Here is a 461373-nt window from a genome sequence, read left to right as displayed (position 1 = left end):
GTTGCTCGGATTGACATAGAGCTTAAATTTGTAATCGCCCTCTGAAGGAACTTTAACTTTATAAGTAAGCTTTGGATAATCCTTTTTGTCTTTTCCAAAAATAACATCCTGCGGATATGCCTTAACCGCATCAAGGCCTCTGCTGTAATCTTCTATAACTTCAAAACTTCCGCTTACTGAATCGGTTTTATTTGCATAGTCTACAGCATCGATTGAGATATAATTCATCAGCTCAAGCTTACCGGGCCATGTTCTCTTATGAAGCGGTGCATCTATCATCTTCTCGTTCATGTCGAGTGTTTTTCCAAGCCAGTAGAACGTGCCGTCGGCTTTTTCACCGCATCCGATATCGGACAAAGTATTTACCGGAAGCTTAATCACTACATTGCCGTCAGAGCAGCGAATACATATTTCAGGTGTAACATCGCCCTTTTTATACTTTTCCCTGTCAAGTCTGATCTTTAAGATCTTGATCGTATTAGGCGCAACAACTCCCTTTTCCTCTGATATAGCAAAGAACTCATTGGGATTTTCAATTTCGTAGCTGCAATCAACTCTTCCCGCAGTTGAAAGTATAAGTTCCGCCTCATCCTTTGAAGGATCGAGGAACGCATCTACAGCACCCACATGTCCCGTCCAGAACTTTCCTTCCGTATAGAAGTCGGAGCCCTTTACCGAGACTATAAGTCTTTCTTTGTTTGCAGGTTCAAAAGTATGGATCACAGGGTACTTGCATCCTTCTTCGCACCAGTCATTAAATCCTATGTGCTCTGAAAGTCCCATTCCGTACCACTTTCCGTCTTCGATCGTATGAAGTTCATCTACAATCTTTCTGTCATATGCGATGCAATCATCTATTTTCTTTGCAAGAGTCATTGCATAAGTACTTCCCTGCTCCGCAAAAGCATGGTTCAAAGTTGTAAGAAGCCACATCTTCTGAACATTGAGATTTGCGGTAAGCGGAAGCCATATAAGTTCATAGAAAACAAATCTTGTATTGCCTTCAAGGTTATTTAAAAGCTCATCGGCATCCGCCATGAGATTCTCAATTTTTTCAAGCGTATCAAATGTCTCGTTATAAGCAAAAGGCGCATAGACTTTATCATTCATAGCCTCAGTTCTTCTGCTTGAAGTTATCCTTGTATAGCCTTCAAGAAGCTCTGCGCACTTATCCATGTCAGCCGCAGAAAGCTTGCCATCGAAATTCTGCTTAACTATAAGCTTTGTATATTCTTTTGCACTCTTTGGATTAGAAGTTCCATAGCGGTCAAAATCATATGCCAAATCCAGGAAGTATCCCAGAGGATATTCGTTACTGAAGACATCACCGACATTGACAATCCAAAGATCCCTTATACCAAAGTCATAGGCTGTCGTCATCTGCTCCCAGACCTTGGAAAGATGCGATGTATTAAACCATTCAAATGACACCGGAAGACCATGATAATCAAAATGATAGTACATTCCGTATCCGCCCTTGTGGCTTCTCATTTCTTCTGTGGGCACGGTCCTTAGATTTCCGTGATTATCATCACAGAGCATAAGTGTTACGCCATCCAATTCAGGATCGCCCATGAGACCTTCCGTATTCTCATCGCCGTAGAAATAGGGTTCTACCTCCTTATAAAGCGCAAGCATTCTCGGAACTTCGTCGAGGTTCTCATTTACATTTTCCCTTATCAGTCTGTTCTGCGTTGAAAGAACTTTCCTTAAAAGATCGATATTATCCTTTAAAGTAGCCTCCGCTCCCATGATAGCGGTATCAGCTTCGCCTCTCATACCGACGGTAATCACATTCTCAAACTTACCGCTTCTCTTAAGACCGTCTTCCCAGAAACGTGTTATACCTTTCTCGTTGGTAAGGAAATTCCATGCATCACCATATATAGAATCCTTGCCCCTAAGGTACTTATACTCTTCTCCCTGCCTTAAGCACGGTTCATGATGGCTCATTCCCATTACCACTCCGAGTTCATCGGCAAGAATCACATTCTCAAGTCCCGGACCGTCGTCAGGGAATATAGCTGTCCACATGGCAGGCCACAGATAATTACCCTTAAGTCTTAACAACAGTTCAAAAACATGTTCATATACTTTGGCATTAAAACCGCCGAATCTCTTATTACAGAAATTTCCGAAAGCCGGCCACTCATCATTAATAAAAAAATCCTCTAAACTTAACTGATGGCTCTTTTGAAATCATGCAGTAATCAGAAGGAATTTTGAATTCATCTGTTTTAACGGGCTTTACGTCAAGCCAATCGATAAAAGGAGATACACCGAGCATCTCGGAGAGCTTGAACATTCCGTAGATTGCTCCACGCTTATCGCTTCCAACAATAACAAGAGCATCACCTACAACTGTAATCTTATAGACTTCTCTTTTTCCCTCAATATCAGATGTATCAACGCCAAGCCCTGCTATAAGCGCATCTCCGACTGTTCCTACATATATAGGACTTTCTGAAGCCTTTTCCTCATGTACTTGGGGCGCACTTCCAAAAACCGCCTCCATATCGCCGGAAATCTTCGCAGCAATCTTCTTAATGCCGCTCAATGCATCTTTATCATAAATGATCGCATTTCCACCATTTTCAATCTTAGCCTTTGAAATAATAAAATCCATAAATAGTCCATCCTTTTTAGTTGCCTTACTATTCTTTTCCATAGGAGGCCGTACTTATTAGCTTATTTTCAAAAACAGCCCCTTATGCAACATAATTATCTGCATCTTATCACGTAGTCCGGCTATATACAATAAGCAAGTTAGCGTCTCTAAAACGGATATCTTGTCTCGTCCCCTTTTGCTTTCCTGCTATATCCATAAACCACAAACATCTTTTCACTCTCGTTATACTCATAACTTATAGAATGCTCGTGTAAAATACTCTCTATCTGCTCCCTTACACTGTATTCATTTTCTTTTGGAGGCAAAAGACGTCCTACAATTTCCGACTTTTTTATAGTATCCTTGATAGCAAACCATTCTATTTCAGCCCTATTCATGTGGAAAAAATGCTCATCACCGCGGATAGTCCAGAAGAACTCGGGAGCTTTTTCTTCAAAGAGCGTTTTATAATTTATCAAAAGATCCGGTATTTCATCTATATCATGAAAAAGCTCATTCCACTTAGTCTTATTCATATATGACGTAAGCTGCCTTTTTTCCACAACATCCAGAATCTTATCGCTTAGCGTCTTCTTGCCGTTATACTTACCACTCTCAATCTCATCTATCAGATTTTGCATAATTCCCGGAACTTTATCATCGATTATTTTGTAATGAAACAGCGCTGACACTCTCTCACCATTCCGTTCAACATAATACCAGCCAAAATCCTCCCATCCCTCAACAACAAACGCTATATTTCCCTCCCATTGAATTTTGTACTTAACAGAAGATACCTTTTCATCCGACTCAACATAAGGCTGTACCACACCACTACGCAATTCAAACAGTTCTTTTAATTTATCGTATATTTTTTTCGGCAACTACTTATCCTCCAAAAATTCCCTATCATAGAAAAGTGTTATTTGCTTTTACAAAACAGAGTCTTTATATTGCGCTATAATCCGCCTTTTCTTGAATTATGCCCATATCTGTTTCTCATGTTTTCAACTAATTTGTCGGCTTCAGCTTCTGATATCTTATCATAATCAGTATCCCCTCCAACAAATTTCCCTAAAATCTATTGCCAAATTACACTTTTCTATTCGGCTAAACCTTGATATATCCATATATTTCTCCCATTCAGGTTGTTTGTTTTATCATAAAAATATTTCATTAAAAAAAATGTTAATCATATATAATATTAGTCTTCAAACGAAAAAGCAATACTCCCACAAAAGCCCCGTTTATTGTATATTTGAAACGCACAAGATTTCATGATAGCTGCATCAACCAAGCCAATTTAATTGCCCGCACCAATGAGCTTGGTTTACTCTTGACTTATTCCTCGTGAACCCCGCAGCAAATACAGCTCTCAGTAACTGCGATTATTCTTCGTTTTTTCTCAGAATTCCCCCAAAAAAACAGATAAAAAATCATAGTTGACAGGTATTATCTGTGTTTTTGAGATGCATAATGTAGATAAACGCTCTAAAAACCAGATAAACAATGGTATTTATGCTGTTTCAATCTGTGTTTCTACTGCTAATTTTGCGGAATATATCATAAAACCACAGATAATTAAGGCCCTGTGTACTTCTTTTATCTGGTTTTTCTTATATTTTCCTCCGAAACTCGCCATATTTTCACAGACCAAAAGCACTACATATTCATTTTTATCTGTAGGACATTATGTCATGGCCTTCATAACACTTTAAGAAGCTTAGTTTTGACCGTAATTCCACTTTTCCTCATTATGAGTCACTCAGCAAGCCTTTCTTCATTGACCTTAATTCCGCATCTCATCAACATGAGTCAACCAGCAAGGCCCTTAAATCGCCCAATAATATTTGAAACGCGCAGCTCTCGTGCAATCAGCATGGAGGCTTATCTATAACCGATACAGACCTGTACGGCCATATGGCGTAGCCTACCGAGCGGTATCAGTTTGGAAATGCGAAGATTCGGACGAGCAAGATGATTTTCAAATTGAATAAAACCCGAAAATGCCGACTTCTCTGAGCAACGTCGAAAGGAGGCATTTTCGGGTTTTATGAAATTATGAAAATCACTGCGCAGACGAACACAAGCATTTCCAAACTGATACCGCCGGTCGGCTACACCAAATGGCCATACAGGTCGTACGCTATAAAAAGCCCCCGCGGTTTAAATCTCCGCGAGGGCTCCACACAATACAATTATCTGCTGTTCCTGTTTTTGAAGTAAGCGAACAGACTCTGCAAAATTATGAAGAAGCACAAAAGCGCTGCCGTCATAATGTTACTCCAGCTTGATAAAAGCTTTCCGTTGGTTGTTACAAGCGTCGAGATCGTTCCGTTTATGAGAACACCAAAGAGCGATCCGATAACGTTGCCGACACCGCCTGTAAGAAGCGTTCCACCGATAACCGCTGATGCAATCGCATTCATCTCGAAACCGAGCGCCTGCTGAACAGAACCTGACATAGTGTTGAGGCAGTAACAGATTCCTCCGATAGAGCAAAGGAATGAGGAAAGCATGTAAGCCTTCATCTTTGTAGCCTTAACATTAAGTCCCATCATTGTAGCCGACTGCTGGTTTCCGCCAACCGCATACAGACTTCTTCCAAACTTTGTATATTTAAGTATGAAGAAAATAAGTGCCACAACCAAAAGTGCTATAACTACCGTAGGTCTGATAAAAGGAACTACCGTCTTGCCTTTTTTATTTACATATCCGAGAAACTTTGGAAGATTGATCTTGGCATTTGCCCATTTGTAAAACGTAGGATTCATCTGCTGTGTGATTGAAATCTGATCGGTACAGATAACCGCCGTCATGCCTCTTGCAAAGAACATTCCCGCCATGGTAATGATAAACGGCTGAATCTTGAGGTAACCAATCAAAAATCCCTGTACAGCACCGAATACAAGTCCAATAACAAGTATTAGTATAATAAGCGGAATACAGGGCCACCCCTTAACGCCCATTCCGTAAGCAAGTATCATACAATCCATAGCTACAAGCGATCCTACAGAAATATCAATTCCGCCGGTGAGCATTACACATGTCATTCCGCATGCAACGCAGATAAGTCCCGCGTTTGTAATAAGTAGATTCAAAAAAGTCTGTACATGCGTAAATCCTTTAGCCGAGTAAACAACACATCCTGCCGCATACATCACAACAAAAAGGACTATGGTGATCAAAAGGAGCAGCGTGTTTCCGCTGAATTTTTTTAAACTCTTCATGCCTCCTGACCTCCTTCCGTCTTAAGTGCTTTTCTTTTTGCCTCAGTGTTTGCGATCCACTCTTTAAATGTAGGTGCCTGAACAACTACGATGATCACAACTATGATAGCCTTAACAACAGGCGCCTGGTCAGTCGAAACACCCATAGCAAGAAGGGTTGTCGTGATAGCCTGAATTGTATATGCTCCAATTACCGAACCGGCAAGATTGAATTTACCTCCGCCAAGTGAATTACCACCGAGCGCTACCGCAAGAATGGCATCAAGCTCGTAGTTAAGTCCTATGTTGTTTGAATCTGCGGAATAGATACGGCTACTTGCGACCATTCCGGCAATTCCTGCACAAAGACCGCAGATCACATAGCAGACAAAGCATATCATCGCTGAATTTATACCGGAGATTCTGGCAGCTCTGCTGTTAATACCTGCTGACTGAACGTACAATCCAAGTGCAGTCTTTTTTAGCAGTAACATCACAACCGCTATAACAACGATCGTAACGAAGATAGCCGTCGGAATAGGACAGCCCGGTATGAAATTACCAAGGTACTTATAAGGCTCGTATCTGATGTATGTGATCTGGTTGTTACACATAAGAAGGCCGATGGCTCTCGCCGCTGTGAAAAGAATAAGTGTAGCGACCATAGGCTGAATCTTTAATTTAGCAACAAGTGCACCGTTCATGGCGCCGCACAAACCGCCGAGGAAAATTCCAAAAAGGATTCCCACTCCCATCGGAACTGCAAGTTCTGTGGTTGAGTTAACACCGTAGCCTGCAAGCATCATACAAGTTCCGCAAGCCGATAAACTCATAACAGAACCTACAGAGATATCAGTTCCTGCCGACACCGCAACTACAAGTGTCTGCCCCACTGCAAGAATCGCTATCTCACTTCCTCTGTTCAATATATCTATAAGTCTTCCATACAACACTCCATGTTGAATACCGATACTAAAAAAAGCCGGATTCTTTATCAAATTTATAAGAAGAACCAAAAGAAGGCAGAAGAAGGGCAAAAATAACTGCTGCTTCGTTAGTTTCTTTATTTTATCCATTACTTCTCACCTCCCGCGATCGCACTCATTACACTCTCCTGCGTCATCTCTCCGTCGATTTCCCCAACCTTTTCGCCGTCTCTCATAACGCACATTCTGGTGCAGGTACGAAGCATCTCTTCTATCTCAGAAGAAATGAATACTACGCTCATTCCCTCTTGAGCAAATTGCAAAATAAGCTTCTGGAACTCTGTCTTTGTTCCGATGTCGATACCTCTTGTCGGCTCATCGAGGATAAGGAAATCAGGATGAGTGCACAGCCATCTTGCAAGAATAACCTTCTGCTGATTTCCGCCCGAAAGCTGTGAAAGAGGTGTTTCTCTACTCGCAGTCTTGATCTGAAGCATATCTATAAACTTGTCCGCGATCTCAATCTGTTTTGCTCTTGATACTTTCTTAAACATTCCGTTTCTTGCCTGAAGTGCAAGAATTATGTTATCTCTTACCGAAAGATCACCGATACATCCGTCGGCTTTTCTGTCATCGGGAAGATATGCCATACCTTCCTTTATTGCGTCGATAGGTGCCTTTATATTGATCTCTTTTCCCTTCATGTACTCTTTACCGGTCTGAGCCTTGTCTGCACCGTAGATGCAGCGCACCATCTCGCTTCGACCGCTTCCCAAAAGACCTGTAACTCCGACTACTTCGCCCTTATGAATCTCAAAGTCAAAAGGCTTTACTGTTCCCTTATGGCTGAGTCCTTCGGCTTTAAGCATGATCTCGGGATTTATCTCAACATTACCCTCGGGTTTGATAGCCGCAAGATCGTCAAAATCCTTACCGAGCATGGCAGCTACCAGCTTAACTCTCGGAAGTTCGCTTATAGAATAATCTCCTACAAAGCTTCCGTTTCTCATAACCGTGATCCTGTCGCAGACTGCATAAACCTGCTCTAGGAAATGGGTAACGAATATGATTCCTACTCCTTTTGCCTTAAGATCTCTCATTACGTCAAAGAGCTTTTCAACCTCGTTGTCATCAAGAGACGATGTCGGCTCATCGAGAATGAGTACCTTACATTCCATATCCACTGCTCTTGCAATAGCAATCATCTGCTGGATCGCAAGTGAGTAATTCTCCAAAGCCAGTGTCACATCGATAGATATGCCAAGGCTGTCCATTATTTCTTTTGCCCGCTTATTCATTGAACGCCAATCTACGGTACCGAACTTGGTAACAGGTTCGCGTCCGATGAAAAGATTTTCTGCAACAGAGAGGTTCGGACAAAGATTGACCTCCTGATAAACCGTTGCAATTCCTACTTTCTGTGCATCCTCTGTAGAGTGGTTAAAAACATTTCCTTCCACACCCTGCACGTAAACCTCGCCGGCATCACGCTCGTACACGCCCGTGAGACATTTTATGATGGTAGACTTTCCTGCGCCGTTTTCGCCCATCAGTGCGTGAATCTCGCCTTTATGAAGTGTAAGCTGTGCGTGATTGAGTGCTATGACACCGGGAAAGGCTTTCACTATGTCACGCATAACAATAAGTTCATTCTGCTCCATAAAATAATACCCTTCTCTTATTGAATAATTAGGGTAGTTCTCGCGAACTACCCTATAAGTTTTTCTATGATCAAATCTCTATAATCAGTACGCTTCATCAACAGTTGCTTTATCAACTACGATAAGGGGTTCTGTTACATCCTTGCCTGAATTGTTCTTGTAAGAAATGTCCTTAAGAACATCCTCTGATACGAACCAAGGCTCTTCCATGAATGTCTGCTTCTCAACTGTCTGTCCGCCCTGAAGAGCCTGTATTATCTTAAGGCAATCAGGTCCCTGAAGAGGATTGCACTGGAAGTCTGCGTTGATCTCTTTGTCGAGAACCTTCTGAAGACCTGCGGTACAAGCATCGAATGAGATAACGATTACATCGCCGTCAACACCGTATGAAACGCCTGCTGCCTTCATTGCATCGATAGCACCGAATGCTTCGTTATCGTTCTGGCAGATAACAACGTTGAACTTGCCTGCATATGACTTGCAGTAAGACTCCATAACCTTCTGTCCGCCTTCCTGTGTGAAGTCACCTGTCTGTGAATCAAGAAGCTTCCATCCTTCTGAATCTACGAACTGATGGAATCCCTTTGTACGTCCGATCTCAGCTGAAGAACCTGTTGTTCCTGTGATCTCAAGGATATTAAGTTCTTTTATGCCCTTTGCCTCTGCGTAAGCCTTAAGCCATGCACCTGCTGCAAGACCTTCGTTTGTGAACTCAGAACCTACCCATGAAACATATTTATCTGAATCATCGATCGTACGGTCAATTACTATAACAGGAATGCCTGCATCATCAGCCTCTGTAAGTACTGTATCCCAACCTGTTGATACGATGGGGTCAATAACGATGTAATCAACGTCCTGCTCGATAAAGTTACGAACTGCCTCAAGCTGTGCTGCCGAATCGTTATCACAATCTACAAACTGAAGATCGATGCCATTCTCACTGGAAAGAGCTGCCTTAACTGAATTTGTTGAAGCTGTACGCCAATCCGACTCGTGACCAACCTGTGCAAATCCAACCGTTATTGCTTCTCCGTCTGCTGCCGGTGCTTCTCCCGCGTCTGCAGATGTATCTGCCGGTGCTTCTGTTGCATCTGTAGCATCGGTAGCTGCCGTTGTATCCGCTGCGCCTGATCCGCCGCATCCTACAAGCATCGAAACTGACATTGCTGTAGCCATAATAGTTGCCAATACTTTCTTCTTCATACTTTGTACCCTCCATTTACAATATATATAATGGTTTCATATACACATTGTACCTATAACAGGGCTTTCTTCATAGAATTAGGATGCAACATGCACAACTTTCTATATTTTGACAATACAAATTTAGATGTTATACTTTTATAAAAAATACAAATTCACGGCAAATTACTATATCGAAATATTTTGGTTGAATTTCTTTGTATTTAGATGGATTTTTTTGGCAGAACGCTTAAATTTAATCTTAGAATTATCTGATAATTTTGATAAGCAAGTAGAATTTTATGTTGAATATTTTTCATATTCACAAGAAGACAAATTTTTTTACCCGAATTTATTAAATATTTAGAGGAAAAAAATGACTAAGGCAGAAAATATTACTCAAAAAATAAAAGCAGAAATATCCGAACTATTAGTATCGGGAAACATGTCCCTTCCGACGGAAAAAGAGCTCTGCACTAAATACTCATGCAGCAGACAGACCATACGCAAGGTAATGGCTGAGCTAAAGGAAGAAAAGCTAATAACCTCACGTCAGGGAAGCGGATACCGCCTTACAGGACTAAATCCAAATCCTAGAAGAAATCAGATCTGCCTTCTTCTTACGCGTCCCGACGATTACATATACCCCACGCTTATCTACGACATAGAAAGAAATCTTTCATCAGCAGCTGATATCCCCGTGTCTGTCTCTGTATTTGAAACACGTGCCGACTTCTACAAGGAAAGCGTTATTTTAAAAGATCTTCTAAAAAACCCACCGCTTGCGATTCTCTCCGAGTGCTTCTCACTTATGGCCAATCCAAACTCAGGCCTTTACAAGATGCTTGAAGAAAAGGGCTGCGCCGTCATCTTCCTCTACGGCACTTACAGAAATATGGAAATCTTCCCTTCCGTCACGGAAGGAACATACGACGCCGCATACAGCCTGGTCTCACACCTTCACTCAACCGGATCCGTTAAAATCTCCGGCATATTTCGAAACGGCAATCCTCAGGAATCTTCCATGCTCTACGGATTCATATCCGCACTCAGAGATTTAGGTTTACCTTTTGACAAGAGCAGATATATCATTGACGGCGAGCCGCACTCCGATATCGTAAAGCTTTGCGAATCCGGCGATGCCCTGATATTTGGAAGCGATGAATATGCTTATCCGTATGTAAAACAGCTGAGAAATATGAACCTGATAAATAACGGCGATAAAAAAATATACAGTTTTGATAACAGCTATCTTTCACAAGTAAACTCTTTTCGCATAAAAAGCTTTGGGCACCCCAGAAGTCCACTCGCGTCCGCAATAGCAGAAAAGATCGTATCAATAATAAAAGGACAACCAAAAATTTCGATTGTCCTTCCTTATCAGCTGTTCTGATTTCTGTACTCCTTGGGAGACATTCCGTACGTCTTCCTGAATACAAAGCTGAAATAATGTGAATCCTTATATCCCACAGCAGCCGCAACATCGGCCGTATGCATTCTCTTTTTCACAAGAAGTTCCCTTGCTTTATCAAGACGCTTTGCGGTAAGGAACTTCACAAACGTCGTATCCATCTCCTTACTGAATATCGCGCTGAGATAACTGCTGTTTACAGAAAGTGCCTCCGCGACATCACTTAGCGAGCAACTCTCATTCATATAATTTTCATCTATATATGCTATCGCATCGCTTATAAGCTTATTTCCCCGCTTATCCGTCGGTTCATCTTCAATCCCGACAGGAGCATCCTTTATCAATGACTCATATTTTGCAGCTATCTCTTCCGTAAGGATATGCGTATCCTGAACAAAAAATCTGCAGGCAAATGCATGGTTTACAGCGTTAAAACACTTTTCAAGTGCGCTGAATCTCTCAACGGGCTCACCCGCCGAGGCGTACCATTCTATCTTGTCATCTTTGTCCCCGCAGATCTCCGTGATCTTGGAAATACCTTTGTCAACGTAATCTGCGACGATATCTTTTTCACCCTTAACAACAACGATGTATGTATTAAGCGACCATCTCGACAATATATACGCAGGAAACCTGATGAAATAACTCATAAGCTCCTCAAGCGCTTTGCAATACTCGACAGAGCCAATCTCTTCAATAGGCTTCTCTTTGTCTTTTATGGAAAAAAGAATCAGACTGAATGCGGAAGCCGTGATATCAAGCGATAGTTTCCCAGCTTCAACATAGATATCTTTTACCGGCATTCTTCCCGTAAGAACCTTCTCAAAAAATTCCCTTCTCTGAAGCTGCTCATACTCCTGCGTCTCCATCTGATACTGCAGAAGATACCCTTGCTGAATGCGCTCTTTTTCTATCTTCTCTTTTACGCTGTCAAGAACCTCTTTCATTCCCGACTTCGTTATCGGCTTTGAGATATACTGATCGACGCCCTCTTTGATAGCTCTTTTTGCATACTCAAAATCATCGTATCCGCTCATGATGATAATGCGCATCGATGGGAACTCTTTTTTCACGATATGACTGAGTGACAATCCGTCCATAAACGGCATCTTGATATCCGTGATAAGAACATCCGGCGCCGTTTTCCTTATAAGTGGCAACGCCATCTCTCCATCACCTGCTTCCCCGACAAAGTTAAACCCGTACTCCTTCCATGGAATGTTGTTTCTAAGGCTCTCCCTAACAACACTTTCATCCTCCACAAGAAAAACCTTCAGCATAGTAACCCCTTCCCATTATTAGATACTGCTAAAAAAATGCCGCTCCGGACAGCATTTCCTAATAATTCCTGTCTTCGATGTACTCATCGACGTTTTCTTTTGTAAATACCTTTTCTTCCATGTAATAGGTCTTTTTTATTTCTTTTCCAGATTCAAGACCATTTATAATCTGCGCAAGAAGCTCTCCCGAATTGGGATTGCACTCTACATCGACATTTATAACACCTTCTTTGACAAGCTCCAGCGCTTTCCTTGTTCCGTCAAAAGATATAAGGATAGGATCTCCTGCGCCGCCTGTCTTAACCCCTGCTTCATTCAAAGCTTCAATGGCTCCGAAAGCCATATCATCATTTTGACATACTATCACGTCTATGTCATCAAACTCTCTAAGGAGCCTTGCCATGGTCTCCTTTCCCTTGGTCTGAGTAAATTCTCCTTTTGCGGATGCGATCATTTTCCAGTTCATGTTTCTGGCCGCAATGGCACCAAAACCTCTGGCTCTGCCTTCCTGCGCGGAAGATCCGCTTGTACCCTCAATTACAACGATATTGATGTCATCCTCGCTTTTACCCTGTTTCTCAAGATGCTCTTCCAGCCATTTCCCTGCCGATGCCCCTTCAGCGTACATATCCTCCCCAATAAAAGACGTGTACATTGATTCATCATTTACGGAAATATTTCTGTCGAGCAGGATAACAGGTATCCCCGCGTCCCTTGCTTCTGTAAGAACAACATCCCATCCCTCCTGGATCACGGGACATATAACTATATAGTCAACTCTTTGAGATATAAAACTTCTGACCGCTTTAAACTGCTTCTCCTGTTTCTGCCTTGCATTGTCGTAGATAAGAAAGAATCCGTTATTCGTAGAAAGCGCCGACTTAACCGATTCGGTATTCGCACTTCTCCATGTCGATTCGCTTCCAAGTTGCGAAAAGCCTACACTTATAAGCGCATCATCAGACATCGTCTCAATACCGCTGTCTCCCGACGTGACATCATATACAGAAAATCCGGTAAACGGCCCGCACCCCGTTATCGCTACCGCTACTGCCGTCAAAAGAGCTGCGATCTTATATTTCTTTATCAGCATTTGTATCCTCTTCATGATTGAACAAAATTGCCGGAAGCACCACCGATACAGTGGTTCCTTTTCCAAGTTCCGATTCTATTGAAATTCCATACCTGTCACCGAAATTCATCTTGATTCTTTCGTTGACGTTTGCCATGCCAAATCCCGTGTCGGTATCTTTGGCAGGTTTATTCAGTTCTTTTCTGATATGGTCTAGTGTCTCTTCGTCCATTCCGACTCCGTCATCACTAACTTCAAATCTGATGAGTTCGTCCTCTATTCTGCCGGTTATCCTTATAAGCCCCGACCCTCTCTTGTTCTTGATGCCATGGTACAATGCGTTCTCAACAAGAGGCTGAAGCGTCATCTTCAGGATCTTATAATTGTTTAAACTGTCATCAATATCTATATAATAACACAGTATGTCGGAATACCTCACGCTCTGAATCTCAAGATAACTTCGTATGTGCTGGGCTTCTTCCCTTATGGTTATCCACTCTTTTCCGTGACTTAAAGATATCCTGAAAAACTTGGACAGAGAAACAACCATGTCTTCGGCTTCCTGACTTTTTCCGTCTTCAATAAGCCAGACTATAGTATCAAGCGTGTTATATAAAAAGTGAGGATTGATCTGCTCCTGAAGAAGCCTTGCCTCCGCCATTCGCATTTTCTTTTCATCCTCTCTTATCTGTTCCATCTGTATCTCGAGATGCGCCGCCATATCATCTACGCTCTCGGAAAGAAGTGTGATCTCATCCTCGAGATTAAATGATGTTCTTACAGAGAAGTTTCCTTCCGCAATCTCCTTTGTCGCAGAACTAAGCGCATCGATAGGCTGAACGATGCTTCTTGCGATCTTATCCGTTGTAAGGACGGTGCACAGTATTCCAAGGAGAAGAAGGACTCCCAGAAGGACAAGAAGATCTTCCATCTCTTTTAACAGGCCTTTGTTTATGACTTCAATAGTCTTGGTCTGATAATAGATGTAGTACTGGATATTGTCCTGAATAAGCTCTGTCAGTGAATATATGTTGGAATCAAGCATCTCGACGTCTTCATCGTAATTGCCGCCCGCTTCTACACTTTTCCTGATATCACCGAGCCTGTTCTCCAAAGTATCAACGTTTCTTAAAAGAGTCTCAAGCCATGTTCTGCTGTTTACCTCGGTTGTTATTGTCTTAAGCTCTGTAAAGTCCTTACGGATATTTGCAACAAGCACATAAGGATCCGTCTCATCTCCGCTTCCAAATGCGTCTCTTCCGACGATTATCCTGTACACACTCTCATCCATCTGCTCCTTGAAAGTCAGATTGTAACTGTTCGCAACAGTCAGATTGCTTACGATGGTATTGTATGCATCGGAGTAATTTATCAGCGAGAATATCATGTACAAAATAATCAGCACGAACGGCACGGTTATCATCGCCGCCAATATGATCAGCCTTCTTTTGAGAGGCTTCTTAACTCGTGGTTTGTTGTTATCGGGCTTATTTTTCATACTAAATTCAGTATACTTGTCGGGAATGGGGCGGTCAATGATTTAGACTTTGCCTTTGGACGCCTTGCCTTTGAGGACGTTCAGACGCAGGACCATATGGGCGGATATGCGTGTGTACGTCTTCGGTGTGATTTTCTAAAATTCATGAATCGGCAGATGCCTCATTTCGCGTTGCTCAAGACAATCGGCATCTGCCGACTCATGAATTTTGAAAATCAATCACCTCGTACGAATACACGCCTATCTGCCCCTATGGTCCTGCGTCTGAACTGAGCACTAAATGGCGAGGGGTGTTCATAAGACATAAGCATAGATAAGACAGAGGACGATTACTTGCAGGATCTGTACTGATAGAAACGCGGTATTTAGTACTGCATCGACAAAATAAAAATAGGGATTATCACCGGCGTAAAATATATTAAAATCAATATAGGATTACTTTCGTATGTTTTTGCATAGATTAATGGGATAGAATAGTTTTTTCTGGGATGTTAATATTCATTGCTTGTAGCAACGGCAGCTTTCATAGTACTGTTGCTACGAAAGGAGATTTTCGCTCATGTTAAACGAAAACATAAAAAAGATTAGGCAATCAAAAAGTCTTTCACAGGAGGAACTTGCTATCAAATTGAATGTTGTGAGACAAACCGTTTCGAAATGGGAACGTGGTCTGTCAGTTCCGGATTCGGAGATGCTTGTTTCTATTTCTGACATACTGGATACTCCCATCAGTACTCTTCTTGGTGAAACAATATCAGAAAATTCTCAGAAAGATTTGAAGGTAATATCCGAAAAGCTTGAAGTCATCACGCTTGAGCTTGCAAGGCAAAAGGCAATGAGGCACAATATTCTTCATTGGATTTTTTTAGTACTGAGTATGGTTATTGTAGCTATATTTATTATAATTCTAATGGCAGGAAGTCCTTATCTTAATTGGGATTACAGTGATCCCGAGACCGCTGTTGCAGGGACTATTTTGCATGGCTTTGAGTTTGTATTTGTCAGAATTGCGCCCTTTGCTTTTTGCGGCTTTGTATGTGGGGCTGTCATGACACTTAAGAGGAGGAAATGATTATAAACGGAGGATACTCCGCAGAATACTATCGAGCGTGATGATGGATGGAGAGGCTTTAGAATTCAGGGAGTGCTTGATTTTTCATTGATCGGTATTCTCTCAAAGCTGTCCGGCATACTCGCGGAGCACAAAATCGGCATCTTCGCCGTATCGACATACAACACGGATTATATTCTTGTAAAAGAAGAAAATTTGGAGCGAGCGCTTAGCGTATTAGCTTCTGAAGGGTATACGGTAATTTAAAGCAAAGCAGCCTGAATAAGAGTTATATCAACGCACTCGCTTCCAAAACCATGTCAGCTTTAACTGTTTTCTCAAGACAAAGTCTGACATTGGCCATATCACTGTAATCAACAAATCTTGTAGCAGACTCAATATCATTGCCGCTTTTCATCTTGCGGTCGATGAGTCTTTTCCGCAGCATGGCTTCATTTGCTGTGATGCTGATAGTGTAATCCGCCATAGCCCTTAGCCTGTTCCATCCGTCCATATCAAGTAAGAGGTAGTTCCCCTCCAGAAGAACTATATCTTCTGTGATATGAATCGCATCCTCCACAGGATTATGCAGATGCCTGTCATATATAGGCCAAAAGGTATCTTCCCCGGAGCTCACCTTTTTTATCGCAGCAGTCAGTTTCTCTAGGTCGAAAGTAACCGGCGCTCCCTTTATCTCCACCATCTTCACTTCTTTACCATCTCGTAACGTTGTATGTGATAACAGATACTTCTGCCTTCTGTGAAATCCATCCATTCCGATAGCTTGCAGGTCCGTAATGTCATCATTTTCCCTTGAGAGCTTTTCAAGAAAGCTTACAAGCGTGCTCTTCCCCGCTCCCGGAGGTGCTGCGAGCATCACAAGAATTCTCCTTCCCTTTTCTTTTTGCAAAGCAGAAAGCTCCTTAAGCAGCGGCAAAAAGAGCCGCTCAACAACCTCGTCACTATATGTGGCATCCACGTGTATGCCGTTTATCTCTACAGAATAATTTGCCATTTTACATCGGTGTCCCCACTTCTATTAAATTGCCGTCCGGATCATAAAAGCGTATGACTTTCTGGATTTTTCGATATCTTTAACAACTATCAGGAAGTTTTTAAGTCTCATGGGGGTCCTTTCTTCATTATTGTCTATAAAAATTGGATGCATACCATACTACTTCAACAAGCTTGAACCTAGTTCCTTACCCCAATTGCTTCAGTCATGGATTCGGTCACAAAATAAGTATCAAACGCCACCGCCATCACATCATCTCGGCAATCATGTATGTTTCCAGCGCTGATAAGCATTCTTGAAGCAGTTCATTCTCCATCCACATACGTCTCTGAGCTTTTATTCGTGCCTGTTCTTTTAAGCTCTCTAACTTTTGTTTTTGAAAATTATCCATATCTATTATCCTTATACAGCATCATACAGCGGGATTTTTAAAGTTGCATCTCTTGCTGTCATAATCAAGGCAAATACTTGCTTTTCAACAGCAAGATTCATAAAGCTGTTTATTCCGCTGTCATTACCAAGGCATAAACTGTTTTTTTCAACAGCGCCTTTTATAAAACTGCATTTTCCGCTGTTATGCTGCAAATACAAACTTTATTTTTGACACCGAAAATCATAGATTCTTGTGAAGATTCCTCACCGGAATCCACAGAAGCATTCACATCAGCAGTTTCATTTTCGTTCTCTATGTCTACGTTATCAGTAACAGTGCTATCTTTTCCGTCACAAGCACATAGCATAAATGTATAAACGATCAATGTTAGTAAAAACCTTTTTCTCACTCAGACAGTACCCCCAACTTCATTTAATATCATCCCAAACTTTCATATGTTATTATATTAAACAGAAATATTGGTCAGTATCTCTACAAAGAGATTTTAACACAAGCAAAAAGTATGACATCTTAAATGAAATTACAGGAACCATGGACTACGATGCCATCCTGGAAAAACTGAAATAATTTCAGAACAAAAAAGCTCAATGCAGTGCCATCTCTGCATTGAGCCTTAAAATCACATCCGATTAATTTTCGCCATTTTTTTTCATTATATTCCTGAATAGTTGAATAAACATCAATACGAGCCTTCATATCTTCGGGCATTCCAACAAACATCGAACCATAGTGGAATGTATCTCCGTTCTTCGATGCTCTTACGATCTGAATGAATACGTGAAGGACTTCTTTTGTCCATATTGTAAGGTTAGCTTCGTAGTTAGCACCGATTGTAAGCTGCTTGTTTGTTGAGAATCCAACGCCGTCTCTTGATGCATCGGTAATTGTAATCTCAACTGTTTCGAAGCTCTCACCGCCAATTTCCTTAAGAAGTATTTCGCCTGCCAAATCCAGTCTCTTGGTTCTTCTTCTATTATCCATTATAAAACCCCCGATAAAAAGTGTTACTAATATAATACCTTATTCGGAAAAAATAGCAACTACTTTACACTATTTCGGCCATTATTACTGCTCAAGTTCCGCAAACGAAACAGTAAATTCTTCCAGATCGTCGAGGCGTAACATAATTCCGCCCTTTAGTTCTTTCTCATCAGGCTCGGCGCATCCGCCGTCAATGTCGATAACGTTCTCTTCCCGATACGACGAAAGTGGGCGAGCACATTTATCATCTCCGAGATAAAAAGCCGGCACGTGACCGATGACAAATACCCACGGTTTGCATGCGGCATAGTCATCAATGCTCTTATATATATCCTCCCTAAACGGCGAATACCAAACAATGTAACGCGCAACATCGGGATCGATATCTTTATAAGGTGTATCGATAATTTCTTTTACAAAAGCGGTATGTGTGAGGAAAAATGTAGTTCCGTTCACTTCAACTTTTGTTGAAACAGGACAGGAATTAAGCCATTTAAGAAGCTCTTTTCTCTCCTTCTTTCTAAGAAGCCTGTATCTGTGATAAGTTATGGCGCCGCCGTTCTGAAAAAGCCAGTTGATTTCTCTTCTTCCTTGGAACTTATTGAGATTGGGAGTGACACTTCCGTCTGAAGCGGCCACATGCAACATCATAGTCTCATGATTTCCCAAAAGGAAATGCATGTTATGAGCATTCATTACATGTCTTAATATCTTTATGCCGTCAGGTCCGCGGTCAATCGCATCTCCAAGCATATATAGTTTGTCAGCGCCCGAAAATTTTACTTTTTCGAGCAGTTTTAAAAATAATCTGTATTGACCGTGAAGATCTGATATTACGTAAGTTGCCACGCTGTCTTACTCCATCCTGTCAGTTATAAAGCATGCATCACCGAAGGAAAAGAATCTGTATCTTTCCTTTATTGCTTCTTCGTATGCCGCCAGAATATTCTTTCTTCCCGCAAGCGCTGCAACAAGCATTACAAGCGTAGACTCCGGAAGATGGAAATTGGTTATAAGGCAGTCAAGAACCTTGAACTTGTAGCCCGGATAAATAAATATCGATGTATCTCCGCTACACTCGGATAGTCTGCCGTTTTCATCAGCTGCGCTCTCTATAGTCCTGCAGCTCGTAGTTCCGACACAGATAACTCTGTGCCCGCTTTCTTTTGCCCTGTTTATCTTCTCTGCTGCCTCTGCGGTAACCTGGTACCACTCGGTGTGCATGTGATGTTCCTTGACATTGGTCACCTTAACGGGTCTGAATGTTCCAAGTCCCACATGAAGAGTTACAAAGGCCATATCTATGCCCTTGTCGGAGATCTTTTTAAGAAGCTCATCCGTAAAATGAAGGCCCGCTGTCGGTGCTGCCGCGGAGCCTTCGTATTTGGCATAGATTGTCTGATACATGTTCTTATCTTTGAGTTTATGTGTGATATAAGGAGGAAGAGGCATCTCGCCGAGTCTGTCGAGAACTTCTTCCCAGATTCCCTCATAGTAGAACTTAACGAGTCTGTTACCGTCCTCTACTATATCAAGGATCTCTGCGGTAAGTATTCCTCCGCCAAAAGAAACTCTTGCACCGGGACGAAGTTTCTTTCCCGGTTTAACCAAGGTTTCCCAAACATCATTCTCTTTTCTCTTAAGAAGAAGGATCTCAACCGCTGCGCCTGTGCCTTCCTTTTCGCCAAGGAGCCTTGCGGGTATGACCTTGGTGTTATTAAGAACAAGGCAGTCGCCGGGATCAAGATAATCAATGATATCGCTGAATATCTTGTGCTGCGTCTTTCCTGTCTCTTTGTCTATCACAAGGAGCCTGCACTCATCTCTTTTTTCAAGAGGGTCCTGAGCTATGAGCTCCTGTGGCAGATCAAAGAAGTAATCTGCGGTTGATAATCCAATCTGTGTTGTTTCTGACATAATATCTTACTTTCTAAAAAGAACGTTTTTATTCATTGCAAAAATCCATGTTCTCAAGGAATGCGATATATCCTCTTAGAGACTCATAGAGATCTGCCTTACTGATCACTTCGCACGGTGAGTGCATGTTAAGAACTGCTACTCCCGAATCAACAACATTCATGCCGTATTCTGCAAGAATATATGCGATTGTTCCGCCGCCACCTGCATCTACCTTGCCAAGCTCTGCAGTCTGGAACAATACGCCTGCATCGTCATATACCTTTCTTACTGCTGCAATGTACTCTGCATTTGCATCGTTTGAAGCATATTTTCCTCTTGATCCTGTATACTTGTTAAACACAGGGCCAAAGCCAAGATATGCAGTATTCTTCTTCTCAAAAACAGAAGCATAGCAAGGATCAAATGCTGCACTTACATCAGATGAAAGCATACTTGAATTTGCAAGGCATCTTCTGAATACAAGTTCATCATAATTTCCGTTTACAAGAGCAACTATCTCTGCAACGGCATTTTCAAAGAATCTTGACTTCATGCCCGTAGCACCGGCGCTGCCTATCTCTTCTTTATCAACAAGGATGCAGCATCCCGTTCTCTTAAGGTCTCCTGCTTCAAGAAGAGCTACTGCAGAAGGATATGCACATACTCTGTCATCGTGCCCGTAACCAAGCACCATGGATCTGTCAAAACCTGCATCTCTGCTCTTTCCTGCAGGAACTATCTCAAGTTCTGCAGATATGAAATCTTCTTCCTCGATTCCGTACAGATCGTATAAAAGTGCTACGACTCCTCTTCTTACAGCGCCTGAAAGCTTTCCGGCCTCAGCTTTTTCTTCTTTTTCAGCCTTAACTGCGTACTGCTCACCCTCTGTAAGCTTAGAATCATCTTTTTTATCTTCAGACTTCTCTTTTCCCTCAATAACAAAGGGTCTGTTTCCTATAACGAGATCAAGGGCTTCACCTTCAATTACGTTTGAAGCCTTCTTGCCCATCTGCTCGCTTGCAAGATGAACGAGAATATCTGAAATGAAGAATACCGGATCGTCCTCATCTTCACCGACATTTAAGATAACTGTCGTACCGTCTTTTTTAGCCACAACTCCGTGAAGAGCAAGGGGGATAGTCACGAACTGATACTTCTTGATACCGCCGTAATAATGGGTATCAAGATATGCAAGTCCGTTATCCTCATACAAAGGATTCTGCTTAACATCGAGTCTCGGAGAATCAATATGTGCTCCGAGGATGTTAAGTCCTTTTTCCAAAGGCTCAGAACCTATCTTAAACATAACGATGGATTTATTCATCCACACGGAATAAACCTTATCACCCTTTTTAAGCTTGGTATTTTCCTTTACAAGCTTGTTAAGCTCTCTATAGCCCTCAGCCTCGATCTCATTTACGATCGTGTCGATTGCCTCGCGTTCAGTCTTGGAATTATCAAGGAACTTTTTGTACTTCTCTGCAAACTTATCACATTCCTTGAGCTGAGTACGGTTATAAGTTGTCCATACATTCTTCTTATTCATATTGTGTACCTCTTAAATAAATCTTATCTTATGAACGAAGTTCTATGCCAAGATCCTGTAAGCCCTTAAGTATTTTCTTCATTGCTGAATTGATCTCATCATCTTCCATTGTCTTTTCTTTATCTCTAAACAAAAGAGAATAAGCCATAGACTTGAATCCCTCTTTGATCTGTGAACCTTCGTAAATGTCAAAGAGTGTTAATTCTTCAAGTTTCTTGCCGCCACGCTGACGGATCATCTTCTCGATATCACCCGCAAGAACGTTCTTTGGCACTACCATTGAGATGTCTCTTGTAACTGCAGGGAACTTGGCAATTCCTGTATATATTGTATCAAATTTAGCGTACTTAACAACCTCAGGCATATCGATCACGGCAACATAAACTCTTGTATCGATGTCATAGTTATCGCATACGGCAGGGTGAACTTCACCGAGATAACCGATAACTTCGCCGTCGTAAATGACATTTGCCTGTCTTCCGGGATGAAGGAATGACTTGCCTGCATTAGGGTCGTATTCAACCTTATCAAGCATGTTTACGCTGTCGAGAAGCTCTTCGATAACGCCCTTCATGCTGTAGAAATCGCCATCTCCGTAAAATCCGAGTGTGAGCTGCATTCTCTCATCGGGAAGCTCTGTAAGAGGAAGGCTCTTTGCGACATAGATGTTACCCATCTCATAGAGGCGAACGTCCTTATTTCTGCGGTTGTAGTTGGTTGCAAGGCTTGTAAGCATTCCGTTTAAGGAAATTGTTCTCATTATTGAGAAATCTTCTCCTAAAGGATTTGAAATCTTGATAGCCTTTCTTTCAACTGCGTCCTCGGGTAAAAGAAGCTTATCAAATACCTTGGGACTCTCGAATGAATATGTATATCCCTGTGAGAATCCGCAGAACTGTGCTACTTCTCTTGCCTTCTTCTCAACTCTCATCTTGAATGAGATACCGCCTGTTGTAGCGCTTGTCTTGGGAAGAGTTGTTGGAATCTTGTCATATCCCGAGAATCTGGCGATTTCTTCTGCAATATCGCACATCTGGTTGAGGTCCTGACGGAAAGAAGGGATGATAACTTCATCGGTCTTCTTGTCATACTCAACTTCTTCTCTCTTAAGTATCTCTATCATCTCATCCTTGGAAATATCTGTTCCGAGGAGGTTGTTGATCTTATCGGCTTCAAGCGCAAATCTCTTTAAAGGCTTGATGGGAAGTCCTACCTGAACTACGCCGGGAACAACCTTACCACATCCAAGCTCGTTGATAAGCTGGCAAGCACGGTTGATAGCATCAAGTGCATTTGCGGGATCAAGACCCTTTTCAAAGAATCCTGAAGCGTCTGTACGAAGTCCGACTCTCTTTGCAGACTTTCTGATATTAGGTCCGTTAAATGTAGCAGCCTCAAAAAGAACTGTCTTAACATCGTCAGTGATCATTGAATTCTCACCGCCCATGATACCTGCAAGTCCTACTTCCTTCTCAGCATCACAGATCATAAGAACTTCGCTGTCGAGCTTTCTCTCCTGTCCGTCAAGAGTTACAAAAGTCTCGCCGTCCTTAGCTCTTTTAACAACAATCTTGTTTCCTGCGATTGTTGAAAGGTCGTAAGCATGCATAGGCTGACCGTATTCCATCATTACATAGTTTGTGATATCTACGAGGTTGTTGATAGGTCTGATTCCTACGCTTGAAAGTCTTCTCTGCATCCATTCGGGTGAAGGAGCGATCTTTATATCTGTAGCAACCCTTGCGCAGTAATTTGTGCAAAGATCTGTATCCTTAATCTCAACGTCGATGAAATCTTTGACGTTTCCTTTTCCGTCTTCCTTAACCTTAACTACGGGAGCTTTGAAAGGAAGCTTGTATGTAGCTGCAGCTTCTCTTGCAAGACCAAGAATGCTGTAGCAGTCTACACGGTTAGATGTAACTTCAAATTCAAATACTGTGTCGTGGAGCCCCAATACCTCAACGGCATCAGCGCCAACCTCTGTATCTTCAGGGAAGATATAAAGTCCGTCTTCGGGAGCCTCGGGATAAAAATCCTTTGTTGAGCCAAGTTCCTCGATTGAGCACATCATACCTGCACTCGGAACACCACGGAGCTTGCCTGCCTTGATCTTGATTCCCTCTGCGGGATTCGGGCTTCCGTCATGACCTCCGGCAACACGTCCGCCGTCAAGAACAACGGGAACCTTATCGCCTTCCTTCATATTCTTTGCACCTGTAACGATCTGAATTGTCTCTGTTCCGATATCAACCTGGCAGATAACGAGCTTATCTGCATCGGGGTGCTGTTCGATTGTCTTGATCTGACCTACTACGATCTTTTCAAGATTCTTATCAAGTGCTGTATATGTTTCAGTCTTTGTACCTGAAAGTGTCATATCATCGAAGAATTCCTGATCGGTGCATGAAAGATCCGGCACATATGCTTTAATCCATGATTTTGATGAATTCATATTTTTTTCTCCTATTTATATAAAAAGATAATCGATATATTTGTTGCTCCGCTAGGGTTTTAGCGATATACGGATTGCTCCGCTTCGCTCTCGCAATCCTGCGGAAATCACTCTGTGGGAATAGTACTAAACTCGTTCCTCGTTAAGTACTACTAGCCTCGGAAATCGATATGCTCATTTCATTCGCATATCTTTTTTCCTCATTTCCGTTCGGTCTTCATATACATTCAATGCTTTGTGCAAGCACAGCATTGAATGTACATGAATCCCTATATCGCTAAAACTGATTAAGAAATCTAATATCATTCTCATAGAGAAGGCGCATATCATCGATCTCGTATTTAAGAAGTGCGATTCTCTCAAGTCCTACACCGAATGCAAAACCTGTGTACTCGTTAGGGTCGATTCCGCTCATTTCAAGAACGTGAGGATGTACCATTCCGCATCCGAGGATCTCGATCCAGCCCTCGCCCTTACAGAAACGGCATCCCTTTCCGCCGCACTTAAAGCAGCTTACGTCCATCTCGGCAGAAGGCTCTGTGAACGGGAAGTGATGAGGTCTGAACTTTGTCTTTGTCTCAGGTCCAAAGAGCTGTTTTGCAAACTCTGCAAGAGTTCCCTTAAGATCTGCAAATGTAACGTTCTTGTCGATAACAAGACCTTCAACCTGGTGGAATGAAGGTGAGTGTGTAGCATCAACTTCATCTGCACGGAATACTCTTCCGGGAGCGATCATCTTAATAGGGAGCTTGCCCTTTTCCATCTCATGCACCTGTGTTGAAGATGTCTGAGTTCTAAGGAGAAGGTCTCCGTTAATATAGAAAGTATCCTGCTCGTCCTTTGCGGGATGATCTGCGGGAATGTTAAGAGCTTCGAAGTTGTAATAATCTTTCTCAACTTCAGGTCCTTCAACCACTTCATATCCCATTCCGGTAAAGATTCTCTCTACCTCTTCAAGAGCAATTGTATTTGGATGACAGTGTCCAACTTTGTTCTTCTTTGCGGGAAGTGTTACGTCGATGACTTCAGCTTTGAGCTTGGCATCTCTTGCAGCAGCTTCCATTTTGTTCTTGGTCTCTTCAAGAACTTTCTCAATCGCCTCTCTTGTCTCGTTTACAAGCTGACCAACTTTTGGTCTGTCCTCGGGAGCAACGTCCTTCATGCTCTTTAAGATGCTTGTAAGTTCACCCTTTTTACCAAGGAAGTTGACTCTAATCTCATTTAATTTCTCGAGTCCGTCAGATCCTTTAATCTGCTTCAGGGCTTCTTCACGGATTTTGTCCAGCTGTTCACTAATCATTTTTTTCCTCCTAAAAAATTAAAGTCCCATGTGTCAAAAACACATGGGACGAAATTATCGCGGTACCACCCAAGTTCCCGTCATATATAATTATGTACGGACACTCATTATATCTGTAACGTAGACAACACGGTCCAACCTACAAGCATACTAAACAGATAGCCTTCAGAAGGACTGCTCCGGTGCGAATATTCCGTATATACCCGTAGTAGGAAGCTTACAGCCGATGACTTCCATTCTCTGAACCATGTAGCATAACATCTTGGGCGTAGCCCACACCTTCATAGCATTTATTCTTTATTCAACACCTTATTGTATTTGGCGATGGCGTATTTGTCAAGACTTGCTCATTTTAGCAATAAGTTCCATCTTCTTCTCGCGCCTTAGCTGCTTAATATGCCACTCTCTGCTCATGGCTTCTTCCTTGGTGTCAAACTCCTCGAAATACACGAGTTTAACAGGAAGCCTTGTCTTGGTATACTTGGCGCCCTTTCCGGCGTTATGATCTTTTATTCTCTTATCAAGATCATTTGTCCAACCACAATATAAAGAACCATCGGCGCATTCAACAATATATGTATAATTCATCTATTTTTTCCCAAATAACTTCATCCAAAGAATATCTCAAGCCCTATTCCTATAAGAATAAGTCCACCGATAATCTTCGCATTTCCCGCAAGCTTCGTTCCGAATTTAATTCCGAGCTTAAGCCCCGCGTAGCATACGATCCAGGTAACCGCGCCAATTATCGCAACGCATACAAGAACCATAAGAACACCGTACTGTGAGATTGTAAATCCAACTGAAAGCGCATCAATTGATGTAGCTATGCCCTGGATCATAAGAGTTTTATTGGATAATGTCTTGGAAAAAGAACCGTTTTCTTTATTAAGGCACTCGGTTTCTTTACATGTATCGCAATTTTTGCCGCTGTAGCACTTTCTTTCGCGGCATCCCTCGATCAGCATCTTTCCGCCTATGAACGCAAGTAAAAAGAGTGCCATCCACGGTATAAGCGCATTTAAGCCGTTAAATATATTGGCGGCATTGTGCACCAGAAACCATCCTATAAACGGCATAATAAACTGAAAAATCGCATATACACCGGATATTTCCAGTCTCCTTCTTCTGTTCATTTTGGTGTCGGCAAATCCGTTTGCCAATGACACAGAAAAAGCGTCCATGGCGAGCCCTAGTCCCAACATAACGCTGTTTACAAAAAATAATATTGTATTTGCCATAATTATCTCCAACAGAATAGTATTCCTATATAATATCAAACCTAATTCGTTGTAGCAATAATATAGGCAACGCTCTAGAGATAATGTTTCCTAAAAACAAAAAAAATAGAAGGCAAGCATCCATTAAACTAATGAACACTCGCCCTCATGTCTGGTTTTCCAATGGTCTGTCCTCTCTTTTTAATTTATTTATATTAAATCACTTACTGCAACGGCACCTCGACATCCCTCGGCGTATGTGAAGCCTCGCCACCCTAGCTGTAGATGTCAGCCGTTCCGATAACCATCCGTTCTCCTTTGGTGAAGCTTAAGCCACCTCAGATACTTAGGTTTTATCTCTTAAGTGATTGTAACTATAATATACCATCCCTCTATAGTTTTGTCAATCATCTTTTTATAATTATTTTTATATTCAGACAATTCAAACAATTCCCATGAATTCGCATAAACAATTTACTCCTTAATTAATTTGATACAAAAAGGTTATTATTGTATGATATTAGGGTATTAAACACAGCAAAAAAGGGGATAATATGAGCGAATTTATTATTAGCACATGCTCCACCGCGGATCTTTCGCGTGAGCATTTTGATAAAAGAGACATTAAATATGTTTACTTTCACTTTGAAATAGACGGAAAAGATTATCCGGACGATCTTGGAGATTCCATTCCTTTCAAGAAATTCTATGAAATGATGGCTAATGGCGCCATGACAAGAACTTCTCAGGTAAGTATCGGAGAATATGTTGATTTCTTCGAGCCTTTCCTTAAAGAAGAAAAGGACATTATTCATCTCGCACTCAGCTCGGGAATTTCCGGAACTTTTAATTCCGCTTCTATTGCAAGCGAGCAGTTAAAAGAAAAATATCCGAACCGTAAGATTTATATAATCGATACTTACGCTGCTTCAGCAGGACTTGGTTTATTGGCAGACAAGCTCGCAGACCTTCGTGATGAGGGAAAAAATATCGATGAGCTCTATAACTGGGCTGAAGAACACAAATATGATATTCAGAGCTGGTTCTTTGTTTCAGATCTCAAGTACCTCGTAAGAAACGGACGTGTTTCAAAAACAGCCGGAGCAATCGGAAATGTACTTAATATCTGCCCACTTCTTAATATCGACAGAGAAGGACATCTTGCTGTAAAAGCAAAGGTAAGAGGAAAAAATGCAGTTATGAAAGCTCAGGTAAAGAAAATGTTTGAGCTTTGCGAGAATAGAACAGATTATGACAACAGCTGCTTCATCTCTCACTCAGATTGCTATGATGATGCGAGAGCCGTAGCCGATATGCTCGAAGCTCAGCTTCCAAAGCTCAAGGGCAAGATTAAGATATTCGATATCGGAACAACAATCGGAAGCCACACCGGCCCCGGCACAGTCGCTCTCTTCTTCTGGGGAGACACACGTACTGAGTAAACTCAAAAGCGGAATGTAATGAAATAATACGCAGCAATATGCATTTGTCGCTCGTTGGTATAACACCAAAAATCGCTCCAAATGCATATTGCTGCTTTTTTATTTTGCTATATTCCACCTTTACACTTATTTACTCAGCGTTCATAAATGAATTGTGTACACTAAGCTTTTCTATCTTTATCTTTTCTTTTTTATCTTCAATATCTATTTTTATTCTATCTACTAAGAATAATATTTCTTCTCTAATCTCTTCTCGAAGTCGGGTTTGGGCATGGGGTTGTCGTAGAGGAAGCCCTGAACGATGTGGCAACCGACTTCTTTTAGGAGGGCGACCTGGTCTTCTCTTTCGACGCCTTCGGTTACAACGCCGATTCCAAGTTCATTAGCCATGGCGATTATGTTCTTCAGGACGATCTCATCGTTTTTATTGAGGTTATCGCTGCTTATAAAGGATCTGTCTATCTTTATTACCTTTACAGGGAAATCTCTAAGTGTTGAAAGAGACGAATAGCCTGTTCCGAAATCATCTATGGCAGTGTTTATGCCCGCATCTTTTAGCTTGGACAAAAAGCCCGTCATAAGAGATCTTTCATCTTCACTCACGGTCTCTGTAACTTCAACTTCGATAAACTTCCTGTCAATTCCGCAAGCATCTATCGCTTCAACAATCTCATCTACAATACGCTTATAACTGAGATCACGCCTTGAGAAATTGACCGAAATGGGAACAACAGGTATTCCGCGGCTCTGCCAGTCTTTAATGAATTCACAGGCTTTTTTGAGCACATAAATATCAAGCGAAGCAACCATTCCCTCCTGTTCAAGGATCGGAACAAACTCGGTAGGATACAGTACAATACCGTTGCAGAACCACCTTGATAAAGCCTCCGCTCCGACAATCTCTCCTGTTATCGTATCGACCTTTGGCTGTAAATATATCCTGAATTCATCGCTTGCAAGCGCTTCTTCATATCTGTCTTCTATCTGCTTCTGCCTGTAAATCCGCGTACTCATAGCCTTGTTTACAAACACATACGGCTTACTTGCCACATTTTTGGCATAGTTGAGAGCCATCGCAGACCTTGATAAAAGCTGTCCTGGATCTTTAAGCGAATCATCGACGGCATATACACCACACACTGCCGCAATCTTTATCGGCTCCTCTTTGCCGTTTCTGACACCGTATACATCAACACCCGAAAGGAACTCCAGGAATTCTTTTGTCCTCTCCTTCTTAACGAGCGCAGCATAGTTGTCGCCTCCAAGATGAGCCACTATCTCGTCCTTTTGGAAAAAAGCTTTGAGCTTACGCGCATATCTTTTCATGATCTCATCGCCCTCGGCAATCCCGTAGCGTCTGCTGTAAAGGCCAAAACTCTTTAAATTAAAATAAAAGGAATCATAAAGCATTATATCTCCGCTATCGCAGAGTTTATTAGCGAACACGAAAAATCCTCCCGAATTGGGAAGACCTGTCAGATATTGCTTAAGCGAGCTATCTTTGACAACTGTATTAAGAAGAAATCTCTCCATATGGAAAGAAAGAATATCTATAAGAACCGAAAAACTCTTGTACTCCTCATCATCCCAGTGTTTATCACCATAGAGATAAATGTTATAGGTGACAATCTTTTGCCCAGCCATCTTATTCTGAAAGTAGTATGCCGGTGGCTCACCCTCAGGAACAGGGCCAAAAAGAGGAATAACGGTGTCAGGCTCACCTTCATGATCTGAGCCCTTCGCATAAGAAACTATAGAAACAATAGAACGTAAAGAATATTCCTTGGCCAGATCCGCAATAGCACTTGGCGATATTTCCGGGGTTATGGCTTCTTCCGAAAGTATCTGAACAAAGTTTTCAAAACTCTTTTCAAAATTCATATATACCCGTCCTCATTGGTTTTCTTCAGTTTTGTATAATACAATTTTAATAAAAAATTTATGTTTTTTCAACACAAATAGAGGCATAAAAAAGTGCCTATGGCACTTCAACTCCCCTGCCCCTCACTCATGAGGGGTTGGGGTTGTTTTTTGCCTCAATTCATTCATAATGATTTTTATGAAACGAAACATACTGCAAGATCTGTTCCGAGATCATTATGAAGAAATTCAATATACTCTCCATCCCCGCAAAACGGAAATGGAAAACATCGATAAGATGCTCAATTGTGGCGATCCTGCCTATGGTGGCGCCATGTATGGCTGCCACGATTGTGGTAATCTCAAGTTCATTCCCTTTCGTTGTCATTCAAGATTCTGTCCTACCTGTGGTTCCATGTATTCGCAAAAACGTGCTCTGGCCATGTCTTTCAAACTCATAAACTGCCAGCACCGACACTGCGTTTTTACTATATCAAAAGAATTACGCCATTACTTTCTCGAAGACCGTAATCTTCTCAACTGTCTTTTTGACGCCGCCAGCAGCGTTATTCGTCGGATGTTCTACAAAACCAACAAAAGTCAGAACTTCACTCCCGGTTACATTCTGGTTCTTCACACATTTGGACGTCCATTGGAATGGAATCCTCATATCCACTGCCTTATATCTGAAGGTGGTGTAGGTGACACCGGATTTTGGCGTAAAGTCAATTACTTCAGTTTTCAATACATGCGCCATGCTTTTCAAACCGCTCTTCTTAATCTTATGGAAGCTCTTATTACTGACTCCGCGAAAAAAGCATTGTTCAAAAAAGAAAAAGCTCTCTCATACAAAAATCAAAAAGATGGATTCTATATATATGCAAAACCCACTCTCGCTGACAAGAACAAAGTGGCTAAATATATAGGTCGATACCTTGGGCGCCCTGCAATCGGCCTATCAAGAATTGATTCCTATGATAAAGCGCATGATACTATTACTTTCCACTACAACAGGCATGAGGACGAAGTCCTTGTCACCGAAACACTTCCTGCAATAGACTTCATCAAACGCCTTATCCAGCACATACCTGAAAAAGACTTTAAGATGATACGCTACTACGGCGTGTATGGTCGACATCGAGAATCAGATAAAAAGCTCTACCGTCTTATTCCCCCCACCAAACAGCCATTCTTCAAATCTTTCTTACAATGGCGCTCAAGTATTCTTTCAGCATTTGGCTATGATCCAATCAAATGTTCAAAGTGCAGTAGTACCATGAAATTCCTTGATTTGTACTTTAATCATAAACATATTTCTCTTGAAGACTTATACAAAGAGGCAAAGGGAAAATGCCGTCCCAAAAGCAGAGCTCCATCTTCAAAACCAAACAGTGTTTCCCCATGTTTCTGCACATGATAAAATCATGCAAGGAGGAACAGTTATGGTCGATAAAGAACTAATTGCAAAGCTTAGAGAGAAATACATCCAAAATCCGCCGGAAGGCATGTCGGCGAACGAAATCCGCGAGATGGATGATGAAGACCTTCTCGACATGGATTACTTTATGCATGAAGATGATGAATTTTTTGATGAGGTAGATTGGTAATTATACCAACTTACCTCTACTTTGCGTGGCCCGGTCTTGCCGGGCCTTTTAATTCAAGATTTCGCCGTCAAGGCGAAATTTCCTATTAATGAACAAAGAGTCGCTTGCGACTCTTCGCGCCCGAGCGGTATTGCAAAGCAATAATTTTCATCTCCGCGAGGTGCGCATCCATAGCGGAGCGTTTTTTATAGCATAGGAAAGCAAATTCCTATGCTATAAAAAAAGACTGCACCCTACGGCACAGCCTTTTTATAGCTTAAAATTACTTCTTGTTTACAAGATCCTTAAGAGCCTTACCAGCTTTGAACTTAGGTGCTATAGATGCAGGAATCTTGATAGCTTCGCCAGTCTGAGGATTCTTACCTGTTCTAGCAGCTCTCTTTGTTGTCTCGAATGTTCCGAAACCAACAAGCTGAACCTTTCCTTTTTTCTTGAGCTCCTTAGTAACTGTCTCTGTGAAAGCGTTGAGTGCTGCGGCAGCATCCTTCTTTGAAAGTCCTGCTTCCTTAGCGATTGCATCGATAAGTTCTGTCTTGTTCATGTAATTTCCCTCCAAAAAGAAATTTATTTTACTACATTGCCCATTTTACCACCATTTCAAGCGCATAACAACCAAAAAAAGCGGAAAAATGCGGAAAAATCAAGATTTTTCACAAAAAAAATGCTTAATTTTAGCCGTTTTTATCATAATATATCCTGAAATCCCGGTCTGTATAGATGTCTCGGAATACCGTCAACCATGATAGGGCCTACATCTCCCTGGATCAGGGGTCTTACATATGTAATAAACTCGTTCGTTACATAAGTTCCGTCCTTGCTTATCCATTCTCTGGGTACAAGCCTCTCATCGTTTGCAATCTTATGAACGTCTTTTACCTCAGTTCCTGCCTGGTAGGGATCGTCGGAAAGTCTCTCGATAACCACCATCTTACCGCTGTCGCCTTCATCGGCGGATTTCATTGCGGCGCCACCGACTTCATATGCTTCAAGAATATCTACTCTGGATGCACAATGGCTTGCGGCTCTCTGAAGCGTTGAAAGCTCGATTGCACGTGTCTTGCATCCGCACTCGGTAGAAACAACATTGCAAAGATATCTCGCAGTACCCGTAAGCTGCTTGTGTCCGAATGCGTCAACGTACTCAACGGAGTTGTCGAGATCGCTGACATACTTGCCATCCTTGGTCCTGATACCCTCAGAAACGGCAACAACTATAGACGCTTTGGTCTTCAAAAGAGATTTGATTTTCTTAATGAAGGCATCCATCTCAAAAGGAATCTCAGGCATATAGATGGCGTCGGGGCCGTCACAATCTTCGCCCTTGGCAAGCGCTGTTGCACCTGTAAGCCAGCCTGCGTTTCTTCCCATTACTTCAACAATAATAACCTGTCCGTGACTTGTCTCAAGAGACCAGCTGTCTCTTATTATCTCTTTTACGGATGTTCCGATGTACTTAGCTGCCGATCCGTAACCCGGTGTGTGATCGGTGAGCGCCAAATCGTTGTCGATTGTCTTGGGACATCCGACAAATCTGATATCAGAGCCTGTAATAATGGCATAATCGGATAACTTCTTTATCGTATCCATGGAATCATTTCCGCCGATGTAGATAAAACAATCAATCTCAAGCTTTACAAGAATCTCAAAAATCTTCTCGTATATCTCTTTACTCTCAAAAATCTCCGGAAGCTTGTATCTGCAAGAACCAAGATATGCCGAGGGAGTTCTTTTCAAAAGCTCGATATCGAGCCCGGATTGAATGTGATCCGAAAGATCTACATAACGACCTTCCATGAGACCCTGTACGCCATGGATCATACCGTAAACTTTCTTGTATCCACGGTCCATTGCGGTCCTGTACACACCGGCAAGTGAAGAATTAATTGCCGCGGTAGGTCCACCTGATTGCCCAACAATTACGTTTCTTTTCTTTTTCTGCACCATAACTCCTGTCCCCTTTCGAAAGTATATTTCCATTATATTCGAAAAAGCGATAAGTGTCATCTACAAGCTTCACTATACTCGAAAAAACCTCGCTAAGAGCTCTACTAAAAAAGAGCTTGGTTAACGTTTCCTCGTTCACCAAGCTCTTTCGAGCAATCTAAATAAATGTAACGCGCATAAAGAGCGCATTCCTTATAAGTACAACGCAATATCAGATAAATCTTCCTCTGCGGCTCTTACCCAAACTATATGCAATAGACGCCACAACAACAAAACTGACCACTACGATGGCACACACCGTGTAAAGTCTCTTCTTGTCCTCGTCAAGTCCGTTCCAGAACTTGATAGCTTTATCAAGCTTCTTCTTTCCAAAATCCATAGCGTTTTGTACAAACTCTATCATTACATTACCCCCAAATAGAAACAATTTAAATCATTTATCTACTATATATTGTACCTCTGTGAATGTTTTTCCTCAAGTTTTTTTATCACATAGTCTTTCCAGATAAAATCAATTATCGCTGCGAAAGGAATCGCCAGAACGATTCCGATAACGCCGAACTTCCTTCCTCCGAGGACAATTGCCACAAGTATCATAAGAGGTGATACTCCAAGGCTCTCTCCAAAGAGTCTGGGCTTTAAGATATATCCGTCAACAGTCTGAAGAATGATGGTAAAGACAATGAACCAAAGCGCATACCACGGATTCTCCAAAACAAGGATAAACGCACCTATCGCTCCTCCGACTATAGGTCCGAATGTCGGTGCAAGATTGGTCACTCCGACAATAACGGAGATCAGCACAGAATACGGCTGTCCCGCTATAAGCATATAGATAAGGTTTACAAAGCCGACTATAATTCCGTCTATAATATCGAAACTGATATATCTGATAAGGATTGTATTACATCTGTCCGTGACATCACAGGTTCTTTTATATGTCTTTTCATTCATTGCAAGGCTTAAGAACTTTGAAAATCCCCTGATAAGTCTTCTGTTATCCAAAAGAAAGTATATTGCGAAAATAAATGCAAGAACCAGATCAAACATTCCTCTTCCCGCATTAAGGGATCCGTTCACAAAACTCACCATATTCTCAGAGAAATACTCGCCGATAATACCGAGGATATTTTTCTCAAAGCTCTCCAAAGCCGTAAGATCTATACCAATAAGCTGCACTATTTTATTATTCTCAAGATCTTTCAAGAAATTATTTGAAGGATCGACATATTCTCCGATACTGGAAATTAACTTCGATACACTGTCGATAAGCTGCGGAACAAGTGCCACAAACAAAAGCACTACCGCAAGAACAATAAAAAATATGGTAAAAGCAACAGAAAGTTTCCATCTCCTGCTCTCTTTTTTTATTTTCTTAAACAGGCCTCTTTCAAACATGAGCGCCACAGGATTAAATATATATGCTATTACTATGCCCAGGATTACAGGTCTGAGGAAACTGAAAAAAGAATTTATCCCTTTGACTATGGAAGGGAAATTGGACAATATCATGTACAAGACAACAGCTGAACACGTAGCAATCGTGTAAGAAACCCACTTCTTTTTAACCCACTTGTTATCTAACTTCATTTCATTCTCCCATCAAATAAAGTTCTGTTAAACGTCATGGAAAAAGCAGTCATAGCTGATATGACTGCTTTTATTCCCAATTTAGTCCCAAAATGCCGGTTCCTGTTATTTGACTCCTAGCTGACGCCAGGTGGGTTACCGCAACTGCTATGCCTGTCTTCCTCTCCCGTAGCTGGTCTGCGCATGCGCAGGGCCGAAGGCGTGACATTTATAACAGTGATGTAGGAGTCCCGTTTAAAGTAATGTAGGTTCAAATTACACAGGAATTGTCGGACATCCCAGGAGAACTACCTACGTAGTTCTTTGTAGTTCTAATATAATTATATCCATACATGCGCATTTTTCAAGGGTTTACGCGTGATTTAAGAGTAATTTCACAGATACCTAATATTTATAAAACGTGAATTTACCGTATAAAAATACGATGCCAAAAAATTCCCCGTCAATACGTCAGATTTCCCTTGTAGCTTCCTTAAGCCAATTCTTAATCTTCTCATCCCCGATAAGCGGTGAAACCCTGTCGTACACTGCTTTATGGTACTTATTGAGAAGCAGGACCGCATCAGGTTTCATGTACTTCTTATCGATTGCTTCAAGATCGATAGGCACATATGTAAGGTGGTCGAATCCGTAGAATTTACCATACTCGGTTTCAGAACGGTTTACAACTTCAACAATGTTCTCTATACGGATTCCGTGGCTTCCCTCGATATAAACTCCGGGTTCATCAGATACTATCATTCCGGGCTTAAGCTCTGCTTTGTTAGCGCCCTCCGAGCTCCTCCATCTGATATTGTGAGGGCCTTCATGCACATTAAGCATATATCCAATGCCGTGTCCCGTTCCGTGGTTATAATCAATTCCGATATCCCAAAGTGCCCTTCTCGCATATATATCAACGTTTCTTCCCGTGCATCCGTCCTTAAATATTGCATTTGCAAGTTCAAGCATACCGGATACAGTCGCTGTGTAGTGCTTCTTTATCTCATCGGAAATCTCTCCGACTACGATAGTTCTCGTAACATCGGTTGTTCCACCCATGTATGTTCCGCCCGAATCAACAAGAAGCATTCCCTGTGCCTTTACTTCAGCAGCGTTATCTTCAGTAGCCTCATAGTGTGCCATTGCAGCATTTGCATTATATGCACTGATAGTAGGGAAAGAAAGCTCAATAAATCCCGGAAGCTCCGCTCTCATACCGTCAAGCTTCATCGCAGCGGAGTACTCAGTCATATGGATCTTTCCTACATTTTCTTTTACCCAGTAGATAAACTCTGTGAGCTTAGCACTGTCTCTTAAATAAACCTCACGGATATTCTTAAGCTCAGTCTCGTTCTTTATAGCTTTCATTATCTCTGTGGGATTTTCCCTGTCTTCAATGACATATCCCGCTTCACCCGCCTTATCAGCAATAAGCCTATATGTAAGATAATTGGTATTTCTCTTATCGATAAGGATATTTCCTGTAAGAACAAGCTCTGACATGTACTCTGCATATTCAGCATAATCTTTAAGAACAATATCGTTACTCTCGCAATATGCGCGAACCTCATCCGTAACTTCATCTTTCTGCACAAAAAGAATAAACATATCGCTTGTTATCATTGCATAAGAAAGCGCTACAGGATTGCATTCAACGTCATTTCCGCGAAGATTTGTAAGCCACATAATATCATCAAGCTTTGACAAAAGATGCATCGATGTTCCGTACTCTTTCATCTTTGCTCTGACATCCGCAAGCTTTTGCTTAAAAGACTTACCACAAAGTTCATCGGATAAAACATACATGTCATGGCATGGAAGCGCCGGTCTGTCTGTCCAGACTTCTTCCGCAAGATCCTTACCAATCTTTAAATCCGCATTTTTAAGCTTAAACATAGACTCAAGCACTTCACCGTCTTCAGCCGGAACAACTCTTCCGTCAAAGCCAAGTGCCTCACCTTTTTTTACATTATCGGAAAGATATTTCTCGATAGTGGGAACGCCTTCCTCTCCCATCTTGTAAAGAGTAACTCCCGTTCCCGCAAGCTGGTTCTCAGCCTGTATAAAGTATCTTCCGTCAGTCCAGAGTCCTGCCTCGTTGTCACTTACGACAAGTGTTCCGTTCGATCCGTCAAAGCCGCAAAAATACTCTCTTGTCTTGAAAAAATCTGCCGCATACTCTGAATTATGAAAATCTGAAGTAGGAATCATATAATAGTCGATCCCATTCTCTTTCATAGCTTTTCTGAGCTGCGCCAGTCTGTTTTTAATTGTTTTGTTTTCTGTTCCCATATTGATTTCTTCCTCTAAAATATTACTACTCACAATCCATGGTACACCAAATGCACCGGAACTGTGAGTAGTAGTTGAATTTTTTTCTCAAATATTAAAGCCCGTACTTCTTAACTACAAGAGGAACAACCTTAGATGATCCGATTCTGCTGCATCCTGCCTCAGCATATGCCACAGCATCTTCTATCGTGCGGATTCCGCCTGCTGCCTTGATCTTAACATCAGGGCCGATGTTCTTCTTAAAGAGCTCGATATCCTCAAGAGTTGCACCTGCGCTGCCAAATCCTGTTGAAGTCTTGATGTAATCAGCCTTTACCTCGGTAACGATCTTGCAAAGCTCTTTTTTCTCATCTTCTGTAAGATAACAGGTCTCGATGATAACTTTAAGGAGCTTATATCCGCAAGCCTTTCTGATCTCTTCAAGTTCTTTCTTTACTTCATCATATCTGTGATTCTTTACATCACTAACGTTAACAACGGTATCGATTTCCTCTGCTCCGTCCTTGATCGCTTCTTTTGCCTCTACAACCTTAGCCGCTGTGCAGCTGTAGCCGAGAGGGAATCCGATAACAGTGCAGAGTTTGAGGTTATCGCCGTACTTATCATGCGTTCTTTTTAAATATGTTGGCGGTATGCAGACCGTCGCTGTTTTATACTTTACTGCCTCGTCACAAAGACTTACGATGTCTTCCCATGTTGCATCTGCCTGAAGCTGAGTGTGGTCAATAAGTTTTATTATTTCTTTCTCGTCCATATTGAACCCCTTTCTTAATCCCTGTCCTTCATATCCATATAACCCTTCCTGGGCTCGATTGCCATATATGCAGGACGTATGATTTTGCCGTTATTGGCAAGTTCTTCCATTCGGTGAGCACTCCATCCGACGATTCTCGCCATAGCAAAAATTGTAGGATAAAGCTCCTCAGGAAGCCCAAGCATACGATACACAAATCCTGAATAGAAGTCAACATTCGCACTTACACCTTTATACATAGTGCGCTGTCCGCTGATAATCTGCGGCGCAAGCTTCTCAACAAGCTCATACAATTTGAGCTCATCCTCACGGCCTTTTTCTATCGCAAGCTTCTCAACAAAGCCCTTTAATACCATAGCTCTCGGGTCTGACTTGGAATAAATGGCATGTCCGATACCGTAAATAAGTCCGGCCTTATCAAAAGCCTCCTTATTAAGGATCTTCTTAAGGTATGCGGCAACCTCTTCCTCGTCTTCCCAGTTCTTTACATTGGCTTCAATATCATCAAACATGTGCACAACCTTGATGTTGGCACCACCGTGTCTGGGTCCCTTAAGCGAGCCAATGGCAGCTGCTATAACCGAATATGTATCGGTCATACTTGAGCTAACTACGTGTGTTGTAAAAGATGAATTGTTACCGCCGCCGTGTTCCATATGAAGCACAAGGCAAATATCAAGCAATTTTGCCTCGAGCTCTGTATACTTACAATCAGGTCTTAATAAGTATAAGATTGTCTCCGCTGTAGACAGTTCCTCAAGAGGAGGATGAATAAAGAGTGTGTTCCCCTCGTGATAATGATTGTAAGCCTGATACCCGTATATTGATAAAAGCGGGAACAAACTTATAAGCTGAAGGCTCTGCCTCAGTACATTCGGAAGCGATGTATCATCCGCAAGATCATCGTAAGAATAAAGTGTAAGGACACTTCTTGCAAGTGTATTCATCATATCCCTGCTCGGCGCCTTCATGATTATATCTCTTACAAAGCTTGTGGGAAGACTTCTGTAAAATCCAAGAAGTCTGTTAAAGTCATCAAGTTCCGGTTTAGTCGGAAGTTTATCAAAAAGAAGCAGGTAAGCACATTCCTCAAAAGCAAATCTGTTGTCATCCGATGCTGCCTTTATGAGTTGTTTTACATCATATCCTCTAAAGTACAGTTCACCGTCCTTGGGAATGCTCTGTCCGTCTCTTTCTTCCTTTGCAACAATTTCTGAAATACGTGTAAGGCCTGTAAGTACGCCTTTTCCGTTTAAATCTCTAAGTCCTCTTTTTACGTCATACTTGACAAAAAGCTCATTTTCTATCTGATCAGCAGCTTCTGACAGTTTGGCAAGCTCAACTATCTCAGGTGTGTTTTCAGAGTAAATATTCTTTCCGTTTTCCATCCGCACCTCCGTTTAAGCATTTTTATATAAAATGTTTGAATCAAAGACCGAGGAATTCTTTTACGGCACCTTCCATCTCAGTCTTATCCACAACTTTCTTGTGTCTTATCTCAGCGGTTCTGATTGAAGATACCGCCTCGGGGATCTTAACTTTTGAAACCTCGGAAAGTTCGTCTGCAAGTTCGAAATCTCCCTTGGAATCATCCCCTTTGCCAAGAGCGTTCATTACGCTTCTTGTGAATTTGAAGGGACTTGCGGTTGATGCTATTACTGTAGGTGTCTTATCGCCCGTCTCTTCTATATATTTGCTGTATACCGCACTGGCTACAGCTGTATGTGTATCCATAAGATAACCTGTCTTGTCGAATATCTTTCTGATAGTGTCAAAAGTCTCCTGCTCTGACGCATATCCGCCAAAGAAATCAACAAGCTTTGATCTCATATCATCTGTTATCTCATATTTTCCGTCCTTAGAGAGCTTGCCCATGTACTCAGCATCAGCTGCGGCATTATCGCCGGAGATATGATAAATGAGTCTCTCAAGGTTTGAAGAAATAAGAATATCCATTGAAGGTGAAGCTGTAAGTACAAATTCACGATTTCTGTCATATTCTCCCGTCTTAAAAAAGTCGAAAAGCACCTTGTTAGAATTTGATGCACAGATAAGCTTTCCGATGGGCACACCCATGTTCTTAGCGTAGTATGCGGCAAGAATATTACCGAAATTACCTGTCGGAACAACTACGTTAATGGGATCGCCGTCTGCAATTCTTCCCTCTTTCAAAAGCTTTGCGTAAGAGTATACGTAATATACGATCTGGGGAACCAAACGTCCAATATTGATGGAGTTTGCAGATGAGAACTGGAATCCCTTCTCATCCATTTCTTTTGCAAGCTTTTCGTCTGTAAAGAGCTTCTTTACTCCTGTCTGAGCATCGTCGAAGTTTCCTTCGATACCGATAACACATGTGTTGTCACCCTTCTGTGTTACCATCTGCTGTTCCTGAATGGGGCTGACGCCGTGCTTGGGATAAAAAACTATGATCCTTGTGCCCGGAACATCTGCAAATCCTGCAAGAGCAGCCTTTCCCGTATCTCCGCTCGTAGCTGTAAGAATAACGATCTCGTTCTTTGCATTATTCTTCTTTGCAGCCGTTGTCATGAGATATGGGAGAATTGAAAGTGCCATATCCTTAAAAGCAATAGTTGCGCCGTGGTACAGTTCAAGATAAAAAGCACCGTCTGCCTCTGAAATCGGAGCTATCTCTTTTGTGTCGAACTTTGAATCATATGCATGTGAAATGCAGTATTTAAGCTCTTCCTCTGTATAATCGGTAAGAAGAAGTCTCATTACCTCATATGCAGTACCCTGGTAATCGAGCTGCGCGATCTCTCTTAAAGTCTTTTCAAGATGCGGTATATGATCAGGGACATACAAACCTCCGTCCGGTGCAAGTCCTCTGAGAATTGCTTCTGAAGCCTTAATATTACCCTGTGCTCCTCTGGTGCTACTGTACAAAACTTCCTTTGCCATTGCTTTTACTCCTCTTTTGTTGATACAATATTTAAAAATAAATGATTTAAGGACAAAAAAACAGAGCCCTTAAGTTAAAATTATAACATACAAACCGGGGGATTGTGTGAAAAAAAATAATTCAATAGGTGTTTACGAGACAACTTTAAAAGACGGAACCCCATCCTTCAGGGCTTCCATAACATATTGCGGAAAACACATCGCACTTGGCTCTTTCCCAAGCAGGAAGGACGCTTCCAAAGTTTACAGAGAGGCAAAAAGAGTGTTAAATCGTTTATCTATAGATATTGATTCGTACACTTCATCAATGACGCTTCCCTTCGAAAAATTTGTTTCGCTAATAAATTACCGCGATAAAGGGATGTATATCGCCAATCCGATCTATTTGGAAAAAAAAATATTTCACTTATTACCTTTCAAAAGATGAAAAATTAAAATTCGACATAGACGATCTCTTCTACTATTCATCTCATAAAATAATGAGAAGAGGCTCGCATCTGTTTGTTGCAGACTACGGAAGTCAGCTCTCCGTCCTTCAAAGATACGGAATCAACAGCTATTCGGTAAGAGGACGTGACTACCGCTTTGCCAATGACGATCCGACAGACCTTAGGTATGAAAACATAATCATTCTCAACAGATATCGAGGCGTAAGACAGTTTGCCGAAAAGGGCTTTGTCCGCTACAAAGCCGTGATCCATGTAAAAAGCAACTATGTCATCGGCAAATACAACAGCGAAGCGGAAGCTGCGATCGCATACAACAAAGCCGCCGATATACTTATAAAAAATGGCATAAAGAAGAACTTCTCGGTAAATTATGTAGAAGACCTCACGCCGTCTCAATATGCCGATATTTATCACAAAACTAAGATTTCCGAAAAAATATACGGGCTGAAGGTTTAAATTAACCTCCAGCCCGTTATGGTGAATTGTGAAATTGATGGTAATCTTATACGTAATTCATCTCATCGAATACGATAAGTCTCTTCTTCTCATATTCTTTTATCATTCTGTTTTTTTCAATCTGCTCAGCTTTAGCTTCGCCTCTGGCTATAGCATTATTCTCAACAACAAAGTCAAGGAACTTGTGATACTTCTCTTTATCCTTGATTATCTCCTGCATGTTGTTGATAGTATAGATGCAGTTCTCTCCGCGGCTCTTAAACTGGAATGTACAGTCAAAGATAACGTCGTCAAAGAGCTTTATCATCATCTTCTTGGGTCCCTTTGCAATAGCCAGGTTGACGCAAGCATAGTTGAAGTTCTTTACACGAACCTTGCTCTCACCTTCTCCGAGTACAGTTGCATCATAGTTAAGAAGCACTCTCGGATAGATTCTCTTCTGGAATGTAGGAGGATCGAGTCTCTTCTTGGTATTGAGCAGGATATCGTCGTAACTTCCGCTGTCTTTGATGATCTCAGACGGAAGAGGCGGGATTCTGTTAAATACAAGATTAAGCCAATCGTTATAGCTCTCCTTGTAATCTATAATCTCCATTGCGTAACGCCATGTATTCTTGTTTCTCTTTACATAAACAAGCTTTGTAAGAACATTGGTATCGCAATTCTCCCAATTAAGACTTACAGGAACCATAGCTTCTTCGTTGATATAATATGGCTTGTCGAACTGAACCGAAAGACCTTCTTCTGAAATATCAACTGTAGTACCCTGGATTTCTTCACCGTCAACAGTAAATGTACAAGGAACTTCCAAAGGAATTCTCTCTGTTCTTCTGTACGCAACACGTCCGTCAATAAACAGAACAGCCATGACCATATAGTACAGGTTCATGATCATCCAGAATAAAACTACTCCCGGACCAAACGATGAACTGTCGAAAATTACAGCTACACATCTGAATATACCAAACAACGAAAGTGCTATAAGAAGCAGGAACGGGATCATATAGAGCTCGTAGTGCTGCTTACCGCTGAGCTGACTCTTCGCCGTAACCTTAAACTTCTTAAGAGTAATTCCGAAAGTCTCTAAAACTATGGGAAGAAGCATATAAGGGAACATGATAGTCTCATATATGCCCGTCCACTTATTAGAGCGGACGTTCCCTGAGAGCTGGCTCAAAGCCAGATTTGAAGTCAGGTACATCGGAAGCCAGAATGCCAATACCTGCGGCAGGGTACATTTGAATATTGTAAATCCGAAAACAGCGTACAAGATAGGTGATATCATGTATACAAGTCTTTTAACCGGTGAATACCAATACCAAATTGATGCCCAGTAATTCATTTTTTGAGAAAGAGAAAGATCTTTTGCAGTGTATATGTGCATCTTTCTTCCTGTTGCAATAACACCTCGTCCCCAGCGGATACGCTGCTGGATAAGGTTAGGAATATCTGTGGGCGAAAGACCTGAAGCCAAAGGATCGCTTGTTCCAAGGCAGACAAAGCCTGCTCTCTGAATCAGGATACCTGTAGCAAAGTCCTCTGTAATAGCCTCTGTATAAAAACCTCCAATGCTCTCAAGAGCTTCCCTAGCAATAATAGTATTTGAGCCACCATAAATAACACTGTTACTCTTAGTTCTGGCAGCCTGAATATCCTTATAGAAATAATCCTGTTCGTTAGGAATTCTGTTTTCTGAGAAAAGATTAAACTGGAACAGGTCAGGATTGTAAAAGTTCTGAGGAGACTGGATAAAGCCGATCTTTACCTTGTCCTCCTCTTTCTTTCCTTCATTCTTCATCTCAGCATCAACAAGATACGGCACGAGCTGCATCAAAAACCTCTTCTGAGGAATCATGTCCGCATCAAAAGTAACAACGTAAGGAGATGTGGAGTTTGCAAGAGCGTGGTTAAGGTTACCCGCCTTCGCACCAATATTATTGGCACGCTTTAGATAGTTTACGCCCATCTTCTTGGCAAGCTCTTCCATCTCGGGTCTTCTGTTATCATCGCACAGATAGATATGCACCTTACTCTTATCGGGATAATCCATGTTTTTGCAGCCATTAATGGTCTTGTATAAAAGCTCCGGTTCCTCACTGTATGTAGAGATATAAACATCTATGTGAGGAAATCTGTCCTTCGGCACATCGGGAACTTTATAATCATGCGATGTATGCATGTTCATAAAGTGAATGAGAGCCTCTACCATACCAAGCACTTCAAAAACAAGGAGAATAACGCCGCATACTACCGACAACGCACCTGCTCTGAACGGAATTGTAAAAAAATATTCTCCAGACCAGATACAGCACAGAAAAAAATGTGTTTATCCAAAAGCAAATCTTAATTTTCATATTAGTTATCTCCGCGGAAGAATTTGAAAGCTTCTTCGTCGATGTTATGAGGATAGTATTCGACTATAAGATAATCGTATCTTTCCCCACTCTCATACTGTTTCTTAATGTACTCACCTACATTCATGTCGTCCATCTTTTCCAAAGCCCATATAGCATCAAGTTTGCTACACATAGGTGCCATGAAAGGAATTACAGGTCCAAAATATGAATCTCTTATCATGAGTACACTTGGTCCGTCAGGATTATCAAAATTCTCAATATTTTCAAGGTTTGTAACCTGATCAAGATAAAGTGAATACTGTGAATCCTCATAATAATCAATATCCGGCTCAAGAACATCCATATCCAAAAGAGTCTCCGAATATGTACCTTCCAAAGTCTCCTCATCATCCATTATGTAAGTTCTCTTATAATGACCGTCAAAATTAGGAAGAAGAGCTGTAAAATCTTCAAGTCCGGAATATGCTATTCCGGTATCTCTTCCCATTGATCCAAGCATATGACCTTCATATTTCTTTACAGTATATGCCTTGTCTGACAAATAAAATCCTGTAGGATCAAAATTTGCACCATATCTGTCATTGAGCTCATCGATCATTACCTTTGTAGCCTCGAATGCTGCCGGAACGGTCCAATGGTGATCGGTCTTAAAGAATGCCTGCTCATAAGGAATATCCTTACTTGGAATAACCTCTCCGAGATTGATACTCGGAACACCGAGTCTGTTGAGATATATCATCATCTCATATGTATCCTCAGTGGGATTATTTACCGGCAACCCCATTTCAAAGTCAGAGTACTTTCTGTTGTACTTCGAAGGAGTCATAACAAAGAGCACCTTTGTTCCGTACTTCTCCACATAATTCTGAAGCCTCTTTACTCTGAGCGCGCACTCAAAAATTTTCTTTTCATCATCACGATAAAATGCTGCGTAATGAAGAAATCCATTATTGTCTTTGACAAATTCAAAAGAATTAAATTCTTTTTTACCCAAAGTCTTCTGTGTAAGACCATAGGCTTCAACAAAATGTCTCTTACCGACAATCTCATCCTGCATGACCTCTTCAAACTCAGAGGGCAATTTGTCGGGTTCATTCAAATGTTTGTTTGCTTCTTTGATAAAAGCATCTTTATTCAAGTAAATATTTACGGCACTAAACGAAAACATTGCCAGCAGGAAAACTACCGCAAATATTCTTTTTTTAACAAAATATTTCATAACGGCGCCTTCCCTTAAAAGTTAAAGTAAATAAACGGATTGTAGTTTCCGATAACAAGATAACTCACGCAAATTATAATCATCCCAAGCATAAGAACCGGATATGCTATCGAGTATACCTTGTGCCAAACTGAACCCTCATGTTCATGGAACCACTTGTTCATCATAGGTATAACCGGTATTGAGAAAATAATTCCTAAAATGAATACCGGCAAATACTCCTTAAACATCATAAACGCTGTTGCACTCAATATACCATTGTTATTGGCTCCGAACATATTAAGGTAAAAACGTCCTGCCTGATAAATATCATCAGCTCTGAAGATTACCCACTGGAAATTAACTATAAGCAAAGTATATGCATGCTTTAAAAATGTGTTATGAACACGGTTGTCAAAATCCAAAAGTCTCTCAAGAAGCTGTAATACAAAGAAGAACATTCCCCAAATAATAAATGTCCAGTTCGCACCGTGCCAGATACCTGTAAGGAGCCATACAATTGCAAGGTTTCTTACCATAGTATCTCTGTTTGCAACTCTGTTTCCTCCGAGAGGAATATATACATACTCTCTGAACCAGTCAGTCAAAGAGATATGCCAGCGCTTCCAGAACTCTGAAACAGATCCGGCAATATATGGATAATTGAAGTTCTCTTTAAACTTAAATCCAAAGCAAAGTCCAAGTCCTATCGCCATATCTGAATATGCAGAGAAGTCGTAATAGAGCTGCAATGAGTATGCGATTGATCCAAGCCAAGCAAGTGTAGCAGGAACAGGAAGCTTATCGGTACCGATACGGGACCAGTTAAATACATTGTCTGCGATCGTACCGAAACTGTTGGCAATTATGATTTTCTTTCCTACTCCGACTGCAAAACGTGAAAGTCCAAGCGCAATCTTATCTATACTGCTCTTTCTGTCTCTGATCTGCTCTGCAATAGTATTGTACTGTACAATAGGTCCAGCAATGAGCTGAGGAAAAAATGCAATATAAAGTCCTACATAAAAAGGATTCTCTGCCTTTGTCACACCCCTGTACACGTCAACGACATATGACAATGCCTGGAATGTGAAAAATGAGATTCCGATAGGAAGTGCAATCTTCAAATCAGGCAACAGTCCCTTGAAACCACTGTTAATTATTCCAAATACAAATCCAAGGTATTTGAAGAAAAAGAGCACCGCAATATTTCCAACTATCGAAGTGATGAGCAATCCCTTCTTAACCTTGCTATCTTCAACTTTCTCAATAATGATCGCAATTATACTGTTGAACAGTATGGATCCGATCATAAGAAATACGTAAACAGGCTCTCCCCATGCATAGAACAAAAGACTGGCTAATAATAGCCATATATTCTGTGCCATCCTAGAAAAAGAGAGCAAATAATATCCCAGAAACACAATTGGGAAGAAATATACCAAAAATGGTATGCTGGAAAATAACATTCTTTACCCCTTTCTCTGAATCAGATATGACGGAATTATAAGTAACAACAAAGCTGCAATAAGCAAGAGTTCTCTAATACCCTCAACCGATGTGTCATATTCGGCACTATCAAGAATATATCCGAGGTCAACCTGTATTACCTTGCCGTGCTTCTGTATGAAATTCTTGATGACATATATCTCATCCATATAGTCATCCGTAAATCTCGATAATGTCACACCGTCTTTTTCATATGATGCAAGATGATAATTACCTGAATTATCATCTGTAGGATCTAGATAATCATCGGCCCATCTGTACCACTCTCTCACCTGTGCAGACTTGAGGTACGCGGTTGTCTCATCTATAACATCAAATAAGTGTTCCTCAGAAAGGTGATACTGGCGAAGATATGCAAATCGACTCTTCAACTGCTTCATGAACTTCTTATCATTACATATCTGTGTATAAATATCTCGTGTATGGAACGCAAGATCTTCAAGATCCATCTCAACAGTAGGGTTATTATTCATCGCCTGGTCATAGTCCCATACAGGTCCGATCTTAAGCTTTTCACCCGAGTTCTTATACATGTATGTTGAATGTTTACCGGCGTCATAGTTTCCAAAAAACTCATTTATCAGGAAATAATCCGCAAATGACTGTGTATCAATATATTGATCGTATGTTCTGAATATTGAATAATCATCCGAATATATGACTTTTTCCATTTTTGAAAAATCTTTTTCAATGTACTCTTTGGTCGCATCAGTAAGCTTAGACTGAGACGGATACTTAAGACCGATCCAGTTATCAAATTGCTTATTAGTGCCTTCAACTTTTCCTGAAAGTCTGCCATATGTATCAAGCATTACATCCGAAGATGTTTTTCTGTCTCTTCTTACGATATAGCTTGAATACACGTTTTTGGGCTTATACTTGTCAAGTTTAACTCTTTCATCTCCTCTTGAGATTGTCTCCATAAAAAGATATACGCCCTGATACGTATAAACACCGTTCTTTTCCATAAGGACTTCACAGAATCTGCTGTCGGGAGCCATGCTGTTGCCATCAATCTCAGATGCAATCCTGTAAGCAAGATAGTTTCTTATCATGCTCTTATCAGCCATACTTCCGTTGAGAACCCACTCAGATCCCTTACCCATTCCAAGGATATCTGAATTATTCTCTTCTCCGCCTGCCAAAACGGTCTTTATCTTATACTGTTTTTTATCGTATCCGATTGAAGAATGTCCCTTCATCTTGATACGTATCTGACTGTTAAATGAAACGGGGGTTGAGAGATTATTGTCTCCTGTTCCGCCGTCAATTACCTTGATGTTTCCCGTTACATAGGGATCATCACCCGAAAGGATCTCCTGGCCATCTCTGTATTTCTTATACTGAGGCATTTCTTTATCAACTGAAATTACGACTATCGGAAGGTTTGTATGGAAACCAGCTTTTACTTTATATTCGTTGTTAACATAAAGAAGCGGATCTTCAGTTGATGAATCGGGAGTAAGCTCTGCATATGTTCCGGAATTTCTTTCCTTCAAGCTTTCATCCGAACTAAAAATGCTCAAAACTCCCATAACCACAATTACAAGAAGAAAAAGGGCAATAAGAACCTTTCTTTCACTAAAATGAATTTTCTTACGCATTTAGTAGCCCCATTCACTCTTTATAATTACTGGTTAATCTCTTCGTCCTGTCTTACAAGACTAACTGACTTGATTCCTACTTTTGCAGAGAAATTAGGAACAAATGAACCGTTAGCCTTCTCACGCTTCTTAAGGATTGTCTCTGAAATTTCATAGATAAGCTCTGCTACATTCTTATCTTTGTTGACATTCTGAAGCTTCATGACAGCTTTTCCGGCAAAGAAAGATGCAATTTCCTTGTCAAGATCGTCTACCTTGTCAGCCTCTGCCTTCATAACGATCATAATTCTCTCGTTGTCTCTTACAACACCAAAAAGTACAAGGAATACGAAAATGATGAATGTTCCGATTCCTGCCATGATATAGTCTGATACACCACAAGTAATACCAATTGCTATTGCCCAGAAAATATAAGCTGTGTCTCTGGGATCCTTGATGGCTGTTCTGAAACGAACGATTGATAACGCACCAACCATACCAAGTGACAAAGCAATGTTATTGCCGATTACATTCATAACAAGTGTTGTTACAAGTGCAAGCATAACAAGGGATACATTGAATTTACGACTGTAAACTGCTCCTGAATGAGATACTCTGTATGAGATGTATATCATAAGACTCAAAATACATGCTGCTACAAAGTTAAGAATTACATTCTGAATTGATAAACTTCCTGCTTTGTCCAATAGTCCTGTGTAAAGATACTCTTTCATTTTTTTACTCTCTCTTTCTCTTTCTCGTTTTTCCTTTTATTTTGCAAATGATCTTGAACGACCATATTTACTGTTTGATACTCTGGGCTTGTCTACAATATCAAGTGTTTGCTTAATATATGAGAATAGGAACCCATTGTATTTAACTTCCATTGTTGTTTCCGAAGGATCGGCAACTCTGTATGACTCAATGTCATCTTTGAAGAACTGTGAAGGATCTTCCAACGCTCTAAGATTCATATCGAACGTTATTCTTATATCATTGAATTCGTTCATAAAAGCCATTCTGTCATATTCAACGATACACTTAGGAACATATCCCTTCGTATTCATAAAAGTATAAAGTCCGTGAGCTAAATGCTCAGGTCTCTCCAATAAGAAAGTATAGTCCCCATCTATCATACTCTCCGCCTCTTCGAGACTTAGACTAAGCGATCTTTTTCTCTGGAAATCGCCCTCTTTAGCTTTAAGCTCAAGCTTAATTATATTGGTCTGGCCGTCGTAGATCCTCATTCTGATCTTCTGTCTCTTATCGAGTCCGTCCAGCTTCTCCATATAATCGTTATCATGGAATGTGTCAAAGTAAAGTGATCTTATTGTATAACCACCGCCGTCCCTATTATGCGGATCGGCGTCCATGATCTTCTCAAGCTTGCTCTTATAAATGTATATCTCATCTGTTCCAATGATATACTTTAGTTCTTTTCTACTTACATCAAGCATATTCACCTCCCGTAATATATATCATCATAGGTGCGGAACTGAATATCCTCGCCCTTTGAGCACATCTGGATAATGTAGCCCAATACTGCAAATACTGCAGCGATGCAAGCATCCACGATTATGTCGCTGTATACACCCGTGTATATAACGCCAAACATAACTCCTGCTCCTACAATTGGTGCAATCGCGCGGATAATCCGCTTCATTCCTGTTTTGTCCTCGCCCTTTTCGCGTCTCTTCTTTTCAATAAGAGATAACAAGCCCAAGAAAATGCTCATTACGATAAAGACGAAAAAAACAAGCAAGAACATTTTAAGTGTCGGACTTGGAACAAGCGGTTCCAATACGATCATTCCTCCGGCCATAAGTCCGGTCGCAATAAGAATAGAAGCAATCACCTTAAAACAACGGTGTCCCCAAAGACACATACATATCGAAAACAGTATCGATACGATGATTGCCAGGAAGAGGATCGAATCTTTAGTAAAATAAAGATCATAGTCCACTTTTGGTAATTCAAAAATCAGTTTTTCTTTCGTAAACATTAACAAATACCACCGTTTTCACAATTTAAACACATTCTTACCACACAACGTTCACAAGTATACATCATTTTTATCCGTTTTGGTAGACTTTTTTTGAAAAAAATTAATTTTTTTATAATTTCTTATTAAGTCAGCCTTTACATCACACCCTTCCTTTCAGGATATATGCGGAACCAATAATAATTAAAAAAAAAAATTTAATTACTTTGTTGACACCCATAATCAATTATGTTATAACTGTACTAACATTACTAGTACACGATTATTTCGGAGGTTTAAATATATGAATAAAAAATTTTTTGCAATTTTGGTTGCAGCAACATTAGCTTTTTCGCTTATGGCATGTCAGTCGTCGGAAGAATCATCCGAGTCAGGCACAAATATAGAGAATACCGCGTCCCCTTCGGATGCCACCCCTTCACTAGATACGGGTTCTTCATTCTCTGTTGGCGATGATTTATCATCACTTTCAGATGCCGCATCTACAGGGTCCTCTCTTTCTTCATCATGTGGCATCATTACTGACGCAAAAACGGGGAACATTGGTATTTCAGCTATCCTATCTACCGGCACTGACATTGCCATAACTTACTAAACAGACGTCTCACTCTAGGGGTGATCAAACGACTCTGTATATATACTTTTAACCACCCATCTTGAGATTATCCCGATCAGGTTACCTCCTTCTGCTGATACGATAATCCCAAGATGGGATATAACCCAAACACATTTCTACGCACTGCGTATTACATATATATTTAGGACAGAACTATGGAGATTATGGAAAACAAGAACTATCTAAATGAACTAACATCCAATACAGACATTGATCCGGAATCTCTCGACATTCTTAAAATAGTGATCGTATACGGAACACTCTTCTGTGTTGGTGCTTACAATATAATCAATGCAATCTCAAATATATTTTTATCACTTCCTTTCGATTTCAGCGTAAAGCCCGGCAATGCAGCAATGACCAAATGGGCTGTTTTTGATATAGTTGAGATTCTACTGCACCTTTTAGTCGCAGCTCTATGCTTAATTGCCTTCAAAGCAGTTACGAAAAATGCAAAAAATCTCGAAACACTGGTCACTGCACCATTTGCTTTTGAATTTTTTCGGGTACACGATTAAATCCGTTATGTACAGAGAATTTTTTTTGCACAATGTATAAAATGCGTTGGCAGAACATATTATTTATCATAACAACCCTCGCAATGATCTCTGCCAACCTCATTTATCTAAAGAGAGAAAGCATATATGAAATGATAAAAAAAACTTAATTGAAAAGTAATAAAAAAAGAAACAGCCCGGATTATTTTCAGTCCGAGCTGTTTCTTTTATGTATGCATAATCTTGCCTTGTTTAGCCGGATGCTACCATGTTATCAGCATTCTGTATAGCCTGAAGACGCACTTCAATAGGAACCGTTCCTTCACCTTCCAAAACTTCTCCTGTCTGAATCGTATTTATCGCCTCTGCGGTACGCTCAATTTCCCTGCTTTCCGCCTCATCTTCAATTATTTCACGAGTGTTTTCTTTGGCACTTTCAAGCCTTGCTTCCCTTGCCGCGTCTCTCGCTTCAATCTCGGAATTATACTCAATCTGGGATACATCTCCTCTTAAGTACATCTGCTGAAGCTGAGCATCTGTGTAGCCGGCATAGGCACTTGAGCCCGCCTGTGCAATCTTTTCCTGATTCTTTCTGTCAACAAGGCCGGGATTGGTCTCTTCAATAGTCTGCCTCTTGGCATTTTCGGCAGCTTCCTTTGCAAGTTTTTCCCTCTCACCTTTATCGGAAAGGTCTATCTTGCTTCTCTTCTGCTCCTGTTTGGGAGCTTCCTCTGCTTTTACCTCAGGCTTAGGAATTATCGCTTCTTCCCGCTCCGGTTTAAGCGCTTCCTCAGCTTTTTGTTTAAGCTCCTCAGCACGCGTTGTTTCCTTATCCTGTTTTTTCTCAGGAAGATCGATGTTAGGAACAACTTCTTTTTCCCGCCTGTCATTTACTGCCTTATTTGCATCGTAAATGGCTGCGGAATTTTCTTTGTCATCCGCTTTAAGGTCTGACTTATCATTCTTTACACGAACTGTATCACCATCACCGGATTTCGCTATTATAGGTCCATACTCCGATGTTTTAACCTCTTCAGCCTTAGCAAGCGCTTCTTTCGCTATACCTTGCGCCTTCTCATCGGGATTCCTATTCTGAGTATCAATGCTCTTTGCATCTGCCGTTTTCTGGAGTTCAATACCACGTGTATTTACGGATGAATTCTGCGAATTAGATATCTGACTATTAATACTTAAATCTGCCATAGTACCTCCTTCACTTTGCACCGGTACATCACCTCAAATAACCGTGCAAAGATTTCATCCTGTTTTGCAACCTCATTGTACTTCACTCTGACGAAAATAGAAAGATATATTCACGATATTTAATAGCCTTTTTATAAAATTTTTGATTGCATCCATAGCGGAGCGTTTTTTTATTTGATAGGAATTTCCTCGTATCAAATAAAAAAAGACCGTAACACTATATTTAGTGCTACAGCCTTTGATTGGTCCACATTACTGGGCATCATCTTTTTTATCCATGATCATATCAACTCGGCCCGCATACTTGACCTTATAGATCCTTCTAAGTGACTCGTTGATCCTGTCTTCAGATATAGTTCCGGCCTCGACAGCCTTCTTAACGCCTTCATATGCCTTTTTAAAATCTTCGGGAAGATAAATCATATCGGCACCTGCTTTAATTGCCGCAACTGCCGCTTCATCTGCAGAATAGAACTTTGTTATCGCAGATGTATTAAGTGCATCCGTTAGTATGATACCGTCAAATCCAAGGTGATTACGAAGCTGGTCTGTAACCATCTTCTCAGAAAGGCATGCAGGTGTATCATCTCCGTCTACGTTAGGATAAGATGCTCCCGTAACCATGATCGCATTTACAGAATCGTTCTTTACAGCTTCCTCAAATACCTTATACTCAGAAGATTCAAGATCGCTCACACTCTTCTCCACTTCAGTTTTTCCACGTGACGTATCAGCCTTAGCAGGGAACGCGTTAAGGCATGAAGTCATTCCTGCGTCTTTAAGCCCCGATGAAAAAGATACTGCGATATCCTTAACCTTATTAAAGTCCTTTTCTTCTTTATCGCTGCTTGATGAATCAAGCACAGGAGAAATATTAAAGTTAAATCCATACTTATACATGGCACTTCCGATTGCTTTCGCATTATCGCGTGCAGAATCGGAATCAGTAACATCTGTTACGCCATCAATTCCGAGATTTGAAGAGATTGCTCCGTTCTTACTTCCGTCTTCAGCAACCAAAGTAAACACAGGATACTTACTCATAGAAGAAGTTGTATCCAGCATTTCTGTTATCTGCTCTTCATTTTTGATATTTTTTGAAAAATAAGCCATTCCGCCAACGGCATAATTCATAAGAGCTTCCTGTGTTCCGCTCCCTGCCTTGACGGCTGTAGACACTCCCGTTAGCTGTTCGGGAGTAACGATAAAGAGTCCCGCAACCCTATCTTCCAAACTCATCCCCTCGATAATCGTATCAATACTGTCATCAAGAAGATCGTCATACGACATCTCCTGCGTCTGCGCCGTGTCTCCTCCAAATGCCTCAGGGCTTTCGATAACCACTCCCTCCGAGCTCATTTCGGCAGCCGCAACAAGATCTCCTCCTCCGTTTGGTTTAACAAACTTAAATACTCTATTTAGGGAATATACCGTTATGAAAACCAGGGCAGTTGTAACTGCCATTACTCCTGCCAAAATTAAATAAGCAATCCTCTGGTTTCGCCTTCTTCTCTGTCTCCTCTCAAGTCTTCTTTGATCTAAAACTTGCTCATCCATTTCACTCATATCCCCATTATTCATTTATTCTTCCCCATTATTTTAACACATAAATATGCATAATCAAAGGGCAGAAGCTTCATCTTTTACATGCTTCTGCCCTATACCGAGTACCCTTCTGAACTAAAATTCTCCATGTCCAATGGACCGTCCTCCAATTTCCCAGCTACAATCTTTCCATTCATTTTCGCATTCAGATGCTGTGGTTGCAAGATATTGATATTGTCATAACCACTAATCATGTACCGGAAGAGCTGAACTTAAAATAAATCCTAAACAATACCTAATTACTTAGTTCAAAATATTTTGGTGGTCTGTACCATCCTTTCCCTGAATATTTTAATTACCTATCCCTTTGGACCGTACCTCCTATTCTTTCTCCCTGCTCTTTCCATCTAAAGAACTCTCAGGAGAAGTATTCTTTATATTAATTCCCTTTTCTTTATCTGCCTTTATTATATTTATAAGCCTTTAATTTGTCAAGACATTTTATATTTTTTCTTTATTTATTTTGATATTTTATTTATAATTGTAAAATATTCTGTGTATATTCTAAATTGTATGTACATTACAAACAATTATGCATATTCATTTCCGGACAAAAAAGTCCCAGTAACAAAGCTGATTATAAAAGAAAAAATTGTCACACATTTAAAATGCGGACAATTTTTCCATAAAATAATTTACGATATTTTATTTTGTTTTTTGACAATATGGCCAAAAACTCTACTGTTCTTCCCAGAACGGGATTTTGAGTCTGACAATAGAATTGTCTTTTAAGTAGAAGCCGTCGCCGAGTTCTGTCTTCTTCCTGAACGGCTTACCCTGCACCATAGTAATCTCTAAAGCCTTTGAGTTCGCAAGATCGTCAAAGAAAAGCATATGGCGTGTTTCTTTAACCCTCTTGAGCATATCAGGTGCGCTGTAAGGAATTGCCTCGTTTTCTATGCCTCCGATTATGATACCGACACGCATATTTTTATATTTACCTATCATGTTTCTGTAAGCTGCCATTACAGTAGGATTTGATTGAAGCTCTTCAACAATGGAAGTCTGATTAATTATGATAAGAATCAGCTTGCTTTTTGCAATGATGTCTTCATTTCCGGCCGCAAGCTCATCATACCTTCTCTTAAGTTCCTCTTCTGCTTCTTTAAATGTTTCTACTGCAACTTCAGAACTTAAGCTGTAATGCGAAACGTTCGGCAGATTTTCAAGGCACGCAAGGCGCTTATCAATTCCGTCAAAGATATGAACCTCAGACCTGTCGCGGTACATGACGTTCAGCATACGGACAACATATTTGATAAAGCTGTGTCTGCCTCTTCCTTCCTTACCACTGATACCAAGAACACCGATATTTGCAAGATTAATGATAAACGGATCAACCGTAGCATAATCAAGACCGATGATAATATCAAATGTTCTGCGCACAGTTTTCGCATAATCACGCACAACCTCTTTTGCAGTAAGAAGCGAAGGAATTACAGGAATCTTCTTGGCTGCGTTATTATCTCTGCCGTTTATCTCTTCGATATAAGCCCTTATTGCCATAACTCTGTCGATTTCCTTCTCACCTTCAAATGCAAGATAAGTCTGGCAATCCATGTATTTCTTGTTGACTTCGATAAGACATCTTCCCTTGATGTCCTCGATACGCTCCCTGCAATGTTCAAACAACGAACTGTATTCATTAGTATCATTACAGAACATCGCTATTCTACATGAGAAGTTACTGAGATACTTATATCCCATGCCCTGAGTCTGCGTATTTGCAATAACAACGCTTATACCTACGGCAAGGCCTTCACGACAAAGCCCCAGAAGTTCATCATTGTCATTAAAATACATCTCACGTAAAGCGGTAAGATTATCTACCATCAGTATAATCTGCGGCAAATCCGTCTTTCCGGCTTCTCTGTATGCTGAAAAAGAACTTACACCGACAGAAAGGAGTTTCTCTTTTCTTGCATCAAGCTCTGCATACAGGAGTTTAAGAAGATTTTTAAGCTTCTCATCCTCTGAAGATGTTACGACACCTCCTACATGCTTTAAGCCTTCGAAGTTTCTAAGTACCATTGAAGCAAAGTCTATGATAAAGATGTTTACTTCATCCGAAGTATACTTCGTTGTAACGTTTCTTATAAGAGTCTGCAAAAGATTAGTCTTTCCAACCTGAGTAGAACCGATAATCATAAGATTCTCTTTTGTAAGATTAACGGAGTGAACTCCCTGATACTGATTATCGGGATCATCAAAGATACCGATTTCGCAAATTATATCGGTATCTTTATTCTGATGAAAGCCGATCTCAGACGGGAAGTTAATAACTTCAGCCAAAGGCGGCAGGCAAATATCCTGAAGTTTTGCGATATTTTTTTTCCTCGCAATAATTCTTAACTCTGGCAACTATTGCCTCAAGCTGGTTTTGCTCACCTTTTGACTTCTCACCCTTCTGACTGTATAAAACAGCTCTCCTTCCCGAAAGGTCAACGCTGCTTATTTCAAATTTACGTCTGTTCTCCGTACTACTTACAACAGCAGGATCTCCGCTGTATGCCGACTGGAACAGCTCGAATATCTCGTTATTTCCGACCTGCAGATATGCTCTACCCGGCTCTCTGATCTCAGCAGCAAGAGGTGACTTAATTACCTCGTTACTATCCTGCTTGTCCTGAACCTTAAGACAAAGCTTGAACTTTGAGTTTGACCAGATCTGATCGTTTACGACACCTGCCGGCTTCTGCGTTGCAAGAATAAGGTGCACACCGAGGCTTCGGCCGATTCTGGCTGCACTTATCAACTCTTTCATAAATTCAGGCTGCTCGCTCTTAAGTTCCGCAAACTCATCAACAATAAGAATCAGATGAGGAAGCGGCACTTTAGCCGTCCCCTTCTTAAAGAGACTGATATAATCATCAATTTTGTTTACATTCATCTCAGCAAACAAGGTCTGTCTCCTTAAAAGTTCAGCCTTAATTGAACGAAGCGACCTATCGATCTGCTTTCCGTCGATATTTGTGATTGCTCCGTTAAGGTGAGGAAGTTCTTTAAACTGGTTAGCCATACCACCACCCTTAAAGTCGATGATGATAAATCCAACCTCATACGGATGAAATAATGTAGCCATTGACAAAATATATGTCTGTATAATTTCTGATTTACCCGAGCCTGTAGTACCTGCGACAAGTCCGTGCGGACCGTGATATTTCTCGTGAATATCAAGATAAACCGTTTCACCGTCACTACGAACACCAAGCGGCGCAGCCATGCTCTTATAAATCTGCGAGCTGTTCCATCTCTCCTCAAGATCAAGGTCATATGCGTTCATTATTCCCAGCAGCTTGTACAGCGAAATATGCTTGGTAAGTGTCTCCTCAAGACTCATCTCATCGATATACACGCATGAAAGTCTAAGCGCAAGATTCTGCACATCCGCCCTGTTTGTGTGCGGATATTCAAACGCCTGAATCTTCTTACCGTCTTCAACATCCTGAATATATCCTTTGTGCTCTCCGCTTTCAAGGAATACAATCTGCGAACAGTTCATATCAAGAAGCTCTGTCTGCTCTTCCCAGAAAAGGAAAACAAATCCAAGCTTAGACGCATTCTCGACATAATCCATTACGGGATGCTTACGGATTTTTTCCGAACGGTATACAAAAATGACATAAAAGGGAAGTTGCCCTATAACCTCATCACTTAACTGCTCTCTTGCCGACAATTCATTGTACAAAAATTCGAGCGCACGCTTAGCACTGTCATCATCATACATGAAGTATCTCATGCCACCGTTATTCGAGGACATATTTTTAAACCATCTTGCCCAGGAAAAATCAGGTACATCGTGCTCGCCTATGATAAGGAACATCTTTACTTCCTTAAAGAAATACTCGCCAGCTATAGTAACCATCATGTTTTTCATGAGCTGGTAAAGTTTTGTTCTCTCAGCGACAAAACCAACCGCGTTAGCTTCGCGCAGATGAAGCACAACAGGCATGCCGTCAATATATTCATACTTGTCATGCACTTTTTCGGGAATATCCATCATATCATCGTCAATATCGATGTATTCCTGCTTCTTGAACTCAACCTGCTGTCTCGATGCAACAGAACCCGTTCCGATCCAGACATCAAGAAAGTCCTCTTCTTCCCTGCTGTGTGAAAAAAGATTTCCGTCGAACTGCCTGATTGAATTCATGGTATCGTCAACAGAACGATTCATCTTGAGCATGATCGTCTTTTCATCCGCACGCTCCTTCTGAATATCCTTCTCTTTTCTCGCTATATAATCCTTGTAGTATTTGATTCTGTCTTCTGCGTTCTTGGCATTCTTTTTCTTTTCATAAAAATAATTGATAACCGCAGTTACGCCTGTTACAAGTCCCATCGCAGCAAACATAAGTACGTAGGACATATTACTCTTCATCACAAGAGCACGCACCCCGACCATAACACTGAGCATCAATATGGTAGGAAGCAGAACAAGCCAGATGCTCTTTTTATCAGGATTCGGCTTAGACTTCGGAGGTAAAACCTCAATTGCCTTATCCGGAATCTTGTAGTGCTGACGCACACTACGCGTATATTGTGGATAGTGGAAATGAATATTGTTTGATTCAATCATCTGCGCCTGAAGTCTCGTATCGATTCCAAGCGAATCAGATGTATAAAGAAGGTCATCACATAGATAAAAGATATGACCGTATATTCCAATAAAATCCTTATTTTTAACAGGAATATTCAAGCCTTTTTGAAGAACGCCGTTTATGGTTACACCATATAAAAGACCGCTTCCGTCTACTATAAAACCGTCTCCGGTCCTTGTGAGCGTTACCTTGCCGTCCTTAATCTCTCTGTCAAAAAAACGTATGATACAATCAGGTGCACCGCCGATTGTGATCATCGACTGTTCCCTTAAATTAATTACGAAATTATAGTTGTCCTGAACAACTCCAAAATCAGCATCAAATTCAATGTTAAGAAGTTCTTTGCCGCCATTTGCATCAAATGTGTAAAGAACATTACCAATCTCAAGATATCCGACATCCGACATTGCCTGTCCGAAAGCAACTGTACCATCTGATGTTATCTCAAGTTTCCCCTCATTGTTTCTGACTGAAATAATAAAATCCCGTCCAAAATCATCTGACAAAAGCTGCACCTGACAGTTACGCCCCGTTCCAATTGTCAGACCTGTAAATTTATCTTCAACAACAATTTCCTTATAGATTCTGCTGTTGAATATCGTAATTTTATAGTTCATGTACTTTTATCCCTCAAAAATGACCACTGAGCCGTCTCGCAGGCCCAAATCTGACAGGACTACCTCCCCTTTAATAAGTGCTATCGGATTCTCCGCTCTCATATAACACTTAGCCTGATCATCCATATCAATGTTCAGCTTAAAACTGTTTTTCAACCCGTATATAAGCTCATTTGCAGTAATATCATCCGGTACTTCGATATCAAACTCCTGTCGCTGCTTTACATTCTTAAATCTAATAATTAATTTATTTTCCATAATCTGCCCTTTTATCTCTTATAAATAAATTCTTCATTAGAAAGCTTCAAACAGTCACCGTCTCTAAGTTCCTGCCTCTGGCCTGAAATAAGCTTAATATCATTTAAGAATGTTCCGTTCTTGGAATGATTGTCTTCAATATAAACTCTTCCGGCAGAAATCGATATGATCGCATGCTGGCGGCTGATCGTATTGTTGTCCCTTATGCAGAAATCGCAGTGAAGATCATCCTTACCGATGCTGAAGTTTGCCTTCGAAATCGCAATGCTCTCTCCGTTCTTCTTTCTCTCAAGATGTCCGCCATCAAGTCTCTGTGAAGGCGTAGCCATATTCATGCCGGTCATTGAATTGTCAAATCCGCCACCTGCTCCCAAAACAGTCGTATCTCCGGAAGTATTTCCAAAGAGATCCTGCTGAGGTGTTGTAGCCTGAACCACAACCTGCGGATTGGCTCCCGCAATCGAAATATCCCCGTTCCGGCTCTCCTTCTTATTCTTAGAATTCTTTATAATGTAGATTACAACTACAGCTATAAGTGCAACTATTACTACACCCAAAACAATTATCACAGGGATTATCCAGCCGGGAAGCGCCGGAGCAATATCTTCTTCCGGGTCTACGCTCGTTACCGCTACTGTTGAAGCAGAATTATTATTGTCATTTTCTTTTTCTTTTGCTTCCGCATCTGCCTTCAGTTTTTCAATACTTATACTGTCAAACTTTATTCCCATTCCGCTGAGCACTTTAACGATTGAATTAGAACTTACGGAATAGCAATAATTCCCCTCGCTTCTAAGGGTATTCATGCCGACTAGATAACCTTCTTTACTTACAAGAGGTCCACCGACACTGTTACGTCCTATCTGAACAGTATGCTCAATAAGCTGAACATCATTATTGTCTTTAACTATATTAACTACCTGACCGTTTGTTTTATTTACTCTCTCATTTGAGTAATATGCTTCGTTTTTCTGAAATACTATCTCGTCAGGGAAACCAAGAACGAATGCGTTTGTAAGATCTACAGTGCCATCGTTGTATGCTTCCTTATCGTTTTGTTCGGAATAAAGGAAAAACATAGGTGTTCTGTTATATAAGGTCTGCGAGAGTTTGAATACAGCCATATCAAGATTTCCGCTGCTGTTTACCAAAGTAACGGGCTCAGTCACATCATTTTCAATTACAACATCATATGAAAACTTAGACCTTTCTCTTTCCATGTCATCCTTAGAAACTTTGAATGTAGCAAGTATTTTGTCTTTTTCCGCATCAGTCATGGTCATCTGGGTAAGACTTGTTATAACATACTCGCCCTTCTCCGCATCACCTATAAGGATTCCGGGGCCTCCCTTAACAATGTGATGTGCATTGTCATCGCTTACATATACATAGTTAATCTGAACAACGCCGTTTACGGCTCTTTCCATTCCCTCCTGCTGTGAAAGATCATCTATGGGATTGTCATCTTCCGAATCCTCGGCCGTTGCATCATCAGTCACTGAAATACCTGTAGCTGCTCCGTCTTCAAAAGTGGCATCGGTTAAAGCCGAATCTGAAGGAATCTCAGCTAAAGAAGCTTCCTCCACTGCTTCATCATTCTCTTTTGCCATTACAAACGTATTTGACTGTGCAACCATAGTCATTATCATCAAAGAAGTAACAGCTCCCTTAAGTATTCTCTTATTCATCGACATAATAGGTGTCCTCCCAATTTTACTGAGTATTTTATATTTTCTGTCTATCAACGTTATAATCTTTAACATTGTCTATATACCTATTACGATTCCTGAAATATTATCAGATTCGCCTCTAGCCTTAACTAATTCTGTCATTTTCTTAATTCCGTCCTTTTTTGAGACATATTCCTTGATCTCATCGTTTAAAAGAAGCCTCCAAAGCCCGTCAGAACAAAGAAGAAAGCTTGTCCTCTTCTCAAGTGGCCCTTTATAAAATTCCGGATATACATTATCAGATGCGCCGATACATTGCAATAGAATATTTTTCTGCGAGCTTACTGCTGCCTCCTGCGGTGTCATCCTTCCCATGTCTATCTGTTGCTGTACATAGCTGTGATCATGCGATATCTGTATGATTCCCTTCCTATTGATCTTATATATTCTGGAATCACCAACGCTCATAGCAAAAAATTCATCACCGAGAAAAATTATTGCTGCAGCGGTTGTTCCAAGTTGAAAGCCCCTTTCTCTTCCGTACTGTTTAAGTCCCTCATTCATCTGACGTGAAATCATTTCCCACTCGTTCTGAATAAGCCCGTAAATGTAATTTTTGCTATTTCTATAGGCTGCAAGTTCTTCTGTCTCTGCATTAATTGACACCTCAGCCTCTCTTGACAGTATAGACGGAAATTCGTTTTGAAACCACTGTCCCATTCTGTTTATGAATGCTGCGCTTGCAACTTCTCCCTGAGACAAGCCACCCATTCCGTCACATAAACACGCAAAGCATACCTTTCCCATTTTTTCGGTCCGGGCATGCTTCACCAGCAGAGCATCCTGATTAACTTTCTTCCTGTTTCCAATATCTGAATTTACATCAACCGAATACTTCAATTCATTCCCCTCATCTTGTTACTACTGCTCAACAGCAACCCCACCGAGGTACTTAAGCATATTTCTTTCTATCAAAAAAGATCTTAATTCGCTGTAATTCTTACACTTATTTGAAACTGTGATCTTAGAATCACCTATCTGAATGATAATCGGAGCATTTGGGTTGCTTCCGTCCGAATTGATATAGATTCTATCAGTCTCACTCCAATTAATAAATGCTTTCTTCGTAAATGCCTTATAAAGAATACCCGATTCATCAACCTCAATTCTGGTAAAACATAGTCTTATTGCATTAAAGAAGTTGACAACTGCAGTAATAAACAGCATCTTGGCAAATGTTCTCGTAGATCCTATATGAATATCAAAAACAGCGCTTGCAACTAATACTGCTATAGCTACAACTGCTACTAATGCACTTTCCCTAACTGAATACTTTATTTTTATCTTCTCGTTCATAGTAACCTCACCATATTATACTGCCAATCCCCTTTGTATCAGGCATTATTCTCCGTAGAACTCAGACAGCTTCTTAATAAACTCCGTTCTGCTCTCATCTTCAAATCCACGGAACAACACCCTTTCAATGTCCTTATGCATGAACATAAACTGTGATTCTCCACCGAGATTTCCTTCCGGATAAAGAACTCCTATGTAATCATATTCCTGCTTAGTCTCAAGGTTCTGCTGCTTCACTCCAAAAATCATAAGCGGATGCTTTGAATCCCTGAGCCATATTACACTTCCGATTGGAAGCAATTCTTTTACTTTAACGTCCATTTTTTCCACTCTCCATATAATAATTTAAAAAAGACAACTAAATCCAAATATAATTACTATGACAGAGAAAACAAGCATTATCTTTGCCATGAGCCCCTCAGTGCCTTTAACTATGCCAAATAACGCAGATCCAAAAAGAATCCAAGTTAAGCTTTCTACCAATTTCGAAACATATGCAAACTTTTTCGAAATATCAATCATCAATAATGCAAAATATATTGCAGCAAGAACCAAAAAAATAATCTTTTTCACTTTTGAAAAGTTTATTGTTTTATCTGCATCTATTAACGGCTCAAACGAAACGCATTCATATATCCCATCCTTTACCATTCTACAGTTAAACTTACAGTCTATTTCTTTATTCGGCATACTTCCGGTAAAAGCCATCACACCTCTGTCAAACTCACAGTAAGCCTTTACATTTGGCGAATAAAAATAGTCTCCCATTACAAAATCAAATTTCTTTACTATTTTATATTCTTCCGCTCTCAATAAAAAAGTCTCTATTTTATTCCTACTAATTTTTTTTTCAGAATATAAACGAACTAATGATAAAAAAAGACTCACAAAGAAAAACAGCAGCATAAGTTTTACCCATTTTTCATTCCAACCGGTCCCAATAAAAAACACCCGAATCATAGTTGGTTCTTATGTAAAAAAGAGTAAAGAGTCCAAGTATAATTGAACTAGATGACAAAATAATTTGTAATTTAGCTATATTTTTAAAATAATTCTTTAATGGAATAACCTGCATTGCAAAAGCGTATAACAATATTATAATCCACCATGCTATTATCATTAATATCGTTACTATAAGCATATCCGTTACCACATTGACATTACTTTTTTATCAATGCCCTTTGTTCCAAATATTACTCTCCGTAGAACTCAGAAAGTTTCTTAATAAACTCCGTTCTGCTCTCATCTTCAAACCCACGGAACAGCACTCTTTCGATGTCCTTATGCATGAACATAAACTGTGATTCTCCTCCGAGATTTCCTTCCGGATAAAGAACTCCTATATAATCATATTCCTGCTTAGTCTCAAGGTTCTGCTGCTTCACTCCAAAAATCATAAGCGGATGCTTTGAATCCCTGAGCCATATTACACTACCGATCGGCAGTAATTCTTTTACTTTAACGTCCATTTTAACCCCTAATTATTTAAAAAGAATAGCAATTCCTAAAATAATCACCATAATTGAAAATCCAAACATAAGCTTTGCCAATATGCCTTTTGCGCCTTTATACAAATTAAATGACGCTACACCAAAAAGGGAAACACTTAATCCCTTTACCCATTTTGAAATAACATCTAAATATAACTGAGATATCCAAAGCATTACAAGCGCCAAGTCTATTGCAACCAAAACACAAAAAAACAATCTTAAAAATACGTGAAAAATCAATTTTTCTATTTGCATCAGATGAAATCTCATATGAAAGACATTCATATATCCCGTCTTTTACCTTTCTGCATGTAAATGCACAATCAGCTTCATGCACAGGTACATTTGCTGAAAACATAATTTTTCCACCACTAAACTCGCAATAAGATTTTACATTTGGCATATACACATAATCGCCCATCATCAAGTCGAAATCTTTCACTATTTTGTATTCTTCAGCTCTTAAAAAGAAAGTCTCTTCTTTAGGTAATACATGGCTTTTTCTATAAATATTTCCAAACAACGCTACTGCAAAAAATAAAAACGGAATAATCATAACAATTTTAATGCCAGACTCATCCCACTTACTTGCATTAAAAATACCCGAACTATAATGTGTTTTCAAATAAAATAAAGCAACTAATCCGGCTATAACTGAACATGATGATAAAAGCAATGTTATTTTAGGTGCGTTTTCCGATTGGTTTTTTAATGGAATAACGCGATATATATACGCAAACATAATCACCATTAGCTCCCATGCTATTATCATTAATATCGTTACTATAAGCATATCCGTCACCACATTGAAATTACTTTTTTATTCAATGCCCTTTGTTCCAAATATTATTCTCCGTAAAACTCAGACAGTTTCTTAATAAACTCCGTTCTGCTCTCGTCTTCAAATCCGCGGAACAACACTCTTTCAATATCCTTATGCATGAACATAAACTGTGATTCTCCTCCGAGATTTCCTTCCGGATAAAGAACTCCTATGTAATCATATTCCTGCTTAGTCTCAAGGTTCTGCTGCTTCACTCCAAAAATCATAAGCGGATGCTTTGAATCCCTGAGCCATATTACACTTCCGATTGGAAGCAATTCTTTTACTTTAACGTCCATTTTTCCCCCTGATCACTTAAAAAAACTACTAATTCCTACAATAATCAATAAAATTGAAAATCCCAACATAGCCTTTGCCAATATGCCTTTTGCGCCTTTATACAAATTAAATAGCGCTGCGCCAAAAAGGGAAACACTTAATCCCTGTACCCATTTTGAAATAACATCTAAATATAGCTGAGATATCCAAATCATTGCAAGTGCTAGGTCTATTGCAACCAAAACGCAAAAAGAGATCTTAAAAATTCGTGAAAAATCAATTTTTCTATTTGCATCAGATGACATCTCATATGAAAGACATTCATATATCCCGTCTTTTATCATTCTACACGTAAATTCACCATCCGCCTCACGATTCGGCATATTTCCCGTAAAAAACAATTTTCCCACCACTAAACTCACAATAGGATTTCACGTTTGGCATATAAATATAATCGCCCAATGTTAGATCAAACTCTTTCACTATTCTGTACTCTCCAGCCTTTAACTCAAACGTTTCTATCTTATTGTTTTTAACTTTTCCTTCAAAGAAAAAACGCAATAATGATGCAACGAGACACAAACAAAATAAAAACAGCATAAGTGCCACGCCTTCTTCATCCCATTTACTCTCGCCAAAAATTCCCGAACTATAATTTGTTTTTATATAAAAATATGCAAACACACCTAATATAACTGAGCATGACGATAAAACAATTTGCAATTTAGAAATATTCTCCGAATAATTTTTCAACGGAATGATTCTTGTTGCAAAAGCAAAAAAAGCCACTATTAGCCACCATGCTATTATCATTAATATCGTTACTATAAGCATATCCGTCACCACATTGAAATTACTTTTTTATCAATGCCCTTTGTTCCAAATATTATTCTCCGTAGAACTCAGACAGCTTCTCAATAAATTCTGTCCTACTCTCGTCTTCAAATCCGCGGAACAACACTCTTTCAATATCCTTATGCATGAACATAAACTGTGATTCTCCTCCGAGATTTCCTTCCGGATAAAGAACTCCTATGTAATCATATTCCTGCTTAGTCTCAAGGTTCTGCTGCTTAACTCCAAAAATCATAAGCGGATGCTTTGAATCCCTGAGCCATATTACACTGCCGATTGGCAGTAGATCTTTTACTTTAACGTCCATTTTAAATCCCTCTCGTAATTATTTAAAAAAGTTAGCTATTCCTGCAATAATCAATATGATTGAAAATCCAAGCATAAACTTTGCCATTATGCCTTTTGCGCCTTTATACAACTTTAATCCAGCAATTCCGAATAAGCTTATACTCAAGGAAGAAGTTAACCTCCCAATAAGATCAATGTTAAGTTCTGGTGCCTGAGATATCCAAATCATTACCAAAGCTAAATTCACAGCAATTAGTATGAAGAAAACAACATTCATTATTTGTGCAGCCCTAGCTCGTATATCTTTATTTACAATTTCATATGACAAACATTCATATATTCCGTCTTTAACCATTCTGCATGCAAATGCACAATCAACTTCATGCTCAGGTACGCTTATCGAAAATAAAATCTTTCCACCGCTGAACTCGCAATAAGATTTCACATTTGGCATATACATATAATCACCCATCATCAAATCGAAATCTTTCACTATTTGATATTCATCTGCTTTTAAAAAGATTGTTTCTTCTTTAGGTAATGCATGGCTCTTTCTATAAAAATTCCCAAACAACGTTACAACAAAACATAAAAACGGAATCCCCAAAATAATTGTAACGCTAGACTCATCCCATTTACTTGCATCAAAAATACCTGAACTATAATTTGTTTTCACATAAAATAAAGCAAATAATCCGGCTATAACTGAACATGCTGATAGAAGCAACATAATTTTTGGTATATTTTCCGAGTAGTTTTTTAATGGAATAATGTGGTATATATACGCAAACATAATCACTATTAATTCCCATGCTATTATCATTGATGCAGTTACTATAAACATATTAGCCCTCTATCTTTCCTTAATATATTTTTTTACAAAAAGCTCATTATACGAAATATATTAAAAGTTACTCTTTACTTTCAAAACAGTTATATGAGTATAAGCCTCATATTCGCTCTCTAATACCTAGGATATAAAATCTGCAACTGCTTCAGCACAGTCACACAAAATATCTGCAACATTCTCTCCAACATTTTTTCCTGTTAACATCTTACTTCCTTCATTAACTATCCAAACTACTCCTACACTAAGCGCTCCAACTGCAATAACAGGCGCTGATGTTCCAACTATTGCTGTAAGAATCGCTCCAGAAGCTGCTGTTGCTGCAGATGATAAAAGTGTAGACGTTGCTGTTTCAAGTACTGTCTCAGCAACAACTCTTTCGTTTGACATCTCTATGCCGGACTGGCGTGCAAGCTCCTGTTCTGCAACATTATCCACAGCGCTAAACGCAAGATCAGCTGCCACTCCAAGCCATTTCACTCCGGTCTTGAAATTCTTTACCTTTGCAGCTGCCTCCGCTTCATTTGCTAACGCTTCCATTGCATCATCAGGTAAATCATTTTGTATTGCAGAAATAACCGCTTTTTGGCGAGCTTTTTCAGCACTTTTAAAAAAATACGAGTTAAAATCAGACTTTAATGATCTTTTTGCTACTTCAGCAGCACTTACATTTACTAAATCATCACCTTCTTGTGAAATTGATTTTATAAAACTTCCCTTCTCAAAGCTTGAATAAAGCGTTTTTTTCGCATCGAAAAATATATCATCTTTATTCTTTTCAAGTTCAGCAGTAAATGCTAATGTTCCAGTCCAATTTGCAGCTCCAGTTGTAAAGTCTTTCATAAACTTATAGCCTGCTTTTGTTCTGGCTTTCATATCATCGCCGGAAATGACCATATTAACTATATCATTAAACGTCTTTCCAATCGTTCCGATTGATCCAATGGTCCCCTGAACAAGCCCTTTGATGTCAAGCTTTCCATTAACTACTTTTCCAACAAGTTGCTTTTGAGCATCAGGATGCAGTTCTTCAAGAACCTCTGCAAAAGCCTCCGCTTCAGTTGCAGTTATTTCGGTGGCTTGAGTGTTCAATACTTCTTTCAAAGCCTCAAGATTATATGCGCCGTTTTCATCTTTCCATTTTTCTTTGCACTTATCTTTAATAGAAACTGGGTCGCATAATTTCTCAATTCCGTCCTTCCATGAATCATTAAGCTCAAAAGTGCCTGTTTTCTTAACAAAATTTGTAGATAAATACTCTATTCCTTTATTGGCAGCATCTCTGTACGACTTACTATTCTCAAACAAGTTTGCTGTTGCATTGTTTATCTCATCAAACAGCCTTTCACGAGATTCCCAAAACTCCTTCTCTCTGCGATAGCTATCGGCTGCTTGTTTATGGCAACGATATTCATGTCTCCAATAATGCTTTTCTTCCGGAGAAACTCCATGTGATCTACTTTCACACTCATCAGCTGCTTCACGCTCTCTACGCTCGTTTTCTGCTGCCCGCCTTTTACTTGGCAGGATTACTCTTCCGTCCAAAACAAGCCCTTCTGTAAGGAAGGATTTAAGAGTTTTATTATCCATAATATCGCAATCATTTGCTGTTATTATTGCACCAATAAGTGTTACAATCGCTTCACACTGTTTTAAAAAATTACTAGCTGCCCTTCCCATAAATATAACCGAATTGGCTGCTTTATATACATCTCTTATACCATTTAATCTTACATTGCTCTCTGATAACACGCTTATTGATTCATCACACTGAATATTCAATTGATTCATATCCAAGAAATCGCTCTCTACCATTTTTCACTCCTCTGTTCCACTATTATTTACTATGCGCCGCACGTTAGACCATAACCTGTTTATGGCGTAGTTCCATTCGCAGAGCTCGACGATACATTATAACTAAAAGTATTTTGATACTGCTGTATAGCCACGCCTTCAGTATCTTTAAAGCTCCTCACAACAATTGCAATGTTTGTACTTTCTGAGCTTGTCATACGCTGTTTTGCAATTCGAATATCCTTTTCTCTATCAATCGCTTCATGAGCTTTTCCATTAGCAGCTATCGTACTTTTAACGTCTTTCTTTCCTTCGTTAAAATCTCTGCCCAAAATACTTCCATTAGCAACAACTGCTTTTCTAAATTCCTCGATATTATCATAATCAAGTTTTATTTCCGTTGAATTACCTGCCATTTTCTCATTCTCCTTACATTTTAATTTTTATTTTCATTATCCTTGTTCATCTCAACTTTGATATCCCGTTCTTTGTCACTCAGCTTCTGTAATGTTCCTCTTTCTTGCTGCTCCAGAACATCATAATACTCTTCCTGCTCATATTTATGTTTTCTAAACACAGAAAGACGTTCTTCGTAAATTCTTACAAGTTCTTTCTCTCGATTTATATTAGGGTCATCCAATTCTCTGGATTCTTTCTCTAACCTGTAAACCAGTTCCTCGTTTCTATCTTCAAGTTCCCTTCTTATCCCGGCATATCTGCTTTGCACTTCTTCTTTCTCAATCTGAATTGCTTTAAGCTCCTTCTGATAATCACGCTTTTCTTTTTCCATGCCCGTCCCTCTCATCTTCTATATTTAGCCATTGTATTAATCAGCTCATTTATATAATCTTTGAAAAAAATCACATAAATCAACTCACTATAATTTTTGTTATATCATAGGAGAGCAATTTCCTATGATATAACAAAATCAGGTTACAACAGAAAAAATCCGTTGTAACCCGAATTGAGATCCCCATGTTATCCACGGAACTGAGAAGCAATATCGTTATCTGTCTCTTCTACGATTGTAGCTGTAGAATCAAGTGCAGATGCGATCTCTCTGATAAGCTCTTCAGCCTTAATAAATCCGGGCTTAAGCTCCTCATAACGTGCTGCGTATGACTCGCTTGCAGCACCTTCCCACTCAGACTGAAGCTGTCCAAGTAAGCTGTCCATCTTTGAGATGACTCCGTTTACTGTATCAGCCTCTGTGCGGTACTGGCCTGCTCTCTCTCTCATCTGGGCAGGTGTAATTCTAATCTGGTTTGCCATAATTTTATCCTCCTTGTGGCATAAATAGAATAAATATGCTAACTCGTTTCCAAGTAGCTAACTGAATTTATAGGACTCTTTCCTTTTCGAGTACAAATAATCTGCATTCAAATCCTATGTTTTATATGTTGTGAATATGTTGTTTACGCGTTTGCTTTTTATTCACATTTAAAATATCCAGGCTTTATTATTACATGAGTTTTTGCCGTTGTAAAGGGGTTTTTTTTTACGAAATTTTACAAATATTTGTTAAACAATGTGTTAACTTAATATATTTTTCAAGACGCATTAACTTAATCTGACTACATTTTTTGTTAAGCTATAAATTAAGTTTACATTTTTGAGTCAGCCTTAATATCATAAAAGAAAATCGAAAAAACAAACCCATGCTGCCCCCAAAAGACTGCATGGGTTTCAAATATTATTTCAAAGTATTAGTCAAGCGGATACTTATCTGTGAGCTTCTTGATGATAGCGCGTGCTTCATCATTCTTCTCACCCTTGTTCTTGATAACAACGGCGATGGCTTCAGCGATCTGATCCATATCTTCTGTGTTCATTCCTCTTGTTGTTACGGCAGGAGTTCCGAGACGGATTCCGCTTGTAACAAAAGGAGACTGCTGCTCGTTAGGGATAGTGTTCTTGTTGGCTGTGATATGAGCATCGTCAAGCCATGCCTCAACTTCCTTACCTGTAAGGCCGAAGTTTGTAAGGTCAACAAGCATAAGGTGGTTGTCTGTACCGCCTGATACGATCTTAACGCCTCTCTTCATGAGACCATCGCAGAGAGCCTTTGCGTTCTCAACAACGTTCTTTGCATACTCTGTAAATTCAGGAGAAAGAGCTTCCTTAAAGCAAACAGCCTTGGCAGCGATAACATGCTCAAGAGGGCCACCTTGGATTCCGGGGAATACAGCCTTGTTAATCTTGAACTTGTCCTGAGCGGACTGATTCCAAAGGATAAGTCCTCCTCTGGGTCCTCTGAGTGTCTTATGCGTTGTTGTTGTAACAACATCCGCATAAGGGAAAGGACTGGGATGAACACCTGCAGCAACAAGACCTGCAATGTGTGCCATATCAACCATGAGGATTGCTCCGCATGCGTCAGCAGCTTCTCTGAACTTCTTGAAATCTATTGTTCTGCAGTATGCAGATGCACCTGCAATAATAAGCTTGGGCTTGTGCTCTACGGCGAGTTTGTACATCTCTTCGTAGTCAAGCACTCCGTTATCATCAACTCCGTAAGGAACTACCTTGAAATATGTTCCTGAAATGTTAGCCGGGCTTCCGTGAGTAAGATGTCCGCCCTGGCTGAGATTCATACCCATGATGGTATCACCGGGCTGCAAAAGTGCAAACTGAACAGCCAGATTAGCCTGTGCACCTGAATGAGGCTGAACATTTGCATAATCGCAATGGAAGAGCTCTTTTGCTCTCTCGATGGCGATCTTCTCAACTTCATCAACTACGTGACATCCGCCGTAATATCTTTTTCCCGGCAATCCTTCAGCATATTTATTTGTAAGCGGGCTTCCCATTGCAGACATAACAGCCTTGCTGGTCCAGTTCTCCGATGCGATAAGCTCGATATGATTATTCTGGCGCTCGACTTCCGCCTCAATCAATGAAGCGATCTCAGGGTCAATCTTTCTGACTTCATCCAATGAATACATTTCAACTCCTCCGAAATAATTGGTTAAATTCGACAATTTAATGTGTTAAAGCAACATCTTGCATATCGTACCATATATATGAAAAAAATGCTATAATGTTGGGGATTAATTATTTTTTTAACAGAGGACGCATATGTATTACTGTATAATCAACCCATCAGCAAGATCCGGAAAGGGAAAAGACATTTGGACCGGCCTTGAATATAAATTTATTTCTGCGGGAATCGAATACACTCCTGTCTTCACGGAAGGTCCCGGACACGCATCGAAACTGATGTCACAGTTCATCACATCTGCAAGCGAAGAAGACTATCCAATAAAAGTTATCGTCCTTGGAGGCGACGGAACGCTCAACGAAGCAATAAACGGAATAACCGATTTTGAAAAAGTAATTGTCGGCTACGTGCCTCTCGGTTCAAGTAATGATTTCTCAAGGGATCTTAGCTATCCGAAAGAATACGACGATCTTCTTGAGCGCATAATAGACGGCAAAGTCATAAGAACCCTCGATATAGGAAAACTCACCTACGGTTCAATGACAAAACCGATATCCAGATTATGTAAGACAACACCTGACAAGGTCAGATATTTCGGCGTAAGCTCGGGAATAGGATTTGACGCAGCGGTATGCGAAGAAGCCCTCTCATCGGGAACAAAGAATTTCCTTAATAAAATGGGACTCGGAAAGCTGACCTACGGAATAATCGCAATAAAACAGCTGATAAAAGCAGATAAGATACCGTGCGATATTGAATTTGAAAACGGCAAACAGATACATTTGTCACACTTCTTATTTATCGCATCAATGATACACCGCTACGAAGGCGGCGGATTTAATTTTGCCCCGAAGGCAAGTCTGACCGACGGCAAATTTGACCTATGCATTGTGGGCGATATGAAGAGGGCAAAAATGATGCTTGCTCTTCCGTTCTCATTCTTTGGTCTTCACTACTACTTTAAAGGCGTTTACAAATACAGAACATCCAGAATAAGAATCAAGACCATGCTTCCCATGTGGGTACATACCGACGGCGAAGTTTCGGTGAAATCAGATGACATCACATTGGAATGTTTAAAACAAAAGCTCCGTCTCATGACCTGAGACAGAGCTTTTTATCATTATAATTGTGCTATCTTATTCAATTGTATCTGAAAGCAAGCTTCTCTTCTTTTCTTCTGCAGAAATTCTCCATTGCCGATGTACGGTAATAGAAAATATAGAAGATAACAGCCATCAAGATCGCGGTCGCAACATCATAAACCGAATGCTGCTTCACGAACATGGTTGAAAGAATAATAAGTGTTCCTAAAATGTCACTTGAAATCTTTAATCTCTTATTAAATTTCTTACTTTTTCGGACAGCAATCATGGTTCCGATTGAGTTATATACATGAATACTCGGCCAAAGGTTTGCCGACGTATCTTTGCTGTATATGATCTGCACAAGCGCGGTAAAAATATTATCCCTTGGCATAACAGCCGGCCTTAAGTGCTGTACATTCGGAAAAAGAGTCGATATTACAAGGAACAATGTCATTCCCGTAGTCAGGAAAAAGAAGTTCTTGTAATAATCCTCCACTTCCAACGTCAGTATAAAGAAAACCAGCGTAAGTGATACGTAAAAGAACCATAAATAATACGGAACAATAAACGCTTCTATAAATGGAATCCTGTCATCAAGCGCCGTATGTATAACGGCATAGTGTGAAAATCTGTGTTTCTCTATTATTGAGAACCAGGTAATATACAAAGCACCATACATAAGAAGCGGCATTGCCATTCCGAATACATTCTTTAAATAGCCCTTGTCAGGCTTTTTTCCAACAAGTCTTTCGAATATATCTTTCATAATTTCCTCATAGGTGTATTTGCTACTTCTGTATCTCAAACTACTTTATCACTTTATCGTTATTAATTAAAGTGAAAAATTTTCTGTAATAATTTATATCCGGCCAAAGTTATCTTTCTGCCGCCTTTTCCGGGCAAATAAATATATGTGCCTTCAATACTGTATCTGATTCTTACATATAACCAGTAATTCTTGTCCTTGATGTAGTTTAAAAGATCTTTTCTCTTGGCAAGATTTTCCGTTGTATCTTCCGTAATAAGAAGCACCGAAGAAATAGCTGTAATAATCTCCAGATAATTAAACATATATCTGTATCTCTCAGGCTGCGACTTGATCATTCCGATATTCTCAACGTAATAATCAATCATGAGCTTATTTACCCTGATCTGCTGATCGATACGTGAAAGCATGATCTTCTGGTTAACCGACTGGTCCTCACGCCCGATGTAATAATAATAGAAATTAACATCGAGGTAGTACATCGTCTTTACAAAAGGAAGCGGATTGAACACATAAATATTATCTACATAGAATGTGTGCTCAGGGAGCTTTAATCCGCACTGCTTTAAAAGCTTCGTCCTGAATATTACAGAATGCATGAGAAGATAATGTCCCTTGGGAGTTCTCTTTATGTCTTTCCATGAAAAGAGCTCTTCAACAGGAAACATCGTGTTGTAGCGCATAACCTTATGTCTCTTCTCGCCCACTTTGTTATATACAAAATTGCTGATCAAAAGATCAAGCTGAGTATCTCCGCCCGCAAGATCTGCAAGTGTCGACAATATTTTTCTGTAGGCAATCTCTTTTACCCAGTCATCCGAATCAACTACCTTGAAGAAAAGACCTGTAGCATTCTCAAGTCCGGCATTTACGGCACTGCCGTGTCCGCCGTTGGGCTTATGGATTGCTTTTACGATCGTGGGATATTTTGCCGCATATTCATCGGCTATCTCCGCTGTTCTATCCTTTGATCCGTCATCAACGACTAAAATTTCTACATCCTCACCGCCAACAAGCAGCGACTCTATGCATTTAGCCATGTACCCTTCTGAATTGTAGCAGGGAATCGCAACTGAAAGTAATTTCATACTATATTTAACTCCTTAATCTGGTACTTTCATATTTTTCCATCGTTGTCAGGCAGTTTCTAAGATCGTTGTATCTGCCGTCTACATCCCCCTCGTTAATGACAACGCCAACCGACATCGCCATTATATCAATCATATCGTTAGTAATTATCGGATGAAGCTTACACAAAATATCATTCTTTTCGGAAGCAAGGTCTGCGTCCAAAAATTTTATCACAAGCGGATCAAGGTTAAGATCGCGCGCCTCATCATCAATGCTCTTCTCCATAACTTCAGAGCGTTCGTAAGAAGTATCTACTTTAAACTTCGGTGCTGAAGTTACTTTTTTCTCATCACTCATCTTTCCTGCCTCACTAATCTCGTTATCTACTTCATTTTCGGTTTTTGTGGTTTTTGTGACTTCTACAAAATCGTCCGTATCAGCTTTTTCAGCTTTTTCAGCTCTATCAACCTTTTCAAAGCGAAATCTCTGTTCAACATCCGGATATTTCTCCCTGTCGACTTCCGACATGAACATTGAAAGAGGTCTGCAATAAACCGAATAGTCCCCATATAATGCCTGATAGACCACCATTTCTTCCCTTGTCTCGGAATGAATTGCAATAGTGACTATCTGATACATTTTCCCCTTAAAATGTCTGTATAACTCCTGTGGTTTTGGTACCGGTCTTTCCAAAAAAATCTACCTCCCTATAAGCGTAAACAATGTTTAGTATAAGCCCAAAATCGTTCTTTTTCAAATATCATTTAACTTTTTGATCGCGGGTGCAACCTATTATGACCATCTCAACACTGATAATATAATCAAGCTTTCCGGTCTTAACAGCTTCATCATTTGAAGCACACAGTTCAAGCGCATCTCTCAGCTCTTCAATTGTGTAATTGCCTGCCCATCCCACGTATTTACCGACAAGGAACGGTGCCAACCCCACGGCACTTGCAATCTGCGCTTTGTCCTTGTGATTTTGGGTCATCTCTTTTATCTGGAGCATTAAATTAAACTGCCTTGTTATTAGAGCAAGTATCTTTGCGGGTGGTTCCTTAAGCGCAAGAAGATCGTAGTAAAGATTTATCGCCACAGTCCTCTTTCTCTCTACGATTGCATCCGTCATTGCAAAGATACGGCCTGTAAGCCAGTTCGCACATACAGTCTCCACATCTTCATCCGTGATCTCATTTCTGTCTATGCAGTAGCAGACAAGCTTTTCTATCTCGGTACTTATATTTGACATATCTGTTCCGACGCGTCCCAAAAACAGTGCAAGGGCACGTGGAGAGATTGTTTTTCCCTCAGCTTTGAGTTTACCTGCGATCCACCTTCTCAAGGTATCTTCGCTCTGCTCATCGCAGCTGATATCAAGTCCAAGCTTAGATGCAGCTTTATAAATGTCTTTTCTCTTGTCTACTTCCTTCTCAACAAAAATAAAGTAGGTTGTCTCCGACGGTTTCTTAAGATAATCCGCAAGTTCAGGACAACCGTTCTTGAAAAATCCGCTGTTCTCGATAAGTATCACTCTCTTATCGGATAAAAAGGGCATTGTCTCAGCCATATCGATTATCTCAGCCGGATTGCAGCCATCACCCTCGTATCTGGTGAAATTCATTGAAGAAGCGTCTACCCCCATGGCCTTAACAAGTTTATCCTTGTTCTGGAGCCTCAGATAAGCCTCATCGCCGTACAAAAGATAGCAAGGCTTAAAATTCCCGCTTGCTATATCTTCATTTATCTGTCTCTGCTTCACCGGAAAATCTGATGTCTTAACTGCCATAAATAATCACACTCCATTCAATATGTTACCACAAATGCGCCAAAAACTCACCCGAATATATCATTTCAGATGCTCTATTTTTCATTCAGAAATTTCTTTGTTTCCAACACACCGTCTCTTACGTTTATAATGACAGCCCCCGATTCGTCAGTCCGGTATACTTCCGCACCGATATTCTCAAGCCTCTCAAGCGTCTCCTTATGCGGATGACCGTAGGTATTGTTTTCCCCGCAGCTTATGACGGCTATCTTCGGATTTATAAGCTCAAGAAATTCCGCATCAGTCGTATATTTAGACCCGTGATGAGCAACTTTCAGTAAAGTTACATTCTTAAAAATCTGTGGATTGTTTCTTATGGTCTCCTTGATATTCTCCTGCCCTTCCTCCTCCACATCTCCGGTAAAAAGAGCTTTAAACTCCCCTCTGCTCATCAAAAGAACTGTAGAATACGCATTCGCGCCATCCGTAGTCATTCCTTTATCGGGATTTATGCACAAAAACTTTGATTTTCCCACGGTAATCTCCTCTCCTGTCGAAATATAAGAAACAGGAATGCCAAGCCCCACTGCTCTCTTCTCAAGTTCTCTGTAATTATCACCTCTCGATTTTTCCGAAACATCGGGAAGAATCAGTCTCTTTATCCTTATCCCGCCTTTTTCCATATCATCCATTATTTCAAAAAGGCCCGAAATATGGTCGTTATCTTCATGCGTAACAATCGCCGCGTCAAGACTTCCTATCGCTCTGTATTTAAGATAAGGGATTATCGAGTACCTTCCGACTTCCTTTTCCGAAGTACTTCCGCCGTCTATAAGTATGCGCTCACTTCCGTCTTCTATCACAATCCCGTCGCCCTGCCCGACATAAAGTGTAGATATCATCAGCTCAGGTTTGGGGCTGTATATCAAAACAGCGACAGCTATTGCTATCAAAGCCCGCCTTATGTTTTTTTCCATATTCGATGATATATGAATGTTTCTAATTCTGCCTTTTTGGAAAAAGAGCGCCAGTCCTACAATCATACAATAACATGCGATTTTAATTTCGCCCGCATGACCTATGTATAGAGTATTCCCCGGAAAATTAATCTGAACTCCGCATACGCCTTTGTAAAAAAGAAGTATCAAGTGCGCAATGATTCCAGGAACCGTTCCCGGAACACCTGCTGTAAAAAGGCAGAAAATCCCCATGACCATCAGCACACTTACAAGCGGGATTATTATCATATTTGATATTAAAGAAAACAGTGGATATGTGAAATAATACGACATATATATCGGTAAAGTGGAAATCATGATAGAAAAACCAAGAATAAGCCCTGAACAGATTGCCTGATTCATTTTGTAAAAGACATTATCATCATCGCCTGAAAACTTAAGCTTTCCGCTCTCTCTTTTCTCAAAAAGCTTTTCAAGCGCCGGTCTTACGACCGTAACGCCTATGACAGCACAAAAAGAAAATAAAAATCCGCTGTTATATAAATAGAGCGGACAATCAAGAACCAGCAGAATCTCGGCTATAGCAAGTCCAGATAAAATATCATATGTTCTCCCAAGGAACGGAGCCAGCAGCCTTATTGTAAACATACATATCGCCCTGAAAGAAGACGATCCGACACCGCACATCTCCCCATACAGATACATTACAGCTATCGGAATCACCGTATAAAATACCGGCTTAATCTTGCACTTTCGAAGCGCTTTATAAAGTCCCATTCCGATTATGGATATATGAAGTCCGCTAACGGCAAGAATATGCATTATCCCACTGTTTTTATACATATCCTTTATATCATCATCCATAAAGGCCTTATCGCCCAGGATCATAGCCTTTAACACGGCCGAATCGTCATCACTGAGCACAGGATTCCGGTCAAGATTCTTTTCCAAAAGCATCTTAAGATCATAAAGTCTCTCCCGAAGAACATCCTCTCTTCCGTCCGTCTCCGTAATTTCAGCATTATATAATTTAAAAGCAATCTTCAAGGTCGCATAGTACAAGCGACTGTCAAATCCTCCGGGATTTCTTACTTTCTTAAACGACGTAAATTTCCCTCGTATCTTAACGTGCTCGCCGACAGAAGGGACATAAACATCTCCCTCTTTTAAACTGCACATTACATATTTCATTTTTCCGATTGAGATATTCTGTGGAACCACATAAATAACATAAAGACTTTCACCTGACTGATCGGGACGGGCTTCTTTCCTTGCCACAACGCCGGTAACCAAGCCCGTTTCCCCATCTTGACGATCAGGTAATTCATATAAATAATTCGTAAAAGAAATTCTAAGATAAATAAAGACAATCGCCGTAATGACCAGTGCAACCGGACACAACGGTCTTTTCACTTATATAAAACTCCTTATTTTGAAATAATATCGGTATTCTTTTCGTATGCACCGGAAATATTATAATCCATAAAGGTAAACGAAGAATCTCCGTCAACCGAAATAACCACTCTGTCTACATCCGGAAGCTCAGTTGCAGTATTTACTATAGAATAAAGCGCAACCTGCACCGTGACATTATTGGACTGAGTAAGGAAGGATGAATCAAAATCAATAAAGCAAACCTTGTCCTTGATATTAACACTGTTGATCTTGGTATCCTTATTGATCGTAGGAAAGGCATCATTTGTGTTAGGACCGTTTATAAGCTGTTCAATCCTTAATTTTTCCTCGGAAATATTGCTGTTATATACAACATATCTGTATACACGCTTAAGTTTATCTCCTGCCTTGTTTGCAAAATACAGCGTGATTTCCTTTTTCTTATTTTTATTAATTTCGCTGTCAACATTGTAGATAAAATCCTCACCTTTCATAGGACCTATAGCATTTCCCGAATGGTCTTTTAAAGGTGCGGGCTCATATGGATCGTCTGTTGCCGAATCGGCATCGCCTTCGGAATTCATACGAACAGCCTCTTTTTTACCCACACAAAAATATACATAATCTATACCTTCAAGCTGTGTAAATGTACGTACTATCGCAGCTCTGGTAAGAACCTCTTTGGTTATTCCAAGCTTGTCGTACTGAGCACCGAACTCAAGCTTAAGAACATTATTTACGTAAGTGTATCTATTAAGCCAGGCATCTCCGACCACATCACCATTTTTTTCGTTGGGCTTCTCTCCGGATTCATCGCCGGATATGGGAGCCTCATACAGGCTCTTTCCCGGACTCTCCTCAAGCTTCTGGACAAGCTCTGTTATCGCACCGTACATATCCTTTGTGGGATCTGTCTTAAGTTCGTACTCAACCGGCACAATACTTGTCTCATCCGTTTTCACGTAGTAAACATTTATCTTGTTGTCTGCTTCGATCTTTTTTTTCGCCACATGAAACCAGAAAAACGGATGTAAGTATGCTTGCTGCACAAAACAATATTCTATTTTTCATAAAGCAGCTGGTTCTCATAACATATCTCTCTTACTTCTGATTTGTGTAAATAAGCGGTATCTTAACGGTAAAGGTTGTTCCCTTATCCACTTCACTGTCTACATCGATAGTTCCTCTATGCATAAGGATCGCATTTCGTACGATTGCAAGTCCAAGTCCCGTACCGCCGATCTGTCTCGATCTTGACTTCTCAACTCGGTAAAATCTCTCATAAATATGATCGAGCGATTCCTTCGGAATACCCATACCGGTATCCATAACCTTTACAACAAAGAACTGCTGGTCGGCATCAACTTCAACCTTAACCTGACCTTTATCCTTGTTGTATTTTATCGCATTTTCAACAAGATTCATAACAACAAGCGATATTTTTACTTCATCTATCTCTGCCGTTACTGCACGCTTACTCTCAAGTGTAAGCTCAATGTTATGTTTAACAGCAATAGGTCTTAATCTCTTGCAGACTATCTCAACAAGCTCGACAACATCAACGCTTGTGATATTAAGGTCCGCTGCTGTTTTATCCATCTTAACAAGAGAAAGAAGATCGTTGATTATCTTATCCTCTCTGTCTATCTCACTTACAATATCCACCATGAAATCTTTATAGACTTCATTCGGAACATTGTCCTGTGCCAAAAGAGAATCCGCCAAAACCTTCATTGAAGTGATAGGCGTCTTAAGCTCATGCGACACGTTGGAAACAAACTCCTGACGCGAATCGTCAAGAACCTTCATTCGCTTAAGCAACGCATTGAAAGCTTTGATAATCTGCTCCGTTTCAAGGAAGTTAGGTCCGATAATAGGCTCATCGGTATATCCAGCCTTAACGTCATCAATCGCAGCCGTAATTCTGTCAAATGGCTGTAACAACGCTGCAGATACAACCGCAGCATAGACGAATATAACCAGAATAATGATGACCTCAATGGTTGTAGCTCTTCTGCTAAGAACCTCAAGAGTCGCCTCAATGGAGTCTGTCGATACACTTGTAAGGATAACTCCTCTAACAACCTCCGTAGGCTCATTCTTATCCGATATATCACCTTCCTGAATAATAGGCGCCTGAATAATAGGGGTAACTACCTCGATAAAACCATCATCATGGTTATATCTGGAAACCGCCCCTTTTGAGCCCTTTTTAAGACAGTTTACAACTTCTTCGGAGATAATAGTTTTACCTTCGTTGATATTGTAAGTGTCCTTAATAACTTTAAGCTCATTATTAATAACCATCACACGTCCGTCGTAAATGGTAGTCAGCATATCCAGCTCCGCATTTACGACTTCCGATGATGTATTTGTAAAGTACTCATTCGTAATAAGGTGATTAGCCAAAATTCTCAGCTGTGTCTGAACGCCTTTTGAATTGACATTGACAGCACGATCTTCATAACTTTGAAGGATCAGAATATGCATTATAACGCATGAAAATAATCCTGTCAGAAATACAATTATGAAAAATCGTGCTCTTAGACTTTTTAATAGGTTACTGATCTTTATTTGTTTAAAAAAACTTAAAATCACACCAATATAACGTTTCATATTTTTAGCTGTGGATTATGCCTGGAAATAATATCCACTTCCCCACTTTGTTCTGATGTACTGTGGCTCGCTCGGATTAGCCTCAAGCTTCTCACGAAGTCTTCTGATATGTACATCTACAGTTCTTGCATCGCCCTTGAAATCCCAATCCTTATTCCAAACAACATCCATAAGCATGTCTCTTGTATAAGGCTTTCCGGCATGTACCGCAAGATATTCCAAAAGCTCATACTCACGAACTGTTACATCGATTTCTTTATCGTTAATAAAAACTCTTCTGTACTCCTGATAAATCTTAAGATCGCCGAACTGAAGGCACTTATCATCAAGAGTAGCCTTTGCTGATCTTCTGATTATTGCCTTGATCCTGGCCTTAACTTCCAAAATATTGAATGGCTTTGTGATATAATCGTCCGCGCCGTTTTCAAGACCAAGAATCTTGTCCATGTCATCGCCCTTAGCTGTAAGCATTATGATCGGAACATTTGAAAATTCCCTGATCTGCTGACAAGCATCAAGACCCGACATAACAGGTAACATAAGATCAAGAAGAATGATGTCGTATTTATGGTGTTTAGCCATATCAACGGCTTCTTCGCCATCGTAAGCACAGTCAACCACGAAATCATCCTGCTCCAAGCTGAACTTAATTCCTTTTACAATTGTCTTTTCGTCATCAACAACCAAAACTTTTTTACTCATAATCCACCCATTCCTATAATTTTGTTATACAGTGATGTATTCTTTTATATTGGAAAAAAGCTTGTCTTTAATACCGGATATTTCCATTATATCTTCTATGGAATTGAATTTTCCATTCTGTTGACGGTACTTAACAATTCTCGCCGCTATGCTATCGCCTATCCCCGGGAGAGTCTTAAGTTCCTCTTCGGTAGCTGAATTAATATTAATCAATTCACAGTTAACCGATTTTACATCAACATCATGTCCGGTTTTGTCAAAAGAATTAAAATCTTCCGACAAGACATTGCCCTTTCCCTTAATCTCTTCCGTCTCTTCGAGAGTTGGAATTCTTAATTTAGCACCATCGGATATTTCGGCTGCAAGATTGACATAAGTAGTATCAGCCTCGTCACTAAATCCTCCGGCAGCAATAACAGCGTCATTTATCCTACTTCCAAAAGAAAGCTCATATACTCCGGGTTCGGATACTGCACCACATACATATACGACAAGCACTTGGGAACTGATTTCTTCCGAACTTCCGATGCTTTCCTCACCGGTACTGTCATCCGAATAAGACTCTGCCCCTTCGTCACTTATCATCTTGTTCATAACAGGCTCTGTTTCAGCCTTTGTCGAAGTGCATCCGGTCAGTATGCATACTATACCGAACAACACTAAAAAGATTTTTTGCATGTATCCTCCATTACAGAGGTCCCCGCCATGCAATCTTTATTCTAGTATATATTAAGTAATTTATCAAGCTAATTTAACATTCGTTAATCGCCTTCTTCGGAAAGTCCGGCTGTAATAGGTTGATCAATCGGATCCTGGATAACCTGATCATGATATTCCTGCCCCATTACCTGAGTTTTGATACTCTCGGACAATTCTTTAAGTATGGCGTTACAATCCGCATCCTCATCATCCCAGATCTTCGCAAAAGCAATCTCAAGCTCCATCCAGAAATTACTTGTCTGAATAGTCTTGGGCATGGAAACCGAATCGGCATAAATATCTACGAACTTATTGATTCCGTCGTGTCCGTAATCAATTCCGTAATGCGCTGCAAGTTTATGTGACATTTTGTAAATATCATCTTTTTCATCCATGCAGATCATTCTTGCAAAGTCTTCCGCAACATCCGGATGCTCCGAATATCCGTTAACAACAAGACAGTTCGTAACAGACATGGTTCTTGTCTTAAGTCCGTTGGGAAGCTCCGGTACAGCGGGAGCTACGGCAAACTCATAAAGTTCACCACCATCGGCAGTAATTGACAACGGATCTTCAACCTTAATTTCGTCATACTTTTTGAAAATATCGGTTGTGGCAATGGTGAACAGGATCTCTCCCTTAAGGAATCTTGTCGCCATATCATCATAAGAAATTTCTTTCGCATCAATAGCGAAGAACTGCTTAAGCTGCTGATAAACCTTCATACAGCTGATAGTGTTACCGTTATAGATTGCTATATCCTGATCGATATTTTCTACGTTAATATTGTCTCCGGCGTCACCACCGAGATTCATATATGCGCCCACGAAGAAATAGTTATAAAAGATATCATTGACATCCCACTCCAAGATGGATTTGATCTTATCCGGAGCTTCGTATTTACGTGAGAAATTGATGATATCCTGAATCGATTTGAAATCTGAAGAAAGAATATCATTGATTTCTTCGTTAACCGCTTCTGTGGAGAAATCGTCATCTTCCGGAACCTCTTCAGCTTCGGCGTCTTCACCCTCTAAATCCTCTCCTTCTTCACCTTCGCCGCTGTTTTCCTCTCCGGCTTCATCCGAAGGCTCTTCACTTGAAGCTTCACTCGACTCTTCGTTTGCCTTTTCGGTATCCTCGGCATTTTCGGAAGAATCACCCTCACCGGCATTCTCATTGCTTTCTTCAAGCGCAGGTTCCTGCTCTACGGATTCTTCTTCCTGCTTTTTCTTTTCCATCTGCTCTTTTGCATAATTCTCAAGATATGTCTTGTTATATACAAGAGCACTGGTCTCAAAGTAGAAAGGATAAGCTACATATTTACCTTTGTATGTTACGGAATCAAGCGCCGCTTTCGGGAAAAGAACCTTGTTAAAAAAGCCTTCTGAATTATCGGCTTCAAGCGCAAGGCCGGCACAATAAACTTTCTCAAGAGTATCGTTTGTGGTAACAAAAATATCGGGAAAGTTCTTGTCTTCAACAGATGCCTTGTTTATTTCTTCGAGATATTCCATTCCCGAAACAAGCTTAGGCTCAACACGAACATTCCTGTTTTTCTCGGAAAACTTGATCGCCATACTCTGAAGGTATGGAGTGATCGCATCATCCGTGTACCACAGTCTCAGAGTTGTCTTATTTGAAAAAAAAGAAAATTCTTCAAATATGCTTTCATCTGAACGGGCATTAACAAAAACGCCCGCCAGCATGCATAATATTAGAACTATAGAAATAATTTTGGTTTCAAATTTCATATCTTCCCCAAACATGAGTCCAAAATGTCGATCATCTCGTCAACATTTTCTTTGGTTATGACAAGAGAAGGAACAAATCTGATGATCTCGGCTCCGGCATTTATCAAGATAAGTCCGTTTTCAAGAGCCATATTGATCACATCCGCAACAGGTCTGTTAAATACAAGACCCTGCATAAAACCTGAACCTCTTCTGTCCACTATGAAATCGTAGCGATCCTTTAGCTCATCAAGTCTCTTTTCGAGATAAGGTGCCACTTTATTCACATTTTCTATTATATTGTCATTGTTAAATAAATCAAGAACTTTATTAACAGCTGCGCAAGCAAGCGGGTTACCGCCATAAGTTGTTCCATGATCTCCGGCAACAAGAGAATTTGCCCCAACTTTTTCGGTCATAAGGAATGCACCGACCGGAACTCCGCATCCCAAAGCCTTTGCTGTTGTCATGATATCAGGCTTTACTCCGAATTTCTGCCATGCGAACATTGAGCCTGTTCTTCCCATTCCGCACTGAATCTCATCGAGAATAAGAAGTATATCTTTTTCATCGCAAAGTGCCCTTACTTTGGTAAGGAATTCTTCGGTTGCAGGATATATACCGCCCTCTCCCTGAACAGTCTCCATGATGATCGCACATGTCTTGTCCGTCACGCATGAAAGAACACTTTCAAAATCATTGAAATCGGCAAACTTAATATTTCCGATCATAGGCTCAAACGCCTCACGATAATGAGGATTGCCCGTAACGGAAAGTGCTCCGAATGTCCTTCCGTGGAATGAGTGATTCATGGCAATGATCTCATGATCCGTCTTGCCGTCCTTAAGAAACGCATATTTTCTTGCAGCCTTAAGAGCTCCTTCAACAGCTTCCGCTCCGCTGTTTGTAAAAAATACCCTGTCCATGCCCGAAGCTTTCTTTATCTTCTTTGCAGCTTCGATGGCAGGCACATTGTAATAATAATTTGACGTATGAAGAATCTTGTCTATCTGCGCCTTAAGTGTGTCATTGTAGTCCTTGTAGTTGTAACCAAGGGCAAATACAGCGATTCCCGATACAAAATCAAGATATTTTTTCCCGTCTATATCATAAAGATATACGCCCTCTCCTCTGTCGAGGACGATCTGATAACGGTTATATGTATGAAGCAGTGCCTTCTCGGCCTCTTCTATGTAATTTTTCATTGTCTCACTCATTTTCGCTTCTCCCTGCTAATTAAGCCATTTTTTGTAAATACCGGTAATATCCGCTTTTTGTAGATCAACTATTTTGCGTGAGTGCGTCATCGTCAGCCATGAACATGGTTCCTACACCCTTTTTGGTAAAGATCTCAAGCAGGATGCAATGAGGAATCCTTCCATCAAGGATATGTACGTTATTAACACCTTTTCTGATGGCATCGGTACAGTTGTTGAGTTTGGGAAGCATTCCGCCGCCGATATTTCCGGAAGCGATAAGTTCATCCGCCTCAGAACATGTAAGTCTTGAAATAAAGGATGAAGGATCCTTGATATCCTTGTAAACGCCTTCGATATCTGTAAGGAATGCAAGCTTATTGGCACCTACAGCCTTAGCGATCGCGCAAGCCGCATCATCCGCATTTATATTATATGTATCAAAATTATCATCAAGTCCTATGGGCGCAATGATAGGAAGATAGTCATTATCAAGAAGGTCGAAAAGAATCTTGGGATCTACAGAATCAACTTCTCCGACATATCCGATGTCTTTTCCGTCCGAAAGCTTCTTTTTCACATGAAGAAGTCCCGAATCCTTGCCGCTTATTCCGATAGCCTTAACACCAAGTTCCTGAACCATTGTAACAAGCTGCTTGTTAACTCTTCCAAGAACCATCTCTGCAATTTCCATTGTCTCTGCATCGGTAACTCTGAGTCCGTTTACAAACTCAGCTTCTTTTCCAACCTTGGAAACCCATGAGCTGATAGCCTTTCCGCCGCCGTGAACGATGATAGGCTTAAATCCTACAAGTTTAAGAAGCGTAACATCTGTTATCACATTCTTCTGGAGTTCTTCGTTGCTCATGGCACTTCCGCCATACTTAACAACTATGATCTTTCTGTTGAATTTCTGAATATATGGAAGCGCCTCAACAAGTACTTCCGCTCTTTTCAATACATCCTGCATATCCTTATCCATTTTCTCAGCTCCTGTAATCTGCATTTATCTTGACATAATCGTATGTAAGGTCACATCCCCACGCGGTTGCCTGCGCATCCCCCTCGTGCATATCCACAAATACCGTGACTGTTTCTTCTTTCATGATCTTAAGTGCTTCATCCTCGTCGAAATCAAGCGGAGTTCCCTTATGGAACACTTCAATTCTTCCGGCCTTGCTCTCAAAGAAGAGCTCAACATCGTTCTGATCAAACTGCGCTCCCGAATATCCCATAGCGCATAAAAATCTTCCGAAATTCGCATCGCAGCCAAAGATTGCTGCTTTTGAAAGGTTGGATCCTACAATCGCTCTTGAAAGAGTTCTCGCATCTTCCTTAGTCTTTGCATTTACAACTTTTGCTTCAAAGAGCTTGCTCGCGCCCTCTCCGTCTGCCGCCATCTTCCTGGCAAGGAACTCGCAGACATAGAAAAGAGCATTCTTAAAGGTCTCATAGTCATCATTCTTATCTTTTATAACGTCATTTCCGGCCTTGCCGTTAGCCATGCAAAGAAGCGTATCGTTCGTAGATGTATCGCCGTCAACCGTAATCATATTGAACGTATCTGAAACAACTTCGCTGACCGCGTCCTGCAAAAGACTCTTTTCAATAACAACGTCCGTAGTAAGAAATGCGAGCATCGTGCACATGTTTGGATGGATCATTCCGGAGCCCTTGCTCATTCCGCCGAGAGTCACTTTTTTACCCGCAATTTCAAAAGAAACCGCTACTTCCTTATTTACGGTATCGGTTGTCATTATTGCCTTTGACGCATCGGTTCCGGCTTCTATGCTTCCGTCCAGAGTCTTGCTCATTTTCTCAACTCCGGCAACAAGCTTATCTACAGGAAGCTGCATTCCGATAACTCCGGTAGATGCAACGGCAACTGTTTCGTAGTCCACGCCGAGGCTCTTTTCTACAGCTTTTGCCGTAGCTTCGCAGGCATCAAAGCCCTCTTTTCCCGTACATGCATTGGCTATTCCCGAATTAATGACAACAGCCTGCATGGGCTTTCCCGAATCAACTATCTGCTTGTCCCACTGAACACATGCGGCCTTTACAACATTACTTGTAAAAGTTCCCGCACACACGCAAGGTGCTTCCGAATAAACAAAAGCCATATCCGTTCTGTCTTTGTACTTGATGTTTGCTTCGCAGCTTGCAGCCTTAAAACCTTCTGCAGCCGTAACTCCGCCTTTAATAACTTCCATATCTCTTCTCCATTATCATTTGTTAAAGATTGTAAGATTTTCTTCGTTTAAAGCATGGTCGTAATAGTTCATGTCATCTCTAAGTGTCCAGCCCATCTTCTGCCAGAACTTGTTTCCGACCGTATTTGTCACAAAAGCATTTAAGCACACCTTGTTGATCTTTTCTTTCTTAAGTGCCTCGTAGCAAAAAAGAACCATCTTTTTACCGATTCCGTGCATTCTGTACTCTTCGCTCACGCAAACATGATAAAAACAAGCTCTTCTGCCGTCATGTCCGCAGAGGATCGCGCCGACTATCTTGTTATCTTCTATGTCAACTGCGCTGAGTCCCGGATTTCTTTTTATAAATCTCTCTATTCCCTCTCTGGAATCATCTATCGATCTTATTCCAAAGCCGTGGATTGACATCCACAGAGCATAGACTTCATCATAATCATCCATTGTCATTGCACGAACCATTCATATCACCTGTTATCTTTCTGTATTCTATTACGGGAAGCTGGGTGCAAACTCAAGTCCCGTAGTTTCTTTTAGTCCAAAGAGAATGTTCATATTCTGAACAGCCTGTCCTGCGGCTCCCTTAACCATATTGTCAAGCGCACCCATCATGATCACTCTTCCCGTGCGCTCATCAATCTTAAATCCGATATCGACGAAATTTGCGTTTTCGACCCATCTTGTCTCAGGACAAACGCCGTCTCCGAGAAGTCTTATAAAGAACTCATCCTTATAATACTTTTCATATGCTGCCCTGATATCTTCAGCTGTCGGAAGCTTACCGTTCTTTTCCTTAAGAGAAGCATATTCCGTAGCAAGGATTCCTCTGTTCATCGGAACAAGGTGAGGTGTGAAATTTATCACTATATCTTTTCCCGCTGCGTAGCTAAGCTGCTCCTCGATCTCGGGTGTATGTCTGTGACTTGTGACACCGTAAGGCTTGCAGCTCTCATTTACTTCGCAGTAGAGATTTGCAACCTTTGCGCCTCTTCCTGCGCCCGAAACCCCGCTGAGTGCATCAACTATAAGAGTTGACGGATCGATAAGTCCTTCTTTTACAAGAGGATATGCCGTAAGTATCGAGCATGTCGTATAACATCCCGGATTTGCGATAAGTCTCGCTCCCTTTATCTTATCCCTGTTTATCTCGCAAAGTCCGTAAACCGCTTCGTCAATGAACTGTGGCGCTTTATGCTCTATTTTATACCATTTTTCGTATACTGAAACATCTTTTAATCTAAAATCAGCGGAAAGATCGATGACCTTAACCTTATTTAATATGTCTTCATTAACAAGTGATGCGCAAAGTCCCTGGGGAGTTGCTGTAAAGATGACATCAACTTGATTTGCAAGTTCTTCCATATTGTCATCCATACATTTTGCATCTACTAAATCAAAGAAGTTTCCATATATACTGCTGTACTTCTCATCCACATAACTTCTGGAGCCGTACCATACAACTTCAGCTTCGGGATGTCCCTGTATGAGTCTTACGATTTCTGCCCCTGCATATCCGGTGGCACCGATTATTCCGACTTTAATCATTTTTATTCAACCTCGCAGTTTTTACATTAAATGAACTTTCATTATAAATATTTAGGCATATAAACTTTTTTCAGTATACACCCTCCAAAAAATTATGCAACCCATTTTTAATATTTATGCAGTTTTTGTTGAATTATTTAATATTTATTCATTTTAGTGTTGCATTTTATTTTTTCCGAGAGTATATTATGGTAAGTGGAATTAAGAAATTCGAATAAATAAAGTTACCATTTTACGTGGAAGAAAGGGAATAACATGGCAAAAGAAAAGGTTATTTTGGCTTATTCAGGCGGACTTGATACAACTGCTATCATTCCGTGGCTTAAAGAGAATTTTGATTACGAAGTAGTATGCGTTTGTATCGACTGCGGTCAGGAAGAAGAACTTGACGGACTTGAAGAAAGAGCTGTAAGCTGCGGTGCAAGCAAGCTCTACATCCTTGATGTTGTTGATGAGTTCTGCGATGAATACGTAGTTCCTTGCGTTCAGGCTCATGCCGTATACGAGAACAAGTACCTTCTCGGAACTTCTATGGCTCGTCCTCTTATCGCTAAGAAGCTCGTTGAAGTTGCAAGAAAAGAAGGCGCTGTTGCTATCTGCCACGGTGCTACAGGAAAAGGAAACGACCAGATTCGTTTTGAGCTCGGTATCAAGGCTCTTGCTCCCGACATCAAGATCATTGCAGCTTGGAGAAACGACAAGTGGACAATGGATTCTCGTGAGTCAGAGATTGAATACTGCAGACAGCACGGAATTAACCTTCCTTTCTCAGCTGATTCAAGCTACAGCCGTGACAGAAACCTTTGGCATATATCACACGAGGGACTTGAGCTCGAAGATCCCGCTCTTGAGCCCAATTACAAGCATCTTCTTGTGCTCGGCAAAACTCCCGAAGATGCTCCCGATGTTCCTACAACAGTTACAATGACATTCGAGGCAGGTGTGCCCAAGTCAGTTAACGGCAAGGAAATGAAGGTTTCAGACATCATCCGCACACTCAACAAACTTGGCGGCGAAAACGGTATCGGTATCGTTGACATCGTCGAGAACCGTGTAGTAGGCATGAAGTCACGTGGTGTATACGAGACACCCGGCGGAACAATCCTTTACGAAGCACATCAGCAGCTCGAAGAGTTGATTTTAGACCGTGATACCTATACAATGAAGAAAGACATGGGCAACAAGTTTGCCGACATAGTATATGAAGGGAAATGGTTTACTCCTCTTCGTGAAGCCGAGCAGGCATTTATCGAGTCAACTCAGAAGTATGTAACCGGTGAAGTTACATTCAAGCTCTACAAGGGCAACATCATCAAGGCAGGTACCAAGTCACCCTACTCTCTCTACAACGAGAGCATCGCATCATTCAAGACAGGTGACCTTTACGACCACCACGATGCTGAGGGATTCATCAACCTCTTCGGTCTCTCTTCAAAGGTTCGCGCCATGAAGATGCAGGAAGTAGCCAACAACAAATAATTTATGGATTCACTTTCTTTATTGACCGTTTATATCATAGCAGTAAACATTATAGGGTTTGCCTTAATGGGAAATGACAAGCGAAGGGCGCGTAAAAACGCCTTTCGCATTCCTGAGGCAACCCTTTTTGCATTTTCAATAATAGGCGGAAGTATCGGAACACTTATCGGAATGTATACTTTCAGGCATAAGACCAAACACATGACATTCAAGATCGGCATACCGGTTATTATCTTTGTGCAGATTCTTTTTATTGTTCTTTTACGTTTATCTCCATTACATTTTAGTTTTATATGATAATATGGAAAAAATATTTTTTGTAAAAGACGAAAGGTTTTGTAATTATGTATTTTGCAATATGTGATGATAACATCGCTGACAGAAAACAGTCGGAAAGGCTGCTTAAAAGGCAGGCCGAAAGGGTTCTAAAAGAATCCGGCGAACAGGTCTACATAGATTCTTTCGGAAACAAAGAAGCTTTTATGATCAGACCTCAGATGTATCAAGCTCTTTTCATAGATATGACTTTAGATGAGACAAACGGTTTTGTGATTGCCAAAACACTACTTGACATCGGCATCACCAAGCCTATTATTTTGTGCTGCTCTTCTATTGATTATCGTAAGCTCGCCCAGGATGAAAATCTCCAAGCAGACAATCTATATTTTCTCGACAAACCTATCAAAGTTGACGAACTCACAACTCTCGTCGATAAGATCGTAGCTGAAAGAATTGCACCGCCTTCAACACTGGAGCTTCGCTATCACGAGGAAACCATCTACGCATCAGGCGATGATATCGTATGTGCCAAAAGAAAAGGTGAAAACCTCCTTGTATATCTCGCAGACGGTCGCACTATCACTTTCGTTAGTTCAGTCTTCAATTTCTACGACCAATGCTCCATATTTCCTCAGATTTGTCCCGTCTCCAACGACGGCATCATAAACATCAACCACGTAAAAAAGAGCTCTCCCCTCCACATCACAATGGACAACGGAGTATCTTTTTTCGTAGCCTTCTACTACTCCAAAATGGTTAAGCAGGCCATAGCCGATTCCCAAAAGCACAGCTGACCGGCGACCGGCCGCAGGCTCTGTGTGGCCCCCCGGAGTAGCCTCTGCCCGCCGCCCTCCGCAGATGTATATTCGCGCATTGTGAGGGAGCTTAGATTTCACAGGCTTCGGTTTCGGGTCTGAAATTCTGCTTTGAGGCTCACTGTTTGACATTCGGTTCTCAGGAAATAGGGGGCCTGTCAGTTTATGTTTTTGAGCAATCACTCCATCTCACATTTTCATGCGGTTCCTACCGCTTTTATTTTAATGCGCATTCATCGGCTAAACTCGCTGTCCGTTGCCTTTATCAGAATTGACATACGCTGCTTTGCAGCTATAAAAATAGCCAAAACCACTCTCGCAAACTATTTAGCTTGCAGAGATGGTTTTGGCTATTTTTATATGCCCGCGTATGCGGGCTATGTCAATTCTGATAAAGGCAACGGGCAGCTCAAACAACGCCTCCGCATGCGCGTTAAAAACGGTCGGAACCGCATGAAAATGTGGCCTCCGTGATAATCGCTCAAAAACATAAACTGACAGGCCCCCTATTTCCTGAGAACCGAGTGGAGTTTTGAGCCGATAGAATTTCAGGCCTGAAACCGAAGCCCGTGAAATCAAGCGGAGGAACAGCGCGAATATACATCTGCGGAGGGCGGCGGGCAGAGGCTACTCCGGGTGGTCCACGCAGAGGCTGCGGCCTGCATATGCCAAAGTGAGCTTTACTGAGAATTTTATACGTGGTATGATACAGTATGTAGTATCAAAAACTACGTTTATTAACGCTTTTGGAGGATTTATGAGTTATAAAATAGTTGTAGACAGCGGATGTGATCTTCCTATTGAGTATAGAAAGGACTCTCGTTTTGAGTTCGTTCCTCTCATTATGCAGGTTGATGGTCACGTGATCGTTGATGATGATACATTTAACCAGAAAGAGTATTTGGAGCTTGTGGCAGCTTCTGAGGATTGTCCTAAAACAGCATGCCCTTCGCCCGATCTTTATATGAATGCGTACAAAACAGACGCTGATGATGTATATGTTGTAACACTTACATCCAAGCTCAGCGGAAGTTATAACAGTGCTCTTCTTGGAAAGAACCTGTATCACGAAGAAGTTGGAGAAAAGAATATTCATATATTCGATTCAATGTCCGCAAGTTGCGGAGAAGGCAATATCGCTCTTAAGATTATAGAGCTTGCCGAAGCAGGACTTCCTTTTAACGAAGTCGTAGAAAAAGTTGAAGCATATCGTGATGAGATGCTCACATATTTCGTTCTTGATTCACTTGAGACACTTAGAAAAAACGGCAGACTCACAGGAATGAAGGCTCTTGTAGCTTCAACGCTTAATATTAAACCTGTGTGCCACGGTGTTAAGGGCGAGATACTTCAAAAGAGCCAGGGAATCGGCATGAAAAAAGCTCTTGTCAAAATGACTGAGCTCATCGCTGCCGAGGTAAAAAATCCCGAGACCAAGACCCTTATGATATCAAACGTAAACTGCTTTGAAAGAGCAGCTGTTGTTAAGGATATGATCCTTAAAAAAGTACCGTTTAAAGATGCACATATAGTTGATACGGCAGGGCTTTCTTCCACATATGCGGCAGACGGCGGTATAATCGTTACTTGCTGATCTCTTTTTCAAAAATCAGCATTATGCCTAAGAAAAATGACCATCGATTCAAACGAACCGATGGTCTTATTTTTTCAAATATCATTATGCATTTAAGTCTTTTACACTATCTCCGAGAACCATATGTCCTTCAAGGATCATGACGCCCTGTCTGTAACGTTCTCCTCCGATCTTACGGATAAGATTGTAGATTGCGTTTCTTCCCATTTCGTAAGTATCAACCTCAAATGTTGTGAGCTTGATATCACAAAGTCCGGGGAAGATGTAGTTGTCATATCCGGCTACGGAAATATCATCCGGAACTTTATATCCCTTTTCATTAAGGCGCTTAATAAGCATACTTGCAGATACATCGCAATTACAGAAGAAAGCTGAAGGCATTTCCTCCGGAAGCTTGAAAAATCTGTTATAATCCATCTCACCTGTGCTGAGATCCCTGTCGGGAATTACCCAGTCTTTTCTGACAGGATGACTGTGCTCAAGTAATGACTTAACATAGCCAAGATATCTGTCTGTAATATTTCCCTCTGCCATTATGGTTCCCACAAACGCGATAGATGTGTGTCCCATATCAAAGAGATGATTTGTAAGAAGATATGCACCGTGGAAGCTGTCGGCCACTACAGCATCCTCATCTCCTGTGTGGTTGCAGAAATCAAGATATATCATTGGAATGGAGAAGTTCTCTCTGATAGAAGTAAGATACTCTCCGCTTAATCTTCCGATAACAATGATACCGTCAACCTTCTTGTCCGCAATGATACGCGGGAAATTCTTTTTCTTCTCGCTCTGCTCAGATACCACCTCGAGCATGGTAAAACATCCCATCTCCATAGCGATCTGAGAAACTTTCTGGTGCATCTTTGTATAGTAAGAACTGTATTCAGTCATATTATCTTCAGAAATAAGAAGACCGATAGTATAACTCTTACTAAAGATGTCTACCTTACGAGAAATAGACGGGATATATCCCATCTCATTTGCAAGAGCATGAATTTTCTCTCTGAGTTCGTCGCTCATGCCCTTCTGTCCTGATAATGCTTTTGATACTGTGACAGTGCTAACCCCAATCTTTTCAGCAATGTCCTTAAGTCTAACTGTCTTTGCCATATTGTCCCTCTTTTTAGACATTTTTTTATAGTATAACGTATATCTTCACAAAAATATACAACAAATTTAAATTATCCTAATTAATCTTCATTTAAGTAGTTGCCATGCCCATAAAATCCGCATTATTTAATTCATAAAAAAAATCCACACAAATAGCTATATTTATCATATAATTTTTTCTGTGATGAATTAATATTAAGGAGAAACTATGATAGCTCTCAAGATAAACAATATAAAAATATTCATGGAAAAGCTCCTCACAACTGAGGTTTTCGACAATTTCGATGTCGAAGAAGTCACGATTGAGACTTTCAATACTTTTTCAATCGACGGACATATAAATAAAGAATTTTATGCGGGCGTACAAGACGAAACCGTTAATAATAACAACCGTTCTTTTTCCCTTTGGTCGGAACTTCGTCCCATCTGCCTGAATCTCATAAAGGGTAAAAGAACTCCGATCAGCTTTAAATTTATTCTCCATGCGGATAGCTTCACAAAAGAAACCGTTATAAGCAAATCTGAGAGCGATTTAGACCCTTCCATGCTAAATCTGGGGATAAATATCAAATTCGCAAATAACGAGCTTATATTGACCACAGGAACCGCATACAGCACATTCACCCTTGATAAGAGCGCAGAAAAAGCCTGGGACAATTACTTCCCAAGCTTTCTTGAATCATGTGGAATAGATAATCAATTATTATGATGCGCAGCTGCTTTGATATTTCCTGAGTATCCCTATCAGATCGTCGTATTTAAGTTTTATATGGTCGTAATACGGCTCATATCCTTCCATAGATCCCGCTCTTAGAATCTCCGTAAGATTATAAACCTGAGAATAAAAACCTTTAAGCCCAAGGTTTGCACTTACTCCTTTAAGTGCATGAACCGCCTTAAACGCTTCGGAAACATTCTCCTCTCCCAAATACTTGGAAAGGCTGGCCATACTCGGATCGCCAAGAAATCTGATCATAAACTTAGCAATAAGATCCTCGTTGCCCATAAACCGATTGTGGACATCTTCCCAATCAACCCCCCAGCCAATCAGTTCTTCTTTAAAAGCAGCATCCATTTATAATACCTCACAAAAATTAACGTTCTACAGTGTAATTTTACACTATAAAATCTTTAACAGCAAGGCTATCCATCAGCACTGCGGATTAGCTTCAATTCTCCATTGTAGAAAGCTTTTCCGCCTGATCTGCGGCTATAAGTGAATCGATAAGTTCATCGATATCTCCGTCCATTATCTGATCGATCTTATAAAGAGTTAAATTTATTCTGTGGTCCGTCACTCGTCCCTGATGGAAGTTGTAAGTCCTTATCTTCTCAGACCTGTCTCCGCTTCCCACCTGGCTTCTTCTAAGTTCAGCCGCATCTTCGTGCTGCTTTGCCTGTTCCATCTCATAGAGCTTTGCCCTAAGGACCTTTAAAGCCTTAGCCTTGTTCTGCTGCTGGCTCTTTTCATCCTGACATGAAATAACTATACCCGTAGGGAAATGTGTAAGTCTTACGGCTGAATCCGTAGTATTTACGCACTGTCCGCCGTTACCAGATGCTCTGAAAACATCGAATTTGCAGTCATTCATATCAATCTCAACTTCAACGTCCTCAACTTCAGGCATGATCGCAACTGTAATAGCCGATGTATGTATTCTTCCGCCCGACTCTGTAGCAGGAATTCTCTGAACTCTGTGAACGCCGCTCTCGAACTTAAGCCTCGAATAAGCGCCGGCGCCCTTGATCATAAAGCTTACCGCCTTAATACCACCTATTCCTATATCTTCCACGCTCATTGTCTCAACCCGCCAGTTCTGTCTCTCGGCATAACGTGTGTAAACCCTGTACATATCTGCCGCAAAAAGTGCCGCCTCGTCGCCTCCCACACCCGCACGTATCTCTACGATAACGTTCTTGTCATCATTAGGATCCTTGGGCAAAAGAAGTATCTTAAGTTTCTCCTCGTATGAAGGAATCATACTCTTTGCATCAGCAAGCTCTTCCTTAAGCATTTCCTTCATCTCCGGATCGGACTCCTCTTCAAGAAGAGAAAGACTCTCCTCTATGGTCTCCTTGCACTTTTTATACTCGCGATAGCACTCAACCAGGGCATCGAGGCTCTTTTGCTCTTTCATAAGAGCTCTGAACCTGTTCTGATCCGAAATAACATCCGGATTATTAAGTTCCATCGTAATATCTTCGTATCTTCTTAAAATATCTTCCAATCTGTCAAACATAATCTACCTGCTTTTTCTGTCAATGCTATGTAAAAAACGACACTCCCCGCATCTTCCGGCAACTTAGTAGTAACACGCACGAACTACTCTGTCGTTTCCGCTATAGTCCTTTATAACCTCAATATCATGATACTTGCCCTGCTTTTCAAGGAGCTCTTTTACCTCATCTCCCTGGTCGTATCCTATCTCAAGAAAAAACATAGGCTCCCGAGTACAGGTATTCTCCTGCTTCTTCAGCAATTCTCCTGTAAAAGACAAGCCCGTCCTCCGAACCGTCAAGAGCAAGCCTTGGCTCATAATCCCTTACTTCCGGAGCAAGACTTTCTATAACGTCAGTCCTTATATAAGGCGGATTTGAAACCAATATATCAAATTTACCCACTTCTTTTCCGGGGAAAAGATCTGTCAAAACAATCTCTGCCCTATCGGAAAGCCCGAGTTTCTCAGCATTTTTCTTTGCTACAGAAATCGCCTTCTCCGAAATATCGGTGCAAAGAGCCTTTGTCTCATTTGTATAATTCAAAATGCTAAGCGCTATGCATCCCGATCCCGTGCAAAGATCAAGAACTCTCATCTTGTCTTCGCAAAACCTGAGCGTCTCTTCAACAAGAATCTCAGTATCCTGCTCAGGTATAAGGACATCTCTCGACACATCAAAAGAAAGCCCCATAAATCCCATATTCCCAAGAATATAGGCAACTGGCTCTCTCTTTACCCTTCTTGCAATAAACTCATCATAGAGTTTCTCTTCGCCATCTGTCACAGCCCTGTCCGGATGTGCAAAAAGAGTGCTGTGATCCGTTTTACATACATATTCTAAAAGGAGCCGGGCATCAAGCTTAGCTTCTGTGATTCCGGCTCTTTCAAGATTCTCTGTTCCTTTTTCCAAACAATCTTTATAATTCATATACTTTTTAATGTCTTTTTATCATCAATCGTCGTATTCGTCGCGTTTTCTTGAGCGTTCACGAACCTTCATCTCTCTGGTAAGTTCTTTGGTTTCTTCTCTCTTACGCTCGTAAAGCTCTCTTGTAGCTTCTCTCTTACTCTGTTTCTTTGCGGGAGCCTCAACTTCATTGTATTCTCCGCCGTCAACATCGTAGCCAAAAGAGTCCATAAGGAACTGTTTCCAGTCAAATACAGCCTCTACAGACTTGATCGCAACCTCAATCATTGCATCGTTCGGCTCCTTGGTCGTAAGTCTCTGAAGCCAGAACCCGGGCGCTGAGATTATTCTGATAAGAATAAAGTTGCTTCTGCCCGCAAGCCTGATTATCTCATACGAAATACCTGAAATAACAGGAATAAGCAATATTCTGAGTAAAACCTTAAATATAACGGAATCAACTCTGATAAAGAAAAATACAACAATACTTACGAACATAACAAAGAGAATAAAACTACTTCCGCATCTTTTGTGAAGTCTTGAACTCTTTTTTACGTTCTCGGGAGTGAGGGGCTTACCTTTTTCAATGCAGTTGATGCACTTATGCTCTGCACCGTGGTACCTGAAAAGCCTCTTGATATCCTTCATTCCCGATATTATCAATATATAAATGATAAAGATCAGAATTCTCAAAACACCTTCGATAATGGCTGTAAGAGACGCATTTCTGATATATCTTCCGATAAAAAGCTCCGAAAGCACATAAGGAAGCACCATGAAAAGAGCAATAGCAAGGACAAAAGAAGCCACTGTAGTCAAAATCATAAGCACACTGTCTTCATGTCCGCTCGACACCTTGTCAAGCTCCTCGTCAAATTTGGATGGCTTCTGGGGCAATTCCTCATAAAAAGATGATGAATAAGTCAACACCTTAATGCCCAACATAAGTGAATCTATAAACACAAACACTCCTCTGATAAAAGGAATATTCAGAAGCTTACTACCATAAGCCACTCCGTGAAACTCGTCTATCTCAACAGCTATATCTCCGTCAGGCTTTCTGACTGCAACAGCGTACATATCCTTATTACGCATCATAACGCCTTCAAGAACCGCCTGTCCGCCAATTCCGGAATAGTGATCTATCTTGTGTTTCTTCATCTTTCACCTCACTATTTAAAAAAGGTTGAGGCCATAGCCTCAACCTCTCTTTTTTACTTCTGCAAATTACTTATTGTCCATGCCGTATTTCTTATTGAACTTATCAATACGTCCACGAGCAGCTGTAGCCTTCTGCTGGCCTGTGTAGAATGGATGGCACTTTGAGCAGATTTCAACGTGAATGTCGCTCTTAGTTGATCCAACTGTAAATGTGTTACCGCAGTTGCAAGTAACAGTGGCCTGATGGAATTCTGGCTGAATGTCCTGTCTCATCTCTTTCTCACCTCTCTATATACAAAGAATCTTCTCATATCACAAAATTAATCGCCGTTTACAACAGCTATATAAATATAACATAGACAGTTTTTTTATGCAAGCTTTTTTTCTTTAAAAAAATTCAACCTTACAAAACCGTGTTATTGGGGATATAGCCTGTTTTCACGTATTCTTTGTACGATTTACGAAATTTATTTGTAGCAATAACCGCAAATATTCCGGCTATAATATATCCAAATCCGGCCGGAAATCCCATCTCAATAATATATATTATAGTATTTAGAATACCATATCCCAGAAGTACACATCCCGCAACAAAACTTCCCCTAAGCTGAATGACAACCGCCAGAATAATAAGAAGGATATAATCCAGTATTCCCCAGTAATTTCCTTGAGAAAAACTAATCACGGCAGAAACGGCGATCAATACATATATTGAAATTGCCGCGCCGGTCATTTTCTTTTTATCCCCCGCCATGGCAGGAAGCTTCAAATAATCAGACGGCTTCATCCTGTTTGAAGGAACGTTGTTCGCTCCCAGAAGCGAATCAAGGTCATCCACACCATTCTGCGCATAGTAATTTCCCTGAACGCCGTATCCGTTCTGCAGATATCCTCCATTGTTTGGATACATGTTGTTTTGGGGATATGAGCCATTCTGAGGATATTGGCCGTTTTGAGGATATGTACCGTTCCGCGAATACATATTGTTCTGCGGAAATGCAGCATTCTGAGAATACACTCCTCCCTGTCCGTTCATTACATTCTGCCCATTCATGCTATTCTGAGAATATGCATTATTCTGAGGATTTGTTCTCCCCTGACCATCACTGCCGTTCTGGGGATAGGCACTGCTAAGCTCTTCCGTTTTATTACTGTCAAAACTTTCCTGTACATAAAAGCTGTTCTGCGTATTATATTTATTTTCTACAGTCGTTCCATACGAATCTGTCTTTAAAGGCGCACCGCAATTTGCACAATATAAAGATGCATCTTCATTATTGCACCCGCATGTTTCACATACCATTATTGCACTCTCCTACTATATTTGTTATACCTTTGTTGCGTTGATTATAGCACAGTAGATGTGAATAAAAAAGTAAATTCCTTTACATATTCAAAACATTTTTATGAATAAACTTCATACTGCATAACCGCTCACAGATAAAAACTTTTTTTTTTTAAAATCAATATCTGTAATTTTTTCATATTTCTATAAAAATCAGCACTAAAAATGCAATCAATAAGCCCTATGAAAGCAGTTTTATTCCACCTTCATAGGGCACCATTATTCTAGCAAAACACTTTGCAAAACTTATAAATCAACACTATACATTTTAAAATACTATTATTGGAATATTATGGTTGTAATGTAAAATCAACAAACCAGCCGTCATTAGGATTACGATCAACACTAGCAACATGTACACTATTTCCCGAAATCGTTACTGTTATAGGTACAGTATCTAAATGACAATTTTGCATACCACCATGCGGTGTCCATCCGCGCACAATTGTAACCAAATTGGTAGAATATGACTTTGTTGCATTTATACCATAATTGTATCCCTGGTCAATCCAAGCCTGGCTATTTTCATTAATAGCTTGCTGTTTACCAACTTCAACACCTTGTTTATGACCATCTGCCAATCCTCTGGAATATCCAGCTTTATCACCATCAGCTTTTCCATCTTTAAGCCCCTCATTATAACCTTCTTCTTTTCCAGCCTTAAATCCTTCCTGGCGTGCAGCTTCAACAATAGCAGAAACATCAATAGTTCCGCCATCATAATAACCTCTCTCAAGTGTATATGTGCCGTCGCCATCTAATGTAATGTTCAGAGTCCCTTTATAATCTATATCATTGATTTTAGCAATGATATCTTCATAGGATGCATTTTCAGATATATTATCCTGTACATATATTTTAGAGTTCAATCCACTTATAATATCTTTTTTATGCTGATTAACTTTTGAACGAAGCTTAGTAAAATCATTTGCAATAGCAGAAAACAAATCGTCAAGATTATCAATTCCATCAGCTATAGATGAAATTTCCTCTGTAACTCCTGAATCCGAGCACTTTTCGCTCAAATCATCAACCTTATTATCAAGAGTACTAATCTCTTCTGAAGCTGTCGAAATGTCTTCTGAATTAACCAAATCTTCCAGCTCCTCGGCATGTACATTAACCGAAAGCAACAAAGATGCTGCAAATATTGCACCAACAAGTTTTATAAAACCAACATTTCCTTTTTTCATACGCCTTATAACCCATCCTGTCTTTGTTTTTTATTCAGAAAAAGCAATATACCATGTATAGAAAAAACAGCTTTTATCCCTCCTCTCTGCTTTTATAGAACACTCTTTAAATTGTTAATATATTTCTGTTTTTCTGAACTATATCGAATTATAAAACATTTGCTATCGAATTGTATATACTTTTTATATAATATTGAATATTTTTAGCAAAAAGTGCTCAAAGAATATATAAAACCATTCTTTAAGCACTTTCTTTTTTAGTTCACAATGCATATTGACCACCAAAAAACATTAGATAATATGCATTTTTCGCATTTATGACATTATTGTTTAATGCACTCTCGTCAAAACATCCGGATTATTTATTTATGGAAACACCGATTGCAGTCAGCATTTCTTCAGCTCTCAAAAAGAAAGCAGCCAAATCTTCTTTCTCCTACTCCCCAATTCATTCTCCTGCTTTCTCCTTACCTCCGCCTATTTCTTCAAATACTTCCTAAGCTTAGTCTTTATCCTCTGCATCGCATTATCCGTGGATTTCTCATCTCTGCCAAGAACGGCGGATACTTCTTTTATTGACATTCCCGTGATATACAGATCGAGGACCTGGCGCTCGAGGTCGCTGAGGTCGCGCTCGATGGCGTTCTCAAGAGCTTCTAGGTTTTCGCGCTCTATGATCTGCTCCTCGGGAATGGAACTTGAATCAGATTCGAGAACATCTTCAAGAGCCACTTCACTGTCGGTGGCGCTGTCGCTGTTCTCGGCATATAAAGAAATATAACTGTTTAAAGGCGCATGTTTTTTGCGCGCAGATGCCTTGATTGCCGAATACATCTGCCTTGAGATGCACAGGTCGGCAAACGTGGCAAAGCTTGCATCTCTTCCTATGTCATAGTCCCGTATTGCTTTAAAAAGACCTATCATCCCTTCCTGGATGAGGTCATCCCTGTCAGCGCCGAGAATAAACATAGATGCAGCTTTTTTGCGGACAAGATTCTTATATTTGTCCATAATAAAATCCATGATGCCGGATTCTTTATCTCCCGCATCATGGAACTTCACTATAAGCTGTTCATCGCTTTGTCCGTCATAATTTGTTTTCATAGGTTAACCAAGCCTCTGTCTTACAACTTCAAATGCAAGTACGCCGGCAGCCACCGAAGCATTAAGCGAATCGATGTCGCCCTTCATGGGAATAGATGCTATCATGTCGCAGTTTTCTTTAACAAGTCTTGAAACACCGCTTCCCTCGTTTCCTATAACAATTCCGATAGGTCCTTTTAGATTGAGCTTGTACATCTCGGTTCCGCCCATATCCGCACAGGCAAACCAAAGCCCTTTATCCTTAAGCTCCTCAATGGTCTTTACTATATTTGTAACTTTGGCAACAGGTGTATAGTTAAGTGCACCTGCAGAAGCCTTTGCAACAGTCGCCGTAAGTCCCACAGCTCTGTGCTTTGGAATAATAACGCCGTGCGCTCCCGCAAGATTTGCTGTTCTGATGATCGCGCCAAGATTGTGCGGATCCTCGATACCGTCAAGAATTATCACAAAAGGATCTTCGTTCTTTGCAGCAGCCTTTGCGAGAATGTCTTCAACTTCCGCATATTCGTAAGAAGCCGCATAAGCAATGACTCCCTGATGCTTTCCTGTCTCCGAGAGCTGATCGAGTCTCTCTTTTTTCACAAAGCTCACAACCGTGTCCTTGTGCTTCTTTGCTTCACGCATTATTGTCTGAACGGGGCCGTCCTTGCATCCGTCCAGGACAAAGAGCCTGTCTATCGTCTTTCCTGCACGAAACGCCTCAAGAACCGCATTTCTACCCTCTATTATTCTGCTTTCAAAATTCTCTTCCATCATAATTCCTCAAAATATATCAATTCTTTTTCACCGACAATGCTCTTTATAAATCGCTTCTCACTCAAGAATATCCAGCCCAAGCCTCTCTATTCCAAGCTGCACAAGCTCGCATATCCTGTCCATATTATCTGTAAGATAAAGATATCCGACAACAGCCTCAAATCCTGTTGCATCGAGGTAGTCCATTGTCGTGGCGTTCTTTGCCTTGGTGTGTGGCTTCGAATTGCGGCCTCTTCTGTAAATGTCAGCCTCTTCTTCAGTCAGATCGTCCATAAGAGCCTTTATAAAAGCAGACTGTGTGCCCGCTTTTACAATATCACTCGCTCTTTTATGGAGTTTATTGACTGCAGTGTTGCCCTTATTTACAAGTATCGACCTTACCACAACATCAAAGATCGCATCGCCTATATAAGCAAGCGTAAGAGGGGAATAAGTCCTAATGTCCTTCCCCTCAATGCCGAATTTATCATTTAGATATTTATTCAAATGAGCTGCCATTTAACTCCCTCACGAGTATCCTTGATCTCAACTCCCTTTTTAAGAAGCTCGTCGCGGATTGCATCAGCTGTTGCGAAATCCTTTGCCTTCTTAGCTGCCGCTCTTCTCTCGATCGCGTCAAGAACATATGCCTCAAGCTCGGGATCCACTGCCTTTTCTTCCTTTGAAGCAGCCGCATGTCCGATAAGGTCAAGTGAAAGAACCTTATCAAAGCTCTTTACAAGTGCAAGCTTTGTAGCGCCGTTTGCGTCAGCCTTGAGCACATCGTAAAGAAGTGTGATTGCCATTGATGTGTTGAGGTCGTCCGAGATTGCATCCCTGAACTTGCCCTCGAATTCTTTTACAACAGCCTCATCAACACTGCCCTCTTCCTTGAGCTCTGCGATTTTCTTTATAAGTTTATTAAATGCGCCGGTCACATTATCAAGTGCCTCAAAAGAGAACTCAAGAGGCTTGCGATAGTGTGACTGCAAGCAGAAAAATCTGTAAACAAGCGGATCGTATCCCTTTTCCTTAAGAAGTGAAACCGTAAGGATCGCGCCCTTAGACTTTGACATCTTTCCCGACTTGTCATTTAAGTGATTGCTGTGGAACCAGTATTTGCACCACTCGTGGCCGAGATAACTCTCAGACTGCGCGATCTCATTTGTATGATGAGGGAAAATATTGTCAACACCGCCGCAGTGGATATCGATATATTCACCGAGATGCTTCATTGAAATGCATGAGCACTCAATATGCCATCCGGGATATCCAACGCCCCAAGGGCTGTCCCACTTAAGCGCCTGCTCCTCAAACTTTGACTTTGTAAACCAAAGAACAAAGTCTGTCTTGTTCTTTTTATTTGTATCCTCTTCAACATCGTCACGAACGCCGACCTGAAGCTGTTCTTTCTCGATATCTGATGAAAAAACATAGTAATCATCGAGCTTACTTGTATCAAAATATACATTTCCGCCGGCAACATACGCATAGCCCTTCTCAAGAAGAACCTCTACCATATGGATAAACTCAGGTATGCAGTTTGTGGCAGGCTCAACAATATCGGGTCGCTTGTTTCCGACAGCGTCAAAATCCGTAAAGAAAGCATCAGTATAGTACTTTGCAATCTCCATAACGCTCTTGTGCTCTCTTTTTGCCCCTGCGAGCATCTTATCTTCGCCTGTATCAGCGTCCGATGAAAGGTGTCCGACATCAGTGATGTTCATAACGCGCTTAACATCATATCCTGCGTACATAAGCGCCTTGATAAGCACGTCCTGCATGATGTATGTGCGGATGTTACCGATATGTGCGTAGTGATAGACGGTAGGTCCGCAAGTATACATGGTCACCTTTCCGTCTTCTCTGGGCACAAAATCCTGAATTGTTCTTGTAAGTGTATTGTAAAACTTAAAATTTGCCATCTGTTTAGTATCTCCTTGGGAAAAAAGTATTATTTAGCGCAACATTTTGTCTTTTTTATTTCTCACTACAACCGCCGCAACAGCTTTTTGGCTCTTCTCCCGTATTAAATGTAACATTGGTCGAGTGCAGTTCAATAGGACTGGTCAAAAGACATATCGCCTGCGAAGATATTCCCTCTCCGCTTCCCGTAAATCCGAGGCCTTCCTCTGTCGTTGCCTTTACATTTACCTGGCTTATCTCAATCTCAAGCGCATCCGCGATATTCTGCCTCATCTCGTCGATATAAGGCCTCATCTTTGGAGCCTGAGCAATTATCGTAGCATCAATATTCTCGATAAGAAAGCGGTTTTCAACAAGCATTTTTCCAACTTCTCTCATAAGTGCAAGAGAATCAGCTCCCTTGTACTTGGGATCAGTATCGGGAAAGTGCTTACCGATATCCCCAAGAGCCGCAGCGCCCAAAAGCGCATCCATTATCGCATGAAGCAGTACATCTGCATCAGAATGTCCCAAAAGACCTTTTTCATACGGAATCTTTACGCCACCTATAATAAGGTCCCTGTCAGAAACCAGGCGGTGTACATCATATCCCATTCCTATGTGCATCTTAATCCTCCGATTCTAAAAAAACAACCAATCGCACAGAGGCGATCGCATAAATCATATAAAAAGTTCTACTATAAAAGCCGTCGCGCAGGCAAGTCCCGCAACTGTCAAAAGGCTCTTTTTGTTAAAAGCAAGTATCAGTGCCACGCCAAAACCTGCAAGCGCCGAAATCTGATTGTCGGTCGCATTCAAAATAGCCGGAAAAGTCATCGCCGCCAAGGTTGCATATGGCACATAATAAAGAAACGATCTTATAAATGTACTCTTTATCTCTTTTCTGATAAGAGTAAGCGGCAGCGCCCTAATCGCATAGGTCACAACTGCCATAAGAAGAATGTATGCATAAACGTTATTCATCTTTTTCCTCCCTGACAGGTGCGATCACCGCTGCACAGGCAGCTACAAGCACTGTAATTATTATAATTCTAAATCCCGAAGATATACAGTTAAGAAACGGCGCAAACGCAAAGATCGTGCTAAATATCATCGCAGCAACGACTACCGCGCGCACATTTTTATCTTCTCTCGTATCGGGAATGATTATTGCAATAAACATACCATAAATGGCAAGCCCCAAACAACTTATAAGTCTCTGCGGCATGATCTGTCCCGCAATAGCGCCGAGAACGGTTCCAAGCACCCAGCCCGATACGGAAAGCGTTATAAGTCCGTATGAATACATGGGATAAAGACCGCCTTTCTTAAGTACGCTGACTCCGAAGATCTCATCAGTAACGCCGTAAGAAATCCCAAGTCTGTGCAACGTGCTTGTCTTTGGGTCAAGTCTCTGTGACAGAGCCGCCGACATAAGCATATATCTTAAATTGATTATAAACTGTAATACGGCAAGTTCAAGAAAACTTCCGTTTTTTTCGATTATTTCAAGCGCCGAAAACTGTCCTGCGCTTGTGACATTAAGAAGAGATGTCATCGCCGATTGAAATACAGTCATTCCGATCTTCGAACTCTCTATTCCGAATGCAAAAGAAACTGCTATATATCCCAGAAAAATAGGAACCGCATCCCTGACTCCGTCTCTGAAATCACTGAATTTGCCAACATTCATACCAAACTTTTTTCACCCTCAAATATCATAGATTATTGCAGCAATCCGCCAATTCTTCGCTGTTTACGCCCGATATGCTGCCCTGAACCATCTTTTCGCTTCCGCCGCCTTTTGCTCCAAACTTCTCTCTAAGAAGTGCGGAAACAGTGCGTGCATCGCCTTCAGCCTTTCCGGAAGCCACTATATATCTGTATCCTGCTTCGGGATTCCCCGCAAACACTCCGCAGAATCCCTCGTGATCTGCCGCAAGCAGATTGACAGTTTTTCTCATTAGGTTCGCATCCGCATCTGCGCCCTTAAAAAGAAATACATTCTTAAGCCCCTTGTCTATCTCAGCCAGTTCATACTCAAGAAGCTTTTCCCTGTCCGCATAAAGATTTGCTTTAAGAGCTGCATTTTCATCTTTTAACCGCGCAACGGATGAAGGTACATTGTCAAAAGAAGTAGTAAAGTCAGCCGCAAGATCCGACAAAATATCATGTTCAGTCGAAAGGAACTCAAGAGCTCTTTTACCGCATAAAATATTAACCCTGACTCCGCCCTTGTAACCTCGCACTCCCACAACCTTCAAAAGCCCTATCTCACCGGTTCTCTCAACGTGAGGCGCACAACATGCGCAGGAATCGTAACCTTCAATATTCACAATGCGGATCGCACCCGTAAGCTCTTTTTTACTGCGATACGGAATGTCTTTAAGCTCATCTTCCGAAGGAAAACTTGCGACAACGCTTATATTCTTCCAGATAGCTTCATTTACGCATTTCTCGATTTCTTTTATGTCTTCGGCGCTCAGAACGCCGTTATAATCCATGGTAACTTCGGTATCGCTCAGATGAAAACCAACATTGTCATAGCCATACTTTGAATTAACTATGCCGGAAAAGATATGTTCACCCGTGTGCTGCTGCATATTGCTGAATCTGTGTTCCCAGTCAATCCTGCCATGAACACTTGCTCCCGCTTCAATGCTCTTATCAAGCACATGATAGATCTCATCTTCGTCCAAATCCGTCTTCCTGATTCCTGTGTAAAGGACTTCAAATTCCGTTCCGTCAGCGGCCTCAAGCTTTCCAACATCGGGAGTCTGGCCTCCCTGTTCAGGAAAAAAAGCCGTCTTATCAAGAACAGCTTCAAACTTACCGTCTTCACGCCCGCTGCAATATAGAACGCTTGCGTCAAACTCGGTTATATATGCACTTTCATAATAAAGTTCAACTGTTTTACCCATAGGTTGTATTTTAGCAGAATAAAGAGTTGCTTTGCAACTTTTTAGCCTCTATATAAAAAGATAGAGACTGCATCAAACAGTCTCTAAATACAAACTCGATAACACCTCTTTTACCCTTTCCTTAATGGCGTCTTTCTCGGTCTTAAGCGAGAATGCCATCTCGGTGTAAAGAAGTTTCTCAGCCATATTCAAGTATTTCTCGTTGAGCGAAGCAAATTTCTTGCCTTCAGCTTCGCGTGTTGCCTTGATCTTATGAAGCGATTTCACAAGGCTCATCATCTCATCGGCAAGATTTCTCTTTATAATGCCGGCGATCTCAGGTTCAGCCTTCTTTCCATCGGGAAGTTCGAGTTCATCCACTTCTTCAATGTCACAAATAAGCTCTTCGGCATCGTCCGCACTCATAACATCGCGAACCTTATCCTCAGCTCCTTCGACAGGAACATAGATAACACTGCCTGCGTCTACAGCGGAAACCATCATGTAATATTGCTTTTCTTTTCCCTTCTCAAGAAATGCCGGAACGAGAATATCCCGAACCTTGCACAATCCATGGCTACCGTAAATTACGCATTCACCTACATTCAACATTCCGATCCTCCTTCAATAATTCTCAAAAAAAGCCAACACATCTTTCATGTAAGCGCTTTCAGCAAACAAGAAAAAAATATATGATTCCACGTCCGGAATCCGCGAGCCTTAATAAGTATATCACAATAAAATATTTTTTGTAATAGTATATCGTTCAAAAAACTTTACAAAATTTTTATAGATTCGAACCAAATTTTCTACTCCACTCCTCAGAAGTCAGTACATTCACGTACTCCACTCTCATCTCGTCAAGAAGTACCACTCTGGTCATGTGGTTGATATGATGAAGTTTGAACCCGCACTTATCCTGCACCTTTTTTGACCGCTCATTCCCCTCAAAATACGCACAAAAAACACGGCTAAGATTCAGATCCTCAAAGCCATGTCTAAGTAGCTCCATTGACGCTTCCGTTGCGATTCCTTTATCCCAGAAAGGGTAGCCTATCCAGTAGCCAAGTTCAGCCTCGTTTGTTCCAATGGGGCGCTCGGGGCTTCCGTCCAGCGTAAGCCCTATGCTACCGATAACTTCTCTCCCACGCTCTTTAATGCAGATAGCATACACCTCTTCCCTTGCAAAAACAGTCCTAATTATCGCCCTGCTGTATGCTTCATCCTTATGGGGCGGCCATCCGGCCGGAGGTCCCACCCTTTCGTCACTGGCATATTTATATAAATCCGCCGCGTCGCTACTTTCCCATTTTCTTAATAACAACCTATCTGTCTGCAGTACCATCCACTTTATGAACCAGTCCTTTTTGTGAATTCAAAAATTCTATATAGTCGTTTTCAGGAACGGGTCTCGAATAATAAAAGCCCTGAAGATATTCTACACCGTTATCGATAAGAATTCTTGCCTGTTCCAGGGTCTCAACACCCTCCGCAAGCACATGAAGTCCGTTTTTCTTCATAAACTCTATCGTATGTTTAAGCACGTTGAGCTTCTCGGGATTCTCAGAATCAAAGCAGTTCCATATAAACTCCTTGTCCATCTTAATAAGCACATAGTCAAGCTTAAGAAGTTCCAGAAGATCGGAATCTCCCGCACCGAAATCATCCATGGAGAAAGTAAATCCCTGCTCACGCATTTTTTTTGAAATTCTCTTTAAACGTCGCATCGCCTGTTATATGGGCCGTATCTGTAATCTCAAAATTGATGTAGTTAGGCGGAATGTGGTATTTTTCCATCTTTCTGAAAAGTCTCTCATGTGTATGCGCATCAACCGCCTCATTTCCCGACATATTAACCTCGATTGTCTTAATCCCGTAGCTAGAAAGATTTTCTTTTGCAATAAAAGAGCAGACTTTTTCAAATACAAGATCGTCAATTTCCTGAACAAGCCCGCACCTCTCAGCAATCGGGATAAAATCTTCGGGTGAGATATATTTTTCGCCGTCGCGTCTGCGAAGCCTTACAAGAGCTTCCGCAGAGGAAAAAGATCCTTCTTTGACGCTGAGGATTGGCTGATAATAAACATCAAAACTCTTCTCCTTCACAGCCTGTCTTACAACATCCTCTATCGTGTTTCTGTAAACCATCTTATCGACTATGTTTTCATCTATCACAATGTTGGGTGAAGACTGTGCATAGGCGTATTCTCCGGACACATATGTAAGAATCTGCATGGCCTTATCAAGCTCTTTTACAATACGCGGAGCCTCAACAACCGAGAATGTAAACCTGTAGCTTCCCGCGCCGATGCCCTTATACAGATTGATTGCCGACATGAAACGCTCAACAATATCCGCTCTTCTCGTTATAAAACTAAGCGTATTCCAGCTCGACATGTACGCATTCAGCTGATAGTCGGAACGTGCAAACTCTGCAACCTTCCTCTGCTCCTCTTCAAGCGCTTTTCTCGCTGAGTCGGTGAAAAGAATATTCTTCTCAATAAAAATAACCGACATTATAAAAAATGATCTCGGCTGGGCGAAACGCTCGGCAAGCATAGCTATGAATGCGTCTTTGTTCCTGACACCCGGAATACTCTTTTCGTAATAATCTTTGGGATTTTCAATAAATATGTAGATGATTATTGCAGAAAGAATGATCGCAGCAGACGAAATCTGCGTGCCCTTCCTGACAATCTGATAAACGAACATGGCACACCATAGAAAATGTGAGACCAAAATAGCGGCAAAAACTTCCTTTTTGGCTCGTCCGTTATAATTTATGCCAAGGCTTATTGCCGAAACCGAATAAAGCATGCCCAAAACATAGCATATTGTCAAAAGTACCGGACTTGAAGTTCCTCCGAACAAAGCTTTCGATGTTATAACGAGCAAAACACCAATACCCGCCGGTGCTGCCGATAAACAGGCATATTTTGTCGAAATGCCCCTCTTAATTGTAAACCTTGAATATGTGTACAGACAAAGTGCAAATATAACTGCGAGAAGTGTGATCAGATACAGGCCTCTGGAAAGCCCCTGCACCCACAAGAACGATGCATCGGGATATACAAATGCACCGTATTCCACCATCTCAATAATTATATTTAAAACAGACAACACTAAGAAAAGACAGAACATACGCGTCGTGGAAAGCTGTAGTATGCTCTTTCTCATATAGATAAGCATCAAAATTCCAAGAACTAAAATTGCAATGATTAGTGTACGTATTTCCATATTTTAATTATAATCTTTCTTTTGGGTGTTGTATATAAAATACTCTTGTTCATTTTTTACTAATGTGATATTCCCCATCACAAAATGGCACAATTCACTTCTCAAGCTTGATCAGATAGGATGTGTACGGCGGTATATCAAGACCTCCGCCAAAATCAATGTCTTCATCCGTGATAAGGTCCACGCCACAGCCCGCACCCGCGTTGAAATCAGCATGGAAAGGCGCTTCATCTGCATTTATCACAGTTAGAACACGCTCTCCTTCGCATGCACGCCGGAAAATGCACTGTCTGTTAGTAAGAAGAAGCGATGAAAAATCTCCGTAGTTAAGCGCCTGTGATTCTGCTTTAGCCTTGCACAACTTTGCAATATGATCGGTTAGTTCGTTCCACTTTGGCTCATCAAAGCATGGTCTGAGCGCAGGATCTCCCATTGATTTGTCAGCTTTTTCTCCCCATTCGCTTCCGTAATAGATCGTGGGAATCCCCGGCATTCCGAACATAAGCGTATAAATCAGCTTCAGATGCTCGGGACGAGTGAGTATACTTGCAATCCTGCTGACATCATGATTATCAACGAATGACAAAAGATGTCTTCCCCTGTACAAAGTCCAGTTCTCAGGACCGAACTGGCGAAGCAGGGAATGAACTATCTCAAAAAGATTCATACTGTTAAGCGCAGAAAACATACCTTTGTAGCACTCGTAGTTAGTGGCGCTGTGACAAAGGTCATCGCCCATGATCCTGTTATAATCGCCACCTATCATTTCACCCGTCAGGTAAAAATCCGGCTTCATCGCAGTCGTCTCTCTTCTGAGAGTACGTATGAAGTCCTGATCGAGACAATAAGCAACATCGAGTCTAAGTCCATCTATATCAAACTCTTTTACCCACATGCGGATGCTCTCAAGGAGGTAGTCTGTGACCTGCGGGTTCTTAAGATTAAACTTCACAAGATCGTAGTTACCTTCCCAGCCTTCGTACCACAGGCCGTCGTTGTAATTGCTGTTTCCGTCGAAGTTAATGTTGAACCAGTCTTTATACTGTGAATCCCATTTCTTTTCGCATACATCAACAAAGCCAAAAAAGCCTCTTCCCGCGTGGTTGAACACTCCGTCCAGTATCACTTTTATGCCTTCTTTATGAAGCGCGTCGCAAACTTTGGCAAAATCCTCGTTAGTGCCAAGTCTTACATCTATCTTCTTGTAGTCCCTGGTGTTGTATCCGTGAGTGTCCGACTCAAAAACAGGATTAAACAAAACCGCTCCCACGCCAAGTTTTTTGAAATGCGGAATCCATTCAATGACTTTAAGGATCCTGTGCTCAAGCTTCCCATCATTTTCATAAGGCGCACCGCAGAATCCCAAAGGATATATCTGATAAAAAGAAGTTTCATATGCCCACATAAAAAGCCTCCTTGTTTACAATATTGAAATCATAATTATATTATATACCGATTTGTCTCAATTTTTTATTCAAATTTGAAAAATACGTGTTGACAACAAGCATACCACGATGTATATTATCTAAGTCGGCTGTTTCAAACAGCTCTGACAAATAGATGGCGAGATAGCTCAGTTGGCTAGAGCACGCGGTTCATACCCGCGGTGTCGAGGGTTCGAATCCCCCTCTCGCTACTGCCCTTAACCTTACGGTTAAGGGCTTTTTATTTTTCCATGTCATATTTTATGTCATACATTTAAAGAGTGACTTGTTCGTTAGCCTATAAAGAGCTCTTTGAGCATTCCTTTTATCCCCTTGATATCTAAAGGATTATCACTCGTTTCATATGTAAATATAAGGTTCTTTCCCGGAAATATACCGCTTTTCCTGTATTCATCAAGTTTATTCAGACACCCTCTTCTATATTCTTCATCATCCAAAAGCCCCAAATGCTCCAAGTATATCTCTTCCCTATTCTTGGTATTCAGTATTGTAAAATCAGGATATCTCACCACTCCTCTTCCTATAACCAAAGGCTTTTCATAATGATATGGTATCCCCAGATTATAAAGCATATCCGCCAATATGGCTTCTGACTTTGATCTTACTTTTTCACCTCTTATAGTGTCATATTTTTTATTTTCAGGCATATATGGATTTGATTGAAAGCTCTGTGACTGCCATTTCATGGCATATAGATCATCAGTGATGATGTACGGCGTAACAAGTTTTTGGCGTTCGGATGAAAGATTTGTGAAGATTGATTCAGCGGTCCCCTTCCTTGCATACGTTAATAGTTCTTCGATTTTGCTCAGTTCCTTCTTTGCACGCTTCAGAAACAGCTCGTTATACATTTTTTGCGCCAAATTCCTAACATATTTCATGTTATTCATTGATATATATTTTCCCTTTGAAGGAGTATCGTCCGTCACTTCAAAATATCGCATTTGCTTACGTGATTTACTTATTCTAAGCCTTCCTTCCGGAAGTGTTCTTTTATCTTTTTCCGCAAACTTTATTGCTCTCTGCAGAGTAACTATACGTTGTTCCATAAGTTGAATCAGTTTATCCATTTTTCTTTTCCTTTCTTACAATACAATAATGCTTCCCCCTCTTACCGATGAATAATACGCCCCTTATGTTCTTTGATTATAGATTTCTTTACTTCAATACTCATTTATACCAATTTCAAGCATACGTATGGTCCTATCTTTATCTACCACTCCATAGGGCCATGGTCTTATTTGCAAAAAATACTTCTATATGCTCATTTTCAACGCATCACATGGTCCTATCTGCTCTTTCCGAGTCACAGGGCCATAGTTTATCTTGAAAAAATTGATTTCACATGCTCATTTTTAGCACAACACATGGTCCTATCTGCTCTCATTACACCGTAGGGTCATATTTCTCCTTTGCAGACCTGATATTCTGTGCTTATTTCCGGCACATAGCATGGTCCTATTTGTACTCACAACACTATAGGGTCATATCACCTCCATGCCAGCCACAATTATCCATGCTTCTTCATGCTCAGCACATAGTCCTGCATGCAATTATTTCGCAAGTAGTTTACCAAATTATCATCGTGCCAGTACACTAGTGTGATGTCTTGCTGACTTTTGATCAATTGCGAAGTGAAATGATTTATGTACAAGGCAGAGGATTAAGTCGATGCGGGCATCGACGATTGACGACAACGCAGTACATGGATTATTTCACAAGTATTTTATCAAATTGTCAACAAGACATCACACTAGCCCTGTTCAAACAAAAGTTCCCAAATAAAACTCATCTGCAAAGCATTCTCAAATACATCCCAAATACACTGCTAAATTCTCAGTGAAAATCCTTATCCGAACGGATAACTCAAGATACAGGCGCCGGAACCGGCGCCCGAATAATATACATAACAACATAAAAGCAGAAATTATTCTATCACAAAGCAAACTCTGCCACAAGTCCGCCTCACTTCTTTGCGTAAATCAGGTGCACAGCTCCGCGCCAACACGCTATTTTACACATCTGATGCTTTCTCACTACAGCATTCTGCAAATCCGCACCCGGCGCTTTCTCATTACAACATTCTGCGAATCCGCATCCGACGTTTTCTCACAACAGTATTCTACGAATCCGCATCCGGTGTTTTCTCACAACAGCATTCTGCGAGTCCGCACCCAACTTACTCCACCACTTTATGAATCCACTTCTTGCTCGCAAACCTTATCGTGAATATGATTGCTCTTATTCCCCAATCACAGAACATACCGATCCAAACACCCATAGCGCCGATATGTGCAACGCGAATGAGATAAGTTGCAAGTGAAACTCTGCAAAGCCACATGGTAAGTGTTGATACGATCATCGAAAATCTAACATCTCCTGCAGCACGCATACCATAAGCAGTCACAAATGAAGGGGCCCAAAAAAGAGGCTTAATGATCGTAATCCAGCCCATCATATAGATACACTGTCTCGCACTCTCAGAAGGCATTCCTGCGAGCACTGTTACCGGCCTCGCAATCGCATATGCAATGAGGCAACTCGTAAGCACCGCTATATATCCCCATTTGATCATCTTCTTGGTATAAAAAACAGCTTCATCCTTCTTGCCTGCGCCAAGGCACTGCCCAACAATAGTCATAAGGCCGATTCCGACTCCGACACCTGCCACGCCGTTTACATTCTCCAAAATAACAGTCATAGACTGCGCCGCAATGGTTATTGTCCCGAGCGTTGAAACAGACGACTGAATCGCAAGTCTTCCGAACTGGAACATGGAATTCTCGATTCCGTTCGGCACACCCATAGCAAGAATCTTCTTAATGCTATGCTTATGCGGACGAATCTTCATATAATCTCTCACAGATATCTCGTTCTTCTTGCTTCTGAGAAGCACCAGCAGCACAACAGCGTTAAACATCCTTGAAACAAGCGTAGATGTCGCCGCACCCGCAACGCCCATCCTGAAAACATAGATGAGCACGGCGTTTCCAACAACATTAAGCATATTTGAAATAATAGCAATCTTCATGGGAAGTCCCGTATTTGCCTGCGCCCTGAAAATCGCGCTGGCCGCCGCTGCAAGCGATACGAACGGGTATGATATTATGGTCAAAAGAAAATAAATCTGCGAAGCTCTCATTACATCAGCATCAACTTCACCAAATATAAGGCTTAAAAGGCTTGTCCTGAAAATCAGTCCCAGAATTGTCATAAAAAGAGAAATCGAAAGAGAAACCAAAAGTACCTGTCTTGCAGAGTCATTGGCCTTCTTGAGATTTTTCTGACCTATATAGTTTGAGCATATGATAACTCCGCCTGTTGCCATGGCATTGAATGCCTGAACAACAAGGAGATTTACAGCATCAACAAGCGACACTCCCGAAAGAGCCGCAGGCCCGACGGTACTTACCATCATGGAATCTGCCATGCCCATAAGGGAAGTGAGAAATTGTTCAGCTATAATAGGAATCAGCAACAGAAAGAGTTTCCTGTTGCTGAACATATGATTTGTCTCATTTATTTGTTTACTCATATCAATTTCCCATAAAAAACAGCGATATAACCACAGTATTTTTCATGCAAGCATGGAAAAACTGTGCTTACTCATTCCATATATCGCTCACATCCTCTCGGGCGCTGAGAATCCCAATAAATCAATTCCTGTCTCAAGAACCTTAAGTGTTATCGCAAGAAGAGCGATATAGCTCTCTTTCTTGTACTCATCTGTCTCTGCAAGGATTCTTGTTCCGTGGTAGAAACTGTTGAATGCATTGCTGAGGTCGTAAATATATGCACAGATTCTGTTAGGAGCAAGATCTTTGGCTGCGCTCTCAACCGAATCGGCAAATCTTGTAAGAAGAAGCATGAGGCTCTTCATAGCATCGCTGTCGGGATTGCCAAGCTTTGCATCCTTTACGTTTCCGCCTGCTTCCTCGAACTTCTTGAGGATAGACTTGATACGTACCATTGTATAAAGGATGTACGGACCTGTATCTCCCTCGAAAGAAGTGAATTTATCAATATCAAATATATAATCTTTTGAAGGCTGGTTTGAGAGGTCTCCGTACTTAATGGCAGATACGGCAACCTTGTGCGCTGTATCTTTTGCCTCCTCGTCAGAAATCTCAGGATTACCTTCCTTGATTCTTGCAAACATCTTCTCATCGATCTCAGAAATGAGATTCTCAAGACGCATTACGCCGCCCTCTCTTGTCTTGAAAGGCTTGCCGTCAGCGCCGTTCATTGTTCCGAAACCTACAAAATGAAGCTCTGTCTCAGGCATAACGAGCTTTGTCTTTCTTGCACAACGGAATACCTGTGTGAAATAAAGCTCCTGCCTCTTGTCAACAACATAAATGATTCCCTGAGGATGAACCTCGTCCATACGCTGTCTGATAGTCGCAAGATCTGTTGTGTTGTACAAAGAAGCTCCGTCAGACTTAAGAATCATGCAAGGCGGAATCTCTTTTGTATCAGTCTCCTCTGCAACGTCAACTACTAGCGCACCCTGGCTCTCATGCGCATATCCCTTGCTCTTCATATACTCAACCATGTCAGGGATTGCTACATGCGCGTCAGACTCGCCCTTCCAGAGGTCAAAAGATACTCCGAGCTTGTTATAGTTCTTCTTAAGATCTTCTACAGACACATTCAAAATGTGATGCCAAAGAGCTCTGTAAGGCTTGTATCCGTCCTGCAAAAGCTTGGTTGCTTCCATAGCCTCAGCCTTAAATGCCTCGTCCTCCTTGGACTTCTTGCTTGCTGCGGGATAGATCTCCTCAAGCTCTGATACGGTAAAAGGTGCCTCCTTGGGATAAGAACCTGTATAATCGGGATCAAAGTAGCAAAGATCAGGCTTTCTCTCCTTGAGACCCGTGATAACAAGTCCCATCTGAAGCCCCCAGTCGCCGAGATGAACGTCACCGATAATCTTGTTTCCTGTGTATCTCAAGATTCTCTTGATACTCTCTCCGATAACGGCAGAACGAAGGTGTCCTACGTGAAGAGGCTTCGCAACGTTAGGTCCGCCGTAATCAATGATATATGTAGGCTCATGACCCGGCATTGTGACGCCCATGTGCTTCTCGTGAAGCATCTTTACGATGTAACCTCTTGCAAAATCACCGCTCACGATGATATTAAGAAATCCGGGTTTAACAGACTCAACCTTTTCAAACATCTCATTTCCCGCAAGATTTGCAGCAACATCGTCAGCGATCATAAACGGCGCCTTGCCATACTTCTTGGCACCTGCCATGGCACCGTTACACTGATACTCGCACAGATCGGGTCTGTTCGAAATGGTAACCCTTCCGAGTTCCCTGTCATATCCCGCCTTCTCAAACGCGTCTCCGACTTCCTTTGAAATAATCTCTAATACTTTATCCAAATCAAAACCTTCTTTCTAAAAGCTTTTTATTTCCGTAAAAAGAAACACCGATTCGGTATTTCTTTAGATTACCAACTACACGATTTTATCAAAATCTACTATCTATGGCAACGTCAAATGCCACGCGCCGCTATGCCGCACATTATCAAGATCAGCCACAAACCACTCATTCCGCCGCTTTATTCCGATCGGCCCAAAGCCATCAATCAGCCGCCTCGGTCTTCTGCCTTTCTCTTTCCGCCTTTGAAAACCCGCATCCGCAGTAGTCCTGCCTGTACAGCCCGAATTTCTGCGACAACTCTATAGACCTCTTATAGCCTTCCTTCTTCTTGAAATCAGATGGCAAAAAAAACTACCTTCCCGCCGTTCCAAACTGCTCTGTCGCCACGAGTTTCGCCGCCGGAATCCAAAGACTCCATCTCTCCGGCTACGATTTTCTCATTTACATACTCCGCAGCCTGCACCCCGACTTCATTCAAGACATCCGCATTCTTCAAAGGACTGATTGTAAGCGTAGTCGTAAAATACTCAAATCCCTCTTTTGCCGCCATCTCAGCAGTCTTTCCAAGCCGCAGCTCAAAGCACTTTCTGCATCTTTCTCCGCCCTCGGGAACATCCTCAAGCCCGCGCACGGCATCAAGATACTCCTTCACGTCATACTCACCCTCGATGATACCTATCTTCCTCGCGCGCTCATCCGAGTGCATCCCGGCAAAATCCTGCGCATCAACCTGCCTGTTGTACTCCTCTATCAGTCTTTTTTCCTCGGCAACCCTCTTGTAATATTCCTCGCTCTCCGTGATATTCGGGTTATAAAAAAATACCGTCACATCAAAGAATTCCCGAAGATACTCAAGACAGTGCGAAGAACAGGGTGCACAGCACGCATGCAAAAGAAGCTTTGGCACCTCGCCGTTTTTCTGAAACTCCTGTATTCTCTTTTCCAGTTCCTTAGAATAGTTAACCTTGTTCACTTCTATATTTCTTTCTAAAAAGTGCTTTTTATTATATTCCTTTTAATCCGCAAAGCCTATCGCAGAAATAATCTCATCCGCAACTTCCGCAGGTGTCTTTCCATCCGTATCAACAATGATATCCGCCGCCTCTTCGTAGATCTTTCCACGCTTATCCTGGAGCTCTTTTATCCTTGCAAGAGGATCTTCGCTCTTTAATAAAGGCCTTGTGTCGTCGCCCTTAAGCCTATCATACACAGTCTCGGGCGCCGTCCTTAAATACACGACCTTGCCAACCTTCTTAAGAAGCTCCCTGTTCTTTTCTCTGACAGGAAGCCCGCCGCCAAGCGAAATAACAGTTTCTCTCATATGATCCGAAACCATCATTTCCACAAGTCCGGTCTCCATATCCCTGAAAGCTTCCTCGCCGTCCTGCTCAAAAATATCGGAAATCTTCCTGCCCTCAGCCTCTTCAATTGCTTCATCGGTATCTATCAGTTCAAGATCAAGCTTATCGGAAAGAATCTCAGAAACCGTGCTCTTCCCGCTTCCCATAAAGCCCTCAAGGATTATGTTGGTCGCGCCCAGAACCTCCATCATAAGCGACTTATATATGATGTCAGCCTCTTCTTTACTTATCTTAACGCCCTCTTCCTCAAACCACAGCTCAAATGCATCGATTCCCTGATACAGAAGCATCTTAAGTCCGGAAAAGACCTTTCCACCGGCATCCTTAACCATCTTCATAAACTTAGTCTCAAGCGGCTTGTACACTACATCTATCGCCGCGTACACATGCTTATAGAACTCTGCGTCCTCGATCGGCGCACTGTTCACATCGGGGAAAAGACCTACTGACGTGCACTGGACAACAAAGAATCTCTTTTCTTTCTCCAAAAGCTCTTTATAATCTTCAAGCGGCATGGGAATTATTTTTTCACCAAGGCTCTCATCAAGCGCGCTGTTAACTTCTTTTGCCACAGCTTCAGCCTTTTCATATGTTCTGTTAAGAACGTACACCTTCTCTGCACCTTTGCTTGCACAAAGATATGCAACAGGCCTTGCAACTCCGCCGGCGCCGAGTATAACAACACATTCCCCGTCAAGCACTATGCCCTCATCCTGCATGGCATGGTAAAGCCCCGACATATCGGTGTTGTAGCCTTTAAATCCACCTTCCGTTCTCACAAGCGTATTAACCGCACCGATTCCCTCCGCAAGCGGATCAACCTCAACAAGATTGTCGATAACATCACTCTTATACGGAACCGTAACGTTAAGTCCCTTTATTCCGAGAGCATTTGCACCCCTGACAGCGTTCTTCACACCGCCCTTCGGCACCTCAAACGGAACATAAACAAGGTTAATTCCCTTCATTGCTGCGATTGAATTATGAATAAGAGGAGACAATGTATGTCTCACGGGATTCCCTATCAGTCCGCATGTCAATGTATTTCCATCAGTATGATTCATATTCTGTCACCTCTTCTGTTCATTTATATTCACGGTCATTTTTGTCTTATGCTAAATTGTACCTTCTATTCTCTAATAAAGCAATTCTCTGAGCCCATGGCAAATCGCTTTTTATCATGTAAAAAAATTTTGCTTCAAGCATAAAGAAAAAGAGACGCGATCACAGCGTCCCTTTCGCACTTTTCTATATTTGACTTTCCCAAAGTTTAATTCTTCCTTATTACAAGTCCATCCTCGGTACTGGCAATGATACTGCTCTTATTTCCCGAAAGATCGTCTCCCACAAAATACTGATACTCACGAAGAATCTGATCTTTCTGCATTCCGGAAATAGCCTGCATCATGTCATTTGATATAAGGCCATCCATTCCCAAAAGATTTCCCGAAGCATCGTCATAGATTCCAAAAGAAATCGCAACATTATCAATAGAAGCATTTCCCCTCTGCACATGGTCGCTTGAAAGCTCCTCTTCTGCATTACCCTGTGCACCGGTCTCAGCTTTATCAAGGAACTCGGTATTATCTTTTGCGTCATTACCCACAGTTGTCGGATATTTGTAAGCACTGCTTCCACCATACCAGCTAACTCTGCTAATCGCCATAACACCAAGCCTCCTTTCCTTGCCACATCTGCTACTGTGAAAAACGTAATCGTTTAAGGTAACACACTGTCGCCCTTTTAAAATATATATCGGAAGAAAAGCCCATAAATTAAGCGTTAATTATAAAAAAATTATGAAATCTCGCATAAAATATTACTTTCATAAAGTTACCCTAAGTCAAAAATGCTTTTTGCCTCACTTTCTGATGCCCGCCGCCTTCAATAGCCGCTCGGTATACTCAGCCTGAGGATGCCTGTACACCTCATCCGTCTTCCCATGCTCAATTATCCTGCCGTCCTTCATGATCATCACGTGATCACTGATCTGGTAGACCACCCTAAGGTCATGAGATATGAAAATTATGGATATCCCGAGCTTTTTGTGAAGCGACCTGAGCAGTTCCATAATCTGCGACTGAATCGTCACATCAAGTGCAGAAACAGGCTCATCAGCGATAAGCAGTTTCGGATATCTCATAAGTGCAATACCTATGCACACTCTCTGCCTCTGTCCTCCGGAAAGCTGTGAAGGATATCTGTCCAGCATCTCAACAGGAAGCTCAACATCCTTCATCACCTCTTTTACCCGCTCAAGGCGCTCTTCCTTCGTCCACTTCCGCTTCTTGTCGACCTTAAGCGGCTCCTCCATAAGCCAGCCAACTTTCTTGGAAGGATTCAGCGAACTGTACGGATCCTGGAACACCATCTGCGGCCCCTCGTACTTCTGCATAAGCTCGCCCGTGTAGTCCTTATTGATCCCGACTATCGTCCTTGCAAGCGTCGACTTTCCGCATCCGGACTCGCCCGCGATCGCAAGCACTTCACCCTCTTCCATCTCGAAAGTCACATCGTGAAGAATCTGTATTTTTTTATTTTTGGAAAAGAGCTTTCTCTTTCTGTTCTTATAAAAAACATTAAGATTAGCGGCTCTTAAAACCTTATCCTCGCTCATAATCAGTTTCCTATGTCAATCTTTGGAATAGCCGCGATCAGCTTTTTGGTATAAAGATCCTGCGGAGCTCCAAACACCCTCGCAGTATCGCCGCTCTCAACAATATTTCCCTTCTGCATCACGATAACCCTCTCGCAGAGCTGACTTACAAGGCTAAGATCATGGGAAATAAAGATGATCGACGTTCCGCGCTCCTTGTTAATCTTTTTAAGAAGCTCGACTATCTGTGCCTGAACAGTCACATCAAGTGCCGTCGTTGGCTCATCAGCGATAAGTATCTTGGGATTTCCTATCATCGCGGCCGCAATCATAACTCTCTGCCTCATTCCGCCCGAAAGTTCATGCGGATACATGTGATAAATATTCTCCGCATCACTTAAGCCAACAGCCTTCAGCATCTCTATCGCCATTTCTTTGCGATTCTTTTTATCAATATCGGGATGATGGATGAAAAGAGACTCCTCAACCTGCCACCCGATTCTTTTAACCGGATTAAGACTCGTCATCGGCTCCTGGAAGATCATCGAGATCTCATCTCCCTGATACGACCTCAAAGTCTTTCTGTCGCAGGTAAGAAGATCGTCCCCGTTAAACATGATTCTTCCCGTCTTGGTGATCGAATGCCTGCTTAAGAGCCCCGCTATCGCAAGCGCGCTCATGCTCTTTCCCGAGCCGGACTCTCCGACAATACCGACAATCTCGCCCTCTTCAAGCATCAGATCAAAATCTTCCACCGCGACCTCGGGAAACCCGTGATCGTGAAACTCTATATGAAGATCAGTTACGTCAAGTATCACTCCCATCTTCTGATTCCCTCACCCAAAAACGAAAAGCCCAAAACCATCAAAACAATCACAAGTCCGGGACAAAGACAATAACTCGGAGTCGTAAACATGTACTGCTGCGCATCCGAAAGCATCTTTCCAAGGCTTGCATACGGTGGCTGGGAACCGACGCCCAGATAGCTAAGTCCCGCTTCCGCCAGCACCGCGTTGTTAAATCCGATAAGTATCGACGAAGCCAGAACTCCCTTTATATTGGGCAAAATATGTACGAATATCATCCTGACATCAGATACACCCTGGAGTTTGGCACTTTCCACATAATCCGTATTGCGGCAACGAAGCACTTCTCCCCTTACGATCCTTGCAAAGCTCGGAATAAATGCTATTCCGAGTGAAAGAAGAAGCTGCATCCATCCCGTTCCGAAAACACTGACAATCACAAGAGCCAGCAAAATGCTCGGAAACGCAAACATCGCATCAATAACTCTCATCGTGATCTCATCAAAGAGCCCGCCGAAGTAACCCGTAAGCGCTCCGATGAGTGTTCCCGCAAACGCACCGATAAACACGGTTCCAAGAGCGATCAGAAACGTAACCCTGCTTCCGTACATAACTCTGCTGAACACATCTCTTCCCATGTTATCGGTTCCCATAATATGTTTAAAAGAAATCCCCTGAAGCTTTTCTGCCGCACTCATCTTGGTCGGTTCATACGGCATCCAGAAAAGTCCCACTACTATCATCAAAAGGATAATTCCGGTAATAATGACACCCGCGCACATATAGGGATCTTTTTTTATTTTCTTAAAAACTTCCGTAAATTTATCTCTCATTCTTCAATCCCTATTCTCGGGTCAACAATTCTATAAATAATGTCCACCAAAAGATTGGTGACAATAACTATCATCGCAATTCCCATGATTATTGCTTCAACCACGGGGTAATCCCTGTTGCTTATGCTCGTAAGAAGGATTCTACTTATTCCCGGAATTCCAAAAACCTGCTCGATTACAATACTTCCCGCAACCATATCGGCAAGGAGCATTCCAAGGAAGGTTATGACAGGAATAAGCGCATTCTTAAGAACATGTCTGTAAAGAACGCCATTCGTGTTATTTCCTCTACTGTAAGCGGTTCTCGTGTAATCTTTTTTCGCCTCGTCAATGACGCTTCCCCTGAGCATCTTGACCGTCATAGCGATCTTAGGAAGAGCAACAGCGATTGAAGGAAAGATCAGATATCCCACAAATCCCGCAAAATTATCCGTGTACGAAACAAATCCGCCCGGAGTAAAGAGTTTAAATACCATTCCAAAAATAAAAGTTATAAGTATTCCCGAAAAGAAAGGCGGAACGGCCATGATTATCTGATTTATAACCGTAACTACGCGGTCCAGCACTCCCCCTTCGTGTTTGGCCGTGATGATTCCCATCGGAATCGAAACCACAATTGTAAGTAAAAAGGACATGATTGCCATAGTCAGCGTGATCGGTATCTTATTTAAGATCATTCCCGCAACAGGAACGCTGTAGTTGTAGCTTTTCCCCATATCACCGTGTAAAAAAGCTGCAAACCACCTGAAGTACCTGACTATAACAGGATCGTTTAATCCCATCTGCTCTCTTGTCTGAGCGATGAGTTCGGGAGAAGCCTCCGTTCCCAGCTTTTTGAGCGCGGGATCTCCCGGAATTATACTAAAAGCGAGGAATACACACAGTGAAACAACCACTAAAGTAATTATCATAGAAATGACTTTTTTAATGATATATTTCATGTGCATATTCCTCGCAAGCTCTTAAAAATGACTTATTCAGCCGGTCTTATCTTTGCAATGTCCTGCAAATAAATAGGATAAAAGACATATCCCGTAAATTTCTTATTGAGCGCTACATACTCAGGAAGATCCTGAATGTAGACATTCGCTGCATCTTTTGACAAGATACGCTCACACTCTTTGTAATACTCGGTCTTCTGTGCATCATCGGCTGTTTCTGTAGCCTTGTGAAGCGCCTCGTCGAATTCCTTGTTGCTGTAATTAAATGTATTCTTGCTTGAAGTCGACTCATATCTTGCAAGAAGCGCTCCCGCCGATACTGTGGAAGCATCAAATCCTACAACCGTCGACTCATATTTTTTGTCCGTATAAACATCGCTGAGCCATGTATTCCACTCAACTTCCTGAATATTCGCCGTAACTCCGACAGCCTTAAACTCCTCAACAAGAACCTGCGCCGTATCAACGTGCTGCTTGTAATTGGAGGGAACGGTTATCGTAAACTCAAATCCGTTCGGATATCCCGCTTCAGCCAAAAGAGCCTTAGCTTTCTCAGGATCATGGTTGTAAGTATCATTGAGCTCAGGCAAAAAATATTTCGTAAATGCAGGGTACATCGCACTTCCAATCTCAGTACCCGCTCCGTCGGAAACAAAATCCATTATCTCCTGAGGATCGATCGCATAGCAAAGCGCCTGACGAACTCTCACATCATCAAACGGCTTAACTGCGTTATTAAGATAGAGAGCCTGAACCAGATTCATGGTTCCTTCGTAGATCTCGAACTTGTCGGAGAGCTGAGCTACCTGTGCTGAAGGGATTCTTGCGTACATATCTATCGAACCGCCCTCAAGGTCAAGCACGATCGCATCTGAATTTGCCTCGATCTTAAAAACTACATCCTTAATAAAAGCTTTTTCGCCCCAGTAACCATCAAATCTTGTAACAACAAGACTCTCCTGTGGCGCGTTTGAAACGTACTTATAAGGTCCCGTACCTATAGGGTTTGTCTCGGGATTTGCATTGGCTTTAGGGATTATCGCCACAGTAAACTGCGGAAGAAGCTCCGAATCAGCCTTATTAAGTACTACCTCAACATGCTTGTCATCAACAATATTTACACTTTCAATTTCTGAAAAAGAAGAAATAAGCGGTTCGCTACCGTCAACTCCCGCGTTACGTTCCAAAGAATACTTGACATCCTCCGCTGTAACATCGGTTCCGTCGTGGAACTTTACTCCGTCTCTGAGTGTAAAGGTGTAAACCTTGTTGTCCTCTGATATTGTGTACTCACTTGCTACAGCAGGGTTAAGATTACCGTTCTCATCGGGCTTAACGAGTCCTTCAAACACGTTAAACATTACCTCTTTCGTACCTGCCCCTGTCATGTGGTGGGGGTCAAGACTGTCTATGTCCTGAGGTATTCCTACGATAAGTTTGGAAGTATCTCCCGCATTTGCCTGCTCAGAAGCTGCAGATGAACCTGCGCCTGAGTTCTTTGCGGAATCCCCTGCCTTGTCGCTTGAGCAACCGCTCAATGCAACAGTCAGTGTCGTTAACACAACAGTCAGAAGTGAGCAGATTCTCTTTCTGCCATGTCTTCTTGTGATCATGTTAAATCATCCTTCCTGAATTTATTTTCCTAAAATACATTATAGCCTTGACAAAAAAATGTCAAGGCTATAGTTTACTCTTTTTTAAGGAGCGGTGTGCTCTTATCGGTTGAGTCGGTTATAATACCGTCAGCTTCTTTCTTAAGAACTGACTTAAGCTCATCCATAAAAGTATTAACATCTTTAAATTCACGGTATACAGAGGCGAATCTTACATAAGCTACGGGATCGAGATTTTTCATCTTGTCCATAACTATCTCTCCAATAGCTCTGCTAGGTATTTCCTTCTGCTCCATATTAAAAACTTCCGTCTCAACGGCGTCAACCATCTTGGTTATCTGTTCTGCGCTTACAGGTCTCTTATGGCAAGCTCTGAAAACACCAGCTTCAATCTTCGCTCTGTCATAAGGCTCCCTGATGTCACCCTTTTTAATGACGATAAGAGGAATCGTCTCGACCTTTTCATAGGTCGTAAATCGCTTACCACACGAATCACAGACACGTCTCCTTCTAATCGAAGTATTTTCATCGGCGGGTCTTGAATCAATTACCCTCGTATCATCTTTTCCGCAGAATGGGCACTTCATAAAGAATCCTCCATTATGTCCACAATATATTGACTATACATAATCCATTTCCACAAATTATTGTATCATCATTTTTCGTATTTTTCCACACAATTTATAATTAACTCTGTGACGCGAGGTAAAATGCGGCATTGCGGACAACATAGAGTCTCAGACCCCGATATAAAGCGGCCTCACAGCCGGTACACTATATACAGCTGTGCGACGAAACAAAGAGTAACCGAAACCAGCGAAAACAGTGACTTTCTCGATGGTTCTATAAAGACTTCACCGTCAATTTCCTTCGTTCCAGACACTCCCGTAAGAAGAATCAGCAAAGGGAAAATAAACGGAAAGAAATATCTTCCGTGAACTCCGTTTACGCTTGAAGCTCCCGGATCCGTCCACTGAACATACTCAGCCGTAAATATCAGAACCGTTGTAATGGCGAGCGCCGCTGCCATAAATACCTTCAAAGCAGCGTCTTTTCGCACCTTGACAGCAATCTCCGCTTCATTATGCCTGTTCATATAAATGTTTCTGCTTATATACGCCGCAACAAGCATTATAAATATGAGTACCACTGCCTCATTTGTGCCGTCTTTAAATACAAGCGCACTTCCAAAGAACTGCATGATATAGTCATATCCCTTTATCCTGAATGTATTGAGAAGAATCGGGATATATTTAACGGGATTCATCGCGATCACTCTGTTTGTCGCATTTATGTCTGAGTATCCAAGGCTTAATATATGCGATGAAATCTTAAACCACGCAAGCGCAGGCACGACTGTCAGCAATCCGATTGCCGTCGCATGGGTAAAATAGCTCTTTTTACTCTCAAACTTATCCATCGGAATAAGGAAAAGAAGCAGGCAGAAAGCGACATACACAATCTTAAACTGCCCCAGCAAAAACGGAATTATATATAATGCCACAAGATATCCCTTCTTTGCATACGCTTTCTCATCATATCTAAGTCTTAAAACCAGCGCAGTAAGGAGATACACAAGCGCGGCAGTCATAAGATCGGGAGATATTGATGTATACTGCTTCATCATAAAAGGATGAACCGCCATCCAGAGGAAATATTCTTTTCCAAAGGGCGAGATTTTGATTCCAAGATACAAAAGAGCTCCTATCGCAATAAAATTCGCAATCTTAGCGACCATCTCGATTACGATCATGCTATGCGTAAACAGCCTTGTCATTGCCATAAAAAGAGCCGGAACCGCGTGACATACAGGCGAATACAGCGCAATATTCGTATATGTTATGTACTGCATATTTGAGGCATCTTTTACATCAAAGCCCATTCTGTTACGTGCTTCATACCAGGAAACAGAGACTCCGTCTCCTGTTCCCCACGTCAAAGGCCACGCAAACGACCTTCCTATCGCATTATTTTCATCAAGCTCAGGAAACACGTCGCCTTCAGAAATTGCATATGCCCTCCTGTAATGATTACCCGAATCCGGCTCCGCAAAAGGCGTAAATACCATAAACGCAAGCATCCCCATTACGATATACAACGCCAAGAACAGCCTCTCATAGGAAATGCTCCTCTTCTTCAAAACCACAAATCCCGCAAGAACTATCAATATCCATACAGTAGAAAAAAGATATGCCTTCACCTTGGGAAAAGAAGCCGCCCTAACCTGCATATTAAGTCCCAAAGCCGCATTCCCACTGTCATCCAAGACATCTTCCTGCGAATATCCAATAAGCTTAAGCCCGTTCACACTTATATTCTTAAAGACCAGCTTCAGATTACCCGCCGAAACATGTCGGTCCACATCAATCCAAGTCACATCCTCATCATCCGCTTCAAGCCCCGAAGTATTGTACGTTCTTGCAAACTCTCCGCCTTTGGAGTCCTTTATCAGCAGCTCAAACTCACCGTCGCCTTCATTCGACATCCTAAGCCCTAACTGCCCGATATCCCATGCCTTATAATCAACACTAAATTCCTGTCCGTTCCCATCTATAGGAACCTCTCCCCACGAAATAGTAGAATAATCCACTCCCTCCGCCGGAAAGCTAAACTCCAAACTTCCACCTACAGACCCTTTGATAGTCAAAAAAGAAAAAATCAATACAATGAACGATACAACAATATACCCTAAGTTGTCTTTCAAACTGCTCACAATCTTCATACTGCTCTCCACCCTTACGCATTCTTTTTCTCAACAATCACTATAATACCATCTCCCTATACGCTTTTCCACACAAGATACCTCGCCGCCCCGCCCCTCTCTCACTATAAGTTTCCTCTCGCACCTTAAGGAAAAGAGCTCCCGCAATCAAGTATATACCTAAAGCCTTTCAAAGACAGCCCTGACCGGCAAGGTATATGTTCAGAAATACGCAGTTCTCGGACGAGGATGATGATTTTCTTGAATGAATAAAGCAGCCAATGCCGATTTCTCTGAGCAACGTCGAAATGAGGCATTGGCTGCTTTATTCATTTTAGAAAATCACACCGCAGACGAAAACAAGTATTTCTGAACATATACCTTGCCGGTCAGGGCGTAATTAAAGGGCTATAGCACATACTTGTGCGACAGCCCTTAGTCTTACTTTCTCTGCAGGAAATCCGGAATCTTGAGTGATTTGGGTTCCACTGTTGCCTTAATCTCGCTTGGTCTGTTAATTGAAAGTCCCGGCCTTGGTGATGGATTTGCGGCGGGAGCATCAGTCACAGCGGAGATAGGTGAAATTATCGGCTGTACCGGAGGTACAGTTGCGATAGGTGTTATAGGTGTTGAAACGACCGGTGTTGGTACAGGTGTAGGCTGAGATGCGGCAAATACGCGGTTTGTTGCACTCTGTGCAGCAGCTGCCTTAGTCTGTGTACTGGTCTGAACCTTCTCTTCAATACCTGTTGCGATAACAGTTATTGTACAATTATCTGTCTTGCTTTCATCATACATTGCACCGAAGATGATGTTTACATCATTTCCTGCAAGCTGACGAACATATTCGGAAGCATCGGATGCATCCTGAAGTGTGATATCACCGGAAATATTGATGATAACACTTGAAGCTCCATTAATCTTAGTCTCAAGAAGAGGACTTTCAACCGCCATCTTGACAGCGTCAATAGCCTTCTCGTCTCCCTTACCGTTACCGATACCGATATGAGCAATGCCCTTGTCCTTCATAACAGTCTGAACATCGGCAAAGTCAAGGTTGATAACAGCAGGAACATTGATAAGATCTGTGATTCCCTGAACGGCCTGCTGGAGGACCTCATCAGCTTTCTTGAGCGCATCAGGCATAGTTGTACGTCTGTCTACGATCTGAAGAAGCTTATCATTAGGGATCACAATAAGTGTATCTACATTAGACTTGATATTCTGGATACCAAGCATAGCATTTTGCATACGCACACGTGCTTCAAAGCTGAAAGGCTTTGTAACAACGCCTACGGTTAGAATCCCCATCTCTCTGGCAAGCTTAGCAACAACGGGAGCTGCACCGGTTCCGGTTCCACCGCCCATTCCGCAAGTAACGAAGACCATATCTGCACCCTTAAGTGCTGCAGAAATCTCCTCCGCACTCTCTTCTGCCGCTTTCTCACCAATCTCAGGCTTAGCACCTGCTCCGAGACCCTTTGTAAGCTTTTCACCAATCTGTAAAAGCTTGGGTGCCTTACAAAGCTGAAGCGCCTGCTTATCTGTATTAATACCGACAAACTCTACGCCGGTAATATTTTCGTCTACCATTCTATTAACAGCATTATTACCTGCACCGCCAACCCCTACGACGATGATTTTGCAAGTAGTTTCAGCATCGTTTGACTTTATTTCAAGCAAGTTTTCTCCTCCTTCATAACTTGGACTCCTTATTAGCTATGATACGATTTTTTTACTCAATTATCAACCCGTTTTTTAAGTAGAATTTTGTTTAAATTTCACTTTACTCAGACACAATTCTTTAATTTTTCGGGGTAAATGTAAATAGTTTAGTGTCTTCATTTAAATCTTTCAGATTAAGAATTCCAGTCTGTCCTTCAAGTTTTGGCAATTGATATCGAAGTTGTTGAATTTTTTCGTCAATATAATCATTTTTACCTATACTGACTTCAACTCCGCCAAAATAAAGATAAACATTAAAATCACTGTCGAAAAAAATCTTATCCGCATGAAGCTGATATTTATTTAAAAGCTGCGTAATATCAAGGATCTCACCAAAAATCACCTGATGAGCATCATCGATAGGGAGCTTTTCATGCATAGTAATGTAATCAAAATTAAGTCCCATAACCTGAGGGACATCTTCGGTCGTTTCGGAAGAGCATTCCACAACAATGCCCTCTCTGTCAAAGTATATATATTTTCCCAGATATGCTATATATCCTGCGACAGCTTTTTCAAATACATTGATCTTGACCGTATCGCGCGAAACTATGTCCACGTCGATCTTCTCAATAAAAGGAACATCTTCAATGCTCTTGTTCATATATTTCATGGACAAAAACATTGAATTATGGCACAGCTTATCGGTTATAACCATATCCGCGATCTCTTCTTGGGTATAATGAGTGTTTCCGTCAACCACGATATTCTTTACGGTGTAATTGTCCGCAATGTAAAAGACTATCGCTATGACGACCAGAGCAGACGCAGTGATTATACCTGAAATAACATAAAGACTCCGTTTATATCTAAAGGAGTCTCTCAGTTTCTCAAAAGGATGAAAAGCCGGTCTGGCAGTATATGAACGTTTTTTTCTCTTTTTACGCTTCTTCTTTGCCATATCAAAACTATCTTCCTATGTTTCTTCCCACATTAAGCGCTATTCCGAGCTCCGCGAGCTGGAAAACAACCGCGGTACCACCGTAGCTTATAAACGGAAGTGTAATTCCCGTATTGGGAATTGTATTGGTAACAACCGCTATATTAAGAATAACCTGAATAGCAATATGTGCCATAACGCCGATAACAAGCAGTGCCCCAAACATATCAGGTGCATTGTTTGCAATGATCATAAGTCTCCAGATAAGAAGAAGGAACATGAGCATTACGGCAATGGCTCCAAAAAGTCCGAGCTCTTCGCATATAACGGAAAAGATCATATCATTCTGTGCCTCGGGAATAAATCCCATCTTCTGCATGCTCTCGCCGAGACCTTTTCCGAATGTTCCGCCGGAGCCGATCGCATAAAGAGACTGAAGTGTCTGGAATCCCTTGTCTGTCGCATGCCCCTGAGGATCGAGCCACGCAAGAACTCGCTCGGATCTGAAACTTCCTTTTGCTCCCGCGTTTGCAATTATAAGAACCGTAACAGCCGCAAAAGCACCTACAGACATAGCTGCCATTACATATCTCTTATAACCGGGAGTTGCAACAAAAAGCATGGTAACGGCAATTCCCATTACGATAATAGCTGAGCTCAGGTTCTTGGTACACAGACGAATCATTATCGCAAGAAATGCCGGAAATCCTATTGCCACTCCATATCCTCTGGGAGTTAAAAGAAGCTTTTGAAGCCTTAAGATGAAAGCCGCAACAAAAATGATAACAGAAACCTTTGCTATCTCAGCCGGCTGAATAGATCCGATTAAAGGAACCTGAATCCATCTTTTCGCACCGTTGATCTCTTTTCCTATGATAGGAGTCAGGATAAGCAGGACCACTGACGTTGCATACAACGGAAAAGCAAACTTTCTCAAGAACCCATAAGGGAAATAGGACATAAATATCATTGCAATAATTCCACCAAATACTGCTCCGAACTGATGCTTGAAGTAATATGACGAGTCACCGTTCATCTTAAGATTAGCCCAATATGTACTTGTCGAATATATCATTACAAGCCCAAACGCAAGCAAAAAAAGTATTACAAATATCAAACTGTAGTCAACATATGTTTCTTCTCTTTCTCTTTGCCTTCTTAAAACGTTTACTCCGGTTCTTGCCATATCAGATCATCCCCTCATATTTTTTGTCATATTCTCAAAGTCTGTTTACATACTCCTTGAATTTCTTACCCCTTGTTTCGTAGTTCGGGAACATGTCCCAACTTGCACATGCAGGTGAAAGAAGCACCGCTTCCCCTTCTTTTGCGTTAGAACTGCAATATTCAAGCGCCTCTTCAAAAGTATCCTTAAATACAAACTTATTAAAACCGTGCTTCTGCGCACACTCTGCAATCTTTTCCTTAGTCTGTCCGATAAGAACGAGCATCTTTACGGTATCGCCAAAGTTCTCGATCCACTCGTCATACTCACTACCCTTGTCGTAGCCGCCACCGATAAGTATTGTCGGCTTTGACATAGCCTTGATTCCCTGAATTGCAGCATCGGGATTGGTTCCCTTGGAATCATTGTAATAATCTACGCCATTCTTGGTCGCAACAAACTCGATTCTGTGTTCAACCGCCTTGAATTCGCGAACGACTCTGAGAATTGTTGAAAAAGGAACTCCCATAGCCACAGCCATCGCAATAGCAGCCATAGCATTCTCGACATTACACATTCCGACAAGATTCATATCGTGAATATTCATTACCTTAACCGCTTCGCCGGCGATACTCATGAATATCTCTTCACCATCAAGGTAGAATCCGTCTTTAAGCTTTTCACTTGTTGAAAAGAAAACCACCTTAGCGGGACATTTTTCTCCAAACTCTCTTGTATATGGATTATCGTAGTTAAGTACGCATGTATCTTCCTTAGTCTGGTTGTTTGTGATGTTCTGCTTCATCTCGGCATAGCACTCCATAGTGTGATGCCTGTTTAAGTGATCGGGTGTTATGTTTAAGATAGCCGAAACCTGTGCATGGAAATTATCAACTGCCTCAAGCTGGAAAGAACTTATCTCTCCGACAGTTACGGTGTCTTCCTTCATTTCAAGTGCGCTCTCAGCATATGAAACACCGATATTTCCAACAACATAGCTGCTCTTAAAGTGAGCTTTCATTATCTCTCCTACAAGAGTTGTTGTTGTAGTCTTTCCGTTTGTTCCGGTGATTGCAACAAGCTTTCCTTTTGCAAAGTTATAAGCAAGCTCTATCTCACTCCAGATAGGGATATTTTTTTCCTTAATACGAAGTACCGTAGGTGCATCAAGAGGAACCGCAGGGCTTGGAACCACAAGTGCAAGCTCGTCGAGAACCTCATCGGAGATCTCACCTATGATAATCTCAGTGTTCTCTTTATCCTCTTCATTAAGTTTTTTTACTATATCTTCTCTTGTGACCTTTGTATTTTCTTCAAGCATTACGGGAACGGCGCCAACCTGATGAAGGAGTCTTACCGATCCTACTCCCGATAATCCCGTTCCGATCACAAGTACTTTTTTTCCTGTTATCTCACTAGCTTTCATTTCTCTCAACCTCTGTTATAATCCTGCATATGCTATAAGGCACATGATAATTGTTACTGTTGTAAATACATTAACTACCTTTGTTTCTGACCAGCCGCCCTTTTCAAAATGATGATGGATCGGAGCCATTCTGAAGATTCTTTTTCCGTTTGTCATTTTGAAATAAGTAACCTGCATGATAACGGAAATAACTTCGATAAGGTAGATGAATCCAACGATTACGATGAAAAGAGGCATATTCATAACATATGATATCCCCGCAACGAAACCTCCGATTGCAAGTGATCCCGTATCTCCCATCATTACTTTTCCGGGATAAACGTTGTATACGAGATATCCGAGGAGTCCGCCCATCATAGCCGCAGCCATTACTTCAGCTCCGGTAGATCCGTAGCGCATAGCTGCCAATACAAAAAATCCTGCAACAACAGCCGTTACCGATGCACAAAGTCCGTCAACTCCGTCAGTAAAATTCGTTCCGTTAGCGGTACCAAGTGATATGAAACACAAAAGCGGGATGTTAAATATTCCAAAGTCTATCTCGCTTCCTATAAAAGGAATCTTCATTGCAAGTGTCATATCCGTGCAATTCTCTACATATAATGAAAAGATAATTGCCACAAGGAGCTGTCCCAAAAACTTCTGCCAGGCTCTAAGCCCCAGGTTATGCTTCTTTACAACTTTGATGTAATCATCGATAAATCCGATCACACCAAAACCGAAAGTCAGTATAAGAATAGGAATTACTTCCTTATGAAATGCAGCGTAGGAAACACCTATAATAAAGAAGGGAAGCAAAAAGATAATCCCTCCCATGGTAGGCGTTCCGGTCTTTTTCTGATGAGACTCAAGCCCCTCTTCTCTCTCAGTCTGTCCCGCTTTGAGCTTTCTAAGAATCGCTATGATCTTAGGCCCCGCAAGTACTGCAATAAGGCATGATGCACATACCGGTATCAAAGTTCTTACAATATAATCATTCACGTAAATACCCCCAATGAATTTTAATTATTTGCAGTTTCTTTAGGCGCGTCATCTGAAAGCTCATCCTCAAATGCACTGCTACCCAATTCATATCCGCTATCAGGATCAACTAAATTTCCTGTGTTCGGGTTAATATAATACCCCGTCTCAGGGTCAACGTCAAATGATTTCCAGATAGGCTCCTTATTTTCTTCTGTCTCTTCTTTTTGTTCTTCAGAAGAATTTCCCTCAGCAGCTTCGTCTTCCTGATTTTCCTCTACTTTGGGAGGTGCGGAAGTAATACCGTATTTTTCTCTGAACTCATTAAGTTCCTGCTGCTGTTTCTCTGTAACTTCCTCTGTCATCGGATATCCGAGATAAGGAAGTGCTTCTGTAAGAATATTATGTACAATTGTTGTAGCAAATCTAGCATTATCCTGCTTGATCGTATTGGGTCTGTCCACAACAACATATATCGAGATCTCCGGATTATCTGCAGGCGCATATCCCATAAAAGAAACTACGTAGTTTATCTTATCACGCCTACCATTGATACTCATCTCGGCAGTTCCGGTCTTGCCGCCAATCTTATATCCGACAGGTACGGCTGTTGTTCCTGTACCGCCTTCCTGAGTAACAGTGTTGCAGTACTCAACTATCTTCTCTGAAGTGCTATCGGAAACAGTCTGTTTAAGGAGTCTCGGCTCGATATTCTTTATTGTGCTTCCGCTGCTTGAAAGAATCTTTTTTACAACATGAGGCTGATAAAACTTACCGCCATTAATTAAGGAATTAAAAGCAGTTATCATTTCTATCATGGTACAGTTGTAACCCTGACCGAATGAGTATGTCGCAAGATCGGACGGAACCATTACGACATCCCCGTTCTTACTGTTCTCACCGTTTTCTCTGTGTATCATCACATCGGTATCCATGAAAGGTTCACCCGGAAGATCAATATTGGTCTTAAGTCCAAGTCCAAGGTTTTTCTGATATTTTGAAAAAATATGTATTCCCGTCGCCTGAGCAACATGCATCATTGCAACGTTACATGATTTCTGAATACCCTGCTGAACAGAAATAATTCCGTCACCGCCTGTGTTATGGCAGTGAATTTTATGTCCGCCGACTTCAAGATATCCTCCGCAATTATATGTCTCATTACCCGTGATCTTTCCGCTGTCAAGGCCTATGGCAACAGTAATAGGTTTAGAGACAGATCCGGGCTCATAGGTATCAGATATGCAGAAGTTCTTCCACATCGCTTGCAGATTTGTAACTTTCTGCTCGTAAGTTTCGGCATCATCAGAATTATTTAACTGCTCTGCTCTTTCCGCTGTAATATAGACAGGGTTTTTAGTATCATCATCTACGACCTGCTCTACATCTCCTTTTTGGATTTTAATATTACCTTCTTCATCCAACACATCTTCTGTGTATTTATGAAGCTCGGGCATTCCGACAAGTTTGGAAGCATCCCACGGATTGTTAAGGTCAAAGTTGGGGTAGCTTGCCATTGCAAGAATCTCGCCGGTATTGATGTTCGTCATAATGCATCCGACGTTCATTGCACCGTTTCCCGGACGAACTTTTCCTTTGTTCTCTTCATTAAATACATTGAGATATTTCTCAACAACCGCCTGAAGATGGCTGTCTATAGTAGTAACTATGCTATTACCGTCTATTGCAGGAATTGTTGTTCTTTCAAGTTTTAAGTCATCATCAAGATAACCATACTCTCTTCCTTCAACTCCTCCCAGAATATCGTTGTACTGTTTTTCAAGTCCCCACTGTCCGACATCATCGGCAGAAGTAAATCCGATAACATCACTTGCCAAAGTATTCTCGGGATATTTTCTTATATATTTGGCTTCAAAATATACACCTTTAAGATTTTCTTTTGACGCATAATCCTGAAAATCTTTTATCTCGTCGTAGCTCAGTTTTTTTGCCAGAATGTAATACTTCTTATCCGAATTTTTTTCCAGATAATCCTGTATCCATTTAAGGTCGATCCCGTTTGCACTCATCTGTGCGGAAAAATACTTATTTAGCGCATTAAGCGTAAGCTGGATTTTATCTTTATCCTTATCTTTATTTTTATCTTTATCACTGAGAAGTACGTTTGCATTAAGGATCAGATTATATACCTTCTCACTCCACGCGAGCGTGCTTTCGTTACAATCAAGGATCGAACCCCTTTTATAAGGAATGGTTGTCGAATCATATCGCTGCTGGGAAAGAACTTTTTTCTCATATTCCTTGCCGTTATTGGTAGTGATACTGATAAGTCTCGCTCCTAATCCAGCAAAAGCCAGTAATACCAACATAAAAAGTACTACCAGCTTTTTCTTCATTCCTATTGTAAATTTCTGCACATTTTTAGTTTTAACAGTTTTCATGGCAAAAGATATTTCCTTATTACTTATTTGACGCCTGCGGTATAGGTGCGAGCTGTCTTACATAATCGTCGCCGCCATCGTCAGTGTATTTTACGATCTGGCCGTCATCAGCATAAGTCATACCGAAGCCAATAGCCGCCTCTTTTATCTCATCAAGGCTCATCCTGCCGTTGGCTCTGTTATAGTTCTCGTCATTATCCTGTTTTAAACTGTTCAGCTGTTTCTCAAGCTGGGCTATATTTTTCATACTGGCAGTAACTCTTGACTGAAGCGAAATATAAAAAGCCAAAGTTCCTACCATTACAACCATTGCAAAAGACAAGAACAATAAGTATCCAAAACTCATATGATGGCGTTTTTTATGTCTTCTTAAAGGCTCCTGAACATGGACTCTTCTACGCACATGATCAGGTTCATATACTCGTCTGACTGTGTTGCCATAGATGTATGCGTTAGCCATATTCATTCTCCTTTCTGTTTTAGTGTGTGATCGGACCGTCACAGCGCTCTCTCAAAAACTCTGAGCTTTGCACTCTGCGATCTCTTGTTTTCAGAAAGCTCTTTTTCACTTGGAAGAATAGGCTTTCTTGTTATTACTTTGCCCTTTGAAACTTTACCGCAAACACAGACCGGGAAATCCGGCGGGCATGTGCATGGCTTTTCATTGGTCCTGAAATTATTCTTCGTTATCCTGTCTTCCAATGAATGGAAAGTGATAACGCAGAGTCTTCCACCGGGATTTAAAAAGTCAATAAATCCGTCAAGCGAACCTGACAAAACGTCAAGCTCTCTATTCAAAGCAATTCGTATTGCCTGATAAGTCCTCTTTGAAGGATGTCCGCCCTTCTCTCTCATCTTTGCAGGTATCGCAGCCTTGATGATCTCGTTGAGTCTGAAGGTCGTCTCTATGGGGCTCTTCTCACGCTCTATGCAAATGTGCTTTGCTATATTCTTAGCGAATTTATCTTCGCCAAAGTCTCTTATAATATGAAAGATCTCTGTCTCTGAATAGTCGTTGACTATATCTCTCGCTGTAAGCTGCTGTCTTTGGTCCATTCTCATATCAAGAGGCACATCCTCTTTGTAAGTAAAGCCTCTCTCGGCGTTGTCAAGCTGGTATGATGACACTCCAAGATCAAGCAAGATTCCGTCAACTCCCGTAACCCCAAGCTCTCTTAGTCTCTTGACAGCATTCTCGTAATTGTCTCTGATGACAGTAACTCTGTCCTTAAACGGCTCAAGTCTTTTGGTTGCGGCTGCGATAGCGTCCGCATCCTGATCCGTTCCGTACAGGTGTCCTCCGGCCGTAAGTCTCTCCGCAATGTGAAAAGAGTGTCCGGCCCCTCCGAGAGTTCCGTCCAGATATAATCCATCCGGTTTAATATTCAAATTATCAAGCACTTCCTCAAGAAGTACAGAATAGTGATTGAATTCCATGTGTTTACCTTAGATACTTAAGCCGTATTCGCTCATCTTGGCAGCAATTGAATTGATATCATCAAATGTGCTTGCCTTCTCCCATTCAGCCTTGCTCCAGATTTCAGCTCTGTTGCCGACTCCGGCAATTATAGCCTCCTTCTCGATCTTGGCATGTTGCAAAAGATTCGCGGGAAGAAGTATTCTTCCTTGCTTGTCAATCTCCGCATCAATAGCACCGGCGATAAAGAAACGCCCTAACATTCTGGCTTCGGGTTTATCCATAGGAAGTGATTGTAGTTTTGCTTCAAACTGTTCCCAGCCTTCTTCGGCGAATACGAAAAGACAGCCGTCAAACCCCTTAGTAACCACAAATTGTTCACCAAGAAGTTCACGGAATTTAGCAGGAATTATGAGCCTTCCTTTAGCATCGATGGAATGGCTGTATTCACCTTTAAATGCTGTTCCCACTTATCTCCCACTTTCAACCACTTTTTAACACTTTTTACCACCTGAAGTCATTATAAAACAAAATTAATCATTAAACAACCTTAAAAACATAAAATTTTAGTAAAGTAATTAGCTTAGATATTGTCGTAATTAGCACATTTTTAGCATAAAAAAGGAGCCTCTTTCGAGACTCCTCTTAATCGATTTTAAGCTAAAGTAATTTCTGCTATTGTGTTTCCGTTATCTTTTTATTCTTTATTTTCTGATTCAATTTCGTTATTCATTTCTTTCTGAGCTTTTTCACCCTCAATTGCTTCGGATTCAGGCTCAGATTCTTTATCCGCTTCTTTTTCCTGCTCTACCACGGCTTCTGTGCCACCAACTGCAACCTTTGAAAGTCTTACTCTCGTGACTACCTCAGCAACAGCCGCAAATACAAAGCAGCACAATCCTATCATCATGGAAATCGGTATCTTGGTATTGGCAAAAAAGAGCCTATCCGTTCTCACATGCTCTATCCATGCTCTTCCGATTCCGTATCCGCCAAGATACATGAGTGTGATCTCACCATCGAACTTCTTGTGCTTTGTATAAAGAAGAACTATTATAAGAAGTCCGAGATTCCATAAGCTTTCATAAAGAAATGTCGGAGAAACCTGAATGTAGTTTGCTCCGTTCATGTGCTCTATCATGAGATCCGAAACATCGCTGCTTCTGACCATTTCAATAGGAAGTCTCATGGCAAGAAGTCCGTCCGTATACTCACCGAAAACTTCTCTGTTGGTAAAATTCCCCCATCTTCCCATTACCTGCCCGAGAAGAAGTCCCGGCATAACGGTATCGGTAAGCTTTAAGAACTTGCATTTTTTCACTCTTGAAAAAATGTATATCGTCGCAAATCCCGCAATAACACCGCCATATATCGCAAGTCCGCCGTTTCTTATCGCAAGGATTCCAAGAAGATCATCCTTGTAACTGTCCCACGAAAAGATGACGTAATACAATCTCGCTCCTATTATGGAAAAGATAATTACATATACCGCAAGGTCCCAGTAAATATCGGGGTCTTGGTCTGTCTTTTTCGCAACATTCGCTATAAGAAAAAGAGCAAACAAAAAGCCGAATCCGATTATCACTCCGTAAAGTGCAATGGTAAATCCGAACACTTCAAAGCTTTTAGGGACATTGTGCAGATATATGTGCAGATTAGGAAAATCTATGTCCATTCTCCCCATATCACCGGCTGTCATAGTATTCCTCCCGTATTAAACATTGAATCTGAACAGAATAACATCTCCGTCCTGAACCACGTACTCTTTTCCTTCCATACGTACGAGTCCCTTCTCTTTTGCTGCCGCAATAGAGCCTTCGCGAAGAAGATCCTGATAATTGATAACTTCCGCCTTGATAAAGCCTCTCTCAAAGTCAGTGTGAATCTTACCTGCTGCCTGAGGTGCCTTTGTTCCGATCTTGATAGTCCAGGCTCTTGTCTCATCTTCTCCCGATGTAAGGAAGCTCATAAGTCCGAGAGTCTTGTAACTTGCGGCAATGAGCTTATCAAGTCCCGACTCTGTAAGACCAAGGCTTTCAAGGAACTCAGCCTTCTCGTCTTCATCAAGTTCTGAGATCTCAGCCTCAATCTGCGCACTGATAACGAATACTTCGCTTCCTGTCTTGGATGCAAGTTCTTTAACGGCAGCAACATATTTGTTTGATGCACCGTCATCCGCAAGATCTTCGTCCTTAACATTAGCCGCATAAATTACGGGTTTCCATGTAAGAAGATCAAGACTGTTTACAAATGCCTTCTCCTCCGGATCTTCAAACTCAAGTTCTCTTGCCATCTTATCAGCTTCAAGAACTTCTTTTATCCTATTTAATATATCAAGCTCTTTTGCTGCAGTCTTATCCATTCTTGCAGTCTTGGCAGTCTTGGCGATTCGGCGCTCAAGAACTTCAAGATCGGCAAATACAAGCTCAAGGTTGATTGTCTCTATATCACGCACGGGATCAACACTTCCGTCAACGTGAATAACGTTTGTGTCATCAAAGCATCTAACCACATGCACGATTGCATCAGTCTCACGAATATTTGCAAGAAACTGGTTTCCAAGTCCCTCACCCTTAGATGCTCCCTTAACAAGTCCCGCGATATCGACAAACTCTATAGTAGCAGGTGTCACCTTCTTGGAATGATAAAGGTCCCCAAGCTGCTTAAGTCTGTTATCCGGAACAGCAACAACGCCCACGTTAGGGTCAATCGTAGCAAACGGATAGTTCGCAGCAAGCGCTCCTGCATTTGTAAGTGAATTAAAAAGAGTTGATTTGCCAACGTTGGGTAAACCTACGATTCCTAGTTTCATTTTTATTCCTCCATGCCCGTAAATACGGGTTTTTTTGTTTCACCATGTCTGATTTTCGCAATTTTTACGCCAGAAATGATAAGTTTTTATTATTTTTTTACTCCCCAAAATTTTGGTGTAAAAAAACAAGGCAACTGAAACTGCATCATCGCAACCTGTAATGAATCGTCTGTAACATGTACATAAGTATCCATTGTGGTTGACAACTGTGCATGTCCTAAAATCTTCTGTAAAGACTTAGGATTAACTCCTCTTTCGACGCATCTGGTTGCGAAAGTATGTCTCAACGCATGCATGCTGAATGGCTTAATATCAGCCTTTCTGCAAAGCTTCTCCAGATTGGTATCATACGTTGAATTCTTGGTTGGCTCGCCGGTACGGCAGTTGATAAAAATCAAATCCTGCATGCACACTTCGCGTACCAAACCGGTTCTGGGATCTCTGAATGTAAGTACCTGAGACAGTACCGGCGATTCCTTTCTGGTCTCCCTTTTAATATATAACTCGAAAAGAATATCATACGCTTCATTGGTAAGAGGAATGGTTCTAAATGCTGACATCGTCTTAGGCGGGCCGACTCTCCAGGCTCCGCTCTCATAACGATATTCCATCGTCTTATCAACTGTAAGCGTTCTCTTTACTCTGTCAAAGTTATCCCAGGTAAGACCTACCAGTTCACCCGTTCTTAATCCCGTTTGCAATACTAAGCGAAAAGCCTTGGCATTGCTGTTCTTGTCGGCATACGCAAGGAAAATGTTCTGTTCCTCTAAATCCAAGAATCGAATCGGCTTCTTCATCTTGTTACATTTGAAATCAACACCATCCAGCGGATGCCTCGTAATCAAGTCGTTCTTCAATGCTGATTTAAACATAGAGCCTATACAGATGTATGTCTGATAGATGGTGGATTTCGCGTAATATGGTTCCATATTATTTAAAATCTGCTGGCAATGCATTGCCTTCACATCTACTAAGAGCATATCACCGATCGCATTCTTTACATCGCTGTAATAACGATCTGTATAGTTACGAATGGTATTGGGTGACAGGTTGCTCTTGAAAGTCTTCAACCAGTAATGAAACCATTGGTCTACCGTCATGGTATACTCTATGGATTCTTCACCTTCCTGCTCATCCTGAAGCTTGTTTCTCATATACCACTTTCTTGCATCAGCAACAGTATCGAAACACTTCTCTACTCTACGTCCTCTTCTGCTTGTAAATCGTGCCGAGTAGCGACCATCTTTGCGTTGCATGATGCCTTCGCCCATCTCCCGGCCTCTTAAATCTTTTCCCATAAAACGCTCCTTTTCATATTAAAAAGAGCATCCTCATGCGTATAACAAAATAACACAGAAACGCGATATTTTCAAGCATAGCACAACTACATCAAGCTGATGCCACGCAAATACTCATCGAATGCTTCTCTCTTGATCAAAACCTTTTTTCCCACCTTAAACGAAAACTTTGTCATGGGATCTTTGCACAATTCCCTGATGCGATTGACACCTATATTGGAATATTCTGCAGCTTCCTCAACGGTTAGGGAAACCTTGTACCATATCGGTACGCCAATTCCGCTACTTTTTTCACTCCCCAAGCCGAAAGAATCCAGTATTTCTGCGGCTTTGCCCCTGGCGTAATTTACGCCACTTGCTGGCGTAAAAAGCCCCAATTGTATCTGCAATGTCTTATCTATATGGGAAATCATGAATTTATCAGTTAAATGTCCTATATACCGTGCCAACTTGCTGCGGCTAATTGTAGTTATCTGTTCAGCCATGGATGCCGATTCCTCATCTAATCCTCCCATATGATCCAGGATGGCATGCGTCGGGAATCCTTTGCTCCTATGAATTTTGGTTGTAATTGGTATCACGGTGATTGTTGGTGAATATCTGTTACCTTTATTATTCTGAACGACGATTACAGGCCGTTCTCCTCGCTGTACAGACCCTATATTATCTCCCAAGTCTGCCAAATATATATCACCACGTTTTATCTCTTTCATATGTGTATTCTCTCCTATAATTATGAAGTAAAAAGAAGGCACCCACTGCCAGTACACAGCGGAATACCTTCTTAAAATCAAACAGTTATATGTTCCCCTATTTGCCCACGGCGCCCCAGAGAACGGGAAATCACTAAGCGGCTGCAGCACAGCTCCATAGGCTCAACCCTTCCTGCGGTTCTCGCAAGACCGCTCCCATTACGATGAGTTGTGGCTGAGCGGAAGTATCATTATACCCGCAGCTGTCATCGCCAGTGCCGGTGCTACCTACATTCCAGTGAGGCTATATCGCGCAAGGCGTACCTTTGGGGCTACATACTACAGGAACGTACTTAGTGAATGTATATTCTCTTGTCAAAGTACAGACAAGGGAAAATCCCTTCACTAATAACTACAGAAATAAGGGGAATAATAAGTCTATTAAAAAAAATAAAAACAGCTTTCACCTATACTATAAGTGAAAGCCGCAAAAACTTAATCATCAAAAATCATTTTAAACACCGCTAATTCAGCTGTGTCATATATTATTCTTCAGAATAGATATTATATTTTTCCATAAGAGCTTCAATGACATCGTCTTCAGCAGTCAGGGCAAGCGTAAAATCATCAGACTCTTTTGGAATAGCCCTAAGAAGTAGCTGATATTCTTTTCGTCCTTCTTTTTTCTTTTCATTATCTCTCATCAGAAGTGTCATGTACTCCACCTCCCATTTCTCATTGCGTTTAACAACATTAACTTCGTTTTGTAGATTATCTGTAAATTCATCCATCGGCTCACCGGTACGAACAAACCTCAGGAAATTTCCAAGCTCTGTGTCATGGAGTTCAGTACAAGCTGCGTTAAGAATAACCTTGTATGAATCATCTCCAAACGGAAGCTCATACTCTCTGCAGTAATTCTCAAATCTGTAAACCGGTTTATCTAATTCGTAAATATCCTCAGTACAGATAAAAATGACGTAACTCTTTGCCAGTTTATGATAATCTTCGCCTTTTTCTATCAAATTAAGATCTATCATCCCCTGGTAATAACGCGCACGCCTCGGAATATTACCCGGATTTGTTGTCTGCATCTCAATGTTATAAACTGTGCCTTTTTCATCATCCACATACACATCAAGCCTTACACTCTTGCTATCATATGAAGGATTGATAGTTTTTTGTTCTTCCGGATAGCTTAATTTCTTGATTTTCACCTCAAGAATAATCTCAAGCAGCTGCTTGCACAACTTTTCATTAAGCATTACTTTTGCAAACATAAAATCATCCGCAAAAGTTAGGTCTTTAAATTCTTTATGTCTCATGAATTAGCTCCCTTTCATCATGTACTCTTTGTTATGCAGAACAGAAGATAACCCATTCATAAAACAAATTATACTCACTTACATTATAGCAAATCCGCTAAAGTACGCAACTTTCTAAAGAAAAAATGAAATTTATAACCCGATTCCTCAAAACAGAAAAACCGAAACAGCGGACATAGAGGGATTTGAACCCACAGCCCTCCGGTTAACAGCCGGATGCTCTGCCGATTGAGCTATATGTCCGAAACTACGGTAACAGGAATCGAACCTGTAACATCTTGAATCAGAATCAAGCGCTCTACCATTTGAGCTATACCGCATCAATGCTGCTGGTGGGTGTCGAACCCACGACCTTCAGATTAAGAGTCTGCTGCTCTTCCAACTGAGCTACAACAGCTTAATGCCGCCTATGGGGCTTGAACCCATGACCTACGGTTTAAAAGACCGTTGCTCTTCCAACTGAGCTAAGACAGCTAAATACTCCCCATGGGGGCGCAGGCATCCGGGGAATGCCAAGCTTGCGACTCCGAGTTCCGCGAGGGAACCCGCATCTCTCGGCTTAAAAGGCCGGTGCATATCCGCTCTGCCAAGGAAGCGTAATGGATTCGGGCGGTATCGAACCGCCTACGCGGAGATCTTCAATCTCCCGCTCTACCATTTGAGCTACGAATCCATATAGAGGCATAGGTGAGATTCGAACTCACGATCCCGGAGTTGCAATCCGGAGCCTTTCCATCTTGGCTACTACGCCTAAACTACGGTACTTGGAATCGAACCAAGATTACCGGAACCAAAATCCTGTGGGCTACCATTACCCCATACCGCATAGTGCAGCCTCACTCGACTGCTATTATTCTTTCTATAGGGACTTCAAGATACACAGAAAGAGCCACAATCCTGTCAATGCTTGGAAGAACCTCTCCTCTTAAGTATCTGTATACAAGAGAAGTACTTGTCCCAAGGTATTCAGAAACTTCTGTAACTGTATAACCGCTTTCCCTTATCAAATCTCTTATATGTATTCCTGTTCCTTCAATATCTATTATTGGATAATCCATTTTGGGTATTCAAAGTTTTTGAGGGTCTAGTTTGAGGGTCTATCGTGAGGGGCTACTTTGAGGGTTTGGTTTGAGGGTCTACAGTAATAATAAATAGAACCGGGATTAATCAGTTATTGAAACTGACTAATCCCGGTTTTTTTATGCAAGAATCATTTCCTGCACTTCCTCCGTCTCTTATGATGTTTCTTGGACTAAATATCAAAGGAGGAGGATACATGAATAGTATCACAGATTTACTGGACCTTGAAGATAACGATGTAATCACCAAAAGCATTGATATCCAAGGTCAGACAAAAGTTCTTACTCTCGAAACACACCCCACTGCCCATTTCTGTCCTATCTGCGGATTTAGGATGTATTCACGAGGCATCAAGAAAAGAACCATCAATCATCCGATCTTACAAGATAATTACTCTCTTGTTCTTATCCTTAAGCAGCGAAGATGGCGCTGCATCAACCCTGACTGCCACTACAGCACTAACGAATCATTTAAATTCGTTAACAAGAGCCGCAGGATGTCTAACGCTACTGAAATGCTTATAGTTAGCTCCTCGTATTAAATAAAAAAAGACTGTGCCCTCTTTTTTAGAAGGCACAGTCTTCAGACTGTAATCGAGTAGGAGGGAGTGATTGGCTCCCGTCCTCTCACAGCACCGTACGTACCGTTCGGTATACGGCGCTTTCAATAGTTGACGTGCACAGACTGATAGGCTGTGGCTAAATCATAAAAGCCACTGTTTATCAGTCTTTCTTTTGATAAGGCACGGTTAACCGCACCCATACCAGACACAAACCAATAGCCTCTACGGCTGTTGGCTGTGATATGTGCATAGTATTCGGGTATCCCCAGTTTAATAAGATTCCTCTTCTTTGTCTTGGGAAGTTTCCACTGTTTCCATATGCACATGCGTATTCTGTGATAGAGCCACTTATTAATGTCATCTATGTTGTTCTTCATGCTGGCTATTCCATAGTAGTTAAGCCATCCTCTAGCATACACCTTGATTTTCTCTAGGCTTGGCTTGATGGACTGTACAGACTTACGGGAAGATATGTCTTTCAGCTTGGACTTAAACTTCTTCCATGACTTTGGATGGACTCTGACATAAATGCCACTTCCGTTCCTTCCCAATGCAAAGCCAAGGAATTTAAAATTTCGGATTGCAAACACACTTACAGTACGGCTTTTCTCTCTGTTTACTGTTAACTTCAGTTTCTCTTCGAGGTATTTTGTACTGCTTTCCAATAGCCTCTCTGATGCCCTTTTGCTTCTTGCAAGAAGAACTATGTCATCTGCGTATCTTATGCAAGGTACGCCCCTTTTCAGAAACTCTTGGTCAAACTCATTGAGGTAGATATTCGCAAGAAGCGGAGATAGATTTCCACCTTGCGGTGAACCTTCCTCTGTATCAATGACCACTCCGTTTTCCATTACCCCACTTTTCAGATAACGCTTTATTAGTTGAACTACACGTTCATCCTTCACATTCTTTCTGAGGAGAGTGATGAGGATTTCATGATTCAAGGTGTCGAAATACTTTGATAAGTCCAAGACTACTGCAAAAGTGTACCCTTGTTCTGCGTATTCCTTTACCTTCTGTATAGCATCCTTTGCGCTTCTGTTTGGACGATAGCCGTAGCTTCCATCCGCGAACAATGGTTCATAGATTGGCACTAACTGTTGGGTTATTGCCTGTTGGAGTGTTCGGTCTATTACGGTGGGTATGCCAAGCTTGCGCACACCACCATCTGGTTTTGGAATCTCAACTCGCCTGACAGGCGATGGGGTATACTTGCCGCGGTATATGCGGTCAGTTAACTCCTGTTGATGTTCCTTAAGGTACGGAAGTGCCTCTTCGATAGTCATTCCGTCAATACCTGGCGCTCCCTTGTTTGCCTTAACTCTTTTATACGCTCTGTTAAAGTTATCCTTATACAGTATTGCTTCCAAGAGCTTCGGCTGTGCACTGTCTCTTTCTTTCCATATCCGATTGAATGACCTAAGCGCTTTCGCATACCCTTTGTGTTCCGCACTATCTCTTTGCGAACAGCCATTATTATCTATGTTTTCTGCCATTAACGGTCATTCCTCCTTTCTCGGTCATACTTAAGACTCCTACTGATTCGGTCCTTCGGTTAGCATGTCCATGTTTCCATGTCCATATCCCTACTATGACCTCTGCTGACTTCTGCATGTTCAGCACCGCCTCGTTTCCTTGTACGGTGGTTACTCCTTTCAGAGCATTTCACGCAGACCTCCCTAGGTACCACACGTTTCTTCCTCTCCATCCATCTGTCTCATTTATTACACATGATTCCGTGTAGTTATCGGGCTTCAACTTGTGTCGCAGTCTTACCCTCATGCGTAACCTCATATGAGATTTCTGTTCGTCAGACCAGAGATTTGCCCGTGGGTTAGTATGTTCCCCACATCCAGCTTCCTTTAGATTCCGCCTCGCGACGGACACCCTTGCTTTCGGCTATATCCTTCCCACTACCGGGCGGATTCGGGACTTTAACCCGTTAGAAACGTGCGCCGCTAGACGCACGACAAAGTGGTCTTGAGAGCATAGCTCTCAAGGCCATTTTGTCTTCCTAAGCCGGATTTTCATAATAAAAATGGTCAGAAACAGCCCTTATCAGGCCATTTCTAACCGCCATTCATTCTTGATTCTTGCAAGCTTTTTTTAGATTCATACACGCAAAGGTAAGCGCGACCTTCATTTCCATCCGCGCCTTTCCATACATCTGTGTATATCTAAATCCATGATTCTCTTTGGCTGTCCCAAAGATTCTCTCTATTGTCTCCTTCCTGTGAGAATAGAGATCTTTCATCCCCTCGGTGTATCTTATGTCATCACATTCATCCATGTAATCTTCCCAGATATGACGGGTTACCAGTTTTACATGATTCTTGCTAAGTGTACATTGTTCAAGGTAAGGACAGTTTTCGCAGACCTTTCCGCAACTCTTGTATTCTCTGTATCCATCGCGATTTGTGGTCGAATACTCCAGCACCTGATCGTTTGGACATATATAGCAGTCATTGTATTCATCATAAGCAAACTCAGATTTTCTGAAGAATCCTTTCTTCGTCATTGGCCTCTTGTAGGGAAGAAGAGGTTTGATGCCATCATCTATGAGTAGTTTTTGCTATAGCTGGAGTTTTGTATCCTGCATCTGCAACGATTGTTTCCACGCCGATATCCCTGATCTTATCGTAAAGTCCTTTGAATGTACGGCTGTCATGCTCATTGCCTGGGTTGACAGTGAAATCTAAAATCCATCCGTTCTTGTCACAGGCTGTTTCAATTCCATACGCGAATACATTCTTATGTTCACCTTTCCTGAACCATCCACTTTCAGGATCGGTAGTGCTGCACCTTACTTTCTTGGTATCTTTAGGAACGTCGTCTGTGAAATCACTGAAATCATCATGTCCACCAGCACCTTTATCGTCATCATCATCCTTATCTTTAAGTGGCTTTTTGCCATGCTCAGCTCGGTCTTCGTTTATTTCCTTTTTGAACATTTCTTCGTAGAACAATGCTTCCTGCTTTGCAAGTTTATGCTGCATCTTTCTGTTGTTTGCTCTCGCCTTTACATGAGTAGCATCTACAAATACAGCAGTAGGGTCTACCAGCTTGAAGCGATAGCAGTCTTCAAGAATGCGCTGGAATATCTGCTCAAAAAGGTCTGTATCCTTAAAGCGTCTTGTATAGTTCTTTCCAAAAGTTGAAAAGTGTGGGACAGGCTCGTTAAGCTCTAAGCCCAGGAACCATCTGTATGCAACGTTGACTTCTATTTCCTTGATAGTTTGTCGCATGCTGCGAATTCCGTATAGATACTGAATGAAAGGGATTTTAATGAGTGTGACAGGATCCATGCTGGGCCTGCCCATATCTGATGAATACTTATCTTCAACAAGGTCATATATGAATGACCAGTCAATTGCTTTATCAATAAGCCTGAGCATGTGATCCTGAGGTACCAGATCATCCATGCTCACAAACTGCATTTGTTCACGCTTTCTTTCGGTATTAGAAGTCATCATAAAGGCAATCCTCATCCCCAACTTTGATACTTCTATTATACCAGAAAAAGTACCTCAAGCCCAGATAAATACTGGGCTCGAGGCACTTTTATAAAGAAAAATCCACGGCAGATGCCGTGGACTTTGTCTACAGTCTGAAGACTGTGCCCTCTTTTTTAGAAGGCACAGTCTTTTGACACTCACATCTTTTTAATTATTTAGAAGACGATTAATCTCATCAACCATGTCATTGATTGCACTAGCCTGCTGTGCAACATGCTCAGTATTTGTAGCATTATTTCCAGCCATGGTACTGATAGCCACAAACTGCTCGTTCTCACTTCTGATACTCTCTGCGATATTCTGGTTAATCTCAACCTGTCCTGTAATCTCTTCTACGTTCTTCTGAACTCTTTCAATTATTGCACCAACGTCCTTAAGTGAGCTCTGCGTGTTTTCTGCAAGCTTACCAACTTCAGTTGCTACAACAGCAAATCCCTTTCCATCATCACCCGCTCTTGTGCTATTGCTCCTACCTTCGCTATCAGAACCACCTTCTCCAGAATTTTCTGACGTTCCATCATCTTCACCAGGATTCTCAGCATTGCCACCTTCTCCGGGTTCGGGCTTATCTCCATTTTCCTCATCATCTGAGTTCTTGTCAGCATCTTTGATAACTACAGAAAGTCTTCCGCCATCGTAGCTGTCGTTTCCGTCAGGATCCACAGCAAACATTACGATGTCACCTTCGTGAACAATATACTCTTCATCGAATGTTATCTCTTTTTCAGAATCAAAGTTGCCCTGGGTAATTCCACCAAACCACTTCTTTTCTTCGCCGTTTACGAAAATTCTCATGCAAATGCCGTTGGCATCAGGGTCTTCATTATTGGCAAACTTGGTGTAGCTTCCGCAAACCTTTATTTTTCCTGTATTAACTGCTTCCCATCTGTATGCAGCGTTTCTGCCATTTCCGGGCTCTACAAAATCCCTTTTCAGCTCAGGTTTTCCGTTATTATAGTATCTTTCATTATCAGGATCATAGGAAAGCTCTTCAAAGTTCTTTCCATCCCAGTCGCACATTCCATAGGTCCAGCCATCTGTGCCCTGCTCACCAAATGATTCAAAGAGATTAGTGTTGTTAGTCCGCAGTTCCTCACCTTCAGCCTTCTCTTTTGCCGCATAAACCCTCGCAGACAATCTACCTGCGTCATAGGCTATATTATTCTTTCCGTCAATAACAAATGAAAGCTTATCACCTCTCCTGACGTCAAGCTGAGTAAACATGAAGTCTGCCTTGTTATCATTGCCATCTCCCTGCAAAACCGCTATATCTTTTTCCTCAAGAAGCTCTTCATTTAAGAACACCTTAAGTCCCACACCATCCGGATAATCAGGATTTGCGTCAGTCTGCCCGAATTTGGTATAGTCGCCAAGCACATCGATTTTTTCCATCTTCGTACACTACCCATTGATATATTGCTGCCTTCTTCTCTCCGGGATGAACAAAGTCTTTCTTCATTTCGAGATTCTTATTGGAAGGAGAAATAAAAGCAGTCTTATCCTCATTAGCATATACAAGGACTTTTGCACTGTTTAAGTCTTTTCCTTCAAGGAACCACCATCCGTCCTTACCCTGCTCGAATGATTCAAGATTACCGAGTACAGTGTTGTTGGTCCTGACTTCATCGCCTACTGAAACCTTGATTCCTTCAGAATCAGCAATATCAATTTCAAGTCTTCCTCCGTCCCAGGCATTATTCCTGTTGCAGCCTATGTCAAAAGTAAGGATGTCTCCCTTCTTAACCTGCAGTTTCTCGATGTTTACAGCTCTTGCATTATCGTTTCCTTCACCTTTCGAGCAGTTGCAAACAGTGTTATACAGTCTGGAGTTATTCTTGAAGATCTCGATAGTTACGCCGTCAGGCCAGTCTGCATTTGGATCTTCATGGCCAAACTTCACATACTGACCGGTTATATCTATTTCTCCGTCAACTGCCACAACCCATTTGTACATTGCATCGGCATTGAGCCTTGGCTGCACAAAGTCCTTCTTCACTTCGAGGCCGCTAAATTTTCTTGAAATAAACCCTGTTCCATCAGCAGTCTTCTTTGACAAGACCTCTGCTTTGTCTATTCTTCTGCCTTCAAGATAGTACCAACCGTTACTGCCCTGCTCCCCAAAATCATAAGAAAGATTTGCATAATTCTTCCCGCTGTTATTGACCATCTTCATGGTCCTAAGCTCTGCATCTTCGATCACAAAAGTGAAGTTTCCGCCGTCATAAGCGGTATTTGCCTTTCCATCTACCAAAAGAGTAATGCAATCTCCGGCACGTACCTCAACATCCTCTACTGACAGATCCTTCGTGATCTTCTCATCGGTAAGTGGCGCGAAATCCTCTTTTTTCAAGACTTCTCTGTTCTTGAAAAGATACACTGTCACGCCGTCCGGCCAATCCGGATTTTTATCTTCATTAAGAAGTTTTGTATAGGATGCCATTATGTCGATCTTGCCGTTTTCAGCTGCGACCCACTTCACATTTGCAGATCTTCCCTTGTTAGCAGGCATGATGAAATCACGTTTTATCTCTATTCCGTCAAGAGTCGTGTATTTCTCGCCATTTTCTTCAAGTCGCTCAACGTTCACAGCAAAGTATGGATCCTGATAGTATCCTGACTGGAAGCACCAGCCGTTTTCTCCATGCTTTCCGAAATCATCCTGGAGTGATGCGTTGTTTGAACGGCCTTTATCCCAATTTATAACGTCTCTCTCTGTCTGTCCCGTAAGCGCAGACAATCCCTTTATGGAAAACTCATAAAGACCTGCATCATAGGCATTGTTTTCCTTACAATTGATGACCATTGATATATAGTCATCCTTGGCAACATCAAGTCCTGCAACATCAAGTCTTTTGGTAACTTCATTGAGTTCAGCATCAAAATCCTGCTGAACTAAAACTGTGCCATTATGATACAGTGTCACCCTTGTTCCATCCGGCCAATCCGGATTTTTATCCTCGTTCTTAAGCTTTGTATATGAAGCATCAATCCTGATCGTTCCGTTCTGGGCTACTTTCCACTTGATAACTGCGGACTTGCCCTTTCCGGGATTCACAAAATCTCTCTTTATCTCCAGATCGCGTGAATCAATGTATCGCTCTTCTTCAGGACTGTATTTTCGCATATTGTAGGCGACGAACGGAGCATCTCCTATGCTTTCCTGGTAGAACCAGCCATTTTTTCCCTGCTCACCAAAATCATATTTAACATCAGCAAAGTTCTGCCTTGTCTCGCATTCGTTGATCGATATATCATTTTCTGTGGTAACATCGGTGAGGTCAAAAACGGAAAACTCGTATTTTCCCGCGTCATAGGCGTTGTTTTCCTTACAATTGATGACCATGGAAATATAGTCGTCCTTATTTACTTTTAAGGACTCAACATCCATGCGCTTAGATATTTCCTGCTTGGTGTCTGGCGCAAATTCCTCCTGTGTAAGAACCGTATTATTATGATAAAGAGTAACCCTGGTTCCGTCGGGCCAGCTTGGATTCTTATCCTCATTCTTAAACTTGGTATAGGAAGTATTAAGCCTGATTGTTCCTGTTTTTGCGACCTTCCATTTGATCACAGCAGATTTTCCTTTTCCGGGACTTACAAAATCGCTCTTTATCTCCAGGTAGCTGCTGTCAAAATATCTGTACTCCTTTTCGTCAAAGATGCGCATATTGCATACATCATTTGGGTCATCTCCATAACCTTCCTGATAGAACCAGCCGTTTTCTCCCTGTTTGCCAAAGTCATATTTAACGTCTGCGTAGTTTTCTCTTGTATCATCTCCGGCAATAACAACGTCTTTTTCGGTTGTGGCGCCGGTCCTGTCAAGGATTGCAATATCGAATGCGCCGCCATCGTAAGACGCATTTCCTCCTGCATCAACCACAAAGTATAATCTGTCTGACGTGCTTACGCTTACATTCTTTTCCCTGAAAGAAATCTCATTCTTGCCCTTCTTTGGTGCTGCAACTTTTTGGGAAAAGAGCTTTTCTCTGTTCCTGTAGACAGACACAGTTACACCATCCGGCCAGTCAGGATTTCCGTCGTTTTGCTCAAACTTGGTGTAAGTTCCTCTTATTTCAACGGCACCATCGACCGCAGGCTGCCAGCACAGCATCGCCTCATCATTTATTGATGGATGAATAAAGAACTGGCTGATTGAAAGATTTGGAGATGTAGAATTCATGTACTCTCCGTCCTTTTCTGTTGATACAAGTTTTGCATCAGCGATGCTTTTTCCGCACATATAAGTCCAGCCATTATTTCCCTGGTGGCCGAAATCATCAATGGAATAAGCATTATTATCAATTCTGTCTGTATCCTTTTTCGCTGTAGGACCGCCGGCATTTACATCGGAAATGGCAACATATAATGAACCACCGTCGTAAGCGTTGTTCATGTTCGGATCCACAACAAAGTACAGGCTTTCCAGCTCATCGACATGTATATCTTTTAAGGACTCTTCTACAACTTCTTCCTTGTCTGTCTTTGCATCGACCTTGTATCTTCCGATAGGTTCATCCCCCTTGTAAACGTACAGTGTTACGCCATCAGGATACATGGGATTTTTATCATTATTTACGTTTTTGACATATGCAAGGTCAATATTTATATCTCCGCCCTTTGCAGCTCGCCACTCCAGTATTGATGCGACTTCCTCCGCGGTATGAATAAAATTGGACTTTATCTCTAATCCCTTTTGTCCGGGCTGAAAGTATCTCTCTCCATCATAAGATTCAAGTCTCTTAGACCTTGCCGGGTCCTGTGATGATCCATATCTGTAAAACCATCCGTTATTTCCCTGCTCTCCAAAATCTGCAACGTTAAAAGCATTATTGGTGCGGTTTTCATCATCAACATATTCCGGTTCGATATAGTCATGCGAAAAAAAAGATGAAGGCCATGAACTCGCAAGCGCAACAATCTCATCCTCGATTGACTGCTGAAGCGCTTCTTTAGTTCCGCATACCGCAATTCCTGTGCAGGTTGCAACGATCGCGAGCATTCCCCCGAGTGCAACTTTATATTTTGATGCAACTGCCACTACTTTTTTTTAAATCTAACCCCATAGCATTCCACCTCTATAAACGATATCTGCTTCCTAAGCCTTCTCCCAAAAGACAACTATCCTATCCTTACTTAAATGCCTTCAAATCTTCAAAACTTGCCTTTGATTCAACACTAAACACCCCAAAATCAGAGCCCTGTGACATGTACATCCTTGTTGTGAAAGCAATCTCATCGTTGACATACATGCACACAACGCCGTCTGCAACAAGCAGTGAAACATTCAGCTCATTCTTATCTGCTAAATTGAAATCAACATATGACTGAGCTGTTCTTTCCATAATATTGCTGCCGTTGTAGAACTCAATCCTGTTGTTGGCGCCGTTAAACACAATGTTCAGGCTTCCGACACTTTCTTCGTTTGTATCAAAGCAGAACCCAAACATACCGTCTTTATCAAAATCCCTGATCGTGGTCTTAATAAGATAACTGCCAAGAAGCTCCTTAAATCCCACCATCTCATATTTTTCACCGGCAAAAGATATAACGCCCTCCGAAAGAGAAGCTGAATCAGTCATCTTGACTGGTGTAAGCGAAAGCTCATTAGATAAAAGCTTTTCAAGCTCAGGGTTTAAAACAGGTGTGAGGCTTCCATCTCCATGCTGCACAAGCTTATGAGTGACCATATTTCCGCCCCAGTCGTAGTCCTCATTGTCTGTATGCTTTTTCTTCGTTCCGTTCCATCCGACAACATATAAGTTCTCTCCGTCTGTCTCCATTCTTCCTGCATAGAAGCCGTTGCAGTCAAAGATGTCCTGTGAAGAGATCTCAAACGGGCCCTCAAAATTGTCTGCTATCCTGTAATGAACAAGCCTGTGAGGCCACTGATCAGAGAATGACAAGTACCACTTTCCTTTATAAGAAAGGAGTGTCGGGCATTCCAGATTTGAATCGGTTCCCATATCATTTTCAAAGAAAACACCGGCATCTTCCCAGCTCTTTAAGTCCTCTGAAGTGTATCTTGCAATGACTCCGATGTTGTTCTGTCTTGTTGCAACAAGCATTGAATAGCACTTTTCTGATTCAACATAGAAAACAAACGGATCCCTGAAGTCGTTCTGTGCATAATTCTCGTTTGCATAAAGTGTATCTTCGGGAATCTTTTCCCAATTTATAAGATCGCTGCTGACAGCATGCATCACTGCTTCTTTTGGCTCAAACATATCGTTATGTCCAGTATAAAAAGCATGGTACTTACCGTCATTTCCCTTTATTACACTTCCGGTTCCAAGAGCTATGTCCTGGTCTTCTACAGCGTCTCCATAATTCAAAACAACTCCCTTGTCATCATATGAGGCAAAGTCTGTAGTCTGGATCAGCCCCCAAGGGTGATATCCCTGCTTACCGTCTCTCTGGTCTGCCAGGTAAAAGACATTGTACTTTCCCTCGTCGTAAAACGGCATTGTATCGCCCACAAGTCCCTCCACTGATGACGGAAAAACGATATGATCTTCAATGTTCTCTCCCAGATACTTTTCATCCGCTGACTGCACGTTTTCCTCTGTTGTTTCATCTAAAGTAGTATCCGGTTCTGCGGCTTTGTATGAGCATCCAACACTGGCGATGGTCATAATGCCAATCAAAAGCAATGTTTTTATTCTATGCATAATTCCTCCCTTGGTGATTTTGCACTATCACTTGACAGAAACAATATAGCATTTTGTGTCATTTGTATCAATCTAAAAGTGCATATGACACAGTTTTTCGTGAAATTCAGTGTTTTTATGGGTTTCTTTTTTGTGAATTATGCACAATTATCATACAGAAATTAGTGCATTTGACACATTACTATTGCAGCGTTATGATATTTACCGAATATAAAAAACTCAGAAAGTATTTAGGGGACATCCATTATGGGAAAAAGAGTAACATTACAGGAAATTGCAGACGCACTTGGAATGTCAAGAAATACTGTTTCCAGAGCACTTAACAACTCAGGAAGCGTATCTTCGGAAACCAGGAGTAAGATCTGTCAGATGGCTACAGCCATGGGCTACAAGCAGTTTAGTTTAGTTGATACCGCTGATACAGCATCAAGTACGCTCTTAGCATTAAAGGACGGCAAGACAGAAATAGCCCTGTTCACTCATTCTTTTCCCGGTGCATCCCATTCAGGAACCAAGCTTCTTGAGGCATTTCAGAACAGAATAGATTCACTGGGCTACAAGCTTTCAATCAACATTATTAAAGATAATGATATTGAATCCTTAAGCCTCCCAACTAATTTTTCCATGGACAATATAGCAGGAATTCTCTGTATAGAGCTCTTTTCCGAAAAATACAGCAAATTCCTCTGCAGCCTGAATATTCCCATTCTCTTTGTAGATACCCCTGTTCTTCAGAAATTCGGATTGGCAGCTGATACTCTCTACATGGAGAATGTTACAAGCGTCTACCGCCTGATCAGTTCATTTATCCAAAGCGGAAAGAGAAACATCTCATTTGTTGGTGACAGATTCCATTGCCAGTCCTTCAATGAGAGGTGGCAGGCCTACGTTTCAGCCATGACAGATAGCGGGATTGGCATCGACACCGGATCCTGTATTCTTGATGACGACACGAGTCCGTACAAAGATACAGATTATCTCGCTGCAAGGATCAGCGAGCTTGGGAAAATGCCTGAAGTTTTCTTTTGTGCCAACGATTACCTTGCAATCTGCACCATAAAGGCCCTTAGGCAGCTTGGTAAAAAAGTTCCGAAGGACGTTGCGGTCTGCGGATTTGATAATGCGCCCGAAGCCACCATCATCGAGCCAAGTCTTACCACGGTGAAGATCCATTCAAGCTCCATGGGCTTTATTGCTGCGGATATTCTGCTTTCCAGGATTGCAAATCCAAATACTCCTTACAAAAAAACATATGTAGAAACAGATATCATAATAAGAGAATCAACCGGAAATACGATTAAATAAACTACACTTTTTAAAATATTGTTCAGCAAAGTGCGAGAAGCCCTTGCCCTGGTATTTGAACGCCATAGAAAAATAAATGAAAAGACCAAGACTTCTATATCCCCAGCAGATGAGGAATTACAAAAAGTCTTGGTCTATATATCAATGATCAATTTCTGAAAATGATCTTACCTGTTGCAGGATCCATTCCATCAACTATTGCAAGCCTTGGTATGCGCCGATTGAATGTTGACAATTACGTTGTTCTATACATTGTAGATGAAACCAATGAGCGCGTTGAAATTGTCCGTAAACCTTATGACGCAATGGATCTTGATAAATTCTTTGAAAAAATGACCTAATATTTCAAAAAGCACAAATAACTATCAAACTTTTGCTCCCTAATCACTGTATTTATCGGTTTAAAAAATTGCACGAAAAAACGTGTAACCATGCAGCTTTATCGGGTTATAGTCGGATAAAAAAGTTTCCCTTGTATCTACCTCATAAGGGCAAAAACAAGGGAAAACCGCAATCCAATCACTATATAAAGGTTCACAATCCTTGTAAATAAGGGAAAGTTACCTTGTTATATCTTTGAGAAAATAGCCGTTTCCTCATCAAGTTCGCCTGCAATACGGCTATTCTCATCCATACGTCTTGAAATATTGTCCATATCGGATACAAGTACCTGAGTGCTTTCAGCTGCTGAAGAAACACCGCGGACGCCGTCTTCTATGGATGTTGTGATATTGTTGATAGACTCTGCTATATCACTGAAAGTTGACTTAAACCCTTCTGTCTTATTGCTGAAGTCGTTCATGACGCTTTCGATGTAATTGGCATTCTCTTTATATTTTTCGCCGTCTTCAACAAACTTTTCAAACTGAGGCAAGATTGAATTCTGCAAATAATCAACAAGTTCATTTGCGCTGCTTGAAAGATTATGAGCCGCCTCAACAACAACAGAGTTGATTTCCTGAATGTTTCCGGCAGTTCTCTTACTGTTTTCGGCAAGAGATCCAATCTCACTCGCAACAACCGCAAAGCCTTTTCCGGCTGCTCCCGCTCTTGCAGCTTCGATAGAAGCGTTAAGAGAAAGAAGGTTTGTCTGTGTCGCAATACTCATGATCTCAGCTGTAAGTGAATTAACCTGATCAACACTCCGGCTGTCTTCAATAGCCTGATTAAGAGATGTAAGAATATCCTCAACCTTAGCATTTGTTTCAGCCATAGTTGTTCTTGCAGACTGTTCCATCGCATCCGCATGCTCTTTCATAATCTTTGAATATTCATTTATCTCGTGACTCTTATCAGCCATCTCATCAACTTCAGCTCTTACAGCTTCCGTATTTTTATTAATAGTACCTGCACTGTCCGCAACCTCCTCCATAGTAGCGGTAAGTTCCTCCGTAAGCGCAGAAAGATCTGCGGCACTGCTGTTTGATGTCTTTACACTTCCCAAAACATCGCTTACAACCTTATCCATTGCAGATGAATTGTTTGTGATGGTCAAAAAGATATTCTGAAGATGTTCAATAAATGAGTTGATACCCTTACCAAGAGCTCCGATCTCATCATTGGATTCAATCGTGATACGCTTTGTAAGATCCCCCTCACGTCTGTTGATACCTTCAATAATTTCATTAAGCTCCGCCTCAGCCTTGATCACAGGGCTTATTACATGTCTAAGTACAATGTAAAGCGCAATTACCACAGCAAGAATACTTATAAAAATCACCGCAAATCCCGAAATTCTTGCAACCATATAGCTGGAGCCGAGATCCTGTCTTGCTGTATCGGAACTATCACGAAATACACCAATAATATCGTTGATGTCTGCATTCAACTGCTTTGAGCTCTCAGCAACAAGGCCATTTGCAGTCGCATATGCATCCTTGGTTTTCTGAGCTGCGCTCTGTGCCAAAAGAACCTTAACCGCATCTCTGAAACCATGATAATCAGCAATCATCTTATCATAGCTTGCCGTGCTATCCTTGGTGACATACTTTTTGTAATCAGCCATTGTCTGATCCATAACTGCCTCTTCCGCTTCAATTTCGGTAATTACATAAGTCATCGTCTCAAAATCTGTGGCTACAATATGTGACAGAGCCAAAGTATGGATGCTTTTGGATGTCTGTCCGATAGTATCAAGTTCATTTATGGCAGACATATAGTCATCCGCAATTGTTGACGCTGTCTTATTTACTTTTCTAAGGTTTGTTAATGACATTACATTTGAAAAAATGGAAACAAATCCCAATAGAAGGACCGGAACCATAATCATTACACGAATACTTGATTTTCTCTTCATCGATCCAACCTCCTATTACTCACTTACCTCAGAACTTGCTTCTGCGCCGGCATCACTATCCGAGCTATCACCCTCTTCCGCAGTTTCTTCCGCAGAATCTTCTGCTGCCTCTTCTGTATCTGTTTCCTCTCCCGAAGTCTCAGCACCTTCCGCATCTCCTGTTGATTCTATACCTGTAATGTCGGTAACCATCTCATTTAAAAGTGTCTGCAAATTTTTGCCCTTAGTATTACCCTCGCTTATAATTGTTCCAAAATTTGTTGCAGGATCCCAGAATGTTCCACCGACTCTCTGAAGACTTGCAAACTCAGCCTGCTTCTGAAGTGCCTGAAGTCCCTTTGACTGAGCAACTTCACCTGAAGATGAAGCTGCTGTATTTGAAGGTCCCTGACCTCTCATCGAGAATCTGAGACTCTGATTCTGTTCATTTGTCATCCAATCGGCAAACTTATTTGCCCAAGCAGTATTTTCAGAATACGAATTGACACCTACAAGCTTATATCCCGCATAGCTTGACATCTGAAGCTGCTGCCCGGCAACAGTATATGTGGGAAGCTTTGTTGCAGCATAATCATTGCCCCATGCTTCCTTAATCTCGTTTTCATCCCATGTTCCGCTAATTCCCGCAATAATAGTTCCATTTGCAGCCCCAACGCCAAAGTCATCATTAACCGCACTCAAAAATCCCGGATTGCGAGCGATATCTAACATAGCCTGTGCAACATCCACACCCTTTATCTTGGTATTTTTTGCATTCCAGTTACAGAAAGTAGATATTCCGTCGTCATCAAGACCGATTTCCATATCTGTATTACCGAAAAATGAATAAATATACCAACCTGAAGTCAGTTCCATGAATAACTTTTTTCCCTCCCGTTCAGCAACAGCAAGGATTCCGTCCATAGTCTGCACATCTTCATCAGTCAAATACTTTTTATCATAAAAAAGAAAATATCCATTATCCGCTGTCAAAGGATAAGCATACAGATTTCCGTTAAAAGAAGCAGCCTCACTTGAAGCCGCAAGATTTCTTCCTGATATTTCCGAAGCATTGGGAACTTCTTTAAGAACACCCGACGCAATCAGCGCAAGCAACTGGTCATCCGCAAAAGTAAAAACATCAGGTGCATTGAGAACATCACCGAGAATATCATCCTTGGCAGAAGACTCGCTATGAGCTTCAAATGTAATATTGAATTTTGCCTGTGAGGAATATTCAGCTTCAAAACTTGATATGATCTGATTAATAAGATCTGTATCTTCTTCAGATCCCCATACTCTGAGATTAATATCTCCTGAAGGAAGCTCATTCTCATTAACAGCTTCTGCCTCAGAAATTCCTTCCTCACCGCCACTTGCACCACAACCTGCAAGTGAGCACAAAGAAATCACTGCAGACAGTAAAATTGTTAACACTTTTTTGAACATATTACGCCTCCTATTTCATTCTGAGGAAATAACCTATCATAATATTTTATACAATTCAATCAGTGCTGTAAATACTTTATAAATTATTTATAATCGCTTTATCGTTTTTTAATATTTTCCCGAAATTTCATTTTAAATTCTTTACAGCCCCCTTCATCAATTCTTGTCCCAATAATCATTAATCATTTTAAGCGCTTCTTTATCGATAAATGCCATCTTTGCAAGCTGCTTTGAAAAAAAACGCACCTATTCCCAAAGTCGCATTTTCACCGATGCTATCAATCATGTAATACTGCTTCTTGTCCGAATGATAGAACTTAAGCTGCTTCGCCATGTCATTTGAACTTTTTTCATCAAAGCACGCTGCAAGTTTTTTTCCCTCGGAAATACTCTTTTTCATTCCTTTAAAGTCTCCCATGCAAACGTAAAGATATGCCTTTATCGCATGGTAAAAAGCCTTATATTTGTAAAAGCATCCGACTTCGTCTTTTGCAAAAAAAATCGATTACTTTGATCATCGTATCCGCGATGCAGACCGCCTCACCGATATTCGTCTTTCCACCTTTTCCGGAAAGAGCCAGAATCATGTATGCCGTAGAACCTATCAGTTCGCCAAGGTGGTTTATTATGCCCGATGTACTATAATTTAGTGCCTGATTTATTTCTCCGTTCTGAAGATACACAAACGCCAGGATTGTGTCGTTTATCCCACCGAAGTTGATTTCCTTAAACATTTCAAGGGCGGCCTTTTCATCTATGATCATGTAATTGTACGCGATCTGCGTTCTTATCACGAAATCATTTATGTCAGGATCTGTGTTTTGCGATATATAATCCATAGATCTTGTCAAAAGCCCCATTGCCTTACGCGCATCTTCCTTATCCATATTCTCAAGCGCCTTCACACAATAAAGTTTGGCAGATGCGTAGATGACAGAAAAATCATGAGGGTACCTTGAAATGGCATCTTTTGAAAGATTTTCCGCTTCATCGAATCTGTGCTCACATACAAGTGAATCTATACTTTCAACCAGTTTCGCGGCTTTCTTAGATGCCATGTCATATCCCAAAAGGACATCGATCGACACATCAAAAAAGCTTGCTATCGTTGCCAGCATCACTATATCCGGTGTATTGTTTCCATTCTCCCACTTAGACACCGCGCCGACAGTTACTCCCAATATCTCTGCAAGTTTTTCCTGCGTCAGATTTCTCTCTCTTCTTAATCTTTTTATATTTTCATGCAACTTAAGTTTCATCCGTTGTTCCTTTCTATAGTAAATAATCGCTTATGGAATAATTCTATTTGACTCTTTGGAAAAAAATAATACATCAAATGCACAAATAAGATAAAATATTTTTTCCAATTTGGAAACTTGCTCTCCAATAAAAAGAAACAGCTATCAACGTGACAGCTGCTCCTTTAATTAATCTTTATTCAATATCAAGTTTCGCGTAAAGCTTATTCTTAGCGTCATCCCCTGAAGCTAACGGTCCGGGGATAATGCCCACACCTCGGTGGTTTCCGAGATAATCCACATCAAAAGTAATCGGGGTTCCGTCGGGATTTTCAAACTTCTGCTGAGGTTCAAAAGCTTCGCCGAGAGTCTCGGTCGAAATCATACCGGCCTTAAAATCGCCAAGCACCTCGTAGATATTGGTATCAAGGAAGTATTCACCATCCTTTTCAACTATATCAACGTGTACCTTTCCCGAATCATCGAAAAATGCATTCTCCTCTTTTTTCCAGGGCAGTGCACCCTCAAAGTATGCATTTCCGTCAATCCATACGGGAAGATGGCTAAAGTGCGCATCTTCATGCTTCCTCATGTTTGGATATTCCGTCTCCATATCGAATTGCGGGATCCACTCATCATAAGTAGGATATTCGTCAAAGCAATATGTTCCGACTTTCCTGTTCTCCGTATACTTCTCATCCGGGTCAGAATCATTTAAAAGCTCAAGATCTTCGGCCGGCCACTTCTGTATGAAGATATTATTGAAGAACCTGTCATCTCCGTGCAGAATCGTCATAAAGCCCATAACCTCGGTTCTGTGCTGCATATGGTACGGCGTATATCTCCAGGTCGTTCCGTCTCCGACGTAGGTAAAAGAGCCCGCGCACAGATTGTGAACCATCGCAACGCCCTGAGTCGCGATCCTGAGCGAAACATCCGACAATAAAATGTTGTTATCGATAAGCGTAGGTCCGTGGCTTACTTCAACAAACAGATCCTGACAAGTCATACCGCCCTGCAACTGCTTTGCAAAAGAAGGCCGCTGATTATCATGCAAAAGATTCTGTGTGATCCTGGTTCCCTGCGCCTCCCAGTCGCACCAGATTCCCATTGTGCAGTGGTGAATATGATTTCGTCTCATTACAACATCGATCGCGGCATGCATCTTTATTCCCGCAATCTCGGCTCCTCCAAGCTCCATCATATTGTTGATGTGATGAATATGATTGTCCTCGATAACGCTGAACACTCCGCCCATGCGGCCTATGATGCCTCCCTGCTCGCAGTGGTGAATATTATTTCTTCGGATTATATGTCCGCCGATCTTTTCTTTTAACCATCCATAATACTGGCCGCGGCACACAGAATCTCTCTCCATCTGAGTAGGACTCTTAACATGCTTTGTCGTATAAAAATTGCTGTTCTCGGGATCGTAATAGCGCCCGACGCAGATGCCCGCGCACTTACTGCCCCAGATCTCGCAATCCTCTATTATCCAGCCTTTACTCCAATGCGGACTTATCATTCCGTCCTGATAAGCAGCGGGAGGCGCCCATGTCGTTGCAGCTTTGTTTATATTAAAGCCACTTACGGTTATATAGCCAACGCCCTCTTTTTCAGGCATGAAGCACTCGCGCCTTACGGTAATCTCGACGTTTTCTTTATTCGGATCCGCTCCGCCGAAATTTGCATAAAAAACTGTCTCGTCATTTTCATTATCCTGCTCTGCGTACCATTTTCTCTTGGAATTCTCAGGATCCCACGAGCATTCGTAAACTTTACCTTCAAGGCACTCATCAATACTTAACGCTTCGTACAGAGCTTCGTCATTAATCCAAACGCAGCCTGTGTGCTTATTTGGCGTCGCAAAATACCAGTCGCCGTAAACAAGCGTCGTGTAAGGATTGTAACTGCCAAAGATACTGTTTTTTTACCCTTGCCGTCCACACACCGCCCTTAAACTCAGACCATTCCGCAACCTTCTCTGCACCTGTTATAACAGCGCCAAGCGGTTTTTCACTTCTGTAAGTTATGCGACTTTCTGCAGTTCCGGGATTGACCGGATTGACATATTCCCTGTAAGTTCCGGGCGCAACAACAACCTCATCTCCCGGCATCGCAACTTTCGCCGCTTCGTTTATTCTTTTAAAAGGTAAATTCCTGCTTCCGTTTCCGTCGTGCTCAGCACTTGCATCTACGTAAATTATCATAGGCCCCTTCCTTTACATTAAAAAAGTTTTTATTCCCGTAAGTTCTGTTTATATCGCCGTTTTCAGCCTTTAACCGCGCCTGCCATCATTCCTTTTACAAGTTTATCCTGAAAAACGATAAAAAGAGTTATCATGGGAAGTACCGAAAGAGTCAGTACCGCCAGGATGATCGGAATATCAAGCGAATGTTCGCCCTTAAACTGTCCAAGCGCAAGAGGTAATGTCTTTTTCTCGGGAGTAATGAGCAAGGTGTTGGCAAAAGCAAATTCATTCCACATCGAAACGCCGTTATATATAGCAAGCGTCGAAAGTCCCGATTTGGAAAGAGGAAGTATCATCTTAAAGAAATTCTGATAGCGGTTGCATCCGTCAATTTCCGCAGACTCTTCCACTTCCTTCGGAATCGTTTTCATAAATGCCGTCAAAATAAACACCGACATCGGAAGCGCAAATGCAACATAAGGTCCTATCAGCGATCCGAGCGAATCGTAGAGTCCCACCGATGTTGTGAGCTTAAAGATAGGTATCAAAGTAACGTGCATCGGAACCGACATCATAGCTACGATAAGCGCATAAATGAACGGATTTAATTTAAAGCTCATTCTTGCAAGCGGATATGCCGCAAATGCCGAAATGGCAAGCATAAGCACAAGCGATATCGCAACCACGATCACACTTCTTAAGAAATATCCGAAAAATCCATGCGAAACAACATTTACATAATTATCAAAGAACCACGGATCGGGCAGATGGAAAACTCCCTGTTGCAGCATATCAAACTGTTTTCTGAACGAATTTATTATCATAAAGAAGAACGGTGTAAGCGTAAGTACCAGCCAGATGCATGCGAAAAATATCGCTACTCCCCACGCAATCCTTGATTTTATCTTGGACTTACGATAATCCGCTTCAGTCATATTTGGATTGACCATACTCAATATTCCTCCTTAACCTTGAAAACTTTGTTAAATATCAACGCGATAGCCGTTATAAGAAGGAACATTCCTGCTGCCACTGCCGAACCATAACCCATATTGAACTGCTGGAACGAGAGCTTGTACATGTATGTAGCCATAAGTTCCGTCGAACCTGCAGGCCCTCCCTGAGTCATGTTCCAGATCATATCAAAGTACTTAAGCGAACCTATAAGAGACATCGTGCATGCGGTCTTGAAAATAGGTCCCAAAAGAGGAATCGCAATATGCTTTATATACTGCCATCTTGTTGCGCCGTCGATGATAGCCGCCTCGTATATCGATGTATCGATGTTTCCGTATCCGGCGATGAAATAGACCATGTAAAAAGGTGTAAACTGCCACGCCATAACGCCTATTACGGTATAAAGCGCATTGGGCGCGGTTCCCAAAAGATCTATCGTAGTTTTCTTACCCATAATAAGCGTAGCGAGTGATGAAACAATTCCTCCGTTTGTTGCAAGTGCATATACAAAAAGGAAAGCTATCGCAACAGAACTCATTAGATATGGCAGAAACCAGATGATTTTAAATATGTTGAATTTTTTTCCGCCCGCATCCAGGAATGTCGCAAGAAGCATACCCATGGGTATCTGCAAAAGAATCGAGAATACCATGACGATCAGATTATGTTTAAAAGATTTCCAAAACATCTCATCTTTAAAGAGTGATACCCAGTTCTCTGTTCCTATAAAAATCCTGTCGGATGAAATACCGTTCCACTTATATCCGCTTATCACGAAAGTATCAATGACCGGATAGATTATATATATCGTTATAAGCAAAAGAGCCGGTATAAGAAAGATCGTTGCCGCTTTTGCCGTGCTTTTGGCTCTGGCCTGTGCAAGCCCTATATTATTTTCATTTTTCACATAAACTCCTTCCTGCCGCATTTTCACTTTTTTATAACAGTCGCTGCCCGCAGGAAAAACTCCCCGCAGGCAGCGATCTATGCGCATTGCTTTTTATTTTCACTGTTCGGCAATAGCTTTCTTCATAGCATCATCATGCTCTTTTCCAATCTCTTCCGGTGTCTTTTCAAGACCAAACAGCTCAGTCATGCAGTTCTTGTGTACTTCCGTTACTGATGCGGGAAGATACTGATCATACCAAAGCTGTACATTTGAAGCATTAAAGAATACATCAGCTATAACCTTCATGTTAGGATCGTCGATATTTTCTTCCATACCTTTAATGGAAGGCTGTGTTCCGCTTGAAAGCTGGTCATTGTTATATGTGTCATCATTGTAATACTGTGTTGCAAGCACATAGCATGCGTCAAGTTTTTCCTGATCCACAGTTTTATCATCTTTGAAGCAGTTAAATGACATTCCCATACCGATTGCTGTACCGATCTCTACATCCTGAGGAACGCCCTTTGCCTTTGCTTCCGAATCTTCAGGGAAACGGAATACGCCGACATTTTCGTTGTACCACTCTTCGCTGTCCGCTTTTATTCCCGATACCTGCCATGCACCGTGAAGCATCATTGCTGCCGAACCGTCATAGAGAAGTGCTCTGTCCTGATTATCATCAGCTGAAAGTGAATTAACGCCATCAGGGAAATATCCTTTTTTAACCCAATCCTGAATCTTGGAGCCTGCATAAACAAATGCGTCGCTTGTGAATGTTCCGCCGTTTTCCTGTGTATAAGCCGCGTCAAACTCAGCATTTCCGGAATGACGTGCAACAAGATACATGTAATACATTGAGCCTGTCCACTTTGATGCATTTGCAAGTGAGAACGGAATGATATTGTTTGCTTTCAGTTTCTCGCAAACAGCCTCAAGTTCATCAATCGTTTTGGGAACCTCAAGACCAAGATCTTTGAAGATTGTCTTATTATAGAAAATATCACAGCCCGAAAGTCCGCCGAAAGGAATAGCAAGCATCTTTCCGTCATATGTCGACTGCGCAACCGCAGCATCTATAAATTCGGGATGATCGTATTTTGCATACATTTCGGTAAGATCGTTGGCAAAACCTGATTTGTAATACTCCGCCATAGGACCACCGCCCCAGTGAACATAGATGTCAGGCGCCTGTCCCGAACTCATCGCAACAACAAGCTGCTGTTTATAATTGTCATTCTGCTGATGTACCTGATTAACCTTGATATTCGGATAATCCTTCATAAATCTCTGCACAGCACCTTCCTGCGTGGTTTTTGCCGGATCCTCCGTAGCTATGTCCCAAAGAGTTATTTCAAGTGGCTCAGTTGTAAGTGTCGGTAGATTCTTTCCGTCCGTCTGTTTTCCCGCAGAAGAATTTGCCTGCGCCGTCGCATCAGCTCCGGAGCCACCTGCCGACGGTGTCGTAGTGGCAGAACTTCCACCACATCCAACAAGCGTAGTAGTTGCCAAGACCGTTGCAAAAAAAGTAGCCAATACCTTTTTGTTCATATCTTACCCTCCTATCATATAAATACCTTTGTTACTTTTCAGATTCTCTGAAAATCTCTCCTTCATGAAACAATAAACTGTTTCATTCCTTTACATAATTCTATAATAATTTACTTTTTTACGCGTGTGGAAAATTGCCATCTACCATACCAAAATTGCTCTATTGTTTGTGCATTTTTTCACAGTTTACATTATTTATCTACATAAATTATGACATAATGCTGAGCTGTTAGACATTTTTACCATCAATTCATGCTATAATGTTGTATCATAAAACAAAAATTGCCTTTTATGATTTTGCGCCGTTTTTTATTATTTCAGGAGTTCTTTTTGTAGTATGAAATATTGTTATTCAAGCACCAAAGAAAATGTCAGACACAAGATCAACACCAGTTTGCGGATGTTCATAAACCGTCTGCACGCCGATTTTCCGCCGCACTGGCACACAGATATCGAGATTATCTGGCCAAAAGAAGCACCCTACAAGGTAATCTGTGCCAATCAGACTTATCATGTCGAAATAGATGACATTCTATTAATCTGCCCCACCATTATTCATGAGATTTTTTCTCCGACACCGGGAACCAGAGTGTACATTCAAGCCGACTTTTCCGGAATAATCAATTTAAAAGAAATGGATCGGGCATTCCGTCTTATGTCCCCTGCTCTGCACATTAAGAAAAAGACATGTCCGCCTGATATATATAATTATCTGTGTGGCCTTATCGATACGATAATGAAGTTATATTTCGGTTCCGCACCGCGGGTTCATATGCACGAAGAAGAGATGGACGACGAAGTTATATCTTTTTCAGAACTCGCACCTTACGATGAACTTGAGATTTATTCAATTCTTATGCAATTTATTGCTTTCTGCGGAAAAAACATTAATCTTTTCCGTGAGCCCGAGTCTGCCTCAGCTTCGACTAATTTTAAAAAACAATGCCTCTCTGAGCAATGTATGCAGCTACCTCTCAGAGCACTTTACGGAAGATCTGACTCTTGAAAGCGTCGCTGCTCATGCAGGTTTCAGCAAATATTACTTCGAGAGGATTTTTTCCGAATACACCGGAATGACCTTATATCAATATCTTCAGCAGATGCGAATAAGCTATGCCAAAACGCTTCTTTCAAATCCCGAACTGACCGTCACAGATATTTCCTATCAGGCCGGCTTTACAAGTTGTACAGCTTTCACACGTGCATTTAAGAAAGCCACCGGCTATCCGCCTTCACAATTCAGGATACTTAACGAGGAGCAACATCCGCTCTCCGCAAATCCGCATTTTGCAAAAATAAGGCCGTAATAAGCAATATCGCTTCACCAAAGTCCAAAGAAAAAGGGTTGTGAAAAGTTTTTGCTTTCCACAACCCTTATATTGATTGCTTTTTAGTATTCTCTTTTATCCCTGTGTATATTTCTGAAGTTCCTCAATCTTCGCAATAATACCGTCCATAGACTTCTTGAACTGTGCAACGAGTTCAACGTTTCTTGAACTTGCCTTGGAAGCCTCGGTCGAACTTGCACTTATCTCTTCACTCGTAGCTGACAACGTGCTGGCGCTGTCTACAATCTCGTTATTTGCACTGCTAAGTGATGAAATGAAATTAGCAATATCATTGATAGCCTGACTAAGTTCCGCAAGTTTCTCACTGATAAACTCAAACTTCTTGGATGCGCTCTGTGTATATTCAGTCTCGCGGATTGCAGACTGTGAGCTTATTGTAGCGCAGTCAGCGACTGTATCGGCATTCGCTGTAAGAATCTCAATAATACGTGTAATATTCTCTGTCTCATTTCTTGTCTGCTCGGCAAGATTTCTGATCTCATCGGCAACTACCGCAAATCCCTTACCCACTTCGCCCGCTCTTGCAGCCTCTATGCTGGCATTGAGTGCAAGAAGGTTGGTCTGTGATGAAATTGAAAGGATAATGCTTGTGATTCCGCTTACATCCTCAGTGTTGGAACGAAGTTCATCCGCAGCTGTCTGAAGATTTTCTCCTGCTTTTCTGGCTTTTTCAACCTCTTCAAACAAGGATTCCATGACACCCATGCCTTCTTTGAGGGCATCTGCAGCTTCGTTGTTTATGTTCTCAACTATGTCCGCACTCTTCTTGGTATCATCGATAATATCCTGAATATCATGCGTCTGGGTTGTCTGATGAGTAATTGCCTCAGCGGTATTCTGCGTTCCAACCATGATGTTTTCCATAGTCTCATCAAGAAGCTCTACAGATTCACCGATAGTTTTAAGCGCTTCGCTTACGGAAGAAACGTCTTCCACTACACTGTCGGCAACTTCCGTGATTTTTTCGGTGATAGTCTTATTTTTATCCGAAACCGATGTAACTTCATCAAGTGATTCCTCAAAGAATCTTGAAAGAAGCCCATAACCCTTAAGGATCGTAACAACCGTAAGGATTGAAATGATCGCCTCTATCATGATAACTTCGATATCATTCTGAATATTCGCTGAAGTAGTAATAGTAAGTATTACTCTTATAAGATTGGAAACGGCAAATCCGATAACTCCGACTTTTACACTTAAGCTATCAAGTGTAAGAAGAAATACGATCAAAAATGGGATCATATATGGATATGTCGTACCCGTGTTCCCGCTGTTAAGCATTGCACAATAAACTATAGAATATGTGATCGCAAGTATTCTTATATATGTAACTCCACCCTTACTGATGAAAAGATACACCGAATCTGCGATAAATACCAATATAACCATTATCAAAGGGATAATTCCTCTGATCGGAGCAAGATCTGACATTGTGATCTGCGACATTAGACCGACAATTGAAAAAAAAGTCGTAATTACGTGAATTAGAAATACTAGTTTACAAGTGCGTTTTAAATGATTTTCCTGCATAGCGCCCTTCCTCCGTTCTTTTACTATATTATAGATTATACCACCCTATTACGCATTTACGTAAATCTTGACAATCTTTACGGATTTTTAGCGAATTTTACAACTTTTTTATAAATATCACGTATATTTAAATCAATAAAAAAGCATTTCGCTCGCGAAATGCTAGCGCGCGAGCGGATTGCGTAAGCAATATATTCCTTACCGCGAGCTGCGCATCCCTGCGGAGCGTTTTTATTGAATAGGGAATTTCAGAGAAATTTCCTATTCAATAAAAAACTGCAACTGCCTATTTTCTGACAGTTGCAGACTCTTATATATATCACGGCAAAGGGGTTACCGCCTTATACGTTGAACTTATCTGTTGTATCCTGAAGATTTATGATGCTATCCATTACATCCTTGGTCTCACCCGAAACATTCGCACTGTATTCTGTGATACTCTGCATATTGTTCGAGATATCGCGAACCGCTTCGCCAAGCTCTTTCTGCACGGAATTTATTCTTTCCAGTACATTGTTGATATCGGCTACGGATGTGCTTACTTCCTTGGCACCGCTGCCAAGCCCCTTACTTATGTCGCTGTAATAATTTGCATCATCCATGTAATTCTTCGCAAGAGTCTCAAGATTATCATAATCTTTAAGCACTCTGTCGGTAAGAAATGTGATGATCTGATTACTTACTCTCGAAAGCTCATTTACATTGGCTGTAACTTCGTTTGTAAGTGCATTTACCTTATCAATCTCATTTCCTGTTGTAGTACTTAAGCTGTTGATCTCACTTGCGACAACCGCAAAACCTTTGCCCGCTTCTCCCGCTCTTGCCGCTTCTATGCTGGCATTGAGTGCAAGAAGATTTGTCTGGCTTGCGATATCCTGAATTGCACTTGCCACATTCACGATCTGCTCAATTACCTGAATTCCCTTAAGAGCTTCTTCAAGCTCCTCTTTTGCCCTGTTCGTCATCTCAACCGCATGATTCTTGTTTGCAAGGATCTCGGGAACCATCTCTTTAACTCTTCCGATCACTTCATTGGTTCTGTCGCTCATACTCTTGGTATCAGCCGCAAAGCTCTCCGTTGCAGTCATAACATTATCACATATCTTGTCAATGTTCTGGATGCTGGCCGTCTGGGTCTCTATGCCTCCCTCCGTGCGTTGCATCGCTTCATTTATCTCGGAAATACTGTCTTTGATATCGGTAATCTTATCGGACGCACTCGTCATCTTGTCTTTTATAAGCTGCGATTCGTCTTTAGTCTTATGTATCGTATCAATGACGCGGTCTTCGAGCTCTGTCAAAAGATATCTTATTTCTTCCGTCTCTGAGCGGGTCTGCTTGATATTTTCATTGCCTATGACTTTCTCTTTTACAAAAGACTTCATTTCTTCCATAGGCGCAAGCTGCACACCTATAAGCTTTGTCATAATAACAATTACAGCAGCTATTGCTATCAACGTAATAATTATGGCAGTTACGATAAGTTGTGTTATGGTACCGCTGACGTTTTTCCTTGGCATAACAAGACCAAGCGCCCAGTTACAGCCTTCTATAGTGGATGTTGCGATGTAATTCTTTTCGGAATCGTAGTCCTTCGTAAGAACCACTTCGCTACCCGGCGTCGTAATTATCGAAGATATGCCCGGCATAACGTTAAGCACAGCCGTTGCCGTCTCTTCCCCCGGAAGGAACGCATCATTTTCATGCATTATGTAATTGCCGCTTGCATCAACAAGGAAGCCGTACTCGCCTTTGCTGTACGGAATGCTGTTGACAACATTTGCGATATAATCAAGGGTAAAATCTGCTCCGAGAACGCCCGCAAGCTGGCCGTTCCTGTAAACAGGCGTTGCGATTGTGATACACATACCACCAATCAAAACGTCCATATAAGGATCTGTCACTATGGTCGTTCCTGCTGCCTCTGCTGCCTTGTACCATCCCCTCTGTGTGGGATCGTAGCCCTCAGGCGGCTTTGCATTTGGATCCATCTGCAGATGTGTCTTATCTGCCATACCATAATAAAGATTAAGAAACTCAGAATGTCCGGCAGCCTGCGTCGTGACCATCTGCTGAGCATGTTCAACATTATAGGATTTGTCGGGAAGTGCAGCCAATGCCGCAGCACCTGCACTGTTAAGACCTTTTTCCATCTCAATCCAGGCATTAATCGAATTTGCATACTTATCAGCGTTTATCTGAAGCTGATTTGTAAGCTGTCCGGTAAGCTTGCCACCCGACGTTCCGACAATAACTGCCGAGGAAATGACCATTGCCGCGACGACAATGAGAATTACAACTAACGTAAGCTTTTCTTTGATAGTACCTTTCATATAAAACAGTTCCTCCTGCCTTTTACAAACCGGATCAAGCATCCCTTAAACGCCATTCCCCGGAAATTTTCAGTACACTCTGTTATTACTACGTTGATGCGTTATTGATTCATTTTAACATATTTTTACGATATACAGTATATTTTTCTGCGATTCAGGCGACAGAAGGAATTGAACACCTTTACTTTCTGTTTACCACATATATTCCCAGACTGACAAGCAAAAGAGCCGTCATATACCTAAGACTCAGCTTATCCCACTCAGCAAGGAAGAATGCGGACAAAAGAGCTCCGAAGATTGGATTCGAGAAACCGTAGATTGTAACCGTCGATACAGGATTGTGCTTGAGCAAAATCCCCCATATCGAGTACGCAACCGACGATATCAATGCCATGTATATGATAAGCAGAATGCCGATCGGTCTTGTCAGGTGAATCCTTCCACCTGCCGCAAATCCTACAACCATCATGACAAAGCCACCAATAAGGAACTGATATCCGCTGAGCGTCACCGGATTCTCTTTTACGGAGTACTCCTTTATAAGCACCGATGAAATTGCATACGAAACCGCAGCGATCAGGATAAAGCCTTCGCCGTTAAGCGCAAATCCCGCACCGATACTTCCGCCTGACAAGCTGACAATGATAACTCCCGCAGTTCCGAGAAGACAGCCGATTATCTTTTCCGAAGACAGGTGCTCCTGCTTCCTTACAAGGCATGCCAAAAGAATCGCAAAAAACGTTGTCATCCCATTGATTATCGACGACTTCACTCCCGATGCATGCGCAAGTCCTATATAAAAGAAAAAATACTGCAGCATCGTCTGAAAAACACTGAGAGTGCAGACCATCTTCCACGATGTTTTCTTAGGAAAAAGAACTTTTCTCTGAAGGAGGCTTCCGAAAATGATCGTCAGCACTCCCGCCAGCAAGAATCTTATTCCCGCAAAAAGAATCTGCGACACGCTGTCCTGCGCGCCGATCTCAAACATCTCATATCCCGCCTTGATACTCGGGAACGCACTCCCCCACAAGAGGCAACAGAATACCGCCAACAGACATACTACAAATTTGTTCTGCAGCAAAGTGCTTTTGGTCCCGGGGGACGGGGTTTGTGGTCCATTTTGTTTCATGAATAATTACCTTCCAAAGCTTTTATTTAGTAATAGTTCTCTCTGCCGGATCATGTCACAGCTCTTTTTCATAGCATAAAAAATCCTGATCGTACAAATGACACTCGCCCACTTCATTAAATCCAAATACCGCATATGAGCGGATTGCCTTGGTATTGTACTTACCGACAAGTATGTGAATTCCGTTACATCCGCGTCTCTTAAGCTCCTCCATGCCATGCTTAAGCATTATCCTTGCAAGTCCCTTATTCTGCTCCGCAGGAAGGACTGCAAGCCTAGCAAGCTCTCCCTCAGGTTCGAGATTCTTATCCCAACAGGGAAGCCTGTTAACTTCCTCATCTTCATCAATCGAAATCGCAGCTTTTATTATCCCGTCTTCCTTTAATACAAACAGTCCGTCACGCGCAAAATCCGCATCGATTGTCTCATTCGACGGATAATACTCATCCCACGGGCAAAGTTCCCTTCCGATCTGCGCTTTATACAGCGCCAATATCTCCTCACGGTCTTCCTCCGTGGCTGTTATGATCTTGTATTCTTTTTCCAAGTCTATAGTCCTTTCCATTGTTGTCATTTATTCATTCCGTCCACAACCTCCGCAGGCTTCACCGTTACTTCAACCCACGAGGGCACAAATCCGCTTCTTATCGCATTTCTTGCCGACCTTACATTCGACCACGCACAGCAATAAAACGGAACCTTGCCGCGTTTAAGTATCTCTTTTGCCAGCATATTAGTAAGAGCTGACGCTATTCCATTCCGCCTATACTCGGGAAGAACGTCCACTCCTATCTGCCACATATCGTCGCAGTCCGCAGAAGCCCCTGCAAATCCCACAAGCTTATCGCCATCGTACGCGCCCATTCCAAGAACATCGAGTTCCTTGCGGGCACTGCAAAGTGCATTGCTCCACTGCGGAAGATACAACGCCTTGAAATCCTCAGCTCCCAGAATCCTTGTAGCATATGGACACTCAAGCACCGGCATCTTTTCAATATCGGGCAAAAAGAACTCTGCCATGAAACACACCTTATGCCCAAGTTTTTCAATCCTCTCAATGAGCCAATTCATATTTGGCGTCTCAAAGCAGTGATAAAACTCAAACTTTCCGACGTACTCTTTTACAATATCCGCAACTTCATCCGATGTAGCCGCAACCACGTTATTACCGTACGTAATGAAATTGCACGTTATCGGCTCCTTATAGTACTTGCGCGCCTTCTCACCTAGCCTGAACGGAACAACAACATTTTTATCCGACAAAAAATCCTCCGCACGGCAACCGTTGTCTTCCGCCGACTGCCGAAGCGCTATTTCCAGTATTTCTTTGTTAGTCATTTTTAATCCTCTATGGTCCATGGGGACGGGGTTTGTGGTCCATTTTTCAAAGTACTTCTTTCAAAAACTCCACCACACCGATATCCTGCCTGTCTACGTAATTCTCAAGTTCATCCTTGTTTTCTTTTCCAAAAGCAACAAGATTGTCTATCTCGTTATTATGCGTACTGTCCTTGAATCTGCCAAGCGCCGCGGTTAACTCATCCGCACTCATAGATGACTGAAGCACCGTGCCTATACCATATTTTCTGCCGTTAGTTATAAGATAGGTTTCTCCGACATTTTTGATACTATTCCTAATCTCTTTTCCGGCTTCTTCCTCAAGTTCTCTCATCGCGGTAATAAGCGGATCAAGTTTTCCCGTCACATCATCCTTATCTTCAGGATCCATCGCGCCTCCAATAAACTGTATCTTGCCTGTAAATTCAGAACCCGCACCATTTAGAGCAACAATATATTTTCCTTCACAAGATTTTAAAAGACATCCCGCGTAAAGATTCCTGCACGCAAATTCTCCCAAATCATGTATTTCACTGTACTTGTAATTCGCATAATCGGAAAGTGCGCACTCCAAGGTAATCTCGCCGTTGTTGTTCTCCATATCAAGCACCGAATACACCGGCCCGTTAAACATTCCGGGATGCTGCCTTTTTTGCTCATTCCAATATATTGAAACCTGTTCTTTTAGATTCTCCGGTAATTCCAGTATGTTCTCTTCGCCTTTTATGATCAGTTCTTTTGCCTTGATAATTGTAGTCATGTTCACCTCTCATCTATTTGCTATAGTCTACATGGGACGAGGTTTATGGTTCATTACAAAAAGTCGCATATATCCTATTTCTAAATTTATCTTTCACCCGTCTTAATGAATCGTATCAATTCCTCAACATCATCAAAATCGTCATAGTCTCCAATAATACCTTTCCTGTGATAGACTATGCCGTTTCGCTCATTCCTTTCTAGACAGTTAAGCAGTTCTTCCTCTCCGTATCTCTTTACAAAAAGTGTGAATCCATACGGCTTTATCTTGCCAAACATGCCTTTCTTGCAGTCGCTGTCGCAATCGTAGCAATGCCCATAGTCTTTCTCTTTGGAGCACTTCCTGTTCTCGCACCAAGCATCTCCCGGGCACTCACCAGAGTCACAACCTCCGCAATGATCGTTCTCACTGCAAAGGCAGCACGCCAATCCGCACCTTGCTATACCAAGTTCTCTTTTCATATTTTGCCATCTCCTACACAAATAATTCACTCACAGAGTACAACACCGCCTTGCCTATAATCACCACTCTATCCGCCTGAATTCTGCATTCAAGCTTGCCTCCTCGTTCAGATGCCTGATACGCGTGAATTTCTTTTTTTCCAAGTTGCTCTGCCCAATACGGCGCAATCATGCAGTGAGCGGAACCGGTAACAGGATCTTCATTTATCTTATCTTTCGAGGTAAAAAATCTTGAAACACAATCATACTCTTTTCCCGGAGCCGTTACACCAACTCCACCGCCATCAAGTTGAATCATCTCATCAAAATCAGGCGACATCTCGCGAATTATCTGTTCATCTTCATAAACAAGCATAAGATCACGATCAATAAACGCTCTGACAGGCGTATGCCCCGTTGCCTTGGTCATCTGTTCAGTGACAGGTGTTTCATTAAGCCGATATGCCGGAAAGTCCATGACAATCTCATCCTGCTGCCTATGAATAAACAGATCACCGCTCATGGTATGAAAGGTAATGTTATCCGCGTTCTTCTCATAATAGTTAAAAAGAACAAACGCCGTCGCCAACGTCGCATGTCCGCACAAATTGATTTCTCCCCCAGGTGTAAACCAGCGGAGATCATATCCGTCATTGGATTTCACGGCAAATGCCGTCTCCGAAAAATTATTCTCCCTGGTAATATTCATCATAAGTTCTTCAGGCAACCACTTATCCAAAACACAAACTGCCGCCTGATTTCCATGAAAAAGCTTGTCTGTAAATGCATCTACAATATACTGTCTCATCTCTTGTCCTTATCCTTGTCTTTATCTTTTGCCATAAGAGTCTCAAGTGCCTTAGCCAGTTGCTCCGCAGAAACCGCTGATATCTTATCCGCATACTTATTCTGCTTGAGCTCGATTTCTTTCAGTTTCTTATCCTGGTTCTTTTTATCCATGCTTATCACCCTTTAACAAGCGCCGCAAGCCTCTTGCCGCAGATTACGCCGACAATACAGCACGCAAAACTAAGCGCCACATACACTCCGCCTGCGCCATACTGCTTCTTTTCAAAAAGATTAACCGCCTCAAGCGAAAACGTAGAAAACGTTGTAAAGCCTCCGCACACTCCCGTTTTCCAGAAAAGAACAGTATTTCCCGATATACCCTCATGGTTATCGGCAAGCCCTACGATAAATCCGATCAAAACTGCACCTAAAATATTTGTAACAAGCGTCAGTATCGGAAATCCGGATTTAACCGGAATAAGACTTATCGCATATCTTAGCACCGCTCCCAAAGCTCCTCCGAGAGCAACAAACAAAAAATTCATACACACCTCTCCACCATATCAATCTCATAATCCATCAGCTCATAAATCCAATCACCAAGCTCCGAAAGCTCAAATCCCAGCGCCCGCGCTTTCTGCGTATCAAGGCTCATGTCATTTTCAAGTCCATTATAAGGAGCCATGTCACCATCTTTGCTGTAAACCGCAGCCTTTCCGGTTCTCTTTTCAATATAACCGATAAGCTCAGAAATCTTGACAATTCCCTTAGAGCAGCCATTTATCGGCCCGCACACATCGGCACCTGCAAGAAACGCGATAAACTCGCCTGCTTCTTTTTCATGGATAAAAGAAATTCCATAATCAAGGTCATCCACAAACATCGGCAACTCATTCATGATATGCTCTACATAAAACCGAAGCCTTCCGGTATAGTCATTCTCGCCCAGCACGATGGGATACCTGACAAACACGCATTTTTCCGCATTCATAAACTCATAAGCCGCTCTTTCCGCCTGCCTCTTGGACTCACCATAATCCTGCGTTCTGTCCGCCCAAACCAGCGGATGTGCAGCCGCATCAAACTCTTTTTCCCCGATAAGCAGCGCATCTTTCGCATAAACCGAGCACGTCGACATCTGAATATACCTATCACACTTGATATTGGGCAAAAGAGCTCTCACATCATTTGAACTGTACGCAACCTTGTCAATTACCACTTCAAAACTCCCGTCACCTACAGCTCTTTTGACACTTTCCGTATCAGTCCTGTCCATAACAATATGCCTAACGCTCCCGCAAAAACTAAGCGCATTATTCCCGCGCGTCGCGACCGTCACATCATGCCCCGCATTTATAAGCACATTCACCATAGGAATGCCAAAAAATCTCGTCCCACCAACAACTAAAATCTTCATACTCTGTCACACTCCCGCCGGCCAACCTTCATGTTTCCTTATCCTTGCATAAATAATGTATGAAGCAATGACCGTAAACATATCCGCGACAGCCTGCGTCCACACAATTCCCGTCATTCCAAACAGACGGTTAAACAGGATAAGGATAGGTATGTTAAAGACAATCTGTCTTATCACGGCAAGCCAAAAAGATTCTTTTCCGCGCCCGATTGCCTGTGCAAAATGAACCATCGAAAAGCAAAGGAACATAAGCGGCGTCGCAAAGCACCTCGCACGAAGGAACTGCGTTCCAAAGCGCACCGTGTCGGGATCTCCGATAAATGCCCTCATGATCAAAGGCGCAAATGCATAATACAAGATCACACTCACAACTCCTATCGCAAGCCCCACTACTCTGCCGAATCTGAAAATTCCGTCCATTCTTTTTCTATCGCCCGAAGAATAACTGTACGCGATCAGCGGAACCATGCCCATGCAGATACCGATTCCGATATTAAGCGGCAGACGCTCGGCTTTAAGCACAATTCCGATGGCGGCCAGCTCAACATCGCCATATGACGCTGACAGGCGATTTATCACGATCGTACATAGGTCAAAAAGAAGCACTCCCACAGCCGCAGGAATTCCCACTCCAAATATTGAGTAAAAAGACTCTCTCGAAGGATATTCGCCGTTTGTCCTAAATCTGAGAATAGTTTCTTTTCCCGCCTTATGGTAAGTAACGATAAAATACACCGAAACCACAATATTACTTAGCATAGTTGCAAGCGCAGCACCCATAACCTGCTTTCCGTCAGGCAAAATCACAAACATAAAAATAGGATCAAGCACAGTATTAAGCACGCCTCCCATACTAAGCCCAAACGATGCCTTTGCCGAAAGTCCTATGCTTCTTAGCATTGATGAAACCGTGCTGCTGAAAATAAACGGTACTCCACCGATAACAACCACAAAAAGCATGTACTGCCTGGAAAACTCAAGCACATTTTCGCTTGCCCCAAGAAAAACAAGTATCTTCGCCATCCCTATCAAACTAAGTAATGAGAAAAGGCATCCGACTCCCAGCGCCATCCATATACAGGCCGCTGACACTTTCGATGCTTCTTCATCATTTCCCGCACCGATAAGGCGCGCAATAAGCGTACCTCCGCCGACTCCAAAGATATTTGATATCACAATCGTAAGCATATAAATCGGCATCACCAGAGAACAAGCCGCCACCATGTACGGATTATTCGTCCTTCCGACAAACCAAGTATCCGCAAGATTATATATCAGTGCAATCAGCTGACTCGCAATCGCCGGAAGCGCCATCACTCCCAGCGCATGCGGTATATTATCTTTTTCAAAAAGAAATTTCTTATCTTCCATGGGTTCCTCTTTCGTTGGTATCCGTCCTTTTGGTCCATAGGGACGGGGGTTGTGGTCCATTATTGCACAACATATAATATATACCGTTTTTCACAGATTTTTTGCCATACACACCGCTCCGACCAGATTATCATACGGCGGATAATTCTCGATTTTGCTGTAGCCAAGCTTCTCATAAAGTCCAACAGCATCAGCCATTATCGCTCTTGTTTGAAGAATTGTTCTTTTATATCCAAATTCTCTAGCTCTATCTTCAATCTGCTTCATTAAATCTTTGGCAATGTGCCTGCCTCTGTAATCAGGTTCCACCCAAACACGCTTAATCTCAGCATCATCTTCCGAATATGGCTTAAATCCCGCACATGCAACAGCAACGTCCCCGTGATATGCAATAAGCACATTGGGAATTCCGTCAGAATGATTATATGGCACAAAAGCTCTTCTTTTCTCTATTCCGCCAACAATCTTGCTGTAATACTCCTCTGTCTTTTTATAAAACTCCTGAAAATCCTTATTACTTCCATCTGTCCATTTATAAACTATGTTGTCTGACATAAAGGCGCCCTCTTAAGCACTATTCATGTGCTTTCCCATCAGGCGTGCGTTATCGCCTGAAACATAAACTCATCCTCACCGGTTTCGTCGAAGAACTTTCCTCTTACAAAAAGATGTGTATCTTCCTCGATAACCTCGCTCTTATCATAACCTGTCGAATCGTTCGGTGTAAATGCGAGAATGACTTTCTTAATTTCTTTTCCAAAGGCAGCTATCACGCGGTCAAGCTCGCCACTGCCTATAACTGCATGAAGAATTAACGTATCGCTCTCAATCTCAGCAATCGCATAACTGTCACAATCCGCAATGTAAAAAGTATTTTCCTGCATAAACTGAGACAGATAAAACATATAAAGTCCCGAATTGGAAACCATGTACATCTTGGCATTCTGCTCAGTTTTATTAAGAATTTGCACCATTTTGTCCCAATCTCTCTTTTCCGACATTGGAACAAGCTGCGCAGTCCGCTCTGCATCATTATTAACAGCCTTACTAAACTGAAATTCTCTACTCTTTCGAAAGCCAAACTTAGGATAGAAATCAACGACAGAATCGTTTGCAAAAAGATATATTCCATCAACTTTGTTTTCGTAGTCTTCAACAATCTTCTCCATCAGCATCCTTGCGTATCCCCTCCCCCTGTAATCAGGATCGGTCATTACCGTTCCAATCTGGATAAGCTTAACAATTCTGCCGTCATAATTCATATTGCAAGCATTCACCGAAACATTCGAAACAACTTTTCCATCGATAACGATCGAATACGGAATGTAATTATCTTTCCAAAAGCCGTTTCGGTACCAGTCTTCAAAATTCAGCCCGCCAAACACCTTTCCGGCAAGCTCATTGAAGGAATATCGAAGCGATTCGTTATCTCTGTAATTCTTTTCGATTGTCATATTACAAACCCTTCCTTATAACTTGTCACAGCTCAAGCAACATATATACAACTTCCTGATACCCGCTTACTCTTGAGTTAAAACCTCTGGGATTGCGGCCATACTCCACAAATCCCATCTTCTTGTATAATGCCACCGCTCTTTCATTCTCTGCAACAGCATTTAATTCCAGCTGCGTGTAGCCTGCTTCTTTGGCACATTCTATGCAAGCTTCCATAAGAGCCTTGCCAATCCCAAGCCCCCAATACTCCTTCAAAATAGCAATTCCAAGCTCTGCGCGGTGCTTAAGCTTGTACTTTGATCCAACCGCTTCGATACCAGCTGTTCCGGCGGCAACACCGTCTACCACTGCAACTATCTCAATCTCATTTGGACTCTCCGTTTTCTCCTTAAGGAACTCCGCCTCCTGCTGCGCATCGAAACTATTTTCATCAGGATAGGATAAAAGATAATCCGTCTCCGCATGAGTCTCATTAAAATTCACAAAAACAGCCTCGCCATCAGCATATTCGCCGTTTCGAAGAAGTGCCTCTCTTCCGTTTTTTAAAGTAATAATCTTGTTATATTTCAGAGGCTTCTGGCATGATGGTGGGTACTATGCCAGTCCTCTGATGTATATTTGCAATTGAAAAACCATCTGTGTTTCTGTAATGTATTAGCGTCCAAACTATACTACAGAGATACCAGAGGTACCCACAGATGGTTTCTGCTAATACATTATGTAAAAAATTGCTCAATGTCAATCATGCTATCGTAGAAGATGCAAACTTCTATCTTGATCGGGATGGTGTTACCCACCTCAGAATCCATGCGCGGACGGATAAATGGCATCAGGATGATTGTCCGTTCTGCCACAGACGCTGTCCTCGTTACGACCAGAGGATAGATCAGCCGCGCACTTGGAGAAGCCTTGACTTTGGTGCAACACTCGTAGAGGTTGAGGGGTGGACACATCGTATAGAGTGTCCTGAGCATGGTGTTGTAACAGCCTATGTTCCTTGGGCATATCCAGGAAGCGGATTCACCCGGGACTTTGATCTGACAGTCGGATGGCTTGCAGTTTATCTTCCTCGCAGTGTTGTATCAGAGTATATGCGCATCGACTGGGAAACAGTTGGGCGTTGTGTAAACAGAACTCTGAATGACATTGAACCTGAGCGCTCCAGAAGACTTGATAACCTTATAAACATTGGCATTGATGAGACCAGCTATAAGAAAGGTCACAAGTACATTACGGTTATCGTTAACCACGATACAAATACCGTTGTTTGGGCAGCACAGGGGCATGGTAAAGGTGTGCTGACGAAGTTCTACAAACAGCTTACTCCAGAACAGCTTTCATCCATCAAGGTTGTTACCGGAGATGGAGCAAAGTGGATCACGGAATGCGTTAACGAGTTCACTCCGGATTGTGAGCGCTGTGTTGACCCCTTCCACGTCGTACAATGGGCTATGGAAGCTCTTGACGAGGTTCGCCGTGAAGTATGGCGTGAAGCCTACGCTGAGTTCACACGCTTATCCAAAGAACATCCTCGTAAGAAAGGACGCCCCAAGGCAGATGATCCGGAAGCCGCTATATTGAATGCAGCCAAGGCTAAAGCAGATGAAATCAAAAACTCAGCTTATGCACTCGGCAAGGCTCCCGAAAATCTGACAGAGAACCAACAGAACCGGGTTACCATGATTGCTGAGAATAACAGTCGTCTGTATCGAGCTTACCGAATGAAGGAAACGCTCCGTCTCATCTTAAAAATCAAAGATACTGACGAAGCAGAAGCCGCTCTTAATCGGTGGCTCTGGTGGGCAAGTCACAGTAGGATTGATGCTTTCAAGGAGCTATACCTCAAGATCAAACGTCACAGGGATCACATACTCAATGCAATACGGCTGGGTATGAGCAATGCACGAATTGAGGCTACTAATAACAAAATCAAACTGATCGTCCGCAAGGCATATGGTTTTCGCAATATCCAAAACATGCTCGATATGGTCTACTTAGTATGCTCGGATTTGAGGATTCCACTTCCTAACAGAAAACCTCGAGGCGCATGATCAGCATAAATGCTGGGGATGATGGCATTTTTCACCCACCATTACCCCTGAAGAGCCATATTTCATTTCTATTCTGTCTTCCAAAATTCTGTACGGTCCATTTTACGTCTGCCTGTACCGTACGCATCTTCTGTCGCTCATCTGTGCGGTGCTAATTTACTTCCCTGCACCGTACAGATCTTATCCCGCGCCTGTGTGCGGTGCTTATTCACTTCCCCGCACCGTACATATCTTCCACGACTTTCCTGTACGGTGCATATTAGCTTTTCTGCACCGTATATATCTTATGCCGCTCATCTGTGCGGTGCTAATTTACTTCCCTGCACCGTACACATCTTATGCCGCTCATCTGTGCGGTGCTAATTTACTTCCCCGCACCGCACATATCTTCCACGACTTTCCTGTACGGTGCATATTAGCTTTTCTGCACCGTATATATCTTATGCCGCTCATCTGTGCGGTGCTCTTTCACTTTTCTGCACCGCACGCATCATACGCCGCTCCTCTGTACGGTGCTTATTCACTTCCCTGCACCGTACATATCTTCCACGAATTATATATATGTTTCATCCAATATTCCGTGTTCATTTAGTTTCCTCAAGCCCCTCTCTCGTAAGTAAATACTTCTTCGTGCACACTTCCTCAATATACTTCCTATCATGCGATATGCTGATCACCACACCAGGAAAAGAAGCTATCATCTTCCTGATAACAGGTCCCGAAAGTGGCGAGAAGTTACGCGTTGGCTCATCCAAAACAAGCACATTCGCATCGGAAAGACTCATCTTAAGAAGCAACACTTTCGCCTTCTGCCCGCCCGAAAGCTCCCTGATCGGATGCTCCATCTCATCCGCGGTATATTTAAGCGAACCAAGATAAGTCCTTATGCGCGTGCGAACCTCCTTATCTCCCGTGTCATCCAAAAATTCCACCGGCGTCACATCAAGATCAAGCAAATCCTCGTAGTTCTGCGGCATATACTGTACCCTCAGGTCTTCTCTTGCCAGAAGTTCATCCGCAATCAACCTAAGAAGCGTAGTTTTCCCAACTCCATTTGTTCCAACAATGCATACCTTCTCAGGTCCTCTTACCCTTAGAAAAATATCTTTTGCCAAGACCTTTGAACCATCGGGCGCAACCAGCTCATCAAGAGGAAACTCGATAACCGTCTTACCTGCCGGCATCTTCGAATTTTCTTTTCCCAGTTTAAAAAAGATTGCCTCCTCCTGCTCAGGCCGCTCCGTCATGTTCGCATCCTGCTTCTCAAAGCGCTTTTCCATCGACTTCACCGCGCGCATTTTATCCTTAAGCATCTTTCCGACTCCCGGCTCCTGCCGCGAAACATTCGAAAGTGCCCGCTCAACCTTATCATGAATCCTGTTGTATCTCTCGTCGCGAAGCTTCTTTTCCTTGCGGTCGTTAAGCGCAAGCTGCTCCTGCCTCTCAAAAGCCTCCGCTCTATGCGCGATGTAATGCCTGTAGTTGTCCTTCACGACCACGTAGCGGCTCTTAGTCTTACGCATAATCTGCTCAATATGGATTATCACGTTGGCGGTATTCTCAATAAGTGTCTCGTCATGCGAGATGAAAAGAACTATGTGCTTCCACCCATTTATCAGCCTCTCAAGCAGTTCGAGCGTGCTTATGTCGATATCATTTGACGGTTCATCTAAAAGCAGAACCGTCGGCTCATCAATCAGGATGCGCATCAGTTGCGCCTTTACTTTTTCGCCACCTGAAAGGCTCCCCATCTTTTGATCTGCGTAAAAGAAATCCTTAGAAACCCGGAATTCATTCGCCATCTCCGAGAGTTCTTTCGGTGTCTTGTCAAAAAAGCTCCCGGCTTCCGAAAAGTAATCATAAAGAGTTTTTTCTTTTTCCCATTCAGGAAGTTCCTGCGGCAGATAGCCAAGGACTTCGTCGCCAAGAATTCTCTCGCCTTCGCACTCCGCGTACTCTTCCGCAAGCTCCGGATCGTATATCCATTTCATCAGCGTAGATTTGCCGTTGCCCTCCTCGCCGATTATCACAGCCTTATCGCCGTCGTTTAGAGTCAAATTGAATTTATCAAGAATGACGCGCAGGTCCTTGCGGTGCGTTATTGTTAAGTTTTTTACGTTAAGCATATTGTTCCTCCAAAGGTAAAATGATGAGTACGTAAGGAAGCTCTGCTCTCGCATTCGCTCGCCAAAATGGTCCACTACCCCCGTCCCCTGGGACCATATGGAAAAAGAAAAAGCCTATTCTGCATACGCAAAATAGACTCACACAAATAGACCCACATTACATATAGGCTAAACATGCATGATAATCCAGATTAAGCGTACACAAAACAGCCGCCGTAAGCAGCCTCATCATCACTGATAGTGTTCACCTAAACTAATTATCTTCTGTACATATCCTCACCTAAACGCTACGCGTTCTTTCTTTATATTTTTATACATTCTTGAACATGAAGTTCAAGAATGCATAAACCAAGCCAATTAAAATCGACTTCGTCGATGGGGCTTGGTTGACTCTTGAATCACTTTCTCACGAAATCCGCAGCAAGTGCGGATTTCTGTAATTTCATCTAAGATATCATACTATTACATGCTAACATCGATAAGCCCGCCATGCAAGCGGTTTTTTAAGCCTTCTGCATGAAAGTACGCCGAAGGCTCACAACCTTTTCCAAACTCAAGGATTTCTTAAATATTCTCCGTCAACTTCCCTTTCGCCAAAACAGCCAGATGCTGCGTAGCTCTGGATACAGCCGTATACAGGCAGTGTTTGCCGAGTTCATCGGAAGGATAAGACTCCGCATCTGCATCAGCCAGGATCACGTTATCAAACTCAAGGCCTTTTGCAAGTGCAAGCTCTATCAAAAATGCACCTTTCTTTGGCAAACTGTCGCTTTCAGCAATAAGCTGCGGTGCTTTATCTCCGAGCGCACCGGCAATCTTTTCAAGACTGTAACCGCTTCTGCAAATAACTGCAGTAAGGCCGTCTTTCTTTTCAAACTCATTTATAAGAGAAATAAGTTCCTTATAATACTCGCTATCGGAATCACAGCTCTTTATAACAATCTCTTCTCCCGAGCGCTTTACCGATGAAACCATCATTTTCTTTTCCTGAGGAAGGAGCGAAGCAAACATTTCTGTTATCTCCGGTGAGCTTCGGTAACTTGTCATAAGCGGAAGCTCCACGAATTCTTTTCCTGCTGCTTCTGCCATCTCTTTTATCCGGTCAAAAGAAACCGTGCCCTTTCTGATTGCCTGGAACTCATCTCCAAGCAGCATAAAACGCGCGTTGGGGAAAAATTTACTAAATACCATGAGCTGTGCCTCAGTGTAATCCTGCACTTCGTCGATCATGACATAACGCACATTTCTATCACACTTACCAGTAAGCTCCATCTTAGTATAGATCCACTCCGCAGCAGTGATATAGTCACTTCCAAGGATTCTCTGCGCAACACGCTTAACGTTGATGAAATTACAGCGTCTGATAAAGCTAAGCGCTCCGCCAAAGTCATTTTCAATGCGGTTTTCCTCAGCCGCATCAGATCCTGCCGAATTCTCGGAATCCTCGTTAAAAATATCTTTGGTCCTTAGAATGTTTTTGGCCCTCTCTTCGAGCTCATCCGCAACCGTCTGAATCAGGCGCACTCCCATCGGGAATTTGGAAAATCTTTTTACCACTTCAAACACGTCACCCTTCGACATCACAAGCTTGCCGTTATGGGTAATATTGTAAAAATCATCCTCTTCGGGGCTCAACGTAAGCAAAGCATCATGGATCTTCTGCAAACTTCCGTCACCTGTGCCGTCATATTCGTTATCCGCAAAAGGAACGCCCACTTTCTTAAGAAACTCATGCCACGTCAAAGTCGGCGGATTGGTCTCTCCAAGATCCGGAAGGACATTGTCGATATAATCGCGGAATACCGGATTAAGGGTTAAAAGACATACATGCTCGGGGCGAAGTGTCTTTCTCTTCTGATAAAAAAGATATGCTATCCTCTGCAAAAGAACTGAAGTCTTACCGCTACCTGCGATACCGTTCACCAAAAGAACCTGCACATCGGGATACCTGATAACCGTATTTTGCTCTTTCTGAATTGTTGCCGTAATAGCCTGCATCTTGTCAGATTTGGTCTGCGAAAGAGATTTAAGGAGCATCGGATCCTCAATCGCAATCTGTGTATCAAAAAATGAAACAAGCTTGTCCTTATTTATCTCAAACTGTCTGCGAAGCTTGAGATCAACAGGTATAGTCCTGTCCTCAACCATGTAACTCGTATGTCCGTTCTCCTGATTGTAGTAAACTTCTGCAATCGGAGATCTCCAGTCTACAACCATCTGGTCATAGCCGTTTTCTGAAATTGCAGCTCGTCCGATGTAGTAGCTTTCAGGCACACTCTCGCCTTCGAACACGAGCTCAATCTTTGCAAAATAAGGCGACTCCAGAAGTTTATTGACTGTCTCGAGTCTTTTACCCAAAGAATTACTCTCAACATTGTAGGTATCAATGTAACGGTTCCATACCTCAATCTCAGCGAGAGTCTCCATCGTAGTCTCAACATCTGCGTAATCAAAACGGATGTTGTCACGAATATCATTTTTATCTTCAACCGCTTTCTCATTCAGGGCAGTAATCTGCTCCTCGAGATTCTTCTTAATATCCAGCAGTTTATTATAGGTCTTTGTCAAATGGGCCTGTTCATTTTCAAATATTTCATTTCCCATGTCATTTCTCCATACATGCATCGCATGCACATTTCATCATTCTTTAGTTCTGCATATAAATTGTAAAGAAATACTCCTCAATTGTACAGCGTCAAAAAATATACGCATAAAAAGTAGCACTTTTTTCAAATCCGAAAGTGCTACCTAAAATCAGACGTATTTATTATCATATCACAAGCTTACAAATTTATCTCTCACAAAACTCCAGCACTCTGTCATAAAAATCCTTTGCTTCTTCAAATGCGCCGTGTCCAAGTCCGTCGTAGATGTATTTATCGCTCCCCTTGATGCCGTTGCTAAGCTCTGCTGCCGCATCATTTCCTACCGTTTTATCATCGCTTCCCGCAATGATCAGCGTCGGCGCGGATATCTTTGAGAGTTCATCACGTACATCAAAATCCAAAATCGCATATGCATTCTTATAAAATCTATCGTAACTTGCAGGCTTGGTAAGCTTTGCAACAAGCGGAAATATTTTTCTGTTCTTATCAAGGTACTTTTGCGAGTACATTTTTTCGGCAGTATCAATCATAAGCGTCTTGTGATCATCTCTCCTTGCCATATCGATCCACCCCGTCACCGCATCCTTCAGAACAGAATTGGCATACGGCGCCGTCACAGCAAGAATCAGCTTTTCAACCATCTCAGAATGATTTACGGCAAGACATTGTGCAATCATTCCGCCCTGCGACACGCCAAGAACAGAAGCCTTCTCAATTCCCAAACTCTTCATCGCCAAAGCCAGATCATCCGCCATATCCTTGATGCTGTACCCATCCGGCATGTCTTCCTTCCTGCTAAACATATAAACGGTATAGTCAGCCCAAAATTTCTTGTATGAACCCGCAAGAATCCACGCTTTTCCTTTCACCGTAGCAAGTCCATCCGACAATCCCGGCAAAACAACCAGTTTTTTCGCCCCATCTCCAAAAGCAACATAATGCATCACAGTATTGCCCAAAGTTACGTAACCATTCTTTTTCATGTTTCAAGCCCCATTTCATCCGGTTATTTAGTGTAATTAATGTTCCACTACCCCCGTCCCCCGGGTCCATTCAGCACCCACGAGAACGCCTTCGCAGTCCTTATGTCCGCATCCTTGAAGTGGTTTCCTTCATTCCATTCAAGCATACTCATAACGCCTTGCTTCCGCAACAGGTCAAAAGAAATCTCAATACAATCCGCAACAGTCGCCATTACGGGATTCCTTGTCTTTGCCTCGCGATTTCCAAGACTCAGATACACCCTGTCCGCATTGATCTTGCCTGCTTTCATGTGATCAACAAATCCCGGAAACCATATAGACGGCGAAGCTGCTGCCACTCCGGTAAAAAGATCTGTCTGATAAGCCGCCCACAGCGCAAATAAGCCCGCGAGTGAATATCCGCCGATGAAGTATTTCTTTTTCTCACGTGATATTCCCGTAACTTCTTTGCCAACTGTCAGCGGTGAAAACAATTTATCTTTAGTCTTCTCTGACAGTGCCTCATCATTCGTATACTCAGACAGCACATTACCACTTCTCAAATCCTGTAATAATTCTTTCAGCGTCTCACCTGCACCGCCTCCAAAACCTTCATCTCCGAACACTGCAGGTGCCTGCCACGGCGACAGCTCCATATTCCAATCTTCAACCTTATAGGCAAGCAAAAAGAAATCCTCTCCGACACTATCTCTTATATGCGCAATTTCTTTTTCCATACCCGAAACTTCATGTTCCCCGAGCATCTGTACAAGTACATTTGCAGAATCGGGATTTCCGTATTCGTAACGCTTCATCCGATAAGCCTCCAAGCCAGCATATTAGCAGCATTTGCTCTATTCGGTTTCATCACCGTAAAATCATGATTAGCATTGTTTCCATCATTGGAAATCAAGCTCAGTATCGGTTTCATCACCAAAATCATGATCAACATCGATTTTAACCTATAAATCCGCGTCTTTTCGCCTCATCAATCAGCTTTGGCTGAATCAGCGGATAAGTCAGCTCTTGCGGCACCTCATCAAATAACGCAATTCTCTCGATCTCACTGTGGAGCTCTTTTTCCAGCTCTTTAATCTCAGCATAGAACAGGCCGCCGAAAGTTTCCGCTCCATCGAACTCATCAGGCGCTGTAACCAAATAGATGCAGACCGGTTTGATATCATACTTCACCGCACCAGTCTCCTCATAAAGCTCACGCTTTGCGGCATCCAATATAGATTCGCCATCTTCTCTGTGCCCGCCCGGAATCTCATATGTACTGCGCTCTCTGTGCTTGCAAAATACATACTTTCCATCCATCTTAGCAATAATAACCGCAAATTTAAGATGTGAATCTTCCATCTTGTCGTAAAATTTTATCTGCATGTTTTCACCTTCGTTCTATATTGTTGTGGATTGATTTCATGGCGCCGATTGACTCAACTTGGTGATTTTCTTTTCCGCAGTCATGCGGCTCCCCCGGCAATTGACTCAACTTAGCATTTCCCCCTCTGCAGTAATCCAATTCCGCTCCTGCGAATGACCCTATTCCGCAATTTCCTCTTCCAGAGTCATAGTATCTCGCAAAGATATATGACCTAAATCAGCTTTTTCACCTTCTAGGGTCATAGCACCTCAACAAGCTATATGACCTAAATCAGCCTTTTCACCTTCTAGGGTCATAGCACCTCAACAAGCTATATGACCTAAATCAGCCTTTTCACCTTCTAGGGTCATAGCACCTCAACAAGCCATATGACCTAAATCAGCCTTTTCACCTTCTAGGGTCATAGCAGCTCGCAAAGCCATATGACCCAAATCAGCTTTTTCACCTTCTAGGGTCATAGCATCTCGCAAAGCCATATGACCCAAATCACCCTTTTCACCTTCTAGGGTCATAGCATCTCGCAAAGCCATATGACCTAAATCAGCCTTTTCACCTTCTAGGGTCATAGCAGCTCGCAAAGCCATATGGCTCAGATTGCCATTTCTTCTCCTGCAGTCATCCGATTACGCCCAATCACTCTTCGCCCCTACACCTGTATCAATACCCTCTCGCCTTATCAACCACATGCTTAAGCGGCCTGCCCTCGGCGTAATTGACCATATTCTCGCAGAACATCTCAACATTTTTATCGAGCGTATGATCAAGTGTCAAATTGCCTGCCACATGCGGCGTTATGATCAGGTTCTTAGTATTCCAAAGAGGACTTGCCTCCGAAAGCGGCTCGTTTGCAAATACATCAAGCGCTGCCCCCGCAAGCCTTCCACTCTCAAGATTCTCTATAAGTGCACTTTCATCAATTGCCGATCCGCGTCCGACATTCACAACATATGCGCCCTTAGGCAGAAGTACCATTCTTTCTTTGGATAACACCCCTTCTGTCTCCGCAGTCCCTGGAAGGCACATGACCAGCAGCTCGGTATCACGGAGCACTTCATCAAGCTCATCAATTCTGAATATCTTGTCAAAAGAACTTTCGCTGCATTTTCCACTCCTGCACACGCCTACAATACTCTTAGGTTCAAACGCTTTCGCTCTTTTTGCAAAAGAACTTCCTATATCACCGGTACCAAGCACCGTAATCCTACAGTCCTTAAGCGACTTCTGAGGCAACGGTCTACCCCATTCTCCCAAAATAGACTTTCTGAAAAAGACATGCATTTGCCTCATCATCATAAGACTCACCATGATTATATGTTCCGCAATGCTCACTCCATATGCCCCTGCAGAATTGGTAATGATGCAGTCCTCATTTGCAAATACACCCGGTTTCAAAAGAAAATCAACACCAGCTGAAGGTGCACAGAACCACTTAATATGCCTGCTCTTTCCGATTGTTTTTAATCCTGTTCCATAAAAGACTTCTGCATCCTCAAACCCTTCCGGGATGCTGTCTTCAGAATCTATAAAACAGACTTCAGCACCGACTTTATCTGCCGTTTCTCTTATCATATTCTTGTGCCTCGATTTTAATGCATTGTTATAAACAATTATTTTCATCTAACCCCCATCCTTGTATATCAATTACAAACTTTATATCCGTAAAAGCCATTTCTCTTATTTCTACGTGTACAAAATCTATTTATGGATTCTATGTCCGTATTATTACTCCTAAATCCACTTACCTCTACGTGTACAGATCAATTCTAAGGTTTTAATGTCCGTAAAGTCACTTCTACATTAGCTCATTTCTACGTGTACAGATCCATTTCTCAGATTCTATGCCCGTAAAGCCATTACCACATTCACTCATTTCTGCGTGCATAAATCTTTTTCTCGGATTCTATACCCGTAATACCATTCTCTATTCGATGCAAGAAGTCAGCCTTGCACAATAAAAGACAGCGTCTTTGCAATCTCAGACTCTGTGCAGCCAATCTGCTGTGCCGCATGTTCAACAGTATCTATAGTCTCCGCATGCTCTGTAAGCCTGTCTCCAAAACCTTTTTCTTCAAGAAATTCTTTTACCCTTGTATTTAGCATATCTAAGCTCCTCCGATCACTTTTTTCACTTTGGATTACCTGGGATTTCCTGATGTTTCTCTTCCCTCGTCTTCGGGAGAATATTCACTCCAAATTCCCTTTGAAAACCCAAAACTGTAAATTGAAAATCTTTCAAGTGTAGATCCATTCTTCAGATCATATGCATTTAAATCTTTTTTCAAATAATCCTTTTGAACCGTCTCTGCTTCATCATTCGCTATATTAGGATATGATAATAATACATAAATAATCCGCTTATTATCATTGTCGATAAGTGCATATTCATAAACACTACTATACCCGTCCGATGACACGTATGCTGGAAAATTATATGTTTCTGTATCATATATGATATTTTCTATATGATAATCACTATCCTCACGATTTGTTTCGAACACCGTGCAAGATATCTTTGACAAGCGTTCTATTTCTTTTTGGAACTCATCATCTTCATATGTGGCAGAAAAAAATATATATCCATCCGTATCAAACATTCCTGTTTTAAGAGCCGATTCATATTCTACAGAAACAGCATTTTGGCCATCATTTGGAAAAATAAATAATCCGGTATCAAGATCAGATCCGTATTCTTCAAGCAAATACTCTTTATCATAGTTATCGATTCCCGACTTCTTATCATAGGGCTGGCTAGCCTCAAAAAAAGCAAGTCCGATAACAAGCGCATTTATCACAATAAATTTTACGCTTATCGCGATCAGCAAAATGACTATTACTCGCACAACCGTTGCAAAATGTTTTTTCTCGGCAAGTTTTTCCAATATTCCATTGGCATAAAGCGTTGTTATGGCAAATGCCACCAATCCCAAAAAAGATAATACAACCGCCCCAAACCTGAATATATTAGGCTCATATTCAATGCACTGAAACACTACTGCCAAAGTCAGGAACATTGTTCCTATCAGGCTGATTATCCTTACCCATTTGAAAAGACTGCTTTTCTCCGTTCCTGCGTAATCTGCCATTTTGTCGGCAACTTCTTTTATTTCTTCATTCATCCCGCTTTTCCTTTCGCCATCAATTATTTCTCGCACATCCACATCGTAATAATCAGCAATAGCGGACAAAAGAGAAATATCCGGCATATTAGATCCTGTCTCCCAACGTGAAACGCTCCTTGAAGACACACCAATGAGCTGCGCAAGTTCTTCCTGGGTAATCCCTTTTTCTTTTCTCAAGTCTTTTAAAAATAAGCCTATCTTCTTCTGATCCATGGGATACCTCCTTCCCTTGCATGATAATTTAATCCGAAGCAGCATTAACACGACACAAAGCGGGAATCGCCGTATATACTGCATTAGACAGTAGTGTCTATAGCATTTTTTCCAAATAAATGCTCCCCTAAAACATGATCATCTCACACGCTTTCCGTGTATTTCACAATCAAGAGTGTAAGTGCCATCATCAGAAATCATTACGTTTTTCCAAGTAAAACTGTTATCAGTAATATCAGAAAAAATCCAATAGGTATTCTCTTCATCCAGAACCTTTCCCACAAGTTCATTGCCTTTCTTATCAAAACGAAGTCTCTTCATGCAGTGATCACAAGTATATACAACATCATAGCAATTCTCAAAATGGTTAAACATGCGTAAAGAAGAGCCGTATTCACCATCCGGCTGAGGCGCTTTTTCTTTGGTATCACGCGACGGAAATATAAAAACATCCTGTATTCCCGCACCTTCAAGCACTCTTCTAAAGAGCCATTCGCCTTTCACATATCTTTTTTGACCATTAAATTCATCATAATAATCGCAGTCCCAATCTCCAATAAGCGGTGCAAACCAATCGTATTCATCAGGGATCTTATCAGTTTTGAGAGATAATAATGCATCAACAAAGCTATCCATTTTTATACCTTCCTTTTGGCTTCCTCTAAGTCATCTCATAAAAAACACTCAAGAATATGTAATATCAAAAAAGTACCGCACGGATTATGTTTCGCTTGGTACTTTTATATACTAATAGTATTTCAATTTATCCTTCAAGAATATCAAGTTCATCATCTATTGCCCTTGATACAAACTGATTTATCGTGATTCCCTCATTTGCAGCGTATAAAGCAATTTTTTTATGCTGCTCCGGTTTAATACGCACATTAAAAGATCCTTTAAACTCGCGTTCAGGTTCTTTTCCAACTTGTTTACAGTAATCAAGGTAATTATCTATACAGTCGTGCATTGACTGAGTTAGCTCCTTTACAGACTCTCCATGAAAATTCAAAGAGTCATTGATTCCAAGCACATGACCTATAAAAATCTGGTCCTCACTGTCAAACTCAACTTTTGCATGATACCCATTGTATTCCATCAATGAACTGATCATTCTATCTCACCTACTTCCTTCAAAAAAGCTTTAATCATTTTGATATGGTATCGATATAATTCGTTTCCCGGATGTGGTCCATCAAACTGAAGTATTCGCTTAGTTTCCACATGATAATAACCTATTCCTGAACCTCTTCCACCTTCAAATTTTTCACATCCACACTGCTTCATCAGAGCATCAAGCTCTCGTATGGTAAAGCTTGTTGGTGCCGGTTTTGACAACAGTTTTTCCAATAACTTAGATTTCTTTGGCACAGCAACTCCTTTGCAACTATTTTCCAGTTACACTATAACATTTTGCAACATCCCAGTCAATTTTTTATTACTTACCGGTAGCATATAACGCTCACAGTCTGGTCATACTCCTTACCTTTTTCAAGCTTGAACGGATGCTGTTTTGCCACGCCGCCGAACCAATTGTATGGCAGGTCATTTTCTGTTTCGCCGTTGCATATTTCAACTGCACCTTGCCGCATACACCTAAGCAATGATATGTCGTCAAAGCCTGTCGCATGCCCGTGCAATATCACATCAGCCTCTTTTTCCAAGAACATGATCTTATCAAGCGCCTTTACGTATTCTTGCATCTCCGGGCAGCCGTCCAATTGCATCCATAAATGATGGTTAACGGAATCACCTGTGAAAAGAATCCTCTCCTCCCTTAGAAGCAACAGAATTCCGCCGGGAGTATGCCCCGGAAGTTCATATACTTCAAGTGTCTTTCCTCCAAGATCTATCACATCGCCGTCTTTAATCGGCTTAAGCGGAGGAACAGATAAGCCTTTCTCATTACAAATCTTCACAAATTCAGGCTCATTAAAAAAAGACGATGCCATTTCAAAATCCTTAGGATTCATGTATGCCTCATCAAAGTATACATTCCCAAAGATATGATCCGGATGGCCATGCGTGTTTACAACAACGATCGGCTTGTCAGTAATTTCCCTGACAACCTTGTGAAGGTCATTATAGCCATTCATCGTATCGATCACGCAGACTCTTTCATCGCCTACAACTATGTACCCCGTCGCTTCGTGCGCCTCATCCATAAGATATAGAAAAGGCTTTAATTGCTTAATATACAATTCTTTTTCCATACAAAAGACCTCCCGAAACATCAGCTCACGTTTATACTCCGCTTGGTACTTTTAATCAGTATATCATTATCACAATTACTATAATGAATATGCCACAATGCCCACCACTGCCGACAAACAAATAAGCATGATAGGATTTAACCCTTTTTTCAAAACCTTCCTTGAGCCAAAATATATAAGCGCAATAGCGCAGGTCAGCCCGATTGTGAGAAAATCCGCCTTGGAATGAAATAACAGTCCGCAGTTTTTTACAAGCATAAGTGCACCCGTCACCAGAATAATCCCGATAATACATGGCTTTAATCCACTCAAAACCGCTTTTACATATTGATTTTGGAGGAACTTATTCATAACTACCATGATCAGCAAAATGATGAAAAAAGCCGGCAACACAACCGCTGTAGTGGCAATTGCCGCACCTATAAGTCCTCCTTTTTCACTACCCACATATGTAGCCATGTTTACCATGATCGGTCCGGGAGTACTTTCGCTTATTGCGATCATATATGTCAACATCTCTTCATCAAGCCATCCATGAGCCATAACCACATCCCTGATAAGTGGAATCGCTGCATAGGCGCCACCAAAAGAAAAGAAGCCGACTTCCAAAAAGCCTATGAGCAAATCAAGATATATCATTTCTCTACCCGCTCCTTTTCCGCATTTTTTATCATAAATACCATAAGTCCAATAACTGCAGCCGCGAGCATCAATACCATCGAAGATATATTTAGTGAAAAAAGATTGATCACTACCGTTGAAATCACAGCAAAGCAGACCATTGAAATCTGCAATGGCGCTTTTTTCATCTTTTTTAGCATCTTTAAAGCTGCATCTATGATAAGAATTCCCACCGCTATCTTGATTCCCCTAAAAGCATTTGCTACCCGGGTTATCTCAAGAAAATGATCCAGAAATCTTGATATTAAATAGATAATTATGAAAGAAGGGAGCACCACCCCAAGCGTTGCTGCGATTGCTCCCTGTAATTTACCTTTCTTATATCCGACATAGGTTGCACAGTTAATCGCTATAGGCCCCGGTGTAGACTCCGCGATCACCACAACCGTCATCATTTCATCATGTGTTATCCATTTTTTATTCTCAACGCAAATATTCTCTATCAGAGAGATCATCGCGTAACCTCCGCCAAAGGTAAACAATCCTATTTTGGCAAAGGTAAAAAACAATTCAAATAATACAGGCACTTTAACGTCTCCTTAATTATCACAAAGTCATTCTCATCGAAGCCACACCGTCAGTGCAATCCACTTCTTCAAAACCCATGCGCTTATACAGACCATATCCAACGCTCATCACTTCCGGCTTGGTAGTAAATTTCACTTCTTTAAAACCAAGCTCTCGGCTTCTGTCCAACATCTCATTCATAAGAATTCTTGCATAACCTTTTCCGCGATAATCAGGCTTAATATACAGTCTTCGCGCTTCACAGGTTTCATCATCTACATGTTTAATCGCGATAGTAGCTATAGGATTTTCATTTTCAAATCCAATCAAAAGAGCTCCGCCTTTATAATACGTGCCAAGATCCGCCAATTCTTTATCCAATGATACAAAGCAGCTCTCGGCACCTTTTATTTCAGAGTATTCCCTGATCAGCATTTTCGCTACTTCGTAGTCCTCGCAGTCCTTTATTTCAAACATTTAATTGCCTCTCCTTTTATAATGTATTTTGTCATATATATTTTATATCCGGCTTATCATGTTCATCAAACTCACGCCTTAGCGTAATATTGTGTTGTTTTGCCATTCCATGTATTCGGACGTAATAAGCACCGGCCTGCTGCCATGTTTCCAGTGCCCTAATAACTTGTATGTTCATAGTACCCTTTCCGGACTCAACTTAAATACAGCGGAAATTTATAAAGTTGCATTTCCCGCTGCCATAATCAAGACAAAAGCTTGCTTTTCAACAGCGGATTTTATAAAAACGTTTATTTCGCTGTCATAATTAAAAAAAATGCTTCTTTTTCGGCGGCAAAAATCATACATTCACCGGTTTCCGCCGCTTTATCTCCACTTCTATTTTCCGTAAAGCAAAACTTTAAACGTAAAACTTTAAATTCGCATTTCTTTTTTAATCATGACCTCTTGATTTCGGCGACTTAGCTTACCCACTTCTTACAAATAGTATTTGCTAAAACAATAGTTGCGATAGAATTGCATTTTATACATTCTTGAACATGAAGTTCAAGAATGCATCAACCAAGCTAATTTGAATCGACTTCGTCGATAGGGCTTGGTTGACTCCTGAATCATGTTCTCACGAAATCCGCAGCCAGTGCGGATTTCTGTAATTTCAGTTAAGATATCATACTATTATATACCCTTCAGACGCCAAAACGTCCAACGCTCGCTCAAAGTTTTCTTCTTTCACAAGAATATAATCCGTGTTATATGTCGACACAGCGAAGATTCCGATTTTATGCTCCGCGAGTATGCCGGACAGCTTTGACAAAATGCCGACCAATGAAAAATCAAGAACCCCCTGAATACGAAAGCCTCTCCAGCCATCATCACGCTCGAGCGTGTTTTGTGGCGCATCCTCCGTTCTGCACACCAATGACAACTCTTCATCAGTCTTACCGATAAAGTAGAAAGGGGCATCCATGTTAATATTGGATGCCTCTGCCACTTTGCAAACAGTAAGTTTATGCTCAATTCTCTTCAATTCCATATGTAATCGTTTCCTCCATAAACTTCACCCCCATGCGCTTATACCCCTTTTATACCCCTTATTTCTTCAGCGCATCGTAAATATCCTTCGTATACAGCCTGGTGCCATAAAAATCTTTTCTGGAGCAACCGGCACGGCCACCTCCCGCGCAAGCGCATGCACATGCACAGGCGCAAGCACATCCGCCGCCACCGCCACCGTCATGGACATGGTAATTACTACTTGTGCTCTTATTAAAATCCTGATCTATATAAAACTTTGCACCAAGTCCTCTTTTTTCCGAATATCCATCTTCACGTACCGCCTTACACACACTCATAAGGACAATGCATATAAGCAGTCCGCCTAATGGTATAACCAATAACATAATACTGCATAATTGCTTGTCCTCGTCAGTATATAATTCGCTAATGTCAGCTCTATGTTGGTCATTCGAAGGTTTGTCGCTTACATTTCCCGACATATAGTCATATTGATTTATGTCATAAGAAAGTCGTGCAGTTTCTTTCAGATTATATCCACCGGCATCATTGACCCATACATAATATCCGTTCTCAAGCTTAGGATTACCTCTGACATCCAAAACATCCTCAGCATTCCAACGAACTACCACTTTATCTACCGGCGTATCCGGAAACCATCCCGGAGTAAATTTATAATTGACACAATCTTTTTTCATTTTAAAAAGATTTTTTTGATGAAGCGAAAAATCAAGTACCAGTGTTTCTCCTGCCGTATATCTTTTATCCAGGTTAAGCCTTACGTAATCGCCATCATCAATGTAATGACTTATGGAATCAATATTGTCGGAAATCGCTTTAAATTCATCGGCATATCTATTGGCTAATCCAACCTTTACCCAGGTTAACGGCCCCTCTGATTCACTATCCAATACCTCCCATACGATATGATACGAAATATCACAGGAGCCATCTTTACGCATATCTACCGTCACTTCATAATCATGAATGTGATCTAAAGGTTTTGCCGCCTTTACAACCGGGCAGTATAACAAACTTGCAAAAAAGATTATTGCAACAGCAAAACCAAATATTCTTTTATTCATGTACTACCTCCCCTTCATTCATTTTACGAAGAGGGCATATTCCTTCAGCCTTTGCAGATTCCATTCGAATCTTCTTACATTTTCGCCCATTCCAAATCTTCTTCCAAGAATCCTTGAGCATATCGCCAAGGGTATCATCGGATAGCCAGCTTTGACATGGTATTACCCTACCGTCCGGATTAATTGCCATATTGCTAAGACATGCCCCGCAACTTGGTACGACCATGTGAAGCTGCGCTAATTTTCCACTTTCAATCCATCCCGGAGATGTAAAATCTATTTCCATGTCATGACTGTCGGTATATTCTTTTGCAGCTCGTAATATTTCATATAATTCATCACTTGTAAGCTGGGATTGTCTTGATGCATCCGAAGTAGCATTTCCCGTGACAATCAAACCTGAACAAGTCACGTATTGCACACCTAATTCGTGCAGGAACTCCAGCATACCTACATAATCCTTATTTAGTGAACATAATGGTGTATTAACACTTAAATTCAAACCTGCTGCCAACGCATTTTTTATTCCGTTTATCGTATCATTGAAATGCTTTGAACCAACCAGCTCATTATGCACTTCTTCAATATGCGAATACAAAGTTACCTGAACACTGTCAAGTTCAGCGTCCATCAAATTCTTAGACAACTGCTCTGTCAGAAGTATTCCGTTAGTATTTAATCGCGTCACAAACCATCGCGAATATCGAATCAGCTCAACTAAATCTTTTCGCAAAGTCGGCTCTCCACCGGTAAAAGTAAGCTGAGGTATTCTTGCGCTCTTACAACAATCAATTACCTTCTTCCATTCAGAAGTTGACAATTCTTTAGTTTCCGCATATTTTTGGCCTGCGGCGTAACAATGAAGACAATGCTGATTACATGCCCAGTTGCCGTCTTTTGTCATGGCTGATACCATAAGGTCCATTCTATGCGGCGCTGTCATATGAGGTGCATACTCAGAAAGACTCATTATTCCAATATCAACAGCAGGAAGCTCATTTCTTGCAATGTCATCAAAAGTGCTGACGATTGTTTGCAAATCTTCTTTCAGAAGCTCGTCTGATACAGTTGGATATACTTTTCTTACGCGATGAAAAACCCCCAGCAAAATATCATCAAGAATTTCCCGGCTCATCTGTCCATCGCCAAAACTATTAACCCCACGAACAAACTCGGTTAAAAGAATCGCCCATGCCTCATTGATTGGCAACACATCCTGACCATTTAAAATAACCGTAGAAGGTGCAAAATGAAATAATCTAAATTTGGGCGGAATCATGTGGATTCTGATCACACCGGGTCCGTTTGGATTCCATGTCGTATGTACAACGCCCTTCCACTCTTTTAATTCATATAATTTTTCACGTATCATATTTTTTACCCATATCAATTATTATGCTAAAAAAGTCTTCCAACAAATTACAACCATAAAATAGCGCACTGCATGGCATAGTTTATTCCAAACACCAAAACTACATATATAAATCCCCAGTATGGTCTTAAAATTCCAATGCCATCATCTCGCACCAATCCGGTCTCATCCGGCATTTTTTCTCTGATTTCCATTTCATTTTTATAATTGTAATAAGCACCTTTGGACAAGAAATACAAAACAAATATCTCAATTATTCCGCAAAAAAATGCTGAAGCAACCGCTCCCTTATGTCCACCTGAATCAATCAACATAAGAAATAAGAACATGTTAAAAAACATTACTATCAGTTGATGCTTACGACTCCTGTGGTAAAAACAGCGCTTATCCAGTAAATCGATGTTTTCCTTCGTGAACTTCGGCAGTTTTTCTCTGAGCATTGGATCAACTTCAGCCAAATAATCAACGAACATTTCATATCGTTCTTCCGCTTTTTTTCGCTCACCTAAATGACCCACATTATAAAAGAAAACTATCTTCTCAAATCCCAGCCAAAATTCAATGCCGCGGCTTCCTATGCGATAGTGTCCTGCATTTATAGATTCTGCCCATTCACTATAGCTGTGCTGTTTTGTAATCCCAAACGGCCACTCATATATGATTCCATCCGGATTCATTCTAAGTACACGCTTATTCATTTTTTCCCTAAATGCATTTTTCACAAAAAGCAGATATACTGCCAGTACAAACATTATGACTATGTTTGCATTTGTTCTGGAACTGACGGATTCATCGCTCCACAAAAAAATTAAACCAAATAAAACTGAAAACACAAGTAACCACATGCCCAAAAATTGCCACAGAAAATCATACGCTCCTTCTCCCAGTTCTGCGCGCGGTATATCCTTTAAACTTTTGATTTGCCTATAAGTTCTTTTATTTTCTTTTACAGCTTTCATAAACCCCACTCACTTCTTACAAATAGTATTTGCTAAAACAATAGTTGCGATATAATTGCATTATATACTATTATATACCCTTCAGACGCTAAAACGTTCAACAATGTTCTGTGGCATATCCTCCGTTCTGCACACCAATGACAACTCTTCATCAGTCTTACTGATAAAGTAGAAAGGGGCATCCATGTTAATATTGGATGCCTCTGCCACTTTGCAAACAGTAAGTTTATGCTCAATTCTCTTCAATTCCATATGTAATCGTTTCCTCAATAAACTTAAAATCATAAACTTAAAAATTGCTGTTTTTTACTTCTTCTTGATTGGGATCCACAGCTCGCAGAATATATCCGGCCTGGTTCCGTCATAGTAAAGTTCGTAGTCGGTCTCTTCAGAAGCTTCATAGCCCATCTGCGGCAAAAACTCCTTATAGAACTTTACCCAGGTCTTAGCGATGCAGTCGCCGTCTTCGCCTACACAGTCAAATACCACATACGTACCGGGATTGACGTCCCAGATGCGGAAACCTTTTTTCTCCAGATCATTCCGGTCAAATTCTGCGGTATCCTCATCTATGATTATACCGATGCCATATTCGAAAGTATCTTTCCCTTCTTTCGTAGGACTGCAAAGACCGTATAGGTCTCGCTTTCCGTCCTCTCTCAGCATGTAGATTGGAGAAAGCATCTGCTTACTGTTGCACTCTCCCCAGAAGTCCGCCACATCGTGGTTTGCTTCGTCGTTAATGATACCGTTGCTGAACTCTCTTACCAGTGCTATAAACTTCTTTTCCTTTGTTTGAACAATGCGATAATCCATACTCTTACCACCTTTCACAGATATAGTAATCGTAAGCGGATTAAAAAGCACAAGTTTGCAGTCTTCTTCTCTGGCTGTTTTGGGCGCAACACCATGAAATCTTGTAAACGCTTTGGTAAAACTTTCCGGTGTCTCATATCCATACTTCATCGCCAGATCAGTGATCTTCGCATCGGTCTCCACAACTTCTTTTCCCGCCAAAGACAAGCGGCGGTTTCTTATATACGCGTTGGCCGTTAAGCCCGTCACGAAACTGAAAGCCCTGTGAAACTCGTAGCTCGACGTGTGCACCTGCTTCGCTACATCTTCATAGTTGATTTCCTCGAGAAGATGCTCCTCCATATACGTGATGGCTTTTTGTAATGCTTCGATCCATTCCATGCTTTTGTTCTCCCTCTTACACAGTCCATTATGGACAAGATCCGGATTAGGTACATTTCCTCGTTTGCGAAGATTTGTCAGGTTGATGTCGTGCTTCTTATTTTATATCCCTCAGCGCTCTAATCCACTGAGCCAGATTGTCTCGATTCATCTCTTTTAATGCACGAAAGTATACGTCAAATGCCACCGGATCATTTTCCTTCATAAATCGCAGTGCCTTTTTAGGGCCATGATAATACAAATGCTTTATATCAAAATAGATTTCCTGACTGTCCATAAGAAGCCAGTGCCACCTAAAATAGCCTTCCGCATCTTCTCTGACAGTTCTTGCAAGCATCTTTTCGCACCAATTAATCTCTTGTTCTATTTCATCATCAGATTTCGTCGAAGCTTGGTCTATATGCTCATTTACTTTTCTAATTAGTTTTTCTGCCGCTCCATTCTGATCCTGAATTATAATGCCATCAAACACTTGAAGAAATTTCTCGGGATCATACTCAGAAAAAAACTTTTTCTCAGGATAAATCCAAACATCCAAAACAGCATCCGCAACTACAGACGAATCATGCTTTTCAACATCTCCGGCAATCACAAGCGCATCAAAATCGCTATTTTCATTGGCACTACCATCAGCATATGATCCGTACTTGATAATTGCAGTAGGATTGTATGTCTTTTCCAAATACTCCACTATTTTCTGCTCTCTATATAAAGTCATATCCATAGTCATCACCTTCGTAAAAAATTTATGGCGCCTCATCTGTACCGGTTTTTAGCGCCGATTCTTCAATGTCCCTATATATTGCAGCGAGTTTTCGGCGGAATTTATAAATTTGCATTTCTCGCTGCCATAATTAAAGCCAATACTTGCTTTTCAACAGCGATTATTATAAAAACTGTTTTTTCCCGCTGTCACGATCAAGACACAAGCTTGCTTTTCGACAGCGATTATTATAAAACTGTTTTTTCCCGCTGTCATAATCAAGACACAAGCTTGCTTTTCAACAGCGATTTTTATAAAACTGTTTTTTTCTCGCTGTCATGATCAAGGCGCAAGTACTCTTCTCGACAGCGGATTTTTGTAAAACTATATTTCCCGCTGTCACGATCAAGGCGCAAGTACTCTTCTCGACAGCGAATTTTTGTAAAACTATATTTCCCGCTGTCACGATCAAGGCGCAAGTACTCTTCTCGACAGCGGATTTTTGTAAAACTATATTTCCCGCTGTCATGATCAAGGCGCAAGCCTACTTTTCAACAGCGATTTTTATAAAACTGTTTTTTCCCGCTGTCATGATCAAGCCACAAGTACTCTTCTCGACAGCGGATTTTTGTAAAACTATATTTCCCGCTGTCATGATCAAGCCACAAGTACTCTTCTCGACAGCGGATTTTTGTAAAACTATATTTCCCGCTGTCATGATCAAGACACAAGTACTCTTCTCGACAGCAGGAATTATGTATTTACCTATTTTCGCTGTTTATTCGCCGATTTTCTTTTTAATCGCTAAAATCATGCACCCGGCAATCTTGCGTTAACATCGCCTATAAGCAACCTAAATTTACTTCCTCACCCCAAAATTCAATATTCCATTTATTGTGTGAATTAAAAAGAACGGGCCTGTCGCTCCAACCAATAGATAATTGCTCTTCCACAATCCAAAGAAAAAATAGTACAAAGGAACCGCCGCGAATTGGCTTAATACTATCAACCATCCACGTTGATATCCGCTGTAATAAAATGCCCATCCCACAAAGTTCATCAGTATCATTAGAATGGTTAAGCAGAAAAAGATTTTTTCTCTTGCAGATGCTATCGAAAAAATTTTCACATCATCCCTCACGATCAGCATCAGCAAAATCATGCACAGAAATCCAAATATACCCTGAACCGTTTCAAGCCATTTAATCTCATTTTGCATGTTCATTATCGGATTGGATGCAGGTTTTATCAGCGGCATTATCATATACGGAATCTCCTGTATGACAAATGCCGCAACACCTATAAGCGATATTCCCAGATAGTAATTTTTAAACAAGTGTATGAATTTCAACATGGTCGTCCTCGTAAATGTTTTTATAATTATCAGGGTTCCACAAAAGACTGTATCTCTTTTTCCAAAAGCCGGAACACATTCGCAACCAGATAGCCATCAGCTATAGCATGATTCAATCGAACACTCACAGGCATAACAAGTCTGCCGTTCTCTTCGCGATATTTCCCCCAATTGATAATAGGTGCAAAAAACAAATGCCCATCCGGAAGTTCAATATTAAGCGAATCATATGAAAGCCATGATATGTAAGATGCATCAAACCAGTTTGGATGATTAGCCATATCCAGCATATATTCTCTTGTTTTCTTAGCCTCTTCAACATCCTTCAGAGCATCTGCGTAGAAACTTTCATAGTCCTCATCATATCTTGTATATACAGGAGTACAAGTCTCGGTATCTTCGTGAAAAACATACTGAGTAGGATTGATCACATCGTAGCAGATGAGCTCGTCCGTTTGCCATAGATACCCCATTCTGTAATCGTCTCGCGAATTGAGAACCTTCGAAAGAATATAGAGGAAATTGATATAGAACTTTGTTCCTGCTTTTTTAGAAAAAAGAACCAGATCTGTAACATCAATCCTGGCTGTCATAGAAGTCGAGCATTTGCAATCCTCTGAGAAGTGGCGAAATACACCTTTTCTGTAGTATGTTTCTTTATCTATTATTTTGTAGTTCATATTCTCTCTCCCCAAAATCAAATATTGACTCCAGAACATTCGTTCTTTATAATTATTACTTGGTGCTACCAGTAATTACGGTAGGCGGTTAGTTCTTCAACCGGAGGACTGTGACCTCCGTTAATCATAGAAATCTCTCATGAGAAATCTTTGTTGGAGGAACTTGCTTATGCTCACCATCACTGACCTTATCGCGGTGCTTGCACTGTGTGCGACTTATATTTGATAGTATTCCTATCAAATATAAATCGCTACGCTATAGATGCGACCGATGCGCAGATGAATTATGCAAGCTAAAGCTTGCACGCATCGGCGCGAAAAGAGTCGCAAGCGACTCTTTGTTCTAGTCTTGGTTATATGCATGGAAAGCATGAATCCAAGACACAAAAATAACCGCCCATTGTCCTGGCAGACTTGTATGAGCGGTTATTAACTACTTAAACTTGTTTGGGGCTAACCGTCTATCGGTAGCACCTTTTTCATTTATTATACTACCATTACCGCACATTATCGTCAAATCAATGTTATATATTCAAATTGTTCTAAGCGAGTTCTTTTTCCATCATCTCATACACAAGAATTGCGCCATTTTCAACAGAATATTTGCAATGCTCAATAGTTCTATATCCCCTTTTTTCATATAAATGACAAGCCGGCAAAGATGCATCTAATACTGCCGTAGGAAATTTCTCGGATATATTTTTTTCCAAACAGTCCATGATACATGTGCCATATCCTTTTCCCTGATATTCCGGCTCAACATATACTCTGGTAATATGATTATCCTTGTAGCAGCCGGTACCAACGCATATTCCATCGGCCAAAAGGATACCAACCAAACCACACTCAATATCTTTTAGAATATTTTCCATGCTGTGCAAATTGCTAAAAAACTCAACGACCTCTTTAGGATAATACTTGGGATATGTGGTTTTTATCGAATTCTGAACTATGTTAAACACAGTTTCTATGTCTGCAGTTTTTGCAAGAATATATTCTTTCACCATACTCAATCCTTCCTGCGGGCACTTCCCATTCAAGGCGGCCTACAGTATATCTCCTGTTCTGAATAAGAAGGATGTTATCTTCCTCATCAAAAATAACAATTGCAACAGCCTTCTTGGGATAATGAATCTGATAATAATTTTCTGTTATTTGTCCGCTTGGCTGAGCCACTCTGTCAGAATACAAACATACATGTTCACTTTCATATATAGTTGTTCGTCCCAGGCGCTTTGGCATGAGTTCTTCATTCTTCATTTCTAATCTCCTTTTCGGAAAGATAATGCATTATCTCCATCCTTCGCTTGAAAAACATAAGTCTCTCCCCTTAATCCTTGCTCAAAGCTTATACTGCATAAAATTTTCGTTATGCTTAAATCCATATGAGGTATACAACTTCACTCCCATATCAGAAGCTGTGATTTGAACTGTTCCACAACCATATGCTTTTGCCTCATTTACAACTCTATCAAGCAGTTCTTTAGCAATTCCTTGACGTCTGTATTCTGGATTTGTATACATACTTGATAATAAGCCTATTCTGCCAGATGGACATCCAAAATAAGGAGGTTTCTCAACAAAAGACATACCACTAGTACCAATAATTTTATCTCCATCAAAAGCTAACCAGGAAACAAAGGTTCCATCTGCCATATGTCTGCTATAATAATCCTTAAGAGCCGGAGTTAAATCTATATCCTCTTTAGCCCCTTCTTCTCTCAGTTGATTTATACGCATTTTTATAAAGGTATTCAGGTCAGTTTCAGTAAGTTTTTTTATAAACTATTCCCATTTCGCTCCCCTACAAACTTGAATTTATCTATTAGAAATAATGCTCCATCAAGCGGTCAACCCACTCCGGAACAACTGCATCTTTTTTATCATATACAGGATAGTATGGCTTGATATCCAGGATCGGTGTGCCATCAATCGCATCAAGCCCCTTGACAACGAGTCTGTCTTCCGAAACAGATACAATTTCAACCGAAGTCATGCCAATCCTGTTAGGTCTGTCTTTTCCACGCTGGGAAAAAATACCCACCAGAGGCATATCTTCTCTATTCTGAGGCCTTCTTTGAAGATGTTTTTCTTTTTCATACTTTGCCTTATCAAGATGATATAAAATAATCACATGCGAAAAATCTTCAAGCCCCTTCAAGCCTGAAATATACTCTGCATTCAACACTATAGAAGAAGTATCTTCTCCCCAGGAAACATCTTTTCTGTCCTTAACTTCATTTCTAACATAGCCAATTGGTTCCATTTCAATTTGCATAATTCTCTCCTTAGCAACCTTTTACATCACAATCATTCTCATTGATGCAGCTATACAAGTATGAATTTACTGCAACACAAACCTATATCTCTATCATTTTTCTTATGCCATTAGGGATCACTTCAAATCCAAGTTTCTGATAAAAGCCTTCTTTCCCTTTGGCAGAAACACCACCAATAGTTGTAAATTTCCCTGTAGAAGAATTCTTCACGGCATAGTCTACAAGATGATTAACTATCATGGTTCCTATGCCCATGCCTTGATATGCCGGCAAAACAACTATTTCCTGCCGGCTACTTCAATGACACTCCACGTGTTCTTAATAACGCTCTTGTAGTTATAAACCTATTATCCGTAATACCTTTTTAAATATCAATTACTTAAAAGAAGCATCTTAAAAAGACTTTCTACCTATGAGCGTTCATTTCCGGTGTTTGAGGCATAAAAATCGTCGTCATCTTATACTCATATCAATAACTGTATACCTCAGACCTGTCACCGGTGCCTGAATAGCATGTCGTGAGCGGATGCTCCTGTGAAAAGATAAAGATTCCGCCGTCACATAACAGCCTGTAAATATTCTGCTTCGCCATCTTTTACCTCCCGGTCATTCTCACTGATGCCTAAACTGTCCTGTAAACTTGATTCCACATAAACCACCGGTTACCTGACTGCTTTTAATGTATGAGTCACTTCCCACCGGTTAAGCTCCTCAACCTGCGTAAATCCCGCAGCAAGAAGGGCTTCTTTTTCATGTTCAACTGTCAACGGAGTATCGTAGTGATAGAATATATCATCCGAAAGATCTTGCTCTTTTCTTATCCGAAGAAGCTCCTGCCTATGGAATTCTTCCTGCTCATCCGAATCCGAAAAATAATCTGTAATAATAAAATAGCCTCCGGGTTTAAGAGCTTTTCTTAGTTTGGTATATAGAGGTGTTTTTTCCTCCTTGGTAAAATGATGCAAAGATTCCACAGACACTGCCGCATCAAATAACTCTTCGCCAAAAGAAACATTAAAATACGATCCGCAGATCATAGTAATATCCTTATCCGAAAACTTTGCCCTAAGCGCTTCGAGCATAGCTTCCGTCAGGTCTATCCCCGTAACACTGCCATACGGATTTACAGCAAAAAAACTCTTCTAACTCAAGGCCGGTACCGCAACCAAGATCCAGAACCTTTGCTTTCTTCTCCGTAGGTAAAAGCGAAGCCGTATACTTATAAAACGCCGAAGCACCTACAATATTGCTTTTCATATGCTCGTCATATCCGTTGGCACGGGCAGTAAAAAAATCATCCATTTTTTCAAGCATTTTCAGTCACTCCCCCATTTGAATGAATCCGAATCTCTTTATCGAACTCTTCCAAGCTCATCAAATCTTTTCGAAAGTGCGTGCTCTGTCGGAATCATCGCGCCAACAAGCGGAAGTATTTGTGCAATAATAATACCTGTGCCAACAGTTCCGATCTGATCGTAATCTTTTCCCAACACGAATAACATGGGAATTATCGAAAGAGGAATTGAAACCAGCCCGCAAATATACCATATCTTTCCAAAATAGTTGTGAGCAAAATTCCAAGTATCTTTATTCTGCATGGAACGTTTCGTTCGATAACCAAACACGCCGTTTATATTCTTTGGCGCTTTTCTCATAAACATTTTTCCAAAAAAGATCATAATTCCCGGGCAAAGCAAATCAGTTATTGCCATAAAAAACCAGAATCCCATTTTTCTCCTCCGCATATTTGTTTTTTTCACAATAATAGTGATTTTACTATACCGACATAGCAAGTTCTATTTCGTCTTCGTCCTCATTTCCCGTTGCCACAAATCCTTTATCTTCATACATTTTTCTCGCAACAGGATTGTTTTTATTACAGGTTAAAACAACTCTTTCCGAATCGCCGAACGGCTTTGTCTTAATAAATTCAAGCACATGGTCAAGCGCCTCTTTTCCGTAACCATGCCCCTGACAATCTTTATCGATCATCATGTGCCAGATATCATACTCCGGAATATCATAATCATAAATCACCATGACATATCCGACCATCTTCCCTTCCGCATAGATTCCAAACGGCCGGCATTGATTCCTGTACACATATGCCTGTGCAAGGCTCCGTATCGGATGCGATACAAACTCCTCCTGCCCCGGTGCAAGCTTAAGATTAAATGCATCAATAAAATTTTCTTCTGTTATTTCTTTTAGTTGTACCATAGATTCCCTTACTCCGTCACTCTGCAACTACCGTCTCATACACATCATCATCAATCTTAACGGCTTTCAGCACCATATCGAACCGGTCGACATCCGTGCACATTTCAAAATCCCTCGCAGGAAAAACGTCCTGTAATTCCGGATCAAAAAACTTCATTCCTTCTTTATGGTTTCTGATAGCTTTAATCCCTTCTTCCATATTGATATTCTCACCTGTCAGCATAGCTTTTATATACTCACCGCAAAGCGTATCCTCGGGTGAAGCTTCAACGCCCCTAACTCCCATGCAAATAATAGATACTTCATCCGGATTCTTTTTAATAATGTAATCTGCAACCGGTCTTGCATTAACAAGACTTCCGGTAAGTACCTCATCAGCACCGATTGACGCTGCAACAATTCCCTGAGTTCCGGCACTTGTGGTATGAACAATGGTCTTGTCTTTAATCATGCTAATAACCATCTGTGCAGGCGAATTACCCATATCGAATCCGGGAATTATTCTTCCATGTCTCTCTCCTATCAAAGTGTACTCAGGATGTACATCCTTAAGCTGTCTTGCCGTCTCAACCGCGCCTACGGGAAATATTCTTTCAGCCCCCGAAGCAAAGAGATAACACTCAAGCGAAAAAGCCCTAAACACATCAATTACAACTGCTGTGCCTCTTGCTTTTTTCGCCTCCTCAACGCCTTGTAAAATTCTAATCTTCATGCTCACCCTTCCGTCCCAAGGAGTCCAAAAACTCTGCAATCTCCTTATTTACTTGTTCCGCGTTGTCTCCGTTTGAAAAATGCGACGCATTCTCAATGATATGAAGCGGATAACCTGTATTCTCAGCCCAGGCTTTGCAATACTGCATAACTTTCCCTGTTCTGTCCTTATCTCCAAGCAAAATAAGTACAGGACACTTAAGCTCAATATCTCTGTTTTCCTGCGCAAACTTCCCATACGCAACGTCCATCTGCGCGATAATCTGCGCTTTTGTCATAGGCGCAAGAATTTCCAACATTTTATTATATGAATAATCCGTCAGCGATATCGATCTCGCCATGCTCTTTCGAAGCGCTTTATCAGTGAACAGCCCGGCCATCGGCTTAACCTTCGAAAGGCACCACATATCAAACTTAGAATAATATCTTTTTCCAAAAGGTGTAGTATCAAGTGCTACGAAACATTGCACTTTTTCAGGATACATATGAGCAAACATCTGCGACGGATATCCACCAAGCGACATGCCTACCAGAGCCGCGGATTCCACGGCCTCCTGCTCCAATATGTCATTAAGATCTTTTGCTGTATTTGTAAAAGAGAAATCTCTGTAATCTACGGACAGCCCATGAAGCGGCACATCCCACGTAATCACAGTATATTCCTTATCAAAAAACTCAACCTGCTTCTCAAACATTGTGTGATCCGCAGTAACTCCGTGAGTAAAAACTATAGCTCCCTTAGATGTCTCTTTTGGCCGCGAAATCCAGTAATGTACTACTCCGCCGGCTCCGTTAATTGTCTTATGCTCCATCAGTTCTCCTCAATCGTCCCAATATGGCATTTCAGCCCCTCATCTCACTCCACTCTCCAAAACAGAAAATGTCTTCTTTTCGCAATCAATCTCCGCCCGCGCCCCGTAAGGTAAAATGAACATCGGTGAAGAATGACCAAAGTTAAGTCCATACATTATAGGAATTTGGCAAGAATACTTTCCGGAAACAATCTGCCTTATGACTCGGGCTTGTTTTGTAAAAGAGCTTTGTTCATTTGCCTTTCCGATGATAATACCATTTAGCCTGTTCAGGATTTCTTTTTCTCCCAATTTCTCAAAAAAAGTTCTTATGAATTCTTCGTCAAAAAATTCCGGAATATCCTCAACAAATAGTATCGCGTCTTCATAGTCTTCAATTTCAGGCTCTATCGCCGTACCTTCAAGTTCCATAATGCCCGTGTGCCCGCCAAAAAGTCGTCCTGTAATTCGCCCGCGGCCTTGAATTATTTCATATCCACTACTTGGGTAATAATTTCTGATCTTTTCCGGATGACAATTATCAGACGGCTCAAATGTCCACTCGTCCGCAGGTTCTATGTTTCCAAGAGCTGAACTGTCAAAAAGCGCTTTGATAAACCATTTTTTACTATATTCATGCCACCCTGCCTGATCTGCAATCTGTGTTAAAAGATTATCTCCGTAGAAAGTCGCAAGACCGCATTTATAGCATAGCAAGTGAATGTTCATAACATCGGAGTACCCGATAAATATTTTGGGATTGTCGGAAATCGATTTGGGATCAATAAAGGGAATAAGCTTTATGCTGTCACAACCGCCTACATTGGCAATGATCGCATTCACATCATTATTCTCGAAAGCCCACATAATATCTTCAGCTCGCGCCTGCGGGTTCTTTGCCAGATAATCGGAACCTCTCATCGAATTTGGAGCAGCAATGACATTAAGCCCCAATTCTCTAAGTCTTGAAACACCTAAATCATATTTCCATTTTATGCCTTCATCTCCGGCCCAACCGTTGCAAGGGCTGATCGTTGCTATCGTATCCCCCGGCTTCAATCGGCGCGGCTTTACCAGTTGTCTCATAGTCTCTCCCAAATATAGATTCTCTAAAATGGACTACTAACCCCGTCCCCAAGAGTCCACTTCATTCTCAAGCCACTTCGCCACTCCGTCCTCATTGTTGGAAAGAATGACGCCCGTAGCAACTTTCTTCAAATCCTCATGCGCATTGCTGACCGCATAGCCTTCGTCGGCGGCTTGAAAAAGGCTTATGTCATTTTTGCCGTCGCCAAAAGCCACAACTTTATCGCAGCCGATCATCTCACGCAGCTGCCTGACGGCATTTGCCTTTGACGCAGCCTTGGGCAAAATCTCAAGCCACTGATCGCCGGTATAAATATCTTTTTGAAAAACGCAGTGATAATCCCGCTTGTACGCCTCATACATCGGCGCAAGCTTCTCCGTCTCATCGATGCATGAAATGTAAAAGATATTTCCTTTTTTCAAGTCTCTATAATCATCGATCGGATTAGTCCTAATGTCACCTTCGCGGGAATTTATGAATGTGTTCATGCCCTTCGTACATAACCCGGGGACAAAAGAAAACTTCTCTTTTCCATCAACAATCCCATACACGATCGGATATATATCATGTGAAAAAAGATTCTCCAAAACATCATTCACACTCTCATCAAAGTAATTTGCCCGAAGCACTTCCTCTGTGACGTTATCAATGATAAAAGCACCGTTATAAACAATCAGCGGTATCTTTGCGTTAAGCCCTTTAGTGACTTTTTTGGCCGTTATCAGGGAACGTGCCGTTGCATAGGAAAAGAGCATTCCCTTGCTCACAAGCGTATTTATCGTATTGTTCGTATATTCTGACATCTGCTCATTGCTCTGCAGCAAAGTTCCGTCAAGATCTGAAACGTATAATGTTCTCAATAATTATCCTCCAATCTCACGCCTTATCTGCTCCCAGTCAAAACATCTTGTGTAGTTCTCGCCCGGTAGCTCACACTCGTGATTCCACGGCCTGTCGATGACAAGAACCTTAAGCTCAGGCATATGGTCAAAAAACCTGAATGCCATCGGCGAGTCCTCAATCGCATAGTCAAAGCTCATCTTATAGTAATCCTCAAGCTCCAGATTGAAATTGCTGTTCTTGATAAAAGAGTCCCTGCCGTATTTGTTCAGGCAATAAAGCGTCGCACGCTCCAGACCATGCTCATCAAGCCATCTCCTTGACGCCTCATAGGAACTCGACGGACGCCCCGTTATAACAAAGACCTCATGCCCCTTGTCGATAAGTTCATTAAGCACTTTAGAAGCCCCCGGAGTTTCATCATAGGAAAGAAGCTCCTCCGTGCGATGCCCCTCAAGCATCAGCTTTTCGTACTCATCATCGGTAAGTTCAAAAGACTGTTGCAAGTTAAAAAAAACGTACCTTCTCATACGGAACATCTTTTCCGAAAAACCTTTTTGCAATCACTGTAAACGCCTTTGCCGTCTCGCACAGACAGTCATCAAAATCTACATAAAATTTCATTTTGCAAACCTCATTATCAATTATGCTTTATCACAACATCTATGAAAACAATGATCTAATCGGCGTTTTCCAATCTTTAAACGCATTCAATATATTCACTGTTTCAAATTATCACATGAAAAATATCGCAGTTCGCTTTAATAATTTCGTATCTGCTCACATATCTTCTCTGTCGCTTCATCAATGAAGCTGCTCAACATACTAACCGCAAACATTTCATTCGAAGACACATCGACACTTTCTTCAATATTGAACTGCTTCTCAATAAGATGCCTCTTCATCGCAACCTGATTATCAGCCGTAACGAAATCTTCAAAGTCTGTTTCCTTCGACTCCCGAAGCAGCTCCAAAATCTCTTTTGCCCCATAATAATTCTTAAAGAGCCATTTATCCAAACACTGCGCCTCAGGATAATACTTTTCCTTAAACTCATCTAATGTCATCGGCGGAATCATCTTTCTTTTAAGCGCACTCCAGACCATAAGGTCGTACCAATAGTCAGTCAGATTGTGCACGCACATTCCGGTCAAAAAAGCTCTCGTCTGCGCGTCCTTCTCACTTACAACGTACTTTTTCCAAAAGGCTTCTATGTTCAGGAGCCAGTTATCATAATACTGCGTATCGCCCCATGGTCCGCAGTTTTCAAAACTGTGGGAATGAATTTTTTTTCTCAAGATATGCATCCGAAAACCAGACAGAATCAGGCGCAACGGATCCAAGAATATATTCCGCCCTGTTATCCTCTATTTCCAAAATCTCTGCAACCTTGAAGGCAACCGCTAAGTGAGTCATTTGTAAAGCCATTGAATTTTACCTTTTTATTTACTAAACATTTTGATTACAACTTATACTGCATGAAATTACGCTCGTTCCTACGGCCTTTTTCCGTTAATCTTCTATAGGTAATACTGTTCATGTACACCTCCTTGGCATGTCAGTTAAACGCTTCATTCTCAAAGTCTATTCGTACAAGTGCCTTTCCGTTCGGAAGGCGTTCCTTCATCTTCGCTTTCTCGGAATATCCAACCGCATTCATTGTAACAACAAGCTCATTCTCCTCCATCTGATGATGAACCTCTTCAAGCTTGTCAAAAGAATGAATGTAAGGCGAATCAGAAACCCAGTTGCAGACATCCTCATTGATCTGGATAACGCAAGATACAAAGCGCGGATTCACCGCGGAAACCACCTTTGCAAAAGCATCATAGCCGATGTACTCGATCAACAGATTTGCTATCAAGAGCTCTGCCTGCGGCAACTTCTCAGGTTCAGAAATAAGATCAGCCTTAAGTAGCTTAAGCACTCCCGAATCCGTCATTCCTGCAAATCTTGCCGCCACAGCATCAAGATATTTCTCATTTATGTCAACGCCGTAAACAGTGCTGTACTTGCCACCATCCACATGCTCCAGACCGTTTCCGCCCGCAACGCCAAGAACCATCGCTGTAGTCACGGGATACTCGTCAAACTGCGCCTTCATCATCGAATTAAGCGTCTGAAGCTGCTTTACGGAATCAAGCTTCATATGATTCTCGTAGTCGTCCAGCCCAATCTCTTCCCATGGATTTTTCATCTTCACTCCTTTTGGACCATGGGGACGGGGTTTGTGGACCATTTTCTTTTAGCTTTTCCAAAATGGTCCACTACCCCCGTCCCTGTGGATCATTCTTCTTTGACCCTCTTTCCCGTCATGTGCTCCGGCGTAAATTCAAAGCACTGCACTCGCGGGAAAAAGAACTTGAGCTCTTTTGCAAGAAACTCCTCGTCGTCCGTGAATTTTTTTACCATGGCAATGCAGATTTTCTTCGCCTTCTCTTCATCTTCCACAAAGCTTATCCTTCCGAAAGTGATAACGCTCTTAAAGTTCAGCGCCCACTTGCCCTCTTCGCGGTAGCCTTCATCGTGAACGGTATAGCAAGCCTTGTCACAAGACTTGATTGCATCATTCTTGTGTCCGTCTTTTGCCCCGTGAAAATAAATCTTACCGTCCTCTTCGCAATACCAGTGCACAAGCGGCACTCCGTAAGGATATCCGTCGTCGCCTATAAGCGAAAGCACACCTCTCTTGGTATTCTTGAGAACTTCTATGCATTCTTCATCAGTTATCTGCTGATTAAATCTTCTCATTTTTCTAAACATATGCGTCCCTCCTCTTTTTATGCAATCACATGAAGTGCGTAATAGATCAAACTCATAACAATTCCCATTGCAAAAGAAATACTGTGTATCTTGATATTTGAAAAATCAAAGCACCTCATCTGACCATTGATGATATTACCTATGACTACTGCACCAATCGTCCAATCCGCATAAACCGTACCAAGCTTAAACGGCTCATAGCTCTTGCAGATAATCTGCATCATCAGCATCAAACCAATAATCGCAAAAATAATAACCGAGCCACCAACAGAATATTCAGCATTTTTCGAAGAAAAAGAAAAAATCACATTTGTGGCAGTTCCTGCAATAATCCCCAGCAAAGCTATGGCAACACCGTTCAACTTTCCATCAAGATAGATAGTGATGAAATACAAAATCGCGCTGTTTGCCACCACATGAAACAAGCTTGCATGCAAGAAAGAAGCTGTAAAATAGCGATAATACTGACCGCTTATATTGTTGATACCCTTTCCACACAAGTACTTATCAATATCCGTAAATCTTCTTATTAAGTATAAAAGAATCCACAAACCGATAATAATTTTGACTGCCAAAATGTTGTTTTTCACTTTCGTATCATCCTCGCTATTTGTATATTTACTGATATTTTTCGCAAGTAATATCAAACTGTAATTTCAATCTGGTTCCCTTCAATTCCAACGATGCAACTCTCATAGTAGCCATCACCAGTAGTGCGTGGGCCACTGACAACATCGTAGCCGGCAGCTTTAAGCATTTCAGTCAGCTCATCGACCTTTTCTTTACTACCCACAGAAAAGGCAATGTGAATGAAGCCCGTACGATTAAGCGTTTTTTCCATATCGTACATATCAGGCTTATTCATCAGCTCGATCCTCGCCCCATCATCAAAAGAAATAAAGTACGATCTAAAATCTGTTTTCTCATTATGATAACCGTCGTTGGATGTTCCGCCAAGATATTTCACAAAGAAATCTCTTGCCGCCTCCAGTTCATTAACGTACATCGCTACATGCTCTATCTTCATCTGCTACCTCCTTAACTATGGTCAGCCCATCACATAATCCAAATAGACTCTCTTGTCCTCACCTACGTCACTTATGTTCAATTACAAACTTTATGTCCGTAAAATCTTTCTCACATTCACTTATTCCTACGTGTAAAAATCGATTTTCTAGATTCTATGTCCGTAAAGCCATTCCCTCATTCGCTTACTTCTACGTGTAAAAATCGATTTTCAAGATTCTATGTCCGTAAAACCATTCCTTCATTCGCTTACTTCTACGTGTAAAAATCGATTTTAAGGATTCTATGTCCGTAAAGCCATTCTCTCACCTCATACTTCTACGTGTAGAAGTCGATATCAATCCCTTCACTCAATCGCTCCGCCATGAAATACGCATTCGTAAACACTCTTACCTTTATAGCTTATGATCTCTTTTCCGCTGAACCACTCAAAATCGCCGTCTACGCTGCACTTGTAATTATAGTCACCGTTGCTGTAATCAGCAGGGCCTCTGAAAGGCTTATCCTCGGGAACGTGCAAAAGAGCTTCCTTCAGAAAATCTCCGCTAAAACCATCTCCGATAACTCTTCCTACATAGTTCATGCTCCCGAACGGCTCGCCATCACTCCAAAGTGCCTCCTCGCCTGCAAACTTATTGCCGCCAAGGTACGTATCGTAGTACATATAATTTCCATCTTTATAGATCAGATCATGCGATTTTTCCCTAGACGGTGTAGTCTCCGCACCTTTTCCCGCATAAGTTGCCTGCTTCGCTTTTATCAAAAAATCAATTATTTTCTTGTCCATTTTTCTTATGTCTCCTAATATAAGCTGATGTCAGCTCCGCCTTTCATCAGCTATTCCGGTCCCTTATGTTTTACGCCTTCTTCATCTTGATGATCATATACACCGGATTTTCAACAAAGCTCTCGTATCTGTAAGCCTGCGTTTCCTTCCATTCTTCGGGCGCCATCGGCTCACACACCTTCTCAATGGTCAGTCCCGCACCAACTATGGCATTTACATAGTCCGAAAAAGTATGATGATAACTTTTGCTGAGATGATTCTCGTAGTCATCGTTGTACTCAAGCCACGGCTGGATGTAAGCTCTCATCGCTTTGTCCATGTATCTGACATTCCACTCTTCGTCCTCAGGAAAAGAACCATCTTCATGCTCAACAGGATACATCGCCGAATATACAGGATTGATCGCGGAAAAGATACATTCCCCGCCTTCTTTAAGGCTTTTTGCCACATTCTCAAACAGCTGCTTCAAATTCTCAATGTAATGACTTGTTGTCGATGAAAAAATAAAGTCGACAGGCTCATCTATCACCTCTTTGCAAGTAGCTGCATCATGCTGCACAAATTCAGCCTTTGAACCGTTTGCGCCGGCTTTTTCTCCCGCAATCTTAAGCATTTCTTCCGAAAGGTCGATTCCTACAATCTTCGCCGGCTCACTCTTTTCCAAAAGAAAAGTAAATATCCCGGTACCACAGCCTAAATCCACTACTGTCTTTCCCTTCAAATCAGGAAGTATTTCCTTAATGCACGGCCACTCAATGCAGTAGCTATAAGAATCCTCTGCATTGTTAAACTTCTCATATGCCTTTGCCATGCTGTTCCAATCTATTTTTATCTCGTTCATTTCTAATTTCTCCGTTTCAATTATGTATTTATTTAGTTTCTGTATTAAACTCCTCAATAAACCCTTTGATGTACTCATGACGATGAAGAGCCATTTTCTTTGCTTCTTCGGTATTCATCTCATCCTTTAACAGCAAGAGCTTGTCATAAAAGTGCTGAATTGAATCATCCAAAGATCTTCCGACTTTTCCGCCGTACGCAAATGTTCTTGCAATTCCCACTGCTCCAATCGCATCAAGCCTATCCGCATCTTGCACTATCTGCCCTTCAATGCTCTCCGGCCTTTGGCCCCTGTTCATGCTAAAAGAAACTCCGTTGATAATAGCACAGATCTGCTCAATCTCTTTTTCTTCAAGATCATTACTTGTCAAAAAAGCTCTCGCATTAGCATTGTCCTTCGTATCAAACAACTTATGATCATCAACATCATGTAATAAAGCCGCAAGCGCCACGACCTCGCTATCACACCCAGGATAACGCTCCGCCAGTCTCATAGCATTTGCATAAACCCGCATCGAATGCGCCGCGTCATGTCCATCCGCGTTATTACTGAAAATTTCCTCTATGTAACTTTTTGCATTTTCAATTATTGAAGCATTCATCTTAGTTTCTCTGCTATTTCCTTTAGTTTGCCATAAATAGGCAGTCGCTATCAGGCTATAAAAAGCCACTTTACCTGCACCGGTTCTGCCTAGAACATCATTTAAGATATTTTAGGCAGAGAATTTTGAGCTATTTTTCCACGTGAGCCTTCACTCGGACTGCTCATATCTCATCCTTTAATAATATAGGCAGGCACTCCATTCTGCTTATTTTATCATTTCGCTACATATAAGCAGTGGTTTTCCTGCTTTTTCTATCCATTTCACTTCAAAATGCACTGCCTATTTTCTTACTTCATGAGAAATGAGCAGGCCATCTCACCCATTTCACAATTTTATTCTTGTTTTTTGCACTGCCTCTATCTTCGCTCTTCGAAATATAGGCAGATAAATTGATATACCATTTTTCAACTTTTTCGATTATGAGCAGATAATTGTAGTAAAAATGTGCAAAAATCTCACCGCCATCTTCATCGATACGATAACATATCTGTGATTTTCATCATTCCTTCACCGGCGCAATATCATCTCTGCACTTCTCATCATTCCTTCACCGGCGTAATAACATCTCTGCACTTCCCCTCAATCCTTCACCGGCGCAATATCATCTCTGCACTTCCCCTCAATCCTTAACCGGCGCAATATCATCTCTGCACTTCCCCTCAATTCTTCACCGATGCAATTACATCTCTGCACTTTTCCTCAATCCTTCACCGGCGCAGTCACTTCCACATGATTTCCTTCGGAATCAACGAACTCCGCAACCCAATTATTCTTTATCCGAGTCAAAGGAAAACAAATTTCTTTTCCCACAAGCTTAGCCTTAAGTTCATCCACACTTTCAAAACTTACACTTGGCAAGCAATTGCTACCGAATACATGCTCTTCGTTCATCTTCTGATATGCAAACAAGCCATACCTGAATCCGCCGATGTCGAAAACGCTGTATATCTCGTCGCGTTCAGTGACAGGGCAGGCAAAAAAAAACTTCGTAGAACTTTACGGCCCGCTCCATGTCTTTTACGCAAATATATAATGAAGTAATCTTGCAATTCATGTCATTCTCCGTGAAAAAAATCATATATAGGCACTTGTCTCTTCCAAAATATCTTTTTCAATTATGTCTCAAGCCCTGCTCGCCCATTCCAATATGGCTGCCTTATCGAACCCATTCAGGTTCTCAGGAATCTCCGATTTTTTGAAGAATCTGTGCTCAATAACCTCTTTGGGGTCCCCTTCGATTTCACCCCTGTATTCTTTGGTCAAAAAAATAATTCCCGGGCCAAAAGTCACATCTCCGTTCGGGTACTCAATAATGCAATCTCGTCCTGAGCAAAGCTTAAAGATTTCGAGTTTTCCGAGCGAAAGCCCCGACTCCTCCCTAACTTCTCTTTTTGCAGCTTCTTCAAAAGTCTCGCCCATTTCCATCGCACCGCCTATCAGTGCCCAGCAGCCGTTGTCACGTCTTTTCTGTAAAAGAATCTCTCCTGCAGCATTTTCAATTATCACTCCGCACGAGCATGACATAATCGGTGCATGTCCGACGTACTTGCGCATCTCCATGATGTAGCCGCGCTCCTTGTACAGCTTGATATAGTCAGCGATTGAAAGTTTTCTTTCTGTTTTGGAAAAATTAGCTGTATCTTTTTCATCAATGTATTTCTCAGCTTTATCAATGAATTTAATAATTTTCTTTATATAACGAGCACCTTTGATAATTCCCATAACAATCGCTGCTAAAATAATCAATCTAAGTATCAAATTGACTATATCCCAGAATATAAGAAACCAATTTGTTGTAACCAACTCTGTTGTGGCCATACCTTTCCTCCCTCCGAACGACAAAACTCATTCCTTACAGCCCACACCATCTTCAGTTCTTACTTATACTTATAATCCCCGAGCAATACGACTTTTGCTCGAACTCAAGCTCAGGAAACGCCTTGCGAAGTTCATCTATCACAAAATAGATTTCATCCTCATCCCAGGCACTGCCGGCCTCTTCTTTGCACTTCTCAAGTTCGCTTCTCGTCTCAAACGCCACATCTCCGATTAGGAGCTTTCCGCCCTCATCAAGAAGATCCTGTAATTCTTTGAAGAAAAAGACCTTCTTCTCATCCGTCAAATGGTGCAACGAATATGTTCCCAAGATAAAATCATACTTGCGCGCACTAAGCTCCGTAACAAGCCCCTTTGAAAAATCGCCTTGATACAAATTCGCATCGGGCATTTTTTCTTTTGCAAGCTCGATCATCCTCTGAGAAAAGTCCTGTCCGTACACGTCACACCCATTCTCATAAAGCTTGGTCGTAAGCGTTCCCGTCCCAAATCCAATGTCCAGAACAGCAGCCTTTTCTTTGTGCATAATCTCATCAAAAATGCCACCAAGAACGCTCTTATATCCCGCAAACGGATAGGTATTTGCCTCCTCTGAAATACCTACCGCCTTGTCATAGCCGTCAGCCCATAAGTTAAATCCCTTGTTGTCTAGCATTTGTTTCCTCCTGTCATTCTCTATAATGTCTTTTTAATTAAGTCTCAGTCCAACTCCGCACAGTCTCTGATCGCCTGCACCACCTCTCGCGGCAGGCACGTAGTCTCCTCTTCCACGTTTTCTTTTACATGCAACCATTCATCATCGGGGAGACTAAAGTCGAACGCGGTCAAAAAATCTTCTTTCGGAAGTTTACCTGTAATCACTTTGGTAAGAACTGTAGCAACCAGATAATCACCGACGGCAGATGCATGAGCACCGTCGCGGTAATAAAGGTCTGCCTCGGGTATATCAGAAAGCATATTCAGCACACGCTCCCATACTTCTCCGATTGGCGCCAATGTCACTCCCTGCTGCTCTGCAATTGCCCTATATCTTTTATTCATCTTTGCCTGATTTTCAGACTTTGCCTTCTCCGCCCAGGTTTCAAAAATAATCGGCTCGGTACCTACTTTTTTACACAACTTGATTATCCTGTCCGCGCACTCTACCGTATCCTTCTCGGGAGGCATAGGATGCGCCTGCTCCTGAATAACACAGTAGTCATACCCGCCATGCAAAATATTAAACCGCACAGCAAAGTATTCCTCTTCCAAGTGCCACTTAAGCGGCCTTGCGGAATATGCAAGTGCAAACACTTCGCACGCTTCTCCCGTCGCATCCTCGATCATGCGCCTTGCAAGCTCCGGCATGTCATTCATATATGTGTGGCTGTTTCCGATAAATAAAATCTTCTTCATTGTTCTTTGCTCCATTATTTCAAGCATAATCTTTTACGTAACTTCTTTTCCGATTAAAAAATATACTTTAAGAAACACATTAAATACTGATACTGCACTCTCAACAAATTCTCTACTGTAAATCCTCTTTCGAAACCTCGATAGACGGGTAATGTTCAAGTTCAGTCAGATTAGCATCAAACGGCGTTGTGTATTCCATATAGAACTTATCCGGATTAGACTTTTGCAATTCATCGAGTTTCTCCTTTATCTTAAGCTCATCAGAAGAAACATAGACAACCGAGACAACACCGACCTTCTCTGCATCTGCGTCATCTTTTTCCACAACTTCGCCGCAGAGAATCATATTAACTTTCTCATTCTTTGAACCGACATCTGCCAGAATCCCATACTTATCGGGCCTTCTATACTTATCGCCCATGATGTCATTTCTTCTGTGCGCACGCAGACTATCAAGGTCAAGCTCAGCGACATACACGCCTGATTCGCCAGAAGCCTCGAATACGCACATATCCCTGACTCCGTCTTCATTCCACGGAACTCCGTCAAAGAGCGTCGAGTGTCCGTTACAGTCAGGATGCCCTTCCGGATAGTTGCAGGTCGCCACAGCAACCATGTTCTCGTAAGCTCTTGTCCTAATCGCCGACAATCTGTTGATTTCCATCGGACAGGCGTTCGGCGCCAAAATAAGCTCTGCGCCCTTAATCATCAGAATCCTGGCACTCTCGGGAAACTCCCTGTCAAAGCAGATCATCGAGCCGATCTTCACGGTTCCTCTCCCAAAATCAAGCTCGGCCGTGTAATAGTCATCTCCGCCCGAAAGCACTTTTTCAAGATCAAACGCACAGGTGTGAACCTTGGAATAATGCAGGATTTCTTTTCCATCTTTATCAAAAATAATCACGGAATTAAGAGGCTTTGGATCATTTGCCTCAAGAAAAGTAATTCCTATTGCCATCTGCAGCTCTGCCGCAAGCGCACGGAATTCTTCTAAAAAAAAGCTATTCTTCGAGATTGCAAGCTTCTTGAGCTCCGCCTTGTCCTGAGGCAGGCGATACCCATCACTCCACATCTCGGGAAAAAGAGCTATATCCGCGCCTTTTTCTTTTGCCTCGGCGCACGCCTTTTTCCCAAGCGCAAGGTTTTCTTCGATGTCTGTCCCTGGATGTATTTGCAAAAAACCTATTCTGATATTCATTTCCCCCTCCATCATTTCTAACCAAAGAAACGCTTTTAATCTGTAAAAATCATATATTAATTCAAAAACATTATCGGACACTTCTTTCCATGCAAAAGACAATAATCGCCTGCTGCACTCTGAGCAGGTTCTTTTTGAATTCATACCCCACAAAATACTCAGAATCAATCACATCATACGAAACCTCTTCGCCTCTGTAAAACGGAGGGCAAGGATTCAGCACTGCTCCGGCATTTGCAAGATCCATTATTTCTTTCGTAACCTGATATTTATTATCGCCGTTAAGCATCTCCGAAGGAAAAGAATCCGTACACACAATATCTTTTCCCACGATTGCATCTCTCAAATTATCAATGCAGTCTGTCTCCGGAATCCGGAACTCATCGGGGCAACTCTGCGTCAAAGAAAATCCAAAAGCTTTCGACGCTTCTTTCCACGCGCGTCCGATGTTCCCGTCGGCTCCGACAAACAGATACTTGTCACTGAGATAATCTTTCCTTATCTGCGAAAGCGAATACAAATCCGTCATCATCTCGCACGGGTGGTTATTATCCGTCATCGCGTTGATAACGGGAACGTCAAGATACTCTGCCATTTTTCCAAGCAGATCAATGTCTTTATGCCGCACTATAACTGCGTCTGCCCAGTTTTGCAAATAACCGCAAACGTCCCTTATATCTTCTTTTTTATCCAACGCACTTGGGTCAAAAAGAATCGTATGCCCGCCCAAAAGATGGATTCCCTTTTCAAACGACACTCGCGTCCTGATGCTGTTTGCAGGAAAAAACATGACAACCGTCTTTCCGGTCAAAAAGCCCTCGTAACGATTGATGTTATCGGCTATGTTAAAGATTTCCCGCAATTCTTCTTTTTTATAATCAGTAAGTCTTAAAAAAGATCTCATTTATTCTCCTGCTGCCGATGCTATCGGTTATGCTTAAATCGCCGCCTCTTACGGATTTCTCAGCATCACTCTGCCATCCACAACTTCAAATCCATACTGCGAATAAAGCTTCTGCGCATCCTTTGTGACCAATATACCTCGAAGCCCCTGAAGTTCCGGCGATGAAACTATGTGTGACACAAGCGCCTTTCCAAGCCCTTTGTTCCTATATTTTTCATCGATTATAACATCGCTCAGATAATAGTTTGTCGCATAATCGGTGATAATCCTCGCAAATCCTACGAGATTCTCTGCCTCCTCAAGGTACAAGCCATAGCACTTGGAATTCTGCACAGACTTCTCAATCTTTTCCACAGGGCGCTTATCTGCCCAATACGTCGTCCGAAGAAGTCGCACGATATCATCAAGTTTCATTTCGTTTATATCTTCAACTATTCTGTACTCCATGCGCTGCCCTCCTTGCGAAGATTACTTGAAACCTTTTCTCTCCTGCGCTTTATCTATAAGATCATGCGCTTCTTCAAATGCTCCGAAAAGATAATCTGCATGCCATTCTTTTCCCACTTTTTCCTGCTTCTTTATCTCTGTCCAGGCGGCATGAAGTTCTTCCTCAGTCTCAAACTTTACATCGGTGAAAACATGCGGATGCCTGCGTTCCATCTTATCTGCAACCGTTTTGACCACGTCTTCGAATGTAAAAAGCCCTTCTTCCTCAGCAATCACCGAATGAAACATTACCTGAAGCAAAAGATCTCCAAGCTCTTCCTTGAGGTTCTCCGCATCACCGGTCTCATCAAGTATATTGATTCCACCGATAACCTCCGCAGCCTCTTCTATACAACCTGCTTTAAGACTTGTATGCGTCTGTACCTTGTCCCACGGGCAACCGTTCTCGCTTCGAAGTGTTTCTACTATTTTCTTTAGTCTTTCTATTTGTGATGTATTCTTCATATCCTTAGGATGTTCTCGCTTTCTCTGTTGCCGCCATTATCATGTCTGCTATGATTCCATAATGCTACTATACTGTCATCGCCAGTGCTGTCATGCAATCCTAGTGCTGCTGTCATCAAATAACTCGACTTTTTACGCAGAATAAATTGTTATTTTGTGAGACGAAGGAATGAGTCGTACCGGGCGGTACGACGATTGACGACAACGAAACAAATAACAATTTAGGCAAGTAATAAAGTCGACTTATTTGGTGACAGTAGCACTAGCCGATACTACAATGGCATCATATTCAATGATATTATGCCACTATCATAGCGTGCTATATACATACTCACCATTATAACAGCAATGTGCTGTAGCGCACCTTCATTTTCACAAATTTTCCTCATCACAGATAAGATTTTCATTGTCACCGTACACTTCCATCGCGAACCACCCGTACGGTGCGTTTTTCGTCTTTCGCACCGTACATTTCTTCCACAGCTTTTCTGTGCGGTGCCTATTTGCTTTCCCGCACCGCACACATTCTCCGCAGCTTTTCTGTGCGGTGCCTGTTTGCTTTTCCGCACCGCACACATTCTCCACATCTTTTCTGTGCGGTGCCTGTTCGCATTTTCGCACCACACATATCATCCACAGCTTTTATGTACGGTGCATTTCTCAACTTCCGCACCGTACACTTCCTTCATATATCATCCATACGGTGCCTCTTTTCTTTTCCACACCGTACAATTCCGGAGAAATCTCCTCAAATTCAATTGAAAAAGCATTTCGCTCGCGAAATGCTGCGCGCTAGCGGTATTGCAAAGCAATTATCTACCATTCCGCGAGCTGCGCAACCCTGCGGAGCTTTTATATATCATAGGAAAGCACTTCCTATGATATATAAAAGCTCCTCGCAAAAGATTTCTCTTTCCGAAGAGCCATACACATCCATATTTCATTAACAAAACAAATGGCGTAAGCACTCAACATAGCCGCATAACAGCAAGAACTCTCCTGCTGCCAAATGCAGCCGCACCACAGAAGAACCTTCCCCTTCTACCAGATGCGCTACATCACGGCAGGAACTTCCCTGCTGCCAGATACAGCGCATACCAGTCATGATGAGAAAGCTCAACTTTTGTGGCATCGCACGCATCATTGATGTGATCGACATTCATTGTCCCGATGATTGCCTGCATCTTGGCGGGATGGCGAAGAATCCATGCAATCGCAATTGCTGTTTTGGATACATGCTCGCGATCCGCAATTTCTGCAAGAGCCTTATTAAGCTCGGGATAATCGGGATTGTCGATAAATGTTCCGCCAAACATACCGATCTGAAGCGGTGACCACGCCTGAATCGTAATGTCATTCAATCTGCAATAATCAAGCGCACTTCCGTCTCTGTTTATAGACATATCCGTTGTCTTGTTATTCATGTAAAGCGACTGGTCGATCAGTTGCGACTGCTCAAGTGAAAGCTGCACCTGATTGATGACAAGCGGCTGCTTTACATATTTTTTCAAAAGTTCAATCTGCATAGGCATCAGATTACTTACACCGAAACGGCACACTTTACCTGCTTCCTCAAGCTCATCAAATGCCTCCGCAACTTCTTCAGGGTCAAACAAAAGGTCCGGCCTGTGCAAAAGAAGTGTATCGATATATTCGCATTTAAGTCTGCCAAGAATACCGTCAACGCTCGCTATAATATTCTCTTTTGTCCAGTCAAACTCAGATCTCTCGGGGCAGATGCCGCACTTACTCTGAATGAATATCTTTTCCCTCTTAATTCCTGTGAGCGGAAAAGCCTCTGCAAAGCGCGTTTCAGCCTCTCCCATTCCATAGCATGTCGCATGATCAAAATAATTGATTCCGCGCTCGTGGGCAGTTTTTATAACCTTTGCGGCTTCCTCTTTCGAAAGAGAAGGCATTCTCATGCACCCCTGAATAATAGCAGATGCGTTCTGTGGTCCGTTCATTATGTCAATGTATTTCATCGGTGATCCTTTCTGTCTCTGTGCAGATTTCCTCTATGAATCTTCAAATATCATCACAAAAATCCGCCAAAGCGTTTCACATACAAAAAGCTTTTCCGGATTTTTTTCAAATTTTCTTAGAATGGCGCTGTATCAGGGTCTGTCTCATATCCTACGCAGCCCTTAAGGTCGGCGATGCGCTTAACATCAGCTTCCTCTAGTTCAAAATCAAACACCTTGAAGTTCTCTTCAATTCTTTCGGGTGTAACCGACTTCGGAAGAGGAAGATATCCCATCTGTATGCTAAAGCGAATGCAGATCTGCGCAATGCTCTTTCCGTATTTTTCCGCAAGCTCTTTCATCTCGGGAACATCAAAAATCTTGCCTGTTCCAAGCGGGCTGTACGCTTCAAGAATCATTCCTTTTTCCCTGCAGTATGCGACAAGCTCATCCTGCGTAGCTCCCGGACAAAGCCTGATCTGATTCACCATCGGCTTGATCCTTGCAGTCTTCATGAGCGCATCGATGTGGTGCTGCTTGAAATTACTGATACCGATCGCACGCACTTTTCCCGCTTCATAAAATTTCTCCATCGCTCTCCAGGTCTCGGCATTTGCCTCCTCCCAGCGGTCTCTGAACATAGCCGGATTGGGCCAGTGGATCAAAAGCAGATCGACATAATCAAGCCCCAGCTTTTTTAATGATTCGTCAAAAGAGCTGACGGTAAGCTCATAGCTATGCTTATCGTTCCAGATCTTGGTCGTAACAAAGATATCCTCTCTCTGTAATTTATTGTCGATGATTCCTCTTCTGATGCCCTTGCCGACACCTTCTTCATTTCCATATACCTGCGCCGTATCAATATGACGATACCCCGCATCTATAGCACTTTTCACGCTTTCAACAGCAACATCACCCTCAGGTGTCTGCCAGGTTCCGAATCCTATGCAAGGAATTCCCACGCCGTTTAAAAGCTTGTAAACTTCGTTTTGCTTCTTCATATCTCGCCCTCCGTTAAAAGAATAGCCTTCATTTTCCACATAACTTTTATATTGTAGCATTTCTACGATACCGCCACTTATCATATTCTGCGATATTATCTGTCATTTTTTGATGTAAAAAAAGCAGATATCCAACAGATACCTGCTTCCTTCGCCATCATTTATATTTTTTTCTGACACTCACCTTGCTTTTATTATCTCCTCCGCCATTCCAAACAGCTCATCGGACATTATATTCTCATCAAATGTCATTATGGAATATCGCACATCACCCATTTCAAAAACTACGCTTGATACATAATATGTCTCACGTTTATCGCTGCCAATACTGATAAAAAAGCACAGCCTCAATCCTGAAGCTGTGCTCTTACTTTTTTAGAGCTTAACTGAGTAAGAATTTCCAATATATTATCGGGCTCTTCCGCAAAAATACTTGCTCCTATCTCTTCCAGATAAGCCTTATCTCTAAAGCCCCACAGCACCGATATGCACGGAAGATTCGAATTCTTTGCCGTTGCAAAATCAACCTCAGAATCACCGATGTATACCGCTTCTTCAGCAGAGCTTCCAAGTTCATCCATTGCTTTTACGACCATATCCGGCGCAGGCTTTCTCTTTATCCCGTCCTGCTCTCCGATCGCAACTTCAACCACTTCGGAAAAGAACTTCTGATTCAGCTCTTTTACCGCAGAATCAATCTTGTTGGAAACAATGGCCATCTTGTAACCGCGCTTTTTAAGTTCTCTCATAAGCTCGATTATGCCCGCGTAAGGTCCCGTCTTATCAAGGCAGTGCACATCATAATGCTCCTTAAATACCGGCACCATCTCGTCTATCACATCCTGCGAAGTTCCTTCCGGTACCGTAAGCTCGATTGTCTTCCTTATGCCGTTTCCAAACGCGCGCCTATAATCTTCGAGCGTCCTCTGTGGAAATCCGAATTTCTCCATTGTATAATTTACGGACGTCGTCAGATCATCAAGTGTGTTCAACACCGTTCCGTCCATATCAAAAATTACTGTGTTAATCTTGCTCATAAAACTTGTTCCTTTTTCAGTTGTAAACATTCATCATTCTGTATCTTATGATGTGATTCTGTTTCTTAAATTGCAACCTAGCATTCTTTTTTGTATTGTTGGTTGACTCAATTTGACACTTTCTGCTTTTGCAGTCAATTCATCTTAAAATGTCAGCTTCCGCTTACCTTAAATCAGCACTTTTCCATATATACAAAAGTCAGCTCATCCGTTACTTCTTTTTGCCCGAATATCTTATAACCGCATTTCTCGTATAACCTGATATTATCGACACTTCTGGTAGATGTAAAAAGCTCAAATCTTTTATTCGGATGTAATTCTTCAATTGCCTTCAAAAGAGCTGTTCCATTCCCAAGGCATCTGTACTTAGGATGAACCATGAGCTTGCCAATATATACTGTGCCATTTTCTACATAGGCACGGACTGAACCGATGATGGTACCATCTTCCGCCACCATCTTCAAAATTCCCCCCGTGTTGTATTCATGCTCAACCTCCTCAAGCGTCTGCTTAAGAGGAGGAATATCCTGTGTTTTAAAAAGTTTTGCCTCACTCTGATACGCGAGATACTGAAGTTTTAATATCTCATCCAAGTCTTCTTTAAAAGCTTTACATATTTTCATCCTACCACCTTTTTCCATTCATCACGTGTTATCGCATATGCATATGAGATTTCATTGTGCGGATCGGGGTATTCTTTTATCTTCTTCATACCGTTCGCAAGCGCTGTAGAATATGAGCCGACGTTGGTATACTTCATATAAGAATACAAAATATCATAGTCAGTATTATTAAACGCCCAGTCCCTGCAGGCGCGGGCGGCCTCTTTGGCATACCCTTTGCGCCAGTATTTCTTGTTTATGTGATATCCGATCTCGGGAAGCTGCTCTCCATCTATATTCTGAATAGTTATCCCGCAGTCACCGATAAATTCTCCTGTCTCTTTCAGCTCAATAGCCCATAGGCCAAAACCGTATTTTTCATAGTTATCCAGATTCCATGTGATCCACTTCTTTGTCCACTCTTCATTATACGGCGCAAGATAATGCTGCATAGTCTCAGGATCTGACAAAATCTCATAAAGAGCATCGAAATCCTCCATGGTGTAGTTTCTAAGTCGTAGTCTGTCTGTTTCAATCATCTTGTCAGTCCTTTCCTTTTGGTCCCAAGGGACGGGGTTTGTGGCTCATTATTTCAAAAATGAACCACTCCCCCGTCCCCCAGGTTCATTTCCCAAATAGCATATCTGCTGCCTTCTCAAGTGCTCTTCGCTCCTCAACGTCGTCGTAACCGCTTTCCTTATCATCAATGCCTTTTACAATATCAACGGAATACAGCCCGTCGCGGTTACAGTAGAAAAAAAGCTTCTTAACTCCGCGAATCTTGAATCTCGCTTCAGCCCTGCCTTCCGGATAGAGCTTTAATAGCTGCATGTCATCTGACGATACCGCTGCCGCAAAAGAAATATAATGCTCCTTCGTCATTTCATGGTCAAACCGCACGTAATACTCATCCTCAACTCGTTCGATAAAGACCATATGCTGCTCATCCGAAGTCTCTGCTTCAAGCGGCGTAAGCTGAATCCCATGGCACTGAATCACCGACTCTCCCATACTATGGATCACATTCCCGCAAACGGGGCACACATAAAACTTGGACCTCATCATATTTGCAGAAACATTCTCATTATGAATGGTGTTTCCGGAAATAAGTTCCGTGATTGACACTCCAAATGCATCCGCAATCGGCTCAAGTAACGTGATATCAGGATATCCCTTTCCTGTCTCCCACTTAGAGATTGTCTTGTCGCTAACTCCCAGCTTATCAGAAAGCTGAAGCTGTGTCATTTTATTTTTTTCGCGCAGTTCCTTGATGACTGCACCTGTAACATATTGATTCATTTTCTTTTACCTCCATGTACCGATTGTAAATCTGCACATAAAGCTACCACCACCTACGTATCGTAGAGTTCCGGAAATGCGCCACGAAAACTTATCAATAAATCGTTTAGCCGGTATCTATCGTAATTTCGTATACAACAGAAGCTTTTTCGCTCCTTTTTCAAACTATTATAGCGAAAAGACATCTATCTTCGGAAATAATTTCACCTTCACGAAATAATATTCCCACTGAAATATTATTAATTTTTGCATGGATTATTACCCAAAATTCCTTTGGCAAAATTGTACACATTCTACAAAGTTACATAGTATCGGTACATCTATCTAACCATTTTTCACATGTTTTAGATGCTATTTTTGTGCAATATGCAATACAGCATTGCATACATTGCAAAAATTGCTGTAACATTTTTTCATAATTCGAGTCATAATTAACGATAAAATCGGCAATTTCCACCTATACTATTTCCCCAAAACATGGTATCTTTATATCAATTTGTATGAGGAAAATGAAAATGAGAAAAAGCTATTTATCTATTGTGCTGATTGCTACACTTGCACTCACCGCATGCGGTACAAATGCAAGTAATGCCACGAATGTCACTTCCATATCAGTCGAAGATATGCCGCTTAGTGCAGAGCCAGCAGACGATACAACTTCACAGAATAACACAATAGCTGCAAACACATTTAAATTTAACGAAAATGTTTTCTCAAAAAAAGCCGCTACAATTTATGGCGAAAAAACAAAGGCTTCATTTTTCAATTTATGTAAAGCATTGAAATCCGGGGAAGATACCTTCGAATGCCCTGATGAAGCTACATACATAGAATGTATTGAAGGAGATCTTTTAAGCCACTTCTTCCCGGCTGCGGTATCATGTATTTCAGCCGATCAGACAACCGGATTCGAAGACGGAGTTGGAAAGATTAAATACAATATCACAAAGGATGAATTTCATTCCCGAGAGAAAGCATTTGAAGATAAAGTTATTGATACGTTAAATGCAAACGTTGATCCAAGCTATTCCGAATTTGAAAAAGCTTTGAACTTATATGTGTACATCTCACAGAACTTCGTATATGACTACGAGATGTATGAAGACTACTTAGCCGGAAAAGCTGACAACATTGGAGCTTACAGAGCTTTAATGGATAACAAAGGCATAAGCCAGGAGTTAAGCGACCTTTACTCCTATCTTCTTTTACAGTGTGGCGTCGAAGCCGACGTCATCAGTGGATATAATATTAACGGTGACCATCAGTGGAGTTTTGTTTCCATAGGTGGAAAAGATTATCATGTCGATCCTACACAGGGACTCAGTAGCCCTGATTTATTTGATGATAACACACCTTTGGACTATTTCTTAATGACAGACAATACCCGTGCTGAGAGAGACGGTTTTTCAGATTATTATCTTTGTGGTAGCAATTCTCTCAATGTTCAGGCAACAGACGATAAGTACTCTACCCTTACAGGCGGATACTTCCTTAAGCTTGATTGTAACCGCAACGTTTTAACTTACGGCGGATACGACGGCGGCGGAGTTCAGGAATTCCGTTATGATGACTGACAAAATAACAATGTACTTTAAAAGCTGACAGGTTTTAATTCCTGCCAGCTTTTTTGTTACTTAGAATCAGCCCCAATTATTCTTATCTTTAAAGTTCTTCATCTTCTTTGCCCACTTTGATATTTCTTTTTTCTTAGCGTAATTTCGCACATTCTCTCGTCCCAGATTCCTATACAGTTCCAATCTTTCTTCAGACAGCTCTCCTCTTTCAATCGCTGCCCTCACCGCACATCCGGGCTCAGATTCATGTTTGCAATCGCTGAATTTGCACATGCATGAAAGCTCAAGAATATCTGAAAAAGTATTGTCAATTCCTTCTTCAGTCTTTGCCATTCCAATCTCTCGCATACCCGGAGTGTCGATTATCGAAACTCCGCTTGCAAGCTGAATAAGCTGTCTGTGCGTCGTTGTATGTCTTCCCTTTGAATCGGACTCTCTGATTTTTCCGGTCTTCATCACGTCATCACCAACTAAAGCATTTAGAAGCGTTGATTTTCCCGCTCCCGAGGAACCCAGAAGACATATTGTCTTTCCGGGGATGAGATATTCATTAAGCTCATCCAGCCCTATGTCATAAATCGCAGAAATAGCATGTACTCTGACTTTGTCGGATATGGATTCCACCTCTCGCACATACCTTCCGACATTACCGCACAGATCTGACTTGGTAAGCACTACAACAGGCACCGAGCCACCCTGCAGCACAACGCTGACATATCTCGCTATTCTGTTGTAGCTATAATCGTCATTTAACGATGTCACAATAAACGAATAATCTGCATTTGCAACCATATACTGCATAACACCTGTCTTTGCCTGATCGGGTCTTTGCAAAAAACTCGTTCTCTCACAGACAGATGTGATCACGGAATCACCTATCGGGTTGTAATTAAATGTGACATAATCTCCGACTACAGGGAGCTTTTCAGGATCCTCCCCGCGCAAATTACCTTTAAGCCTTGCAGTAACATCTTTTCCTTCAAAAATTATCGTATAATTGCTTCTTTCAACTTCCGAAATTCTTCCAGTAAATATATTATTATTCAATGTTTTGGTCTCCTTAATTCTTCTGACTTATATTTTTTAAAAAGCCTGCACCTCCGTCCTAAAACGGCAGGCTCCTAACTTTCACACCTCCGTTCCCAGAGACTGTGTTCGTTACAGATATGAAGACCTTGTGCAAATTGAATATGCGCCTTGAATCAGGCAAATAGATAGTATTTAGGAATAAAAAGGCCGTGACTCAAACAAGCCACGGTCGTAAACTCAAATATAAAAGATTCAATAAAAATCAAAAAGCACATACCGAGGTCATCATACTGTATTTAATTACAATCTCTGTTTTCATAACACGCATCAAATGTACCTCGCTTTCTTTAAGATTTTTTATTTCAATACAAAGTGTAGCAAAATACCTCTTTAAATGCAACGATATTTTTGCAAACCACCATTCTCATACAAAACGGATTGTAAAGCATTTTATTTTATCTTCAATATTCAATCTCTTTAAGCACCATATCCATCAGCTTTGCGTTAGAAATCGAGAACTCCGGCGTTATAAATGGTACCGCCTCTCCGGCAACGCATTTGCTCATCTGCTGGATTTCCAGGAAATAGTTCTGCGGAATGCTGACTTTCCTCTCAATCTCTTTTCCCTGCGTAAATATCTTGTAGCTCACATCACCCTGCTGATTGTATTCAACATCAGAGATTATATGACCGTTGCTTCCGTGAATATACAATCTGTCGAGTCTTGCAGGCTTTTCTTTTCCCAGGATCATTCCCACGTTAAAAGAAGCTCTTGCTCCGTTGGCAAATCGAACTATCGCCGATGTCGAGATGTCCGCGCCATGCTCGTTATATTCCGCAACCGCTTTGACATATTCCGGATTTGAATCAATAAGCGAAAGGATCATAGTCGTACAGTAACATCCAAGGTCATACATCGCACCGCCGCCCATCTCCTTGTAGATTCTTATGTCATCTTCATAACCTTGTGTCAAAAAAGCTGTCTCGATATAATCAACATCGCCTATGACGCCGCTGAAGACATCTTTTTTAAGACTCTGAATATAAGGGCTGTGAAGATATGCATACGCTTCCATGAGATGCACGCCGTTTTCATTGGCGGTTTCAAACATCTCTTTTTCCTGCTCCTCATCGAGAGCAAGCGGTTTCTCGCAAAGAACATGCTTCCCGGCCTTCAGCGCCTTGATAACCCATTCACGATGTAGATGGTTTGGCAAAGGAACGTATACCGCCTGCACATCCTTATCGGCAAGCAGCTCCTCATAACTTCCGTAAGCCTTCCGGAAACCAAATTTTTCCATGAATGACTCAGCCTTTTCTTTATCCCTTCCCGCAATCGCGTAAAGCTCACAGCTGTCTGCAAGCTGCATTCCGGGAATCGTGCATCCCCTTGCTATATTCGCAGTTCCAAGTACACCCCATTTGATATTTGCCATACAGATACCTCATCTTACTGTGCGTTTCGGATTTTTTCCACAAAATCCTCAGTAAATGCGGGATTCTGCGTTTTTTCCAAAAGAACTTTTTCCTGTTTACATGTGACGATCACACATATTATTTTAGCATATAAGAAGCACGTTTCCACGAAATATCATTGCATCGCTATAGACTTATCGAGATAGGCGGTCATTCTTTTTCACTTATCAAAATGTCAGCCTCATCTGATTCCAAACTGCACCGCCGTGCGTAGACTTTTCACTTACTCCCTCGTCTTCAAAGCCAAATTTTGCGTAGTAATGCACAAGTCTGTCTTTACATGTAAGAACAAGCCCCTTCCTGCCCTGCTTTTTTGCATCTTCGATAGCTCTTTTTATAAGTTCTCCGGCGTATCCGTTTTTCCTATACTCAGGAATGGTATTAACTCCGAATATCATCTGCCAATCACCGTTTTCATCATGCAACGCGGCATTTTCATACATATCATCCGTAAGATCTTTTTGATTTGTGACAAATCCGTCCACAAAAGCTATAAGCAAATCCCCGTTAAACATAAGCCAGAAATGATCCGCGTAATGTTCAAGCCTTTCTTTAAACTCTGCTGAAGTCGCAGCTTCTGCCGGTGGAAAACACTCCGCTTCCACCTGAGCGATTGCATCAAGATCTTCTATTGTTGCTGTTCTTATGTACATGTTATGTTTTTTCTCCTTAGTATTTTTTGAACCATATGGTCTCTTGGGGATGAGGTTTGTGGTCCATTTTTTACCCAAAAAGATTAGTTGACAGATATCGCAATCCCGTGTCAGGAAAAATAGCAACTATTGTCTTATCTTTATTCTCTTCTCTTTTCGCAACCTGAGTAGCCGCATACAGAATTGCTCCGCTCGAAGCTCCGATCAATATACCGTCAGTCCTTGCTACTTCTCTTGCAGCTTCATAGGCCTGGCTTGTTTCAACAGGAAAACACTCATCATAATATCTATCATCAAGATTTGACGGTACAAATTCAGCAGGAATTCCTACAAAAGGATGTACTCCCGCAATTTCTTCCGGATTGGGATTATCTTTCGAAGGAATAGAATTTTCTCCGGGTTGAACAGCTATTACTTTTATATCAGGTCGCTTTTCTTTAAGATATTTACCAACTCCGGTAACTGTTCCCCCTGTTCCGACAGCAGCAACCACAATATCAACTGTTCCTTCACTGTCTTCCCATATCTCCGGCCCTGTTGTCTTATAGTGTATCTCAGGATTAGCCGGATTTGCATCTTGATTTACAAGAAAAACACTATCATCTTTTCCCCAAAATTTCTCATAAAAAGCTGCATATCCGGCAACATAATCATTATTATTTTCTTTAAGAGCCTTATCAACTTCCGGAATGTCACTCATGTTAGACACCTCGGTTCCGAACGCCCTCATTACCTTAAAACGTTCTTCACTCACTGTATCTTGCACGTAGATGTGCGTTTTATAACCTTTCACTGCCGCAATTGCCGAAAGTCCTATACCGGTATTCCCACTGGTTGCTTCCAATATAGTTCCACCTTTTTTCAAACTGCCGTTTTTCTCAGCTTCCTCTATCATGCTGAGCGCAATCCTGTCTTTTATGCTCTGATTAGGGTTAAAAAACTCTATTTTTCCCAAAATATCCGCATCCAAACCATTCTTTTTTATATATCCGTTTAATCTAAGTAGTGGTGTATGCCCGATAAGTTCTGTTATAGATTCATAAATTTTTCCCATGATGTCCTCCTAAAACTGCACTTGGGATATATACTAAATTCGATATAACCTCGTTAAGTATATCCCCATGGCTCGCACTAAGCTCCAAAATACCTCGCTAAGTGCTCTACACAAAAAGACCGAAGGTTATCCTATACAAATAACCTCCGGTCTTCCGGTCGCGCTAAGGAAATATTGATCAAAGCGTTCGTTCCCCGATGGCACACGGGATACGATATAGGCAAAAGCTTTCTGTAAGAGGATTTCTTTTATGATTTTATACACACAAACCGCCTTGATCAACGTTTCAACATATAACAATTGTTTTGTATGTAAATATGCTATCACAGTATTTCCGGGATGCATAATCAGTATAATTTATCGGTTGGTATAAGCTTTTCTTGTCACAGCTTAAACATAATCTATATTGGGAGTTTTTTACTCTTCAGCTTCAATAAATTTATGAAAACATCTTTTATAAGCTTCTTTAGTAGATTCACTAAGATTGCCGTTTTCATCAAGCTTAACATCTTCATAATGATGAACACCTTTTTTATCCACATAATCTACAAAAGGCTTAGGACCGTCAATCATTTCTCTATAATCATCACCATTTTCAGTAAGTTTAATTCTTATATATTTTTCACCTTTTTCACCCACAACATGTATATAACACGTTCCGTCTGTGAATTTATCGGTGATATCAACTGCCTTGTTCTGGTAATAAATCATAAACCTTCCGTCATCCGTTTTCTCATAAGAAACATTATCACTTTCATACTCTATCAATTCATCTTCTTCCAACGGCGTATTATCCCCATGCCATACAGAGACATCTTCCTGCACTTCTTCGCCATTCTCATTAACATATGTTTTTACATAATTATTCTTTTCTTCATCGAACTCATATGAAACATCAGTCTTATTACCGTGAACCCACATTTGAACCGTCTTCTTGATTCCGCCTAAATCAGCTGCATACGCAGTACCCGAACCTACCAAAACCACAAGCATAGCTACTGCCGCCACCAAAAGATTTCTATGTGTATTTTCTCTCTTAATTCTGTTCATTCTTTTTTCCTCCAAAGTAAAGTCGCAGGAGGACTTAAGTACCGAAAAAGCCTTTTTATAATTTTCTTTATTGCTCATCTTCCCATCCCTCCTTAAGTGAATCTTTTAATTTGGCACGTCCGCGCGATAGCCTTACTTTAACGCTGCTCTCTGTCAGCTTAAGTATCTTTGCTATCTCTTTTATGCTGTAATCCTCATAGTAGAAAAGATGGATCACAACACGATATTTCTCAGGCAATTTCATAACTTCCGCAAAAAGATCTCTACTTTCAGGTGTTTCAAATGTAAGCGTTTCTATATATTCTTCCAACGTGGTTTCATTTTTTCTTCTGAATGAAAGCTGAATATTTTTTGCTTTATTGATTGCCACCCTTAGTAGCCAGTATCGGATGTGCTTTTCGTCATCAAATTCTTTTTTTGTCATGTAATATTGTAAAAATGTATCCTGAACCACATCTTCTGCATCTGCTGCACTCTTGCATATGTTAAACGCCGCGGCGTATATGTTGTCCTTGTACATTTCTACCAATTCCTGTACAGGTATTCTCATTAACTACTCCTTTATAAAGCCTTATATAAATAATACAATCGGGTGGCATAAAAGGTTACAAAAAAACTGCGGAAATTTTTTTAATCCTAAATTTCCGCAGTATATCCGCCAAAACAAGTCCCCGTGGTCTCTTGGTGACGGGGATTGAGGACCATTTTTTGTCTTTTGAGTTTTTCTGTCGTAATCGGCATATGCATTTCAGTCCAATAATCCTCTTGTTTTTCTATTCAGTTGCAATTGGCATATTCATTTTAATCCTATTATCTTCTTAATCTGTTTTTCTGTCGCAATAGGATAGGTTTCGTTCATATATTTCATGATTCTATCTGCAGATTCCTGCGGCGTTTCGCCGTACGCCTTAGTCACATGCTTATATCCCCACAAATGCTCAGGCGTGCAGTATATCGCGATTGGCCAACCATACTCTTCGCCAAGCCTGTTCTTGCGCTGCCTAAAGTCACGAACGCAAAGATAAGTCTGCATCTGAAGTCCTGTCATCGTGCCGTCGAAGTTCTTTTCTCCGCCCTTGCCAAAGCCCGCTTGCGCCTTAAGTTCATTGGAATAATATTCTGCATCTTCATTTTCTTCAGCAAAAAGATTCATAATCTTGCGCTGCTTCGCCGATGCCTTGCCATCTTCCCAAAGCGCATCAAAGTCATAGCCGTCCCTGCGGACATTCACAAAATACGGAAGCCATTTCTCAGAGATAAATCCCGCCTTTTTATCAAAGAACTTCCCATAGGCAACCTTGCCGCTCCGCGCTATAAGCTCTCTCCACTCCCACGGGTCAACTTCCGGATCGCCGCACCACCAATATTTCGGCACAGTCCTTTCCTCAATCGAAAAGCCCGGAATCTCATTTTTAAACAAAGGCAAAAAACCTACCTCATTTATGTAATCAATCGCCTCTTCCACGCTGTGAAGGCACTCAGGATCATTCCATGATACGCCGTACATTATCCATGTTCCGTTTTCGTTTGGCATAGATTGTCCTCCTTTTGCTCCACTATGCTTCGCATATTAGCTAACTTTTCACATAAATTTACAGCTACTTTTGTGTCCACATGTCGAATTCGTTGTTTGAAATCCTGCCAAAATGCTTTTTGGCAGTGTCCACTTCTTAGGGGCCATTTTATTTTTTCACCGCACATCTCCTTCACGGGTTATCCATACGGTGCACTTCTTCATTTTTGCACCACACAGTCCCTTCTCAGGCTATCCGTACGGTGCACTTTTTCATTTTTGCACCGTACAGTTTTTTCATAAACTATCTGTACGGTATGCTCCTTAATTATTGCACCGCACAGTTTTTCCACAAGCTATCTGTACGGTGCACTTTTTCATTTTTGCACCGCACAGTCCCTTCTCAGGTTATCCGTACGGTGCACTTCTTCATTTTTGCACCACACAGTCCCTTCTCAGGTTATCCGTACGGTGCACTTCTTCATTTTTGCACCGCACAGTTCCTTCACAAACTATCTATACTTACTCTGCGCATATATCATGTTACTCTCAGCCCCGTCTCTCATGCAATTCTTACCTGTGATTCCCTCAATCATCCATCGGTCAGCTACTTCATATACGCGCCTCGTCTATCACAATTCCTTAGTATAGTAATATCTCGCTCCCGTTATCGGGTACTCCTTTAACGCAAAGACTTCCTTATATCCATGCTTCACATAAAACGCAGGCGCCTGAAAAGAAAATGTATCAACGAAAGAATACTTGCAGCCGCGCTTCTTAGCCTCTTCCTCAGCAGCCTTAAGCAGCTTGCTCCCGATGCCTTGCCCTCTTAAGCTCTCATCCACAACCAGGTACTTGATACATAGCCAGTTTCCAAAAGTCTCGCCTGTAAGCCCCGCAAGTTTCCTACCGCTCTCATCATCATAGTAAACGCCGACCGGAACCACATCCGAGGTTTCAAGCTTACTTAAATTATACGCCTTAAGCATCTCAAAGACATCCGCAATATCCTGTTCGTTTCCATCATTTGTTATTCTTATCTTCATCTTTATCCCTTCTATTATTATAATAGGTCAAAAAAGACGGAGTCATGATCTATTTTTATCAAAATAGGCCACTAACCCCGTCCCCAAGAGACCACTTCACGCAAGTGCCAACCTTGCAGCCTCGGTTGCATGAATGATTGTCGTATCATATGTCGGAAGAACACTGTCCTCCTCTTTGATCAGCATACCGATCTCGGTGCAGCCAAGGATAACGCCCTCTGCGCCGCGATCCTTCATATATGAAATAATCCTCTGATATTCCTTACGCGAAGAATCAAGCACTTTTCCAAGACAAAGTTCATCAAAAATAACACTGTTTACAAGCTCGATATCTTCTTCATCGGGAATCATTATCTCAAGTCCCGCTTTAACAAGTCTGTCCTTAATAAAATCCTGCGTCATTGTAAACTTAGTTCCAAGAAGCGCAATCTTCTTGTGACCGTCGCGCTTTATCGCATCGGCGGTGGCATCGGAAATATGAAGAATCGGAACATTTATCTTTTCCTCAATCTGCGGAACAAGCTTGTGCATTGTATTGGTAGCGATCACGATAAAATCAGCCCCCGCCTTCTCAAGCCTCACTGCCGCATCGGTAAGAATCTGCGCATTGCCGTCCCAGTTGCCCTTACTCATATTTTCCTCAAGCTCGGCAAAATCAACGTTGTACATCATGATCTTGGAACTGTGGAATCCGCCAAGTTTCGCCACCGTTTCCTTATTAAGAATCTCATAATAAGTAATCGTGCTCTCCCAGCTCATTCCTCCGATAAGTCCGATAGTCTTCATAATTTCTTCCTCCTCCATAACCTTTTTATAATAATCGGCACACCGATGCTAACACCGGGTGCCGTTCAAATCTTAATCCGCTATTCTCTCCTCAACAAACACCCCTGTTAGTCTCGGCACATTGAATCTGCTTGTGAAAAGCTCGCATTTGCACAGGAATGAGAAAAAGATATGTCTCCCCTGTTTACACATTGATTCATAGTTTCCAAGCCCTTTTGCAAGAATGATCTCCGCGCTGTCTATAGCCTTTTTCGCCTCATCCGACAACATATGATAAATTGTTCCCGCCGCAGAATTGCCGTTTGGGATAATCCTGTATTTTTTGCTGAGTCCGACATATTCGGCATCTTCAAGTGTTACGTCGTTAAGCACATCAGCGCCTCTTACCATAACTGACACTTCAAGCTGCGGATACTTTTTTACAAGCTGCTCAAGAAACAGCTTATCCAGCACGATCTCTCCGCAATTATCAGCAACCAAAAGGAACTTCTTTGCAGTCTCACACTGTGCAAAAAGCGACTTGATATCAGCCTCATCCTCACTTCTCATCTTCGGATCATCGAACAAAGCAAGAAATGTATTCTCATCAACATTGTTCATCGCACCAAAGTCTATATAATTTCCGATTCTCGCAAAAACGAGCGCCTTAAAAAGCGGATCTTCCGAGCTCTCTATCTTCTTTCTAAGGTCATCTTCCATGGACATCACAAGGTCGTTGTACTTTCTCTTCACATCCTTATAGGAAGCCTTTTTACCAAAGCGTCCCTCATAAACACTGTTAATTCTATATACAAGATACGGCGCCGTATCATCTTCATCTCTTCCGTCTATTATCGCCTTTATCTCAGCAAGATAATCCTTATCATCTGTAAGATTCTTTTGCTGGTTAAAAAGACATTCCGCACAACTTTCACTTACTCGCATTCAACTCTCCTTTATCGCATGTAAAATAGACCACTACCCCCGTCCCCAAAGGGCCATCGGTAGCCATACCTCTTAGAGCTTCTTATACATTGTTATCTCGTCAACACTCTTGCCGCAATCAAGCCTGAACGCATCGGGAAGGCATCCCCACTCGGTAAAGCCCATCTTCTTATATAAAGAGTGCGCCGGTTCATTGTCAGAAAACACTCCGAGCTCCATGAGCTCATAGCCCGATTCCTTGGCGAAGTCGATCGCACGGTTCACAAGTATATTTCCAAGTCCCATTCCGCGGTACTCTTTTCTGATAGCGATTCCCATGCTGCAACGGTGAGCCACTTTCCTGTGAATCGCTCCGCTACTGTAAACCGCAACATTTCCTATTATCTTCTCCCCGTCAAAAACAGAGATCATAGCCTGACGATCGTCATCCGCAAGTTTTTTAAGTCTGGCTTTCTCAGCCTCCACTCCCGCTTCATCACGCTTAACTTCATCGCCGTACCTGGTCATATAATGTGTATCACTTGAAACCTGATACATTAAATCCAAGTATTCCACTACGTTGTCAGGTCCTATTGATGTCATCTTGTATTCTTTGCCATTCTTGCAAGTAATTTTCTCAGGTTCCATGTACATATTTATACCTCTTTTCTATATGAATCTATTTACGCCCTTTATTTTATAAACGAAAGGCTGTTCATTACCGTCCTGCCGGCTCCGGAAGAAAGTCCCATTCTGGCAAAAGAAAGAGCCGCCAGAAACAGCAGATTATATCCCGTAAACACAAGAATGTACTTATTCTTGTTCGCATCTTTGGTATTGCAATAGAGCTTAAAAGAGATAAGGCTCGCCATTGACGCGATAAGTGTTCCAAGTCCGCCGAAATTCGTTCCTACTATCAGCTTTTCATAGCTTCCCGTAAATCCGGATAAAAGAATCGCCGCAGGGACATTACTTATAACCTGACTGAGCGCAACGGAAAGCACTACTTCATTTCCGTTAACGGCGGATAAAAGAGCATTTGAAAAAGCCGGAATCCTCTTCATATTTCCGATAAAGACAAAAAGAAAAACAAACGTAAATAGCAAGGAATAATCAGGCTTTGAAAGCGTCTTTGCATCAAATATAAGTACAAGTGCAAGTACTGAGGCAAGTGCTATTTCATAAGGAACAACTCTTACGACAACCAGGATCGCAAATACGAAAGTAAGCGCATACAATGCGATCAATCTCTTTTCCTTACCGGTTCTCATATAACTATTTTTCCCGCTCTTCTCTATACCCGACCTGTCAGCCTTAAAATAGATGACCGCAGCAAGGAGTGCAAACGCGAACACCGAATAAGGAAGCATACATCCCAAAAACTCTTTAAGAGACATTCCCGCCTTTGAATAAAGATAGAGATTCTGCGGATTTCCTATAGGTAAGAGCATGCTTCCAAGGTTTGCCGCAATTGTCTCAAGAACTACCGTAATAATAAGCATATCGGTACGTCCCGCGATCTCAAGGGATATTATCGTAAACGGCACGAAAGTTATAAGCGCCACATCATTTGTAATTACCATTGCGGAGAAAAAAGAAAGTGCAACAAGAATCGCTATCATCTCTCTTGTATCCTTCGCCTTGCAGACAAGATACTCTCCCGCCTGCTTGAAAACTCCGAACTTCCGGAGCCCTGCCATCGTAAGCATTAGCATAAGAAGAATACTCAGCGTCCTAAAATCTATATACCCTATATATTCCGCATCGGGACGGATAAAACAACTTGAAACAACCGCCAGTACAAAAGAAATTGTGAGTACAGCTTCTTTTTTTATGAACTTACAAATCTTACTAAACATCTCAGATCTCCAAAAACAAAAAATTTAAAGTACATTATAGGTCAGTGTCCTCTTATATGCAAGATAAAACCTGATTTAACAGGTCATGTATTATTATTTATTTTTCAACGATAAATGCTTGATAAAATAAAATGTTGTGGTAAAATTAAGAAAGAATTAATGTTTTGAGGAGAGAGTTTTTTATGAAGAAAAGAATAATTGGCGTGCTACTTAGCATGTGCATTGGAGTTATGGCAATGGGTTGTTCGCTTGACGATCTTAAAGAGCTCCAGAATTTGGAAGATGTTAACGATCTTGAGATAGAAACAGTTGATGATTCTGAGGTAAAAGCACCAAGTGATATTCAGACAGAGGACGGCGAGTCTGTATCTGTTGCGCAGGAAAGCAACGGAGAAGATCCTTTCAAGAACAGCGATCTTGTAAAGAACGGAAGTGCAACTCCCGTAACCGAGGACGGTTTCTATACCGCTACTCTTCAATCATCGGGTCAGAACCGTGCCGGAAATCCTAACGAAGACGGAAATGTTTCATGTATAGCCTATGATACAGCACTTACAAACAGTGAGTTACTTATTAAAGGTGTATATGGCTACAGCAGTGTTGAGGGCGGCGAGATGGAATCAAACTCAGATGATGATTCATTCTCATTCAAGGTTGATGCTAACACAAAGTTCACTATGCTCGGCGGAGTGGACGGTCCCGAAGAGGTTCCTTTGGATAGTTTCAAACAGGTCCTTTCAAGCTGTGCCGATTCAGAGCTCATACTTATGGTAACTGTTGAAGGTGGCGTTGCTAAGTCAGTTTCAATCAGCTCATAATAATATCGTTTTTCAGAATCCTTATGGACATTTAGTTGTCCATGAGGATTTTTTTTACATATTTTTCCTTAAAAATGTCCTCCCCTTCATCTGTTGATTTTTAAAAAACTAGTGATAAAATTAAGAAAGATTTAATATTTGAGGAGAAATAAGTTATGAAGAGAAAAGTACTGATTATGCTCTTTTGCATGTGCATTGGAGCATTTTCAATGGGCTGTTCGTCAGACGTTTTCGATCAGGTTAGCGAGGAAGTTACAGGACTTATAGATGGATCAAATTCTGATGGCGAGGATGTTGAAGACCTTGATGTAGAGGAAGAAGCTGCGGACACTTCCAAGGAATCTTCTCCAAAAGCCGAAGGAAAGCTTAAGAAGGATGCAGTTGAGACAATTACCGACGGAATTTATTCCTCATATCTCATAGCATCAAAGAAAGATGAGGCCGGTGTTCCTGATGAGACAGGCGCTCAGCAAAAAATAGTTTACGCATCAGAACTTTCAGATGATGCATTCTGTATCGCAGGTAGCTACGGTTACCGCCAAAATGCATCACAGGATGTTATTTCCGTTTCAGAAGACGGTATATTTTCTTTCGCTGTCGATAAAAATACAAACTACGAGCTCCAAGGCGGAGATGGCGGACCGGAAGTACAGACGGCCGATGAATTCAAGAAGCAACTCGCCGATCTTGCAGATTCAGAACTTTACTTAGAGATCACGGTTGAGAACGGCGTTGCAACAAATATAGCAATTAGCATATGACCCTAAAATAAAAATGTACAATTAAAACCCTACAAGTGATCAGCTTGTAGGGTTTAATCTTTATTCAATAGGAAATCCGGAGAAATTTCCTATTAAATAAATTTGTTTTAAATTAGGGTAAGTAAGATAAATCTTTGTCTTCGCTGTATTCGCAAAGACAAATATATACAATTTAGGATTTAACGTACAAATTGTACATATCTGTCCTCACGATTACAGTGCTATCTATGTAATTATGTCATTATTTTTTTATTCTATAAACCGTTATGTCGCTTGTAAGATCTGACGGATCGTAAGGAACAGTTCCGTTTTCATCAAGAAACAGATTATCCTTCGATGTCTCAAAAATTACATTAGTTCCCTTCTTGACTTTATAGTCACATTCCTTCTTTACAGGATTTCCGTTTCCGTATACAAAATGTATATTTCTGGAATCCTCATCCGAAGCTGCGAGATCTTCATCAAGAACATTCTTCAAAGCTGTAAACATTTCCGGCATACCGGTTCCAAGTTTCACTTCATAATAACGAGTATCAATAACTCCTCCCAAAACATTTGCGGAAGTGATCGCAGCTCTTTTTAATACCTTAGTCTCCTCGTCAAAGACCATTCCCCATTTTGTGGTCTTCTCCTTAAGTTCCTTATTATCGAGCGCCTCCTCATTTGAATAATCTATTATTCTCTCTATCTCAAAATACACTTCTCCATTTCCCTTAAGGCAACGCCCGATCGGCATTTCATCATTCTTCGCATAAACATTTTCTGCAACGTTCGCCATTCTGCAATCCGGCGAAGAATAAAGCTCGATCATTATTCCGGTCTCTTCCTTATTATCTGAGTTCATATAGCTCGGACGACTTACCGCCCTGACATTATCTTTGACAATAAAGGAATCTCCCGGCTCATTTTTGTTCGCACTGTACTCCTTTGAATACCAATAATTGTTGGTGTAAAGAGGTTGTGAAGCTCCATCCTCATAGCTGGAGCTCACTATCTCAATACTTTCATACTCCTCAATAAGCTTTGCGACATCATTAGCGCTCCAAAACTCTTCAGCATTATAATCCGCAGGAGTCATCCCCTCGACTCCCAGGAAGCTTTCGGAATCTACCGCGCTTAAAGCATTATCATATGTGCTACTATCATTCCCCTCCTTTGAATAATCGCCTGCACTGCTTACATCAACAATTTTGTTATCTATAGCCTCATCTGTCCCCCCGGGCATATTACCATCTAATGAGCAACCTACAAAAAGTACGGCAGGTATCATTAGTAAAAAAAATAAATTACCGGCTATGGCTTCCGTATTACTAAATTTCATAGAAGTCATCCCTCACTTTTCTCGTTGCAGATAAGTACCGAATCTGCTGCGTTCTGTGTGTCACCACACGCCATCTCGATGCTCTTAACGTCATCCCCAAAAGACAATTTATAATAGTAATCCCCATCAGAATTCTTTTTACAAAAAGAAATAGTACTTTGGGTATAATCAACAACATCTTTATCTGTCATTATGTCGCCACCTGAAATAGCTACCACCCATGATGCTCCCGGTAAAACATAATCTGTTTCATTTGCTCTTTCGATCATGACCGCTGCCCCCCGTCTTGAATCAAATATCCATGAGCCCTCAAATTTCTCAAAAACTGTTTCAAGATCGTCAGCAATCTTATCGCTCTTAATAGCCTTACCGTTTTCATCTACTACTACAGGTTTATCTTCAACTATAGGATTAATTTCAACATCGTTAACGCTTAACTCTTTTTCTGATCCGCATCCCATACACCCTGATGCAACGACCAGACACATTACCATAACTATTAGGCTTTTTCTCATAATTAACTCCTCTTTTTATAAAAACTAGCTTAACATTTTCTTACAAGTATTCAGCCTTGGTAGTTATTATTATAGAGCACTCGCCCTACTTTTGCAACATAAAAGTTAAATTTGTTGTAATTATTTGTTATAAATGAGTTTACATAGCAAAAACTCCTCTACCCATCACCCCCGTCAGAGAGTTGATGGATAAAGGAGTTTTCCCTAATATTCTTTCTTTATAAATTTGTATAGCCCATCAAATATTCGTCCACTTCTTTAGCACAGCTTCGTCCTTCATAGACCGCCCAAACAACGAGCGACTGTCCACGGTGCATATCACCTGCGCAAAAGAGCTTTGTATTCGGTACATGATAGCTGTCAGCCTCTGTAACAACCGTTCCGCGCTGACTCTTCTTAAGCCCGAATTCATCTGCCGAATAGTCTTCACAGCCGATGAATCCTGCAGCTATAAGAAGGATATCACACTTAAGGGTCTTCTCGGATCCCGGAACTTCTGTTAACTTACCGTCCTTGAAAGTAACCTTAACAGTTTCGATCTTCTTGATATTTCCCTTGCTGTCGGTTGTAACATTCTTTACCGTTGTCTCATAGACTCTCGGATCCTCACCGAAAACATGGATTGCTTCCTCGTGACCGTAATCAGTCTTAAGAACCTTGGGCCATTCGGGCCATGGATTGGAAGCAGCTCTGTTAACAGGAGGCTTAGGCATCATCTCAAGAGCGGTAACACTCTTTGCTCCGTGTCTTATAACCGTTCCGATACAGTCGTTACCTGTATCGCCACCACCTACGATAACAACATTCTTGCCCTTTGCATCTATAAATCCGCCGTGCTTTGAAAGAGTCTGTACACTCTTATCAGAGCACTGCATAAGTGCCTTTGTTGTCTGTGTAAGGAAATCAACGGCATTGTAAACACCCTTGATCTTCTCGGGGTCTGCTACATTAAGAGGTCTTGGTTTCTTGGAACCGCAGCAAAGAACCACCGCATCGAATTTCTCATTAAGGCTTGCCGCACTCACATTTTTCCCAACGTCGGAATTTGTATGGAATACAACGCCCTCTTCCTCCATGAGCTTTCTACGTCTCTTTATAACGCTCTTATCAAGCTTCATGTTGGGAATTCCATACATGAGAAGTCCGCCGATCTCATCTTCTCTCTCGAAGACCTCAACATTATGTCCTCTGTTATTGAGCTCATCGGCAACCGCAAGTCCCGAAGGGCCGCTTCCGATTACAGCAACTTTCTTGCCGCTCCTTATTTCAGGAACAACGGGCTTGATATAGCCCTTTTCAAAAGCTGTTTCTATTAAGTACAGCTCATTGTCGTGAACCGTTACGGCATCACCATTCTGGCCGCACATACATGCCTTCTCGCAAAGTGCGGGACAAACTCTTCCCGTAAACTCAGGGAAGTTACTTGTCTTATGAAGTCTTGCAAAAGCATGTCCGTCGTGTCCTCTGTAAATCTCATCATTCCACTCCGGGATGAGGTTGTGAAGAGGACATCCCGTTACCATTCCTCCAAGATTCATTGCCGACTGACAGAAAGGAACTCCGCAGTTCATGCATCTTGCTGCCTGCTCTCTTCTCTCCTTAACATCCAGAGGAGCATGAAACTCCTCGAAGTTAAGAATTCTGTCTTCAGGCAGGATATCTTTATTATTTGTTCTTGTATATTCAAGAAAGCCTGTTTCTTTTCCCATTTTTACATCTCCTATTATATATGAAGTGAAGTAACCCATTAGCTCAAGAGTCACTTGTGACTCTTGTCGCGCCGATGCGCTGTTCATGCCAGTTCTTTAAACGCCTCTAACACAGCATGGTCGTGGTCTATTCCCTGTTCCTCAAACTTGCTTATAGCCGTAAGCATCTTCTGATAATCGTTCGGAACTATCTTCTTAAAGTCGGGAATATAGCTCTTAAAGTTTTTAAGGATTTCTTTTCCGTATTCAGAGCCCGTCTCTTTTACATAATCTTCAAGGATAAGCTTAAGCTCTGCAATATCGTACTTCTCGGTCACTTCATAAAGAGATGCCATATCTTTGTTCATTCTAAGATAAAGAGTATGCTCCTTATCAAGAACGTATGCGATTCCGCCGCTCATGCCGGCTGCGAAGTTCTTACCTGTCATTCCAAGGATAACTGCTTTTCCGCCTGTCATGTATTCAAGACCGTGATCGCCGCAGCCCTCGGAAACAGCTATTGCTCCTGAGTTTCTTACACAGAATCTCTCGCCTGCAACACCGCATACATAGGCTTTTCCTGCTGTTGCACCGTAGAGAGCAACGTTACCTATTATGATATTCTCATGTGCCTTATATGTAGCTTTATCGGAAGGCCTTACGATAACCTTTCCGCCTGAAAGTCCCTTGCCAAATCCGTCGTTGGCATCACCGTAAAGCTTCAAAGTAACGCCCTTAGGAAGGAACGCACCAAATGACTGTCCGCCACCGCCGTATGCTTCAACGAATACGGAATCCTCGGGAAGAGTATTCTTAAAGTCATCGGTAACCCTGCTTCCAAGAAGTGTACCAAAGCTTCTGTCGGTACTTGAGATATCGACTTTCATCTTTACTCTCTCAGATTCGGATGCTCTTCTTTCCTCATCTTCATTTGCCTTTACAGCATAAGCCTTAAGTGCATTCTTTCCTTTTTCATACTCAGGAATAAGAACCTTTGAATCCAAAGTATTAACAAGTCCGAAATCATATACATCCTTGGAATCGAAATGATTCTTCTCAATTCCCGCATACTTGCTGTCAAGGATTCTGCTAAGGTCTGCAGCATCTTTACATCTTGCCTTCGGAACGCTCCTCATCTTAAGGCAATCTGTTCTTCCGACCATATCTGTAAGTTTCTTAAATCCAAGCTCGCTCATGATCTCACGAAGCTGTCTTGCGACAAAGAGCATGAAATTCATAACATACTCAGGCTTACCTGTAAATCTCTTTCTGAGCTCTTCGTTCTGAGTTGCGATTCCGACAGGGCATGTATCTTTTGAACATACACGCATCATCATGCATCCCATACATACAAGGGGAGCTGTCGCAAAACCAAACTCCTCGGCACCGAGAAGTGCTGCGATTGCAACGTCTCTACCTGTCATAAGCTTACCGTCTGCTTCAAGAACTACTCTGCTTCTAAGTCCGTTATCTATAAGGGACTGATGTGCCTCGCTAACACCAAGCTCCCAAGGAAGTCCCGCATGGTGAACCGAAGATGAAGGTGCGGCACCTGTTCCTCCGTCATATCCGGATACAAGGATTACCTGTGCTCCTGCTTTTGCAACACCTGAAGCTATTGTTCCAACGCCTGCTTCAGAAACAAGCTTAACAGAGATTCTTGCTCTGTCGTTTGCATTCTTAAGGTCATAAATAAGCTGCGCAAGATCTTCTATTGAATAGATGTCATGGTGCGGCGGAGGTGAAATGAGTGCAACACCGGGTGTTGAGAAACGTGTGCTTGCAACCCAAGGATATACCTTCTTTCCGGGAAGGTGTCCGCCCTCTCCTGGCTTTGCTCCCTGCGCCATCTTGATCTGAATTTCCTGTGCGCTCTGAAGATATCTGCTTGTAACGCCGAATCTTCCCGATGCAACCTGCTTAACGGCACTGTTTCTCTCAGTTCCGAAACGTGCAACGTCTTCACCGCCCTCACCGGTATTAGACTTTCCGCCGAGTCTGTTCATAGCTATGGCAAGTGTCTCGTGTGCCTCTTTTGAAAGAGAACCGTATGACATAGCACCTGTCTGGAAGCGCTTAACAATCTCTTCTTCGCTCTCAACCTCTTCGATCGGAACAGGCTTTTTAGCAGGTACGAAGGACAAAAGTGCTCTCAATGTATGAGGTCTGTCCTCGTCATCAACCATCTGTGTGTATTCCTTGAATCTCTCATAGTCCCCCTCTCTTACCGCTCTCTGCAAAGTAACGATAGTCTTAGGGTTATACATATGGTCTTCCTTGTCATCGCCGCTTCTGAGCGCATGGAAGCCGATAGAATCAAGTGTTGAATCGGTTGAAAGTCCGAGAGGATCGAATGCCTTATCGTGACGAAGCTCAATATCCTCACCGATCTCCTCTATGCCGATTCCGCCAACTCTGCTGGTTGTTCCTGTAAAGTATTTATCAACAAGCTCTTTTGACAGACCAATAGCCTCGAATATTCTCGCAGACTGATAGGACTGCAAAGTAGAGATACCCATCTTTGCAGCGATCTTTACTACACCGCCCAGAAGTGCCTTGTTGTAGTCCGCAATAGCGGTATGATAATCTTTGTCCAAAATTCCTATATCTATGAGCTCGGCAATGCACTCCTGAGCAAGATAAGGATGAATCGCTCTTGCACCAAAACCAAGAAGTGTAGCGATCTGGTGAACATCTCTTGGCTCGCCGCTCTCAAGGATGAGTGATACGGCTGTGCGTCTCTTTGTCCTTACAAGATGCTGCTCAACAGATGAAACCGCAAGCAATGAAGGAATCGGCATGTGGTTCTCGTCAACTCCTCTGTCTGAAAGGATAATGATGTTAACTCCGTCTGCAACGGCTCTGTCTACAGATATGTTAAGCTGCTCCAAAGCTCTCTCGACGGGGGTATTCTTGTAATACAAAAGTGAGATTTTTCTCACCGAAAAGCCCTGCTGATCGAGAGCTTCTATCTTCATCAGGTCAACGCCTGTAAGTATCGGATTATTAACTTCCAAAACTCTGCAGTTGTCGCTCTTTTCTTTTAACAGATTTCCGTCGGAACCGATATAAACGGTTGTATCTGTAACGACTTTCTCACGAAGAGAGTCGATCGGCGGGTTTGTAACCTGCGCAAAGAGCTGCTTGAAATAGCAAAAAAGCGGCTGGTGATGAGTTGAAAGCATAGCAAGAGGTACATCTGTACCCATGGAAACTGTAGGTTCTATGCCGTTCATCGCCATTGGAAGAATCTGCTGTTTAACATCTTCATATGAATATCCGAACACCTTGTAGAGCTTATCCCTCATCTCCTGTGTATGTGTAGGAATCTTCTTGTTGGGAATGCTGAGCTTATTAAGGTGTAAAAGATATCTGTCAAGCCACTCACCGTAAGGCTTAGCCTGTGAGTACTTGTTCTTACACTCTTCATCAGAGATTATGCGTCCCTCTTTTGTATCAACAAGGAGCATATGTCCCGGTGAAAGACGTGATTTCTTTACGATATTCTCTTCAGGAATATCAAGGACACCGACTTCCGATGAAAGGATAAGTCTTCCGTCCTTTGTAACATAATATCTGGACGGTCTGAGACCGTTTCTGTCAAGTGTTGCGCCAAATACTTCGCCGTCTGTGAAAAGAACTGCCGCAGGGCCGTCCCATGGCTCCATCATTGTCGCATAGTAGTGATAGAAATCTTTTCTGTCCTTATCCATGAAGTCGTTGTGCTTCCAAGGCTCGGGAATTGCGAGCATCATTGCAAGCGGAAGATCCATTCCGTTCATGTAAAGGAACTCAAGTGTATTGTCGAGCATTGCGGAATCAGAACCCGAAGATGAGATAACGGGATAAACCTTTGAAAGATCGTCACCGAAAACGTCCGAAGACATAGTCTCTTCTCTGGCAAGCATTCTGTCGCTGTTTCCGCGAATAGTATTGATCTCTCCGTTGTGGGCGATCATCCTGTACGGATGAGCTCGCTGCCACGAAGGAGTTGTGTTAGTTGAAAAGCGGCTGTGCACAAGCGCAATCGCTGTTCTGTAATCAGGAGAAAGGAGGTCCTCGTAGAACTTACGCAGCTGTCCTACAAGGAACATTCCCTTATAAACAATGGTTCTGGATGAAAATGAACAGATGTAAGTATCTTCAGAAGATTTCTCATACTCTCTTCTAAGGCAGTAAAGACGTCTGTCAAATTCAATTCCTCTTGCCGCATCCGAAGGTCTCTCAATAAAGCACTGAGAAATATGAGGCATACAGTTTCTTGCAACCTCTCCCAGAATTTCGGGATGAGTCTCAACATCTCTCCAACCGAGTACCTTAAGGTTTTCTTTTTCTGCAATGACTTCAAGCATGCGCTTTGCAAACATACGCTTCATAGGGTCCTGAGGAAAAAAGAACATCCCTATTCCGTAATCGCCTGCTTCTTTAAGAGAAATACCGATTTTTCTTGCTTCAAGAGAAAAGAATCTGTGAGAAATCTGTACAAGTATTCCTACACCGTCACCGACTTTTCCTGTTGCATCTTTTCCTGCTCTGTGCTCAAGTTTTTCTACTACCTTGAGCGCATCATCAAGAACTTTGTTGTCTGCACTTCCGTCTATATTGATGACTGCACCTATACCGCAGGCATCATGTTCATTCATCCAAGTTTCCATTTTTATCCTTCCTTTTTCCTTTTTATCTTAATGAGAAAAGCATCTGTCCGTATGTCGGATATCCGAGATAGCTGTCAGGAACAAGCGCTTCTGCAGCATCTGCATACTTTCTCACTTCATCCATGTCTGCAAGAATTGTCTTCTGGTAGTAAGAAGCCTGTTCGAGAACTTCAGTCTTACCCTCAGCAACTGTTGTATCAGCTGCAAGTTTCTTAAGAGCTTCGCTCATCTTACCCTGAGCTTCGTCAATTGCTTTGAGTGTCTCAATCTCGAATGTTGCACTCTTTTCTCCAAGAAGGCTCTTCTTTCCTGCTGCCTCTTCAAGAAGATCGCTCTGATATGCGATAAGTCCTTCCATGAGGTCTTTCTTAGCCATTTCCTGCAATGTCAAAGACTCGATGTGGATTGACTTTGAGTAGTTCTCAAGGAGAATCTCATATCTTGAATCAATCTCTTCCTTAGTGAAGATGCCGTGCTTTGTGAAGAGGTCAACTGACTCTTTTTCCTTGAAGTAAGGAAGTGCATCGGGAAGTGACTTAAGGTTGGGAAGTCCTCTCTTTGCAGCCTCTTCTACCCACTCGTCTGTATATCCGTTTCCGTTAAAGAGAACTCTCTTATGAGCTACAAGTGTCTCTTTAAGTACTTCTGCGATCTTTTCATTAAGCTTATCTTTCTCAACGCCCTCAAGCTTTGCATAGATCTTTGTGATTTCTTCTGCAACAGCTGTGTTAAGAACGATGTTTGCGTTTGCTACAGAAACTGCAGAACCGGGCATACGGAACTCGAACTTGTTACCTGTAAATGCGAAAGGTGATGTTCTGTTTCTGTCTGTGTTGTCCTTTGTGAAGTGAGGAAGAACTTCTGCTCCCATACCCATCTGTACTTTGCCCTTGCTGTGGTATGCGTTTCCTTCTTCAACACCTTTAAGTACTTCGCTAAGCTCGTCACCAACGAAAATTGAAATGATTGCCGGAGGTGCCTCGTTTCCGCCAAGTCTGTGATCGTTTCCTGCAGATGCAACGGAAAGTCTAAGAAGTGGTGCATACTCATCAACAGCTGCGATAACTGCCATAAGGAATACAAGGAAAGGAGTGTTCTCACCGGGGTTCTTACCGGGATCTAAGAGGTTCATTCCCGTATCTGTGCAAACAGACCAGTTGTTGTGCTTACCTGAACCGTTGATTCCCTCGAATGGCTTCTCATGTAAGAGGCATGCGAAGTTGTGCTTGTCAGCAACTTTCTTCATAACTTCCATTGTGAGCTGGTTGTGATCTACAGCGATGTTTGCTGTCTCAAATACAGGTGCAAGCTCGTGCTGTGAAGGAGCAACCTCGTTGTGCTTTGTCTTTGCGGGAATTCCGAGTTTCCAGAGTTCCTCGTCAAGATCGTGCATATATGCTGAAACCTTAGGCTTAATTACACCGAAGTAGTGATCTTCCATCTCCTGACCTTTTGTTGCAGGCGCACCAAGAAGTGTTCTACCTGTGAAAAGAAGGTCTTTTCTGAGTTTGTAATCTTCTTTATCGATAAGAAAATATTCCTGCTCTGAACCGATTGTTGTGCTTACTCTGTTAACGTCCTCATATCCAAGGAGCTTGAGCATCTTAACAGCTTCTCTTGAAAGAGCCTCCATTGATCTTAAGAGAGGTGTCTTTTTATCAAGAGCTTCTCCGCCGTATGAGCAGAATGCTGTAGGAATGTAAAGAGATCCGTCTTTAATAAATGCCGGTGATGAAGGATCCCAAGCTGTATATCCTCTTGCTTCGAATGTTGCACGAAGTCCTCCTGAAGGGAAACTTGAAGCATCAGGCTCACCCTTTACGAGTTCTTTTCCTGAGAACTCCATGATAACCTTGCCGTCTTCTGTAGGTGAAATGAAGCTGTCATGCTTCTCGGCTGTAAGACCTGTCATAGGCTGGAACCAGTGTGTAAAGTGTGTTGCACCGTTCTCTACTGCCCACTCTTTCATTACTGCAGCAACGCAATTTGCTACATCAAGCTCAAGATGTGTTCCTTTCTCAATTGTCTTGTGAACTGCTTTGTATATGTCCTTAGGAAGCCTGTCTTTCATAACCTTGTCATTAAAAACAAGACATCCAAATTCTTCTGTTAATTTCTCTGCATCGATCATTTTAATTTCCTCCGTTTTTTATATTTATTTTCCTGATGCTCCGTAGTTTGAAAGAACTCTTGCGGAAGGATCGTCAACATTGCATCCTTCCCAGCTTTTATTGGGCATCCAAAAATCTACTACCATATCTGACTGACCGGGATAGTACTTCTCAAACAGTTCTCTGTACAGGAGAGACTCCCTTGTAAATGGAGTTGCATGAGTGTACTTCTTTTTCATTGTTTCAAGATCTGCAAAAGAGTATTTCCCTTCAGCATATTCAATAAGGTCGTCCCTGAGCGAATGTCCTACGGCATCTGAGAAAGCTGCCTTTTCTCTCATAAGGATCGATCTTGGAATAACTTCATCTTTTTCAAAAGCCTTTCTTAATAAGAACTTTCCGATTCCGTATGTATTGAGCTTCTTTTCGGGATCTATGCTCATTACATAACTTGCAAAATCAAGATCTCCGAAAGGAACTCTTGCTTCGAGTGAGTTTACGCTGATACATCTGTCTGCCCTGAGGACATCGTACATGTGAAGCTCTCTCACTCTCTTTTTTGCCTCTTCCTGGAAGGCTTCGGCGCTCGGAGCAAAGTCCGTATATTTATAACCAAAGAGCTCATCTGAGATCTCACCTGTAAGAACTACTTTGATATCGGTGTTTTCATGTATCCATTTGCACAAAAGATACATTCCGATGGAAGCTCTTATTGTTGTGATGTCGTAAGTTCCAAGTGCCTCAACAACAGGCTCGAGTGCGTTAAGCACATCTTCTTTGGTGATTATGACTTCGTGGTGATTGCTGTGAATGTACTCCGCAACTTCCCTTGCATATTTAAGGTCGATCGCATCGATATCCATTCCAATCGCAAATGTCTCAATCGGCTTGTCCGAAAGTCTTGCGGCAACACCGCAAACAAGTGATGAATCAAGTCCTCCGGAAAGAAGGAATCCTACGGGCGCATCAGCGTCGAGTCTTTTTTCTATTCCGTTTACGAGCTTGTCGTGTATCTTTGTTGTTATGACTTCAAGGCTGTCTGTCGAAATTTCTTTTACGTCAGTCATATCCTTATAACATACAAATTCCCCGTCCTCGTAGTAATGTCCGGGCGGGAAAGGCATAACTTTCCGACATGTACCTATGATATTCTTTGGTTCCGATGAAAAAAGGATGTGTCCTTCATCGTCGTATCCGTAATAAAGAGGTCTGATACCGATCGGATCTCTTGCGGCTATGAACTTTCTCTTTGCCGCGTCATAGATCACACATGCAAATTCGGCATCCAAAAATCCAAACATCTTGGTTCCGAGCCTCTCATAAAGAGGAAGCAGTATCTCGCAATCACTTTTGCTCTTAAAGCTGTAGCCCAGGGAAATGAGATATTTTTTGATATTCTCAAATCCGTATAATTCTCCGTTACATATAACTACGTTTCCATTTAATGAAAAGGGCTGCATTCCCGCTTCATTTAATCCCATGATGGAGAGTCTGTTAAATCCCATCCATCCTTCGTCGACCTTCAGAGTTCTCGACATGTCGGGGCCTCTGGAATGAGTCTTATATAACATTTCTTCAAAAAATTCCTGAGCAACATCTGCTCTAGCGTATGTAAGAATTGCGCACATACTTTATCCTTCCTCCCGGTGTTTCATTTATTCAAACGGTCTGTGTAATAGCCTGGGCGGCAATATATACAATATTTTGCTCCGATTGTGCCAAACACTACGATGAGCCTGTCAGTCTCATCGTAGTGGCACAAAATCGCAAACTATTGTATATATTGCCTTAATGGCTATTGCGCAAACGCCTTTGTTGCATGAATTTATTTACCTTTATACCTTTAAATAAGGAACTTACCTCTCGCTTCGCTCGACGTAAGACGTTCGAACTAAGCTCGGTAAAACCTCGCTAAGTTCTCACAGCCTACTCAACATCAGCCAACGCCGCTGCTCCTTCTTCGCCGGTACGAATCTTTACGACGTTTTCAAGGCTGTAAACGAAGATCTTTCCATCTCCGATGTGGCCGGTATAAAGAGTCTTTTTAGCAGCTTCAATTACATCTTCAACAGGAATCTTGCTGATAACCACTTCCAACTTGATCTTAGGAAGGAGGGTTGCGTCCATCTCAACTCCGCGATACATATCGCCTGAGCCTTTCTGGATGCCGCAACCCATGACTTGAGTAACAGTCATCCCGGTTACGCCGAGTTCGTTCATCGCACGTCTCAGTTTGTCATAGCGGGACAACTTAGCGATAATAACAACTTTATGAATTCCTGATTCTGTATGTACAGGTGCTGTAACAACAGGCACCGAAGCTTTCTTCTGTATTTCTGAAGCCTCTTCGTAAGAACTTACTCCGAGGTCTGTATTTTCGTTAACTGACATATTCAAGGTGTTTGAAACATCCATGATGGCAAATCCTGAATATGCTGATGCAAGTCCATGCTCTGTGGAGTCAAGTCCGAGGATTTCTTCTTCCTCTGTAACTCTGAGTCCCATAATCTTCTTAATAGCAAGGAAAGTAATTGTAATAGTTACTGCTGTCCAAACTGCTGTGCAGATCATACCGATGAACTGTAATCCAAGGAGCTTGAATCCGCCGCCGTAGAAAAGACCTACAAGCTCATTTCCTGCTGAGTCGGCGATTGAATAACCGGGTGCTGTATTTGTTGCAAAAAGACCTACAGCAAGTGTTCCCCAGATACCGTTTAAGCAATGTACTGCAACTGCTCCGACGGGATCGTCTACGTGAAGCTTATAATCAAGGAACCAAACACCGAAGCAAACAAGAAGTCCGGCAACGATTCCGATGATGATCGAACCAAAAGCATCTGTTACATCACAAGGAGCTGTAATAGCTACAAGACCTGCAAGTGATGCGTTGAGACACATTGAAACATCAGGCTTGCCATATTTTACCCATGTGAAGATCATGCATGTTACTGTTGCAAGTGCAGGTGCGATTGTTGTTGTTACAAATACCGATCCGAGCTGATCGATTGAAGTACAAGCTGCTCCGTTGAATCCGTACCATCCAAGCCAAAGGATGAATACACCAAGTGATGCAGCTACAAGGTTGTGACCGGGGAAAGCATTTACTTTTGTAACTTTTCCGCTCTTGTCTTTTTCAAACTTACCGATTCGGGGTCCAAGGATTGCTGCACCGATAAGTGCTGAAATACCACCTACCATGTGAATGCAGTTGGAACCTGCGAAATCGTGGAAGCCCATCTGTGAAAGGAAGCCGCCGCCCCATGTCCAGTGTGCTTCAATAGGATAGATAACTGCAGAAATGACTGCCGAGTACACACAATATGATAAGAACTTAGTTCTCTCAGCCATCGATCCTGAAACGATTGTTGCTGTAGTAGCACAAAAAACAAGGTTAAATACAAAGTTGGACCAATCAAAGTTTGCATAGTTTGTAAAAATGTCAAATCCGGGTTTTCCGATGATTCCGACCATATCCTCACCGAGGAAAAGTCCAAATCCGATTAAGATGAAAACTACGGTTCCTATACAAAAGTCCATAAGGTTCTTCATTATGATGTTTCCGGTATTCTTGGCTCTTGTAAAACCGGCCTCGCACATTGCAAATCCGGCCTGCATCCAGAATACTAATGCTGCTCCAATGAGGAACCAGACACCGAAGACACTACTGTCTATTGCACTTAAGATTTCTTCACTCATACAATTTCTCCTCTCCCTTTTTGTTCAATATCTATTTCGTTTTTGAACAAAAAACAACAGGACATCAGCCATCTACTAATACCGTAGAAGGTTGATGCCCCATTGCATCAGAATTGATATTATTTTTTATTTATAAATCGCTTCTGTGAAAAACCGCCTCATTCCTCGATTTTTCAACGATTCCACAAATATTCTTTAATCCACGAATACTTGTATACAACCGAGATTATAATACTCCGGAAATATTATACCGATTGCATCAGGGCATAAACACACAGTTACAGCCCGAAAAACAGAAAAAGCGCCTTAGAGTTATTCTCTAAGACGCCCTTGTCTTTATGTTTTATGATTCTACTCTCACATATATGAGTTGTCAAGCAAAAATTTTTCTAAATTCGAATGGTCTCTTGGGGACGGGGTTTGTGGACCATTTTGCCACTACTCACAGACAGTTTTAAGAAAAATCTTTTCCTTAAACGCTCCTCTTTTTTCCGCCTTCTCTTTTCGCACAGATTCCAATTGCTCAAGCGTGTAGCCCCTGGCTTCAACGACAGCATAAATTACTTCCATTAAGTCCGCAAGTTCTTCTATGTTCTGATCTTTGTGATATTCATTTAGCTCTTCGTCCAATTTCGCATCAAGCATCGCCAAATAATCATCATCCGACAAAATCTCTGTCTTGCATATTCTGCCGTCATTCTTTATAATCTCGGGAATCTTATCCCTGACAAGTTTATTGTGTGTTACTACAGCCATTGTAAATCCACTCCTGTTAAGTCCATCCGCTTTATAAAAAATCAACTGTCGGAACAAGTTCCAGCATTTATTTTCCCAATGTATTGCTTGTTATAGCTGCTGCCTTTGCCGCAATAGAATTTGTAGCCGCATATAAGGAGCTTGTAGGTGCAACAGGACTCATCAAAACCTTTCCGGTACCTCTATATACATTCACAAGTCCTTCTCCACTGGCTGCAGAGCCAATCAATGTCTTTGTCGTTCTCTCTACAGTAAATTCAAGATTTGAAGACCAGCACACAGCAAGATTTCCATCAATCTTCAATGTGTCATTGTTGAGATCAACTTCGATAAGCTCGTTATATGGAACATTACTTTCAAGCGCAGCAACACCTGAACCAGACAAGCTTAGATTAAAAAGACCTTCTCCTCCAAGCGCAGCCGAAGAAAGATTCTTTCTTGCAACAACACTTGTCTTTACGGTTCCCGAGCATGCGTAGAACATTCCGTCTTCAATAGTCATTCCTGCGCCCCACTGCGCAACATCAACAAGAATAATGTATTTATATGTGGGTTCCAAAACAAGCCAGCCGTTTCCTACATATTCAGGCTTTATTGCTGACTCACCCGTAACAGCACCTTTCACGATTTTACCAAGCAGATCTCCCACTCCCTTAACTCCTGTGGTCGCATTTACATTTCCAGCCATCCACTGCATAGCACCAGCCTGAATAATCGCTGAATGATTATCATCAAGCTCAATCGCAACCTGCCTTCTGTGCACTCCCATCTTACTCATAAAGTACTCAGTCGAAGCATTTGCCGGAGATACGCTACTGTCCATCATATACTCAAGCACATGAAAATTTCCGTTGTTCTCAACAAACTTCCTTGTTTCGTTTTCAAAATTCTTAATGTTCATATTGTGTCCTCCGGTTTATGATTCTGAAATTACTTTATCCCTTAGTTTTTGCTGTTCTTTTGTATTTTCTTCACTCTTATCAGAGAAAAGAAAACGAGGCGAGCCACTACCTTGATTGCACAGCTTATTAGCAAGCTCATCTAAACTCTCTGTTCCAAATAAATTGTACTCCTCTTCGGTTATTTCAAAATACTCGTCATACCATGCAACCCACGTAACAACGCATGCCATAACATATTTGTCGATACTTGGTATATATCCGACACGATATAGCTTTTCATTGCGAATCTTCTCGTTTTCCAGCTTCATAGTGTCCTCATTTTATTATCAATCATTTATAATCCCACACAGCTCTGTAAGCGATTTAATCCTCTTAGCTCCTTCCGGCACAGAAGCATATTGTTTTTTTCTGTCAATTAGTACTACTGCCATCCCTTCTTTCATAGGTCCGATTACATCATCATCCAAGGAATCTCCGACAAAAAGACATTCTTCCGCTTTCCATTTTGTTCTGTGCAAAATCTCCGAATAGAATTTGACATTCGGTTTATAGCACCTTAGTATCTCAGACGTAAATATCGGATTTATGCGTTCCAGTGATGTACCTTCTATATTATGTAGCAAAGGAGCTGTGTCTGTTGTTGAACCTATAGCAATAATGTAATTTTCGCTCAATTTATCAATAACACTCTCAGTTTCCTCAAAGAGCTTTCTATCAACAAGTGAATCAAGCATAGGTTTTATCGCAGTTTTCGGATCACCTGTTATGCCGTACAGTTCAAACATCTTTTCAAGATCTTTAACGAATATCTCTTCCTCCGTTATAAATTCTTCAAGTGAAAAGATATTTTCCCTATGTATCTTTTTCCATTTCTTATAGATTTCATCCGCATCTTCTGCAAGATCGTATTTACTGAAGATTGCTTTGGTCGCATCAACAGAACCGGTGTCTGTTGAAATTAGTGTGCCGTATGCGTCAAATATTATGTTTTTAATCATTGGGAGCCTCTTACCTTAAATATTCACCTACTCAATTCGATAACCAGGTCTTTATATCGCTCAGTCTTATTCTGAATGTCCTCTTCTGACACGCCATAGTATTTATATATATCCTTGTAAACACTATTAAACATCTTCATAAATTTCTTGCTTCCCTGTGCTCCTGCAGCAAGATAATCATTATTCTTCTCAATTATAATATGCATAGAATCATCATTATCTTTCCCTTTTTTTACATACTTATGGAAATCTATATCAAAAACTTCCTGCGGAATTGAATCAGCAATCTCTTTTTCCTTTTTTATCTTCTCATTCAATCGAATAAGCATTTCTTCTGCATCATCTGTTATATCAAAATCCAAATCGATATCCCACCCTTGAGCCAGATCGAATCTATACTTAAAAAGAAATGCCGTACGTGTTTCCTCATATTCAAACTCGAACTCAGTTCGATCTACTTCCACAAAACCATACCTGCTTTTAATATATTCCTCAACTTCATCTAAGCTATGCACACCGGGTCTAATACTTTTTTCAATAAACCACCTTTTTATCCTATATGAAAAAGACATTATTCTCTGCGGTAGTGTCTGTTTCTTTGACTTATCACAAATAAATATAGATGTAGGGCCATCAGCACCGCCTATAATTTCAAAATGCTCATCTTCCATAATTCCTTTCATCTCCTCTTTACCCTGCATGCTTTCAGTGCTTCTTTTCAAATAGTCCTAGGGGACGGGGTTTGTGGACCATTTTATCACTACTCATGAACGTTTCTACCAATCAATTGGAAGCTTGTCCTATTACAATCGCCAAGGCTGTTGACGGAGCATTGAACTTATAGTCGTGCTACCCCATATCAACTATCGTTCCATCACTTTCCAGTTGCTGTCGCAATCTAAAATAAGATTTACCTCTTGTCTCAAATGATGGTACTGTTCCGCCAGATACTCTGGCTCCTTTAAAGACTGTAACTCCACTAGGGCTTATAATTGATTTACCACACATAACAATACTACCTTCCTAATCCCTAAACGCCGAACGCAACTTATCGGCTGAAATATCATAATTCTTCATATAATACTTATATTGTTCTGATTCCAAGAATTCTCTTTTTACCCCCACGCGCGCTATAGGCTCTAAACAGCATCCGTAATTCTTAACGAGTGGCATATAATCGCTAGTGTCCGCGCAAACAATCGTTTGCGAATTCTTGGCACTTCTATTTCCAAGACGTAGTCTTAGTTGTCTCACCGCTAATTTCTTGAAACCTTTTTCAAGAAAAATATAGTTTTCTCCACCCTTGTACGCTCTTGAATCATAAACCAAACAATCTGGTTTCTGCTCCAAAATACATTTCATCATATTCTCTTCACTTAATGTAAGTGATATACCATTATCTATCTTGTCTATCAATTCCTGAACTCCACATTTTCTGCCATCAATAATAATCAACTGCTCATCATTATCAGTAATAGGAATCGTACTGGTTGCATCATCATAAGCCCAAAAAGTTATGATATTGTTACTCGCCCCATGTTTTTTTTATTTCTGCCCGCGAAGTATCTGGTGAATCAGCCCAATATGAAATACGCTGGTTAGGAAAAAGCTTTGAATAGCGTCCTGTACATTCTCTTAAATTTCCTGCGTGAAGATCATAAACAGATTTACCATAAAAACTTTCATTGAATTCCACACATCTATAAAAATCAAACTCATCAGTTACATATACCGGTAAGTTCTTATGCTTATATATAGTTCTCAAATAATTGTTGCTTTTAAAAAATTCACCCATCTTGTGTTACTCAAATCCCCTCTACTTCTCCGTTTTCCATTTTATTAAGTATATCATTTAAGAAAAATCCCTCAAAGTCAAACTGTTGCTTTAGCAAAGAAACAGTCATTAATGTACGTAATATCTGAATCACTAATCGTTCGCTGATGAAGGGATCTATGGTTGATCTTTATTCAATTCTTTAAATGGAGAATATTTGTAGAACTCGCTGTTCTTGATCCACTCAAGGGAGTGGTCAGCGAGGCGATGACATATCAGCTCATTCCATAGCTGTTCAAAGGTATCGTCGTAATCAGCTTTTCTGAAATAATTCTTGTTGGCGATACCATCGTTCTTGTTGGTTATGATAAACTTGCCATCTGCGGAAACAAACTGGATCAGCTTAGATTCATAGTCAAATGTCGCCGACTGATTGAATCTTTCTGAATAGATAAAATGAACTTGTTTAAATTCTCTTTTCTCGTGATTGTTATAATGCTGCTTCATCCTCTCGGAAACATTAGTGGATTCACCAATATAGATCTTTTTCCCATTCTCAAGAATATAGAGCATAGGCCAGTTATTGAGAAAATCATCATTTCCATAATTGTCGCTCGGAAATTTATGATTTGAAATCACATAAAGAATTTCCTGTGTCTGATCTGATGTAGTCATGTAGCCGCTCCGCTTTTTTTGATTATTGTAAAGCTGTGGTGCACACTAAAACAATTTATTCACTGTATAAAAATCAGGTAATATCTTCTTTCTTCAAAAGTTCGACAGCTTTGTGATACTCCTCTACAGTTGCATCGCAACCGTCGCATGCATCTTCAAATGAAAAATGATACTTATCCATCATCTTCTGAACTGCACTTACAAGTCTTTTCGCATCACCATATCGACTTCCTTCTTTTATACCTTCTCTTCTTCCTTCTTCAATTTTCTCTCTATCTCGCATTAGAAGTGTCATATACTCCACCTCCCATCTTTCATTACGCTTAACTGAATTTACTTCGTCAAGTAACTCATCTGTGAACTTATCTGTTGGTTCTCCGGTACGAACAAATCTCAAGAAATTACCGAGTTCAGTATCCTGAAGTTCCGTACAGGATGCATTAAGTATAACTTTATATGTCTCATCTCCCAGTGAAATGCCATAATCCTTACAGTAATTTTCAAATCTGTACGTCGGCTTGTCTATCCCGTATATATCCTCCATGCAAATGAAAATCACATAGCTTTTGGCAAGCTTCGCATAGTCTTCGCCTTTTTCTATCAAGTTAAGGTCTATCATTCCCTGATAATACCTTGCCCGTTTCGGAATGTTGCCGGGATTGGTTGTCTGCATCTCAATGTTATAAACGGTCCCTTTTTCATCATCCACATACACATCAAGTCTTACACTCTTGCTATCGTATGACGGATCAATAACCTTTTGTTCTTCCGGATAAGACAAACTCTTGATTTTTACTTCAAGAATTATTTCAAGCAACTGCTTACAAAGCTTTTCATTAAGCATCACTTTTGCAAACATAAAATCATCCGCAAAAGTCAAATCTTTAAATTCTTTTTGATTCATGGATCATCTTCCTTTCAATGCATATTTTTTTGTTCTTTTAAATCACAGAAGATAACCCATTAGGAAATATTTAAATGATAAAAAAACAAATCATATTCATATACATTATATCAAATCTAGTGCTGCTGTCATCAAATACCTCGACCTTTTTGCGAATCGCATAAATTGTACTATTTTTGCAAGGGATGTATAATCAATCACACGGAAAGAAAGATGAATCAAGATAGGAGCATTTAATGAAAAAAAGAATTACTAACCCAATTTTAATATGCACATTATGTCTTATCGTAGCTACTTCAACAGGCTGCGTAAGCCAAACAGACGAAAACAACGAAAATGCAACGGCAGATTTATCGCACACGGGTTCTGAATTGTTAAATAAAGAAAATCAAGAACAGGTAAATAATTCTGAAAGCACTCAGGCCAATTCTCTTATTAGCAGAAAATATGTAAGAGAAGACAACGATGTAATCTTCGGTGAGGAAGTCAGCTTTGAAACGTCTTACACTTTCTTTGAAGAAAATAATGGCGTTTTTTGCGAAAACTACGATATCGGAGGGGTACGAAGTTTTACCTATGACGAAAAAAAGATCTATTATTGCGATGGAACTTCATATGATTACACTATCGAAGGTGATGTTCTAAATATTGAAGGTGAGGATGGTCTCGTATCCTTTGAAAAAAAGGTTGAAACAGGTCCGATATATGAAGGTGACTTCTCTGAGTTTGAAGGAACATACAAAACGACTTCCAATACCAATGATTCATTTGGCGGTGGAGACATCATACCGGATGTGATTCTCGACTCAGATGGCATTATTACAGGTGGTTATGATACTGATATTCTTGAAATGCACAAAGAAAATAATGTGAATACTTTTGAAAATCAAAAACCTATATACGTGACAAAATGGAATGACGGCAGCTATTACTGTGTAGTCAACTTTTTATCGGATTCCTTCTTAGATGCAGATGGAGAAAACTGCGGAGGCTTTGTTGAATTGGCATATCGCATATATCCAAAAAATTCCAATTCCGAATTTGCCTCCTATTCTGATTATTCTAATGATTACGTCTATATCCAACTATATGAATTTGATGGCGGTGTTTACAATCCTGTATTTTACAAATCCGATACCCCTCAGTAAGCAAGTGCGGATTTCGTGAGAAAGTGATACAAGAGTCAACCAAGCCTCATCGACGAAGTCGATTCTAATTGGCTTGGTTGATGCATTCTTGAACCACAGATTCAAGATGTCATTGTTTTCTGAACGCATTCTTTATTGCCTCTACAATCTGCTTCTTATCAGCTCCATCAGAGATTTCTTCCAAAACTTTTGTAAGTTTTGTAATAAAACTTTTTGCAAATTTAGATTCAATAAACTTTGTAATCCAATCAATATCATCAAGCGTTTTGTTTCCTAAATATATTTGTTCAAAAGCATAGATTGCCCCTTCTCCTATTGCCGCAACAAATCCTCCTGCTATAACTGCATTAACAACGCTTGCAGCAAGGTTTAATCCAGGAATAGCTTTCAAAGCAACTATTGCATTTCTTGCAACTGCACTTACCGTCCCCACTTCAATGATAATTTTAATAAACTTCTTGCTTCTATCATCCTTTTTTATTCCATAAATTGAGGCTATTGCATTTACTTCTGCTATCTCAGTTGGCGATAAAATCATTGCATCAGGAAATGGAATAGGTACTGCTCCGACAACTACTCCCGCAGTAGTCGCTACTCCAACAACAGACTGCGCCATCAATCTCCTGCGCTGTAATTTATATGAATTGACATCATTAATTGCTGCCTTTTTTCCATCAGGTAACAATGCAACTGTCTTCTCTATAAGTTCCGGTATTCCATACGGTGCAGCAAAAGCGTCATCATTAAGCACATATGTTGCTGCAACAACCGGAATAATCTCACGAAGATTTGCTCCTGCTTTTTTCTGTCTATAGAATACTTTTTTTACTAATTCAATATTCTGATCACGTTCCGGCACAGAATACGATTTTGTAATAACAACAATAATCGGAACTGATTTCCAAATACTTGTTGCTCTCATAAGATTTTTGATAGTATCATCAAATAGTTTACTGGAAGTTCCATCAATGCAGAACCAAATCACATTAATATTATGATCCTCATCCGTAACACTCTGCTTAGACCATTTCTGTACTTCCTGAATAACCTTCATTTTCTTGATAAAAGATGGTTCAAATCCCGCTGTATCTACAAGCCTCAAACCAATCTCTTCGTTCAAATATATATGTATATTCTTTGTAGTTCCCTCATACCCAATTCCGGTTTCTGCATCTTCTGTTCCAATAACCGCATTTATCAGTGTCGACTTGCCAACACCTGAATTGCCGATAACAAGAACATTTCCCATCTCCATAAGCGAACCTCCAAATATTACAATCTAAAGATCACAAACTCTCTTATCTAAATATGTAAGTGATAACAAAACTATATCTCCATCTGTACTATATGCCCATATTTCAGCTCATCCTGTAAGAGATCATAAACATATGCTGGACTTTCTCCATATAATCCTGTCTCTATATCCAAAAGTTTCTCGTATACTTCTGAATCATATATTATATGCATTGCTTTATCGTATTCTAGATTCTTGTCCTCGGTCAGCATTTCAACAAGATCTTGAAACATATACTCAATCATCTGTTGTTCTTTTGTCATATAACAAATTCCCGCCTAGTAACACTATTTAGTAATAGTTTGCTCCACATTATATATATATTCAATGGCTTTTTCAAAATAGTCCACTAACCCCGTCACCGTAGCTCAAACTTCTCTCCTTCGTATACACGGATTGGGTTTCCGCGCACAATCTGCGCATGTTTGCTCCAGGCGTCGTTTTTCTGCAAATCCTTGCTTGTTTCATTAAGCTCTCTGAGAACTGCGGACAATTTCTTGAGAGCATCCTGCTTGTTGGCGAACTGTGAGCGTTCTCTTGTTGACGATACTGTAATACCGGTGGGAATATGGATGACTCTGACTCCCGTCTCGACTTTGTTGACGTTCTGACCGCCCGGACCACCGCTGTGAAACTTCTCGATTCTTACGGTATCAGCGGTAAGCTTTTCGCTTATCACTTCAGGCTCGGGAATAACACTTACATCAACAAACCAGTTTTTTCTCTTATGCCCCGGTCTGTACTTGCTCTTGCAGATCCACTGCATTGTTCCTTCAAGCCCTGAAAGATTCTGTACAGATGAAAAGACAATTGATGAAAATGCTCCTTCAATCTCCCCTTTCACTGATGTTATCATCTCAATATCCGAAAATTCTTTTTTCAAAGCTCTATATATTCCTCCGACAGCGACCCTGCATTCAACAGGGCCCTTTCCGGAACTTATCTGTAATATCATTTATGAATTGCCTCCCTTGTAGTTGTAGATTGGTTTTAGTATCTTATCGATCGACACCGTTTCCTCTATAGCTTCTTTAATATAGTCCACTCCTCTGTAAGCAAATGGAGCCTCATCCAGAGTATCTTTTCCGATGCATGTGGAATAAATCCCCTTCATTGATGCCTTAAACTCAGACACAGTGTGCGAACAGGTCACTTCTCCTCTTGATAAGATTCTTCCCGAACCATGTGGTGCAGAATTGTTCCACATGACATTTCCTTTTCCTTTTCCAAGTATCACGCCGTCTTTCATATTGATGGGTATGATAACATTCTCATTTTCCGCAGCGGAGATTGCACCTTTTCTAAGAACAGGTGCATCTCCGGCAAAGTCAACATAGTTATGAATGCATGAAACCTCTTCTATCCCCTTCCATTTCATACCTTTCATGATATCCATAGCAATAATTCTGCGGTTCAAGGCTGCATACTCCTGCACGACCGCAAGGTCATTCAGATAATCTTCCATAAGATTTCCCGAAAGATAGGTCATCTCGTAAGGAACATCTTCTTTTCCCTGTTCCTTTAGAAGCTTCTGTCCTGCTGCCATGTAATACTCAGCCACTTCTCTGCCCAGATTCCTGCTACCGCTATGAATGATCAGATATACTTCCTTTTTTTCATCAATATCCAGCTCAATAAAATGATTTCCACCACCAAGTGTGCCAATACTCAAAAGAGCCTTATCATTTCTGATGTGCTTATAGCAGCGAAGGCTCTCCAAATGAAATACCGCGCCATTATGAACTTTTTTTCTTATGTTTAATCCAACAGGTATGTTATCTCTGATTACCGCATCAAGCTTTTGAAAATCATTTCGAAACTTGCTCAGCTTTACGGCGAGCATTCCACATCCGATGTCAACACCCACAAGTGAAGGAAGAATCCTGTCAGTGACCGTCATGGTAAGCCCGATGGGTCCGACTTTCCCAGGATGAACATCCGGCATAACTCTTATTACCGAGCCTTCCGCCGCTCTGTTATCACAGATCATCTGAATCTGCGAAAGGGCATACTCATATACATTTGAACCATCAAACTCCTGTTTGCACATAATCTGTGCTTCTGCATATTTTCCATTTACAAGTATCAAAATAAAACCTCCGATACATCAGAGGCTACACTTGTCCTGCTCTGTTATTTATCCGTGAATAGTCTGATTGAATAATCAGGAAAAAGACGGCGGACAAACATGCCTCTGTCAATTACGTTATTAGTTCCAAAAATTGTCATGTATCTCATGATTGTCCTCCTTTCTGCTCATTGCGAGCAATTGAAAATTCTTAGTTACAACAAAAAGAAGTATAGCACATCATTTTGAAAAGTAAAACTTTTCAAAATGATCCACTAACCCCGTCCCCAAAAGGACCACATGAAATGTCGCCGACTGATTGAATCTTTCTGAATAGATAAAATGAACTTGTTTGAATTCTCTTTTCTCATGATTGTTATAATGCTGCTTCATCCTTTCGGAAACATTGGTAGATTCACCAATATAGATCTTTTTCCCATTCTCAAGAATATAGAGCATAGGCCAGTTATTGAGAAAATCATCATTTCCGTAATTTTCGCTTGGAAATTTGTGATTCGTGATTACATAAAGAATTTCTTGCGTCTGATCTGCAGTAGTCATGTAGTTGCTCCGCTTTTTTTGATGTTTTTAAAGCTGTGGTGCACTGAAATCTAAAATATAAAATTACTAAATCACTGAAAAAACAAGCTATAACTGCCTTCTATTATATCATATAAAAAGCTTTCCTCTACATATCAATGTAGCAGGAAAGCTTTTTGGTTTTCGCATAAAATTGTTACTCCTAAGATTCCTCTATAGTATATTCAATTCCATGATTCTTTGCGAACTGAACTGCGGCGCTATCTTCAGGTCCTACAATAATGCAATCCTCAATAAGAAAGTTTATATACTCATCATTTTCATTTGCATTAGGTTGAAAGAAAAGCTCATCGGTGTTGTCTTTATAATCTTCAAAAAAAGCCTCAGTATTTGCAAAATATAGCTTTACCTTTCCATTCTTTTTTATCATATCCTTATTGAATTCAAGCAAAAAACGCTTTGTTGTAAAACCTTTTGGAAAATGAATACCGGATACGTCATAATAATCCAGATATCCAAAACATCTATAACTTATAAATCTGATACCTTCCGGTATATATATATCCTTTTCATTTCCTGTGTAACCCAGCAGAAAATTTGAAAAATATGTAAATCCATTCTCCCGCTTCACCGTAAATTCCAGTCCTGAATGAAAGAAAGAGCCAATATCCGCACGCATATTATCCGCACCAACTATCTCTAAAAGCCTTAAGCAACTAGCGAAAGCATACCACTCTAAAGTAATCGGAGCGTTATTTACATTAACCGTTTTAAGATTGGAACAACTTTCAAATGCCCAAGGAAAAACCTGGGTTTTTGAATTGGGGAAGAACTCTAATTCAGTTAATTTTTCGCAGCCTCCGAATGCTCTGTATCTTATTTCATCCAAACAACCGTTAAACTTTATTTTTTCAAGATTGGAACACTGATCAAAGGCATGGTTATCTATAATTCGCATAGTTGATGGAAATTCAACTTCTCTGATATTGAGGTTTCTGCTAAATGCATTATAGAAAATCTCTGTAACAGGTTTTTCTGCTATCTTCTTTGGTATCTTTACTATCTCAGAAGTACCGGTGTACTCTTTTAGCACTGCATGATCTTTTTCAATCTTAAACAGATAATCCCCGTTCAAATACATCTTTCCTACAAGTGAAAGACAAAATAACTTATATCCTAATATGGCTATCAGAACTACAATGATAGAGAATATGATTTTTTTCCTGTTTAATATCGTATTCTTAATCTTTTCCATCAGTTCTTTTCACTTTCGCGTTCCATTAAAATAATCAGTATCCGGTAATTCTTTAATACTATTCTGCTCCTAATTTCTAATATATTCAACGACTACGGTGCATTTATCTACACTCACTTAATGAGAATGATCCACTACCCCCGTCCCCAAGGGACCACATATAAAAAGCTTTCCCATTCGCCGGCATCCCGGCGGTATATTAAATAGTAGGAACCTCACATAATAAAATAACACATGTAATAATATCACATAACCGCCTTGAAAAGGGCACTGAATGTGATTTTTATGTGATGTATGGTCCTAATAATAAAAAACACTCTCTGGGGTCATGCTTTTTCGGGCACAAACCGCTTACATAGCCCGTGATTTTGCATGATACATGGTCCTATCGCCAAATACTTCTCTCTAGGGCCATGCTCTCGGCTCCAAAATTCTCTCATACCCCCTGTGAAATCATGAAACTCATGGTCCTACAGCCACAATACATTCTCTAGGACCATACCCTCAGCCACAAAACTCTCTCATACCCCCTTCAAATTCATGAAACTCATGGTCCTACAGCCCCAATACACTCTCTAAGACCATACAACGTGTTCAAATTCTCCTTCTACGCAACATCTTAACCACAAAATCTTAAGCTTAAATATTTTGATAGCAACATCTTGGCCGTAAAACATCCATTCCTCCCAAAAGCAATTCCTCTCCTACAGCTAAAGCTAAAGCTATAACCGATATGCTCCACCTTCCCACCCCCTCATTCTTTTCCCTGTTTCGCATTTTCTGTAAATAGCGTATAATTATACTGTAAATAGTTAATTTGATGGCAATACCGGCTATGAGGTCTGACTATGTATTGGCAAAAGATAAACTACTACGGATTCGAAAAGCATCGCTATGATGATTGTAAAAAACTCATACATGACACAAATTACACGCACCTGTTAATTATTAACAGCTGGCTTCTTTTGATGACCCTCACATTCATGATTCTGTGTCTTTTGAACGAGTTTGGGCTGACAAGAAGAAATTTCAACATGTATTACTCGTTTATGATCCTGTCTCTGGTTTTTGAGGTCGTTTTTATTGTGCTCAAAAAATTCTGTGCTAGGTACTCAACTTTCTTTGTTCATGCAAGCTCAATTATCCTGATTGTTTTCGGAATATTCTCATCGGTCTCGCAGCCCTATCTTGCCGCAACTATGTATCTTGTCATAGTTGTCCTTCTTTCCGTTACATATATCGATACCATGATAAGATTTACTGTACTTCTTATCTTCTATTGCAGTATCTTTTTATACACTTCGTTCAAGTTCAAACCTCATTCACTCGCAGAACTTGATATGTACAATATAATTGTTTTCCTTGCTCTTTCGCTTATTCTGCATTACTTCTTCCAGCACAATAAAATGACACAGTTCTATACGCTTCAAAAAAATATTCAGATTCAGCGCGACCTCGAGATACGCTCAAGTTTTGATACTTTGACGGATCTTCTTAACAGAGCTCGTTTTTTTTGCGATAGCCGATCAGATCATAAAAGATCCGATAAGGCGCGATGAATTCCTCGCCGTATGTCTGCTGGATCTTGATAAGTTCAAAGAGATAAACGACAAACTCGGACATCAGATGGGCGACAAGGCAATCCAGACGACATCACACACCATAGTGGAAGCCTTGAATATTGATATGTTTGAGAAATGGTCTTTTACAGAAAGAGCCGTGCGCGACAAATTCAGCATCGCAGGAAGACTCGGCGGCGATGAGTATATAATGCTCATACGCGGTCAGAAAAACATGGAAAATGTAATATCTCTTTTGCAATATATTCTTACAAAGCTAAATGCAGTGCAGATTGGCGAACTAAGCGGCATTAACGCTTCTTTGGGTGTTACCGCCGTCACGGGCGATGACAAAGACATGGATGCAATCTATAAGCGTGCCGACGAAGCTCTCTACCAATCCAAAAAACAGGGAAGAAACCGCATCACGGTAGGCTGAAGTTTTTCCTCTTTTCCATAAGGAGTGCAGATATGATCATTGTTGTAAAAGCCCTTATTTTATGTGGAATCATAATAGCGGTCTACACCACTCTGGAGTGTATCTCTTTTTTCACCATTCACAGAGATGTCATTACTACATTTGACGGGAAGAAAAAAGTGATCCTCTATGCTTCCTACTGTCTCTACATAGCCACATGCTTCTTCTTTGTAGCTGCAATGTTCATTAGCCGCGACAATATCCTAAGCGGGATTGTAGTGGTCATTCTGTCCCTGATAATGTTTCTTTTCACCAATTGGATATTCATAGTCATAACAAATGTGAAGTCCAAGACAAAGGAGATCGCAGAGAGCCTGATCGGAATGATCGAAGCGCGCGACACCAACCTCGACGGCCACTCCATCCACGTTATGGAGATTGCCATGCTCATATATGACTACCTTCCGTACAAATATAAAAAGACAATTCAATGTGAGAATCTGCGCTATGCGGCTCTTTTCCTCGATGTCGGAAAACTCGGAATCCCGAGCAAGATCCTGAACAAACCGGGAAAACTTGAAAGCGGCGAATGGGATCTTATAAAAAAGCACACAAACATCGGTGTGCAGGTACTTAAGCAAATTCACTCTTTTGACAATATATCCGACTGGATCTTGTACCATCACGAGCGAATTGACGGAAACGGCTACTACGGACTTAAAGGCAACGAAATTCCTCTCGCATCGAGGATAATAGCAGTTGCCGACACGTATTCCGCGATAGTCATGGTAAGGTCCTACAAGCCCTCGAGATCCTACGACGACGCTATCGGTTCTTTGAAGATTGCTGCAGGTTCGCAGCTTGATAAGGAAATCGTCAAGATATTCTGCTCGATCCCACGCGAAAAAGTCGAGGGTTGCACCAGAAGTGTAAAAGATAAGATGGCTCTTTTCCTCGCAAACGATTTCAGGGAAGACAATCTGTAAGGAGATGATCGTATGAATTTTGGAAAAAAAATTATTATCCCGCTTCTCTTAGCCGGCATGGTAACTTCTTCCGCTTGCGCCGAAACGGCAAGCAATTCGATGACCGGTGCGAATATCTCAAATAAGGACAAGCCTGTTGTCTGGTTTAACAGACAGCCTTCAAACAGCGAGACCGGCGAAATTGATTACGACGCCATAACTTTTAACAATAATACATACTACGTCGGTGTTGATATGGAGCAGGGTGCAACGCTGCAAGGCGAGATGATCATCAAATACATAATGGGCCGCGATGCTTCGCTTGACAGAAACGGTGACGGAATCATCGGCTATGTCCTTGCCATAGGCGATACGGGGCACAATATATCCGCCGCAAGAACGCGCGGAGCAAGAAAAGCTTGCGGAACTGCCGTAAAAAAAGATGATGTGATAATTCCCGATGCCGTCGGACTAAACCTCGATGGAAGTTCTAAGATCGTAACAGACGGAAGCATCACAATAGCGGGAAAAGACTATATCATAAGAGAGCTTGCGTCAAAAGAGATGGCATCTCCTAATGGCGCAACCTGGAATGCGGAAGCTGCGGGCGTTGCCATTGATGAATGGGTAAGCCTGTTTGGCGACAGCATAGATGTTATTATTTCCAACAACGACGGAATGGGACTTAAGATGTTTGATAAATGGGCTCACAGTAACGGTGTTCCCGTATTTGGATATGATGCAAACGGAGACTGCGTAGCTGCCATAAAGGACGGCTTTTGCGGAAGTATCAGCCAAAGAGCCGAAATTCAGGCATACCTTACGCTGCGCATTCTAAGAAATTGTCTTGACGGAGTTGATGTAAACACCGGAATCGGTGTGATAGACGATGCCGGAAACGTTCTTCGCGATGCTGACTATTACTATGCCGACAGGGAGCGCGCCTTCCTGGCACTAAACCTTGCCGTTACAAGTGAAAACTATATATCGCACCTCGATCCGAGAGCGCCGTATGAAGAAGTAACGCACCAGCTTAATGAAGATGAGCATCCAAGAAAAAAGGTGTGGCTAAACATCTACAGTACCGAAGATGATTTCCTTAGCCAGACGTACCAGCCGCTGCTGCAGCTGTACGCCTACTCCCTCAATCTTGATCTTACCATCGTGATTGGCAACGGATATGACGAATCAAGCATTACTTCGCAGCTGGGCGATCCGTCAGAATATGACGCGTTTGCGATCAATATGATAAAGACAGATAATGCACATATTTACATGGATCTGCTCTCCAAGTAAGATATAGCTTTGGCTCTGCCCAGGTCATAGACACGCTGGAGCTGTGCAGGGTCTTTTTCGACAGGACTGATATTTAAAGGCGCGTCGGGACGGATGACTTTAATCTCGCCGGCGAGCTCTTTTTCTCTGATATACTTCTTCTCCTCGTTATACATGATGTAGCGCTCTTCCATCGCTTTGATCATGTTGGGGTATTTGCGGAGCATAAAGCGGACGAGTGGCATATAGGACTGTGGTTTCTTTATATAGTCAACGGGCTGGGTTTCAATGACGAGGTTGTTATCGTAGCCTTGCTCTTCCATAAATTTAAGCGGGATGGAATCTGATATTCCGCCGTCTAAGTATTTGCCACCGGCTATGTCTACAGGTCTTGATACAAGCGGCATTGAAGCGGATGCCTGTATCCAGATTATATCGTCTTTTTCCCCGGTAAGGCACTTATGATATACGGGCTTGCCGGTTGTTATGTCCGTTGCAACGCAGTAGAACTCCATCGGTGAATTCTTAAATGTCTCAATGTCCCATTTATCAAGCTTGTAAGGAAGTTCGTCGTAGCAAAATTTTACGTTATAGATGTCGCCTGTTGTCAAAAGAGATGAGATGCTGTGATATCTTTTGTCCGCGCAGTATTTCTTATTATATCTGAGCGCTCTTCCGTGCTGCTTTGACTTGATATTACAGCCAAACGTAGCTCCCGCGGAAACTCCCACGGCTCCGTCAAATTCAATCCCCTCTTCCAGAAAAACATCAAGCACGCCGCAAGTGAACATGCCTCTCATTGCTCCGCCTTCCAAAACAAGCCCTTTTTTCATCTTATGATAACCTCTCCGCTGCATTCTATTACAGGTGCCTCCGTGATGATCTCACCGACGGCATCTGCTGTTATTTTGCCCGATCTCGGGTTCTTGACTGAATCTATGCTACCTATTATACTCGCTTCTACATCCGAATATTCAAAAGAAAGATCGCAGCCTTCCATCGTACAATCGATAAGCTTAAGGTCCTTGCAGTAGCAAAGCGGCTGCGTTCCTATTATCTTGCAGTTAATAAGTGTAAGCCCTTCCGAATACCATGCAAGGTACTCACCCTTAACGATGCTGTCTCTTACCGTAACGTTCTTAGTGTGCCAAAAAGCATCCTTGGTATCAAAGTTGCAATTTGATATTTCCATGTTTTCAACATATTGAAAAGAGTATTTGCCCTTCATCTCGACATTATCAAGTTTCAGGTTCTTACTGTCAAGGAACAGATACATTGATTCAACTTTCGTATCTTTAAGCGTGATGTTGTCACACTTCCATCCAAACTCCTCAGACACAATATCGCTGTTCTCGATGATTATATCCTTGCACTCTCTAAGAGCCTTAATACCGCCAAGCTTGGAATCCTTTATCTTTCCGTTTTTATCGTACCAGAGAGCTGCCCTCGTAAATTCATTCATAGAAGACTTATCAATCTCAAAGTTCGTCACGTGCCAAAGTGGATACCTTAGGGAAAAACTGCATTCTTCCACCTTTATATCCCTTGCCTCTTTAAGCGCAGACTCGCCGTCTGCAGGTCCTTCGAATCTACAATTCCTAACCTCTGCATCAGTGAGATTATAAAGAGCTCTCTCCTCATCAAACTGCTTGTTCTCTACAATATTCTTCATATAAACCTCATAATCAACCAAAAAATAAAACAACTTCGAATCATATTATATTGTACACAATTTAAAATTAAATGCAAGCAGGTGCAAAAACACTCTAATTTGTGTAAGCGTCGTTTTCCTTATGTGAAAAAGAAAGATAATTTCATAAAATTTTTATATTTTAACGGGTTAAAGTGGCTAAATATCACTATTATTTCTATGATAAATAGTATATAATGTATTCATTGAATGAAATCTTGTATCAAAACCACAATAGGTTGAGGGGCCTATTAATTTACAAGCAAATCATTTAGTAATTTTATTTCTTATGAATTGAATATTTCTTATGAGACGAGGAGGAAAAAAAAATGAGACGTTCAGCTAAGGCCAAGAATAACATCAGCCAAAGTTGCATCGAGATCATGGCAGATGCAATTAAGGCAAAAGAGCAGAACCTTTCCTACGGCAAATTCAAAGCACTCGATATGATGGGAGCCGGAAATGTATCGGATGAAGAATACACTTCAGAGTACACCGTACATACAACGGAGCTTATCCACAGGAAGGAGAACAATACAGAGAAAAAAGCATTAGCGTTCGTTAAAATCAGGTGATTAGTTCAGTTCCAAATAAAGAAAGCATCAATCTTTTTTTCATTATGAAAGGTTGGTGCTTTATTTTTGTACTTTTATTCTCTCATCTCCCGCAAGATAAAATAACAGCGCCTGTCTTGCGTGTTCTTTGTCCGTGGCTTCGACACTTACCGTAAACTGATAAGTGTGCTTTTTGACTTCTTCTGATTGAACCCTGTTTTCAGCCTCCGCGATCGACTTATCCTTAGTATCTTCGCTCGTCATCTCCATAATGTCTTCAATTGCGAATTTCCTGAACATATCGCGATGTCCGGCGTCCGGCATATACTTTTCTATAAGCATCAGCGTATTTCCGAGGTTCAGATAATCACCGTGGAGAAAAGCCTCGATATCAAGCACGTCGTTCTTGGTCTTATCGACATAATCCTCCCAGGTAATCTCCGCTTTCAGTATCTCGCCGTCCTTATCAATGTTTTCCTCCTGCCAGTCAAGGACATACCATTTCCAGATCTGGAGTCTTTTTCTGTCCACTTCTTCATCGCTAAGCTCAGCCATCTTCTGGCAAGCATGCCTCGTCCCCCTGGAAACAAGCGCATCTGTAGTCTTATCTACATCGTAAGTCCTGCTGAAAACTTTCTTTTTCTTTTCCGCATTAACAATAGTAAGCTTAAGTGAATTGTCGGAAACTCTAGTCATAGTAAGGCTGTAGTCTCCGTGACGCGCAATAACCACCGGTCTTTCAATCAGAATGGTATCCCTAAACTTTATGAAAGACTTAAGAACATCATCATTTTGAATATAACGAAAGGTTCTGCTCATCGTAATCCTTTCTCAATTCCGTTATTCACTATACTTCGCCTGTGTCAAAGGTACTCTCTCTTAAACTCCTCTATCCTGCACGGATGCCCGAAATAATATCCCATCATATCAGAAATGGGATATTGCTTGGCAATCTTAAGCGTCTCCTCATCCTCTATGCCTGTGAAACACGTCCTTATATTAAGTCTGTGGGCAAAAGAAGTAACGGCTTCCACCATGTACTTAGTAGTAATGTTATTCTCCATTCCCCCCGTCATTGAAGGAACGAGATTGATAAGGTCTATCGGCAGATGCCTTACAAGATCCATTGCCGCAAAGTCTGACGCATCAAGCCCTATCTTAAGCCCGCATGACTTAAGGAATTCAATCTGGCTCTTTAGATGTTCCATTCCAAGCTGACTGCTGCTGTTTGTAAGTTCAAGGCACAGGCCTGTTGCCGGATATCCCGTTCTTCGCAAGATTTCCAAAAGAACTGTTCTGAACTCGGATCTTTCAAGCTGCATAAATGCAAGGTTTACACTGAGGTAAAAATCTTTTTGACTTCTCTTTATCTCAAGCGCCTCTCCGAGCGCCGTCTCAAGAATCCAGTTTCCAAGCGCATAGAAAACAGGATCCTGCTCAAGCCATGGGATGAACTCCGATGGCGAAACCGAGCCGAAAGGTTCTTTTTCCCATCTTACGAACACTTCCATTCCCACAAGCTGATTGTCGGTAACCGAAAAGATCGGCTGATACTCAAGATAGAAGCCGTGATATCCGTTTATGACGCTGTTTCTTACTTCATTTACAAGAGCCATGTTACTCTTATTGCTTTCCGCCGTATCGTTCTGGAAAACCATAAGATTTCCGTGCTTCTGCGTCTTGGAATAATTAAGCGCATACTTCGCGCTCGTATAAATCGAATGCTCGTCTATATCAAAATCGGTCGCGATTATTATGCCGCCGCCAAGTTCATTGACAACACGCTTTCCTTCGACCATTATACCTTCTCTTGAATAAGTCTTAAGCCTCATAAAGAGTCTTTTAAGCGGCTCAAGATCTATGTTCTCGCTGATGAGCGCAAGGATTGTTCCCTCGCCTCTGTATGCCTTTCCTATCGGTGCACCGTCCGTCGCAAGCTTAGTCGCAAGCGCCCTGAGCACACTGTTACCGGTCATATATCCGTAACGCCTGTTTACATCACCAAAGTCGATGAAATTGATCATAAGAACGGCATAGGTCTTTTTATTATTCTTAAGACTTCTCATGTCATTCAGCATTTCATACTGGTTGGGCAAAAGAGTTATCGGATCGTTGTTGTTTATTATTCCTTTGTTTGTTATTGAACATGCGTAAAAAGAGGGCTTTCCGACATAGTCTTTTATTACGACACCCCTGCATGAGCACGCAACATACTCGCCGTTTTTGTTTCTTGCCCTGTATTCAAAATTGGGATCAAGCTTAACACCGACAAAAACCTGCTTGAGATACTCGTTATACTTTTCTCTGTCATCAGGGTGGATCTTGCTTTCCCATACAGCCGATGCATTATAAATATACTCGCTTGTAAGTCCGAAGTAATCAACTGCGTTAAGTGACCACCTCGAGATATTTTTTGCCATGTCATAGACATATACATATCGGCTTCTCGACGTTACCGCAAAGGTATCGAAAATCCTATTGATTGTATCGTACACTCCTCCTGACATCCCGCATTCTACCTCTTTCCAATAATCTTATGCCAATTGGTGTAATGTTTTTTGGCACATCTATTAACATTATATCATCTAAGAGATTTTTTCGCTTGCATAAAAAAAGAAGCAACAGTTCATTTTGTACCGACCTCCCAAAAGTTAGATTTTTGGTCTAACTTTTGGGGGTCGGTACACCGATCACGATTACTGCTTCTTCTTTATTCTTAATTATTCAGTTACGGAAGTTACTTCGCAACGATATTTACAATTCTTCCCGGAACGTAAATTTCTTTTACTATTGTCTTGCCCTCAAGCTTGTCGGCAATGAGCTCTTTACCCTTTGCGATAACTTCGTCCTTAGGGTCATCCTTGCTGATGTTGAGAGTTGCCTTTACTTTACCGTTGATCTGAACTGCGATCTCAACAGTGTTTGTAACTGTCTTAGCCTCGTCAAATTCAGGCCAGCTCTGCTGATACAAACGACCCTCACCTCCGATTGTCTGCCAGATTTCCTCTGTGATATGAGGTGCAACAGGGTTAAGGAGTGTGATAAGTGTCTTGTACTCGCCCTTTGTAACGGCATTCTTCTTATAGAAGTCATTTATAAGTGCCATCATTGCTGCGATAGCTGTATTGTACTTAAGGTTCTCAAAGTCGAATGAAACCTTCTGGATTGTCTGGTGCATCTTGGTCTCAAGGTCTTTTGAATAACCTTCTTCATCAGTCATGATATCCTGAAGTTTCCATACTCTGTCAAGGAATCTGCGGCACCCCTTAACTCCGTCTTCTGACCAGCTTGCTGCAAGGTCGAATGCTCCGATGAACATTTCATAAGTACGAAGTGTATCTGCGCCGTAATCTCTTACGATATCGTCAGGGTTAACTACGTTTCCTCTTGACTTACTCATCTTCTCGCCGTTCTCACCAAGGATCATACCGTGAGAAGTTCTCTTCTGATAAGGCTCGGGAGTGTTAACAACGCCCTGATCATAGAGGAACTTGTGCCAGAATCTTGAATAAAGAAGGTGAAGTGTTGTATGCTCCATTCCTCCGTTATACCAGTCTACAGGCATCCAGTATTTAAGAGCTTCTTTGCTTGCAAGCTCGTTGTCGTTTGTAGGATCGCAGTATCTTAAGAAGTACCATGAAGATCCTGCCCACTGAGGCATTGTATCTGTCTCTCTCTTAGCGGGGCCGCCGCAGCAAGGACATGTTGTATTTACCCAGTCTGTCATAGCTGCAAGAGGTGACTCACCGTTATCTGTAGGCTCGTAGCTCTCTACTTCGGGAAGAAGAAGAGGAAGCTCAGATTCAGGTATAGATACATATCCGCACTTCTCACAGTGAACTACAGGGATAGGCTCACCCCAATATCTCTGACGTGAAAATACCCAGTCACGAAGCTTATAATTAACCTTGGCATGACCGATCTTCTTTTCCTCAAGGAACTCGATCATCTTAGCCTTGGCATCTGCTACAGAAAGGCCGTTGAGGAATCCTGAATTAACAAGTACTCCTGTTGCAACGTCTGTAAATGCAGCAGCGTTAACATCAACTTCCTCGCCATCCTTTGCAACAACCTGAATGATAGGAAGATCAAATTTCTTTGCAAATTCCCAGTCTCTGTCATCATGTGCAGGAACCGCCATGATAGCACCTGTTCCGTAGCTCATGAGTACGTAATCTGAAACCCAGATAGGAATCTCTTTTCCATTAACAGGATTAATGGCAACGATACCGTCAACCTGCACACCTGTCTTATCCTTGGCAAGCTCAGAACGCTCGAAGTCAGACTTCTTTGCAGCTTCCTCACGGTAAGCAAGGATAGCGTCGAAGTTACTGATCTTGTCCTTATATTTATCAAGATAAGGATGCTCGGGTGAAACTACCATATAAGTAGCTCCGAAGAGTGTATCGCATCTTGTTGTATATACTGTAAGCTTGTCCTCGGTATCTTTTATCGCAAAATCAACCTCGGCACCTGTTGAACGTCCGATCCAGTTCTTCTGTGAAACCTTAACTCTCTCGATATAATCAACAGTATCAAGTCCGTCGATGAGCTTATCTGCATACTCAGTGATCTTGAGCATCCACTCGCTCTTTACCTTACGAACAACGGGTGATCCGCAACGCTCGCAGACACCGTTAACAACTTCCTCGTTTGCAAGACCAACCTTACATGAAGTACACCAGTTGATAGGCATCTCCTTCTTGTAAGCAAGTCCCTCTTCGAAGAGTTTTCTGAAGATCCACTGTGTCCAGTGATAGTACTTAGGATCTGTTGTATTTATCTCTCTATCCCAGTCAAAAGAGTATCCGAGTGAATGAAGCTGCTCTTTGAATCTCTTTACGTTATTCTCTGTAACGATCTTGGGATGAATATGATTCTTAATGGCATAATTCTCTGTAGGAAGTCCGAACGCATCCCAGCCCATAGGATATAGTACGTTATATCCCTGCATTCTGCGCTTTCTTGCTACAATATCAAGCGCTGTATAAGGACGTGGATGTCCTACGTGAAGTCCCTGTCCCGAAGGATAAGGAAATTCTACAAGCGCATAGTACTTAGGCTTTGTGAAGTCATTTGTTGCAGCGAAAGCCTTCTCGTCGTCCCAGACCTGCTGCCACTTCTTTTCAACTACATGATGATTGTATACTTCTGACATGAGATATTACTCCTCCAATATAACTATTCAAACTATGCTCAGCTAATGAATAAAAGCATAGACTATCTACAAAATTTTACCACAAGCAAAACGGATGTCAAATAAACGGGGCAAAAAATCATGTACCGATTGCTGCGGCGTATATATGCAATTTTTGCTCATGTTGTGCCGGACACTCCAATGAGCCCAAAGCAGTAATCGATCGTGCAAAGGCAAGCTTAATTCTCTTCTTTGACAAAGTCCGACCACTCGCCCTCTTCATCTTTAAACTTGAGCGTATTTCCTTCAATCTTATATTCATATTCTATTCCGTCTATTTTGTCACCGACCCCTGCATCGGGATTATTAATCCAACCGGTAACATGGATTTTATTATCGTCATATGTAAATTTGTAATATCCGCCTTCGCCGTTGTATTTCAAATCCAGCTCACCGGTATTGTCATCATAAAATTTAATATATGCCTTATACCGATCCACCCAACAATTCAGCTCAGAATACCTAAAGCCATCACTCATAGTCCGAGTGTACACCGTAGCTTTCTTTGCAGGCTCCGCAGGATCAACAAACTTTGTGAATTCTACAAATTCATTGCATCTCTTATCAATGATCTCATCAATCTTTTCAAAGGAAACCTCGTTTGAACTGTCTTTGTACGGATCTTGTGTCGAATAATAAAATATATCCTCTTCGGTTTCTTTATCAAATTCACATCTGATGCCGTCAACAATATCAAGTTTATCTCCTGCAAATTTGTAAAAGGTTCCGACAACGCATATAGGGAAAGTTACATTTTCTCCTCCCTGTTCTTTGAAGATTTCTCCGTCTGCGGCAAAAAAGTACCTTTCATCTTTATTAGCTTTTAGCACATGAACCAAATTTCCGTCTTTAAGCGTAAATATGTCATAGATGACCGAATCATAGCTTCCAAGCGGAACCTTTGTTCCAGCTATATATGAATTTGCTCCGAGAATGAGCTCTTTTGCACCGTCACCATCCAGATCTTTTGTAAGATAGCCATAAACATCGTTATCTTCATTATCCTTATAATCTTCACTTGTTTCAGGCACATAAGGTAAAACTGTTTTTTTCTGAAAGATCAAGCTCACTCAGCTTTAAATCTCCCTTTTCAAGACCTTCTTTAATCTTGGAGATCAGATCTTCGTACACTCCGTAATCTTCATCACTTGCCGCAGAATTGCTCTGTCCGGCACCGTTTTCATCACTTGTGCCCGCATCGGTAGCAGCCTCTGCAGCATCATCTGCTTCCACAGTCTCTTCTTTATCCAATACATCCCCAATTATCGAGCTTACATCCGCCGGCTGACACCCTGTCAGGACCGCACTTACAAGCAGTAACAATAAACCTCTTTTCTTCATACCTTTTCCTTCTTTCTCCTATATCTCCCTGTTAAATCTTTTCATTATGAATGATAGCATATGAAAATATTCTTATCTGTGAAAAATTTTTGTATAAAAGCGCAAAAAAAAGATGTAGCCGGAACGATGACTACATCCTTCAATATTTCACGATACGTATTTTCCTGCCCAAGCTTTAAGCTCGTCGGCGGGAGTTCCGACGCTTATCTTTTTGCCGCCGTCGAAGCGGATTCGAGTGTATGTATTCTGAAGATCTTTTACGCTCTTTTCTATATCGGTTCCACCCGATGTTGCGAAAAGAACTACATGTTTACCTGCAAAATCATAGGATTCAAGGAAGCTGTTTATGATGTGTGGCGCTGTATACCACCAGATGGGAAATCCGATGAAAATTACATCTGCCGTGTCCACATTTGCAGAATTATCCGCAATCTCGGGACGCGACGCGACATCTTTCATTTCTATACTGCTTCGCGATTTTTCATCCTGCCAATTAAGATCTTCCGATGTATATTTCTCTTTCGGAACAATCTCGTAAATGTCAGCTCCTATAGAAGAAGCAAGCTCTTTTGCAACTTTCGCAGTAACTCCGCTGGCAGAAAAATAAGCCACCAATACTTTTTTATCCATTGTATTCCTCCTCGTTGTCATATCTGCACTATCACCAGCTTTTGTGGTTCAACGTGTCTTGATTCCCCTTTTCTTCCGCGGCAAACAATGCCTTGCTCAATGTTTATAATATCCGCATGGTTCTTAAGCGCGTCCATTATCTGCTTTACAGCGTTCTCATAATCTTTTGCTTCCATCGGGATAACATAGTCATGATTGATATGTTCCGTGGAAATGACCGCCGATTTATACCTGGTGTCATATCTTATTCCGCAGAAGGTACAAACTTCTGTATTTAGTGTCCCGTTGCTGTCACTGCACTGCATCGCAATATACATGTTATTCCCCTCCAGACATTTCAACCGTTCGATAAGGCGCTGCTTACTCTTTCATGCGAATATCAATTCGCATATAAACAATTAATTATTCACAATATTATGATAATATATTTTCTGCAATTCTTAAAGCAAAAAAAAGCATTTCGCTCGCGAAATGCTAGCGCGCGAGCGGATTGCGTAAGCAATATATTCCTTACCGCGAGCTGCGCATCCCTGCGGAGCATTTTTATATCATAGGAAAGCAATTTCATATGATATAAAAAAGCGCCGACATACCATGCCGACGCAAAAAAATCAAAAAAGCCCTATAAAACCTAATTAATCCATTATCCTCATTTGCCCATTGATGCGATCAGAGCATCTATCTCTGCCTGACTGAGCATCTTGCCATTATCCGCAGGTAACGGTGCCGCTCCTCCCGCCGATGCCGGCGTCGAAGGATTAAATCCGCCTCCTCCTGCCTGTGAGGATTTACCCATTATACTGGCCAATAAAGCCTGCTGTTCAGCACTAAGTCCGTTAGTATCCATATCAGACCCTTTTCCCTTCGTATTCTGTAATCCCACATTAAATTAGCACATACTTCCTAGGTTATAGTTATTTTAATCAAAGTGACAAAAAACGTCAAATAACTTTTTTATAAACTACATAATGTACTGTCTTACTTATCTGTTTTCCCTTATCAGTCCGCTTTCATATGCCGCAAGCAGATCTTTAAGATCCTCTATCTGTCTTATCAAAGTTTTCCCGATATCCGTATCTTTTACAAGAATGCGCTTTTTGGTTGTTTCCGTTATCTGAATTGAAGGAGTATTCTCCTGCCCTCTTACAAAAGGCTTATGCGCCGCAAGTGCAAGATGATTAGAGTTGTATATAAGCGTATATCCGGCTATCCCCGTCTGTTCGTGATATGCTTTGGAAAGTCCTCCGTCAATAATATAGAGCTTTCCGTTCGCTTTGACGGGCCTCTCTCCCTTCATGGTCTTAACAGGAACATGACCGTTTATTATGTGCGCCCCCTCGGGATTTAACCCGAATTCCTTAAGGATTTTGTCCGCGTAGAGCTCCTCCGCTGAGAATTTGTAATACGGATTATATTTCTCAACGCACAGTTCATTGTTATCTTTGAGGAAAAGATGTTCAAACGTAGTTATCTTGTCCTTTCCAAAAAGAGGCGAGTTCGGCCCGCACCACAGATACCACATCAGATCGACCGCATCCTGTTTTTTCTCCCTGTCATCTCTTATATCAAGGAAAAAAGCGTCATGGATCTTGGTATTAAGGTAGTCCATAAGCTCCTTGCCGCAAAAGCTTCCGTCGGATGTCGTCATGCAGGCAAAGTTCCCCTCTTCGTCCATCGGAATACAACCGTGATAGAGAAGGTTATTGTTTATCGACCTGTACATCGCGCCGTGAGAATAAAGAAACTGCACATGTTTCCTAAGAAGCTTCGAGTGCATAAAACTAAGTTTCAATGTATGCATCAGCTCCTCTTCTTCGGGCGAAAGCTTGTAAGGTGCCTTTGTGTCAACCGTGGGAAAATTCGTATCGCTCAATTTATATTTTTTTCCCCGAATATCCACTTCTCCGTTTTCAAAATCGATCCTGTCAAGAAGAAGCCTGTCTTCAAGTCCATATTCAGGATGGCGCTTTATAAGACTGCCTTCAAGCTTTAACTGGATGATGCTTATCGCTTTGCACATCTTCGCGGCAAGATCGGGATTCACGGAATCATACTCCGTCTTATCAAGCAGATGCGGCCTAAAATTTTCACACGGATCGTCTCCGTAAACTTCGGCAGCAAACATGGAAAGCGGTCTTAAGTTTATTCCGTAGCCGTCTTCAAGGGCATCAAAAGAGTTATAGCTTGTTCCTATTCGCAAGACATTTGCGATACACGCCGTATTTCCGCATGCAGCGCCCATCCAGTCGATATCATGATTCCCCCACTGAATGTCGACGTCGTGGAAATTCATGATCTCTTCCATTACAAGGTCAGGCCTTGGACCACGGTCAAAAATATCTCCTATTATATGAAGCGAATCGATCGTGAGGTTCTGAATCAGCTCGCAGAGTGCGATGATGAATTCATCCGCCGACTCGATCTCGATTATTCCGTTTATGATCTCGTTGTAGTAGGCCTTTTTATTGAAATCGTTCATATCAAGATGCATCAGCTCATCAATGGCATATGCGTAATCGGGCGGCATCTTTTTTCTCACCTTGGATCTTGTGTATTTGGAGCTTACGACTTTGCATATTGCAACAAGTCTGTTTATCGTAATCTTCTGTCCGTCGTGAAGCTGCTTTATTGTGGCATTTTCATCATGTCTCTTTTTTTCAATTGTTTCATTCGGGTAGTAGATCAGATTTGCAAGCTCAAGCTGATCCTCTTCGGACATCATATTTCCGAAAGTCTCTTCTATCTTGGCTCTTATAATACCTGATGAACTTCGTAAAAGATGCGAGAAACTCTCATACTCCCCATGAATATCCGAAAAGAAATATTCAGTCCCCTTTGGGAGTGCGCAGATTGCCCGCAAATTGATAATCTCAGCACCGGCTTTCCTTGAAGTGGGAAACTCCTTGCTGAGAAGCTTAAGATATTCGATATCTCTCATTCTCTCTCCTTTGGATTCATGTGTATAGCGTTCCAATCCACCAATAATTTATCATATTGTATAAAAAGAGAACTTGAGTAGAATCAAGTTTATACTTCTGTCACGTAAGTGCGCTTCTTTATTAGCGTACTCTTATTTCTTAGAATACTCTTATTTATCAGATTGCCTTTTTTCCCGTTTTGCATATATCTTTCAGGCAACATCTGTCACATTCGGGTCTTCTGGCGATGCAGACTGCTCTGCCGTGAAGTACAAAGCGATGGCAAAGATCGTTGCCTTCTTCGGGTGGAATAATCTTCCAAAGTTCTTTTTCGACTTTGGCGGGTTCTTTTATGTTGTCGACAAGACCGATGAGGTTGGAAAGCCTGATGCAATGTGTGTCTGTGACGATAGCAGGCTGACCGAAAACATCTCCCATTATGAGGTTTGCGCTCTTTCTGCCGACACCGGGAAGCGCCAGGAGTTCTTTCATATTATCGGGAACATTGCCGCCATACTTTTCGTTAATGACTTTCATGCATGCAGAAATGTCTCTTGCTTTGGAATTACCGAGTCCGCACGGTCGGATTATCTTTTCAATCTCCTCCACGGGAGCCTCGGCAAGAGCCTTGACCGTCGGATATTTTTCATATAAAAGAGGCGTGATCATGTCTACTCTTGCATCCGTGCACTGCGCAGCAAGCCTCACACTTATCAGAAGCTGCCAGGCCTTATCGTAGGCAAGAGTACATTTTGCCTCGGGATATTCTTTTTTCAACCTCTCGATTACCTCGAGAGCAAGCTTTTTCTTTGTCATAGTTTACTCATTATCACGCTTTTGACATATTTTTTCAATGTCAAAATTTTACTTTTGACACCCGCATCAAATATATTATATACTACCATATAAGAATAATTTTATTTTTTTACAATTAATATTTTATATTAAAATTAATTAAAGCACTGCTCTTTACATAATGAAAAAATTGATTATCATAGAAATGGTGGCCTTTTAATACAGGTATCCATTCAAATGTTACAGTTCGCTCCCACGCAAAGCACAAGGGCCGAACTTGCTTGGATTTATATAGTTATGAGATTGAATGAATTACTGAAATACAATGATATTGTCATACAGTGTCACGATAATCCGGATGCTGACGCACTTGCATCGGGATACGCTTTATGGTGGTATTTTAAAAATAATGGAAAAAATGCACGACTCATCTACCGCGGCAAAAATGTAATCACGAAGAGTAATATTACCATCATGCTCGACAAACTCAAGATACCGGTAAGCTATGAGCCGGATTTTGCCGACACTCCGGAGCTTTTGATAACTGTCGACTGTCAATACGGACAAAGGAATATTACCAAAACTCCCGCAAAACATATTGCGATAATAGATCATCATCAGGCAATCGATGACCTTCCCGAGTATTCGGAAATAAAGAATGCAGTCGGAAGCGCCTCCACAGTTGTCTGGGATTTACTCAAAAAAGAAGGTGTAGACGTAAACGATAATCCGCTCCTTGCAACAGCTCTTTACTACGGTCTTTACACCGACACATACAAACTCTCCGAAATCTCCCACCCTCTTGATAAGGATATGCAAGACGAGCTTGTTATTAACAGAAGTATAATCGTGGAAATGAGTAATTCAAACATTTCCCTTGATGAGCTCAAGGTTACAGGAAATGCAATACTGAACTACGAGTATTTTGAAAAAAAACAAGTATATGATAATAAAGTCAGAGCCCTGCGATCCGAACATTCTCGGAGTTATGAGTGATTTTGCACTTGAGACCGCAGGCGTAAACGTATGTCTCAGTTACTACATAGGACAGAGTGAAGTAAAATTTTCTGTCAGAAGTTGCATAAAAGAAGTGCATGCCGACGAGCTTGCCGCATTTCTTGCAAAAGGTCTGGGCGGAGGCGGCGGTCATATGTACAAAGCCGGCGGAAAGCTTCGTCCCGAGAAACTTATGCATCTTTTCCCGATGCAAACCGATGAGCAATACGCAGAATTTTCTGCCAAGATTCTTCACGAGCGCATGGAACAATACTTTGATTCCTACGAGATAATATATGCCAAGGAAATGACGCTTAATACGTCTGAAATGAAAAAATATGCAAAAACCACTCAGGAACTTGGTTACGTAAAGCTTGATGACATCTTCCCCGACAATACTGAGATAACAGTCAGAACGTTAAAAGGAGATATGGATGTTATCATAGATACCACCACTTACCTGATGATAGGTCTTTTTGGCGAAGTTTATCCAATATCGGAAAAAAAAGCTCAGAAGTTCCTATAAAACTTTGAATAAGTCATTCAATAAAGTATTTGAATATGATCCCAAGATTAGGAATACCGCCACAGGCAAAAAGAAAACCGTAATGTCATTCGCCAGAACAGCCATTAGTCTAGACGAAGTGAACATCTACGCTAAACCTCTCACCAAAAAAGTAAAGCTTTTCACCGTATCAAACGAGGATCGCTACTACTCCGGCGAGATTGGCGACTACATCGCCTTTAGGGAAGACAACCCTCACGACATCTTCATAATCCGTGCCGACCTCTTCCCGGTCCTCTACCACGAGATCTGAGGCCCGGCCGCTTACAGCTATGGCGCAGCCAGACCCCTTAGGGGCAGCCACGGGCAGTGCGGATATATTTTTTTGAGTTGCTCCATCACTTGGATTCACGGGGCTCCGAGAAAAGCCATGAAATTCTATCGGCTCAAAACTCCATTCGGTCCGCCTTATAGCGGGGAGCCATGGGCTTATGTTTTTGAGCATTTCACGAGAGGCCACATTTTTATAGGGTTCCGACTGTTTTTCCTGCGCATGTGGAGACGTTGTTTGAGCATCCGGACGCATTTATCAGAATTGTAATATACTGCTTTGCAGTTATAAAAATAAAGAAAGCCACTCTCGCAAACTTCTAAGCTTGCAGAGATGGCTTTCTTTATTTTTATACGCCCGCCTTCGCGGGCTATTACAATTCTGATAAATGCGTCCGGATGCGAGTTTAGTCGAGACATGCGCCATAAAAGAAAAACAGTCGGAACCCTATAAAAATGTGAGCCGGAGTGATTGCGAAAAAACATAAGCCCGTGGCCCCCGCTATAAGGCGGACCGAATGTCAAACAGTGAGCCTCAAAGCAGAATTTCATGGCTGTTCTCGGAGCCCCCTGAATCCAACGTTCCCTCGCAAAACTCAAAAAAATATATCCGCACTGCCCGTGGCCGGCCCTAAAGGGGTCTGACTGCGCCATAGCTGTAAGCGGCCGGGCCTGCAATATCACCCGAGGAGCTCGAGGAGTTCTTCCTTGGTGAGGGTCGGATTGCTCATGGTGCCGGTGTTGAGGAGCTTGTCGGCCAGCTCTTTTTTGCGATTCTGAAGGGTGATGATGCGCTCTTCGATGGTATTCTCCATGATCAGGCGATATACGGTGACGACATTCTTTTGGCCGATTCGGTGGGCTCTGTCGGTTGCCTGGTTCTCGACCGCGATGTTCCACCAGTGGTCGAAGTGGATGACGATGTCCGCGCTTGTAAGGTTAAGACCTGTGCCGCCGGCTTTAAGGGATATGCAAAATACCGAAGTGTCATCTTCCTGGAAGGCATCGACTAGCTTTATTCGGTCTTCCTTCTTTGTGGAACCGGTAAGAAGGTAGTGCGATATTCCCGCATTTTCAAGTTCCCTTGTTATTCTGTCGAGCATTGATGTGAACTGCGAGAATAAAAGAATCTTGTGGCCGCTTTCGGAGGCACTCTTTATCATCTCGATAAGAAGATCTGTTTTGGCGCTTCCGCCTGTATAGTTTTCATACACAAGCCCCGGATCGCAGCAAAGCTGGCGAAGCCTTGTAAGCTCCGAAAGGATTACTATCCTGTCTTTTCCAAAAGATTCCTCATCCGTTCCCTCGACCATAAGCTTAACTCTCTGAAGGTGCGCATCATAAAGCTCTCTCTGAGAACTGTTCATAGGCGCATAGATATTCTCTTCAAGCTTGTCGGGAAGATCCTTTAAGACATCACTCTTAAGCCTTCTGATCACAAAAGGCGCTATCATCTTCCTGAGCATCTCGGTCGAAGACTCATCCCCGTCCGAAACAACGGGGACCTCAATATTGTCACGGAACTGCTTATATCCAAAAAGATATCCCGGCATGCAGAAATCAAATATGCTCCAGAGTTCGCTCAGTCTGTTCTCGATGGGCGTTCCCGTAAGAGCCACTTTAAATGCCGCATTTATGCTCTTTACAGCCTTCGCAATAAGCGTACCCGGGTTCTTTATAAACTGCGCTTCATCAATAACGCAGCAATCAAAATTCAAATACTTATACAGCTCGATATCTCTTCTTAAAAGATCATATGACGTGATGATAACATCGGTCTCTTCACTGTCAATCTCCGACGTGATCCTCACTCTGTCAGGCTTTATGCCGACAGCTATCTCGCAGTTAAGAAGCGGTGTGAACTTCCTGATCTCATGTTGCCAGTTGTACACAAGTGACGCCGGACACACAATCAGACTGCACCTGTTCTTTCTTCCCTCTTTTAGCGCACATTCTTTTGCACTGAGAAGATATGCAAGAACCTGAATTGTCTTACCAAGTCCCATGTCATCGGCAAGAATGCCGCCAAATCCGTTATGCGAAAGAGCTTTAAGCCAGAAAAATCCTGTCTTCTGATAATCCCTAAGAACATCCTCAAGACTCTCAGGTACCTTAAAGCGCTCATCCGTAGGCGTTGCAAATCCCGACACAAATTCCTTAAAGTTCTTGCTTCTTCCGATGGAAGAACCGCCCTCTTGAATATTTTTTTCCGCGATATCATTGATAAAAAGAGCTCTGTATCTCGGTACCTCTGCGTGACCTTCGACAATCTGCTTCGCCGTTATTCCAAGTCCGTCCTTAAGCTCAAACAGCATCTTGGCGTCATCACTCACAACGCTCACCACTTCGCCGCTCTTTAATTTATAATACTTTCTCTTTTTGTCGTACTGACTCAGTATCTCACCAAGCTCATCAGGCGTAAGCGTTTCAGGCACCATCGAAAGTTCCAGAAGGTCCGAAACAACAGAGACGCCAAGATTCACCTTGAGCCCCTTCTCGATCCTTACCGCCTTGATCGCATCCGATACGAATACATCGCCTATGGTAGAAAGATATCCCATCTTTTCCGCAAGAAAAACGTAAAGCTTATCATCCGTATATGAATCCGTCGTAAGTACCAGCGCTTTCCTGTCGGAGTCAAGCCTGTCAAAATACGGGCTTATCAGTTTTGCAGTTCTGTTCTCCAGATAACTGTTCCTCTTCACATCGGTCGCCGGCTCATCGCCAAACTTGTCAATGTCCCGGGATTCAAAGATGTCAAAGCTCTCTTTCATACCGTTTCCGGCATCATACGCCGCTTTCACCTTACAGGTTATGCTATTTGCATCCGGCATATCTACGTAGATCTCAAACTTTGGAATATCAGGCGCGTATCTCGAAGCCTCGAAGCCGTCCGTGCTCACATTGAAGAACTCATTGATCACAGGGAAAAGACCTTCCGAAAAAAGAGGCAGATCTTTTTCAGCTATAAAGAGCTCGTTCTCAGTTCTTCTCGCCGCAAGGAACTTGAGCACCGGAATGATCTCCGAGCAGTCGCTTCGGGGAATCATGTGAAGCTTTCTCTTTCTCTCAAAATAAATATTTGAATATCCTTCGAACATGGTAAAAGAGCCGGATTCAAAAACGACTCCGAAATTCTTTTTCTCAATATGAAGGTCAATGTCGGGGAAAACGGGAACTATCTCAAGAAGGCGCTCTTCGCTGTACCTCGCCCTAAAATCGGAATTAAGGAAAAAAGTCTCTTTTACCGATTTAAAAAACTCATCAATCTCATTACCGCAAAGCTCGATGTTTTTGCTACGGCTCTTTGAACGCGAATAGACCTGATAAGGGTCTCCCGCTCTTCTACCTCTGAAATAGTCAAATAAGAAATTTATTATCTTCTGGGAATCCGCAGAAAATGAAGACATATCATGCGTAAACTCAAGATGCTTACCATAGCTTAAGAAGCTGTGCTTTTCTATAGCATCAAGAAGCTCTGCTATATCCTTAAGAACATAGCTGTGGCCGCCCTTTTCAGACTTTATGCAAAAAGATACCACAAGCTTTTCTCTGTTTAATACTGCATGCGGCTCCAGAACGGCAAGTGAAGTATCTTTGTATAAAAGAGGCGCCTCACTCACAGGCGCATACTCTCTAAGGAGCCTTTTTGTCTCAAATGACGTGTAGTGAAACTCTTTGGGCGCATCAGAAACAAACCGCCTTCCCGAGCCGGTTATGTATTCGCCTTTTTTAGTTTCGTTCGCTCCATTATTCATTCATGCCTTATTATTTGAGTGCTGCGACTAAGTCTGTAACGACCTCTTCCATTGTGTTATCTTTTTCATCGATAGTGATATCGGCATATTTCTCATACAGAACGCTTCGCTCATTATAAAGCGCAATCAGGGACTGTCCGGGTCTCATAACAACCCCGCGCTGTTTTACATCCTTAAGTCGCTTTGTCAGAGCTTCCATTCCGACTTTGAGATACACTACTTTACCGATATTTTTATAATGCTCCATAGCTTCTCTGCCGTACACGACACTTCCACCGGTTGCTATGACGGTTCTCTCCGTCTCAATACCTGCATTTACCTTGTTCTCGATTTCAATAAATCCGTCAACACCCTCCTGCTCTATTATCTCAGAAAGTCTTCTTCCTTCTTTTTTCTGGATAACTATATCAGCGTCAACAAAATTATATCCCAATATTTTGGCGAGTATTACTCCTACCGTACTCTTTCCGGATGTAGGCATCCCAACCAAAATAATATTGTCTTTTTTCATAAAAATCCTTTCAGACTTCCGCTATCTTTCTTACTTCCTCAAGCGCATTCAAAAAAGCCTGTGCAACCTTCGGATCGAAGTGAGTACCGGAACTCTCCTTAATAATCTTAATTGCCTCATCAAACGGGAACGCTTTCTTGTAGCTTCTCTCCGAGATGAGCGCATCAAATACATCGGCTACCGCCATTATCCTTGCGGAAAGAGGAATCTCTTCTCCCTTAAGTCCCATCGGATAACCGGTTCCGTCCCATCTCTCGTGATGGTACATGGCAAGATTCTTGGCTTCTTTCAGATAGCCCGCATCCTGCTCGGGAAGATTGCTCATAACCTTATCGATTATCACGGCGCCTTCCTTTGAATGAGTCTTCATGATCGTAAATTCTTCGGGTGTGAGTTTACCCGGCTTATTAAGGAAATTATCGGAAATACTGATCTTTCCGACATCGTGAAGCGGTGCCGAATGATAAACATCCGAAACAAACTGCGGTGTCAAAAGATCTGTATATACGCCCTCTTTTATCATCTCATTCATGATAATCTTGGTGTATTCCGCTGTATTCTTAACATGCTCACCCGTACTCTGATCTCTGCTTTCAACAAGATCGGCAAGAGCATAGATGATTGAATTTTGAAGTGCAGTAATGGTCTCGTTTCTACTCTTAAGTGCCTTAACAGATGCAACGTGTGCCTCTATCATCTTAAGAAGCGCATCGTACATGTTTTCAATCTCATCGCCGGTTCCGATCTTGATCTCTTCAAACATCTTCGCCGTCTTTTCAAGATTCTCCTCGCTTCCGTCAGAAAACCGCGACGACGAGAGCGCCATCGTATTGATCGGAAGTATCAGATGATACTCCGACATATAGATACCTACGCCGAGAATGAATATGTATAATCCGATGAAAAGAGATATCTGTCTGGTAGCGAATTTAAAGACCTCTCTTCCCGTCTCTTCTTCCGAGTACGGTGATATTCCGGAAAGGTCAACGCCCGAATAACTGCCTATTTCCTGCGCAATGTGAACAGTATTTTTCCCCGTCTGAACTATCGCATCTCTGAACAACATCGTACTGATAAAAATAGCACAAAAAGCGACGAGTCCCGTTGCAAGAGTAAGAAGGATAACAACCTTCATTCTAAGTGATATACGACGGCTCTTTCCGCTTCTCATAGTCTGCACGGCTTCAGGCGTAAGAGGCGCCTGCTTCCAGTACTTCACATTCAGTCTGTCGCGAACACCGGCAGGAACTATAAATGTGATCAAAAGAGCTATCAACACACTTATCATCTTATCCGCAACATCGACTACATAATCGGCAATCAGAGCTGCCTGAAATGCCGACATCTTACCGGATTCATAGATTATCTTCAAAAAGTTAAGTGACGCAGTCTCAGAGCCAAAGCCGTAGATAATACCCGTGAGTATTGCTCCCAAAACGCCTCCGACAACGCCGTATATAAGTACTGCCAGGATTATTTTATAGAAATCTTTGAACCACTTTTTTTCATAAAAAACAGTGGTAAGTATAGCGATAAGAACATTTATCATGCTGTAGGAGATCGCCACGGAATCAGTAAAAATACTGTTTAAGAACGAACTGAAAAAACCGACAAATATACCGGGAAGAAATCCTCCCAGCATAGATACGGTCATAGTACCTACAGAATCCAGATATAGCGGAATTTCGAAGTGACCGACAAACTTACTTCCACAAATATTCATCAATATTCCGCCAAATACCATTAATGCAAGATAAACTCCTCTTGCCCCGGAGTTAACTTTGCGATCATCAACTATGTTTACCATATCATCCTCGTATAGGTATAATATTAACTAAAAAACGTTGCTATATATAATTTAACACATATCTTTTAAACTAGGAAGTTCGATAAATTAGTTCATGTCGTGATAATCATCCATATCATCGGTATCAAATCCAATGTTCTGCATGCTTACAGTCTTACGGCGGATTCTTGCTGCCTCGGAAGCGTGAAGAAGGAAATCCTTGATTTCGCGGCCGTGCTTGATATTCTTCATTACGATAGTCTTATCCGTAACATCAGAGGTATAACATATGATTGTTGATAAACCAAAGATTCTCTGCATGAGAGTTCTTGTTATCTCAACATCAGATACTTTGTACATGTAACAGTCGTTTTCGCGCACTGTCAAAAAACCTTTGATGATTGTAAGGTCATTGTCTCTAAGTTCATATTTTGTAAAAGTCCACGGAAGTCCAAAGAACAAAAGTCTCTGTGTCTCTTGATAACGAATTTCGCCTTTGGCGCTCATAGACTCCTGATACTGTTCGGGATTTAAGATTTTTGCCATATTCTCTCTCCTTAAATGAATGAAATGTTACCATTTCAATTTACGCTTTTTTTCATTTAAGGTCAAATATGCAAACATCTTCAAGTATTCACTCAGGTGTTATCCTGCTCTCTTTAAGCGCATCCTCGGCGCTCATTCCGTCATAGAACTTCTTGATAAAGCCGTAGTTGAGCACTCTTACATTCTTGCCGCCAAGATAAGATGCACTCTTTTGTCCGAAATGGCCGCCTATCTTGGCCACGGAGCGTTTTATATTTATTCGCGTGATTTCATGAACAATCCAACCTCATCCAAAGTCGGCATAACAGATAGTGCGCCTCTTCTTGTAGTGATGATCGATGCTGCTGCATTTGCAAATGACAAGCACTCTGACAGACCGGCCTCCGAAAGATCGTTAAGGCCATTCCTACGGATATAATCAATTGCACAGGCACAGAATGTATCACCTGCACCGGTAGTTTCTATCGTATCCGGATTCTTATAGCCTTCTTTTTTTACAACAAAGTCCTTATACAGAGCCATACTTCCCTCTGCCCCGAGTGTTGCAAATACAATTGGTATTTCGAATTCTTTCTGTATTTTCTTCGCACCTGCTTCAATATCAGCCATTCCGGTGAACAGTTCAACTTCATTGTCTGATATTTTTAAAACATCACAATTTTCAAAGCCGTATTTCATTGCCTCAAGAGCATCCTCTACAGATTCCCACAACGGCTCTCTGTAGTTCGGATCAAAAGAGATAACGGCACCGCTTTCCTTTGCAATACTAACAGCCAGTTTTGTTGCTTCTTTTGCCGGCTCATCTGTCATAGACAATGTTCCCAAATGGAAGACTTCGGTATTTTCAAGAAGATTTCTGTTTGCCCTGACATCGTCCGCAGTCAGCATCATATCTGCTCCCGGTTTTCTGTAAAAAGAAAAATCCCTGTCTCCGTTTGCAAGCTTATTCACAAAAGCCAAAGTAGTCGGTACTGTCGCATCCTGTACAAGACCTGAAGCTTCTATTCCCTGCTTTTCAATTCTTTCCCTTAGCATTTTTCCAAAAAAGTCATCTCCGACCTTTCCGATAAATGCAGTGCTGTTTCCAAGATTCTGCAGCATGGAAAGGACATTACACGGTGCACCCCCGGGATTAGCTTCAAATAAAGGATTCCCCTGAGCGCTCATTCCATTATTTGTGAAATCGATCAGTAATTCTCCAAGTGCCACAACATTAAATTTGCTCATTTTTCTTCTCCAATTCATTCATCACAACGTCCATGATTAATTCGCCGTTAGCCCTGAAGCTGATTCCTTCAGCCTTAATATCTGTAAAGATGCCCATTGACATTACCTGTTCTCCGTCATTAATGAACAATTCCATGCTGTATCTGTCAAGTATCACGCGCAGTTTGATCTCTCCGTTATTATCAGCCACCTTGCATCTTCTCTGGTGCACGATTGCCCTTCTGTTTCCGGAATGCTTGCGGTCGATCTTCACTATAGATTCAACAGGATCAAATTCTATGCTTGAATATTCTTTACCGTTATCTGCAAAGCGTATTTCAAACTTACCGTATGAAAGGTATGTGCCAGCCGATCTTACATTAACCTTCATATCGATACATCTGCCTTCTAAGCTTGAAAGTACACAATCATCGGTAACGATGACATTTTGTCTGCTTACTCTTTTACCATAGTAATTCTCTATTTCGCGAATAGGCTTTTGAATCAGCCTTCCGTTCTTTATCGATATTTCCCTGGGAAGGCTCATCTGTCCAAACCACGGAAAATCTTCACGTTTTATTGCCAAAGTATCCCAGTTCTGAAGCCAGCCTATCATAACCTGCCTTCCGTCTTTGGTCCTGATAGTCTGAGGCGCATAAAAATCTATTCCGTAATCTACCGCCTGACAATTCTCCTCGCAGAAATCTCCTTCATCGTTGACACTTCCGATTATGCATAATGTGCCGTTACCGTTGTGAAATTCAAGTCCCTCGGGAAGCATATCCTGCGGACTTGTAAGAAATACACGCTTTCCGTCAAGTTCAAAATAATCCGGGCATTCCCACATGACTCCGAATCTTCTGTTGTTCTTTATAAGTATTTTATCATAATTCCAGTTAAAACCGTCATCGCTTGAATACTGCAAAAGCTGACCGTCGCCGTCTACCGTCTTGTTTCCTACAACAAGATAATATTTTCCGTTTTCTTTCCAGATCTTCGGATCTCTGAAATCTATTTTTCCCGCTCCCTCCGGAAGCTTATCGCCCGTAATTACCGGATTCATCTCATATTTTTCATAGTCTTTTCCGTCTCCTACAGCAACGCACTGAGTCTGGACATCATAGAAGTTGCCATTCTCATCCTGTTTCCTGAGAACGCCGGTATATAGTATCAGATGTTTCCCATCCTCTGTTTCAATCGCACTTCCCGAAAAACATCCGTCCTTATCATAATCTGCTTCCGGTGCCATAACGGCAGGAAGATACTTCCAATCGATAAGGTCTTCACTCTCTACATGGCCCCAATGCATAGGCCCCCAGACAGTCTCATAAGGATTATATTGATAAAAAAGATGATATTTACCCTTATATATGCTAAATCCGTTCGGATCGTTCATCCATCCGCATCTTGGAGTAAGATGGAAAAGAGGACGAAATTCCTCCGCGATTGTCTTTTCCTTTTTGCACTCATATTCTCTTGCTTTTAATAACTTATCGTTCATAGTATTCCTTTCCTGCCATATATCTTTAAATTGTCTATGCTTGCTCCCTGAAGGCGCACTTTCCAATCCGCGCCCACCGCCGAATAAATGCGATTTGACAATGCTTTTTCGCCGTTAACATAAACCACTGTTATATCTTTTTCCACAACTACATCAACTTGATACTTAACTCCCGCCTTAAGGCTCATACTTTGTTCATTGGGATAAGCATCATAGGTGATCTTATCTTCGCCATTGTCGATGGTTATTCTGTATTCCTCATTCTTCTCGGCATTGTTAAATATAATCTCCGACTTGCCTTCGTTTTCCATCTCAAGCTCAAATGTAAGCCGGCAGCTTTCCGGAACATTTCCAAGTTCCGATTCGTCTTTTACACTTTCTGCTTCAAAAATCTGTTTGTCAAAATAATTTATATATTCTTCAGGCATCGCTACGCCAAGCGTTCCATCTTCCAGTTCCTTAAGTTCATATACAAGGAGATTTCCCGCCCAGGTATAAGGAAGCCTGTCACTTTCTCTTTTCTTTCTATCCAAAAAACCTATCAGATATCTTTTTCCTTTATATTCACAGGTTTTTGCCGCATAGAAACCGTTTCCGTCAAATGTATCCGTCTCAGGTTTCTCCCACGGTCCGTTGATGCTGTCCGACATTCTGTAATATACAACATTGTTCCAGCTGAATGTCAGATAATAACGATTGCCCATCTTAAACAGATCCGGACACTCCATAAAATATAAGTCTTTGTTTGTATAAAAGTCGCCTTCAAACTTCCAGTTTTTAAGATCATCGGAACGATAGCATATTATCGCGCTCTCATTCCCGTTTTCTTTTCTCGCTCCCACAAGCATCATATAGCCGTCATCTGTTCGCAGCACCTGCGGATCGCGAAAATCTTCCGTACTGTATCCTTCCGGAGCATGTATAATATTTTCAGTATCCTTGGTATAAGTCTTATTGTCTTTACTTGTTGCATGCATCAGGCACTCTTTATCCAGCCCGTATTCCTCATAATAACCATTATGTCCTGTATAAAAACAATGATATGTTCCGGCATCATCAATAATAAATGATCCTGTTCCCACAGCAAGATCCGGTGCTTCCATTTCCTCTGAATATGCAAGTACCTGTCCCTTGTCTTCAAAGCTTACAAAATTACGGGTGTAGAACTGATGTATCGGATGATACCCCACTCCGTTATTATCCGTTTCATAAAGATAATTGAGGTAAACACCTTTTTCCGTTGAAAGTGCCATGACATCTCCGACGTAACTGTCTTCAGCCCTTGGGAATAAACATTCATTCATTTTTTTACCGGCACATCCTTGTATCATCATTAACGATATAAGTAGCAAACAAATTGTTATTCTTTTCATCTTTTTTAAATGGGGAGGATCATCTCCTCCCCATCTCCAATAAACATTAACCTTCCGATTACTTGTAAAACTCGTCAAAATACTTCTGATAAATTGCAAGATATTCATCGATTCCGTATGCATTAACCTGATTAAGATAAGCCTCCCAATCAGCATCGCTGAGGCCATCCATTACAAACTTACTTCTGCTTGAATTTATATATGTAATAAGATCCTGCTGAATAGATGTAAGCTTTTCTGTATCTTCCGCTGTCATAAATACATTGGGATATACATACTCATTGTGCATATCATTGGTGTAATACTCCTTGATCCAGTCAAGACGATACTGAGCATCATCAGGACATGTAACATATTTGCCGTAATACTCATCAAGGATTGCAAGAGGTCCGCCTACACACTCTGCTTCACGTACTTCTACAGGAGAAGCATCGCCAAGTGCCGCATGCTTAAGCATCTTTTCACCCTGATCATTTGTTGACAACTCAAAGATATCAAACTCATCATCCTCTCCGTATGTTCCCCAGTTATTCTGAGGTGACTGGAACGGATCGTACATCTTATCGAGCCATGCGCATACAAGTGCAGGATTCTCGCACTTTGCAGTTACAACGCATCTTCCGCGATCAAATCCGGAAGTAAAAGAGCTGTTAAGAGGAGTAACATTTTTTGTGTCTGCCTGAAGCGCTGCAAGAGGAACAAAGTCCTGAAGATTATCAATATTTGCAACGTCCCATGTGAAGCAAACGCCATATCTGTGAGACTTACCCTTTGCTACATATGTAGACCAGTCCTGTGTAAAGCACTCAGGATCGATAAGTCCTTCTTCGTAAAGCTTGTGGAGCCACCGGAATCCTGACTTAAATCCTTCCTGTGTTGCTGTGCAGATAACCTTCTTGTCATTTGTCACAGCAATATGCTGTCCGATATCGTTATCTCCGTATCCCTCTCCAAATCCGTTGATAAGAAGACTGGGATCCTGATCGTTCATTATGCATGACATAGGAATGATGTCACCTTCAATACCAAACTCAGCCTGAAGCTCTGAAGCGTGATCCTTAAATGCTTTCAAAACCTGCTCGAATTCATCAACTGTTGTAGGAGTTGAAAGTCCGAGGAAATCCAACCACTTCTTGTTGATATAAGTAAAGTTGTTTCCAACTGTCTGGATAGCAGTCTTATTGGAACCAAGCTGCTCTATCCATGGAAGTGCCCAGATATGTCCCTCCGAGTCGGTACACATCGTGCGGTACTCCGGATACTTATCGAACACGCCTTTTAGATTAGGCATGTTATTGTCGATATAATCTTCTAAAGAAATGATAACCCCCTGGTCAGCATATCTGATAAGATCTGAGTTTCCAAAACTTGCATTGAACACAAAATCAGTAAGAGCATTCTTGTTTGCCATATTCAGCTGGATTTTGTCCCCCCACTGATCGCTTGAAATAGCTGTCCAATCAACATGCACGTTTGTTTCTTCCTCAAGTCTCTTGAAGATTGTCCTATTGTTTGGTTCCGATTCCGTACCGGACGGATAACTTATCGTTCCGGTGATCGTAACCTTTTCCTGAAGCGGAAAGCTCAGATTGTCTGTTGAAACAGATGCAATATCACTTCCCGAAGATGCTTTGCCGCATCCCATAAGTGCGCCTGCAGATACTGTCAAAGCAAGCGCTGCCGCCATAAACTTAGTTTTTTCCTTTCTCATTTGCCCTCTCCTTACTATTAATACTTTATGCCTTCACAAGGATGTTATGCTCTTTTTACCCTCCAAAGTACATTTAAGCTATCCTTGAAAAAACCACTGCAATTCTTCTCATCCCTTTACAGATCCGATCATAATTCCGGAATCAAAGTATTTCTGGAAGAATGGATACATCACTATTAACGGAAGACTCGATACTATTATCGTTGCATATTTCAAAAGTTCGGCCAGCTGCGCCCTCTGTGCGGTACTCTGCATATCTGCGATCATTCCGGGATCGGGCTCGTTCTGTATGAGGATAGCCCTGAGCACCAACTGAAGCGGTTGCTTTTCGGCGGAATTAAGATAGATCATTGCGTCAAAATAACTGTTCCACATTCCGACAAACTGCCAAAGCACCAAAACTGCAATAAGCGGCGTGCACACCGGAAGCAGGATCTTGAAGAAAAATACAAGTTCATTTGCTCCGTCAACATCGGCTGCCTCCCTAAGTTCGTTAGGAACTCCCTTATAATAGGTTCTTGCAATTATCATGTTCCATACACTGAAAGCATTCGGAAGTATTATCGCCCACATGCTGTCAAGAAGTCCCATGTTGCTTATAAGAAGGTATGTAGGGATAAGTCCGCCGCCAAAAAACATGGTTATGATGAAAATTGTGTTGAATATCTTTTTCCCTTTAAAATCATCTCTGGACATAGGATATGCACAAAGAAGAGTTATAAATACCGATATGACGCTGAATAAGACCGAGTAAAGAACTGCATTGCCAAATCCAATCCATATCTGGGAATTGGACATTACTCTCTCATATGCTGTAGTGGTCCACTTGCTGATATCAAAGACAATTCCCTTGTTCTGAAGTGTTATCGGATCCATAAAGGAGGCAATAACGATGTATACTACAGGTCCGATTATTGCTACAACAAATAGTCCCAAAAGTATATATCCGATCAAAAGGAAGATCTTATCTCCCATGGAAGCTCTTGCGAACTCACTTTTCTTAACTGTAAGTGTTTTTTCCATCTCTCTTTCTCCTTATAATCCCTGACCGTCATTGAGCTTTTCAACAACTTTATTGACTGCTATCAGAAGTATTACATTTATGATCGTGTTGAAAAGACCTACCGCCGTAGAATAACTGTAATCACCATTCAAAAGACCTTTCTTATAAACATAAGTTGCAATGATCTCCGATGAAGCGAGATTCATATCCGACTGAAGAGCATAAGCTTTTTCAAATCCGATGCTCATTATATTTCCGGCCTGAAGTATGAACTGTATAACTACCATATCCTTTATGGCAGGCCATTCAACCGCTTTGATCTGCTGCCAGATATTTGCTCCGTCAATCTGTGCCGCCTCTTTTAACTCATTGCTTGCATTTGAAAGTGCCGCAGTGTACATGATGGATGCCCATCCCGCGCCCTGCCAGATACCGCTTATGATGTAAATCGGTCTGAATGCTGCAGGGATGGTAAGGAAGTTTATGTTTGTTCCCAAGAACATATTGAAAGGTCCTGTTACCGAAAGCAAAATCCTTACCATACCGCAAAGAACGATTACTGAAATGAAGTTAGGCATATACAGGACCAACTGAATCTTCTGCTTTATCTTGCTGCTTGTTATTCTGTTGAGAAGAAGTGCCAGGATAATAGGAATCGGGAATCCCCACAACAGTCCGTATACACTTAACTTAAGCGTATTCAGCAAGTACTGCATAAAATCCGGCGAGGATAAAAATTGTTCAAAATATTTAAGTCCTACCCACTCACTTCCAAGTATTCCTCTAAATGGGTTGTACTTCTGAAACGCAATCAGGATTCCTCCCATAGGAATATATTTGAAAATAATGGTGAGTATAAGTGCAGGTCCTAAAAAGAATACATACAACTGCCAGTGCTGCCTGATATATACGAGTGTGTTATGCAGCGTATTATCCTTCGTTTTAGCATTCATATTAGTTCCTCCATTACTTTTACATTTGTAACATTCATTTTGTATATGTAAAAATTATCACATATATGTTTATATGTCAACAGATTAATTTTGTCATTTGCACAATTTTAATTTACATTTGACACTTTCTCTCTGACATCTTATAATCTAGGTATTCTTGGATGAAATTGCAGAAATTCGTATTTGCTGCAAATCTAATATCCAAATGTGCTAAATGTGCAAATGTAACATTTGTGCACAACATTTTTACCAACGGAGAATAATTATGGCTACAAAAGTTACTATTCAGGATATAGCCGATGCACTGGGATTATCCAGAAATACAGTATCCAAAGCAATCAATAATACCGGCGTGCTGGCTGAATCCACCAGGCAGAAGGTTCTTGAGAAAGCACTGGAAATGGGATATAAACAGTTCTCATATGCCAATTCCATTGCGGATATAAAGAATCCTTCTTTTACAAAAAATAAAGTTTCAGGCGAAATAGCTCTTTTCACCGGAAACTTCCTTAATAATTCACATTTTGCATCAACTATGCTTGATAAGTTTCAGCATGAGATTTCTCTTATGGGATATAGTCTCACCATACACAGAGTCGATGCCAACAATATAGAAGACCTTAGTCTCCCACTAACATACAGGCCCGAAAATACTAGAGCAATCGTATGTATAGAAATGTTTAATCAGCAATACTGTGAAATGATCTGCAATCTCGACCTCCCCGTCCTGATGATAGACGCTCCGGTTGCCAGTTACTGGCGTAAATTGAATGCCGACATTTTACTGATGGACAATTTTTCAGATATATACCGCGTAGTAAGCGATATGAACAAAAAAGGCATAACAAAGATTGGCTTTGTCGGACAGGTAACCCACTGCCGCTCTTTTTACGAACGCTTTATAGCATTTAGAGAAGCAATGTATATCAACAATCTTACATTTGAAAATAAATACTGCCTTTCAGAGGTACATCCTCACGGCTCGGATTACAAAGACTACTTATTTAGGGCTCTTGAAAAAATGAAAGAACTTCCCGAAATGTTTATTTGTGCAAATGACTTTGTCGCACTCGATCTATTGTACGGACTTAGAAAAATAGGCGTTGAATGTCCCAAAGATATAAAGTTGTTTGGCTTTGATGATTCACCGGAATCAAAGATAATGACTCCTTCATTATCCACGAGCCATATTCACAGTCAGATAATCGGATATTCCGCAGCAAATCTTGTTATTTCACGAATAGAACAGCCCAATCTGAACTATCGTACCACATACACCGAAACCGACCTTATTTACAGGGATTCAACAAGTTCGAAGAAATTTCCTCAATAAAAACCGCTCCGCCACCGATAGCTTCGGTAACAGAACGATTCTTTTGATCAGTTGTTATCATAAATATCTTCCGTAAATGTAAGGCTTCCTCTGTAACCCGCATAGGTTCTGTTAAAAATAAGCCTTTCATTTATGGGAAATGCGCCGAGGATGAACTGAATCTCTTTTTCAAGCGCAATTTCTCTCTCGTTGCTACTTCCTACAAGAAGTGTTATCTCTTTTTCCTCCTCACGGATTGCCTTGTTGATCTCGTACTGATCCGTCAGGAAAAGAACTTTCGGAGGCTTTGCATATTCAAGGTCCCGGATTTCTTTTTCTATCCTGTCCTTGTCTTCCTGTCTGAAGATTGGCTCGGATACTATCACCAGAACAGGTGTGAAGCTATAATCATTCGCAAGATATCTTGTGTATCCGACAGCACTGTTTGCATCTGCAACAACAGCAAATCTCTTCCAGCTCACAACACCGATTGACTGTCCCAGATAGCTGTAGACGTAGTCCTCTTCCGCCTCGATCACATCCTCTACAAGTTTTTCATCAAGATTAAGTGCTTTCTGCACTGTTCTGATAAAATTAGTGGTATCTGTCGCGCCGACAAAGAGTCCCGGAATCCTGATACTTGGAACACCGAATTTCTCCTCAAACTTCTTGGCAGGCCCGTTGAAGAGCCACGGATTTACAATGATATTGAGCGCCGCACCGGAGCTCTTTTTAATTTCTTCAATTCCCTGATGTTTGGTAAAAAAGGTATTGACCTTAAGTCCGAGCTTCGAAAGAATCCTATCGATCTCTTCAAGCGTGCCGCTCCAGAACGGATCGTGGTAGGGCACAATTCCAAAGATATTCACAAGCTTATCGTCCTTTGGAACATCTTTTTCAATAACCTTGTCTATAAACGTATTCCAGATCACCTCATACCCGAGGTTACTGTCGCCTGCAAATCCGGGCGTATCAATCGCATAGACTTCGTGACCTTCTTCCCTGAATTTACTTGTGACGCTTTCGATATCATCTCCGATAATACCTGCGGTACATCCCGTCAGGACAAAAAAAGCGTCGGCATCCATTATGTCAATCGAGCCCTGTATTGTTGTTCTTAATTTATTAACTCCGCCGAATACTACTTCTTTTTCAAGCATATTGCTTGACGGGATTGACACTCCGCTTACAAAGCATGAGTGTTTATGTCCCGACTGTCCCTGATCTGCTGCCGTTGTCTGCATACAGCATCCGGGGCCTGAATGTAAAATCGGGCAGACTCTGTTTATCGCACCAAGAACGGCGTTGATTCCCGCAAGAACGCATCCGCCCTTAGGATTTTCCATAATATGTGACATTAATCTTCTCTCTATTTTCTTTTGTTGATGTTTAACAAAAAAACTAGTAAATACGGCATTTGTTAAACGGTTTACGAGTTACATATATATCCCAAAGTAGGGTTATCTGGATATGAAGTGGCTTCTATGAGCCCATTTCTGATGATAAATGGTACAAAAAGAAGAACGTCATTGTTTTTTCTTTATGATGGCCTTCTTTTCTCCCTCTTCACCTACAGTAACTAACCTCTCATGTCTACCAGGATCATCGTCCTCTGACGAGTCCTAAATTCCTTCGTTCTGTTTATCCATAGTCGGGTGCTGCTCATGCTCCCACCTCAGGGTCATAGCCCTATAAAAAATGTCAACGCAGCTACTGGCTCTACTCTGTTGTATATACTTTTGCATTCCTGTTTCACAGCACCAATCATGGCGGACGCTTACCTGCTTACAGTACTAGTTGTTACTTAAGCGGCTATAAGCTCGCTATTACGATGGATATCTGACATCATCTTGAACCTGTCATAATCCATACCTTTTGTTAATACCGCATAGAATACACGGATCAACTTGCAGCTCACGGCAATCATTGCCTGTCTACGCTTTAGCGGATTCTTAACTCTGGTAACGTAGTAATCATAGATTCCTCTGAACTCTTTGTTACTGGCAAGTAATGGAATCATTACCTGATACAGTATTCTTCTGAGCTTTCGTCTTCCTCGCTTGCTGATCCTAGATCTTCCTTTATGCTTTCCTGAGCTGTTTTCTACAAGCTCAAGTCCTGCATATTTCTGTATCTGTTTAGGTGACTTAAAACGTCTGATATCACCTACCTCAGCAATGAATCCTGCTATTGTAATTACCCCTACTCCTTTAATGGCGAGTAACTTCTCCACGTGATCCACTTTTAGGACTGTTTGTACAATTGCCTTTTCAACAGCCTCTAACTGTGAAATCCAAAGCCTGTGCTCTTCAAGCAGCATGTATAATTCGCTTCTTGTTCCGGCTCCACCATCAAGTCCGACACTATTGTGCGCAGCTTCTACCAGGGTCTTTGCCCTATCTTCAGTTACACCACGGCCACGCATCTTTTTATCATGCCAGATCTTTCTGATCCCACTTACTCCAAGCGCTATTACATCTTTAGGCAAAGGTGCTTTTTCAAGCACCGCCAGACCACTTGTAGCATCAAACCTTGTGTAAATCCCTAAGTACTCAGGGAAGTGTATTGCAAGCCATCTCTGGATTCTGTTAGCAGATATGTTATGCTGCTTAACTATCCTGTCACGGCTGTATACCAAATCTCTTATCTCAGCATAAATGCCTTCTGGCATGTATGGAATTGAATACCTTCCATCTATTACCAGCTTTGCTATTGTCTTTGGATCCTTAGCATCTGTTTTCTTAGGGCTGTTATCATCCAGTTCTTTGATCTTCTTGACGGAGAAAGGGTTGACCATTACTAATGTCTTATCATGTTCACCTACATACTTCGCAAAAGCAAACCAGTAGTGACCCGTAGGCTCACAGCCTATCATAACTTTGGTCTTATTCTTTTCTGTCTTTATATTTTCAGCCCACTGATTAAATGTGTTGAATCCTTCAATGTCATTCCCGAATGAGAAAACCTTTCTTGTAAGCTCTCGGCCTCTGTTATCAAAAGCTCTGGCATAATGTGTCTGGCTTCCGATATCAATACCGATTACTAATGTTGAATCTGTTACTTGTTCGATTTTTTCATTCTGTGTATAATTCATGTGGAACCTCCGGTGTCTGATTGTTTTGTTACATCCGCCAAGATGCATCTCAATCTTACCTTGAGGTTCTTTTTTATTCAATTGGCGCTATTTATGAATTACAGGAATGCTCCCCCTAAAATATATTTGAACGCATTTTCTTTGTACCATGAATCCTTGTAAGGGAGTTTTACATGCTTTGCAAGTTTCCTGTTAAATCCCGGATTTTCAAGCTGATCCGCAATCTTGTTTCCAAGAAAAAGAAGTCCATCATATCCCATCGTAGGTCTTTTTCCGTCAAGAACGTGTGTAGTCGGAATTCCAAGCTTTGCCGCCCATTCGGGAACTCCTATAAATGCATCGGGTTTAAGTTTGTTCAAAAGATTAACCTGCTCAAAAGGCTGCATGTTGGCAATATCAACCACAAAATTCTTGTGAATGTCGTTAAGGTACTCTATGTCAACCTGCGCATCGGCGTCATAGGTCGGTGTTTCAAGTCCAACAAGTTCCATGCCAAAATCATCTATAAGAGCTGCTGCCGCAAAAGACCTTCCTGTTCCTCCGCATATGAATACTCTTTTTCCCTTAAGTCTTTCCCTAAGTTCCGCCACAAGCGGTTCAATTCTCTTATGTTCGGAAGCGATGATCCGCTCAACTTCCTCTTCCTTGCCGATAACCTTAGCGATGCCTCTGTACCACTTATCGGTATTTCTTATTCCGATAGGCATTACGGTGTGTGAATAAGGTATCTCGTAGTCTTCCCAGAGAGTCTTCATAAACTCATCCGCAAATACTTTACAGATAGATGTCGAAGCCTCCGCTGCAGGGATTCTTTTTATCTTTTCAAGAGAGCTGTAAAAAGGAATATAGTTGACCTTTGCACCCAAAAGATTTATCATTCGCTCCATTTCTTTCTGATCGGCGAAACTGACTGTCGTAGGAGCAAAAAGATTTATGAGTCCTTTTTCTTTTTCAACTTTCTCTTTTTTCAAAATATATTTATTGATCGAAATAAATGCCGCATCAAACCCGGACGCACAAACTTTAGATTTGAAGCCTTCGCAGTGTATCGGAACCATTATAGTGTCAGGATAATCAGTCTGAAGATCCTGTGCTATCGCGTCAATATCGTCTCCAATGATACCTGATGCGCAGGAAGCATATATAAACGCAAGCTTCGGATTGTATCTCTCGACTGCTTTCTGAACAGCCTCTCTAAGCTTCTGCTCACCGCCAAATACTACACTCTTCTGATCTATATTTGTAACAATAAGTCTGGGATTTTTGACAACCTTGATTCCTCTGTGAATCTGTCCGACACGGTACATATCTACCGCCATGATCGCACATCCGACACACCCCTGCGGAGAATGTGAGATAAAGACAGAATCCTCCAAAGACATAAGCGCCGCCATACTGTTTATCTGCTGACACTGCAGTCCCTGTGCAAAGCTCCTGTCTGCCCTTTTAAGACATCCCTTTTTGTAGTTTTCCGCAACTTCTTTTCCGGTTGTACCAAGATCGTTTATTCTTCCCGGGATGCTCTCCCTGACTCCCGAATACTGTATGTTTGGCATTTCTTCACCTCTCCCGAAAGATGCCGACATTTTATAGAAAAACCGGAGGTATATCATAACACCTCCGGCTTTCCGGTCAGCATCGCATTTCTGTGATGCTCAAATCTTATCATAGTATGTCTTTCGTGAGAATTTGAGAAAACTTATCAGTGCCAATCAGCTGAGGTTATCACTTAGTGTGATGTCTCGCCGACTTTTGATCAATATTCGCTGTAATCTTCTGCTCAATCTAAGATGGATTTTCTTGCTACATTGACTAAATCTTTAATTTTACCCTCTCTTAGGCACTTTTCCCTGTAATCTTCTGCTCAATCTAAGACAAATTTCCTTGACGCGTTGACTAAAGCATTGCTTTCCCTATCTCTTAGTCAATTTTCCTGAAATTTGAAGAAATATCTTTAAAGTAAAAAGCGACGCAAAAGATGAAATCATCTTTTGCGTCGCCTCAGACTGTAGACAAAGTCCACGGCATATGCCGTGGATTTTTCTTTGCAAAAGTGTCACAAACCCAGTATTTATCTGGGATTGTGACACTTTTTCTGGTATAATAGAAGTATAAAAAGTTGGGGATGGGGATTGCTTTTATGATGACTTCTAATACTGAAAGAAATCGTGAACAGATGCAGTTTGTGAGCATGGATGACCTAGTTCCACAGGACCACATGCTTCGTCTTATCGATAAAGCCATTGACTGGTCATTTATATATGACCTCGTTGAAGATAAGTATTCATCAGACATGGGCAGGCCCAGCATGGATCCTGTCACTCTCATTAAAATCCCATTCATCCAGTATTTATACGGAATCCGTAGCATGCGACAGACTATCAAAGAAATAGAAGTTAACGTTGCATACAGATGGTTCTTAGGCTTAAAGCTTAACGAACCAGTCCCACATTTCTCAACATTTGGAAAGAACTATACAAGACGATTTAAAGATACAGATCTCTTTGAGCAGATTTTCCAGCGTATTCTTGAAGACTGTTACCGCTTCAAGCTTGTTGATCCTACTGCTGTATTTGTAGATGCTACTCATGTAAAAGCCAGGGCCAATAACAGAAAGATGCAACATAAACTAGCAAAGCAGGAAGCATTGTTCTACGAGGAAATGCTTAAGAAAGAGATAAATGAAGACCGTGCCGAGCATGGTAAGAAGCCTCTAAAAGACAAGGATGATGACAATGATAAAGGTACCGGTGGTCATGATGATTTCAGTGATTACACAGACGATGTGCCTAAGGATACAAAGAAAGTAAGGTGCAGCACTACTGATCCTGATAGTGGATGGTTCAGAAAAGGTGAACACAAGAATGTATTCGCATACGGGATTGAAACGGCCTGCGATAGGAATGGATGGATCCTTGATTATACAGTCAATCCTGGCAACGAGCATGACAGCCGTACATTCAAAGGACTCTACGACAAGATCAAGGATATCGGTGTTGAAACCATCGTTGCAGATGCAGGCTATAAGACACCAGCCATAGCTAAGCTTCTCATAGATGACGGCATCAAACCGCTTCTTCCTTACAAACGTCCAATGACGAAGAAAGGATTTTTTAGAAAATCCGAGTATGCATACGATGAATACAATGACTGTTATGTTTGCCCTAACAATCAGGTTCTGGAGTATGCCACAACAAACCGTGATGGATATAGAGAATACAAGAGCTGCGGAAAGGTATGTGAAAGCTGCCCTTACCTTGAGCAATGTACTCTTAGCAAGAACCATGTAAAGATGATTACTCGTCATATCTGGGAAGACTACATGGAAGTATGCGATGATATCAGATACACAGAGGGAATGAAAGATCTTTATTCACATCGCAAAGAAACAATAGAAAGAATTTTTGGGACCGCCAAAGAAAACCACGGATTCAGATATACACAGATGTATGGCAAGGCGCGGATGGAAATGAAGGTCGCGCTTACTTTTGCGTGTATGAATCTGAAAAAACTTGCAAGAATCAAGCATGAATGGCGGTTAGAAATGGCCTGATAAGGGCCGTTTATGACCATATTTATTATAAAAACGTCATCATAAGATGAAAAATGGCCTTGAGAGCTATGCTCTCAAGACCACTTTGTCTACAGTCTGAAGCGACGCAAAAGATGAAATCATCTTTTGCGTCGCCTATAAATTTTACAATAATGGCAGTTTATTCCGTAAAATTGGATGTTCTGCTCTCGCACCAAAGGTGCTCGCCGGAACAAAGTAGTACATTATGCATTAACAATTTTTCCGAAGTCAGCCTTAAGGCTTGCTCCGCCGATAAGTCCGCCGTCGATGTTGGGCTTTGAAAGAAGCTCAGCAGCGTTTCCTGCATTCATAGATCCGCCGTACTGGATGCGAACCTCATCAGCTGTTGCCTGATCGTAAAGCTTAGCAATAAGCTCACGGATAAGCTTACATACTTCCTCAGCCTGATCTGCTGTAGCTGTCTCGCCTGTTCCGATTGCCCAGATAGGCTCGTAAGCGATAACAAGCTTCTTAACCTGATCAGCTGTTACGCCGTCAAGATCCCATGTGATCTGTCTCTCGATCCACTCTTTGTATGTGTCAGCCTTACGAAGTGCAAGTGACTCACCGCAGCAAAGGATAGGTGTAAGACCTGAAGCAAATGCTTTCTTTACTTTCTGGTTGATAAGGATATCGTTCTCTCCGAAGATATCTCTTCTCTCTGAATGTCCGATAATGATGTACTCTACACCTGCATCCTTAAGCATGGGTGCTGAAATCTCACCTGTGAATGCACCGCTGTCTACGATATAAAAATTCTCTGCACCAACGTGTACGTTTGTGCCCTTAACAGCGTTAACTACGGGTACAATATCGATTGCAGGTACGCAGTAAACTACGTCTACATCATCATTCTTTACAAGATCCTTGAGCTCTTCACAAAGAGCTACTGCCTCGCTTGGAGTCTTGTTCATCTTCCAGTTTCCGGCGATTATTCTTCTACGTGCCATGTTTTCCACCTCTATATTTTGTAATATTTACTTCTTGATTTTCACAAGGAAGTTCTGCTCTCGCACCTATCGGTGCTCGCCAGAACTAAGTTCGAACTACCGACTCGAAAAAACCTCGTCGGAGTCTCACTTATCATCAGCTGCTACTACACCGGGAAGCGCCTTACCCTCAAGGAACTCAAGAGAAGCACCACCACCTGTTGAGATGTGGCTCATCTTGTCAGCGAAGCCAAGCTGATTAACAGCTGCTGCACTGTCACCACCACCGATGATTGTTGTAGCTGTTGTCTCTGCAAGAGCCTTAGCTACTGACTTTGTTCCCTCTGCAAGAACAGGGTTCTCGAATACACCCATAGGTCCGTTCCAAACAACTGTCTTAGCTGACTTAACAGCATCAGCGAAGAGGTCACGTGTCTTAAGACCGATATCAAGACCTTCCTTATCAGCAGGAATCTGATTTGAAGGAACGATTTCTGTCTCGATGCTGGGGTTATCGATAGGATCAGGGAATCCTGCTGAAACTACAGTATCGATGGGAAGAAGAAGCTGCTTGCCGTTAGCCTTAGCCTTCTCAAGCATTTCCTTACAATAATCAAGCTTTGTATCGTCTACAAGAGACTTACCAACCTCATAGCCCTGAGCCTTGAGGAATGTGAATGCCATACCACCACCGATGATAAGTGTATCGCACTTCTCGATGAGGTTATTGATAACGTTGAGCTTATCAGCAACCTTAGCACCACCAAGTATAGCTACGAAAGGTCTTACAGGGTTCTCAACTGCATTTCCGAGGAAATCGATTTCCTTCTGCATGAGGTATCCAACTGCGTTGTTTCCGCCCTTCTCTGTGATGAACTTTGTAACGCCTGCTACAGAAGCGTGTGCTCTGTGAGCTGATCCGAAAGCATCGCATACATAGTCATCAGCAAGCTCTGCGAGCTCTTTTGCAAAAGCATCGCCTGCCTCTTCGGGCTTTGTCTCTTCCTTGCCTCTGAAACGAGTATTCTGAAGAAGAACAACATCTCCCTCGTTCATAGCTTCTACAGCTGCTGTTGCATCAGCGCCTGTTACGTTGTAATCAGAAATGAACTTAACCTCTTTGCCGAGCTTTTCAGAAAGTCTCTTTGCAACAGGTGCAAGTGACTCACCCTCGTTAGGGCCGTTCTTTACTTTTCCAAGGTGTGAGCAAAGAATAACCTTGCCACCATCCTTTATAAGCTTGTTGATTGTAGGAAGAGCTGCTACTACTCTTGTCTCGTCTGTGATCTCACCGTTCTTGAGAGGAACGTTGAAGTCGCAACGAACAAGTACGCGTCTGCCCTTTACGTTAATATCGTCTACTGATTTCTTATTAAGACTCATTTTTGTTCTCCTTTGTAATAAAAATTGATGATAAAGAGTCGCTTGCGACTCTTTCGCGCACGAGCGGATTGCGTAAGCAATAATTTCATTTCCGCGAGTTGCGCATCCATAGCGGAGCGTTTTTATTGAATAGGGAATTTCAAAGAAATTTCCTATTCAATAAAATAGAGGGCCTGGTCCAAACGGACCGGACCCTCTTAATGGTTTCTATTAGGTTCTACTTGCTCCCCGCGAGTTTTCACAAGGAGGTTCGACTCTCGCACCGAAGGTGCTCGATCGAACTAAGTAGTACACTAGACTCGACAAAACCTCGTCAAGTGATTACTTAACGAACTTCTCGAAGTACTTGATTGTACGAACCATCTGTGATGTGTATGAGTTCTCGTTGTCATACCATGAAACAACCTGAACTTCATAGAGATCATCACCAATCTTGTTAACCATTGTCTGTGTTGCATCGAAGAGTGAACCATATGTCATTCCAACGATATCAGATGAAACGATTTCATCCTCGTTGTATCCGAATGTCTCAGGATCAGAAGCCTTCTTCATAGCCTCGTTGATAGCTTCCTTAGTTACCTCTGTGCTTGACTTAACAACTGCGAAAAGAAGAGTTGTTGAACCTGTAGGAACAGGAACTCTCTGAGCAGCTCCGATGAGCTTTCCGTTAAGTTCAGGGATAACAAGGCCGATAGCCTTTGCAGCACCTGTTGAGTTAGGAACGATGTTAACAGCGCCTGCACGTGCTCTTCTAAGGTCACCCTTTCTCTGAGGTCCGTCAAGGATCATCTGATCACCTGTGTAAGCATGGATTGTTGCCATGATACCAGACTGGATAGGTGCGAAATCGTTAAGAGCCTTAGCCATAGGTGCAAGGCAGTTTGTTGTACATGATGCAGCTGAGATGATGTTGTCATCTGCTGTAAGTGTCTCGTGGTTAACATTGTATACGATAGTAGGAAGATCATTTCCTGCAGGAGCAGAAATAACTACCTTCTTAGCACCGGCATCGATATGAGCCTGTGCCTTAGCCTTTGATGTGTAGAAACCTGTACACTCAAGAACAACGTCTACACCAATCTTGCCCCAAGGAAGGTTCTTAGCATCTGCCTCTTTGTAGATTGTGATTTCCTTGCCATTAACTGTGATTGAATTCTCGCTGTAAGAAACCTTATCAGCATACTTGTACTTGCCCTGTGATGAATCATACTTAAGAAGATGAGCAAGCATCTTAGGATCTGTAAGATCGTTGATTGCTACGATCTCTGTTCCTTCATGCTCAAACATCTGTCTGAAAGCAAGACGTCCGATACGACCAAAACCATTGATTGCTACTTTAACTGCCATTTTAAGTTCCTCCTAAAATGAATATAATATTTAATTGCTGCTTAATATCACACTTATTGATAATTTTTTATCAGCAACTCTAATTCTAATAAAAAATGTAGCATAAATCAAGTAAGAATATTATGATATAGGTGTCAAAAAGTCAAAAATGCGTACATGCTTGCATGTTAAGCTTTTTGACCTTTTGACCCTAACAATCATGAGGAATTAGCGATTTGCTTTGCAAATCCGCGGTTTCCGAATGATTGTAGAATTGCGAGAATGACGTCAGTCATGGAGCAATTCGCATATCATATTATAGATACAAAAAGTCAAAAATGCGTACATTCATCATTTAATAAATCACGGAGAACCCCATATGATCTTACCGGCAGACTACCATTTACACACTCACAATTCGGGCGACAGCGAAGCACCCATGGAAGACATGATCAAAAGTGCCATAAACAAAGGCCTTGAAGAAATCTGTTTTACCGACCACATGGACATGGACTATCCGATAACCGAAGACACCCCGAAAGATTATTTTTTATTGGACACTCCTCCTTACAAAAAAGAGCTATATAAGTATAAGGAGATGTACAAAGACAAGATTTCTATAAAATTCGGTGTTGAAGTAGGCATGCAGGATCATATAGCCAAAGAAAACACAGCCTATGTCCGCTCGGAATCTTTTGACTTCGTCATCGCATCCATGCATCTTATTGACGGGCAAGATCCCTACTACCCTGAATTCTGGGAAGGCCTTGATGTAAAAGAAGTTTTCAGGCACTACTTTGAACTTACGCTTGAAAACTTAAAACTCTTTGATGACTACTGCGTCCTCGGGCACCTCGACTATCTCGCCCGCTACGCACCCGAAGGGAGCAATCCGTATTCATATGAAGCTTATTCCGACATAATCGACGCCATCTTGATTCATCTTATAAAAAGCGACAAAGGCCTCGACTTTAACACCAGCCGTCTTTTCAGAACCGGTGGCCCCACCAATCCAAGTCCCAATGTCTTAAAAAGATACAAAGAACTTGGCGGAAAGATAATCACCATCGGCTCCGATGCTCATAATCCCGAAGGCGTTGCCGGCGCATTTGAGAAGGCAAGTATCATTGCAAAAAAATGCGGCTTCGACGAATACTGTACTTTCGAAAGACTGAAACCTACATTCCATAAATTATAAAAAAACTTCTTGCACCGCCTGCAGCTTTGTAGCACTGCGTGGGCGGTGCTTTTTCACGCCAAATGCAACTGATTCCCAAAGTTTCCCCCAATTATACTAAAAAAATCTTGCAAAGCATTCATAGTAGTTTATAAAGTCATTGTTATATCTGTGAAGAGCCCTGTCTAAATACTTAATAAGTGAAAAAGAGACAGGGGTAAACCAAGCAGATTCTCTGTCCAAATATGTACTAAGCCGAAAAGCGACAGGGTAAAACCAAGCGTATTCTCTGTCCAAATATTCAATAAGCCGAAAAGCGACAGGGTAAAACCAAGCGTATTCTCTGTCCAAATATGTACTAAGCCGAAAAGCGACAGGGTAAAGCCAAGCAGATTCTCTGTCCAAATATTCAATAAGCTGAAAAGAGACAGGGTAAAGCCAAGCAGATTCTCTGTCCAAATATTCAATAAGCCGAAAAAAGACAGGGTAAAACCAAGCAGATTCTCTGTCCAAATATTCAATAAGCCGAAAAGAGACAGAGTAAAACCAAGCAGATTCTCTGTCCAAATATTCAATAAGCTGAAAAGAGACAGGGTAAAACCAAGCAGATTCTCTGTCCAAATATTCAATAAGCTTATAGCAAGTGCTTCTGCCTGCCACAAGTGATGTGGAAGTTTTTGTTTATAAGATGAACGAAATATAGTAAAATATACATGATATTGATGTATCGTTTAGAAAGAATGGATATTTTCTCTGTATCGCCAGTGAAGATTACCGATTCCTTTCTTTTCTCGATGCACCCGCGCGAAGCTTTGGAGGCTATATGAGGGAAGAATTCTACACCAGAGGTAAACAAACTAACGTATATAATTTCATATTCATGTACAAGTCTGTTACTCTTTGCTGTTTATGCGTTGTTACTGCGATTCTGGCATTTTATTGTCGAACAGACCTCTTAAAAATGACGTTTTCCAAGGACAAAACTTCGCAAAGGCTCTTGCTATCTGTCTTAATCTTTGTTTTAATGGTATTTATTTCCGTTATAATAGACTTTTATATATTAAAAAAGACTACAAATATCGGCTACAGACTAAACAGACTTGCCTACCTCGACAGGCTCACGGGACTTCCCAACAGATTCAGTTGCGACCTTCTGTTTGAAAGTTTCAATGGTTCGGAACGACTCCCCGGGGTCGGCTTTGTTGTTATGAAAATAAATAATCTTCCGACCGTAAATCAGACAACAAGTCATGATAACGGCAACAACCTAATTACCGAGTTTTGTTTTATTCTTGAGGATGTCGGCGAAAAATATGGTTATGTCGGAAGAAACGGCGGAAATGAATTTATTATTCTGATTGAAAATTGTTCGGACACCGACTGCGATATGTTCCTTTCAGATCTCACAAAAAGAATCCGCGGCTACAACGAGATGGCTGTCGGAACACCTCTTGAGATAGCATACGCATGCGTACTCAACTCTAACGAAAAGAGATCCGTAATGTCCGAACTAATCTCTTTTGCCTATAAGAAACTTAAGGATGCACCACAAATACTCTCATGAAAATTATGATTGAAAAAAGCTTTTTTAAAAATCGTATATTCTCTTTAATCTGTCTTTTCACCTGCTCGGTTTTATTTCTCACATCATGCGGCTCCAAACACGGCGTAACACTCCTTGACAGAGCCGGCCACAAAAAAGATGCGCAGATTGATGAGACCGTAAGGGGAAGTCGCGACAACACGCCTCTTTGCCTTGTCCCTACAGCTCCCGGAACCGATACATTTGAGAACGAATATGCCCGTATCGACTATTCAAACATGTCTGAGGGCTATATTTTCGTGACTTATAAAGGAAGTTCTCCCAAAGTTAAGCTTCAGATCACAGGCCCGGACACGGTTACCTATACTTACGACATCTCAAGCAATTCAAAAGACGGCGAGGTCTTCCCTCTTCAGGCAGGAAACGGGCAGTACATGATAAATGTATATGAGAACATCACAGAGACCAAGTATTCAATGGTGTTCTCGTTCCCGATAGATATAACTCTTTCAAACGGATATAAGCCTTTCTTGTATCCAAATCAGTTCATCAACTTCGCTCCCGACTCTCTGGCTGTCAGAAAAGGTGCGGCACTTGCTTATCCTTGCAATTCAGACATCGAGGTCGTTGCAGAAGTATATAACTTTATGATAGAAAATATCACTTACGACTATGAAGAAGCCGAAACCGTACAAAGTGGCTATCTTCCCGACCTTGACGAGATTCTCATAACCCAGAAAGGAATCTGTCTCGACTACGCTTCGCTTATGGCTGCGATGCTTCGAAGCCAGAACATCCCGACAAAGATGGAAGTCGGCTATGCAGGAACCGCTTATCATGCATGGCTCAGCACTTATATAAAAGATGTAGGCTGGGTAAACGGAATGATCGAATTTGACGGAAAAGACTGGTCACTTCTCGATCCCACTTTTGCATCAAATACGGAAGAGAGAAAGCTCGAAAACTTTATCGGAGACGGATCCAATTACTCTGTTAAATACGTTTATTGATATAGGAAAGCGCTGATTAGACCAGTGTTTTCTTGGGTGAAATCTTTCACCCGTACCATATTATTTTTCTTCGGAGGCACCATGAAAAAAACAGACAAACAAAAAAGTCTCAGCAGTTATGAGATTGCAAGCTTTTGCAGGCAGATGGCTCTTCTTATAAAAGCAGGCATCGCTCCCGCAGACGGAATCGATATTCTGACAGAGGATTCCAAAGACAATTCGGCAAAAAAGATTCTTGGAAGTATCAGCCAAACTTTGCGAAGCGGCGAAAAATTCCACATAGCTCTTGCCATGAGCAATGTTTTTCCCGATTACGTGGTACATATGGTAACGATCGGTGAAACTTCAGGAAACATGGACGTAGTTATGGATTCACTTGCCGATTACTACGAAAGGGAAGACTCCATTCAGGAGAGCGTAAAAAATGCAATCAGCTACCCTCTCATCATGATCTTTATGATGATGGTCATCGTAACTGTCCTTGTTGCCAAAGTTCTCCCGATATTTGAGCAGGTATTTGCACAGCTCGGCACAGGAATGAGTGGTTTCTCACAGTCGCTTTTGAATCTGGGAAATCTTTTGAACAAATACTCTTTTGCCCTTGTAATACTGCTTGTGATAATAGCCATGCTGTTCCTCTACTTCTCTCTTACTCCGAGCGGAAAAAGGAACTTCAAAAAGTTCATGATCAAATTCGCGCCCACAAGAAGACTTATGCAGGAACTTGAAAGCGAGCGTTTCGCAAGCGGAATGGTGCTCACTCTTTCAAGCGGTATCGATACTTTCGAAGCTCTTTTACTTGTAAAAAAACTTGTTGAGAGCAAGGAGATGAAGGATAAGATCGAGGAATGCAGAAATTTCCTTATTGACGGCGACAGCTTCCCCGAAGCACTTGAAAAAGCTTCGATATTCTCTTCTTTTTATGCTCAGATGATATTGGTAGGCTTTAAATCAGGATCGATGGACAAGGCCATGAAACAGGTCGCAGAGAGATACGAAAGAGACACGGGAAGAAGAATCTACTCTCTCATCTCAGTTTTGGAACCGACGCTCGTAATAATCCTTTCAGTTATCGTAGGAATGATTCTAATGTCAGTAATTCTTCCTCTGATGGGAATTATGACAAATATTGGATAAAGTATTATGACAAACAGATTTGAAGCTAAAAACGGCATATTTTCACATATTTCGGATACTTTTTACAGATGGTCTTCGCTTGTGATACTCATCGCAATATGTATCCTTTTTTACATTGCGATCGACGCATCGGGAAGAAACACGATCGAGAAGCAGCAAACTTCACTTGAAAATGCGATCAACAGAGACATTGTTCAGTGTTATTCGATTGAAGGCAGGTATCCCCCCAGTCTTTCATACATCGAAGAACACTACGGTCTTGTTTACGACGAATCTACTTTTTTTGTCGACTACCAGCCAATCGCATCGAACATGTACCCGGATGTAACAGTTATCAAAGTACGATAGAGGAACTATTATGGATTTTGAAGGAACAAGAAGTCACATCATAGACATGGTCTTCGTTATATGTCTGATGTTTCTTTTTATCTTTTCCGCACTCAGCGTTATAACCATAGGTGCGAATATATATCAGAAGAATGTCACTGCTGTTGATGACAATTACCACAAGCGCACTGCCTGTGCGTACATAACGGAAAAGGTCAGACAGTCCGACGTAAATGGCGGAATTTTTATAAAAAAAATATTCGATCAGAATGCTCTTGTTCTGCAGAACGAGGAAGACGGCATTCTTTACAACACCTACATATATGACTACGAAGGCAATCTCATGGAGCTCTTTGCCATGGATGAACTCAAAGACCTTTATCCCCAGACAGGACAAAAGATACTTGAACTGACCAAGTTTGATATCGAATATGTAGGAGATGACACCCTTTCCGTCTACGTTATTTTAAAAGATGGAACGGAAGAATCATTTCTTGTCAAAACAAAAAGTGTCAGTGAGGAATAAACGATGCCTGAAAATAATTCGAGAACAAGCTTGTTCCTGATGGAACTTATAATAGCGGTATTTTTCTTTTCCCTCGCCGCAGCGGTTTCTATAAGACTCTTCGTCGGCGCGCACAAACTTACGGAAAAGTCCACCGCACTCAGCAATGCAACAATCTGGTCCCAGAACCTTGCGGAAGCTTTTTACGAAAGCAACGGCGACGTTTCAAAGATTGCAGAACTATACCCCTACGCATACGTCACTGAAGACGCCGTAATTCTCTTTTTCGACAAAGAATGGAATGTATTGCAGGAAGCTCACTCAGGCGCCTCATATGAGGCTCTGCTGGTGGCTGAAAAGGCAGATGCTTCTTCAGTTTACTCTGATGTCAAAGACTACGGATCCACATATTCCGGAAAAGTGATTAAAGGTAACGTGGCAATACTTAATGTTAAGGAAACCGATGAAGTAATTTCTTCGATTCCAAACGACCAAGATCTCATAATAGTTAGTTATTCGGTTGACACACCGCTCAGCCAAAAGGAGTCCAAGTGAAAAAGAAAGGTAAACACGGCATAAATATCGGAACAGCCTCTATTCTTCTGGTTTTTTCCGTTTTGTGTCTTATCTCATTTGCAACGCTTACGCTCGTAAATGCGAAAGCGGATTACAACTTAAGTAAAAATCTGTCCGACAGACAACTTGCGTACTACGAAGCATGTCATAAAGGCAATGCTTTTGTCACCGCTGTAAATTCGGGCTATCGCAAAGGAATATCAGGTGATATAATGAAGGAAAGCATACCATTAACCGACAAACAATCGCTTGAAATTGCGATAATTGCTAATAGTGCAAAAAAATCCTTCAATTCAAACAATACTTGTAGTATAATTCAGTGGCAGGTCGTTAATCACGATGATACAGAGTATGACTACTCTCTGCCGGTAATGAAATCAAGGTAACAGATAAGTTTAGCCGGTTAGAAAACGAAATTTTATCAAATTTTTATTTTTTAAATAACGTTTTAACTCGCTTTATCATAATCATGTGTTACAATATATTATGTACCGAATTACTTAATTTTGAAAAAAATTGCTTAAATTTTTTTAGCAACTAAAAATACTTTTTGGAGGTTCAATATGGGAAAAAGAATACTCATTACTGATGACGCCGCTTTCATGCGTATGATGCTTAAGGATATCCTTTCCAAGAATGGATATGAAATTGCGGGTGAAGCTGAGAACGGCAAAGTCGCAATCGAGAAATATAATGAGTTGAAACCCGACCTTGTTACTCTGGATATCACAATGCCTGAGCTTGATGGAATTGGCGCACTTAAGGGAATTAAGGCTGCAGATCCTAACGCTGTATGTATCATGTGTTCCGCAATGGGTCAGCAGGCGATGGTTATCGAATCAATTCAGGCGGGTGCTAAGGACTTCATCGTTAAGCCTTTCCAGGCAGACCGTGTTCTTGAAGCCGTTAAAAAAGCTATCGGATAATATTTACATAATGTCAAAGCGTAAAATCAAAGGGGCTGTCGCACTAATTAGTGTGACAGCCTTTCCTTACGCCCAGCCCTAAGGTATCCGTTTGAAAATGCTTGTTTTCGTCTGCGGTGTGATTTTCTAAGATTCATAAATGAAGATAGCTCTCCTCTCAGCGTTGTTCGAAACAGTCGAGCTCTCTTCATTTCTTCATCTTGAAAATCATCATCCTCGTCCGAGAACTGCACATTTTTTGCGCTCATTCTCCTATTCTTTCCTGACATATATGACCTTAAAAAGCAATTCCTGCTTCTAGGGTCATATCTTTTGCTTTAATTCTTCTCTATTTTCCCTGATATGTATGACCCTAGAAGGCATTTTTTGCTCCTAGGGTCATATCTTACGCTATTATTCTTCTCTTTTTTCCTGATGTATATGACCCTAGAAGGCATCTCTTGCTCCTAGGGTCATATCTTACGCTATTATTCTTCTCTTTTTCCTCTGATATGTATGACCCTAGAAGGCATTTTCCGCTCCTAGGGTCATATCTTGTACTCTTATTCTCCTCTTTTTCCTCAGATATGCATGGTCCAAAAAGGCAAAATTTACTCTCAGGGTCATGTACTCAGTTTTAGTCACATATATTCTCAATTATTTGCTTCCCATACTTGCAAGGACATCGTTTCTCATATCGTAATTATCACCTATGATAAAAAACACAAATAGCCAAACCAGTAAGACAATTCCCGCGAAAGCATGGTATATTCCTATACTTTTTCCAAACACCATCAATGTAATTAATGCTGACATACTGACACTCCTCTCGATCATTCAGTGTTTTAATTATTCAAGTCGTTATCTCCTCTCATCTTCAAAATCATATCCATGTAATTTGCAGAATCATCCGCAAGATATTCTTTAAGAATACTATTATTTGATTCCCGTAGTTGCTCATCCCATCTTGCATCACTCTCAGAAGTCAAATTGCCATCCGCTATCTGTTCCCGCCTCGCCAAAACAACGTAATTATCATCAGAAGCAATCATGCCCCAATCCTCTCCGTCACTCTCAAGAACTTTAAGGGCGGCTTCAGGACTTTCGAAAATATTTTTCATATTATATTCATAAGAAGTTGTGTCCTGCTTTGGTTGCTGTTTTTCAAGAAGAATACAATCACCTGCGGCTGCAATTCCATACCACTTCCCATCCACACTCTGTTTTCCAACATTTTCCGCCTGTGCCTGAGAAGCTTTTTCATCTACTTTCGCTTCTTCTGTTCCTCTGCTGGTGGCAAAACATACTCCGACGCCGACACAAACCATAATGGATGCCACTGTAATCCAAAACACCGGCTTTTTGTAATTTGCAACATTTTTTATCCTACTCTTCACGTCTATTCCTCCAAATGCCACCGGGCACGCTGCAATCATACTTCTTGGTATGCTGTATTCCAGCAATACTCTGCAGTATTCTGCCTTCTCTATCTTTTCAATATTCCTTGCCACCTTTTCATCACATGCATATTCAATATCCCTGCAAAGAAGGATATATGCAATCCAACAAAGAGGATTGAACCAGTATACCGATAAAATCACGAATCCAAGAGGTTTCCATACATGATCGCATCTGCTCAGATGCGCAAACTCATGCTTTAATATGTATCCTTTCGCATCTTCCGATAATGTAGATGGCAAATATACTCTCGGAGATATTATTCCGAGAATAAAAGAGTCTGAAATATCATCACACTCATAGACACCTGATGCAGTCTTCACTGATGCGCTCACTCTTTTTCTTGTAAGAATGTAGGTTATTACGGCATACATCAACATCACGCCCATGCCTGCAACCCAAACAATCCAGCCAATATACAGATAAAACATTACCTGTTCTATCTTCGCCAATATGCTGTCATTATCTCGTCAATTGGATTCTGAATTATTAGCATCCTTCTCCGAACCAATGTTTACATAATCACTTTTTATATAGCCTTCGCCGTCTTCGAGTCCAATCTTGTACCAGCCATCAGCATCTTCAATAATCTCAACTTCATCATCCGGAGCTAAAAAGCCGATACATTCAGCATCATCATCGGGAGCTTGGCGAACTCTGAGAACACCTTCGGAAGCTTCAATCACTCCAACCAATTTAGTTCCTTTAGGAATCGCTTCAACAGAAGCAACTGCTACTTGCTGCTCATCTACAGTTTTTGAGCCTTTATTTGTTGCAAAGCACACTCCCACTGCAACGCACACCATAATGGATGCGATTGTAATCCAAAAAGCAGGTTTCTTATAATTTACAACATTCTTTATTCTATCCTTCACGTCTATACCTCCAAATGCCACAGGGCATGCGGCTATCAATTTTCTTGGCATACTGTTTTCAAGCAGTATTCTGCAGTATTCAGCCTTTTTGTCCTTTTCAATGTTTTTAGTTACTTTTTCATCGCAGGCATACTCTATATCCTTACAAAGAAGAATATATGCAATCCAGCACAGCGGATTAAACCAATATACCGACAATATCAAAAAACCAAGCGGTTTCCATAGGTAATCGTACCTACTTAGATGAGCAAATTCATGTTTCAATATATACTCTCTTGCTCCCTCAGGCAGCGATGACGGTATATAAACCTTCGGAGATATTGTTCCAAGAATAAATGAATCCGAAATGTCATCACACTCATAAACCTTTGAATCTATCTTTACCGAAACGCTGACTCTTTTCCTTATAAGCACATATGTTGCAACAGCATAAGTCAGCATTAGTATCACACCTGTAAGCCACACAAGCGCACCTATCCGAAAAAAAATCTGCACCGAATTTACACTGCTACTTATCCCTGAATTTATTTGCGGATTGTTTTCCGTAATGATATTCGTCGGAATAGGCTTTCCCGTAGGTATCAAGCTCATTACACTTTCAAATTGTACAGGAACTGTCAGCTTTACGGCAACTATCATCCAAAGCATACACGTAATCCATTTGGGCATCTTTTTTCCAAGTGCCCTTACCATAATGATCGCAATAATAAGAGCGCTTACAGTGATTGCATTATTTAATACGAACAAAAATACCTGTTCCATAAGCTATTCCCCTTTTATCTCGTCGATCATCTTCTGTATCTCTTCAACATCATCGGCCGAAAGCTTTTTACGTGAAGTAAATGCAGCAATGAATGCAGGAAGTGAACCCTCAAACGTATCCTCAATTATCTTTTCGCTTTGTGCCGCGCCAAATTCCTCTTTGGTGAGAACAGATGATACAACACCGTTTTCATTTTTGAATATGCCACGCTCACACAAGCGCTTCAACATTGTGTAAGTGGTAGACTTTTTCCACTCCAGTTTTTGCTCACAAAGCTTTACAAGCTCACCTGAAGGGATAGGCTCATTTTGCCATATAATATCTGCAAACTGTCTTTCTACAGCACCTAACCTCAGTTCTTCCATCATTACCTCCGTCACTTATCTAAATTTATGACCACTCGAATTTTTGTAATTTATAATTTACAACATTATTAATTCTTTTCTTCATGTCTATCACTCCTAATGCCACCGGACAAGCTGCAATATACAGCTTTCTTGCCCTTCATAATGTTTTTAGTTATTTTTATTTACCTCTGCTTTAATCTGTTCAGCAACTTCATCATTTAATTTTATAATGACTTTTTCATAAGTATCATTATCAACCTGAGGATACTTTTTATATACTTTGAGCACACTAGGCTGCATTGATGCCAAATCAATATGCTTCCACTCCTCTTTTGTAGCCTCATCAGCTATATTATCGTTTACATGCAATTCACCATTTTCATCTGTATATATATAGAACCAACTACATTCCGGAATAGGCTTATCATACTCTTTATACTTAACAGTATTAAACACATAAACAATATTTGTTCCTTCATGAGGTCCGGGCTGGTTATATATATTAAACGAATCATATTTTTCGATATGATCTGCCATTGCTTTTGTCCTAAGCTCACTATATTCACTTAAATCTTTGTGCATGCCTTTAAGTGTTTCTATATCACCGCTTGCTTGGGCTTCATAGAACTTATTGATAAAGTCGATGATTTTAGGATCTGTGGTTTCTTTCAGTTCCAGTTTCGGATCGGCTGCTGTCTCGTCTCCTTCATAAAGCCTAGTATAGACACTTTTTTCACTCTTAGGCGTCTGTTCCTGATTTTCTGCTTGCGCCTGCGCGAGTTTTACTGTTTGCTGCTCACTTGTAGTATTTGTGTTCCTGCTTGTTGCAAAACACACACCCACCACAGCGCACACCATGATAGATGCCAATGTGATCCAAAAAGCCGGTTTCTTATAATTTACAATATTCTTTATTCTGTCTTTCACGTCTGTTCCTCCAAATGCCACCGGGCAAGCCGATATCATATTTCTTTGCATACTGTTTTCAAGTAGTACTCTGCAATATTCAGCTTTCTCGCCCTTCTCAATGTTTTTAGTTACTTTTTCATCGCATGCATACTCTATATCCCTGCAAAGAAGAATATAAGCTATCCAGCATAGCGGGTTAAACCAATATACCGATAGGATCAAGAAGCCAAGCGGTTTCCATAGGTGATCGTACCTGCTTAAATGAGCAAATTCATGCTTTAATATATACACTCTTGCTTCATCAGACAGCGATGAAGGTATATAAACTTTCGGAGATATTGTCCCAAGAATAAATGAATCTGAAATATCATCACACTCATAAACCCTTGAATCAATCTTCACCGATGCGCTGACTTTTTTCCTTATCAGCATATATGTTGTCGCAGCATAGATCAGCATTACTGCCATGCCCACAAGCCACGCAAGTGCACCTGTATGGAAAAAAATCTGCATCGGATTGATACTTACTGCCTTTTCCGGTGTAAAGCTCTGACTGATAACAGGATTCACAATCTCGTCAACACTGCTTATTCCTGAGCTTATCTGCGGTTTTGTTTCCATAGAAATGTTTGTCGGAATCGGTTTTCCTGAAGGTATCAAACTAAGTACACTTTCAAACTGTATGGGAACAACCAATTTTATCGCGACAGTCATCCATAGCATGCATGCAATCCATTTAGGCATCTTTTTCCCAAAAGCTCTGACTACGATGATCGCAATGATAAGCGCACTTACCGTAATAGCATTGTTTAAAACGCCTATGAATAATTGCTCCATCCATTCCCTCCTCTTCTTGGTCTACTAATTGTAAACCTTATAAATGTAGTCTACTATTATTAGACCATATTGTCAATATACTTCTGCTACAAAAAAGGATATGAAAAGCTCAAGCCTTTCATATCCCAATAATTTATTTTTTCGTGATAAGCTCCGGAAGCTCTTTACAGCACTCAGAAATCGCTTTCAAAAATCTATCACCGTACTTCTTAAATTTATTCTCTCCGACACCGGAAACTTCCAGCATTTCTTCCTTTGTTGTCGGAACCTTGGCTGACATGTCTATTAATGTTTTATCATTAAAGACAATATACGGAGGCATATTTTCCTCGCGAGCGATTTCAAGCCTTAGCTCCCTGAGTCTTTCAAACAATTTATATCCTGAGGATGTAAGCGAGCTCTTTTCGGCTACTTTTTTGTTTACTTTGCGCGCTTTTTCAGGACGCTTGTCCTCATCTGTTATCTTAACCATAACTGAGGTAGCTGAATCTTTCAGCCTCCTGATATCTCCCATTTTCAAAACCTGATAATCTCCTACAACAAGGTATTTTTCATAAACAAGCTGATCGATGACTCTCATTAACATACTTCTGTTTATCGAATTAAGCACTCCGTACGATTTATAGTTCGTAGCCCCCACTTCTTTCAACCTTGCCGTTTTTGCTCCAAGGACAGTATCTATGATAATTCCTCTGCCATATCTTCCTTTTGCTTCATAAACGCAATTTATTATCTTTTTTGCTGCATCAGTCATATCAAGTGTTTCAAACTCACGATTGCAGTTGCCGCAATCTTCGCAAGGATTTTCGTGGTTCTCTCCAAAATATTTCAAAATATAATTACGAAGACACCCTGTGGTATAGCAATATCTTTCCATAACCTGCAATCTTTGATTATCCCGTTCCTTGATTGTTTCAAGATCTGCCGGATCAATATCTGCCACTTCTTTGTGCTCTAACAGAAATCTGTTTATAACAATATCTTGCGGTGAAAACAAAAGAATACACTTTGAATCAAGCCCATCTCTTCCTGCACGCCCCGCCTCTTGATAGTAATTTTCCATGCTCTGAGGCATATTATAGTGAATGACAAATCTGACATTCGACTTATCAATCCCCATACCAAATGCGTTGGTAGCTACAACAATACTCTTGTAATCAAAAACAAAATCATCCTGCATCTGCTTTCTTTCAGAAGCGTTCATCCCTGCGTGGTATTTTGCTGCCGCGATTCCTTTATCTGCCAATATCTCATATAAGCTGTCTACATTCTTTCTTGTGGCACAATAAATTATTCCACTTTCATTCGGATGATTAGCGATATAATCCAAAATGTACTGTTCCTTATTCTTCGGTTTGTCAACTTGAAAATAAAGATTCTCCCTGTCAAATCCACCAATCAGAACATACGGATTACCTAGTCCAAGTGTACACACAATATCTTCTCTGACAGTCTCAGTCGCTGTAGCAGTAAACGCACTAATAACAGGCCTCTTGCCCAAAAGTTTCACAAACTCAACAATTTTCATGTAGCTTGGTCTAAAATCCTGCCCCCATTGCGATATACAATGTGCTTCATCAACCGTGATCATTGAAATATTTACAGACTTTGCAAGTTCTATAAACCCTTCCGTCATAAGTCGTTCAGGCGCAACATATAAGATTTTAAATTCACCATTTCCGGTCTTTTTTACCGTTTCAAATAAATCTCTGTCAGAAAGAGAGCTATTAATATATGCAGCCGAAACTCCCGCTTCATTCAAAGAATTAACCTGATCCTGCATCAAAGAGATAAGTGGAGAAACCACTAACGTTATGCCATCCAACATCATTGCAGGTATCTGATAACATAAAGATTTTCCCGCCCCCGTAGGCATAACAGCAAAAACATCTCTTCCATCTAAGATTGCATCAACTATATCTTTCTGCCCCGGTCTGAAAGTGTCGTATCCAAACAGGACTTTCAGTACCTCTTCAGGGGTTTTATATTTTTTATTTATATTCAAATTGTCACTCATACCTTCACCATGTTATTTTTTATTATCATAGAAAAAGCCGGACAGCGCTTGTCTATCCGGCCACATAACATACTAATTAAGCTAATCTAAGATGCCATACTTTTTATAAAGCTTCATCCTCTCTTTACCTGTAGCATTTAACGCTTTGTCAAACTCTATACTACCTGGCACTAAAATCTTAAGGAGTTTTGCAAGCATATCGCCGCCTTCCGAAATTCCTTCTTCCCAGCCTTCCTCGCGGCCTATCTCTCTTTCTGCATCAACCAATTCCTTCCACGCCTTACTAACCATGACTTGCCCTCCTTTCGCATTATCTGTAGAAATTCTGGTACCGGCAAACATATTTATCATCTCGACGGTCTTTACCTTTAATTCATCGCTTCCTGACATTATTATATCATGCAGTTTCTCACTGTCATCTGAAATATGTATTATTTCCATAACCTTGCCAAGTTCTGATGAAAACTTCTTAAAATCCTCTATCTCATCAGGCGTTATTAAATTAAGCCTGTAATCATCAACATATTTGGCAATTCTCGGATCCATATCCCCAAACATATCGAAAAGCGACCTGGGAGCATCCCATTTTTTCTTATCAAAACAAATACAAAGTGTTATAACCGGAAGGATATGATCTTCTCTGGAAAAACCGGATATCCTTTCATCTCCTGATAAATCCTTATTATCTTCATGCTGCTTTCTAATGTTCTCAACCTGAGAAGCATAATTAAGTGCATCATATAAATAATCCCTTACCGGCATAGCATAATGAATATTGGTCTGCCCTTCTATTCCCAAAAGAACCATCGTTGCATATTTACTGCGCTTGATATTGCATATTTTTAAAACATCACGCATCTTCTGGCTGGTAAACACTTTATTCATCTTATCAATTGCCGCTAATTCCGCAGCATCCTGCTCTTTTAGCTCTCCAGGCTTAATTACCTCTTCCCCGTCAAAAAAAATAGTAATTAAATGCATCGGCAAAAACATCATCCTGTGCAAGATATTGTTTAGTCAATATATCTTTCTTCCCCATAATTTAAAACTTCAACACTGTCTCCTCTTCTCATTTGCAACCTTATATGCAATCAGCTTAAGAACATATTCCGGCATAACACGACGTCCAAGTTCCCACTCCTGCATCGTCCTGTACGGAATTTCAAGCCACTCCGAAAATTGCTTTCTGTTCATTCCCGAGAATTCTCTGATTGCCTTAAAAGCATACGCAGTCCTGGTACGCTCTATGTCCTCATCGCTTCTGTCTGCTATCTCAATTTCGACTTCAATACCCTCTATGTTATATTTCTCAGTTCTCATAAATCCTCACAAAAAATGTAGTCACTGCGTGCATCACAAACGAATTGTAATATACGCAATGACTACATGTCAAGAAAATATTTTTATACTAATATACAAAATCTCGGCCTAACTATACTTTACGCAGTCTCCGATTTCATGCCTGTATAGAGCTGGTAATATCTCTGCTTCTTGGCGATGAGTTCGTCGTGCGTACCCTGCTCTACGATGCGTCCCTGCTCAAGGACAATTATGCAATCACTGTTCTTGACGGTTGAAAGCCTGTGTGCAATTACAAAGGTCGTTCTGCCCTTCATAAGCCTGTCCATACCGTCCTGAACAATCTTCTCTGTTCTCGTATCAATCGAAGATGTAGCTTCATCAAGGATAAGTACCGGAGGATCTGCAATAGCTGCTCTTGCAATAGCAAGGAGCTGACGCTGTCCCTGTGACAGATTGGCTCCATCACCTGTAAGCATAGTGTCATAGCCTTCAGGAAGCCTCTTGATAAAGCTGTGTGCATTTGCAAGCTTGGCTGCTGCGATTACTTCCTCATCAGTTGCATTAAGCTTGCCATATCTGATGTTGTCCTTAACCGTACCAGTAAATAAATGCGTATCCTGAAGCACTATTCCGAGCGAGCGGCGAAGGTCCGCTTTTTTTATCTTATTGATATTGATGTTGTCATATCTGATCTTACCGTCCTGAATATCATAGAATCTGTTGATCAGGTTTGTTATCGTGGTTTTTCCTGCTCCCGTAGAACCTACAAAAGCAATCTTCTGTCCGGGTGTTGCATGAAGAACGATATCATGAAGAACCATCTTTTCATCCGTATAACCAAAGTCCACGCCGTTGAAAGTTACATCACCCTCCATCGGCTGGTAAGTTGTCGTATCGGTAGCCTTGTGATAGTGCTTCCAAGCCCAGTGACCCGTATGATGATCGGCCTCTTTTATCTCGCCGTTCTCCTCAATCGCATCGACAAGCATTACGTAGCCGTCATCTGTCTCAGGCTGTGCATCGAGAAGCTTAAAGATACGATCCGCACCGGCAAGAGCCATAACTATCGAATTAAGCTGCATGCTGACTTGGTTTATCGGCATACTGAAATTTCTGTTAAATGTAAGGAAGGATGCAAGCGCACCAACTGTAAAGCCTACGGCAATATTATCAGAAAGAGCTATCGCACCGCCGACCATCGCGCAGATAACGTAGCTTGTATTACCAAGCTGCGCGTTGATGGGGCCAAGCGATCCCGAAAAAGCATTAGCCTTAAATGCACTGCTGCAAAGAGCTTCATTGAGCTCATCAAACTTCACAATACTCTCAGACTCGTGATTAAATACCTTAACCACCTTCTGTCCCGTCATCATCTCTTCAATGTAACCGTTAAGCGCACCGAGGTTCTTTTGCTGCTCCACAAAGTTTTTTCCCGAAGCCTTGGTAGCCATAGCTGAGCAAAAAAGCATAACTCCGACCATAGCAAGAGTCACAAAAGTAAGCGGTATACTAAGAATAAACATTGAAACAAGCACGCTGACAATCGTAATTCCGCTGTTGATAAGCTGGGGAATACTCTGGCTTATCATCTGTCTGAGCGTGTCGATATCGTTTGTATAAATTGACATGATATCGCCGTGCGCATTTGTATCAAAATACTTGATGGGAAGGCTTTCCATATGGGTAAAAAGCTCCTCACGAAGTCTTCTGAGCGTTCCCTGATTGATATATACCATTACTCTTGACTGAACGTATGCCGACAATGCACCGAGAGCATAGAAAATCGCAACTCTTCCTATAGCACCAAGAAGCGGCCCGAAATCATTGCTTCCGCTGTCGAGCATTGGCTGTATATACGAGTCAATAAGACTTTTTGTAAAAAATGTTCCCTGAATATTTGAGGCAACCGTTATAAGTATGCACACCAAAACAGTAACCATGTGCACAGGATAATATCTAAATACATAACCCATGAGCCTTTTAAAAAGAGCTCCGGGATTTTCAATCTTAGGCTTTGGCATGCCGCGTCTGTTACCGCCGCCCGGCCCTACTTTTATCTCTTTTGCTTCTTCTGCCATAATGAATCCTCCTTAAGCCTGCTTATCAAAGTCCGCATTTGCACCACCGGTCTGCGATTCGTATACTTCTCTGTAAATAGTGTTATTCTCAAGAAGCTCTTTGTGTGTTCCAAAACCGCTGATCTGACCGTCATCCATGACGATTATCCTGTCGCATTCCTGAACGGACGCGATTCTCTGTGCAATGATAAGCTTGGTAGTTCCGGGTATTTCCTCTGCGAACGCCTTTCTGATCTTGGCATCCGTAGCGGTATCAACCGCACTTGTTGAATCGTCGAGAATAAGTATCTTGGGCTTTTTAAGAAGCGCTCTTGCAATACAAAGTCTCTGTCTCTGACCACCTGATACATTGGCACCGCCCTGCTCTATATATGTGTCATATCCATCGGGCATTCTCTCAATAAATTCATCTGCACAAGCCATCTTGCAGGCTCTTATGCAATCCTCTTTTGTCGCGTTCTTATCGCCCCATCTGAGGTTTTCTATTATAGTTCCGGAGAAAAGAACATTCTTTTGAAGCACCACGGAAACCTGATCCCTGAGTGTCTCCATATCATAATCTCTTACATCGATTCCACCTACCTTAACGGCACCTTCAGTTACATCATAAAGTCTGCTGATAAGGTTAACCAAAGAAGACTTGGCAGATCCTGTTCCACCGATAATTCCGATTGTTTCACCTGACTTGATATCAATATTGATGTCTTTTAAAACAGGCTCTTCCGAAGTCGTATTGTATGCAAAAATTACATGCTCAAAACTGATGCTTCCATCGGGAACTGCTGTGATCGCGTTTGGCTTATTTGTGATATCGGGTGTCTCTTCCAAAACTTCTGCGATACGCTTTCCGCTTGCCTGTGCCATAGTGAGCATAACAAAGATAATTGCAAGGAACATCATACTCATAAGGATATTCATGCAATAAGCCAAAAGTCCCATGAGTTCACCTGTTGTAAGGCTTCCCGCAACGATCATGTGCGCGCCGACCCAGCTTATCAGAAGGATGCACACATAAACGGTAGCCGTCATCATAGGTCCCATCTTAATAACGTTCATCTCAGCTCTTACAAACATGTTGTAAATGTTTCCGGCAGCTTTTTTGAACTTATCATTCTCATAGTCCTCACGAACATAAGCCTTTACCACTCTGATCGCGGAAACATTCTCCTGAACACTCTCATTGAGTTCATCATATTTTTCAAAAACTTCTTTGAAATAAACAGTCGCCTTACTCATGATAATAGCCATGAACGCGGCAAGAACACCTACAGCCACGAGATAGATCGTAGCAAGCTTGGGGTTGATCATAAATGACATGATCATCGCGCCAATAACAGTCGCCGGCGCTCTCATTGCCATTCTGAGAAGCATCATATATGCATTCTGAATATTGGTGACATCGGTTGTAAGCCTTGTTACAAGGCCCGATGTAGAGAATTTGTCTATATTGGAAAAAGAAAAAGTCTGAATATTATCGAACATAGCCTTTCTGAGGTTCTTTGCAAGACCTGTGGACGCCTTCGATCCGTAATACGCTCCTCCAAGTCCCGCAGCGAGTCCAAACAGAGCGATCAAAAGCATCATAATGCCCACTCTGAAAATATACGCCATGTTCTCTCCGTATATACCGTTGTCGACAATCTTTCCCATAAGCTTTGGGATGATCATCTCCGCCGCAACTTCACCGATCATACAAAGCGGCGTCAAAACGGATACGAGCTTATATTCTTTTAGTTCTTTACCTAACGTTTTTATCATAGTCTCTCTCCTGTTGTAATCTTCAATCAAGTATTATATAACTAAAAAAAATTGTGTTCAATTGATTTTATAGTTATTTAAGATTAAAAAAGCACCTTCTTTCATCACCGGATCTGGTTTAGAACCATCATCCAAGAAAGAGGTGCTTTCTATTTTTAATCGTAAATCAATTTTTTAAAGCTGAGGATCAGGAGTATTCGGTGTTCCTTCAGGCTGTGGTGCAAGAACAACCGGTGTTCCTTCAGGTTGAGGAGCAGGTGCGACAGGCATTCCTGCAGGCTGCGGTGCAAGGATATCAAGATGATATCCGGTTTCATCGTAAGCTGCCTGTATCATAACATCATGGTCAAATATATTCCTGAACCTGAAGTCTTTTCTGGTTTTGTATGCAATAGCTGCATCATCTCCCTGCTTATAGTAGTCAACAGGTTTTGAATGATTGTGTCTTTCAACAATCTTGCAACCGGCATTCATTGCTGCGTGGTAAAGAGCGCTGCTTATCTTACATACGCCTCCGCCGTAATCATATCCTCCGACAACATGTGCTATAACATATCCTTTTTCAGGTGGTGTTCCCCTTCCGATCGTGCTTGCGTATGAGAATGTCTCTCCCGGTTTTACAATATATCCGTTTATATATCCGCATGCGACTCTCGCATTTACGTTATTTGCATCCTCATTAGCGGGATACAGCATGATATCTTCATGACCGATGCTTGCCCAAGCTATATTTTCAGGCGCCGGAGCCGGAGCTTCAGCAACAGGTGCTTCGCTTACAACTTCCTCTGTAACTGCATTATCTTCAACAGGATTCACCACTTCTGCGCCAGCTTCAACTGTTTCGGTAATTCCTTCCTGATCTCCCGGAGCAAATGTTTCTTCCATATGTACAAAAACTTCTTCAGGTGATGATGAATTATCTCCATATCCGATGATTGTTGCGCACAGCACCGGCACTGCGATTGCCATAGTAATACTTTTCTTTCTCATTGCTTGCACGTAATTCCTTTTTTCTAGATTTTTCCAAATAAAAAATAGCGATACTTACGCATCGCTATCAGATCAATTGCAACTGGCTGTCCTTTCGGACCCTATAGCTTTGCGTCATTAGATTTCTCTAATTTTGCCAATAATTATCTATATATAGTTCTTTTTTTATTAAAACAGAGTAATTATACCGTAAGGTCCGATTAAAGTCCATAATGAAATTTATCATTCTGCAATTTCACTTCAGCTATATTTCACTCAACGCACTTTACATAAAAAGATTAATTATACCTGTCAAAATTAAAGCATATGAAAGCAACCGCAATAACATTGATAATATTCCCCTCGCCCCTCTTAGCAATCCAAGTGTAGCAGCTCCAAATAGAATCAAACCTATCCCACCAGCCAATCGACCAACAATATTTATATCAACAATTGATAATTGAGATATATATATTACAAACAAGCATGCTTCGATCGCAGCAACAAAAAAAAGTATCCTTTTAATAATTTCGAAAGAGTTACCTTCTTTTTCGCCGGATAAAAGCTCATATGAAACACATTCATATATCCCTTTTTTTATTCTTATACATGTAAATGCACAATCTTTTTCCTTTGCAGGCATATTTTGTGTAAATAAAATTCTGCCTCCTTCAAATTCGCAATAAGATTTTACATTCGGCATAAAAGCATAATTTCCCAGCATTAAATCCGTATATTTTATTATCTTGTATTCTGTGGCTTTTAGTTCAAAAATCTTTTCTTTATTATTCCTTATATTTTTTTCTGAGAAATATCGATATACAGATCCCGCAAACAATATAAAATATAAAAAAAAGAATGTTCCTGCAAGCTCTATATCCCACCTGCTCTCATCAAACATTGATGGATTAGAAGTAGTCATTATATATATACAAACAAACGCTCCCAGTAAAGAAGCTATTCCCAGTAAGGCAATCTGTACTTTGGCAATATTTTTATGGTAATTCTTTAACGGAATAACTCTAAGTATAAAAGCAAATGTAGCTATTAGAAGTTCCAATGCTATTATTGTTGCTATCGTTACTATATACATAACTTAACCCCCAAATACTTCTGATGTAAAACTTACCACTGCTTTTGGAGCATCACACAATGCATCAGAAGCAAGTTCTGCTATATCTTTTCCGATTGCCATCTCCATGAGAGAATTTGCCGCCCAAACCACACCTACGCTAACAGCTCCTACTGCCAAGACCGGTGCACCTGACCCGAGTATAAATCCTGCCAATGCAGTTCCACCAATTGATAAAACTACATCTACTCCTGTTTCAATTACTGACTCAGCCACTACTCTTCCATTTGTCATCTCAACACCTGATATGCGTGCCTGTTCCTGTTCTTCAAAATTATCAACCACATTAAATGCAAAATCCGCAATGGCTCCAGCCCACTTTACTCCTGCTTTAAAATTCTTTAGTTTTGCAGCACGTTCTGCTTCTCTTCCTACATTTTTTAATGCTTGTCCAGTTAAGTCATCAGCATTTTCTATAGCTTCAGCCCCAGCTTTTTTTACATTCTTGAATAAATATGACTCTGCATCATACTTTAAAGATCTTTTTGCAACTTCTCCTCTGCTTACGTTTTTTAATTCAGCACCTTTTTCAGAAATAAGTTCAAGAAAACTTCCCTTTTTAGCACTCGAAAAAAGCATACCATTTGCTTTTTTTATATCTCCACTGTAAACTAGTGTGCTCGCCCAAGTCGCGAACGTAGTCTCAACATCCTGCACTAGCTTAAACCCTGCTACTCTTTTAGAACCTTTATCATTATCTGAAGTTGCAATATCATATACATCAACGCCAAATTTACCTTCGGCTCCGACAGACTTAGTAATCCCCTTAATAAGACCTTTTATGTCAGCATCTCCGGCAACGGCACGTCCGATAACCTTCTTCTGTGCCTCTGGATGTAGTTCCTTAAGAACCTCCTCGAAAGCCGTAACTTCAGGTGCAGATAGCTCATCCATCCTATTATTTAATATATCTTTTAAAACATCAAGATTATATGCACCGTTTCCATCTTTCCACTTTTCCTTGCATTTATCAACCATGGAAACCTGATTACACAGTTTTTCTATGCCGTTTTTCCAAAGCGGGTTATAAAAGAATACAAATGATTTAGTAGAAAAATCTCTTGAAAGTTCCTTAAGTCCATTTGTTGCTGCTGTCCTAATAGACACACTATCCTTAAATAAACCTTTTGAGTCAGTTTCTATCTGATCAAACTTCTCTTCGAGTCCTTTCCAGTAATTGTATTCTTCCTCATAAATATCTGCCCTATTCAAATGATTATGATATTTTGAATCCCAATACCCTTTTTCATCTTCAGGCGCAGAATCTCTTCTCCTTTTTGCTTTATCGGCTTCATGACGTTCATGCTCTTCATTTTGCTTTGCTTCTCTTTTTTTGGGTAAAATAACACTGCCATCAAGAATATCAAAGCCAAGCATAGCCCACAGAGTTTTATTATCTGCAATATCACAATCATTTGCAGTCATGATGGCATCTATAAGAACAACATAATTATCACAATGTCCAAAAAAACTTTCTGATCCCTTACCTGTAAAAGTAACATCTCGTGACGAATTATATATTCTTCTTAATGCTGAGAGCTTCCTGTTATTTGCTGTAAAAACGGAAATCGCTGTATGACACTGCATTTTCAGCTTTCCCTGATCTAAATAATCACTTTCTACCATTGTTTTCCTCACTTACGTTTTTCACTCATAATCTTATACTTTTCTTTAATCAATGCCCTTTAAACAGTTTATCAAAAGCTTCTTTTCTAGCTTTTTTCTTTGCTTCATCTGCCATAATTTCGTCATATATCTCCTGCAACTCAGCCTGATCCAGCGTATTTGAGTTTTTAGTATTGTACTTATTATAATCGGGTATATTTGCAGTTAAGTCCACTGTTATATAATTGCTTGCCTGCTGGTCGGCATCTTCATAGTTCTCTTTCATAGTTGCAATATTTTTACATTCATTAATTGCCGAATCCTGTGTATTTTTCCGCAACTCTTTCTCCTCAGCGAATCTCATATGTGCACTTTTATTTGCTGTTATATTACTTTTATGATCTTTCTTAGCCTCGTCGATGTCTTCTCCAAGATAACATCCTGCTACGAAAAGACGTTTCCTAAAACTTTCTATTTCATCGCCTTTAATCTTTATTTCCATTCCATCAGCCATTTTTCATACTCCTAATCACTCATTATTTTTTTCGTCGCTGCTCATTTCCTTTTTGATTCTATATTCCTTTTTATCAAGTTCATCCATTATTTTTCGTTCTTTTTGTTCTATAGAATCATAAAAATCTGAAATATCGTTATTACTCCTTCTAAAATATGCTGCACGCCTTTCGTACATGTCCACGAGTACAGGATCGTTATTTATGTTTGAATACTCTAAATCTCTGTATTCATTATTCATCCTATGAACCAGCTCCTCGTTTTGACTTTCAAGTTCTTTTCGCAATCCGGCGTATCTGCTTTGCACTTCTTCTCTCTCAATCCGAATTGCATTAAGCTCCTTCCTGTAGTCACGCTTTTCTTTTTCCATGCATAGACCTCGTATTTTCTATATTCTTTATCTCTTTTTTCTTATATCGTAGTATTCATTATTAAAGCCATAAATATACTATCATTTGCACTTTTCTGTTTCAGCAAACATATAAAACTGTGGTATGTGATACGATACTTTTATCAAAACAGATTATTAAAAACGTTTTATACAACACAAAAAAAGCTCAATAAACAGTGAAAAAAAGTAAATCTATTCCGCAATTTATTCCATAAATCAATTCACATAATATCCGATATCCTTTAAATCACTTCCGCTCACGGGCTTCATAAAATTGATATTGGGAAGCACTCCGTTTGCGCCTCGAGGCGCTGAGAGTTGGGAAGCATCAAGGCTCTCGAAATCGTCGTTAGTGCAGTTATATCCACTGTTCCATGAGCAACTTCCAACTTTTGTTCCTCTACCGATATTTGTAACCGCTCCATTTAAAGAAATATTGCATCTAAGGAACTCTCTTGTTCCCGGAATATCCTTGGAATCCGAAGGACTCACTCTTTCAAGCATGTTATAGTTGCCTCTTGCATTACCGTAAGCCACATTGTTGGTCCAGTTTGCTGCCTGTCCGGGCTGGTGGTTTGCATAGAATCCGTTGGATGCATTATTTACAGCAATGCAATGTGATACGGTATGTACAGGAACTGTGTTCGGAACCTTGCCCGTGCCGTAGCCACCAATCTTGAATCCATTGGAATCTCCGCCTTTATTCATATTAAATGCCCAGCAGTTCTCGAAAGTGTTGGCACCCTTGGATGTAATGCAGTCAAATCCGTCATCACCGCATGACCATGCCCTGCACTGCTGGAAAACAACGCCCTGACCGTGCGCGCCGAAACCGTCGGTATTCGAATTGGAATTTCTATTCGAAGTGAAAAGATTATAAGCATCGCACTTTATGCACTTACCGCTTCCGTTGTTGCAGAAATAAAAACCGTTTGCCTGTGAATCACAGCATGTGATCTGATTAAACGTGGCATTTCCCTCTACTCTGAAACACTCAGACTGCTTCTGGTTTCCCACGGGAACTCCCGTAACTTTAAAGCAGAGGAAATACACTCCCTGCACTCCGCTCTTGATATGAAAAGCCGCCACTCTCTTATCCGTAGGCACTCTTGAAAAATCAAATACAGGTACATCCTTGGATGTGTAAGCTCTGTAAGTGATGTTGCTCTTTGTAAACTCATTTACATAATTGTAGTTGTTGTCTTTGGCCGCAATACCAAAATCATTGTATGTGCCGCCCATAATATACACGGTGTCTCCCGCCGAAGCCGCCTCCTGAGCTCTCATCAGGCTCTTAAACGGTGCCGACGTAGATATGCCCGCATTGGAATCATTGCCCGAAGGCGAGATATACCAGTCGGCTGCTTGCGCCCGGCAATCAAACTTGATAAATAAACATAAACAAAACGCTGTAATCAGCGCGTATTTAAAAGTGGTAAAAAATTTTCTCATACAATATATCCTCAATTCTATTTGTTAATAGAATTGTAATGTTCAGAGATAAAGTTTTCAATCCCACAATAATATATTCTATCTGCTATTTTTATCTGTTTGCCTTATTCTTTTTATTTACAGAATTTTTTCATGCAAAAAAATCGAAAAGTGATATAATCAGAAATCGAGTTTTATCAAGATGTAATAGTTATAGGAGATATTAAAGAAATGCTCTGGACAGGACTTGTTTTGTTCTACGGGATTGTAAAAGGATTCCGTGATGTTGTAAAAAAGAAAGCGCTGACGAAAAATACCGTAATGGAAGTGCTTTTTGTATATACCTTCCTTACTTTTTTATTCTGCATACCGGAGGCGCCCGCGGCATTTAAAGGATTTCCTCCGAAATATTTTTTCCTGATCGCGATAAAGAGTTTTGTAATATTCATAGCGTGGATATGCTCGTTTAAGGCACTCGACAATATCCCCATCAGCTTATACGGAGTTCTTGACCTCTCAAGGATTCTCTTTTCAACCGCGTTCGGAATATTTGTGTTAAAAGAAAAAGGCTCAATATATTCAACTGTCGGCCTTCTACTCATACTCTTCGGGCTCTTGTTCTTAAAGATCTATCCCGAGATAAAAAAGCGTTCCGACACCCTCGGAACATACAAGGCAGAAAAAATACCACCCATATATGTATGGATGGTACTTGCTTCCTGTATTTGCAATGCGATATCCGGATGCCTCGATAAAATATATATGAGAGATATCAATTCCTCTCAGCTTCAGTTTTGGTACATGCTCTATCTTGTTGTCTTTTACGGTCTGTATTTCATCGTAAGACGAATAAAGATAAGTGCTTCCGTCTGGAAAAACGGCTGGATCTGGATACTCAGTTTCCTGTTCTTTATTGCGGACAAAGCGCTGTTTATCGCCAATTCCTTCGCTGATTCGAAAGTCATAATAATGACTCTTCTCAAACAATCCGCCTGCATCGTCTCTATCATATGCGGAAAGTTTATCTTCAAGGAAAAAAATATCGGCTACAAGATCTTTTGTGCGGCTATCATACTCGTAGGTCTTGTAATAAGCATGATTGGGCAGTAAACAATATAGTTTTTCCATTATAGATAAAAAGAGGATTCGCACTAAGTGATCAAATTAGTGCGAGTCCTCTTTTTCGTGCAGAGCACTTATCAAAGTATTAAAAAATTTGTGCAAACTATGCAAAGCTTATTCACAGCGCGTCCTTCATTGACTTCACATACTCTCCGACATACTTCGGAGCTTCTTTTCCATAATTCTCAAGAATCTTGATTATCGCAGAACCAACAATAGCGCCGTCAGATACTGCTGCCATCTTGGCTGCCTGCTCGGGTGTTGAGATTCCAAAGCCGATTGCGCAGGGAACATCGGTGTTCTCGCGAATGACTTTTACGATCGATGCAAGGTCTGTCTTAATCTCAGATCTTGTTCCTGTTACACCAAGACTTGATACGATGTAGATAAAGCCCTGTGCTTCTTTTGCGATCATTGAAATTCTGTTCTCGGATGTGGGCGCGATAAGCGAAATGAGATCTACTCCGTATTTATCGCAGACAGGAGAAAACTCCTCTTTTTCCTCAAACGGAAGATCGGGAAGGATGATTCCGTCTACACCGGTCTCTTTGCAGAGCGAGATGAATTTCTCAGAACCATATGAAAATACTACGTTTGCATATGTCATAAACACAAAAGGTGTATCTGTTTCTTTTCTGAGTTCCCTTACAAGGTCAAAAACTTTATCTGTTGTAACGCCTCCTGCCAGCGCGCGGATATTTGCACCCTGAATTACAGGTCCCTCGGCTGTGGGATCGGAAAAAGGTATTCCGAGCTCTATAAGATCTGCACCGTTTTTGCATGCTTCAAGAACAACTTTTTTGGTGGTCTCAAGGTCGGGATCTCCACATGTGATGAAGGCGATAAATGCCTTGCCGTTTTCAAATGCTTTCTTAATGTTACTCATGGATATCCTCCCCTCTGTAGCGAGCGATTGCTGCGCAGTCCTTATCTCCTCTTCCCGAGATTGTTACAACGATGATCTTGTCTTTGTCATACTCTTTTGCGACCTTCATAGCATAGGCAACCGCATGAGCAGACTCAATTGCGGGGATGATTCCCTCTGTGCGTGAAAGATATTCAAAAGCATTAACAGCCTCGTCGTCAGTCACAGGCACATACTCAGCTCTCTTGATATCATGAAGGTATGCGTGCTCAGGTCCGACACCGGGATAATCAAGTCCTGCGGATATCGAGTAAACAGGCGCAATCTGGCCGTACTCATCCTGGCAGAAGTATGACTTCATTCCGTGGAAAATTCCAACTCTTCCTGTATTAACAGTCGCTGCGGTCTCGAAAGTATCTATTCCGCGTCCTGCTGCCTCGCAGCCGATAAGCCTTACGTCTTTATCTTCTATAAAATTGTAGAAGCTACCGATAGCATTTGATCCGCCGCCGACACAGGCAATAACCGCATCGGGAAGTCTTCCCTCTTTTTCAAGGATCTGCTGTTTAGTCTCCTTTGAGATAACAGACTGAAAATCTCTTACTATTGTTGGGAACGGATGAGGTCCCATGACAGATCCGAGGCAGTAATGTGTATCATCGATTCTTGAAGTCCACTCTCTCATGGCCTCCGATACGGCATCCTTAAGAGTTGCGGTTCCCGACTTAACAGGAATAACTTCTGCGCCGAGAAGTCTCATTCTGTACACGTTAAGAGCCTGTCTCTTAGTATCCTCTTCGCCCATAAATACAACGCACTCCATGCCCATAAGAGCTGCAGCCGTAGCTGTTGCAACACCGTGCTGTCCTGCGCCCGTCTCAGCTATGAGCCTTGTTTTTCCCATTTTTTTGGCCAAAAGAGCCTGTCCGAGAACGTTATTTATCTTATGAGAGCCCGTGTGGTTGAGGTCCTCTCTCTTAAGATAGATTTTTGCTCCGCCAAGGTCTTTTGTCATCTTCTCTGCGTAGTAAAGACGTGAAGGTCTTCCCGCATATTCATTCAAAAGTTCTGTGAGCTCTGCGTTGAACTCAGGATCGTTCTTGTAATGATTATAAGCTTCTTCAAGCTCTATTACTGCATTCATAAGTGTCTCGGGTATATACTGTCCGCCGTGTATACCGAAACGTCCATTTTTATTGGTCATGGTACATCCTTTCACAAAAAATGTTTTTTATTCATGTAATCGCAGATTCCTGCGAATTAGCGTGCTGATACGATAGATCTTTCGCAATTTATTTATCTGATTGCCATCGTGTCTTTATACTAATTTCTTGCGTTTCCGACAAATCTTTCCATCTTGCTTCTGTCTTTTTTGCCGTCTGTCTCTATCCCCGAACTTACATCAACCGCATAGGGTGCAACCACCCTCACAGCTTCCGCAACATTATCGGGATCAAGCCCTCCGGCGAGGAAAAAATCTCTTTTCACCCCTTCAAGTATCTTCCAGTCAAACGCTTTTCCCGCTCCCTGACCGGAATCGATAAGCACATAGTCGGCATCGGATTTCTCGATATCTGCAATATCGTCGCTACTCTTAACCTGAAACGCCTTGATAACGGGCTTATCTGTCAGCTTCCTAAGTTTTGCGATATAGCTGTTATCTTCGCTTCCGTGGAGCTGTGCGATGTCTATCACATTTTTATTCAAAAGATCTGCGACAACTTCCGCATCCTCGTCAACAAAGACTCCAACCACCTTAATCTGCGGATCAAGCATCTTCTTTAGCTCTGCTGCCTTATCTTTACTTACATTTCTCTTACTCTTTTGCCACAAGACAAAACCGATAAACTCAGGCTTTAAAGCATTCGCGACTTCTATATCCGAAACCGACGAAAGCCCGCACAGCTTTATCTTTGGGCGCTTGTATCTATTATCTGTCATAGCTCTTTTCCTTATTAAAGACATCATATGCCTTTAAGTTCATTCAGCTTAGCCTTCTTATCTGCTGCTCTCATCAACGTTTCGCCTATAAGCACCGCATCCGCACCGATTTTTCTAAGCTTTGCCACATCTTCCGCCGTCCTTACGCCGCTCTCGGAAACAAAGACAGAACTAGAAGGGATTATCTTTCTGAGCCTCTCGCTGTTTGAAGTATCAACGCTAAAGTCCTTAAGATTGCGGTTGTTTACACCGATTATGGAAGCGCCGAGTGAAACAGCTCTTTTGACCTCTTCCTCATCATGAGTCTCGACAAGAGCAGAAAGTCCAAGGTCGTTACATATTCCAAGATACTTCTCTATAGCCGCATCATCAAGAATCGAGCAGATGAGAAGAACCGCCGAAGCGCCGAGTACTTTTGCTTCGTAGATCATGTACTCATCTACCGTGAAATCTTTTCTGATGCAGGGAATCTTTACAGTATCTGTGATTTCCTTAAGATACTCATCTTTTCCCAGGAACCACTTCGGCTCTGTTAATACGGAAATGCAGTCAGCGCCTGCTTTCTCATACTCTTTTACAATCTCCAGATAAGGAAATTCCTCAGCGATTATACCCTTTGAAGGAGAAGCTTTTTTACACTCGCAGATAAAAGAAATATCATCACGCCTAAGGTTCTTCTCAAACCGGAAATCTCCCTTGGGCATCGCAAGTGCCTTCTGCTTTACCTCTTCCAAAGAAACTTTCTCTTTGGCTATATCAACTCGTTTTCTCGCATATGCTGCGAGTTCATCCAAAATAGTCATAGTTATTTACCTGTTACTTACTTCAATAAGTTTCTCAAGTGTCTCGTATGCTTTGCCTGAATCAATAAGCTCTGCCGCAAGCTTAACTCCTGCTTCGAAGGTGTCTGCCTTTCCACCGATGTAAAGAGATGCACCGGCATTTAAAAGAACCGCATCGCGCTTGGGTCCCTTCTCGCCCTTTAAGATCTTTCTTGTAATCTCGGCGTTCTCATCGGGTGTTCCGCCTACAAGGTCCTCTTTCTTGCATGTTGTAAGGCCAAAATCCTCAGGCTTTATAACATATGATTTGTACCATCCGTCTCTGATCTCACAGATTGTTGTCGGAGCGCTGAGTGAGATCTCATCGAGCTTGTCCTGTCCGTAAACTACCATACCTCTCTCAACTCCGAGGCTTACAAGAACTCTTGCAAGGGGTTCAACGAGATACTCATCGTAAACACCAAGAAGCTGCATCTTGGGTGATCCGGGATTTGTAAGGGGGCCAAGGATGTTGAACACCGTTCTGAATCCGAGTTCTTTTCTGATTGCGCCTACATACTTCATTGACGTGTGATATTTCTGTGCAAAGAAAAAGCACATTCCGGCTTCTTTTAAAAGCTCTACGCACTTCTCGGGCTCCTGCTGGATGTTTACACCAAGTGCCTCAAGACAGTCAGCCGTTCCGCACTTTGAAGAAGCCGCCCTGTTTCCGTGCTTTGCAACTTTCATTCCGCCTGCTGCCGCAACAAGTGCAGATGTAGTTGAAATATTAAAGCTCTGAGCGTTGTCTCCGCCTGTTCCTACGATCTCGAAGATATCCATTCCCGTATCAACTTTGGTCGCATGGTCTCTCATTGCTGCGGCGCAACCTGCGATCTCATCTGTTGTCTCAGCCTTAGCTGACTTTGTGGAAAGAGCTGACAAAAAAGCTGCATTCTGTGTAGGTGTTGTCTCTCCTCCCATGATCTCATTCATTACTGCATAAGCCTCATCATATGTAAGGTCTTCTTTGTTTACGATTTTTACTATTGCTTCTTTGATCATTGCTATTGCCTCCTGTTATATCTTATTTATTTGATTATGATATATGAATTGCTCCGTTTCTTCGAAACTCTCGCAATTCTACAAACATTCGGAAACCGCTAATTTACTACGTAAATTGCTAATTCCTCATATTTGTTCGGGTCATAAAGTCAAAATGCTTAACATACAAGCATGTACGCATTTTGGACTTATGACGCCTATATCATATAAAGTTTCTTAACATCTCTTTTCCCTCGGGAGTCATTATTGACTCGGGATGGAACTGCACTCCGTATATGGGATACTCTTTGTGCTGAACTGCCATGATCTCGCCGTCTTCTGTCTTTGCGACAACTTCAAGGCACTCAGGCATTGTCTTTTCATCTGCCGCAAGTGAGTGATACCTTGCTACGCTCACCTTTTCGGGAAGCCCCTTGAACAAAGGACATTCCGCATAAAAAGATATTGTCGATTCCTTGCCGTGCATCAGCTCTTTTGCATATGTGATCGTAGCACCAAACGCCATGCAGATTGCCTGATGTCCGAGACACACGCCAAGTGTCGGGATTTCTTTTCCAAGCTCTTTTGCCGCTTCAACTATAATTCCCGCATCCTCAGGTCTTCCGGGCCCCGGCGAAATGATAAGTCTGTCCGGCTTAAGCGCCCTTATCTCATCAATTGTAAGTTCGTCGTTTCTGATCACTTTGATGTCAGGCTCTATCTCACCGATCATCTGATACAGATTATATGAAAAACTGTCATAGTTATCTATCAATAAGACCATCACTCCACCTCCTGTGAAAGCTCAAGTGCTCTGAGTGAAGCCTTTGCCTTGTTGAGGCACTCCTCATACTCTTTCTCCGGATTGGAATCGGCTACGATGCCGGCTCCGCTTCGAACGAACACTTTGCCGTTCTTCTTATAAACAATCCTTATGGCGATACATGTGTCCATGTTGCCCGTAAAATCTATATATCCAACAGCGCCGCCGTAAATTCCGCGCTTGTTGTTCTCAAGTTCTCCGATAAGCTTGCACGCCTTGATCTTTGGCGCTCCCGAAAGTGTACCTGCAGGAAGTACCGCATTTACCGCATCTATGGCATCAAACTCTTTTCTGATGATTCCGCGTACCGTCGAACCGATGTGCATTACGTGCGAGTATCTTGTAATCTCGTGGAGCTTTTCAACTTCAACGCTTCCAAACTCGCTTATCTTTCCAAGGTCGTTTCTTCCAAGGTCAACTAGCATATTGTGCTCCGCAAGTTCTTTTTTATCCGCAAGAAGCTCTTTTTCAAGGGCCTTGTCCTCTTCCTCGGTCTCGCCTCTTTTCCTTGTTCCCGCAAGAGGGAATGTATGAAGCACGCCATTCTCAAGTTTAACCAACGTCTCAGGCGATGCTCCCGCAACTTCCACGTCTGTTCCGGAAAAATAGAACATGTAGGGCGAAGGATTGATTGTTCTGAGCATTCTATACGTATTTAGGAGGCTTCCTTCGTAGTCGGCCGAGAGCCTGTTTGAAAGGACTATCTGGAAGATGTCACCTTCTTTGATATGATCCTTAGCTCTCTCAACCATGTCACAGTATTTTTCTTTGGTAAAAAGAGGTGTCACTTCGCCAAGAAGCTTTCCGGGCTTTTCGGTGCTCTTTTCTCCCTTGTACAAAAGATCTTTTATCTTTCCAAGTTCTTCTTTGGCACTATTATAATTCTCTTCAATGTTGCCTTCTGTCTTGATGTTTATGATAAGAATTATCTTCTGTCTTACATTATCAAAGGCAATGACCTTGTCAAAGAGCATGAGGTCCAGATCCTTGAATGCGTCGGTGTCCTCTACATTGCATCTAGCAGTCGGCTCGCAGTATCCAAAGTAGTCATAAGAGAAATATCCGACAAGTCCGCCTGTAAAAGAAGGAAGGTAATCAAATCTTGGACTCTTATACTTTGAGAGGATATCCCGAAGGTATGCATCAGGCTTATCCGTTGTCACCTTGAGATCTCCCGCAACAAGCTCATTGTCCTTGCAGGTTATTTCCATCTTGGGATCGTACCCCATAAATGTATATCTTCCCCAGGTCTCGTCCGCCTGCGCCGACTCAAGCATATAGCAGTGAGTCGATACGTTCTTAAGTTTTCTCATTGCTTCGATCGGAGTGATGAAATCCGACAAAAGTTCGCAGCTTACAGGAATAACGTTGTATTCCTTTGTCGCAGCTATGCTCTTTACTTGTTCCAATGTAGGTGTAATGTTCATAGTACTGTCCTTTCGTGGTGATGAATTGTGTCGGTGATGAATTGTATCGGTTTACTAAGGGTTGATACTCTGCTTATGTTTTGCTTTGCTTATGTTTTTGCGTGGTCTCGCTTGCGAAATCCCTGCGCGTTAGCTACGCCTATTTTGCGCGGTTGCGCGATATTTGAATTGCTCCGAGCATATAAAATGCTGTTATAAATTCTTTTTATATACCTCCGAAATAAAGTCATGATATAAAATTCAAAAAACATAAGGTTTTATATGCCTTTTTGCCTATATTTTTTCAGCAAAAACATATAGATAATATGTGCAAGAACCGATTTATATGCTTTTGAGCCTTTTCTTACAGTAAAAAAACATATAAAAAGTGCAAGGATTAAAACCTTTATATGCCGCAATCCCAATCTCAATCTCAACAAATCCGTTATCACGGAACAAAGAGTAGCAATCGAGCGGTATTACAAAGCAATTATTATCATTACCACAAGGTGTGCTTATTGCATAGGATTTCGATTGCGAAATCCCTGCGCATTAGCTGCACTTATTTTGCGTGATATACGGATTGCTCCGCTTCGCTCCCGCAATCCTACATCCATTCGGAATCCGCACTATCGTGCTACTTCCTCATGTCTGTTCGGGTTATCAATGCAATCATTTGATCATGCAAGCATGACAAATGATTGTATTGTAACACCTATATCACGCAAAAAAGTCCTTGATAGAGCCTAAACTCTATCAAGGACGAATACTTAAACTTTATCCGCGGTGCCACCTTGAATTCATGTGTTACCATGCAACTTAGCGAGATACCAACATATCCCCGGCAAATCACGCATGCCTTACGTCGTAGAATACTGGGTGAATAATTATGCGGTAGTTCCATACCCAAAAATCACTTTCATCGGAAGCCCTGCTCTCGTGCTTCGCACTCGCCAGAACAAAGTTCGCTCACGGAAATCAAAGATTTCATATCTCACTTTTCACTACGCCCTCAGCGGTCCATTTGACAACTTGTTTCATGCCTGATTCTCAGCACCTCAGACTCTCTGTATTGGCATCATTGCCGTTATCTCCGCTTCAACGGTTTATTGAATATTTATTTAAAAAAGATATTATACCAACGTCTCGTTCATGTCAAGTATTTCCAGCTAAACGTTCATCTAATTGAAAACTATACTTCTAATTATTATTAGAACCATTGCATCTGCCACCGTATACTTTCCTTCCGTCTCTTCTGTACGGTACCATTTCCTGCCTTTATACCGTACGCTTTCCTTTCAGTCTTTCTGTACGGTGTCATTTCCCATTTTCACACCGTACGCTTTCCTTTCAGCCTTTCTGTACGGTGTCATTTCCTGTTTTTACACCGTACACTTTCCTTTCAGCCTTTCTGTACGGTGTCATTTCCTGTTTTCACACCGTACGTTTTCCTTTCAGTCTTTCTGTACGGTGTCATTTCCCATTTTCACACCGTACGCTTTCCTTTCAGTCTTTCTGTACGGTGTCATTTCCTGTTTTTACACCGTACACTTTCCTTTCAGCCTTTCTGTACGGTGTCATTTCCTGTTTTCACACCGTACGTTTTCCTTTCAGTCTTTCTGTACGGTGTCATTTCCTGTTTTTACACCGTACGCTTCTTACACAAGCTATCTATACGGTGCAGGTATCCATATTCCTTTTTACACATTCCATTTGAAACAGTTATCTATATGCAATAAAATAATTTAAAAAAAGGAGGTTTCAAACATTTATGAGTGCTAACGTAATTCGCATCGAAACAGAAAATGATTCGCTGTTTCTTAAAGATAACGAAATTCATATGTTTGCAAATGCGATCGAATATGTATACAAACCCTCTATTATCAAAAAAATGGCCATTATCACATCAATAAAAGAAAATGGCAGTATCGAAAAGTCTTTAGTTCTATATATTGGTGCCGACACTGAAATATATATAAAATCCAATCATAAATGCTTTCAACCTTTTTTATTTAATCAGATTAGAACAAAGTTACCAGTGAATTCTAAAAAGATTCTTGATGCCTTGGCATGCACAAGTAACAATACATCTATGATATACAATTATAAACAAGGTGTTCTCTCTTTAGTTTCTTTTTCAATTTGGGTTCTTTCAATTGCCATTGTTATTACTTCAGATAGTTTGTCTTCTAAGATTATACTTGTAGCATTGGGAATAAATATTATAGGATTTGTACTTGATATCATTGCGTATTTAGATAATCCCGATAATAAGTTTGCAGTTAATGTTATGACAGTGTATATAGTAAACTATGGACTTGTTATATCTCTGGCAGTTCTATATTTTACATGTATAGACGCACTCGACGCAGCAGTCAACGCTACAATTAAACATTTCTGCGGTTCATGCCAGAGTATGCCATAAGTACTCTACTAAAAAGGAAGATTTTTGCCCATGTATAGGATAATGATGTTATCTGCAATATTTTTTGGCTTTTCTACCGCATCAGGTCTGCAAAAGAAAAAGAATGTTCCATTGAGAATTATAGGCTTGTCCGTTGTATTAGAAATGATCCTGTGTATGTATATGTCATTCATAGGATATCTTGTGATCACAAAAGGACGAACTATCGGCCTTAACAGTACAGGAGCTGCCCTGGGCATGATCTTGGGCGTGCTTATTTTTTCCAAGATAACTCCTCAGTACAAAAAAGTGTTTTTCGAATCCTATGTGATAGTCTTGCCTTTAATGTACGGACTTGGAAAAATCGGATGTGCTTTTGCGGGATGCTGTGCGGGTATTCCGTATAACGGTTTCATGCGTGTACACACCACCAACGGCAATCTGTTTCCGATTCAAAAGTTGGAAGCGGTAGTTTTTCTGCTTCTTTTTGCAGGTTCTCTGCTATTATATTTCAAAGATCGTTTTAATCCATCACACGCAGTAATCATCTATTGTATAGCAAAAATCGCGCTGGACTTTCTAAGGATCGGACATGTCGATCACTTAATAACCACCAATCAGATAATGTGTGCCGCCATTATGGCATTTTTTATCCTCTACACATCAAAATCATCATAATCCCCATTATCATAGCCGCCGTAGCTATCGTATTCCTTGATCTTGTCGGTAGCTCTTCTGTTGAATTGCTGCTTGAACTTTTGCTGCTTGAACTTTTGTTCCTTAAGCTTTGCTTTTGCCTTTTCTTTTGCCTTCGCTTTCTTTTTGCGCTTCAGCATAAGCTCTTCTTCATCATCTTCTTCCTCTTCTTCGTCTTCGTATTCTTCATCCTCGTCGTCGTAATCATCGTACTCTTCGTATTCCTCGTCCTCCTCATTCCTGATAAAGAGTGAGAGTCCGCGAAGATGATGCATTATAAATATCGCAACGAGTATGAATATATCGGTATATAAAAGACCTACGATATAGTAATTTTCTTTTATCAAATATCCCAGTTTAAAGCCTATAACACTTAAGATGCCCGATAAAAGAAGTGCAAACACAAGTAAGAGCCCGTGTTTTATCGCGCCCAGTATCGCGTATATGAAATCAACAAAAGATGCATCGAAATACACGAATCTACCTATCATCAGTCCGAAATAATACATCATGATAGGGCTATACTGCTCTTTGCTGACGGTAGCATCTCCAAATGTAGTAAAGCACGTCAAAACAATGATCGCATAGAACATTCCGAGCATTCTTACAGAAGCTTTATCTTCCTTGGAAATTCGTCTAAGCGGAATGATGATCTTATCAAGAACCGTGTTTATAAAACAGGTCATGGAAATAAGGAATAAAAGCAGGAAATCCTTGTTTTTATCCCATTGATAATAGAACCACTTAATCCCCATCGGCATACTGCCCATTTTCTTAGCCTGATAGAGAGGTGTAAGAAGTTCAAAAATATGGTTACAGATTATATATGCGCACGCAAATAATATTACCGATGTACTCGATATCATCATCTCGAAAAAGAGCTGCATATTATCTACAGTGCGTCTTTTAAACTCATCATGTCTTTCGCTGCTGTGAACAAGGCATACGGACATTCTGGTTCCAAACATTATGATCAAGCTGATGATCAGTAAACCGGCAAATGCCATCCCCAGAAAAATAAGCTGTTTAGCTCTGTTAAAATCCGGGTTTATATACTTATCAATCGTCATATGTCAAAAAATTCCTCCGTCAGATCATACTATATATGTTACCATATTTTTATCTTTTTCGCTCTTTTTTTAACATATTTTTTGACATTATTCTAAAAAAAGGATAAACCTTTTAGAAGATAGCGTAAATGATTCTTTACAAGTTCACGGAATATAAACTACAATATTATTATAGTTCTGAAATATCAATACACCAAAAACGCGAAGGAGGCAAGAATGTTGGAAGACAACTTTTTAACCGGTGAGCAAATGGATACTATCGGTGAGATTGCCAATATCAGCATGGGTAATTCCGCAACTACTCTTAGCTTAATGGTAAATAGAAAAGTCGATATCACTACTCCAAGTGTAAAACTTATAAAGAGAAGCGAAGCTTTGGATGATTACGAAAAGACCTGTATTTTCGTGCAGATTCACTATGTAAAAGGTCTTGAAGGAAATAATGTCCTGATTCTTAAAGAACACGACGTAAAAGTCATGACAGATCTTATGATGGGCGGAGACGGTACAAATACGGCCGGCGAGATTTCCGATCTTCATCTTTCAGCTGCTTCGGAAGCAATGAATCAGATGATGGGTACGAGTGCAACCTCTTTATCATCTATGCTCGGCGTTCCCACAGACATCAGCACTCCTATCGTAAACAGGATTGATGTTGAGAGTATCAAAGTTTTCGAGAAAATGTTTGATACTACATACGATAAATTTGTTAAAATAGCTTTTAGGATGACAATCGGCGATTTAATTGATTCCGTTATGGTACAATTATATCCGATACGATTCGCAAAAGATATGTGCAACAAATTTTATACAAAGGAAAACGCAGAGAACAATGAATAAGGCAGAAACACTTGAGATCAAAAAGCAATTTACACCGGACAGGTGTACTATCGACCACATTTGCGGATGCTATGTGGATCACGACAAAAACAAACTATTCACTTTCAGAAAAGCCTTCGGACAGCTTCCGGAGGAAGAGATGTTCAAATATCTCGATATTTTCCAGCATACTCTTGCAGGAACTTTTGGCAAGAATCTGATCAGTCTTGAGTTTCCTCTTGACCAGGAACAGCCGGGAGGTACTCAGGACTTTCTTTTGACCTTGAGGAATTCCCAACTTCAGGATGACGAGCTTGTAGATGAATTCTACGAAAAGATAATCGCCAACTATGTAAACGGCGAAAATTACTACATCATCCTCGTTCACGCAGCATATGACATTCCGGGAATCACAAGCGATGGTATCGAGATGGAGGATGCGTCAGAGAACGTATATGACTACATCCTTTGCAGCATCTGTCCCGTTAAGCTTTCAAAGGCAGGACTTGGCTACAACGAGAAAACAAATGTGATCGAAGAAAGATTCAGGGACTGGATCGTAGACGGTCCTACAAAGGGCTTCCTATTCCCTGCTTTCATCGAAAGAGACACGGATATTCACAACATGCTCTACTTCACCAAGAAGCCCGATGACCTTCAGCCTGAATTTATCGAGGCAATGTTCGGCGGAAGAGCTCCTTTGGCAGCTCCTGAGCAGAAAGGCATCTTTGATACGGTTGTTCAGAATACGATCGGAGAAAATGCCGATTACGACATAATGAAGAACATTCACGACAACTTAAATGACATGATTGAAGATCACGCAGACGATCCGGAGCCTCTTGAGCTCAATAAGAACGACGTTAAGCAACTCCTTCACGACAGCGGCGTTTCGGATGAGCGTCTCGGCTACTTTGAAGAAACCTACACAAAGTGCGCAGGTGATGAGGACTACCCTCTCCTTGCAAGTAACATTGCACATACCAAAAAGTTTGATATCGAGACTCCAAATGTTGTCATCAAGGTAAAACCTGACAGAACCGACCTTGTTGAATCCAAGATCGTCGACGGCAGACAATGCCTTGTAATCGCAGTTGATGACCACATCGAAGTAAACGGAATCAACGTAAGAACATTTATGGACAGATAAAACTACGAATTGTATACAAAAACGAGCTTACTTTTCTTTTTATTTAGAAAAGGCAAGCTCGTTTTTTGGACCTTACGCCCTATAAGTAAATTTCAAATTTTTTCAAAAATAGATAATCCCGATTGTTTCGACGGACGATTCCGTATCAATAAACTACAGGATTTGGTAATCAATTAATAATTCATACTTTTAAGCATTTCGATAGCGGTCTTATGTCTTCCATCGGAACCGGGATACTCGTACTTCTTAAGAAGACGTTCCCTCATCTCCTCAGGATGATTATATAATTGATCCATAATTCTATCAAAAGCTTGTCTCCATTCGCCCATACTAATGTACCTCCATTTGACAAACAACGATAGCGTGTACAATAGTATATTATTTTGGAGATTTGTGCAATCGGTAATTCAACCAAAAATATTAAATGTTTTTATACCAACTTCTATCCTATAGTTCAGATTGCCGCAATAGCCTTCTTCGGGCACTTTGAAACGCAAGTGTCACAATGTACGCATTTATCCTGATCGATACTTGCCACATTATTCTCTACAACGATTGCTCCCGTAGGGCAATCTCTTTCGCACATATGACATCCGATACATCCCACTTTGCAATATTTATTGACATATTTACCCATATCCTGCGACTTGCAGGCAACAGCTTCTCTTGCATCGTATGGTATGAAATCGATAAGGTGTCTCGGACAAATATCAACGCACTTTCCACAAGCCTTACACTTTTCCGTATCTACAATTGCAACACCGTTTACTACATGTATCGCATCAAATTTGCACACCGATACGCAGCTTCCGCCGCCAAGACATCCATATCCGCAAGTCTTCGAACCGCCTCCCGGAGCCTGTGCCTGGAATCTGCAGTCATCTGCTCCCTTATATTCATACTTCTGGGTTGCCTGCTCGCAGTCGCCGCTGCAATGCACAAATGCAACCATTCTCTTTGTCTTTTCAGCCTTAACGCCCATTATCGCAGAAATTGCCTGCGCTACCGGTGCACCACCGACAGGGCACTGATTTACAGCTGCTTCCCCCTGAGCTATTGCCGTCGCACATCCCGAACATCCGGGATATCCGCAACCTCCGCAGTTATTGCCGGGAAGCGCTTCCAGGATCGCAGCTTCTTTTTCATCAATATCGACATGGAGCTTCAGATCTGCAATGCCAAGGATAAATCCTATGGCAACTCCAACGCCTGCAACAACTATCGTTGCAATGATTATTCCACTGATCATAAGTCATTCTCCTTCTTTCAGCCAAGATTTGTAATTATTACTTCAAAGCTGAAAATCCCGTAAATGCGATTGCCATAAGTCCCGAAGTAAGAAGCACAAGAGGCATTCCCTTGAAGCTCTCCGGTATATCATTGTACTCCATCTTCTCGCGAAGTCCTGCCAAGATAACTATCGCAATTGTAAAACCAACGGCTGTTGAAAAACCGCAGACCGTACTACCTTCGATGGTGTAATTGTTTGTAACGTTGTTAAGTGCAACACCAAGAACCGCGCAGTTTGTTGTTATGAGAGGAAGATACACACCAAGCGCCTTGTACAGTGAGACCATATATTTTTTCAATATCATCTCAACAAACTGAACAAGCATCGCAACAACAAGAATAAACACGATTGTCTGTAAGTATCCGAGATCAAAAGGTTTAAGAACAAACCAGTAAATAGTACTACATACAAGTGATGAAAGAGTCATTACGAAAATACATGCGCCTCCCATTCCAAGCGCGGTGTCAATTTTTTTGGAAACACCAAGGAACGGACAAAGGCCGAGGAACTGACTCAAAACAACATTATTTATAAGAGAAGCGGAAAGTATGAGTACCAGAAATTCCATTATTGTATCTCTCATTATTTTTCAGCCTCCTTCTTTGCTACATTTGATTTCATTTTGTTCATTGCCGCAATAAGGAAAGCAAGTACAAAGAACGCTCCCGCCTGCTGAACGAAAATGCTGACAGGTTGATATTTAGTAAGATATTTTCCCACAATTCCAGTAATAACCGTATCAGTGCCAAGAACCGGAACATTAAATGCTGTTCCCGCACCGATAAGCTCTCTAAAAAGACCGATAACTGTAATAGCGCAGGTAAATCCTATTCCCATTCCCACTCCATCAAAGAACGAAGGTACAATTCCGTGTTTACTTGCATACGCTTCCGCTCTTCCGAAAATGATACAGTTAACAACTATAAGCGGTATATATACACCGAGCGCTTTATTAAGTGTCGGCACATATGCCTGCATAAGAAGCTGAACCAATGTAACAAAAGATGCAATTACGACAATAAACGAAGGAATCCTGACCGTAGCAGGTATAATCTTTCTTAATGCCGAAATTACCGCATTACTGAGTGCCAAAACAAATGTAGTCGCAAGTCCCATTCCGAGTCCGTTTGTGGCGGAAGATGTAACCGCAAGGGTGGGACACATACCGATCATAAGTACTAATGTAGGATTCTCAGCAATGAGACCGTTAAAAAATCTCTCGGCGGGAGAATCTTGTTCCAATCCAAGCGCGCCTTTCTTTATATCTTTGCTCATTGCTTTGCTCCTTTCTTAAGTGCTTTTTCAAAATATGCGTTGGCAACATCTACACCATCGGTAATTGCCTTAGATGTAATCGTCGCTCCGGAAATCGCCTCTATCTGAGAACCGGAATCCGAAAGCTGTCCGGACTTTACAACTGAAAATTGCACAGCGTTTTTACCCGCAAACTGAGGTGCAATGATCTTTTCCGCATTCATTCCAAGTCCGGGTGTCTCCGCGATTGAAATAATGGAGATTCCGTTCATCTTGCCACCGTTTGTTATTCCGACAGTGAATATAATCGAATCGCCATAACCTTTGGTTTTCATCTGAATTACATATCCGAGCAGATTCCCGTTCAGATCAAGTGCCTGCTTTACACCCTGTAAGCGAACTCCCTTGACAGCGAGTTCATCATACACATCTTCCAATATTTCTTCATCCCATCTGATATCATTGAATGTGATCGCATCACTGAATACGGACTGATTGGCTTTGTTCTGCGCCAACATATCCTGATATGCTATCGGATCTTTTGTAACCTGATATACAAGTCCCAAAAGAGCTCCCGCAACCAAAGTGATGATAAAAAGTATAAAGGCGTTTTTGATCATGCCAAAAAATTCTCTCATGCTTTCATCGCCTCCTTTTTAGCTTTTCCCCTGATTCCGAATGCCCTCGGAATAGTTACTCTCTCAATAAGCGGAACCAAAAGATTTCCGATTATGATTGCATACGAAACGCCCTCTGCATTTGCTCCAAAAATACGGAAGAGTCCTGTCAAAAGACCTAAGATGATTCCGTAAATATATCTTCCCTTCGGGGTAATGGGGCAGGTTACATAGTCTGTTGCCATGAAAAATGCACCGAGCATAAGTCCGCCGCCCGAAAGATGTGCGGCAATGTATCCCCAGTTAAATCCATATTCTCCAAACAAACCTACAAAAGCCACAAACGAAACGATATAACTGAAAGGAATAACATAATCGATTACTCCGACAGCAAAAAGGATGATTGCTCCGATAACAATGCAGATCATTGATGTCTCTCCTATTGTTCCCGAAGTGTTTCCTATTATCATGTTCTTGATATCAACCTGAACGCTGTTCTTAAGGTTAAAAAGCGGTGTTGCTCCCGAATATGCATCACAGTTAAAGTTTGTCATTATTGCCGGAAAAGAGATCATCAAAAAGCATCTTGCACCAAGAGCAGGATTCATGAAATTCTGTCCCACACCTCCGAAAAGTTGCTTGACCATAACGATTGCAAAAGCTCCTCCGAGCACAGGTACCCAGAGCGGCACTGCCGGCGGCAGGTTAAGTGCAAGAAGCAATCCTGTGACCACAGCGGTAAAATCATTTATAGTGATAGGCTTACGAAGCACCATAGAGCTTATGATCTCGGAAGCAACGCATGATGCGATTGAAACTCCGATCAAAAAGATACTGTAAACACCAAAATTATATATTCCATATCCGGTAGCAGGAAGAAGCGCAATAAGTACCCAGATCATAATATTCGAGGTCGTCACGCTTGATCTTACATGCGGATTGGATGACACCTTTCTCAATTTTTCCATCAAAATGTCCCCCTTACTTTTTCCTATTTGCAAGCTGAATTTTTCTCATACCTTTGATCAGCTGAGTAAGCTGTCTCCTCGCAGGACAAATATAACTGCAGCATCCGCACTCGCAACATTCCATTCCGTATAACTGAAGGAATTTTTTCTCATCGTTATGTTCTACCGCATCGGCAAGATTCTTGGGAATGAGTCTTTCAGGACACACTTCAACACACCTTGCGCAGTTAATGCAGGCCGACGGTTCAAACTGTGAAACGGCATCTTTTGTAAGGCATGTAAGCGCAGATGCAGTCTTTGTAGTGGGAACATCAAGATCAAATATGGCAAATCCCATCATGGGACCACCGGAAATAATCTTGGCAGGCTCCTTGTAAAAGCCTCCGGCATCATCTAAAAGCTGAGTGTAGCTTGTTCCTATTCTTACTTTGTAGTTTCTGGGATTTGCAACGGCATCTCCTGTGATGGTAACGATTCTCTCCATCAAAGGTCTGCCCTCTTTTACAGCTCTGCAGACAGCACAAAGTGTATCAACATTATCAACGATACATCCCGCATCCGCAGGGAGCATTGATGAGTTGATCTCTCTACCCGTAACGGCATAAATGAGCATACGCTCAGCGCCCTCGGGATATTTAGTCTTTACAGCCTTTACGCTGATATTTTCTAAGTCCTTTGTAAGATCTCTGAATATCTTGATCGCGTCCGGCTTATTATCTTCAATCGCAAGTATTCCTCTGGCATTAGGGAAAATGCTAACGGCAATCTTCAGTCCTTCCAAAAGCAGTTCAGGTTCCTCGATCATACGCCTGTAATCGGAAGTCAGATATGGTTCACATTCTGAGCAGTTAGCAATTACATAATCGATCTTATCGGGTTCCTTCGGTGAAAATTTAACAGCGGTAGGGAAACCTGCACCTCCCATACCTACCACGCCGGCCTCTCTGACAGCCTCGATCTTGTCTTCAGCGGTCATCTCGTCATAGCGCTTACGCGGTCTGAATCTCACCTCTTCATATCGTTCATCGTTCTCAACGATAATACTCTCACACATAGCTCCCGTAGCAAGTCGTCTCGGTTCAATCGCGACAACAGTACCGGAAACAGTTGCATAAATAGGCGCAGACACAAAACCGTTTGCCTCCGCAATCTTCTGTCCGGTCAAAACATGGTCTCCTACGGCAACTATGGCCTTTGCCGGTGCACCAATGTGCTGTGACAAAGGATATACCAAGTCTCCTTTTGGTAGCACTGATTTTATGGGCTTACCCTTAGTTAACTCTTTGCCTTCATAAGGATGTATGCCGCCCTTAAAAGTACCTTTTGCCATTTCCTACCCTTCTTTCGATTGTTTTAGAAAAATATTTACCTGAATAGATAATTTCAGATTGGTTTTTTATACCACTGCTTTAATTGTATCAAATTTTTAATCAAAATTAATGATTAATCTCAAAAATTGCGGATATTATTTTAACAAAATACTGCTTTAGTTTTTGTGGTACAATTATTTATAAGGTGATTTTTGAAAGTAGGTATAACTTAGCATGAAGAAAAGTGTCAAAAACATCACATTTTCAGACGATCATATCATCCACAAACTTCCGCAGATGCTCGGATGCAGCAATGACGACATATTATTTATAGATATAGAAACAACCGGCCTTTCTCCCAGAAACTCAGACATTTATATGATAGGCCTCTCTTATTGTGAAAACGATTCCTGGCGAATTGTCCAGCTTTTTGCAGAAAACACGGCCGAAGAAGCCCATATTCTCAAGGTGTTTGCCAGAAATTACGGCAATCACTCCAAGATAATCAACTTTAACGGAGACAGATTCGATCTTCCTTTTTTAAAAAACAAGTTTGATAAATATAAGATTACAAATCCCATCGAAGATGCAGATTCAATAGATCTTCAAAGGATCATACGTCCTTATCAGGATCAGCTAGGTCTCATAGATTGCAAACAGAGAACAATCGAGATGTACCTTGGTACCACAAGAAAGAATAAACATAACGGCAAAAGTCTTTTGCCCATTTATGCTTCATATAAAAAGACAATGGCAAGGCAGCCTCTTGAGATTCTTTTCCTTCACAACTATGAAGACGTAAAAGGAATGTTTGCTCTGTTACCGATGTTCCTCTTCCTCAAGTTCTTTTCACTTTTTAGGAATATGCCCGGAACATCGATCAAAACGGATGAACCAATTTCGCCCGAGAATTATCTTGCCTCCGATTTGCCGGATGAAGAAACTGTTCTTCCCGTAAAAGCAAAAAAGGTTCAGGCCAATTATTACAATGATTATGAAGGCAATCTCAAGAAAGAAATATTCATGAAGCTCGAGCTTCCCTTTGCACTGCCGTCTTCTTTGACAGGACATCTTGATGACTGTTATTTCAAGACAGACAAGGATGAAGCGATCTTAAGAGTTCCTATATATGAGGCGGAGCTTAAATATTACTATTCCAATTACAACGATTACTACTATCTTCCAAAAGAAGATACGGCAATCCACAAGTCAATCGCATCATTTGTTGACAAGAAGTACAGGGAAAAGGCTAAGCCCGATAATTGCTACACCAAGAAAAGCGGGCAATATCTTAGAGAATGGAACCTTGTATTCACACCCTTTTTTAAGTCAGACTACAAGGATGAAAGAATATTCTTCGACCTCAATGCTAATCTTAAGCAAAGTCGCTTTGCTTTAAGTGTATACGCATCGCACATAATTGCACATATTCTTGAAATCTAAAAGGCTTTCGCACCGGATAAGTGTGAAAGCCTTATTTCTTGTTAAATAGTATATTTACTTTAGTTCAAGGGTCTTTCGTAATAGAAAGAGTTCTTTCTTACGTAACCCATATCCTTATAATTTATGATCTGTTCTGTGCTTCCGATAAAGAGTATTCCGCCGGGAGCAAGTGAATCATAATATTTTCTGAATATCTCGTCCTTAGCTTCTTCAGTGAAATAAATAAGCACGTTTCTGCATACAAGGAGATGACAATCCTTCGGATACGGATCTCTCAAAAGATCTGCCTGCTTGAAAGTAACTCTTGATTTAATCTCATCGGATACCTTCATCTTTCCGTCAGCAGTCTCTTCAAAAAACTTGGTTTTAAATTCTGCCGGAACGCCGGCAACTTCCTTTTTATCGTAGATTCCCGCCTTAGCTTTTGCAAGAACAACCGCATCAAGATCGGTCGCAAGAACGTTTATCTGATTTAACGGCATGTGCTTTGAAAGCATCATAACAATAGTATATGGCTCGTCACCTGTAGAACAAGCAGCGCTCCAGATCTTGAGATTTTTGCCAAACTTATTCATAAGTTCGGGAACCATCTCTTTATCCATCAAATTCCACTGATCTGCATTTCTGAAGAATTCAGAAACATTGATAGTAAGATAGGATACAAAAGAATCAAGCGCCTCTCTGTCCTTCTTTATAAGATCGGCAAAACCATCATAGCCCTTTACATCATACTTCCCTATGAGGGTATCGATTCGCCTCTTCATCTGTTTTTCTTTATATGAATTGAGGTCAATCTTAGTCAGATCATAGACTGCTTTTTTAAACCACTCATAATCATATGCCATGGATAATCCTCCTGATTCTTTTTCTTTTATTTTATTATAGTGCGAATTGTATGTAAAATTAAAAAAAAATAAAAACCGGCATTTCTGCCGATTTTTATTTTTATATGATGTTTAGAAACTATTAGTTCTCTTCCTGTTCCTGCTCTGCAATAACCTTATCGATATCTACAGAAACAACATCTCCGCTCTCGGCCTCTTCTTCCTTCTCAGGAGCGAACATAGCCTTGATTGAAAGGCTGATCTTCTTCTCCTCTTCATTGAAGTCTACAATCTTAGCTTCAACTTCCTGGCCAACCTTAAGTACGTCAGCAGGCTTCTCAACATGCTCCTTAGCAATCTGAGAAACATGAAGAAGTGCGTCGATACCGGGCTCAAGCTCTACGAATGCACCGAAATCAGTCATTCTTGCAACTTTACCGGTTACAACATTACCTACAGCATACTTAACTGTAGCATCCTTCCAAGGATTCTCGTTGTCGAACTTTCTTGAAAGCGCGATCTTGCTTCCGTCGATGCTCTTAACGAGTACCTTAACAGTGTCACCGATCTTGAATGCTTTCTTAGGGCTCTCAACACGTCCCCAGCTCATCTCTGAAATGTGAAGAAGTCCGTCTGCTCCGCCAAGATCGATGAAAGCACCGAAATCTGTAACGTTCTTTACAACGCCTTCTACAACATCGCCAACTTTGATTGAATCAAAGAGCTTCTTAGCCTGCTCAGCCTTCTCTGCTGTAACAAGCATTCTTCTGTTACCGATGTATCTTCTTCTCTTAGGATTGTACTCAGTAACAACAAATTGGATCTCCTGATCCTGATACTTTGAGAGATCTTTCTCATAACTATCGGAAACAAGGCTTGCAGGTATGAAGATTCTAACTTCGTCAACAACAACTGTAAGTCCGCCCTCGAGAACCTGTACAACCTTAGCTGTAAGAACTTCCTTGTTATTGAAAGCTTCTTCGATTCTCTTGTTTCCTCTGTCGATAGCGAGTCGCTTGTATGAAAGAATAACCTGTCCATCTGCGTCGTTTGTCTTGAGCACTTTGACATCCATAGTGTCACCGACTTTGACTACAGTTGTAAGGTCAATACTGTTATCGTTGCTATATTCGTTCTTAGTCAAGATACCATCGGACTTGTAACCAATGTTAAGAATTATCTCGTCAGGCTTAACGTCAATAACAGTTCCCTCAACAACCTCCCCCGTGTGAATTGTTTTGAAAGATGCGTTAAGCAACTGTTCAAAAGTTTCTTCTGACATAATTCTGAACCTCCTCAATAATGTTCTTTGGGGTTGATGCCCCGGCGGTAATCCCCACTAGTTTAACCGCTTCCTTTCTCTCTAGATGCAAGTCATCCAGTGTCTGAATAAAATATGTTTTGGCACATTTCTGATTGCAAATTTCGTATAGTTTTCTCGAATTTGAACTATGTGCCCCTCCGATCACTATCATCACATCTGCCTTGGATGCAATGTCTTCTGCTTCGGACTGTCGCTCGTCAGTAGCGTTACATATAGTATTCACAATATTAATATTGTAACCGTTATTCCCAAAGATTTCAACGGTTTCTTGAAATTTATTCTTGTTAAATGTAGTCTGAGAAACTATAGTATACTCTTTTTCTCGGTCACCACGGAACTTTTCGGCACTTTCGGGTGAATCGATAACAAAAACTTCACCATCGGCATAACTCACAATTCCCTCGACCTCGGGATGATTTGCACTTCCGACTACTATTATGGATTTGCCTTTCCCGCTTTCCTCAGAAACTATCTTATGTATGCGCTTTACAAAAGGACATGTCGCATCAATGATCTCAAGCCCCGTCGCAGCTATTTTTTCATGAACTTCCCTGGTAACTCCGTGAGATCTTATAACTATTATCCCACTTTTTATTCCCTCAAGTTCATCAACGGACTCAATGACCTTAACGCCCTTTTCCTCCATATCTTTTACAACTATCTCATTGTGTATTATGGGGCCGTATGTGTATATATTCATTCCCGGGTTATTCTTTATCTGCTCATAAACGGTATCTACCGCCTTTGTAACACCAAAACAAAAACCCGCATGTTCAGCCAGGATTACTTCCATCTGTTTCCTTTCAAACGCCCTTATAGAGCTCAATAATCTTATCTTTAACTTCCTCGATCGTCATATCCGAAGAATCAAGAAATACCGCATCATCTGCCTGCTTAAGCGGAGATATATCTCTGTGCATATCCCTGTAATCTCTGTCTATAATGTCCTTTTCGATTTCTTCGAGATTGCAATCAATCTTCTTCGCGACAAGTTCCTTGTATCTTCTCTCCGCGCGCACACGTGAGCTTGCTGTAAGATAAACCTTAAGGTCCGCACCGGGAAGCACCACTGTTCCGATATCCCTTCCGTCCATTACGACATCAGTCTTCTCGGCGAGCTTCTGCTGAAGTTCCACAAGTTTCTCTCTCACGGCTGCATTTACACTTATTGCGGAAGTCATGTTTCCCACTTCCTCTGTTCTTATAAGTCCGTTTACGTTTTCGCCGTTTAAATATACAACCTGCTCGTTGTTTTCATGCTTTATTGTAATATCGGCCTCTTTACAAGAACCGGCTACCTTTTCGCTTTCATCTGCGCCAATTCCGTTTTTTAACATGTAAAGAGCCATTGCTCTGTACATAGCGCCTGTATCCACATAAATAAATCCAAGCTCCTGCGCAACCTTTCTTGCGATTGTGCTCTTTCCCGCTCCCGCAGGTCCGTCTATAGCAATACTTCCAGCCATTGTAACAATTTCCTCCTAAAAATTAACCGTTCATTCCGGCGCTTTCTCCCGCAAGTCGTCCCGTAGACCATGCAACCTGCAGATTAAATCCTCCGGTCTCGGCATCGATATCCAAAACCTCTCCCGCAAAGAATAGTCCCTTAACAAGCTTTGATTCCATCGTTGAAGGATCTATCTCTTTGACATTGACACCACCTCTGGTGATTATCGCTTCATTAAAGTTTCGCGTGCCCACAACCGTCATCGGCACACTCTTTATGAGCTTTACAAAGCTTAGTCTCTCCTCTTTGGTGATATCATGAACCGCTTTTTCGGGATCGATACCTGAGAGATTAATCATAACAGGAATAAGCTTTGTTGGAAACAGTCCGCCCAAAGCATTCTTAAATTGCTTGTTTATAGCACCTTCAAAATCCCTGAGAATCCTTTTATCAAGCTGTTCCTCGGAAAGAGCGGGCTTAAGATCAAGCAAAAGCCTTGCATTTGCATTCTCTTCATAGTGACAGCTCGCCGTTAGAACCAGCGGTCCGCTCACTCCAAAGTGTGTAAAGAGCATCTCTCCAAAGCCGTCATATACTGGCTTGTCCGCTTTTTTCTTTTTACCGGCAGACTTTTCTTTTTCTTCTTTTTGGGACAAAAAGAGCTTTAACCCGACATTCTTAAGTGATAGCCCCTGCAGATCCTTGCACCAGTCCTCTTCTATCACAAACGGAACAAGTGAAGGCACTGGTTTTACAAGCGAGTGTCCAAGATTCTTCGCAAACTTGTAGCCGTCTCCCGTAGAACCTGTAGAAGGATATGACACGCCTCCCGTGCACACTATCACACCGTCAAACTCTTCTCTTGTGATCGGGTCACCTTTCTTTGAATATGTTATCGCAGAAACCACGCCTCCGCTGCTTTCCACAGATAAAACTTCCGTATCGAATATAACCTTTACACCGGCTTTTTTTACGGCGTTGTAAAGAGTCCTTATTATATCGGATGAGTGGTCTGAAACGGGAAATACTCTGTCTCCGCGCTCAACCTTCAGCTTACATCCGTTGTTTTCAAAAAAGTCCATAACAGCGCTGTTATCATATCCGTACACTGCGCTGTACAAAAATCTCGGATTTCTTTTGACGTGTCCAAAAAAATCCGTGACATCACAGGCGTTTGTTACGTTGCAACGCCCCTTGCCCGTTATGTAAATCTTTTTCCCGGGCTTTTCATTCTTCTCAAAAACAGTGACGCTCGCGCTGCTCTCCGCAGCAGCAAGCGCCGCCATCATCCCGGCTGCCCCGCAGCCGATAACCGCTATTTTTTTCATATACTGCTAATCCTTAAACAAATCAAAACTAAACTTATGCCGGACTATCATCTTTTGCAATGATATTTCCGAGCATCATCGGATCGTCTGAAGCAAAATCTATCTCGTCGTTAAGATAAACCTGATAATTATTCCATGCCTCTTCCAACATCTTAAGGTCCGCCTTCACCTCATTCGGCCTTCTCATACAAAGCGCAACCACGAGGGCATTTATGACACTTAACGGTGCCACAAGCGAATCAACTATCGATGCCATCTCACTTCTTGCAAGAAGATTGCAGGAAGAATAAAGATTCATGGGTGAATGAACGGAATCCGTAATGGTTATAACCTTCGCATTCCTGTCATTGGCAAATTCCATGCACTTAAGAGTTCTCATGGAATATCTCGGGAAACTGATACCTATTATCGCATCCCTGTCGCCTATCCTTATCATCTGCTCGAACATTTCCGAGACACTTGTAGTTTTGATTATAACATTATTACCTCTGATCATGTTGAGATAAAAATGTAAAAAATCTGCCAAAGGCTCACAACTTCTTATACCAACTATATAGACCGTCCTCGCCTTTAAGATGATATCAACAGCCGTCTTAAAAGCCGCCACGTCTATATTGTTAATGGTATTCTCGATATTTGCCATATCGGACTGAAGGATTGTCGAAAGAATCTCACCTTCACTGCTTTTCCCAAACTTTCTTCCGACCTTTTCAACGGAGCCGAACTTGTCGCTTACCCACACCGAAAGCGCCTTCTGGAAAGCAGGATAGCCATCGTATCCAAGGCTCATGGCAAATCTGACAACAGTTGATTCACTCATACCCACGATCTTGCCAAGCTCAGCAGCCGTCATAAACACAGCCTGCTCGTAGTGATCGCAAATATAAGTTGCAATCGACTTCTTGCCTTTACTCATCTTGGAGTAACATTCATTTATTCTTGTTATTACATCTTCATCATTTTCAAATTTCATAGACTGAATGCCTTATACGCCGATTCAAGCATAGAAACTGAAGTTGCCTCATCAAGATCGTAGTCACCTGTAACCGCCATACAGCCTGCTCCGTGAATATAGATCCACATCTTCATAAAAAGCTGCTGTGCGTTGCTAATGCCGTCATCAGACGCTCTTTTGATCTCTTTTACAACGTTTTCTTTTGAACCGTTTACAAGATCATACATACTCTTCTTCTCGTCACCCTGTTCGGATACAAAAAGAAGTTTAAATAAATAGGGGAATTTCTGGGCGAACCCAATATAAGCAAGACCGAGGTCCACAAACGGAACCTCATGATTTTTGGAACAATCGTTGTAGTAATCTTCATAGTATGCGGCCGCCTTGTCATAGACATCTTTCTTAAGCGCATCCATACTATCATAAATACGGAAAATAGGCTGTGTTGAACACCCTGCCGCCGCTGCGAGCTTCCTGGACGTTATCTGCTCGAACCCTTCTCTCTTGGTAATCTTAAATGCTGCATTTACAATCTCTTTTTGCGTAATTGTCGCTTTCCTGGACATACAATCCCCTCCCAACATAATTCTGCATAGATTCATATAAAAGCATGCGTTATCATTTTACAGAATTAACGATAGAGTGTCAACGAATTTCACTACTGTCCAAACATTACCTGGTCTTTAAAAAGATTTCCTCATCTGCTGCAACTTTATCCAGAGGATATATCTGCATATACTCATCCATGAGACTCTTTGCACCTGCAAAATCTCCCTTATACTCATATGCACATATTCTGTTAAACATCAGCGCCTGCTGCACTGCGCTGTCATTAAGTCCTATTGCGGCATCAAAAGTAACGATTGCTTCCCCAAAAGCATTTCCCGCCTCTTCTTCATTGCCGGAATCCAGATAGAATCTGCCCTTGTTGATCTGGCACATACCAAGCTGATTACTGATATTTGCACTCTTTGAATTAGACTTCAAATATTCCTTATAAACGCTGATAGCATAGTCATACTGCTGCAATCTCTCATAAGACTGGCCCAAAAGAAGCACTACAGACTCTTTCGTATCATGTCCGCCGTTCTCTTTGTTGGCTTTACTGAGATAATTCTGCGCCTCAGCATCGTTTCCGAGGTAAAAATACATTTCACCCTTCTCGAAATTGGACATGGTCTTCTCGCCACTGTCAAGCGCATGCTGAAGTATGTTCTTGGCCTTATCTTCCTTGCCGTTTTCAGCATATGCCTTGTAGATCATTACTATCATGGAATAATCTTTGTCATTAAGACGGATTGCGCTGGTGAAATCTGCATCTGCGTTTTTCTCCTCACTTTCGCCCGCCTTAAGTTCGCATACTCCCCTGAGGTAATATGCGGTCGGATCTTTGTCTCGAAGACTCAAAATGGCATCATAGATTCCTTTTGCCCTGTTGAAATCCTCGAGTTTCATATATGCCTCGGCAAGGTAATAGTTGGTGTCAAAATCCATATCATCAACTATTCCGTCGTCCGCAGCAAGAGAAGCCAGAAACTCCTGTGCTGCCTCTTCTTCTTTATCACTGTATAAGTATGCTATTCCTCTGCCCCTGTGGACAAGGCACGCGTCTTCACCGTCCTCTTCAGCTTTATCAAAACTTGCCAATGCTTTTGCATACTCATGACTGTCTATGTAAGCAAAACCGGCATCAATACCATGTCTGCCTGCAAAAGATCCGCATCCGCTCAGAGTAACAGAAATACATATTGCGCCCGCAATAATCCTGTACTTCACATTTAACCCCCTAATTATCCCAAATATGCAATAACCTCTACTTCACAAAGAACATCCTTGGGAAGCTTTTTAACTGCCACACAACTTCTTGCAGGCTTTCCTGTGAAGTATTTCTCATATACGCCGTTAAATGCCGCAAAATCACTCATCTCTGCAAGGAAGCATGTTGTCTTAATAACATGCTCATAGTCTGTTCCGGCTGCCTTAAGAATCTCACCGATATTCCGGCATACTCTCTCTGTCTGATCTTCGATAGTTGTTGTGTCGATCTGACCTGTCACGGGATTGATCGGAATCTGTCCCGATGCATAGAGAAATCCTCCTGCCTTTATTGCCTGTGAGTAAGGTCCGATAGCTGCCGGAGCCTTATCTGTAACAATGTATTCAATCGTATGTTCTTTCACTTTATAAATCCTCCTCCAAAAATATAGTTTTTCTATTTACTCGTTCTCGCCTCCAAATACTGCGGTAACGTAGAAACCTCTCGCGTTCTCCTCGACCTTCGTAACAACTCCCTCTCGCTCAAGCATGCGCTCTCTGAAAGGAAAATTACCCGACATGGCAAGTGACGGATCTATCGTATAATAATAATTGCTCGGAAGTACACCCTCCGTGACCGTGACATGATCACCTTCTTTTAACAGTCCCGGTCGTTCCATTTTAAATGACATTTCTCTAGACATTTTAACACTCCTGATCAGTCTTTTACAATCGCGTGCTGAAGCAAGTACTGATGCCACCTTTCATAAGATGAAGCCTTCAAATGTATATCATCTGTAGATAATTCTTCCAATAAATTTCCGTTTTCATCATCCACAGCTTCATTCATATCAAGATAAAAAATATCTACGTTATTTGCCAAATGAGACAGCGCCTCATTTCTCTCATTTATTCTCTCGTTGGTAAATATCTTGTCATTGCTGCTCTTATTCTCGGTAACATGCATGATGCTCTGTATATAAATTATCGCATCGGGCTGAAGTTCCCTTATTCTGGCAATAACTTCCGCATACTTGGCAACAAACGTCTCCGTTGTACCGGTTCCAAGCTCGTTAAGACCAAGCATGATATATATCTTGCCATAAGGCTCATCCTTCTCAAGAGCCTCTTCAACAGTCATCTTCTTGCCTTCTTCATCCTTAAGGAAATCATTTTCAAGGACACTGTAAATGCTCAGAGAAACCTTGGCATAGAACATCGCCTGCTCATCAAGTCCCTCACAGTACTCCGAAAGTCCTACGGTTCTTGAATCTCCTATAAAAAGAGCATCTGCAAAATAATCGTCCGTAACTTCCTTAAACGTAATTTCTTCAGGTGAAGAATCATTTCCCGAAACATCGTTTCCTGAGATATCATTGCCTGAAACATCGGCAAGCAGTGCAGCCGCATCGCCTATATCATCTTCCTTTGCAGCCATAACGCTTTCTTTATCAAAAATCTGCCAGGGCATAACGCCGTTCGAAATACCTTTTATCATGACAACAAAAAGAGGCTGTTCCGCAGGATCGAAATCCGCAGAATAATCAGCATAGATTGAGCCCTTCGCAACAAATGTAACAGCGGATATTATTATTGAAAATACCACCACGCCCGTCACCAGCGGACAAGTCTTAAAACAATTCATTACATACACTTTCTATCAGAATGCAAAATACATAAACGGATTACCTGCCGAATTAGTCAGACTGTAAACCGAAAACCAAAACAACACAAATAAACATATCATGATCAGAGGATTCTTCCTGTGATTTTCAAAAAACTTAAACACATGCGGAATCAGAAGAACCAATCCCACAGCCAAAAGACCTCCGTATATACCAAGATTTTTTATATAATCATTGTTATTTACAGCGATACCCGCTCCAAAGAACGGGAAAAGTCTCTTAAAGTAGTTCAAGAGCATCTCTGCATTGGATATTGCAAATATAACCCATGTAAGCGGTATGAGAACAAGTACGTTAAATCTTCCCACGATTGCCTTTAATACTCCGGGAAGTTTGAATACCACGAAACGCTCACACATTATTATTACAAAAAGAATAAGTCCCCACAAAATAAAATTGAGGGTCACTCCGTGCCAGAAGCCTGTAACAAGCCATACAACAAGGAGATTCAACACAATCCTTACAGCACTCACTCTGCTTCCGCCCATAGGAATATAGATATAATCCCTAAACCATGATCCGAGCGTTGCATGCCATCTTCTGTAAAACTCGGAAACGCTTGCCGAACTGTACGGATGATCAAAGTTAACGACAAAAGGAAATCCGAGCATAACCGCAATTCCCGATGACATAAGAGAATATCCCCAGAAATCATAGAACAGCTGAAGCGAATATGTCACCGCACCAATCCAGGCAAACGGAGTCGAGATACTCTCATATCCTATTGTTCCGATTTCCTTCCAAAGCATTGCGTAATGATCTGCAAGAAGAACTTTCATCGCAAGACCTACAATAAAATACTTAAGTCCGTCTTCGATATTTGCAAATATCTCTTCTTTAGAGCTCTTTGATGCTCCGGGAATAAGTTCGAGATTATCGCTATAATCCGAATAGCGCATGATAGGTCCCGAAACCACCTGAGGAAACATGCAAAAATAAGCCGCAACGTCCTTGAAGAGCGGCTTAGAATCAATCTTACCGTTATATGAATCCGCCTGAAAAGAAATCATCTTGAAGGTATAGAAACTGATTCCGATAGGTATAAGGCTTCCGTCAACAAACTGTCCCAAAAGTTTAAATGTAACGAGCGTAGCCGCATCAAAGATCACAATCAAAGCAAGAAGGGCCTTCTTTTTCTTGCCCTCAACGCTTCTGACTGCTCTTGCGAACAGATAGTTGACAACAACCGCTCCCAAAAGAGCCGGAAACATATTCAGGTTTCCGACAGAATCGATGCTTCCGACAACATAAAAGATCAAGCTGCCCAAAAGCAGGGTCCACGTCCTGAATTTGACGGGAGTCACATAAAACAATATTAAAAACGCAGGTAAAAACCTAAAAATAAAAGTTATATTCGAAAAACTTATCATTTAACACATTTCCCAAAAATATTAATTGCCGGTGTTATCAGAGTTATCCGTAGTACCGGACCTGCCGGCACCCGCATTGTTTATCTCAGCAAGTTTTGTCTTTGAAGACGTAGCACTCTGCGATTTAGGGAAATTACTGATGATCAGATCGTACTTCTCCTTCGCCTTATCAATGTCTCCATTATCATAATAAGAGTTTGCAAGGTAATAAATTATATTTACATCATCCTTATTATATTGATAAGCCTTTGCAAATTTCTCTATAGCAACCGTGTAATCTTTTTTCTTATAAGCTTCTTTTCCGTCTTCATAGTAAATATTGGCAAGATGGGATCCTACTTTTTGCATGAGCGCACTGTAAAGTTCCTTAAACTCTGTAGAAACTTCCTTTTCGTTCTCATCAATATTTACTTTCTCAAGTGCAAGAGCAATACCGTCAATGTTGGTCGGATCTTCCATGTAGATCTTAACCGCCTTCATAAGACATGTGCTCGCAGCATCCTGATTCTTACCTACTTTCTCATTAAGATCGTCAAGCTGCTTCTTGAGCTTAGCGATCTGCTGCTCGTACTCTCCTATCTGAGCCGACTTTGAATCAGATACTTCACTTATACCGGTGATGGTTCTGTTATTGTTGGATGTAATATTTTTTATCCTCTGAGGAAGTATCAAAAAGCAAGATACCGCAATTCCAAGTACGATACCAAGAACTATTCCCCAGATTGATCCCGACTTTGTAAGCGCAGACTGCTTACGAGGCTGGATTATCATCTCGTTTCCGCTGTTATATCTGATTGTCTCATTACTTCCTGATGATGCGGCGTCGGATACAAGTTTGCCACCCTCTCCGGGAAGAAGCATGTTATCGGCTTCCTTAAGGTATCTTCTTGCCATAAGGTTTCCGGTATCAAGCTTAAGAACCTTCTGGGCTTCAACCTTAGCTCTGTCAAAATTGCCCGCTTTAAGATATAAGAGCGCCAAAAGAAGGTGTGCCTTAATAAATCCGGGATTTAAGGAAAGCACCTTCTTAAGCTGTATCACCGCAAGATCCAAGCTGTCCTGACGGCAATAATTATATGCAATATTAAACTTCTTTATAGTCTGATTGATGTCCTCAAGTTTAGCCGGACTGTTTCTGACCATATCCATATAGTCATCAGCAATATTGTCTTCGGGTCTGAAGTTCTTACTGATAACCCATTCCGAAAGTGCAGCAACAACTTCACCCATCTCATAATAAACAAGTCCCAACAGATTTCTCGCATCGATATTGTTCTTGTTCATCCTAAGGCTCTGCTGCAAAGACTCTATAGCCCCCGTTAAATCTCTGACTCCCGCTTTTTCAAGACCATCGTTATAAAAAAAGTTTGATAAGCTCTCAAGTTTTTTATATGTAGCGATAGCCATTACTTACTCCTTTTTGTACTCTCTGATTCTTGCTTAGCGTCCTTAAGAAGCTTTATGAGTACATCCGACATATCATCAAGATCCTGATTGTAGATAATGTCCTCAGCGTCTTCAATTTCCAGACTGGGCTTGAACTTTTTAAGTTCCTCTTCAAAATTTATCATTATTCTTCCTCGTTTATAGCATCTGTTTAAGTTGTCCGGCAAGGTACAAAGATCCTGCTGCAAAAACAACATCTTTTGACTTGCGAACAGTTATGACATCGGTTACCGCATCCCTTACATTGCTGTAGTACTTGATGGGAACTCCGATTATATTGTGTTGTTCCTTACTGTCTTCAAAGGCACTCTTAAGGTCCGATACAGAAACAGATCTCTCCGTTCCAAGGACAGTTACGAATATCGCGTCAAACGTTCCGCTTGTAAGCACTCTGTCAATAACGTCTTTGTACTGCTTATCCGCGACCATGCCAAACAACAGCATCTTTCTTCCTTCCGAATCAATTGCTGTTGCACATTTAATAAACGCTTCTATTCCATCTATATTGTGAGCACCGTCAACATAGACACCAGGCCTTACTTCTTCCATTCTGGCATCCCATTTGGTACTCATAAGGCCTTCTCTGATGTCAAGTTCTGATATCTCAGCGCCTTTATCGCGCAAAATTTCTGCCGAAGCAATTGCCAAAGCGGCGTTTTCCGCTTGATAAAGAGCTTCGGTAGTAACCTTTAACTCAACATAATTATCATATAAGGAATTATATGAAAAAGCAACGTATTTGTTCCCCGCTTCATCCTTCACAGTCTCCACATCCGTAATACTTTTTTCGTCTACGGACACAACTCTGGAATCCATCTCAAGGGCTTTGCTTTTGATAACTTCGCTGCATTCTTTTCTCTTGTCAAAAAATACCACAGGCACACCTTTTTTGATTATGCCTGCCTTCTCTCCCGCTATCTCGGGAAGTGTATCTCCAAGGTACTGCATATGATCGTAGCCTATCTCGGTAATAACACAAAGAAGTGGTGATTCCACGGAATTAGTTGCATCAAGCCTTCCGCCAAGCCCCGTCTCCATTACAAGATAGTCCACAGAGTAAACATCATATAAAAGCATCGATTCAAAGAATAAGAACTCGAAGTACGTCGGGAAATACTCACCGTTTTTGTACTCCATGATCCTTTTTAACAATTCGATAAAGACTTCCGAAAAGACACCGTCGGTCACCATTTTGCCGTCGATGCAAAACCTTTCGTTGATCTTCATAAGATGCGGAGATGTAAACATTCCGACTTTATATCCCGCTTTCATCAGGATATTTGACAGATAGCTGCACACGGAACCTTTTCCGTTTGTGCCTGCCACATGAATTATTTTCATGTTCTTGTCCGGATTTCCCAAAAAGGCCAGAAAATCCTTTGTATCTTCGATTGTATGTTTATCGGTAAAACCGGGAACAGTATTCAGAAACTCCTCACACTCTCTGATATCCAACTTTTCATCGTTGTCCGAGCGCCTGATAAACTCCTCCACTTTTTTCATTAATTCGTTATGCATAATCACACCACTAAGCTTATACTCGATTATCTAAGAGTACTACCCGCATCCCCCAATGCGGGTAGCATCTGTATATTTAATTACTTCGCCAGCTGTTTAAGTCTTTCTGTAATCTGGTCGTATGTCTGCTGGTACTTCTGCTGTTTCTCTTTTTCCTCTGCGATCTTATCCGCAGGAGCCTTTGCAAGGAACTTCTCATTGCTGAGCATGTTCTGTGAACGCTTAAGCTCTCCCTCAAGTTTCTTCTGTTCCTTGGTAAGACGCTCTATCTCTGCAGAGATGTCAACAAGGTCTGAGAAAGGAATATATACCGTTGCTTCCGCAAGCACTACGGAAACAGCATCATCTGCGATTCCATCCTTATCCTTCTGGCATACAGATTCTGAAGCATACGCAAGTGATTCAAAGAAAAGCTTACCTGTTGTGAAGATATCAAGCACTTCATCGCTGTCACTTACAACAAATACTTTGGCCTTTCTTGAAGGAGCAACGTTCATCTGTGTACGAACGTTACGGATTCCTCTTACGGCTTCCTTAATTGTCTCGATAGCCTTCTCATCTGATGCAAAATTCCACTCATCCTTGTATACCGGCCAATCTGAGATCATGATCGACTCTTCTTCATCCTGAAGTGTGCAGAAAATCTCTTCTGTAATGAAAGGCATGTAAGGATGAAGGAGCTTGAGCGCATTTATAAGCACTGTCTGAAGTGTCCAGAGCGCTGCCTTATGTGACTCCTTGTCATCCGAATTATAGAGACGGGGCTTAACCATCTCGATGTACCAGTCACAGAACTCATCCCAGATAAAGTCATAAACCTTCTGAACCGCGATTCCGAGCTCGAAGTGATCCATGTTATCCGTTACTTCTTTAATGGTATTGTTGAGCTTAGAAATGATCCATTTATCAACAGGCTCAAGTCCCGCAGGTGCAGGCTGATGGATAGCACTCTTTTCGCCATCCTCCATGTTCATCATGATAAATCTTGAAGCATTCCAAACCTTATTTGCAAAGTTACGGCTGTTCTCAACTCTCTCATTATAGAAACGCATGTCGTTACCGGGTGCGTTACCAGTGATAAGTGTGAGTCTGAGAGCATCGGCACCGTAGTTCTCGATAATATCAAGAGGATCGATACCGTTTCCGAGCGACTTACTCATCTTTCTTCCCTGAGAATCTCTTACAAGACCGTGGAAAAGAACTGTCTTGAACGGGAATGTTCCCATGTTCTCATAACTTGAGAAGATCATTCTGATAACCCAGAAGAAGATAATGTCATAACCTGTTACAAGTACGTCTGTAGGGAAGAAGTACTTAAGGTCTTCAGTCTCATTTGGCCATCCGAGTGTCTCAAAAGGCCAGAGAGCTGATGAGAACCATGTATCAAGAGTATCGGGATCCTGTGTGAAGTGAGTCTTGCCGCACTTAGGACATACTGTAGGAGCCTCTTTTGATACAACAACTTCTCCGCACTCGTCACAGTAGTATGCAGGGATTCTGTGTCCCCACCAGAGCTGTCTTGAGATACACCAGTCACGGATGTTATCTGTCCAGTTGAAATATGTCTTCTCCATTCTCGGAGGAATAAGCTTGATATCGCCGTCTTTTACAGCCTTAACAGCAGGCTTAATGAGCTCGTCCATCTTAACGAACCACTGTGCCTTAACCATAGGCTCAACTGTTGTGTGGCAACGATCGTGTGTTCCTACATTGTGAGAATAGTCCTCTATCTTAACAAGAAGTCCCATCTCATCAAGTTCTTTTACAATGGCTTCTCTTGCTTCATATCTGTCCATTCCCTCGAACTTGCCGCCGTTGGCATTGATAGTGGCATCGTCGTTTAATATATTGATAACTTCAAGGTTATGACGTCTTCCGACTTCGAAATCGTTAGGGTCATGAGCGGGTGTGATCTTAACTACACCTGTACCGAATTCCATATCAACATAAGAGTCCTCTACGATAGGAAGCTCTCTGTTTACTATAGGAAGAAGAACCTTCTTGCCCTTGAAGCTCTTGTATCTTTCATCATCAGGGTTAACGGCAACAGCTGTATCTCCGAGCATTGTCTCGGGACGTGTTGTTGCAAACTCGATAAACTCAGTCTTTGAAACAGTTCCGTCAACATCGATAACAGGATATTTGATGTGCCAAAGATGTCCTGCCTGCTCCTCGTATTCTACCTCTGCATCAGAAATAGATGTCTTACAGATAGGGCACCAGTTTACGATACGGCTTCCTTTATATATGTAACCCTTGTTATACATTTTAACGAAGACTTCGTTGACAGCGTCATTACAGCCATCATCCATTGTGAAGCGCTCTCTGTCCCAGTCACATGAAGAACCGAGCTTTTTGAGCTGGGAAATGATGGTTCCGCCGTACTCTTTTTTCCACTGCCATGCTCTCTCAAGGAACTTCTCTCTGCCAAGATCTCTCTTGTCGATTCCCTCTGCCTTGAGAGCATCGATGATCTTAACCTCAGTCGCAATACTCGCATGGTCGGTTCCGGGCTGCCAAAGCGCATTATATCCCTGCATTCTCTTGTAACGAATAAGGATATCCTGCATTGTATTATCAAGGGCATGTCCCATGTGGAGCTTACCTGTGATATTTGGGGGCGGAATCACGATGGTAAAAGGTGTTTTGCTTTTATCCACCTCAGCATGAAAATATTTCTTTTCCTCCCATTTGGAGTAGAGTCGACCTTCGATTCCCTTGGGATCATAGGTCTTGGCAAGTTCTTTGTTCATAGTCTTCTCCTTCTTCAAAAAATAAACGCCCTCTAACAGAATTAATCTGTTAAGGACGTTAATAACGTGGTACCACCTTAATTCACAGAAGATCATACAGACTCTTCTGCCTCATTTCGCATCATTCAATGCCACATCTTTTAACGCAGATAACGCGGGGACACTTATTGAAAACTCACTATGTTTCCTTTCTGGGTGCCCGGTTCAGAAGCTACCTTCCACACACCGCAAGTCTGTATCCTCTCAGCGCGAATTCATCGCAGATACATTCTCTTTAGACCGCAAGCTGTATGTACTCCTCTTCCTCATAACCTTTAAAATATTGTTTGAATTTTAGCTTATCAAATAGGACATAGCTTTGTCAACATTACTTGCACTTTGAATGATTCGTGTTGTATCATTCGATATGAATTTATTTGCAAAAAAAGTGTTGTTTCAGGAAACTTTGTTTCCAAAAGGAGAGTTTAGTTCTATGTTCAAAAAAAGATTACTGCCTTTACTTTTCAGCTTGGTATTCATCTCAGGTTGTACTCCGCTTCTTAATCCCGACATTGCTTCTCAGAGCATGCCGCAGGAACAGGTAAAAGAAGACATTGATAAAGTATTGGCTGATGAAGAACCTATTACAGAAGCATCCACAGAGGCTACGACAGAAGAAGCTACTGAAGGCACAAGCGAAGGATCAAGCGCTGCTGCAAGTTCCTCTGCTTCAGAAGCTCAAGACGCCGCTTCGGCTACTGCATCTTCAGCAAATGCTGTATCTCATTTTGTACAGGCACAGAATGCCGCTTCGGAGACATCTGCTTCTGCAACAAATTCTGTACCTCGCTTTGTACAGGGGCAAAATGCCGCTTCGGAAAAATCTGCTCAGAATAATGCCACATCCACACCTGCTTCTACACAGAATACTCAGGAGGCTCCCGCGCAGACAACTTCTGCAGAATCAGCTCAGCCTGCTCCCGCTCCCGTTCAGAGAAATCTCGGAACCGTCGGTAAGGCCTATGAAAAAGCTGCAAAAGATTTCAACGCTAACTACAACAATTATAAATATGACCTTATTTACTGCGACGATGACAACACACCGGAGCTTGTAATAGATACCGGAAAGAAAGTCACAATTTATACCATTACAAACAACAAGGCCCGTCTCATCGTAAGAAATCAGAATACCGCAAAATGGAAATATGGCACATCTTCTTTCTGCTATGTTCCAAGAAAATCCTTATACTTTGATAATAATAATAACTGCTTCGGATGTATTTGCGAAGACGGACATGTCGGAGACGGCTCCATGCTTGTATCTTACACCGTCAGCAACATGAACATTTATCCTAAAGTAAGCGAAGTCACTCCATCAGCAGGCGCAGACTATCCCGATCCTTCTCAGCCTGCAAGCTACAGAAACCAGAAAGACAATTCAGTATCTGCAGAACAGGCGCAAAACGAAATCCTGGCAATCTTTAACTATGATTGGCAGAAAATTCAGGGAACTATGGATTTCAATGCTCTGCTCGCAAAGCTTGAAGAGATGGGAGTATGATATAAAAAAGAATAATTTGCAGAATAAAAGCGTGAAGGAGCCATCCTAGGTTCTTTCACGCTTTATTGAAGAAATCTATAATTGATAAATAGCTTTACCAATCAACACCAGTTATTATCTCATTCTTTTTTGTTTTATAAATAGTTTTATCTTTTTCATCGTCTATTGAATATGTATGTATAACCGTCTGAGATATCTGACCGAACCAATCCTTTTTATATTTTAAATACACAAATGATTTATCATCTGGTGAAATTTTTATTGTTGGTGAAAAGTCCTTTACTGAAAGCAATTCTTTCTCCGAATTATTCCTTAAATCATATATAGAAACCATATGATCATGTCGTTCACAGATAACATAATCCCCTTCAGAAGAAATATCAAAATAATTAATATTATCTTTTATCTTTGTATCCTCTTTAGTTTCAACATTGTATGATTTCAAGCACAACGATTCAATATAATATATACACTTCTCATCCTTAGTGATTGAAAAATTAAAATTCTCGTGATATCCCTCTGTTACCAATATTACCGTTTCATTATTTGTCATTAAATCAAACTTATAAATAGCAGTTTTTTCTTCTTCACCTTCTAAAAAAACATCTGCATAATACACAGCCGTCTTATCCGCATTCACTTGAACCGTCTGTTCACCAATATATATTTTCAGCTCATTCAACTTATTAATACTATTCTTTAAAGCATCATATATAGCCAGATAATATGCACCGTTTTCGTCCTTCAAAATCCCAATATACTGTTTATTTCCAATAGATGAGTGATTTGAAAAACGTCCATGATACGCTATGTCATTTTCCCTATCGCAGAAAAAATGCTGCTCTTTTTTATCTTTCAACGTATATCCGCACCACGACATGCCATCTGTTTTCCCCTCGTCAATTCTCATACAAGAAATCACTCCGCACATTACAAATACTGATAACGCAAGTACAATTATTTTTTTCATTACTTATGTCTAATCTCCCTATTAAAAAATGCAATAACATAGTAAAAGAATTATCCACATTCGTTCGCGTACGCATCTTCTAAATCCGTCATAAAGCCATAGTACCATCCTGGGTGTTCGCCTCTTTTTATCGAATCAACTATCCTGTTATAAGTTACATTTGGCGCTGTTCCAAACCAATCAAATTTATTTGGTGCAAAATCTAAATTTGCAGCCGCCAATATTGTTTGGACACATTGATTACAATTATTGGTCAAAACATGATACGCAACCTTATCATTCTGATATTTTGCTCTTTGCTTCATTGCTTCTGCATACATTAGTTCTCCTTGCTCATTATTTATTGGAATATATACAAAATTAGTATATGGATCGTTTACATTTCCGCTTCGGTTATTATATGTATCGTGAATTATATAATTATCATTTACAAGAGTCTCATATGACATCGACTTTTGGTTGCCATTGTCATCTATTGTAGTTCCTAACCATCCACTAATCAATCCGTTAGGAGTCGGATCAACTCCACCTCCTATAGAAAACACATCACATTGTCCATCTTCTTTTACTAAAGCAATCGCAGCATGTCCCTGCCAAACTGCTCCATCGCCGCTTAACAAATATACCGCCCCAACATAATCAGATTCAGCTTTTGGAGTTCCTGCCATATTTGTAGTTCCCGCCAAACATCCCGATGAAATATTGGTATTGTTACTAGCATAAGAATTAAATCCAATCTCCTCCCATCTATTATAATTCTTTTTCTTATCATCTACCCAATTATTAAACTTCTGCGTAGTTTTTGCCGCCCAATTAGGCAAATTACCATTGCTATCAACTACACCAACCGGATTGCCCCAGCAATAGCCATAATGATTGATTGTAAACGGACTATCCTTGAATCCCTTTACTTTATCTTCAGACTGAAATCTTCCATTATCAGCACTATAGTATCTTGCCTGCGCAAACTTAAGTCCTGATACTTCATCTTCCTGATAGCCGGTGAATGCGAATGGCTGGATTATGTTGCCCTGCTTAGTGTATCCGTGTTTCTTCTGTTTTCCTGTAAACGGATCTATGTTTCTTCCAAAATCATCAAAGGCATATGAACTTACAGCCACCCCGTCTGTACCTGTCATGTACATAGGCGAGCCCAGTTCATCCTGAAGGTAATAGTAGTTGTTTCCGCTCTTTGACATTGAGATTACGTTATTATCGTAAACAAAACTCTCTGTCTCTCCATTTACTGTTCTTTCAAGAAGGTTATAGTAATCCTTTGAAAGATCGCAGAGGTACTCGATTTTCTCTTCAGGTCTTATGGATGCTACCCTGAATCCAAGTCCGTTATAATGGTTTTCAAGTTCTCCCTTGTCCTTATCAACTACCTTTGAGAGCATATTCGTAGCATCAAAAGTAAAGGTCTTCTGTAAGAGACCGTCTATAAACTCTTTTGTCTGGTTTCCACGCTTATCATAATCGTAGGTCTTAAGTATTGCCTGAGAGTTATTAAGTTCCTTAGCTTCTACAAGTCTGTCGAGGATATCGTATGTGTAAGATGTCTTTGTCTCAGTTTCTGACATACTTGTTCTATTACCGAATGCGTCGTACTCGTAGGAAGCTTTTGTTATTCCATCGTGTATTGTCTTTGTAAGACGACCGATAGCATCATAGCTATATTCATATCTTCCGGATACCTTATCAAGGCCGCGTCTGTTTCTATCTATACAGCCAATAAGACCTGCGTTATTGTATGAATAGAAATACTTATCAAGTACGCCCTGTTTATCGGTACTTGTCATACTTTCAAGATTTCCACCGGGCATGTATGTATAAGCCTGGCTTACGCCGTTAGCAAAGTTCTTGCTTACAAGTCGGCCTATCTCGTCATAAGCATAGGTTGTCTCTTCCCCGTTTCCGATTACGCTGCTGAGCTGAAGCTTATCGTCGTAATTATAAGAAACTACCCTTCCATCTGGATATGTGAGCTTTGTTCTCTCACCTGTAGCGCCATACTCATAAGATACAGTCCTGTTCTTAAAGTCTGTAACCTTTGTAAGACGTCCTAAGATATCATTCTCAAGGATTGTCTTTCCGTACCAGTCATTTATCTGACTAAGCTGATTCAGCTCATTATATGAGAATGCAACACTTCTTCCGTCAGCATATCCTACCTTTGTTACTGCGCCTGCATTGTTATACTCATATGTAGTCGCATAGTTATCCCTGTCAGTCTTTGTCTTAAGACGTCCGTACTGATCGTACTCATAAGTCTCTTTCTGACCAAGAGCATCTGTTACTTCCGTAAGCTGACCCGAAAGATCGTATGAATAGATTGTTACACGTCCGTCTTTTCCTACTGTAGGGAATACGTCCCCTGATTTTTCTTCATCACTTACAAGACCTTCTGCTCTGTGCACGCTCTTTAAGTTATCAAGGGCATCATAAGTATAGGCTGTCTCATTTCCTAGAGCATCTACAACGCTCTTAAGACGGCCTGTAGCTGTATATGTATAAAGGGTTGTGCTACATCCGTCAATTACCTTTGTAGCTCTTCCAAGTGCATCATACTCATATTCAACACATCTTTCGTCTGAGCCTGTTACTTTATTTACTCTGCTTAAGGCATCGTAACCATAGTTGATCTCATAACCATCAGCAAATTTTCTTGTCTTTACTCTTCCTGCTTCATCATATATAAGTTCCTGCTCTGTCACACCGCAGAAGCTTACTGATGTAAGTCTTTTTCCTTCTGTGTAAGTGAATCTGCGCACCCTTCCCGCTACATCAGTGATTGAATCAATAAGATCCATTTTGGTGTATTTGTAAGATACTTCATTTCCAAGTGCGTCAGTTTCCTTTGTCACTCTGTTTAAAAGATCATACTCACGCTTTGAAACGTTTCCGAGAGTATCTGTAACTTCCGTAACATTTCCAGCTTCGTCATATGTATAGCCTGTCTTATGGCCGAGAGCATCTGTCTCTTCCGTCACTCTGTTAAGGGCATCATAAACATAGCTCTTTACCCTGACATCTCCAAGATACTCAGCCGTTACATTTCCATTCTTATCATAATCATAGCCTGTTGTTCTTCCCTCGGGATCTGTGACTTTAATAAGCCTCATAAGAGGGTCATACTCATACTTTATCCGACCACCGTTTGGAAGTGTTACAAGTTCCTGTTTTCCCATTTCATTATAGGTTATTTCGGTACTTCTTCCCTCTTCGTCGGTTACCTTTGAAACCCTTCCCATGATGTTCATATCAAATGTTTTTAGTGTTCCGTCAACTTCCTTAACAGAAGTCACTTTACCCGACTTATCATATCTGTATTCCCTTGTATTTCCGAGGGCATCTGTTGTCTTTGTGATTCTGTCTGCGTTGTCATACTCGTATAATGTTGTGGCTCCGTCTGCTGTCGTGGAAGAAATAACTCTATTAAGTTCGTCATACTTATAGCTCGTCTTTACTCCGTCAGGATCTGTTATTGTAGCAACGTTTCCTCTGTCATCGTAAGTAAAGATTGGCCCTATTCCCCTATCGTCATAGACTGCTTTTATGTTTCCGTCACTGTATGCAAAAATGCTGGCATTTCCTCCGGGAAATGCAATCTCTTTTATCGTGCCGTTTTTGTTGTAAAAATATTTGTATGTATCGTCTCTTGGTCCTTTTACGGTATGAAGCTTTCCGTCTGCATTATATGTATAGTTCGTCTTGTTTCCAAGCGCATCAATAACCTGCGTTACATGCCCTCTGTTATCGTAAGATACTTTTGTCGTGTTGCCGTTCTTGTCAGTATGACTTGTTTTCTGGTTTCTACCGTTATATGTAAAACTCTCCTTACCGTCATAGTAAGCTGTCTCAATGTGTCTTCCGAAATCATCATGCGTGTAAGTAACCTTATTGCCGTTCTGCTCTGTGGCAACCGTTATCTTCTTCTCGTCGTCATACTCATAAGTCATCACGGTATTGTCAGGAAAACTCTGCTTTACTGTTCTTCCCTGCTCATCATACTCATTTGTGATAGATGTAATCCCTTTTGGATTGATTACATCCTTGATTCTTCCGTCTTCTGTGTATGTAAACTTCCTTACTGCTCCGTCAGTTCCTTTTATCTCTGTGAGCCTGTCATCATCATAGGCATAAGAAACACACCTGCCCGCCTGATCGGTAACAGATGTCATAAGAGTAACTCTTATTTTCCCAAGTTCATTGAAGATACATTTTTCAAGATACTCAAATGTCAGAGTGTTTCCGTTCTTGGTACTTATATGTGTAACACAGCGCTTGCCTCCAACGATATCGTATGTAAAAGATACATTATCGCCGTCGAAATCTCCAAGCGCTACAAGATATCCCCTGTCATCAAATCTCTCATATGTGCCGTCATCCTGAGTGATAACATAGCCGTCGGAGAGCTTTTCAAGGAGTCCTTGTTCGCCCTGCGTTTCGAAGTAAAGGTCTTTGTCATATACATCGTCAATCTTTTTATACTCGACTTTACTTCCGTCAGACTTTTCTATCTTTATTATTCCGTCTTCTTCCACAATGCGCTTTTCAAAGGTATGCTTCCAGCCTTTTCCGAGGCGTCCGCCCTTTTTGTCCATTGCATTATAGAATCTTCCAAACGAAAGAGGATATTTACCTCCAAGTTCAATGTCAACGTGTTCGTTTATGTAGTTTCCGCTGCACATATTTACAGGATCATACTTAACAATAGTGCTGAGCACGTTATTACCGAGTTTATCTACAAAACTTCCCGAACCCTGTGCTCTTTTTACGCTGTCCTCAAGGAAATCACCAAGCCTTTCGATAACGCCCATCTCAATGTTGCCGTCACCATTTACAAGTAATCCCTTGCAGCTTCTAAGATCTTCAATCTCCTGTTTTAACTTGCCTATTCTATAAGGAAAACTAACAGATGATATCTTGACCGCCTGCTGATTATCGAAGTTGATGAACCTGTTGACAATGTCAAGGATCATTCCGTCCTTTGATGCATCTCCGCACAGATTCCCGTAAGCATTCGATGCCATAAAGAAGTCGTATTCATCGCAGTTTCCGTACTTTCTTCCAAACCTGCTGTGAATGTTATCCTTTAAAACCTCCATGCTTGTTGCCCATGTTTTATAAACAGAAGCACAGCCGTGAAGTTCTATGTTAAGTCCTTCAAGAACGATCGTGCTTATCTTGGCATCATCAGCTTCATCAACCGCAGCTTTAAAGCCACTTACATAATCCGTAAGAATAGCCCTAAAATCCCTTTCGATCCTGAGTATTTCATCAAGCTTTGCCTGCTCAACTGTTCCTACAAGGAGTTTTGCCTTGTCAGCACTCTTTCCTTCCCAGTTTGCTTCCCCTGTAAAGCTGTCCTGCGCTCTCTTATGCGCTGCAGCTTTTTCTTCATATTCATCCATAGCAGAAAAAAGGTCACTTATGTAAGCATTGAATTCCGCCATGTTTATCCATTTGTTTTCCATAAGTATCAACCCTCTTCCCTATCTATTTTTGCGGCAATATCAATATCTGTTTCAACTATCTTGCCGGTACTGTTATCTAAAAGTGTTGCAGTATCAATACTTACAACATCCTTATATGTTGCTGTCAGATCTTTCTGTCTCTCAGCTATATATTTGATCATGTGGAGTGAGGCATCTTCGCCGATGAGTCCGGCTTTTGCCAAAGCAGAATCTTTAATCTCAAGAACGTTTGCAGAATCTTTTATATCTGAAATAAGCGCATCTACCGCCTGTTTCCCCAACTGTATCTTTTCACCTTTACCACTCATTGTTTACCATCCCCGCTATCCTTAATTTTGAGACTGTTCACGTTCCCGCTCACGTTCACGTCGCTCCTCTTCTTCAATTCTTTCTATCTCAGCCTCAAGCTCTGCGATCTGAGACTCGGCTTCTCTTATCATCTTATCTATGGCACTTCTAAGCCGCGTACACTCGCCCTTTGCTCCGTCCATTCTAAAAACGCAGACGTTCTTAGCCTTAACTGCGTTCTGCTCGTTAACGCCAATCCACTCGCCTGCTCTGCTTAAATCTATTCCATCAAGTGTATCTTTCTGGGTCTCAATCTGTCTGATATAGCCGTCGATAACTGTCTGTTTCTCCCTCATTGCTCTGATATCTTCTCTGATTTTTTCAATCTTTCTTCTGCAATCCCCGATTCTACTCACTATAACCTCCAATACGTTATTATCAAAATTCAAAACTAACCCATTTTTCTGTAATACCCCTCTTATGTTAAATATCACAAAGTAATACTTAACACAAAAATTATACGATTATTAGAACTTAAATGCAACAACATAAAAAACACCCCCACTAGCATTTTGGGTCAGGGCGCTAGCAGGTTTATTTCAATAGCGATATTTAACTCGATTGTTATGGGAAACACAAGTTATAATACTGAATAGCATCAGTGATATATTGACGCTTCATTAATGAAAGTCAATATTTTTTTAACTATTTGTCACTTAAACAATCGATATGAAATAGAAAAAGCCGTAGTAAAATAATAATGGCAATACACTTTCATTAACGTAATATATATTTTGGTATTATTGGCAGAAGGAGGTAATTCACATGATAACTGCAAAAGTTCATAAAACCGGAGAAAACCAGACTGTAATATTGCCTGAAAATTGCCGTTTTTCTTCTGATAAGGTAATAGTTAATAAAATAGGCGATACAGTTTTACTCATTCCACCAAATGATAAGTGGGACTCTTTTATACAAGCGATAGACATGTTCTCAGATGACTTCATGTCAGAATAACAATCAGAACCTTACTATGACCAAAACGAGACAAAGAACACTTACTCTTTGTCCCATTTTGATCCGACATTAAGATTATTTTCTGTTAGCCACTCATCTTCAACCGTGAGATATCTCACTTCTCCCGCTTCGTTCTCAAGCGTTACTGAGACCTTAGGCTTCTGTCCCGGCTGAAGTTCCTCGCAACCGTAGTCACCGTCAAATATCTGTTTTATAGTCCACATAGTTAGTCCAATCGCTTTCTAAAAATCTATTTCTCATGCTATGTCTAATCTCAGTATAGCCTTACCTCAGTCTTCCCCGACAAGATGCACTACCACGGGTTCATGTCCGACTTTGGGAAGGAACTTATTGAATATATCATCCGTCTTTATCTTCAAGCTCGATGTGCAAACACAGGGATGACATCCGATATACTCGCCCTTCTTTACATCTTCGTCGACTAGCAGCTGCACGGCATGTTCTTTATCATTCATAAGCCCCATTATGCTTACTGCACCCGGCTCTATATCAAGGAATTTAAGCATATCATCCGCGTCTGCAAAAGAGAGTCTTGCAGAGTTGATCTGCGATGAGAGTTCTTTTGTCTTAAACTTCTTATCTCCCGGCATCATGAGCAGATAATACTGAGTCTTCTGCCTATTGCAAAGAAAGAGATTTTTGCATATCAGAACTTCAAGCACTTTATCAATCTCATTGCACGCTTCCATCGTATTTGCAGGCTCATGATCTGTCCTCTTATACTCTATTCCGAGCTCATCCAAGAAGTCATATGTACGAACTTCTCTCTGAAGTCTTCCTTCTGTATTTTCAGGTCTTCCGCTAAACAATTCCATGTTGTCTCTTCCTTTCCGTTTTTTACTCATATCCACATAATATCATAATTCTTTTAACCAGTCCTTGCACCGTACATCTTCATTCCACTCTCCATGTGCGGTACAAAAGACAAATCTCGCACCGTACGTCTCCATTCTACTATCCCTGTGCGGTGCAAAAGACAAATCTCGCACCGTACGTCTTCATTCTACTATCCATATGCGGTGCAAATAGCAAACCTCACACCGTACGTCTTCATTCCACCCTCCATGTGCGGTGCAAAAGACAGATCTTGCACCGTACACCTTCATTCTACTCCTCCTGTGCGGTACAAAAGACAACTCTCGCACCGTACGTCTTCATTCTACTATCCATATGCGATGCAAATAGCAAACCTCACACCGTACCGTTTGCTCGTATCTTTCCTGTACGGTGCTCCCCAATTTTTCTCCTCTGAACGCCCCTCTTGTAGGAAATGTATCCCTTATTAATTTCCTATATTCTGCCTCAACCGGTACGTATAGGCCGTCCTGCGCTTTTCATCTGCACATCCTTGTGGAGCGTATTGGGAGACAAATAGCCCCCTCATATTTACGGAACAAAGAGCTACATCCTTGCGGAACGTATTGGGAGGCAATAGCCCCCTCACATTCACACAAAAAACAACCGAGGCCCCCCGCGGGCCCCGGCTGTTATATTAAATTCTATTTGGAATATAAAGTATTCCAAATAAGGTTATTTAACTAATTTACTTAACTATCATACCTGTCTCTCTGTCGGCAAATACTGCTACCATTACGAGGAAGACAATTCCCATGATGAGCTGCTGTGTCTTGGGCTCGATACCGAGCATTACAAGTCCTGCGATAAGGATCTTGTAGGTCATTGCGCCAAGGATGATGTTGTAGAACTTAACCTTAGCGCCGCCGTTAACGGGCATTCCGCCAAGAACAAGTGCGATCATGATCTGTGTCTCGAGCTGATTACCTGCTGTTGAAGTAACAGATCCAACCTTGATACTGTTGATGAATGCTGCAAGTCCTGTGATCATACCTGCTGCCGCGTATACGAGCATCTTGGTCTTTTCAACTCTTACACCTGCAAATCTTGCTGCAGTCTCACCTGCACCGATAGCTTTAAGTCTGTTTCCAAGTCCTGTGTACTGGAATATTGCAAAAGCAATAAGGAGGATTGCTATCGTAAATGTAAGATTTACCGCAAGTGTGTTATAAGAAGTAATGTTTGATGCTCCGTATACGGGAGTCTTTGTTGTCGCATAAGCAACAATACCTCTTATAAGGTACATGTTACAGATGGTAACGATGAATGATGTGATCTTACGCTTTACATTGAAGAATCCGTTTATAAATCCAATGATTCCGCCTGTAAGCACACCACACAAAATTGCAAGCACTATATTGTAATTTGACAAGTAGCACACAACAACCGAGCAGATTCCCAACATAGAACCCTGTGAGAAATCAAGTCCGCCCATTGTCATAACCATAAACACGCCAACGCATGAAATAAGAAGTACATATGACTGTGACAAAAGAAGCTTAAGACTTCCCATTGAATAGAGCTGACCTTTAGTAAGTACAGCAAACAGCAACACAATGAATATAAATCCGGCAAAAGGCATTATGTTTCTTATGATTGGCCGCTCCATGAAAGGTGTTTTGATTTTTTTCTCGTTTTCCATAATCGGCCTCCCTTATACCATATTCGCAATAAGATCTGTATCTTTCAGATCTTCTGAACGTTTAAACTCACCATTCTGACGACCGTCTTTCATGATAATTATACGGTCTGCCATACCAAGCAGCTCTGAGATTTCTTCAGAGATCATGATGATAGACTTACCATTTTTTTCTCATTATATCCATCATCTGATAAATATCTGCCTTAACCTTTACATCGATACCACGTGTAGGTGAATCAAGGATGATTATGTCTGAATCTTTACCAATCCATCTTGCCAAAACAACCTTCTGTTTGTTACCGCCGGAAAGAGCTGACATGAACTGATGCACGCCCTCCATCTTGGTACTCATCTGTTTAGCAAACTTCTCTGCAAATGCTTTCTCATCCTTTGCGTGAAGAATGTGATTCTTCTTGATATTTTCAAGTGAAGGAAGACAAATATTGTCCTGAATAGTGTCATTTATTACAAGAGACTCGTTATCTCTGTCCTTCGACGCATATGCGATACTGTGATCGATAGCGGTCTTTATGTCATTTATCTTAGTTCCGTCTGCAAGAGTTACACTACCTTCTCTGTCATAAGATGCTCCAAAAAGAGCTTTTCCGACTTCATGCATACCACATTCGGAAAGACCACCGATACCGATAATCTCGCCCTTATGAAGTTCGATACTAAAGTCATCGATCTCTCCGGGTACTGTGAGGTGTTCCCCTTTTAATACAACCTCATCGGAAACTCTCTCGTTATAGTCCGTACGATAGTAGTTATTACTCATCTCACGTCCTACCATGAGCTTCTTAAGATCGTCCGTATCAACTTCCGAACTCTTAACCGTTCCGATAAACACACCGTCTCTAAGAACACTGATGTTATCTGACTGTTCTATTACTTCATCAAGATCATGTGAGATAAAGATAACGCATCTTCCGTCATCACGTGTCTGCTTCATAACCTTGAAAAGCTCGATTCTTCCTTTTTCACCTAAAGCCGTTGTAGTCTCATCGACAACAAGGATCTGTGGCTTAAAGTGTGTAGCCTTAACGATCTCGATAAGCTTTCTGTCCTCAAAATTGTAATTATCTATGAGGTCTGTAGCCTTGATGTAATTAAATCCATAGGAATCAAGAAGTTCCTGTGCTTTTTTATTCATGGCGTTTGTATTCTTTACGCCAAATTTTGTAAATTCGTCTTCTTTTCCGAGAAAGATATTCTCAGCAACGGAAAGACCTGACAATGTTCCGATTTCCTGTACGATAACCGCAACTCCCTGATAGTTTCCGTCTACCTGGTTCTTGGCATTGACTTCTTTTCCGTTTAATGTAAATGTACCGCTGTCCTTATGGTAAATTCCTGTAAGACAGGATGTAAATGTTGATTTGCCGGAACCATTCTCGCCGATCAGTGCATGGATTTCTCCCTTGAAGAAATCAAGAGTGACATGATCAACGGCATGTGTGACACCAAAGTTTTTGTCGATTTTCTCGGCATGCAATAATACTTCGCTCATGTCTGCCCCCTTTATTTAACAACTGCACCCTTAACGGGTTTAATGGTCATAGTTACGATTGCAAGAAGTACGATACCTGTTACGATATTCTGTACTGTTGTAGGAGCTCCGAGAGCAACGAATCCCTCGAACAACAATTCAATGATGAACTCTCCTATTACGATAGCTACTATCGGATGTCCGTATTTCTTGAATGCAAGTCCGAAGAACGTTCCCATAAGAGGCGGGAAGTTACGGCTCATTGATGCAAGGTTTGAAGCACTTGTCATTGATGTTCCGTATGAAATTGTAAGGATTGATTCAATTCCAACAAATAAACCGCAAAGAGTAAATGCCACAACCTTATATTTATCTACGTTAACACCCATGTTCTTGGCAACAACTTCATTTGAACCGATAGCATAGGTGTATGTTCCTATCTTTGTATACTTAAGGATGAATCCACAAAGGAAGAACGCTGCAAGTGCAAGAACAAGGTTCCAGGGATAATCTCCGAATGCTCTGTAGTCAGTTGCAAGGATTGCTTCTTTTCCGTTTGTCGCATAGATGGAAAGAGCCTCATAAACAAGAGATAATCCTGCAGTTACGATAAGAGATGAAATTCTAAGTTTGATATATACAATTCCGTTGAGAAGTCCTACAAGAACTCCGCTTACTATAGGTGCGATCAAAAGACCTGCATAACCGAACTGTTTACTCATATTTACCGCAAGCACCGATGAAAGTACGATGTTTGCGCCCACACTCATATCAAAAGGTCCCATTACGCAGATAAAATAAAGTCCACAACCACCAACTGCATAATAAAGGGCTGTTTTTAAATAGGTTTGTAATTTATTAAAATCGCCGAATGTCTGAGGTGCCAACATCTTGAAGAACGCCCAGAATACAAACGCGATAAAGATCAAAAGCAAAAGCCCGAATGCCTGGCTCTGTTTAAATTTTTGAAACTTACTCATATAATCCTCCCGCAAGAGTTTTTGGTCCAGAAACTGTTTTTTTATATATGCCGTATTCTCCGGTTGCGGAAAATACGGCATATCCATGTTTTTTCCTTAAAAATATATATCTTTTATAAGCGTTTAGTTGTTTATTAAATTAGTTGCTGTGACGAGAAATAACATCGTCGATTGAAAGATTTGAAGCAGCCTTGCTGAGATCTTCGAAGCTGTATCCGGCCATCTCTACCATCTCTTCATCTGTGTAAGGATCATCATTTACAAAGTACTTCTCATAGTTTGCATAATCATCGGGTGATGATACATAAAGGTAAGGGAAGAGAATCTCATAACCAAATGTTCCTTCATCCTTTACATAGTTGCCCTTAACTGCGTTAAGTACAAGGAAGAATGCGAACAGAGGATCGCAGAAGTGTCCGCCTGACTCTGCAAACATGCCGCCTGACTTAAGCTGATCTGCAAGGTCATCAAGGAAGTCTGTCGATACAACGTCGATCTTACCTGTGAGACCTTCGTTAGCATATGCACCGATAGAACCTACAAGAGGATCTCCGCCGCCACCTGCTACGATAAGAGCGTCCATTCCGGGATTTGAATTGTAAAGTGACATAGCTGCCTTAGCACCTTCTTCTGAAGATGTGTTTGCATATACGGGCTCAGTAAGTGTAGCCTTATCATCGGGATGAGCTGTATTCCACTCTTCAACAGCCTTCTGATATCCCTTCCATCTAAGCTGGAATGTAGCATCACCAACTGTCCAAGCCTCAAGACCGATCATTCTGTCGCCCTTTTCAAGAAGGAGATTAACAAGTGTATATCCGTTTGTTACCTCATCTTCATGAACTGCACCAACATAATATTTAGAATTGCAAGCTGTCTTGTATACTTCAGGGCTGTTCTCCTCTGAAATGATACGGAAGAACTGTGCGATATATACGCCGTTTTCTGTACATGTATTGATTGCGGATGTCATCTCTGAATCAGCTGAGTTACAAATAATGATTCCCTTACATCCTGCTGCACAAAGCTGCTCAACAGAAGCTGTAACCTGCTCTGAAACGTGTCCCTGATCAACATACTGAACTTCAACGCCGTTTGCCTTTGCAGCCTTATCAACGATCTTCTTACACTGGCTTCCGAGAACGTCAGTTGAACTCCAGATTGATACACCAATCTTGATGTCGCCTGCTGCAGCGGGTGCTGCTGCGCCGTCTGCTGTTCCCCCTGAACTATCTGCAGGTGCTGCGCCACCGGCTGCCGAACCACAACCAACCAACATAGATGCAGCCATAGTTCCCGCAAGGAGCATTGCACCTAATCTTTTAATTTTCTTTTTCATAGATTTACCTCCTTTGAAAATTAAAAATATGAAATGAATATAATAATCGGTTCGTCTCAACGAATCCGACCTGGAACCTTATTTACTTTTTGAGACCTTTTACTTCAAAGCTTTTACTGGTCTCATCTCCGAAAACAACACCCGCCGAATCAGCTGCCGTTTCGTCATATGTAACGGAAACAACCACTTCATCTCCGTTAGAGAGTTCTTTATTCTTATCTATGCTTACCGAAATGGATGAAACAGCATTTATATACTTTGTGAGTTCGGTAAGATCTCCGAGTTCATCGAGCTCCTCAATCTTCTCTTTTCCTCCGACCATCTCTGTTTCCATTCCGTCGTAGTCGACATTTACAAACGCGGTGCCTTCACCGTTTTTGCCGTTAAAGTCAACAGTCACATAATCAAGAATATTTGTGATTCCGTCGGTTGTATTTATCTGTGTTTTTTTCTCCGCACCGCAACCTGCAAGTGCAAGAAGTATGCTCATCCCTGCTGTCGCAAGTACTACAGTTTTTCTAAATTTAAACACCGATTATCCCCTCCCGAAAGAAGTTATTCTTTTTTCGCTCTGTAAAAAACGAAAAGCTTTGCAAACAGAAATGAAATAATATTTCTTGTTTACAAAGCTATTCTATCAATTTAATTATTTTTTAATTAGCACAATTTAGAAAATCTAACTATCACTTTTTTGAAAAAGTGATAAATCCCGCTCCACTGCGCGTTTTAGCACTGTATAAACAATAAATACATAGACAAATCCGATGCAAGCCGTCAAAAATTGAAACACAGAAAACGTCTTCTGAAACACAGGCAATTTATTTCTCAAAGGGCTCTGCTCCGGAATAAATGCCGGAAGCAGCCACATAGAGATCGTGGCGCCCATAAACACGCCTTTTGCCAGTGAACACAGGATTGCCCTTGCCATGTTTGATATCCGAAACACATTGTTTCCGGAACCCATAAATGACTTTTTGAAAAGAAATTCCACCGCCACGGCAAGCACGATATTTCCCAGCATTATGAAAATGATTATTGCGGGAACCGCCATCATAACGGGACTCATCGCGATCATATACGCAGTAATCGGAGTGATGATGCTCAAAATAATCCCACAAGGCAGGTTGACCATAAGCACCGCAAGAACTATACACGTGTTAACGATCGGGCCTGTAATAAAAATGCTAAGATTTTTAAAAAACCTGACTTACGATACAGATTGCCAGAAGAACCGCCGTTGTCGCAATCTGCCTCGTTCCAAACTTACTTTCTTTTGTTTTTCCCATTTTCCCACCTCTGCTTTTTTCGTCTATTGCATATTCTTCTTTCTGTATTCGCTGGGACTTATACCCTCAAGTCTTCTAAACACGCGGCTGAAGTAGTTATAGTCATCATATCCGACTTCGAAAGAGATCGCTTCGAGCTTGTTCTTTTCATCTTCCATAAGCTTTTTTGCCCTATCCATACGACATCTTGTGATATAGGTCGTGATTGTCTCGTTATATTTCTGTGAGAACTTACGTGAAAGATAGCTGGGTTCGACAAAGAACTGCTCCGCAAGCCCCGACAGAGACAGATGTTCCATATAATGTGTCTCTATGTAATCCCTGATATTCTCAACCTGACTGCTTATGGAGTTATTCTCATTTGCAGACTCGCCCTGCGCTATGGAAAGAGCAAGCTCCATATTGTCAGTTATTATCTCTTTATTAAGTGAACGAAGTCCGTAGTTTATCGCATCCTGAACTTCCTCATAGGTCCGCTCATCGCTGTTCTTGTCAGAATCCGCTATTGTATTTAGCGCTCCGGTCGTAAACTGCGTAACTTCAAAAAGACTCCACTTCTGTTCGTCGCACTTATCAAGCCCCGCCGTTTCCATAAGAACGGTCTTTGCGCGTCCGATATCTCCTTTTCCTAGGCTGTCGACAAGAAGCGATTCGATACGGCTTGTATATCTGTCGTTAAAAGCCGATGCTTTCCTACTGCCCGTGCACACTACCGTGCTATGCTCACGTCCAAAAGGCCTTGTGACAAGATTTGCGATCATCTCTCTGTAAACAGCGGCGATATCATCGAGCGAAGTCGCCTTGTCATGTAGCACTATGGTAATAGGTCCCTGTTCTTCAACAGGAAATGCCTCAAGAATGCGGTCCGCGATAAAATGTAGCCTCGTCGGCGTCGCATTGAGCTCTATCACGAACTCATTTACCTTATCGGTGTAGTTGAAAACGATGGTTCTTTCATTTCCGACAATCTTGCGAAGTTTTTCTTTCAGGCTGTATGACATGCGAAGCACATCTTTTTCATAGCTCTGCTTCAAGATCTCAACATCGTGAAACTTCACAAGGATAGTAGACATTTCGGAAAAGACCTTTGTGCTCGGAACATGGAAATCTTTTCCCGGTCTGAATAGTTTGCCGTTTAAAAGAGATGAGAATTCATCATCCTCAAGAAATGATGAAACATATGTCTCTCTATTTTCTTTTGTTGATGTTTAACAAAAAAACTAGTAAATACGGCATTTGTTAAACGGTTTACGAGTTACATATATATCCCAAAGTAGGGTTATCTGGATATGAAGTGGCTTCTATGAGCCCATTTCTGATGATAAATGGTACAAAAAGAAGAACGTCATTGTTTTTTCTTTATGATGGCCTTCTTTTCTCCCTCTTCACCTACAGTAACTAACCTCTCATGTCTACCAGGATCATCGTCCTCTGACGAGTCCTAAATTCCTTCGTTCTGTTTATCCATAGTCGGGTGCTGCTCATGCTCCCACCTCAGGGTCATAGCCCTATAAAAAATGTCAACGCAGCTACTGGCTCTACTCTGTTGTATATACTTTTGCATTCCTGTTTCACAGCACCAATCATGGCGGACGCTTACCTGCTTACAGTACTAGTTGTTACTTAAGCGGCTATAAGCTCGCTATTACGATGGATATCTGACATCATCTTGAACCTGTCATAATCCATACCTTTTGTTAATACCGCATAGAATACACGGATCAACTTGCAGCTCACGGCAATCATTGCCTGTCTACGCTTTAGCGGATTCTTAACTCTGGTAACGTAGTAATCATAGATTCCTCTGAACTCTTTGTTACTGGCAAGTAATGGAATCATTACCTGATACAGTATTCTTCTGAGCTTTCGTCTTCCTCGCTTGCTGATCCTAGATCTTCCTTTATGCTTTCCTGAGCTGTTTTCTACAAGCTCAAGTCCTGCATATTTCTGTATCTGTTTAGGTGACTTAAAACGTCTGATATCACCTACCTCAGCAATGAATCCTGCTATTGTAATTACCCCTACTCCTTTAATGGCGAGTAACTTCTCCACGTGATCCACTTTTAGGACTGTTTGTACAATTGCCTTTTCAACAGCCTCTAACTGTGAAATCCAAAGCCTGTGCTCTTCAAGCAGCATGTATAATTCGCTTCTTGTTCCGGCTCCACCATCAAGTCCGACACTATTGTGCGCAGCTTCTACCAGGGTCTTTGCCCTATCTTCAGTTACACCACGGCCACGCATCTTTTTATCATGCCAGATCTTTCTGATCCCACTTACTCCAAGCGCTATTACATCTTTAGGCAAAGGTGCTTTTTCAAGCACCGCCAGACCACTTGTAGCATCAAACCTTGTGTAAATCCCTAAGTACTCAGGGAAGTGTATTGCAAGCCATCTCTGGATTCTGTTAGCAGATATGTTATGCTGCTTAACTATCCTGTCACGGCTGTATACCAAATCTCTTATCTCAGCATAAATGCCTTCTGGCATGTATGGAATTGAATACCTTCCATCTATTACCAGCTTTGCTATTGTCTTTGGATCCTTAGCATCTGTTTTCTTAGGGCTGTTATCATCCAGTTCTTTGATCTTCTTGACGGAGAAAGGGTTGACCATTACTAATGTCTTATCATGTTCACCTACATACTTCGCAAAAGCAAACCAGTAGTGACCCGTAGGCTCACAGCCTATCATAACTTTGGTCTTATTCTTTTCTGTCTTTATATTTTCAGCCCACTGATTAAATGTGTTGAATCCTTCAATGTCATTCCCGAATGAGAAAACCTTTCTTGTAAGCTCTCGGCCTCTGTTATCAAAAGCTCTGGCATAATGTGTCTGGCTTCCGATATCAATACCGATTACTAATGTTGAATCTGTTACTTGTTCGATTTTTTCATTCTGTGTATAATTCATGTGGAACCTCCGGTGTCTGATTGTTTTGTTACATCCGCCAAGATGCATCTCAATCTTACCTTGAGGTTCTTTTTTATTCAATTGGCGCTATTTATGAATTACAGGAATGCTCCCTAAGGCGACTGTCCTCTTTTACCGCTTTCTCCGCTTCTCTTTCCTCAAGTGTCTTGAGCGCTTTGCTGAGAGAATCAACAAGCTGTTCCCTGCTCACAGGTTTTAGAAGATAGTCGATACCTCCGGACATAAAGACGCCTTTTACCTTCTGGAAATCATCATATCCGCTTACAGCCAGTGTAATGATATCGGGATATTCCTCTTTTACCCTGTCAAGAAGCTCAAGGCCGCTCAAAAACGGCATATTGATATCCGTGATCAGAATATCCGGCTTCTCTTTCGGAATTCTCTCAAGCACTTCTTCCCCATCACATGCAGGCTCGAGGAATTCTATGGAATAGTCCTCCCACGGTAACATACATCTTATATTTTCACGGCTCCAAAGTTCATCATCTGCCGCCAATACCCTATACTTTGCCTTCACCCTAATTGCCTCCTCAATATATCTGCCGCGCCGCAGTCTCCTTGCGACGTCAATCAATATCTGTAACCATCTTTACCGTCGGCAATATGATAATTGCCCTGGTTCCCGTTTCCTGATCACTTTCGTAGTGAATACCGTAATTGTTCCCATATACATTTTTGATGCGGGCATTAACATTCATAATACCAATGGAGCGCCCCATCTCAATTCGCCCTATATCAGCCTTTTCAAGCTGTTCATTCATCGCATCCGCGTCCATTCCGGCGCCGTTATCTTCTATTGTAACAAACAATCTTCCGTCATTGTGCTTTGCCGTGATTATAAGCTCTTTGTCTTTTCTCCTTGTCATACGAAGCCCGTGCTGAAGCGCATTTTCCACTATAGGCTGAAGCGTTATTCTCGGAATACTGTCCTGAAGCGTGTCCGTATCAATGTGATAAGTGTATTTTACGGAGTTGCCGTTACGCACATCCATAACATACAGATAATTTCGAACATGCGCCATCTCCTGCTGCAATGTCGCCTGAGTGTCGGAAATATCAAGACTGTACCTGAAAATAGCTGAAAGAGACTGACACAGACCGCTCACAAGCATACAATCCTGCGAAGCGGCTATTCCGCTCATCGTATCAAGCGTATTATAGAGAAAGTGAGGATTTATCTGCGCCTGCAGAACTTTGTACTGCGTTCGTTCCATCAGTACTTTGGCCTCATATTCCTCCTCGACCATCTTCTGAATCCTGTCGAGCATTTCGTTGAACTCTTCCCCCATTACCTTGAGTTCATCGCTCCATCCGTCCGTCTTAACTCTAAGCTCTTTTTCTCCGTTCTTGATCCTTATCATCGTACTGCTGAGCGCTTCCACGGGTCTGTAGATAAATCCCGAAATAAGCGTTCCAAGAAAAAGCATCAGCAAAATGATTATTCCCGCTATAACCAAAAGAGTTCGAACCAACGCACTCTGAGTTTCAAGAAGCAGTGACTGCGGCGTCAGCATAACTATATGAAGGTTATACTTTCTCAAAGCAATGCTGTTCAGATAAAAAGATCCATATTCATTTTCAAATTCCGGAAATTTATTTGAAGCGGTTGCAATTGTCTGTGTCAAATCGGAAAAGATCCTGCTCTCTTCCTTTGTGATATTCCCAACCTGAGCAATAGAAATATCTCCTCTTGGCTGGAGCCACACGTACACATCTCTTGATGAAATATATTTGCTCATAAGGTCAGATATATTCTGTGCATTAAAATCACAAACTATATATCCGTATTGAGTTCTTTTATCATCATATGTATGGAGTTTAAGACAAAACCGCAAAATATCGCTATCTGCGACTTCGTTATGATATCCCGAGATCATGACCGCATAATCATCCGACTCAAGATATCTTTTTAGATGAGATTCATTGACATATTGCTCGCCAGCGTAAAGATCGTTTGGATACGCAATAGGCTGTTTTCTCCATGAACTGATCAGCTTATCCTCATTGTTGTAAATATACATGGCAAAAAGCTGATCTGCAGAATCGAAGCGCGCTTCAGAAAGGCGCCAAGCGCTCCAATAATAATTCAATATCTCGCCCTGCGCCGAACTGTCCCTTCTCATAGCGGCAATTAGTTCAGTTTCCGTATAGATGGTCTGCATCTTTACAATAAGTCCGTGAATATACGAATTAAGCTCGTTCTCAATACGCTGAAGCGTCTCATCGTTATTCAAAAGACTTTCTCTTCTGATCTGCTGTCTGGATGTCACTTCAAACGCGACCGTCTGCGCGATCACTGCAAAAAGTGTGCATCCTATGACCATGCTGAGAATTGCACGACGCATTGTCCATTTGATTTTTCTCATAACCCGCCCTTATTCCCCAATAAGGATAAAATCAACTGTATTTTGCTTCGTCCAGCGATTCCTGAGAAATAAGTGCCTTGTGAAGCATAACAATTTCGCCCTTCCTATGCTCTTTTACCTCATAAAGAGCATTATCTGCGGCATACATGTAATCCCATAGTTTGTTTGTTGACACGGGAATAGAGTTGCATATTCCCTGTGATATCGTAACCAGCTTACCGTACTCATGTGAAGGAGCCACCAGATTATGTTCTTTTATACCCATTCTGATATTTGAAGCATACCACATAACTTCTTCATCAGTCATATCTTCATAAACAATAACGAACTCATCCCCGCCGTATCTAAATGCGTGTATCCTGTCGTTACTGCTGCATTTTTCAGTTATTATCTCTGCTATTGTCTTAAGGCAGGTATCTCCGGCCTGATGTCCGAAAGTATCATTGTACTGTTTGAAATTATCAACATCGAGAATCTCAACAGCGAGAGACTTCTGATTTGCATATGCCGCATCAAAAGCTTTATCCGCATATTCATTGAGACCGTATCTGTTTCCGAGTCCCGTAAGCGAATCCGTCTCAGCTTTTTTCATAAGAGCTAAATTCTCACGCTCCATCTCACTGAGCTTAGCCCTGATCTCGGTAAAGAACTTGTAGTTTACGATACCTTCTTTTTCCTGAGCCATTGAATGAATATAGAATTCTTCATGTGCCTCATGCATCTTCTCTACATTATTCATCTGAGTATACAATTCGCATTTGATCTTGGCGTATTGCTTTTTCAGATATGCAATATTTATGTCATCTACCGATTCCTTGATGTTATCCACAATATCGGAAACTTTTTCAAGCTGGCCTATCTTCATATAGAAGCGGCACACTGCATAAATATCATCAATATTATCAATGGAAAATCTTTCCGAACAAAGCGTCTTATAAAGATTATCTGAATATTTCTCAAATTCTTCCATATTTCCAAGTGCATAATTTCCCCGCATTCTCACACCCTGAACAAGAATGTCCTGGAAATACTCACTTCGAACTCTCGGATCAGATTCAAGTCTGTTTATGGCAAGCAAACACTTCTTAATAGATTCAGGTTTATTCATGGCCAAATAAGCGTCGGCTTCGTAGCAATAGCAAAAAAGAATATTCAAATAATACAAGCTGTCTTCTTTATTTCTTCTGACATGTTTATAACCGGACTGAGTGTAAGAAAGCGCGGTCTTATATTCGCCTATTGATTGATAAATTACTCCAATATTACACTCAATAAAACCGACTGCAGAACTCTTCTCAAGTTCACTGCAATCTCTTATTCCCGTCATAAAGAAATCAAGCGCCAGCTCAATATTGCCGTGGTTAATGGCGTCAATACCAAGAAGATTGTAGCATCTTACGATATACTCCTTATCTCCGCATATCTGTAAATACTCGATCGCCTTCAAAAGATTCGCATTAAAATTAAGATACTCTGCGCTCACGCGATAATACGCATCAGCGAGATAATAATAGGAATATCCCAAAAGATTGACATCATCGATTTCTTTGGCTTTTTGAAGGAGTTTGTCACTTGCGTCAACATAACTATCTGCCATACTTGCTCTGGCAGTCATCACTTCACGATTTAAAGTTTGAACTTCGTTATCATAGTTTTGAATATTCATGTACCTGTAACCCATTTAAAAAAAGCAAAAATACGCTATTCTGATTATTTCTAATTTTATATCATACTTTTCAGTCTTGCAAGATGAATGAACGCACCTGACACAAGTGACAGGTAAAAAATGTGGTTTACATATATTACTTGACCTACTCGGTCATAAGATTACTTTTGCACTGTATTCCGCTTAATTTTACCACAGCACATAACCCCTGTTATTTCGGGGCTTCCCGTATATCAGTTTGTGAGTAATCCCCCATTTCCACAAAGTTATCCACATGACATTAACGTCATTCATATATGACTTTTGTATGATTTTTCGGTCATTATACCAAATTGTGTAGCATATAGAAACAATTCAGTATAATGTCAGGTTTACATAAATTTGTATTTTTGATTTATATGTAAACCTACTACTTCATTTTCCACCAATATAACGTCAATATCAGCTCTTTTTAATCATCAAACCCGCTCCAAAACTGTGATATTGCCTCTTTGACCGTAGTAGTCAAAACAGCCTTCATTTTTATCCACTCTCTCGGGAAAAGCGCTCTGTATCCGGCTTGCGTGAATCTGTCATCAAGAAGAGCCACTACTCCCTTGTCTTCTTCAGTTCTTATAACTCTTCCGGCAGCCTGAAGAACTTTGTTCATTCCGGGATATCTGTAGGCATAATCAAATCCGTCAACGCCCTTTTCCTCAAAGTAATTACGCAGTATCTCGCGCTCATTACAAACAAGCGGTATTCCCGTTCCGACAACTATTACTCCTATAAGGCTGTCATTCTTAAGGTCGATTCCTTCGCTGAATATTCCGCCCATAACACAAAATCCAAGAATATTCCTGTCTTCCTCAACCTCTATGTCCATGTGTATGTATTCATTAAGATCGACATTGTTTCCCTCTGAGAATCTGTCAAGGAATGACTCTCTGGCTTCCTCCGTCATATAGCTTTTTTGAACCAGAAGCTCAGTTGCTTCGCTATTGCAGAACTCTCTTTCATAAATGTCGTAAACCTCATCCAAAAAACTGTGTGAAGGGAAAAATATAAGGTAATTCCCGCCCCTTGCATCAACAATATTGTGGATATATGAAGCGATATTGTAGTACTGCTCGCTGCTTCGCTTTGAATACCTGCTGGTCACATCCCTTCCCACAAAAACTCCAAGTCTGTTTGGATCAAATACGGATTTTGCGTAGATCTCGAAATCCTCGTCCGTTCCTCCGAGCAGCTTCTTGTAATACTGTATGGGAAGAAGTGTCGCGGAAAAGAGAATCGACGAGCGTCCACGCCCCATACATTCAGCAAGGTTCAAGGAAGGATCGACACATGAAAGCCTCAGTATAAAGCTTCCGTCCTCCGCAAATTCGCTGTAAATCACATAATGATCGTCTACCTTGTCATATATTGTAAGAAATCTTGAAATATCAAAATAAAACAGCAAGAGCTCGTCTCTGCAAGGGCCTGTCGTGTGTTCCTCAAGATACTCCGACAATATTCCCGACAAGCGGTTTAAGGCATTTACAAACTTTTCTATGCTGTCTATAACAGTACAACCGTCGCAATTTCTTTTTAGCTCCAAAAGTTCCTTGTTGCACTTATCAAGATGTCCCGCGATTCTGGGATGAAACTCCTTTATCGTGCTCTTTAATTCCAAGAAGCTCTCTTTGCGAAGAGCCGCACTGTACATGTCCCTTCCCCTGTCCAGAAGATTGTGCGTCTCATCGACCAAGAATACGTAATCAGATTTAACTCCGTCAGCAAAAAATCTGCGAAGATACACGAAAGGGTCGAAAACATAGTTATAGTCGCAGATAACGCCGTCAGCCCAAAGGCTCATGTCCAGCGACATCTCAAACGGGCATACTTTGTGTTTCTCCGCATGCTTTACTATCTTTTCCCTGTCAAAAGAGTCCTCGTTCGTCAAAAGGTCGTATATCGCATCGTTTATCCTGTCATAATGGCCGTTTGCATACGGACAGGCCTCGGGATTGCATTCTCTTTTATCTTCTTCCAAGAAGCATATCTTATCTCTCGCCGTTATAGTCACGGTCTTAAACTTAAGATTCTGTGACTCTCTCAGTGTATTGTAAGCGTCTTCCGCAACGGTCCTTGTTATCGTCTTGGCTGTCAGATAGAAGATCTTGGACGTTTTCCCCTCTCCCATTGCCTTAACAGTGGGAAAAACAGTCGTGATCGTCTTGCCCGTTCCCGTAGGTGCCTCAAGAAAAAGCTTTTTTCCATGGACAATAGTCCTGTAAACGCCGGCGGCAAGCTCTTTTTGACCATCTCTGTACGAAAAAGGAAACTGCACAGCCTTTATAGACTTTGTTCTTATCTCGTTCCACTCAAACTCAAAGTCTGACCACTTCAAATATTTTTTTATAAGATTTTCAAACCATGCTGTTATTTCTTCAGATGAGTACTTGAAGTCAAAATACTTCATTTCTTCAGTATCCATGTTACAATAACTCATTCTGACTTTGATTCCGGGACAGTTCTTTTGCCCCAAATAGATCGCGGCGTAACACTTCGCCTGCGCAAGATGGACTTCAACCGGCTCTTTCATCTTGTTAAGGTCTCTGTACGTTCCCTTAATCTCATCAACGAGAGGGAGCTCTTTTCCGGCCTCAAAAAGAGATTCCTGAGCATCGTATGAAGTTTCATTAAAGAATTTATCCAAAATACCGTCGGCACGGCCTTCTATAACAAGGTCGTATCTGCCCGTGTTATACGTGTACTTGAGCGGCACTTCGGCATGATAATCAGGTCCCATGCTCTTTTGTATCATGCGATGTATTCTGCTGCCTTCCTGCATCGCGTCGGCGGAAACCTGATGTATTCTGTTGTCTATGCTTCCGCTTCGCAGTACAAACTCAACAAGCCTGCGGACTGAAATTTCTATCGAATAGTTTTCCATAATAGTAAAAACTCCCCATGGCATATTTTATACCATGGAGAGCTTTACTACCACAATGAACAATTATTTTCTTATTTGAAAGGTATTACTCAACCTCTCATGATAAGTATACTGAATCGTTCAAAATTAATCAAATGATGAACGTTTCATTCAATTAGCTGGCAATTGCCAATTTCTGTAAAAAATTCTCAAAATCGCTGTTGTATCCGCGATACTCTACTGTAAGAGTCTGTGAAAGATCAAGTCCAAATACTCCGAGGATCGACTTAGCATCCACAACATATCTGTTATAATATATATCTACATCGAAGTCACACTTAGTTGCGGCATTGACGAAGTCCTGTACCTGATTAGGGCTCAACATAATGTTTCTCTTAATACATCCTAACATCAAATGTTACTTCCTTTCTGTACCACTTGCACTACTTAAATTTAACCTATAAAAATATACATGCTCTGAAAGGAAATGTAAATGGAAATTTGTTAAAATACTGTGAAAAAATTGCGGAGAATTTATGTCTTTATTATTACCCGGATTTCTTTTCCCAATGTAAAATATTGAACAAATGCCCGAAAACATTGACAAATCGCAATACTGATAGTTTAATTGATATAAAATCATAACTTGAATATAAGACTACATTTTTTCAATGTGGCTTGCCATTAAGGAGGAAAAAAGCAATGAATCTTTTTCTTGAAGAAATCTCATCTGATGAGGGCGTGGTATACAATTTAACTCCCATGGGATATGTAGGTCTGGTATTTATGATACTTGCTGCACTTGCAATAATGAGCTTCTTCGTAAATAAGGACGGCAAGGGAAAACTCAGCATCAAGCAGATCACGGTATCCGGACTTTGCCTTGCTCTTGCATTCGTTCTTTCTCACTTCAAATTTGCAAAGCTCCCGATGGGCGGCTCAATAACACTTTTCAGCATGTTTTTCGTCACATATATCGGATATATTTACGGTCCCAGAGTCAGCATAGCTTCAGGTATTGCTTACGGGCTTTTGCAGCTCATTGAAGACCCTTATATAGTAAGTATTCCACAGCTTTTTTGTGACTATATCCTCGCCTTCGGCGCACTTGGCCTTGGCGGATTATTCTATGAAAAGAAATACGGCATGATAAAAGGTTATATCACCGGAGTTCTCGGTCGTTACTTCTTTGCAGTATTATCAGGCGTAATATTCTTTGCTTACTACGCACCCGAAGGAACATCACCGATTGTTTACAGCATCACTTACAACGCAACATACATCGTACCTGAATGTATCATTACTGTAATTATCCTGTGTATTCCCGTTGTTAAGAGCACTCTCAAGCGTATCAAGATGGAAGCAAACGAAAAAGATATCAGAAAGGCCGTCCAGCTTGGTTAATCGAAGCTACATCAAGAAATAAAAGAACATTTTCCAACAGATAAAAGAAGATCATCGAACCATTTCCGTCTGATGATCTTCTTTATTATGCTCTATGTAATAATATTCCGATTCATTTAATCAACTCACTATAAACTCACTATACTGTGAAATATCAGCCCTTTGAAGCATCGCTTTAATGCGAATTCCGGAGGTTTCATATTTCGTCTCTTTCACAACACCTCTGTTTTCAAGGATATTCACTATGCTTCCCTCTGTATACGGAAGAAGAAGCTCGCATTCCTTCTCACCTTCGCTTAACTTTCTCTCTATTGCTGCGATAAGTTCATCAAGAGAAACGTCATCTTTTGCACAGATATAGATTCTGTCGCCCGAAGCCTTCGGAATCTCCATAATAAGGCGTCCGTTCTCCTCCTGTTCTCTCTGAACAAGATCGGACTTATTAAATACATATATTATAGGAATATCTCCTGCGCCAATCTCAGCAAGAGTTTTCTCTGTTATTTCCATATGGAATCTGTATTCGGGATCCGAAAAATCAATCACTTCCAACAAAACGTCTGCGTACTTTGCTTCTTCGAGCGTTGACCGAAATGCTTTGACAAGTGCGTGCGGAAGTTCGCTTATAAAACCTACCGTATCGGAAAGCAAAAATGGTCTTCTTCCTGTAGGAGTTATCTTTCTGACAGTTGTGTCAAGTGTCGCAAACAGCATATCTTTTTCAAGGACAGTTTTGTCATCTGCGCTCTCCGCGCCATACAAGCGAAGCAAGTTATTCATAACCGTTGATTTACCTGCATTTGTATAACCGACAAGCGCGACACGTGCAATATTTGATCTAAGTCTTCTGTTCCTCTGAGTCGTTCTTTCTTTTTCAAGATTTTTGAGTTCGTTTGAGAGTTCACTTATTCTGTGTTCTATACGTCTTCTGTCAAGCTCAAGTTGCTTCTCGCCGGATCCCTTATTTGAAAGTCTTCCGCTTCCGCCGCCCTGTCTTGAAAGAGTCTTCCCCATTCCGACAAGCCTTGGGAGCATGTACTGAAGCTGCGCCGACTCAACCTGGAGCCTTGCTTCCCTTGTTCCCGCTCTCTTTGCAAAGATCTGCAAGATAAGTCCCGTCCTGTCGATAACTTCCGTATCAAGTATCTTCTCAAGATTCCTTACCTGCATGGGTGAAAGCGAATCGTTGAAGATAATAATGCTTGCATCCAGCACATCAAGCGCTGCCGCAATCTCCTGCACCTTGCCGCTTCCTATATATGTACCTTTATCCGGAGCATTGAGCGCCTGAGTCACCGTCGATGCAACCTCAATGTCTATAGCCTTCGTCAGCTCTTTCAGCTCATCCATCGAGCGCTCAAACTCATCATCGCTCCTGCCCGTGTTGAGTCCCACCAGGATGGCTCTTACGGTATCTATTTTTTGGGTGTTTTCATATAATTCGTTTTTCATGTTTTATTGTTCCTTGCTGTTGCGCCTTTTTGTTGTTTCTGACTTTTTGCACCGTATGATTTTATTGTAGCTATCCTGTACGGTACGATTTTTGGCTTTTGCACCGTAGGGTTTCATTCCAGCTATTATGTACGGTGCGATTTTTGCTTTTCACACCGTACAGCTTCTTTTCAGCTATTCCGTGCGGTGGCATTCTTGTTTTTCACACCGTACAGCTTCTTTTCAGCTATTCCGTGCGGTGGCATTCTTGTTTTTCACACCGTACAGCTATCTTCCGGTAATTCTGTACTGTGCTCCTGCATAACACTCTCTGCAAATTCATAATTTCGCTTCTACAAACTCACCATTTGAAAAACCTAAAGTTTTTCCGGCAACCACAAAGCCCTTATTCTTCATTACTTTCAAAAGAGTAATCATAAAAAAACCGTGTGTAACCACTGCGCAGTCTTCATTTTTTGCAATAAGGCCATCTACAAACTTCTCTGCTCTGATTATAGTATCTTTTTGGCTTTCTTTCTGCCTTTTACTGTTAAACAGCCATTGCAAACGGCATGAAATACTCCAAAATGCAAAAGGCATCTTTAATTTCGTGCTTATACTCGCGGATATAGGAACTTCGTCTATAAGATCTGTAGCGATATACTCCCGCTCTCCAAACACAGCTTTTGCCGTTTCCAGTGTTCTTGGTAAAGAACTGACATAATATGTCTTATAATCCCTTTGCGGAACATCATATTTTGCAGAAATTATAGGAGCATGATTGTACGCCTCAAAATCATGATTAACTTCTTCCGAATTGCTCCATTTTCTTATATTATAATCAACTGTCCCATGCCTGATTATCAAAATATTCAAAGCCTTTTTCCTCGTAACTTATCTGCAACAATGACTAGTTCTGTTGCCATATGATACCGCATGCTTCGCTATATGCCTTATATTCTTCATTATAGTCACATCAACAATCTACACAAAGCTCTCAAACTTCCCTGACGAGCAAAATCTCAATCTCTTCAGTTCCTTCAACAAACTGCTTCTTACCGCTTTCAATAAAGCCGTAAGCTTTGTAGAAATCTATGGCATCCATATTCTTCTCAAGTACCCAAAGCCTGTCTACGCTAAATTCTTTAATCGCAAATTTTAACAAAGCAGAACCAACGCCCTGTCCCCAGAAGAAATAATCCACATAGAGTTCGACAACCTCACTGCCCTCAACGTGGATGAGGCCTTTAACTATTCCGTCGTCGTAAACCCAAATATTATCTAATATTCTTGCCGGTTGGCTGTCAGAATCATTGCTTTCACAGCACTCCATGTACTGCTTAGCCACATCCAGTACTTGCAGTTCACCAAAAGAAAACTCATCATTGTGAAAGATTGTTCTATACTTCATTCTTTTCACAAATACGAGTATCTCCGCTATTCTTGATATATCTTGTTCATTTGCTCTTCTTATCATAAAAATCGCTCAAATCCCCTTGCAGAACTCAACTATCTCCTGCTTCCTCGGCTCGACGTCTTCCTTATATTCTATAGAACACAAACCTATACTTCCGCAGGATTCAATCTCGAGATGTCCGTAGAAGTGCTCGATGCTTTGGATAATTCTCTCGCACTCGTGCATTCCGGGGCCTGTTCTGAGCGCGATGCTGTAGCCCTTTTTACCTGATGAGATCTTGGCATGTGGCTCGTGGGTATTGCACCAAGGCGTGCATCTGTCGATGAAAGCCTTGTACTCTCCCGGAATGTCAGCCCAATAGGACGGCGAAACGGAAACAATAACATCTGCGCTGTCAAACTCTTGCATTATCTTATTCACATCATCGTCCATAACGCACTTTGCCGTAGTATGACAGGTTCTGCATCCTTTGCAAAAAGAAAAAGAGTAATCATCTATACATATCTCTTTTACTTCATATCTATCGGCCAGCTCCGCAGATACTATCCCTGCAATCGTGGCCGTAGCCCCTGTTTTCACAGGACTGCAATTTATTATAAGCGCCTTCATTCAAGCCTCCCATCACTACGTCTTTAAAATTGAATATCATATTCTTTATTCTAAATAAAAGTATCTTGCCCCTTATAAAATACTTCTATAGACTTTTCACGTATATATAAGCTTCCTCAGCGCCGGGCCGGAATTCTCGCACGGAAGAGCAGTGAAGCCCATCTTTTCATAGAAGCCCTCTTTTCCCTTGGCGGCAATCAACTGAATACTGAGCCTTGCGCCCTTGGGAGCGGACTTTTCAATAAGTGAAACAAGCTTATTTATTATACCGGCCCCAATATTCCGACCTTGATATTCAGGTCTTACAGTCACATCAACTATGGTCATGTACATGCCATCTCCTACGACGCTTCCCATACCGACTGCCTTTTCGCCATCTTTGGCAAGGACAAAATAGTCTCTTTTTGCCAAAGCTTTTTCTGACTGCTCCTTACAGAAGTTCTCCCAGCCGACCGAGGCCCTGAGCTCATAGTATGTTTCAATGTCCGGTTTTTCTTCGTAGAATCTGATTTCCATAGCCGCCCTCTTTTCTTAGTACAGTGTCTTGCAGACTTTTGATCAATTAATTGTCAACGCAACGCTTTCAATCAACATTTCTAACTATTATAAGTAATGAATACCATACACTCAATAAACTTTTTTCAATTTACCTGCATGCAGTGTTAATATTATACTTATGATATTGATTAAAAACGGAGGCAATTCTTATGGGTGTTTTTTCTAAGATACATAGATTCAGAGAAGCGGGACAACAGGCAAACGTCAACAACCTTGAGCGCTTTGGCACTCCCGCAGTTTCTTTATTTACTACTTCAAAGATTTTCACGCTGCACAAGCTTATTGATATCACAGACGGCTATGAAAACGTCATTTATCACGCTTCGACCAAATTTCCTTCACTTCATGACAAAACGGATATAACCGATGCTTACGGCAATCCGGTCGCACATGTGGAAAGAAAGCTCTTTTCACTTCACGAGAGACACTATGTCTATATGGCAAACGGCGCATCTTTCGAGATTTCAAATGAGCTCATGCACATAATCAAGGACGTTACCAACATTGTCGGACTCGGTTGGCAGCTTAAGGGCAACATTCTGGGCTTAAACTTCGAATTATATGATGAAAACGGTGAGATAATCGCTGTCATTTCCCAGAAGATGTTCTCAATTCACGACAAATACTGCATAGATATATACAAGACAGAACATGAAAAGATAGTCATCGCGATCCTTGTAACTCTTCAGCACATGATAAAAGACAGAGAAGCTGCATCTTCAGGTTCATCTTCATCAGACTGATGTAAAGGTGCATAAATAATCATTTTTTTCTTGCAATATGAGGGAAAAAGCGATTTAATTAACTGTGAGACATTTTTTCATGGGAATGCTTTTCCTGTGAAAAAGGAAACTATATAAGAAAGTGGAAAAGATTATGGAAAACCTTAAAATTCCCAAGAACTACAAATCTGCTCTTGATCTCCACGATACACAGGTAGGTATCAAGACTGTCAAAGATTTCTTTCAGGGCATGCTCTCAAACAGACTCAATCTTCAGAGAGTAACGGCACCTCTTTTTGTAACACCCGAATCAGGACTAAATGATAACCTCAATGGTGTTGAGCGTCCTGTTTCTTTTGATATCCTCAACGAAAATGAACGTCCTGCCGAGATCGTGCACTCTCTTGCTAAATGGAAGAGATATGCGCTTAAGAAGTATGGCTTCAATGTCGGCGAGGGACTTTATACCGATATGAACGCTGTTCGCCGTGACGAAGTTCCGGATAATATCCATTCTATCTTCGTTGACCAGTGGGACTGGGAAAAGGTTATAAATAAAGAAGACCGTAATATTGATTTCCTTAAAGAGACTGTAAAAGACGTATATAAAGTACTCAGAAAGACTGAGAAATTCATGTCTATCCAGTACGATTATATTGAAGAAATCCTTCCTGAGGATATTTTCTTTATCACAACTCAGGAACTTGAGGACATGTTCCCCGAGTACTCTCCCAAGGAGCGTGAGTACTACATTGCAAAGGCTAAGGGCGCTGTATGCATCATGCAGATCGGTGACCTCCTTGCATCAGGTGAGAAACACGACGGCAGAGCTCCCGACTACGACGACTGGGCACTCAATGCCGATATTATCGTGTACTTCCCTGTTCTTGACATTGCTCTTGAATTATCAAGTATGGGTATCCGTGTAGACGAGAACTCACTTAAGGCTCAGCTTGAGAAAGCAGGTTGCACAGAAAGAGCCGAGCTTCCTTTCCAGAAAGCAATTCTTAATAAGGAACTTCCTTACACTATCGGCGGAGGAATCGGTCAGTCAAGAATCTGCATGTTCTTCTTAAGAAAGGCCCATATCGGAGAGGTTCAGTGTTCAATCTGGCCCGATGAGATGGCTGAAGAAGCAAAAAATAACGGAATACAGCTTTTATAATAACAATAAAACATTAAAGGTTGCGAATCTATTTTCGCAGCCTTTTTCATGTTATTAAGACAGGGAGAAATATTGACTTGTTTTCATCAACTAAAGATAAAATATCAAAACCAAAAAAATTATCGCCGGCACATACAATTCCGGTGAGTTTTTCTTATAACAATCCTTGTAGGAGCGCTGCTTCTTATGCTACCGTTTTCATCGGCAAGCGGAAAACCCACGGATTTTCTGACCGCGCTGTTTACCGCAACAACGTCGGTCTGCGTTACGGGACTTGTGGTCGTTGACACTTACGCACACTGGAGTTTTTTTTGGCCAGCTGATCATCTTGATACTTGTTCAGATTGGCGGCCTTGGAATGATAGCTATCGCCGCTACTTTGATGCTTATAACGCACAAAAAGTTTTCGCTCGGTGACAGAATGCTTCTTCAGGACTCTTTTAATCTAAGTTCGGGAACAAAATTGCTCAGATTCCTTACCAGGGTAATAAAAGGAACTTTCATAACGGAAGGCCTCGGCGTGATTTTCTATTCATTTGTATTCATCCCGCAATTTGGCTTTATTAAAGGCCTGTGGATCTCGATTTTCAACTCTGTATCGGCATTTTGTAACGCAGGAATGGACGTTATCGGGCAGGGCAGCCTTGCCAATTACAGAGAAAATCCGATTGTTATGGCAACTACCATGATTCTTATAATCATGGGCGGTCTTGGCTTTGTCGTTTGGTTTGACGTTCTTCATTCGATAAAAGAAGGTGTGAAAAAGAGATTCTCTCCCATCATTATGGTAAAAAGATTCTCCGAGCACTGTAAGCTCGTTCTCAGTTTTACGCTTATACTTATAACGAGCGGCACGCTTATTTTTCTTTTGACCGAGTATAACAATCCCGGAACCATAGGAAACATGGGCTTTGGGCAGAAACTGGTAAACAGCCTGTTCCAGTCGATCACACTTAGAACTGCCGGATTCACCACTATTCCACAGGAAAACCTGACGGTTGCGTCCTGCCTTGTATCATATTTATTCATGTTCATAGGCGGTTCGCCGATCGGAACTGCGGGCGGTGTCAAGACGGTCACAATTTTCCTGCTCTTTATGAATGTGCGCTCTTATGTAAAAAACGCGAATCAGAACGTCATCTTCAACAAGCGTGTTTCTGTGGATTCGATGAGAAAGGCGGCCGCAGTTGTTTATGTCAGCGTTTTTGCAACTCTCACACTCGCGGTACTTCTTTCGGTATTTAATCCCGTTCCGATGGAGGATGCATTGTTTGAAGTTATAAGTGCATGCGGAACCGTCGGTTTATCGAGAAATCTTACGGCAGCGCTTAATCCTATAGGACGGATCATAATAATAGTTGCAATGTTCCTCGGAAGAACAGGTCCCATCTCGATGGTGGCGTTCTTTTCCGGAAATGAATCAAATAAAAACAACATCAACTACTCCGAGGGAGTATTTTACGTCGGATAAACGGAGGTATAGAAGTGAAAAAATCAGTAGCAGTCTTAGGACTTGGAAAATATGGACGCAGCGTGGCAAAGAACCTGTATGCAATCGGTGAAGACGTGCTCGTTGCAGACAAAGACGAAAGACGTATAAGAGACATCTCATCCAAGGTAACTTCCGCAGTATGCGCGGACCTTGAAAATGAGGACGAAGTTATGGCGCTCGGGCTCCAGAACATGGACATCGTTATAACCGCAATGGGCGGCAATATAGCAGCAAGCATCATGGCGGTATCTATTGCAAAAGAAAAGGGCGTTCCGCTTGTAATCGCAAAGTCCTCTTCTTCCCGCATGGCCACTATTCTTCAGAGAGTCGGTGCAGACAAGATTGTCGATCCCGAGAAAGAAGGTGGTGTGCGCTCAGCCAGGATTCTCGCTTCACAGTCAATCCACGATTACTTCGAGCTTGACGATAACCTCTGCATGGTTGAATTGCAGCCAAGAAACGCATGGCTTGGAAAGAGTCTTATCGAGCTCGATCTTCGTAAAAAACACAACATGAACGTCGCAGCTATCAAAGAAAAAGGCGGCAACTGGAGATATATCAATCCTTCTCACAAGCTCACCGAGAATAATCTTCTCATGGTCATCCTCGAAAAGAAGGATATCGAAAAGTGGAAGTAAAAAGCGGGCTGCAGTCTTTTTGCTGTATCATCTCAAAACATTATATTGGCCGTGGGATTGGATAAACATATGCTGCGCTTCATAAACTCACATATGCACCAAGAATTTTCCATCTGTCCATGCAGATGATTTTTATAGCCTCGTCTGTTTTTCAAAAGGTCAAAAATCACTTTCCTGCATGCGGAGAAAGATGTCTGAAGCAGGACGCTTCTATACAGTTAAACGGTCATGGTCATTGTCCGCAACGCGGACTATTATAACAAATATAAAGCACAAAATTCCGAACTCATAGAGCTCGGAATTTGTGCTTTTATTTGTTTTAGGCGCTACGCGCCGTATGACCATGACCTATATAGGTTTTATTTGCGTCCTGCAAGTTCTTTTCGAAGCATGCAATAAGGAAAGTGATTTGACCTTCAGAAAAACAAGAGGATATAACGAATCTGCATGAACAGATGGTAATTCTTAGGTGCATCTGCTCAGACAACTTCGCGCAGCATATATCCACCCCCCGGCCAATATAATTTCGATGAAATGCAGCAAAAAGACTGCAGCCCTGCCGCTCACTTCTCACTTTTCGATGTGATACTCTCAGTTCTCCTGTGCGGCTTTTTCTTTTCTCATCTTTATGATGGTTACTATGTTGGCGATGATGGTCGCAGCATCGGAAGCTGCGCCGGTATAGGAACCAAGTATGAAATGATAGATGAGCCATGGGATGAAGGTAAGCATTACCAGCATCTTGAATTTGAGAGGATCTTTCACGTCCATAAACAGAATATATACTATGCATACCGCTGCAGGGATTATTCCAAGTAAGCCCTGATTGTTAAGCAGGATTGTCATAACAACAGATGCCGCTATGAAGAATATCTTCCACAGAAGGTTGAGTTTTTCTTTATAGCAGATGAAGTTTCTTACGCATGAAAGTACGTTGTTTACGGCACCGGTTATGCCTCCCAAAAGCAGCATAGCCACTCCCTGCATCAGAAGCTGGACTATCTGTAATATCAGTATTTTGGACTTCTTTTTTACCGCGCCTGTCCCAATCTGTATCATTGCGGCAAAAAAATCTATTATGTTCGCAATAAGTTGCATATCAAAAAACTCTCTCCTGTTTCAGTAAAAAAATAGATACAATTTAATATTTAACTACACAAACATAATTAATGCAATCCTCATAATTTGCACGAATAGCATGAGAGCCAATACTACTATTTATTCCCCAAAATAGCTCTACTTCATGTACTTAAACACCTTAATTGATTCAAGCGGATGTCCGCCAAAGTCAAAGAATGCCTGATTATCCCAGGAGCTTCCGCCGTAATATTTCGCAGCATCTTTGTCATAGTCTGAAGCAAAACTGCTCGCCCAGCCGCTTCCGTACTTCTCCCAGATTAATGAGTTATCAGCGTTTGCAGGCCCTACAGGAAGCCAAGCTCCTTCCCAATAGAATACGCCGAGGCCTCCCGCGCTGTTTACGTTCTGATAAAGATCATGCATATAAGAGGCCTGTCCTTCGATAGTTGCGGGATAACCTTCCACAAGATCACTCTTTGAAACTCTGTTTCCAAAACCGTCGCCATCCTCTAAAGTATAGCAATATGAAGTCTCCGCGATGAACGCTTTCTTACCGAAGTGCTCGCCGATATACTTGATAACATTTTTCATATTATCCATATCACCGTGCCAGAACGGATAATAGCTAAGTCCCATCATATCAAAATCAAGCCCGCCGTTTACAAGTTTCTCTATAAGCGCCAAAACGCCTTCTTTCGGAGATATATCCGTATAATGAACCACTATTCCTATATCTTTGCCGCGCTCGCTTGATATCTCACGAACAGCCTTGCTTCCTGCTTTTAACAGTTCAATGACATTCTCAATCTTCGTTTCGCCCGACATGCCGTTATTGATCTCATTACCGATCTGCACCATTCCCACATCAACGCCTGCGTCAAAGAGCTGTCCCAGGCTGTCTTTTGTATAGTCATAAAGAGCCGATGACTTCTCACTCAAGCTCATACCTTTCCATGCTTTGGGAACAATCTGCTTCTGCGGATCGGCCCAGAAATCGGAATAATGAAAATCTACCAAAACTTTCATTCCGTAGCCGGTAGCTCTTTTGCCAAGTTCGATTGCTGTAGGCAGGTCATTGTTACCACCGCCGTAGCCGTTTCCGTTCTCGTCATAAGGATCGTTCCACACTCGAAGTCGGATGTAGTTAATGCCGGAATCTGCAAAGGTTTTAAGCGCATCCTGCTCATTGCCGTCAAAGTCATAGTATTTTACTCCGCTTTTTTCCTCTACAAGTAGCGAAGATACGTCCATTCCAAAAATAAAGTCTTCAGCAAGCCCCTCAATCGCAGTTTTCCATGTCTCCATTTCAACCTCCTTGCCTTCCGGCTCTGCCTCACCTTCGCCCGTAGCCGAGCTGTCCGATGAATCGCCACCCTCAGTCTCATTGTCCGCAGAGAAAATCGCATTTGCCGCGGCTGCATCTTTGGCCGTTTCTTCCGTCACACCCGCATCGGTGCTTCCGCTTCCTGCACATCCGGTCATTACACAGACCGCCAAAAAAGCTGTCGCAACAAGTAAATACACACTCTTATGCTTCATATATGCCTCACTTTCCTTATGAGTCACTTCCTCCGTCTTAAAGTGCCACTTCTTTTCCAAGTGCAAAGGAATAAATATATATATCTTTAACTTTCTTGCCTGTTGACGCTTCCAGCGCTCTTTTATAAAGATCAAGCTGAATCTTGTAGCGTTTAACAAGTTCGGCCGAATCGCGGGTATGATCTGTCTTGTAGTCGACAAGCACAATCTCATCGTCCTCTATGAACCAAGCATCGATGATACCTTGGATAAGGACAAGCTCTTCAGACGGGAACTTTTTATCAAGCTCACTTGCGGAAACGCCCATCATAAAGGGTTTCTCCCGCATGAGAACGCCTGCCTTGAAAGCCGTAGCCATTCGCTGTCCGAGCCCCGTTCCAAGAAACGCTGATATGTCCTTGAGTTCAACGCTGTCAGCGTATGCCCTGGTTATCCTGTCATTTTGAACCAGACCGTCGAGCCACACACCAAGCGCATCCATGCCGTTTCCGACACTGTAATCAAGAAGCTCCATAACTCTATGGTACGCAGTTCCTCGCTCTGCGCCCGCAAGCCCATCGGCTCTGCCTCCGTTTTCGCTTCCGGCGCCTCTTCCATCATCATATTCTGCGCCATAATCTTCCTCTTTGGTAAAGTGCTCTCCCATCTCTTCCAGAATATGTTTCTTAAGCTCCGTAACCGTGGTCTTGGTATATAGCCCCTTAAGATGCTCAAATCCGTACCTCGCATCCATCTTGTCTTCAAGCTTCTTCGCAAGTTCCTTATCGTAATAAGCTCCGATACCGTCCATACGGATAAGCCCCTTAACGCTCTCTTTCTCATTACCGGCATTTATTTCATCTACACTTACAGATGAAACCGCGAATTTCGGCACGCTTTCTTCGTTGTCCATAAACTTATCCGTTATAAGCTCCGACAATCCGTACTTTTCGGCAATATCATATATCGCAGGATGCCTGACAAGCGAAGGAAGAACAAGATCAAGATAACACGCCGCCGATAACCTTATCGAAAAAGGCATCAGTTCTTTTCCCTGTGAAACTCCATGTGCAAGCTCAGGCTGACGTTTAAGCTCCTTAGCAAGTACATCCGGAAGTTTTTTGACCGAAGCGGTCATGATCAGTTTTTCTTTTGCTCTCGTAAGTGCAACGTAAAGTACACGCAGTTCTTCGCCCAGACTGTCCGTATTCATCTTATCTGCGATTATCACCCGCTTTAAGGTCTCTGAGCGTAGACGCAGCTTAGAATCGATGCATTTAACACCTATTCCGAGATCCATATCCGCAATGAGATTGCCCTTAGTATCCATTTTGTTGAACTGCTTGGACATTCCCGCAACGAACACTACAGGAAACTCCAGTCCCTTACTCTTGTGAATACTCATGATGCGCACAACATCGGCGTTCTCATCGATAATCCCTGCCTCGCCGTAGTCTACCTGTACGACCTTGATGTGCTCAATGTATCTGACAAAGTGGAACAATCCCTTAAAGCTTGTCTTTTCAAAGCTTTCAGCCTTGGACAAAAGAAGCTCTATATTGGCCCTTCTCTGATTGCCCGCGGGCATGGCGCTTACGATCAGCTCAAATCCCGTGACATCGATGATATACTGAAGCAGCTCATGTACGGGGGTATATGCGGACATATCTCTAAGTTCTTCTATAAGTGAGACAAAATCAGAGAGTTTATTGAGTAACGACTGATTTTGAATATCTCCCGTATCTTCGCCGTTTCTACGAACAAGTTTCAATATTTCTTCATACAAAGAAGATGCTGCATCGTCCTCTTTATTTTTATTAATTGTAATTTTAATAAGTGCAAGTTCCTCGTCTGTAAAGCCTCCTATAGGAGAATGCATTACGGCAACAAGTGGTATGTCAACGGTAGGATTGTCTATTACCGACAAAATATTCAGCATAACAGACACTTCCCACGCATCGAAATATCCGCTCTTTGACTCTATATATGAGGGAATCCCCTGTTCCTCCAGCGCTTTTTTAAACACATCGTCCCATCCGGAGTTCGTCCTTAGCAAAATTACAATATCTTTAAACTTTAGCTCCGGATCCTCGCGCATGAGCTCAAGTATCTTATTTCCTATCGCGTGGGCCTCATTTTCTTTTTTCCCCTCGGGATCGTCTATAAGTATGAGCTCGGGAGTCATGTCAAAAGAGGGCTCGTCATATCCCGCACCCGTCACAAGCTCCGCGTCCTTGTCATACTCAACGCTTCCAAGATCCTTCCCCATTATCTTCCTGAAGATGTAGTTGGTTCCCTCAAGAACCTCTTCCCTGCTTCGGAAATTCTTATGAAGGTCGATTCTCCTGTCACTTGCAGACTCATCCTTACTGTAAGTAGCAAGCTTCTTCATAAAAATCTCGGGACGCGCAAGCCTAAACTTATAAATACTCTGCTTCACGTCACCAACCATGAACCTCTCGGAGGATCCCGCTTTTATTCCTGATATTGCCTGCAAAATAAGCTCCTGCACAGCATTACTGTCCTGATACTCATCAATTAAAACTTCTTTAAAGAATTCCCTATATTCAAGCGCCACATGCGTCGGCTCCCCCGTCTCATAATCAATGAGAATATTAAGCGCAAAATGCTCCATATCGGAAAAGTCGATCAGGCGCTCTTCTCTTTTCTTTTCATCAAAAAGCTGTATGTAACGAAGAGTCAGCCTGCAGAGCTCCTTCACCGCCCTGTCGCAAAGCTTCATCTGTTCGGCGACCATATCGGACGTAAGCACCAGGTAGTTCTCGGTGATTTTCTTTATGTCCTTTTTTACGCTGTCACGAAGTTCCTTTGCGCGCTCTTTTTTCTCAGGCGATACGCTCTCGTCCTTCTTTGCAGGCAATCTGTCAAAAGAAATCCCTCTTACCGCGTCATACAGCTCATCATACGACTCGTAAGCCGCAGCACGCCCCATCATCTCCGCTTCTTTCTCAAGCAGCTCTCCGTACATATACGGTCCGTCGGGCAAAAGAGTCAGCTCATGAGCCGCGCTCAACTTATCCTGCGCCTCAAGAAGCATTCTTTTTACCGAAGTAACACATTCTTTTACCCATTCAAGCTCATCAAAATTCTTTCCCTCGATGTCGTAATCAAGCGCCCTCTCCTTGATATAAGTCTCAGGCCACGGCATACTCATGGAAAAGCGATAGAGCCTTTCGATATACTCTTCAACGGCCTTGTCGTTGCTTCCCGTGCCGAAATATTCCATGCAATAGATGAAATCTTCGTTGCTGCCTTCTTTTGCCTTAGTATACTCTTCCTCAAGCATGTTCTTCATAACATCTTCCTGAAGAAGCCTGAGCTCACCTTCATCTCCGACACTGTAAGACGGATCAAGCCCGACAAAATTAAAGTTATTTTTAATAATATACTGGCAAAAAGAATCTATCGTAGTTATCTGGGCATTATGAATAAGCGTCTCCTGCTTCTGCAGATGTGTATTCTCCGGATCCTCCAAAAGCTTGTCCTGAATGGCAAGAGTAATCTTCTCCTTCATCTGCGAAGCTGCCGCTTTGGTAAAAGTAACGACAAGAAGGTGGTCGATATCCACACCTTCATTTATCATCTGTATGATGCGCTCGACAAGAACCGCCGTCTTTCCGGATCCGGCGGCGGCTGAAACCAGCACATTACATTTCCTGGCGTTTATTACCGCCTTCTGTTCATCAGTAAACTCAACTTTCATTCCTTATAAGCTCCATTGCTTCTTTATCGTCAAGATCAAGTTTTCTTCTGGAATATCCCGGAATCTTATCGTCAAATCCGCATATTCCCTTATACTCGCAGTACTTGCAAGATCCCTTTACATCCATCTCATAAGGATTCACCTTAATATCTCCGTTTAAAATGGACTTACCGAATTCGCGGATCTTCTTATCTACATACTTGGAAATAGCGGAATAATCCTCATTTGAAACGGCACTTGAAGCCGCTGTCAGGTCTCCGCTCTTGTTAAAGCCGACCGGTATAACGTCAGATGTACCGTTTATGCTGTTGTCAAGCATATTTATGATATCCCTGTTTCCGTTGACCAATCCGGTCGTACGAAGTGCCTTGATTATCTCTTTATTGATAACGTCCGGTTGCAAATCTCCCGAACCGCTTATCATCGGGTCGTCCACATGATAATACAAAACAGCGGCGGGAACGGCTTCTTTTCCGTTATAGATTTTCTTGCTTGCGGCGGTCGCTACGTTCATATACATAACGAGCTGAAGCTGAAGGCCGTAATATAACGATGCAAGACTCAGTTTTTTTTCCGCCCGATTTAAAATCGATGACCTTGACATAAACATGATCCGAATCTTCATACAGATCAACGCGGTCAATCCTTCCGTGCAATTTCATGCTCTCAACTATTCCGCGTTTCTCATCTTCCGAAAGAGTTATATCGATCTCTTCGATTTTGCCCGCTTCCCTGAAATCCATCTCGACATACGCAGGCTCAAAACTTCCTTTGGAAATCTGGTATTTAAGCGTATCAACCGTCCTTATAAGTATCCTTTTTATGCGTTCAACCATGAATTCATTACGCGCGTTACTTAAAAGGATGGTCTCTCCGTATGCATCGACGCTTTCTGTTAAGGCACGATTTAATATCTCATCAGACTCCTCTTTAGACAAGTCTTTCCACGATATATTCCTGTTTATAATCTCGCTTGTATATTTTTCAAGGACTTCATGGAAAACATTTCCGAGATCTGCCGAAGCAAAGTCATACTCTTTTCTCTCGGACAGCCCCATTCCGTATCTTAAGAAATGTGAATAGCAACATGAAGCAAACTTCTCAAGTCTGCTCACACTGTTCTCGAGATTTGCCCCGTAGAGCGCAAGCGCAATATTCTTGGCAAGAGGTTTGTCTTCATAATGCTTAAATGCAGCCTCTGTCAGCTTATCCAAAAGAGATTTCTCTTCATACTTCTTTCCAACGATCTCATAGAGCGTTGAAAGCTCTGTCTTTTCCTTATCTCCGAGTATTCCGAGTGAATATTCTCTCATCATCTCAGCAAGATTATCGAGACTGTCGTTAACACAGGAAACCTGCTCCTCAAAAGGCGCATCCTCAGGCCGCTCAACCTCAATTCCTTCATACAATGACTCTATCTTCGAAATAAGATAAGCCGGTCGCACGCTCTTTCCGTCGGTTCCAAGTTCAGAGTACGACAAAACAAGCCTGTCCGTAGGCTTTGTGAGGTTCATATACAGATAGAGCCTCTGAATGTACATCTGCTGTCTCGGTGTCGGCGCAAGCTCAACTCCCGTATCAAGGTCAAGCAAAAACTGCCTGTCCATATCGGAAAGAATTCCTCCGCCACCCGTATTTGCCGGAATAAGTCCGTCGTTGACTCCCATAAAGAAAAGAGCTTTGATTTCACGAAGTCTCGTTCTCTCAATATCTCCGACAATGACCCTGTCCACATCCTGAGGAATCGTTCCAACCTCAATATCTCCGAATCCGACATTCAGAATGTCCTTATATTCTTTAAGCTCCAGCTTATCATCCCCGATAAGCGCCGCAATCTGCTTCAGGATATCGGAAACCTTCTTGTAAACCTGGTCGTACTCTTTGGCCTTCTCCCTGTCTCCGAACTTTTCAAACTTCTCTTTATAGCGCTCAAGCTTTGTGCTGCAGTCATTTCCCTCTATCATTTTGAAAAGAGCTTCCGTGATCTCCGCAGCCGTTCCTCCTTTTGCATCAAAAAGAGGCTTAAGCTCCGCACTGATCGCAGCTCTCATTCCGTCAAGTTTCTCAATAAGCTCAAGTTCCGATGTATCGTCTTCTTTGCCTTTTTTTCTCTTGAACTTAGTCGGCATCCTGCGCATAAAGCGGTCTTCCCACTGCTTTCTTCCCTTTATGCCAAGTGCCCTTACGTAGTTTTCAAGAATGTCGGTGTCCTCCTTGGAGAAATCCGTCATTCCGCTTCGCATATAATGAAATACGTCTTCGTATCTGTATCCCGATATAACAATGTTTATCGCACTTGTGATGTACTCGATAAACGGATTCAGTAGCAGTCCGGTGTTTTGGTCTATATAAACGGGAATGTCAAACTTTCTCGCAGCTCTTTTCACCAGATTACCGTACGAGCTCAAACCTCCGCACACCACAGCGATATCTCTGTATGCATATCCCTCATCCCTAACAAGTGAGCGGATTTTCATCATGGTTCTACGAACTTCCTCTTCGGTCGTCTGCGTCTCGAATATCTGTATGGAATCCTGCTCTTTGCTGTACTTGCATGAATTATATCTGAAAAGATTCTGCTCAAGAAACGCAAGCGGCGGGTTATTCTTAAGCCTCATTACCTTCTCATCTCTTATGAAGATATCCCCGCCCGAAGCCTTTTTGCTCATCTCGTCGTTTCTGATATTTCTCCACGCTTCAAAATCAAGGCTTCCCTGCGAGATTGCACCCGCTTCCTTGCAAAGCTCATATTCTATCTTCTCAAGGTCACGCACGGTCTTTTTCGTGAGCATGAACAGTTCCTGTTCTTCAAAAGAGCCTGCGTACGGATTTTCATTAGGTCCGATAGTAAGGGACACACACACTTCCTTTGATACCCGAAGGAGCTCTTTTATAACCCTGTACTGAATCGGCGTAAAACCTGTGAATCCGTCGAATACAATGACACTGTCTTTTAAAAGAGGTGACTTTGGAATCGCCTTACATAAAATATCAAGCGTTTCTTCTGTAGTTATGAATTTTCCTTGGATGTAGCGAAGAAATTCTCCGTAAAGGAGTCTAAGATCTTTTATCTTGGAATTGAGTGCAGCCTTGGAAGAGCTCTTTTCCTCAAGGATGGCAAGCGCCTCGTCTCCTATTCCGTACTGCATAAACTCTGAAATTGTGGACTTAACTTCATCGATATATCCGGGCTTATGCATATTTCCGCCTATTACGGGAAGTCTGTCACCCAGAATATCGGCTACTCGGCGTAATACAAGACTCTTTCCCACATCATCGAGCACAGAAAAAGAGCTTTTAGACGTCTCTTCCAAAACTCTGTGTGAAAGACGTCCAAAGCTCAATACATCAATGTTCATTATCGCATGCGAAGGGTGCATTCTTACCACATCCTTCTGCGTTTGCATCGTAAACTGATCCGGAACAATAAGTAAAAAATCATTACCGGTGTTATTAAAACTTCTTTTAATTATCTCTTCTATCAGCCCCGTGCTCTTCCCCGCACCGGATGCCCCAAAACAAAACCTAAGCATTTATGCTCTGCCACCTCAATCTGCCTTTTTAAAGATTCACGGTCAAGTGCTCTCAATCTGTTTAAGAACTCTTTTCAGCTCATCAAGTTCATCCATATACCTGCATCCCGCAATGAATCTCCATTTACCATTATAGTGGAAAGGAAGAATGATGTACATCAGGATTCTGTCCTCATCTCCGGGAAGCGCAGACCTGTAGTAATCAACGAGGTAATGCTTGCCCGAACTTTCAATCCGGTCGTGAACGGTAGTGATATCAAAGAATTTTTTGAACCGTTCCCTGTCAGCTTCCATGATATGCGTATCCAAATACATCTGCACCGCTAAAACGGCCTTTCTCTCTATATCCGAAAGAGCCTTCTGATTTCCGCAAAGGAAAAGATTTTCAAACATTCCCTCCTCATTAAACAGATCTATACGGTTATACAAATTCAAAAGATGCATGAGCACGGCACTGTAATCATCTGCGGAATGTGCTTCCTTCTGCGCGGTGACGTTTCGTGAAACAAGCGCAAATGCTGCTTTTTCCCCGTGTCTTGAAAGAAACCTCACCTTGGTATTTATCACATAACCGTTTGCAACAAGGTCGGCCTCACTTCTCTGGTTATAAGATGATTCCGCCATCTTCAGGATATTTGCAAATCCGCTGGCATTATCCCTTTCCTTGGACCTTCCTATCTCATTTGCCCTGTCCAGATTCTCCGCACCTATAGTCTTCAAGAAATCAATATAGGCTTCATTTGCGTATACAAAACTCACTTGATCGCCATGTAGCTCCGCTATGGCAATCGGAAGTTTTATCATGATCTCCATACTCTTTGTTTCAAGCGGCGTGCTGTTCAGGAAATTGACTGTACCGATATCATCGTAATACGAGCTGAAATCAAACTCCTCATTGTTCTCAAAGCTGCAATCAACACTCCTTACAAATTCAGAGACAGGCTTAGGCTTGCCAAAAAGATATCCCTGCATCTTTTCGCATCCTATGTTCAAAAGAAATTCATACTGTTCTTCCGTCTCAACACCCTCTGCGAGCGTATGTATTCCTAGCTCTTTTGCCATATTTACTATGGATGCAAGAATTATCCTCGATTTCTGATTCGTCTCAAACTCGCGCAAAAAGCCCATATCGATCTTGATAACATCGAAGTCATAATCTTTCAGGTTGTTAAAAGAACTGTATCCTGCGCCGAAATCGTCCATCCAGACTTCATATCCTGCATCCCTGAATTTCTTTATATGTTTGCCCAAAAAATCTGCTCCGGATGCGATAGCACTCTCCGTAACCTCAATGTGGAGAAGCTTTTTGGGAATGTCATATTTTGCCCTGCACTTATCAATCTCACTCATAATGTCACAAAGCTCAAAATCAAGCCTTGAGAGGTTTACGGAAATCGGCTCAACGGCATATCCCGAATCTATGTCATCCCTTAGATCCGAGCAAACCTGATCTATCATGTATATATCAAGCCTGTGTATAAGATGAACGCTCTCAAGCACCTCAATAAAAACAGCCGGAGAAATGATACCGTAAGTCGGATCGAGCCACCTTGCAAGCGCCTCATATCCGCAGACTTTTCTCGTGACCGCTCTTATTTCTTTCTGATAATAAACCTGGAAATATCTCTGTTTAAAAGCATTTTCAAAATTATCGATAACGTACCGGCGAAGCTCATTTCTTTTGTCCAGCTCCTCCGTGTACAGGTTGTTGTCTCTATCGTAAACTCTTATGATGTCGTCGCACGCCATCTTGGCTCTGTCGACCATTATAACGGGATCTTCCTCAGTGCCCGTGGCGCGGTAAATACCGGCCTTAACCTTCATCTTAAGGCCCTTCTCGTAATTATGTACGGCTTCTCTGAAATCATCCAATTTATCAAGAAGCTCTTCTTTATCAATGGATTTTCCAAGGACAATAAACTGATCTCCGCTTGTTCGCGCAACCAGTTCATCAGGGAAAATGTTTTTGAGTTCATGTGCCATTCCTCTCAGAAAATCGTTGCCTCCCGCGAAGCCGTATTTCTGATTGAACACCTTGAAATTCATAACATTTATGTAGATGATAACTGTATCTTCGGATGCAGAGTATTTGTCATGCCCCCGGAGATGCTCAAGGATACCTGTAAGATTGTGCAGTCCCGTAAGTTCATCTATATGATTTTTTTCTTCGATAGTTATAACATCTTCCATTTGCTTCATAACGTCTCTATAGCCTCCGAAAATTGTCGACCTGTACCTTATTAACGCAAATAAAAATATCAATTATCGTACAATCACAAATATTATATCACAAGAATTGCACGATAATTGATATTTACAGTAATTTAAGATGTTTGCTATGTTTCGTTTACCAGATATGAAATATTATACAAACACTTCAGCCGTTTGTATAATATCTCATATCTTCTCAAAACAAAACCGCATCCACTAATATAATCTTAGACTTGCTCTTGTCCTTACATGAGCTTCTCGTCGTAGATGGCTCTCTGGCCGCCGACGTACTTGGGACGGTGGCGGGCACATATGATTGGAGCAGCTCCGATCTTTCTAAGAGATATTCTCATTGGAACAACAACTGAATGCATATGCATACCGATCATGGTTCCTCCGATATCTATGCCTGCGTCTGCCTTTCCGTTAATAGATTCTACAAGCACAGGATTTTTGAATCTCTGATAACAAACGGTTGCAAAAGCTCCGCCGGCATGATTTGGTTGCGGGATCGCATTGACTTGTTCAAATCCGTACTTTTCCATCGTCTCTCTTTCAACGACAAGTGCCCTGTTAAGGTGCTCACAGCACTGTGCCGCAAGAAGAATTTTCTTTTCCTCAAGAACGGGAACAATTCCGTCAAACACTGCGTTCGCAGAATCAAGATTTGTCGCGGTTCCTATCTGGTCACCCAATATCTCGCTTGATGAACAGCCAACCACAAAAATCGAACCGGGCGTAAGACCGGCTTTCTCAAGTATCTCCGTAACTGCCTGTCTGCTCTGCTCTGTTATCTCTTTAAAATCCATGTTATTATCCCCTTTATTCATATTCCATTCTCTTAAATATTTTGATAAGCCCAAGTTTGAAGCACAAGAACAGCGAGCCGACAACTCCCAAAAGTGCCTGTGCTATCTCATAGGGTAACTTTACCATGGCATATTCAAATGTGCTATACACATAGATCTTGCCCAATGTATATCCAACAACCATTATAACAGCGCCAATAAGCGTTGCAATCAAAGCCGTAATAAAATGCGTCTTTTTATTCCTGCCAAATTTCGAATTAACTATGAGCGAAATGACAGCCGCCTGAAGTCCATGTGTAACAAGCGATACAAACATGGGAGCCGGGTAAAAGAGAATATCTCCGACAAAAGATCCGATTCCTCCCACTATGAATGCAGAAAGCGGATCAAACAAAAGCGCCGCCGTGCATATTATCAGGTCGCACAGATATAAGTGTCCTCCGGGAACGGGTATGCCGAAACTCGACATTATAATATTGATTCCCATAAACAATCCTGTCAGCGCGATCCATCTCGCATATTTAAAGCCCTTTAAGTCATTGTTTTGTGCCTGATCCATATTTTTTCTCCTTTTACTAAATAATTCAGGATAAAATATATCACTTCACTGGTATTTGTATAATACGTAATTATATTTTATTTTTAAATACCAGTTTTCACAAGCACTTTCTGAGCGCTTTCAGCGCACCGGGCAAAAGACCTACATCAAGATTTGAATAGTCTATTATAAACCTGCCTTGGAGCTGTTTTTCAGGTGTCTCCATGCAGTAATCGGAAACAGCTGATATTTTAATTTTGCTCTTTTTAAGCCTGTCTTCAATATCTCTGTCCGTCTGCTTTGTAAAAAGCTGCAAGATAAAATGAAGTCCGGAATCGTTCTCGATCAGCCTGTAATCAATTCCATCAAGCTCTTTTTTTATTATCTCAAGTACACTCTCACGCTTTCTGGTGTACTGATGACGCATCCTGTTTATGTGTTTCTCGAAATATCCCTTTTTGATAAAGTCCGACAATGTATACTGATCAAACGTTGGAACCGTGCAGGAATAAAAGGCAAGTTTCTCATAGAACCGCTCCGCAAGGTGCTCCGGAAGCACCATGTACCCAATTCTTATGGTGGATGCAAGGGATTTTGAAAAAGTGTTTATGTAAATGACCTTATCCATCCTATCCATACTCTGCATCGGCGGTATCGGATTGCCTCGAAGCCTGAATTCACTGTCGTAATCGTCCTCAACAATGTATCTGCCTTCCTTCTCGCTCGCCCACGCCATTATCTCATTGCGGCGTCCTATCGGCATCGTTATGCCCGTAGGGAAGTGATGCGTAGGACTTATATGTGCTATATCCGCCTTTGTCCTTACAAGCTCTGAAACAAGAAGTCCCGATTCATCCATTCGTCCAAAAGCGTGTCTAACGCCTTCAGTCTCGTATATCTGGCTTATCTTGCGATAGCCGGGATCCTCAACGCAGTATTTCTTATCTTTTCCAAGGAGCTTGATGATAAGACCGTAAAGATACTCAGTTCCTGCCCCTACGACAATCTGATCCGGTGAAACATTAAGTCCTCTAAACGACGACAGATGCCCCGCTATAGCTTCTCTAAGCTCATATATGCCGCTACTTTCAGACACCTCAAGTAGCTTATCGCTTCTTCCCGCAACGTTTTCTCTCGTGAGCTTCGCCCATACGGAAAAAGGAAAAGACTCCGCATCCAGGCGACTTGAAGAAAAATCAAAGTCGTACTCATCCTTCGATCTCTTTGTCGCAATCTTAAACTCGCGCTTTTTCTCCTTTGGAAAAGATACCGTCATAGTTACCGCTACAAAATATCCCTTCTTGGGAAACGCATTGATATAGCCCTCTTCCACAAGCTGGTCATAGGCATTATCAACCGTAACCGTGCTTATCCCAAGATTCTCCGACAGGCTTCTCCTCGACGGAAGCTTTTCTCCGGGCAAAAGAACTCCCTTTGTAATATCATCTTTTATAAAGTTGTACAGCTTCTGATAAAGAGGACCTTCCCCCTTTGTAAAATCGTACGTTAGCATAGTTATAATATAATATGAATCATTTTAACTTTGCAACGATTACACAGTATCGTTCCAAAAACGTGCAACGGTAATCATTTATCGTTCCTGAGTTTTGAAACGATAAACACTTTTCGTTCCATAAATGAAAGTCGTCACCTTCGCACAATCATCCCCGTGAATGCCAAAGGGCACGTCTTACGTGAGTCCATGCCAATAATCAGAGATATACACGTAGAATTGCATCCATACAATGATTCTGTGCGGTGCTCGTTCCAGTTTTCACACCGTACAGCTTCTACGCAATGATTCTGTGTGGTGCATATTCCAGTTTTCGCACCGTACAGCTTCTACGCAATGATTCTGTGTGGTGCATATTCCAGTTCTCGCACCGTACAGCTTCTACGCAATGATTCTATGTGGTGCATATTCCAGTTTTCGCACCGTACAGCTTCTACACATAATCAGAAGATTCTACGTGAAATTCCGCCGAAAAACGTAAAAGTTACGCAGGCATCATTTATTCTATAACCACACAGACATAACCGCACAGGCCTGTATGGCCATTTTTTTACAGCCACACCGCCGGTATCTGCTTGAAATACGCAGTTCTCGGACGAGCAAGATGACTTTCAGATTGAATAAAGCCTGAAAATGTCGACTTCTCTGAGCAACGTCAAAAGGAGACATTTTCGGACTTTATGAAATCATGAAAATCACTGCGCAGCCGTACACAAGCATTTCCAAGCAGATACCGGCGGTGCGGCTGTAAAAAATGGCCATACAGGTCGTCCGCTATAAAAAATCCCCCGCGGAAAACGCAATCCGCGGGGGAAGTCATCAATGATGGAAAAGTCTGAGTCCTGTGAATGCCATTACCATGTCATGGCTGTTTGCTGCTTCGATAACGTTGTCATCACGAACAGATCCGCCGGGCTGTGCAACATACTTAACACCGCTCTTGAACGCTCTCTCGATGTTATCTCCGAAGGGGAAGAACGCATCTGAGCCAAGTGCTACGTCAGTGTTCTTGTCAAGCCAAGCTCTCTTTTCAGCCTCTGTGAATACTTCGGGCTTCTCTTTAAAGATGTTCTGCCACTTGCCGTCTGCAAGAACATCCATGTAATCTGCACCGATGTAAAGGTCGATTGCGTTGTCTCTGTCAGGTCTCTTGATGTTATCAAGGAAAGGAAGGTTAAGAACCTGAGGTGCCTGACGAAGGAACCAGTTGTCAGCCTTAGAACCTGCAAGTCTTGTGCAATGGATTCTTGACTGCTGTCCTGCTCCGATCCCGATAGCCTGTCCGCCCTTTACGTAGCAAACTGAATTGGACTGTGTATATTTAAGTGTGATAAGTGCGATGATAAGATCAATCTTAGCAGACTCGGGAAGCTCTTTGTTATCTGTAACGATATTTGTGAGCATGTCCTCACCGATCTCGATAAAGTTGTGTCCCTGCTCGAAAGTTACGCCGAACACCTGCTTCTTCTCAATCGCATCGGGAACATAGTTCTCGTCAATCTTGATAACAGCGTAGTTTCCGCCCTTTTTAGCCTTAAGGATCTCAAGTGCCTCATCTGTGTAGCCTGGAGCAATGATTCCGTCTGAAACTTCTCTTTTTACAAGCATTGCTGTGTCCTTGTCGCACACATCAGAAAGAGAGATGAAATCTCCGAAAGATGACATTCTGTCAGCTCCGCGAGCTCTTGCATAAGCGTTTGCAAGAGGTGAAAGCTCGCCAAGATCCTCTACCCAATAGATTTTCTTTTCAATATCTGAAAGAGGTGTTCCTACAGCGGCACCTGCAGGTGAAACGTGCTTGAAAGAAGTTGCCGCAGGAAGTCCTGTAGCTTTCTTAAGCTCAGAAACAAGCTGCCATCCGTTCAAAGCATCAAGAAGATTGATATATCCCGGTCTTCCGTTAAGTACTTCGATGGGAAGATCTTTTCCGTTTTCCATATAAACCCTTGAAGGCTTCTGATTGGGGTTACATCCGTATTTAAGTTCGATTTCGTTCATATTGATTCTCCTGTTATATGATATCCGAATTACCGTGTTCCTTCTAAAAACGTGCAATCATGCGCGTTACAAATAAAACTTGCGATATTATATCACTTGTTTTTGTTGATGATCCTTGTCTCGTACTTACCTGTCTCAATGTCGATGAATCTTGTGAAAAGAGATACCTTATTATCTTCGTTAAGCGCATTCCATACATTGTTTGTAAAAGTATCGATGTCACCCTCGATGTTTACAAGTGTAGGTTCTCCTTCGTAACTTGGAAGGGGATTTGCGTCCTTCATATATGTATGGATAAAAAAGCCCTCTCCTGCCTTGGGATTCTCATATGAATATGTAAATCTCTGACATGATGAAGGATCACCGTTGTTGCTCTTTAAGATAGACATTGAAAAGTCGTACTTGCCGTTTTCAACGTTCATGATACCTGAAATACGAGGTGTGTAGTTGGGTGCATCGGGCTCAAATTCTCTTGTGCGAAGAGCCTGCTCAAAAGTCTTACCCTCTTTCATAAGGTCATATACTGTATCAGTCTGATCACCGTTTGTAACAATAGTTGAGTTACCAAGAACACGTACAGGTGCATAAATGATAAGGCTTGGATCTTCCATCTTGGAAGGATCGAATGCCTGTGTACGGATTCCCTCTCCGTCTTCAACAAATACTCTGTTTCTGCTATTCTCACTTCTTCCCATGATGAAGTAAGCACATGCTGCCTTCTTGCCGTCAGCTGTAAGGCCGATAACAATACCTCTTCCCGGGTATGTTGTGCGTGAAATTTCCTGCTTCAAATCTACCATTTCTTTTCCTCCGTATATATCACTGAACTCGCTTGTAACAAGGAAGTTCCGCTCTCGCATTCGCTCGCCGGAACTAAGTAGTACACTACGGTTCGAAAATACCGAACCTAGTGATTACTTAAAAAAAACCGTCTGAGCATCCACAAAAGCGGTTGCCCAGGCGGTCGACATTCATAATTTATTTCCATACTCCCATGTGGTTACCCACTTATCCGCCAGTTGTATGAACACATATAGCGTACACTTTTACCACCAAAAAATCAAGGAAAAGAATCCTGCTTTTTATCTATGATATTTTTACTTCTAAACAGCTGTTTTTTCATGTTCACAGATAAATTGCCTCATACACACTTTTTCTATCTGTGTTTTTTCACCTCATAACACTTGTTATTTTACATTTTCACAGATAAATCGCTCCACACATACTTTTCTATCTGTGTTTTTTTTTGCTATTTCTTCAATTTTTCACAGATAAATCACTTCAAACACACTCCTTCTATCTGTGTTCTTCATTTTCAAGCAGCGTAGAGTGAAATTTTCAAGCAGTTTTTCAAAGAGTTATTTACAAACCCATATTTCCGCTATTTCCTTAACCTACCGTCACTCCTCCACTGTTTCAGGCACGGTTTTTTTCTGTATATTCGGAATCGTTTGTATATAATTTATCGCCTTCGCCACCTACATTGAGACTCGGTGTAATCTTAGAAAAAAAAATACGTCTCTTATTCATCATCTCTTCTTGCTCCTTAAACTTAAATCATTCAGTAGCGCATCAAGTTCCTTACAGCATATCTAAAGAACCTGTCTCTTGTGCCTTTACCTTTGCAAACACTGAGTATTATTCCCACAAAGATATAAGCCATCACAATATAACTCGTTTGTGATGAAAAGAACGGCAAGAACGTATCAGTGTATGGTATCGTCCCGGTATTTTCAAATATGTTGATCACTGTATTTTCCAAAAGGACGTTAAGACACCCTGTTCCCATCAGGAAACTGAGATCGTTTTTACACCTAAAGACCGACTTGTAGCCAAATGCGATAACAGCTATAACCAGAAGTGCAATGCCGATTGCCGGTAAAAGTCCATATCGATTTGCCTGATATGCAAGCAGATAATCCAAGTCGGGCTTTGGCAAAAATTTCAAATTCTCTTTTCCCGAACTGCCGACAAGATTCACATCAAAGAAAGATTGAACCGTTGATTCGTCCAGTGAAAAGACATTGCTCATTGTTTTATGTCCCCATCTAGCAATCACTCCGGTCTTATCGACAAATACCGATGCAGCAAACACGATAACCGCAAGTGCTGCCAGAGACAAAAGAAAATTTATCTTAAACCATCTTTTCTTGATACAATACAAAAGCTGCATGATCATAGCCGACAAAAGCACAATCTCCGTCATCACGCGCGTGCTTTTATGTATGATCAAAATGGGAACGATCATCCAAAGTATTGCCTTTAGAAGCTCCAAAATCCCGCCGCGCCTGTATTTATGCAGAACCGCTCCGTAAACCGGAACATAGAGACACATAACCGCCGCAGTCAAAACTTTCACGGAGCCAAATCCGAGATACATATTTTCAGGTTGAAACCTAAGAAATACCAGAATCAGTATTATGCCTACCGCAATCTCTTTTGCCCGCTTTGCTATCAGATTATGGCCTATCATATACACCGCGATCATGACAATTATTCCAATGCCCACACTTGTATAGAAAGTACTGTTTCCGGTTAGTTTTATTGATTTATCTTTTCCCATAAACCAATGTACAATGATGCTTATAACTCCTATAAGCGCTGCTGTAATAACTACATCCCACTCAATCTTACGATGCATGTAAAAAAACTCCTCCCTGAGCTGCGCCTCCATTCGGAGCGCTTTTTATATCATAGAAAATGAATTTCCTATTGATATAAAAAGTTGTACATTATCATAATGCCGCTGTAAAGCGAATACAGGCAGGATTCACAAAACTTTCATAACATACGTTATCATTTAGTAAGCCGAAAACACTCAAAGGAGACGACATCATGAATGGCAAATCTTTTTCTTCTCCCCCTAAGGCACTCCATGATAAGAATGTTGGGACAGCTTCTTTTGACATGCCTGTTCTTTTGGTTTTATACGGCAAAAGTCGTTAATACGAAAGAAAAGACATTCCGATATAGCGTTACAGTAAACTTTGTTCCCTTACCAACTTCACTTTCTACCTCTATTTTTCCATCATGCGCATGGATTATCTGCCTTGCTATGGCAAGGCAGATTCCTACGCTGTCATAAGATGAATTCCCTGCCTTATAGAATCTTTCAAATATATGCGGAAGATGTTCTTTTCCGATTCCTTTCCCGTTATCCTCTATAACAATAGTAGTACGCAGATTATTCTGCGCGGCAGATACCTTAACAAAGCCACCTGCATCGGTATGCTCAATGGAGTTTTTGATTATATTTGAAAGAGCCTCTTTAAACCAGTGTGTATCCACTTTGAGTTCAACACCTTCAGGAATATTGCAGATGTATTCCACCTCTGCAACTTCTGCCATGATCACGATCGGCTCTGATATATCCATGATCACTTCATTCAAGTCCGCCTTTTCTTCCTTCATCTCCAAGACTCCCGCTTCCATCTGAGAAAGCGCAAGGAGATTCCTGATAAGCCATGTCATCTTATTGATCTGAGAATCAATCTTTCCGGCATATTCAAGGCGTTGTTCATCACTGTAAATACTAACCTTTTTCTCATTATCAGATTATTCTCCATATCAATCTTCATACTTTTCTATTGGAAGTACATCATCAGGCGCAAATGATGTAAGAGAATATGCATCAGGAACCACATCTTCTATAGATGTATATTTATCATCATAGTCACCCGTTTCCGGATCTTCAAAAAACGTTCTTCCGGAATATAATTCTTTTGATGTGAGCTTATTATTTTTTAAAGAATATAGTTCAACCCATTCGTCTCCCATCCAGGCTCCAGCCATAATTATTCCTTTTATGCTCGGAGATAGAAATAACTCGTCGTGATTATAGCCAAACTCACCAACATAATGAACTTTGCCGTCACTATACGTATATACCCATACACAGTGAAAGCCTAATACTATTAATTCAGGCGTTGAATCTTTGTTGATGTCATATATTGAATAAAATGCCCCGGGACAGCCACATTCCTCAACTTCCAAATAATCAATGACCTTAAGAAAATCAATATATGCTGATTTGTAATCACTATAGGTATTTTTTTCCGCATCACTTATTATAGTTCTGGCTAAACTACGTACTCCATCTACTCCATCCTTCAACAATACAGTCTTTAATTCATTCATAGAAAAATCATTTCCAAGCAATCCTTGAATAGAATCTCCATAAAACAGACATGAACGATAACTAGAGCCATTGAAACATGTTCCGCACACACAAACAGTAGTGTGAGAAGAGGAATTACCAATAATTACAATTTCTTTTTCCCCTTCTTCCCCATCGTAGGCACATTCAAAACAATCTATGTCTGTGATTTCACTGAAAAGGCAATGTGTATTTATGGTTTCATTTGTCTCATTATCTTTTATGATATCAATAAAGGTATATTTGGTTTTAACACCGTCATCTACAAAAACGTCATTATAAACGCAGATCTGTGCAAGTCCCCGCTGAGGAACAAGCTCAGCTTCGATTTCTATCAACTTTTCTTTGGAATCAGAACATAATTCGACTGCTTTATCTTCAGGTTCCGGATCTATTGAGCTTTCTTTCCCCGCTGATCCACAGCCTGTAGTAAATATAAGTAAAAGTAGCGGTATTATTATGTGTAGCCTCATCTTTCTAATCCTTTAACCAGCAAAATTTTTCCATTATCCTTTGGACTATATCATCATACCCTTTAAAACAGCGGCATTCTCCGATTTCTTATATATGGCTCGGAATAACCTTTGGAATACATCTATTACAATTTCCGAAGTACTCTGTCATATAAAAAACCTCAGAACAGAGATGAAGTGGACGTAAAATCTTGATATTTATCCCGTCTATAACTGATTTCCCCATCTATTATTTCAGATAATGTATAATTTTCGCCATCTTTAAGGAATGCAGAAAGAAAATATAAATCGCTGTTATCCCCTTTTTTGTAAAAGGTAGTCTTTACTTCATCCGCCAGAAACTTATCATAAAGAGCTGCAGATTCAGCATCGATACTCACTTCTTCTCTGCTTTTAGGACTTTTTGTGTGATCTATCACATCTGTCTCTTCTTGAGAAGCAGCCAAATCACTATTTTCTTCTATACTCACGCCATCAGATACAGTTTTTTCTTTAGCACATGCACATAGCACCAAAGTAGCAATAATTGTCGTAAATAATAACTGTTTTCTCACTAGCAACTTGTTCTCCAAATCAATAAATAACTTAAATCAGTCATGAGTATAGATTAATAAGGCGCGGAATAGTAGAACCATTTTTCTTTATCATACATCACTCGATTTTGGAAAAAATGTTCATTAGGCTCTTCTATAAAGAATCCATCTTCTGTAATATCGGTTTTTTCAGCATACCCCCACCCGGTGCTTGCCATGTAAGATGAATCATAATATGCATAAATTTTTTCTCCCTGCTTACTCAGAATTATACGAATAGAATCTTCACTATCTTTTTTCAGAACATAAAAAATACATTCATACACATTATCTAAATTAAGATCTGCATATGTTATATCCTGTATTTCCGATGGAGAATGTCCTATTTTTCTCAAAAAGTCACTAAAATGAATATCTTTATAAATCGGATCGGTTCTGTACTCGGATACTGCATTCAGAATACTGTCTTTTTCAATGATTTCCGAGTAAAAATCAGGATTATTATTCGGAAAGGTATAATTCGAATTGTCTTGAGATGGCACATATGCTGAGATAATCTCATATTTTTCTATCGGAATTACATTATCAGGCGCAAATGATGTAAGAAAATATGCATCAGGCACTACATTCCTTACAGGTGTGAAATTTGTATCATATTCTCCGGTTTCCGGATCTTCATACACAGTACTTCCGGAATATAATTCTTTTGCTGTTAGCTCATTATTATTTAAAGAAAAAAGGGTAAATTCTTCTCCTCCCATATGAGCCCAATATTGCAGTATTCCATTCCCACTTGGATATGCATATAACTCACTGTGACCGGTGTATATCTCATCAATGCACTTAACTTTGTTATCAGTATATGTATATACCCATACATGATAATCAGCTTCGCAGCCTCCATAGTGTACAATTAATTCAGGTGTCGAATCTTTGTCAATGTCATATATTGAATATGCTCCTCCCGAACAACCATATTCATCAACTCCGCACTCATCAATAACCTTAAGAAAACCAATATATGCCGCCTTGTAATCACTATACGTAACTTCTTGCGCCGCACTTATCGCCCTTTCCGCTCTTTCCGCGTTGATCTCTGTCGAATAAGATGCGCCTTTCGACAATATATTCTTTAATGTGACCATAGAAAAATCATCATCTAACGACTCATTAATAGCCGCTCCCACACTATTCCATCCGGAAAATACCTCATACTGATATTCAGACGTAGCCTCATATATTAAAACCATGTTTTCAGAATCCGAAACACCTATAACTGCAATGTCTTTTATTCCGTCATCATTAAAGTCAAAACAATCCATATCGGTAACTTTATCCAGATGGCGATATGTATTTATGGTTGCTTTGACTTCATTGTCTTTGATTATATCAATGTAGGTATAATTCTTTTTCTTGCCATGATCCATATAATCATCATTATAAACGCTGATCTTAGCATTGCCCTGATTTTGAACAAGCTCGGATTCCATTTCGATCAGTTTTTTATTTTGGGATTCACATGCAGTTGCAAGTATAAGTATAGAAAGCGGAAGTATTATTCGTAATCTCATTGTTTGTCCTTTTCAAGTAATATATTTTATGCTATTTCATTCTGGTAAGTTCCGCATGTCCGTTTAATTCTTCATAAGATACATAGATCCTACAGAATTATCACCGGTCTCATAATAAACAATCTTTCTGCTCAGATTCCTGCTTGGTATCACCACCCGTTCCGGTTTCTTCATTCTTTGCAGAACTGTCCTGCTCTTTCGCTGCCTCTGTATCTGTCGTTTTGCCATGGCAAGATGATAAACATAATGTAAAAACAGTGAGTAAAAGTAACGGAAATATTTTTCTTTTCATTTTTAGCCTTTCTTGCGATAGTAAATTCCCATAACCATCAGACTCTTTCCCAATATTTATATCTTGTTTTAATATCTTCTGTCATTATTCCCCAATGTTTTCCACGTCCAAAAATAGTTGTACATTATCGCATTACTGCTGTAAAGCAGATGGGCGCAGGATTCACAGAATTTTCATAACACCTGTTGTTCTATAATCAAGTGCGGTCCTCATTGTTTTATCCTCATCCCGGTAGTAAATGCAAAGGGATATACAAATTTCCTTTCTATTCCATTATCGAATTTTACGGTGAACTTGGTCGGCACTTCATCATCATCCCAAGAAACATCTGTTATAATGCCTTCTCCGTATTTTGTCTGAATTATCCGTTCTCCGATGATAAGATTGTCCGGAACATTTACACCGGATGTAACCGGAACAGATTTCTTTTTTAGAAGCGGAGTCGGTTTTAACAAAACGTTTTCTACCTTTTTCGCATTTGCATGCGTTTTTGCCATATCCTTCTTTTTCTTGGGTGAAAGCTCGCCTGTAAATACAGATGGTGCATCATCGTATTTAAGTATCGTCAGATTATCTTTTGCTCTTGTGATGCCCACATAAAAAATCCGGCGCTCCTCTTCGTAATCGCGCTTCTCTTGTGGTGTTGCGCTCTTAAAGTTCTTGATCATCTTGCCGGGAAATACGCCATTTATCACGTCCATCAGAACAACATTATCATATTCAAGCCCCTTGCTGGAGTGGATGGTCGAAAGAATAAGTTTTGCCTTATAGTCTTCTCTCTTTTCCGTCAGTATCTTGCGAAGCAGGTCGAGCCTTTCAAGGAAACCGGGAATGGTCTTTTCTTTTTTTTGCCAGCATCTTTAATATAAAGAGCTTATTTGTGGCAATGTTGTTATCTTTCAGATAATCACCATATCCCATATATTTATCAATACGATTAAGCGCTTTGCCCGGAGGCTCCATAGCCATGTTTCTAAAATGTGTTCTGAGAGACCTTACATTCCCGAGGACTCTCCCGTTTAGATCAATACTCTCTGCGGCATCCAAAATACCGATGTGCTTTCTGTCTGCTATATAGATCATTTTCTCTGCATCAGGTTTGCGAAGATATGTTTGGAACTTGAAGTAAATATTCATAAAAAGCGCAGGATCCGACGGATTTAACGCAAATTTCAGTATATTGGCAATATCAACCACTACTCTGTTTGAGAAAAAAGACATATCAGTGCTTTTTATTCTATAAGAAAAATCTTCTCTCTCGAGAAGATCGATAAGCGGAATAATACTTTCGTTATCTCTGTAGAGAATCGCAAGCCCTGAATCACTTGCCCCGGCCATTTCAAAAAGATATTTATATTGCGAATCTCTGCTCCTTAATGTTACGTAGTTTATTTCTGAAGAAGCTTCTCTTTCTGCGCACATATGCTTATTGTGGCGGTTAAAGTTCTTTTGTATAAAAAGATCTGCCGTCTCAACAATCTTGGCATTTGATCTGTAGTTTTTATTCATTACGAGAACTCTTGCACCTCTATGGTCTTTTTCAAAATTAAGAAGTGCATCAGGGTATGCAGCTCTAAAACCGTAAATACTCTGGTCTTCATCTCCCACCATGAAAAGATTACCGTTTTCTCCGGCAAGAAGTGAAATTATCATATGCTGGCTTTTTGAAGTATCCTGTGCTTCATCTACACATATGTATTTGTATCTATTCTTGAAAAAAGAAAGCATCTCCGAAGAACTTTTGAGCATTCTATAGGCATAGATCATCTGATCGTCATAATCCATCAAACTTCTTGCTTTTAATTCTGCATTGTAACGATCGTATATTTTAAAGAGGTCTAGTCCTTCGTCTTCTCCGCGCTTTTTTATCTCTTCTTCCGTAAGAAGCATGTTCTTACAATATGTTATAAGAGTGCGAACGTTCTTTATATCGCTTTCTGTGGGATACTCATCCATTACGTCGATATATATGTCTGTAAGGATTTTTCCGGATAACTTATCGTCCGTTATAAGATCAAAAGGCTTTTTACCGATACGTCTTCCATATTCTCTTATTATCTCGTAGCAGATTCCATTAATTGTCCTAAATTCAAGTAAATTAGAGGAAGCTCTTCCAAATACAGATTCAAATCGTCTTGCCATATCCTTTGTTGCGGCAACGGTATAGGTAAGAGTGAGTATATTTTCAGGTCGTATTCCTTTTACATAGAGCATATATCCGAGACGATTTATAAGGACCGTTGTCTTGCCGCTTCCCGGAACTGCAAGAAGCAGAACGAAGCCCTCAACCGCTCTTACAGCTGCAATCTGCTCATTATTAAGTTTTTGTCCGTATTTATCAATAAATTCCTTGTCTGTCATTATTTCCTTTTCGCTTACCATTTCCTCAGATACCATCGAGCCTATCATCTTCAATATCAGCTAAGCTCGCGCCTGCTTCCTTCGCGCCGGTGTGCAGATGTATTTAATCTTCTCCCCAAATCTCTACAAACTTGTCAAAATGCGGAAGTCTGAGCTTCATATATCCTCTTATTTCGTCGCTGACAAGATGTTTGTTTATCAATCTGCTCCTATAAACCGAATACGAAGCTGCATTCGCCATAAGTTTTTTAATATCTTCAGCTTTACCGTCTTTGGTCTTACATATGCATCTGACAACTTCTTTTTCACCGTTACTCAAAGATTTCCAAACCAGATCATATGAATCTCTAAACATTATCCTTTCAAATTCGGGAATGATATCGTTTAGTGTCTCATTCTTCTGTTTACCGAAATAAAGAGACCCAAGTACCTGATATGCATAAGCATATCCTTTGGTTTCCTCTTCGATTTTTTTTGCTTCCACAGCATCTATTTTCAACAGTTTCTGATACATGGCCGTAATATCATATTTGTTTAATCCCTTTATCTCAAGTTCATCTGCTCTCTTGAAAAAAGTAAGGTTTTTTTCTGATGAAAACTCCTCAATATTTTCAGCCAAACCTGTTACCAGCAAATAAATATGCATTCCTTCAAGTATCATCGAACCTATCATCGATAAAAGTCTGATCATTTCCGGCGTCTTGGAAATATCATCTACTCCAACCAAAACATTATATTTTTTCTTATTTGCTTCTGCTACCATCTTAGTAAGCATCGCTTCATCAGAATAAAAATGCTCATTATCGGAAACCTTTTTCCCGACACTTACCTCACCTTTACCTGAAGCCACATAAACATTTCCACTCGCCGAAACCGAAGAACTGACCTCAGTTACCCTACTCTTGGAATCTATAAAGCTCTCCATACTGAGTTTGGATATAAGAGTCTTAACAGCATCTCCTGCAGCAGAAAGAGGATATACCAGCCACTTCTTATCAGCTTTAAGCGCACGTATGACATTCCCGTATTCTACCGATTTGCCGGATCCCCTTATACCGGTTATCTTATAAACATATTTCGAAGACTCCTCGCTTGTAAAACTATTGATGATCTCATCAGCTATACATGTATCAATATAAGCCGCTCCAGCAATCCCCGGTGTTCTGGTAAACGGATCAACTCGCTTTTCCATCTTTCCTCCACTTTTATCTTTATACATTATCTTTTATCTTTTGTTATTATTATACTATATTTTTTATCTTTTGTTATCATTTATTATATTTTGTTATCTTTCACACACTCTCACATCCAAAATGACAGCTGTTTCTTCATATACCCCTTTACATCCATTCCATAGATTTTCTTAAGTTCGTCGCCGTCAAGAAGCATCTCTTTTGCCCCTTTCATGGCTATCTTACCATCCTTCATAAAGATAAATTCATCGCCAATCTCAACCGCGGAATTTATGTCATGGAAGACACCGATAAGCGTGTGTCCGCTGTCCTTCTTCCACTCTTTCAAAAAATTTTCAAGTTCTGCCCTGTACTTAAGATCAAGGTGATTGGTCGGCTCGTCGAGTATGATTATAGGCGTCATCTGCGCCATTGTCCTTGCAAGAAGCATTCTCTGCATCTGTCCGCCCGAAAGACTGCTTATCTGGCGTTTTCTGAGATTTTTTAAGCCGTTCTTTTCTATGCACTCGGCAACTATCTCTCTGTCCCTTTTCCCGGGGATTCCGAGGAAATTGTCAGCGTACAGGTACCTTCCAAGCATCACTGCTTCTTCAACCGTATATGAAAAGTAAATCTGTGAGATCTGGCTCAGCATAGCCATCTTGGATGCAATCTCTTTTCGCTTAAGCATTGAAACCTGCTTACCTTCAAGACTTATACTACCCTCATACGGAAGCATTCCCGAAAGCGCCCTTAGAAGCGTCGTCTTGCCGCATCCGTTTGCTCCGAGGATGCAATAGCTCTTGCCCTCTTCGATATCAAGATTTATCCCGTTCAGCACCGGATTTTCGGAAGGTGTTTTACCGTATCCGCATACGACATTTTCACAACGAATCAGCATAGTTCACTCCCTCCCCTTGAAATAGATCCAGACAAATACAGGAACACCGATTATCGCGGTGACCGCACCGACAGGGATTTCCCTCGGCGCCATGATCGTCCTCGACACCATGTCCGCAAGTGCCATAAATACGCCACCGAGAAGCATCGACATCGGAAGAACCACGCTATGCTTTGCACCAAATATCTTTCGCACGATCTGAGGAATCGTAAGGTCGACAAAACCTATAATTCCCGAAAAGCATACAGCCGCACCCGTAAGGAAAGATGCTATCGCAAGAAGCATTGTCTTTTTCCTCTTAATATCGACGCCTATGCTCATCGCCTGCTCTTCGCCAAAAGTCATGATATCCAGTTCTCTGTGGAAAAAGATAAGGAGAAATCCTCCGATCAAAGTGCAGATGCAAAGTGCGGCAACATGAACCCATCTTTTCCCCGAAAAAGAGCCCATCTGCCACATGATAAGTCTCTGCACGTGCTCGCTCGACATTGTGCTAAGTATCGTGAGCATCGCATTTACAAAGAGCGAAAAAACCATACCGAACAGGATCAAAGTGTTGTTTTGCATATTTCTGTCAATCCTTGCCGCAAAAGCTATCACGAGAAACACCGTAAGAAGTCCCGCGCCAAAACCTGCTGCCGGAAGAAGAAAATACCCAAGCACGCTCCCCGCCGCTCCGGTTATGATCACAACTGCCGCTCCAAGCGAAGCTCCCGCCGAAACGCCCATTGTATAAGACGATGCCAAAGGATTCTGAAGTACCGCCTGCATCACAGCTCCGCTTAGTGACAGCGCCGCTCCCGCAAAAAATGCGCAGAAAACCCTTGGCATCCTGATTTCCCACAAGATAGAAACATTCGAAACATTTGCCGTATTCGGAAGCGCCTTTCCAAACATCTTATAAGCAAGAATGTCCGCCATCTCTCGCGCAGAAAGAAGAACGCTTCCCGCGCATATACAAAGCGCCAGCGATACAACCGTGATCAATATGATAAAAAAGATTTTTCTTATCTGTTTTTTTGTATCCATATTTTATGCTGCGGGCTTTTCCTCTTCCGCATCGTCATTTGCGAAAGGATCTTTCAGATCCTTATATACTTCGGGATAAACAGCCTTCGCCATCTCGATCATAGCGCTTACCACATGGTGGTTCGGTCTGTTTACGGTATCATTGTCTATCTGATAAACCGCCTTGTTCTTGATGGCTGTTACATTCTCCCAGCCGCTCATTCCAAGAAGCACGTTTATAACATCATCCGTATACATATCTGCAGTGAGGATAACCTGAGGGTCCATCGCGATGGCCGCTTCTTCTGTGAGCGCCGGCCAGTCATCCTTTTCTTTTCCCGCAACATTCTCAGCACCGATAAGCTCGATCATCTCGGTTATATATGTGCCCGAACCTGCAGTGTAGATCGTGGGTGACTCCGCAGATGGTGTAAAGAGCTCGAAAAGAACCGTCTTCTTCTGGTCATCTTTTATATTCATTGATGCGGCTGTAATATCGGCGATTGTATCTTGCATTTCAGATACGATCTTTTTGGCTTCATCACTCTTTTTTACAATGTCTCCAATAAAAAGAATATCTGCTTCAATGTCTGCTATGCTCGCGCTGCTTGGGATATCGCAAACGCAGATTCCCGCTTCTTTTACCGAAGCAAATACATCATCGCCGTGGCTTGCGCTCATTCCTGTCGTAAAAACAATGTCGGCGTTCAGCGAAACAATCTTTTCCTGATCCGGTGTCATCATGTCAAACTGAGGAATATCGGCCTTGAGATCTGCAGAATAGCTGGCAAAAGAATACGTATCACATGCTATTATTTTGTCGCCAAGTCCAAGGTCAATAAGAATCTGTGTTGTAGACGGTGCCATAGATATTATAGTATCGACACTTCCAGGAACAGTTATCGGATTGCCGCTTCTGTCAGTCTTACCAGCCTGCGTTGCAGCTTCCGAAGTTATATCCGATGCGCTTTCTCCCAAACTGTCTGCCGCACCGGACTCGGCGCTTGATTCTGCGCCTGCTTCCTGCTCACCTTTATTTGCGCATCCAAATACTCCGGTACACATCATCGTGAGCACCAGTGCCAATTCCAAAAATCTCTTTTTCATAGTTTCTCCCCTTTTTATGCTTTATTAAAGGGGCAAAAAATAACTTTTCGCCCCTAAATATCATTATTATTAAAGTAATTTGATAAGCTTATCCACAACGCCCTTCATGCGTTCATCCGAAAGTCCGAAGTCCATTTCTTTGTAGCTCCAAGCCGCACGTCCGATTCCGTATTTATCGAAGCATCCGCAGATGTCCTTGTACCACTTAAGTGCGTCCTCAGGACTTGCCTTATCAATAACTCCGTATTCTCCGCAGTAGAGCTGAACGTTTCTTTCTTCCGCGATCTTAACGGCCTCTGCAAGATAATCATCAAAGTACTTCGCACTTATCAACTCCTGCTTGTCATATGATGACATATCACCTGTTATGTGATCAAGCTCTCTGTCGTTATTCTCGATATATGTGCCGTATGTAGAATCATAAGGCATTCTGAAATCATCATTCATTTTCTCGATCCAGTGCGCGCCCTGATGTGTAAAAATAAGGGGCTCGTAGCAATGGAAGTTATAAACAATATTCTCATCATAAGGAGCCGCAAGGTCTTTAAGCGCCTCGATACTGTTGTTGTAATATCCACCTACAAGGATTTTTACCTTTGGTGCGATCTTTCTTATTCTTCTGATGCACTCATAGGAAATATCGTTCCATTTTTCGCAATACTCTTTTTTGGTAACTTCGTTAAGAAGCTCAAAAGCAAGCATATCTGCGTTCTTGCCAAATCTCTGTGCAAACTGCTCCCAGAGCTTATAGAATCTGTCCTGATATTTTACATTGTCAAAAAAGCCTGATTCATTCTCGCCGTCATCAAAACTGTAACCAAATGTCTTATGAAGATCGAGAACCACGTTAAGTCCAAGCTTCTTGCAAGTTTCTATTGCTCTCTGTATATATGCGAAACCGTCCTCTATATAGTTTCCTGCTTCATCCTCAACAAGTTCATAGTCAACAGGGATTCTGATGTGATCAAGCCCCCATGACTTTATTACCTTAAAATCATCTTCCGTAATGAAATTATCATATCTTTCCTTAGTGTGATTGCACTGTGAAAGCCATCCCCCAAGGTTAATTCCATGCATATAGCCTTTGAATTTTTTCATTTTGTAACCTCCACCATGTTTTTGTTACCCCAATTTTTGACTCTTGTATATCATACCATAGCTATGTGGTTCTAAGGAATACTGCTCATTACATAACGCCAATTATCTTTTCTGCCATCATCAGTCCTGCGATTGTGCCATTTACCTTAATCTTATTTGACATACACATATCAACTGCTTCTTTAAGCGGAATAAACTTGAATTCAATGTCCTCAGTCGCCTCAAGGTTCTGTTCGCCTGTTTTCTTGATGTTTCTTGCCAAAAAGATATTTACAACATTAGTGTCTTTAGTTGGATAGTCATATCCTGACAATAGTTTTGTCCAGTCATCTGATGAAAAGCCTGTCTCCTCGAGTAATTCTCTTTTCGCCGCATCGAGTGCACTGTCGCCGTCTTCTATCACTCCGCCGGGAAGTTCGTATAATACTTCATCTACAGGATAGCGGTACTCACTCTTTATCAGAACCTTATTATCCTCGTCAACTGCAACGATCAACGAAACGCTCTTCTTTTCAAATACATAGAAATCATCGAGGCATGTTCCGTTTGGTAATTGCACCTTATCTTTTGCCAGTTTTACCCAGCGATTGTCAATAATATACTCTCTGTCTAACTGCTTCCACTTATCCATGTTGTCCCTCCTCACCTTCTACTTTTCTTTCTCCACAAAAGGTATAATATCAATCTTTTTATACCTGTACTCATACTTTTCCCAAACTTCTTCATCTTCAGATGAGCTACTATCATCTTCCGAATCATTTACCACGTAAGCTTTCTGTCCATTTTCATAATATGTTTTATAACCACCGTCCCAGTAAACGCCTTCTATGAGTTCCATTTCTCCTTTGGAGTATTTATAGAACATCATATCTCCACTGAATGCACTGTTCGAACCTTCATTTGCTATCACGCCGTCGCCACAGAGAAAATACCGATTTCTACACCAACCTTTAAAGACATGCAGAAGTTTTCCATCCCGAATAGTGAATAAGTCATAAATCTGATCGTCATTATCACAGGACCAAGGCTCACCGTTTTCCAAAGTATCCGGACTATTGGTTCCCAGAATAAGCTCATCAACTCCGTCGCCGTCAATATCGGTTTGCAAATATCCCGCCGTAATACCGCAATTATCTTTTATGTAATAATATAATTCATACGAAAGCCCATGTTTCTCAACGTAATCATAAAGGGAATCCCAAGATTCCTCTGAAAACTCTGGCTTTGTTTTACAAATCTCTGTCTTTAGTCTGCAAATAAGATCATCGTACACGCCATAATCAACATCCGCTGTTTCCTGAGTTTCTTCATCAAGAAGGTCTTTATTATCAAGTTTAGTCCAACTTACTCTCTCCCCGTTCTTGATTTCCTCTGTAAGCCCCGCTTCCTTTTCTTTTGCCGCTATCAATCCATCAAACTCGTCAACAGTGCACAACTTAAGCCCTTTTTGGTCAAAAAAACTCTCTGAAACGGCGTGCTGCCTCAAACGCATTCGAACTGCCAATATCTGCAGAAACATCATGTTCACACCACTTAAAGCTCTTAACATAATAATGTGTAAAACAATGTCCGGTCATAATACCACAATATATGTCATCAGCCTTATTTTCCGGAGTATCATTCAGATCGGCCCAATAAATCTTATACCCATCGGCATGAATTGTACCCTTGGGTAAAAATCCATATTTCTTATCCGGATCATCCTTTTTCAGATCATCTTTTTTCGTCTCATCCTTCTTTTCTGTAATATCCAACGTTTCACCGTCATAAACAAAAGGGTAATCCTCTGTGCCTACCATTAATTCAGAAGAAATATACTGATTATTTCCGGAAGCATCAATGTACTCCCTTCTTTTTTCGTGCAAATAATCATCAGTACTTTCGATATACCCATACTCATTAACATCAAAGTGCCCTGCATACTCAGAACTGCATTTAATATTATTTCCGTATACCGTCTTTAAGTGTCCGTCAATTTCCTTAATTACCAAGCACTCTTTAAACCATCTTGTCCCCAGCATATTTACTTCAAGCGCAAGTTCTTCATTGCCGTCTTTTCCGCAATCGACATATGCATATTCAGTCCATTCAAGTGTCACATAAAAATCGTCAACAGCATTACAAGAATCGCGGACAGCCCTAACAACTTCCGATAATGTCAGCTCCTTGCCTTCCGCATTTTTCAAAGAAAAGACTTTTCCTACATCACCGCTGCAATCCATAAGGACTTTTTCTTCGTTTCCAAGAAATCTCTTATATATGTCTGCGTGTTCTTTTTCCTCTGCTGCCTCTATGTCGTTTGCAGCCGTCTCCGCTGAATCCATGGTCTGTTGCGCCTTTTCTCCGGAGCACGCTGTCATGGTCAAAAGACATAACGCCAACGGAATTATTCTGCCTAATCTCATTTTGTCTAATTCTCTTTCTCAATAATAGGTATATAATCAATCTTTTGATACTTGTACTTGGCAAAATCACGAAAATCAAAAGAGTACATTCCCACGACTGAATCATCCACTTCAGATTCCTTTGAGCCGTCGGTGTAATACATGTGTTCCGTCAACTCACTGTCGAGACACGTATAAAGGCCTTCTATCAGTTCCAATTCTCCTTCATGATACTTGTAAAAAGACCATACTGTTTCAGATGCAGAACTTGCACCCTCATTTGCTATCGCACCGTTCTCACACAGATAATAGCGACTTCTTTCCGCGCCGGAAAAAAACATGGGTAAGTTTGCCACCTCTGATAGCAAACATATCATAAATAACACAGTCAAACGGAGATGAATAATACTCATTGTCGTCGTTTCTGCAACTTCCAAAAAACAATTCGTCAATTCCATCACCATCTATATCTTTTATGAAATATCCAACCGTAACATCATCGTCAGCAAGTTCCCAACTCAAAACGTATGAAAGCCCCGTCAGCTCCGGTGTTAGTCCGTTATAATTGTCATCTTCTATGTTTTTCTTTAAGCGGCTAATCAATGCATCATATGCCAAATAATCTCCATCTTCCGATATCGATCTGATATTCATAGAAAAAGAACTGCAATCAAACTTGTTCCAATTCAATAAATGCCCGTTCTTGATTTCATCTGTAAGACCGCTTTCCTTCTCTTTTGCCTCCAATATCTTCACGTAGTCCTTACGGCTGTATAACTTAAGTCCAAGTGATTCCGTATACTCAATTATTCCGCGACTGTCTTTGAAGATAGTATGATTAGCCGCATCTTCCGAAGCGTTGAAAACATAAGGTGAGCTCTTTAAATATTTAGGAAAATTAATATGTCCGACCAGATTTCCGCAACAAATATCATCCATTTCATTACTCTTAGTATTGTTTAAGTCCGCGCTGTCAAAAACATATCTGTCAGGATAAATCTCAGTTTTTGCAAAAGAAAAATAATCCTGCTCATTCTCTCTTTCTGCAGACCTTCTGATCAAATTTCCGTACGGAAACCTGTCGCTATCTGTCTTCTCAGTGGCAATATAGTGGTAGTTTCCCATCCCGTCCACATATTCCTTACATACACTCTCACAGTAAGGGCTATCCTTGCTTTCAATATATCCATACTCATTAATGCATATTTTCTTTTCAAAATATTCCAAATTGGAATATACCGTTTTAAGCTTTCCGCCTATTTCCTCAATGATCACATATATTTCCCGCTCAAAATCTCCCCGGACGCCCACTCTCAAAGCTATTTCATCGTTGCCATCTTTCCCACAGTCAAGATATGCATATTCAACTTCCCCGAGGCTTACGGCTGACTCATCCACAGTATAGTAGCAATTAACGATGTTATTGATAACCTCTGACAAAACGAGTTCTTGCCCTGCATACCTCTTAAAAGAAAAGAGCTCTTCCGCGTCGCCGCTGCAATCTATAAGGACTTTTTCTTCGTTTTTAAGCAGCCTGTCATATATGGCTGCGTGTGATTCAGCTTCCGTCGCCTTAACCTGTTTTGTATTTATACCGAAACATTCCGCCACTGTTAAAAGACATAACAATGACGGAAGTATATTTTTTATCCACATATTCTTATTTCTTTCCAAATTTGTTTGACTTGAATACTAGGTTGTCTCCGGACTTAGTGAATGTGATGATTCTTTCAGGCTGCTTATACTTTTCATCCCAGTTTTCATTGTTAGGCTGATATTTGAGTGTATAAGTGTCACCTGACTTAGTTCCTGACACAAATTTACCGTCATATAAAGGCGAATCATCTCCCCACGGATTACAACCTATAAGGATTGAATCATATTTCTCATTATATGTCCAAAAAGGATAATCTTTCGGGTCAATGTTAATATCAAGTCCGGTATGATCTTTGGCATATTTAATGAGCTTATCCATTCTTACCACAGTATCCACAATAAGATCCAACTCTGTAGAACCGTAAAATTCTATCTTTTCTTCATCTGGAAGTTTGTCTTCATCTTCAGTAAGACCCTCAACTCGGTAAGCTATAACCCGATCCCATTTGATTTCTTCAGGGCTACTGTATTCAGGTCCAAGGAAGCCAAAACAATCGCTACAGGTCGCAGTAAACCTCTTTGTAAAATCGCTAAGTTCCTCATCAGATACAGGCTCGCCTTCTACCTCTGTAATTTCATCAGTAGAAGATTCTGCCTCAGCAGTTTCATCAGTTGAAGCTTCCGTTGTTTCCTCAGTAGTTTCATCAGACGCAAATTCATCTGAAGCAGTAACTTCCTCAGATGCCGATTCTTCTTTTTCACCTGAAGTCTCAGTAGTGCCTTCCAATGGAATCGGTGTACATGCGGATATAACAAAAGCAGTTGCGAGTATCAACAATGTAGTTCTTCTTTTCATTTTGCTTTTCTCTCTGTGTCTTTTATTATACAGATCAAATGTGTTCAGCCTGTTAAAAAAACAGCTCACCTTATAAATATAAGATGAGCTGCGCATTTTTCTCCATATCAGAAAATCTTAATTAAATAAGCGTTTTCTTATTACTTTCCAAGTTTGTTTGACTTGAATACAAGTTTGTCACCGGACTTAGTAAATGTGATAGTTCTTTCAGGCTGCTTACATGATTCATCAAACATTTCATTACCGGGCTGGAATTTGAGTGTATAGGTGTCACCTGACTTAGTTCCTGACACAAATTTACCTTCAACTAAAGGTGTATCCTGTCCCCACGGGTTTTCACCTATAAGGAATGCATCGTATTTCTCATTGTATGTCCATGAAGGAACATCTTTCGCATCAATGGTAACATCAAGTCCGGTATGATCTTTGATATACTTAGTAAGATCCTTTTTTCTTACCACCGAATCTACTAGCTCGCCTTCTATATCAGTAAAGCCATAAAACTCCTTCTTTTCTTCATCAGTCAGATCTTCTGCTGTAAGTCCCGGAGTATAACAGCCTATAGCCTGATCCCACTTGATTTCTTCAGGGCTGCTGTATTCAGGCCAAAGGAAACCAAAACAATCGCTATTCACATCAATAAACATATTTGTAAATGTGCTAAGTTCCTCATCAGATACAGGCTCGCCTTCTGCCTCTGCTGTTTCATCAGTAGAAGATTCTGCATCTGTTGCTTCCTCAGTAGTTTCCTCAACCAAAGGCTCGTCTTCAACAGTAATTTTCTCAGAAGACGCTTCTTCTTTTCCGCCTAAAGCCTCAGTAATGCCCTCTAAAGACGGTGTACATCCTGTAACAACAAGCGCGGTTGTAAGTATCAACAATGCTCTTTTAATTTTCATAGTTCCTTTCCTCTCTTTCCAAAATCTCTTTTCATAAAACCCTGTTATCCTTTAATCCCCAATATAATTAGGATGAGCGGCATGTCTCTTTCTTATCGTATCATTATTGCCGTATGCAATATTATATACCTTATCGGTATTTGTGTCGAAATTAAAGTATAAAGTGAATGTATCAAACTTATACTTGAAGCCATATCCCTGATAAAAACTATATGTCTCTGCAGGACTACCATAAGCAGCTATAATACTATCTTTTGAATCACCAACTCCGACATTGCGAGATGTCTTTGCGCCCTGCTTATAGATGCAAAGATCGTAAGTTAACTCTTCGCCGTTATTAACAAATGTGTATAAGTTTATGTTATTTGAATCATAAACATATCTTGGTTCATCAGCTGTTGATGTATCTTTCTTTTCACACTGACCGAGGTTAGCCATAAGTGTTGACGCTCCGTCAAGGATAGAAAGTTTCTTGCCGTTATACATGATCTCAGCCTCAGAAACGCTGCTGCTATTCTGAGTTGTAGTTGCTGCAGGTGCAGGAGCTGCGTTATTAGTTGTCTGCGCAGGTGCTGTGTTGTTTGCAGCAGGTGTTGCATTGGCATTTGTGTTTGATGTTGTTGTATTTGTAGCAGTTGTTGCATTTGAGCTTGATGTAGTAGCCTGAGCTTTTCCGGTCGCAACTATATTCTTTGTAGAATCCGCGATATTTGACTTAACAGGGTACATCTTTGACAAAGTATCGTTATTATCATATGAATAGCTTACTACTGTATCGTTCTTGGTATTGAAATAAAAACATAAAGTATATGCATCAAACTTTACTGATATACCATAATCTTTATTCAAGCTAAAAGAACTCTTATTGCATCCGTTATACGCATTGTTTATTTCGGCCAATGTTGAGCCTACACCGACACCACGTGCTGTAAGTATACCTTTTTTATAAACTGCGATATCAACAGGAAGTTCGTTTCCATCTTTGATACCTGTTATAAAAATAATGTTTCCTCCATCATAGGAATAAAAAGGCTGTTCAGGACAAGATGTGTTTCTGCTCTGATACTGTCCGAGATTAGACATTATAGTATTTGTGCTGTTCAAAACAGAGTGTACTTTTCCGTTATATACAAACTCATGATCTGCAAGCTTAGCAGGAATCGCATTTGCCGCTTCGGTAGTTGCAGTTGTGTTTGAATCTGTAGTTGAAACAGTAGGTGCAGATGAACCTGTAGTAGCTGCGTCAGGGGTTGTTGCCGTTGCTACGCCGGTAGTAGTTGTGCCATTTGTGGTTGTCGCAGTTGCTGTACCTGTAGTTGTTAATGTCTCAGATGAATTCAATGTTGTAGCTGCTACTTCGGTTGAAGTTGCTGTTGTTGCTACATCGGAAGAAGCTGCCGTAGCCGCATCTATTGATGATGAAGCCGCTGATGCATCCTCGCTTGATGAAGCTTCTGCCGCCTCAGAAGCAATCATTGCCTCTCTTGCTGCCTGTCTAAGTTCAGCCTCAGTCAATTCCATAGCGCTGCTTCCTGAAGAAGCCGCATCACTAGATCCGCTGCATCCTACAAGTGAAAGCATCATAGCTGAAGCCATCAAAATGGCTGTTGATTTACATTTTTTCATAATTCCCTCCACATTTCAGTCAATTATTTTGTGTATCGTATATATACAATACACAAAATAATTGACGTATATATTATGAAATCATGTTTTTTCTGTGTTCTGTTTTTATAGGGCAAATATCATGCTTTTGCTGAAATCTGTGTGTGGAATTTGATTCTTGACTCCATTGGCAAGTTCTTCGGTTGCGATCAGAGATTTGCGGCACTTTCATTGACTCTGACGCCAAATTCCTTCTTTGCGATCATAGTTTTGATACGCCGATATTGACTCTGGAATCAGATTCAAAGTTTGCAGTCATGGCCTTGCCGCTCTGGTATTGACTCTGACGCCAGATTCCTTCTTTGCAGTCATGGATTTGTAGCTCTGGCATTGACTCTATGGTGCATTTTTGCCTGTAGAGTCATGCCTTTTAGCAAATATATTCCCTTGAAGCACTTGTTTATATGACCCTATAGCTCTTTTTCGGCCTGTAGAGTCATACTTTTCAGCAATCACACTTCCTTGGAGCGCTTGTTTATATGACCCTACAGCTCATTTTCTTCCTGTAGGGTCATGCTTTTCAGCAATCACACTACCTTGGAGCGCTTGTTCATATGACCCTACAGCTCATTTTCTTCCTGTAGGGTCATGCCTTTCAGCAAATACATTCCCTTGGAGTGCTTATTTATATGACCCTACAGCTCATTTTCTGCTTATAGAGTCATGCCTTTCAGTAAAACACTGCCTAAACAAGCATAAAAAGCATGACCCTACAGAGCGTTTTTGCTCCGCAGGGTCATACTCAATAAATTTCATGTTATAAATGCCTAAATATTCACACAAGAATACTCGATGTATCAAGTATACATCACGCATTCTCGGATTTGATACCGTCTGTCTTGATGATGAACTTCACGCTGCTGTCGGTATCATCGGATGCGCCGCCGAAAGTGCTGTAGTTCTCGCCGGCTTTCTCAATAGCTGAAAGTCTGTCGGAGAAATCAGAAAGATCGCCGTCGAATGCTTCGTAGATCTTCTTGATACCTTCTTTATCAAACTTAATAACTCCGTCAACAAGCTCCTGAACACCGTCATCAAGCTCGCCTGTTCCGTCGTACAATTTGCCTACTCCGTCGTAGAGCTCTCCTGCTCCGTCGTCCAGCTTTCCTGCTCCTTCATCAAGCTTGCAAGCGCCGTCGTAAAGCTTGAATGCACCGTCAACTATTGTTGCATTATTATCCGTCAATGTATCAGCGCCTTTTCTAAGCTCTGTAGAACCGTCCTTAAGCTTGCCAAGTCCCTGATCGAGCTGAACTGTTCCGCCATAGAGTTTCTCTATGCCTGCTGCCAGCTGTGCATTTCCGTTTGCAACCTGATCCGCACCCGCAACAAGAGCATCAAGCTGAGCAATCTTCTGAAGAGTTGCAGGGTCAAGATTTATAAGCGTATCAAGATGCGCTTTTTCTATAAATGTAAGAACTGCCTGAGTCTGAGCAAGATATCCTGCATATGCGGCTATCATAGGTGTCTGCTGCTTTGCAGTGTTTATTGCACCCATTGCAGTCTCTAAAGCAGCTTTTGTAGCGGTCAGTTCTGCATCTTTTGCCTGAAGTGCTTCTGAAATTTTCTGATCAAGTTCTGCCTGAGTATATGTCTTCTCAGAATTCTGGTTCTGATTCGGATTTCCACCTCCCAGCAAAATTGCAGAATTAATTCCCTGCCCCTGCCTTACTGCCATCTTGTTGCTTCGAAGCTGATCAGATATGCTTTCATTATTCTGACCGTTTGCACCTCCTGCATCTGCTCCCCCTGTCGGATTACCATTTACAGGTTGAACTTCTCCCTGAGTTGCTCCCGCTGTACTTCCGTTACCGGAAACCTGATTTGCTCCACTCTGATTTCCTGAGCCGCCTGTGCTTGCAGCAGGATTTCCTGCATTTTCTGAAGTAGAAGCTGTACTTCCACCTTGATTTCCTGTACCCGTCACTCCGTTATTGCCGGTTCCTTCCGAGGAACCTCCTGTTGCAGGCGCACCTGAAGCAGTCGCCCCTGATCCATTTCCGGTAGTTGCCGGGCTTCCTCCATCCGGATTGTCCGTTCCCGAACCGGAACCATTTTCACCCGTGGTACCTGTAGAAGGCTCTCCACCGCTTAAATTATTATCGGAATCATCTCCTGTTTGTGCAGGTTCAGGAGTAGATGCCTGCCTTGACGCATCATCAGGCTCCGTAAGTTCACCGCCACCTACTGTCATAACAAGCGCAGCGTCGTGAGGCTCATTTGGTACGCTACCTGTACTAACCTGTGAAAGAGCTGTCTTTCCAACATTTATAATTGCATCAAGCTTTGCCTTATCAACGCCGAGGGTCTGGCATGCGATAGCAGCTGCCGTCGCATCGGTTCTGCTTCCGATAAGATAAGCCTGCGTAACGGAATAAGCATTCTTTATTGAAGAAAGCTGTGATGAAGCTGCCATAAGGCTTGAAAGAGAAGAAGCCATCTGAGCCAGCTGCTTTACACCGCCGTTAACCGCTTCAGTTCCCTGTGCAAGAGCCTTGGCATTATCAACAAGATTTGCATCTTCCATTCCCTGTCTGAGAGCAGATGAACCATCTTTTGCAGATTTCAGGCCTTCTTCCAAAGCAGCCGTTCCGTTTCTAAGATCATGCGCACCGTTTGTATATTTAACAAGTCCGTCGTAGAACTCCTTGCTTCCGTCACTAAGTTTTCCTGTGCCGTCTTTTAATTCCGCCGTTCCGTCCTTAAACTCCTTTGTTCCGTCATAAAGATCCGACACTCCGTCTCTGAGCTTGCCCGTTCCTTTCTTAAGTTCCTTGGAACCGTCAACAAGATCATTCGAACCGTCGTTTAACTTATTCATGTCATCCTTGAGGTCATCGATCTTGTCTGAATTAGAAAGATCTGACATACCAAAATCTGAAAGAACGTCAGAACTTGCCATTGTCATAGTCATA

Annotated in this window: 446 protein-coding genes, 8 tRNA genes, 1 other RNA gene, 4 pseudogenes, 2 riboswitches and 1 other annotated feature (1 of these 462 only partly in view); of the genes and pseudogenes, 60 read left to right on the top strand and 399 right to left on the bottom strand. The window is 41.4% G+C overall.

Annotated elements, in window-relative coordinates:
• From CD00_RS16890 to CD00_RS0102260, 8 genes are all read right to left on the bottom strand, one after another.
• Positions 1-2160, bottom strand: the 5' portion of a protein-coding gene (locus tag CD00_RS16890; protein ID WP_081811813.1) for a glycosyl hydrolase 115 family protein. Its footprint begins 297 nt before the window's first position; only the first 2160 of its 2457 coding nucleotides appear in the window; the start codon lies at positions 2158-2160; the stop codon falls past the left edge of the window.
• Positions 2156-2626: an alpha-glucuronidase family glycosyl hydrolase gene (locus CD00_RS19015; RefSeq protein WP_051594052.1), complete on the bottom strand. Its 471-nt coding sequence runs from the start codon at positions 2624-2626 to the stop codon at positions 2156-2158. Before CD00_RS19015 ends, CD00_RS16890 begins: the two co-directional genes overlap by 5 nt.
• 149 nt (positions 2627-2775) lie before the next feature.
• Positions 2776-3492 (bottom strand): DUF6678 family protein, encoded by a 717-nt coding sequence (locus CD00_RS16885; RefSeq protein ID WP_051594051.1) that lies wholly within the window; start codon positions 3490-3492, stop codon positions 2776-2778.
• A gap of 632 nt (positions 3493-4124) precedes the next feature.
• Entirely contained in the window at positions 4125-4250 is a 126-nt protein-coding gene (locus CD00_RS20850; protein WP_255346789.1) for a hypothetical protein, read from the bottom strand.
• Positions 4251-4806: 556 nt separating this feature from the next.
• On the bottom strand, positions 4807-5838 hold the full coding sequence (locus CD00_RS0102275; RefSeq protein WP_026654426.1) for an ABC transporter permease subunit: 1032 nt from the start codon (positions 5836-5838) through the stop codon (positions 4807-4809).
• Complete coding sequence (locus tag CD00_RS0102270; RefSeq protein WP_026654425.1) at positions 5835-6893, bottom strand: ABC transporter permease; 1059 nt, start codon at positions 6891-6893, stop codon at positions 5835-5837. Before CD00_RS0102270 ends, CD00_RS0102275 begins: the two co-directional genes overlap by 4 nt.
• A complete protein-coding gene (locus tag CD00_RS0102265; RefSeq protein WP_026654424.1) occupies positions 6893-8404 on the bottom strand; it encodes a sugar ABC transporter ATP-binding protein in 1512 nt (503 codons plus the stop codon). The genes CD00_RS0102270 and CD00_RS0102265 overlap by 1 nt, the downstream gene beginning before the upstream one ends.
• Before the next feature lie 84 nt (positions 8405-8488).
• Positions 8489-9610 carry an ABC transporter substrate-binding protein gene (locus CD00_RS0102260; protein WP_026654422.1) on the bottom strand — a complete coding sequence of 374 codons (1122 nt, stop codon included), beginning with the start codon at positions 9608-9610 and terminating at the stop codon, positions 8489-8491.
• A 355-nt stretch (positions 9611-9965) separates the two neighbouring features.
• Between CD00_RS0102260 and CD00_RS0102255 the strand changes: the two genes are divergently transcribed.
• Positions 9966-10982 (top strand): GntR family transcriptional regulator, encoded by a 1017-nt coding sequence (locus CD00_RS0102255; protein WP_026654421.1) that lies wholly within the window; start codon positions 9966-9968, stop codon positions 10980-10982.
• Here CD00_RS0102255 and CD00_RS0102250 read toward each other — a convergent pair.
• The 3 genes from CD00_RS0102250 to CD00_RS16880 are packed head-to-tail and all read right to left on the bottom strand — an operon-like array spanning position 10970 to position 14850.
• Positions 10970-12280, bottom strand: a complete 1311-nt coding sequence (locus tag CD00_RS0102250) for a response regulator transcription factor (protein WP_026654420.1) — start codon at positions 12278-12280, stop codon at positions 10970-10972. The two genes, CD00_RS0102255 and CD00_RS0102250, sit on opposite strands and share 13 nt — an antisense overlap.
• Positions 12281-12338: 58 nt before the next feature.
• Entirely contained in the window at positions 12339-13373 is a 1035-nt protein-coding gene (locus tag CD00_RS0102245) for an ABC transporter substrate-binding protein (RefSeq protein ID WP_185750377.1), read from the bottom strand.
• Positions 13354-14850, bottom strand: coding sequence for a sensor histidine kinase (locus CD00_RS16880; RefSeq protein WP_051594050.1), 1497 nt, complete (start codon positions 14848-14850; stop codon positions 13354-13356). The genes CD00_RS0102245 and CD00_RS16880 overlap by 20 nt, the downstream gene beginning before the upstream one ends.
• A gap of 559 nt (positions 14851-15409) precedes the next feature.
• On the opposite strand from CD00_RS16880, the gene CD00_RS0102235 reads away from it, so the two are divergent.
• Both CD00_RS0102235 and CD00_RS21320 read left to right on the top strand, forming a co-directional pair.
• Positions 15410-15922, top strand: coding sequence for a helix-turn-helix domain-containing protein (locus CD00_RS0102235; RefSeq protein ID WP_026654418.1), 513 nt, complete (start codon positions 15410-15412; stop codon positions 15920-15922).
• A gap of 6 nt (positions 15923-15928) precedes the next feature.
• Positions 15929-16168: pseudogene (locus tag CD00_RS21320) on the top strand (ACT domain-containing protein); the annotation flags it as partial.
• Between the two features lie 22 nt (positions 16169-16190).
• Here the strand turns inward: CD00_RS21320 and CD00_RS0102225 are convergent.
• The 10 genes from CD00_RS0102225 to CD00_RS0102175 form a co-directional block, all read right to left on the bottom strand.
• Positions 16191-16916: a nucleoside/nucleotide kinase family protein gene (locus CD00_RS0102225; protein ID WP_026654417.1), complete on the bottom strand. Its 726-nt coding sequence runs from the start codon at positions 16914-16916 to the stop codon at positions 16191-16193.
• Between the two features lie 551 nt (positions 16917-17467).
• Positions 17468-17698 carry a hypothetical protein gene (locus tag CD00_RS20050; protein WP_185750375.1) on the bottom strand — a complete coding sequence of 77 codons (231 nt, stop codon included), beginning with the start codon at positions 17696-17698 and terminating at the stop codon, positions 17468-17470.
• Between the two features lie 122 nt (positions 17699-17820).
• Complete coding sequence (locus tag CD00_RS16870) at positions 17821-18291, bottom strand: PilZ domain-containing protein (RefSeq protein WP_051594049.1); 471 nt, start codon at positions 18289-18291, stop codon at positions 17821-17823.
• Positions 18292-18375: 84 nt separating this feature from the next.
• Positions 18376-19140: a metallophosphoesterase gene (locus CD00_RS0102205; RefSeq protein ID WP_026654414.1), complete on the bottom strand. Its 765-nt coding sequence runs from the start codon at positions 19138-19140 to the stop codon at positions 18376-18378.
• A gap of 6 nt (positions 19141-19146) precedes the next feature.
• Complete coding sequence (gene queA / locus CD00_RS0102200; protein ID WP_034461917.1) at positions 19147-20208, bottom strand: tRNA preQ1(34) S-adenosylmethionine ribosyltransferase-isomerase QueA; 1062 nt, start codon at positions 20206-20208, stop codon at positions 19147-19149.
• Positions 20209-20236: 28 nt separating this feature from the next.
• Positions 20237-21736, bottom strand: coding sequence for an aminopeptidase (locus CD00_RS0102195; protein WP_026654412.1), 1500 nt, complete (start codon positions 21734-21736; stop codon positions 20237-20239).
• A 28-nt stretch (positions 21737-21764) separates the two neighbouring features.
• Positions 21765-24188 carry a phenylalanine--tRNA ligase subunit beta gene (gene pheT, locus CD00_RS0102190; protein WP_026654411.1) on the bottom strand — a complete coding sequence of 808 codons (2424 nt, stop codon included), beginning with the start codon at positions 24186-24188 and terminating at the stop codon, positions 21765-21767.
• A 277-nt stretch (positions 24189-24465) separates the two neighbouring features.
• Positions 24466-25488 carry a phenylalanine--tRNA ligase subunit alpha gene (gene pheS, locus CD00_RS0102185; RefSeq protein ID WP_330365496.1) on the bottom strand — a complete coding sequence of 341 codons (1023 nt, stop codon included), beginning with the start codon at positions 25486-25488 and terminating at the stop codon, positions 24466-24468.
• A gap of 336 nt (positions 25489-25824) precedes the next feature.
• Positions 25825-26076, bottom strand: a complete 252-nt coding sequence (locus CD00_RS0102180) for a GIY-YIG nuclease family protein (protein WP_026654409.1) — start codon at positions 26074-26076, stop codon at positions 25825-25827.
• A gap of 20 nt (positions 26077-26096) precedes the next feature.
• Positions 26097-26729 (bottom strand): manganese efflux pump MntP, encoded by a 633-nt coding sequence (locus tag CD00_RS0102175; protein WP_026654408.1) that lies wholly within the window; start codon positions 26727-26729, stop codon positions 26097-26099.
• Positions 26730-27262: 533 nt separating this feature from the next.
• Between CD00_RS0102175 and CD00_RS0102170 the strand changes: the two genes are divergently transcribed.
• Positions 27263-28150, top strand: a complete 888-nt coding sequence (locus CD00_RS0102170) for a DegV family protein (RefSeq protein ID WP_026654407.1) — start codon at positions 27263-27265, stop codon at positions 28148-28150.
• Positions 28151-28372: 222 nt separating this feature from the next.
• Here CD00_RS0102170 and CD00_RS0102165 read toward each other — a convergent pair whose 3' ends face one another.
• On the bottom strand, positions 28373-30031 hold the full coding sequence (locus tag CD00_RS0102165; RefSeq protein ID WP_026654405.1) for a putative bifunctional diguanylate cyclase/phosphodiesterase: 1659 nt from the start codon (positions 30029-30031) through the stop codon (positions 28373-28375).
• A 178-nt stretch (positions 30032-30209) separates the two neighbouring features.
• Between CD00_RS0102165 and CD00_RS16865 the strand changes: the two genes are divergently transcribed.
• Positions 30210-31427 (top strand): IS91 family transposase, encoded by a 1218-nt coding sequence (locus CD00_RS16865; RefSeq protein WP_051594271.1) that lies wholly within the window; start codon positions 30210-30212, stop codon positions 31425-31427.
• A gap of 25 nt (positions 31428-31452) precedes the next feature.
• Positions 31453-31617: a hypothetical protein gene (locus CD00_RS20045; RefSeq protein ID WP_176756632.1), complete on the top strand. Its 165-nt coding sequence runs from the start codon at positions 31453-31455 to the stop codon at positions 31615-31617.
• Positions 31618-31879: 262 nt separating this feature from the next.
• Here CD00_RS20045 and CD00_RS0102150 read toward each other — a convergent pair whose 3' ends face one another.
• From CD00_RS0102150 to thrC, 9 genes are all read right to left on the bottom strand, one after another.
• A complete protein-coding gene (locus tag CD00_RS0102150; protein WP_026513150.1) occupies positions 31880-32158 on the bottom strand; it encodes an HU family DNA-binding protein in 279 nt (92 codons plus the stop codon).
• A gap of 143 nt (positions 32159-32301) precedes the next feature.
• A complete protein-coding gene (locus CD00_RS0102145) occupies positions 32302-33561 on the bottom strand; it encodes a 6-phosphofructokinase (RefSeq protein ID WP_026654404.1) in 1260 nt (419 codons plus the stop codon).
• Positions 33562-33772: 211 nt separating this feature from the next.
• Complete coding sequence (locus CD00_RS0102140) at positions 33773-33964, bottom strand: hypothetical protein (protein ID WP_026654403.1); 192 nt, start codon at positions 33962-33964, stop codon at positions 33773-33775.
• 41 nt (positions 33965-34005) lie between these two features.
• On the bottom strand, positions 34006-35151 hold the full coding sequence (locus CD00_RS0102135) for an AI-2E family transporter (protein WP_026654402.1): 1146 nt from the start codon (positions 35149-35151) through the stop codon (positions 34006-34008).
• A gap of 80 nt (positions 35152-35231) precedes the next feature.
• Positions 35232-35439, bottom strand: a non-coding RNA gene (ssrS, locus tag CD00_RS19705) — 6S RNA.
• A 162-nt stretch (positions 35440-35601) separates the two neighbouring features.
• Complete coding sequence (locus CD00_RS0102130; protein ID WP_026654401.1) at positions 35602-37425, bottom strand: aminopeptidase P family protein; 1824 nt, start codon at positions 37423-37425, stop codon at positions 35602-35604.
• 94 nt (positions 37426-37519) lie between these two features.
• Positions 37520-38179, bottom strand: coding sequence for a deoxyribose-phosphate aldolase (gene deoC / locus CD00_RS0102125; protein WP_026654400.1), 660 nt, complete (start codon positions 38177-38179; stop codon positions 37520-37522).
• Positions 38180-38193: 14 nt separating this feature from the next.
• The gene (locus CD00_RS0102120; protein WP_026654399.1) at positions 38194-39567 is read right to left on the bottom strand and encodes a citrate/2-methylcitrate synthase; all 1374 of its coding nucleotides are present in this window, start codon (positions 39565-39567) and stop codon (positions 38194-38196) included.
• Positions 39568-39607: 40 nt separating this feature from the next.
• Positions 39608-41101 carry a threonine synthase gene (gene thrC, locus CD00_RS0102115; RefSeq protein ID WP_026654397.1) on the bottom strand — a complete coding sequence of 498 codons (1494 nt, stop codon included), beginning with the start codon at positions 41099-41101 and terminating at the stop codon, positions 39608-39610.
• 106 nt (positions 41102-41207) lie between these two features.
• Between thrC and CD00_RS21000 the strand changes: the two genes are divergently transcribed.
• Complete coding sequence (locus tag CD00_RS21000) at positions 41208-41528, top strand: hypothetical protein (protein WP_330370277.1); 321 nt, start codon at positions 41208-41210, stop codon at positions 41526-41528.
• A gap of 52 nt (positions 41529-41580) precedes the next feature.
• Entirely contained in the window at positions 41581-42006 is a 426-nt protein-coding gene (locus CD00_RS20995; protein WP_330370276.1) for a hypothetical protein, read from the top strand.
• Between the two features lie 46 nt (positions 42007-42052).
• Here the strand turns inward: CD00_RS20995 and CD00_RS16855 are convergent, their stop codons facing one another.
• The 8 genes from CD00_RS16855 to CD00_RS0102070 form a co-directional block, all read right to left on the bottom strand.
• Positions 42053-44263 (bottom strand): glycosyltransferase, encoded by a 2211-nt coding sequence (locus CD00_RS16855; RefSeq protein ID WP_051594048.1) that lies wholly within the window; start codon positions 44261-44263, stop codon positions 42053-42055.
• A 98-nt stretch (positions 44264-44361) separates the two neighbouring features.
• Entirely contained in the window at positions 44362-45582 is a 1221-nt protein-coding gene (locus tag CD00_RS0102100; protein WP_026654396.1) for a DHHW family protein, read from the bottom strand.
• 14 nt (positions 45583-45596) lie between these two features.
• The gene (locus tag CD00_RS0102095) at positions 45597-46949 is read right to left on the bottom strand and encodes an MBOAT family O-acyltransferase (protein WP_278246553.1); all 1353 of its coding nucleotides are present in this window, start codon (positions 46947-46949) and stop codon (positions 45597-45599) included.
• A gap of 84 nt (positions 46950-47033) precedes the next feature.
• Complete coding sequence (locus CD00_RS0102090) at positions 47034-48674, bottom strand: CotH kinase family protein (RefSeq protein WP_026654394.1); 1641 nt, start codon at positions 48672-48674, stop codon at positions 47034-47036.
• Positions 48675-48700: 26 nt separating this feature from the next.
• On the bottom strand, positions 48701-49387 hold the full coding sequence (locus CD00_RS0102085) for a DUF4956 domain-containing protein (protein WP_026654393.1): 687 nt from the start codon (positions 49385-49387) through the stop codon (positions 48701-48703).
• A 36-nt stretch (positions 49388-49423) separates the two neighbouring features.
• On the bottom strand, positions 49424-50110 hold the full coding sequence (locus CD00_RS0102080; RefSeq protein WP_034461916.1) for a polyphosphate polymerase domain-containing protein: 687 nt from the start codon (positions 50108-50110) through the stop codon (positions 49424-49426).
• Positions 50111-50112: 2 nt separating this feature from the next.
• Complete coding sequence (locus CD00_RS0102075; RefSeq protein WP_207640435.1) at positions 50113-50616, bottom strand: hypothetical protein; 504 nt, start codon at positions 50614-50616, stop codon at positions 50113-50115.
• Positions 50617-51000: 384 nt separating this feature from the next.
• Complete coding sequence (locus tag CD00_RS0102070) at positions 51001-51240, bottom strand: hypothetical protein (protein ID WP_026654390.1); 240 nt, start codon at positions 51238-51240, stop codon at positions 51001-51003.
• 195 nt (positions 51241-51435) lie between these two features.
• On the opposite strand from CD00_RS0102070, the gene CD00_RS0102065 reads away from it, so the two are divergent.
• The gene (locus tag CD00_RS0102065; RefSeq protein ID WP_185750373.1) at positions 51436-51789 is read left to right on the top strand and encodes a hypothetical protein; all 354 of its coding nucleotides are present in this window, start codon (positions 51436-51438) and stop codon (positions 51787-51789) included.
• Positions 51790-52020: 231 nt separating this feature from the next.
• On the opposite strand, the gene CD00_RS0102060 is transcribed toward CD00_RS0102065, so the two are convergent.
• The 22 genes from CD00_RS0102060 to glyA form a co-directional block, all read right to left on the bottom strand.
• Positions 52021-52971 (bottom strand): hypothetical protein, encoded by a 951-nt coding sequence (locus CD00_RS0102060; RefSeq protein ID WP_026654387.1) that lies wholly within the window; start codon positions 52969-52971, stop codon positions 52021-52023.
• A gap of 252 nt (positions 52972-53223) precedes the next feature.
• Complete coding sequence (locus CD00_RS16850; RefSeq protein ID WP_207640434.1) at positions 53224-54528, bottom strand: glycoside hydrolase family 3 N-terminal domain-containing protein; 1305 nt, start codon at positions 54526-54528, stop codon at positions 53224-53226.
• A 726-nt stretch (positions 54529-55254) separates the two neighbouring features.
• Positions 55255-56868 (bottom strand): FtsK/SpoIIIE domain-containing protein, encoded by a 1614-nt coding sequence (locus tag CD00_RS20505; protein WP_242838904.1) that lies wholly within the window; start codon positions 56866-56868, stop codon positions 55255-55257.
• Positions 56861-59794, bottom strand: a complete 2934-nt coding sequence (gene essC / locus CD00_RS20500; RefSeq protein ID WP_051594045.1) for a type VII secretion protein EssC — start codon at positions 59792-59794, stop codon at positions 56861-56863. The genes CD00_RS20505 and essC overlap by 8 nt, the downstream gene beginning before the upstream one ends.
• 6 nt (positions 59795-59800) lie before the next feature.
• On the bottom strand, positions 59801-60052 hold the full coding sequence (locus CD00_RS0102045) for an EsaB/YukD family protein (protein WP_026654386.1): 252 nt from the start codon (positions 60050-60052) through the stop codon (positions 59801-59803).
• Between the two features lie 11 nt (positions 60053-60063).
• Positions 60064-61746, bottom strand: a complete 1683-nt coding sequence (locus CD00_RS0102040) for an FHA domain-containing protein (RefSeq protein WP_026654385.1) — start codon at positions 61744-61746, stop codon at positions 60064-60066.
• A 72-nt stretch (positions 61747-61818) separates the two neighbouring features.
• Complete coding sequence (locus CD00_RS0102035; protein ID WP_026654384.1) at positions 61819-62622, bottom strand: PP2C family protein-serine/threonine phosphatase; 804 nt, start codon at positions 62620-62622, stop codon at positions 61819-61821.
• A 21-nt stretch (positions 62623-62643) separates the two neighbouring features.
• On the bottom strand, positions 62644-63078 hold the full coding sequence (locus CD00_RS0102030) for a hypothetical protein (RefSeq protein ID WP_026654383.1): 435 nt from the start codon (positions 63076-63078) through the stop codon (positions 62644-62646).
• Between the two features lie 45 nt (positions 63079-63123).
• Complete coding sequence (locus tag CD00_RS0102025; RefSeq protein ID WP_026654378.1) at positions 63124-63399, bottom strand: DUF4176 domain-containing protein; 276 nt, start codon at positions 63397-63399, stop codon at positions 63124-63126.
• 24 nt (positions 63400-63423) lie between these two features.
• Positions 63424-63891 (bottom strand): hypothetical protein, encoded by a 468-nt coding sequence (locus CD00_RS0102020; protein WP_026654382.1) that lies wholly within the window; start codon positions 63889-63891, stop codon positions 63424-63426.
• A 380-nt stretch (positions 63892-64271) separates the two neighbouring features.
• Positions 64272-64547 (bottom strand): DUF4176 domain-containing protein, encoded by a 276-nt coding sequence (locus CD00_RS0102010; protein WP_026654378.1) that lies wholly within the window; start codon positions 64545-64547, stop codon positions 64272-64274.
• 106 nt (positions 64548-64653) lie between these two features.
• Complete coding sequence (locus CD00_RS0102005; protein WP_207640433.1) at positions 64654-65340, bottom strand: hypothetical protein; 687 nt, start codon at positions 65338-65340, stop codon at positions 64654-64656.
• A gap of 74 nt (positions 65341-65414) precedes the next feature.
• Complete coding sequence (locus tag CD00_RS0102000; protein ID WP_026654378.1) at positions 65415-65690, bottom strand: DUF4176 domain-containing protein; 276 nt, start codon at positions 65688-65690, stop codon at positions 65415-65417.
• 12 nt (positions 65691-65702) lie between these two features.
• Positions 65703-66014: a hypothetical protein gene (locus tag CD00_RS0101995; protein ID WP_185750372.1), complete on the bottom strand. Its 312-nt coding sequence runs from the start codon at positions 66012-66014 to the stop codon at positions 65703-65705.
• A 25-nt stretch (positions 66015-66039) separates the two neighbouring features.
• On the bottom strand, positions 66040-66483 hold the full coding sequence (locus tag CD00_RS0101990) for a hypothetical protein (protein WP_207640432.1): 444 nt from the start codon (positions 66481-66483) through the stop codon (positions 66040-66042).
• Between the two features lie 73 nt (positions 66484-66556).
• Positions 66557-66832 (bottom strand): DUF4176 domain-containing protein, encoded by a 276-nt coding sequence (locus CD00_RS0101985; RefSeq protein ID WP_026654375.1) that lies wholly within the window; start codon positions 66830-66832, stop codon positions 66557-66559.
• An 18-nt stretch (positions 66833-66850) separates the two neighbouring features.
• On the bottom strand, positions 66851-67657 hold the full coding sequence (locus tag CD00_RS0101980; RefSeq protein ID WP_026654374.1) for a hypothetical protein: 807 nt from the start codon (positions 67655-67657) through the stop codon (positions 66851-66853).
• Positions 67658-67783: 126 nt separating this feature from the next.
• On the bottom strand, positions 67784-69475 hold the full coding sequence (locus CD00_RS0101975) for a hypothetical protein (protein WP_026654373.1): 1692 nt from the start codon (positions 69473-69475) through the stop codon (positions 67784-67786).
• 59 nt (positions 69476-69534) lie between these two features.
• A complete protein-coding gene (locus CD00_RS0101970; protein WP_026654371.1) occupies positions 69535-69870 on the bottom strand; it encodes a TIGR04197 family type VII secretion effector in 336 nt (111 codons plus the stop codon).
• A gap of 20 nt (positions 69871-69890) precedes the next feature.
• Positions 69891-70244 carry a hypothetical protein gene (locus tag CD00_RS0101965; protein ID WP_026654370.1) on the bottom strand — a complete coding sequence of 118 codons (354 nt, stop codon included), beginning with the start codon at positions 70242-70244 and terminating at the stop codon, positions 69891-69893.
• 188 nt (positions 70245-70432) lie between these two features.
• Positions 70433-70726: a WXG100 family type VII secretion target gene (locus CD00_RS0101960; RefSeq protein ID WP_026654369.1), complete on the bottom strand. Its 294-nt coding sequence runs from the start codon at positions 70724-70726 to the stop codon at positions 70433-70435.
• A gap of 434 nt (positions 70727-71160) precedes the next feature.
• Positions 71161-72399, bottom strand: coding sequence for a serine hydroxymethyltransferase (gene glyA / locus CD00_RS0101955; RefSeq protein WP_026654368.1), 1239 nt, complete (start codon positions 72397-72399; stop codon positions 71161-71163).
• Between the two features lie 133 nt (positions 72400-72532).
• Between glyA and CD00_RS0101950 the strand changes: the two genes are divergently transcribed.
• Positions 72533-73501: a diacylglycerol/lipid kinase family protein gene (locus CD00_RS0101950; protein ID WP_026654367.1), complete on the top strand. Its 969-nt coding sequence runs from the start codon at positions 72533-72535 to the stop codon at positions 73499-73501.
• A 37-nt stretch (positions 73502-73538) separates the two neighbouring features.
• On the opposite strand, the gene CD00_RS16840 is transcribed toward CD00_RS0101950, so the two are convergent.
• From CD00_RS16840 to argC, 15 genes are all read right to left on the bottom strand, one after another.
• Positions 73539-74249, bottom strand: a complete 711-nt coding sequence (locus tag CD00_RS16840; protein ID WP_026666943.1) for a phosphatase PAP2 family protein — start codon at positions 74247-74249, stop codon at positions 73539-73541.
• A 62-nt stretch (positions 74250-74311) separates the two neighbouring features.
• On the bottom strand, positions 74312-75337 hold the full coding sequence (locus CD00_RS0101940; protein WP_026654366.1) for a glycosyltransferase family 2 protein: 1026 nt from the start codon (positions 75335-75337) through the stop codon (positions 74312-74314).
• Positions 75338-75344: 7 nt separating this feature from the next.
• Complete coding sequence (locus CD00_RS0101935) at positions 75345-75959, bottom strand: DUF1653 domain-containing protein (protein WP_081811959.1); 615 nt, start codon at positions 75957-75959, stop codon at positions 75345-75347.
• Positions 75960-76080: 121 nt separating this feature from the next.
• A complete protein-coding gene (holA, locus tag CD00_RS0101930) occupies positions 76081-77106 on the bottom strand; it encodes a DNA polymerase III subunit delta (protein ID WP_051199201.1) in 1026 nt (341 codons plus the stop codon).
• A 74-nt stretch (positions 77107-77180) separates the two neighbouring features.
• On the bottom strand, positions 77181-79457 hold the full coding sequence (locus CD00_RS0101925; protein WP_081811811.1) for a DNA internalization-related competence protein ComEC/Rec2: 2277 nt from the start codon (positions 79455-79457) through the stop codon (positions 77181-77183).
• A gap of 14 nt (positions 79458-79471) precedes the next feature.
• Entirely contained in the window at positions 79472-80449 is a 978-nt protein-coding gene (locus CD00_RS0101920; protein WP_185750371.1) for a GerMN domain-containing protein, read from the bottom strand.
• A gap of 91 nt (positions 80450-80540) precedes the next feature.
• Positions 80541-81929, bottom strand: a complete 1389-nt coding sequence (locus tag CD00_RS0101915; protein WP_330365501.1) for a sensor histidine kinase — start codon at positions 81927-81929, stop codon at positions 80541-80543.
• A 141-nt stretch (positions 81930-82070) separates the two neighbouring features.
• Positions 82071-82757 carry a response regulator transcription factor gene (locus CD00_RS0101910; RefSeq protein ID WP_026654359.1) on the bottom strand — a complete coding sequence of 229 codons (687 nt, stop codon included), beginning with the start codon at positions 82755-82757 and terminating at the stop codon, positions 82071-82073.
• Positions 82758-82781: 24 nt separating this feature from the next.
• Complete coding sequence (locus CD00_RS0101905) at positions 82782-83435, bottom strand: helix-hairpin-helix domain-containing protein (RefSeq protein ID WP_026654358.1); 654 nt, start codon at positions 83433-83435, stop codon at positions 82782-82784.
• Positions 83436-83518: 83 nt separating this feature from the next.
• Positions 83519-85210 carry a hypothetical protein gene (locus tag CD00_RS0101900; RefSeq protein ID WP_026654357.1) on the bottom strand — a complete coding sequence of 564 codons (1692 nt, stop codon included), beginning with the start codon at positions 85208-85210 and terminating at the stop codon, positions 83519-83521.
• Positions 85207-86406 (bottom strand): aspartate aminotransferase family protein, encoded by a 1200-nt coding sequence (locus CD00_RS0101895; protein WP_242827229.1) that lies wholly within the window; start codon positions 86404-86406, stop codon positions 85207-85209. Before CD00_RS0101895 ends, CD00_RS0101900 begins: the two co-directional genes overlap by 4 nt.
• Positions 86407-86470: 64 nt before the next feature.
• A complete protein-coding gene (gene argB, locus CD00_RS0101890) occupies positions 86471-87367 on the bottom strand; it encodes an acetylglutamate kinase (RefSeq protein ID WP_026654354.1) in 897 nt (298 codons plus the stop codon).
• A gap of 4 nt (positions 87368-87371) precedes the next feature.
• A complete protein-coding gene (argJ, locus tag CD00_RS0101885; protein WP_026654353.1) occupies positions 87372-88595 on the bottom strand; it encodes a bifunctional glutamate N-acetyltransferase/amino-acid acetyltransferase ArgJ in 1224 nt (407 codons plus the stop codon).
• A gap of 15 nt (positions 88596-88610) precedes the next feature.
• Positions 88611-89054, bottom strand: a complete 444-nt coding sequence (locus CD00_RS0101880; RefSeq protein WP_026654352.1) for a GNAT family N-acetyltransferase — start codon at positions 89052-89054, stop codon at positions 88611-88613.
• A gap of 30 nt (positions 89055-89084) precedes the next feature.
• Positions 89085-90137, bottom strand: a complete 1053-nt coding sequence (gene argC, locus CD00_RS0101875) for an N-acetyl-gamma-glutamyl-phosphate reductase (RefSeq protein ID WP_026654351.1) — start codon at positions 90135-90137, stop codon at positions 89085-89087.
• A 255-nt stretch (positions 90138-90392) separates the two neighbouring features.
• Between argC and CD00_RS0101870 the strand changes: the two genes are divergently transcribed.
• The 5 genes from CD00_RS0101870 to CD00_RS0101850 all read left to right on the top strand — a co-directional run bounded on the left by CD00_RS0101870 (position 90393) and on the right by CD00_RS0101850 (position 94304).
• Positions 90393-91616, top strand: coding sequence for an argininosuccinate synthase (locus tag CD00_RS0101870; protein ID WP_026513111.1), 1224 nt, complete (start codon positions 90393-90395; stop codon positions 91614-91616).
• A 3-nt stretch (positions 91617-91619) separates the two neighbouring features.
• Positions 91620-91913 carry a DUF1294 domain-containing protein gene (locus CD00_RS0101865; protein WP_026654350.1) on the top strand — a complete coding sequence of 98 codons (294 nt, stop codon included), beginning with the start codon at positions 91620-91622 and terminating at the stop codon, positions 91911-91913.
• Positions 91914-91960: 47 nt separating this feature from the next.
• On the top strand, positions 91961-92689 hold the full coding sequence (locus CD00_RS0101860; protein ID WP_026654349.1) for a response regulator: 729 nt from the start codon (positions 91961-91963) through the stop codon (positions 92687-92689).
• A gap of 186 nt (positions 92690-92875) precedes the next feature.
• Positions 92876-93184, top strand: a complete 309-nt coding sequence (locus tag CD00_RS0101855; protein WP_026654348.1) for a hypothetical protein — start codon at positions 92876-92878, stop codon at positions 93182-93184.
• A gap of 283 nt (positions 93185-93467) precedes the next feature.
• Positions 93468-94304, top strand: a complete 837-nt coding sequence (locus tag CD00_RS0101850) for a DegV family protein (protein WP_026654347.1) — start codon at positions 93468-93470, stop codon at positions 94302-94304.
• An 84-nt stretch (positions 94305-94388) separates the two neighbouring features.
• Here CD00_RS0101850 and CD00_RS0101845 read toward each other — a convergent pair whose 3' ends face one another.
• Positions 94389-95414 carry a substrate-binding domain-containing protein gene (locus CD00_RS0101845; RefSeq protein WP_026654345.1) on the bottom strand — a complete coding sequence of 342 codons (1026 nt, stop codon included), beginning with the start codon at positions 95412-95414 and terminating at the stop codon, positions 94389-94391.
• Between the two features lie 208 nt (positions 95415-95622).
• On the opposite strand from CD00_RS0101845, the gene CD00_RS0101840 reads away from it, so the two are divergent.
• Complete coding sequence (locus tag CD00_RS0101840) at positions 95623-96123, top strand: DUF5721 family protein (protein ID WP_026654344.1); 501 nt, start codon at positions 95623-95625, stop codon at positions 96121-96123.
• On the opposite strand, the gene CD00_RS16835 is transcribed toward CD00_RS0101840, so the two are convergent.
• From CD00_RS16835 to CD00_RS0101740, 21 genes are all read right to left on the bottom strand, one after another.
• Positions 96118-96489 carry an Hpt domain-containing protein gene (locus tag CD00_RS16835; RefSeq protein ID WP_051199203.1) on the bottom strand — a complete coding sequence of 124 codons (372 nt, stop codon included), beginning with the start codon at positions 96487-96489 and terminating at the stop codon, positions 96118-96120. The genes CD00_RS0101840 and CD00_RS16835 overlap by 6 nt on opposite strands.
• A 94-nt stretch (positions 96490-96583) precedes the next feature.
• Positions 96584-97654: a peptide chain release factor 1 gene (gene prfA, locus CD00_RS0101830; RefSeq protein WP_026654343.1), complete on the bottom strand. Its 1071-nt coding sequence runs from the start codon at positions 97652-97654 to the stop codon at positions 96584-96586.
• Between the two features lie 63 nt (positions 97655-97717).
• Positions 97718-97855, bottom strand: coding sequence for a hypothetical protein (locus CD00_RS20495; protein ID WP_242838903.1), 138 nt, complete (start codon positions 97853-97855; stop codon positions 97718-97720).
• The gene (gene prmC / locus CD00_RS16830; RefSeq protein ID WP_051594044.1) at positions 97842-98561 is read right to left on the bottom strand and encodes a peptide chain release factor N(5)-glutamine methyltransferase; all 720 of its coding nucleotides are present in this window, start codon (positions 98559-98561) and stop codon (positions 97842-97844) included. The genes CD00_RS20495 and prmC overlap by 14 nt, the downstream gene beginning before the upstream one ends.
• Before the next feature lie 24 nt (positions 98562-98585).
• Positions 98586-99701: a DUF1385 domain-containing protein gene (locus tag CD00_RS16825; RefSeq protein ID WP_081670724.1), complete on the bottom strand. Its 1116-nt coding sequence runs from the start codon at positions 99699-99701 to the stop codon at positions 98586-98588.
• Positions 99702-99767: 66 nt separating this feature from the next.
• Positions 99768-99974 carry a 50S ribosomal protein L31 gene (gene rpmE, locus CD00_RS0101815; protein WP_026654342.1) on the bottom strand — a complete coding sequence of 69 codons (207 nt, stop codon included), beginning with the start codon at positions 99972-99974 and terminating at the stop codon, positions 99768-99770.
• Between the two features lie 130 nt (positions 99975-100104).
• Entirely contained in the window at positions 100105-101004 is a 900-nt protein-coding gene (locus tag CD00_RS0101810) for a zinc ribbon domain-containing protein (protein WP_026654341.1), read from the bottom strand.
• Positions 101005-101336: 332 nt separating this feature from the next.
• On the bottom strand, positions 101337-102239 hold the full coding sequence (locus CD00_RS0101805; protein WP_026654340.1) for a hypothetical protein: 903 nt from the start codon (positions 102237-102239) through the stop codon (positions 101337-101339).
• A 477-nt stretch (positions 102240-102716) separates the two neighbouring features.
• Complete coding sequence (gene sigH, locus CD00_RS0101800) at positions 102717-103343, bottom strand: RNA polymerase sporulation sigma factor SigH (RefSeq protein WP_026654339.1); 627 nt, start codon at positions 103341-103343, stop codon at positions 102717-102719.
• A gap of 3 nt (positions 103344-103346) precedes the next feature.
• Positions 103347-104096 (bottom strand): 23S rRNA (guanosine(2251)-2'-O)-methyltransferase RlmB, encoded by a 750-nt coding sequence (rlmB, locus tag CD00_RS0101795; protein ID WP_026654338.1) that lies wholly within the window; start codon positions 104094-104096, stop codon positions 103347-103349.
• A 60-nt stretch (positions 104097-104156) separates the two neighbouring features.
• Positions 104157-104597 (bottom strand): Mini-ribonuclease 3, encoded by a 441-nt coding sequence (locus CD00_RS0101790; RefSeq protein ID WP_026654336.1) that lies wholly within the window; start codon positions 104595-104597, stop codon positions 104157-104159.
• Complete coding sequence (cysS, locus tag CD00_RS0101785; RefSeq protein WP_026654335.1) at positions 104582-106003, bottom strand: cysteine--tRNA ligase; 1422 nt, start codon at positions 106001-106003, stop codon at positions 104582-104584. Before cysS ends, CD00_RS0101790 begins: the two co-directional genes overlap by 16 nt.
• Before the next feature lie 55 nt (positions 106004-106058).
• Entirely contained in the window at positions 106059-106610 is a 552-nt protein-coding gene (ispF, locus tag CD00_RS0101780) for a 2-C-methyl-D-erythritol 2,4-cyclodiphosphate synthase (protein ID WP_026654334.1), read from the bottom strand.
• Between the two features lie 54 nt (positions 106611-106664).
• The gene (locus tag CD00_RS0101775) at positions 106665-106967 is read right to left on the bottom strand and encodes an AzlD domain-containing protein (protein ID WP_026654333.1); all 303 of its coding nucleotides are present in this window, start codon (positions 106965-106967) and stop codon (positions 106665-106667) included.
• Entirely contained in the window at positions 106960-107676 is a 717-nt protein-coding gene (locus CD00_RS0101770) for an AzlC family ABC transporter permease (protein ID WP_026654332.1), read from the bottom strand. The genes CD00_RS0101775 and CD00_RS0101770 overlap by 8 nt, the downstream gene beginning before the upstream one ends.
• Positions 107677-107701: 25 nt before the next feature.
• The gene (locus tag CD00_RS0101765; RefSeq protein WP_034461913.1) at positions 107702-108904 is read right to left on the bottom strand and encodes an alanyl-tRNA editing protein; all 1203 of its coding nucleotides are present in this window, start codon (positions 108902-108904) and stop codon (positions 107702-107704) included.
• 72 nt (positions 108905-108976) lie between these two features.
• The gene (locus CD00_RS0101760) at positions 108977-109495 is read right to left on the bottom strand and encodes a CarD family transcriptional regulator (protein ID WP_026654330.1); all 519 of its coding nucleotides are present in this window, start codon (positions 109493-109495) and stop codon (positions 108977-108979) included.
• A gap of 175 nt (positions 109496-109670) precedes the next feature.
• The gene (locus CD00_RS0101755) at positions 109671-110228 is read right to left on the bottom strand and encodes a GNAT family N-acetyltransferase (protein WP_026654329.1); all 558 of its coding nucleotides are present in this window, start codon (positions 110226-110228) and stop codon (positions 109671-109673) included.
• Complete coding sequence (locus CD00_RS20845; RefSeq protein ID WP_255346788.1) at positions 110209-110553, bottom strand: EAL domain-containing protein; 345 nt, start codon at positions 110551-110553, stop codon at positions 110209-110211. The genes CD00_RS0101755 and CD00_RS20845 overlap by 20 nt, the downstream gene beginning before the upstream one ends.
• A 19-nt stretch (positions 110554-110572) precedes the next feature.
• Positions 110573-112120, bottom strand: coding sequence for an EAL domain-containing protein (locus CD00_RS20840; protein WP_081811809.1), 1548 nt, complete (start codon positions 112118-112120; stop codon positions 110573-110575).
• Between the two features lie 94 nt (positions 112121-112214).
• On the bottom strand, positions 112215-113525 hold the full coding sequence (locus tag CD00_RS0101740) for an alpha-amylase family glycosyl hydrolase (protein WP_026654326.1): 1311 nt from the start codon (positions 113523-113525) through the stop codon (positions 112215-112217).
• A gap of 157 nt (positions 113526-113682) precedes the next feature.
• Between CD00_RS0101740 and CD00_RS0101735 the strand changes: the two genes are divergently transcribed.
• Positions 113683-113756: transfer RNA gene (locus CD00_RS0101735), tRNA-Met, on the top strand.
• Positions 113757-113837: 81 nt separating this feature from the next.
• Here the strand turns inward: CD00_RS0101735 and CD00_RS19000 are convergent.
• The 35 genes and pseudogenes from CD00_RS19000 to CD00_RS0101555 form a co-directional block, all read right to left on the bottom strand.
• The gene (locus CD00_RS19000) at positions 113838-114635 is read right to left on the bottom strand and encodes a hypothetical protein (RefSeq protein WP_051594043.1); all 798 of its coding nucleotides are present in this window, start codon (positions 114633-114635) and stop codon (positions 113838-113840) included.
• A gap of 1109 nt (positions 114636-115744) precedes the next feature.
• On the bottom strand, positions 115745-117100 hold the full coding sequence (locus tag CD00_RS0101725; protein ID WP_034461911.1) for an MATE family efflux transporter: 1356 nt from the start codon (positions 117098-117100) through the stop codon (positions 115745-115747).
• 87 nt (positions 117101-117187) lie between these two features.
• Positions 117188-118957, bottom strand: coding sequence for an arginine--tRNA ligase (argS, locus tag CD00_RS0101720; RefSeq protein ID WP_026654324.1), 1770 nt, complete (start codon positions 118955-118957; stop codon positions 117188-117190).
• A 202-nt stretch (positions 118958-119159) separates the two neighbouring features.
• Positions 119160-119931: pseudogene (locus CD00_RS16815) on the bottom strand (epoxyqueuosine reductase QueH).
• 42 nt (positions 119932-119973) lie between these two features.
• Positions 119974-121383 carry a shikimate dehydrogenase gene (aroE, locus tag CD00_RS20485; RefSeq protein WP_026654323.1) on the bottom strand — a complete coding sequence of 470 codons (1410 nt, stop codon included), beginning with the start codon at positions 121381-121383 and terminating at the stop codon, positions 119974-119976.
• A 206-nt stretch (positions 121384-121589) separates the two neighbouring features.
• The gene (locus tag CD00_RS0101705; protein ID WP_026654322.1) at positions 121590-121985 is read right to left on the bottom strand and encodes a hypothetical protein; all 396 of its coding nucleotides are present in this window, start codon (positions 121983-121985) and stop codon (positions 121590-121592) included.
• Between the two features lie 195 nt (positions 121986-122180).
• A complete protein-coding gene (locus CD00_RS0101700; RefSeq protein WP_034461910.1) occupies positions 122181-122936 on the bottom strand; it encodes an ABC transporter ATP-binding protein in 756 nt (251 codons plus the stop codon).
• 2 nt (positions 122937-122938) lie between these two features.
• Positions 122939-123739, bottom strand: a complete 801-nt coding sequence (locus tag CD00_RS16810; protein WP_051594041.1) for an ABC transporter ATP-binding protein — start codon at positions 123737-123739, stop codon at positions 122939-122941.
• Entirely contained in the window at positions 123730-124554 is an 825-nt protein-coding gene (locus CD00_RS0101690) for an ABC transporter permease (RefSeq protein ID WP_034461908.1), read from the bottom strand. The genes CD00_RS16810 and CD00_RS0101690 overlap by 10 nt, the downstream gene beginning before the upstream one ends.
• On the bottom strand, positions 124551-125495 hold the full coding sequence (locus CD00_RS0101685) for an ABC transporter permease (protein WP_026654319.1): 945 nt from the start codon (positions 125493-125495) through the stop codon (positions 124551-124553). Before CD00_RS0101685 ends, CD00_RS0101690 begins: the two co-directional genes overlap by 4 nt.
• A 32-nt stretch (positions 125496-125527) precedes the next feature.
• Complete coding sequence (locus tag CD00_RS0101680; protein WP_026654318.1) at positions 125528-127108, bottom strand: ABC transporter substrate-binding protein; 1581 nt, start codon at positions 127106-127108, stop codon at positions 125528-125530.
• Between the two features lie 74 nt (positions 127109-127182).
• Positions 127183-127695 carry a transcriptional regulator NrdR gene (gene nrdR / locus CD00_RS0101675; protein WP_026654317.1) on the bottom strand — a complete coding sequence of 171 codons (513 nt, stop codon included), beginning with the start codon at positions 127693-127695 and terminating at the stop codon, positions 127183-127185.
• Positions 127696-127868: 173 nt separating this feature from the next.
• Complete coding sequence (locus tag CD00_RS0101670; protein ID WP_026654316.1) at positions 127869-129830, bottom strand: DUF2142 domain-containing protein; 1962 nt, start codon at positions 129828-129830, stop codon at positions 127869-127871.
• Between the two features lie 420 nt (positions 129831-130250).
• Positions 130251-131492 carry a cell division protein FtsZ gene (gene ftsZ, locus CD00_RS0101660; RefSeq protein ID WP_026654315.1) on the bottom strand — a complete coding sequence of 414 codons (1242 nt, stop codon included), beginning with the start codon at positions 131490-131492 and terminating at the stop codon, positions 130251-130253.
• A gap of 121 nt (positions 131493-131613) precedes the next feature.
• Positions 131614-132435 carry a cell division protein FtsQ/DivIB gene (locus CD00_RS0101655; RefSeq protein ID WP_026654314.1) on the bottom strand — a complete coding sequence of 274 codons (822 nt, stop codon included), beginning with the start codon at positions 132433-132435 and terminating at the stop codon, positions 131614-131616.
• Between the two features lie 7 nt (positions 132436-132442).
• On the bottom strand, positions 132443-133600 hold the full coding sequence (locus CD00_RS0101650) for an FtsW/RodA/SpoVE family cell cycle protein (RefSeq protein ID WP_026654313.1): 1158 nt from the start codon (positions 133598-133600) through the stop codon (positions 132443-132445).
• Between the two features lie 34 nt (positions 133601-133634).
• The gene (gene murD, locus CD00_RS0101645; RefSeq protein ID WP_026654312.1) at positions 133635-135005 is read right to left on the bottom strand and encodes a UDP-N-acetylmuramoyl-L-alanine--D-glutamate ligase; all 1371 of its coding nucleotides are present in this window, start codon (positions 135003-135005) and stop codon (positions 133635-133637) included.
• 15 nt (positions 135006-135020) lie between these two features.
• Positions 135021-135986 carry a phospho-N-acetylmuramoyl-pentapeptide-transferase gene (mraY, locus tag CD00_RS0101640; RefSeq protein ID WP_026654311.1) on the bottom strand — a complete coding sequence of 322 codons (966 nt, stop codon included), beginning with the start codon at positions 135984-135986 and terminating at the stop codon, positions 135021-135023.
• 20 nt (positions 135987-136006) lie between these two features.
• Positions 136007-138343, bottom strand: coding sequence for a penicillin-binding transpeptidase domain-containing protein (locus CD00_RS16805; protein ID WP_242827192.1), 2337 nt, complete (start codon positions 138341-138343; stop codon positions 136007-136009).
• Between the two features lie 43 nt (positions 138344-138386).
• Complete coding sequence (locus tag CD00_RS0101630; protein ID WP_026654310.1) at positions 138387-138827, bottom strand: hypothetical protein; 441 nt, start codon at positions 138825-138827, stop codon at positions 138387-138389.
• A gap of 38 nt (positions 138828-138865) precedes the next feature.
• Positions 138866-139804: a 16S rRNA (cytosine(1402)-N(4))-methyltransferase RsmH gene (gene rsmH / locus CD00_RS0101625; RefSeq protein ID WP_026654309.1), complete on the bottom strand. Its 939-nt coding sequence runs from the start codon at positions 139802-139804 to the stop codon at positions 138866-138868.
• 9 nt (positions 139805-139813) lie between these two features.
• Positions 139814-140254, bottom strand: a complete 441-nt coding sequence (mraZ, locus tag CD00_RS0101620; protein WP_026654308.1) for a division/cell wall cluster transcriptional repressor MraZ — start codon at positions 140252-140254, stop codon at positions 139814-139816.
• A gap of 227 nt (positions 140255-140481) precedes the next feature.
• Positions 140482-141483: a prolipoprotein diacylglyceryl transferase gene (gene lgt / locus CD00_RS16800; RefSeq protein WP_242827191.1), complete on the bottom strand. Its 1002-nt coding sequence runs from the start codon at positions 141481-141483 to the stop codon at positions 140482-140484.
• Positions 141484-141498: 15 nt separating this feature from the next.
• Entirely contained in the window at positions 141499-142596 is a 1098-nt protein-coding gene (ychF, locus tag CD00_RS0101610; RefSeq protein WP_026654307.1) for a redox-regulated ATPase YchF, read from the bottom strand.
• An 89-nt stretch (positions 142597-142685) separates the two neighbouring features.
• On the bottom strand, positions 142686-143894 hold the full coding sequence (locus CD00_RS16795; RefSeq protein ID WP_051594040.1) for a tyrosine-type recombinase/integrase: 1209 nt from the start codon (positions 143892-143894) through the stop codon (positions 142686-142688).
• Positions 143895-143980: 86 nt separating this feature from the next.
• The gene (locus CD00_RS20030) at positions 143981-144607 is read right to left on the bottom strand and encodes an excisionase (protein WP_185750370.1); all 627 of its coding nucleotides are present in this window, start codon (positions 144605-144607) and stop codon (positions 143981-143983) included.
• A 524-nt stretch (positions 144608-145131) separates the two neighbouring features.
• Positions 145132-145911, bottom strand: coding sequence for an Rpn family recombination-promoting nuclease/putative transposase (locus CD00_RS0101595; protein ID WP_026654306.1), 780 nt, complete (start codon positions 145909-145911; stop codon positions 145132-145134).
• 170 nt (positions 145912-146081) lie between these two features.
• Positions 146082-146154: transfer RNA gene (locus CD00_RS0101590), tRNA-Asn, on the bottom strand.
• Between the two features lie 4 nt (positions 146155-146158).
• Positions 146159-146231: transfer RNA gene (locus tag CD00_RS0101585), tRNA-Gln, on the bottom strand.
• A gap of 4 nt (positions 146232-146235) precedes the next feature.
• Positions 146236-146308: transfer RNA gene (locus CD00_RS0101580), tRNA-Lys, on the bottom strand.
• Between the two features lie 4 nt (positions 146309-146312).
• Positions 146313-146385: transfer RNA gene (locus tag CD00_RS0101575), tRNA-Lys, on the bottom strand.
• Positions 146386-146511: 126 nt separating this feature from the next.
• Positions 146512-146584: transfer RNA gene (locus CD00_RS0101570), tRNA-Phe, on the bottom strand.
• Between the two features lie 6 nt (positions 146585-146590).
• Positions 146591-146662: transfer RNA gene (locus CD00_RS0101565), tRNA-Cys, on the bottom strand.
• 4 nt (positions 146663-146666) lie between these two features.
• Positions 146667-146737 (bottom strand) — tRNA-Gln (locus CD00_RS0101560).
• A gap of 10 nt (positions 146738-146747) precedes the next feature.
• On the bottom strand, positions 146748-146969 hold the full coding sequence (locus tag CD00_RS0101555; protein ID WP_026654305.1) for a helix-turn-helix domain-containing protein: 222 nt from the start codon (positions 146967-146969) through the stop codon (positions 146748-146750).
• Positions 146970-147187: 218 nt separating this feature from the next.
• Here CD00_RS0101555 and CD00_RS0101550 point away from each other — a divergent pair, with 218 nt between their 5' ends.
• Entirely contained in the window at positions 147188-147532 is a 345-nt protein-coding gene (locus CD00_RS0101550) for a hypothetical protein (RefSeq protein ID WP_026654304.1), read from the top strand.
• A gap of 122 nt (positions 147533-147654) precedes the next feature.
• Here the strand turns inward: CD00_RS0101550 and ltrA are convergent, their stop codons facing one another.
• The 5 genes and pseudogenes from ltrA to CD00_RS0101520 form a co-directional block, all read right to left on the bottom strand.
• Positions 147655-149049, bottom strand: coding sequence for a group II intron reverse transcriptase/maturase (gene ltrA / locus CD00_RS0101545; protein WP_026654303.1), 1395 nt, complete (start codon positions 149047-149049; stop codon positions 147655-147657).
• A 584-nt stretch (positions 149050-149633) separates the two neighbouring features.
• Positions 149634-151026, bottom strand: a pseudogene (locus tag CD00_RS19695) (IS1182 family transposase).
• Between the two features lie 189 nt (positions 151027-151215).
• On the bottom strand, positions 151216-152460 hold the full coding sequence (locus CD00_RS20960; RefSeq protein ID WP_026654302.1) for a methyl-accepting chemotaxis protein: 1245 nt from the start codon (positions 152458-152460) through the stop codon (positions 151216-151218).
• Positions 152411-156109 carry a hypothetical protein gene (locus tag CD00_RS0101525; RefSeq protein WP_026654301.1) on the bottom strand — a complete coding sequence of 1233 codons (3699 nt, stop codon included), beginning with the start codon at positions 156107-156109 and terminating at the stop codon, positions 152411-152413. The genes CD00_RS20960 and CD00_RS0101525 overlap by 50 nt, the downstream gene beginning before the upstream one ends.
• Before the next feature lie 91 nt (positions 156110-156200).
• Positions 156201-157739 carry a glycoside hydrolase family 32 protein gene (locus CD00_RS0101520; RefSeq protein ID WP_026654300.1) on the bottom strand — a complete coding sequence of 513 codons (1539 nt, stop codon included), beginning with the start codon at positions 157737-157739 and terminating at the stop codon, positions 156201-156203.
• 246 nt (positions 157740-157985) lie between these two features.
• On the opposite strand from CD00_RS0101520, the gene CD00_RS0101515 reads away from it, so the two are divergent.
• Both CD00_RS0101515 and CD00_RS20325 read left to right on the top strand, forming a co-directional pair.
• Positions 157986-159044 (top strand): LacI family DNA-binding transcriptional regulator, encoded by a 1059-nt coding sequence (locus CD00_RS0101515; protein WP_026654299.1) that lies wholly within the window; start codon positions 157986-157988, stop codon positions 159042-159044.
• Positions 159045-159205: 161 nt separating this feature from the next.
• Positions 159206-159385, top strand: a complete 180-nt coding sequence (locus CD00_RS20325) for a type II toxin-antitoxin system RelE/ParE family toxin (protein WP_207640431.1) — start codon at positions 159206-159208, stop codon at positions 159383-159385.
• A 227-nt stretch (positions 159386-159612) separates the two neighbouring features.
• Here CD00_RS20325 and CD00_RS0101510 read toward each other — a convergent pair whose 3' ends face one another.
• The 10 genes and pseudogenes from CD00_RS0101510 to CD00_RS16765 form a co-directional block, all read right to left on the bottom strand.
• Positions 159613-161340: a methyl-accepting chemotaxis protein gene (locus CD00_RS0101510; protein ID WP_026654298.1), complete on the bottom strand. Its 1728-nt coding sequence runs from the start codon at positions 161338-161340 to the stop codon at positions 159613-159615.
• 15 nt (positions 161341-161355) lie between these two features.
• Positions 161356-162768, bottom strand: a complete 1413-nt coding sequence (locus CD00_RS16780) for an extracellular solute-binding protein (protein ID WP_081811807.1) — start codon at positions 162766-162768, stop codon at positions 161356-161358.
• 199 nt (positions 162769-162967) lie between these two features.
• Positions 162968-163168, bottom strand: a complete 201-nt coding sequence (locus CD00_RS0101500) for a hypothetical protein (protein WP_026654297.1) — start codon at positions 163166-163168, stop codon at positions 162968-162970.
• Positions 163169-163226: 58 nt separating this feature from the next.
• Positions 163227-164027: a helix-turn-helix domain-containing protein gene (locus tag CD00_RS18990; protein WP_051594039.1), complete on the bottom strand. Its 801-nt coding sequence runs from the start codon at positions 164025-164027 to the stop codon at positions 163227-163229.
• A gap of 175 nt (positions 164028-164202) precedes the next feature.
• Complete coding sequence (locus tag CD00_RS16770) at positions 164203-165630, bottom strand: right-handed parallel beta-helix repeat-containing protein (RefSeq protein ID WP_330370271.1); 1428 nt, start codon at positions 165628-165630, stop codon at positions 164203-164205.
• Positions 165631-165711: 81 nt separating this feature from the next.
• Positions 165712-165927 (bottom strand): annotated as a pseudogene (locus CD00_RS21460) (right-handed parallel beta-helix repeat-containing protein); the annotation flags it as partial.
• On the bottom strand, positions 165860-166216 hold the full coding sequence (locus tag CD00_RS21455) for a DUF1565 domain-containing protein (protein WP_330370270.1): 357 nt from the start codon (positions 166214-166216) through the stop codon (positions 165860-165862). The gene CD00_RS21455 and the pseudogene CD00_RS21460, both read right to left, overlap by 68 nt.
• Positions 166217-166278: 62 nt before the next feature.
• A complete protein-coding gene (locus CD00_RS0101485; RefSeq protein ID WP_242838902.1) occupies positions 166279-167148 on the bottom strand; it encodes a carbohydrate ABC transporter permease in 870 nt (289 codons plus the stop codon).
• Between the two features lie 2 nt (positions 167149-167150).
• Positions 167151-168062, bottom strand: a complete 912-nt coding sequence (locus CD00_RS0101480) for a carbohydrate ABC transporter permease (RefSeq protein ID WP_026654295.1) — start codon at positions 168060-168062, stop codon at positions 167151-167153.
• Positions 168063-168161: 99 nt separating this feature from the next.
• Positions 168162-169592, bottom strand: a complete 1431-nt coding sequence (locus tag CD00_RS16765; protein ID WP_034461903.1) for an extracellular solute-binding protein — start codon at positions 169590-169592, stop codon at positions 168162-168164.
• A 337-nt stretch (positions 169593-169929) separates the two neighbouring features.
• Between CD00_RS16765 and CD00_RS20025 the strand changes: the two genes are divergently transcribed.
• Together CD00_RS20025 and CD00_RS19690 are read left to right on the top strand one after the other, a co-directional pair.
• Positions 169930-170598: a hypothetical protein gene (locus CD00_RS20025; protein WP_026654294.1), complete on the top strand. Its 669-nt coding sequence runs from the start codon at positions 169930-169932 to the stop codon at positions 170596-170598.
• The gene (locus CD00_RS19690) at positions 170492-170899 is read left to right on the top strand and encodes a helix-turn-helix transcriptional regulator (protein ID WP_185750368.1); all 408 of its coding nucleotides are present in this window, start codon (positions 170492-170494) and stop codon (positions 170897-170899) included. Before CD00_RS20025 ends, CD00_RS19690 begins: the two co-directional genes overlap by 107 nt.
• A 96-nt stretch (positions 170900-170995) precedes the next feature.
• Here CD00_RS19690 and CD00_RS16760 read toward each other — a convergent pair whose 3' ends face one another.
• The 15 genes from CD00_RS16760 to CD00_RS0101390 all read right to left on the bottom strand — a co-directional run bounded on the left by CD00_RS16760 (position 170996) and on the right by CD00_RS0101390 (position 184076).
• Positions 170996-172387 carry a methyl-accepting chemotaxis protein gene (locus CD00_RS16760; protein ID WP_196803718.1) on the bottom strand — a complete coding sequence of 464 codons (1392 nt, stop codon included), beginning with the start codon at positions 172385-172387 and terminating at the stop codon, positions 170996-170998.
• A gap of 425 nt (positions 172388-172812) precedes the next feature.
• Positions 172813-174804, bottom strand: coding sequence for a methyl-accepting chemotaxis protein (locus CD00_RS0101455; protein ID WP_026654292.1), 1992 nt, complete (start codon positions 174802-174804; stop codon positions 172813-172815).
• Positions 174805-174985: 181 nt separating this feature from the next.
• Entirely contained in the window at positions 174986-175936 is a 951-nt protein-coding gene (locus CD00_RS0101450) for a DMT family transporter (protein ID WP_051594038.1), read from the bottom strand.
• A 55-nt stretch (positions 175937-175991) separates the two neighbouring features.
• Complete coding sequence (locus CD00_RS0101445; RefSeq protein ID WP_242827186.1) at positions 175992-176510, bottom strand: GNAT family N-acetyltransferase; 519 nt, start codon at positions 176508-176510, stop codon at positions 175992-175994.
• Entirely contained in the window at positions 176507-177274 is a 768-nt protein-coding gene (locus CD00_RS0101440; protein WP_026654289.1) for a GNAT family N-acetyltransferase, read from the bottom strand. Before CD00_RS0101440 ends, CD00_RS0101445 begins: the two co-directional genes overlap by 4 nt.
• A 46-nt stretch (positions 177275-177320) precedes the next feature.
• The gene (locus CD00_RS0101435; protein WP_026654288.1) at positions 177321-178034 is read right to left on the bottom strand and encodes an NUDIX hydrolase; all 714 of its coding nucleotides are present in this window, start codon (positions 178032-178034) and stop codon (positions 177321-177323) included.
• An 86-nt stretch (positions 178035-178120) separates the two neighbouring features.
• A complete protein-coding gene (locus tag CD00_RS0101430) occupies positions 178121-178495 on the bottom strand; it encodes a hypothetical protein (protein WP_026654287.1) in 375 nt (124 codons plus the stop codon).
• Positions 178496-178508: 13 nt separating this feature from the next.
• On the bottom strand, positions 178509-179282 hold the full coding sequence (locus CD00_RS0101425; RefSeq protein ID WP_026654286.1) for a PhzF family phenazine biosynthesis protein: 774 nt from the start codon (positions 179280-179282) through the stop codon (positions 178509-178511).
• Positions 179279-179434 (bottom strand): hypothetical protein, encoded by a 156-nt coding sequence (locus CD00_RS20020; RefSeq protein WP_155833779.1) that lies wholly within the window; start codon positions 179432-179434, stop codon positions 179279-179281. Before CD00_RS20020 ends, CD00_RS0101425 begins: the two co-directional genes overlap by 4 nt.
• A gap of 5 nt (positions 179435-179439) precedes the next feature.
• The gene (gene crcB, locus CD00_RS0101415) at positions 179440-179808 is read right to left on the bottom strand and encodes a fluoride efflux transporter CrcB (RefSeq protein ID WP_026654285.1); all 369 of its coding nucleotides are present in this window, start codon (positions 179806-179808) and stop codon (positions 179440-179442) included.
• Complete coding sequence (locus CD00_RS0101410) at positions 179805-180680, bottom strand: NAD-dependent epimerase/dehydratase family protein (protein WP_026654284.1); 876 nt, start codon at positions 180678-180680, stop codon at positions 179805-179807. Before CD00_RS0101410 ends, crcB begins: the two co-directional genes overlap by 4 nt.
• Positions 180681-180686: 6 nt before the next feature.
• A complete protein-coding gene (locus tag CD00_RS0101405; RefSeq protein ID WP_034461901.1) occupies positions 180687-182051 on the bottom strand; it encodes an MATE family efflux transporter in 1365 nt (454 codons plus the stop codon).
• A 90-nt stretch (positions 182052-182141) separates the two neighbouring features.
• Positions 182142-182606 (bottom strand): GNAT family N-acetyltransferase, encoded by a 465-nt coding sequence (locus tag CD00_RS0101400; RefSeq protein ID WP_026654282.1) that lies wholly within the window; start codon positions 182604-182606, stop codon positions 182142-182144.
• A gap of 38 nt (positions 182607-182644) precedes the next feature.
• Entirely contained in the window at positions 182645-183505 is an 861-nt protein-coding gene (locus CD00_RS0101395) for a GNAT family N-acetyltransferase (protein WP_026654281.1), read from the bottom strand.
• A gap of 25 nt (positions 183506-183530) precedes the next feature.
• Positions 183531-184076, bottom strand: a complete 546-nt coding sequence (locus CD00_RS0101390; protein ID WP_026654280.1) for a GNAT family N-acetyltransferase — start codon at positions 184074-184076, stop codon at positions 183531-183533.
• A 128-nt stretch (positions 184077-184204) separates the two neighbouring features.
• On the opposite strand from CD00_RS0101390, the gene CD00_RS0101385 reads away from it, so the two are divergent.
• A complete protein-coding gene (locus tag CD00_RS0101385; RefSeq protein ID WP_034461900.1) occupies positions 184205-185557 on the top strand; it encodes an ISL3 family transposase in 1353 nt (450 codons plus the stop codon).
• Positions 185558-186141: 584 nt separating this feature from the next.
• On the opposite strand, the gene CD00_RS0101380 is transcribed toward CD00_RS0101385, so the two are convergent.
• The 24 genes from CD00_RS0101380 to CD00_RS0101250 all read right to left on the bottom strand — a co-directional run bounded on the left by CD00_RS0101380 (position 186142) and on the right by CD00_RS0101250 (position 206196).
• Positions 186142-187683 (bottom strand): ATP-binding cassette domain-containing protein, encoded by a 1542-nt coding sequence (locus tag CD00_RS0101380; RefSeq protein WP_026654278.1) that lies wholly within the window; start codon positions 187681-187683, stop codon positions 186142-186144.
• A 564-nt stretch (positions 187684-188247) separates the two neighbouring features.
• Positions 188248-190287, bottom strand: a complete 2040-nt coding sequence (locus tag CD00_RS0101375) for a HelD family protein (protein WP_185750367.1) — start codon at positions 190285-190287, stop codon at positions 188248-188250.
• Between the two features lie 187 nt (positions 190288-190474).
• The gene (locus tag CD00_RS0101370) at positions 190475-191272 is read right to left on the bottom strand and encodes an alpha/beta fold hydrolase (protein ID WP_026654276.1); all 798 of its coding nucleotides are present in this window, start codon (positions 191270-191272) and stop codon (positions 190475-190477) included.
• 47 nt (positions 191273-191319) lie between these two features.
• Positions 191320-192066 carry a hypothetical protein gene (locus CD00_RS0101365; RefSeq protein ID WP_026654275.1) on the bottom strand — a complete coding sequence of 249 codons (747 nt, stop codon included), beginning with the start codon at positions 192064-192066 and terminating at the stop codon, positions 191320-191322.
• Between the two features lie 142 nt (positions 192067-192208).
• The gene (locus CD00_RS0101355; RefSeq protein ID WP_026654274.1) at positions 192209-192637 is read right to left on the bottom strand and encodes an NUDIX hydrolase; all 429 of its coding nucleotides are present in this window, start codon (positions 192635-192637) and stop codon (positions 192209-192211) included.
• A gap of 357 nt (positions 192638-192994) precedes the next feature.
• Entirely contained in the window at positions 192995-193204 is a 210-nt protein-coding gene (locus CD00_RS0101345) for a hypothetical protein (protein ID WP_185750366.1), read from the bottom strand.
• Positions 193205-193295: 91 nt separating this feature from the next.
• On the bottom strand, positions 193296-194255 hold the full coding sequence (locus CD00_RS0101340; RefSeq protein WP_026654272.1) for a D-2-hydroxyacid dehydrogenase: 960 nt from the start codon (positions 194253-194255) through the stop codon (positions 193296-193298).
• A gap of 321 nt (positions 194256-194576) precedes the next feature.
• Positions 194577-194738: a hypothetical protein gene (locus tag CD00_RS19685; RefSeq protein ID WP_242838901.1), complete on the bottom strand. Its 162-nt coding sequence runs from the start codon at positions 194736-194738 to the stop codon at positions 194577-194579.
• A 35-nt stretch (positions 194739-194773) separates the two neighbouring features.
• Positions 194774-195970, bottom strand: a complete 1197-nt coding sequence (locus tag CD00_RS19680; RefSeq protein WP_081811805.1) for a helix-turn-helix domain-containing protein — start codon at positions 195968-195970, stop codon at positions 194774-194776.
• Positions 195971-196108: 138 nt separating this feature from the next.
• Positions 196109-196606 carry a hypothetical protein gene (locus tag CD00_RS0101325; RefSeq protein ID WP_034461899.1) on the bottom strand — a complete coding sequence of 166 codons (498 nt, stop codon included), beginning with the start codon at positions 196604-196606 and terminating at the stop codon, positions 196109-196111.
• Between the two features lie 127 nt (positions 196607-196733).
• Entirely contained in the window at positions 196734-197081 is a 348-nt protein-coding gene (locus tag CD00_RS0101320; protein WP_026654270.1) for a type II toxin-antitoxin system HicB family antitoxin, read from the bottom strand.
• Positions 197078-197338 (bottom strand): type II toxin-antitoxin system HicA family toxin, encoded by a 261-nt coding sequence (locus CD00_RS0101315; protein ID WP_026654269.1) that lies wholly within the window; start codon positions 197336-197338, stop codon positions 197078-197080. The genes CD00_RS0101320 and CD00_RS0101315 overlap by 4 nt, the downstream gene beginning before the upstream one ends.
• A 71-nt stretch (positions 197339-197409) precedes the next feature.
• Positions 197410-198180: an MBL fold metallo-hydrolase gene (locus tag CD00_RS0101310; RefSeq protein ID WP_026654268.1), complete on the bottom strand. Its 771-nt coding sequence runs from the start codon at positions 198178-198180 to the stop codon at positions 197410-197412.
• A 78-nt stretch (positions 198181-198258) separates the two neighbouring features.
• Positions 198259-198819 (bottom strand): chromate transporter, encoded by a 561-nt coding sequence (locus CD00_RS0101305; protein ID WP_026654267.1) that lies wholly within the window; start codon positions 198817-198819, stop codon positions 198259-198261.
• Entirely contained in the window at positions 198816-199388 is a 573-nt protein-coding gene (locus CD00_RS0101300) for a chromate transporter (protein WP_026654266.1), read from the bottom strand. Before CD00_RS0101300 ends, CD00_RS0101305 begins: the two co-directional genes overlap by 4 nt.
• A gap of 19 nt (positions 199389-199407) precedes the next feature.
• Positions 199408-199845, bottom strand: coding sequence for a GNAT family N-acetyltransferase (locus tag CD00_RS0101295; protein WP_026654265.1), 438 nt, complete (start codon positions 199843-199845; stop codon positions 199408-199410).
• Between the two features lie 31 nt (positions 199846-199876).
• Positions 199877-200023, bottom strand: a complete 147-nt coding sequence (locus tag CD00_RS19675; protein WP_185750365.1) for a hypothetical protein — start codon at positions 200021-200023, stop codon at positions 199877-199879.
• A gap of 489 nt (positions 200024-200512) precedes the next feature.
• Entirely contained in the window at positions 200513-200878 is a 366-nt protein-coding gene (locus tag CD00_RS0101280; protein WP_026654264.1) for an ACT domain-containing protein, read from the bottom strand.
• A 58-nt stretch (positions 200879-200936) separates the two neighbouring features.
• A complete protein-coding gene (locus CD00_RS0101275) occupies positions 200937-201944 on the bottom strand; it encodes a hypothetical protein (RefSeq protein WP_026654263.1) in 1008 nt (335 codons plus the stop codon).
• Entirely contained in the window at positions 201937-203316 is a 1380-nt protein-coding gene (locus CD00_RS0101270) for a radical SAM protein (RefSeq protein ID WP_026654262.1), read from the bottom strand. Before CD00_RS0101270 ends, CD00_RS0101275 begins: the two co-directional genes overlap by 8 nt.
• 47 nt (positions 203317-203363) lie before the next feature.
• Positions 203364-204275 carry a hypothetical protein gene (locus CD00_RS0101265; protein WP_026654261.1) on the bottom strand — a complete coding sequence of 304 codons (912 nt, stop codon included), beginning with the start codon at positions 204273-204275 and terminating at the stop codon, positions 203364-203366.
• Positions 204276-204356: 81 nt separating this feature from the next.
• On the bottom strand, positions 204357-204527 hold the full coding sequence (locus CD00_RS20015) for a hypothetical protein (RefSeq protein ID WP_185750364.1): 171 nt from the start codon (positions 204525-204527) through the stop codon (positions 204357-204359).
• A 54-nt stretch (positions 204528-204581) separates the two neighbouring features.
• A complete protein-coding gene (locus CD00_RS0101255) occupies positions 204582-205472 on the bottom strand; it encodes an AraC family transcriptional regulator (RefSeq protein WP_026654260.1) in 891 nt (296 codons plus the stop codon).
• A 97-nt stretch (positions 205473-205569) separates the two neighbouring features.
• Complete coding sequence (locus CD00_RS0101250) at positions 205570-206196, bottom strand: nucleotidyltransferase domain-containing protein (protein ID WP_051594037.1); 627 nt, start codon at positions 206194-206196, stop codon at positions 205570-205572.
• Positions 206197-206513: 317 nt separating this feature from the next.
• Between CD00_RS0101250 and CD00_RS20320 the strand changes: the two genes are divergently transcribed.
• Positions 206514-207011 (top strand): hypothetical protein, encoded by a 498-nt coding sequence (locus tag CD00_RS20320; protein ID WP_026654258.1) that lies wholly within the window; start codon positions 206514-206516, stop codon positions 207009-207011.
• Between the two features lie 23 nt (positions 207012-207034).
• Here CD00_RS20320 and CD00_RS0101240 read toward each other — a convergent pair whose 3' ends face one another.
• The 41 genes from CD00_RS0101240 to CD00_RS16715 form a co-directional block, all read right to left on the bottom strand.
• Positions 207035-207439 (bottom strand): hypothetical protein, encoded by a 405-nt coding sequence (locus CD00_RS0101240; RefSeq protein ID WP_242838899.1) that lies wholly within the window; start codon positions 207437-207439, stop codon positions 207035-207037.
• Between the two features lie 119 nt (positions 207440-207558).
• On the bottom strand, positions 207559-208209 hold the full coding sequence (locus CD00_RS0101235) for a CatA-like O-acetyltransferase, family 3 (RefSeq protein ID WP_026654256.1): 651 nt from the start codon (positions 208207-208209) through the stop codon (positions 207559-207561).
• Between the two features lie 542 nt (positions 208210-208751).
• The gene (locus tag CD00_RS0101230) at positions 208752-209216 is read right to left on the bottom strand and encodes a GNAT family N-acetyltransferase (RefSeq protein WP_034461898.1); all 465 of its coding nucleotides are present in this window, start codon (positions 209214-209216) and stop codon (positions 208752-208754) included.
• A complete protein-coding gene (locus tag CD00_RS16745) occupies positions 209164-209469 on the bottom strand; it encodes an NUDIX domain-containing protein (protein WP_051594036.1) in 306 nt (101 codons plus the stop codon). The genes CD00_RS0101230 and CD00_RS16745 overlap by 53 nt, the downstream gene beginning before the upstream one ends.
• 81 nt (positions 209470-209550) lie before the next feature.
• The gene (locus CD00_RS0101220) at positions 209551-209991 is read right to left on the bottom strand and encodes a GNAT family N-acetyltransferase (RefSeq protein ID WP_026654254.1); all 441 of its coding nucleotides are present in this window, start codon (positions 209989-209991) and stop codon (positions 209551-209553) included.
• Positions 209992-210034: 43 nt separating this feature from the next.
• On the bottom strand, positions 210035-210487 hold the full coding sequence (tsaA, locus tag CD00_RS0101215) for a tRNA (N6-threonylcarbamoyladenosine(37)-N6)-methyltransferase TrmO (protein ID WP_026654253.1): 453 nt from the start codon (positions 210485-210487) through the stop codon (positions 210035-210037).
• 82 nt (positions 210488-210569) lie between these two features.
• Complete coding sequence (locus tag CD00_RS16740) at positions 210570-210761, bottom strand: GNAT family N-acetyltransferase (protein WP_051594034.1); 192 nt, start codon at positions 210759-210761, stop codon at positions 210570-210572.
• Between the two features lie 196 nt (positions 210762-210957).
• Complete coding sequence (locus CD00_RS20835) at positions 210958-211080, bottom strand: hypothetical protein (protein WP_255346787.1); 123 nt, start codon at positions 211078-211080, stop codon at positions 210958-210960.
• A 70-nt stretch (positions 211081-211150) separates the two neighbouring features.
• Positions 211151-211570 carry a methyltransferase domain-containing protein gene (locus CD00_RS20315; RefSeq protein ID WP_051594033.1) on the bottom strand — a complete coding sequence of 140 codons (420 nt, stop codon included), beginning with the start codon at positions 211568-211570 and terminating at the stop codon, positions 211151-211153.
• Positions 211554-211802 (bottom strand): hypothetical protein, encoded by a 249-nt coding sequence (locus CD00_RS20310; RefSeq protein WP_051594032.1) that lies wholly within the window; start codon positions 211800-211802, stop codon positions 211554-211556. The genes CD00_RS20315 and CD00_RS20310 overlap by 17 nt, the downstream gene beginning before the upstream one ends.
• A 38-nt stretch (positions 211803-211840) precedes the next feature.
• A complete protein-coding gene (locus CD00_RS0101195; protein ID WP_026654252.1) occupies positions 211841-212218 on the bottom strand; it encodes an SdpI family protein in 378 nt (125 codons plus the stop codon).
• Between the two features lie 46 nt (positions 212219-212264).
• A complete protein-coding gene (locus CD00_RS0101190) occupies positions 212265-212708 on the bottom strand; it encodes a GNAT family N-acetyltransferase (protein WP_026654251.1) in 444 nt (147 codons plus the stop codon).
• Positions 212709-212724: 16 nt separating this feature from the next.
• A complete protein-coding gene (locus CD00_RS0101185; RefSeq protein ID WP_026654250.1) occupies positions 212725-213420 on the bottom strand; it encodes a 2-phosphosulfolactate phosphatase in 696 nt (231 codons plus the stop codon).
• Positions 213410-214231 carry an alpha/beta fold hydrolase gene (locus CD00_RS0101180; protein WP_026654249.1) on the bottom strand — a complete coding sequence of 274 codons (822 nt, stop codon included), beginning with the start codon at positions 214229-214231 and terminating at the stop codon, positions 213410-213412. The genes CD00_RS0101185 and CD00_RS0101180 overlap by 11 nt, the downstream gene beginning before the upstream one ends.
• A 39-nt stretch (positions 214232-214270) precedes the next feature.
• Positions 214271-215296, bottom strand: coding sequence for a S66 peptidase family protein (locus tag CD00_RS0101175; protein ID WP_034461897.1), 1026 nt, complete (start codon positions 215294-215296; stop codon positions 214271-214273).
• Positions 215297-215332: 36 nt separating this feature from the next.
• Complete coding sequence (locus tag CD00_RS0101170; protein WP_026654247.1) at positions 215333-216157, bottom strand: Cof-type HAD-IIB family hydrolase; 825 nt, start codon at positions 216155-216157, stop codon at positions 215333-215335.
• A 3-nt stretch (positions 216158-216160) separates the two neighbouring features.
• Positions 216161-216667, bottom strand: a complete 507-nt coding sequence (locus tag CD00_RS16730) for a 2-dehydropantoate 2-reductase (RefSeq protein ID WP_242838898.1) — start codon at positions 216665-216667, stop codon at positions 216161-216163.
• A 231-nt stretch (positions 216668-216898) separates the two neighbouring features.
• Positions 216899-217435 (bottom strand): hypothetical protein, encoded by a 537-nt coding sequence (locus CD00_RS0101160; protein WP_026654246.1) that lies wholly within the window; start codon positions 217433-217435, stop codon positions 216899-216901.
• Positions 217404-217565 carry a hypothetical protein gene (locus tag CD00_RS20005; RefSeq protein WP_185750363.1) on the bottom strand — a complete coding sequence of 54 codons (162 nt, stop codon included), beginning with the start codon at positions 217563-217565 and terminating at the stop codon, positions 217404-217406. Before CD00_RS20005 ends, CD00_RS0101160 begins: the two co-directional genes overlap by 32 nt.
• A 130-nt stretch (positions 217566-217695) precedes the next feature.
• Positions 217696-218334, bottom strand: a complete 639-nt coding sequence (locus tag CD00_RS0101150; protein ID WP_026654245.1) for a methyltransferase type 11 — start codon at positions 218332-218334, stop codon at positions 217696-217698.
• A gap of 89 nt (positions 218335-218423) precedes the next feature.
• Positions 218424-218900 carry a pyridoxamine 5'-phosphate oxidase family protein gene (locus tag CD00_RS0101145; RefSeq protein WP_026654244.1) on the bottom strand — a complete coding sequence of 159 codons (477 nt, stop codon included), beginning with the start codon at positions 218898-218900 and terminating at the stop codon, positions 218424-218426.
• Between the two features lie 17 nt (positions 218901-218917).
• The gene (locus CD00_RS0101140) at positions 218918-219490 is read right to left on the bottom strand and encodes a rhomboid family intramembrane serine protease (protein ID WP_185750362.1); all 573 of its coding nucleotides are present in this window, start codon (positions 219488-219490) and stop codon (positions 218918-218920) included.
• 53 nt (positions 219491-219543) lie between these two features.
• The gene (locus CD00_RS0101135) at positions 219544-219927 is read right to left on the bottom strand and encodes a VOC family protein (protein ID WP_026654242.1); all 384 of its coding nucleotides are present in this window, start codon (positions 219925-219927) and stop codon (positions 219544-219546) included.
• Positions 219928-220272: 345 nt separating this feature from the next.
• On the bottom strand, positions 220273-220713 hold the full coding sequence (locus CD00_RS0101130; RefSeq protein ID WP_026654241.1) for a DUF5680 domain-containing protein: 441 nt from the start codon (positions 220711-220713) through the stop codon (positions 220273-220275).
• A 70-nt stretch (positions 220714-220783) separates the two neighbouring features.
• Positions 220784-221554: a class I SAM-dependent DNA methyltransferase gene (locus tag CD00_RS0101125; RefSeq protein WP_026654240.1), complete on the bottom strand. Its 771-nt coding sequence runs from the start codon at positions 221552-221554 to the stop codon at positions 220784-220786.
• A gap of 28 nt (positions 221555-221582) precedes the next feature.
• Positions 221583-222155, bottom strand: coding sequence for an HD domain-containing protein (locus CD00_RS0101120; RefSeq protein WP_026654239.1), 573 nt, complete (start codon positions 222153-222155; stop codon positions 221583-221585).
• A 702-nt stretch (positions 222156-222857) separates the two neighbouring features.
• Positions 222858-223016, bottom strand: coding sequence for a hypothetical protein (locus CD00_RS20980; RefSeq protein ID WP_330370263.1), 159 nt, complete (start codon positions 223014-223016; stop codon positions 222858-222860).
• A 264-nt stretch (positions 223017-223280) separates the two neighbouring features.
• Complete coding sequence (locus CD00_RS19665; protein ID WP_081811802.1) at positions 223281-223976, bottom strand: NUDIX hydrolase; 696 nt, start codon at positions 223974-223976, stop codon at positions 223281-223283.
• A 52-nt stretch (positions 223977-224028) separates the two neighbouring features.
• Positions 224029-224649 carry a class I SAM-dependent methyltransferase gene (locus CD00_RS0101105; protein WP_026654237.1) on the bottom strand — a complete coding sequence of 207 codons (621 nt, stop codon included), beginning with the start codon at positions 224647-224649 and terminating at the stop codon, positions 224029-224031.
• Positions 224650-224693: 44 nt separating this feature from the next.
• Positions 224694-225389 (bottom strand): hypothetical protein, encoded by a 696-nt coding sequence (locus CD00_RS0101100; RefSeq protein ID WP_034461896.1) that lies wholly within the window; start codon positions 225387-225389, stop codon positions 224694-224696.
• A 112-nt stretch (positions 225390-225501) separates the two neighbouring features.
• Complete coding sequence (locus tag CD00_RS16720) at positions 225502-226587, bottom strand: carbon-nitrogen hydrolase family protein (RefSeq protein WP_242838897.1); 1086 nt, start codon at positions 226585-226587, stop codon at positions 225502-225504.
• 70 nt (positions 226588-226657) lie between these two features.
• Positions 226658-227491, bottom strand: a complete 834-nt coding sequence (locus CD00_RS0101090) for an ornithine carbamoyltransferase (protein ID WP_026654235.1) — start codon at positions 227489-227491, stop codon at positions 226658-226660.
• A gap of 48 nt (positions 227492-227539) precedes the next feature.
• A complete protein-coding gene (locus tag CD00_RS0101085; RefSeq protein ID WP_026654234.1) occupies positions 227540-227938 on the bottom strand; it encodes a GNAT family N-acetyltransferase in 399 nt (132 codons plus the stop codon).
• A 21-nt stretch (positions 227939-227959) separates the two neighbouring features.
• Positions 227960-228442 carry a MazG nucleotide pyrophosphohydrolase domain-containing protein gene (locus CD00_RS0101080; RefSeq protein ID WP_034461895.1) on the bottom strand — a complete coding sequence of 161 codons (483 nt, stop codon included), beginning with the start codon at positions 228440-228442 and terminating at the stop codon, positions 227960-227962.
• Between the two features lie 1058 nt (positions 228443-229500).
• The gene (locus CD00_RS0101070) at positions 229501-230427 is read right to left on the bottom strand and encodes an aldo/keto reductase (RefSeq protein WP_026654231.1); all 927 of its coding nucleotides are present in this window, start codon (positions 230425-230427) and stop codon (positions 229501-229503) included.
• A gap of 116 nt (positions 230428-230543) precedes the next feature.
• Complete coding sequence (locus CD00_RS0101065; protein ID WP_026654230.1) at positions 230544-231407, bottom strand: aldo/keto reductase; 864 nt, start codon at positions 231405-231407, stop codon at positions 230544-230546.
• Positions 231408-231587: 180 nt separating this feature from the next.
• Positions 231588-231758: a hypothetical protein gene (locus CD00_RS20000; protein ID WP_185750361.1), complete on the bottom strand. Its 171-nt coding sequence runs from the start codon at positions 231756-231758 to the stop codon at positions 231588-231590.
• Complete coding sequence (locus tag CD00_RS0101055; RefSeq protein WP_026654229.1) at positions 231755-232444, bottom strand: HAD family hydrolase; 690 nt, start codon at positions 232442-232444, stop codon at positions 231755-231757. Before CD00_RS0101055 ends, CD00_RS20000 begins: the two co-directional genes overlap by 4 nt.
• Positions 232445-232617: 173 nt before the next feature.
• On the bottom strand, positions 232618-233067 hold the full coding sequence (locus CD00_RS0101050; RefSeq protein WP_026654228.1) for a GNAT family N-acetyltransferase: 450 nt from the start codon (positions 233065-233067) through the stop codon (positions 232618-232620).
• Positions 233064-233585 carry a GNAT family N-acetyltransferase gene (locus CD00_RS0101045; RefSeq protein ID WP_026654227.1) on the bottom strand — a complete coding sequence of 174 codons (522 nt, stop codon included), beginning with the start codon at positions 233583-233585 and terminating at the stop codon, positions 233064-233066. Before CD00_RS0101045 ends, CD00_RS0101050 begins: the two co-directional genes overlap by 4 nt.
• Before the next feature lie 85 nt (positions 233586-233670).
• Positions 233671-234345, bottom strand: a complete 675-nt coding sequence (locus CD00_RS16715; RefSeq protein WP_081670579.1) for a helix-turn-helix domain-containing protein — start codon at positions 234343-234345, stop codon at positions 233671-233673.
• Positions 234346-234860: 515 nt separating this feature from the next.
• Between CD00_RS16715 and CD00_RS0101035 the strand changes: the two genes are divergently transcribed.
• Positions 234861-235919, top strand: a complete 1059-nt coding sequence (locus CD00_RS0101035; protein WP_026654226.1) for a transglutaminase domain-containing protein — start codon at positions 234861-234863, stop codon at positions 235917-235919.
• A 66-nt stretch (positions 235920-235985) separates the two neighbouring features.
• On the opposite strand, the gene rsgA is transcribed toward CD00_RS0101035, so the two are convergent.
• The 12 genes from rsgA to CD00_RS16705 form a co-directional block, all read right to left on the bottom strand.
• The gene (gene rsgA / locus CD00_RS0101030; RefSeq protein WP_051199055.1) at positions 235986-236966 is read right to left on the bottom strand and encodes a ribosome small subunit-dependent GTPase A; all 981 of its coding nucleotides are present in this window, start codon (positions 236964-236966) and stop codon (positions 235986-235988) included.
• Between the two features lie 443 nt (positions 236967-237409).
• Entirely contained in the window at positions 237410-238384 is a 975-nt protein-coding gene (locus CD00_RS0101025; RefSeq protein ID WP_026654224.1) for a Gfo/Idh/MocA family protein, read from the bottom strand.
• 207 nt (positions 238385-238591) lie between these two features.
• Complete coding sequence (locus CD00_RS0101020; protein ID WP_026654223.1) at positions 238592-239077, bottom strand: GNAT family N-acetyltransferase; 486 nt, start codon at positions 239075-239077, stop codon at positions 238592-238594.
• Positions 239078-239147: 70 nt separating this feature from the next.
• Positions 239148-240131 carry a PLP-dependent cysteine synthase family protein gene (locus CD00_RS0101015; RefSeq protein WP_026654222.1) on the bottom strand — a complete coding sequence of 328 codons (984 nt, stop codon included), beginning with the start codon at positions 240129-240131 and terminating at the stop codon, positions 239148-239150.
• Between the two features lie 417 nt (positions 240132-240548).
• Positions 240549-241259 carry a hypothetical protein gene (locus CD00_RS0101010; RefSeq protein ID WP_026654221.1) on the bottom strand — a complete coding sequence of 237 codons (711 nt, stop codon included), beginning with the start codon at positions 241257-241259 and terminating at the stop codon, positions 240549-240551.
• Positions 241249-241731: an RNA polymerase sigma factor gene (locus CD00_RS0101005; RefSeq protein WP_026654220.1), complete on the bottom strand. Its 483-nt coding sequence runs from the start codon at positions 241729-241731 to the stop codon at positions 241249-241251. Before CD00_RS0101005 ends, CD00_RS0101010 begins: the two co-directional genes overlap by 11 nt.
• 246 nt (positions 241732-241977) lie before the next feature.
• Positions 241978-242715, bottom strand: coding sequence for an AlkZ-related protein (locus CD00_RS0101000; RefSeq protein ID WP_026654219.1), 738 nt, complete (start codon positions 242713-242715; stop codon positions 241978-241980).
• Positions 242716-243326: 611 nt separating this feature from the next.
• Positions 243327-243746, bottom strand: coding sequence for a GNAT family N-acetyltransferase (locus CD00_RS0100995; protein ID WP_442856188.1), 420 nt, complete (start codon positions 243744-243746; stop codon positions 243327-243329).
• 90 nt (positions 243747-243836) lie between these two features.
• Entirely contained in the window at positions 243837-244526 is a 690-nt protein-coding gene (locus tag CD00_RS0100990; protein WP_026654217.1) for an aspartate/glutamate racemase family protein, read from the bottom strand.
• 72 nt (positions 244527-244598) lie between these two features.
• Entirely contained in the window at positions 244599-245450 is an 852-nt protein-coding gene (locus CD00_RS0100985) for a damage-control phosphatase ARMT1 family protein (RefSeq protein WP_026654216.1), read from the bottom strand.
• A 72-nt stretch (positions 245451-245522) separates the two neighbouring features.
• Complete coding sequence (locus CD00_RS18975; protein ID WP_051594031.1) at positions 245523-246083, bottom strand: GNAT family N-acetyltransferase; 561 nt, start codon at positions 246081-246083, stop codon at positions 245523-245525.
• Positions 246084-246121: 38 nt separating this feature from the next.
• The gene (locus CD00_RS16705; RefSeq protein ID WP_081811801.1) at positions 246122-247288 is read right to left on the bottom strand and encodes an SLC13 family permease; all 1167 of its coding nucleotides are present in this window, start codon (positions 247286-247288) and stop codon (positions 246122-246124) included.
• 182 nt (positions 247289-247470) lie between these two features.
• Here CD00_RS16705 and CD00_RS0100970 point away from each other — a divergent pair, with 182 nt between their 5' ends.
• On the top strand, positions 247471-248106 hold the full coding sequence (locus CD00_RS0100970; RefSeq protein WP_026654215.1) for a hypothetical protein: 636 nt from the start codon (positions 247471-247473) through the stop codon (positions 248104-248106).
• Positions 248107-248261: 155 nt separating this feature from the next.
• Positions 248262-248867: a hypothetical protein gene (locus CD00_RS0100965; RefSeq protein ID WP_026654214.1), complete on the top strand. Its 606-nt coding sequence runs from the start codon at positions 248262-248264 to the stop codon at positions 248865-248867.
• A gap of 241 nt (positions 248868-249108) precedes the next feature.
• Here CD00_RS0100965 and CD00_RS0100960 read toward each other — a convergent pair whose 3' ends face one another.
• From CD00_RS0100960 to CD00_RS16695, 16 genes are all read right to left on the bottom strand, one after another.
• Entirely contained in the window at positions 249109-250188 is a 1080-nt protein-coding gene (locus tag CD00_RS0100960; RefSeq protein WP_185750360.1) for a hypothetical protein, read from the bottom strand.
• A gap of 5 nt (positions 250189-250193) precedes the next feature.
• A complete protein-coding gene (locus CD00_RS0100955; RefSeq protein ID WP_026654212.1) occupies positions 250194-250703 on the bottom strand; it encodes a hypothetical protein in 510 nt (169 codons plus the stop codon).
• 218 nt (positions 250704-250921) lie between these two features.
• Positions 250922-252412 (bottom strand): glutamate synthase subunit beta, encoded by a 1491-nt coding sequence (locus tag CD00_RS0100950; protein ID WP_026654211.1) that lies wholly within the window; start codon positions 252410-252412, stop codon positions 250922-250924.
• An 83-nt stretch (positions 252413-252495) separates the two neighbouring features.
• The gene (gltB, locus tag CD00_RS0100945; RefSeq protein ID WP_034461893.1) at positions 252496-257046 is read right to left on the bottom strand and encodes a glutamate synthase large subunit; all 4551 of its coding nucleotides are present in this window, start codon (positions 257044-257046) and stop codon (positions 252496-252498) included.
• A 22-nt stretch (positions 257047-257068) separates the two neighbouring features.
• Positions 257069-259177, bottom strand: coding sequence for a glutamine synthetase III family protein (locus CD00_RS0100940; protein ID WP_034461892.1), 2109 nt, complete (start codon positions 259175-259177; stop codon positions 257069-257071).
• Positions 259178-259201: 24 nt separating this feature from the next.
• Positions 259202-260785, bottom strand: coding sequence for an asparagine synthase B (gene asnB, locus CD00_RS0100935; RefSeq protein ID WP_026654208.1), 1584 nt, complete (start codon positions 260783-260785; stop codon positions 259202-259204).
• A 298-nt stretch (positions 260786-261083) separates the two neighbouring features.
• Positions 261084-262853 carry an ammonium transporter gene (locus tag CD00_RS0100930; protein WP_026654207.1) on the bottom strand — a complete coding sequence of 590 codons (1770 nt, stop codon included), beginning with the start codon at positions 262851-262853 and terminating at the stop codon, positions 261084-261086.
• A 438-nt stretch (positions 262854-263291) separates the two neighbouring features.
• Positions 263292-263609, bottom strand: a complete 318-nt coding sequence (locus tag CD00_RS0100925) for a nucleoside triphosphate pyrophosphohydrolase (RefSeq protein ID WP_026654206.1) — start codon at positions 263607-263609, stop codon at positions 263292-263294.
• Between the two features lie 67 nt (positions 263610-263676).
• A complete protein-coding gene (locus tag CD00_RS0100920; RefSeq protein WP_026654205.1) occupies positions 263677-264510 on the bottom strand; it encodes an AIM24 family protein in 834 nt (277 codons plus the stop codon).
• 15 nt (positions 264511-264525) lie between these two features.
• Complete coding sequence (locus tag CD00_RS0100915) at positions 264526-264819, bottom strand: hypothetical protein (protein WP_026654204.1); 294 nt, start codon at positions 264817-264819, stop codon at positions 264526-264528.
• 18 nt (positions 264820-264837) lie between these two features.
• Complete coding sequence (locus CD00_RS0100910; protein ID WP_026654203.1) at positions 264838-265509, bottom strand: HAD family hydrolase; 672 nt, start codon at positions 265507-265509, stop codon at positions 264838-264840.
• Positions 265510-265532: 23 nt separating this feature from the next.
• Positions 265533-266210 carry a hypothetical protein gene (locus tag CD00_RS0100905; RefSeq protein ID WP_051594030.1) on the bottom strand — a complete coding sequence of 226 codons (678 nt, stop codon included), beginning with the start codon at positions 266208-266210 and terminating at the stop codon, positions 265533-265535.
• A 322-nt stretch (positions 266211-266532) separates the two neighbouring features.
• Complete coding sequence (locus CD00_RS20305) at positions 266533-266964, bottom strand: hypothetical protein (protein WP_051594029.1); 432 nt, start codon at positions 266962-266964, stop codon at positions 266533-266535.
• 70 nt (positions 266965-267034) lie between these two features.
• Positions 267035-267304 carry a hypothetical protein gene (locus tag CD00_RS20300; RefSeq protein ID WP_051594028.1) on the bottom strand — a complete coding sequence of 90 codons (270 nt, stop codon included), beginning with the start codon at positions 267302-267304 and terminating at the stop codon, positions 267035-267037.
• A 156-nt stretch (positions 267305-267460) separates the two neighbouring features.
• Positions 267461-267958 carry a GIY-YIG nuclease family protein gene (locus CD00_RS0100895; protein WP_026654201.1) on the bottom strand — a complete coding sequence of 166 codons (498 nt, stop codon included), beginning with the start codon at positions 267956-267958 and terminating at the stop codon, positions 267461-267463.
• Between the two features lie 73 nt (positions 267959-268031).
• Complete coding sequence (locus tag CD00_RS16695; RefSeq protein ID WP_051594027.1) at positions 268032-268862, bottom strand: Rpn family recombination-promoting nuclease/putative transposase; 831 nt, start codon at positions 268860-268862, stop codon at positions 268032-268034.
• Positions 268863-269098: 236 nt separating this feature from the next.
• Between CD00_RS16695 and CD00_RS0100885 the strand changes: the two genes are divergently transcribed.
• Positions 269099-270010: a hypothetical protein gene (locus CD00_RS0100885; protein WP_026654200.1), complete on the top strand. Its 912-nt coding sequence runs from the start codon at positions 269099-269101 to the stop codon at positions 270008-270010.
• 109 nt (positions 270011-270119) lie between these two features.
• Here CD00_RS0100885 and CD00_RS0100880 read toward each other — a convergent pair whose 3' ends face one another.
• The 6 genes from CD00_RS0100880 to CD00_RS0100850 all read right to left on the bottom strand — a co-directional run bounded on the left by CD00_RS0100880 (position 270120) and on the right by CD00_RS0100850 (position 275167).
• Positions 270120-271265 carry a YcjF family protein gene (locus CD00_RS0100880; protein WP_026654199.1) on the bottom strand — a complete coding sequence of 382 codons (1146 nt, stop codon included), beginning with the start codon at positions 271263-271265 and terminating at the stop codon, positions 270120-270122.
• Between the two features lie 71 nt (positions 271266-271336).
• Positions 271337-271567 (bottom strand): hypothetical protein, encoded by a 231-nt coding sequence (locus tag CD00_RS0100875; RefSeq protein WP_026654198.1) that lies wholly within the window; start codon positions 271565-271567, stop codon positions 271337-271339.
• 95 nt (positions 271568-271662) lie between these two features.
• Positions 271663-272259 carry a peptide chain release factor H gene (gene prfH / locus CD00_RS0100870; protein WP_026654197.1) on the bottom strand — a complete coding sequence of 199 codons (597 nt, stop codon included), beginning with the start codon at positions 272257-272259 and terminating at the stop codon, positions 271663-271665.
• Positions 272260-273354, bottom strand: a complete 1095-nt coding sequence (locus CD00_RS0100865) for an RNA-splicing ligase RtcB (protein WP_034462217.1) — start codon at positions 273352-273354, stop codon at positions 272260-272262.
• 258 nt (positions 273355-273612) lie between these two features.
• Complete coding sequence (locus CD00_RS0100855; protein WP_026654195.1) at positions 273613-273933, bottom strand: GIY-YIG nuclease family protein; 321 nt, start codon at positions 273931-273933, stop codon at positions 273613-273615.
• Positions 273934-274114: 181 nt separating this feature from the next.
• Positions 274115-275167 carry a leucine-rich repeat domain-containing protein gene (locus CD00_RS0100850; protein WP_026654194.1) on the bottom strand — a complete coding sequence of 351 codons (1053 nt, stop codon included), beginning with the start codon at positions 275165-275167 and terminating at the stop codon, positions 274115-274117.
• Between the two features lie 848 nt (positions 275168-276015).
• On the opposite strand from CD00_RS0100850, the gene CD00_RS0100840 reads away from it, so the two are divergent.
• The 4 genes from CD00_RS0100840 to CD00_RS0100825 are packed head-to-tail and all read left to right on the top strand — an operon-like array spanning position 276016 to position 279405.
• Positions 276016-276726 (top strand): hypothetical protein, encoded by a 711-nt coding sequence (locus CD00_RS0100840; RefSeq protein WP_026654193.1) that lies wholly within the window; start codon positions 276016-276018, stop codon positions 276724-276726.
• Entirely contained in the window at positions 276656-277165 is a 510-nt protein-coding gene (locus CD00_RS0100835) for a GGDEF domain-containing protein (protein ID WP_081811800.1), read from the top strand. The genes CD00_RS0100840 and CD00_RS0100835 overlap by 71 nt, the downstream gene beginning before the upstream one ends.
• Positions 277166-277197: 32 nt before the next feature.
• Positions 277198-278130 (top strand): HD-GYP domain-containing protein, encoded by a 933-nt coding sequence (locus CD00_RS18960; protein WP_051199053.1) that lies wholly within the window; start codon positions 277198-277200, stop codon positions 278128-278130.
• Between the two features lie 12 nt (positions 278131-278142).
• The gene (locus tag CD00_RS0100825; RefSeq protein ID WP_026654191.1) at positions 278143-279405 is read left to right on the top strand and encodes a substrate-binding domain-containing protein; all 1263 of its coding nucleotides are present in this window, start codon (positions 278143-278145) and stop codon (positions 279403-279405) included.
• On the opposite strand, the gene CD00_RS0100820 is transcribed toward CD00_RS0100825, so the two are convergent.
• Entirely contained in the window at positions 279381-280217 is an 837-nt protein-coding gene (locus tag CD00_RS0100820) for a patatin family protein (RefSeq protein ID WP_026654190.1), read from the bottom strand. The two genes, CD00_RS0100825 and CD00_RS0100820, sit on opposite strands and share 25 nt — an antisense overlap.
• A complete protein-coding gene (locus CD00_RS16685) occupies positions 280214-281056 on the bottom strand; it encodes a DUF3737 family protein (protein ID WP_034461891.1) in 843 nt (280 codons plus the stop codon). Before CD00_RS16685 ends, CD00_RS0100820 begins: the two co-directional genes overlap by 4 nt.
• A gap of 347 nt (positions 281057-281403) precedes the next feature.
• On the opposite strand from CD00_RS16685, the gene CD00_RS0100810 reads away from it, so the two are divergent.
• A complete protein-coding gene (locus tag CD00_RS0100810) occupies positions 281404-281649 on the top strand; it encodes a hypothetical protein (protein ID WP_026654189.1) in 246 nt (81 codons plus the stop codon).
• A 60-nt stretch (positions 281650-281709) separates the two neighbouring features.
• Here CD00_RS0100810 and CD00_RS0100805 read toward each other — a convergent pair whose 3' ends face one another.
• From CD00_RS0100805 to CD00_RS0100760, 10 genes are all read right to left on the bottom strand, one after another.
• A complete protein-coding gene (locus tag CD00_RS0100805; protein WP_026654188.1) occupies positions 281710-282447 on the bottom strand; it encodes a hypothetical protein in 738 nt (245 codons plus the stop codon).
• A 44-nt stretch (positions 282448-282491) separates the two neighbouring features.
• Entirely contained in the window at positions 282492-284048 is a 1557-nt protein-coding gene (locus CD00_RS0100800; RefSeq protein WP_196803715.1) for a sensor domain-containing phosphodiesterase, read from the bottom strand.
• Between the two features lie 317 nt (positions 284049-284365).
• Positions 284366-286786 (bottom strand): leucine--tRNA ligase, encoded by a 2421-nt coding sequence (gene leuS, locus CD00_RS0100795; RefSeq protein ID WP_026654186.1) that lies wholly within the window; start codon positions 286784-286786, stop codon positions 284366-284368.
• 218 nt (positions 286787-287004) lie between these two features.
• Complete coding sequence (locus CD00_RS0100790; protein ID WP_026654185.1) at positions 287005-287889, bottom strand: hypothetical protein; 885 nt, start codon at positions 287887-287889, stop codon at positions 287005-287007.
• Positions 287849-288166, bottom strand: a complete 318-nt coding sequence (locus tag CD00_RS0100785; RefSeq protein ID WP_026654184.1) for a hypothetical protein — start codon at positions 288164-288166, stop codon at positions 287849-287851. Before CD00_RS0100785 ends, CD00_RS0100790 begins: the two co-directional genes overlap by 41 nt.
• A 147-nt stretch (positions 288167-288313) precedes the next feature.
• Positions 288314-288796 carry a flavodoxin gene (locus tag CD00_RS0100780; RefSeq protein WP_026654183.1) on the bottom strand — a complete coding sequence of 161 codons (483 nt, stop codon included), beginning with the start codon at positions 288794-288796 and terminating at the stop codon, positions 288314-288316.
• 17 nt (positions 288797-288813) lie between these two features.
• Positions 288814-289113 carry a hypothetical protein gene (locus tag CD00_RS0100775; protein WP_026654182.1) on the bottom strand — a complete coding sequence of 100 codons (300 nt, stop codon included), beginning with the start codon at positions 289111-289113 and terminating at the stop codon, positions 288814-288816.
• 332 nt (positions 289114-289445) lie between these two features.
• A complete protein-coding gene (locus tag CD00_RS0100770; RefSeq protein ID WP_185750358.1) occupies positions 289446-289643 on the bottom strand; it encodes a hypothetical protein in 198 nt (65 codons plus the stop codon).
• A gap of 135 nt (positions 289644-289778) precedes the next feature.
• Positions 289779-291734: a fructose-1,6-bisphosphatase gene (locus CD00_RS0100765; protein ID WP_026654180.1), complete on the bottom strand. Its 1956-nt coding sequence runs from the start codon at positions 291732-291734 to the stop codon at positions 289779-289781.
• A 157-nt stretch (positions 291735-291891) separates the two neighbouring features.
• The gene (locus tag CD00_RS0100760) at positions 291892-292530 is read right to left on the bottom strand and encodes an endonuclease III domain-containing protein (RefSeq protein ID WP_026654179.1); all 639 of its coding nucleotides are present in this window, start codon (positions 292528-292530) and stop codon (positions 291892-291894) included.
• A gap of 276 nt (positions 292531-292806) precedes the next feature.
• Here CD00_RS0100760 and CD00_RS0100755 point away from each other — a divergent pair, with 276 nt between their 5' ends.
• From CD00_RS0100755 to CD00_RS19990, 3 genes are all read left to right on the top strand, one after another.
• Positions 292807-293505: a DHH family phosphoesterase gene (locus CD00_RS0100755; protein ID WP_185750357.1), complete on the top strand. Its 699-nt coding sequence runs from the start codon at positions 292807-292809 to the stop codon at positions 293503-293505.
• Entirely contained in the window at positions 293453-294031 is a 579-nt protein-coding gene (locus CD00_RS0100750; RefSeq protein WP_185750356.1) for a DHHA1 domain-containing protein, read from the top strand. The genes CD00_RS0100755 and CD00_RS0100750 overlap by 53 nt, the downstream gene beginning before the upstream one ends.
• Before the next feature lie 82 nt (positions 294032-294113).
• The gene (locus tag CD00_RS19990) at positions 294114-294323 is read left to right on the top strand and encodes a hypothetical protein (RefSeq protein WP_185750355.1); all 210 of its coding nucleotides are present in this window, start codon (positions 294114-294116) and stop codon (positions 294321-294323) included.
• Positions 294324-295020: 697 nt separating this feature from the next.
• On the opposite strand, the gene CD00_RS16680 is transcribed toward CD00_RS19990, so the two are convergent.
• The 11 genes from CD00_RS16680 to CD00_RS0100690 all read right to left on the bottom strand — a co-directional run bounded on the left by CD00_RS16680 (position 295021) and on the right by CD00_RS0100690 (position 308688).
• Positions 295021-298098 carry a DEAD/DEAH box helicase gene (locus CD00_RS16680; RefSeq protein ID WP_051594026.1) on the bottom strand — a complete coding sequence of 1026 codons (3078 nt, stop codon included), beginning with the start codon at positions 298096-298098 and terminating at the stop codon, positions 295021-295023.
• A gap of 10 nt (positions 298099-298108) precedes the next feature.
• Positions 298109-298609, bottom strand: a complete 501-nt coding sequence (locus tag CD00_RS0100735; RefSeq protein ID WP_026654175.1) for a shikimate kinase — start codon at positions 298607-298609, stop codon at positions 298109-298111.
• A 10-nt stretch (positions 298610-298619) separates the two neighbouring features.
• Complete coding sequence (locus tag CD00_RS18955; protein ID WP_051594025.1) at positions 298620-300416, bottom strand: HD-GYP domain-containing protein; 1797 nt, start codon at positions 300414-300416, stop codon at positions 298620-298622.
• Positions 300417-300503: 87 nt separating this feature from the next.
• Positions 300504-300941, bottom strand: coding sequence for a PH domain-containing protein (locus CD00_RS0100725; RefSeq protein WP_026654174.1), 438 nt, complete (start codon positions 300939-300941; stop codon positions 300504-300506).
• Positions 300942-301029: 88 nt separating this feature from the next.
• Positions 301030-301182, bottom strand: a complete 153-nt coding sequence (locus CD00_RS19985) for a hypothetical protein (RefSeq protein WP_185750354.1) — start codon at positions 301180-301182, stop codon at positions 301030-301032.
• A gap of 14 nt (positions 301183-301196) precedes the next feature.
• Positions 301197-302168, bottom strand: coding sequence for a carbohydrate kinase family protein (locus tag CD00_RS0100715; protein WP_026654173.1), 972 nt, complete (start codon positions 302166-302168; stop codon positions 301197-301199).
• Positions 302155-303648: a glycoside hydrolase family 32 protein gene (locus tag CD00_RS0100710; RefSeq protein ID WP_026654172.1), complete on the bottom strand. Its 1494-nt coding sequence runs from the start codon at positions 303646-303648 to the stop codon at positions 302155-302157. Before CD00_RS0100710 ends, CD00_RS0100715 begins: the two co-directional genes overlap by 14 nt.
• Positions 303645-304952, bottom strand: a complete 1308-nt coding sequence (locus CD00_RS0100705; protein ID WP_185750353.1) for a family 43 glycosylhydrolase — start codon at positions 304950-304952, stop codon at positions 303645-303647. The genes CD00_RS0100710 and CD00_RS0100705 overlap by 4 nt, the downstream gene beginning before the upstream one ends.
• A gap of 127 nt (positions 304953-305079) precedes the next feature.
• Positions 305080-306732: an ABC transporter substrate-binding protein gene (locus CD00_RS0100700; RefSeq protein WP_026654170.1), complete on the bottom strand. Its 1653-nt coding sequence runs from the start codon at positions 306730-306732 to the stop codon at positions 305080-305082.
• A gap of 108 nt (positions 306733-306840) precedes the next feature.
• Complete coding sequence (locus CD00_RS0100695) at positions 306841-307755, bottom strand: carbohydrate ABC transporter permease (RefSeq protein WP_026654169.1); 915 nt, start codon at positions 307753-307755, stop codon at positions 306841-306843.
• A gap of 12 nt (positions 307756-307767) precedes the next feature.
• A complete protein-coding gene (locus tag CD00_RS0100690; RefSeq protein WP_026654168.1) occupies positions 307768-308688 on the bottom strand; it encodes an ABC transporter permease in 921 nt (306 codons plus the stop codon).
• Positions 308689-308953: 265 nt separating this feature from the next.
• On the opposite strand from CD00_RS0100690, the gene CD00_RS0100685 reads away from it, so the two are divergent.
• Positions 308954-310021: a LacI family DNA-binding transcriptional regulator gene (locus CD00_RS0100685; protein ID WP_026654167.1), complete on the top strand. Its 1068-nt coding sequence runs from the start codon at positions 308954-308956 to the stop codon at positions 310019-310021.
• A gap of 47 nt (positions 310022-310068) precedes the next feature.
• Here the strand turns inward: CD00_RS0100685 and CD00_RS0100680 are convergent, their stop codons facing one another.
• From CD00_RS0100680 to CD00_RS0100670, 3 genes are all read right to left on the bottom strand, one after another.
• On the bottom strand, positions 310069-311346 hold the full coding sequence (locus tag CD00_RS0100680; RefSeq protein ID WP_207640430.1) for a nitrogenase component 1: 1278 nt from the start codon (positions 311344-311346) through the stop codon (positions 310069-310071).
• Between the two features lie 458 nt (positions 311347-311804).
• Positions 311805-313094, bottom strand: a complete 1290-nt coding sequence (locus CD00_RS0100675; RefSeq protein WP_026654089.1) for an IS110 family transposase — start codon at positions 313092-313094, stop codon at positions 311805-311807.
• Positions 313095-313192: 98 nt separating this feature from the next.
• A complete protein-coding gene (locus tag CD00_RS0100670; protein ID WP_026654165.1) occupies positions 313193-314650 on the bottom strand; it encodes a nitrogenase component 1 in 1458 nt (485 codons plus the stop codon).
• 584 nt (positions 314651-315234) lie between these two features.
• Between CD00_RS0100670 and CD00_RS16670 the strand changes: the two genes are divergently transcribed.
• Complete coding sequence (locus CD00_RS16670; protein WP_185750352.1) at positions 315235-316647, top strand: IS1182 family transposase; 1413 nt, start codon at positions 315235-315237, stop codon at positions 316645-316647.
• Positions 316648-316871: 224 nt separating this feature from the next.
• Here CD00_RS16670 and tpiA read toward each other — a convergent pair whose 3' ends face one another.
• From tpiA to gap, 3 genes are all read right to left on the bottom strand, one after another.
• Entirely contained in the window at positions 316872-317618 is a 747-nt protein-coding gene (gene tpiA, locus CD00_RS0100660) for a triose-phosphate isomerase (protein ID WP_026514949.1), read from the bottom strand.
• Between the two features lie 126 nt (positions 317619-317744).
• Positions 317745-318980 carry a phosphoglycerate kinase gene (locus CD00_RS0100655; RefSeq protein WP_026654164.1) on the bottom strand — a complete coding sequence of 412 codons (1236 nt, stop codon included), beginning with the start codon at positions 318978-318980 and terminating at the stop codon, positions 317745-317747.
• Positions 318981-319301: 321 nt separating this feature from the next.
• Entirely contained in the window at positions 319302-320327 is a 1026-nt protein-coding gene (gene gap / locus CD00_RS0100650) for a type I glyceraldehyde-3-phosphate dehydrogenase (protein WP_026654163.1), read from the bottom strand.
• A gap of 358 nt (positions 320328-320685) precedes the next feature.
• Here gap and CD00_RS0100645 point away from each other — a divergent pair, with 358 nt between their 5' ends.
• Positions 320686-321504 (top strand): histidinol-phosphatase HisJ family protein, encoded by an 819-nt coding sequence (locus CD00_RS0100645; RefSeq protein WP_026654162.1) that lies wholly within the window; start codon positions 320686-320688, stop codon positions 321502-321504.
• 164 nt (positions 321505-321668) lie between these two features.
• On the opposite strand, the gene CD00_RS0100640 is transcribed toward CD00_RS0100645, so the two are convergent.
• Positions 321669-322112 carry a hypothetical protein gene (locus CD00_RS0100640; protein WP_026654161.1) on the bottom strand — a complete coding sequence of 148 codons (444 nt, stop codon included), beginning with the start codon at positions 322110-322112 and terminating at the stop codon, positions 321669-321671.
• A gap of 194 nt (positions 322113-322306) precedes the next feature.
• Here CD00_RS0100640 and CD00_RS0100635 point away from each other — a divergent pair, with 194 nt between their 5' ends.
• The 8 genes from CD00_RS0100635 to CD00_RS0100600 all read left to right on the top strand — a co-directional run bounded on the left by CD00_RS0100635 (position 322307) and on the right by CD00_RS0100600 (position 327507).
• Entirely contained in the window at positions 322307-323047 is a 741-nt protein-coding gene (locus CD00_RS0100635) for a GGDEF domain-containing protein (protein WP_026654160.1), read from the top strand.
• Positions 323044-324036 carry a transglutaminase-like domain-containing protein gene (locus CD00_RS0100630; RefSeq protein ID WP_026654159.1) on the top strand — a complete coding sequence of 331 codons (993 nt, stop codon included), beginning with the start codon at positions 323044-323046 and terminating at the stop codon, positions 324034-324036. The genes CD00_RS0100635 and CD00_RS0100630 overlap by 4 nt, the downstream gene beginning before the upstream one ends.
• Positions 324037-324117: 81 nt before the next feature.
• On the top strand, positions 324118-325173 hold the full coding sequence (locus CD00_RS0100625) for a type II secretion system F family protein (protein WP_026654158.1): 1056 nt from the start codon (positions 324118-324120) through the stop codon (positions 325171-325173).
• 6 nt (positions 325174-325179) lie between these two features.
• Complete coding sequence (locus tag CD00_RS0100620; RefSeq protein ID WP_026654157.1) at positions 325180-325521, top strand: hypothetical protein; 342 nt, start codon at positions 325180-325182, stop codon at positions 325519-325521.
• Positions 325522-325531: 10 nt separating this feature from the next.
• Positions 325532-326026, top strand: coding sequence for a DUF4860 domain-containing protein (locus tag CD00_RS0100615; protein ID WP_026654156.1), 495 nt, complete (start codon positions 325532-325534; stop codon positions 326024-326026).
• Positions 326027-326029: 3 nt separating this feature from the next.
• The gene (locus CD00_RS0100610) at positions 326030-326560 is read left to right on the top strand and encodes a hypothetical protein (RefSeq protein ID WP_026654155.1); all 531 of its coding nucleotides are present in this window, start codon (positions 326030-326032) and stop codon (positions 326558-326560) included.
• Positions 326557-326967, top strand: a complete 411-nt coding sequence (locus CD00_RS18950) for a hypothetical protein (protein ID WP_051199050.1) — start codon at positions 326557-326559, stop codon at positions 326965-326967. Before CD00_RS0100610 ends, CD00_RS18950 begins: the two co-directional genes overlap by 4 nt.
• Positions 326968-327144: 177 nt before the next feature.
• Complete coding sequence (locus CD00_RS0100600) at positions 327145-327507, top strand: response regulator (RefSeq protein WP_022764589.1); 363 nt, start codon at positions 327145-327147, stop codon at positions 327505-327507.
• Between the two features lie 47 nt (positions 327508-327554).
• On the opposite strand, the gene CD00_RS20295 is transcribed toward CD00_RS0100600, so the two are convergent.
• From CD00_RS20295 to CD00_RS0100510, 17 genes are all read right to left on the bottom strand, one after another.
• On the bottom strand, positions 327555-327755 hold the full coding sequence (locus tag CD00_RS20295; protein ID WP_026654154.1) for a hypothetical protein: 201 nt from the start codon (positions 327753-327755) through the stop codon (positions 327555-327557).
• 388 nt (positions 327756-328143) lie between these two features.
• Positions 328144-328302: a hypothetical protein gene (locus CD00_RS0100585; RefSeq protein WP_155833772.1), complete on the bottom strand. Its 159-nt coding sequence runs from the start codon at positions 328300-328302 to the stop codon at positions 328144-328146.
• 29 nt (positions 328303-328331) lie between these two features.
• Positions 328332-329396 (bottom strand): M56 family metallopeptidase, encoded by a 1065-nt coding sequence (locus tag CD00_RS18945; protein ID WP_026654151.1) that lies wholly within the window; start codon positions 329394-329396, stop codon positions 328332-328334.
• 18 nt (positions 329397-329414) lie between these two features.
• Entirely contained in the window at positions 329415-330581 is a 1167-nt protein-coding gene (locus tag CD00_RS16655; protein WP_051594024.1) for a M56 family metallopeptidase, read from the bottom strand.
• A gap of 3 nt (positions 330582-330584) precedes the next feature.
• Positions 330585-330947, bottom strand: a complete 363-nt coding sequence (locus tag CD00_RS0100570) for a BlaI/MecI/CopY family transcriptional regulator (RefSeq protein ID WP_026654150.1) — start codon at positions 330945-330947, stop codon at positions 330585-330587.
• Positions 330948-331097: 150 nt separating this feature from the next.
• Complete coding sequence (locus CD00_RS18940) at positions 331098-332675, bottom strand: M56 family metallopeptidase (protein WP_051594023.1); 1578 nt, start codon at positions 332673-332675, stop codon at positions 331098-331100.
• A gap of 133 nt (positions 332676-332808) precedes the next feature.
• On the bottom strand, positions 332809-334692 hold the full coding sequence (gene recQ / locus CD00_RS16645) for a DNA helicase RecQ (RefSeq protein WP_034461889.1): 1884 nt from the start codon (positions 334690-334692) through the stop codon (positions 332809-332811).
• An 81-nt stretch (positions 334693-334773) separates the two neighbouring features.
• Entirely contained in the window at positions 334774-335673 is a 900-nt protein-coding gene (locus CD00_RS16640; protein ID WP_034461887.1) for a hypothetical protein, read from the bottom strand.
• 69 nt (positions 335674-335742) lie between these two features.
• Positions 335743-336012, bottom strand: coding sequence for a helix-turn-helix domain-containing protein (locus tag CD00_RS0100550; protein ID WP_026654149.1), 270 nt, complete (start codon positions 336010-336012; stop codon positions 335743-335745).
• Between the two features lie 119 nt (positions 336013-336131).
• The gene (locus CD00_RS0100545) at positions 336132-338072 is read right to left on the bottom strand and encodes an ABC transporter ATP-binding protein (RefSeq protein ID WP_026654148.1); all 1941 of its coding nucleotides are present in this window, start codon (positions 338070-338072) and stop codon (positions 336132-336134) included.
• A 12-nt stretch (positions 338073-338084) separates the two neighbouring features.
• Entirely contained in the window at positions 338085-339830 is a 1746-nt protein-coding gene (locus tag CD00_RS0100540) for an ABC transporter ATP-binding protein (protein WP_026654147.1), read from the bottom strand.
• Between the two features lie 174 nt (positions 339831-340004).
• Positions 340005-340820, bottom strand: a complete 816-nt coding sequence (locus tag CD00_RS18935) for a VanW family protein (RefSeq protein ID WP_081670576.1) — start codon at positions 340818-340820, stop codon at positions 340005-340007.
• 74 nt (positions 340821-340894) lie between these two features.
• A riboswitch (cyclic di-GMP riboswitch) is annotated at positions 340895-340968 on the bottom strand.
• Positions 340969-341085: 117 nt separating this feature from the next.
• The gene (locus tag CD00_RS0100530; RefSeq protein WP_026654146.1) at positions 341086-341892 is read right to left on the bottom strand and encodes a hypothetical protein; all 807 of its coding nucleotides are present in this window, start codon (positions 341890-341892) and stop codon (positions 341086-341088) included.
• A gap of 3 nt (positions 341893-341895) precedes the next feature.
• Entirely contained in the window at positions 341896-343557 is a 1662-nt protein-coding gene (locus tag CD00_RS0100525; RefSeq protein ID WP_026654144.1) for a hypothetical protein, read from the bottom strand.
• 49 nt (positions 343558-343606) lie between these two features.
• A complete protein-coding gene (locus CD00_RS0100520; protein WP_026654143.1) occupies positions 343607-344050 on the bottom strand; it encodes a TIGR04197 family type VII secretion effector in 444 nt (147 codons plus the stop codon).
• A 15-nt stretch (positions 344051-344065) separates the two neighbouring features.
• Positions 344066-344419, bottom strand: coding sequence for a hypothetical protein (locus CD00_RS0100515; RefSeq protein WP_026654142.1), 354 nt, complete (start codon positions 344417-344419; stop codon positions 344066-344068).
• A 237-nt stretch (positions 344420-344656) separates the two neighbouring features.
• Positions 344657-345892: a DUF1565 domain-containing protein gene (locus CD00_RS0100510; RefSeq protein ID WP_242838895.1), complete on the bottom strand. Its 1236-nt coding sequence runs from the start codon at positions 345890-345892 to the stop codon at positions 344657-344659.
• Between the two features lie 210 nt (positions 345893-346102).
• On the opposite strand from CD00_RS0100510, the gene CD00_RS0100505 reads away from it, so the two are divergent.
• Positions 346103-346981: an EamA family transporter gene (locus CD00_RS0100505; RefSeq protein WP_026654140.1), complete on the top strand. Its 879-nt coding sequence runs from the start codon at positions 346103-346105 to the stop codon at positions 346979-346981.
• A 130-nt stretch (positions 346982-347111) separates the two neighbouring features.
• Here CD00_RS0100505 and trpA read toward each other — a convergent pair whose 3' ends face one another.
• The 7 genes from trpA to trpE all read right to left on the bottom strand — a co-directional run bounded on the left by trpA (position 347112) and on the right by trpE (position 353854).
• Positions 347112-347879: a tryptophan synthase subunit alpha gene (trpA, locus tag CD00_RS0100500; protein WP_026654139.1), complete on the bottom strand. Its 768-nt coding sequence runs from the start codon at positions 347877-347879 to the stop codon at positions 347112-347114.
• Positions 347872-349062: a tryptophan synthase subunit beta gene (trpB, locus tag CD00_RS0100495; RefSeq protein ID WP_026654138.1), complete on the bottom strand. Its 1191-nt coding sequence runs from the start codon at positions 349060-349062 to the stop codon at positions 347872-347874. Before trpB ends, trpA begins: the two co-directional genes overlap by 8 nt.
• Before the next feature lie 119 nt (positions 349063-349181).
• Positions 349182-349799, bottom strand: a complete 618-nt coding sequence (locus CD00_RS0100490; protein WP_026654137.1) for a phosphoribosylanthranilate isomerase — start codon at positions 349797-349799, stop codon at positions 349182-349184.
• Positions 349800-349822: 23 nt separating this feature from the next.
• Entirely contained in the window at positions 349823-350602 is a 780-nt protein-coding gene (trpC, locus tag CD00_RS0100485; RefSeq protein WP_026654135.1) for an indole-3-glycerol phosphate synthase TrpC, read from the bottom strand.
• Between the two features lie 6 nt (positions 350603-350608).
• Positions 350609-351625: an anthranilate phosphoribosyltransferase gene (gene trpD, locus CD00_RS0100480; RefSeq protein WP_026654134.1), complete on the bottom strand. Its 1017-nt coding sequence runs from the start codon at positions 351623-351625 to the stop codon at positions 350609-350611.
• A 202-nt stretch (positions 351626-351827) separates the two neighbouring features.
• The gene (locus CD00_RS0100475) at positions 351828-352388 is read right to left on the bottom strand and encodes an anthranilate synthase component II (RefSeq protein ID WP_026654133.1); all 561 of its coding nucleotides are present in this window, start codon (positions 352386-352388) and stop codon (positions 351828-351830) included.
• Entirely contained in the window at positions 352388-353854 is a 1467-nt protein-coding gene (gene trpE / locus CD00_RS0100470) for an anthranilate synthase component I (RefSeq protein ID WP_026654132.1), read from the bottom strand. Before trpE ends, CD00_RS0100475 begins: the two co-directional genes overlap by 1 nt.
• 1750 nt (positions 353855-355604) lie before the next feature.
• On the opposite strand from trpE, the gene CD00_RS0100465 reads away from it, so the two are divergent.
• Together CD00_RS0100465 and CD00_RS0100455 are read left to right on the top strand one after the other, a co-directional pair.
• Entirely contained in the window at positions 355605-356258 is a 654-nt protein-coding gene (locus CD00_RS0100465) for a hypothetical protein (RefSeq protein WP_026654131.1), read from the top strand.
• Positions 356259-356303: 45 nt separating this feature from the next.
• Complete coding sequence (locus CD00_RS0100455; RefSeq protein ID WP_207640429.1) at positions 356304-356915, top strand: prolipoprotein diacylglyceryl transferase family protein; 612 nt, start codon at positions 356304-356306, stop codon at positions 356913-356915.
• Here CD00_RS0100455 and CD00_RS0100450 read toward each other — a convergent pair.
• On the bottom strand, positions 356894-358003 hold the full coding sequence (locus tag CD00_RS0100450; protein ID WP_026654127.1) for a hypothetical protein: 1110 nt from the start codon (positions 358001-358003) through the stop codon (positions 356894-356896). The genes CD00_RS0100455 and CD00_RS0100450 overlap by 22 nt on opposite strands.
• Positions 358004-358219: 216 nt before the next feature.
• Here CD00_RS0100450 and fliY point away from each other — a divergent pair, with 216 nt between their 5' ends.
• Both fliY and CD00_RS0100440 read left to right on the top strand, forming a co-directional pair.
• A complete protein-coding gene (gene fliY / locus CD00_RS0100445) occupies positions 358220-358843 on the top strand; it encodes a flagellar motor switch phosphatase FliY (RefSeq protein ID WP_081670797.1) in 624 nt (207 codons plus the stop codon).
• Positions 358836-359972: a DUF4317 domain-containing protein gene (locus CD00_RS0100440; protein WP_026654125.1), complete on the top strand. Its 1137-nt coding sequence runs from the start codon at positions 358836-358838 to the stop codon at positions 359970-359972. The genes fliY and CD00_RS0100440 overlap by 8 nt, the downstream gene beginning before the upstream one ends.
• A 173-nt stretch (positions 359973-360145) precedes the next feature.
• On the opposite strand, the gene CD00_RS19980 is transcribed toward CD00_RS0100440, so the two are convergent.
• From CD00_RS19980 to rsxC, 7 genes are all read right to left on the bottom strand, one after another.
• Positions 360146-360301: a hypothetical protein gene (locus tag CD00_RS19980; RefSeq protein WP_155833834.1), complete on the bottom strand. Its 156-nt coding sequence runs from the start codon at positions 360299-360301 to the stop codon at positions 360146-360148.
• A gap of 125 nt (positions 360302-360426) precedes the next feature.
• Positions 360427-361221 carry an RnfABCDGE type electron transport complex subunit B gene (locus CD00_RS0100430; protein ID WP_026654124.1) on the bottom strand — a complete coding sequence of 265 codons (795 nt, stop codon included), beginning with the start codon at positions 361219-361221 and terminating at the stop codon, positions 360427-360429.
• Between the two features lie 37 nt (positions 361222-361258).
• The gene (locus tag CD00_RS0100425) at positions 361259-361846 is read right to left on the bottom strand and encodes an electron transport complex protein RnfA (RefSeq protein WP_330365530.1); all 588 of its coding nucleotides are present in this window, start codon (positions 361844-361846) and stop codon (positions 361259-361261) included.
• Complete coding sequence (gene rsxE, locus CD00_RS16630; protein WP_081811797.1) at positions 361846-362538, bottom strand: electron transport complex subunit RsxE; 693 nt, start codon at positions 362536-362538, stop codon at positions 361846-361848. The genes CD00_RS0100425 and rsxE overlap by 1 nt, the downstream gene beginning before the upstream one ends.
• The gene (locus CD00_RS0100415; protein ID WP_026654122.1) at positions 362535-363155 is read right to left on the bottom strand and encodes an RnfABCDGE type electron transport complex subunit G; all 621 of its coding nucleotides are present in this window, start codon (positions 363153-363155) and stop codon (positions 362535-362537) included. Before CD00_RS0100415 ends, rsxE begins: the two co-directional genes overlap by 4 nt.
• Positions 363152-364102, bottom strand: a complete 951-nt coding sequence (locus tag CD00_RS0100410; protein WP_026654121.1) for an RnfABCDGE type electron transport complex subunit D — start codon at positions 364100-364102, stop codon at positions 363152-363154. Before CD00_RS0100410 ends, CD00_RS0100415 begins: the two co-directional genes overlap by 4 nt.
• 13 nt (positions 364103-364115) lie before the next feature.
• Positions 364116-365432: an electron transport complex subunit RsxC gene (rsxC, locus tag CD00_RS0100405; RefSeq protein WP_026654120.1), complete on the bottom strand. Its 1317-nt coding sequence runs from the start codon at positions 365430-365432 to the stop codon at positions 364116-364118.
• 214 nt (positions 365433-365646) lie between these two features.
• Here rsxC and CD00_RS0100400 point away from each other — a divergent pair, with 214 nt between their 5' ends.
• On the top strand, positions 365647-366855 hold the full coding sequence (locus tag CD00_RS0100400) for a ribonuclease H-like domain-containing protein (RefSeq protein WP_026654118.1): 1209 nt from the start codon (positions 365647-365649) through the stop codon (positions 366853-366855).
• A 59-nt stretch (positions 366856-366914) separates the two neighbouring features.
• Here CD00_RS0100400 and CD00_RS0100395 read toward each other — a convergent pair whose 3' ends face one another.
• From CD00_RS0100395 to CD00_RS0100320, 16 genes are all read right to left on the bottom strand, one after another.
• Positions 366915-367700 carry a CheR family methyltransferase gene (locus CD00_RS0100395; RefSeq protein ID WP_026654117.1) on the bottom strand — a complete coding sequence of 262 codons (786 nt, stop codon included), beginning with the start codon at positions 367698-367700 and terminating at the stop codon, positions 366915-366917.
• A 121-nt stretch (positions 367701-367821) separates the two neighbouring features.
• Positions 367822-368961 carry a 30S ribosomal protein S1 gene (gene rpsA, locus CD00_RS0100390; protein WP_026654116.1) on the bottom strand — a complete coding sequence of 380 codons (1140 nt, stop codon included), beginning with the start codon at positions 368959-368961 and terminating at the stop codon, positions 367822-367824.
• A complete protein-coding gene (ispH, locus tag CD00_RS0100385) occupies positions 368942-369796 on the bottom strand; it encodes a 4-hydroxy-3-methylbut-2-enyl diphosphate reductase (protein ID WP_026654115.1) in 855 nt (284 codons plus the stop codon). The genes rpsA and ispH overlap by 20 nt, the downstream gene beginning before the upstream one ends.
• Positions 369797-369806: 10 nt before the next feature.
• Positions 369807-370469, bottom strand: coding sequence for a (d)CMP kinase (cmk, locus tag CD00_RS0100380; protein WP_026654114.1), 663 nt, complete (start codon positions 370467-370469; stop codon positions 369807-369809).
• 22 nt (positions 370470-370491) lie between these two features.
• On the bottom strand, positions 370492-371778 hold the full coding sequence (locus tag CD00_RS0100375) for an NAD(P)/FAD-dependent oxidoreductase (protein WP_026654113.1): 1287 nt from the start codon (positions 371776-371778) through the stop codon (positions 370492-370494).
• 34 nt (positions 371779-371812) lie between these two features.
• A complete protein-coding gene (locus CD00_RS0100370) occupies positions 371813-372751 on the bottom strand; it encodes a MurR/RpiR family transcriptional regulator (RefSeq protein WP_026654111.1) in 939 nt (312 codons plus the stop codon).
• Positions 372748-373299, bottom strand: coding sequence for a TetR/AcrR family transcriptional regulator (locus CD00_RS0100365; RefSeq protein ID WP_026515001.1), 552 nt, complete (start codon positions 373297-373299; stop codon positions 372748-372750). The genes CD00_RS0100370 and CD00_RS0100365 overlap by 4 nt, the downstream gene beginning before the upstream one ends.
• Before the next feature lie 106 nt (positions 373300-373405).
• Positions 373406-374509: a tetratricopeptide repeat protein gene (locus CD00_RS0100360; protein ID WP_026654110.1), complete on the bottom strand. Its 1104-nt coding sequence runs from the start codon at positions 374507-374509 to the stop codon at positions 373406-373408.
• Positions 374510-374523: 14 nt separating this feature from the next.
• Positions 374524-374898, bottom strand: a complete 375-nt coding sequence (locus tag CD00_RS0100355; protein WP_026654109.1) for a RidA family protein — start codon at positions 374896-374898, stop codon at positions 374524-374526.
• A 51-nt stretch (positions 374899-374949) separates the two neighbouring features.
• Positions 374950-375192, bottom strand: a complete 243-nt coding sequence (locus CD00_RS0100350) for a hypothetical protein (protein WP_026654108.1) — start codon at positions 375190-375192, stop codon at positions 374950-374952.
• Between the two features lie 14 nt (positions 375193-375206).
• Positions 375207-376133: a GDSL-type esterase/lipase family protein gene (locus CD00_RS0100345; protein ID WP_026654107.1), complete on the bottom strand. Its 927-nt coding sequence runs from the start codon at positions 376131-376133 to the stop codon at positions 375207-375209.
• 15 nt (positions 376134-376148) lie between these two features.
• A complete protein-coding gene (locus tag CD00_RS0100340; protein WP_242827253.1) occupies positions 376149-377441 on the bottom strand; it encodes an MBOAT family O-acyltransferase in 1293 nt (430 codons plus the stop codon).
• A gap of 123 nt (positions 377442-377564) precedes the next feature.
• Entirely contained in the window at positions 377565-378950 is a 1386-nt protein-coding gene (locus CD00_RS16625) for a tetratricopeptide repeat protein (RefSeq protein WP_051199259.1), read from the bottom strand.
• Positions 378950-379114 (bottom strand): hypothetical protein, encoded by a 165-nt coding sequence (locus CD00_RS19975; protein ID WP_034461884.1) that lies wholly within the window; start codon positions 379112-379114, stop codon positions 378950-378952. The genes CD00_RS16625 and CD00_RS19975 overlap by 1 nt, the downstream gene beginning before the upstream one ends.
• 13 nt (positions 379115-379127) lie before the next feature.
• Complete coding sequence (locus CD00_RS0100325; RefSeq protein ID WP_196803783.1) at positions 379128-380492, bottom strand: bifunctional folylpolyglutamate synthase/dihydrofolate synthase; 1365 nt, start codon at positions 380490-380492, stop codon at positions 379128-379130.
• Positions 380493-380587: 95 nt separating this feature from the next.
• On the bottom strand, positions 380588-383260 hold the full coding sequence (locus CD00_RS0100320) for a valine--tRNA ligase (protein WP_026654104.1): 2673 nt from the start codon (positions 383258-383260) through the stop codon (positions 380588-380590).
• A gap of 48 nt (positions 383261-383308) precedes the next feature.
• Positions 383309-383578 (bottom strand) — a binding site (T-box leader).
• A 154-nt stretch (positions 383579-383732) separates the two neighbouring features.
• On the opposite strand from CD00_RS0100320, the gene CD00_RS0100315 reads away from it, so the two are divergent.
• Positions 383733-384800: a hypothetical protein gene (locus CD00_RS0100315; protein WP_026654102.1), complete on the top strand. Its 1068-nt coding sequence runs from the start codon at positions 383733-383735 to the stop codon at positions 384798-384800.
• Positions 384801-384894: 94 nt separating this feature from the next.
• On the opposite strand, the gene CD00_RS0100310 is transcribed toward CD00_RS0100315, so the two are convergent.
• Genes CD00_RS0100310 through CD00_RS0100295 form a run of 4 tightly spaced genes read right to left on the bottom strand, consistent with a single transcriptional unit; the run spans position 384895 to position 391951 of the window.
• On the bottom strand, positions 384895-385770 hold the full coding sequence (locus CD00_RS0100310) for a hypothetical protein (protein WP_026654101.1): 876 nt from the start codon (positions 385768-385770) through the stop codon (positions 384895-384897).
• Positions 385771-385820: 50 nt separating this feature from the next.
• Positions 385821-391247, bottom strand: a complete 5427-nt coding sequence (locus tag CD00_RS0100305; RefSeq protein WP_026654100.1) for a DUF6531 domain-containing protein — start codon at positions 391245-391247, stop codon at positions 385821-385823.
• Positions 391248-391252: 5 nt separating this feature from the next.
• On the bottom strand, positions 391253-391555 hold the full coding sequence (locus tag CD00_RS0100300) for a hypothetical protein (RefSeq protein WP_026654099.1): 303 nt from the start codon (positions 391553-391555) through the stop codon (positions 391253-391255).
• Between the two features lie 21 nt (positions 391556-391576).
• Positions 391577-391951, bottom strand: a complete 375-nt coding sequence (locus tag CD00_RS0100295; RefSeq protein WP_026654098.1) for a DUF5082 domain-containing protein — start codon at positions 391949-391951, stop codon at positions 391577-391579.
• Between the two features lie 409 nt (positions 391952-392360).
• On the opposite strand from CD00_RS0100295, the gene CD00_RS0100290 reads away from it, so the two are divergent.
• Complete coding sequence (locus CD00_RS0100290; protein ID WP_026654097.1) at positions 392361-392552, top strand: antitoxin; 192 nt, start codon at positions 392361-392363, stop codon at positions 392550-392552.
• 41 nt (positions 392553-392593) lie between these two features.
• On the opposite strand, the gene CD00_RS0100285 is transcribed toward CD00_RS0100290, so the two are convergent.
• The 16 genes from CD00_RS0100285 to CD00_RS0100215 form a co-directional block, all read right to left on the bottom strand.
• Positions 392594-392776, bottom strand: a complete 183-nt coding sequence (locus CD00_RS0100285; protein WP_026654096.1) for a hypothetical protein — start codon at positions 392774-392776, stop codon at positions 392594-392596.
• 66 nt (positions 392777-392842) lie between these two features.
• Complete coding sequence (locus tag CD00_RS0100280; RefSeq protein WP_026654094.1) at positions 392843-393388, bottom strand: prolyl-tRNA synthetase associated domain-containing protein; 546 nt, start codon at positions 393386-393388, stop codon at positions 392843-392845.
• A 728-nt stretch (positions 393389-394116) separates the two neighbouring features.
• On the bottom strand, positions 394117-395070 hold the full coding sequence (locus CD00_RS0100275; RefSeq protein ID WP_026654093.1) for an ABC transporter permease: 954 nt from the start codon (positions 395068-395070) through the stop codon (positions 394117-394119).
• A 12-nt stretch (positions 395071-395082) separates the two neighbouring features.
• Positions 395083-395217 carry a hypothetical protein gene (locus CD00_RS20830; protein ID WP_255346786.1) on the bottom strand — a complete coding sequence of 45 codons (135 nt, stop codon included), beginning with the start codon at positions 395215-395217 and terminating at the stop codon, positions 395083-395085.
• Positions 395218-395227: 10 nt separating this feature from the next.
• Positions 395228-396580, bottom strand: a complete 1353-nt coding sequence (locus tag CD00_RS16615) for a sugar ABC transporter ATP-binding protein (protein WP_242838894.1) — start codon at positions 396578-396580, stop codon at positions 395228-395230.
• A gap of 11 nt (positions 396581-396591) precedes the next feature.
• Positions 396592-397539 (bottom strand): ABC transporter permease, encoded by a 948-nt coding sequence (locus CD00_RS0100265; RefSeq protein WP_026654092.1) that lies wholly within the window; start codon positions 397537-397539, stop codon positions 396592-396594.
• A 139-nt stretch (positions 397540-397678) separates the two neighbouring features.
• Positions 397679-398878 carry a sugar ABC transporter substrate-binding protein gene (locus CD00_RS0100260; protein WP_026654091.1) on the bottom strand — a complete coding sequence of 400 codons (1200 nt, stop codon included), beginning with the start codon at positions 398876-398878 and terminating at the stop codon, positions 397679-397681.
• An 82-nt stretch (positions 398879-398960) separates the two neighbouring features.
• Positions 398961-399410, bottom strand: a complete 450-nt coding sequence (locus CD00_RS0100255; protein ID WP_026654090.1) for a hypothetical protein — start codon at positions 399408-399410, stop codon at positions 398961-398963.
• 144 nt (positions 399411-399554) lie between these two features.
• Complete coding sequence (locus CD00_RS20475) at positions 399555-399899, bottom strand: hypothetical protein (RefSeq protein ID WP_242838893.1); 345 nt, start codon at positions 399897-399899, stop codon at positions 399555-399557.
• Positions 399900-400187: 288 nt separating this feature from the next.
• Positions 400188-401237 carry a helix-turn-helix domain-containing protein gene (locus CD00_RS16605; RefSeq protein WP_051594022.1) on the bottom strand — a complete coding sequence of 350 codons (1050 nt, stop codon included), beginning with the start codon at positions 401235-401237 and terminating at the stop codon, positions 400188-400190.
• A gap of 550 nt (positions 401238-401787) precedes the next feature.
• Positions 401788-403077: an IS110 family transposase gene (locus tag CD00_RS0100240; RefSeq protein WP_026654089.1), complete on the bottom strand. Its 1290-nt coding sequence runs from the start codon at positions 403075-403077 to the stop codon at positions 401788-401790.
• Positions 403078-403168: 91 nt separating this feature from the next.
• On the bottom strand, positions 403169-403615 hold the full coding sequence (locus tag CD00_RS0100235; protein WP_026654088.1) for a response regulator: 447 nt from the start codon (positions 403613-403615) through the stop codon (positions 403169-403171).
• A 49-nt stretch (positions 403616-403664) separates the two neighbouring features.
• On the bottom strand, positions 403665-405464 hold the full coding sequence (locus tag CD00_RS0100230) for a cache domain-containing sensor histidine kinase (RefSeq protein WP_026654086.1): 1800 nt from the start codon (positions 405462-405464) through the stop codon (positions 403665-403667).
• Between the two features lie 31 nt (positions 405465-405495).
• Entirely contained in the window at positions 405496-407061 is a 1566-nt protein-coding gene (locus CD00_RS0100225; protein ID WP_026654085.1) for a GGDEF domain-containing protein, read from the bottom strand.
• Between the two features lie 520 nt (positions 407062-407581).
• Positions 407582-410047: an ATP-dependent DNA helicase gene (locus CD00_RS0100220; RefSeq protein ID WP_026654084.1), complete on the bottom strand. Its 2466-nt coding sequence runs from the start codon at positions 410045-410047 to the stop codon at positions 407582-407584.
• A 154-nt stretch (positions 410048-410201) separates the two neighbouring features.
• The gene (locus CD00_RS0100215; RefSeq protein WP_242827252.1) at positions 410202-410411 is read right to left on the bottom strand and encodes an HPr family phosphocarrier protein; all 210 of its coding nucleotides are present in this window, start codon (positions 410409-410411) and stop codon (positions 410202-410204) included.
• Between the two features lie 317 nt (positions 410412-410728).
• Between CD00_RS0100215 and thiT the strand changes: the two genes are divergently transcribed.
• A complete protein-coding gene (thiT, locus tag CD00_RS0100210) occupies positions 410729-411430 on the top strand; it encodes an energy-coupled thiamine transporter ThiT (protein WP_026654082.1) in 702 nt (233 codons plus the stop codon).
• A 120-nt stretch (positions 411431-411550) separates the two neighbouring features.
• Here thiT and hflX read toward each other — a convergent pair whose 3' ends face one another.
• From hflX to CD00_RS0100185, 5 genes are all read right to left on the bottom strand, one after another.
• Positions 411551-412882 (bottom strand): GTPase HflX, encoded by a 1332-nt coding sequence (gene hflX / locus CD00_RS0100205; RefSeq protein ID WP_034461879.1) that lies wholly within the window; start codon positions 412880-412882, stop codon positions 411551-411553.
• Positions 412883-413200: 318 nt separating this feature from the next.
• The gene (locus tag CD00_RS16600) at positions 413201-413737 is read right to left on the bottom strand and encodes a phosphoglycerate mutase family protein (protein ID WP_051594021.1); all 537 of its coding nucleotides are present in this window, start codon (positions 413735-413737) and stop codon (positions 413201-413203) included.
• A 121-nt stretch (positions 413738-413858) separates the two neighbouring features.
• Positions 413859-414338, bottom strand: coding sequence for a GNAT family N-acetyltransferase (locus CD00_RS0100195; RefSeq protein WP_026654080.1), 480 nt, complete (start codon positions 414336-414338; stop codon positions 413859-413861).
• Between the two features lie 9 nt (positions 414339-414347).
• Positions 414348-414887, bottom strand: coding sequence for a flavodoxin family protein (locus tag CD00_RS0100190; RefSeq protein ID WP_026654078.1), 540 nt, complete (start codon positions 414885-414887; stop codon positions 414348-414350).
• 96 nt (positions 414888-414983) lie between these two features.
• A complete protein-coding gene (locus tag CD00_RS0100185) occupies positions 414984-415403 on the bottom strand; it encodes a GNAT family N-acetyltransferase (RefSeq protein WP_034461877.1) in 420 nt (139 codons plus the stop codon).
• A gap of 191 nt (positions 415404-415594) precedes the next feature.
• On the opposite strand from CD00_RS0100185, the gene CD00_RS0100180 reads away from it, so the two are divergent.
• The 4 genes from CD00_RS0100180 to CD00_RS0100165 all read left to right on the top strand — a co-directional run bounded on the left by CD00_RS0100180 (position 415595) and on the right by CD00_RS0100165 (position 419462).
• Positions 415595-416188, top strand: coding sequence for an LURP-one-related/scramblase family protein (locus CD00_RS0100180; protein WP_026654076.1), 594 nt, complete (start codon positions 415595-415597; stop codon positions 416186-416188).
• 133 nt (positions 416189-416321) lie between these two features.
• Positions 416322-417332 (top strand): aspartate--ammonia ligase, encoded by a 1011-nt coding sequence (gene asnA, locus CD00_RS0100175; RefSeq protein ID WP_026654075.1) that lies wholly within the window; start codon positions 416322-416324, stop codon positions 417330-417332.
• Between the two features lie 328 nt (positions 417333-417660).
• On the top strand, positions 417661-418803 hold the full coding sequence (locus CD00_RS16595) for a potassium transporter TrkG (RefSeq protein WP_242838892.1): 1143 nt from the start codon (positions 417661-417663) through the stop codon (positions 418801-418803).
• A gap of 14 nt (positions 418804-418817) precedes the next feature.
• The gene (locus tag CD00_RS0100165) at positions 418818-419462 is read left to right on the top strand and encodes a potassium channel family protein (protein ID WP_026654074.1); all 645 of its coding nucleotides are present in this window, start codon (positions 418818-418820) and stop codon (positions 419460-419462) included.
• 591 nt (positions 419463-420053) lie between these two features.
• Here the strand turns inward: CD00_RS0100165 and CD00_RS0100160 are convergent.
• The 34 genes from CD00_RS0100160 to CD00_RS16560 form a co-directional block, all read right to left on the bottom strand.
• The gene (locus CD00_RS0100160) at positions 420054-420560 is read right to left on the bottom strand and encodes a YgjV family protein (protein WP_026654073.1); all 507 of its coding nucleotides are present in this window, start codon (positions 420558-420560) and stop codon (positions 420054-420056) included.
• Between the two features lie 138 nt (positions 420561-420698).
• Positions 420699-422141, bottom strand: coding sequence for a glycoside hydrolase family 53 protein (locus CD00_RS16590; RefSeq protein ID WP_242838891.1), 1443 nt, complete (start codon positions 422139-422141; stop codon positions 420699-420701).
• Positions 422119-425784, bottom strand: a complete 3666-nt coding sequence (gene addA, locus CD00_RS0100150) for a helicase-exonuclease AddAB subunit AddA (protein ID WP_026654072.1) — start codon at positions 425782-425784, stop codon at positions 422119-422121. The genes CD00_RS16590 and addA overlap by 23 nt, the downstream gene beginning before the upstream one ends.
• Positions 425774-426298, bottom strand: a complete 525-nt coding sequence (locus CD00_RS20975) for a PD-(D/E)XK nuclease family protein (protein WP_330370255.1) — start codon at positions 426296-426298, stop codon at positions 425774-425776. Before CD00_RS20975 ends, addA begins: the two co-directional genes overlap by 11 nt.
• Positions 426261-429317 carry a PD-(D/E)XK nuclease family protein gene (locus CD00_RS20970; RefSeq protein WP_051594019.1) on the bottom strand — a complete coding sequence of 1019 codons (3057 nt, stop codon included), beginning with the start codon at positions 429315-429317 and terminating at the stop codon, positions 426261-426263. The genes CD00_RS20975 and CD00_RS20970 overlap by 38 nt, the downstream gene beginning before the upstream one ends.
• 42 nt (positions 429318-429359) lie before the next feature.
• The gene (locus CD00_RS16580) at positions 429360-431516 is read right to left on the bottom strand and encodes a bifunctional diguanylate cyclase/phosphodiesterase (RefSeq protein ID WP_051199251.1); all 2157 of its coding nucleotides are present in this window, start codon (positions 431514-431516) and stop codon (positions 429360-429362) included.
• A gap of 257 nt (positions 431517-431773) precedes the next feature.
• Positions 431774-432358, bottom strand: coding sequence for a TIGR01440 family protein (locus CD00_RS0100135; protein ID WP_242827250.1), 585 nt, complete (start codon positions 432356-432358; stop codon positions 431774-431776).
• Positions 432351-432896, bottom strand: coding sequence for an ECF transporter S component (locus CD00_RS0100130; RefSeq protein ID WP_034461875.1), 546 nt, complete (start codon positions 432894-432896; stop codon positions 432351-432353). The genes CD00_RS0100135 and CD00_RS0100130 overlap by 8 nt, the downstream gene beginning before the upstream one ends.
• 97 nt (positions 432897-432993) lie before the next feature.
• On the bottom strand, positions 432994-434388 hold the full coding sequence (gene pdxR / locus CD00_RS0100125; protein ID WP_026654068.1) for a MocR-like pyridoxine biosynthesis transcription factor PdxR: 1395 nt from the start codon (positions 434386-434388) through the stop codon (positions 432994-432996).
• Between the two features lie 819 nt (positions 434389-435207).
• Positions 435208-436386: a phosphoribosylaminoimidazolecarboxamide formyltransferase gene (locus tag CD00_RS0100120; protein WP_026654067.1), complete on the bottom strand. Its 1179-nt coding sequence runs from the start codon at positions 436384-436386 to the stop codon at positions 435208-435210.
• A 92-nt stretch (positions 436387-436478) separates the two neighbouring features.
• Entirely contained in the window at positions 436479-437186 is a 708-nt protein-coding gene (locus CD00_RS0100115; RefSeq protein WP_034461873.1) for an IMP cyclohydrolase, read from the bottom strand.
• Positions 437187-437333: 147 nt separating this feature from the next.
• Positions 437334-437419: riboswitch (ZMP/ZTP riboswitch) on the bottom strand.
• A gap of 528 nt (positions 437420-437947) precedes the next feature.
• The gene (locus tag CD00_RS0100105) at positions 437948-439027 is read right to left on the bottom strand and encodes an FtsW/RodA/SpoVE family cell cycle protein (protein WP_074463154.1); all 1080 of its coding nucleotides are present in this window, start codon (positions 439025-439027) and stop codon (positions 437948-437950) included.
• Positions 439028-439311: 284 nt separating this feature from the next.
• Positions 439312-439857 carry a sensor histidine kinase gene (locus CD00_RS16575; RefSeq protein ID WP_051594018.1) on the bottom strand — a complete coding sequence of 182 codons (546 nt, stop codon included), beginning with the start codon at positions 439855-439857 and terminating at the stop codon, positions 439312-439314.
• A gap of 96 nt (positions 439858-439953) precedes the next feature.
• The gene (locus CD00_RS0100095; protein ID WP_026515045.1) at positions 439954-441015 is read right to left on the bottom strand and encodes a hypothetical protein; all 1062 of its coding nucleotides are present in this window, start codon (positions 441013-441015) and stop codon (positions 439954-439956) included.
• A 161-nt stretch (positions 441016-441176) separates the two neighbouring features.
• Positions 441177-441569 (bottom strand): hypothetical protein, encoded by a 393-nt coding sequence (locus CD00_RS0100090; RefSeq protein WP_155841137.1) that lies wholly within the window; start codon positions 441567-441569, stop codon positions 441177-441179.
• Between the two features lie 53 nt (positions 441570-441622).
• Positions 441623-443119: a hypothetical protein gene (locus tag CD00_RS0100085; RefSeq protein WP_026654062.1), complete on the bottom strand. Its 1497-nt coding sequence runs from the start codon at positions 443117-443119 to the stop codon at positions 441623-441625.
• Between the two features lie 109 nt (positions 443120-443228).
• Complete coding sequence (locus tag CD00_RS0100080) at positions 443229-443411, bottom strand: hypothetical protein (protein ID WP_026654061.1); 183 nt, start codon at positions 443409-443411, stop codon at positions 443229-443231.
• Between the two features lie 209 nt (positions 443412-443620).
• Positions 443621-444202 (bottom strand): 3'-5' exonuclease, encoded by a 582-nt coding sequence (locus CD00_RS18925; RefSeq protein ID WP_242839001.1) that lies wholly within the window; start codon positions 444200-444202, stop codon positions 443621-443623.
• A gap of 25 nt (positions 444203-444227) precedes the next feature.
• A complete protein-coding gene (locus tag CD00_RS16570; protein WP_051594016.1) occupies positions 444228-445820 on the bottom strand; it encodes an ATP-dependent helicase in 1593 nt (530 codons plus the stop codon).
• Between the two features lie 55 nt (positions 445821-445875).
• Positions 445876-446964 (bottom strand): type I 3-dehydroquinate dehydratase, encoded by a 1089-nt coding sequence (locus CD00_RS0100070; protein ID WP_026654060.1) that lies wholly within the window; start codon positions 446962-446964, stop codon positions 445876-445878.
• Between the two features lie 110 nt (positions 446965-447074).
• A complete protein-coding gene (locus tag CD00_RS0100065) occupies positions 447075-447845 on the bottom strand; it encodes an ABC transporter ATP-binding protein (protein ID WP_026654059.1) in 771 nt (256 codons plus the stop codon).
• Positions 447846-447848: 3 nt separating this feature from the next.
• Positions 447849-448874 carry a FecCD family ABC transporter permease gene (locus tag CD00_RS0100060; protein ID WP_026654058.1) on the bottom strand — a complete coding sequence of 342 codons (1026 nt, stop codon included), beginning with the start codon at positions 448872-448874 and terminating at the stop codon, positions 447849-447851.
• A gap of 3 nt (positions 448875-448877) precedes the next feature.
• On the bottom strand, positions 448878-449960 hold the full coding sequence (locus CD00_RS16565; RefSeq protein ID WP_051594015.1) for an ABC transporter substrate-binding protein: 1083 nt from the start codon (positions 449958-449960) through the stop codon (positions 448878-448880).
• A gap of 69 nt (positions 449961-450029) precedes the next feature.
• Positions 450030-451058 carry a glycoside hydrolase family 5 protein gene (locus tag CD00_RS0100050; protein ID WP_026654056.1) on the bottom strand — a complete coding sequence of 343 codons (1029 nt, stop codon included), beginning with the start codon at positions 451056-451058 and terminating at the stop codon, positions 450030-450032.
• A gap of 88 nt (positions 451059-451146) precedes the next feature.
• Positions 451147-451689 carry an NUDIX hydrolase gene (locus tag CD00_RS0100045; RefSeq protein WP_026654055.1) on the bottom strand — a complete coding sequence of 181 codons (543 nt, stop codon included), beginning with the start codon at positions 451687-451689 and terminating at the stop codon, positions 451147-451149.
• Positions 451690-451707: 18 nt separating this feature from the next.
• Positions 451708-452550, bottom strand: a complete 843-nt coding sequence (locus CD00_RS0100040; protein WP_207640428.1) for a hypothetical protein — start codon at positions 452548-452550, stop codon at positions 451708-451710.
• Positions 452510-453463 carry a hypothetical protein gene (locus CD00_RS0100035; protein ID WP_026654053.1) on the bottom strand — a complete coding sequence of 318 codons (954 nt, stop codon included), beginning with the start codon at positions 453461-453463 and terminating at the stop codon, positions 452510-452512. The genes CD00_RS0100040 and CD00_RS0100035 overlap by 41 nt, the downstream gene beginning before the upstream one ends.
• A gap of 5 nt (positions 453464-453468) precedes the next feature.
• The gene (locus CD00_RS0100030) at positions 453469-453783 is read right to left on the bottom strand and encodes a hypothetical protein (RefSeq protein ID WP_026654052.1); all 315 of its coding nucleotides are present in this window, start codon (positions 453781-453783) and stop codon (positions 453469-453471) included.
• Entirely contained in the window at positions 453740-455098 is a 1359-nt protein-coding gene (locus CD00_RS0100025) for a hypothetical protein (RefSeq protein WP_185750348.1), read from the bottom strand. Before CD00_RS0100025 ends, CD00_RS0100030 begins: the two co-directional genes overlap by 44 nt.
• A gap of 4 nt (positions 455099-455102) precedes the next feature.
• A complete protein-coding gene (locus tag CD00_RS0100020) occupies positions 455103-455894 on the bottom strand; it encodes a hypothetical protein (RefSeq protein ID WP_074463294.1) in 792 nt (263 codons plus the stop codon).
• Positions 455895-456034: 140 nt separating this feature from the next.
• A complete protein-coding gene (locus tag CD00_RS0100015) occupies positions 456035-456793 on the bottom strand; it encodes a hypothetical protein (RefSeq protein WP_026654048.1) in 759 nt (252 codons plus the stop codon).
• Between the two features lie 51 nt (positions 456794-456844).
• Positions 456845-458419, bottom strand: a complete 1575-nt coding sequence (locus tag CD00_RS0100010) for a hypothetical protein (RefSeq protein ID WP_026654047.1) — start codon at positions 458417-458419, stop codon at positions 456845-456847.
• A 241-nt stretch (positions 458420-458660) separates the two neighbouring features.
• The gene (locus CD00_RS20825) at positions 458661-458789 is read right to left on the bottom strand and encodes a hypothetical protein (protein ID WP_255346785.1); all 129 of its coding nucleotides are present in this window, start codon (positions 458787-458789) and stop codon (positions 458661-458663) included.
• Positions 458790-459266: 477 nt separating this feature from the next.
• Positions 459267-461373 (bottom strand): hypothetical protein (locus CD00_RS16560; RefSeq protein WP_026654046.1); only part of this gene is annotated, 2107 nt, incomplete at its 5' end.

Source organism: Butyrivibrio sp. AE3003, assembly GCF_000686065.1.
In the GTDB taxonomy this organism is placed as follows: domain Bacteria; phylum Bacillota; class Clostridia; order Lachnospirales; family Lachnospiraceae; genus Butyrivibrio; species Butyrivibrio hungatei_A.
The sequence above is the reverse complement of the archived record's forward strand: the minus strand, read 5'-3'. Positions and strand labels throughout refer to the sequence as shown.

What these genes read in the sequence shown, in the direction of transcription:
- CD00_RS19015 (WP_051594052.1), bottom strand. Translation starts at nt 2,626, where the DNA reads ATGGATTTTATTATTTCAAAGGCTAAGATTGAAAATGGTGGAAATGCG.
- CD00_RS20850 (WP_255346789.1), bottom strand. Translation starts at nt 4,250, where the DNA reads ATGGCGAGTTTCGGAGGAAAATATAAGAAAAACCAGATAAAAGAAGTA.
- CD00_RS0102275 (WP_026654426.1), bottom strand. Translation starts at nt 5,838, where the DNA reads ATGAAGAGTTTAAAAAAATTCAGCGGAAACACGCTGCTCCTTTTGATC.
- CD00_RS0102270 (WP_026654425.1), bottom strand. Translation starts at nt 6,893, where the DNA reads ATGGATAAAATAAAGAAACTAACGAAGCAGCAGTTATTTTTGCCCTTC.
- CD00_RS0102265 (WP_026654424.1), bottom strand. Translation starts at nt 8,404, where the DNA reads ATGGAGCAGAATGAACTTATTGTTATGCGTGACATAGTGAAAGCCTTT.
- CD00_RS0102260 (WP_026654422.1), bottom strand. Translation starts at nt 9,610, where the DNA reads ATGAAGAAGAAAGTATTGGCAACTATTATGGCTACAGCAATGTCAGTT.
- CD00_RS0102255 (WP_026654421.1), top strand. Translation starts at nt 9,966, where the DNA reads ATGACTAAGGCAGAAAATATTACTCAAAAAATAAAAGCAGAAATATCC.
- CD00_RS0102250 (WP_026654420.1), bottom strand. Translation starts at nt 12,280, where the DNA reads ATGCTGAAGGTTTTTCTTGTGGAGGATGAAAGTGTTGTTAGGGAGAGC.
- CD00_RS0102245 (WP_185750377.1), bottom strand. Translation starts at nt 13,373, where the DNA reads ATGCTGATAAAGAAATATAAGATCGCAGCTCTTTTGACGGCAGTAGCG.
- CD00_RS16880 (WP_051594050.1), bottom strand. Translation starts at nt 14,850, where the DNA reads ATGAAAAATAAGCCCGATAACAACAAACCACGAGTTAAGAAGCCTCTC.
- CD00_RS0102235 (WP_026654418.1), top strand. Translation starts at nt 15,410, where the DNA reads ATGTTAAACGAAAACATAAAAAAGATTAGGCAATCAAAAAGTCTTTCA.
- CD00_RS0102225 (WP_026654417.1), bottom strand. Translation starts at nt 16,916, where the DNA reads ATGGCAAATTATTCTGTAGAGATAAACGGCATACACGTGGATGCCACA.
- CD00_RS16870 (WP_051594049.1), bottom strand. Translation starts at nt 18,291, where the DNA reads ATGGATAATAGAAGAAGAACCAAGAGACTGGATTTGGCAGGCGAAATA.
- queA (WP_034461917.1), bottom strand. Translation starts at nt 20,208, where the DNA reads ATGTCAGAAACAACACAGATTGGATTATCAACCGCAGATTACTTCTTT.
- CD00_RS0102195 (WP_026654412.1), bottom strand. Translation starts at nt 21,736, where the DNA reads ATGAATAAGAAGAATGTATGGACAACTTATAACCGTACTCAGCTCAAG.
- pheT (WP_026654411.1), bottom strand. Translation starts at nt 24,188, where the DNA reads ATGAATTCATCAAAATCATGGATTAAAGCATATGTGCCGGATCTTTCA.
- pheS (WP_330365496.1), bottom strand. Translation starts at nt 25,488, where the DNA reads ATGATTAGTGAACAGCTGGACAAAATCCGTGAAGAAGCCCTGAAGCAG.
- CD00_RS0102180 (WP_026654409.1), bottom strand. Translation starts at nt 26,076, where the DNA reads ATGAATTATACATATATTGTTGAATGCGCCGATGGTTCTTTATATTGT.
- CD00_RS0102175 (WP_026654408.1), bottom strand. Translation starts at nt 26,729, where the DNA reads ATGGCAAATACAATATTATTTTTTGTAAACAGCGTTATGTTGGGACTA.
- CD00_RS0102170 (WP_026654407.1), top strand. Translation starts at nt 27,263, where the DNA reads ATGAGCGAATTTATTATTAGCACATGCTCCACCGCGGATCTTTCGCGT.
- CD00_RS0102165 (WP_026654405.1), bottom strand. Translation starts at nt 30,031, where the DNA reads ATGAATTTTGAAAAGAGTTTTGAAAACTTTGTTCAGATACTTTCGGAA.
- CD00_RS16865 (WP_051594271.1), top strand. Translation starts at nt 30,210, where the DNA reads ATGAAACGAAACATACTGCAAGATCTGTTCCGAGATCATTATGAAGAA.
- CD00_RS20045 (WP_176756632.1), top strand. Translation starts at nt 31,453, where the DNA reads ATGGTCGATAAAGAACTAATTGCAAAGCTTAGAGAGAAATACATCCAA.
- CD00_RS0102150 (WP_026513150.1), bottom strand. Translation starts at nt 32,158, where the DNA reads ATGAACAAGACAGAACTTATCGATGCAATCGCTAAGGAAGCAGGACTT.
- CD00_RS0102145 (WP_026654404.1), bottom strand. Translation starts at nt 33,561, where the DNA reads ATGGTGCAGAAAAAGAAAAGAAACGTAATTGTTGGGCAATCAGGTGGA.
- CD00_RS0102140 (WP_026654403.1), bottom strand. Translation starts at nt 33,964, where the DNA reads ATGATAGAGTTTGTACAAAACGCTATGGATTTTGGAAAGAAGAAGCTT.
- CD00_RS0102135 (WP_026654402.1), bottom strand. Translation starts at nt 35,151, where the DNA reads ATGAAGTTAGATAACAAGTGGGTTAAAAAGAAGTGGGTTTCTTACACG.
- CD00_RS0102130 (WP_026654401.1), bottom strand. Translation starts at nt 37,425, where the DNA reads ATGGGAACAGAAAACAAAACAATTAAAAACAGACTGGCGCAGCTCAGA.
- deoC (WP_026654400.1), bottom strand. Translation starts at nt 38,179, where the DNA reads ATGGACGAGAAAGAAATAATAAAACTTATTGACCACACTCAGCTTCAG.
- CD00_RS0102120 (WP_026654399.1), bottom strand. Translation starts at nt 39,567, where the DNA reads ATGGAAAACGGAAAGAATATTTACTCTGAAAACACACCTGAGATAGTT.
- thrC (WP_026654397.1), bottom strand. Translation starts at nt 41,101, where the DNA reads ATGGCAAAGGAAGTTTTGTACAGTAGCACCAGAGGAGCACAGGGTAAT.
- CD00_RS20995 (WP_330370276.1), top strand. Translation starts at nt 41,581, where the DNA reads ATGAGAAGAGGCTCGCATCTGTTTGTTGCAGACTACGGAAGTCAGCTC.
- CD00_RS0102100 (WP_026654396.1), bottom strand. Translation starts at nt 45,582, where the DNA reads ATGAAATATTTTGTTAAAAAAAGAATATTTGCGGTAGTTTTCCTGCTG.
- CD00_RS0102095 (WP_278246553.1), bottom strand. Translation starts at nt 46,949, where the DNA reads ATGGCACAGAATATATGGCTATTATTAGCCAGTCTTTTGTTCTATGCA.
- CD00_RS0102090 (WP_026654394.1), bottom strand. Translation starts at nt 48,674, where the DNA reads ATGCGTAAGAAAATTCATTTTAGTGAAAGAAAGGTTCTTATTGCCCTT.
- CD00_RS0102085 (WP_026654393.1), bottom strand. Translation starts at nt 49,387, where the DNA reads ATGAAAGAGTATCTTTACACAGGACTATTGGACAAAGCAGGAAGTTTA.
- CD00_RS0102080 (WP_034461916.1), bottom strand. Translation starts at nt 50,110, where the DNA reads ATGCTTGATGTAAGTAGAAAAGAACTAAAGTATATCATTGGAACAGAT.
- CD00_RS0102070 (WP_026654390.1), bottom strand. Translation starts at nt 51,240, where the DNA reads ATGGCAATGTCAGTGCCGGTAGATAGGATAGCTGAAATACCAATGTTC.
- CD00_RS0102065 (WP_185750373.1), top strand. Translation starts at nt 51,436, where the DNA reads ATGGAAAACAAGAACTATCTAAATGAACTAACATCCAATACAGACATT.
- CD00_RS0102060 (WP_026654387.1), bottom strand. Translation starts at nt 52,971, where the DNA reads ATGGCAGATTTAAGTATTAATAGTCAGATATCTAATTCGCAGAATTCA.
- CD00_RS16850 (WP_207640434.1), bottom strand. Translation starts at nt 54,528, where the DNA reads ATGGATGAGCAAGTTTTAGATCAAAGAAGACTTGAGAGGAGACAGAGA.
- essC (WP_051594045.1), bottom strand. Translation starts at nt 59,794, where the DNA reads ATGAACTATAAAATTACGATATTCAACAGCAGAATCTATAAGGAAATT.
- CD00_RS0102045 (WP_026654386.1), bottom strand. Translation starts at nt 60,052, where the DNA reads ATGGAAAATAAATTAATTATTAGATTTAAGAATGTAAAGCAGCGACAG.
- CD00_RS0102040 (WP_026654385.1), bottom strand. Translation starts at nt 61,746, where the DNA reads ATGTCGATGAATAAGAGAATACTTAAGGGAGCTGTTACTTCTTTGATG.
- CD00_RS0102030 (WP_026654383.1), bottom strand. Translation starts at nt 63,078, where the DNA reads ATGAACGAGAAGATAAAAATAAAGTATTCAGTTAGGGAAAGTGCATTA.
- CD00_RS0102025 (WP_026654378.1), bottom strand. Translation starts at nt 63,399, where the DNA reads ATGGACGTTAAAGTAAAAGAATTGCTTCCAATCGGAAGTGTAATATGG.
- CD00_RS0102010 (WP_026654378.1), bottom strand. Translation starts at nt 64,547, where the DNA reads ATGGACGTTAAAGTAAAAGAATTACTGCCGATCGGTAGTGTAATATGG.
- CD00_RS0102005 (WP_207640433.1), bottom strand. Translation starts at nt 65,340, where the DNA reads ATGATAATAGCATGGGAGCTAATGGTGATTATGTTTGCGTATATATAT.
- CD00_RS0102000 (WP_026654378.1), bottom strand. Translation starts at nt 65,690, where the DNA reads ATGGACGTTAAAGTAAAAGAATTGCTTCCAATCGGAAGTGTAATATGG.
- CD00_RS0101995 (WP_185750372.1), bottom strand. Translation starts at nt 66,014, where the DNA reads ATGATAAAAGACGGGATATATGAATGTCTTTCATATGAGATGTCATCT.
- CD00_RS0101990 (WP_207640432.1), bottom strand. Translation starts at nt 66,483, where the DNA reads ATGATAATAGCATGGTGGCTAATAGTGGCTTTTTTTGCTTTTGCAACA.
- CD00_RS0101985 (WP_026654375.1), bottom strand. Translation starts at nt 66,832, where the DNA reads ATGGACGTTAAAGTAAAAGATCTACTGCCAATCGGCAGTGTAATATGG.
- CD00_RS0101980 (WP_026654374.1), bottom strand. Translation starts at nt 67,657, where the DNA reads ATGTTTATAGTAACTGCATCAATGATAATAGCATGGGAATTAATAGTG.
- CD00_RS0101975 (WP_026654373.1), bottom strand. Translation starts at nt 69,475, where the DNA reads ATGGTAGAGAGCGATTTCTTGGATATGAATCAATTGAATATTCAGTGT.
- CD00_RS0101970 (WP_026654371.1), bottom strand. Translation starts at nt 69,870, where the DNA reads ATGGCAGGTAATTCAACGGAAATAAAACTTGATTATGATAATATCGAG.
- CD00_RS0101965 (WP_026654370.1), bottom strand. Translation starts at nt 70,244, where the DNA reads ATGGAAAAAGAAAAGCGTGATTATCAGAAGGAGCTTAAAGCAATTCAG.
- CD00_RS0101960 (WP_026654369.1), bottom strand. Translation starts at nt 70,726, where the DNA reads ATGGCAAACCAGATTAGAATTACACCTGCCCAGATGAGAGAGAGAGCA.
- glyA (WP_026654368.1), bottom strand. Translation starts at nt 72,399, where the DNA reads ATGTATTCATTGGATGAAGTCAGAAAGATTGACCCTGAGATCGCTTCA.
- CD00_RS0101950 (WP_026654367.1), top strand. Translation starts at nt 72,533, where the DNA reads ATGTATTACTGTATAATCAACCCATCAGCAAGATCCGGAAAGGGAAAA.
- CD00_RS16840 (WP_026666943.1), bottom strand. Translation starts at nt 74,249, where the DNA reads ATGAAAGATATATTCGAAAGACTTGTTGGAAAAAAGCCTGACAAGGGC.
- CD00_RS0101940 (WP_026654366.1), bottom strand. Translation starts at nt 75,337, where the DNA reads ATGAAATTACTTTCAGTTGCGATTCCCTGCTACAATTCAGAAGGGTAC.
- CD00_RS0101935 (WP_081811959.1), bottom strand. Translation starts at nt 75,959, where the DNA reads ATGTATCAGATAGTCACTATTGCAATTCATTCCGAGACAAGGGAAGAA.
- holA (WP_051199201.1), bottom strand. Translation starts at nt 77,106, where the DNA reads ATGGCAGTTAAGACATCAGATTTTCCGGTGAAGCAGAGACAGATAAAT.
- CD00_RS0101915 (WP_330365501.1), bottom strand. Translation starts at nt 81,929, where the DNA reads ATGCATATTCTGATCCTTCAAAGTTATGAAGATCGTGCTGTCAATGTC.
- CD00_RS0101910 (WP_026654359.1), bottom strand. Translation starts at nt 82,757, where the DNA reads ATGAGTAAAAAAGTTTTGGTTGTTGATGACGAAAAGACAATTGTAAAA.
- CD00_RS0101905 (WP_026654358.1), bottom strand. Translation starts at nt 83,435, where the DNA reads ATGCAAAAAATCTTTTTAGTGTTGTTCGGTATAGTATGCATACTGACC.
- CD00_RS0101900 (WP_026654357.1), bottom strand. Translation starts at nt 85,210, where the DNA reads ATGAAATTTGAAACCAAAATTATTTCTATAGTTCTAATATTATGCATG.
- CD00_RS0101895 (WP_242827229.1), bottom strand. Translation starts at nt 86,406, where the DNA reads ATGAGTGAGACAATGAAAAATTACATAGAAGAGGCCGAGAAGGCACTG.
- argB (WP_026654354.1), bottom strand. Translation starts at nt 87,367, where the DNA reads ATGGATAAGGATATGCAGGATGTATTGAAAAGAGCGGAAGTACTTGTT.
- argJ (WP_026654353.1), bottom strand. Translation starts at nt 88,595, where the DNA reads ATGGAAGTTATTAAAGGCGGAGTTACGGCTGCAGAAGGTTTTAAGGCT.
- CD00_RS0101880 (WP_026654352.1), bottom strand. Translation starts at nt 89,054, where the DNA reads ATGGTTCGTGCAATGACAATGGATGATTATGATGAAGTCTATGCTCTG.
- argC (WP_026654351.1), bottom strand. Translation starts at nt 90,137, where the DNA reads ATGATTAAAGTCGGAATAATCGGTGCCACCGGATATGCAGGGGCAGAA.
- CD00_RS0101870 (WP_026513111.1), top strand. Translation starts at nt 90,393, where the DNA reads ATGGCAAAAGAAAAGGTTATTTTGGCTTATTCAGGCGGACTTGATACA.
- CD00_RS0101865 (WP_026654350.1), top strand. Translation starts at nt 91,620, where the DNA reads ATGGATTCACTTTCTTTATTGACCGTTTATATCATAGCAGTAAACATT.
- CD00_RS0101860 (WP_026654349.1), top strand. Translation starts at nt 91,961, where the DNA reads ATGTATTTTGCAATATGTGATGATAACATCGCTGACAGAAAACAGTCG.
- CD00_RS0101855 (WP_026654348.1), top strand. Translation starts at nt 92,876, where the DNA reads ATGTTTTTGAGCAATCACTCCATCTCACATTTTCATGCGGTTCCTACC.
- CD00_RS0101850 (WP_026654347.1), top strand. Translation starts at nt 93,468, where the DNA reads ATGAGTTATAAAATAGTTGTAGACAGCGGATGTGATCTTCCTATTGAG.
- CD00_RS0101845 (WP_026654345.1), bottom strand. Translation starts at nt 95,414, where the DNA reads ATGGCAAAGACAGTTAGACTTAAGGACATTGCTGAAAAGATTGGGGTT.
- CD00_RS0101840 (WP_026654344.1), top strand. Translation starts at nt 95,623, where the DNA reads ATGATAGCTCTCAAGATAAACAATATAAAAATATTCATGGAAAAGCTC.
- CD00_RS16835 (WP_051199203.1), bottom strand. Translation starts at nt 96,489, where the DNA reads ATGGATGCTGCTTTTAAAGAAGAACTGATTGGCTGGGGGGTTGATTGG.
- prfA (WP_026654343.1), bottom strand. Translation starts at nt 97,654, where the DNA reads ATGTTTGACAGATTGGAAGATATTTTAAGAAGATACGAAGATATTACG.
- CD00_RS20495 (WP_242838903.1), bottom strand. Translation starts at nt 97,855, where the DNA reads ATGTTTTTTCTTGAGATAGGATACGACCAGGGAGATGAGGTAAAAGAG.
- prmC (WP_051594044.1), bottom strand. Translation starts at nt 98,561, where the DNA reads ATGAATTATAAAGATTGTTTGGAAAAAGGAACAGAGAATCTTGAAAGA.
- CD00_RS16825 (WP_081670724.1), bottom strand. Translation starts at nt 99,701, where the DNA reads ATGAAGAAACACAAGATAGATCACTATTCCGGAATTGGCGGACAGGCG.
- rpmE (WP_026654342.1), bottom strand. Translation starts at nt 99,974, where the DNA reads ATGAGACAGGACATTCAGCCAGAATTCCATCAGGCCACTGTTACTTGC.
- CD00_RS0101810 (WP_026654341.1), bottom strand. Translation starts at nt 101,004, where the DNA reads ATGGTATGTGAAACATGCGGGTGCAATAATGAAGATGCATCTTTATAT.
- CD00_RS0101805 (WP_026654340.1), bottom strand. Translation starts at nt 102,239, where the DNA reads ATGAAAAAAGGAAATGTTGGTTTTATAAAACTTGTTGGTGCAATATTT.
- sigH (WP_026654339.1), bottom strand. Translation starts at nt 103,343, where the DNA reads ATGAAAACAAATTATGACGGACAAAGCGATGAACAGCTTATAGTGAAG.
- rlmB (WP_026654338.1), bottom strand. Translation starts at nt 104,096, where the DNA reads ATGGAAGAGAATTTTGAAAGCAGAATAATAGAGGGTAGAAATGCGGTT.
- CD00_RS0101790 (WP_026654336.1), bottom strand. Translation starts at nt 104,597, where the DNA reads ATGGCAGCTCATTTGAATAAATATCTAAATGATAAATTCGGCATTGAG.
- cysS (WP_026654335.1), bottom strand. Translation starts at nt 106,003, where the DNA reads ATGGCAAATTTTAAGTTTTACAATACACTTACAAGAACAATTCAGGAT.
- ispF (WP_026654334.1), bottom strand. Translation starts at nt 106,610, where the DNA reads ATGCACATAGGAATGGGATATGATGTACACCGCCTGGTTTCTGACAGG.
- CD00_RS0101775 (WP_026654333.1), bottom strand. Translation starts at nt 106,967, where the DNA reads ATGAATAACGTTTATGCATACATTCTTCTTATGGCAGTTGTGACCTAT.
- CD00_RS0101770 (WP_026654332.1), bottom strand. Translation starts at nt 107,676, where the DNA reads ATGAATGTTGGCAAATTCAGTGATTTCAGAGACGGAGTCAGGGATGCG.
- CD00_RS0101765 (WP_034461913.1), bottom strand. Translation starts at nt 108,904, where the DNA reads ATGGGTAAAACAGTTGAACTTTATTATGAAAGTGCATATATAACCGAG.
- CD00_RS0101760 (WP_026654330.1), bottom strand. Translation starts at nt 109,495, where the DNA reads ATGTTGAATGTAGGTGAATGCGTAATTTACGGTAGCCATGGATTGTGC.
- CD00_RS0101755 (WP_026654329.1), bottom strand. Translation starts at nt 110,228, where the DNA reads ATGGTACTGCAGACAGATAGGTTGTTATTAAGAAAATGGGAAAGTAGC.
- CD00_RS20845 (WP_255346788.1), bottom strand. Translation starts at nt 110,553, where the DNA reads ATGGATGATTTCGGTGCGGGAGATTCCGATCTTCTGGAACTTCTTAAG.
- CD00_RS20840 (WP_081811809.1), bottom strand. Translation starts at nt 112,120, where the DNA reads ATGGAAATACGTACACTAATCATTGCAATTTTAGTTCTTGGAATTTTG.
- CD00_RS0101740 (WP_026654326.1), bottom strand. Translation starts at nt 113,525, where the DNA reads ATGTGGGCATATGAAACTTCTTTTTATCAGATATATCCTTTGGGATTC.
- CD00_RS19000 (WP_051594043.1), bottom strand. Translation starts at nt 114,635, where the DNA reads ATGGATAAACTGATTCAACTTATGGAACAACGTATAGTTACTCTGCAG.
- CD00_RS0101725 (WP_034461911.1), bottom strand. Translation starts at nt 117,100, where the DNA reads ATGAGTAAACAAATAAATGAGACAAATCATATGTTCAGCAACAGGAAA.
- aroE (WP_026654323.1), bottom strand. Translation starts at nt 121,383, where the DNA reads ATGAATCATACTGATGGAAATACATTGACATGCGGACTGATAGGGAAT.
- CD00_RS0101705 (WP_026654322.1), bottom strand. Translation starts at nt 121,985, where the DNA reads ATGGCGATTAGCAGAGTTAGCTGGTATGGTGGAAGCAGTGCTTACAAA.
- CD00_RS0101700 (WP_034461910.1), bottom strand. Translation starts at nt 122,936, where the DNA reads ATGAGCGAGGATAAGGTTTTAAGAGCCGCTAATCTTAATGTTTTTTAT.
- CD00_RS16810 (WP_051594041.1), bottom strand. Translation starts at nt 123,739, where the DNA reads ATGGGAGTGATACTTGACGTAACTGATCTTCATATAGAGTTTCACGAT.
- CD00_RS0101690 (WP_034461908.1), bottom strand. Translation starts at nt 124,554, where the DNA reads ATGAGAGATAAATTTACGGAAGTTTTTAAGAAAATAAAAAAAGATCCC.
- CD00_RS0101685 (WP_026654319.1), bottom strand. Translation starts at nt 125,495, where the DNA reads ATGAAATATATCATTAAAAAAGTCATTTCTATGATAATTACTTTAGTG.
- CD00_RS0101680 (WP_026654318.1), bottom strand. Translation starts at nt 127,108, where the DNA reads ATGATCACAAGAAGACATGGCAGAAAGAGAATCTGCTCACTTCTGACT.
- nrdR (WP_026654317.1), bottom strand. Translation starts at nt 127,695, where the DNA reads ATGAAGTGCCCATTCTGCGGAAAAGATGATACGAGGGTAATTGATTCA.
- CD00_RS0101670 (WP_026654316.1), bottom strand. Translation starts at nt 129,830, where the DNA reads ATGAAGATTGTGAGCAGTTTGAAAGACAACTTAGGGTATATTGTTGTA.
- CD00_RS0101655 (WP_026654314.1), bottom strand. Translation starts at nt 132,435, where the DNA reads ATGGCAAAGAAGAAGCGTAAAAAGAGAAAAAAACGTTCATATACTGCC.
- CD00_RS0101650 (WP_026654313.1), bottom strand. Translation starts at nt 133,600, where the DNA reads ATGGCAAGAACCGGAGTAAACGTTTTAAGAAGGCAAAGAGAAAGAGAA.
- murD (WP_026654312.1), bottom strand. Translation starts at nt 135,005, where the DNA reads ATGAAAGCTAGTGAGATAACAGGAAAAAAAGTACTTGTGATCGGAACG.
- CD00_RS0101630 (WP_026654310.1), bottom strand. Translation starts at nt 138,827, where the DNA reads ATGGCTAACGCATACATCTATGGCAACACAGTCAGACGAGTATATGAA.
- rsmH (WP_026654309.1), bottom strand. Translation starts at nt 139,804, where the DNA reads ATGGAATTCAATCACTATTCTGTACTTCTTGAGGAAGTGCTTGATAAT.
- lgt (WP_242827191.1), bottom strand. Translation starts at nt 141,483, where the DNA reads ATGACAGCCGGTGATATGGGGAGAATGGACATAGATTTTCCTAATCTG.
- ychF (WP_026654307.1), bottom strand. Translation starts at nt 142,596, where the DNA reads ATGAAACTAGGAATCGTAGGTTTACCCAACGTTGGCAAATCAACTCTT.
- CD00_RS16795 (WP_051594040.1), bottom strand. Translation starts at nt 143,894, where the DNA reads ATGGGAAAAGATTTAAGAGGCCGGGAGATGGGCGAAGGCATCATGCAA.
- CD00_RS20030 (WP_185750370.1), bottom strand. Translation starts at nt 144,607, where the DNA reads ATGAAAGAGATAAAACGTGGTGATATATATTTGGCAGACTTGGGAGAT.
- CD00_RS0101595 (WP_026654306.1), bottom strand. Translation starts at nt 145,911, where the DNA reads ATGAGACATAAAGAATTTAAAGACCTAACTTTTGCGGATGATTTTATG.
- CD00_RS0101555 (WP_026654305.1), bottom strand. Translation starts at nt 146,969, where the DNA reads ATGGATTATCCAATAATAGATATTGAAGGAACAGGAATACATATAAGA.
- CD00_RS0101550 (WP_026654304.1), top strand. Translation starts at nt 147,188, where the DNA reads ATGAATAGTATCACAGATTTACTGGACCTTGAAGATAACGATGTAATC.
- ltrA (WP_026654303.1), bottom strand. Translation starts at nt 149,049, where the DNA reads ATGGCAGAAAACATAGATAATAATGGCTGTTCGCAAAGAGATAGTGCG.
- CD00_RS20960 (WP_026654302.1), bottom strand. Translation starts at nt 152,460, where the DNA reads ATGGAAAAAATCGATGTGCTTGGCGACTATACCAAATTCGGGCAGACT.
- CD00_RS0101520 (WP_026654300.1), bottom strand. Translation starts at nt 157,739, where the DNA reads ATGCATAGAATAAAAACATTGCTTTTGATTGGCATTATGACCATCGCC.
- CD00_RS0101515 (WP_026654299.1), top strand. Translation starts at nt 157,986, where the DNA reads ATGGGAAAAAGAGTAACATTACAGGAAATTGCAGACGCACTTGGAATG.
- CD00_RS20325 (WP_207640431.1), top strand. Translation starts at nt 159,206, where the DNA reads ATGATCTTACCTGTTGCAGGATCCATTCCATCAACTATTGCAAGCCTT.
- CD00_RS0101510 (WP_026654298.1), bottom strand. Translation starts at nt 161,340, where the DNA reads ATGAAGAGAAAATCAAGTATTCGTGTAATGATTATGGTTCCGGTCCTT.
- CD00_RS16780 (WP_081811807.1), bottom strand. Translation starts at nt 162,768, where the DNA reads ATGTTCAAAAAAGTGTTAACAATTTTACTGTCTGCAGTGATTTCTTTG.
- CD00_RS0101500 (WP_026654297.1), bottom strand. Translation starts at nt 163,168, where the DNA reads ATGAAAAAGAGTATTTCCGAGGGAAAAAAACTTGCAGCGTGCTTTGAT.
- CD00_RS18990 (WP_051594039.1), bottom strand. Translation starts at nt 164,027, where the DNA reads ATGAAACTTAAGTTGCATGAAAATATAAAAAGATTAAGAAGAGAGAGA.
- CD00_RS16770 (WP_330370271.1), bottom strand. Translation starts at nt 165,630, where the DNA reads ATGCCTGAAAAAGAGGGCGTTGGCTATATAACCGTAAGTGGCTTTAAT.
- CD00_RS21455 (WP_330370270.1), bottom strand. Translation starts at nt 166,216, where the DNA reads ATGATAATTTACGTAGATGCAAGTGCTGAGCACGACGGAAACGGAAGC.
- CD00_RS0101485 (WP_242838902.1), bottom strand. Translation starts at nt 167,148, where the DNA reads ATGGTCAATCCAAATATGACTGAAGCGGATTATCGTAAGTCCAAGATA.
- CD00_RS16765 (WP_034461903.1), bottom strand. Translation starts at nt 169,592, where the DNA reads ATGAACAAAAAGGTATTGGCTACTTTTTTTGCAACGGTCTTGGCAACT.
- CD00_RS20025 (WP_026654294.1), top strand. Translation starts at nt 169,930, where the DNA reads ATGAAATATTGTTATTCAAGCACCAAAGAAAATGTCAGACACAAGATC.
- CD00_RS16760 (WP_196803718.1), bottom strand. Translation starts at nt 172,387, where the DNA reads ATGTCGCAGATCACAATGTCAGATCTTGCTCCGATCAGAGGAATTATC.
- CD00_RS0101455 (WP_026654292.1), bottom strand. Translation starts at nt 174,804, where the DNA reads ATGAAAGGTACTATCAAAGAAAAGCTTACGTTAGTTGTAATTCTCATT.
- CD00_RS0101450 (WP_051594038.1), bottom strand. Translation starts at nt 175,936, where the DNA reads ATGAAACAAAATGGACCACAAACCCCGTCCCCCGGGACCAAAAGCACT.
- CD00_RS0101445 (WP_242827186.1), bottom strand. Translation starts at nt 176,510, where the DNA reads ATGACAACAATGGAAAGGACTATAGACTTGGAAAAAGAATACAAGATC.
- CD00_RS0101440 (WP_026654289.1), bottom strand. Translation starts at nt 177,274, where the DNA reads ATGACTAACAAAGAAATACTGGAAATAGCGCTTCGGCAGTCGGCGGAA.
- CD00_RS0101435 (WP_026654288.1), bottom strand. Translation starts at nt 178,034, where the DNA reads ATGACTACAATTATCAAGGCAAAAGAACTGATCATAAAAGGCGAAGAG.
- CD00_RS0101430 (WP_026654287.1), bottom strand. Translation starts at nt 178,495, where the DNA reads ATGAAAAGAGAACTTGGTATAGCAAGGTGCGGATTGGCGTGCTGCCTT.
- CD00_RS0101425 (WP_026654286.1), bottom strand. Translation starts at nt 179,282, where the DNA reads ATGAGACAGTATATTGTAGATGCATTTACAGACAAGCTTTTTCATGGA.
- CD00_RS20020 (WP_155833779.1), bottom strand. Translation starts at nt 179,434, where the DNA reads ATGGATAAAAAGAACCAGGATAAGAAACTGAAAGAAATCGAGCTCAAG.
- crcB (WP_026654285.1), bottom strand. Translation starts at nt 179,808, where the DNA reads ATGAATTTTTTGTTTGTTGCTCTCGGAGGAGCTTTGGGAGCGGTGCTA.
- CD00_RS0101410 (WP_026654284.1), bottom strand. Translation starts at nt 180,680, where the DNA reads ATGAAGATTTTAGTTGTTGGTGGGACGAGATTTTTTGGCATTCCTATG.
- CD00_RS0101405 (WP_034461901.1), bottom strand. Translation starts at nt 182,051, where the DNA reads ATGGAAGATAAGAAATTTCTTTTTGAAAAAGATAATATACCGCATGCG.
- CD00_RS0101400 (WP_026654282.1), bottom strand. Translation starts at nt 182,606, where the DNA reads ATGTCAGACAACATAGTTTATAAATGGACAGATGGAAGTAATAAGGAT.
- CD00_RS0101395 (WP_026654281.1), bottom strand. Translation starts at nt 183,505, where the DNA reads ATGACAATCGAAAAGAATTACAGAGATAACGAATCGCTTCGATATTCC.
- CD00_RS0101385 (WP_034461900.1), top strand. Translation starts at nt 184,205, where the DNA reads ATGGTTTCTGCTAATACATTATGTAAAAAATTGCTCAATGTCAATCAT.
- CD00_RS0101380 (WP_026654278.1), bottom strand. Translation starts at nt 187,683, where the DNA reads ATGCTTAACGTAAAAAACTTAACAATAACGCACCGCAAGGACCTGCGC.
- CD00_RS0101375 (WP_185750367.1), bottom strand. Translation starts at nt 190,287, where the DNA reads ATGGGAAATGAAATATTTGAAAATGAACAGGCCCATTTGACAAAGACC.
- CD00_RS0101370 (WP_026654276.1), bottom strand. Translation starts at nt 191,272, where the DNA reads ATGAAAAAGAATGGTTACGTAACTTTGGGCAATACTGTGATGCATTAT.
- CD00_RS0101365 (WP_026654275.1), bottom strand. Translation starts at nt 192,066, where the DNA reads ATGAAGCGTTACGAATACGGAAATCCCGATTCTGCAAATGTACTTGTA.
- CD00_RS0101355 (WP_026654274.1), bottom strand. Translation starts at nt 192,637, where the DNA reads ATGCAGATAAAATTTTACGACAAGATGGAAGATTCACATCTTAAATTT.
- CD00_RS0101345 (WP_185750366.1), bottom strand. Translation starts at nt 193,204, where the DNA reads ATGACCCTAGAAGGTGAAAAGGCTGATTTAGGTCATATGGCTTTGCGA.
- CD00_RS0101340 (WP_026654272.1), bottom strand. Translation starts at nt 194,255, where the DNA reads ATGAAAATAATTGTTTATAACAATGCATTAAAATCGAGGCACAAGAAT.
- CD00_RS19685 (WP_242838901.1), bottom strand. Translation starts at nt 194,738, where the DNA reads ATGCTAAATACAAGGGTAAAAGAATTTCTTGAAGAAAAAGGTTTTGGA.
- CD00_RS19680 (WP_081811805.1), bottom strand. Translation starts at nt 195,970, where the DNA reads ATGGATCAGAAGAAGATAGGCTTATTTTTAAAAGACTTGAGAAAAGAA.
- CD00_RS0101325 (WP_034461899.1), bottom strand. Translation starts at nt 196,606, where the DNA reads ATGGATAGCTTTGTTGATGCATTATTATCTCTCAAAACTGATAAGATC.
- CD00_RS0101320 (WP_026654270.1), bottom strand. Translation starts at nt 197,081, where the DNA reads ATGATCAGTTCATTGATGGAATACAATGGGTATCATGCAAAAGTTGAG.
- CD00_RS0101310 (WP_026654268.1), bottom strand. Translation starts at nt 198,180, where the DNA reads ATGGAAAAAGAATTGTATATTAAGCAATTAAAGCCTTTTCTATATCTT.
- CD00_RS0101305 (WP_026654267.1), bottom strand. Translation starts at nt 198,819, where the DNA reads ATGATATATCTTGATTTGCTCATAGGCTTTTTGGAAGTCGGCTTCTTT.
- CD00_RS0101295 (WP_026654265.1), bottom strand. Translation starts at nt 199,845, where the DNA reads ATGTTTGAAATAAAGGACTGCGAGGACTACGAAGTAGCGAAAATGCTG.
- CD00_RS19675 (WP_185750365.1), bottom strand. Translation starts at nt 200,023, where the DNA reads ATGAACATACAAGTTATTAGGGCACTGGAAACATGGCAGCAGGCCGGT.
- CD00_RS0101280 (WP_026654264.1), bottom strand. Translation starts at nt 200,878, where the DNA reads ATGGAATTGAAGAGAATTGAGCATAAACTTACTGTTTGCAAAGTGGCA.
- CD00_RS0101275 (WP_026654263.1), bottom strand. Translation starts at nt 201,944, where the DNA reads ATGAATAAAAGAATATTTGGTTTTGCTGTTGCAATAATCTTTTTTGCA.
- CD00_RS0101270 (WP_026654262.1), bottom strand. Translation starts at nt 203,316, where the DNA reads ATGATACGTGAAAAATTATATGAATTAAAAGAGTGGAAGGGCGTTGTA.
- CD00_RS0101265 (WP_026654261.1), bottom strand. Translation starts at nt 204,275, where the DNA reads ATGAAAGCTGTAAAAGAAAATAAAAGAACTTATAGGCAAATCAAAAGT.
- CD00_RS20015 (WP_185750364.1), bottom strand. Translation starts at nt 204,527, where the DNA reads ATGGAATTGAAGAGAATTGAGCATAAACTTACTGTTTGCAAAGTGGCA.
- CD00_RS0101255 (WP_026654260.1), bottom strand. Translation starts at nt 205,472, where the DNA reads ATGGAATGGATCGAAGCATTACAAAAAGCCATCACGTATATGGAGGAG.
- CD00_RS0101250 (WP_051594037.1), bottom strand. Translation starts at nt 206,196, where the DNA reads ATGGATATGACTTTATATAGAGAGCAGAAAATAGTGGAGTATTTGGAA.
- CD00_RS20320 (WP_026654258.1), top strand. Translation starts at nt 206,514, where the DNA reads ATGATCAAGGCGCAAGTACTCTTCTCGACAGCGGATTTTTGTAAAACT.
- CD00_RS0101240 (WP_242838899.1), bottom strand. Translation starts at nt 207,439, where the DNA reads ATGATAATGCCGCTGATAAAACCTGCATCCAATCCGATAATGAACATG.
- CD00_RS0101235 (WP_026654256.1), bottom strand. Translation starts at nt 208,209, where the DNA reads ATGAACTACAAAATAATAGATAAAGAAACATACTACAGAAAAGGTGTA.
- CD00_RS0101230 (WP_034461898.1), bottom strand. Translation starts at nt 209,216, where the DNA reads ATGGTGAAAGAATATATTCTTGCAAAAACTGCAGACATAGAAACTGTG.
- CD00_RS16745 (WP_051594036.1), bottom strand. Translation starts at nt 209,469, where the DNA reads ATGAAGAATGAAGAACTCATGCCAAAGCGCCTGGGACGAACAACTATA.
- tsaA (WP_026654253.1), bottom strand. Translation starts at nt 210,487, where the DNA reads ATGCAAATTGAAATGGAACCAATTGGCTATGTTAGAAATGAAGTTAAG.
- CD00_RS20835 (WP_255346787.1), bottom strand. Translation starts at nt 211,080, where the DNA reads ATGGCGAAGCAGAATATTTACAGGCTGTTATGTGACGGCGGAATCTTT.
- CD00_RS20315 (WP_051594033.1), bottom strand. Translation starts at nt 211,570, where the DNA reads ATGCTCGAAGCGCTTAGGGCAAAGTTTTCGGATAAGGATATTACTATG.
- CD00_RS20310 (WP_051594032.1), bottom strand. Translation starts at nt 211,802, where the DNA reads ATGCTTGAAAAAATGGATGATTTTTTTACTGCCCGTGCCAACGGATAT.
- CD00_RS0101195 (WP_026654252.1), bottom strand. Translation starts at nt 212,218, where the DNA reads ATGGGATTCTGGTTTTTTATGGCAATAACTGATTTGCTTTGCCCGGGA.
- CD00_RS0101190 (WP_026654251.1), bottom strand. Translation starts at nt 212,708, where the DNA reads ATGGTACAACTAAAAGAAATAACAGAAGAAAATTTTATTGATGCATTT.
- CD00_RS0101185 (WP_026654250.1), bottom strand. Translation starts at nt 213,420, where the DNA reads ATGAAGATTAGAATTTTACAAGGCGTTGAGGAGGCGAAAAAAGCAAGA.
- CD00_RS0101180 (WP_026654249.1), bottom strand. Translation starts at nt 214,231, where the DNA reads ATGGAGCATAAGACAATTAACGGAGCCGGCGGAGTAGTACATTACTGG.
- CD00_RS0101175 (WP_034461897.1), bottom strand. Translation starts at nt 215,296, where the DNA reads ATGAGACAACTGGTAAAGCCGCGCCGATTGAAGCCGGGGGATACGATA.
- CD00_RS16730 (WP_242838898.1), bottom strand. Translation starts at nt 216,667, where the DNA reads ATGAGAAGGTACGTTTTTTTTAACTTGCAACAGTCTTTTGAACTTACC.
- CD00_RS20005 (WP_185750363.1), bottom strand. Translation starts at nt 217,565, where the DNA reads ATGGCTTTACAAATGACTCACTTAGCGGTTGCCTTCAAGGTTGCAGAG.
- CD00_RS0101150 (WP_026654245.1), bottom strand. Translation starts at nt 218,334, where the DNA reads ATGAAAAATCCATGGGAAGAGATTGGGCTGGACGACTACGAGAATCAT.
- CD00_RS0101145 (WP_026654244.1), bottom strand. Translation starts at nt 218,900, where the DNA reads ATGTTTAGAAAAATGAGAAGATTTAATCAGCAGATAACTGATGAAGAA.
- CD00_RS0101135 (WP_026654242.1), bottom strand. Translation starts at nt 219,927, where the DNA reads ATGAAGATAGAGCATGTAGCGATGTACGTTAATGAACTGGAGGCGGCA.
- CD00_RS0101130 (WP_026654241.1), bottom strand. Translation starts at nt 220,713, where the DNA reads ATGGACAAGAAAATAATTGATTTTTTGATAAAAGCGAAGCAGGCAACT.
- CD00_RS0101125 (WP_026654240.1), bottom strand. Translation starts at nt 221,554, where the DNA reads ATGAACGAGATAAAAATAGATTGGAACAGCATGGCAAAGGCATATGAG.
- CD00_RS0101120 (WP_026654239.1), bottom strand. Translation starts at nt 222,155, where the DNA reads ATGAATGCTTCAATAATTGAAAATGCAAAAAGTTACATAGAGGAAATT.
- CD00_RS19665 (WP_081811802.1), bottom strand. Translation starts at nt 223,976, where the DNA reads ATGGCCACAACAGAGTTGGTTACAACAAATTGGTTTCTTATATTCTGG.
- CD00_RS0101105 (WP_026654237.1), bottom strand. Translation starts at nt 224,649, where the DNA reads ATGCTAGACAACAAGGGATTTAACTTATGGGCTGACGGCTATGACAAG.
- CD00_RS0101100 (WP_034461896.1), bottom strand. Translation starts at nt 225,389, where the DNA reads ATGAAGAAGATTTTATTTATCGGAAACAGCCACACATATATGAATGAC.
- CD00_RS16720 (WP_242838897.1), bottom strand. Translation starts at nt 226,587, where the DNA reads ATGAATATCAGAATAGGTTTTTTGCAAATACATCCAGGGACAGACATC.
- CD00_RS0101090 (WP_026654235.1), bottom strand. Translation starts at nt 227,491, where the DNA reads ATGAGATCTTTTTTAAGACTTACTGATTATAAAAAAGAAGAATTGCGG.
- CD00_RS0101085 (WP_026654234.1), bottom strand. Translation starts at nt 227,938, where the DNA reads ATGGAGTACAGAATAGTTGAAGATATAAACGAAATGAAACTTGATGAT.
- CD00_RS0101080 (WP_034461895.1), bottom strand. Translation starts at nt 228,442, where the DNA reads ATGAAGAATACATCACAAATAGAAAGACTAAAGAAAATAGTAGAAACA.
- CD00_RS0101070 (WP_026654231.1), bottom strand. Translation starts at nt 230,427, where the DNA reads ATGAAATACATTGACATAATGAACGGACCACAGAACGCATCTGCTATT.
- CD00_RS0101065 (WP_026654230.1), bottom strand. Translation starts at nt 231,407, where the DNA reads ATGAAGAAGCAAAACGAAGTTTACAAGCTTTTAAACGGCGTGGGAATT.
- CD00_RS0101055 (WP_026654229.1), bottom strand. Translation starts at nt 232,444, where the DNA reads ATGAGCAAGATTAACACAGTAATTTTTGATATGGACGGAACGGTGTTG.
- CD00_RS0101050 (WP_026654228.1), bottom strand. Translation starts at nt 233,067, where the DNA reads ATGAAAATATGTAAAGCTTTTAAAGAAGACTTGGATGAGATATTAAAA.
- CD00_RS0101045 (WP_026654227.1), bottom strand. Translation starts at nt 233,585, where the DNA reads ATGATTGAAACAGACAGACTACGACTTAGAAACTACACCATGGAGGAT.
- CD00_RS16715 (WP_081670579.1), bottom strand. Translation starts at nt 234,345, where the DNA reads ATGAATCAATATGTTACAGGTGCAGTCATCAAGGAACTGCGCGAAAAA.
- CD00_RS0101035 (WP_026654226.1), top strand. Translation starts at nt 234,861, where the DNA reads ATGAGAAAAAGCTATTTATCTATTGTGCTGATTGCTACACTTGCACTC.
- CD00_RS0101025 (WP_026654224.1), bottom strand. Translation starts at nt 238,384, where the DNA reads ATGGCAAATATCAAATGGGGTGTACTTGGAACTGCGAATATAGCAAGG.
- CD00_RS0101020 (WP_026654223.1), bottom strand. Translation starts at nt 239,077, where the DNA reads ATGTACATAAGAACAGCAACAATAGAAGATCTTGATGCAATCGCTCAG.
- CD00_RS0101015 (WP_026654222.1), bottom strand. Translation starts at nt 240,131, where the DNA reads ATGGGAAAAATTTATGAATCTATAACAGAACTTATCGGGCATACACCA.
- CD00_RS0101010 (WP_026654221.1), bottom strand. Translation starts at nt 241,259, where the DNA reads ATGAGCAATAAAGAAAATTATAAAAAGGCTTTTTCGGTACTTAAGTCC.
- CD00_RS0101005 (WP_026654220.1), bottom strand. Translation starts at nt 241,731, where the DNA reads ATGAGAATACCTGTACAGGAATTGGTAGAAATGTACAAGGACAACATA.
- CD00_RS0101000 (WP_026654219.1), bottom strand. Translation starts at nt 242,715, where the DNA reads ATGCCAAACGAAAACGGAACATGGATAATGTACGGCGTATCATGGAAT.
- CD00_RS0100990 (WP_026654217.1), bottom strand. Translation starts at nt 244,526, where the DNA reads ATGAAGACTATCGGACTTATCGGAGGAATGAGCTGGGAGAGCACGATT.
- CD00_RS0100985 (WP_026654216.1), bottom strand. Translation starts at nt 245,450, where the DNA reads ATGCGAGTAAGTGAAAGTTGTGCGGAATGTCTTTTTAACCAGCAAAAG.
- CD00_RS18975 (WP_051594031.1), bottom strand. Translation starts at nt 246,083, where the DNA reads ATGTACATGGAACCTGAGAAAATTACTTGCAAGAATGGCAAAGAATAC.
- CD00_RS16705 (WP_081811801.1), bottom strand. Translation starts at nt 247,288, where the DNA reads ATGTTTAGTAAGATTTGTAAGTTCATAAAAAAAGAAGCTGTACTCACA.
- CD00_RS0100970 (WP_026654215.1), top strand. Translation starts at nt 247,471, where the DNA reads ATGAAGAAAAGAATAATTGGCGTGCTACTTAGCATGTGCATTGGAGTT.
- CD00_RS0100965 (WP_026654214.1), top strand. Translation starts at nt 248,262, where the DNA reads ATGAAGAGAAAAGTACTGATTATGCTCTTTTGCATGTGCATTGGAGCA.
- CD00_RS0100960 (WP_185750360.1), bottom strand. Translation starts at nt 250,188, where the DNA reads ATGAAATTTAGTAATACGGAAGCCATAGCCGGTAATTTATTTTTTTTA.
- CD00_RS0100955 (WP_026654212.1), bottom strand. Translation starts at nt 250,703, where the DNA reads ATGAGAAAAAGCCTAATAGTTATGGTAATGTGTCTGGTCGTTGCATCA.
- CD00_RS0100950 (WP_026654211.1), bottom strand. Translation starts at nt 252,412, where the DNA reads ATGGGAAAAGAAACAGGCTTTCTTGAATATACAAGAACAAATAATAAA.
- gltB (WP_034461893.1), bottom strand. Translation starts at nt 257,046, where the DNA reads ATGGAAACTTGGATGAATGAACATGATGCCTGCGGTATAGGTGCAGTC.
- CD00_RS0100940 (WP_034461892.1), bottom strand. Translation starts at nt 259,177, where the DNA reads ATGATCGATGCAGAGAAATTAACAGAAGAATTTGGATGTCTTGTTTTT.
- asnB (WP_026654208.1), bottom strand. Translation starts at nt 260,785, where the DNA reads ATGTGCGCAATTCTTACATACGCTAGAGCAGATGTTGCTCAGGAATTT.
- CD00_RS0100930 (WP_026654207.1), bottom strand. Translation starts at nt 262,853, where the DNA reads ATGAGTGAAGAAATCTTAAGTGCAATAGACAGTAGTGTCTTCGGTGTC.
- CD00_RS0100925 (WP_026654206.1), bottom strand. Translation starts at nt 263,609, where the DNA reads ATGGCTGTAGTAACACACAATAAACTTGTCAGGGATAAGATTCCCGAG.
- CD00_RS0100920 (WP_026654205.1), bottom strand. Translation starts at nt 264,510, where the DNA reads ATGAACATTAAGAATTTTGAAAACGAAACAAGGAAGTTTGTTGAGAAC.
- CD00_RS0100915 (WP_026654204.1), bottom strand. Translation starts at nt 264,819, where the DNA reads ATGAAGCTGGAAAACGAGAAGATTCGCAATGAAAAGCTATATCGTGTC.
- CD00_RS0100910 (WP_026654203.1), bottom strand. Translation starts at nt 265,509, where the DNA reads ATGATTAAAAACATAATATTTGACGCATACGGCACACTAATTTCAACA.
- CD00_RS0100905 (WP_051594030.1), bottom strand. Translation starts at nt 266,210, where the DNA reads ATGCAGGGTAAAGAGGAGATGAAAGGAATTATGGAAGATGAGCATTTT.
- CD00_RS20300 (WP_051594028.1), bottom strand. Translation starts at nt 267,304, where the DNA reads ATGGGTGAATTTTTTAAAAGCAACAATTATTTGAGAACTATATATAAG.
- CD00_RS0100895 (WP_026654201.1), bottom strand. Translation starts at nt 267,958, where the DNA reads ATGACTACATCAGATCAGACACAGGAAATTCTTTATGTGATTTCAAAT.
- CD00_RS16695 (WP_051594027.1), bottom strand. Translation starts at nt 268,862, where the DNA reads ATGAATCAAAAAGAATTTAAAGATTTGACTTTTGCGGATGATTTTATG.
- CD00_RS0100885 (WP_026654200.1), top strand. Translation starts at nt 269,099, where the DNA reads ATGAAAAAAAGAATTACTAACCCAATTTTAATATGCACATTATGTCTT.
- CD00_RS0100880 (WP_026654199.1), bottom strand. Translation starts at nt 271,265, where the DNA reads ATGGAGATGGGAAATGTTCTTGTTATCGGCAATTCAGGTGTTGGCAAG.
- CD00_RS0100875 (WP_026654198.1), bottom strand. Translation starts at nt 271,567, where the DNA reads ATGACAAAAGAACAACAGATGATTGAGTATATGTTTCAAGATCTTGTT.
- prfH (WP_026654197.1), bottom strand. Translation starts at nt 272,259, where the DNA reads ATGATATTACAGATAAGTTCCGGAAAGGGCCCTGTTGAATGCAGGGTC.
- CD00_RS0100865 (WP_034462217.1), bottom strand. Translation starts at nt 273,354, where the DNA reads ATGTGCAAACAGGAGTTTGATGGTTCAAATGTATATGAGTATGCCCTT.
- CD00_RS0100855 (WP_026654195.1), bottom strand. Translation starts at nt 273,933, where the DNA reads ATGACTACTGCAGATCAGACGCAAGAAATTCTTTATGTAATCACGAAT.
- CD00_RS0100850 (WP_026654194.1), bottom strand. Translation starts at nt 275,167, where the DNA reads ATGGAAAAGATTAAGAATACGATATTAAACAGGAAAAAAATCATATTC.
- CD00_RS0100840 (WP_026654193.1), top strand. Translation starts at nt 276,016, where the DNA reads ATGTATTGGCAAAAGATAAACTACTACGGATTCGAAAAGCATCGCTAT.
- CD00_RS18960 (WP_051199053.1), top strand. Translation starts at nt 277,198, where the DNA reads ATGATCATTGTTGTAAAAGCCCTTATTTTATGTGGAATCATAATAGCG.
- CD00_RS0100825 (WP_026654191.1), top strand. Translation starts at nt 278,143, where the DNA reads ATGAATTTTGGAAAAAAAATTATTATCCCGCTTCTCTTAGCCGGCATG.
- CD00_RS0100820 (WP_026654190.1), bottom strand. Translation starts at nt 280,217, where the DNA reads ATGAAAAAAGGGCTTGTTTTGGAAGGCGGAGCAATGAGAGGCATGTTC.
- CD00_RS16685 (WP_034461891.1), bottom strand. Translation starts at nt 281,056, where the DNA reads ATGAAGAATATTGTAGAGAACAAGCAGTTTGATGAGGAGAGAGCTCTT.
- CD00_RS0100810 (WP_026654189.1), top strand. Translation starts at nt 281,404, where the DNA reads ATGAGACGTTCAGCTAAGGCCAAGAATAACATCAGCCAAAGTTGCATC.
- CD00_RS0100805 (WP_026654188.1), bottom strand. Translation starts at nt 282,447, where the DNA reads ATGAGCAGAACCTTTCGTTATATTCAAAATGATGATGTTCTTAAGTCT.
- CD00_RS0100800 (WP_196803715.1), bottom strand. Translation starts at nt 284,048, where the DNA reads ATGGCAAAAAATATCTCGAGGTGGTCACTTAACGCAGTTGATTACTTC.
- leuS (WP_026654186.1), bottom strand. Translation starts at nt 286,786, where the DNA reads ATGTCAGAAGTATACAATCATCATGTAGTTGAAAAGAAGTGGCAGCAG.
- CD00_RS0100785 (WP_026654184.1), bottom strand. Translation starts at nt 288,166, where the DNA reads ATGAAGAAAAGAGGTTTATTGTTACTGCTTGTAAGTGCGGTCCTGACA.
- CD00_RS0100780 (WP_026654183.1), bottom strand. Translation starts at nt 288,796, where the DNA reads ATGGATAAAAAAGTATTGGTGGCTTATTTTTCTGCCAGCGGAGTTACT.
- CD00_RS0100775 (WP_026654182.1), bottom strand. Translation starts at nt 289,113, where the DNA reads ATGTATATTGCGATGCAGTGCAGTGACAGCAACGGGACACTAAATACA.
- CD00_RS0100770 (WP_185750358.1), bottom strand. Translation starts at nt 289,643, where the DNA reads ATGGATACTAACGGACTTAGTGCTGAACAGCAGGCTTTATTGGCCAGT.
- CD00_RS0100765 (WP_026654180.1), bottom strand. Translation starts at nt 291,734, where the DNA reads ATGAGAGATATCGAATATCTTAAGCTTCTCAGCAAGGAGTTTCCCACT.
- CD00_RS0100760 (WP_026654179.1), bottom strand. Translation starts at nt 292,530, where the DNA reads ATGACAAAGAAAAAGCTTGCTCTCGAGGTAATCGAGAGGTTGAAAAAA.
- CD00_RS0100755 (WP_185750357.1), top strand. Translation starts at nt 292,807, where the DNA reads ATGAGATTGAATGAATTACTGAAATACAATGATATTGTCATACAGTGT.
- CD00_RS0100750 (WP_185750356.1), top strand. Translation starts at nt 293,453, where the DNA reads ATGATAATAAAGTCAGAGCCCTGCGATCCGAACATTCTCGGAGTTATG.
- CD00_RS19990 (WP_185750355.1), top strand. Translation starts at nt 294,114, where the DNA reads ATGTCATTCGCCAGAACAGCCATTAGTCTAGACGAAGTGAACATCTAC.
- CD00_RS16680 (WP_051594026.1), bottom strand. Translation starts at nt 298,098, where the DNA reads ATGAATAATGGAGCGAACGAAACTAAAAAAGGCGAATACATAACCGGC.
- CD00_RS0100735 (WP_026654175.1), bottom strand. Translation starts at nt 298,609, where the DNA reads ATGAAAAAAGACAATATTATTTTGGTTGGGATGCCTACATCCGGAAAG.
- CD00_RS18955 (WP_051594025.1), bottom strand. Translation starts at nt 300,416, where the DNA reads ATGGTAAACATAGTTGATGATCGCAAAGTTAACTCCGGGGCAAGAGGA.
- CD00_RS0100725 (WP_026654174.1), bottom strand. Translation starts at nt 300,941, where the DNA reads ATGGCAAAAATCTTAAATCCCGAACAGTATCAGGAGTCTATGAGCGCC.
- CD00_RS0100715 (WP_026654173.1), bottom strand. Translation starts at nt 302,168, where the DNA reads ATGAGCAAATTTAATGTTGTGGCACTTGGAGAATTACTGATCGATTTC.
- CD00_RS0100710 (WP_026654172.1), bottom strand. Translation starts at nt 303,648, where the DNA reads ATGAACGATAAGTTATTAAAAGCAAGAGAATATGAGTGCAAAAAGGAA.
- CD00_RS0100705 (WP_185750353.1), bottom strand. Translation starts at nt 304,952, where the DNA reads ATGAATGAATGTTTATTCCCAAGGGCTGAAGACAGTTACGTCGGAGAT.
- CD00_RS0100700 (WP_026654170.1), bottom strand. Translation starts at nt 306,732, where the DNA reads ATGAGAAAGGAAAAAACTAAGTTTATGGCGGCAGCGCTTGCTTTGACA.
- CD00_RS0100695 (WP_026654169.1), bottom strand. Translation starts at nt 307,755, where the DNA reads ATGGAAAAAACACTTACAGTTAAGAAAAGTGAGTTCGCAAGAGCTTCC.
- CD00_RS0100690 (WP_026654168.1), bottom strand. Translation starts at nt 308,688, where the DNA reads ATGAATGCTAAAACGAAGGATAATACGCTGCATAACACACTCGTATAT.
- CD00_RS0100685 (WP_026654167.1), top strand. Translation starts at nt 308,954, where the DNA reads ATGGCTACAAAAGTTACTATTCAGGATATAGCCGATGCACTGGGATTA.
- CD00_RS0100680 (WP_207640430.1), bottom strand. Translation starts at nt 311,346, where the DNA reads ATGGAAAATCCTAAGGGCGGATGCGTTCTTGCGGGAATCAACGCCGTT.
- CD00_RS0100675 (WP_026654089.1), bottom strand. Translation starts at nt 313,094, where the DNA reads ATGAATTATACACAGAATGAAAAAATCGAACAAGTAACAGATTCAACA.
- CD00_RS0100670 (WP_026654165.1), bottom strand. Translation starts at nt 314,650, where the DNA reads ATGCCAAACATACAGTATTCGGGAGTCAGGGAGAGCATCCCGGGAAGA.
- CD00_RS16670 (WP_185750352.1), top strand. Translation starts at nt 315,235, where the DNA reads ATGATGACTTCTAATACTGAAAGAAATCGTGAACAGATGCAGTTTGTG.
- tpiA (WP_026514949.1), bottom strand. Translation starts at nt 317,618, where the DNA reads ATGGCACGTAGAAGAATAATCGCCGGAAACTGGAAGATGAACAAGACT.
- CD00_RS0100655 (WP_026654164.1), bottom strand. Translation starts at nt 318,980, where the DNA reads ATGAGTCTTAATAAGAAATCAGTAGACGATATTAACGTAAAGGGCAGA.
- gap (WP_026654163.1), bottom strand. Translation starts at nt 320,327, where the DNA reads ATGGCAGTTAAAGTAGCAATCAATGGTTTTGGTCGTATCGGACGTCTT.
- CD00_RS0100645 (WP_026654162.1), top strand. Translation starts at nt 320,686, where the DNA reads ATGATCTTACCGGCAGACTACCATTTACACACTCACAATTCGGGCGAC.
- CD00_RS0100635 (WP_026654160.1), top strand. Translation starts at nt 322,307, where the DNA reads ATGAGGGAAGAATTCTACACCAGAGGTAAACAAACTAACGTATATAAT.
- CD00_RS0100630 (WP_026654159.1), top strand. Translation starts at nt 323,044, where the DNA reads ATGAAAATTATGATTGAAAAAAGCTTTTTTAAAAATCGTATATTCTCT.
- CD00_RS0100625 (WP_026654158.1), top strand. Translation starts at nt 324,118, where the DNA reads ATGAAAAAAACAGACAAACAAAAAAGTCTCAGCAGTTATGAGATTGCA.
- CD00_RS0100620 (WP_026654157.1), top strand. Translation starts at nt 325,180, where the DNA reads ATGACAAACAGATTTGAAGCTAAAAACGGCATATTTTCACATATTTCG.
- CD00_RS0100615 (WP_026654156.1), top strand. Translation starts at nt 325,532, where the DNA reads ATGGATTTTGAAGGAACAAGAAGTCACATCATAGACATGGTCTTCGTT.
- CD00_RS0100610 (WP_026654155.1), top strand. Translation starts at nt 326,030, where the DNA reads ATGCCTGAAAATAATTCGAGAACAAGCTTGTTCCTGATGGAACTTATA.
- CD00_RS0100600 (WP_022764589.1), top strand. Translation starts at nt 327,145, where the DNA reads ATGGGAAAAAGAATACTCATTACTGATGACGCCGCTTTCATGCGTATG.
- CD00_RS20295 (WP_026654154.1), bottom strand. Translation starts at nt 327,755, where the DNA reads ATGAGCGCAAAAAATGTGCAGTTCTCGGACGAGGATGATGATTTTCAA.
- CD00_RS0100585 (WP_155833772.1), bottom strand. Translation starts at nt 328,302, where the DNA reads ATGTCAGCATTAATTACATTGATGGTGTTTGGAAAAAGTATAGGAATA.
- CD00_RS16655 (WP_051594024.1), bottom strand. Translation starts at nt 330,581, where the DNA reads ATGGAACAGGTATTTTTGTTCGTATTAAATAATGCAATCACTGTAAGC.
- CD00_RS0100570 (WP_026654150.1), bottom strand. Translation starts at nt 330,947, where the DNA reads ATGGAAGAACTGAGGTTAGGTGCTGTAGAAAGACAGTTTGCAGATATT.
- CD00_RS18940 (WP_051594023.1), bottom strand. Translation starts at nt 332,675, where the DNA reads ATGGAGCAATTATTCATAGGCGTTTTAAACAATGCTATTACGGTAAGT.
- recQ (WP_034461889.1), bottom strand. Translation starts at nt 334,692, where the DNA reads ATGAGTGACAATTTGAATATAAATAAAAAATATAAAACCCCTGAAGAG.
- CD00_RS16640 (WP_034461887.1), bottom strand. Translation starts at nt 335,673, where the DNA reads ATGCATTTAATTACTATTTTTTTTGACGGGGAAGAGGTAATTAAGCCT.
- CD00_RS0100550 (WP_026654149.1), bottom strand. Translation starts at nt 336,012, where the DNA reads ATGAGAACTGAGAAATATAACATAGAGGGTATTGAAGTCGAAATTGAG.
- CD00_RS0100545 (WP_026654148.1), bottom strand. Translation starts at nt 338,072, where the DNA reads ATGGCAGAAGAAGCAAAAGAGATAAAAGTAGGGCCGGGCGGCGGTAAC.
- CD00_RS0100540 (WP_026654147.1), bottom strand. Translation starts at nt 339,830, where the DNA reads ATGATAAAAACGTTAGGTAAAGAACTAAAAGAATATAAGCTCGTATCC.
- CD00_RS18935 (WP_081670576.1), bottom strand. Translation starts at nt 340,820, where the DNA reads ATGAGAAAGAAAAGTATTACTATGGCAATCGCAGTGCCGGTGCTGTGC.
- CD00_RS0100530 (WP_026654146.1), bottom strand. Translation starts at nt 341,892, where the DNA reads ATGTATATAGTAACGATAGCAACAATAATAGCATTGGAACTTCTAATA.
- CD00_RS0100525 (WP_026654144.1), bottom strand. Translation starts at nt 343,557, where the DNA reads ATGGTAGAAAGTGATTATTTAGATCAGGGAAAGCTGAAAATGCAGTGT.
- CD00_RS0100520 (WP_026654143.1), bottom strand. Translation starts at nt 344,050, where the DNA reads ATGGCTGATGGAATGGAAATAAAGATTAAAGGCGATGAAATAGAAAGT.
- CD00_RS0100515 (WP_026654142.1), bottom strand. Translation starts at nt 344,419, where the DNA reads ATGGAAAAAGAAAAGCGTGACTACAGGAAGGAGCTTAATGCAATTCGG.
- CD00_RS0100510 (WP_242838895.1), bottom strand. Translation starts at nt 345,892, where the DNA reads ATGAGAAAATTTTTTACCACTTTTAAATACGCGCTGATTACAGCGTTT.
- CD00_RS0100505 (WP_026654140.1), top strand. Translation starts at nt 346,103, where the DNA reads ATGCTCTGGACAGGACTTGTTTTGTTCTACGGGATTGTAAAAGGATTC.
- trpA (WP_026654139.1), bottom strand. Translation starts at nt 347,879, where the DNA reads ATGAGTAACATTAAGAAAGCATTTGAAAACGGCAAGGCATTTATCGCC.
- trpB (WP_026654138.1), bottom strand. Translation starts at nt 349,062, where the DNA reads ATGACCAATAAAAATGGACGTTTCGGTATACACGGCGGACAGTATATA.
- CD00_RS0100490 (WP_026654137.1), bottom strand. Translation starts at nt 349,799, where the DNA reads ATGACAGATAATAGATACAAGCGCCCAAAGATAAAGCTGTGCGGGCTT.
- trpC (WP_026654135.1), bottom strand. Translation starts at nt 350,602, where the DNA reads ATGACTATTTTGGATGAACTCGCAGCATATGCGAGAAAACGAGTTGAT.
- trpD (WP_026654134.1), bottom strand. Translation starts at nt 351,625, where the DNA reads ATGATCAAAGAAGCAATAGTAAAAATCGTAAACAAAGAAGACCTTACA.
- CD00_RS0100475 (WP_026654133.1), bottom strand. Translation starts at nt 352,388, where the DNA reads ATGGTCTTATTGATAGATAACTATGACAGTTTTTCATATAATCTGTAT.
- trpE (WP_026654132.1), bottom strand. Translation starts at nt 353,854, where the DNA reads ATGAACATTACACCTACATTGGAACAAGTAAAGAGCATAGCTGCGACA.
- CD00_RS0100465 (WP_026654131.1), top strand. Translation starts at nt 355,605, where the DNA reads ATGAGTGCTAACGTAATTCGCATCGAAACAGAAAATGATTCGCTGTTT.
- CD00_RS0100455 (WP_207640429.1), top strand. Translation starts at nt 356,304, where the DNA reads ATGTTATCTGCAATATTTTTTGGCTTTTCTACCGCATCAGGTCTGCAA.
- CD00_RS0100450 (WP_026654127.1), bottom strand. Translation starts at nt 358,003, where the DNA reads ATGACGATTGATAAGTATATAAACCCGGATTTTAACAGAGCTAAACAG.
- fliY (WP_081670797.1), top strand. Translation starts at nt 358,220, where the DNA reads ATGTTGGAAGACAACTTTTTAACCGGTGAGCAAATGGATACTATCGGT.
- CD00_RS0100440 (WP_026654125.1), top strand. Translation starts at nt 358,836, where the DNA reads ATGAATAAGGCAGAAACACTTGAGATCAAAAAGCAATTTACACCGGAC.
- CD00_RS19980 (WP_155833834.1), bottom strand. Translation starts at nt 360,301, where the DNA reads ATGGGCGAATGGAGACAAGCTTTTGATAGAATTATGGATCAATTATAT.
- CD00_RS0100430 (WP_026654124.1), bottom strand. Translation starts at nt 361,221, where the DNA reads ATGATCAGTGGAATAATCATTGCAACGATAGTTGTTGCAGGCGTTGGA.
- CD00_RS0100425 (WP_330365530.1), bottom strand. Translation starts at nt 361,846, where the DNA reads ATGAGAGATACAATAATGGAATTTCTGGTACTCATACTTTCCGCTTCT.
- rsxE (WP_081811797.1), bottom strand. Translation starts at nt 362,538, where the DNA reads ATGAGCAAAGATATAAAGAAAGGCGCGCTTGGATTGGAACAAGATTCT.
- CD00_RS0100415 (WP_026654122.1), bottom strand. Translation starts at nt 363,155, where the DNA reads ATGAGAGAATTTTTTGGCATGATCAAAAACGCCTTTATACTTTTTATC.
- CD00_RS0100410 (WP_026654121.1), bottom strand. Translation starts at nt 364,102, where the DNA reads ATGGAAAAATTGAGAAAGGTGTCATCCAATCCGCATGTAAGATCAAGC.
- rsxC (WP_026654120.1), bottom strand. Translation starts at nt 365,432, where the DNA reads ATGGCAAAAGGTACTTTTAAGGGCGGCATACATCCTTATGAAGGCAAA.
- CD00_RS0100400 (WP_026654118.1), top strand. Translation starts at nt 365,647, where the DNA reads ATGAAGAAAAGTGTCAAAAACATCACATTTTCAGACGATCATATCATC.
- CD00_RS0100395 (WP_026654117.1), bottom strand. Translation starts at nt 367,700, where the DNA reads ATGGCATATGATTATGAGTGGTTTAAAAAAGCAGTCTATGATCTGACT.
- rpsA (WP_026654116.1), bottom strand. Translation starts at nt 368,961, where the DNA reads ATGTCAGAAGAAACTTTTGAACAGTTGCTTAACGCATCTTTCAAAACA.
- ispH (WP_026654115.1), bottom strand. Translation starts at nt 369,796, where the DNA reads ATGGAAGTAATCCTGGCTGAACATGCGGGTTTTTGTTTTGGTGTTACA.
- cmk (WP_026654114.1), bottom strand. Translation starts at nt 370,469, where the DNA reads ATGGCTGGAAGTATTGCTATAGACGGACCTGCGGGAGCGGGAAAGAGC.
- CD00_RS0100375 (WP_026654113.1), bottom strand. Translation starts at nt 371,778, where the DNA reads ATGAAAAAAATAGCGGTTATCGGCTGCGGGGCAGCCGGGATGATGGCG.
- CD00_RS0100370 (WP_026654111.1), bottom strand. Translation starts at nt 372,751, where the DNA reads ATGAAATTTGAAAATGATGAAGATGTAATAACAAGAATAAATGAATGT.
- CD00_RS0100365 (WP_026515001.1), bottom strand. Translation starts at nt 373,299, where the DNA reads ATGTCCAGGAAAGCGACAATTACGCAAAAAGAGATTGTAAATGCAGCA.
- CD00_RS0100350 (WP_026654108.1), bottom strand. Translation starts at nt 375,192, where the DNA reads ATGTCTAGAGAAATGTCATTTAAAATGGAACGACCGGGACTGTTAAAA.
- CD00_RS0100345 (WP_026654107.1), bottom strand. Translation starts at nt 376,133, where the DNA reads ATGAATTGTTTTAAGACTTGTCCGCTGGTGACGGGCGTGGTGGTATTT.
- CD00_RS16625 (WP_051199259.1), bottom strand. Translation starts at nt 378,950, where the DNA reads ATGGCTATCGCTACATATAAAAAACTTGAGAGCTTATCAAACTTTTTT.
- CD00_RS19975 (WP_034461884.1), bottom strand. Translation starts at nt 379,114, where the DNA reads ATGATAAATTTTGAAGAGGAACTTAAAAAGTTCAAGCCCAGTCTGGAA.
- CD00_RS0100325 (WP_196803783.1), bottom strand. Translation starts at nt 380,492, where the DNA reads ATGAAAAAAGTGGAGGAGTTTATCAGGCGCTCGGACAACGATGAAAAG.
- CD00_RS0100320 (WP_026654104.1), bottom strand. Translation starts at nt 383,260, where the DNA reads ATGAACAAAGAACTTGCCAAGACCTATGATCCCAAGGGAATCGAAGGT.
- CD00_RS0100315 (WP_026654102.1), top strand. Translation starts at nt 383,733, where the DNA reads ATGTTCAAAAAAAGATTACTGCCTTTACTTTTCAGCTTGGTATTCATC.
- CD00_RS0100310 (WP_026654101.1), bottom strand. Translation starts at nt 385,770, where the DNA reads ATGAAAAAAATAATTGTACTTGCGTTATCAGTATTTGTAATGTGCGGA.
- CD00_RS0100305 (WP_026654100.1), bottom strand. Translation starts at nt 391,247, where the DNA reads ATGGAAAACAAATGGATAAACATGGCGGAATTCAATGCTTACATAAGT.
- CD00_RS0100300 (WP_026654099.1), bottom strand. Translation starts at nt 391,555, where the DNA reads ATGAGTGGTAAAGGTGAAAAGATACAGTTGGGGAAACAGGCGGTAGAT.
- CD00_RS0100290 (WP_026654097.1), top strand. Translation starts at nt 392,361, where the DNA reads ATGATAACTGCAAAAGTTCATAAAACCGGAGAAAACCAGACTGTAATA.
- CD00_RS0100285 (WP_026654096.1), bottom strand. Translation starts at nt 392,776, where the DNA reads ATGTGGACTATAAAACAGATATTTGACGGTGACTACGGTTGCGAGGAA.
- CD00_RS0100280 (WP_026654094.1), bottom strand. Translation starts at nt 393,388, where the DNA reads ATGGAATTGTTTAGCGGAAGACCTGAAAATACAGAAGGAAGACTTCAG.
- CD00_RS0100275 (WP_026654093.1), bottom strand. Translation starts at nt 395,070, where the DNA reads ATGGAAAACGAGAAAAAAATCAAAACACCTTTCATGGAGCGGCCAATC.
- CD00_RS20830 (WP_255346786.1), bottom strand. Translation starts at nt 395,217, where the DNA reads ATGATCTCTGAAGAAATCTCAGAGCTGCTTGGTATGGCAGACCGTATA.
- CD00_RS16615 (WP_242838894.1), bottom strand. Translation starts at nt 396,580, where the DNA reads ATGAGCGAAGTATTATTGCATGCCGAGAAAATCGACAAAAACTTTGGT.
- CD00_RS0100265 (WP_026654092.1), bottom strand. Translation starts at nt 397,539, where the DNA reads ATGAGTAAGTTTCAAAAATTTAAACAGAGCCAGGCATTCGGGCTTTTG.
- CD00_RS0100260 (WP_026654091.1), bottom strand. Translation starts at nt 398,878, where the DNA reads ATGAAAAAGAAAATTAAAAGATTAGGTGCAATGCTCCTTGCGGGAACT.
- CD00_RS20475 (WP_242838893.1), bottom strand. Translation starts at nt 399,899, where the DNA reads ATGCTGGGAAATATCGTGCTTGCCGTGGCGGTGGAATTTCTTTTCAAA.
- CD00_RS16605 (WP_051594022.1), bottom strand. Translation starts at nt 401,237, where the DNA reads ATGTCTACTATCCTTGTGAAGTTTCACGATGTTGAGATCTTGAAGCAG.
- CD00_RS0100240 (WP_026654089.1), bottom strand. Translation starts at nt 403,077, where the DNA reads ATGAATTATACACAGAATGAAAAAATCGAACAAGTAACAGATTCAACA.
- CD00_RS0100230 (WP_026654086.1), bottom strand. Translation starts at nt 405,464, where the DNA reads ATGAGAAAAATCAAATGGACAATGCGTCGTGCAATTCTCAGCATGGTC.
- CD00_RS0100225 (WP_026654085.1), bottom strand. Translation starts at nt 407,061, where the DNA reads ATGGCAGATAGTTATGTTGACGCAAGTGACAAACTCCTTCAAAAAGCC.
- CD00_RS0100220 (WP_026654084.1), bottom strand. Translation starts at nt 410,047, where the DNA reads ATGGAAAACTATTCGATAGAAATTTCAGTCCGCAGGCTTGTTGAGTTT.
- CD00_RS0100215 (WP_242827252.1), bottom strand. Translation starts at nt 410,411, where the DNA reads ATGTTGAGCCCTAATCAGGTACAGGACTTCGTCAATGCCGCAACTAAG.
- thiT (WP_026654082.1), top strand. Translation starts at nt 410,729, where the DNA reads ATGAATCTTTTTCTTGAAGAAATCTCATCTGATGAGGGCGTGGTATAC.
- hflX (WP_034461879.1), bottom strand. Translation starts at nt 412,882, where the DNA reads ATGAAAAACGAATTATATGAAAACACCCAAAAAATAGATACCGTAAGA.
- CD00_RS0100195 (WP_026654080.1), bottom strand. Translation starts at nt 414,338, where the DNA reads ATGATAAGAAGAGCAAATGAACAAGATATATCAAGAATAGCGGAGATA.
- CD00_RS0100190 (WP_026654078.1), bottom strand. Translation starts at nt 414,887, where the DNA reads ATGAAGGCGCTTATAATAAATTGCAGTCCTGTGAAAACAGGGGCTACG.
- CD00_RS0100185 (WP_034461877.1), bottom strand. Translation starts at nt 415,403, where the DNA reads ATGGAAATCAGATTCTACGAAGAAAAACCGGACATTGAAACATACTAT.
- CD00_RS0100180 (WP_026654076.1), top strand. Translation starts at nt 415,595, where the DNA reads ATGGGTGTTTTTTCTAAGATACATAGATTCAGAGAAGCGGGACAACAG.
- asnA (WP_026654075.1), top strand. Translation starts at nt 416,322, where the DNA reads ATGGAAAACCTTAAAATTCCCAAGAACTACAAATCTGCTCTTGATCTC.
- CD00_RS0100160 (WP_026654073.1), bottom strand. Translation starts at nt 420,560, where the DNA reads ATGCAACTTATTGCGAACATAATAGATTTTTTTGCCGCAATGATACAG.
- addA (WP_026654072.1), bottom strand. Translation starts at nt 425,784, where the DNA reads ATGAAAGTTGAGTTTACTGATGAACAGAAGGCGGTAATAAACGCCAGG.
- CD00_RS20975 (WP_330370255.1), bottom strand. Translation starts at nt 426,298, where the DNA reads ATGAACGTAGCGACCGCCGCAAGCAAGAAAATCTATAACGGAAAAGAA.
- CD00_RS20970 (WP_051594019.1), bottom strand. Translation starts at nt 429,317, where the DNA reads ATGCTTAGGTTTTGTTTTGGGGCATCCGGTGCGGGGAAGAGCACGGGG.
- CD00_RS16580 (WP_051199251.1), bottom strand. Translation starts at nt 431,516, where the DNA reads ATGAAGCAAATGGAAGATGTTATAACTATCGAAGAAAAAAATCATATA.
- CD00_RS0100135 (WP_242827250.1), bottom strand. Translation starts at nt 432,358, where the DNA reads ATGAATAAAGGGGATAATAACATGGATTTTAAAGAGATAACAGAGCAG.
- CD00_RS0100130 (WP_034461875.1), bottom strand. Translation starts at nt 432,896, where the DNA reads ATGGATCAGGCACAAAACAATGACTTAAAGGGCTTTAAATATGCGAGA.
- pdxR (WP_026654068.1), bottom strand. Translation starts at nt 434,388, where the DNA reads ATGCTAACGTACGATTTTACAAAGGGGGAAGGTCCTCTTTATCAGAAG.
- CD00_RS0100120 (WP_026654067.1), bottom strand. Translation starts at nt 436,386, where the DNA reads ATGAACGAAATCGAACTTAAATACGGATGTAACCCCAATCAGAAGCCT.
- CD00_RS0100115 (WP_034461873.1), bottom strand. Translation starts at nt 437,186, where the DNA reads ATGGTAGATTTGAAGCAGGAAATTTCACGCACAACATACCCGGGAAGA.
- CD00_RS0100105 (WP_074463154.1), bottom strand. Translation starts at nt 439,027, where the DNA reads ATGCATCGTAAGATTGAGTGGGATGTAGTTATTACAGCAGCGCTTATA.
- CD00_RS16575 (WP_051594018.1), bottom strand. Translation starts at nt 439,857, where the DNA reads ATGACATGGCTTATCAGGAATCTCCTTGCGCTTTCTCAGATGGAAGCG.
- CD00_RS0100095 (WP_026515045.1), bottom strand. Translation starts at nt 441,015, where the DNA reads ATGAGGCTACACATAATAATACCGCTACTTTTACTTATATTTACTACA.
- CD00_RS0100085 (WP_026654062.1), bottom strand. Translation starts at nt 443,119, where the DNA reads ATGAGATTACGAATAATACTTCCGCTTTCTATACTTATACTTGCAACT.
- CD00_RS0100080 (WP_026654061.1), bottom strand. Translation starts at nt 443,411, where the DNA reads ATGAAAAGAAAAATATTTCCGTTACTTTTACTCACTGTTTTTACATTA.
- CD00_RS16570 (WP_051594016.1), bottom strand. Translation starts at nt 445,820, where the DNA reads ATGATAGGCTCGATGGTATCTGAGGAAATGGTAAGCGAAAAGGAAATA.
- CD00_RS0100070 (WP_026654060.1), bottom strand. Translation starts at nt 446,964, where the DNA reads ATGGAAAAGCGAGTTGATCCGTTTACCAGAACACCGGGGATTGCTGGA.
- CD00_RS0100065 (WP_026654059.1), bottom strand. Translation starts at nt 447,845, where the DNA reads ATGCTGATTCGTTGTGAAAATGTCGTATGCGGATACGGTAAAACACCT.
- CD00_RS0100060 (WP_026654058.1), bottom strand. Translation starts at nt 448,874, where the DNA reads ATGGATACAAAAAAACAGATAAGAAAAATCTTTTTTATCATATTGATC.
- CD00_RS16565 (WP_051594015.1), bottom strand. Translation starts at nt 449,960, where the DNA reads ATGAAAAAGAGATTTTTGGAATTGGCACTGGTGCTCACGATGATGTGT.
- CD00_RS0100050 (WP_026654056.1), bottom strand. Translation starts at nt 451,058, where the DNA reads ATGAAAAAATTCAAAGGCTATATGCATGGAATTAACCTTGGGGGATGG.
- CD00_RS0100045 (WP_026654055.1), bottom strand. Translation starts at nt 451,689, where the DNA reads ATGGATAAGTGGAAGCAGTTAGACAGAGAGTATATTATTGACAATCGC.
- CD00_RS0100040 (WP_207640428.1), bottom strand. Translation starts at nt 452,550, where the DNA reads ATGCGTTTGAGGCAGCACGCCGTTTCAGAGAGTTTTTTTGACCAAAAA.
- CD00_RS0100035 (WP_026654053.1), bottom strand. Translation starts at nt 453,463, where the DNA reads ATGAGATTAGGCAGAATAATTCCGTTGGCGTTATGTCTTTTGACCATG.
- CD00_RS0100030 (WP_026654052.1), bottom strand. Translation starts at nt 453,783, where the DNA reads ATGTTTTTTTCCGGCGCGGAAAGAAGTCGCTATTATCTGTGTGAGAAC.
- CD00_RS0100025 (WP_185750348.1), bottom strand. Translation starts at nt 455,098, where the DNA reads ATGTGGATAAAAAATATACTTCCGTCATTGTTATGTCTTTTAACAGTG.
- CD00_RS0100020 (WP_074463294.1), bottom strand. Translation starts at nt 455,894, where the DNA reads ATGAAAAGAAGAACTACATTGTTGATACTCGCAACTGCTTTTGTTATA.
- CD00_RS0100015 (WP_026654048.1), bottom strand. Translation starts at nt 456,793, where the DNA reads ATGAAAATTAAAAGAGCATTGTTGATACTTACAACCGCGCTTGTTGTT.
- CD00_RS0100010 (WP_026654047.1), bottom strand. Translation starts at nt 458,419, where the DNA reads ATGAAAAAATGTAAATCAACAGCCATTTTGATGGCTTCAGCTATGATG.
- CD00_RS20825 (WP_255346785.1), bottom strand. Translation starts at nt 458,789, where the DNA reads ATGCCAGAGCTACAAATCCATGACTGCAAAGAAGGAATCTGGCGTCAG.